Below are 461373 nucleotides of genomic sequence, written 5' to 3' on the forward strand. Positions count from 1 at the left end.
GAAATACCTCACGACACCGACACATACATCCGAGAGGTCCTGGAGCGCCTCCTCATTGGTCCTGTGCGCCAGCACCGCTTGCAGCATGGGGATTCCAGCCGTGCCAGCGGGCTCCCCGTCGTCGGAGGACCGTTGGACATCGCGATCGGCCCCGATCACGAAGGCGGAGCAGACGTGGCGGGCGTCGTGATACCTCTTGCGGAGGGTATCGAGGAATTCTCGGGCTTCGTGCTCGGACTCGACGCGCGCCACATGGCCGATGAACTCGCTCTTCTTGATCTCGAGCAGGATCTCGTCGGGGCGGGGCTCCGAGAGCACGGTGTACTTGCGGGCGCGTGTTTCGTCGGTACCAGTCACCCGACCAGTCTATTCGGGGTCGTACGGCGTGGTCCGGGACGTGGCGGATATGCTGGGACGGCACTGTGTCGGCAGGGGACTGTTTCGGTAGGGAAGGGGAGAGACGTGGCAGCAGATTTTCGTCGAGTCGGCCTGACGGGAGGCATCGGCTCAGGGAAGTCGACCGTGGCGCAATTGCTCCAGGAGCACGGGGCCGTGGTGATCGACGCCGATGCAATATCTCGGCAACTCACGGCCAAAGGGTCGCCCGTGCTCGACCGGATCCGTGACGCCTTCGGAGCTCACGTGCTGACAGATTCGGGCGAACTCGATCGCGCCGCTTTGGCAAAGATCGTGTTCGACGACGAAACCGCTCGTGAGCGTCTCAATTCCATCGTGCACCCGGCCGTCCGCCAAGAGTCCGCACGATTGGTCGACGAAGCTGCTCGAGCCGAGACCTTTTCCGGCGTCGTGGTCCAGGACATTCCGCTGTTGGTCGAAACAGGGCAGGCGGATTCCTTCGATGGGGTGGTCGTGGTCGAGGCGCCGGAGTCCGTGCGCATCGACCGGCTGGTGACCGCCCGGGGCATGAAGGAGGACGACGCCCGCTCACGCATCCGGTCCCAGGCCACGAATGACCAGCGGCGGGCCATCGCGACCTGGATCATCGACAACTCCGGGGACCGCGAGGCCACGAAGGTGCAGGTCGCCACCTTGTGGGATGAATTGACGGCGTAGACGCCCACGCCGCGGCACGGATCCGTTGCCGCCGGCTGACTGGCTGAGGTTGTCGGGGACCGCGAGCTGGCAGTTTCGTGCCGTTTTTCCGCGAAGTGGCACTCTAGTGCGGAAAACAGGCCCAATTCCGCACGCGAGTGCCACCTCGTGCGGGTGATGTGCACGGGGTTGCCACCTCGCGACGCCGAGTCGTCGTCGGCGTGGCTCCTAGTCGCGTCCCTGCCGGAGCAACTGGTAGACCACGGAGTCGTCCTTCCGGCCCAGGCCTTCGCGGCGGCCACGGACGTACAGTTGTTCCGCGGCCGAAGCGAGCGGTACGGGTTGTTCGGCGGCACGTGCTGCGTCGGTGACCAGACCCATGTCCTTGACGAAGATGTTGAGAGCGGAGCGGACTTCGTCGAATTCTTCGGCGACCATGCGGGATCCTCGATCCTGGAACATGAAGGACTGCGCCGCCCCGCCGTTGAGCACCTCATGACATTGGGCCACGTCCAGTCCCATGGAGTCAGCGAGTGCGAGCGCCTCACCGGCCGCCGCGATATGCACGCCACACAGCAGCTGGTTCACGACCTTGAATTTCTGCCCGTCGCCCGGTTCGGGGCCCACGACCGGACACTGCGATCCCAGGGCGTCCAGCAGGCACCGGACCGAGGCGACGTCCGCCGCGTCGCCGCCGACCATGATGAGGAGATCGCCCTTCTGGGCGCGGGCGACACCGCCGGACACGGGTGCGTCGACAACATGTCGCGTGTACGGCTCGAGCGCCAACGCCGCACCCTGGACCGCGGCCACCCCCACGGTGGACATGACCACCACAATGCTTTCGGAAGACAACGACTCCGCGATTCCGCCGTCGCCAAAGAGGACGGCGTCGAGCTGCGGGCCGGTTGCAACCATGATGACGACGACGTCGGCCCCACTCACTGCCTCCCGCGCGGTGCCGGCGGCCGTGACCTCCGGTCCGAGGCTCTGGAGGGCCGCCGGATTGAGATCGAACGCCGTGACCATGTGGCCCGCGCCCGCCGCAATCTGTGCCATGGGGGAGCCCATGGCCCCCAGTCCGATCCAACCAATGTTCTTCGTGTTCTGGTCCATGATGTCCATTCCGTGCTTGCCGCCGAGGAATCGGCGGACGATGGTTACTGCCGAGAGGAGTCGGGCCGGGCCGTGAGGTTTCGGTCGACCGCGTCCCGACAAGACCGTGCCGAGTCGTGCCCCGAACCGGGCCCCGAGGGCGTGCGTCAGCCGGTTGCGTTCTGCAGGCGTTCCACGACGTCGGCGAGTGCCTCCCGAGTCCCGACGTTGCCCGGGAAGACCACGTAGGGACAGTCGCGCACGGCGTCCGGCGCGTCCTCGGGGTGGAACATCGAAATTTGTCCGGGGAAGAACTGGCCGGTGACCTGGGCGACCCGGATCCCGAGGCCCCGGTGGGCTACCTCGTGGGATGTGATCCCGCCCTTCGCTACCACCCAGGCGGGCAGCGCATCGCGGCTGCGGCGCACGACCTCGACCACGGCGTCCGAGACGCTTCTGGCAATGTCGAGGGACTCGACGGGGTCGTCGGTTCTCACGAGTGTTCGGCTGGTGTAGACGGCAACGTCGTTGGATTCGAGCCCTTCGTGAACGGCCCGTACCGTCTGGGACAGGTGCTCATCGCGCTCCTCGGGTGCGAGGAGCTTTTCGACGTCGAGCTCGATTTCGGTCAGTTGTCCGCGACGCTGAACCTCGTCGAGCTGCTGCGTGGTGAGCCCCACGTGCGAACCGACGACGACGAGGCCGTGCTCCCGCCTTTCGGGACTCAGTCGAATGTCTGCGGGATCGAGAATGCGGGGTCCGGACTGGCCGGCGAGGGGGCGAACGAAAGACGGCCCGCAACGCGTGACGAAGTGATGCCCCCGCGCCTCGAGATGGGTGACGGCGTCGGCCACGACCTCCATGTCGGAGTACTCGGTCGCATTGACCACGACCCACGAACGGTTGCTAGCCCCGGACAGGATCTCCTCGACACGGCTCGTGCCTCCCGTGCGGATGTCCTCGAGGGACAAAGACAGGACGTCGGAGGCCTGGACGGCGCCGCCGGACTTTTCCGCCAGGAATTCGGCGAGTTCCGAGTGGCTGTAGCCGAAGGTTGCGTCCCGCGCGAAGTCGGTGTCTTCGACGCGCCGGGCCGAACCGTCGACCACGGCGTAGTGGACGTTGCCTTCGGTGTAGCGTCCGGCCTCGATCATTGCGGGGCAGAAGAGGAACGCGTCGACCTGAACCCCGTGGTCCGACAGGACGTCCGCGAGGGCATGGGGCTCGGCGATGACGTGGCCGCGCAGGGTCGAGTCGGAGCGTGAGACCACGTGCAGCGGCGCGTCGTCGGCGTCCAGGGTGTCCAGGAAGTGCGCGAGGGTGCTGCGGTTGAGGGCGACGGCGTCGTCCTCATCGAGCGCCCGAGTATTGGTCAGGGTAAAGCACGTGGAGCCGGGCTCCTTGAGGGCGTGGGCAAGGATCTCGGGGTCCTGCTCGAAGGCGACGGGCACGTCATGGACGCACTGCGAGCCGGTGGGGTCATCGTCGAGAACGAGGAGGCGCCGGGGTGAGCTGAGCATGGGTGAACTCCTTCTTCAGTCGTGTCAGGCGATCGCGGAAACGATCGGCCACATGAGCAGTGCGACCAGGAAGCCGACGATCGATGTGGTTGTGGTGAGCAGGGTGTAGGACTTCAGGCCCGTCGCGGTGTTGACCTGGTTGTACCTGGACCACACCCAGAACAGGGAGTCGTTGACATGGGACATGGCCATGGAACCGATGCCGATCGTCACGGTGACCAGGGCCACCTGCAACGGTTCGAGCCCGAGGGACGAGGCCATCGGCGCGATGAGCGGGGCCGTGGTCAGGGTGGATACCGTCGCGGAGCCTTGGGCCGCACGGATCAGCGCGGCCATGAGCCACGCGAGGACCAGGATGTGCAGGCCCGTGCCGGCCAGGGCGTGGGCGACGGCGTCGGCGACGCCGGTTTCCTTCAGCACGTGGCCGAAGGTTCCGCCGGCACCCGTGATCAGGATGACTGCGGCCACCGGAGGCAACGAGGAATTGATGACGTCCTCGGCCTGGGTGAGGCCCCAACCGCGGCGGTACCCCAGAACGACGGTCGCGACGACGACGCCGATGACCAGCGCCATCGGAGATGCGCCCACGAAGGAGAAGAACTTCACGACCGGGTTGTTCTCCGGCAAGGTCATCGAGGTGATGGTCTGCGACATGATCAGAACGAGCGGGATGAGGATCATGACGATCACGACCCATGCGCGTGGCGGATTGTCGACCTTCGGGAAGGACTGCGTGGACTCCTCGTCGAAATCCTCGCCCGCTTCCTGCATCTCGGCGGCGGAGATACCGGGAACGGGGGAGAAGATGCGGCGGGTGATGAACGGGATCGTGAATTGCGCCGCGAGCCACATGACGATCGCGGGCAGCAGACCGAGGAGCAGGACCATGCCGATGTTCGCGCCCATGACCTGCGCGCCGCCGACGATGCCGGGGTGAGGCGGCAGGACCACGTGGACGGTCAAAAGGCCCATGACGGTCGGCAGGGCGTAGTTGAGCATGTTGCCCTGCAACCGGCGGCCCACCGACAGGATGATCGGCATGAGAACAATGAGGGCGACGTCCACGAAGACGGGTATCCCGAAGATGAAGGCGGCCGCTCCGAGCGCCCAGGGGGCCCTGTGCGGGCCGAATTTGTTCAGCAGCATCTTGGCCAGGACGTCGGCGCCGCCCGAGACCTCGATGATGCGCCCCATCATGGCGCCGAGGGTCACGATCAGGGCGACGGACCCCAAAGTGGAGCCCATGCCTTCTTCCAGCATCGGAACGATTTTCTCGAGGGGCACACCCGCCGCCAGGGCGAGACCCACGGAGACGAGAAGCAGTGCAAGGAACGGATGGGCCTTGGCCTTGATGATCAGCGCCAGAATTACGGCGACTGCGGCCAGTCCCAAGAGGACGAGGGTTACCGGGGACATGAAATCTCCATCGACTTCGTTTCCTGCCAGGAACGGTGAGACACTCACCACTGGCTGTTATCAGATATCTGATAAGTTTAGCTTTGGATGCGATAGTGTCAATGAGCTCACATCGACTGTTTTGCTAAGGAGTCCGTCAGTGTCGAGGAACCTTGCCGACCGCGTCACCCGGTCCATTCTTGACCGCATCGCCCAGGGGGTCGTTTCCGTGGGGGACGAGTTGCCGCCCGAAGGCGTATTGGCCGATGAGCTGGATGTATCCCGGCTGACCATCCGGGAAGCGATCAAGACCTTGGCGGGTCGGGGAGTCATCCTGGTCAAGCACGGGAAGCGGAACCGTATCGCGCCGGTCGAGCACTGGGACCTGCTGAACGTCGAGCTCATGGAGCTCCGCGGGCGTATGCGCGGCGAGAGTCGAAACCTCGTGGAGCAACTGACCGAGGTGCGGGAAATCGTGGAGATCGGGGCCGCCGAACTCGCCGCCGAGAGGATCACCCCGGAGCAGCTGGAAGAGATGCGCCAGCACCTCGGGACCATGATCCAGGTGGAGTCGGAGGAGGGCGAGCCCGATGTCGCCCGCGCCGTCGAGGCCGATATCGCGTTCCACCGGATCATCATCGAGGCGGCGGGCAATGAGTATCTCGCCGCGACCTACAGGCCCCTGGAAGAGGTGCTCAAGGCGGTGCGCATGGACACCTCGGCGACGGCCAAGGTGCGCAATGAGGCGATCCATTGGCACGGAGAAATACTCAACAAGCTGGAGAACAAGGACACGAAGGGTTCCCGCGAGGCCATGAGATCGCACATGGGCCAGACCATGGGAGCCGTCAGAGAGGATTCGGAATGAAGATTGTGGTGACCGGAGGCGCGGGTTTCCTGGGGAGCAGGGTCATCGACGAGCTGCTCAGACGTCGGGACGCGGGTGACCTCACCGTGGATTTCGACCACATCGTGTCGCTCGATCTCGCGGAAAACACGAATGACGACGCCCGGGTCCGTTCCGTGGTCGGCGATCTGGCCGACCCCGACCTGCTCGCGCAGACCCTGGGTGATGACACCGCGGCCGTGTACCACCTGGCCGCGGTGCTCTCCGGAGGGTCGGCGGAGAACTTCGATCTTGCCCTCCGGGTCAACCTGGATGGAACCCGCGGACTGCTGGAGGCCGCGCGCCACGCCGAGAACCGGCCCTACTTTGTCTTCACGAGTTCCCTGGCCGTCTTCGGCGGGCAGATGCCCGAGGTCGTCACCGACACTTGGGCCGAGCAGCCCGATTCGACGTACGGCGCGTTCAAGGCCATGGGCGAGCTGCTGGTCAATGAATACTCCCGCAAAGGGTTCGTCGATGGGCGCATCTGTCGTCTGCCGACCATTTCGGTTCGGCCGGGCGCACCGAATTCGGCGGCGTCGTCCTTCGCTTCGGGGATCATCCGGGAGCCTCTGAACGGTATCGCCTCGACGTGCCCGGTGCCCCACGCGACGCGGATGTGGCTCTCCTCGCCGAATGCGGCGGTCGCGAACCTCGTGCACGCGCTCGAGGTGCCGGGGGAGGACATCGGCCCGTGGCGAGGCATGAACATTCCAGGGATCTGCGTGACGGTCGAAGACATGCTCGTTTCCCTCGAACGCGTCGGCGGAGCCGAAGCCAGGGCCCTGGTCACCGACGAGCCCGACCAGCAGGTCATGGACATCGTCTGCTCGTGGCCGGGGGAATTCGACGTGGAACGACTCGTGGATCTGGGCTTCGTCCGGGACGAGAATTTCGACGACGTCGTTCGGCAGTACGAGCGGGAGTTCGTGGCACAGGCCTGAATTCGCCCGGGCCGGCGGGCCGGACGGAAGTCTCCGTATCGATCGAACATTCGTGCGAATCGGAGTAGCCTGGAACCTATGAGTCTGGCACAGGAGATCAACCGCGTCGTCGCACCATTCGAGGTCATTTCCGACTACAAACCCGCCGGTGACCAGCCACGGGCCATCGCCGAGCTGACCGAACGGGTCGAAAACGGCGAGAAGGACATGGTTCTTCTGGGCGCCACCGGTACCGGCAAGTCGGCGACGGCCGCGTGGTTGGTCGAGTCCGTGCAGCGTCCGACCTTGGTCATGGTCCAGAACAAGACCCTCGCGGCGCAGTTGGCCAATGAATTGCGCGAATTGTTGCCCAATAACGCGGTCGAATACTTCGTTTCCTACTACGACTACTACCAACCCGAGGCGTACGTCCCGCAGACGGACACCTTCATTGAGAAGGACTCCTCGGTCAACGAGGAAGTCGAGCGGTTGCGGCATTCGGCGACGAACGCGTTGCTCACGCGCCGCGACGTCGTCGTGGTCTCCACCGTGTCGTGCATCTACGGCCTGGGAACGCCCGAGGAATACGTCAACCAGATGGTGACCCTCCGGCAGGGTGATGAAATCGACCGGGACGACCTGCTCCGGCAGTTCGTCAACATGCAGTACGCGCGCAATGACACGGACTTCCACCGCGGAACCTTCCGGGTCCGTGGGGACACGGTCGAGATCATTCCGATGTACGAGGAGAACGCGATTCGCATCGAGTTCTTCGGCGACGAGATCGAATCGATCCACACGCTGCACCCACTCACCGGCGAGGTGATTCGCGAAGAGAACGAGATGTACGTTTTCCCGGCCTCGCACTATGTGGCCGGTGCCGAGCGGATGGCGCGCGCCGTCGAGGACATCAACCAGGAGCTCGGCGAGCGGCTCAAGGAACTCGAGGAGCAGAACAAACTGGTCGAGGCGCAGCGCCTGCGCATGAGGACCACGTACGACCTCGAGATGATGGAGCAGATGGGCTTCTGCAACGGCATTGAGAACTACTCGCGGCACATCGACGGCCGCGAAGCCGGATCGGCGCCGCACTGCCTGCTGGACTACTTCCCGGACGACTTCATGTTGATCGTGGACGAGTCGCACGTGACCGTGCCCCAGATCGGTGGCATGTACGAGGGCGACATGTCACGCAAGCGAACGCTCGTCGAGCACGGATTCCGCCTGCCGTCCGCAATGGACAACCGTCCCCTCAAGTGGGACGAATTCCTGGAAAGGATCGGCCAGACGGTCTACATGTCCGCGACGCCGGGCAAGTACGAGATGTCCCAGGCCGATGGATACGTCGAGCAGATTATTCGCCCGACCGGCCTGGTGGACCCGGAGGTCGTGGTCAAGCCGACCAAGGGACAGATCGACGACCTCCTGGACGAGATCAACCAGCGCGCCGAACGGGACGAGCGTGTACTGGTGACCACGTTGACCAAGCGCATGGCCGAGGACCTGACGGATTACCTGATTGAGCACGGCATCAAGGTCCAATATCTCCACTCGGACGTCGATACGCTCAAGCGTGTCGAGCTTCTCCGCTCCTTGCGCCTGGGCGAGGTGGACGTGCTCGTGGGCATCAACCTTCTGCGCGAGGGCCTGGACCTTCCGGAAGTCTCGCTCGTCGCCATTCTGGATGCGGACAAGGAAGGATTCCTGCGGTCGACGACGTCGCTCATCCAGACGATCGGTCGCGCGGCCCGCAACGTCTCCGGCCAGGTGCATATGTATGCCGACAAGGTGACGGATTCGATGGAGACGGCGATCGAGGAGACCAACCGCCGTCGTGAGATTCAGATGGCGTTCAACAAGGAGCACGGCATCGACCCGACGCCGCTGCGCAAGAAGATCGCTGATATCACCGACCAGATCGCACGCGAGGAAGAGGACACCAAGGAGCTGCTCGCGAAGCGGTCCGCCGCGAACGACCACACCGCTCCGGTCAAGGGCAAGGGCAAGAAGGCCAAGAACGCAGAGGCCGAGCAGGACAACGCCACGCTGGCCGCCGCGGAGAAGATTCGCAAGGACGGCCTCGCCGCCGCACCCGCCGAGGACCTCGTGCAACTGATCGAGCAGATGAACGAGCAGATGCGCCATGCGGCGTCGGAGCTTCACTTCGAACTGGCCGCCCGGCTCCGGGACGAAGTCTCGGACCTCAAGAAGGAACTGCGGCAGATGCAGCAGGCGGGCCACGCCTAGGACGGCCAGCATCGCATCGGATCCGGACCGGTGGCGCTGGTATCGCTCTTTTTCCTGAGCACCTCGTAACCGGCGCAAAGCAGGTACCTACCTACTTTCCCTCCCACGACGCCGCACCTGGGTCCTCTCTCACGTAGCGACGAGCAGGTCCACGTTCCTGTCCTCCGGGCTCCCCTCCGCGTGAAGGCCTCCCACCGATCCCGTGTCGTTCGCCGCGAGGCCGCGATGAAGCGCGGCGAGGTTGTCGATGCCCGTCAGGGATGTCGGTTCCTCGGGGACTTGTGCATCAATCATCGTCGCCCGGATCCTCACCTCCGAACCGTTCCTGAAGATCTGGATCCCGCGGAACTGGACGGGCCATTCCGCGATGGAGGCCGTCGAAACCTCCCAGAACCCGTTCTTCGGGGTGTTTCCAGGGCGCGGCGTGACCTTGTTGATGTGCGTGTGGCCGGAGAGCCACAGAATCACGTTCGGGAAGGAGTGAAGGAGGCCCTCGACGTCGTCCGCCAGGTGCAGCGTGCCGCGTTCGTCCCCGGCGCCGTGGTCATTGTTCAGGGTGGACAGGCCGTGGTGGGAGGCCAGGACCACGAGGCGTTCCTCGGACCGGGCTTCGTCCAAACGGTCCCGCAACCACCGGAACTGGGCATCATCGAGGCATCCGTCCACGTGGCCGGCGGAATTAGTCGTGTCGAGGACGACAAGACGCACGGAATCGTTGGGGTCGTAAGCGTAATAGGTGACGTCGTCACGGAGGTTCTGCTCAGTGAACCCGTGGCCTCGGGGCGCGCCGGGGGAGTCAAGGTGTGCTCGCACGTACTCGGACTTGCCCCAGACGGCCCGCCCGTCCGAAGGGTCGATGTCCCGGGCTGGCCCGCGGGAGGCCCATGTCGGGTCGTCGACGTAGGCGGGGGTCTTGCTGCCCTCCGGAGCCGACGAGGCATCCAGATCCACGGGTTTCCGCGAAGACGCCAGAAAATCGTTGTACTTCTCAGGCAGACGAGCGCGGCCCTGCACGAGGCAGTCGTGGTTTCCGAAGCACGTCAACCAGGGAAGGCTCAGTCCCTCGGTCCGAAAGGGCTTCGCCGCCTCCGCGAGAGCACCCGGGGCATCCGGGTATCCGAGATTGGTCTTGTAGTGGTCGCGCGAGGAGGGTTCGGGGTTGTAGTAGCGCGGATCGCCCATGCCGACCGGCGCGTCCCGGAACTCGCGGCTGCCAGCAGCCGGTTCGACGTCGCCCCCGGTCAGGGATCGCAGATAGGCCTGGATCTCGTTGCGCTGGGAGGAATCTGCATTGTCGCCCGTCGTGAGGGCGAGGTCCCACAGTCCGGGTTGGGCCTCGACCAGATTGTTCATGGCTCGAACCATGCCCTCGATCGCGTGGTACTGCAAGAACTCCTGCGGCCGGTAGGACGGGGTCATTCCCGCCCACTCGGGGGAGCCATCGAGCTCCTGGAGGAACTCAAGACGGGCGGGAGAGGCGAGATCCGCGAGTTGGAAGTCCGTGAAGTGCACCAGGCCGAGTATTTGCTGCTCGTTCCGGGTGCGATCCTCGGCGCTCGTTTCCTCGGACGGATCGGCGTCGACCAGATTCGTCCGTACGAGGTGCTTTTCGCCCGGCCCCCTGCGGAGACGGCGGAAAGGGGAGGAATCGTCCGGAACGATGCGGTGGGCCGCCGTGGTCACGAGGTTCGATGACTCGAGGGTGCGTTCAGATTCGGTCATGTGGATGCTCCTTACGCGTTGATCTCTTCGAGGCCGCGGTTCTTGGTCTCCGGAGCCATGAACACACAGATCAGCAGGCCCGCGAGGCCCACGGCGGTGAAGACCCAGAGGGCGGTGTTGTTGCCCCATGCGGCAACCATATTCGGGAATGCGACCACACCCAGGATCGACCCGATGCGGCTGACCGACGTCGCCAGTCCCGAACCGGTCGCGCGCAACTCGGTCGGGAAGAGCTCCGTGGGATACACGAAGTTCAGGATTCCTCCGCCCGAATTGGCGAAGAGCACCGCGACACTGAAGAGAATGATCAGGAACACCAGGTGCGGATCGGCCGTTAGGGCCAGGATGGCCAGAGCGATCGTGAGTCCGCTGAAGGAGGTGATGATGAGCGGACGGCGGCCCCACGAATCCACCAGGTTCATGCCAATCACGGAACCGATCAGGCCCAGTAGGGCCACGATGCCGGAGCCGACGATCACCGCCACGTGATTTCCGTGGGTGAAGGGCGCCAGGATCGTCGGGGTGTACATCGAGATGCCGTAGTAAGCCGTTGCGTAGCAGAACCAGAAACCGCAGACGAAAAGTGTGCGGTTTCGCTGCCGTCCCGTGAACAGGCTGAGCAGCCGGGCAGAGCGTACCGGAGCGTTCGCCGGGTGGGCCGCCTCATGCTCGACCTCGTCCTGGCTCGGGCGCGTCCCAGTGATCCTCTCGACGACGTCGCGGGCCTCCTCCACGCGGCCGTGGGCCACGAGCCAGCGCGGCGATTCGGGCAACGTGACACGGAAGACGAAGACGACCAGAGCAAAGACGGCACCGACCAGGAGCATCGCTCTCCAGGCGAATTCGCCCAGGGGGAGGGTCGCCAGACCGATGACGTAGGCAACCACCGCGCCCACGAACCACATGGCACCGAGCGACGTCGAGAGTCTGCCGCGACCCGCCTTGGGCGCGAACTCGGATACCAGCGTCGCGGAAATCGGGTAGTCGGCGCCGATGCCGATCCCCAGGAGGAAACGGAAAACGATCAGCCACCAGAGTCCCGGCGCGAAAGCGGTCAGAACGGCAAAGAGCACGAAGGCCAGGAGGTCGATGATGTACATCGCCTTGCGACCGAATTTGTCGGTCAGGTTGCCCAGCGTCACGGCCCCGACGAAAGAACCGACGATCGCGCTGCTGGTCAGCAAGGACTGCTCGCCGGCCCCCAGGCCCCATTCGCCGACGATCATGGGCATGGCCACGGCAATGATCGTCAGATCGAAACCGTCCAGGAACACTCCGCCCGCGGAGAGAAGGGTGACCTTGCGCTGAAATTTTCGTGTTCGCGGGCTGTCGAAGCCTTCGAAGTCCATGGGCTCGTCCTCGTGCATTCGTGGGTGGTGGTGCGCTGGTCGGCGCCTGACTGTGCGATGGTAGGGGCCTTCCTGGACCTGGGTGCGACCCCGGACCAAAGTATCGGTACACCGCGATGAACTGTCGGTGAAGAAAGGCAAGTCAGCCCCACCGAACTGGTGTGACCGGCCCCCATAGGTGAACTATATTTGGGACGTGGATCACATCATAGGCGATTCTCACACCATCGATGAGAGGGGACCCCATGCTCACCGGGCATCCGTCGACCATGGCAGACGACTACCAGCTCAACGTCATCACGATGCTGCGTCACGCGGCAAGATCCTTCCCGGAGACTGAGATCGTGTACCGGGACGACCGTGGGGCGTGGCAACGATCGAACTATGCCGTCGAGTACGGCCGGGTCGCGCAGATGGCACACGCCCTCTCCGGGCTCGGGGTCGCACCGGGCGACGTCGTCGGCGTGCTCGACTGGAACTCCCGACGTCACCTGGAGCTCTACTTCGCCCTCCCGGGTCTTGCGGCCACGCACCTCCAACTGAACATCAAACTCTCGCGCGAGGACTTGGCTTACGTGACCGAGCATTCGGGTGCGCAATGGATCGTGGTCGACGAATCGTTGCTTCCACTGGCCGAGGGGATCCAGGACGCGGAGAACATCAAGGGCTGGATCATCGCTTCCGACACCCCCGGAGGCAGGACCGAGACTTCGCTGCCGAATCCCGTGTACCTCGAGGACCTCATGACAGACGAGTCCGAAAGCTACGACTGGGAAGAAATCGAGGAATCGACCGCGGCCTACGCGGGATACACGACCGGTACCACAGGCCGGCCCAAGGGGATCTTCTATTCGCACCGATCCGTGTGCGTTCATTCGTGGGCGCTGCACACGTCCCTGTCCTTCACCCACCGTGACTGCCTGATGCCGGTGACCCCCATGTTCCACGCCATGACCTGGGGATTCCTCCATGCGGCAGTCCTGGCGGGAGCGAAGGTCGTGATGCCGGGGCAGTACGCGGCCTCCGACGTCGGCCCGCTCGCGGAAGCCCTCGTGGATGAAGGCGTCACCGTTTCGAACGGATCTCCGGCGATCTGGACTCCGATTCTCGAATACTTCCGGGCGCGCGCCGAACCCGTGGACCTGTCGGGATTGCGCGTGGTCGTCGCCGGGTCGGAACCTGCGCTCGCGCTCATGAAGGGCTTTGAGGAGACCGCGGGCGCGGACATCGTCCACGGATACGGGGCCTCGGAGACATCGCCGATTGTCGCGATCAACTGGATGCGCAAGCGATCTCTGGATGACATGCCGGAGGCCGACTGGTGGGACCTGAAACGGTCCCAGGGACTGCCGAGTGCGGGCACGGACATCAAAATCATGTCCCTGGACGGGACCGAGCAACCTCACGACGGCGTTTCCGCGGGCGAGGTCTACTACAAGGGCCCTTACATCACGCAAGAGTACTTCGACCGGCCCGAGGCCGCCGACGCGTTCGAGGACGGCTGGTGGCGATCCGGCGACGTCGGAGTCATAGACCCCAACGGCTATCTCAAGCTGACGGACAGGTTGAAGGACGTGATCAAGTCGGGAGGCGAATGGATCTCCTCGATCGACATGGAGAACGCGATTCTGGACAACCCGGCCGTGGCCGAGGCCGCCGTGATCGGCGTGCCCGATGAGAAGTGGGACGAACGTCCGGTCGCCTACGTGGTTGCGCGCGAGGGAAACACGATCGACGCCGACACCGTACGCACCACGCTCTCGGCACGATTCGCCAAATGGCAGCTGCCGGACAGGGTCATGGTGGTCGACGAGCTTCCTCGGACGTCGGTCGGCAAGCTCAACAAGAAGAAACTCCGCTCGGACGACGCCGCGTGACCCGAGCGGGGCGTCGCGTGCGGGGCTGGAATGGGGAGCGGCCAGCCGTTGCCGGATCGGGAGGCGGTTGCCCGTTTGGGAGGCGGTTGCCCGTTTGGGAGGCGGTTGCCTGTTTGGGAGGCGGCGACATTCGGCATCGTGCGCCGGGCAAGGCCTGTGTTGGGTGGGGGATACCCGATTCGGCGGCGGAAAGCCCCGTTAGGTGGCGGTGAGAACCCCACCTAACGGGGGCAACCGCCTCCCAAATGGGTAACCGCCACCTAACGCGGGGTGTTTGGGGCGTGGGGCGGGTCGCTCGGGGTGGGCAACCGCCTCCCCATCGGGCAACCGCCACCAGCCAACCGGGCAACCGCCACCTAATACAGAGGAGCCGTGTTTCTTCGTCGGCCCTTTGCGAGGACTACTTGGAGAGCTGGGCGCGGTCGGGGCTGTGAGAGCCTTCGATGGCTTCGAGCTGACCGGCTTCCTCTTTCTCGGCGCGGGTCGGCTTGGCCGCCGCGTAGATTCCGGCAATCGCGAATAGGGCGGCCCAGACGAGGAAGAATCCGATGGTCCAGTCGGCGAAGTGGCCGACGGTCCCGTCGCTGGGGATGGCCCAGACGAAGAACGCCGCTCCCGCGACGAAAATTGCTCCGATGATGTAACGGCGGGCGCGCAACCAAGGAGTGGGCATGATGTCGGACCTTCTCTCAAATTCGGTGGGTGACCTCGCTATATAGCTTATCTAATTGATTCCCGTTGTGCCTGGACTGGGCGAGGTTCGGGTCCGAAAACCGCTCAGGGATGCCTGTACAATTGCTCACTGAGCAAGGGAGTACCCCTCCGATCCGTGAACGTCAGCACGTCAGGCACCGAAGCCTGGCCGGGCACGGAACCGCCGCACCAGCCGAATGATAGCGACCGTGGGAGAGACTTGTGCCGTTTCCCGCGCCCTGAGGAGGCACCGTGGAAGTTTCGTCCCTGCAATGGATCGTGACCATCGTCGTCATACTTGCGTTGCTCGCCTACGACTTCATATTTCACGTCCGCAAGCCCCACGAGCCGACGATCAAGGAAGCCGCGCTGTGGACCTCGTTCTACGTGACGATTGCGCTGCTCTTCGGGCTCTTCGTCTTCTTCTGGGACGGGGCCGACTTCGCCGTTCAGTACTATGCGGGCTTCGTGACGGAACAGGCGCTGTCCGTGGACAACCTGTTCGTGTTCCTGATCATCATGGCCTCCTTCAAGGTGCCGCGTGCCGACCAGCAGAAGGTGCTGTTGTTCGGCATCGTCGTCGCCCTGATCGCGCGCACGCTGTTCATCTTCATCGGCGCCGCCGCGATCAATCGCTGGGCGGCACTGTTCTACGTCTTCGGCCTGTTCCTGATCTACACCGCCGGCAACCTGGTCAAGGACGAGGTCAAGGACAGTGGGGACAACGACGACGAGGCCAACAACGTCATGGTCAGACTCGCCAAGCGGTTCCTCAAGACCACGGACGAGTACGACGGCGACAAGCTGTTCACGATGGAGAACGGCAAGAAGGTCATGACGCCGATGCTGCTGGTCATGGTCGCCATCGGCTTGACCGACATCATGTTCGCCCTCGACTCGATCCCAGCGATCTTCGGTCTGACGCAGGAAACCTACATCGTGTTCACGGCCACGGCGTTCTCGCTCATGGGGCTGCGCCAGCTGTACTTCCTGATCGACGGCCTGCTGGACCGGCTCATTTACCTCTCGTGGGGGCTGGCCGTGATTCTCGGCTTCATCGGCATCAAGCTGATGCTGCACGCCTTGCACGAGAACAATCTCCCGTTCATCAATCACGGCGAGCCCGTTCACGTCCTGGAGGTCTCCACGGGTGTTTCGCTGGCCGTCATCGTCGGCGTCCTCGCGATCACGGTGCTCGCCTCGCTGTACAGCCCCAAGGGCAGGGCGTTGCGGCGAGAGAGCCAGGAGAAAAAGGAAACCCAGACGGGCCAGTGACTCGCGGCCCCGAGCGGATGCGGGAGGGCCTCGGGAGGTATGGACGGGAACCCGTATCTCCCGTAATCTTGGGACTCGAAGCAAGGGAGTATCCCTCGAATACCGTGCACGTCAATACGTCGGGTGCAGACGCCCGGCCGGGCACGGTCCACGACAAGGAATGGTGCCATCGGCCCTTTCCCGTGGGGGAGAGACTTGTGCCATTCGTGACATGCACAAGGAGTTCCTGTGGAGATTCCCCTCATCCAATGGGTCGTGACCCTCGCCCTCATCTTGGGCCTGCTCGCCTACGATTTCTTCTTTCACGTGCGCAAAGCGCACGAGCCGACGATCAAGGAAGCCGCGGTGTGGTCGGCGGTCTACGTCGGCCTGGCGCTGCTTTTCGGCCTGGTGATCCTTGTCTTCGACGGTGGCCAGTTCGCCGCTGAATACTACGGCGGGTACATCACCGAGAAGGCCCTCTCGGTCGACAACCTGTTCGTGTTCCTGATCATCATGGCTTCCTTCCAGGTCCCGCGGGCCGACCAGCAGAAGGTGCTCCTGTTCGGGATCATCTTCGCCCTGATCGCACGGACCGCGTTCATCTTCGTCGGTGCGGCCGCGATCAACGCCTGGGCCTGGGTCTTCTACGTCTTCGGCCTCGTCCTTCTGCTGACCGCCGGGAACCTGATCAAGGGCGAGGTGGGGGACGGCGAGAAGGACGAGGCGAACAACGTCGTCGTCCGAATCGCGAAGCGCTTCATGCACACGAGCGAGAATTACGACGGCGACAAGCTGTTCACGATGGAGAACGGCAAGAAGGTCATGACGCCGATGCTGCTGGTCATGGTCGCGATCGGTGGAACGGATGTCCTGTTTGCCCTCGACTCGATCCCGGCGATCTTCGGTCTGACGCAGGAAACCTACATCGTGTTCACGGCCACGGCGTTCTCGTTGATGGGGCTGCGTCAGCTGTACTTCCTGATCGACGGCCTGCTGGACCGGCTCATTTACCTCTCGTGGGGGCTGTCTGTAATCCTGGCCTTCATTGGGGTCAAGCTGATTCTTCACGCCCTGCACGAGAACAACCTGCCGTTCATCAACGACGGTCAACCCGTCCACGTGATCGAGGTCGGGATCGGAATGTCGCTCGCTGTGATCATCGGGATCCTGGTCGTCACGGTCCTCGCGTCCCTGCTCAGCCCGAAGGGCAGGGCGTTGCGGCGAGAGAGCCAGGACGAGAAGGAAACCCAGACGGGTCAGTGACTCGCGGCCCCGAGCGGATGCGGGAGGGCCTCGGGAGGTATGGACAGGAACCCGTATCTCCCGGTGATCTTGGGACTCGAAGCAAGGGAGTATCCCTCGAATACCGTGCACGTCAATACGTTGGGTGCAGATGCCCGGCCGTGCGCGGTCCACGACGGTGATGCCGAAGTCCTTCGCGATCTGCGCGAGAGTGGCGCCGTTCTCACGGGATCGGGCCACGCACACGACATCGTCGCGGAATCCCTGGGGCAGGGTGCGGGCAAGGTGCACTTCCCTCCAGGCCGCCCGACGGGCAAGCCAGATCAGATGTCACCTATCCGCACGCCCCCCAACCATCGGAGACCGAGATCAGGTAGTCGGGTAGTCTCCGGCCTCGAGATCGGCGAGCAGGCCAGGATGGGTCGGTTCCCAGCCGTAAGTCTCGCGTGTCCAGGCGCTTGTCGCCGGCTGGTCGATTCCGAAGACCATGCCGAGCGGCCCGAAGGTCTCGGCCGGCACTTCTTGTACCGGAACGCCAAGCTGCTCGCCGATGGCGGTAGAGAGGGACAACATCGTGTCGCCTTCGTCGGCGACGGCGTTGACGACGGTGCCGGGCTCGCCCCTCTCGAGCATGATGCGGAACAATGCCGCAGCGTCGCGACGATGCACGGCCGGCCACCGCTGGTTGCCGTCGCCGACGTAGGCAGACACGCCGGAGCGCCGCGCCTCGGCGATCAGAATTCCGGCGAAGCCGTACGCGACGTAGCGTTCGTGCACGGAACGAGGTAAGCGAACGGCCGATGTGCGCACGCCCTGAGAGGCAAGGGCGAGGACCCGCTGCGAGTTGACGCCACGGCCCCCGACCGGGCCGGCCACCATGGTCGGATCCTGCTCGGTCGACGGTCGACCGTCGACGGTCGTGGTGCCCGAGACGATCACGAACGGCTTCCCCGTGCCGACGAGGGCGGCACCGATGGTATCCATGGCCAGGCCCTCCTCGGCAATGCTTCTCTCGAGGTCGGAGAAATCGTTGCTGAAGGCGAGATGGATCACGCCGTCGGCATCGCTGGCAGCGGCTGTGAGGACTTCCAGATCGTCAAGACCACCGCGTAGGGGCGTGCCACCCGCCTCGACGACCTTCTGCTCGGACGACTCCGAGCGGGCGAGTCCGACGACCTCGTGACCATGAGCGACGAGCTCTTCGACGACGGCCGAACCGATTCCTCCGGATGCACCGGTGACAAATACACGCATGAGCAGACTCCTTAGTGATGCGACTTGTGTCCCATCACTCTAGCACCGTTATGAGACCAAAGTCCCATCACCTATAATGGAACGATGCCACGATGGAAACCGGATGCCCGCGAGCGCTTCGTCACCGCCGCTTTGCACCTGTTCACCGAGCAGGGGTACGACGAGACGACGGTTGCCGAGATCGCCGATCGGGCGGGCCTCACCAAGAGCACGTTCTTCCGCCACTTCAGCGACAAGCGCGAGGTGTTGGCCGCTGGCCAGGAGACTCTGTCGCGACTCTTCGCCGAGGGCATCGCTGCGGCCCCGGCCGAGGCGAGCCCGCTTTCCGCGGTCGATGCTGGGCTCACGCACGCCGCCGGCTCGATGACCCCGTTCAATCGAGAGCTCGGTCCCCGCCTCGAGGCCGTGATCGCGACGAGTTCCGAGCTGCAGGAGCGCGCCGTACTCAAAAGGGTCGGTATGGCCGCCGCGATAGCGGATGCTCTCCGTCGCCGGGGTGTCGAGGCGACGATGGCCGACACGGCGGCCGAGCTCGGCGTGCTCGCCTTCAAAGCCGGCTTCGAGGCCTGGACAGCTGAGGACAATGAGCTGAGTCTCGCCCAGCTCACCTCGGCCGCCCTGCACCGCTACTATTCCGCCGTCAGCCAGCTCGGCTGACGATAAACACCATTGACGGGCAGCCCGGCCCGCCGCTCAACGTGTTCTTCGGCCCGGAAGCCCAGGCAACCGCGGTCGCCCAACAAGGGCAGACCACGGAATCCGGTACCCAAACCGGCAATGTCGTTGGTTTGAACAACGACCTATGGGTGGCCTTCATCGGGGTCAAACTGATTCTTCACGCCCTGCACGAGGATGCCCCCGAAGAGAAAAGAAGCGGGTTGCACGACCGACTCGCGCCTGGCCGCGGCGCGAGGTGGCAGATTTGTGCGCTTTTCGTGAGGAAATCCGCACACTGTTGCCACCTCGCGCCGGGGTGAGGAAAGTGGCCGCATGGGAGTGCCGCCTCGATGGGTGCCGGAGGCGGCGTCTCGCATGATGCCGATGATGTCGTGGGCCGGTGGGCCGGTGGGCCGGTGGGGCAGTCGGTGCGTGCTGTTGGGTGGCGGTTGCCTGATCGAGAGGCGTTACCCTCCGTTAGGTGGCGCTTTAACCCCCTCCAAACGAAGGTGATCGGCTCGGAATCGGGTAACCGCCACCGAGCGTCGACCGGGCGTCCGCTGGATCTTGCCGTCCGGTGGCCGGGAACCAGCACCGAATCGGGCAACCGCCACCCAACACGGGAAGTTGCCGTGTGACCGAGCGGATCCAATCGCCGTCCGCGCGACCGAGCCTTCGGTTCTGACACCGGGGCGGCCCCTCCTGTCCGCTCCCGCGCCGGTGCAGGGGGGCGGTTCCTCCCTCGACACACTGCATCGGCACATGCTGAGACGCGTTTTCGGCAGTTCGCCCCGTTATCTTAGGCTTACTATGTTCTACATCACGAGGCGGAGGAGGCGCAGTGGCAGCGCAGAACACGGACGCAACCGGAGAACTCAAGACAACGGCCGAGGCCGTTGCACGTCGGGCGACGGAAGAGGTCTTGGCCCTGAGCCACAGCATCCACGCCGAACCAGAAACCGCATTCGAGGAGATCGAGACCTCCAGGAAAGCGACCGACGTCCTGAGAAGGCATGGGTTCGAGGTCGAGACCGGCGTGGCCGATATGCAGACGGCCTTCGTCGCCTCCTACGGATCTGGTGATCTGGTGATCGGTGTCTGCGCCGAGCTCGACGCGCTCCCCGGAGTCGGTCACGCCTGCGGCCACAACATCATCGCCGCCTCCGGAGTGCTTGCGGGGCTGGCCCTTGCCTCCGTCGCTGATCGAGCAGGCCTCACGGTCAAAGTCTTCGGAACCCCCGCCGAGGAATTCGGCGGCGGAAAGATCTTCATGCTGCGCGCTGGGGTGTTCGACGGCGTCCACGCCGCGATGATGGTTCACCCCGGCGACCAAGAGCATGACACCCACTTCACCCGTTCGGTGGTTGACCTGGAGGTTCGCTACACCGGGCGCCCCGCGCACTCGGCCATGGCACCTTACGAAGGGATCAACGCGGGCGACGCGGCAACGATCGCACAAGTCTCCATCGGTCTCCTGCGACAGCACTTGCGACCGGGGGAACTCGTGCACGGCATCGTCACCGAGGCCGGCCACGCGCCGAATGTGGTGCCCCACAGCTCGTCACTTCTCTACGACGCCCGCGCCGATACCATCGCCGATCTCGAGGGACCGGGCGGAGTCAAGGAAAGACTGATCCGTTGCTTCGAGGCGGGCGCCGTGGCGACAGGGTGCGACGTCGAGATCAAGGACGACTGGCCCGCTTTCTCGGAATTCCGCAACGACGAGCCCATGGTCGCCGCCTACCGGCGCAACGCCGAGGCGCTGGGCCGAACCTTCTCCGACGTGCCGGCCGAACAACGTCAACGGCAGGCAGGATCGACCGACATGGCGAACGTGTCTCTGGAAATTCCTGCGATCCATCCAAGCATTTTCGTGGACGGACAGGGGTCGACCCCGCACCAGCCCGAATTCGCCCAGTATTGCGTGGGGCCGGACGCCGATCGCGCCGTGACCGATGGGGGCATCGCCCTCTGCTGGACAGCGATCGACATGGCTACCGACGCCGACCAGCGGGAACGCCTGATGGCCCCGAGAAAGGCTGAAGCATGAGCACCGCCGCACCGAGCGCGCCGAACGGGCGGAGAAAGGCATCCACGGCACGCAGGACCTTGTGGTGGGTCGTGTGCCTGGCCCCTCTTGTGTGCGCCTTCGTCCTGCAGTGGCTCCCGATCTTCAACGGGCCACACCTTTTCTTGGGCATTCCGACGATCATGTGGTGGACCTGTGTCCCGGGAAGCCTGATGGTCAGCCTCGTCCTGGCGATCGTTGAATTCACCCGCACCGACGCCGACCACGAGGAACGCCTCGACCGCGAGGCGATCGCCCTCGGCGAGGGACGGAAGAGTCAGGGGAATGCCTCATGAGCGTTATCGCATGGGTCGCTCTGGGTGGCATCGTCGTCATCGGTCTGCTCGGGTTCCTCGGCAGGCGCAAGCCGGACCTGGACCTGGCCGAGTGGACCGTGGGTGGTCACAAATTCGGCGTCGCCACCACGTGGCTCCTCCAGGCCGGGGAGGTCTTCACGACCTTCACGTTCCTCGGAACCGCGGGGTTGGTCGTTTCCGGCGGGGCGGCGTCGTTCTACTCGATGCCCTACGTTCCCCTCGGCTATCTGGCTCTCTACTTCTTGGCGCCCAGGATCTGGCGGATCGCACGCGCTCGCGGCCATCTGACGCAGGCGGATTTCCTGGAGGACGCGTATTCCTCCCGCGCGGTCGGGATGCTGGTTGCGCTGGCCGGCGTCGTCTTCCTGCTGCCCTATCTGCAGCTCCAGATCACGGGGCTGGGGCTGATCGTTCAGGTGGTCACGGGGAACCATTCGATGGGGGCGTGGTCGATGGTGATCGCGTTCGTCCTCGTGGTCGCTTTCGTCCTCTGGGCCGGGCTTCGAGGGGTCGCGACGACGGCGTACTTCAAGGACGTGCTGATGATCGTGATGCTGTTCGTCATCTGCATCTCGGTGCCCATCCACTACACGGGCGGATTCACCAGTGCCTTCGAGGTGATCCGGGAGAAGATGCCCGAGATGCTCTCGGTCCATGGCACAGCGGAGTACGGGATCCCGTGGTACCTGTCCAACATGGCCATCAGCGCCATCGGGGTTGCCTTCGCGACGATGCCTCACAACTGGCCGCCGATCATGTCCGCCCGCAACTCCACGGTTCTTCGCCGCAACTACCTGTGGTTGCCGTTCTACAACACCTTGATCGTGATGCCGCTGGTCGTGGGCTATGTGGCCCTGGTGGTGTTGGGGAGCGGAGCCGACCCGGACAGCGCTCTCCTGGACCTGGCCTCCGGTGTGTTGCCCGACTGGCTCATGGGTGTTGCCGCGGTGGCCGGCATCGCGACGGCGATGGTGCCTTCGGCGTCGTTGCTCATCGCCATCAGTACCCTGGTCTCCCGAAACCTGGCGCGTGCCCGATCCGAGAAAGCCCAGTTCACGGTCACTCAGGTCACCGTGGTGGTGGCGACCGGGCTGGCACTGTTCCTGTCGATCGCCATGCCGGACCTGTTGGCGAACCTCCTGCTGCTGACCTTTTCCGGCCTGGACCAGCTGGCACCGGCGATCGCCGCGGCTCTGCTGTTCCGCAGGCGGGTCGGCGCGTCGTCGATTCTCGCTGGGGCCCTCGTGGGAATGGCGATCGTGATCGGGTACACCTTCTGGTGGACGCTCCCGTGGGCGATCAGCGAAGGGATCATCGGACTGGCCGTGAACATCGTGGTGGTCGTGATCATGGAGGTTCTCCGCCGGTCGATGTCCGGTCGGCCTGCGGCGGAGTGGCCTGTTGCGGAGAGTTCCATGGCGGGCTCAGGCCGGTAGAGGGTAGCGCGGCGGGAGCCGGCGGGAGTCGGCCGAGGTGGCGGTTTTGGGACTGAACTCGTTGAATTCGGTCCCAAAACTGCCACCTCGCGATCGGGGTAGTGCACGAAACTGTCACCTCGTGCGGCGTCGTCGTTTCGGTCTGCCCCGACGTGCCCCGGGGTCTTTCCGCCCCGCATGCTCCTCGTCTCGTCGGCCCTTCCCAAAAATCCGCTTAAGTTGTCAGTCGCTGTTCCTACGATTCGAATATATATTCGAATCAGAGCTAGGAGGCGCTATGCCCAATACTCAGGTGATGACGACGACGGCCGGTCAACCCCTGCGCGTGGAGGTGGACGGCCACCACTACAGGGTCGCGGCCGACCCGGTCCGCTGGTACGAGCGGCGTGCCTGGTGGACCGAGGTCGACCGTGCCCCGAAGAATCAGTGCCCGTACCTGGTGGATCGGGAGATGTGGCAGGTCCAGGTGACGGTCGATCTTCCGGCGGGGGCCAGGCGACGTCGGGGTGCTGTGCGGGATCGGGAATTGCGGACGCTTCATCTGGAGCGAGACCGTGCAACAGGGGGATGGGACGTGGTCGAGAACCTGTAGCCTGAAACGAAGTTTCCGTCACGTGAGGTGGTTGAGCAATGAAAATGGGGCGCGCATACGTCGAGAGCCTGTTCGAGCAGCAGACCGGCTTGTACACCTGGGTCGAAGTCTCGGGCAATCGCTACTATCTGCCGGAGGTCGGACCGGCGAGCGTAGTGGACAGCAGCCTCTTCCAGGAGGGGAACGACGCCGCGAGGGAGAAGTTCTACTCGAATCTCGGAACCAGCGATTTGCCGCACGTGCGCTCCACGACGGACGTCCTGCCGCTGGAGCCCGGAAAGATTCTCTGTGTGGGGTTGAATTATCACGATCACGCGGAAGAAGTCGGTGCTGAGCTTCCCCAGTACCCCACCATCTTCACCAAGTACTCGAACTCGCTCGTGGGGCCGGACGATCCCATTGCCATGCCGGCGGAATCGACCAAGATCGACTATGAGGCCGAGCTCTGCGTGGTGATCGGCAGGTCCGTACGGCGCGCAAACGAGGAAGAAGCACTGGATGCCATCGCCGGATACACCGTGTTCAACGACATCTCGGTCCGCGACTGGCAAGGGCGCACGAGCGAGTGGTTTCAGGGAAAGAACTGGGACCACAGCACGCCCCTCGGCCCGCACATCGTTGCCAAGGACCAGGTCGACCCCGTGCAAGGACTCGCCATCGAATGCCTCGTGGACGGCGAGGTCATGCAGTCCGGGACCACGGCCAACATGATTTTCACTCCGGCCCAGATCGTCTCCTACCTCAGTACATTCATGACCTTGGAGCCCGGCGACGTGATCGCGTGCGGAACACCCGCCGGCGTGGGAATGTCCAAGAAGCCCCGCCGCTTCTGGCTCAAGGCCGGCCATCGGGTCACGGTTCGCATCGAGGGCATCGGGGAACTGAGCAACGAATGCGTCCCCGAAGCGGAAACCGTGGAGCACTTCGAGGGCAAATCCTGGTGGGGCCCCGGGGTCGGGGCGGCGGGGGAGACTCGTTAGGGCGGGATCCTCGCGGGGTATCCTGCGGTGTGGCGTCTCGCCGAAGGATCCTGATCGGGGCGTGGGCCAGATGTGCCCGGTCCGCCAACTTGCTGGAAGTGAACGGCGCTCACCATCATCTCGGCCAAGTGCTCTTACGACTCATCCGTCATGGAGACAAGTACCTGATCGAACAAACCCCCAGTGGCGGATGACCAAGGGACTGCTTGCTCGATATAAGCCTTCAGAGAGGTTATCGCAATCTCATATTCTGGTTGTCTGACCAGCTCGTCAAACCTTGGCTGAGTGCGCACGCGATGCTGGGCCGTGAGGCGGCAGGTTTGTGCGGCTTTTCTTGCGAGGTGGCAGGTTTGTGCGGTTTTTGCGGCCAAAACTGCACAAACCTGCCACCTCGTGCTGTGGAGGCGCTCAAAACTGCCACGTCGGGTCGGGTTCTGCTCAAGAGTGCTACCTCGTGCCGGCTCTCTGGCGTGCCCACGGGTTGCAATGGGTGCGCAGGGTCCTCTTGGGCGGTGGTTTCCCGATTGAGAGGGTGTTACCCCCGTTAGGAGGGGGTGCAACCGCCTCCTAACGGGGCCAACCGCCTCCGAATCGGGTGACCGCCACCTTGGAGGCGCTTGCGCGGCCCCGACGTCACGTCATCGGCAATTTGGCCGAGGCAGTGGGGCGCACGGAACACCTCGGCTCGGCCGCGTTGACTTATTATTCGAATATATGTTCGATTAAGGCGTGAAGTTTCCGCACCTGGTCACCTACAGCGCCTACAGTGCGCACTACGGCGTCTCCGCACCCGCCGAACTCGCCGACGTCGCCGTGGCACACGGGGCCACCCACCTCGGGGTGACCGACCGGGACGGTTTCTACGGCGCCGTCAAACACGTCCGGGCCTGTATGGAGCGCTCCATCGCCCCCGTGCTCGGAGTGGATCTTGCGCTCGCGGACCCGTCCGACCGGAAAATCGTCGGGCGAGTCGTACTGCTCGCCGACGGGCACGACGCCGGGGCCGGGTACGGAGATCTCTGCCAGCTCGTCACCCGGGCGCATCGGGCCAGAGAACGCACCGAGCCCGCACGACTGGGGGACAGGCCCCGCATCACGGCCGCCGATCTCGGCCGAGTCGTCGCGATGGGCGAAGGCCACTTCACGGTCCTGCTCGGCCCGGAATCCGACTACGGAAGACTGGCGGCGGCCCGCAAATACCGCTCGGCCCGGGCCAGCCTGAAGGAATGGCGCAAACTCGTGGGGGAGAACCGTCTGCGGGTCAACCTCGTCAACCACCTGACCAAGCCGGGAGAGCGCCGAAGTATATCCCACGCGGCACGCATGCTCGGCATCGCGGCAGATTGCGGGGTGGGCGCCGTCGTCAGCAACGCCGTGCGCTACGCTGCGGAGGACCAAGCCGTGACCGCGGATATCCTCGACGCCGCTCGCGGCCTCACCGCACTCGGGGAAGGAACCCACCAGGTCAACGGGCAAGGATGGCTCAAATCCCCTCAGGACATGGGATCCATCGCGGCAGAGATCGCACGGGCCGCGGACGCCGGCGTCACGGCGTCGGAACTCATCGCACTCACCGCAGAGCTCGCCCACCGGTGCTCCATCGACCCCGCCACGGACATGGGGTACGGGACACCCACCGTGCCCGAGGCACACCTGACCGGAGTCACGCGCGCCCCAGCGGCCGAACTCAGAGCCCGCTGCGAAGCCGCCCTCGAACGCGTGTACGGCACGGAGGCAGACCGGACGGTTTACGGACCCGGCCTGGCCCGCCGCGACTGGGAGACACCTCGAGAGCGCCTCGACCGGGAGCTCGACACCATCGAGAACCTCGGATTCTGTGCCTACTTCCTGACCGTGGGGCACGTCTCCGGGCTCATCGAATCCCTGGGGATCCGCCACGCGGCGCGCGGGTCAGGGGTGTCATCCCTGGTCAACTACCTCTTGAACATCTCGGTGGTCGACCCCCTCGAATACGGGCTGGTCTTCGAGCGGTTCCTCTCGGACAAACGATCCACCCTGCCGGACATCGACATCGACGTCGAATCCGCGCGACGCCACGAAATCTACCGGCTCGTCTTCGACCACTACGGCGACCACCGCGTCAGCCTCATGTCCATGCACAACGGCTACCGCGCCCGCGGAGCGGTCAGGGACGCCGCCCGCGCCATCGGCCTCACCCCGGAGCAGACAGACCGCATCGCCAAAACCATCTGGCGCGTCCCCGCCGGAGAGCTGCGCGAACTCCTCGAGACCAAACCCGAACTGGCCGAACTGCGTCGGGAAGCCCGCGAAGACCCCAAGGTCAACCTGCTCATCGACCTCACCGAAAGGCTCGACCGCCTCCCGCGCCACCTGTCGATGCACCCGTGCGGCGTGATCCTCTCCAACGCCTCGCTCCTTCGGCGCACCCCGGTTCAACCCTCCGGAATGGGATTGCCCATGAGCCAATTCGACAAGCACGACATGGACCCCATGGGCCTGCTCAAACTCGACATCCTCGGGGTCCGCATGCAGTCCTCGATGGCATACACGCTCCAGGAGATCGAACGCACCGAAGGTCACAAACCCGACCTCGAAACCATCGACACCCGCGACCCGAAAACCTTCGACCTCATCCAGTCCACCCGGACCCTCGGCTGCTTCCAGATCGAATCCCCAGGTCAGCGCGAGCTCATCGGCAAGATGCAACCCTCGAGCGTCGGCGACCTCATCATCGACATCTCCCTCTTCCGCCCCGGTCCCATGCAATCCGACATGGTCCGGCCGTACCTCGAATCCCGTCACGGATTCGCAACCCCCAACTACATCGCAGAAGACCTCGTGCCCTATCTGGAGGAAACCTCCGGGGTCATGGTCTTCCACGAACAGATCCTCAACGTCTTCAGCACCATGACAGGATGCGGCCTCGCGGCCTCGGACGAATTCCGCAGGAAACTGGGGAGTCCGGCCCAGGACGACGTCGAAGAATACTTCCGCCTCCACTCCGCCCGCAGAGGCTACTCCCGAGAAGTCATCGACAAGACCTGGACGGCGCTCGCGGCCTTCGGATCCTTCGGATTCTGCAAGGCCCATGGCGCCGCCTTCGCGATCCCGACCTACCAATCCGCCTGGCTCAAGACCCACTACCCGGCGCACTTCATGACGGGACTGCTCGAACACGACCCGGGGATGTACCCTCAGCGACTGATCCTCGCCGAGGCCAGGCGCCTGGGCATCGAGCTGCTGCCCCTGGATGTCAATCGATCCGGTCGGAACTACCGCGTGGAGCGCGTCGCTGGTTCTGGAGCAGATGCGGGCGCGGGTGTCGGGCGGGGAGTCGTGAGCGACCGTGGAGCCGAGACCGGGGGAGGCCCCGGCGTCGAGAAGTGGGGGATCCGCTTGCCCCTCACTCAGCTGTCCGGAATCAGCGGGGCCGAGATCGACAGGATCACGGCCCGGGCACCGTACGTCTCCGTGGCGGATCTGAAAGCCCGCGCCCGACCCCACAAGCCCACGCTCGACCGGCTGGCCGCGGTCGGTGCTCTCGACGTCGAGGTCTTCCGCGGCGTCCGCCAGCAGGGGGCCGGGGGCGGCGTCGTCGTGGGTTCCGAGGGCGGGTCCCAGCGCGACCTCGTGACCGGGGCGCCCGACGCCGCCGACCGGCCCGGGGTGGTCGAGGCCGTGCCCGTGCAGCTCTCCTTGCCCCTGGGTGCCCACCTCGAAACCCCGTACGAAGCCAGGGACACCAGCGACGTGACCTCGACCGTGCGCACCGAACTGGACTTGCTGGCCTTGGACGTCTCCGCGCACCTGATGGTCGGATACCGCGAGAGGACCAGGACGTGGCCGTTGACCCGTGCGGCCGATCTGATCAGGATGCGCAACAAGTCCGAGGTATGGGTCGTGGGCGTGCGGGTTTCGACCATGACCCCGCCCATGAAGAACGGCAAACGCGTGGTCTTCATTTCCCTCGACGACGGCACCGGGTGCGTGGACACCGCGTTCTTCGACGAAGCGCAACAGCTCACGGGGCCGGACCTGTTCGGAACCCCGATGATGCTGATCCACGGAACCACCCGACGCACGGGACCACGCGGAATCTCGCTGACGGCGATTCAGGCGTGGGACCTGACCGCGCTCGTCGAGGGGGAGACGCCGCTGCCCTTCTTGCCCTCGGCCCTCAGAAAGCAGGCCGGCTGATCCGGGAGGGGAATGGGGCAGGGGCGCAGAGGTGCAGAGGTGCGAAACGGGCCGGTCGGTCAGGCGGCCGACGGCCGAGGTGGCAGTTTTGTGCGGTTTTGACGGGAAAAACCGCACAAAACTGCTACCTCGCGCCGGGGCTTGGCGCAAAAGCCACCTCGCGCGGCAGCCCCGCCCAGCCGGCCGAGCAGGAGACGTCAGTCGAGGGCCTGAAGGTGCTCGGGAGCTGGCGCCGTGGAGAATTCCTCGTACGCGGGATGCCGGCGGATCCAGGTTCTGACGTAGGGGCAGACGGCAACGATCGTGAACCCCTCCTCGATGCTCTTGTCCAGGGCCCGGCGGACCAGGGCTGAGGCGAGGCCTTGGCCAGAGAACTTCTCGTCCACGAAGGTGTGCGGGAAGATGCGGGCGCGTTCGCCGTTCGGTCCCTCATGGTCCACGAATTGTGTGAATCCGGCGGGCTCCCCGGAATCGTCGACGTGGATTTCGAAGGCCTCCCGACCTTCCTGCCGGCCGCGGACCACGTGAGGATCATCTGAGGTCGGATGTGTCATGGTTGCTACTCCTTCTGTACTGCTTCCCTCCGCGGCCGAGGCCGTGTCAGCCGCGGAGCTTCAAACGTGTATGCGGAATCTCCGGGGCGGGCAGGGGCGCGGGAGTGCCCGGGGGAAAATGGCCGAATTGGAGTCGGGATTGGTCCTCTACAGGCTCGGAACCGGCAACGGGCGCCGACGCCGTGGCGAAGGCGTCGGGAGCATTCCGCTCGTCCTCGTCCTCCTGGCCCCCATCCCGGAAGCCCATTTCGCGCATGTACCGATTGCGCCATCGGAGGATCTCCTCGTGGCTGCGTCCCACGAAGTTCCACCACATGAGGATCTGCTCGTTGAGGGGCTCGCCACCGATGAGCAGGGCGAGCGCGGGTTCCGCTCCCGCGCTGATTCTGATCGACCGGTGACCCGTGGGAACGAACCCGATCGCGTTCTGCGGCACGGGAACGTCGTTGACGCATACGGGTCCGCTGACCTGGACCAGGCCGTGCTCGTGGTCTTCCGGAACGGCGATCTCGATTTCGGCGTGGGGTTCGAGACGCAGCTCGGCGCCCGTCAGAGGAAGGGCCGTGCGGACGGGGGAGCTCCGCCCGAGCAGAGACCCCAGAAACACCAACGCCTCGTAGCCTTGGCCTCGAATGGGGTCCGGACGGAACGAATCGAGGTCCGGCTCGGAGAAGCGGGCGGCCTCCGGGAGTGCGTACCAGAGCTGGAGCCCGTGCAGGGTCGTGGTCTCCACCGAGGAGAATTCCGAGTGAGTGATGCCCCGGCCCGCATTCATCAAATTGACCTCGCCCGGCCGGACCGTGGCCCAGTGGCCCGCGGAATCGAGGTGGTCGATGCTGCCTTCGAACAACCACGAGACCGTGGCCAGACCGGTGTGCGGATGCCGGGCCACTCTCATGCCACCCGTGCGGGCGACGTCGTCCGGGCCGAAGGCGTCCACGAAGCACCAGGCGCCGATGAGCGACCTGGCCCTCTGGGGCAGGGCGCGCTGCACCGTCATCGCTCGCGGCCCGCCCAGGGGTACCTTCCGGGGCTCGAGGATTTCGACGACGCCCGCCTCGCACCGTTCGACCGTGACTCCGTCGCGCAACCCCGCCGAGAACCGGCCGCGGTCCGGGTCCGAGGCGCACACGGCCTCCTGGGGATTCGCTTCGACATTGCTCACCGCGGCCTCACAACCCTCTTCCGGACTGCCGCACCCGGACGGGAGACCGCCCGGGCGTGATCGGCAGAAACGATCGTGCACATCACAACCGTACCGGCGCCGGGAACATTCCGCGCCTGGGCCACCCAGATTTTTCTCTACCCGAAGGTGAAGGAGTACAGCTTCACGTCGGGCGATACCGTGACCTTGATCCGACCGGACTCCTGCTTGGCCTCCTTGACCAGGTCGTAGGAATTGGCCTGGTCCTCCAGGCGCACCTGTCGGTGCCCGTTCGGGGTCTCGACGTCGATGGTTCCGGTTCCCGAAGCAACAACCTGCACAACTTTCGCGGTGAAGTTGAGGCTCAGGGAAGCTTCTTCATCGCGGGGTCGAATGCTTTCCCCGGAAAGATTCCAGCTCCCATTCAGGGTGAAGGAATCGTCGCGAGTGGGGTCGCCGTCGGAGAACACCCCGTCTCCCGCGGAATAGCTTCCTTCGCCGGCATAGGACTGGGCACGGTCCGTGCCGAGATAGGTTTCCGGGGTTCGGTGCGACTCGTCGTCGTTGTCGTGGTCGGCCCCTGACTCGACGGGCGCGGGAAGCTCGATTCCGGGATGCGCTTCCTTCAGCAGGGCGCGGATCTGGGATTCGGTGACGTCGTAACCGCCTTCTCCCGTTGTGGACGCACGCAGCCTGCCGGAAGCATCGACCAGGTAATGCGCGGGCCAGTAGTGGTTGTCGTAAGCCTTCCAGGTTGCGTAGTCGTTGTCCTGCGCCACCGGGTAGGCGATCTTCTGCTCGCGGATGCCCGCGGCAACGTTGTCGGTCTTGTGCTCGAAAGCGTACTCCGGGGTGTGGACGCCCACGATCTCCAATCCTGCGTCCTTGTACTTGCTGTACAGGGCATTCAGGTGCGGGATCGTGCGTTGGCAGTTGATGCACGAGTAGGCCCAGAAGTCGACCAGCACGACCTTGCCCCGCTGGGATTCGAGGGAAACCGGCTTCCCTCCCTCGGTGTTCAGCCACCCCGTGATGCCTCGCAGATCGGGAGCGGGCGAGCAACCGTCCCTGGCACCGGAGTCCTGCTGGCAGCTCGCCAGATGGTCGACGTCGCCGGCCCCTCCCGGCTTCCCGGATCCTTCCGATCCGCCCGCTGTTCCGCCGTGGCGCTGGGTCCCGCGATCGATCAGTTCTTGCGCCGACGCGGTGTAGTCCGGCACGCTGCGTTGGACGGCGGCCGGAAGGTCGAGGGCCAGCCCCACGGCCACAGCGATAACCAGGATGCCCGCAGTGGTCCGAACCATTCGCTGCCGCCGTCGGAAGGCCTTCAACCGCTCGGCAAGTCCACGTCCGGCGAGAGCGAAGAAGAGCAGCGGGACGGCGGTGCCGACGGCGAAGGACAAGGTCAGCGCGAGGGTATCGAGACCGATGCGTCCCGTGGCCCCCGCGACGGTGATCGCGGCCAGCACGGGACCGGCACAGGGGACGAAGACGGCACCCAGAGCCAGTCCCATGAGGAATCCGCCGCGACGGGTGCTGACCTGGCGTTGGGGAATCCAGGAGAACGGCCGCTCGATCAGCTGCTCGAGGCGGGGAACGATCATTCCGAGGCCGACCAGGACCAGAAAGACGATGCCGAACCATCGAATGAGGTCATGCGGCAGATGCAGGGCGTTGAGCAAGAGCGAGCCGAGCAGCGTGACGGCAGAGAAACTCAGGACGAGACCACCGACGACCTGATAGGGGCGCCACCGTGAGGCGCGGGGCCGCGACGGGTCGTCGTCGAACCTGGCGGAATCCGCGCCTCCGGTCCAGAAGATGACAGGCAGGACGGGCAGGATACACGGGGAGATACCGGTGACCAGACCGCCCAGAAGGCCCAGCAGGATCAGCGCGAGCATGATGTTTTCCTCCGAGAGACTTGTCGTTTCGCTGTGCACTGGTTATTCGGAGCGGACGCCCCGTTCGGATTGCTCGTTGCCCGGCATGGCGGGCCAGGAGCCCGACGCCGACGTCCAAGCCCGGCGACCCGCAATGTTCCACGTCACGAGGTGGTGCGAGGCGTCAGCGGCGGCGAGCGCGAGCAAGTCCCTTGTGGGTAGAATCGTCACGACCCGCCGTGTTCCCATCGACCGCCGGGCGTCTGTTCCCACTGCGCGTGTCCCAGGTATCGCCGCGCGCCGACCACCACAAGGAGTGAGTGTCCATGGCCGAGAACCCGGCCGAAAACCTGCAGATCACCGTCCACGGCGAGCCCCAGCAGGTGACCACGGGCACCACTGCCGCGGACCTGTTCGCAGACGATTCGACGATCGTGGTCGCCAGGATCAACGACGTCCTCAAGGACCTGAGCACCGAGGTGGCCGAGGGCGACGTCGTCGTGCCGGTCACCATCGACCAGCCGGAGGGGCTCGAGGTCCTGCGCCACTCGGCTGCTCACGTCATGGCCCAGGCAGTGCAGGCCATGCGTCCTGACGCGAAGCTCGGCATCGGTCCCTACATCACGGACGGTTTCTACTTCGACTTCGACGTCGAGGAACCCTTCACGCCCGAGGATCTGAAGAAGCTCGAGAAGTCGATGATGAAGATCATCAAGTCGGGCCAGACCTTCCGGCGACGCTCCGTGACCCAGGAGGAAGCCGTCGAGGAGATGAAGGACGAGCCGTACAAACTCGAGCTCCTCGGCCTCTCACAAGGGCCGGGATCCGGTTCCGACGCCGCCGAAGGCGCGTCCGTCGAGGTCGGCGAGGGTGAGATCACGATCTACGACAACGTGGACCGCAAGGGCGAAGCGGTCTGGAAGGACCTCTGCCGTGGGCCGCACCTGCCGAACACAAAACTCATCGCCAACGGGTACGCCCTGACCCGTTCGGGCGGGGCCTACTGGCGCGGATCCGAGAAGAACCCCATGCTGCAACGCATTTACGGGACCGCTTGGCCGACCAAGGAAGAGCTCACAGCGTACAAGGAGCGCATCGCCGAGGCCGAGCGCCGCGATCACCGTCGCCTGGGTGAGGAGCTCGACCTGTTCTCCTTCCCGAAGAACATCGGTCCGGGGCTTCCCGTGTTCCATCCCAAGGGCGGGGTGATCAAGCGCGAGATGGAGAACTACGTCCGCGACCGTCACCTCGAGGAGGGCTTCCAATACGTCGGGACGCCCCACATCACCAAGGAGGACCTGTTCTACACGTCCGGGCACCTTCCGTACTATGCCGAGGGCATGTTCCCCGCGATGGAGCTGGACAACGGCAACTATCGCCTCAAGGCCATGAACTGCCCGATGCACAACGAGATCTTCAAGGCCCGCGGGCGGTCCTACCGCGAACTGCCCCTGCGGTTCTTCGAATTCGGAACGGTCTACCGCGATGAGAAGTCCGGTGTGCTCCAGGGACTGACGCGCGTCCGGATGATCACGCAGGACGACTCGCACAGCTACGTGACCAAGGAGCAGGCCCCGGGCGAGGTCCGCCACCTGCTGAACTTCATGCTTTCCCTGCTCACGGACTTCGGCCTCACCGATTTCTACCTCGAGCTCTCGACCCGCGAGACCGAGGGGGACAAGAAGGACAAGTTCATCGGCACGGACGAGCAGTGGGAGGAGGCCACCGCCGTCCTGGAGGACGTCGCCAGGGAGACCGGTCTCGAACTGGTTCCCGATCCGGGCGGAGCCGCGTTCTACGGCCCCAAGATCTCGGTCCAGGCCAAGGACGCGATCGGCCGGACCTGGCAGATGTCGACGGTCCAGTACGACTTCAACCAGCCCGCGCGCTTCGGCCTCGAATATCAGGCGGCGGACGGCAGTCGCCAGGAGCCGGTCATGATCCACTCGGCCAAGTTCGGCTCGATCGAGCGGTTCATGGGCGTCCTGACCGAGCACTACGCCGGCGCCTTCCCCGCGTGGCTCTCCCCGGTCCAGGTTATTGGGATCCCCGTGGCGGAGGCTTTCAACGACTACATGGCCGAGATCGCCCAGAAGCTCCAGGCACAGGGCATTCGCGTCGAGGTCGACTACGGAACGGATCGATTCCCCAAGAAGATCCGCAACGCGTCGAAGGAGAAGGTCCCCTTCGTGCTGATCGCCGGCGGGGAAGACGCCGAGAACGGTGCCGTGTCCTTCCGGTTCCGGGACGGCTCCCAGGACAACGGGGTCACGGTCGACGACGCCGTCGCACGCATCGTCGACCATGTCCGGAACCGGGTCAACACGGATCCGACCTCCCAGGCGGAGCCGGAAACCGACGACGCCTAGATCGACGCGCTGGATCGGCGCGTCCATTCCCTGAGGGCCGGGCGGGAACCCCATGGTGGGTTCGCGCCCGGCCCTTGCCGTATCCAAGGCCCCTGCGGGGGTTCTGCGCCGCGGTGGAGGGCAGGCCTCGGCAATTTGAACACCGTTCAAAATCTGGTTACGGTACTTGCATGCGCCTTCCGCAACACCGCCCATCGTGCCCACGAGTTGCCCTTCGGATATGCGGCACCGTACCAGCCAGACCCGTCGCGAAGGAGCGAGACCGTGGGTGAGGCTCAGGGATTGATCGCCCGGGACGCCCGCCACGTCTGGCACCCGTACGCACCCGTCGGCGAGGAACAGCTCTACGCGGTCCGATCCGCCGAGGGCGCCCTGCTGCACCTGAACGATGCCGAAGGGCGGGAACTGAGTGCGATCGACGCGATGGGCTCGTGGTGGGCCATGGTTCACGGGCACTCGCATCCGAAGCTGACCGGCGCCTTGCAACGACAGTCCGAGGTCATGCCCCACGTCATGTTCGGCGGGCTCACGCACGAACCGGCCGTCCGTCTGGCCGAAAAGCTCGTCGCGAATACGCCCTCAGGCCTGCACCACGTCTTCTTCTCGGACTCCGGATCGATCGCGGTGGAAATCGCGCTCAAAATGGTCATCCAGTACCAGGCGGCTTCGGGCCGTCCGGAGCGCAACCGGATGCTGACGGTCCGCGGCGGCTACCACGGGGACACCTTCGCAACCATGAGCTTGTGCGACCCGGTCGACGGGATGCACCACGCCTTCACACCACTGGCCACGCAGCACTTCTTCGCCCCACGACCGCCCCGCGGCCACTACGACGCCGACCACGCCACCTGGACCTGGGACGACCAGGCCCTGGAGGCCTGGGCCACCGAATTCGAGGCGATCCTCGCGGAGAACACGGACCGAATCGGTGGCGTCATCCTCGAACCGGTTCTCCAAGGGGCCGGGGGCATGCGCGTGTACGACCCGCGAGCCCTCGACGTCGTCCGGCGAGCCTGCGACGCCCACGACTGCCTGCTCGTTCTCGACGAGATCGCCACGGGATTCGGCAGAACCGGACGATGGACCGCTTCCGAATGGGCCGGGATCGAGCCCGACATCATGTGTCTCGGCAAGGCCCTGACCGGCGGGACCATGACCGGCGCCGCAACCCTCACGACCTCACGGGTCGCACACCGAGTCTCCGGGGGAACGAACGGCATGCCGGCCGCGTTGCTGCACGGCCCTACCTTCATGGGCAACCCGTTGTTCTGCGCCGTCTCCCTGGCTTCCCTGGAACTGCTGACCGATCAGGAAACAGGTTGGGCCCGCACCGTGCCCCGCCTGGAAAGAGCCCTCGCCGACGGCCTGGCACCGGCCACGGACCTCGACTCGGTCGCGGACGTGAGAGTCCTCGGCGCCGTAGGGGTCATCGAGCTGAACCGGGACGTGGACGTGCCTGCCGTGACCAGGGCCGCGGTGCACCGCGGAGTCTGGATCAGGCCCTTCCGGCGGCTGGTCTACGTGATGCCGCCCTACATCACCACCGACGACCAAACACGGCAGATCTGCCACGGGCTCATCGAAGCGATCGGGGAGGTTCACGGATGAGCACCGACTGGACCGAGTGGGCAGAGAACCGTCAACGCGTGCGGAACCGCCGTGCCCTCGGCCGAACGGCCGAACCTCCCCCTCCGCCACGGACGGCAGCGATGGCCATCGACTTCAGGACCAACGACTATTTGGGGTTGGGAACGCGTGGCCTGCCGAGCCGTCGCACCTCGGTCCCCGCCGGTGCCGGATCCTCCCGCGTCGTCGCCGGAACGCATCCTGAACACCGGAGGCTCGAGGCAGAGCTTGCCCATCTGGCCGGTGCGCAGGATGCTCTCGTTTTCTCCTCGGGATACCTTGCCAACCTGGGAATCATCGGGGCCCTCGACGCCCCGGGCACCACACTGCTCATGGACGACCACGTGCACGCAAGCCTCCGCGATGCGGCGCGAGCGGCCTCGTCCCACCGCGAATTCTTCCCCCACCAGGACCTCACCAACCTGGCACACCGGATGGAGGACGCAAGCAAGGCACGACCCGGGGGACGCATCGCAGTCATCGTCGAATCCGTGTACTCCGTGGTGGGGGACGCGACCGACCTGGATACCCTCGCCCGGGTCTGTGCCACCCATCGCGCCCTGCTGGTGGTCGACGAGGCCCACAGTTTCGCGACCGTGCCGCAAGGAACGCTCACTCGAACGCACGACCTGTGCAGCCACGAACGGGACACGACGGCGCCGATGATCGTCACGGCATCCCTGTCCAAAGCGCTCGCGGGGCAGGGCGGCGTCATCCTCTTCGGTGGCTCGCCGGGCCAAGCGGCGCTGTGGCGCGACCACCTGGTCAACACGGCCCGCCCTTTCATCTTCGACACCGGGTTGTCACCACTCGTGGCCGAAGCGGCCCTCGAAGCCTGTACTGCCGCGGTCGGAGAGAACCTGGCCGCCGCGCTCGAAGAACGACGCCGCTGTGCCCTGTCGGCCCTTCGTCGACGCCCCGCCGTAGAACGCATCCTCGAAGGCGGGGCTGGCCCCATACTGTCCTTGCGCATGCCGTCCCCGGACTCCGCGCTCGGGGCCGCACGAGAATTGGACGAGGCCGGTATCCGGGTGGGGGTGTTCCGGCCTCCGAGCGTTCCGGACAACATCTCGCGGCTGCGACTCTCCGTCCACGCCGACCATCGGCCGGACCAGCTCGTCGTCGCGCTGGAACAGGTTGCCTCCGTGGTCGAACGGGCCTGGGGGATCACGGGCAGGTGTCCTTTTGCCCAGGGGGACGCGCGTCCTGCCGACCACCGTTACCGCCAGGTCCTGGTCGAGGACCCGGCCACGGTGCGGGACGTCATGGGCGATCCCGAGTCGTACGTCCCCGACAATGCGCTGACGACCAACGTCCCCCTGGTCCCCGCCGCCCGGCGAATCCTGGCCACAGTCGGGTTCCAGCTGCCAGCGGTCCTCGCATCCGCCTCGGGAGAGCTGCACCGGAAGGTACGGAGGATCACGACCCCGTACTTTTCCGCCACCACGGTCCGACGCCGTCTCCCCGACATCCGTCGCATCTGCCGCGACAGCATCCGCGAACTCGAGGCAGAACTCGAATGCGGCCCAGTGGACCTGTCCCGCACGATTGCCTTTTCCGTACCCGCTCGAAGCCTGCAGCTGCTTTCCGGGATGCCGGCACCCGAATCCTCCGCCTTGCAGCGCTGGAGCGCGGATTCGCTCGAACTGTTCTGGGGGTGGCCCGAGCGGACCCGCCAGCTGGGGCTGGCACGTTCGGCGGCCGATTTCTACGCCTGGCTCAGGACCGAGGTCCAGGGAGCGCGCGGGGAAGAGAACCTCTTCGCTGACCTGCTCGCCGCCGGAGTCGGGCTCGAGAGGGTGGTCTCCCTGGGATACTTCCTGGTCATTGCGGGCCAGGAGACCACCAGAATGCTGATTGGCACGGCCCTCCACCGAGCCCTCGGGGATCGTTCCCTGTGGTCGGCCCTCGGGAACCCCGAATCCGGTCCGGGTACAGCGAAGGAGCTCATCCGGGAGACCCTTCGTGCATACTCATCGGTTCCCACCTGGAGGCGACAATCTGCGGTCTCTGTCGACAGCCCCGGCCTGCGCGCCGAACCCGGAGATCACCTGCTCCTTCGGCTGTCCGGGGAAGCCTTGCAGGATCACCGGCTGGCCTTCGGCCACGGAATCCATCGGTGCCTGGGCGCGGCACTGGCCGAGCAGGAGGCATCGCTCGTGGTCCACGACGTGGCCCGGAACCTGCCCGGTCTGCGACCCAGCGGCGCCCCGCCATCGTGGCTCACCCTCCTGTCCTTCCAGTCCCCACAACACGTCATCGTGGAGAACCCATGACCACACACTCTGATACCTGCGCCTCGAAATCCCTGCCTCCGGGCCGGACCTGGGTGGTCACGGGCACGGACACGGAGATCGGCAAGACATGGACCACGGCGGCCCTCGCCGGGGAAATCCTCCGGCGAACGGGAGGAAGCCACATCGACAAGCCAGTCCAAACGGGGTTGAAACCAGGGGAGCCCGGAGACGTCGAAGAGTGTCTGGAACTGTTGGGGCATCCGGGCGGACTGACCGGTTCGGAAGGTGTCAGACTCGGCCCGGCGATGGCGCCACGAGACGCCCTGCGATGCTCCGATGCGCCAGCCACCGATTTGCCCGGACTCGGGGCTCACGTGTCGCGCTGGTCCTCCCACCTGAGGACGTCGCGCTCGCTGGTCATCGAAGGGTCCGGGGGAGTGACAGTGGCCTTGACCCCCGACGGCGAAACAACCGTCGACGTCGTCCAAGCACTGCGCGGACCCTCCGACGGCGGGACCCCAACCGATCCAGGGGCGCATCTGGTGCTGGTGTGCCGTCCTGGGCTGGGGACTCAGAACCACAGCGAATTGGCCATGGAGCACCTGGACCGTCGGGGCGTGCTTCCCACGTGCCTGGTGGTATCCGGCACGTCGGATCGGCCGGACGACGTCGAACGCGCCAACCTGAACTTCCTGGCGCGCCTCGCCGCCGAGTACCGGGCGAAACTCTTCACGATCCGGCGCGGTTCCCTGTGTCTCCGGGAATTTCCCTGCGACACTCGCCCGACGGTCACAGCCCGTGGCTGAGACTTACGAACCAGAACGTTCCTTGAGCCGGAGGATGAAGCGTTCGACGTTGTCGGACGTTCGTTCCTTGCGGTCCTCGAGCGTGATGGTTTCCTCCATCTGACGGATGCCTTCGGGGCGTTTGCGGCTCACGGCGTAGTCCGCGCAGCCCAGATCCGAACAGAGATACGTGCCCAAGGAGGAATAGCGTTCCTTCTTCGTGGCGGGACGTTGGGCCGAGTACATCGAAACACCGGTGCCGCCGTGCAGCGTCAGGCAGAACTGGCACATTTGCGCGGTCGGCTTGCCACGGTGCGGCGTGCGGTGGAGGACCACGCCCTCGGGACCGTTCGCGGTCTCAGCCACCACGTACCCCCGATGGGGACTCCTAGGATCGATCCACCCCAGGAAGGCCTGGGAACCCCAATCGGTACGCGCAAGATGTCCCGGGAGATGGATCCGCTGGGCCTCGCCCTGACTGCAATTGATGAAGCTGTGTCTGATCTCTGATTCTGAGAGGGGGCGCATGATTCCCAACCTATACCCCGTGCAACGAAGGTAAATGAGTCGATGTCGTGAAGGCTCACTACGATCCGCCCACCGCTAGGGGAATCGACGGCCTAAGCTGGATTCATGACGGAGGAACCTGACTACTCGACCGACGACTTCGTGCTGCCCGGAGTCCCGGATGCTTTTCAACGCATGTGGACCCCGCACCGCAAGGCGTACGTCAGTGGGGGACAGAAGGACTACACGGAGAACTCCTGTCCGTTCTGCGCGGCCCCCGGACGATCCGACCAGGACTCGCTGATCGTCTACCGGGGAGAGTACGTCTTCGTGGTCCTCAACCTGTATCCGTACAACCCCGGCCACTTGCTGGTCTGCCCGTACCGGCACGTGTCCAATTTCGACGAGATCGACTCGCGGGAAACGGCCGAAATGTCCGCATGTGTCCAGACCGCGATGCGGGTCCTCCGTCAGACATCGAACGCCGCCGGCTTCAACATGGGGATGAACCAGGGGAAGGTTGGTGGCGCGGGTATCGCGGCCCATCTGCACGAACATGTGATCCCGCGGTGGAACGGGGACACCAATTTCCTGCCGATCGTCGCCGGAACCAAAACCGTCACGCAGACCCTCGATGAGATTCGCCATCTCGTTGCGGAGGCCTGGCCGTCCGACCTGGCGAATCCCAACGACGACCAATGATGCTTACTTGGCTTACTTCGCCCACTTGGGCTCGGGTGGTTGCCAGCGGGTCAATGCTTCAAGAAGAGGCTCAGGTTCAGACTCGATGATCAGCGAGTGGCTCAATTTCTTGCTGAGGAATCCCCCCTCGACCATGTGATCGAGAAGGTCCAGCAGGGGATCCCAGAACCCGTTGACGTTGTAGAGCGCTACGGGTTTCGAGTGCAGTCCCAACTGTTGCCAGGTCCACGTCTCGAAAAGCTCCTCGAGCGTTCCGGCCCCTCCTGGAAGGGCCACGAAGGCGTCCCCGTCTTCGGCCATCGCATTCTTGCGCTGGTGCATGTCGTCGACGACGTCGAGTGAGGTGAGCCCAGGGTGCCCAATCTCGCCTTCAACCAAAGATTGAGGGATAACTCCGCGCACGGAGCCCCCGGCGTGCAGCGCGGAATCCGCGAGGACGCCCATGAGTCCGACCTTGCCGCCTCCGTAGACGATGTCGATCCCGCGTTGGGCTATCGCTACGGCGAGCCGACGGACCGCTTCGGAATAGACGGCGTCGCTTCCGACGGCCGAACCAGTGTAGGCCGTGATCGTGCGAACCTGGCGCGGTGGCATGGGAGGCAAGGAGGGCAAAGGGGTTGGGTCATCGACGGACATGGAACCCACCATAGCGCTGGATCGTTGCCCTGGACCTGTTGCGACACCCGCACCCTCTCGTCGCGTGGCCAGGCGATACCCCGGCGTCGCCCCCCGAAGGATTCAGAACAGTGATGTCTGGATGTTGGTCGACCCATCGTCCTCGGCGGCCGTGCTCGCCCGGTTCTTCAGGCTCGCCATATTGAGCAGGTGGACGCCGGCTCCGGGGTCCTGAACGAGGGTCCCGGTGAGGAACGGCCCGGTGCCGGAAGAGACACGGAACAGCTCCGGGCCATCCCATGATGCGTGCGGATACAACGGACGATCGGAGGGCCGCTCCAAGTGTTCGTAGGCGCCGAGCATCGATTCGGCGGGAGACCAATCTTCGTGTGTTACTCGGAAGCCGGGCTCTCCCAGCTTTTCGAGGGACAGTCGAGCGGCCTCGGCGGCCGATGCGTGGAGATCATCGATCTTCCGCGGATCCTCCGGATGGGACCAGGCCTTGACCTTGCTGGCCACCCGTTTGACCTGCGTCAGCCTCAGAGTTCGGGTGAGATGGTCCTCGAGGTGACGCACGATCAGGCCGTCATCGGCGAGGGCAACGTACGACGCCCGGGCGACCGCCTGCTGGTCCACCCTGGTGATCTTCGACCTTTCGTGGGCCGTACCCACTTTGGAGGTGCCGTCCGGAAATGTTGCGACATACAGCCAGTGCGGGAGTTCGATGTAGGCCCGGGCGGCTTCGGTCAACTCGGCCCCCTGGTGTGCCCGGTGAATGGGTCGGAATCGGTCCAGGTGTATGCAGAGGGGGCACTGTTGGCCTCGTGTCAGGCGGTTCTTCCGGGGGCACGGTACGGTGCGGAAGGAAGGTCGGCCGGCGTCGTCGAGCTCGGCGTGGGCGAAGCCGCTGCACCAGAGTCCGCCTTCCTCGCAGGATTCGCCGAGCAGGCCGATCCCCAGGAGCCGGTCCGGCGTCACCCGGACCCGGATGATCTCCCCTGTCGGAGCACCCTCGGCCATTGGCTCAACTTTGACTACAGGTTGACGGTCAGGCCAGGCGAGGTCCCGCCACACGAAAGGAGAGTCCGGGAACGTGTCGGCGGGTTCGACGGGTGACGAATTCATAACCCCATCATGGCAAATATCGGTCCCGGCCACGGGTTAGGATTGGTCCCATGCCCAGACCAGTCATCTTCGGACATGCCACCCGCCTGATCGGCCAAGGCATCCGGTACGCATCCAAATTCCGCGGGGGCGGGTCCGCTTTCCCCGGACTCTTCATGGAGAGGCTCGACCCCGGATTCGTGGAGCGGGAACTCTCGGCTCTGCCGCGCGGCGTCGTCGTGGTTTCCGGGACCAATGGGAAGACGACGACCACCAAAATGGCCGTGCAGCTCCTCGAATCCCAGGGTCTCAAGGTCTTCACCAACCGCACCGGGTCGAATTTCGTGCGTGGCGTCGCGGCCGCCCTGCTGGGCGAGATGAACCTCAAGGGTGAGCTCGACGCCGACATCGCCGTGTTGGAGCTGGACGAGGCCCACGCCGTGCACTTCGTCAAAATGGTGCAACCCAAGTATTCGCTCCTGCTGAATGTGATGCGCGATCAGCTGGACCGTTTCGGCGAAATCGATACGACGCGCAAGATGCTCACCCAGGTGGCCCGCGCGACCACGGGCACGGTGGTGCTCAACCGGGAGGATCCGCGAATCCGCCGGATCTCCCAGGATGTCGAGGATGGCACGGAGGTCGCCTACTACGGTCTGTCCGAGGGCCTTCGGTCGCGCTTCCCCTCTGACGACGAAATGCGGGACAACCGGACTCCCCAGCAGGCGGAGAACCTGCCGGAAGCCTCGGTCGCGCTGACTTCCTTCGAGGGCACCAGGACTCACCTGATGATCGGTGACCGGGAGGTCACGACCGACATCAACCTCTACGGCATCTACAACATCTACAACGCCGCGGGTGCCCTGGCGCTGACCCTCGAAATCATGGGGGAGGACGCCGACGAGGCCGCGCTGCTGGCCGAACTGTCCAAGGTCACTCCGGCATTCGGGCGTGGGGAGTCCGTCCGGGTCGGGGACCGCAGCCTGCAACTGCTGCTCGTGAAGAATCCGGCGGGCTTCCGCTTGTCCTTGGCTTCGGCCACGGGCAAGGACTACGCGACCATGATCACGATCAACGACGAATACGCGGACGGCCGGGACGTCTCCTGGTTGTGGGACGTCGACTTCGAATCCTTGCAGCACGGCGGTGTGGACGTGGTTTCGGGGACGCGCGCCTACGACATGGCCTTGCGCCTGGAACACGACGACGTCCCCGTGCGTGCCGTCAACACTGACCTTCCGAGCGCCCTGGATGAATTCGTCCGCGGATCGGGGGACAAGCCCATGCGGGTATTCTGCACGTATACGTCCATGCTCGCCCTTCGTCGGGAGCTGGCCAAGACCACCGAGGTGGCTGATATCGGATGACCGAGAAGACCCTGAAGATCCTGCAGCTGTATCCGCGGGACATGAACATCTACGGCGACTGGGGCAACGTCCTGTCCCTCTCCAGGAGGGCGCACGCTCACGGATTGGGCACCGAAATCGTCGACTACAACCCGGGCGATGTTTTTCCCGAGGACTTCGACATTCTCGTGGGCGGAGGGGGCCAGGATTCCGGGCAGACCGTGATCCAGGACGATCTCCACCGCATCGCACCCGTGGTGCGGTCCGCGGCCGAGTCCGGGGCCCCGATGCTGGTCATCTGTGGTCTCTACCAGCTGTTCGGGAACCAGTTCACCACGGTCGGGGGCGAGGTGCTCCAAGGGATCGGGCTCTTCGACGCCCACACCGTGGGCAGCGAGGAACGCCTGATCGGGAACATCGTGACCGAGTCGGAGGAGTTCGGAACGATCGTCGGGTATGAGAACCACTCAGGCCTGACCTATCTGGGCGACGGCGTCGAGCGCCTGGGAACCGTGACAAAGGGCCAAGGCAACAACCTTGACGACGACGGCGAGGGAGCCCGTGTGCACCACGTGATCGGCAGCTATCTGCACGGCTCCCTCCTCCCCAAGAACCCCCGGATCTCCGACTATCTCGTGCGTCATGCTGCCGAGCGGAAGTTCGGCTCTTTCGAACCTGCAAGGATCGATGATTCCATGGCCGATCGGGCCCGAGAGGTCGCGGCCTCAAGGCCGCGATGAAACCGTTCCCGTTCTGGTGCGGCGGTACCGCACCCGTGGCTCGACACGGCGGCAACTGGTCGTTTGCTGGCGTCGTTACAATGGTTTGAGGCTTGTGCGTGGTCGGTACGCCCTGTCGCCGCCCGGGAGATGCGTCGAGGGGATCCGCGTTGGGAACCGGGTCGGGGCGGACAGGCACGGCCGCGCAAGGACACTGTCTATATTCGAGGAGCACATCTATGTCGGGTCACTCCAAGTGGGCCACCACCAAACACAAGAAGGCCGCGATCGATGCGAAGCGGGCCAAGGCCTTCGCGAAGTACATCAAGGGCATTGAGGTGGCCGCCCGCATGGGCGGTGCCGATGTCTCCGGCAATCCCGCGCTGGACCTGGCCATTTCCAAGGCCAAGAAGAACTCGGTGCCCAATGACAACATCGACCGCGCGGTCAAGCGCGGTGCCGGCCTGACCGGCGAGGTCGTCGAATACTCCGAGATCCTCTATGAAGCCCGCGGACCGCAGGGTTCTGCCCTGTACATCGAGTGCCTCACGGACAACAAGAACCGTGCCGCATCGGACGTCCGGGTCGCGGTCACGCGCAACGGCGGCACCATGGCCGACCCCGGGTCGGTTTCGTTCCTGTTCGAGCGCAAGGGCGTCGTCGAGGTGGCCAAGAAGGACGGCCTCACGGAGGACGACGTCCTGATGGCCGTTCTCGACGCGGGTGCCGACGAGGTCAAGGAAGAAGAAGAGATGTTCGAGGTCATTTCCGAGGCCACCGACCTTCCGGAGATCCGCAAGGCACTCGACGAGGCGGAACTCGACTACAACAATGACGACCCCCAGTGGCGGCCCACCATGACGGTGGACCTGGATGCCGAGGGCGCACGCAAGTTCCTGCGCTTGGCCGACGCGGTCGAGGCCCTCGACGACGTCCAGAACGTGTATTCGAACGCGGACATCTCGCCCGCCGTGATAGAAGAGCTCGAAGCCGACGACTAGTCGCCGAGCGAATTCGGGAGAGTGCTATGAACAAGGGACCGGTCGGAGCCGTTGAATCACCAGCCTCCGCCGGTCCTTTGCGTATCCTCGGGGTCGACCCGGGGCTCACACGGTGCGGGTTCGGCGTGGTCGACATGTCCGGGAACCGCAAAGCGCAATTCGTCGACGCGGGGGCTGCCGGAACTCAAGCCAGCGAGTCATTGGACGCTCGGGTCCTGCACATCCAGCGTGCGATGCAGGGGTGGGTCGAGACCTACCGTCCGGACGTGATGGCCATCGAACGTATTTTTGCCCAGGAATCCGTCAACACCGTGATCGGAACCGCCCACGCATCCGGCGTCGTCATTGCGGCCGCTGCCGCCGCTGGCATCCCCGTAGCATGGCACACCCCATCTGAGGTCAAAGCGGCCGTGACCGGTAGCGGGAGGGCGGACAAGAAGTCTGTCGGGCGTATGGTGGCCCGCATCCTCGAATTGGAGACGGTGCCGAAGCCGGCCGACGCCGCCGACGCCGTCGCCTTGGCCATCTGCCACGGATGGCGCTCCGGAATCATCGGCACGGGAGTCAATATGGGTACCGGTGTCCAGACGCACCAGGGATCGATCCCCGCTCGCGCCAAGGGAGGTTCCATGACGCCGGCACAGCGGGCGTGGAAGGCGGCGGAGGAACGCTCCCGTCGCGGAAAATAGCGGGAGCCTCGAGGGCACGCCACAGCCTGAGTCGGGGACTACGAGGACGACGTCCGTCCACAGGCGCGCCGCTGAATGTCCTTCGTAACTTTGTTCGATTAAGATGGATGCATGATTTCTTCTCTGACGGGCACCGTGACCCATGTTGGCCTCCATGAGGCAGTCATCGAGGTCGGCGGTGTCGGGATGCTGGTCCAGGCAACCCCCGGCACATTGGCGACCTTGCGTCTCGGCGAGCAGGCTCGGCTCGAGACCTCCCTGATCGTCAAGGAGGACTCACTGACCCTGTTCGGGTTCCGGGACGACAGCGAGCGAGAAGTGTTCACCACGATGCTCTCGGTCTCCGGCATCGGTCCGCGCATCGCACTGGCCGTTGTGTCCGTCCACACCCCAGCAGAGGTGGCCCAGGCCGTCGCGGAGGGCAATGACAAAGCATTCAGCAAGGTTCCCGGGATCGGTCCCAAGGGAGCTCGCCGGATTGTCCTGGAACTCGCGGGCAAGCTTGTCCTGCCCGAGCCGGAGAACGGGGACGCCTCGTCCGCGGGCGTCGGAGGCCAGGCCGGAACCGGTCCATCGTGGCGGTCGCAAGTTATGGATGCCCTGGTGGGCCTAGGGTGGCAGGAGAAGGATGCCGCCGGTGCGGTGGATTCCTACGTCGAGGCCGAGCCCGATGCCGGATCCATGACGGTCCCCGATGCCCTCCGGGGTGTCCTGGCCGGTCTCGGCCGAGCAAGCGGCATGGGCCATCGGTCCAAATAGCCGGGCGGAAAGGAACGAATGACGCAGCAATTCCCGGAGAACGACGCGCAGAATCTGCCGGGCCAGCAGCGCTCGGGACAGGAGCGGCTGGTCGACGCCGAGGTCGAACCCGAGGACAAGGCGATCGAGGCGGCGTTGCGACCCAAGGCCCTGGACGATTTCGTCGGGCAGAAGCGTGTGCGCCAACAATTGTCACTGGTTCTCGAGGCCTCGAAACTGCGCGGCAAAAGCGCGGACCACGTCCTTCTCTCAGGTCCTCCGGGGCTCGGAAAGACCACTTTGGCGATGATCATTGCGGAGGAAATGGGCTCGCCCTTGCGCATCAGTTCGGGACCGGCCATCCAGCATTCGGGTGATCTGGCCGCAATCCTTTCCTCGCTCACGCCCGGCGAGGTGCTGTTCCTCGATGAGATCCACCGCATGTCGCGCCCCGCGGAAGAGATGCTCTACATGGCCATGGAGGATTTCCGCGTCGATATCGTGGTCGGCAAGGGCGCAGGAGCCACCTCGATTCCCCTGGAATTGCCCAGCTTCACGCTCGTCGGCGCAACCACGCGTGCCGGCCTCCTGCCCGGACCCCTGCGGGACCGTTTTGGATTCACGGGTCACCTGGAGTTCTACGACGTGGAGGAGCTCGAGCTCGTTCTCCGCCGTTCGGCCGGTCTCCTGGACCTGAAGATCACCACCGAGGGCTTCCATGAGATCGCCTCGCGATCCCGCGGTACGCCACGCATCGCCAACCGCCTCTTGCGCAGGGTCCGGGACTGGGCTCTCGTCCACTCAGTGGACGATATCGATGCTCGGACTGCGGCGACCGCACTGGACATGTACGAAGTCGATTCGAAGGGCCTCGATCGACTGGACCGATCCGTTCTCGAATCCCTGATCCACAAATTCGGCGGGGGGCCCGTGGGCTTATCGACCCTGGCCATCGCGGTGGGCGAGGAGACGGAGACCGTGGAAACGGTGGCAGAACCTTATCTGGTGCGCGAAGGTCTTATGGGCCGGACGCCCCGGGGACGTGTGGCGCTTCCTTCCGCGTGGGTGCACCTGGACCTCGAACCACCGGAATCCTGAGCGAGGGTTTCTGACCGGATACCCAGAATCGTCCTCTAGACTTTAAAAAGTTTTTCCCTTATCCCGGTGGGATGCTGACCGGGAACAACCCAGATACCGACGTAAGGAACACATGCTACTTTCCACCATCAACTCGACCGGAAGCCTGCAGGCAGCCGACCAGGGCGGGGGCGGTGGATCCAACTTCCTGCTCCTCGGCCTCATGCTGGTGGTTGTCATCGTGTTCCTCGTTCTTCCGATGCGCCGCCAGAAGAAGGCCAGGCAGCAAATGCAGGAACGCCAGAACGCGATGACCCCGGGAACGCGTGTCATGACGCAGTTCGGCGTCTTCGGAACCATCGTGTCGATCGACCGTGAGGCCAACCGTGCGGTCGTCGAGGTTGCCCCCAAGACGGAGATCACCGTCCATCTCGGAGCCGTGACCACGGTTCTGGACGACAACGGTCAGGTCCCCGGAACCCCCGAGGCGGCGCGGGCCGCCGCGGCCCAAGGCGTTGCCGAGGAGCCCCAGAGCGGATCCGGTGCCTTCGGGAATGAGTCCTCCGCCGAAGGCGGTTTCGGATCGGCGTCGACCTCTGCCGAGAACGGACCGCGGCTCAACGGCGAGCCGAGCGACGAAGCGACCCGAGGCCTGGGGGAGCAGGACGGCACGGGGTACAGGGATGACCCCCGCGGCGACGATTCCACCGGCTCGACCCGCTAGAACATACGCAATTTTCGAGGTGCTTGCCCACGGGTGAGCACCTCGACCTATGATCCTCAGGAATCCTCATGGCTCGGAAAAAGCGCACGTCCAGTGCCCGAAAGGCCCTGCTCCTGTTGACCGCCATCGTGGTGGTCCTCGGCGGTGTCATCGGCCTGTCTGCGACCAAGTTGGGTGGCTCTGCATCACCCCAGCTCGCTCTGGACCTGTCCGGCGGCACGGAGATGATCCTCTCCCCGAAGGTCACTAACGGCGACGGCGACGGCGACATCAGCAAGGACCAGCTCGACCAAGCGGTCGACATCATCCGACAGCGCGTCGACGGCGCGGGCGTTTCCGAGGCCGAGGTCAGCACCCAGTCAGGGCGGAACGTCGTGGTCTCGATGCCGGGCACTCCAAGCCAGGAGACCCGTGACCTGATCCAGGCATCGGCCCAGATGTCCTTCCGATCCGTCCTGATGCAAGGAGACGGCGGCGCCGTCTCCGAGGACAAACGCACCGCGGATGCGGATCTGCCGCATCCGAACGGCGACCCCCAGAACGGATCGGATTCCAACTGGATCACCGGGGATCTCCAGAAGCAGTACGAACAACGAGACTGCACGGCCAACCCGGGCAAGGACGATCAGCTCGATCCCAACAAGGCCGTGGTCGCGTGCTCCGAGGACGGCCAACAGAAATACATTCTGGGACCGGTCGAACTGAACGGTTCGGACATCAAGACGGCCGACTACTCCCAGGCCGAGTCCGGGGGAGGCGTCAGCACGGGCCAATGGGGCGTGAACATCACGTTCAACGATCACGCCAAGAACGTGTTCAAGGACGTGACGCAGCGCCTGTACGGGTTCTACGGCAAGAACCAGGAAGATCCCAAGGCCTCCTTCGCCATCATGCTCGACGGTGGGGTGCTCCAAGCACCACGCGCACAGAACGTGATCGCGGACGGCAAGGCCCAGATCACCGGAGACTTCTCTGAGGACGATGCCAAGGGCCTGTCGGAACAGCTGAAGTACGGTGCGCTGCCCATCAGCTTCGACATCCAGTCCGAACAGCAGATTTCCGCGACACTGGGCACGGACCAGCTGCAGATGGGCATCATTGCCGGCATCATCGGTCTGCTGCTGGTCTGCGTGTATTCGCTGTTCCAGTACAGACTCCTGGGATTCGTGACGATCGCGTCCCTGCTTGTCGCGGGGGTGGTCACCTACGAGGCCATTACCCTGCTCGGGTGGGGCGTCAATTACAGGCTGTCGCTCGCGGGCGTGGCCGGACTGATCGTGGCGATCGGGCAGACGGCCGACTCGTTCATCGTCTACTTCGAACGCATCAGGGACGGCCTGCGCGATGGGCGTAGTGTGCCTTCGGCCGTGGACCATGGATGGATGCGCGCTCGACGCACCATCTGGGCATCGAAGGGCGTCAATCTCCTGGCGGCCATCGTCTTGTACTTTGTGGCGGTGGGCAACGTCCGAGGCTTCGCATTCACCCTGGGCCTCACGGCCATCGCCGACCTCATGGTGATCTTCTGGTTCACCCACCCGGTGATGGTGATGCTGTCGCGAACCAAGTTCTTCGGCGAAGGGCACAAGTTGTCCGGACTGGATGCCAGCGCCCTCGGTTATGTCCCCTTGTATCGAGGGGCCGGACGTCTGCGCGACCCCGAGGACTCGCCTCGAGCCAGGAAGCGCCGGTCCGGCGATGACGAAGAGTCCGAGGATCGGCCGATGACCATCGCCGAACGTCGCAGAGCCGAGGCGCTCGAGTCCCGGAACAAACCGCCACAGGACCCGGAAGAGCAGTCAGGACAAAATCCCGAAGGAGCCGACAATGCCTAAGTTCGCAGAGTTCGGTAGCAACCTCTACACGGGCAAGACCTCACTGCCCTTCATCCCGAAGAAGAAACTGTGGCTGGGAATTTCCGCGGTGCTCGTGATCATCGCGGTGCTCATCCCGGTATTCACGGGCGGCTTCAAAATGGGCATCGATTTCCGTGGCGGTTCGGAGTTCACGGTCTCGGATTCCCAGAGCACCGACGTCCAGACGGGCAAGGACGCCGTCTCGAAGCACGCGAGTGCGACCGAGACCGAAGTGACTAAGATCGCCTCGGATACGGTACGCGTCCAAACCGAGCAATTGAGCGACGACGACACGCTCGCCGTCAAGCAGGCCCTGCAGAAGGCTTACGACGTCAAAGCCGACGACGTCACGTCCTCCTACGTGGGTCCGACCTGGGGTGCGGGTGTGACCCGCCAGGCCACGTGGGGGCTGATCGCGTTCGTGGTCCTGGCCACGGTCGGAATGGCCCTGTACTTCAGAACTGTGAAGATGTCCCTGTCGGCCATCGCCGGATTGCTCTTCACCGTCATCACGACTGCCGGGATCTACGCCCTCGTCGGGTTCGAAGTGACGCCGTCGGCGATCATCGGGTTCCTGACGATTCTGTCCTACTCGCTGTATGACTCTGTGGTGGTCTTCGACAAGATTCGTGAGAACACCAAGGGCTACCGGGAGAACACGAAGACGACCTTCGCCGAAGAAGTGAATCTGGCGGTCAACCAGACCTTGGTCAGGTCAATCAACACCTCGGTCGTCGGGATTCTGCCGGTCGGGTCGATTCTGTTCATCGGGGCATTCCTGCTGGGTGCCGGAACCTTGCAGGACCTCTCCCTGGCACTGTTCATCGGGATCATCATGGGCACGCTGGGCACGTTGTTCGTTTCGGCGCCCCTCTACGCACTCCTGCGTCAGGGCGAGAAGCCCATCAAGGAACAGGCCGAGAGAGTCCGACGAGGCGTCGCGGACACCGGCGCCGGTGACTCCCGAGCGGAGACCAGCGAAGGAACGACGTCGGGGTCGACGAGAGCCTCGGGCAAAGATTCGGCGTCGGCCGGACCGGACTCGGCACAACGAGGCCAGCGTTCCGACCGAGGTGGTGGGCGTTCGGAGGACAACCCCACGCCGCGCTACGAGCCGAATGGCAGGGACAAACCGGATAACGGAGCGGTGATCTAGCGGAGTCTGCTATGAGGCCCCTCGCCCAGGGCAGGTGCAGCCTGACGCCGTGCATCACCAGAAGAGATGTCAGGTCCCCCGGCCGGGGAAGTCCACACCCTTCGACGACCTATCCGAGTGGCGCCACCGATTCCCAACGCGGGTTGACCATGGCCTGGCTGCCGCCGGCATTCCAAGAGCCCTGCATACTGAAGGTGGTCGTCAGCAGGCAACGATGCAGGGTGCCGTTGGGGGCGGTGTACGAGATCTCGGTGGGTACCCTGACGGTGGCACCGTCCCAGGACTGACGATTGGCTCGATTCGTGGTGCCCGCGGAATCGAGCCACTGGATCGTGGAGGCCATGAGGAAACCGGCCCGGGCGCCTCCCGAACCGACGTTGCCCAGGGTGGCGATGCCTGAATAACTGCGCCCGTCGTTCAGCGTGAGGGTGGGCGCGGGAAGGTACCTCTCCCCGGCCCCGTTCTTGAGCTTGAAGGTTACCGATCCGCGGTAGTTGCAGGTGGACCGGAAACCGAAATTCAGGGATGTCTGGGCGTTCGCGGCGCCGCCGAACTGGTTGCCGAAGGTGCGCGACCCCTCGATGTTCCACGAATCCGCGACTCGGGCGCCGCAGTATCCGTTGTTCAGCTGATCGTCGGTGAGCGCGCACCCCTCGGGGGCCGGGGTCGAGGCGGCCATCGCGGGTACGGCCGCGGTGGTGGAGAGGACGGGGACCGACCACGCCGCGCCCTTGGCCACGGAACGCCGAGTGATGTTCTGATGCATGGGTGAACCTTTCGTGAGGGGGGGGGGCAATCCACAAAAATAGAATCCTGGACACCCCGGTTCAATTGATCAGTAAAGTATTTGAGGGCGTGTCCGCGCAGATCGGAGAGACGCGAAGCGCCGCCCGGCGTGCCGGCAGATTCATTGAACAGTGGACTGATCTGGGCATTCATCGCACGTGAGAAACTTTCGCGGCGTCGTCGTGCGGTCGAGGACGAAAAACTTCGCCTTCCGAATAAGTCGGAGTGTGACGGCGACCGCCACGATGCCCATCGCGGTCGGCCCGCGCCCGGCCGAACCGCGCGACGAAAGCCGTGCGACGAAAGCCGTACGACGAGATGGCAGTGACCGGACATCACGAAGCCGAGACGGTAGATCCGGACGTGTCCGTGGTCATTTTGGTTCAAGGGTTGCCACTTCGGCAGGGTGGAGTGCACCAACCTGCCACCTCAAGGGAACGGAGGATTGACGGCGGGGGACTAAACTGGGTCCATCACACGGTCAGGAGGTTCATCATGGCATCGTCAGATGATCGGCAGAGTCACGGGACCCATCGGGTTATTTCAGCGTCCACGAGGACGCCGGAACGTCGTGCCTTCCCGAAGACGGCCGCCGTGTCGGCCGCAGAGAGAGCGGAGCCTGCCGTGACCGCCGGAGATTCCTCGGCCGCGAGCAAGACCAAACCGGTGTCGCCTGTCCTCGTTCCCTTGTTGAGGACCGTCAAGGCCAGCAACCCCCAAGAAGATTTCGCTGCGATCGAGCGGGCCTTCGCCGTCGCCGACAAGTACCACACCGGACAGAAGCGCAAGAGCGGCGATCCGTACATCACGCACCCCGTCGCCGTCACCACGATTCTCGCCGAGCTCGGGGCCTCCGGCGCCACGCTCATTGCGGGCCTGTTGCACGACACCGTCGAGGACACCGAGTACACGCTCGAAGAGCTCACCGAAGACTTCGGGGAAGAGGTCGCGGAGCTCGTCGACGGCGTGACCAAGCTGGACAAGGTCAAGTACGGGGAGCACGCGCAGGCCGAAACGGTCCGCAAGATGGTCATAGCGATGGCCAAGGACATCCGGGTGCTCGTGATCAAGTTGGCCGACCGGCTCCACAACGCGAGGACCTGGCGCTTCGTCTCTGCGCAGTCCAGCGCGCGCAAAGCGAAGGAGACCCTCGAGATCTTCGCGCCGCTGGCCCACCGCCTGGGCATCAACACGATCAAATGGGAACTTGAGGACTTGTCTTTCGCGGCCCTGGAGCCTCGCATCTACGACGAGATCGTGCGCATGGTCGGGGACAGGACCCCGGAGCGGGAACGTCAGCTGCAAGAGATCCGCACCGGTGTGAAGGACGAACTGCAGGAGTCCAACATCTCGTGCGAGGTGACTGGTCGACCGAAGCACTATTACTCGATCTACCAGAAGATGATTCTGCGCGATAAGGAATTCGATGAGATCTACGATCTCCTCGCGATCCGGATTCTCGTCGACTCGGTGCGGGACTGCTATGCGGCGCTCGGCGCCATCCACGAGGTCTGGAAGCCGATCCCGGGACGATTCAAGGACTATATTGCCGTTCCGAAATTCAACACCTACCAGTCCCTGCACACCGCGGTGATCGGGCCGGCCGGTCGACCCGTAGAGGTCCAGATCCGGACGCACGACATGCACCGCAAGGCCGAGTACGGTATCGCCGCGCACTGGAAGTACAAGGCTGCGGCCCGTGGCGAGGCATCGGCTGCCGGACAGCGTACCGAGGATTCGGCCGACGCGCTGAAGTGGCTCCAGTCGCTCATGTCCTGGCAGTCGGAGACCCGCGATTCCTCCGAATTCCTGGACTCCCTGCGCTACGAGGTCAACGCCCAAGAGGTCTTCGTCTTCACCCCGGCCGGCGATGTGCTGTCCTTGCCCGCGGGATCGACCCCGGTGGACTTCGCCTACGCGATCCACACACAAGTCGGCGAGCACACCATCGGCGCCCGGGTCAACGGAAAACTCGTTCCGTTGTCCTCGAAACTCAACCACGGTGATCGCATTGAAATCCTCACGACCAAGGCGGAGGACGCCGGGCCGAGCGAGGACTGGCTCAGATTCGTGGCCAGCCCGCGGGCCCGCACCAAGATCCGGCACTACCTGACCAAGGAGCGTCGCGAAGAAGCCATCGAAAAGGGCAAGGACAACTTGACCCGCTCGATGCGGCGCCACAGCCTGCCTCTCCAGCGGCTTCTGACAAGCAAACTCCTTCTGTCCGTCGCGGAGGAACAGCACAAGGACGACGTCGCCGCGTTGTACGAAGCCGTGGGCGAGGGCCAGATCAAGGCTCAGGATGTCATCGACCGTCTGGTCGATCTCCTCGGAGGCGAATCCGAGGCCGAGGACGACCTCGAAGAAGAAACCTCGATCACGACCCACGCGCGGCCCAAGCACGCGGACTCGGGCGTGGTGGTCGACGGCGCCGACGGTGTCTACACCAAATTGGCACGGTGCTGCACTCCCGTTCCCCCGGACGAGATCATGGGCATCGTGACTCGCGGCAACGGCATCTCGGTGCACCGCGTGGATTGTCCCAACATGAGGCAGGCTCAGGACGATCCTCGCCGGATCGAGGTCCAGTGGGCTCCGACCAAATCATCCGTGTTCTTGGTCGAAATCCAGGTCGAGGCGCTCGACAGGAAATCGTTGCTTTCCGACGTGACTCGGATCCTCTCGGAAAGCCACGTCAACATCCTGTCGGCCAATGTGCATACCAATGTCTCCCGGCTCGCCATCTCGCGCTTCTCCTTCGAGATGGGCGATCCGAGGTACCTCGACCACGTCCTCAACACGGTGCGCGGCATCGACGGCGTCTACGACGTCTACCGGATCACCGGGTCCCGACCGACCCCGTCGGCCCAGGGCCAGGAGTGAGCCGGAGGTCCCAGTGGCCCCACGGTAGCCCTTCCGACAGCGCGTGAACCCGCCTGACGGCCCGTTTTCGGAACGCCAGACGAGGAACCGCTTCCAAGGCGGCACAGACCGTCTCCGGAGCACAACCCAGCCCTGGCGCGCGCAGCAATGTCGCCAGGGCGGTGTCGCCGTGTTTGTCCTGGCCAAAGGCCGCAAGGTCCACACATGTACGGAGGGGCGTGGTGACTCTCAGGGGGCCGATGCGCAGGGCCTCGTATGTGGTGTAGGTCGTGTAACGGTGGCGGACGAAGGCGGATTCCACCGGGTCCAAGGTGAGGCCGGATGGCCCAAAGGCCGTGCACTCGAGCAGCGCGGGCGGGGGAGCGCACCCGTAGATCCAGGCCGCGGTCAGGCGGTGGAGTATTGCTCGTTGTCGGCTCAGTGGCCGCAGGTGCAGTGCCGCCGCCGTGGCGCGGGATTCGGGGCAGGGCGGCGTGCTGCCGTACACAGAGTTAACATGCGGAACCAGTAGCCCGCGCGCCGTGAGGAGCAGTGCCTCGGCCTCCGTGAGGTGGAGGCCGGCAATCACCAAGGACGGCGGGGACCCGAGGTCCCGGTAATGAGCGGCCGTACGCGACACGGGGTCGAGGCGGCAGGCCCGATCCGCAGAATGATGTTGGTGCATGTGTCCATGAGACCTCATGCTCAGACCGAGGGGTGCGGATTCACCGAATCTGTGGACAGCTTCTGTGAACCCGTACCCCTCGGAGGGAACGAATAGCCTCGCCGCGGGCGGAAAGGTCTTGCGGACGACCGAGTCAGGGGCTCGGGGTCAGGGTCGGGTGTCAGGCGCCCGAGTCAAGCTGATCCAACCAGGCCCGACGAGCGTCGAGGTCTTCCCGGGCCTTGGCGGCAGCTTTGTCGTCCCCCGCGGACTCGGCCTTGCGAAGGTCCTCCTCCAGCTCCGAAATGGCATCCCTGAGCTGGGTGACCATGGAATCGGCTCTGGCCCGGGTTTCGGGATTGGTCCGCTCCCACTCGGCCTGTTCCGCCTCGGAGATGGCATCCTGGACCTTCTTGAGCTCATTCTCGATCCGCCGCAGGTCATTGCGGGGAACCATGCCAGCCGCATCCCACTCGTCCAGGATCGGAGCGAGCTGCGCTTTCGCCGCACCCGGATCCTTGACGGGCAGGATCGCGCGGGCCTTCTCGAGCAACGCTTCCTTGACCTTGAGATTTTCCGCGAACTCGCGATCAGTTTCGGCATTGGCGGCGGCCCGAGCGTTGAAGAAGACGTCCTGGGCGGCGCGAAAGCGAGCCCAGAGCGCATCGTCCTCCTTGCGCGAGGCCCGCGGCGCCTGCTTCCAGCGATCCATCAGGTCCCGGTACTTGGCGGACGTTTCACTCCAGTCCGTGGACCCGGACAACGATTCGGCCTCAGCAATGAGCGCTTCCTTGGCCTTCTTCGCTTTGGCGTTGTTCTGGTCCAGTTGGGAGAAGTAGGAGCGGCGGTGCTTGTCGAACGTGGACCGGGCCGTGCGGAAACGCTTCCAGAGCGCATCCTCGACCGATTTCGGTAGGCGATGTTCCTTCTGGGCGACCTTCCACGCATCGAAGAGGTCGTTCATCCGGGCGCTCGAGTTCTTCCAATGTGTTTCGGAAGGATCCTGGTCCGCCACATCTTCCGCCGCTTTGACGATGGCTTCACGTTCTTGATGCGCGCGCTGTTTTGCTTCCTCGGCCTCGTGCTTCTGCTCTTCGGTCAGGCGGGTGGCGGCGCCATCGAGGTCATCGAGCCGTTTCTCGAGGTTCTCGATGTCGCCGACCATGCCGCGTGCCTCGACCTGTTCCCTGAGGGAGCGGACGGAGCGTGCCACCGAAGCCGCATCGGCGCCTTGGGAGACACGGTTCTCGAGGAGAGCGATCTGAGTCTCCGTTTCGGAGAATTTTCGGGCGAAGTAGGTCAGGGCATCGTCGTCGCTGGCCTCGGGAAACGCCCCCACGGGAATGTCCTCGCCGCGCACCGTGACGTAGACGTGGCCATCAGCCCCGACCGAGCCGAACTTCTTGGCCTCGTCCAGCGGCCTCGGGGCTGCCGGGGGTGCGGCGGGTTTGGGAACGATGGGGGAACCCGGCAGGTTGGCCGGTGTGGGCTTGTCGTCGGGCTTCTTCTCAGTCACCGCTGAAACTCTTTCCGTGGGAGGGCCTGTCGGCCTCATGTATCGATGGTCGACGTCGCCCGGGACGAACCGGGCACTGGACTCCAATATATATGGGGCGTGCGTCACGTGAACCGGGTATTTCATGGAAAGATGAACGGTTTTCCCTGGAAGGGGCCGGGATCACGGTCCGCGCGGTTCGCCTGGGGACTGGCCACGGTTTAGGCTTGAAGGTGTTTGCGCGCCTCCCGCGCGCCCAAGAAGCAAGACTTTGAGGAGTGGCTCATGGCCCGCAAGGCGTCCTTGTCAGGTTTTCCGGAACTGCTGCCCGAGGAACGGGTGGTAGAGAACCATGTCCTGGATGTTCTGCGCCATACCTTCGAACTGCACGGGTTCTCCTCGATCGAGACCCGCTCCGTGGAAACCGTCGAGCAATTGTTGCAGAAGGGCGAGATCGACAAAGAGGTCTACGCGGTCTCACGACTCCAGGACGACGCCGACAGCAAGAAGGCCGAGAAGCTCGCACTCCACTTCGATCTGACCGTTCCCTTCGCCCGGTACGTCGTCGAGAATGCCGGCTATCTGAACTTTCCGTTCATGCGGTATCAGATTCAGAAATCATGGCGTGGCGAGCGGCCGCAGGAGGGTCGTGCCCGCGAATTCACGCAGGCCGATATCGACGTCGTCGGAGAAGGCACGCTGCCGTTCCGGTACGACGTCGAGCTCGCCCTGATCGTGGTGGACGCGCTCTCTCAGTTGCCGTTGCCCGAATTCAGGCTCCGCGTCAACAACAGGAAGCTCTCCGAGGGGTTCTACCGTGGCATCGGACTGACCGATACCGCAGGGGTCCTGCGCTCGATCGACAAGTTGGAGAAGATCGGACCCGAAGCCGTGGCCCAGCTTCTCAAGGACGAGCTCGGCGCCACGGACGAGCAGGCACAAGCCGCCTTGGACCTTGCCTCGATCACAGCGGAGGACACCTCCTTCGCGGACCGGGTACGTTCTTTCGGCGTCGAGGACGACCTGCTCGAGGAGGGGCTGACGGAGTTGACCGAAGTCATCGAGCAGGCGTCGAAGCGCGCGCCCGGCAAGGTCATCGCGGACCTGTCAATCGCTCGGGGGCTGGACTACTACACGGGAACCGTCTACGAGACCGTCCTGCTCGGTCACGAACAGCTCGGATCCATCTGCTCCGGTGGCAGGTACGAGTCCTTGGCCTCGAATGGCAAGAAAACCTACCCGGGGGTCGGTCTCTCCATCGGCGTGACCCGGCTCGTTGCCCGGATGCTCTCGCAAGGTCTGGCGCGACCGACTCGTTCGGTACCCTCCGCGGTTCTGGTGGCCCTCACGAACGACGACGCCTGGTCGGAGGCTCAGGACGTCGCCGATCAGTTGAGGGATCGCGGCATCGCCTGCGAGGTCTCTGCCAGTGCCGCGAAATTCGGCAAGCAGATCAAGTACGCGGACCGACGGGGGATACCCTTCGTCTGGTTCCTGGGGACCGACGAGTCGGGCACGACCACGCATGAGGTCAAGGACATCCGCTCGGGGGAGCAGGTTGCCGCGGACCCCTCGACCTGGACTCCCGCCGAGGAGGATCTACGGCCTCGCGTGTACGGCACCGAGGAATAGACCGTCCCTGCCGCGGCTGTGGACAACGATCCTTGGCCCTCGCCGGGGCAGGTAGACTCTGCACAGAATCAGCACGGCGGGACCCCGCCGCCACATCGAAAGGACCGTGAGTGCTACGCACGCATACGCTCGGTGAATTGACCGCCGAGAACATCGGAGAAACCGTCACCCTGGCCGGCTGGGTTGCCCGCCGGCGCGATCACGGAGGGGTGGCCTTCGTCGATTTGCGCGACCGGGAGGGCGTGACCCAGTGCGTGTTCCACGATGAGGCAGATTTCGATGCGTTGCGCAACGAATACGTGCTCAAGGTCGAGGGAGTGGTCTCGCGTCGCCCCGAGGGGAACGACAACCCCAACCTGGTGACCGGTGAGGTCGAGGTCGAGGTCAACTCGGTAGAGGTGTTGAACACCTCCGCCCCGCTGCCGTTCCAGGTGGACGAGCATGTCGAGGTCGGCGAAGAGGCCCGTTTGCGGCACCGTTACCTCGACCTGCGCCGCCCGGCACCGGCGGCCGCCATGAAGTTGCGGTCTGAAGCGAGCCGCGTGGTGCGGGAGCTGCTCCACCAGGATGGGTACCTCGAGGTGGAGACGCCGACGATGACTCGGTCGACCCCTGAAGGTGCACGTGATTTCGTGGTGCCCGCGCGCTTGGCACCGGGGTCCTGGTACGCCCTCCCGCAGTCGCCGCAGTTGTTCAAGCAGCTTCTCCAGGTGGGCGGGATCGAACGGTACTTCCAGATCGCCCGTTGCTACAGGGACGAGGACTTCCGCGCCGACCGTCAGCCGGAATTCACCCAGCTGGACATCGAAGCCTCCTTCGTGGAGGAGGACGACGTCATCGACCTGGGCGAACAGATCGTGGCGGCCCTGTGGAAGCTGATCGACGTGGAGATCCCGCGCCCGATTCGCCGCATGACCTATCGCGAATCCATGGAGAAATACGGGTCGGACAAGCCGGACCTTCGCTTCGGTCTGGAATTGACGGAACTGACGGACTACTTCCGCGACACGACCTTCCGCGTCTTCAAGGCACCGTACGTCGGTTCCGTGGTGATGCCGGGTGGTGCTTCGCAGCCGCGCCGGACGCTGGACGCATGGCAGGAGTGGGCCAAGCAACGCGGGGCCAAGGGCCTCGCCTACGTTCTGGTCCAGGAAGACGGCAGCCTGACCGGACCCGTGGCCAAGAACATCACCGAGACCGAGCGCGAAGGGCTCGCAGAAGCAGCGGGGGCAAAGCCCGGCGACTGCATCTTCTTCGCGGCCGGTGACGCCAAGTCCTCCCGCGCCCTCCTGGGGTCCGCCCGTGTCGAGATCGGGCGCCGGACCGGCCTCATCAAGGACGGCGACTGGGCCTTCGTGTGGATCGTCGACGCACCGATGTTCGAACCCGCCTCTGACGCCGAGGACTCGGGCGACGTCGCCCTGGGCAACTCTGCCTGGACGGCCGTGCACCACGCGTTCACGTCGCCGAAGCCCGAATTCATGGACACGTTCGATGAAGATCCCGGAGCCGCCTTGGCCTACGCCTACGACATTGTGTGCAACGGCAACGAAATCGGTGGCGGCTCAATCCGTATCCACCGCCGCGACGTGCAGGAACGTGTTTTCGAGGTCATGGGCATTTCGCAGGAGGAAGCCGACGAGAAATTCGGATTCCTGCTCGAGGCCTTCAAGTACGGAGCGCCCCCGCACGGCGGGATCGCCTTCGGTTGGGATCGTGTCGTCGCCCTGCTGGCGGGTTCGGAATCCATCCGTGACGTGATCGCGTTCCCGAAGACCGGCAACGGCTACGATCCGCTCACGGCGGCTCCGGCGCCGATTACGGCCCAACAGCGCAAGGAAACCGGGGTGGACGCCAAGCCGGCCAAGACCGGCGAGAAGAAGCAGGGACCGGACCAGGGTCAGAGCGCCGAGAACAAGTAATCCGCTGCACCAGGCCCCGCTGGCTATCGGCCGCGGGGCCTGTTCTCCGCACCGTGCGAGGGTGAGTCACGTCCTGTCCCGGTCCGTGCTTCGGGCCGCGATCCGGGCCATGACCTCGGCGAGTTGGCGGACGGAGATCCCGAGACCTGTTGGCATGTCCACGTAACCCTGTTCGGCGGTGGCCCCGACCTCGGGATGCGTCCCTGGACGTAGCGTGACGCGTGCCCGCGTCGTCGTCGACTCGCCATTGGACGAGCTGTGCGCCGCGACGCTCCAGACGTTGTCCCACCTGACTCGCAACTCGTCGTGCCACGCGCCGTGTCGGCGTGACTCCACGAAGAATCCGGGGCCCTCAAGCACGAGACGCCGTTGCCGGACCAGCGGATGGATGGTCGCGATCATTCCGACGACCAGAAGAGCGGCGACGAGGCAGCACCCCCAGAATTGGAAGGACGCCACACCGTTCTTCACGAAGTCGCTGTACGCCATGCCGCCCGCCAGGATCCCGAGCAGGCCCAGGCCCACGGTCGCGAGAACAGCCTTGGTGGGACTCGTTCGGATGACTGCCCTCCCGGTCCTCATGAACTCGTCCCACGTCCGCTCCGCCTGCGCTCTTGCCATGCCCCTCGTCCTTCCACGGTCCCCAGGCCGAGGATCCTGCCTCGCCGAGTTTTTCGTGGTACCGAGCTTATAGGCATACCTGGCTCTACCGCGGGCCCGGGTGCCCACTGGACCCTCGGATTCATCGTTGGCACTGATCCCCAGCGCTTCGGCGACGCATAGCGTTTTCAGTATGACAACGACAACGACTCACCTCGTCCGAGCCCACGGGCTCAGCAAAGCATTCGGAACCACCAGCGCCCTGACTGACGTGTCAGTCACCATCGGACATGGGGAATCCGTGGCCATCATGGGACCCTCTGGCTCCGGCAAGTCCACACTGATGCACGTCCTGTCCGGCATCTCCGGCGCGGACCGAGGATCCGTGATCCTCGACGACGCGGCTTCGAGCGCCGGAATCGATATCACCGGCTTGTCGTCGAGCCAGAGAACCCGATTGCGCAGGGACCGCATCGGGTTCGTCTTCCAGGAAGGATTGCTTCTGCCGGAACTCACCGCGCTGGAGAACGTCGCGGTGGCGATGATGACCTCCGGAACACCCCGCAGACAGGCGGAGACCGAAGCCGGCCGTTGGCTGTCGGCCCTGGGCCTTCACGGTATGGAAGACCGGCGCCCCGGTCAGCTCTCCGGTGGACAAGCCCAACGTGTTGCCATCGCCCGTGCCCAGGTCACTCGTCCGGACCTCGTGTTCGCCGACGAGCCGACGGGCGCGTTGGATACGGAGACCTCGCAACGAGTCCTGGACGCGCTGCTCGAAGCCACCGTCTCGCGGGGAGCTTCCCTGGTGGTGGTGACCCACGACCCCGCGGTGGCCGCCGGTTGCGCTCGCACCATTCGGCTTCAGGACGGTCGTATTGTCGACGACGGTCTGGGAGGCGGTCTGCGGTGAATCTGCTCTTCCTTCGCAAAACCTTCTCCGACCCGGCCACGTGGTCCCTTCCGGTCGTCGCCTTCATGCTCACGAGTGCCATGGCCTACACGGTCGTGGGCGGTGTCTCGTTCCTGCTACACGACGAGAGCCGCAACCAGCTGTTCTACATGCTCTGCGCGGCCCTGGCTGCGGTACTGCTGGCCGTCCCGATGACCTCCCTCATGTCCTCCGCGGCCCGACTCATGGCCCGGCAGCGGGAAAGGCGCCTGTCCACCCTCCGCCTCCTCGGCGCCTCGGGCTTCACGCTCAGGGCGCTGTCACTGATCGAATCGGGCACGCTGGCCGTGACCGGCATTGTCCTCGGTGCCGTACTCTACGGTCTGTTGACCCCTCTGGTCGGTTTGGTGCACCTGACTGGACACGCGATCGGGGCTTCAGGCCTGTGGCTGGGGCTTGAGGGGCTGCTCGGGGTCGGCGCGCTGCTTCTGGGCCTGGCCCTCGTCAGCGCGCTGAGCGGGCTCAGCCGCCTCGAGATCACCCCGCTGAGCGTCCGTTCGCGGGAACTTCCCCGCACGGTGCGCTGGATCCGGCTGGTCGCGGGCGGCCTGATCATCTTCGTCGCGGTGGTCTGCTCCGTGGCCGTGTCCTCGGGACTCGGGGGAGCCATGGTGTTCGCGTTCATCGTCATTTCACTGTCGATCCCTCTGATCGCGGTGAACCTCTTGGGGCCCCTGGTCCTGAAATGGATCGGGACCGCCGAGGCCAAGACCGCGCGCAGCGCCGAACGCCTGATCGCTGCCAGAAACCTCCTCGAGTCGCCCCAGGAGATGTGGCGTCAGATCGGCAGCATCGCGTTCAGCGTGTACATGGCCGTGATGCTGGGATCGGGCGTCGCGATGTCGATGGCTGGCAGCACCGCCGACGCCGACCGCCAGGACCTGGTCCTGATTCACGACGTCCGGACCGGAGTGCTCGTGACCCTGGTGATGTCTTTCCTCATGGTCGCTTTCTCCGTCGGCATCAACCAGACGGCGCAGGTTCTCGACCGTCAGGAGATGTACCGGGCGCTCTCACGCATGGGAATGTCGATCGACCGTCTCGGACGGGTCCGCCGGCTCTCGGTGATGCGGCCCCTGGTGCTCGTGGTGATCATTTCCGGGGTGGTGGCCGTGGTGACGTTGTTCCCGCTGGTGGGAGCCGGTCTCATCGCACAACCGGCCACGATGGGAGTCATCGCTGCTGCCGTCGTCTTCGGGATCTGCACCGTGTGGGCCGCGTGCGCGTCGACCACGCCCGTGCTCAGGCGAACCCTCGAGGAATAGGCGGCCTATCGCGGTGTCGAGGTCGCCAAGAGCCGCGCGACGGCGGACTCTGCCTCATCCGGTATGCGCGTCCATGCGATGCCGGCTTGGGGCTCCCCGTCTTCCCTGGGGACGATCCAACCGAGGATCACCAGGGTCTGCGTCAGGGAATGCAGGGAATCGGCCAGGAGCCGACCGTCTTCGTCGAAGATTTCACCCGTGGCGGTGCTGAGTCTCCACCGGTGGTGGACGCAGATCTGACGGGCCCACTGTGACTCGTTCTGCACGTACCGAGGGGGAATGGTCAGCATCGTTTCGGTAATGGGCTGGGTTTTGTACGACATTTTCATCAACTCCTTGCCCGCCCTGGACGAGGACCGGTGACCCGGGCCTCATTGCCCATGGAACGCTGATTCCTACGAATTTTCAAGAGCTGTGAGAAACGTGTGACCAGGGGAAATATCGGTTCGACGTCCTTCGTGGGGCATTGGTGGCTACCTCTGGGCTCGCCCGGACGATGTCGGAGGTCGCGTGAGTCGGGCGCCGGGCACCGGGCGGAACGGCTGAGCGCAGAGTCTGAGCCCGGGCGCAGTCGGGCCTGGGCCGACATAAGGCCGATGCCGGGCGAACCGCGCGCCGTTGGGTGGCGGTTACCCGATTGAGAGGCGATGACCCTCGTTAGGTGGCGCTTCAACCCCCACCTAACGGCGGGAAGAACCACCGAATCGGGCAACCGCCACCTAACCCCGGATGCTGCCCCACGTCGTAACCCCCACCTAACGGCGGGAAGAACCACCGAATCGGGCAACCGCCACCCAACCCCGGATGCTGCCCCACGTCGTAACCCCCACCCCACACGGCCCCCCACCTACACGGACGCCCACGCGGGCGACGGGATCAGGAGCGGCGCATGTCTGCGACCTGGTCGATCAAGGTCGCCCTTTCGGAGTCAGATATATGCACGCCGAGTTCCTCGACGGCGTCGATCGTGGCCTCGGGCGACAGGCGTTCCCTCCGGGTCGGGCGTCCCGCTTGCCGGACCGTCCGGGCTTCCTCCGTGACCGTCACGTGGCCCCCAGCGGTATGGCGCATGACCATCAGGTGATCCATGAACGGCCCGAACCCGTCGCGGGACGTGGTCAGATGCCCGGCGTGCACGTCCACCGGTACGACCGGGAGGCTGTCGCTGAAATGCTGCGGCTCGCCGTCCCGCCGGAACTCCCAGACCTGTGCTGCGGCCTCGGTGTGACGTACCGCTGTGAATTCGCGGTCGCCTTCCACATGGGGTCGCCCGTCGATTAACGGCATCGGCTCACGCACGCTGAAACCGAATCCCGGGTCGCACAGGTACTGGACCTGGTCGATCATCACGACAACGGTCATGTGGGTCCTGGTGTTGTTGGGAGAACCGACCCTCCCGAGGGCGCGCCGCACGTCGAAGCCGAGGCGTTCCAGGACCCCGGAGAACAACTGGGCGTGTTCGAAGCAGTAGCCCCCGCGATGGTCGGTGACCAAGGACGCTTGCACGCTGGTGGGGGAGACGCCCGGATGATCACCCAAGAGAATCTGCACATTGGAGAACGGCAAGGTCTCAACGTGCGCTCGGTGGAGGTCGCGCAGTAGTTCCACACCCGGTTCGCTACGGATGGCTTCCGACAGCCCGATGCATCGGAGGTATTCCGACACATCGTATTCATCGATGCCCCACGGCGACTCCTGCTGCACAGTCATGCTCCTAGCGTCTCACGCGGAGGCCGCGCCCCTAGGGACGATCGCGCGCCCCACTACTGGCTGTTCAGCTCCGACGCGAGCTGCGCGACGTGGCCCTCGGCGTTCACGTTGTACTCGGCGCGCGCAACCGTGCCGGCGGCGTCGATCACGAAAGTCGACCTCAACGGGCCTTCCGACGTCTCGCCGTTGATTGTCCGCTCGCCCCACGCGCCCCATTGCTTTGCGGCCGCGTGATCGGGATCCGAGAGGAGGGTGAAGGCCAAATCGTATTCCTCAACGAAACGAGCCAGTTCCTCAGGGCTGTCGCCGGAGACCCCGTAAACCTGGGCGGGCAAGGAGGAGAGGTTGTCTCGGAAATCGCAGGCTTCGGTCGTGCAACCAGGGGTGAAGGCCTTGGGAAAGAAGTACACGACAGAATCCTGGTCGTGCATGCCACCGATGGTGACGGTGCTGCCGTCGTGTGCCGTCAGATTGACGGCGGGTGCGACATCGCCTGTGCTGAGTTCGTTGGACATTTAGACTCCTTCGATTGGTCCGTACATTCCGAGGACGACGCCGCCGCCCCCTAGCGTTTCAGGGTGCGGGCTCAGGCCGTTCCTCGGTCGAGCAACCGTCCCGTGGGCGTCTCGAAGTCCACGGGCTTGCCACCGACGTAGGTCTTGCGAACCTTACCGGAGAGGACCTTGCCCTGATAAGGGGTGATGGGGTTCTTGTGGTTGAGCCGGGAGGCATCGACCACGAAGCTCTCGTCCGCGGCGAAGATCGCGAAGTCGGCGTCGTACCCGAGGGACAAACGACCCTTCGAGCGCAGACCCACGCGTTCGGCCGGGCGTCGTGACATCCATTCGAGGACCCGTCCCAAAGGTATGCCGCGGCGTCGGGCTTCGGTCCATATCAGGGACAGGCCGAGTTGCAGGGAGGAGACGCCGCCCCAGGCCACACCGAAGTCCCCGTTGCCCACGTCCTTGAGCTCGATCGTCGAGGGGGAGTGGTCCGAGACGATGAAGTCGATGGTCCCATCCAACAGCCCCTCCCACAGCTTCTCCCGGTTGTCGACTTCGCGCACGGGCGGGCAGCACTTGAACGCCGTCGCGCCGTCGGGAATCTCCTCGGACAACAGCGTCAGGTAATGAGGGCAGGTCTCGACCGTGATGTCGAGGCCGTCGCGCTTGGCCGTGGCGATCATCGGCAAGGCATCGGAGGAGGAGACGTGGAGGATGTGCGATCGGGCGCCCGTCCACCGGGTCCTTTCGATCACCTCGGCGATCGCGATGTTCTCGGCGCCGCGAGGTCGGGATTTCAGGAACCTGTCGTAGATGTCACCGTTCGGGCTGGGAGCCTTGTCAATGGTGCGGGAATCTTCCGCATGGACGATCATCAGCGAATCGAAGGTCTTGACCTCGGCCATGTCCGCTTCCATCTCGTCCGCCTCGAGGTGCGGGAATTCATCCACCCCGGAATGCAGCAGGAAACATTTGAACCCGAAGACGCCGTCGTCGTGAAGGGGGCGCAGATCCTTCTGATTTCCGGGAATCGCGCCACCCCAGAAACCCACGTCGACGAACGCGTTCTTGCGCGCGAACAACCGTTTGTACTCCAGGGCCGGGGCGTTCACCGTGGCGGGAACCGAATTCAGCGGCATGTCCACGATGGTCGTCACGCCGCCTGCGGCCGCCGCCCGCGTGGCGCTGGCGAAACCTTCCCACTCTGTCCGACCTGGTTCGTTGACGTGCACGTGCGTGTCCACCAAGCCCGGGATCAGGGTTTCGTCATCGGCAAGATCCACGACCTGGGAGGCTTCGAGATTCGCGCCCAGCGGTTCGATCGCCACGATCTTCCCGTTCCGGACGGCCACTTCGCGCGGGGAGAAGTCGTCGCCGCAGGACACTTGGCGGCCACGGACCACGAGGTCGAAACCCGTGGAACGGTCCGAAGACCCGGCGTCCCCCGCGGCAACCCCGGTGTTTCGCGCGGAACCCTCCGCAGAAGCGTCCGCGGAGTCGTCCCCAGAGCCGTACCGCGTGACGTAGGTGCTGATGAGTTCGCGGATGCGCTCCGGGTCGTTGGCGCGTTCGGCCAGACGAAGCTGCTCGGCACGCGCGGATTCCATCTCGGACTGACGGTCTTCGACGGCGGACCTCTGGGAATTGTCCCGTGCGGTCTCGTGCGGGGAGTCCTCGGGTTCCGGCGCTGACGCAGAGTCCTTGACCTTCGAACGCACCGTTCTCATCGCCTTCTTCGCGTTGTCCTCGGGCGTGACCGCCCAGTCGCGTGAGGTCTGCGTCGCCGAATCCTCGGCCGAGGTCTGTCCTGAAGCCTTCGCGCCCGATGCACCCGTGCCACGGCGGCCGGAAGAGTTGCGATCCGTGGGACCGGAATTCTTGGAACCGTTCTTGGCGTTCATGATGGTCTCCTTCCGTGACTGGGAATGATACCCGTCACAGTGACGTGGTCGAATGATCGGGCTCGGGAGAGTCGTCCGAAGCCCACGGCATGTCGGTCGCGTGCTCCCGTGCCACGGAGCGGCCGACCTCCCGAAGCAGGCGAGGAGCCTCTCGCATCGAATCGTGTGGCTCGTCGACCAGCGCAGAGAGCACGTACACGGCCCGGAACCCCGTGTCTCGCAGGAGCGGCCAGGGGAGCGTGGTCCTGCCGCAGACGACAACGACCGGCACGTCGGCCGCATCGCCGACCGAGAGCACCCCGAGAGGCGTCTTGCCGCCCAGGCTCTGCTCATCGAGGCTGCCCTCGCCCGTGACCACCAGGTCTGCGGTCTCGACGGCTTCCCGCAACGACACCAGATCGAGGACGACGTCGATACCGGGCCGGCGGATCGCCCCGAGGACCGCCAGAGCGGCGTAGCCCGTGCCGCCCGCAGCACCCGCACCCGCGGCATCCGCGGCGCGTCGGGCAGATTTGCCGAGCGCGGAGGAGAGCCGGTCCCGCAGGCGGAGGAGCCCCGATTCGAGCCGGGCGACGTCGCGCTCGGTGGCTCCCTTCTGGGGAGCGAACACGGTCGCCGCGCCACGGGGGCCGGTGAGCGGGTTGTCGACGTCGGCCGCAAGCACGAACTCGGCCTCGGCGATCCCGGGGTGAATACCGGTGACGTCCACCCTGTCCAGCTTGGACAGGGACCCACCACCATCGGGAAGGTCGTGGCCCGCGGAATCCAACAGTCGAGCTCCCAAGGCCGCCATCAGTCCGGCGCCACCGTCGGTAGTTGCGCTTCCGCCCACGGCGAAAACGATGCGTGTGCATCCGGCGTCCAGCGCGGCGCGGACTAGTTCCCCCGTGCCACGGCTGGTGGCATCCAATGGGGCCCGTACGGGCTCGCCCTCGGCATCCTGCGGAAGGGCCGCAAGCCCCGAAGCAAGGGACATCTCGATCACGGCCTCGGTTCCGTGCCGGGCCCATGCGGCGTCCACAGCCCGCCCGACCGGGCCGGTCACGGTCATCTCGTGACGCTCGTACCCGGCCTCGACCGCGGCGTCGAGGGTGCCCTCGCCGCCGTCGGCCACGGGCAGGAGAATCACGTCGGCGTCGGGGAGGGCTTGTCGCATGCCCTCGCCCATGTGCTCGGCCGCTTCGCGCGCCGTCACGGACCCCTTGAACTTGTCCGGTGCGACCACAATGCGCACTGCTTCCTCCCAAGACTCGGTGCGGTGGGACGTCGGGGTGCTCGGAGGCGAGCCCGCCCCGACGTCCCGTGATTGATGATGATCCGGGGTCAGTCCATGACCGATATCGCGGTCGGCGCGTCGTCGCCGGACTCGGCCAGGGCCTCGAACTCCGTCACATTGTCCAATTCGGTGCCCATCGAGATGTTCGTGATCCGCTCCAGAACCGCCTCGACCACCACGGGCACCTGGTGCTCCTGCGACAGAGCCTTCGCCGAGGCCAGCGTCTCGTTGAGTTTCTCCGGATCCGTGACGCGCATGGCCTTGCAGCCGAGCCCTTCCACGACCTTCAGGTGATCGACGCCGTATCCCTGCGTCTCCGGGGAATTGATGTTGTCGAACGCCAGAGAGACGTCCTGCTCCATCTTGAACCCCCGCTGCGACTGACGGATCAGCCCCAGATACGAGTTGTTGACGACCACGTGCACGTACGGAAGGTTGAACTGCGCCCCGACAGCCAATTCCTCGATCATGAACTGGAAGTCGTAGTCCCCGGACAGGGCGACGACGGTGCGGCCAGGCTGACCGCGGACGACGCCGAGGGCCGCGGGACACGTCCACCCCAAGGGGCCGGCCTGCCCAGCGTTGATCCACCGGCGAGGGCCGTACACGTGCATGAACTGGGCTCCGGCGATCTGTGAGAGACCGATAGTGGAAACGTAGGTCACGTCTTCGCCGAAGACCGAATTCATCTCCTCGTACACCCTCTGGGGTTTGATCGGGGTTTCGGTGAAGTGCGTCTTGCGCTGCATGAGGCCCTTGCGGTGCGCGCACTCCTTGGCCCAGATGCCGTAGTCCGGAACCGAGAAGCCTTCCTTGCGTTCGTGCGCGACCTCGAGAAGCATGTCGAGGGCCGCGCCCGCATCGGAGGCGATGCCCAAGTCGGGGGAGAAGACCCGGCCGATCTGGGTCGGGTCGACGTCGATGTGCACGAACGTCCGGCCTTCCCGGTACTTGTCGATCGACCCGGTGTGGCGGTTGGCCCACCGGTTGCCGATCCCCAGGACGAAATCGGATTCGAGGAACGTCTCGTTGGCGTACCGGTGCGAGGTCTGGATGCCGACCATGCCCGCCATGAGCGGATGATCGTCCGGAAGCGTGCCCCATCCCATCAGCGTGGGGACCACGGGGACACTCAGCAGCTCCGCCAGTTCGACCAGCTGGTCCGACGCGTCCGCATTGATGACTCCGCCGCCGGCCACGATCAGGGGGCGCTCGGCTGAGAACAGCATGTCCAGGACCTTTTCGGCCTGGGCGCGGCTCGCCGAGGGCCGCGGAACCACCATCGGCTCGTACAGATCGATGTCGAACTCGATCTCCGCCTGCTGGACGTCGAGTGGCAGGTCCAAGAGAACCGGTCCGGGACGTCCGGAACGCATGAGGTAGAAGGCCTTCTGGAAGGCGCCGGGAATTTGGCCGGGCTCCAGGACCGTCATGGCCATCTTGGTGACCGGCTCGGCGATCGACGAGATGTCGACGGCCTGGAAGTCCTCCTTGTGGAGTTTCGCCACCGGAGCCTGACCCGTGATGCAGAGGATCGGGATGGAGTCGGCGGAGGCCGAATACATGCCCGTGATCATGTCGGTGCCGGCGGGCCCGGACGTACCGATGCAGACGCCGATGTTGCCCGGAGCCGCCCTGGTGTAGCCCTCGGCCATGTGCGAGGCGCCTTCGACGTGACGGGCCAGCGTGTGGCGGATGCCGCCATGGGCTCTCATGGCCGAATAGAGCGGGTTGATAGCGGCACCGGGCAATCCGAAGGCCTCGGTTGCCCCTTCCTTCTCGAGGATCGCCACGATGGCCTCGACTGTGCGCATCTTGCTCATGATGTTCTCCTTGTCTTCGGGTCCGCTCCGTGGCTGCGCGCGGGCTCGACGTCCCTACTTCTGGTCGGTTCCGGAGAGGTCCTGGGCCAGCTTGAACAGCCCGGAGTGATCCAGGCCGCCGTCGCCACGGGCCACGAGGGCCGAGACCAACTGGGCCACCAGGCCGCCCAACGGAATAGTCACGCCGGCCTCCCTGGCCGCGGCGGTGACGATCCCCATGTCCTTGTTGTGCAGCGCGAGCCGGAAACCGGGATCGAAATTGCGGTCGAGCATCTTCTGGCCCTTCTGGTCCAGAACCTTGGACCCGGCCAGTCCGCCACCGAGGACCTTGAGTGCTGCGTCAGTGTCGACTCCATAGGCCTCGAGGAACACGACCGCCTCGGCCAGAAGCTCGATGTTTCCCGCAACGATGAGTTGGTTGGCCGCCTTGACGGTCTGGCCCGAGCCGGAGGGGCCGACGTGCACGATCGTCGAGCCGACGACGTCCAACACGTCCTTGGCGGCCTCGAAGTCTGCGTTCTCGCCGCCGACCATGATGGACAGGACGCCGTCGATCGCGCCTTGTTCGCCGCCGGATACCGGGGCATCCAAGGGGCGCAACCCGGCCTTGCGGGCCGCCTCGGCCAGTTCGCCGGCAATATCGGGTCGAATCGTGGAGGCGTCGATCCAGAGCGCGCCGTTTTCGGCGTTCGCGAAGACACCGTCGTCGCCCTCGACCACGGCCTGGACGTCGGGGGAGTCCGGGACCATGGTGATGATGGCCTCGGCGCCCTTCACGGCGTCGGCCACGGAATCGGCCGCGGTTCCGCCGGCCTCGGCGAGCGTCTGCGCCTTCTCCGGCGAGCGGTTGTAGCCGACGACGTCGTGGCCCGCCGCGACGAGGTCCTTTGCCATGGGCAGTCCCATGATTCCCAATCCGATGACTGCGATCCTGGTCATGTCCTTCTCCTTATGAGTTCTTACTGTTTTTTCTCGGTAGTGCTTGGGTCGTTCAGGCCCGGCGTTCGCGGGGAAGCCACGCGAACGGGTCTTCCTGCGAGGCCTTGTACTCGAGACCGATCACGCCCTGGTACCCCAGTTCCTCGGAACGATTGATCCATTGCTCGAGGGGAAGGTCGCCGGTTCCCGGCTCGTTGCGGCCCGGGTGGTCCGCAATCTGGATGTGGCCGAAATCGGCGGCGTGCTCTTCGACCACGCGAGCGACGTCGTCGCCGTTGGCCGCCAAATGATAGAAGTCGGCGAGCAGTTTGACGTTGTCCCGGTCGACTTTGGCGATGACGGACAGGGCGTCCGCCGCGGTCTTCAGCGGGTAGGCTTCGGTACCCGAAACCGGCTCGACCAGGACGACGCCGTCAACGGCGGCGACGGCGTCTGCCGCCCGACGCAGGTTCTCGACGGCCAAGCGGTCCTGGGCCGCGGGGTTCTCTCCGTCCACGCGGTTGCCGTAGAGCGCATTGAAGGCCTTGCAACCGGTCGCGCGGGCGATCTTGAGGACGGGGTCGATGTTGGCGCGGAATTCCTCCGAGCGGGACTCCTGGGACAGGACCCCGCGTTCCCCGCCGGGCATATCGCCTGCGTAGAAGTTCAACCCGGTCAGCTGCACGCCTGCGTCATCGAGGGCGCTCACGAAGGCCTCAATTTCGACGTCGGATGGGGTCGGCGTCTGAAAGGGCCACCAGAACTCTGCTCGAGTGAACCCGGCGTCCGCCACGGCCTGTGGGCGCTCATCGACGGGGCGGTCTGTCAGCAAGATCGAGGCGTTGACGGTGTAGCTCACGGTGTTCCTCCTGTGTGCGGTTGCGTGTCCCGACCTCTATAAATTTCGGGATGCGGAAGCCAACTTCTGTTCTATGAAAACACTAGGTGAGGTTGTGATGTGCGTCAACCATGAAATTCGGCGCTCCCTGCCCGGTGGATCGTGGTTCGTGGTGGCGGGTGGGCTGGCGCTGGGACCGGCGCGGGCCGCGTGCGCCATGGCGGCGGTCGAGGCACGGGCCGGGGCACGTCTGCGGCGGCGACGTGGCAGTATCGTGCGGAATTTCGGCCCGAAACGCACAAACCCGCCACCTCGCGGTCAAAGCTGCACGGGATTGCCACCTGGAGGGGGCGAGTGGCGATGTCGGGGGCGTGCGGGGTCCCAATGGGTGGCGTTTGTCCGATTGGGAGGCATTTCCCCAAGTTAGGAGGTGGTTGAAACCCCTCCAGCGAGGGGTAACCGGCTCTGAATCGGGTAACCGGCACACAACGCGCGGGCCCCAGAGCCTGCGCGGCCCCAGAGCCTGCGCGGCCCGGTAGCCTGCGTGGTTGCCTGGTCCGAGGGTTACGGCTCGCGTGCTCGCCAAGAGAGTGGTGTCTTGGCCCGTACGATGCGGAGCCAAAACGTCCATCATGTCTCGCGCGGCGTGCTAGGCACCGCTGACTAGGGCAAACCGGACCAAGTCCGGTGGCAATCGAGAAAAGGCTCAGATGTCGATCAACTGCGGACCTGACTCCGAACCAGCCGCACTTCGGGGACGGTTCAAGCCGAAAAGTGAACCGAGCCAGCCGTGACCACGTTCAAGCCCCGACACAGCAGCCGCACGCACGCCCGACTCCCGAACCGGCCGCAATCACGTCCGACGCCGGCCCCGAGCCGGCCGCACGCGCGCTCAGCCCCGGCCCCCGACCCCTTGACTCAGCCGCGGGCGTGGCCCCCGAGGGCCAGGGGTGCGTGCCGGTTGACGTCCTTGTAGAGCAGGTAGCGGAAAGGTTTGGGCCCACCGGCGTAGCAGGCCTGAGGGCAGAACGCCCTCAGCCACATGAAGTCGCCTTCCTGGACCTCGACCCAGTCCTCATTGAGTCGATAGACGGCCTGGCCTTCAAGGACATAGAGGCCGTGCTCCATCACGTGGGTTTCCGCGAAGGGGATGATGCCGCCGGGTTGGAAGGTCACCACGGTCACGTGCATGTCGTGCCGGAGGTCCTCGGGGTCGACGAAGCGTGTCGTCGCCCATCGGCCCTCCGTCTCCGGCATGGGCGTGGGCTCGATGTCCCGGTCGCTCGTGACGAAGGACGCGGGGCGATCAAGCCCTGGTACCTCCTGGTACCTTTTCCTGATCCACATGAACCGTGCGGGTGACTGCTCGTGGTTGTGCGCAGACCAGTCGGCACCAGGGGCCAGAAATGCGTATCCTCCGTCCGTCAGCCGATGGGTCTGTCCGTCGAGGGTCAGATCGAGCGCGCCCTCGAGCAGGAACAGGACGGCTTCGGCGTCCGGATCCTCTTCCGGCCTGTCCGAGCCCCCGCCTGGGGAAACCTCGACCATGTACTGGGAGAAGGTCTCTGCGAACCCGGTCAGCGGGCGCGCGAGCACCCAGAGTCGGGTGTGTTCCCAAAAGGGCAGGACGGAGGCCACGATATCCCGCTGGGTCCCGCGGGGGATGACGGCATAGGCCTCGCGGAAGAGCGCACGATCGGTGAGCAGATCGGTCTGCGGGGGATGGCCGCCGTGGGTGGCCCAATAGGTGTGATCGCTCATGGTGTTTCTCCTGTCGTCGGTGGTGCTGCGGGCCCCGGCATCGCCACGGAGCGGACGGTTTGTCGATCCAGTCCGGCGCCGGCCAGGTCGTCCTCGGTCACGGCCCCGCAAAGGAGCCCGCGGTGCAAGTACACGGCCAGGGCGCGGGCCGTGGCCGGCTCGTCCGCCACATCCGCAGCCTCGATGCCCGGAACGGAACGACCCGAGTAGGCCAAGAGTCGACGGGCCGCATCGGGGAATGCACGTCGGTAGAAGTCATAGGTCGCGAGGTAACGGGTCGCGAGCTGATGAGCATGCAGGTCCCAGCCCTGATAGATGCCTCGACGCAGGGAACGGCGCACCAGTCGCGCGTGCAGCGCCCAGGTTCTCGACCGCTGGTCCGCGTCCCCGACGGGAAGCTGATTGGTAGAACCGTCCGACAGGTGCACCCCCGTCCCGGCGACCGCGACCTGCATGACGCTCTTCGCGTGGTCGGCGGCCGGGTGCTCCAGGGACTGGAATTCCCCGGAGATTCCGAGCGACGCCGAGTAGTCGTACGTGCCGTAGTGCAGAGAGGATACTCGGCCTTCGGCGGCCCGGAGCATCCCCGGAATCGGACAGGTTCCGTCCAGACCCAGGATCATGGGGGCCGTTTCCATCTGAATCTCGAATTCGAGCCGCCCGAGGGGCAGACCGAGGGCGTTCTCGAGAGCGCGGCAGGCCTCGACCATGACCCGTACCTGATCCGTATCGGAGACCTTGGGCAGGGTCAGGACCATCCCGGGAGGAAGACCGTCCGCGCTGACACCTGCCTCTGCGAGGCCGCCCTTGCGCACCAACGTGGTGAGGAACAGATCCAGCGACCGGAGACCCCGGCGGCGCGTCGACGCCTCGAAGCTCTTGAACCGGATGCCCGCGCAGGCCGGGGCCGGGGAAAGCCCGTGGTGCCTGTTGAGGGCAAAGGCGGCCACCGTGTGTGCCGCTTCGACAGCGGCGTCGTCCTCCTCCGCATCAGAGCGGAGCCCGAAGCCGTCTTCCAGGTCCAGGCGCAGATCCTCGATGGGCTCCGTACGCAGTTTCTCGGCCACACGGTCGACGACGTCGTCGGAACCCTCTCGATCGATCTCGGCGAGTTCGGCCAGGACGCCCAGGCCACCCGCGGCCTCGGCGGCGTCGAGGGCCGCCCGGCCCCACTCTGCCGGCGTCCGTTCGGTAACCAGGTCGGCGGGGACGTAGCACGTGTGCACGGGTTGTCGTCTGCCGTTGTCTCCCGGAAAGAACCGTTCGAGGTCGGCGTCCGTCCCCGCCAGCAACCGATCGGCTCGGGCGGCGAATTCTCCGGGCAGACTTCCTCTGCAGGTGTCCTTCTCGGTTCCCACCGCCGCGTCCTGCACGGCAACGGGCCGGCTCACGCCGATCCCTCCATCAATTCGTATGCGGGCAGAGTCAGGAAGTCGGGGTAGTCCTCGCGCAGAACCATGTCAGCGATCAGCCGGCCCGCCGGAACGAACCACTTCTCGAAGTTCTCGGCGTCGATCTCTCCCCGGAGCACCTCGAGCTGTCGGTCGAGCGCGTCCGAGACGAGTTCCCGCGTCGCGGTGTTCCCGGTGTCCGAGTAGACCACCGAATTCTTGATCTGCTGCCAGACCTGTGACCGTGAGATCTCCGCGGTGGCCGCGTCCTCCATCAAATTGTGGATCGCGACGGCGCCGTTCCCGGACAGCCAGACGGCGATGTACTTGATCGCGACGTACAGGTTGTCGTTCAACTCCGCCTCCGTACGGGTGTTCCCGGCGGAGGGGACATCGAGCAGTTGGTCCGCGGTAACCTCGACATCCGGCCGCTGACGGTCGACCTGATTGGGACGATCGCCCAGGACGTCATCGAAGACCTCCCTGCACACCGGAACCAGGTCCGGGTGGGCGACCCACGAACCGTCGAAACCGTCACCCGCTTCCCGGGTCTTGTCACTGCGCACCTTGTCGAAGGCCGCGCGATTGACCTCTTCATCCTTGCGCGAAGGAATGAAGGCCGCCATACCGCCCATCGCAAAGGCGTTGCGCTTGTGGCAGGTCTGCACGAGCAGATCCGTGTAGGCCCTCATCAAAGGCGAGGTCATGGTCACCGAGGAGCGATCGGCGAGGATGAACTTCTCGCCGGCGTCCCGGAAGTACTTGATGATCGAGAACAGGTAGTCCCACCGGCCGGCATTCAATCCTGATGCGTGGTCGCGCAATTCGTAGAGGATCTCGTCCATTTGGAATGCTGCCGGAATGGTCTCGATGAGCACCGTGGCCCGGATGGTCCCATGGTCGATCCCCAAATATTTCTCGGCGAAGGTGAAGACGTCGTCCCAGAGGCGAGCCTCGAGGTAGGACTCCATCTTGGGCAGGTAGTAATAGGGGCCCTCGCCGTTGTCGAGCAATTGTTGAGCGGTGTGGAAGAAGTGCAGCCCGAAATCGGTCAGGGCGCCGATTCCGGTTCTGCCGTCGACCGTAATGTTGTTTTCGGGAAGGTGCCAACCGCGAGGCCGGACGACGACGACCGCCCGCGGCCCGTCCTCGCGCAGCGCGTATTCCTTGCCCTTGGCCGAGGTGTACCGGAGGGACCCTCGGGCGGCAGCGCGCAGGTTGGCGACGGACTCGACCTGGTTGTACCAGCTCGGGCTGGCGGCGTCCTCGAGGTCCGCGAGCCAGACCTTGGCGCCCGAATTCAGGGCGTTAATGGCCATGTTCGGTGGGGACGCCGGGCCTGTCATCTCGACCCTGCGGTCACGGAGCGCCTCCGGGGCAGGTGCCACCGTCCAATCGCTCTCCCGCACGCTCCTGGTCTCCGGGAGGAAGTCGAGCGTTCCCTGCTCCACCGCCTTCCGTCTCTGGACCTCCCTCTGGTCCAGAAGCTCGTTGCGGCGGTCGGCGAACTCCTGGTGCAAGGCTTCGACGAAGGCGAGGGCCTCGTCGGTGAGGATCTCGTCCGCAACGGGAAGGTTGTCCGGTGTGCTGTGGGAGATGGTCATGATGACCTCCTGATCTGTGGTTGGTTGCGCTTGGTCTTCAGCGCCGTGACTGGGAGCGGGCGGTCGTCTCGACGGCGTCGGCGACGGCCTGGGAGACCGCGGGATCGAAGACGCTGGGAACGATGAAGTTCGGATTCCGTTCCTCGTCGTCCACGCAGTCGGCGATGGCCTGCGCGGCGGCGACCAACATGTCCTCGGTAATGTCGGTCGCCCCGGCGTCGAGCAGGCCGCGGAAGAGGCCTGGGAAGGCCAGGACGTTGTTGATCTGATTCGGGTAGTCGCTGCGCCCGGTCGCCACGACGGCGGCGTGCTTGGCGGCCTCGACGGGATCAACCTCGGGGTCCGGGTTGGCCATGGCAAAGACGACGGCGTCGTCGGCCATCGTCGCGATGTCCTCGCCGGAGAGCAGGTTGGGCGCTGACACGCCGATGAAGACGTCCGCTCCTTCGACGGCATCTCGGAGCGATCCGCTGAAATTGTTCTTGTTGGTGTTTTCGGCGAGCCATTGACGGTGCGGGTCCGTGTAGGTCTCGCCAGCGTGGATGGCTCCGTGGCGAGAGCACGCGATCACGTTGGCCACACCGTTGGCCAGGAGCAGCTGCACGATCGCATTGCCGGCGGCACCGACGCCTGAGACGACGACCTTGACGTCCCCGACGTTCTTCCCGACCTCGCGCAACGCGTTGTAGAGCGCGGCGAGCGTGACGATCGCCGTGCCGTGCTGGTCGTCGTGGAACACCGGGATATCGAGTTCCTCCCGCAAACGGGCCTCGATCTCGAAGCAGCGCGGCGCAGCGATGTCCTCGAGGTTCACGCCGCCGTAGACCGGGGCGAGTGCCTTGACGGTCCGGATGATTTCCTCCGTGTCCGTGGTGTCGAGGCAGACGGGCCAGGCGTCGACTTCGGCAAAGGCTTTGAAAAGTGCCGCCTTGCCTTCCATAACGGGCAGCGCGGCGGCAGGCCCGATGTCGCCGAGGCCCAGAACAGCGGTTCCGTCCGTGACCACAGCGACCGTGTTCCGCTTGATCGTGAGACGCCGAGCGTCGTCCGGATTCTCGTGGATGGCGGTGCAGACGCGAGCGACGCCGGGGGTATAGGCGCGGGACAAATCATCACGGTTTCGCAGGGAGACTCGGGGCGTGACCTCGATCTTGCCGCCGAGGTGGATCAGGAAGGTTCGGTCGGAGATGTGGTGGACGGCGACGCCGTCGAGAGCATTGATCGCGTCCAGGACTTCATCGCGGTGTTCTGCGTTGGACACGTTGCAACTGATGTCAACGATCACACTTTCGGCGTGGGACTCCACGACGTCGAGGGCGGTCACCTGGGCGCCGGCGCCCGATGCCGCGGTGGTGATCTCACTCGTTGACGTGAACGATGCGGGCGCCTCGATGCGCAGAACCATGGAATATCCGGGGCTGGGATTGGGCATGGGCGTATGTTTCCTTCCGTGAAGCGGAGGATGACGCACCCTCCGCGGAATCCGTATTGTGGAAAAACAATTCCATTTAGTGAATTCTAAATGTAGTATGCAACACATGACAAGAGTTTCTGAAATATGATTCTCGGGTTGCCGATCTCGGATCCCAGCTATTCTGGGGATCGGTGAACCGCCAGAATTTCCGGGCCGGGGCTGGACCAGGCTGGATCGGAGCGAACCACCACCGTGCGGTGACCATACAAAGGAGTATTCATGACAGAAGGCAAGGCCACGGGCGGCGTCCAATCCGTCGAGCGCGTCTTCGATCTGCTCAATATCATTACGGCGTCCGGCGGAGAGAGTTCGCTGAGCGAGCTGGCCGCCAAATCCGAGTTGCCCCTGCCCACGATCCACAGGTTGCTCAGGACTCTGGTTTTCCTGGGGTATGTGCGGCAGCTTCCCAACAGGAGCTACGCCCTGGGGCCGGGCCTGATCCGGCTTGGGTACACGGCGAGCCTGCAACTGGGGGCGCACGCGCAACCCGTCCTCAAGAAGCTCGTCGACCAGCTCGGCGAGTCCGCGAACATGGCGATGCTGGACGGGCACATGGTCGTCTACGTCGGCCAGGCCCAGTCCTCGCAGTCGATGAGGATGTTCACCGAGGTCGGACGTCGGGCACACACTCACGACACCGGCGTCGGCAAGGCCATTCTTGCCACGCTCCCCGAGTCTCAGGTGATCTCGATCGTTTCGTCGATGGGAATGCCGACGCCGACCAGGAAGAGCCTGGGCACCATGGAGGATCTGCTCGCGGATCTCGAGAAGATTCGGGAACGGGGTTACGCGATCGATGACGAGGAGCAGGAGGTCGGCGTCCGCTGCTTCTCCATGGCTCTTCCGGAGGCGCCGACGCCGACGGCCATTTCGGTCTCCGGTCCCGTGTCCCGAGTTGATTGGGACTTCGGGGAGCGCGCGGTGCCGTTGCTCCGGGAAGCCGCGGACGAGCTCTCTGCCCAGTTCGCGAAGGCCGGCTGAGTGGCGTCGGGTCGGAGAGATCCGACCCGACGCCCTCCGTCCGGTGTCCGTTCCGGTCACGTCCGCTCGTTCGCGGGTCGGGGTGGCGGGTCGATGACGGGTGATTCCACCACCTGGCCCGATGCCGTGACGCAGGGGACCTCGACGCCGCTCGCGTCCACGATCTTGCCGTCCCGGACGACGTCGCCCTCGTGCAGTCGTCCGCGAAGTTGTTCGAGGGCTTCGATGGGCACGAACCGTGGGGGGGCGGAGGCGAAGACCGAGCTCTCGCCGGCCGGAGGGTTGCCCAGTTTCAATTCGTTGAACAAGAGGTTCAGCAGGACCGCGACGACGGCCGCCGAGCTGATTCCCGAGTGGAAGATCGTCTCGAACCAGGACGGGAAGCCGCTGTAGATGTCCGGCATGACCACCGGCAGCAGTCCGACTCCCAGCGAGGCCGAGACGATGATCAGGTTCGAGGTGCCCTCGTACTCGACCGTGCTCAGCGTCCTGATGCCGGAGGCGGCGACCGTGCCGAACAAGACGATTCCGGCGCCGCCCAGGACGGGAGGCGGAACCGCGGCAACCACGCGCCCGAGCACCGGGAGCAGCCCCAGGACGAGCATGATCACGCCGCCACAGGTGACCACGAACCGGGATTTGACCCCGGTGATGGCGACCAGACCCACATTCTGCGCAAAGGCGGATTGCGTGAATCCGTTGAAGACGGGAGCGGCGAAGGAAGCGGCCATGTCGGCCCGGAGGCCATCGCCGATACGTCGCCTGTCCACCCGGCTTCCGACGATCTGCCCGACGGCCAGGACGTCCGCCGTGGTCTCGGTGAGGATCACCAGCATCACGATGGTCATCGACACGATGGAGGCCAGATCGAAGGTCGGCAGCCCGAAGGCGAATGGCTGCGGAAAGGCGAACAGGGCGCCCTGACCGACATCGGAGAAGTCCGTCATGCCGAGCAGGGTTGCCACAACTGTGCCGAGCACGATCCCGACCAGGATGGACAGTCGGGAAACGGCCGCACTGCCGACTTTTGACAGCAGCAGGATGATGAGCAGCGTGGCGCCCGCGAGGCACACGCTCTTGACGATCGTCGAGGAATCTCCCGAGGCCGCGACGTCGGCGCCTCCCATGACCCATTCGGCCGCAGTGGGGAACAAGGACAGCCCGATGGTCGTGATCACGACGCCGGTCACGACCGGTGGGAAGAATCGGACGATGCGAGCGAAGAATGGCGCGATCAGGAATCCGATGAATGAGGAGACCATCACGGCACCAAAAACTGCTCGGATTCCTCCGTCCCCCGAGACGATGGCCGTCATGGTCGCCACGCTCGCGAACGACGTGCCCTGGACCAGCGGCAATTGGGAACCGAAGAACGGGATGCCGAAGGACTGCAAAACGGTGGCCAGGCCACCGATGAACAGACAACAGGCGACCAGGAGCGCCTGCTCGCCTCCGGACAACCCTGCGGCGCCGCCGACGATCAAGGGCGGGGCAATGATCCCGCCGTACATGGTCAGGACGTGCTGGAAGCCGTAGCCGAAGCTCGCGCCGATGCCGAGGTACTCGTCCTCGGAGCGCGGACCGCTTCCGGTCTGGATCTGTGTGGACATGGGAATGACCTTCCTTGTGCGTCGCCCGGGTAGGAAAAAGGCCGTGCCCCGTCCGTCAGGGACGGGACACGGCCCCTCTCACCGGTCGGTTCAGCAGAAGCCTGCGATTCCGTCCCAGGCTTCCTCGGCCTCCGGGGCGTCTTCCCGGCGGATCGTCGCCTCGATCAGGCCGTAGGGCCGGTCGGCGGCGTAGTGGGTCTCGTTATTGTTCGACTCCCCGCAGAAGCCCAGGTCGTAGACGAAATGGTGCTTGTTGGGGCACGAGAACTTGATCTCGTCGATCTCCGGGTGGGCTTCGATCACGGCCTGACCCATGAGGTACAGCGTCTCCTGGAGGGCCCGCGAGTAGTGGTCTGTGAACTTCTCCAGGATGATGGACTTGACGTCCTCGTAGGCGGCGTCGTAATCGACGTCGTCGGTGTTGTACCTCCACCTGGTCGCGATGTCGGTCGAGAGAACGCGGTCCTCGGTCTCCGGGAGGGTCGTGTACTGATCCTTGGGATAGCCGACGAACCCCGACTCCGTGGACTTCAGGACCGTCAGGCCCTTGAATCCGGAGATCACCGTGCGCCGGTCACCGTCGGCCACGACCACCGCGGTACGGATCTCGTCCTTGTTCTGGACGAAGCAGTGGTCGTGGTCGTTGATCCTGGCCCACGCGTGTTCATCGGCCGCCCAACGTCCGCCGCTGACCCAGTCGAACTCCGAGGTGAAGTGGTCAGCGAGGATTCCGAGGTATTCCTCCGGGGTGGTGATGTCGTGCTTCTGGGCCAACGCGAAAACGGTGTTCTTCTGGGTGTCCGTTGCCACGCAGTGCGCGTTGTCGCCGTGGGTGTGCACGGCGTCGAAGTCGCCTCGCAATTGGGAGGTGACCACGAGGTCGCGCAGCGTGTGTCGGTCCGTGGCGCGGTTGACCCGCACCACGTGGTTCTCGGCCTTGCCGTACTGGGTCTTTCCGAGGACAACGTTGGTCATGGTGTTCTGCTCCTGATGCATTTTCGTTGGATGGGGTGGACCGGCAATCGTCGACGAGGGGTCGGCTCCTGGGTCAACTGCCGCGGTATGTGGAATACGCGTAAGGGCTGAGCAGAAGAGGCACGTGGTAGTGCCCCTTCTGTTCCTGCACCGTGAAATCCACCGCGACGAACGGGTAGAACGTCTCCAGGCCCTGCCCGGAGAAGTACGGTTCGGTCGCGAAAATGATCCGGTAATGGCCGGATTCCAGGGTTTCTGGGCCGAGGTCGTTGACCCGGCCGTCCTCGTTGGTGGTGGCTGCGGCGATTTCCTCGCCGGAGCCATGGAGGAGCGTCACGTCGATTCCCGCGGCGGGTCGGCCGTGGACGGAATCGAGAACGTGGGCGGAAATGAAGCTCATGAAAGCATCCCTTCGATGCGCAGGACGGCGATTTCGCGCAGCTGCTCGGCTACTTCGGCGCGCTCCGCCGTGGGGGAGTTGTCCAGGCGCCGGTGGAGTTCCGACAGGATTTCTTCGTGCGAACGACCTGCGGCGCGGATCAGGAAGACGTGGCCGAAGCGGGATTCGTAGTCCCTGTTGCCGGCGGCGAGGGCCGCACGGGTCGATGGGGCCGATGGACCAAGGCTGGCTTGCTCGGACCGGGAATGCTTGGCTTCCTCGGATTCCGACTCGTCCCGCTGACCGATTTTCGGATGGTGGGAGAGGGCTTGGTCGATCTCGGCGTCGGTGAACGGGTGGGCGGCGTGTCGGGCGACTTCGAGCACGTCCGCGACCGAGCCGAATGGCCTGGCCGCGACAACCTCCCCGACCCAGCGGGGAATGTCCAGGGCCGGGCTGACGGCGTCCGTTGCGGAGGCGGGATCGAGAGCGTTGAACTCCGTGAGTCTCATGGACACCTCCTGCTGTCTGATTTCGTATGGTGAAAGTTAATTTCCATTTCTAAACAGTGAACTGGATCACGAGCGGGAAGTCAAGGGGTGGTGACGATTTTCGTGGTGGGTTCTCGTGATGTGCTCGTGGAGACGTGACTGCCTGGGTGCATGCCGTGCTGCGGGGCGCAGTCCGGGTGAGTGCGCCGGGCTGGGGGATCTCGCACGGCGAAGCGGGTTGAGCGCCCATCTGTGCGGCCGGGCGGGTGGCGTGCCCGGCCTCGCTTGGGCCAAAAAATCCACAACAATGCGCCATATGACCTCTGGCGACACGTGGTGAGGGGTGCGTGAGGGCCGCCGGACTGAGTCTGTTGGCAGGTGCTTCACAGAAATGTCCGTCCCCCAGCGAAGGCGAAACTGCAGAGCATCACTCGAATAAAACTGTCACGAAATGGTCGTGACGATACACATGGGTCAGCTTGCAGTTATTGATGAGCTCACGAGAGCGTGAGTCACATCATATCTATCCCGTTCTTTCGTCTTCGAGAGACATCGTGAAAAAGAAGATTCTGTCCGGTGGTCGTGTTCCTTCCTCCCGAACATCTGACTGCTATCCCGGGAAACGTTTCCGCGTGGACCACGTACGGTGATGCGTTGGTGATCGACAGGGAATCCGCACCGATCCGGTTGAAGGGATATCGACGTCGTCCGCTTCCGCCCCTGAATCCGCAGTGATCACGGCCAGTCGACATCCTGGGCGAGGGCCGCGACCACGCTGATCGCGATGACCGCGGGGGACTTGCCCTCGATACCGGCGATCCCGATGGGGCAGGTGATGCGACCGATGGCCGTATCCTCGTGGTCCAATTCCCGCAAACGCTTCCTGAATCGGGCCCACTTGGCCGAGGAGCCGATCAGACCCACCGAGGCCAGGTCGTCTCTTCCCAGTGCCGTATCGCAGAGGATGAGGTCCTCTGCGTGGTCGTGGGACATGATGAGCACGTGACTTTCCGGAGGAAGGTCCTTGAGCACGGCTTCGGGAGCGGGTGCATGGTGCACCCGGAGTCTCGCTGGTCCGCCGTCCGGTTCCAGTGCGCGGGCCGCGTCGACGGCGACCTGTCGGCTGTCCGCAAGATGAACCGTAACGGGAAGCCGAGACAGCAACCGAACGATTTCGGTCCCCACGTGCCCGGCCCCGAAGATCGCGACCACAGGCGGTGCGGCGAAGGGCTCGAAGAGAACCTCGACCCTGCCGCCGCAGCATTGCCGGCCGTAGCGCGTGGTCGTGTGCTCGGTCAGGGACATCTCTTCGGTTCGGGGCTCGGCTTCTCCGTCAGTCAGCATGCGGCGAGCGGTGTCGGTGACGGTGGCTTCGAGGTTGCCCCCGCCGATGGTGTCCCAGGTCCGCTCCGCGGACACGACCATCTTGGTTCCTGCTGCTCTCGGGGCGTGGCCGCGCACCGAGATCAGGGTCACCAGGATCCCGCTCGTACCCTCGGACGTGAGGGACTCGAGGCCGGTGAGCCACTCCATCAGACCGACTCTGTCTCTGGCTGTGGCGACTGAGGCGGTCGACCTGTCTTCACGGGCGACGTTGCCTGATGACCCTCCGCATCCGTGGCGGGCTCGGGCTTGGCCGCCTGGGGTCCCGCTCCCGGCGCGGTGCCTACCTCTTCCTTCTCCTGCTCGGCGCGCTCGGATTCTCCTTCGGGCTCCGCGCCGCGGACCTCCTGGATCGCCCAGAAGACCTTCTCGGGAGTGGAGGGACATCCGAGATCCACCTCCGCGCCTTCCGGACCGAAGGCTTCCACCGCGGTCCGCAGAGCCTCGCGCACGCTCATGGCGAGCATCAAGGGCGGCTCGCCGACGGCTTTCGAACCATAGACGACGCCGGTTTCCGTCGCCCGCTCGTACAGGTGCACGTTGAACTCCTCGGGCAGTTCCGAAAAACTCGGGAGCTTGTACGTACTGGCGGCCTGGGTGGCGAGACGGCCGCGCCGGTCCCCGTCGGAGGTGTCCCACCGGAGTTCTTCGAGCGTGAGCCAACCGGTGCCCTGGACGAAGCCGCCTTCGATCTGACCGACGTCCACGAGCGGCGACAAGGAATCGCCGACGTCGTGGACGATGTCGGTGCGCAGCACTCGGTACGAACCAGTGAAGGCTTCGACCTCGACCTCGGTAGCCGCCGCGCCGTATGCGAAGTACTTGAAGGGGGAACCGTGCATGGTCGAGGAGTCCCAGTGGATACCCTCCGTGCGGTAATAGCCGGCCGCGAAGAGCTGGACGCGCTGCATGTAGGCATCCGAGACGACCTCCTCGAAAGGTACGGGATCTTTGCCCAACGCGGCGACGCCGTCATCCTCGAACCTGACGTCGTGAGGGTTCGCACCGAAGATGCCGCCGGCAACCTGGGCGAGTCGTTCTCGGATTTGTTCGCACGCGTTCTTCACGGCCCCACCATTGAGGTCAGCACCGGAACTCGCCGCGGTCGCCGAGGTATTCGGGACCTTGTCGGTACGCGTCGGCGCCAACCGTACGCGGTCCAGATGCACGCCCAGAGTGGTCGCCGCGACCTGCCGCATCTTCGTATGGAGACCTTGCCCCATCTCGGTTCCGCCGTGGTTGATGAGCACTGAACCGTCCTTGTAGACGTGCACCAGGGCGCCGGCCTGGTTGAATGCGGCGAAGTTGAAGGAGATGCCGAATTTGACCGGCGTCATCGCGAGTGATCGTTTGGTGTCCGTGTGGGCGGCGTTGTACTCGGCGATCTCGGCTTTCCGGCGCACGACGTCGGCCCTCTCGGACAGCGTGCCCCAAATATCGGGGAGCCTTTCGGCGTGACGCACGAGCTGGCCATACGGTGTGGTGTCGCCCGGCTGGTAGAAGTTGCGACGCCGCAATTCGCCCGCGTCGATCCGGAGCAGTGGGGCGCACCGGCCGAGAATGTTCTCCAGGACCAGCATCCCTTGGGGCCCACCGAATCCGCGGAACGCCGTCTGGGATGTCTTGTTCGTTTTCGCGATCCGTCCGTGCACGTGGATGTTGGGCACCATGTACGCGTTGTCGATGTGGCACATGGCCCGTGAGAGAACCGGCTCGGACAGGTCCATGGCCCATCCGCCGTCGGCGGTCAGCGTCGCATCCAGGCCCGTGATGCGGCCCTGGTCGTCGAAGCCGATATCCCATTCCGCGTGGAAGGGATGGCGCTTGCCGGTCATGGTGATGTCCTGGGTCCGGGTCAGACGGAGGCTCACGGGTCTGCCCGTTCGGACCGCCGCCAGGGCCGCGACGGCGGCGAGTCCGTGAGGCTGCATCTCCTTGCCGCCGAAGGCGCCGCCCATCCGGAGAGACTGGACCGTGACCTCGTGACTGGACAGGCCGAGCACGTGGGCAACGATCTCTTGGGTCTCGGTCGGGTGCTGGGTCGACGAGTTGACCAGGACCTGCCCGGATTCGTCCACTCTGGCGAAGGACGCGTGGGTTTCCAGGTAGAAGTGCTCCTGGCCGCCGAACTCGAAGGTCCCACGGAACCGATGCGTGGCTTTCTCCAACGCTTCATTGGGCTCGCCACGCTCCATGACGTGCTGCGGCCCCTGGAATCTGGCCGCGTCGATCGCTTCCGGAAGAGTGACGATCGAGGGCAGCGGTTCGTACTCGGCCTCAACCGCCTCGGCGCCCCGCCGTGCGGCCTCCGCCGTCTCGCCGATGACCCAACAGATCGCGTGGCCGAAGTACATGACCTCGGACGGGAACAGGGGCTCGTCGTGCTTGACGCCGGCGTCGTTGAGGCCGGGGACGTCGTCGGCCGTCAGGATCTCGACGACGCCCGGTACCTTCCGCGCTTCGTCGGTGTTCAGCTTCGTGACCAACGCGTGCGCGTGCGCGGACTGGACCGGCCAGGCGTGCAGGCTGCTCTTGTCTCTCGTGGCCAGATCATGCGTGTACAGGGCTTCGCCGGTGACGTGCTGCGCGGCGCTCTCGTGCGCGACTCTCGTCCCGACGCCGGCCGGACGCGGGTCGGCGGGTGCGTGCGTGACTGTCTTCATGATTTCGCTCCTGCGAATTCGGAGGGTCGGAATTGGGCGTAGAACCGGAGCACAGATTGCTCGAGCATCGACGACCTGTACCGGGAGCTGGCACGGTGGTCGTCCATGGGTGTGCTCTCGGCGGTCATGAGCGACGACGCCTCGCGGACCGTTTCATCGGTCCACGGCTTGTTGACCAGGTACTGTTCGGCGGCCTGCGCCCGGATGGGCGTCGCCGCGACGCCTCCCATGCCGATCCGGATCGATGAGATGCGGCCCTCGTCCAGCTGCATCGCAAAGGCCGTGGACACGGAGGAAATGTCGTCGAATCTCCGTTTGGCAACCTTGTAGAACGCCGTGGTCTCGGACAGAGGCAAGGGAATACGGATGGCCCGGATGAATTCCCCGGTCTTCCGGACGGTCTGCCGGTATCCAGTGAAGTACTCGGAGATCGGGACGGTGCGTTCGCCCTCGGTCGAGTACAGGACGAGCGAAGCATCCAGCGCCAGGAGCACGGGGGCCGAATCGCCGATGGGGGAGCCGGTTCCCAGATTGCCGCCGAAGGTCGCACTGTTGCGGATGAGTCGTGAGGCGAACTGCGGGAAGAGCTTGGCGAGCAGGGGCACGCTGCCGTCGAGGCGACGTTCGGCCTCGGACAGGGTCAAGGCTGCCCCGATCTCCACGTAGTCGTCTGCATGTCGGAGGGAGCGGAGCTCCTCGAGGTGGTCGATCGCGATCACATTCTCGGGGCGCGTGTGACGGATGTTCGTCTCGACGCCGACGTCGGTCGATCCGGCCAACAGCACGGCGTCGGGAGCCTCGGCGTAGCGACCGGCCAGATCGTCGAGATCCTGGGGGCGGGTGAAGAGAGCTTCGCCAGTGCGGATCTCGCCGCGATCGACGACCGGCGCAGACGAGGACTGCCGGAGCGCCAGCGGGTCGTTGGAATCCGGGGTAGTCAACGCGTAGGCGGCATCCTTGATCGGGCGGTAGCCGGTGCATCTGCACAGGTTGCCGCTCAACGCGTGGAGGTCAAAGCCGTTCCCCCCGAGTTCACCGGACGGTGTGGAGGCGGAAGTGGTGGTGGCGGACGATGCGGCGGGTGATCCGGGACCGGATGCCGCCGTGGCGGTGGCCGACGCGGGAGCGGCGCCGGTCGGAGTCCGTTCGGGACGGTAGTACTCGGCGGCCATCGAACAGATGAATCCCGGAGTGCAGAATCCGCATTGGGAACCGCCCCGGTAAGCCATTTCTTTCTGGACGGGGTGCAGATTCTCCACCGACCCCGGACCGGGACTGGTTCCGAGGCCTTCGGAGGTGACGACCTCCTGGCCATTGCAGGCCAGAGCCGGCACGAGGCACGCGTTGATCGAGGTCCACCGTGATGCCTCGTCCCCGTCGGGGCGTGCGATCAGTACGGCGCATGCGCCGCATTCGCCTTCGGCGCATCCTTCTTTGGCGCCGGTCAGCCCCAGATTGCGGAGCCAGTCCAGCAAGTTGAGGTAAACCGGTACGTCGGTATCAACGTGCTGCTGTCCGTTGACGGTGATGCTGAATGAACCCATCATCACGTCCTCCTTGTTGTGGTGGTGTGAGAAAGCCTGGGCCGGTGTGGTGTGTGAATCGGCGCGACCTGCACTTGTGGTGATGGCATGCGAGCTGTCGTCCTCGCCCCGACGGTCCGCGACGTCGAGGTCTCATGCTCTGGGGCCTCGTGAGGTGACGTCATCAGCACCGCGGTTCGGCGCCGACGTCGCAAGTTCGTGCCGCGCTCCTCTAATATTGAGTGAGGCGAACCACTCCGACCCATCCTGTGTGTGACCTGGCTCCCTACAAATATGGATTTTCGGTCATCCTAGCACCGATAATGAAATTTGGAATCCGCATCGCGGAAAACTGGCGGGTATTTTGGGTTGCGTGCAGCCCTGGGGCGGCGTCGAGGTGGTGGAACACCCGCCGAGCTGGCACTGGCGTGCGATTTTTGGCCGAATGTGGTTCCAAATCTGCCACCTCATGTGTGGCGGATGCGCGGAATTGCCACCTCGCGCAGTGGGGGAGCCAGCCGCATCAGTGCACCGGCGGCAGTGGGACAATAGCGTCCCCGCGGCGTCTGTCGTATCCAGCGGACGACACATCGATCAACGATTCTGTTCGGATGACCTTGTGAAAATCTGCGTGACTCGGGTTACACTGGTCTCCACAATGCGGATTGCAAATACCGCATCATGAAATTACCGGTCAGTTTCCATGGAACCCGGGCGGGCATCGAGCCACTCTCGCCTCCGCGTTCGGGAAGGTTCCCACATGATGAGTAGCCAGAAGATCCCACGGTCCGGCGGCAGATCCTCGATACCCGCGTCCTCCGACAGACCGGAAGACACGTGGCTGCCGGTCGGCAAGCTGATCACCTTCGGTTTCCAACACGTCCTGACGATGTACGGGGGCATCATCGCGGTTCCGCTGGTGGTCGCGAACGCCATGCATCTCTCGCCAGGGCGTTCGGCCATCATGGTCACCGCGAGTCTGTTCGTCGGGGGACTGGCGACGATCCTGCAGAGCGTGGGCGTTCCGTTCTTCGGGGCAAAGCTCCCTGTGGTTCAGGGCGTCACTTTCGGCGGCGTCGCCACGATGCTGGCCATTCTGGCAACACCAGGTAGCGACATCACCACCGTGCTGGGCGCCGTGATCGTCGCGAGCATCATTGGCCTGCTGATTGCCCCCTTCTTCGCGTCCGTGGTCCGGTTTCTCCCACCCGTCGTGACCGGAACGGTCATCGCCGGCATCGGGTTGAGCCTGGTTCCCGTCGCCTCCGACTGGGCTATGGGCGGCGACGCCGAGGCCGGGGACTACGGGGCGATGCCCCATGTCATCCTGGCCTTTGTGACGCTCGCGATCACGCTGTTCTTCAGCAAGATCGGTTCCGCGGCACTGTCGCGGCTATCGATCCTGTTGGGTCTTGTGCTCGGCACCGTCGTCGGCATCTTCATGGGGCTCACGGACTTCTCCGACGTGGGCGACGGCGCCTGGGCGGCCCTGCCCGAGTTCTTCGGATTCGGGTGGCCCGCCTTCGACCCCGCAGCGATCGTTTCCATGGTGATCGTGATCCTCGTGGCGATGACGGAATCCGTGGCGAACCTGCTCGCCGTCGGGGAAGTGGTCGGTAGCCGAGTGGGACGCCGCCGCATCTCCCGCGGCTTGCGCGCGGACATGCTCTCCTCCGCTGTGGCACCCGTGTTCGGATCGTTCACCCAGACCGCGTTCTCCCAGAACATCGGGTTGATCGCTCTGACCGGAGTGCGCAGCCGCTTCGTCGTCGCGACCGGCGGCGTGATCCTGGTGATCATGGGACTCCTGCCCGTCTTGGGCCAGGTGGTCGCCGCGATCCCGATGCCCGTGCTGGGCGGCGCGGGAATGGTGCTGTTCGGGACCGTGGCCGGATCGGGCATCCGTACCCTGAAGTCCGTCTCCTTCGAGGGGAACATGAACCTCGTGATCGTCTCCGTGTCCTTGGCCTTCGGCATGGTTCCCGTGGTTCAGCCCGACATCTACGAAGGCTTCCCGTCCTGGTTCCAGACCATCTTCACCTCGGGGATCTCTTCGACGGCGTTCATGGCCGTTCTCCTGAATCTCGTGTTCAACGAGATACACCTGGGAAATCCGAAGGGTGCGTCCGTCTTCGCGGCACGGCCTGTCCGATACATGACGTCATCGGATCTCCAGAAACTGCAAGAAGGCGATGTGGTGACGGACGGCAAACTCCTCGATCGCGACGGGGAAGAGGTCCCGACCGTGCCGGACTCGAGGACCGAAGAGATCCGGCAGGCCATCGATTCTGGGGAAGTCACCGACACGAGCGAAATCCGACTCATCCTGGACGGAACCAAGAAAACTCCGGCCGACCGCCCCGGCAACTGATCGCGGTCACCTCGCACAGAACATCAATCGCACACGCATCACAGTGAATGGAGGAAGGAAGCGATGAACATCATCGAATGGGATGAGGAGGTCGCGGACGACGCCGCGGCCGCACCCATCCGCATCATCACCGGTCACGTCGTGAGCCCGACTCGGGACCGGGCCCGGACGATGGACCTCGAGCACGGCGGAATTGCCGTGCAGGGTGAGCGCATTCTTGCCGTCGGACCTGCCGGTGAGGTCCTGGACAAGTACCCTTCGGCGTCGGTCGAGGCCCACGGGGACCGTCTGGTGGTTCCAGGTTTTGTGGACTGCCATGCCCACTACTCGCAGATGACGATGATCGCGTCCCCCGGGTTGCAGCTCCTGGAGTGGTTGGAGAATTACACGTTCCCCGCCGAAGGGCTCTTCGCCGACCGGTCGCACTGCGCGGCCATGGCGAATTTCTTCACCGACCAGCTCGTGGCACACGGGGTGACCTCGGCCTGTGTCTACGCCACGGTGCATCCGGAATCGGCGCGGGCACTCTTCCGCTCGGCCAGGTCGAAGAACCTCCGGATCATGACGGGCAAGGTGTGCATGGATCGGAATGCTCCCGACTACTTGCTCGATACCCCGGAGCAGGCCTATGAACAGAGCCTCGAACTTCTGGAGGAATGGCACGGGGTGGATCGTCTCGAATACGCCCTGACTCCGCGATTCGCCCCGACGTCGTCATCCCGCCAGTTGGAGCTCCTCGGCCGGATCGCGGAGGACCACCCGGAAATTCCGATCCAGACCCACCTGTCCGAGAACCCCTCGGAATGCGAATGGGTCGGGGAATTGTTTCCGGACGAGTCCGACTACACCGCCGTGTACGAGCGATTCGGCCTGGTCAGGAAACGATCGGTCTTCGGGCACGCGACTCACGTGTCAGAGAGCGAGCTCGACCGTCTCGGTGCGGCCCAGGCGTCCCTCGCACACTGCCCGACGTCGAATCTCTTTCTCGGATCGGGCCTTTTCCGGCTCAAGGAGAACCGGCGGACCCCGGGGCTCAGAATCGGGCTGGGGTCCGACGTCGGAGCGGGAACGAGCCTGTCTCCGCTGGCCTCGCTGAACGAGGCGTACAAGGTCAGTCGTTCCGTCGGCGAACCCCTCGAATCCTTCGAAGCCCTCCGTCTGGCGACCCTGGACGGGGCCGAGGCTTTGGGGACGGATCACGCCGTCGGCAGTCTCGAGCCGGGCAAGGAAGCCGACATCGTCGTGCTCGATCCGGAATCCACCCCCGTGCTGCGCCAGAGGACCGACTACGCGCAGACTACCGAGGAACTTCTTTTCGCAATGATGCTTCTCGGAGACGACCGGGCAGTCCACAGCGTTTACGTCGCTGGGACGAAGGCCAGGTGACGGAGACCCCGTCGGTACCTGCCAACCTGCTGATGACCATCACACGCTCGGAGCCCGACGCCGCCCGGTGAGAGGCGCTCCGTAAGGGTAAGAATTCTTATTCGCCAGTCCCCAGAAACAATCTCCATTCCGATGTCCCGGAATGGCAGGGAAACAGAGGCACCCAATGGCTGCAACCAATGTCAGAACAGAACAAAAATCCACGGACAAACGCTCCGCCCTGGACCGCTTTTTCGAAATCACCGCACGCGGATCCACGGTCAAGCAGGAGCTGCGCGGCGGTCTCGTCGCATTCGTGGCGATGGCGTACATAGTCGTCCTCAACCCGCAGATCCTCGGCGCCGCCACGGACGTCGAAGGCAACGGTCTCGACTTCGGCCAACTCACCGCGGTGACCGGCCTGGTCGCCGGCACCATCACGGTGCTCTTCGGACTCGTGGCCCGCCTCCCGTTCTCTCTCGCGGCCGGCCTGGGCATGAACAGCTTCCTGGCCGTCTCGGTGGTGCATGACGTGACCTGGCCCGAAGCCATGGGGCTCGTCATCATCAACGGTGTGATCATCGTATTCCTTGGGGCCACCGGCGTGCGGACAGCGATTTTCCACGCAGTCCCGGCGCCATTGAAGACAGCGATCACGGTCGGCATCGGGCTGTTCATCGCCTTCATCGGATTCGTGAACTCCGGATTCGTGACCAGAACCCCGGACGGCCCGCCCGTGCAGCTGGGCCAGGGCGGATCGATCACAGCGATGCCGACCATCATTTTCGTCTTTGCCCTGTTGCTGATCGGCGTGCTCGTGGTGCGCCGTGTCCCGGGCGGAATCCTGATCGGCATGGTCGTCGCGACCGTCGTATCCATCATCGTTCAGGCGATCGCACACCTGGGGACCGTCGGGGATCCGAAGAATCCGGACCCTCAGGGATGGAACCTGAGCGCGCCCGAGCTGCCCAGCCACATCGTCGCCCTGCCGGATTTCGGCCTGGTCGGTGAATTCGACCTGTTCGGCTCAATCCAGAGGGTCGGCATGCTGTCCGTGGTCATGCTGGTATTCACCCTGCTGTTCACCAACTTCTTCGACGCGATGGGCACCATGACGGGACTCGCGGGGAACGCCGGTCTGGCCAGGCCGGACGGAACCTTTCCTCGGATCCGTCAGGCATTCATCGTTGAAGGCATCGGTGCCATCGGCGGCGGCGCCGCATCTGCCTCCTCGAACACTGTGTTCGTGGACTCCGCCGCCGGTGTCGCGGAGGGTGCCCGAACGGGGCTGGCCGCGTGCGTCAGCGGTGGACTCTTCCTGGTATCGATGTTCTTCACGCCCTTGATCGAAGTCATTCCGATGGAGGCGGGGGCCGCAGCGCTCGTGATCGTCGGGGCCATGATGGTCATCCAGATCCAGGACATCGAGATGAAGGACTTCCGGGTCTCGTTGCCCGTGTTCCTGACAATCGTCTCGATGCCGCTGACCTATTCGATCGCGAACGGTATCGGAGTCGGGTTCATCTCCTGGGCACTGATCCACGTTCTGACCGGCAGAGGCCGCCAGGTGCACTGGTTGATGTGGGTGGTCTCGGCGGGATTCCTGTTGTACTTCACCCGAGATGGGATCACGGCTCTCCTCGGAGGCTGAGGATTCGTTGGGGCCCGGAGCTGGTCCGGGCACGGAGGGAAAAAGCTGCGGATCCACGACCAGTGAGGACCCGAGGAGCGGCGGCAAGGATGTCTTCGCGCCGAGCCTGCTGTGTTCGCGTCAATGTGTTTGTTCGCATGGTCAAAAATCGGACCACGTGGTCAAACAAGGCAACGGCACGGCAGGCGTCGGCGTGCGGTCGACGTGACCGTTCCGCCGGTCTCACCGGTCCGGAACCTGTCGCTGGCGCTCACCTCCCTTCGACGACCACCTCGCCCTCGAGGAGCGAGTTCGCGAGTACAGGAATCGCGGCACGTGTCCGACGAACGTCCTGGGACGAGAGGTCCGCATAGATGATCTCGTCACCGGCCTCGGCGGAAGAGACCACCTCTCCCTTCGGACTTGCCACGTACGAGTGGCCCACTCCCGTCGGGCTGTCCTGCGCCGCGGTGGTGCCCGTGGCTCTCGGGTCCGCCTGACCGCACGCGAGGACGTAGGCTGTCGCATCCAACGCGCGTGCTCGGCCGAGCAGTTCCCACTGTTCGATCTTCCCGGGGCCTGACCCCCACGATGCGGACACGACGATCGCATCCGCACCCGAGCGCGCCTGGGCCGTGAAAAGAGCTGGGAAACGCACGTCGTAGCAGATGGCCAGCCCTATGGTGAGGCGACCGAAGGCGAAGGTGCGGATTGCCTCGCCGGGGGAGACGGCCTCTGATTCCTGGTGTCCGAACGCGTCGAAGAGGTGGACCTTGTCATAATGCACGGCTACCGCGCCGCCGTCGGGATCCACGCCCCGGGCCACGAGCGTGTTCCTCACGGTGCCGTTGGTTCCGGGCCGGAACATACCGGCGATGACGGTCACACCATTCTCACGGGCTATTGCCTCGAGGCACGTTGCCCACGGGCCGTCGAGTTCCTCGGCGGCCGCGGAGAGATCCGTACCAAAGGGGGTCTGCGCCGCTTCGGGGAAGACGACGAGGCTGGCGCCGTTCTCCGCGGCCTCCGCCGTCCGGTCGGCGATCGTACGCAGGTTGGATCGGGGATCCGCCACCGAGTTCATTTGCACGAGTGCTGCCTTCATTGTTCTGCTCCTTGATCGTGTTCGAGCGCGTCGTGGTTCGATGTCTTCTTCGAGGGTGTCCGATGCGCTGGGCACCGGGTTGGTCATGGTCTGGGCCGGTAGGCTTGTGAATCATGCAGAAGTTAACGGGACCCACAGCGCGCCAGAACGCCTACGATCGTCTGCGTGATCTCGTTCTGACCGACCCTTCCGTGCAAGGAACCTTTCTCAACGAAGGGGATCTCGTCGACAAGTTCGGGCTCTCCCGCACTCCCATCCGAGAAGCGCTCATCATGCTTGCCTCCGACGGGCTCGTCGAACTCATTACCCATCGCGGTGCCTACGTGCGTCCGAGCGATGACCGGGCGATCCGGGAGACGATGGAAATGCGTACCCTCATTGAGCTCGAGGCGGCCCGCCAAGTTCTTGCCTCCGACCGCGTGCCCCTGGAAACCATGAGCGACCTCCTGGAACAACAGGCGAATCTTGAGGTCTCTTCGGAGACGGTCCCGGACTTCATCTCGATAGACCAGCGGTTTCATGCGGCGATGGTGGATGCCCCCGGGAACAGGGTGATGTCGGATTTCTACACTCGCCTCCGGGTGATGCACGTGCGATTCGGAATCTCGGCGACGTGGACGAGTTCTCAGCGTCCTGCCGAAGTGCTCGACGAGCACACCCGCATTCTCGAGGCACTGCGCGCCGGGGACGCAACGGAGACCGAGGCCGCGATTCGGCACCACATCGAACGAACGCAGTGCCTCTTGCTCCACGAGACCCCGATGCCCTGAGATTCTCAGCGAGATCGGGACTCGACCGAGGCCCCGATCTCAGGCATCGGCCGAGCTCGCCTGCACCCTCTCGAGGTGCTCGAGATCTTCCCGGACATTGTTGTCGCGTCCGAGCAGCAGCCCGATAATCGTGAGGACACACGTTCCAGCCAGATAGACGGCCACCCAGACCCAGGAATCCGTCGTGTCGAGGAGCAGTGTGAACATCATGGGGGCGATCGCTCCGCCGAGCACACCGGCGATGGTGTAGGCGAGCGAGGACCCGGTGTATCGCAGCCGCGGAGAGAATTGCTCGACGACGAAGGCCGCTTGGGGGCCGTACATGAGCGAGTGGAAGAACAGCCCGATGGGAATGCCGATGTACATCCACAGCGCGCTGCCGGCCTCCAATTGTGAGAAGAAGACGAACGTCCACACGACCGTTCCGAGGGCCGAAATTCCGTAGAGCAGGCGCCGGTTGATCAGGTCGGAAACGTACCCGGCCAGCGGAATGCACACGACCTGGAATGCCGAGCCGAACATTACCGCGCCGAGGACGGTCGTTCGGTCCAGGCCGAGCACGAGGGTGCCGTACGTGAGGGTGAAGACGGTGAACAGCGCGTACGTGACGTCGGGGCCGATGCGGGAGAGGACCGCCGCAATCAGGGGCCTCAGCTCGTCCCGGAAGAGTTCGGAAATGGGTTTCTCCGCGCGCTGTCCGGACTTTTCGACGGCCTTGAAGACAGGGGTGTCCTCGAGCTTGAGGCGGATCCACAGCCCGAAGAGGACGAGCACCGCGGAAATGAGGAAGGCTACTCGCCATCCCCACGCAAAGAACGCGTCCTCGGGAAGGAGCAGGGTGAGGCCCGCGAAGACACCGTTGGCGAGGAGGTTACCGGCGGGTGGGCCGATCTGCGCGGCGGAGGACCAGAAACCGCGGTAACGCGGGTTGCCGTATTCGCTGGAGAGCAGGACGGCGCCGCCCCATTCGCCCCCGACGCCGACTCCCTGCGCAAACCGTAGGAGTACGAGGATGAGCGGGGCGAAGAACGAGATGCTCTGGTACGTGGGCAACAGCCCGATGAGGAATGTCGAGGCACCAATCAGGACCAGAGTCCACACGAGGACCTTCTTGCGACCGACCTTGTCCCCGAGGCGTCCGAAGACGATCCCGCCGAGCGGGCGGGAGACATACCCGACGGCGTAGGTGGAGAAGGCGAGGAGAACGCCGACCATCGGATCGCCCGTGGGAAAGAAGAGTGCCGGAAGCACGATCGCGGCGGCCGCCGAGTAGATCGCGAAGTCATACCACTCGAGCGTCGTTCCACTGAGACTCGCGGCGAATGCCTTGACGAGGTCCTTCTTGGCGACAGGGGGACGGGCAATGGCCGATGTGCTCATGACTGCCTTTCGTATCGGTGCCGTGTGACGCTCCACACGCAGTGATTGCGTCAACGTTATACTGGTTGTATACAATCGAACAACCCCGCCCGATCGATCGCGGCAACCCGAGAAGGAAGTAGGCCACCAATGCTCACATTCGAACTGACCGATGGGTCGACCATCGACGTCGAAGTCACTCGTTTGTTCAATGCGGGATACGCCGGGCGTGATCAGTCTTCGGTCCAGGCGCACATCGATGAACTCGCTGAACTGGGCGTCCCCGGTCCCACGGCCATTCCCGCGCTCTATCCGGTCTCTCCGTACCTCGCGCAGCAGACGGAAACCGTCGCCGTCCAGCGCGGCAAGTCTTCCGGTGAGGCCGAATGGGCCATTGTCGTGACCGATGAGGCGGTGCTCGTGACCGCAGCATGCGACCAGACCGACCGCGACCTTGAGACATACGGTGTGGCATGGAGCAAGAACGCCTCACCGGATGTACTGGCGAAGAAGGCCTGGCGGCTCGACGACGTCGCTGACCACATCGACGAGATCCGGATCGAGGCTTGGGTCGCCGACTCTTCGGGCAAGGAGACGCGGATTCAGGACGGCAGTTTTGCTGAGCTCCTTCCGCCGGAGTACTGGCTCGAGCAGTTGCGGGACAAGGGATATGCCCAGCCCGGGACCGTTCTCATTTCAGGCACGATTCCCATGAGCCCCGACGTCGACCAGTTCGCGCCGGAATGGCGCGTACGCCTCACGGACCCGACCAATGGCAACACGATCGAACTCGCGTATGCGGTGGAGCCCATGCCCGAGCCGGTCGGCTGAGGACCTCACGGCGAACAAAACGGACTGACGACCGGCCCCCATCACTCGTTCAGGAGAACCGATGATCCACCGTCTTGCTGCGGATGCCTTTGCCCCGTACGGAAAAGTTCTGGACAGTACGCTCCAGGTCGACGATTCCGCCCCAGCGTTCCATTCGGTGTCGAGCAGCTTCTACCGTGCCGCGCTCTTCGACCCGGGCGAGGGCGGAGAGGTCGACCTTCTCTGGGTCACGTACGATCGCACCGAAATACCCAGGACGCTGGAATCGCACCTTCTCACCGAGCAGGCACTCATTCCGATTTCGGGTTCCGTGGTCCAGCACGTCAGCCGGCCCGATCATCGGGACGGTGCCGTCGAATCCTTCCTCGTCCAGCCCGGTCAGGGGATCGTCATGGACCGCGGATGCCTGCACACCACCACGTCCGTCGACGGCAAGGCACTCTGTCTCATGGTGAGTCGAGCGAGCACGACGCAGGACTTGGCCGATTCGCTCGGCCACGGCGTCGAGCCGACAGAAACGGCGTACGGCCCTTATTTCTCGTCGGATGATTCGACCTGAGCAGGCAAGTCGTCGCCGTTCGGCAGTGATCGGTGCTCGATGCGCTCCACTGATGCGGTGCGTGTACGCGAGCTTCGACACCGGCTCCCGTTCGGAGGGGTGTTGCTCCAATTTCTCCCCGAGAAAACTCGGAGTGGGGGGGGGGCTTTGTTGTCGATCCCGCCCGGCCTGCCGAGTGGAGTCACCTCAAATAGGGGTTGCCCAGGTCCAAGTCTCGAGCGGCCCTGTGGGGGAATCCGCCGGCGCCGTCATAGGCGGCCTTCACGATGCGCAAGGACTTCATCGCCTCGTTCGGGTCGATCCAGAATGTCTCGCCGTCCTCGTGACTCTCATAGAAATCCCTGATGAGCTCGATGTGGGAGGACCCCCAATATGCCTTGGCCCGATCCGAGGGGAGGCGCTCCTTGATCACTTCGTCCGGGGTGTCGTCCCCCGTCATCAAGAGTTCGGTTCCGGACCGCATGTTTCCGTGCTCCATGGCGATGTCCAGGGTCACCGGGAGATTGGTCGGGGCCGCGTTGGTCGCCATGAGGATGCTCCTCACGCCGGACTCATGGGTCAGGGTCAGCGTTGCGGTGTCCTCGACCTCGATGACCTCGCTCAGAGCGTCCGTGCCCACTCGTCCCCGGACCGCGACCACGGGACCCATAATCCATTGAAGGAGATCCACGGTGTGAATAGCCTGGTTGATCAGCAGGCCTCCACCGCTCGTGGCCCACGAACCTCGCCAGGGTTTCGAGGTGTAATACTCGGGCGGGCGGTGCCACGCCACGGTCGCCACGGCGCCGAGGGGCGCCCCGAACCGTCGGGAGTCGACCGTCTCCTTCATGGCCTGTGCCGAAAGGTTGTAACGATTCTGGAAGCACACACCCACGCGAGGTGAACGTCCGCTCTGGCTCTTCGTGTTCTCGGCAGCGGCCACGATGCGGTCGGCGCTGCTCAGATCCGAGCTGATCGGTTTTTCGGTCAGGACGTCGCAACCGGCCCCGAGGGCAGCCAGGATCACGCTTTCGTGCTCATGGTGCGGGGTGGTCACATGGACGACGTCGGGCGCGAATCGACGTATGGCATCCTCAACGGTCGATGCGGTCGGAACAGCCAGTTCGCACTCCGCGGCGTCGCGGCGATCCGGGGCGACGTCGCACACACCGACCAGCTCGACATCGGAAATCGACCGGAGGGCCTCTGCGTGCACCGCGCTGACCGACCCGTAACCGACGATCAGGGCACGAAGAGTCACTGGTACCGGATCCCTTTCTCCTTGAGCAGGTCCGTGAATGCCGTGTGCGCCTCGGTGAACAGCTCGGGTCCCGAGAAGCCCCCGAGCTCGTGTGTCTTGGACAGGTGCGGTTCGAGGGAGAAGAACCCGTCGAATCCGTCCGCGACCAGAGCATCCAGGGTCTCACGGAGTTCGCCGTCCCCCTCACCGGTCACGACCACCTCGCCGTCGGACAGGTGGGCGTCCTTGACCTGGACGTATTCGAGGTAGGGCCGAATCGCGGAGTACCCCTCAGAGAAGGGCCGAACCCCACATTGGACGAAATTGGCCGAATCCCAGGCCGCCTTGAGCCGCGGGGAATCGACGCTGGCCAGTAGGTCCGCGCATCTGCGGGGAATATCGCCGTAGATCTTCTTCTCGTTCTCGTGGAGAAAAGTCACCCCGCCCTCTTCGGCGACGTCGGCCAGGGCACGCATGCGGTCGATCACCTCGGTTCGACAGTCGTCCGGGTCCACGCCCTCGGGAATGAAGAAGGAGAAGATGCGCACGTACGGCGCCCCGAGGACCCGAGCGACGTCGACGGCATGCTGGGCGCGCTCGAGGTGCGCATCAATGGGATCCCGAAGCCCGATCTTGCCGATGGGTGAACCGATGCTCGATACCTTGAGGCCGTAGCGATCCAGGATCTCGGCCGCCTGCTCGAGTTGTTGGTCGTCCAGATCGAGGACGTTGGTGTCCCACGCGCTGCGGAATTCGATGTGACTCAGCCCCAGCGATCGTGCGTGGGAGCACTGCTGCTCCATGTCGGGGGAGATCTCGTCGGTGAATCCGGACAGCGTCCACATGCTCTGCTCCTCGTTGACGTCGGTGGCCTTCGGACCAGCCTGGCGGAGGACGCCGCCCACGACAACGGGTTGCCACTTGTTGCCTGGATCACAAGTTCGTCCATCGTGGAGGCCCGGCAACTGACGGCAACCGCTGGTTCGGTCGGGGCCACGGCCCCAGGATGTAGAAAAGCAACGGCACAGTGTGGTTTGGGCCACGTTGTGGGAGCGAAGGGCGACGACGATGTCACATGCAGCAGCCACCCGAACCGACGAGCACCAGGGCACGGCGCCCTCGAAAGGGGCGACGAGCAAACTGCCCCTGCGATCCTTCTTGGGCTACGCTGCGGGGGACGCGGGCAACAATCTCGCGTTCAACATGGTCAGCACGTTCCTCCTGCTGTACTACACCGACGTCGTCGGGATTCCGGCCGGTTACGCCGCGCCCATTTTCCTGATCGTTCGGATCTGGGACGGCATCGGAGACGTCATCGTCGGCCGGTGGGTCGACAGAACGACCAGCAAGTGGGGCAAATTCCGGCCGTGGATCTTGTGGTCCTGCTTGCCTCTCATGCTGTGCTCGGTCTGGGTCTTCTCCCTGCCGGACGTGGACAGTCTCACGATGAAGCTGTTCTGGGCTTACCTGTCCTACGGCGTGATGATGATGTTCTATTCGATGGTCAACATTCCGTACGGATCGCTCGCCTCGGCGATGACGCAGGTCCCGGTGGAGCGCGCAAAACTCGCGACGTTCCGCACCGTGGGCTCCCAGGTCGCCGTGATGCTGATCGCGGTGGTGGTCTCCCCGCTCGTGGAGCGATTCAGCTCGGCCAATCTCTATAAGGAGAAGGTCGCAGCCCTCGGCGGCGAGGACCGGGCCACCGACGCTCAGCTCTCCGCGGCCAAGGCGGCCGCGGCCCATGATGCGACCACGGGCCTCCAGGGATCGCTGACCACGATCACGGCGATCTTCGTGGTGCTCGGCGTCGCTCTCTACATCTTCACCTTCCTGACCGCGAAGGAGCGCGTGACCCGCCCCGCGGACGACCAGATCAGTTTGAAACAGGCCGTGTCCGTGCTGGCCAAGAACAAGGCCTTGATCTGGCTCTCCGTTGGGTCGGTCGTGGTCCTCACCTCGCACGTCTGCCTTCAGACGATGAGTATCTACTTCGCCCGCGACGTCATGGGCAATGCCGGTCTGTTCTCGATCCTGACGGTCATCCAGACGGCGTCGATCTTCGTCGCCGCGCCGTTCATCGGACGAGCCGTGGCACGATTCGGCAAGCGTTTCGTCTATCTCTCCGGGGCGGTCTCCTTCATGATCGGCGGCCTGCTCGTGTTCTTGTGCCCACCGTCCATGCCGTGGCTTGCCTGCGTCGCGTTCTTCTTCCTGGGCCTGGGAATCGGCCTGCTCAACACCCTCATGTGGGCGATGGAAGCGGACACGGTCGAGTACGGCGAATGGAAGACGGCGCGCCGCACGGAAGGGACCACCTATGCGGTCTTTTCCTTCGTTCGCAAACTGGGCCAGGCCTTCGGTGGCGCGGCCGCGGCAGGACTCATCGGCCTGACCGGCTACGTCGGGGGAGCAGCGGTCCAATCCGACCATGCGGTCATGGGCATCAGGCTGACCGCAGGGATTCTCCCGGCCGTCCTGTGCCTCATCGCGTTCTTCGTGATGATGCGCTACCCATTGACCGACTCCCTGTTCAGCCGAATCGTGGAAGAGAACGAGACCCGCAAACAACAGAAGCTTGCCATGGTCGACGGCCGAGCTGTCGCCCCCGAGCAGTCAACCGCCGAGAACGAGAAGTAGACAGAGGACAATGATGAACACAGTGAGCACCGACCAGACAATCCGATTGGGCATCGTGGGCTATGGCGCCCAAGGAACGACCTACGCCGGGTTCATTGCCGAAGGGCGCGTGCCCCACATGAGCATCGGGGCCGTCTGCGACACCGATCCTGCGCGCAGGGCGCAGGCCGAACAGGACCACCCCGGGGTCACGACCTTCGAGGACTATTCGGACCTGTTGGGATCCGACGTGGTCGACGCCGTGGTCACCTGCGTTCCCCACTACCTGCACCCAGACATGGGAATCCGGGCCCTGCGCCACGGAACACCCGTGCTGGTCGAGAAACCCGCTGGCGTCTACACGCAGCAGGTGGCCGAACTCAACCGCGTCGCCGCGGAAACCCCCGACGTCCCCTTCGCCATCATGTTCAACCAGCGCAACAACCCCCTGTACCGCAGGATCAAGGAGATCATCGACGCGGGAGACATCGGGGCCTTGCGCCGCACCAACTGGATCATCACCACGTGGTGGAGGCCCCAGGGCTACTACGACCAGTCGGCCTGGCGGGCGACCTGGGGTGGCGAGGGCGGCGGCGTCCTCGTCAATCAGGCGCCTCACCAGCTCGACCTGATCCAATGGCTGTGCGGAGTGCCCCGCTCGGTCTTCGCCAAAGCCGCCTTCGGGTACAAACGGAACATTCCGGTGGAGGACGAGGTCACGGCCGTCCTGGACTACGGCAACGGAGCCACCGGAGTCTTCATCACGGCGACCCACGATCTTGTCGGAACCGACCGCCTGGAATTACTGGGGGACAAGGGCAAGATCGTCGTGGACGGCTCCAAGAAGGCACACGTCTTCCGCCTCCGGGAGGACGAGCAACGGATTTCCCAGAATTTGGGGATGGACGCCGTGCGCGGCCTCTTCCAGGGCCAACTCGATCCCCACGAGTTCTACGAGGAGGAGGACATCGAATTCGACTCGGTCTGGGGCGAACAACACACCGGCGTCCTGGAGAACTTCGCCCTCCATCTCCTGGACGGAACACCCTTGCTCGCCCCCGGCTCGGACGGCATCAACGGCGTCAGGCTCGCCAACGCGATCCACCTCTCCGCGTGGAAGAACGAGGAGGTCCCTCTGGACTTCGACGCCGCGGAGCACCTGTCCATGCTCAACGAACGCATCCTCGAGGAGGGCGAGTACCCGCAGCGTACCGGAACGGTTCAGTAACCGATCGACCTCAAGTACGCCCTCGAGTCCGCGAGACAGTCGAACGGATCGCGCCCGTAGAGCTCATCTTGTTCCACGAAGAAGTGCTCGGCACCTGCTTCGACCGCAACCGGCAGAATCTCTGGCCAATTCATGTTCCCGGACCCCACCTCGGCGAACTGCGGCAGGAGGGCGAACCTCTGCATGAACTCCGCGTGCGCCTCCGGCGACCTGTCTTCCAATAGCGCCATATCCTCGGCCGGGAGCGGCACCACTCGGTAGTCCTTGACGTGGATGAGTTTGCAGACGCCGGAATACTCACGAAGCATGTCGATCGGATTCATGCCACCACGCTGGACCCAGTGAAGATCCACCTCGAACCGGACGGTGGGCGCGACCCGGCGAACGACGTCGAAGATTCGCTCGCCGTCGAACTGTGCAAGGTCCACGTGGTGGTTGTGGTAGCAGAGAGTGATGCCGTGGGCGGCGAGCTCCTGGGCTGCGGCCTCGCAGTCGCGTCCCCAAGCCTCGCAGGCCTCCTTGGACGCCATCGCGTCGAAGGGCATCATGCCGATACGGACGAATTCGACGCCGAGGCGCGAACAGTCCGAGACGACCTTGTCCATGTCGGTGTCGAGGGCATCCCCGGTCGCCGTCGGCGTCTTTCTGACGGCCACAGAGAGGGCGCCCACCCGCAGCCCGAGGTCGACGACGCCGCGTTCGAGGGCCTGGGTGTTCTCCTCGTCCATCGGGATCTGGGAAACCTCGACTGAGTCGTACCCGAGGTCGACGATCCGTTGCAGGACCGGGTACATGCCTTCCTCGGACACTCGGTCCTTGAGCATCATCATTTGCACGCCCAGCGTCGCCATCTCGACTCCTTGTCTGCTCTTCTGTCTCCGTCGCCCGCGAAGGTGCGGGGTCCGGTTTCAGATCTACCGACGCCATGTAGCGCAGGTCACGTGATTGCCGCCGGTTGCAGAGTGCAATGTCGAGGGGTAACTAGCTGCGGACGTGCTCCCCGGCCCAGGCCTTGGTGTAGAAATCCTTGGAGTCCGTGGTGAGCAACTCCTTGTAGTCGTCGGGGTCGAGGGATTGGGCCGAATCGTCCGGAATGGTGTCGGTGAAGGCGGAAACACCCAGTCCGGCCTGGTGGTCCTTGACCTCGAGGCCGGCCGCTTCGAGCATCGTCGGATACATATTCAACTGGTCGATACCCGGCCGCAGGCGACGTTGGTTGTCCTCACCGGGGACCCAGACGCGGTTGAAGATCGAGCGGTTGTTGTTCTTGTCCAGCTGCTTGTGGAAGGAGTCGCTGGACTTCATGTGCTTGAGGTGGTCGCCCTGGATCACCACGGCGGTGTCGTCCAGGTAGCCCTTGTCCTTCATGTAGTCCAGGTAGTCGCCCACTTTGTCCATGGAGCATTGGTATACGGACGTCAGCTTGCTGTCCGTGTCCACGTTGCAGTAGTCGTAGGCCTTGGCCGGCTCGTGACTGTCCAGCGTGAGCGCGGAGAGGTTGAAGGGCTGGCCGGTTCTCTCCGATTCGGCGTGCAACTGGTCGATCTCGTCCTTGGCGTGGTCGAAGAGCCTTTCGTCATTGAGGCCCCAGTCCTTGCGGAAGTTTTTCTGCGGCTCCCCGGCCTTCTTCCAGTCGTTGAGATCCTTGACCTCGTCGTAGCCGTGGTTCTGGAGGAAGGTGTCCTTGCTCGCGAATTCGGCACCGGCACCGCCCATGAACACGTTCTTGTATCCCTGCTGCTTGAAGATGTCGCTCATGCACGTGGTCCCGTTGAGATACGTGTCGATGTCGTCGGGGGGAGCGGTGTTTCCTCCGCCGTACCAGGGGGTGTCCGTTCCCTTGAGGGGAATACCGCACTGCGTGGAGACGAGTCCGGCCATGGTCCAGCCGCCGCCCTCGTACTGCTGGTAGTCATCGACCTTTTGCCAGTCCTGGGTGCGGTCCTCGAGCGGCGGGTACGGATTCTTCTCGAAGAGGCTTTCGTCGGAGAGGGTCTGTTCGCCCGACTCCAGATAGATGTTGACGATGTTGCGCTTCTTCGACGTGTCTGTCGTCTGCGGTTCGGCGTAGTAATCGCCGATGTCCTTGTCGGAACGCGTGGCACGAACCCAGTCGGACAGGTTCACGCTCGACGAGAACAGCGAAGCGCCGGTGACCACGAGGATCAGCACCAGTCCCGAGGCGACGCCGCGAGCAATAAGGCGCCGCTTCTTCGGGCGGGGATCCCAGGTACCGAGTCTTTTGCGACGGTTGCGTGCCCAGTGGGCCAGGGCAAGGAGGAGGGTGATCAGGAGGGGCAGTACGATGATCAGCCCGATCCCCAGCCATTCCCGGGGGTACCCGCTCTGCAGTTCAACGCCCTTGATGCTCATGGCCATCTGCCGAACGCTGACGGTGCCCCAGTTCCACCGGATGAACAGGGCGGCGCTGAGCAACGCAAGTCCGAGCCAGATCAGGACGTAGACGACAGTCGTCCCCAGGGCAGAGCCGAATCCACGGCTCGACTTAGGATTCTTCGCGGGCACAGTCACTCCTTGGCATAGTTCGCCCTAGCCACCCGGGGGAGGTGGCACACGGTGGACCACCCTAGCGAATTTTGAATGAAACTCCGCATGAGGTGCGCTCGTCTCGACAGGTGGGATGACCTTGGCACCAGCTCCCGATTCCCCTTACGTCCCCTTGCCGTCGCGTTTCGGTTGAGGACACGGCGGGGTGGTTGTGCGGCGATTCGGGCGTGACGGTGTGTCGGGCGTGGTGGATGGCTGGCGAAGGGTAACGGTCCGGGAGAGGACGCGGCATGGTGGATCGTGCAGGGCTTCGGCTGAGAGCTCAGGGCTTCGGCTGGTGGATTCGCGGATGGGGCGGGCCTTTGGAGGCCGGACCCTAGGCTTTCGCAGGTCGGTGCCGAGCGGCGGATGAGGCTCTTGTCGTTCTGCTCAGCGGAAGCGCCGCCGAATCCCCATATTGGGCGGCGGTTACCCGATTTGGCGCCGTTTACCTCCGTTAGGTGGGGGTTGAAACCCCACCTAACGACTGAAAACTCCTCCGGATCCGGTAACCGCCACCCAACGAAGCCGAACGGGGTCGACGTCGCAGGGCGGGTCGAGGCGGCAATGGCGTGCGTTTTCGGGCGTGGTGTGCTGGAGAGGCGGCAGGTTTGTGCGGTTTTGGGTGCAGAAATCGCACGGGAGTGCCACCTCGTGGGGAAGGGCCGCACAAGAATGCCGCCTCGGGAGTCACGGTATCGACCCATCACGCCCACCACCCCAACCCCCGACTTAACCTTTTGTGACGTGGGGCATAGCCTGGGAGCAGACCCCGGGTCGGAGAAGACCCGGTGCTCATCAGAGCCGGGAGGGCAGAAAAGTGTCACAGAACGTTGCTCAGAAACTCATATCGAGCCATCTCGTCGAGGGGGACATGACCCCGGGCGAGGAAATCGCCATGAAGGTCGACCAGACCCTGACCCAGGACGCGACGGGGACCATGGTGATGCTCGAACTCGAGGCCATGGGCCTGGATCGCATCCAGACGGAATTGTCGGTCCAGTATGTGGACCACAATCTGTTGCAGACCGACGAGAAAAACCCCGATGACCACTTGTTCCTCCAATCCGCGGCACAGCGTTTCGGGTTGTGGTTCTCCAAGGCGGGCAACGGCGTCTCCCATCCGGTGCACCAGTCGCGTTTCGGCCGGCCCGGGGCAACCATGATCGGTTCCGACTCCCACACGTGCGCCGCGGGGGCCTTGGGCATGTTGGCCATCGGCGTCGGGGGACTGGAAGTCGCGATGGCCATGGCCGGTCAGCCCCTCTACGTCTCGATGCCGGAGGTGTGGGGCGTCGAACTGACCGGCGAGTTGCCGGATTGGGTTTCCGCGAAGGACGTCGTCCTGGAAATGCTGCGTCGCCACGATGTGAAGGGCGGCGTCGGTCGCGTGATCGAGTACCACGGGCCCGGTCTGAAGGGCCTGACGGCGATGGACCGCCACGTGATCGCCAATATGGGCGCCGAGCTCGGCGCCACGACGAGCATTTTCCCCGCCGACGACGCTGTGCGCGATTACCTCGAAGCCGTCGGCCGACCCGACGACTTCCAACGGATCGAGGCCGACGACGGCGCGACCTACGACGTCGAGGAGCACATCGACCTCTCAACCCTGGAGCCGCTCATTGCCAAGCCGTCCTCGCCGGGCAACGTGGTTCCGGTGGCCGAGGTCGAAAACGAGGACGTGTTCCAGGTGGTGGTCGGATCGTCCGCGAATCCTGGATTGCGGGATTTCGCGGTGGTCGCCGAGACCCTGCACGGTCAGCAGACCCATCGGCAGGTTTCGGTGGATGCGAATCCCACCTCCCGCGAGGTTCTGGCGGACCTCATCGCGGGGGGCTGGCTCACGTCGTTGGTGTCGGCTGGGGCACGTATTCACCAGTCCGGATGCATGGGGTGCATCGGTATGGGGCAGGCGCCGGCCACGGGGCGGAATTCGTTGCGCACGATGCCGCGCAATTTCCCGGGTCGGTCCGGCACGGAGGAGGACGCCGTGTGGCTGTGTTCTCCGGAGACGGCGGCCGCGGCCGCACTGACCGGAAAGATCACGGATCCGCGAACCTTGGGCGAGAGCCATGGCATCGACTGCCCCAAGCCGACCATGCCGGAGAAGTACAGCGTCAACGACGACATGTTGTTGCCTCCGCCGGAGAAGGAGGAGTCGTTGCAGGTTGAGCTCGTGAAGGGCCCGAACATTTCGTCCCTGCCCGAGTTCGATCCGCTCGACGACCGCCTCGAGGCGCCGGCCCTGTTGGTGATGGGGGACAACGTGTCGACGGATGAGATCATGCCCGCAGGCTCACGCGTCCTGCCGTATCGCAGCAATATTCCGAAGATTTCGGAGTTCAGTTTCACGCGGATCGACCCGAGTTACCCGGAACGTGCCGGGCAGGCGGAGGGTGGTCACGTGGTGATCGCAGGCGACAACTACGGCCAGGGTTCGTCCCGCGAGCACGCCGTGATCGCCCCGAGGTACCTCGGGTTGCGGGCGGTCATTGCGAAGTCCTTCGCCCGTATCCACTGGCAGAATCTGGCCAACTTCGGCATCCTCGCGCTGGAGTTCGACGACGACGCCGACTATGAGGCCGCGCGGCAGGACGACGTCGTCGTGCTTGAGGATCTGCGCAACGCCTTGACGGGTGGTCGCACCGTGAAGGCAACCATCGGCGGTCGCGAGACCACGCTGCACCACAGCCTGTCCGAGCGTCAGGTGGAGATGGTTCTGGCGGGGGGACGCATCCCGTTGACGGCCCAGTCGGTCTGAGGGCCTGTCCCACCCTTCTGAACAATGGACGTGTGCGTCGTGCCTTCCGGTCGTGTTTCGTGCCTTCCGGGGGCGACGCCGCGGCGGAAGCGACCGAAGGCCCTCGTCACGTGTGACGTCGCCGAGTCGGAATCCTCGAATCACCGACCCGCGGGCATAGAGTCGGGGAAGAATGAAAGGGATCCAGATCACATGAACCAAGTCGTCACGACCGAAACCAGGGATTCCGCGCTGGTTATCACCCTGAACCGGCCGGAGAAGAAGAACGCCATCAACGCCGAGGTGGCCCGTGAGTTGCGAGCCGCGGTCGAAAAGCTGGAATCCGATCCGGACCTGCGCGTCGGCATCCTGACGGGTGCCTCGGGGACATTCTGCGCAGGGATGGACCTCAAGGCTGCGGCGAATGGCGAGAACGTGAGCATCGAGGGGCACGGGTTCGCCGGATTCGTGCAGACGGTCACCAGCAAGCCCATGATCGCCGCGATCGAAGGTTTCGCGCTGGGTGGAGGCCTGGAAATTGCCCTGAATTGCGACCTGATCGTTGCCGCCGACGCCGCGACCCTGGGGCTTCCCGAGGTCACGCGCGGTCTGATTCCCGGAGGAGGCGGAGCCATTCGTGTTCCGCAGCGCATCCCTCACCACCTGGCGATGGAACTGCTCCTGACGGGCCAAACCTTTACGGCCCAGAGGGGCCACGAGATCGGCTTGGTCAACCGGGTGACCGAGGAAGGACGCTCTCTCGAAACCGCCGCCGAGCTCGCGGCAGCGATATCCGCCAACGCGCCGTTGGCCTTGGCCGCCGTCAAGGACGTGGCCAGGATGGCCGAGAACACCACGGAGGAGGAGGCTTTCGCGGGTCAGGCGCGGATCGTCGATTCCTTGAAGCTGTCCGCAGACTTCGCCGAGGGGGCCGCGGCATTCGCCGAGCGTCGGAAACCCCAATGGCAGGGCCGCTGACCGGTCTGAACGGGCCGAACACCAGCGACCCGGAGCTCCAACGAACCATGACCAGACGGAAAGAAGAACCCACCATGTCCAAACCAGCCAACACGACGTCCGATTTTCTCGACTACACCTCGCTCCTCGGCCCGGAAGAGCAGGCGGAACTGAATCGAGTCCGCGAATACCTTGCCACGGAGATCAAGCCCCTGGCCGAGAAAGCATGGGACGCCAGCGAGTTCCCGAAAGACTTGTTCAAGAAACTGGCCCCCTTGGGAACCGCGGCGGGTAGTTACCCCGAGTACAGCAGAGTCCAGGTCACGCCCCACAGCGAACTGTTGGCCGGATTCATCCGGATCGAGATGAACAAGACCGATCCGTCCTTCGCCGTCGCTGCCGGGGTGCACACGGGTCTGGCCATGGGTTCCGTCGCAGGTGGTGGCGATGAGGAGCAGCGTCAACGCTGGTTGCCGGACATGGTGGACATGTCCCTGATCGGCGCGTTCGGACTGACCGAGCCGGAGGGCGGCTCGGACGTGTCCGGCGGAATGCGGACCACCGCCACGCGCGACGGCGACGAGTGGGTGCTCAACGGCGCCAAGCGTTGGATTGGCAACGCAACGTTCGCGGACCTGGTGGTGGTTTACGCCAGGGACACCGCGGACGACCAGGTCAAGGCCTTCGTGGTCGAGAAGGGGACCGAAGGGTTCCACGCCGAGAAGATCCAGGGCAAGATCTCCCTGCGCACGGTGGAGAACGCGGACCTGACCCTGACCAATGTTCGGGTGCCCGAGAAGAACCGTTTGCAGAACATCAACGGATTCCGGGACGTCGCGAAGATCCTGCGGGACACGCGGGGCGACGTCGCGTGGCAGGCCACCGGCGTCGCAATGCGTGCCTATGAGGTGGCCCGCGAGTACGCGACGACCCGGGTCCAGTTCGGGAAACCGATCGGTGGCTTCCAGATGATCCAGGACCTTTTGGTCAAGATGCTCAGCAACGTCACGGCCATGATGGGCATGGTCATCCGACTGGGCCAATTGGCCGAGAACAAGGAGGACAGCTCGGCGCAGGCGGCGCTGGCCAAGGCCTTTTGCACTACCCGCATGAGGGAGACGGTCGCCTGGGGCCGAGAGCTGTTCGGCGGGAACGGCATCGTGCTCGAGTACGAGATCGCCAAGCTGTTCGCCGACGCCGAGGCCATCTACTCCTTCGAAGGATCCCGTGAGATGAACACCCTGATCGTGGGCAAGAACATCACCGGACTCTCAGCCTTTGCGTGAGCCGTTGCGCTGTGCGGGGTCGCTGAAGATCTCGAAGGAACCGGTCTTCCAGTAGTTCTCGATGTTCTCCAGCGACTGCCCGCTCGTCTCGGGGACGAGGCGAAGCACGTAGAAGAACGCCGCGAGGGAGAGCACTCCGAACACCAGGAAGACCACGGATCCGTACGAGGCGATGGCCGGCGGAACCATGGAGGAGAAGATCGCGTTCATCAGGTACTGGGCGAACGTGACCACACCCATGCCGACCGCTCGCAGACGCAGGGGCAAAAGCTCCGGGACCAGGAGCCAGAACACGGGTCCCATGCCGAATCCGAAGGAGAACGTGTAGAGGAAGACGAGCACCACCGTGATCCACCCCGATTCGGGGAGGGCCCACAGGGCAACCATCGAGAGGGTCTGGCCGGCCATGGACCAAGCGAGCATCGTGACTCGGCCGACCCTGTCGATCATCGGGAGGGCCACGGCGGTCGAGATCACCAGAGCGATGCCGACGCTGTAGTTCGCGATCAGGCCCGCGTTGTTGCCGAGGCCTTCGAGCTTGCCGAAGATGATCGGGGCGTAGTAGATGACGGCGTTGATACCCGTGAAGACCTGGAAGAAAGTCAGGCCCAGGAGTAGGAGCACGGGTTTGCGGGCGTGCGAGATGAGGTCCTTGACCCCACCCCGGGTCGTATCGAGCATTTCTTTCATCTCGCGGACCTCGAGTTCCGCGATCTGCGGTGTCCCGCGCAGCGTGCGGAGAACCTTGAGTGCCTTGTTCTCGCGTCCCCGTGTCAGCAACCAGCGGGGGCTCGGGGGAGCGATGTACATGCCGATGAAGAAGACGACGGCCGGGACGGCGCCCAGGGCCAGGATCCATTGCCATGCCCCCGAGGGGGCGAGTGCGCCGCCGACGACGTACGCCGAGAGGATCCCGCAGTTGACCGCCAGCTGGTACAGGCCGGACAACATGCCCCGGATTCTCGTGGGAGCCAGCTCCGAGAGGTAGATCAGCCCGAACATGTTGGCGATTCCGACGCCGAGGCCCAGGAAGAATCGCCAGGCGCCGACCAAGCCCGCCGAGGTGGCCAGACCGCAACCGATCGATCCGACCACGAAGATCACGCCGGCCACGAGCAGTAGGTGCCTCCGGTCGAAGCGGAGGGAGGCCACGGAGGCCACGACGATCGCGGGAAGGGACCCGAACAGGAGCATCGACGTGATGGCTCCGACCGAGCCCTCCGACAATCCGAAGTCCTTGATCATGGGTGGGAGGGCCGCCGAAATGGCCCCGGAGTCGTATCCGTACAGGAGCCCGGACAAGCCTGCCAGGAACGCGATGAGGTATACGCGCGGCGGGATTTTTTCGTGGGCTCTGTCGAGGGTCTTCTGGGACGACGTCGATGTCTGGCTCATGCCGTGTTCCTCTCCGGCGAGCCCGCCGCCGAGGGACGGGCTGATTCTGATGGTCGAAATGTTCAGCTGCGGGGTTCTCGTGGGGGAGTTGCCCCGAGGTCGGGAACCGGTTCTTTGCCGATGTGGACTTCCATGTCGTCGAAGCCCGGCGTCGTCGGTCGCGACGCCGTGGGGCGGTCCAAATAGAAGACGGCGGTCGAGGCGATGTCGTCATGGAGCGGGAGGTAGCGCCAGCCGCTGCGCCATCCGAGGGCCTGGATATCGATCGACAGGTTCTCGTGGAAACGGATCGGGTCCGGGAGGTGCCAGCGGTACAGGCCGAAGCGCTGCTGACTTGCGTAGAGTCCGTCGGGTCGAATCACCTGGGGCATCCCGAGATAGGGGGTCGAGAACTCTTGGTATCCGTGGCCGGGTACGTCGAAGTTCCAGGCGCCGCCGAAATAGTCCTCCGTACCGGTGCCGCAGATGGTGGGGTAGGCGTCGTCGCCGTCGAGGTAGAACTTGATCTCGCCCTCGCCCCACCAGCCGCTGGAATTGCTGCCCCAGGCGATGTATGTGCCCGCGTAGTGTCCGGATCCCTGAATGCCGTCCAGGATCGTGTGGGTCGTCTTGTCGGGCAGCGGGTTGCTGCGACGCCATTGGGCGTGGAAGTAGGCTTCGTCGCTGTAGTCGCCACCGATTTCGTAGGTGATCTGGAAGTAGACCGTAGCGACGACCTCGGAGGTGTTCTCGAGCGTCAACCGGGCCGATTCCTTGAAGGGCATGGGCCAGTAGGAGTTGAAGCCTCCCTGCGGGTTGGCGGCGATCGGTTGCGAGCTGACTTGGGAGAATTCGCCCCACCCGTTGCAGAAGAAGTCTCCGTACGGGACCTCGACGGCAGGTTCGGACGCGCCGTCCCAGAAGGCGCGCAGGAGCAGTGTGCGCCAATAGTCGGTGTGGGTGGTGATCCACACGTGGGTGATGCGTCCGGGTTCTCGGATATTGGCGAGGTCGAACGTCTCACCTGGGGCGATGTCGACGCTGGGCGAAATCTTCCACCCGTGGCCCAGGTCCCGCGCGGCCGCGACGCCGGTCCCTTCCGTGGCGCGGCCTCCGCCTCCGGGGGCGCCGTCGAAGTTTTCGGGACTGATCGAACGGGTCGAAACATTGCGGAGGCGAGAGATGCCGGCGAGATCTGCGGCCATCACGGTTCACCACACTTCCTTGTGACGGGGAACATCATCTGAGTAATCGATTACCGACACGCTACGGGCGGCAAGCTGGGGTGTCAATAGGAATATTCGGTGTCGTGGGTGCGTGGTTTTCCTGGTGGGGGAAATCGTTTACTTACGGGCGGCGCGGGTGGTGGGAACGTCGTGGGTGGTGCGGGCAGCGGGTGGTCGGGTGGTCGGCCTGCCGAGTGGCTGGGCTGCTGAGTGGTCGGGCGGTCGGGCTGCCGAGTGGTCGGGCCTGCCGAGGTGGCACTCCCGTGCGGTTTTGCTACCGAAACCGCACGAACCTGCCACCTCGTGGGCCGGCCAGACCCTCAAACGCACGCCGTTGCCACCTCGAGCCGCTTGCCGTCCGGTGGTGACGGGTTTGTGCTCCGCGAGGCAGCTGGGAGCGGTGGTCGGGTGCCATGGTGCGCGGTGGCACAGCCGTTGTCGGCTATGTGAAGGGCCACCGCTGGGAGGGGGTTGCCCGATTGCGAGGCGATTCCCGACGTTAGGTGGTGCTTTAGCCCCCTCCTAACTCCGGAAACTGCCACCAGTTCGGGCAACCCCCGCCCAACGCGCGTGAACCACGGGGCAAAAACGCGGGTTAAACTCCGGAAACTGCCACCAGTTCGGGCAACCCCCACCCAACGCGCGTGAACCACGGGGCAAAAACGCGAAATAAACGCCGGAAACCGACACCGAATCGGGCACCCCCCACCCAACGACGGAAGTTGCCCGGGGGTCATGGGCGATACCTGGGGCCACGGGCGATATGAGGAGGCCGCAGGCGGCGAAGAGCGTTCGACGTCGCTCGGTATCGGCTCCCAGCGCTGAGAGTGGGGCACCTCTTGACAAGCAGAAAGGCCGGACCCAACCAGGTCTGGGACCAACGGCATGGATGCCAGGCCGAGCAAGAAGGGGGCCAGTAGGAGAAGCGTCGAACCAAGACATCAATCGCCGGGCTCAGGCCCAGCCCCTGCCACGCTTTCGACGCCGGCCTCGCGCCCAGACCGCGCCCGGCACCCGTCACCCGACGCCGGCCCGCACCCGACGCCGGCCCCAAAAAACCCGCCACCAGCCCCAAAAACCCGACGCCGGCCCCAGCCCCGGACCCGACGTCACCCCCGAGGGGGAGGTCCTCCCGCCGTGGATTCCCGCTTGATGACCTTCGAACTCAGCAGGGTAGTCCGGGGCATCTCGTTCGGTGCCGCGATGCGGTTGATGAGCATCTGCGCGGCCAGCCGTCCCGTGTCACGGATGGGCTGTTGGATCACGGAGACCGAGGGGGTGACCAGGCGAGTCCAGATGTCGTCGTCGGTCGCAAGGAGCGCGGGCGGGTTGGGGAGTCCGCGGATGGCTTGGAATGCGCCCGCCGACATGCGGTTGTTGGTCACGAACACGCAATCGAAGTCGCCGTCGTTCAGAATGTCCGTCATCGCGGTGTAGCCCGAATCGAAGTGCAGATCCCCGCGGTAGAGGGCCGGCGCGCCACCGGCGGAGGTCGACCATGCGTGAGAAAAGCCCAGCAGCCTGTCTTCTGTGGTCGTGAGGGTCTCCGGACCCGTGATGCACGCTGGCCTGCGGAATCCCTGGTCGCGAAGGTGGACTGCGGCTTGTCGGCCGGCGTCCATGTTGTCCGTGGCTATGCGGTCGACCTCGACGTCGGGCAGGCGGCGGTCGACCAGAACCACCGGGATGTTGGCCTCCGTGAGGGGCGTCAGGCCGGACCAGCTCTCGTCGGAGGGAATCGCGATTACACCGGCCATGCGGCGGGCGACGATCTGGTCGAGGTATGTCTGTTCTTGATCCGGCTCATTGCCCGTGTGGCACAGCATCACGGAGTAGCCGGCGCTTCGGGCGGCAGGTTCTACCTCGCTGACCACCTGCGAAAAGTACGGGTTGTCGGCGTCCGGGATGAGCACGGCGATCTGTGAACTGCTGCGAGCCCGCAGGGACCGGCCGGCCGCGTTGGGCACGTATCCCGTGGCTTTCACGGCCTCCCGGACGCGACGCGCGAGTTGCTTGTCCACGTTGGGGGCGTCGTTCATGACCCGCGAGACCGTCGCCGACGAAACTCCCGCACGTTCTGCGACGTCGCGGACTGTCGGTTCGGACCGGGGCATGGATCCTCCGAGGGGTTGTGATGGGGTGCGGGACGCGGGAGGCCGCGTGATGGCCTCCCGCGTCACACGGACTTCTGCCAGCTTACTGGAAGCGCAGGCGTTGCCGCCGCACCCGCCCGTGGTCAGGCGATCCGGACGTCGCCGCACACGTGCACGGTCACGCCGATGCGGGAGAACAGCGCGGCCTTCGCGGTCAGGGCGCGGTCGGCCGAGTCGGCGTCGTCACCGTAAACGATTTGCACGTGATTCGCCTTGTGGCGGGCCATGAACTGGTTGCGGCCGACCCCGTGCAGAACGACGTTCGCGACCGGCCACTCGGGGTTGGTCGCTTCCTTGCGGCGTTGGGTCTCCTCGTCCGGGAGTTCGACGACGCTGCCCCGGCCGATGTCGGCGTGCAGGGCACCATCCTGGATGTAGACCCGGGACCAGACGATCTCGCCGGGCTTCGAGACTCCGTTGATCGTCGATCCTCCCGCGGGGAAGAAGACCGGGTCCTGTCGCCAGCCTTCCGCACCTTCGTAGCCGCCGGGCAGGTGGGAGGCCGGGACCGAACCGGAAATCTCGTAGACCCAGACGTATGTGCCGGCGAATTCTTCGCCCCAGCGGACGTCGTGGAGGGTCGTGGCCGGATCCATGCCCATCGCGGTCCAGACCCGGTTGGTGACCAAGGCGTCCACGGCCACGCCTTCGTCCACCTCGTTGAAGTTCGGCAGAGCCTCACCGTCCCACAGGACGCGCGAGCCGTCCCGGCTGGTCACCGGAGGCCGGTACTCGTTGTTGAGCAGCCCCTCGACCAGATCGGAGGCGGGGCAGGTGTCCTTGAGTCCTTGCTGATACTGGATTCCGACGGCGTCGAGCCCGAAGTCGTCGGAGATTCGCATCGCCGCGATGTACATCTTGTACTGGGCACGAAGTTGCTTCGGGGTGAGTTCCGTGGCCTCGTCCTCACCGAGCCGGAACGTCATGCCGGCGTCTTCGAGCCACCGGCCGACGGCGTCGGCCTCCTCGTCGGACACGGGGCCCATCTCGGCGACCAGCGCGGACTGCGAAAGGCGTTCCTTGTAGACGCCGATGGGGTTGAGCAGCTCGTCGTCGATGATCGCGTTGTACATGCCCATGCATCCCTCGTCGAACACGCCGATGATGGCCTTGTCGGTCAGCAGTTGGTCGCCGAGGGCCTCGCCGAGACGTTTCTCCTCGGTGTCGCGCAAGGCAGGAAGGTCGCGAACATGGGAGGCATCCTGGGTGACCGTTCCGGTGGAGAGCCATTCCCGAACGCCGTCCCTGAACCAGTCATCGGAGCCGTCCACGGTCCAGAGGGTCGAGTACTCCCGGCCCATCTTGGTGAGGCTTCCGTTGAGGTTGAGCAGGCCCACCAGTCCGGGCCACTCGGGAGCGAAGTTGGCCACCGTCAGGATGGGGCCGCGGTGCGTGCGGAGGCCGGCGAGAACGTGGTGGCTGTACTGCCAATTGGCGGTCGCCACGATGAGCGGCGCATCGCGAGGGATTTCACGGAAGACGTCGATCCCCATTCTCTGGGACCGAATGAAGCCGTGGCCCCGCTCCTGGTCGGGCTCGAATCCGCGCTGTACCGACCACCCGGTGGATTCGACGGCGTCCGTGATGAGCCGTTCCAGCTCCTGCTGAGCCGTCCAACTCGCCGTGTTCGCGCTTTCCCGCAGGTCACCGCTGGGAATCAGGATGACCGTCTGCTCGGGCGCCTCCGGGTTGGGCGCCTGCGGTGGGAACCGGTAGGTCGTGGGTGCAGGGTCAGTCATGGCATCTCCTTCGAAGCTCGTCGATACGGGTCGCCGCATCGTGATTCGCCTCCCGCGGGAAAACGATTACTGACCGAAACCGTACGAGCGGAGGTATGTGATGTCAATACTCACCGGGGATCCCGAGACGCCGGCGACGCCTCGAATGCCGGGAAAAACATGGTGAAAGGCCCGAGGGGCAGGGAGGGGGGATGAGGTCGGAAAATGTGATCCAGGTCTTGTTGGACCACGATCCCTCAACTATGGTGTGCCGCAGGCAATAAATCGATTACTCACCTCGCGTCCCACAAGAGTCCGGATCCCGCATCGAGCCGACGTCGGCACCGGACCACCGAGAAAGGCGTCCACCGTGCGACAAAACCATCGCCTGATCACCACGAAAACAGTCTTTGTGCTGGGCGCACTGGGGGCGCTCCTGTTCGGATACGACAACGGCATCGTTGCCGCCGCCATTCTCTTCGTGCCGGACGAACTTCCGCTGACGCCGTTGGTCGAAGGGCTCGTCGTGAGTTCCGCCGTCATCGGAGCCATGGTGGGGTCCATCTCCAGCGGACCCCTTGCGGACAGGATCGGACGGCAGCGCATGCTCTTGGTGGCCGCGGTCGTCTTCGTCATTGGGGCCGCTGGGGCCGGGGCCGCGCCGACGGCGGAGGTTCTGGTCGTATCCCGACTCGTCCTGGGTCTGGGAATCGGTATTTCGTCCGTGGTGGTGCCGCTCTATCTGGCGGAAATGGCGCCGGCCAGTCGCCGGGGGATCGCCACCTCAATGAACCAGTACCTCATCGTGGTTGGCACGGGCGTCGCCGGTGGCGTCGGGTTCGTGCTGTCCTTCAGCGGATCCTGGCGCTGGATGCTCCTGATAGGGGTCTTCCCGGCGTTGGTTCTGTTGCTCGGAATGCTGTTCATGCCGGATACGCCTCGCTCGCTGACGCGGCGAGGCTACCCCGAGAGGGCACACGAGGTGTTGCGCACGATCCGCAACGACCCCGCAGAGGCGGACGCGGAATACGCGGAGATCAGCGCGGTGGCCGCAAAGGACATGGAGGACCGGCCCGACAAGGGGCCGGATGGCACCGGCAGCGGAAAAGCATCGGGCCGATGGAGCGAGGGCTGGGTCGCCAAGCTGTTGGTCATTGGTGTCCTCCTGGCCGTGTTCCAACAGGTGACCGGCATCAACGCGGTGGTCTACTACTCGCCGAGCGTGCTCACGGACCTGGGTCTGACCCCCACTCAGTCCCTGCTGTTCTCCTTCCTCAACGGGATTCTGAACACCGCCACTATTGCCGTGGTCGTACAGATGAAGATCGTGGATCGACGCGGGCGCAAGCCGTTGCTCCTGACCGGTGTCGCCGGTTTGATCGTGAGCACGGCCGCAATCGGCCTCGTCACGATCTTCGGCGAGCCCGGTTCGGTGGTGCAGGTCGTGGTCACCATTCTGGCCTTCGTCCTGTTCACGAACGTCTTTTCCGCAACGTGGGGGCCGGTCCTGTGGGTCATTCTGGCCGAGATCTTCCCGCTGCGCATCCGAGGCTTCGCGATGGGGATCGCGACGCTGTTCAACTGGCTCGCCGCTTTCGCGGTATCGCAGTCGTTCCCTGTGCTCCAGTCCGCCGTGGGAGCGGGACCGATCATGCTGGCCTTCGCGGTGATCGGCATCGTGATCGTGCCGATCGTGATGCGTTGGGTCCCCGAAACGAAGGACAGGAGCCTGGAAGAGCTCGAAGAGGACTTCCGACTCGGAAGGTCCTGACGCGACCCCTGCCCTGTCCAGGGCGGATGGGCGTAGCATGGCGGCACCGGACCGTCCCAGGGACCGGACCACTCGGGCCACGGGAGTTGCTCGTGGCGAAAGGGGTCGTTGATCATGTTCGTCGTCTCGCCCGCCCTCGTCTCCGTCGTTCTTCTCCTGGTGCGCGCGGTGCTCACCGTGGCCTTCGTCCGGGAGTTCTTGGTCAAGGCGAAGGACGTTCCGGCGTTCGCGAAGGCCGACGGTCTGGCTGTGCCGGTGGCCTGGTTCGTCACCGTTGCAGAACTCGCGGCCGCCGTGGCCTTCGCGACGGGCGTGCTGGCGCAATGGGCAGGACTGGGCGTGGTGGTCCTGATGCTCATCACGACGAGCCTGCACGTCATGGCCTGGCACAGCCCGTACTGGGCGACCCAGGGCGGACCGGAATACGACATCCTTCTACTGACGCTGGCGGCGGTCATCGTGGTGCTGGGCCCGGGCGCTCTCTCGGTCCCCGGCCTCGTCGGCGCCTGACCGCGGGTGTTTCCAGCGGAGAACCTCGCGGCCGTGGGAGCCCGTGCCCAAGAATTGATCGATCACGCCGAAGCGTCGAGAGATCGCCGACGAAGAAGTGGCTGTTGCTCACGAGTGCGATCGTCGGCGGGGGCGCCCTGGTGGATCTCGATTGAGCCGCTCCCGGACGAGGCGTTGTCTAGACTGGCCCCATGCGTGTGATCCTTCAGAGAGTCGAACGTGCACAGGTGACGGTCTCGGGCGAGGTCGTCGGCCGGATCAGCGAGCCGGGGCTGGTGGCGCTGGTCGGCATCACCCATGAGGATGGCGACGCCGAAATCGCCAAACTCGCGGACAAGACCTGGAATCTGCGTCTTCTGGACGGGGAGAGGTCTTGTGCGGACGAGCAGGCACCGATCCTGGCCGTCAGCCAGTTCACCTTGTACGGCGACGCCAAAAAGGGACGGCGGCCTTCGTGGTCCAAGGCGGCGCCGGGGCCGGTGTCCGAACCACTGTTCGACCAGTACGTTTCGGCCCTCCGTGGTCTGGGCGCCACGGTCGAGACGGGTCGTTTCGGCGCCGAGATGAAGGTCGAGCTCGTCAACGATGGCCCGTTCACGGTCGTCCTGGACAGCGCCGAGTTGCTCTGACGTGCCGCCGACCCCTCCGATAGGCTGAGTGCGTGACCCAATCTCTTTTCGACAGCGACGACGAATCCTCCCCTGAGGAGTCTGCGCGTGGCCGCTCGTCCGGCCCCCGGAGTCCTTTGGCCGTGAGAATGCGTCCGCGCACGGTCGACGAAATCGTGGGCCAGGAGCATGTCCTCAAACCGGGGTCCCCTTTGCGGGTTCTGGCCGGGCAGGAGGCCGGCCCGGCGGGACCCTCGTCCGTCATTCTGTGGGGGCCTCCGGGGACCGGGAAGACGACGATCGCGCACGTGATCGCGAGGGGGTCCTCCCGCAAGTTCGTTGAACTCTCTGCTGTGACCGCGGGCGTCAAGGATGTCCGTGCCGTCATGGATCAGGCGTTGAACGACCGCGACATTCGGGGAATCACCACCGTCCTGTTCATGGACGAGATCCATCGGTTCACCAAGGCCCAGCAGGATGCGCTGTTGCCGGGCGTCGAAAACCGATGGGTCGTGCTGGTCGCGGCCACGACCGAGAATCCGTCCTTCTCGGTTATTTCGCCGCTGCTTTCGCGCTCGATCCTGGTCACGTTGAAGCCCCTGGACAATGCGGCGATCGGGGACCTCCTGGATCGTGCGGTGCACGAGGAGAGAGGGCTGCGCGATCAGGTGTCCCTGTCCGACGCGGCCCGACTCCACCTGATCGAGCTGTGCGGGGGAGACGCGCGCCGGGCTCTGACCGCTCTCGAGGCGGCGGCCGCCGTCGCGTACGGTGAGGCCACGGACCGGTCTGGCGCCGTCGAGATCACCGAGAAGCATACGGAAGAGGCGCTCGACAAGGCGGCCCTCCGGTATGACAAGGGCGGCGACCAGCACTACGACGTGATCTCGGCGTTCATCAAGTCGATCAGAGGCTCAGACGTCGACGCTGCCCTGCACTACCTGGCGCGCATGATTGAGGCCGGGGAGGACCCGAGGTTCATCGCCAGAAGGCTCGTGGTCCATGCGAGCGAGGATATCGGGATGGCCGATCCGACGGCGTTGCAGACGGCGGTGGCGGCGGCCCAGGCTGTCCAGCTTATTGGTCTTCCCGAAGCCAGAATCAACCTCGCCCAGGCCGTGATCCATTTGGCCACGGCTCCGAAGTCCAACGCCGTCATCACCGCGATCGATGAGGCCATGGGCGATGTTCGCTCAGGGAAGGCCGGGCTGGTTCCGCCGCACCTTCGGGACGCCCACTATCCGGGCGCCCTCCAGCACGGGCACGGCAAGGGGTATGTGTATCCGCACAGCGTGTCCCATGCCGTGGCCGCCCAACAGTATGCGCCGGACGAGCTGGTCGGGCGAGAGTACTACCGACCCACGGAGTACGGCTCGGAGAAGCCCCTCCGGCAGCGGCTGGGGATTATTCGCAGGATTCTGGGGACTTTCGGGATCAAGTAGTCTCCTGACGCGAGTCGATGCTGAATCGCGAGGAGAAACCTATGGGTGCCCCCTCTGCTCGAGGTTGGGCGACTCTTTGATCGTCAGTCGGTCCCTGTGATTCCCCATGTCTTCCCTCTGGATGTATCTCATTCCAAAACTTTTTGTGGTGGATTTGGTCTAGGGGAGGGTTGGCCGGACGGGATGAGAGTCGGGATCCTGTTCCGGACCGGCTCACTGACGCCGGCAGGGTAGGGCCACGTGGGGATGGTGAGCCTCCCGAAGTGGTGTCCATGAAGTGGACTCCGTGGGTCGTTTCGGCGTGTCTAGATTTATTAATTTGAAGATTCAGAGTGACGGTATACGTGCTAATAGAACGAATCATCAATTAGTTAAACGAACGAATTATTGTCTTCGTGTGCAATATTTCACTCGGCAAGGGAAAAAATGGCACCTAAACTACCGAGTGAGTTTCCGGGTGGATTCCTTTTTGTCCACCCGGGGATGCCCTCGTAGACCTGCCGGACGTCCCGTCCGCCCGATATGAAAGCACCCCATGACACAACAGAATTTGTCTCGCCGCACCCTTGCCAAGGGTGCAGCATGGTCGGTCCCTCTGGCGGCCGCGTCCGCTACCGTGCCGGCCTTCGCGGCATCGGGGCCCTCGTCACCTCCGCCGTCTGGTGGCAGATGCTTGAGCGAGGAGGAAGCCCAAACAGGCGACTGCGCCCGCGTCCTGCAGGCCTTTGACACCTTCGATGGACTCCGGGACTACGGTACGAGATACGGCGCCGCGACGAATATGAACACCGGGTTCCATATAACCATGCAGGCGACATGTTGGCCGAAGGCTCAGACGTTCACGATCCGGGGCTACGCTGGCGGCAGCATGGGGCACTGGATACCCAGGCCCACGGTTGTGCTGCCCAAGGCAGGCGGGAAAAAATTCACCGGCCGCATATCGGTCGGTGGTCGCGCGATCTGGGGTGCCAGGCAAGGAGTCCCCGTGGGCTGGAACATTCAGTGGACCGACTCGGCGGGGTCTATCCAGTTGGATTGGACCGGAGCCACGGTCACCGTTCCTCTGGAGTTTGGCTGGAAAGATAATGGCGACCACGTTTGCACCTTCGACTTTAAATTCGAGATGTGGAAGGGGGCGACGGGGCTCTTGGCGTCTAACGCGAGGATGCTTAATCCTCGCCTCGTCCTGCACGGTCAGTGACTTTCCCTCGGGTTCATGAGGCTGGGTGCGTTGCGTGGAGAGTGTGACGCACCCGCCTCCATGCATTCTGGCCCGTGCGTGGTCTTTCGGCTAGACTGGCTCGTTGGCTGGCAAGCTCCCCAAAACGCACCTGCGGGTGATCACCGGGGTAGTTGTAGCGAGGGTTGCGGCTGACCCGAAGCTCTCCACCGTGCGAACCGTGCACGGAATCATGGAGGCCAGTTACACCAGAACAAATGATCGTGGGCCACCGCGCCAGACGATCAACCGCATGAAAGGCACAACGTGGCAACTACCACCAAGAGCAAGCGCGCCCGTAATCTGGTGCGCAAGTCTCGTGCTCTCGGAATCCCGCTGACTCCGAAGGCCGAGAAGTACTTCGAGCGTCGCCCCTACGGCCCCGGCCAGCACGGCCGTGCCCGTAAGAAGGCCGACTCCGACTACGCCGTTCGTCTGCGCGAGAAGCAGCGTCTTCGCGCGCAGTACAACATCCGTGAGACCCAGATGCTCCGCGCATATCAGGAAGCCAAGCGCACCGAGGGCCGGACTGGTGAAATCCTGCTCCAGATCCTCGAGTCGCGTCTGGACGCACTGGTCCTCCGCGCGGGCTTCGCCCGCACGATCGCCCAGGCCCGCCAGATGGTCGTGCACCGTCACATCATGGTCGACGGCGCCCGCGTGGACCGCCCCTCCTTCCGTGTGAAGGAAGGCCAGCTGATTCACGTGCACCCGAAGTCCGAGAAGATGGACCCGTTCCAGGTTGCCGCCACCGGCGCCAACCAGGACGTCCTCCCGGACACCCCGGCGTACCTGAATGTCGAGATCGACAAGCTGCACGCCAAGCTGGAGCGCAAGCCCCAGCGCAGCGAGATTCCCGTCACGTGCGAGGAACAGCTGGTTGTCGAGTACTACTCGCGCATGTCCTAAGGCGTCCAGCCTTGCTCCGATGGCCCGGGCAAATGCCCGGGCCATCGCCGCTTTAATAGGGCAATGAATGACAGCACCATGCCGTAAACTGTCATTCGTCCCGGCAAAAGCAGCCAGCGACCGTCGGGACTCAATCGATTCCACCAGAGGAGACGGTGCATTCATGACGGGCGGAGCAATCGCAGGGCTCATCGCGGCCGGGGTATTCGCGGTCCTCGTGGCCCTCCTCGCTATGCCGATCATCAAACTCGGCAAGGTCTTCGACGAAATCCGTGAGACCGTCCGGCAGATCAACGCCGGAACCGGTCCGCTCATCGACGAAGTCACCAGAACCGTCACCACCACCAACTCGCAGCTCGCCAAGGTGGACGGCATCACCGACAACGTCTCGGACGCCTCGGCCAACGTGTCCGCTCTCTCCAGCCTCGTCGCCTCGACCGTCGGTCAGCCCCTGATCAAGGTCGCCTCGTTCTCCTACGGCGTCCGCAAAGCCTTCCGCACCGAGAGCGACGGCAAACAGGACGGGCAACAGGGTCAGCGGCCGGACGCCGGCACGGCAACCGGGACCCGCCCGACTTCAGAGACGGGAGAGGGTCGATGAGCTGGTGGTCCAAAGCAGGTTTGCTGCTCGCTGGGGCGGCGGCCGGATACGTCGCCTCCAAGCGAGGCGGGCAGATCGTCCAGACCGCACAGGAACTAGTGGTGAGGGACCCCATGCAGGTCGAGAAAAGGGGCGAGGGCAACGGAACCGTCAGCAAGATCTGGTTCTCCGGCGCTATGACACCGGTCCGTCAGGGCGCGCTCAAGGCCCTCAAATTCACGGCAACCGTCAAACAGGGCATGGCCGAACGGGAAGAAGAACTCACCCAGAAGTACGCGAACCAGAAGAATGACATTCGTCCCGGTTCCCTCGACACCTGGGACAAGCCCCTCGAAAGCCGCCCCGTGGACGCGGAAGTCACCGAACCACAGGCATCGGCCCGGGATTCGGAGTCCTTCGAAGAACTCCCACCCGACTTTTTCCTGGGATCCGGCAAAGACCCCAGGGACGGCCAGTAGCGCCACGCTTCGGCGCACAAAGCACCCCACGCCAACGGACACCACAACGTCACACAAGAAACTCAGGACGAAGGACTAATAGCCGATATGCTCTCTCAGGAAATCAAGCAGCGCTGGATCGAATTCTTCGAAGAACGCGGACACACCGTGGTCCCGTCCGCCTCCTTGGTCTCGAACGAAGCCGGTGCGATGTTCACGATCGCCGGTATGGTCCCGTTCATCCCGTATTTCCTCGGCCGGGAGAAGGCCCCCTACAAGCGCGCGACCTCCGTCCAGAAGTGCATCCGAACCCTGGACATCGACGAAGTCGGCAAGACCGCCCGCCACGGCACCTTCTTCCAGATGGCCGGAAACTTCTCCTTCGGTGACTACTTCAAGGAACAGGCGATTCCCTTCGCCTACACGCTGCTGACCTCGCCGCACTCCGAGGGCGGCTTCGGCCTGGACCCCGAACGCCTCTGGGTCACCGTGTATGAAGGCGACCAAGAAGCCTTCGACATCTGGACGCGCGACGTCGGATTCCCCGAGGAACGCATCCAGCGCATGAACATGCAGGAGAACTACTGGTCCACGGGCCAGCCCGGACCCGCCGGCCCCGACTCCGAGATTTTCTACGATCGCGGCCCCGCCTACGGCAAGGACGGCGGCCCCGCGGTCGACGACGATCGCTACATCGAGATCTGGAACCTCGTGTTCATGCAGTTCCAGCGTGGCGAGGGCATCGGCAAGGACGACTTCGAAATCCTCGGCGAGCTCCCCAAAAAGAACATCGATACCGGACTGGGCTTCGAGCGCCTGGCCATGATCCTCCAGGGAGTCGAGAACTTCTACGAGACCGACCAGGTCCGCCCCGTACTCGACGCCGCCTCGGAGCTGTCCGGCAAGAAGTACTTCGGCTCCGAGTCCGCCGCAGACGAAGGCTATGAGGACGACGTCAGGCTTCGCGTGGTCGCCGACCACATCCGTTCCTCCCTGATGCTCATCTCCGATGGGGTGACGCCGTCGAACGAAGGCCGCGGCTACATCCTGCGCCGCCTGCTGCGCCGCGCCATTCGGGCGATGCGTTTGCTCGGAGTCACAGAACCGTGCCTCCCCGTGCTGTTCCCGACCTCCCGGGACGCCATGAAGGGCGCCTACCCCGAGGTCGCCGACGACTTCGACCGCATCTCCCGCATCGCCTACGCGGAAGAGCGGGCCTTCCTGCACACCATCGAATCCGGGACCACGCGCCTCAACGAGGCCGTCAAGCACGCCAAGACCGGCGGCGGGTCCGTCACGGGCGAAGAGGCTTTCGCCCTGCATGACACCTACGGCTTCCCGATCGACCTGACCCTGGAGATGGCCTCCGAGGCCGGGGTCGGCGTGGACGAAAAGGCCTTCCGCTCCCTGATGCAGGAGCAACGGCAGCGCGCCCAGGCCGATGCCAAGGCCAAGAAGGGATCGCACGAGGACCTCGGCGCCTTCCGGGAGCTGGTCGATGCGCGGGCTTCCGTGTTCACCGGGTACACCGAGCTCAGCGGCCACACCCGCATCCGTGCGATCCTGCAGAACGGCGTGACCGTCCCGGCCGCGTCCGAGGGTGCCTCGGTCGAGGTCGTTCTGGACGAGACCCCGTTCTACGCCGAAGCCGGCGGCCAGGCCGCCGATACGGGCATGATCACCGGAAACGGCTATGCGATCCGTGTTCACGACGTCCAGCAGCCCGTCCGCGGGCTCAGTGTCCACAAGGGCGAAGTCACCGAGGGAGAGGTCGTCGCCGGCGTCGAGGCCCGGACCCAGGTTGATGTGCAGCGCCGCAAGGACGCCGAGAAGGCCCACTCGGGCACCCACATTGTCCACGCGGCCCTGCGCAGCGTGCTTGGCCCCGAAGCCATGCAGCGCGGCTCCTTCAACAAGGAGGGCTACCTGCGCTTCGACTTCGCCTGGACCGACTCGCTCTCGCAGACCGTCCGCGAGGAAGTCGAGGGGTTGTCCAACACCGCGATCCGTGACAACTACGAGGTCATTACTCGCGAGATGCCCTACGACGAGGCCAAGGCCATGGGAGCCATCGGCCTGTTCGGCGAAAAGTACGGCGACGTCGTACGCGTCGTCGAAATGAACGGCGACTTCTCCCGCGAACTCTGCGGCGGAACGCACGTGACCAGTTCGTCCGAAATCGGGTCGCTCTCGCTCATCTCCGAACAGTCCGTCGGATCCGGCAACCGCCGCGTCGAGGCACTGGTCGGCCTGGATTCCTTCAACCACCTGGCCGCAGAGCGGACCCTGGTCAGCCAGCTGAGCGACCTGTTGAAGGTCCAGAACTCGGCCGACCTGCCGGACAAGATCAGCTCGACGCTCAACCGGCTCAAGTCGGCGGAGAAGGAACTCGAGAAGCTGCGCAAGGAGAAGCTCCAGGCAGAAGCAGGGCGACTGGTCGAAACCGCCGAACTCATCGGGGGAGTGCGGCTGCTGGCCCACAACGCGGGAGACCTCGCCGCCGACGACGTCCGCAACCTGGCCACCGACCTGCGCCACCGTCTCGGCGAAGAAGCGGCCACGGTCGTCGTCGCCGGGACCAGCAACGGACGGCCCGTGGTCGTCGTGGCCACGAATCAGGCTGCCCGCGATCTCGGCGTCAAGGCCGGTGCCCTGGTCAAGACCGCGGCCGGTGTCCTCGGCGGTGGCGGCGGCGGCAAGGACGACCTCGCCCAAGGCGGCGGACAGGACCCCGCGAAGGTCGACGAGGCCTTCACCCAGGTCAAGAGCCAGGTAGCCCAGGCGGCGGGCAAGTAAAGAGATCGTGTTCGAACGAGGCAAACGCATGGGGGTCGACGTGGGCAATGCCCGCGTCGGCCTGGCCCTGAGCGACCCCGACGGTATCCTGGCGACGCCGCTCCAGACCCTGAAGCGCAACGTCAACACGAATTCGGATCGTCGAGTACTGCGGAAGCTGGTCACGGTCCACGACGTCACGGAAATCTTCGTGGGCCATCCCCGCACCCTGAGCGGCGGTTCGAGCGCCTCCACCCAGATGGCTGAGGAGTACGCCAACGCCCTCGTCGCGGAACTTAGTGACGAAGGCGTGACAGACATTCCCGTGTGGCTCGTGGACGAGAGGCTCTCCACAGTCTCCGCCCACAGGTCCCTCCACGACGCGGGCGTGTCTTCACGAGACTTCAAGTCCGTGGTCGACCAGGTGGCAGCGGCTAATATTCTTCAGCAGGCGCTCGACGCGCTCAAAGCCGATCGGGCGGTGGCCGGTTATTGTATTAACTCGGAACCGCACGCCGCTGACAATGATTCGGTGACCGATGACGTCGAAAAGAATGGAGAACTTCCGTGAGCGAAGATTCATCACGCCAACGCCGTGGGGAGTCTTCGGGCGATGACAACGAGTCCTTTCACGGACTTTTCTCCCCGACTGAAGCCGAACGAAGAGCGGGCGTTCGTGGCCTGCGCATCGAGCAGGAGAACCTGACCCCGGAGCAGGCGCGGCGTCGTTACGCTCGCCGTCGTCAGGTCCTGGTGTCGGCGACCATCATCTTCGTCATTGCTCTTGTGGTGTCCGCCTCGATCCTGGGACCGCGCGTCGGCCTGTTCGAAACCAAGGACTATCACGGGGACGGCAACGGCAAGAACGTCAGCATTACCGTCAGCCAAGGCGATTCGAACGCATCCGTGGGACAACGCCTCGAGGAGAAGGGCGTCATCGCGAATTCCGAGAAATTCGTGGAGGTCATGGATGACAAAGCCTCCAGCAAATTCATTCAGCCGGGAACATTCGAACTCCAGGAACACATGAGTTCCGAATCCGCGATGAATTCCCTCATCGGCTCCGGCAGCGCCAAACACTACGTTGCCATCAGCCAGAACCAGCGCAAGGACGAAGCCTTCGACTCCCTGGCCAAGGGCACGGGCATCAGCGTGGACGAATTCAAGGCCCTGGACAACGACCCCGGACAATTCGGTGTCCCGGACAAATTCACGTCCCTCGAAGGATTCCTGCACCCGGGCGAATACCGTTTTGACGCCGACGCTTCCGCCAAGGACGTCATACAGGAAATGGTCGACAAAACCAAGAAGGACCTGAAGGACGCCGGTGTGAAGGGCGATGACCGTATCTTCCACGTGGTCACGGTCGCCTCGATCCTCGAATTCGAGGGCACACCGAGGGACTACAAGGGCGTTGCTGGTGCCATTGAGAACCGCATCGACAACCCGGACGGAGAGACCCAGGGCTTCCTGCAGTCCGACGCCACGGTCGCTTACGGGCTGGGCGAGAAGACCTACCAGATCAGCGACGAACAGAAGCAGGACGCTTCCAACGGGTACAACACCTTCGCGAACAAGGGCCTGCCCGAGGGCCCCATCGGGTCGCCGGCGTCCAACGCGATCAAGGCCGCCGCACACCCGGACAAGAACGACTACTACTACTGGGTGACGGTGAACCTGGACACGGGTGAAACCAAGTTCGCGAAGACCTACGAGGAACACCAGAAGAACGTGGACGAGTACGACCAGTGGTGCTCCGAACATGAGGGCAAATGCGTCTGACGGAGGGAACGCACGGCCCCTGGGCGGGCGTCCTCGGTCACCCCGTGGAGCACAGCCTGTCACCGGTCATGCACCGCGCCGCCTACCAGGTCCTGGACGCCGGCATCCGGTACGGGTCCGAGGACGTCGAAGCCGCCGCCCTGGCAGACACGGTCCTCCCGGCACGTCGGGACCCCTCATGGAGGGGTTTCTCCGTGACCATGCCGTTGAAATCGGAGGCCTGCCGGTTCGCGGATCGGCTCACGGGTTTCGCACAGAAGGTCGGAGTCATCAACACCCTCGCCCGCGTGGCCGACCCGAAGCCGGACGACCCGGCCGGGGGAGAGGGACGGGTGCTCGGACACAACACGGACGTGGCCGGTATCGTCAACGCATTGTCGTTGACCGGCTTGTCCGCCGGCCCCGAGCCCCGGGCCGCAATCGTGGGTGGTGGGGGCACGGCAACGGCCGCGGCCGCCGCCCTGCACGTCCTGGGCGCCTCCAGGTGCACGGTGTTCGTCCGTGACGAGTCGCGGGCACACCGAGTGGCCGACGTCGCCGGCCGGATCGGGATGGATCTGGACTTCGAACCCCTCGACCGCGCCCCCGAAAGGCTGGAGGACTTCGACCACGTGGTCTCGACCCTCCCGGCCCGGGCCTTCGACGAGTACGCCACGAAAATCACGGGTGATCTCGGTGGAACGGCCGTGCTGGACGTCTCCTATGATCCTTGGCCGTCGGAGCTGTCCAACGCCGTGGAAGCCCACGGGGGCACCGCGGTCTCGGGTCGTGAAATGCTCTTGTACCAGGCCGTGGACCAGATCAAACTATTTGTCGGACAGAGCCTCGTCGAGGACCTGCCGAATCAGCAGGACGTCATCACGGCCATGGCATCTGCTCTCGGCCTCCCGGCGCGCACCTTCGTTCCGCGGACGGTGTGCGATGACGCCTTGCTCCAACCGAGACGATGAAGGACATCATCACGTCGTTGCGCCCGGTACTGCGGGTCCGCGCGCCACACATGATCACCGAAAGATGAGGTAGAACCGTGACATTGCGTTGGCTGACCGCCGGAGAGTCCCATGGAGAGGCCCTGGTCGGAATCATCGAGGGGGTTCCCGCCGGCGTCGAGCTCACCTCGGAACACATCCGCCGCGCACTGGCCCGCCGTCGTCTCGGATACGGTCGCGGTGCCCGGATGAAATTCGAGGAGGACAAGGTCCGGCTCCTCGGCGGAGTCCGTCACGGACGGACGCAGGGCGGGCCCGTCGCGATCGAGATCGCCAATAGTGAATGGCCCAAGTGGACCGACGTGATGTCTTCCGACCCCGTGGACCCGTCACTGATCGAGGGCCGGGCCCGGAACGCTCCGTTGACCCGTCCCCGCCCCGGCCACGCGGACTTCACCGGGATGCAGAAGTACGGGTTCTCCGAGGCCCGGCCCGTCCTGGAACGCGCCAGCGCGAGGGAAACCGCCACCAGGGTGGCCCTCGGGGTGGTCGCATCGCAGATTCTGGCCGAGCTGGGGGTCGGGATGGTCAGCCACACCACGGCCATCGGATCAGTCTCGGCCCCCGAGGACGCCGAACGTCCGTTGCCTCGGGACGTCGAATCTCTCGACGCCGACCCGCTGCGCTGCTTCGACAAGCCGACCTCGGACTCGATGGTCGAGGAAGTCGACGCCGCCCACAAGAACGGCGAGACGCTCGGCGGCGTCGTCGAGGTTCTCGCGTACGGCCTGGTCCCTGGGCTCGGATCCTACGTCCACTGGGACCGCCGCCTGGATTCCAGACTCGCCGGCGCCCTGATGGGCATCCAGGCCATCAAGGGCGTCGAGGTCGGCGACGGATTCCTGACGACCGCACGCCCCGGCACGGAGGCACACGACGAGATCACCCAGGACGAGCAGGGACGAGTCCGCCGCACGACCAACCGCGCGGGCGGTATCGAAGGCGGCATGAGCATCGGTGACGCCCTCCGAGTGCGCGCCGGAATGAAACCGATCGCCACCGTCCCGCGCGCGCTCAAGACCGTGGACACGTCCTCCGGCGAGGCAACCACCGCGCACCACCAACGTTCCGATGTGTGTGCCGTGCCGGCCGCCGGCGTGGTTGCGGAAGCGATGGTCGCCCTTGTTCTTGCGGACGCCTACACCGAGAAATTCGGGGGAGACTCGATCGAGGAAACCCGACGCAATGTCGAGAACTACCTGGACTCGATCCCGGAGGAACTGGATTTCGCGCCGAATACCGAAGGCTGGGACGCATGAGCCAGGCCGGACAGGAGCCACAGAGCTCCGCCGAACCAGTCGGCCCCGTGGTCCTGATCGGTCCCATGGCGGCGGGGAAATCATTCCTGGCCCTGCACCTGTCCAAGTTCCACGGATACGGCTTCGTGGACGCCGACCAGCAGATCGTGGAACGCCACGGGGTGATCGCGGAACTGTTCACCCAGTACGGCGAGAAGTACTTCCGGGACATCGAGGCGGACACGATCGAGGCCATTCTCCGATCGCCGGACAACCAGAACGCCGTGGTCTCCGTCGGGGGCGGCGCTCCGATGACCCCGCGTGTGCAGGAACTGCTCAGGAAGCATACGGTGGTGTACGTCCAGGTGGACGAGGACACGGTCAGGCCCCGGATCGAGGGAAACACCACGCGCCCCATGCTCCAGCCGGACCCCATCGCACGGTGGAACGAGATCTTCCGAGAACGCCGCGAAACCTACGAAGAGCTGGCCACCGTGATTCTCGACGCCCGCGGCGATCGAGAAATCTCCACGATGGCCGAGGAACTGCACGACATCATTCGCACGACACGCACCGTCTGAACGATGCCGGCCGGCGGGAACCCCCACGCGCGGCCCATCGTTCGCCGAGCGTCGTACCAGGAGGAACACATGGCCGACGAGCCAACAGAGGCAACGCGCATCGCCGTGACGGGCAAGCAGCCGTCGGAGAACTACGAGGTCCACGTGGGCCACGACCTGCTCGGCAACCTGCCCGAAATCCTGGGACCCAGAGTCCAACGGGTGCTCGTGATCCACCCGCGCGCCCTGCGTTCCACCGGCGAATTGGTGATGAACGACCTGAAGGCCGCGGGACTCGAGTCCTTCAGCGCCGAAATCCCCGACGCGGAGGAGGGAAAACACGTTCAGGTCGCCGCCTTCTGCTGGCAGGTCCTCGGCCAGAACGACTTCACCCGGTCTGACGCCATCATCTCCGTGGGTGGCGGGGCCGTCACGGACGTCGCCGGCTTCGTCGCCGCGACCTGGCTGCGTGGCGTCCGCGTGGTGCACATCCCGACCACGCTGCTGGGGATGGTCGACGCCGCCGTCGGGGGCAAGACCGGGATCAACACCGCGGAGGGCAAGAACCTGGTCGGGTCCTTCCACCCGCCCGCGGCCGTCCTGTGCGACATCGGGACCCTGCGGACCCTGCCGGTCAACGAACTCGTCACCGGGCTCGCGGAAGTCATCAAGTGCGGATTCATCGCCGACCCCGAGATCCTCGATCTGATCGAGGCCCGACCGGACAAGGTCCAGGATTCCCAATCGGCACTGATCCGGGAACTGATCGAGCGATCGATCAGGGTCAAGGCGGAGGTCGTGTCCGAGGACCTCAAGGAGTCGGGTCGACGCGAGTTCCTCAACTACGGTCACACGTTGGGTCACGCCATCGAGCTGAACGAGCGGTACCAGTGGCGCCACGGCGCTGCGGTCTCCGTGGGTATGATGTTCGCCGCAGAGCTGTCCAGCGCGGCGGGGAACCTTCCCTACGACGTCGTCGACCGCACGCGCTCGATCCTGGAGAAGGTCGGTCTGCCCACGACCTACCGCGGAGACCAGTGGAAGAAACTGTTGGACGGAATGCACCGGGACAAGAAGGCCCGTGGAAACCTCCTGAGGTTCGTGGTGCTGGACCGAATCGGGGCGCCGCGGATCATGGAGGTCCCGGACGAGTCCATCCTCTTCGCGACCTATCAGGAGATTGCTTCCTGAACCGCCTCTCGACAGGGCGTTACAATAATTAGCGATTCATTTTTCAGGGTGCACGCGCGCCGTCGGAAAACATGCCAGAAGGAGTGTTCGTGGCAACGACCAACGACATCAAGAACGGGACCATCCTCAAGCTGGACGGAAACCTCTGGGGCGTCATCGAGTTCCAGCACGTCAAGCCGGGCAAGGGCGGTGCCTTCGTGCGCACCAAGTTGCGCAACGTGAACAGCGGCAAGGTGGTCGACAAGACGTTCAACGCCGGTTCGAAGGTCGATGTCACCACGGTGGACCGTTCCGAGTACCAGTACCTCTACCAGGACGGCGCCGACTACGTCTTCATGGACAACAAGACCTACGACCAGATCACCGTCCCGGGAAGCGTGGTCGGGGATTCGGCGAACTTCATGCTGGAAAACCAGACCGTGACCGTGGCGCTCCACGAGGGCGAGCCCCTGTACATCGAGTTGCCGCCGTCGGTGGTCCTCGAGATCACCTACACCGAGCCGGGCCTCCAGGGCGACCGGTCGACCGGTGGCAGCAAGCCTGCGACCCTGGAAACCGGCGCGACCATCCAGGTTCCCCTGTTCGTGGACCAGGGCACCAAGGTCAAGGTAGACACCCGCTCCGGCGACTACCTGGGGCGCGTCAACGAGTGAACTCGAGAACGAAGGCGCGTGTTCGCGCCCTGGAAGTATTGTTCGAGGCGGAGTCGCGCGGTCAGGACACTCTCGAGGTCCTGCACCGGCGCCGTCTCCATACCTCCGCGCTGATTACCGACTACTCCGAGCGCATCGTTCGGGGCGTCGTCGAGCGCGATGAGGAGATCCGCGAGTACGTGGAAACGTATTCGAAGGGTTGGACGATGGACCGCATGCCGGCCGTCGACCGTGCGATCCTTCGGCTGGGTGCCTGGGAGTTGCTGTACAACGACGACATCCCCGACGCCGTCGCCGTCTCCGAAGCCACGGGGATGGCACGGACCCACTCGACCGACGACTCACCGCGATTCATCAACGGGGTCCTCGGCCGGCTGCAGAAGGTCAAGCCGACCTTGCTGACGGACTGAGTCTTCGGCCCGAACCGATGGGGGTTGTGCCCTCGACGCGGCCTCCGGGCCGGGACACATCAGAGCGTGACGACGCCGCTGGACGACGATCCGGCGGCGTCTTCGTACGCCCGGGCGGTCTTCTCTCCGCCGCAGCGTTCTCTCCGCCGAAGTGGCAATTTTGAGCGGAAAATGGCCCAAAAAGTGCACAAAATCGCCACTTCGCGGGGGAAAATCGCCACTTCGAGGGGGAGGGAGACTGCGCCGTCACGGCCGCTACACAATTCGACCCGAAGCCGAAGGCCGCACCTGCCCTGTGGTAATTTTGGGCGCAGATGAGAACATCTTGCTGACCTTTAAATTCCGTCCCGTGAGGCGGGGAAGGAGGCAAACGCGATGACCGAAATCTCACGCCGTCACGGCAGCCCTCATCACAGGGTTTCCGAGAACGCGCGCGTCATTCTGGATTCTGCGGATGTCAACCGGGTTCTGACCCGTATTGCCCATGAGATCGTCGAAGCCAACAAGGGCACCCAGGACTTGGTCCTGTTGGGCATTCCGCGGAGGGGCTATCCTCTGGCCCAGCGCATTGCCCAGAAGATCGCCTCGACCGAACCGCATTTCGACCCCGAATCGTGTCTCGGGCAGCTCGACATCACCATGTATCGGGACGACCTTCGGCGCAACACGTCCCGCACGCCGCAACCGACGCGAATTCCCGCGGGCGGAATCGACGGGAAGAACGTCGTGCTCGTCGACGACGTCCTCTACTCGGGCCGGACCATTCGGGCCGCCCTCGATGCCCTCGGCGACTTCGGAAGACCCGAGGTGGTCCGTTTGGCCGTCCTGGCCGATCGTGGACACCGCCAGCTTCCGATTCGCGCCGACCACGTCGGAAAGAACCTCCCCACCTCCCAGAACGAATCCGTTCAGGTATTCCTCCGCGAAACCGATGAGCCCGTTGCCCTCGCCGCGGGCGATGCCGACCGCGATCTCGGCGACTGCGTTCTTCTGGTCCCCGCCGCATCGGGGGCAGACGCCGTCGACGTCGGAAAGCAAGAGACCACCGGCAACGACGCCGAAGGGACGGTCGAATCATGAAGCATCTCCTGGACACCAGGGACTTGAGCCTCGAGGAAGCCGTCCAGGTCCTGGACACCGCGGATTCGATGGCCGAGGTCGGAACTCGGGAGGTCAAGAAGCTTCCCGCTCTGCGCGGTCGGACCGTGGTCAATCTGTTCTTCGAGGACTCGACACGGACCCGGATCTCGTTCGAGACCGCCGAGAAGCGGTTGTCCGCCGACGTCATCAACTTCGCCGCGAAGGGCTCCTCGGTATCGAAGGGCGAGTCCCTCAAGGACACCGCGCAGACCCTCGAGGCGATCAACGCCGATGCGATCGTGATCCGGCACCCGGCCTCGGGCGCGCCGGCGCGGCTCGCATCGAGCGGCTGGATCTCGTCCCCGGTCATCAACGCGGGTGACGGCACGCACGCACACCCCACGCAGGCGCTGCTGGACGCGATGACCTTGCGCCAGCACAGGTCCCGCCTCGACGGGCGGCCGACCCAAGGCTCCGATCTTCGGGGCATGCGGGTCGCCCTGGTCGGAGACGTTCTGCATTCCCGGGTGGCCAGGTCCAACGTGTGGTTGCTGTCCCTGCTCGGGGCCCACGTGACCCTCGTGTCGCCCCCGACGCTGCTGCCCGTGGGCATCGAGGACTGGCCCGTGGAGGTCCGATACAGCCTGGACGAGGCCATGGCTCAGGAGCTGGATGCGATCATGATGCTTCGCATCCAGCGGGAGAGGATGCACGCGGCGTTCTTCCCGTCGTCGGAGGAGTACGCGCGGCTCTGGGGCCTGACCCCTGAGCGACTCGCCCTCCTCGATTCACGAGGCGCCGAAACCGCCATCCTGCACCCGGGCCCGATGAACCGTGGGCTCGAGATCAGCTCCGCCGCCGCCGATTCCCCGCGATCCCTGGTTCTGGACCAGGTCACCAACGGGGTCTCGGTCCGCATGTCCGTTCTCTACCACCTGATGACCGGTCCGCAGGAGCAGGACCGGATCCCGGCACTCCAAAGGACATCATGAGCAATCAGAAATATCTCATCCGCGGCGCAAGCCTGCTCGGAGAGGACACCGCAGACATCCTTGTGGCGGACGGAACCATTGCCAGCGTCGGGCAGGGGATCGAGGCGGACGGCGCGGACGTCGTCGAGGCCCAGGGGCTCGTTGCCCTGCCCGGCCTGGTGGACGTCCACACGCATCTGAGGGAACCCGGACGTGAGGACGCCGAGACCGTGGAGACCGGAACCCGCGCGGCTGCTGCCGGCGGGTACACCGCCGTGTGCGCCATGGCCAACTCCAACCCGGTCGCGGACACGGCCGGACTCGTCGAACAGGTCTGGGAGCTCGGACGCCAGGCGGGGTGGGCCGACGTCCACCCGATCGGGGCCGTGACCGTGGGGCTCGAGGGAGAGAGGTTCTCCGAGATCGGGGCCATGGCCGACTCCCGCGCCGCAGTCCGCATGTTCTCCGACGACGGCAAGTGCGTTCACAACGCCGTGCTCATGCGTCGCGCGCTCGAGTACGTCAAGACCTTCGACGGCGTCGTCGCCCAGCACGCCCAGGAACCGCTGCTGACCGACGGCGCCCAGATGAACGAGGGCAGCGTCTCGGCGGATTTGGGACTGGCAGGGTGGCCGGCCGTGGCCGAAGAGGCCATCATCGCCAGGGACGTGCTGCTGGCCCAGCACGTGGGTTCGCGGGTGCACATCTGTCACGTCTCGACCCAGGGCTCCGTGGAGATCATCCGTTGGGCCAAGCAACGAGGCGTGGATGTCACCGCGGAGGTCACGCCCCACCACTTGCTCCTGACCGACGAGTCCGTCCGCAGTTACGACCCCGTCTACAAGGTCAATCCGCCGTTGCGGACCCGGGAGGACGTCGATGCCCTGCGCGACGCCGTGGCCGACGGAACCATCGACGTCGTCGGAACCGACCACGCCCCGCACCCGGTGGAAGCCAAAGAATGCGAGTGGGCGTGCGCCGCGATGGGCATGACCGGCCTGGAGACAGCGCTGTCCATCGTCCAGCAGACCCTCGTCGAGACGGGCCGGATCGGTTGGTGTGACGTCGCCCGCATCATGTCCACGGAACCCGCACGGATCGCGCGCATCGATGACCAGGGCCGACCTCTGGCCGAGGGGGAACCCGCAAACATCGTCCTGGTGGACCCGGCGGCCCATCGCGTGGTCGAACCCGAGAAGCACCAGTCGAAGGGACGCAATTCGCCGTACCGTTCGCTGGAGATCCCGGGCGCGGTCCAGGCCACGTTCTTCAAGGGCCATCCGACCGTGCTCGACGGTCACATCAACACGCCCCGGGCGCTCGAAGCCCAGGCAGACTAGGAACTCATGTCCACCAATCATCTGCTGACCCTCATCTCGTCGCTGGTCCTCGCGGGTCTCGTTCTCGTGCTGATCGTCGTGGGGTGGAGGTCACGCGCCCGACGCCAATCGGACATACCGGACATCCCCGAGGTTCCGCGCGAGCTGGACGGAGAGACTGCCGATTTCGCGTGCGACGTCCAGTACGTGTGCACCACCACGGCGGGGGACTGGCTCGACCGGATCGCGGTCCATGGCCTGGGCATGAAGGCCAACGGACAGGCCATGATTTATCCGACCGGCTTGATCGTGACCAGGGACGGAGCTCAGGACCTCTGGATTCCCGGCGAAGGCATCGAGGTGATCCGACGCGAATCCGGGATGGCCGGGAAGTTCGTGGAGAAGGGCGGACTTGCGGTCGTCTCCTGGCGACTGGGCGGTCGACTGGTCGACACCGGGCTCCGAACGCGAACCGGTTCGGACACCCCCGCCCTGATCGAGAAGCTGCGCGAGATCGCGCCTCAGGCCGGAGACGAGCTCCCCGCCGCCACAGACACTCAGGCCCCAGCGGGCCAGCACGATTCGTCGGACGCGTCCGCCGAAGAACAGAGGAAGTGAATTCATGACCAACGCATACAGAACATCCGAACGGGCGCTGCTGGTCCTCGAGGACGGCACGGTGTTCCGCGGCCGGTCCTACGGGGCCGTCGGCGAATCGCTGGGTGAGGCCGTTTTCTCGACCGGCATGACCGGATACCAGGAAACCCTCACGGACCCCTCCTACGCGGGCCAGATCGTCGTCCAGACCGCGCCGCACATCGGCAATACGGGCGTCAACGCCGACGACGCCGAGTCGCGCCGCATCTGGGTCAGCGGTTACGTGGTGCGCGATGCCGCCCGCCTGCCCTCGAACTGGCGTTCCGAGAAGTCCTTGGACGAAGAACTTGCCGAGCAGAACATTGTCGGGATCCAGGGCATAGACACCCGGGCGCTGACTCGTCACCTGCGCAGCGCCGGAGCGATGCGGTCGGGCATCTTCACGGGTGAGGCGGCCGAGGCCCCGGAGTCCGACCTGCTGGAACGGGTCCGTCAGTCCTCCCCGATGCAGGGACAGCGCCTGGCGGACCAGGTCACGGCGGAGAACACCCTGACCATTGAGCCGGCGGACCACGGGTGGGACGGCGAGGTCCTCGGGACGTTGGTCGCCGTCGACCTCGGCATCAAGTCGATGACGCCCCGACGTTTCGCGGAGCGAGGCATCCGCGTGCACGTGGTCCCCGCGAACACCACGCTCGAGCAGATCAAGCAGCTCGGTCCGGACGGGGCGTTCTTCTCGAACGGGCCGGGGGACCCGGAGACGGCCACGGATCAGGTCGAGGTTCTGCGCGGCATACTGCGCGCGGGAATCCCGTTCTTCGGGATCTGCTTCGGCAACCAGCTGCTGGGCCGGGCCCTGGGCTTCGGCACCTACAAACTGCCCTTCGGGCACCGGGGTATCAATCAGCCGGTGCTCGACCGGTCGACGGGGCGGGTCGAGATCACCGCGCAGAATCACGGATTCGCGGTGGACGCGCCGTTGGACGGACCGGTGACCGCTCCCGAGTCGGAATTCGGCCGGGTCGAGGTTTCGCACGTCGGGTTGAACGACGACGTCGTCGAAGGCCTTCGCTGCCTCGACATCCCCGCGTTCTCCGTCCAGTACCACCCGGAGGCCGCGGCCGGACCGCACGACGCCGCCTACCTGTTCGACCGTTTCATCGAACTCATGACCTCAACCGATTCGGCCGCACGCCAGAAAGCAGGAAAGTAACTCTATGCCTCGTCGTCAAGATCTCAAGAGCGTCCTGGTCATCGGTTCGGGCCCGATCGTCATCGGCCAGGCCGCGGAATTCGACTACTCCGGGACGCAGGCGCTGCGGGTGCTCAAGGAAGAGGGCATCCGGGTCATTCTGGTGAACTCGAATCCGGCAACCATCATGACCGACCCCGAGTTCGCGGATGCGACCTACATCGAGCCGATCACGCCGGACACCATCGAACGCATCATCGATCGTGAGCGGCCCGACGCCGTCCTGCCGACCCTGGGCGGTCAGACGGCGCTGAACGCCGCGATCGCCCTGGACGACCGCGGAACCCTCGCCAAGTACAACGTCGAGCTCATCGGTGCCAACATCGCGGCCATCAATCTCGGTGAGGACCGCGAGGCGTTCAAGGGCGTCGTCGAACGCTGTGGTGCCGAATCGGCACGGTCGGAAATCGTCCACTCGATGGACGAGGCCCTGGCCGCCGCGGAGAAGCTGGGCTACCCCATGGTCGTCCGGCCCTCGTTCACGATGGGTGGCCTGGGCTCCGGAATGGCCTACAACGAGGAAGACCTGCACCGCATCGCCGGCGCCGGCATCCAGTACAGCCCGACCTCCGAGGTCCTGCTCGAGGAGTCGATCCTCGGGTGGAAGGAATACGAGCTCGAGATGATGCGGGACAAGAACGACAACGTGGTGGTCGTCTGCTCGATCGAGAACTTCGACCCGGTGGGCGTCCACACGGGCGATTCGATCACGGTTGCGCCCGCGCTCACGCTGACGGATCGCGAGTACCAGAAGATGCGCGACGTCGCGATCGCCGTGATCCGCGAGGTCGGCGTGGACACGGGCGGCTGCAACATCCAGTTCGCCGTGGACCCGAAGACCGGACGCGTGGTCGTGATCGAGATGAATCCTCGCGTGTCCCGGTCCTCGGCGCTGGCCTCCAAGGCGACGGGCTTCCCGATCGCCAAGATCGCCACCAAACTCTCGCTCGGCTACACCCTGGACGAGATCCCGAACGACATCACGCGGAAGACCCCGGCGTCCTTCGAGCCGACGCTCGACTACGTGGTCGTCAAGGTTCCGCGGTTCGCGTTCGAGAAGTTCCCGGCGGCCGACCCGACGCTGACCACCACCATGAAATCGGTGGGCGAAGCCATGGCGCTCGGCAGGAACTTCACCGAAGCGCTCCAGAAGGCCTTGCGGTCCCTGGAACAGAAGAACAGCACGTTCTCCTTCGCGCACGACCGCCTCGAGCCTTCGGCCCTGCGGGAGCTGGTCGAGGCGACCAAGACGCCGACCACGGAGCGCCTGCACCAGGTGCGCCGCGCGCTGGCCGCCGGCGCCACGATCGACGAGATGTACGATGCCACCGGTATCGACCCGTGGTTCCTGGATCAGCTCCAGTTGATCAACGAGGTCGCGGACGAGGTCCGCAATGACACGAACCTGACCAAGGAGACCCTGGAGCTCGCGAAGCGCCACGGTTTCTCGGATGAGCAGATCGCCGAGCTGACCCACAGTCGCGAAGACGTGGTCCGCGGCGTCCGCCACGCCCTCGGGGTCCGTCCCGTGTTCAAGACGGTGGACACCTGCGCCGCGGAGTTCGAGGCCTTCACCCCGTACCATTACTCCTCCTACGACCAGGAGGACGAGGTGGCCCCGCACGAGGGCAAGTCGATCATGATTCTCGGGTCCGGCCCGAACAGGATCGGCCAGGGCATCGAGTTCGACTACTCGTGCGTGCACGCCTCGATGGTTCTGCGCGACGCCGGCTACGAGACGGTCATGGTCAACTGCAACCCCGAGACCGTCTCGACCGACTACGACGTCTCGACCCGCCTGTACTTCGAGCCCCTGACCCTGGAGGACGTCCTCGAGGTCATCGACTCGGAGCGCCGCACCGGCGGATTGCTGGGCGTTTTTGTGCAACTGGGCGGGCAGACGCCGCTCAAACTTGCGCGCGAGCTCAAGGAGGCCGGCGTCCCGATTCTGGGTACTTCGCCGGAGGCCATCGACCTGGCGGAGGACCGCGGCGAGTTCTCCCAGGTCCTCGGGGACGCCGGACTCATGACCCCGAAGAACGGAACGGCCTCGACCTTCACCGACGCCAAGGTGATCGCGGACGAGATCGGTTACCCGGTTCTGGTCCGGCCGTCGTACGTCCTCGGCGGTCGGGGCATGGAAATCGTCTACGACGAAGAGAACCTGGCCCGTTATCTGTCCAACGCCACCGAGGTGTCGCCCTCTCAGCCCGCGCTGATCGACAAGTTCCTCGAGGACGCCATCGAGATCGACGTCGACGCCCTGTTCGACGGGAACGAGCTGTACATGGGCGGCATCATGGAGCACATCGAGGAGGCCGGCATCCACTCCGGCGACTCGGCCTGCACCTTGCCGCCCGTGACGCTCAGTCCCTCCGTGCTGGAACGTGTCCGTGAAGCGACCCTGGGCATCGCGCAGGGCGTCGGGGTGCGGGGGCTCATCAATATCCAGTTCGCGGTCGCCTCGAACGTTCTGTACGTGATTGAAGCGAACCCTCGTGCCTCCCGGACGGTCCCGTTCGTCTCCAAGGCGACCGGCGTCCAGCTGGCCAAGGCGGCAGCTCTGATCGGTACGGGGGAAACCATCGAGTCCCTCAAGGCCTCCGGCCACCTGCCGACTCACATGGACGGCGCGAGGCTGCCCGAGGAGACCGCGATCGCGGTCAAGGAAGCCGTTCTGCCCTTCAACCGATTCCGGACCCATTCGGGGGCGGCCGTGGACTCGCTCCTGGGCCCGGAGATGCGGTCGACCGGCGAGGTCATGGGCCTGCACGCGTTCTTCGACACCGCCTTCGCGAAGGCACAGGCATCGGTCGGCAACGTGCTCCCCACGGAAGGTCGCGTGTTCGTGACCGTCGCGGACAGGGACAAGCGCGCGGCCATCGTGTACGTCAAGATGCTTCAGGAGCTCGGCTTCGAAATCATCACGACCGGCGGAACCGCGCAGGTCATGAGGCGGAACGGCATCCAGTGCACCGTGGTCCCCAAACTTCGTGACGCGAAGGAGGGCGAGCGGAGCATCGTCGACATGATCACCGACGGTGAGATCGCGCTGATCTTCAACACCCCGTCCGGCGCCGGCGAGGCACGCGGAGACGGGTACGAGATCCGCGCGGCCGCGACCAGCATCGGGTGCCCGCTCATGACCACGATCTCCGAGTTCGGCGCCACGATCCAGTCCATCGATGCACAGCGCCGTCACTCCTGGGACGTGATGAGCCTGCAGGATCACGAGGCGACGTTGTCCGCGGCTGCCGCGGCCGAACGTGAGGCCCAGCAGTGATGGGCACGGCATCTCCTGCCGGAGACCGCCTGTACCTGGCCATGCGGGAGAAGGGTCCCCTGTGCGTCGGGATCGATCCGCACCCGGGGCTCCTGGACGCCTGGGGGCTGGCGGACGACGTCGGAGGGCTCGAAACCTTCGCCCTGACGGTCATGGACGCGATCGGGGGAGAGGTCGCATCGGTCAAACCTCAGGTCGCCTTGTTCGAACGGCACGGCGCCGCTGGACTCGGTGTCCTGGAGCAAGTGATTGCCCGGGGCAAGGACTCGGGGACACAGGTCGTGTGCGACGCCAAGCGTGGGGACATCGGGTCGACGATGGCCGCATACGCTGACGCCTGGTTGTCCGAGCGATCCGGCCTGGCGGGGGACGCGGTCACCCTGAGCCCGTATCTCGGGTTCGGTTCATTGTCGCCCGCGCTGGACGCCGCCGCGGAGCACGGTCGGGGGACCTTCGTCCTCGCGCTGACTTCCAATCCGGAAGGTGCCGGCGTGCAGCACCGGGGCGAACAGGACTCCGTGGCGAAGTCGGTCGTCGACCAGGCAGCCGCGGAGAACGGGCGACATGAGTGGACCCATGCGGGCCCCTGCGGCCTGGTCGTCGGTGCAACCGTCGGGCCGGCCCTGGATGCCCTGGGAATTTCCCTCGCGAACTTCAACGGCCTGATCCTGGCTCCCGGGTACGGAGCACAGGGGGCCACGGCCGACGACCTCGCACGGGTATTCAACGGTGCGGGCGACAGGGTCGTGGTCGCGAATTCACGTGGCGTACTGCGCCACGGACCGGATCCGGACGCTTTGTCTTCCGCCGCCCGACGGTGCAACGAAGAGCTGATCCAGGCCCTGGGCCAGGAAGCCGGAAGTTCGAGCTGAGAATCACCGATTACCGGTCGGTACAAGACCCCGGGAACTTATCAATACACATTGATGTGTTCCCGGGGTCTGCCAAATCTTTTGCAGAAATGATCGCCTTTGGTCGCCGTGCAACCGGGAGCAGGCCCGTCACGCACGAAGGCCCAACGGCGCCTCGGACTATCTCCCACAATGTGACGTCCGGAATTCTGGAACATTCTGTCCTCGACCATGGATTGACTGGTCTCGAAGGCTACTCTGAGGTAATTTAAGGGCTGTATCCACGAGGATTGAGTGAGGGACCTCGATTATTGCCTCGTAGAACTAGGAGCGGAAGTAACTATGGCTCTGCGCCCTCTGACCGACGAAGAACGCGCCGCGGCCCGCGAAAAGGCCAAGCAGTCTCGCCAGGCACGTGCCGATGCCAAATTGGCCCTTAAAAATCGAAAGATCACCGTGAGCGAGTTTCTCGATCGAGCGGATGCGGACGAGGCTTTGCAACGCATCCGTGTCGAGGATATGTTGAAGTCCATCCCGAGCATCGGGGAGATCCGGGCAGCGGCGATCATGAGGGAACTCAGGATCGCTCCCAGCAGGCGTCTTCGTGGCTTGGGAGCCCACCAACGCAGAAATCTCATCGAACATCTCGAAGGGTAATCCAGTGACAGAGACCCAGTCCCCGCATTTGACCGTACTCGCCGGGCCGACGGCCGTGGGGAAGGGGACGGTCTCTGCATACATCCGGGATCACTACCCCGAGGTGTGGCTCTCAGTATCCGCAACAACCAGGGATCCTCGACCGGGTGAACAGGACGGCGTCCACTACTACTTCGTCTCGGACGAAGAGTTCGACTCCATGGTGGAAAACCGCCAGATGCTCGAGTGGGCCAAGGTTCACAACAATCACCGGTACGGGACCATGAAGACGATGGTCGAGGATGCCCTGGCTGCCGGCCGGCACGTCCTGTTGGAGATCGACATCCAGGGGGCGCGTCAGGTTCGGAACGCCATGCCGGAGGCCCAGATGGTTTTCCTGGCACCGCCGAGCTGGGAAGAACTGGTGCGCCGTCTGCAGACTCGCGGCACCGAAACCGACACCGAGCAACGTGTTCGCCTGGACACTGCGAAGGAAGAGCTGGGGGCAGAACCGGAATTCGATCAGACGGTCATCAACGAAACCGTCGAACAGGCCGCAAGCGAACTCGTGGACATCATGGGGATTGTCCAGCAACCCACCGAGGTGTGAGGTGGGCGTCGGGGCGGCGTCGCAGGCATCGGGCGGCCCTCGAGGAACGGTGAGATGTCGGACAAAAGGCGATTGACCTCCTCGGGAGCGTGCTTTCGCCCGTCCTCGGCTGTACCATGGTGTATTAGTTTTGCCCGGTGGCTCCATTGAGCGTGAGCACCGGAAGAACGCCTGGCTTGCAGAGCCGGCGGTATTCAATCAACGTCACGGGAGAATTTCTTGGCACTTTCCGAACACGAAGGCATCATCGATCCCTCGGTGGATTCGCTCCTCGAGAAGACCGATTCCAAGTACGGCCTGGTCATCTTCGGCGCCCGCCGGGCCCGTCAGATCAATGCGTACTATGCCCAGCTCCAGGAAGGGCTCTTTGAGCACGTCGGGCCGCTCGTGGACACCGCGGTGAACGAGAAGTCCCTGTCGATCGCCATGCGTGAGATCGAAGAGGATGTCCTCGAGGCCCACCAGGTCGAAGGCGGCCGGTACAACGAGAACGGCCAGTTGATCCACGACGACGAGCCCGTCGCCGATTTCTTCGGCTCGGACATTTTCGCGACCGAGGGCGAGGCCTCGGACTCGTTCGTCGAGTTCAGCTCGAACGCATCGGAGGAGTCCGCCACGCCGGAGGGCGACGCCGAGTAATCCACAGCGTCACCCGTGGTGACCGCGTGGTTCCCGTCTGACCGTTAGACTGGGGCCGTGCGAGTAATTTTGGGAATTGGTGGAGGCATCGCGGCCTACAAGGCCGCGATGCTTCTGCGTTTGTTCAGCGAGGACGGTCACGACGTCGTGGCCATGCCCACACGGTCCGCCCTCGAGTTCGTGGGCGCCCCCACGTGGGAGGCCCTGTCCGGATCGCCCGTGCGGACCACCGTGTTCGAGGACGTCGAGTCGGTCAATCACGTGCGCCAGGGCGAAGAGGCTGACATGATCGTCGTCGCCCCAGCGACCGCCGACCTCATGGCCAGGGTCGCCTCCGGCCGGGCGGATGATTTGCTGACCGCGACCATCCTGACCGCGCGCTGTCCCGTGGTCTTCGCTCCTGCGATGCATACCCAGATGTGGGAGAACCCGGCGACCGTCAGGAATGTCGGCCTGCTGCGCGACTACGGGTACACCGTGATCGAACCAGCCGTCGGCCGGCTCACGGGCCGAGACAGCGGGGCGGGGCGTCTGCCCGAGCCCGCCGAAATCCATCGTCGAGCCATGGCGGCCCACGCGGACCACCGTGAGAACGAGACGGAATCGGCGGACCTTACGGGCAAGAAAATTGTGGTCACGGCCGGTGGAACGCGCGAAGCCCTGGACCCGGTGCGCTACCTGGGAAACCGTTCCTCGGGGAAACAGGGCCTCGCCATCGCACTGGCCGCGGCGGACCGCGGAGCGGACGTCCACCTGATTCTCGCCCACACGGAGGTTCCGGACCCGGACGAGACGGAGAAGCTTCGGATTTCTCGTGTGTCGTCGGCCTTGGAGCTCCTTGAGGCCACGGAAAGGGCCGCGATCCAGGAGCGTGCTGATGTCGTGGTCATGACGGCCGCCGTCGCAGACTTCCGCCCCCGTGATCTGTCGGAAACCAAGATCAAGAAGGATCCCGAGGCCCAGGACGCACCCACGATCGATTTGGTGCGCAACCCGGACATTCTCAAGACCTTGGTCAGGAAGAAATCCGAGGGGAAGCACCAGGCGTTCCTGGTCGGGTTCGCCGCCGAGACCGGGTCGCCGGAGCAGTCCGTGGCCGAACTCGGGCGGCTGAAACTCGAGTCCAAGGGTTGCGATGTATTGGTCGTCAACGAGGTCGGTACGGACCTCGTGTTCGGGAAGGACCGGACCGCGGCCACACTGCTGACCCGTGGTGCCGAACCCGGTGAGGAATCCGAAGTCAGAGGCACCAAAGCGGACCTCGCGCGTCGCCTGATGACACGTATCGCGTCACACTTCAACATTCCGCCGCAGTCGTCCAACGAGAGTATCGAACGAGTAGAGTAGCCGAGTGACTTCCAACGACCATCAGCATCTTCGCCTGTTCACTTCAGAATCTGTGACCGAGGGCCATCCGGACAAGATCTGCGACCAGATTTCCGACTCGATCCTGGACGCATTGCTGGCCAGTGACCCGTTGGCGAACGTCGCCGTCGAAACCATGGTGACCACCGGTCAGGTCATGGTCGCGGGCGAGGTCACCACCACGGCGTACGTCGAAATCCCGAAGATCGTGCGTGACACCATCCTGGACATCGGTTACGACAACTCGACGCGAGGATTCGACGGCGATTTCTGCGGAGTGTCTGTATCGATCGGGGAGCAGTCGCCCGACATCAACTCCGGCGTGTACACGTCCCTGGAACAACGGACCGGCGTCGCCGAAGACGAACTGGACCGCCAGGGCGCGGGAGACCAGGGCATCATGTTCGGCTACGCGACGAATGAGACCGAAGCCCTGATGCCGGCACCCATCTGGATCGCGCATCGCCTGTCGGAACGACTCACCAAAATCCGCAAGGACGGTGTCCTGCCGGGTCTGCGACCCGATGGCAAGACCCAGGTGACACTCGGATACGACGGCCACACCCCGGTCTCGGTGGACACCGTGGTTCTCTCGACGCAGCACGACGAAAAATACGCGCTCAAGGACCTCCAGCAGGAGGTCCAGCGGTTCGTGATCGACCCGGTGCTCGAGGATCTCGACCTGGACACGCGGTCCGCCGACTTCATCGTGAATCCCGCGGGCCAGTTCGTCCAGGGCGGACCGGTGGGTGACGCTGGATTGACCGGACGCAAGATCATCGTGGACACCTACGGCGGCATGTCGCGACACGGTGGTGGGGCGTTCTCCGGCAAGGACCCGTCCAAGGTCGACCGTTCGGCCGCCTACGCGATGCGCTGGATCGCCAAGAACGTGGTCGCCGCCGGTCTCGCGGACCGCGCGGAAGTCCAGGTCGCCTACGCGATCGGGCGCGCACGTCCCGTCGGCCTCTACGTGGAAACCTTCGGTACCCAACACGAGGACCCGGTACGCATCGAGAAGGCCATCAACGAGGTCTTCGACCTCCGGCCACTGGCCATCATCAACGACCTGGATTTGCGTCGTCCGATCTACGCCAAGACCGCGGCCCACGGCCACTTCGGTCGTGACGAGCCCGAATTCACGTGGGAGCGGACCGACCGGGCCGAGGCCCTGCGGGCCGCCTTGTAATCATGACCGACCATCCCGACGGCGTCCTTCCGGGGCTGGAAGGATGGGAACCGCGTGAGAAGGACGCCGACCAGCTCGGTGCGGTGCCCGTCGCGGAGGACAAGCCCGTGGCCCGGGTCGCGATCGATACCCGGGTTCCTCACCTGGATCGTCTCTTCGACTACTCCGTTCCCGCGCATCTGGGAGAATCCGCACACCCAGGGGTGCGGGTGCGCGTTGCCTTTCACGGTCGAGAGACCGTTGCCTGGCTCGTCGAACGGGTGGACCGCACCGAATCTCCCGTCCAATTGCAGCCTCTTCGCGGGGTCGTCTCACCCGTGCGCGCTCTGGCACCGGAAATCTGGTCCCTGACCCAGGCGGTCGCCGCGCGGTACGCCGGGCTCAATTCCGACGTTCTGAGGTTGGCGGTGCCGCCGCGCGCCGCACGCGCCGAGAAACAGTACGAGCGCGACGTCCTGGGCCTGGGCCGGGCCGCAGAGGCTCCGAAGGAGGACGGGGCACCGGCGCAGGAGCAATCCGTCCCCGAGCCGACCCCCATCCCGGATCCCTCCTGGTCGCCCGAGGGCGAAGAACAGTCGGACGGTTGGGAACTCTACGAGGGAGGGCCCGAGACACTCCGACTCCAGAGCGACCCCGCGGGGCCGATCGTAAGACGCGTCGTCTCCGTCGCGCCGTCGGCGGAGCAGGATTGGGCCACCCTGATGGCCCGCGTGTGTGCCGCAACGGTTTCCGGCGGGAAGCGGGCGGTCGTCGTCGTCCCCGACAATCCGGCCCTGGACCGGCTCGAAACGGCGATGAACCGGTATCTTGACGCGGACCGGATCGCGCGGCTGAGCAACAGCGCCGGACTCGCCGCCCGTTACGGATCGTTCTTGAGGGGACTGTCCGGGCAGGCCTGGGTGGTCATCGGAACCCGCTCGGCGGCCTTCGCACCGGTCCCAAATCTTGGGCTCGTCGCCTGCTTCGACGACGGCGACGAGAACCTCATCGAGCGGCAGGCACCGTACTGCCACGCGCGCGACGTCCTGCTGCTCAGGTCGCAGCTCCAGGAATGCTCCGCGATATTCATGGGTCACGCCGTGACCCCGGAGGCGCAGCGGCTCGTCCACACCCGGTGGGCCCGAGCCGTGGCCCCCAGCCGCGAGGCGCTCCGCAAGAATTCCCCGCTGATCCGTGCCACGTCGGACAGCTTCACCCGTGAACGGGACCCGCTGGCCGCCATCGCCAGGATTCCGCATCTCGCGTATCAGGTGGCTCGGGAAGCGCTGCAATCGGGCCCGGTACTGGTCCAAGTCGCGCGCACTGGATACGCCCCGACTCTCGCGTGCCAGAGATGCCGCGCCTCGGCCCGCTGCCCCCACTGCATGGGCCCCCTCAGTCTTCACAAGGATTCGCGGTCCCAGGCGGTGTGCCGCTGGTGCCATCGGGGGGTTTCGCAATGGGCCTGTTCGGAATGCGGCAACGATTCCTGGCGGCTCACCACGGTGGGGGCGTTGCGCACCGCCGAAGAACTGGGACGCGCTTTCCCCCAGGTTCCGGTGGTCAATTCGAGCGGCGAGAACATCAAGGCCTCGGTCAGTGATCGTCCCGCCCTGGTCGTGGCCACGTCCGGTGCGGAACCGCGTGCCCAGGGCGGCTATCGGGCGGCGCTCTTGCTGGACGGGGACCGGATGCTCGCGCGCGATTCCCTGCGGGTTTCCGAGCAGGTTCTGCGGCGGTGGATGAACGCGAGCGCGCTCGTGGCCGACCGGGATTCGGGCGGTCAGGTGATCTGCACGGCCGAGGACTCGGCTGCACTCGGGGCTCTCGTCCGGTGGGATCCCGCGGGTTTTGCCGCCCGGGAAATGGCGGAGAGGCAGGAGTTGGGTCTTCCGCCCGCGGTGAGGACGGCGGCGATCACGGGGCCGAGGTTCGCCGTCGAAGAATTCGTCCGTTCCCTGAACCTGTCGGATGTGGGCGAGGCTCCCGCACTGCGCCTGATCGATCCCGTTCCGACGAGCGGCGACGACGAGGACGACGAATACCGCGCGATCATCTTCATGTCCTACGGACTGGCCCCACGGATCACGGAGCTCCTTCGTGGAACCCGGGCGGCATTTTCCGCGTCCAGAAAATACGAACCCGTCCAGATCCGATGCGATGCATTGGATGTGCTCTGACGCCGTTCAGAGCGACTGGGCGAGTCCGATGAGCTCCCGTGCCGAGTCGTCCCAGCTGTATCGTGCGGCGTCGTCGAGCGCGCCGAGAGCCGCCGCTCGGTAGGTGTCCGGGTCTTCGAGGTTCCGAACGGCCTCCGCGAATTCTCCGGGTTGCGAGAAATCGATGTGAGCCGCGTTCGGGGCTATTTCGCGGAAAATCGGGATGTCGGAGACGATGCGGGCGGTTCCTTCCGCCGCGGCCTCCGCGAGAGGCAGCCCGTAGCCTTCCGCCGAACTGGCCGTCACCAGGGCGGTGCAGGTCCCGAGGAGACGCCGGTAGTCTTCGTCCGTGACGCCGTCGTGGAAGATCACCGAGGCCCCCTGGGGCACGATCGCCCGGAGCTCTTCCTTCCGGCGCGGGTCGTACCTCGAGAGCAGATGGAGCTCATAGTCGGGAAGGTGCTCCATGCCGCGGATCAGCAGGTCGACTCCCTTGTACGGCATCGCGGAACCCATGTAGACGAGGCTCTTGCGTCGGTGTGCCGCTCGGTCGAGGGCCTGCTCCCGGGTGACGCCGATCCCTCTCGGCGGAGCGTTGGGGATCACTGTGACCGGGCGGGTCGTCAGGTCGTGCTCCCGGATGAGTGATGCCGTCGTCCTGCTCACGGTCGCCACGGCGTCGGCCCGGTTGAGGAGCAGCCGCTGGGGCAGGTAGGACCGGTGGAACAAGCGCCAGCCGATACGCACGGGCGCCGGAAGGAAACCGGGTGGTTCCGGGTGGTCGTAGTAGATGAGGTCGTGCAGGGTCAGGATCAGCTTGTACTTTCGGCCCCACGACCCGATCGTCTGCATCGGAGAGAAGACGACGTCGGGCCGGAACCGGTTGACGGCGAGCGCGCTGAGCGGTTCCAGGGGGCCGGTGGGCGAATATCCGCGCACGCTCGGAAGGGGCGGCAACTGGTCGAGTTGGGCGTCGTCACTCACGAGCATCGCGACCGCGAGGCCCGGATACTCGCCCGACTCGATGCAGCGAGCGAGGCTGTGCAGAAGGCTCGCCGTGTACCTGCTGATCCCGTCGTGGACGGGGCGAACGTAGCGGGCGTCCACGAGCAGGCGCAAACCTGCGCGGCCGGGATTCTGGTGCGTCATCGTGCGGCCTCCGTTCTCCGCGTGGTCGGGGACGAGCCGTTCTGGGCGAGTTCCAGCTCGTCGGCGAATCCGTCGATCATCGCCGCCGCCCTGCGCGGCGTCTCATAGTGAATGAGATGGCCGACGTCAGGGATCACCTCAAGCCGGGCGTTCGGAAACGTTTGGGCGAGACTTTCCTGACCGGGAACGGACCCGAGATCGTCGTTTTCGGCAGCCACCAGGAGGGTCGGCACGGCGACTCGCGGGGCGGAGTCCCGAACGGTGTCCCGGATCGATGCCCTGTAGGCCTCGAGCACCACGGTGCGGGATGCGAAGCTGCCGAAATAGGCATCGTGCTGGCCGTTGATGAAGCGCCGCAACTCCGGGTCCTTGGTCTTCATCATGAGCAGCGAGGAAATCCGGGTCACGACGGACGATCTGACGAGCGCGTTGCCCCACCGGCCGGGGAGGGCAGCGCACACGCGGTAGAACGCGGCCGCGGCCAGGGAAGGGATCCGTGCGGAGGAATCCAGCGCGGGCTCGCAGATCGGATTGATCAGGGCCAGACCCGCCACGGGGGCTGGGCGTTGGGCGGCGACGGCGGCGGCAACCACGGACCCGAAGGAATGTCCGACCAGCACGACCGGGCGACTGCCGATCAGCTGCACAAGGTCGGAGACGACGTCGGCGTAGGCCGCGACATCGTGTTCACGTGTCGTGAGGGGCTCGGATTTTCCGAACCCGGGAAGGTCCGGGACCACGACGTCCCACCGCGAGGCCAGAGCCTCGGCGATCAGGGCGAGGCCGTGGTGGTCTCCGCGGAATCCGTGGACCATCAACATCACGGCGTCCTCGTCCCGGGAATCACGCCCCTTGTAGGTCCAGTAGCGCACGCGGGCGCCGTTGCTCGCGAATTCCGCCTCGTGGGGAAAAAGCCCGCCGACGGGTGTCTTCTCGAAGACTGTCGTGGGACGCGAGGGCGCCGGGGTCTGAGGAATTCTCCGGGAACGTGGCACGCTGGGGCTCCTGGGGTAGGGAAACGGTGCCCGCCGTAGGCACGGGCAACCGGTCATCACCTTACAAGCGAATCGGGCGGGGACGCGCCGACACGTTAGACTGTGAGCAACCCTGATGAGATGTCCAGGCGGGAGCGTGCCCGGACCACGGACTTTCACCACAGACAAGCGCAAAGGAAACACTGTGCCGCAGACGGTTGGAGAGAATCCCTCACGAGACGCCGAGGAGAAGTCCTACGATTTCGCCTCGATGGAAGCCACGTGGGCGGACTATTGGGAGCGCGAGAACGTCTTCGCCCCGCTCGACGACGGTTCCAAGGAACGCCGATACGTCCTGGACATGTTCCCGTACCCTTCGGGAGATCTTCACATGGGGCACGCGGAGGCCTTCGCGATGGGTGACGTGGTCAGCCGCTTCTGGATGCAGAAGGGTTACGACGTCCTGCACCCGATCGGATGGGATTCCTTCGGCCTCCCCGCGGAGAACGCGGCCATCAAGAACAACACTCACCCGGCGGAGTGGACCTACAAGAACATCGAGACGCAGGCGGCGTCGTTCAAGCGGTACGGGATCGCGGTGGATTGGTCCCGACGGCTGCACACCTCGGACCCCGAGTACTACCGGTGGACCCAATGGTTGTTTCAGCAGTTCTACTCCAAGGGCTTGGCCTACCGGAAGGATTCGCCGGTCAATTGGTGCCCCAAGGACCAGACGGTGCTCGCCAACGAGCAGGTGGTCAACGGGGCCTGCGAGCGTTGCGGGACGCAGGTGACGAAGAAGTCCCTGAACCAGTGGTACTTCAGGATCACCGAGTACGCCGACCAGCTCCTGGACGACATGGAACAGCTCGAGGGCCACTGGCCGGATCGGGTGCTGGCCATGCAGCGCAACTGGATCGGCCGCTCCGAGGGCGCCCAGGTTCGCTTCACGATCAACGCGGGTGGCGGTAAGCCCGCCGACGAACTCTCGGTCTTCACGACCCGTCCCGACACCCTGTACGGCAATACGTTCTTCGTGGTGGCCGCGGATTCCGAGCTCGCTCTGGACTTGGTCGCGGAGGAGCAGGCCGAGGCTCTGGATGCGTACAGGGAAGAGGTCAAGGCCTTCTCCGACATCGAGCGTCAGTCGAGCGATCGCCCCAAGACCGGGGTCTTCCTCGGCCGCACCGCGGTGAACCCGCTGACCGGCGAGGAACTGCCGATCTGGGCCGCCGACTACGTGCTCGCCGACTACGGTACGGGCGCCATCATGGCGGTACCCGCCCACGATCAGCGCGACCTGGACTTCGCCCGAGCCTTCGACCTGCCCGTGCGGGTCGTGGTGGACACAGGGGAAGACGACCCGGCGGACACGGGAGAGGCCACGACCGGCGCCGGGACGCTGGTCAACTCGGGGCCCCTGAACGGATTGGGCAAGGAAGAAGCCATATCCCGGGCCATCGCTCTGCTCGAGGAGAAGGGACACGGCGAGGGCCAGACCATCTTCCGGCTCCGCGACTGGTTGCTCTCTCGCCAGCGATTCTGGGGCGCGCCCATCCCGATCATCCATTGCGCCCAGTGCGGTGAGGTCCCGGTCCCTGAAGACCAACTGCCGGTGCGGCTTCCGTCCGATCTCAAGGGCGAGGACCTGGCGCCCAAGGGGCAGTCGCCTCTGGCCGCGGCCAAGGACTGGGTCAACGTCGAATGCCCGAACTGCTCGGGACCCGCACAGCGCGACACGGACACGATGGACACCTTCGTGGACTCTTCCTGGTACTTCCTCCGCTTCGTGTCGCCTAATCTCGAGACAGGCGCCTTCGACCCCGATGCACTTCGCCGGTGGGAGCCGGTCGACCAGTACGTGGGCGGCGTCGAGCACGCGATCCTTCACCTGCTCTACTCCAGGTTCTTCGTCAAGGTCATTCGCGACCTGGGGTACCTGGACTACGACGAACCGTTCCGTGCCCTGCTGAACCAGGGCCAGGTGCTCAACCAGGGCAAGGCCATGTCCAAGTCCCTCGGCAACGGGGTGGATCTCGGCCAGCAGCTCAACGAGTACGGGGTGGACGCGGTCCGCACCACCATGGTCTTCGCGTCCCCGCCCGAGGACGACGTCGACTGGGCAGACGTCTCTCCCGGAGGCGCCGGCAAGTTCCTGGCCCGCGCCTGGCGGCTCGGACAGGACGTTTCGTCCGATCCGGACACTGCCGCGGACGGCGGGGACGAGGCACTGCGCCGAGTCACCCACAAGACCATCCACGAGGCCGAGCACGCGGTGGATGCGCACAAGTTCAACGTCGTCGTGGCCAAGACCATGGAACTGGTCAACGCGACCCGCAAGGCGATCGATTCGGGACCAGGCACCTCCGATCCTGCAGTCCGGGAAGCGAGCGAGGCCGTGGCTGTCCTGCTCTCGCTCTACGCTCCGTACACCGCGGAAGATCTCTGGCACGAGCTGGGCCACGACACCCCGGTCCTGACGGCCGGTTGGCCGACCGTCGACCCGATGCTCCTGGTGGAGGACACGGTCACGGCCGTGGTCCAGATCAAGGGGAAGGTTCGCGCCCGCCTCGAGGTGTCCAAGAACATCGACGCCGAAGAACTCGAGCGCCTGGCCCTCGAGGACGACGCGGTCCGGAAGCACATCGGCGAAGCGCCGATTCGCAAGGTCATCGTGCGCGAGCCGAAACTCGTGAACATCGTGGTCTAGGCTGAAACGATGAATACCGGAATCGAGCCCCGCTGCCGGGTCGCCGTGGTGACGGACTCGGCGGCGGGGCTCGATCCGTCTGTGACCGAGCGCTGGGCCGAGGACGGTGGGTTCGCACGGATCTCGCTGCCGCTGATGATCGACAGCCAGATCTACACGAACAATGACGACCCCGGCGTCCAGGAACGCCTGGTGGTCGCCACGGCCGAGGGTCGGCGCATGACGACGTCGCGACCATCTCCGGGTGCCTTCGCCTCCGTGTACGAGGCGCTCGCCGCGGACGGGTACGAACACATCGTCTCGATCCATCTCTCTGGGGAACTGTCGGGGACCGTCGACTCGGCTCGTGGAAGTGCTCGTCAGGCGCCCGTACCCGTGCGCGTGATCGATTCCCGCAGCGCGGCCATGGGGCAAGGATTCGCCGTGGCTGCGGCCCTGGACGCCGCACGGGCCGGCGGCGGGCCGGACGAGGTCGAACGGGCCGCGATCGAGGCCGCTGAGTCTGCCCGACTCATATTCTACGTTCCACGACTCGATGCCCTCGCCAGGAGCGGGCGAATCCCGAAGAGCCTCGCCATGGTCGGGCAGATGTTCAGCATTCGCCCGATCGCGACCATCGCGGACGGGAAGCTCAAGTACCTTGAGCGGCCCCGCCAGGAAACAGCGGCGGTCAAGAGACTCATCGAGCTCGTGATCGAGGATGCTTCGACCGCGGTGGCGAAGGACGCCGACCTGTCGAGCCGTGGTGATGGCCGGGCCGTCGTCGCCCTGCAGGATTTCTATGGTGGCAGCCTGGCCGACCTGCTGGTCGAGAGGCTGCGCAGTGAGTTCGGGGAGTCGATTCAGATTCTTCGCTCGAACATCCCACCGGTTTTGGCTGTGCACACGGGTCTCGGTCCCGTCTGTGCCGTCAGCGTTCCGTCCCGCTGGGTGCCCGGATTGTCCTCCACAGAGCGCTGAGCCGGCAACAAACCATCGGGCCCTCCACAATTCCGGGACAATGGCGTCAAGCGCCTGCGTCAGGGAGCCCAACGTGTACCTACGATGCCGGCATGCAACAGCAAGGACACGTGGACCCTTCCCGGACATCCCGGCCCGGTGGCTCGGTCCGTCGGCGCCGCGTCCACACGGCCCGTCGCGTCGGAAGGCCCGAAGCACGAGAGCGACTCGAAGCCATGATGGCCCGTGCCAGGGCTCGCGAAACCGACGGCGTCGCGGAAGAGGCCTCGCCGCGGGGCGCACCGGGCACCGACCTGGACGCGTCGAGGAATACCGGCGGCGTCCGGTGGTTCGTGTCGCCGCGAGCGGTGCTCGGCCTGGTGTGTCTGTCGGCCCTCGGTCTCCTCGTTTCCTCTGTCGTGAGTCCGCGTGACACGTCCTTCGAGGACGCGAAGGTCATGGTTTCCGGCACGCCGGTGCCCTGGAACCCCGGGGCCTCAACCGCTGCGACCGGCGCGGCACCGGATCGGTCCCATGGCTCGGACGCAGGCCGGACCGGAGGGGCTGGGGAGGGCGCGGAGCGCGACGGGGAGGGCGACGTTGTCGTGCATGTCATCGGTGCCGTGAACCGGCCGGGGCTGGTGCACGTGCCGGAGGGCGCTCTCGTCGATGATGCCCTCCGGGCAGCGGGCGGTCCGTCCGGCGACGCGGACCTGGACGCCATGAATCTCGCGGAGGCGGTTTCTCGGGGACAACAAATTCGCGTCCCGACCCATGCCGAAGCAGAATCCGTTCGGGCCTCGGGGACGGGTACTGCGCCCGGTCCGGGGGCGTCTGCGTCGAGCGGGGCTCACGGCGCGACGTCGCACGGCAAGGTCAACCTGAACACGGCCAGCGTCGAGGAACTCCAGACGCTGCCCAAGGTCGGTCCGAAGCTTGCTCAGCGCATCGTGGACTGGTGAAATCAGTCCGGGCCGTTCCGATCCGTCTCGGATTTGGACGCCGTGCCCGGGATAGGGCCGACACTCTTGGCGTCGCTGGAACCCCTGGTCACGGTATGAGGCCGGGTGGAGTGCTGGACCTCCGGTTGCTGCCTGCCGCGGCCGCCTCGTGGTGCGCGGCGGCCTGGGTCGGCGTGACAGGATCGGGACATCAGTTTCCCGTCGCCGTGATGTTCTGGATCCTGGGAGCCTCCGTTGCCGGGGCCGCGGCCCTGACTGCCCGACGCGGGTGGGCACGCGCTCAGGCCCTGTCCGGATGCCTGGCCGCTATGTCGACGATGTGCGTGGCGGCAGGTTCAGTCCTCTGGTTCGCGCTTCCGCCTGCTTCGGACCTTCACCGGGCGCTCCGAGTCGCCGCCGAGGGAACAACTACGGCCCGGTTGGACCTCGTCGTTGAGCCGGACCGGCGCTCCAGAGTGGCACGGTACAACCACGCTTCAGGGGTGAACGCCCGCGTGGTCGCCATCGAATCAGGGGGCGAAAGGGTCTCCGGATCTGTGAGGGTAACTACGTGGTGGCCGACATCCGCGAGATCCGGGGGAGAAGGGGCTCCGCACGCAAACAGAGATACCGCGAGGTTCGGGACGGGTCGTGTACAGGAAGCGATGGGTGGGCCTCAGCCGGGCACCTACCAGGTCACGGCCATACCGCTCCGACACGACGCAGGGCCTCCTGACCTCCGGATTGTCTCTGCACAGCTCACGTCTCCCGCCGGAAACGACTCCCGGACCCGTCCGGGTCAGTGGTGGAGAGCAAGAATGCGGGACACGATGTCCGCAAGAACCTCCCGCCTGCTGACACCGGATACTGCAGCCCTCGTCACGGGGATGGCCTACGGCGATGATTCCGCCCTCTCGGCGGGAGCCAAGGAAGCGCTCAGAACAGCGGGCCTGACCCATCTGACGGCGGTCAGCGGATCCAACGTGGCACTCGTGTTCCTTCTCGGCGTGCAATCACTGCGCTGGACACGCTGTCCGCGTGCTGTGACGCTCGCGGTGGGCGGCGTCGTCGTCGGCGGTTACGCAGCACTCGTGGGACCGGAACCGTCCGTTCTGCGAGCCACATCCATGGGACTTTTGAGCGGAACTGCGATGGTTCTCGGGCGGGGACGAACGGCGAGTGCGACTCTCTGGTTCAGCATCATCGCATTGCTGTGCGCGGATGCCTCGATGGCGGGCAATGTGGGGTTCATTCTCTCGGTTCTGGCCACCGCCGGAATCCTGCTCCAAGGGCCTTCGGCGCAGAGGATTCTGTCCGTAGTCCTGCCCGAGATCGTCGCGGACGTGGTGGCCATGACAATCGTGGCGACCCTGTGGTGCACGCCGGTTCTCCTGTGGGTCAGTGGGTTCTGGAGCGGGTATTCGGTTGCGGCCAACGTGGCGGTCGCACCCGTGGTTCCGGTCGCCACGGTCTGCGCGATCGTCGGGATGCTTGCCACACCGTTGCCCCTAGTGGCCGACGCCGCGACGATGTGCGCGGGATGGGGTGCTGGCTGGATTGAGAGCGTCGCAGAGGTCGTGGCGCGGTGGCCTGGGGCTCGCATCCCCGCCCTTGGGGGACTCGCACCCGTCGCGATCGCCACGCTGCTCAGCACAGTTTCCGCCCTCATCATTGTTCGTCTGGACCCGGCCCGAAGCCATAGTATGGAAACGATCCGGGCCGCCGACTCGCCTCAGATGTGTGACCGATCGGTCCGTTTCGCTCCACCGTTCCTATCCTCCGGAGATGCCAGTGCCACCTCGCCGAAGCAATCGTGAATCCACGGGACCCACGTGGCGTGACGTCGAGCCCGGGCCCGTGATCCTGCTCTACGGCCCCGAGGAGTATTTCGCCGCCCAAGCGCGACGGCGCATCGTGGCCGAGGTCCGGGCATCGCGCGGTGACGTCGAAGTTCACGAGATGTCGGCCAAGGACTACTCTTCGGGCTCGTTGGCGATGGCCACCAGCCCGTCCTTGTTCGGAGACGCACGGGTGGTCGTCGTCTCCGAGGTCGAGAAAATGAATGACGACTTTCTGGCGGAGGCAGTACCCTACGTGGAAGCCTCGGATCCGGAATCGGTCGTGATCCTGCACCACGGTGGCGGAAATCGCGGCAAGAGGCTCATCGACTCCGTGAAGAAGCAAGGGCACCCGGTGGTCGAGTGCAAGCCTCTCAAAACGGATCGGGACAAGACGGACTTCGTTCACCAAACATTCCGGGTCGAGCAGAGACGCATCGAACCGGATGCCGCCCGCATGCTGATCGCTGCCGCCGGGAGCGACGTCTCCGAACTTGCGGCCGCCTGCCACCAGTTGATCGCCGATGGCCCGGCCACGATCACCGACCAGGTTGTCGAAAAGTACTATGGCGGACGGGTCGAGGTCACCGCGTTCAAGGTTGCGGATGCCGCGGTCGGCGGCAACAGCGGATTTGCGCTCCGGGCACTGAGGCAGGCCCTGGACTCCGGGGTAGACCCCGTTCCGCTGGTCGGGGCCCTCGCGGCGCGCGTCAGACACATCGCCCAGGTCCATGGGCGGCGGGAGAACCCGAATTCTCTGGCGAAATCGTTGGGCATGGCCCCGTGGCAGGTCGAACAGGCCCAACGGGACGCGAGGAGGTTCAGTTCCGAGTCACTGAGCCACGTCATCCGCGGTCTCGCCACAGCAGACGCCCAGGTCAAAGGAGAGGCGCAGGATCCCGTCTATGCCTTGGAACGTGCGGTTCTGAATCTTTCCACCGCCGGATCCCGCAGGTAGGGGCGGATCGGGAGAAACCGACGAACCCCGAGTGAGACAACGAAGGGCCCCTCCGAGAACGGAGGGGCCCTTCGGCTCACTTCTCTAGCTGCAGACTAAGACAGAGCGTTGACCCGCTTGCTGAGGCCCGACTTCTTGTTCGCAGCGTTGTTCTTGTGCAGAACACCCTTGCTCACAGCCTTGTCGAACTTCTTGCTGGCAAGACGAAGGGCCTGGTCGGCCTCTTCCTTGTTGCCGGCCTGCACAGCGGTGTTGACCTTGCGAACGGCAGTCCGCAGCTCCGACTTGTAGGCGTTGTTGCGGAGGCGTGCCTTCTCGTTGGTCAGGACGCGCTTTTTCTGAGACTTGATGTTAGCCACTTAAAAACTTTCTGTTTTGTCTAATAGGTCAGTGAGGGCAAACGAGCCGGATCTTGACTGAGCGGCGTGGGGATGCCTATGGCAATCCGGCCCGCAGTGCCCGATGACCATCGGACACACAGCTGTCGAGTTTATCAGAGGCTCGCGGACCGAGCCAGAGCGGACACGCGATGACGTATGCCACCCCGTGGGCGTCACCCACAGTATTCGATACGCACGCTACCGGCGGGAGTTCAGGCGCCCGACGACGTCGTCGAACCGCCGCCGGTCGAGGGTCGCGCCCTCGCGACGGACGTTCTCGGCCTGGACCCGGATGACCCGGTCCACGTTGACCTCCGAGGGCCGGCCCTGGCGGTCCCAAGGTCCGGTTCCGATATCCATGTATCGTTCATCATGGTGGGCCGGGTTGTTGTGGTCCTTGCTCGTCAGCATCAGGGCAAGGAGGTCGTCACCGTCGCGACCGACGAGCAGCACGGGCCGGTCCTTGCCTTTCGAGTAATCCTCTTCGAAGGGGACCCACGTCCACACGATCTCTCCTGGATCGGGCCGACCATCCGGGTTGGGGGAGTAGGTCGCGCTGACCCGACCCGTGTAGTCACCGTTGTATCCCTGCGCGGCCCCACGCCGGTTACCTCGCGGGCCGCCGCTGTGTCCGGGACGTCCGGATGGATTCTGCGCCTTCCTGACCTGACGAAAGACCTTCCTGGTCAGCCTGAAAATACGGCTGATCGTGTTCGCGTCGACATTCATGCCCCCAAGCTTAGGGGAGAACTTCGCACCCCGCGCGAAAACATGGGAAACTGGGATACAACCTGCACCCGTGTGCGTCCATCCAGGAAAGGAAGACATCCGTGGCACCTCAGGCGAGTCAGGCCCCACGGCCCGCCGCAACCGATCCGGCGATTCTGCGCAACTTCTGCATCATCGCCCACATCGACCACGGCAAGTCGACCCTCGCCGACAGGATGCTCCAAGCCACCGGTGTCCTGACCCCGCGGGAGATGAAGGCGCAGTACCTGGACCGCATGGACATCGAGCGCGAACGCGGCATCACCATCAAGTCTCAGGCCGTGCGCATGCCCTGGGAGGTCGACGGGACCTCCTACGCGTTGAACATGATCGACACGCCGGGCCACGTGGACTTCACCTACGAGGTATCCCGCTCCCTCGACGCGTGCGAAGGCGCCCTCCTTCTCGTGGACGCTGCACAGGGAATCGAGGCCCAGACGTTGGCCAACCTGTATCTGGCCATGGAGAGCGATCTGGTCATCATCCCCGTGCTGAACAAGATCGATCTGCCCGCGGCCCAGCCGGACAAGTACGCCGAGGAAATCGCCAACCTGATCGGCGGCGAGCCCGAGGACGTCCTGAGGGTCTCCGGCAAGACCGGTGAAGGCGTGGAGGAACTCCTGGACCGAATCGTTCGGGAGATTCCTGCCCCCGAAGGCGACGCGGACGCACCGGCCCGAGCGATGATCTTCGATTCCGTGTACGACTCCTACCGCGGTGTGGTGACCTACGTCCGCGTGGTCGACGGCAAGCTGAACCCGAGGCAACGGATCGCCATGATGTCCACGGGTGCCGAACACGAACTTCTGGAGATCGGCGTGATATCTCCCGAGCCGAAGGCCACCGACGGCCTCGGTGTGGGGGAGGTCGGGTATCTGATCACGGGTGTTAAGGACGTCCGGCAGTCCCGAGTCGGGGACACCGTCACGGACGGGAAGAAGCCGGCCGATGAGCCGCTCGGTGGCTACGAGGACCCCAAACCCATGGTGTTCTCGGGGCTGTTCCCGATCGATGGGTCCGATTATCCCGTGCTGCGTGATGCTTTGGACAAGCTCAAGCTCAACGACGCCGCCCTCATGTACGAGCCCGAGACCTCCGGTGCGCTCGGATTCGGGTTCCGTTGCGGTTTTCTGGGCCTGCTCCACCTGGAGATCGTGCGCGAGCGGCTGGAGAGGGAATTCAACCTCGACCTCATCTCTACCGCCCCGAACGTCATTTACGACGTTGTCGCGGAGGACGGTTCGTCCATGCGGGTCACGAGCCCCAGCGAATTCCCCGAAGGCAAACTCGAAACCATCGCGGAACCCATGGTGGCCATCACGATCATCGCCCCCAGCGAATTCGTCGGAGCCATCATGGAACTGTGCCAGTCCCGCCGCGGTCAGATCGGCGGCATGGACTATCTTTCGCAGGAACGCGTCGAACTGCGGTATCGGCTTCCGTTGGCGGAGATCGTGTTCGACTTCTTCGATCAGCTCAAGTCCAAGACTCGCGGCTACGCCTCCCTGGACTGGAAGCTCGACGGGCAGCAGGAATCGGACCTCGTCAAAGTCGACATTCTCCTCCAGGGAGAACGCGTGGACGCTTTCTCGGCGATCACGCACCGGGACAAGGCGTACGCCTACGGCACCTCCATGGCCTCGAAGCTCAAGGAACTCATTCCTCGGCAGCAATTTGAGGTCCCGATCCAGGCGGCCATCGGATCGCGCATCATTGCACGCGAGAACATCCGGGCCATCCGCAAGGACGTCTTGTCCAAGTGCTACGGCGGCGACATCTCCCGCAAGCGCAAGCTCCTCGAGAAGCAGAAGGAGGGCAAGAAGCGAATGAAGACGATCGGACGGGTCGACGTGCCGCAGGAAGCATTCGTGGCCGCTCTGAGCTCCTCAGAGGAGACCAAGGACAAAGCGAAGAAGTGAGCCCGGCCCAACCCACGGGAGACCCCGCACCCCGCGACGGGCGGTTGCCCGCCTCCGTTCTGGAGGGAGCCGACGGCCGGTCCCTCAGTCTGTACGTCCATGTGCCCTACTGTTCCGTGCGCTGCGGATACTGCGACTTCAACACGTACGCCAAGGAAGACTTCGGCGACGACGTCGGGCGCCTCACCTATGTGAGGGATGCCCTCGCGGAATTGCGCTTCGCCGAGAAGGTGCTCAAGGAATCGGGCTTGCCAGCCCGGCCGCTGCACTCGGTCTTTTTCGGAGGAGGCACGCCCACACGGATCCCTACCGACGACCTGGTGCGGATCCTGGGCACGGCCATCGAAATCTTCGGACTGGAATCGGGCGCCGAGGTCACCACGGAAGCCAACCCGGACTCGGTGGAGCGCGAGGATCTCGTTGCGCTCAAGGAGGCGGGATTCACCAGGGTCTCCTTCGGGATGCAGTCGGCCGTTCCCCGTGTCCTCGAAGTTCTGGAACGGACTCACGAGCCGGCGAACGTGCCCAAGGTCGTCGGCTGGGCCCGTGAGATCGGCCTCGAGGTCTCCGTGGATCTGATTTCCGGTGCCCCGGGCGAGACCCTCGACGAATGGCAGACGTCGGTCGAAGCGGCGATCAGTTACCGGCCGGATCACATTTCCGCTTATTCACTCATCGTGGAGCCCGGGACCAAACTGGCAGCACAGATAGCGCGCGGCGTCCACACCCCGGTCGACGACGACCAGCAGGCCGACATGTACCTGTTGGCCAGCCGCCTGTTCGAGGAGGCCGGTTACGGCTGGTACGAGGTCTCGAACTGGGCTGCGTCCGTGGAGAAACGTTCCGCCCACAACCTCGCGTACTGGCACAACCAGGACTGGTGGGGTATCGGGCCGGGCGCACACTCCCACGTCAACGGGACCCGGTGGTGGAATGTCAAGCATCCCGTGCCGTACGCGCAGCGTCTGCGTGATCGGTCCTCGCCGGCTGCGGCCCGAGAGATTCTCGACGAGGACACGCGCTACATGGAGGACGTCATGCTGGCCGCCAGGATTCGGGACGGCCTGCCCCTGGGCCGGTTGAGAGCTGAGGGCAGAGAGAGGACGCCTTGGCTCGCGCAACAGGGCCTGATCGACCCGCAGGCGCTCGATGACGACGTCGTGCGCCTCACCCTCGAGGGCCGTCTGTTGGGCGACGCCGTGGTCCGAGAACTCACTGCTTGAAAGGTCTCGGTGCCCCGGCGGGGCACCGGCCTGTCAGCGCCTCCGGTGCGAGAACCAGTCGAAGGTGCGCGTGTTGTACTTGTACTGGTATGGGTTCCCCCTGTTGACCCGGATGCCCGCAATGAGCGAGAACACGGCGAGGTAGACCCAGACGAGCGCGGCGATCAGGCCGAAGATCCAGCCGATGCCGGGCAGGACCGACAGCCCGACACTGACAACGATGATCACCGACGGCAGCAACGTGAAGTTCAGTGCCTCGCGCGCTTCCTGGGCCGTGAAACGGCCGCGGGTGCGCAACGTCGAGTAGATGATGGCGGCCGGAATGCACCCGATGACCCCGCCGAAATGGGCCATCGTGGCCATCGAGCGGTCATCCTTGACGCTCAGGGGCTCCGGGTTCGCGGACACACCCTCGAACGGTGGCTTCTTATCAGTGGAAGTGATCGTCAAAACCTCGCCTTGTCTTTCGGGCAGATACATGCGTGTCGGGGACACGCACTCAAATATTACCGGCTGGTCGCCGCAAAAGGGGATGCATTCCCCCAAACAATGTCACGGAAGTCGTTTCCGGGCCAAGAGGACCTCGGCGCCTCAATGCTCGGGCGCCGCCGTCAGGAAGTCGATGATGTGCTCGACCGGCCCCAGGATCCCCGGATCGAGGTCGGCGTAGGTGTTCACGCTCGCGAGGATCTTTTTCCACGCTCTGGCCCGCTGTGCAGGTGTCTCGTGGGGCCAACCGATGCGACGCAGGATTCCGGTCTTCCAGTCTTCGCCGCGAGGCACGGATGGCCACTCGCGCAGGCCCACCGCCTTGGGCTTGACCGATTCCCACACGTCCACGTAGGGATGCCCCACGAACAGTACATTCCCCTGGGCCCCGGCCAGTTTCATGGCTTGGTCGGCCAACCGCGACTCCTTGCTTCCCTCGACCAGATGGTCCGCCAGGATACCGAGGCGTCTTTGAGGGGAGGGCGCGAATTCTTCGATGATTTCTTCGACGTGGTCCAGGCCGTGCATGGGCTCGACGACGATGCCTTCGATCCTGAGATCGTCTCCCCAGACCTTCTCGATCAGCTCGGCGTCGTGGAGTCCCTCGACCAGCATGCGGGAAGCCCGCGCCGTACGGGCTTTGGCCCCGGGCACGGCCACCGAACCGGACCGGGTGCGCCCCGGCGTCGTCGTCTTCTTCGGCCGCGGGACCACCAGACGCACCGGCTCGCCTTCATACAGGAAGCCGTCACCGAGCGGAAAGGACCGTACGGCGCCGTGCCGGTCCTCGAGGCCGACGACGCGCTGACCGCCCACGGACTGCAGGGACACCGCCGCACCCACCCAGCCGGATTGGACCTCTTCGATGACCATTCCCTGCCTGACCTCGAGATCCCGCGGCTCAGGGGGACGGTGGCTCAACCCCGCGCTGCCGAGGTCCTGGGGCCCCCATCCGTAGCGGTCCATGCGCTTCTCCTTGTGTGATGACGGTCCTGGATCGAGGACATGGGTACCGACCCAATATAGTCGCTCCGCCGAGAGCTGAGCACGCCGGAAGCGTTTTCCGACGGCGGTTTCGCGGCGTAGACTTAGCAGTCGAGCGCGGAGAGTGCCAGTGCACATGGCCCTCCGCCACCATGACCAGGACGAGCCAGTAGGGAGAGAGACCGTGAATCAGCCGCGCCGGCTCGACGTCCTGAGCGCGATCGTCGAGGACTACGTCCATTCGCGGGAGCCCGTCGGCTCCAAAGCATTGGTCGATCGGCATCGGCTCGGCGTCTCCAGCGCTACCGTTCGCAATGACATGGCAGCCCTGGAAGAAGCGGGCATGATCATGGCACCCCATGCGAGTGCCGGGAGGATCCCCACCGACAAGGGATACCGGGCATTCGTCGACCAGATCGCGTCGGTCAAACCGCTGTCCGTGGCGGAACGTCGTGCGATCTCGAGCTTCCTGGATTCCTCCGACGACGTCGACCAGATGATGGAGAAGACGGTCAGGCTGTTGTCGCAGCTGACCCGCCAAGTTGCTCTCGTCCAGTATCCGACCAGGACCGGTGCCCGCGTTCGTCACCTGGAGCTGGTGACCATGGCGCCGAAATTCGTTCTCGTCGTGATGATTACCACTCGTGGCGGAGTCGGGCAGCGTGTGGTCGAGGTCCCGGAGGACCTGACCGAGGAAACGCTCAAGACCATGCGCGCGCAGTTCCTCGACGCCATCCTGGACCAACCCGTCGGCGAACTCGAGGAAGCACTGGTCCCGGCCGTGACCAGATGTGAGCCGATGCACCAGAAATCCGCCGCGATCCTGGCCGGAATGGTGATTATCCTGGGTCGGAACGAACAGGAGGAAAGGCTGCTCATGGCAGGCACCTCCTATCTGGCCGAATCCACCGACGACTTCAATCGCAACATCGCCCCGATCCTCGATGTCCTGGAAGAACAGGTCGTGATGTTGCGGTTGCTCTCCGAGATCGACGACGACGCCCGTGGCGTCTCCGTGAGGATCGGGAGGGAAAACGCGGAAAGCCCATTGTCGGACGCGTCGGTGGTGGCCACCGGGTACGGGCCGCAACTTGCCTCGAAATTGGGCGTCGTCGGACCGACTCGCATGGATTATCCGGGAACGATGTCCGCGGTGAGAGCCGTCGCGCGGTACCTCTCCCGCATCCTGCACGAATAAATCGGCACGTACAGCCGTTGACGAATTGGAACCCACGCGGTGCCCACCGCAGATCAAGGAAGTTCAGTGAGCGACCACTACCAGACCCTCGGCGTCTCCAGGGACGCCAGCCCGGAAGAGATCAAAAAGGCGTATCGCAAGAAGGCGAGAACGCTCCACCCGGACGTGAACCCCTCGCCGGAGGCCGCTGAGGAATTCAAGCGGGTCTCGCACGCCCATGACGTTCTCTCCGACCCGGACAAGCGACGCGTCTACGACGCGACCGGAAACGAGAACGGAAACAATACCGGCTTCGGCGGCGGATTCCCGGGCAGCGGATTCGGATTCTCGGACATCTTCGAGACCTTCTTCCAGGGCGCCGGTGGCGCCCGGGGACCGGAGAGCAGGGTCCGTCAGGGTCAGGACGCACTGATCAACGTTCGGGTCAGCCTCCGCGATGCCGTGTTCGGAACCGAGAAGGAGGTCACGGTGGACACCGCCGTGACGTGCACGCTGTGCGAGGGCCAGGGAACCGAGAAGGGGACCGAGCCCGAGACCTGCGACGTCTGCCACGGCCAGGGGCACATTCAGCGCCAGGTCCAGTCCATTCTGGGCAACGTGGTCACCACCGCCGAATGCCCGAGCTGCCGCGGTTTCGGAACCGTCATCAAGCATCCTTGCCCCGAGTGCTACGGCGAGGGACGCGTTCGCCAGCGCAAGCCCCTGACCCTCAAGATTCCGGCGGGCGTCGCGACCGGCACCCGCATCCGTCTGGGAGGCCAGGGCGAGGCCGGAACGGGCGGCGGGCCGAATGGCGACCTCTACGTCGAACTGCGGGTCAACCCGGACGAAACCTTCACCCGCGAGGGCGACGACCTCCACGCAACGATGACGGTGCCCATGACCGCGGCCGCCCTCGGCACGACCATCAGCCTCGAGACCTTCGACGGCCCTCAGGACGTCACGGTGAAGCCCGGTACGCAGACCGGCCAGACCACTACGCTCCGTGACCTGGGCGTGACCAAGTTGCGCGGCAACGGCCGCGGCAACGTCGTGGTGCACTTCGACGTCGAGACCCCGTCGAAGTTGAACGACGAACAGCGCGAGCTTCTGAAGCGGCTGGCCGAGCTGCGTGGGGAGGACGACGCCGTCGGCGAGACTCTGCAGAACACCGGCCAGGGGTTCTTCTCCCGCCTGCGCGACCGCTTCCAGGACTAGAGGCACGCCGTGACGCATCCGGTTTTCTACATCGATCCCGAGTCCCTCGGGGCCTTGGCCCCGGGGGACCGGTTCGAGCTGACGGGAGACGAAGGCCATCACGCCAAGACGGTCAAACGACTCGGGGCGGGCGAGGCCCTCGACCTGGTCGACGGCGAGGGCCGGCGCATCGTCGGTACCGTGAGCGAGATCCTCCAGGACGGACTCGCGATCACCGTCGAAGAGGGACCCGAACGGGACCCGCGGAGTCCGGTGATTCTCGTACAGGCCCTCGCCAAGGGCGACCGGGATCTGATGGCCGTGGAAATGGCGACCGAGCTGGGTGTCCGAGCCATTGTCCCGTGGCAGGCAGACCGCAGCATCGTGAGGTGGAAACAGGACCGCGCCGCCAAGGCACACGCGAAATGGGCCAAGACCACGAAGGCCGCCGCGAAGCAGGCCCGGCGTTCGCTGGTACCTGATGTCGACCACCTGGTCTCGACCGCCCAGTTGGCGCGGGCCGTCGGTCCCGAGGACTCGATGATCGTTCTCCACGAGCAGGCCGGGCAGAGTCTTCTCGCTGTATTGGACGACCTGCAGGTCTCGCGCGGCTTCTCAGGAGACGGACGTTTGTTCGTCGTCGTCGGCCCGGAAGGTGGAATCGGTCCGGAAGAACTTCGGAGCCTCGAATCCGTCGGTGCCCGAACAGCAGTTCTGGGTCACGACGTCCTGAGGAGCTCCACGGCCGGGGCGGCGGCGATCGCGGTGATCAACGCCGTGACCGGCCTGTGGCAGTGACAGCCGTCTACTTGTTGACCGTGAACTGGTGGTCGTCGTAGAGACTGACCTCCTGATCCGATACGGCCAGCCCGGGATCCTTGAGGTCCTCGGTCTTGATGTAGATGCGGATCGTGTAGTCTCCCTCGGCCAGGTTTCGGCTGAACTGAATCTCCTGGAGCCCGGAGTCGTCGCCGGAGAGATCTTCCGATCCTGCCGCAGCTTCGGAACCATTCTTGCGGATGTCCCAGTAGACCCGGGACGCCACATTGGTGGCCACCATTTTGACCGTGGTCGTGGTGCCGAATACGGAATTCTGCTCCGGATCGATGATCCACAGCGGGGCCGCGACGGCTTCGTCCCTGACGACGGTCTGGCCCAGCGTCTGATTTCCGAATTTGTATCCGCGGTGCCCGTCGACCAGCACGATGACCTTGGTGCTGGGCCCGGCATCCGAGATTCCGCCCACGGCGGCTGAGGCGGTCGCGGTGTACACCAGTTGTTGCACGGCCAGGTTGGCCTCGTCGGCAGATATCGAGTGGTCGAAGGCGTCGGAGGACAGGTTCAGCGTCAGGGTTCCGTCCTTCGACATGGAGGATCCGACCGAGCCCGCGGGATTCCATGGGTTGTGGTAGTCGGGGTCGCGAGGCTGGACCCGTGTCAGCATGGACACCGCGGTCGCCACGACGTCGCCCCTCGACGCGGCGTCGTCCGCCTTGTAGTCGTGATATTCCCGGTAGAGGAACGAGGATTTGCCGGTGGCGCCGATCCAGTACAGCGGAACCTTGAGGGCCGACGGCGAGGCCTCCGAGGTCGGGGACGCCGATTCTTCGGACTCACCCACCTGGTTCGCGGCATCGAGCAAACCACAACCGCTCAGCACACTGGGGAGCACGAAGAGGCCCGCGACAATCCCGGCGGCGGGGCGCCATGCGCGTGAGATCATGTCCTCGGCCTCCAGATCAGGTCGCGGCCTCTGGGCCGCGGGGTCCGTGGGTCCAGTCTACGGTGTCGGGTGGTATCCGGGTGGCCTCGGTGTGTTCCGAGCCCGTCGCTCAGCTGTCAGAGGAGACTCGTGGTGACCCTGACTCGGGACCGGTAGTCTGGAACAATCACCGGATCCCCAGCACGGCGGGTTCGCAACCCTTTGAGGGAGAGGTTATTCCGCATTTGATGACAGCATCCACACCAGGTTCTTCTCGCCCCCTGTCCGTTTCGAGGAGTTACACGTTCCGAAGCCGAGAGTCGATGGTGGAGGTCCTCGGACCGCAGGATTCGTCGTTGCTGATCATCGAGCAGTCCTTCACGGAGGTCTCCGTGGCGGCCAAGGAACTCGACGTCGTTGTCACCGGCCCCTCGGCGCAGGTCGACCTGGTCATTCGACTCTTCGAGGAATTGGAGGTCCTGTCTTCCCAGGAAGGTGTGATCAGTGCTGAGGTCGTCAAACGACTGGTGGACTTGCTGATCAAGAACATGTCGGCGGCCTCTCCGAGCATGACCCAGAACATTCTTTCTTCTCGCGGACGCAAGATCCGACCGAAGACCCTCAACCAGTCCAAGTACGTTGAGGCCATCGACTCGAACACCATCGTCTTCGGCATCGGGCCTGCGGGCACGGGCAAGACGTATTTGGCCATGGCCAAGGCCGTGCAGGCCCTTCAGTCGAAAGAAGTCAACCGCATCATCCTCACCCGTCCGGCCGTGGAAGCGGGGGAGAACCTCGGGTTCCTGCCGGGCAGTCTCAATGAGAAGATCGACCCCTACCTCCGGCCGCTCTACGATGCGCTGCACGACATGATGGAACCCGAATCCATCCCGCGCCTGATGGAGGCCGGAACCATTGAGGTGGCACCCCTGGCGTACATGCGTGGTCGCACCCTGAATGATGCGTTCGTGATCCTGGACGAGGCCCAGAACACCACGGCCGAGCAGATGAAGATGTTCCTGACGCGCCTGGGGTTCGGTTCCAAGATCGTTGTGACCGGAGATGTGACCCAGGTCGATTTGCCGACCGGTTCGGCGTCGGGGTTGCGGCAGGTGCGCAACATTCTGAACGACGTCGAGGACATCCACTTCTCGCAGCTCGAGGCCGTCGACGTCGTTCGGCACCAGCTCGTGAGCGACATCGTGACGGCTTACGGGCAGTGGGAGGATCAGCAGCAGTCCGTGTCCCACCGACGGTCGGGAGGCCGCCGTGAGCGGCGCGGAACGGACTCGCAGCGGGATCACCGTCCGGAAGGAGACGCGCAGTGAACGCCGACCAAGCTGAAGCGGAGGAAAGGTTGCCGTTCGTCGAGATAGAAGCCTCCGAACCTGAGACCCCGGCGGAGGAGACCGCCTTCGCCGAGGCAGATCTTGCACAGTTGCGGGCCTTGGTCGCTTTTGCCTTCGACGCATTGCACGTGTCTGCCCGTACCGAGGCTTCGGTGGCCCTGGTCGGGGAAGCAGAGATGGAAGAGCTCCACCTCCGTTGGATGGATCTGGCCGGGCCGACGGACGTCATGTCCTTCCCGATGGACGAGATGCGTCCCGGTTCCCCGGACCAACCGGCCGAGGGCACGTTGGGCGACATCGCGGTGTGCCCCACGGTCGCGTCCCGCCAGGCACAGGCCGCAGGCCACAGTACGGCCGACGAACTGTGCCTGCTCACGGTGCACGGTATCCTGCACTGCCTGGGCTACGACCACGGCACCCGTGACGAGGAAAAAGAAATGTTCGCTCTCCAGCGCGGGATCCTCGAAGAATTCCTGGGCCACGCGGCACCCGTGGAAACGAGGCACTGACCAGGCATGATCACGGCACTTCTCGCCTTGGCGACACTGCTGCTGCTGGGCGTCGCGTTCGTCCTGACAGCCGCGGAATCAGCTTTCACCTACCTCCCTCGACACGATGCCGAAAAGGCCTCGCAGGCCGACGCGCGTCGGAGCCTGAAAAAGGTTCTCGAGGATCCCCGACCATGCATGCACGCCCTGAGGTTCGCCCGCATTTTCTGCGAGTCCCTGGTCTCGGTGATTCTGACGATCCTGTTCCTGCAATTCATCCCGATGGTGTGGCTCTCCGCGCTGATCGCCGTCGTGATTGCCACGTTGCTCGGATTCGTGCTGATCGGGGTTTCGCCCCGCCACGTCGGACGATCGCATCCGTTGACCGTTGCCGCGAGAACTTCAGGGTTCCTTCTGGTGATTACCGCAATTCTGGGCCCACTGCCTCGATGGCTCATGCGTGGCGGATCGGCATTCTCGCAGCCCGAGGACGAGAACGCGGGGTTCTTCACGGAAGAAGAATTGCGCGAATTCGTCGACCGGGCCAGCGGGACGGACGTCATCGAGGACAGCGAGGCGGCGATGCTGCATTCGATCTTCGAACTGGACGACACCCGTATCCGCGCGGTCATGGTCCCTCGGACGGACACCGTGACGTTCGACCTGGACGACACCGTGGAGAACGCCCTCAATCTGTTTCTCCGTTCGGGTTACTCCCGTATACCGGTTCTTGGCGAGGATTTCGACGACGTCCGGGGCTTTCTGTACCTCAAGGACGTTGCGGAGGCCATCCTGCCCCGGCAGGACCGTCGGACCGGGGCAAGCGTTCAGGAGTTGCTCAGGCCGGCGCGATTCGTCCCGGAGTCCCAGAAGGTTTCGGAGCTGCTTCCCCAAATGCAGAGGGAAGGCACTCACGTGGCCGTCGTCGTCGACGAATACGGCGGAACGGCCGGATTGGTCACGCTCGAGGATCTGATCGAGGAGCTGGTCGGGGAGATCGTGGACGAGTACGACACGGTCGAACCGGAGGTGACACCCGAAGGCGACGCGTACCGTGTCTCGGCCCGCATGAGCGTCGGGGACCTCGGCGAACTGTTCGATATCGACCTCGAGGACGACGACGTCGACTCCGTCGGGGGCCTTCTGGCCAAGGCGCTGGGACGAGTCCCGATCGTCGGATCGACCGCCGCGATCTACGGGATTCGGCTCAAAGCGGTTAAACTCGAAGGACGGCGGAACCGGGTCGGCACCGTGCTCGCGTGGCGGGAACCCTCGGAGGAAGACAGCGACGGGCAGGAGACCCCGGAGGAATGAATATGGAATTTGCAAGCGTACCGGAGGACTACGTCGCCGGATTCGCCGTCCTGGTGGGTCGACCGAACGCGGGAAAATCCACGTTGACCAATGCACTGGTCGGTCAGAAGGTCGCGATCACATCGAACCGACCCCAGACGACCCGTCACACGATTCGCGGCATCGTGCACCGGGAGCACTCGCAACTGATCCTGATCGACACGCCAGGACTGCACCGTCCCCGCACCCTCTTGGGCGAGCGTCTGAACGACCTCGTTGCCGAGACGCTGTCCGAGGTGGACGTCATCGGTTTCTGCATCCCTGCCGACGAGAAGATCGGTCCCGGTGATCGGTACATTGCCGCCCAACTCGCGGCTGCAGGCAACAAGCCGATCGTCGCCATCGTGACGAAGGCCGACAAGGTCCCTTCGGACCGTCTTGCCGAACAGCTCGTCGCCGTCACGGCCCTCGGCAATGAGGTCATGACGGCCGAAAGACGCGCCCGCGCGGAGCGTGCCCAGCGTCGGTCCCGTCGTCGCGGGGGAACAACGGTCGACGATCGCGCCGAACAGACCATGGACGCCGTCTCGTCCTCGCAGCCCGCCGACGACGGCCAGGGCGGCTGGGCCGACATCATTCCGGTCTCGGCGGTCAAGGACTACCAGGTCGACGGCGTGTCCGAGGTCCTGAGCCACCACCTGCCAGATTCTCCGCCGCTCTACCCCGATGGCGACCTCACCGATGAGCCCGAGGCCGTGATGGTCGGCGAACTCGTCCGTGAGGCCGCACTCGAGGGAGTCCGCGACGAGTTGCCCCATTCCGTGGCCGTCACCGTGGAAGAAATGAACGACCGCGAGGGCCGTCCCGAGGACGACCCCATGGTGGATGTCCACGTGAACCTCTTCGTGGAGCGGGATTCCCAGAAAGCGATCATCATCGGCAAAGGCGGGTCGCGGTTGCGCGAGATCGGAACCAAGGCGCGGCAAGGTATCGAGCCGTTGTTGGGCGCCAAAGTCTATCTGAGCATCCACGTCAAGGTGGCCAAGGATTGGCAACGTGATCCGAGGGCCCTGGGACGGCTCGGCTTCTAGCACATTCACACGGAAGAGGAAGAAAACTCTGCGCGGAAGGGTTGGGAATCTGACGACCCGGCCCCGTACAGTGTCTTAAGAATTTTGAGGCCTTTTCGAGAGGAATGTTTGTGCCCCAGTCGCCCGAGACATCGAATGAAGCGCGAACGCCGCGCGTCGATCCCCGCGGTCGCCACTACAAGAACCGTGCGCAGAAGTCGAAGCGTGGCCTCTGGCTCTCGCTGTGCTGCGTAGGCTTGTTGATCGTCGTCATGGGCGCTGGCGGCTTTGCCGCAATGCGTTTGCGGTCCAACGTCTCGACCGAAGCATTGAATCTGGGCTCGGGGATGAATGGCGACAAGGAGCTCTCGGACGGTCCTCTGGACATCCTCGTGATCGGTTCGGACACCCGTACGGGCAACAACGGAGACTACGGAGACCAAGCGGACGCCGAAGGCGGCGCCAGGTCCGACGTCATGATGTTGATGCAGATCAGCGAAGACCACAAGAAGGTCAACGTCCTGTCCTTCCCTCGCGATCTCATGGTGGACATTCCGCAATGCAAGGGCTCCGACGGAAAAACGTACCCGCCGTCCGAGGACACCCAGATCAACGAGTCCCTCAACAACGGGGGACCGGGGTGCACCGTGGCGACGATCAACAAGATCACCGGCGTCAATATCGACCACTTCATGCTCGTTGACTTCAACGCGGTCAAGCAGCTCAGCACGGTCGTGGGAGGCGTCAACGTGTGCGTCACGCGACCCGTCAAGGACGAGTACTCGGGATTGGACCTTCCGGCGGGACATTCCGATGTCAAGGGCGAGCAGGCACTGTCCTTCTTGCGGTCGCGTCATGGTTTCGGCGACGGGTCCGATACCAGCCGCATCCAGGCCCAGCAGGGCTTCCTGGCTTCCCTCATGAGGAAGGTCAAGGAGCAGGGAACGCTGTCGAACCCCGGCAAGATGTACGGCATTGCGGAAGCCATCACGCAGAACGTCACCGTGGACAACGGGTTCACGGATCCTGCGACCTTCGTCGACATCGGAAAGATTCTCTCGGGCGTGGATCTGTCCGACATCGTCTTCGCGACTGCGCCGACCGAGCCGTACGTCAATGACGAGAACAAGTTGCAACTGTCCGCCGAATCCGATCAGGTGTTCAAGACACTCCAGAAGGACGGATCGCTGGCCGACAAGAACGACGACTCTTCCCAGGGCGGGGGAGACGAGGAGAAAAAGGACATCGACCGTTCCGCACCGGTTGCGATGACGGATGCCTCGGGTGCCGAGGGCCGGGCCAAGTCCCTGAGCGGCAAGGTCGAGGAGATGGGATATTCCAACGTGACCTACCAGGACCTGGGGCAACCGTCGGAGTCCACGACCATCCAGTACGCCCCCGGCTACCAGGATCAGGCCCAGGAGATCGCCAACAGGTTCGGAGTCTCCCAGGACCAGGTGGTTGAGAGCTCCGCGATCTCGGGTATCGGCGTGACGGTGGGCCAGGACTTCACGTCCGGGGATACCGTCAAGAAGGACGATTCCTCGATCGTGGGCGGCGCCAACGGGCAGACCGCTGATCAGCAGACCTGCCAGCAGACGTTCTCCTACTGATCCCCGCCGACATCGACCAGGCCCCGCGACGTCCACATTGTGGGACGGCACGGGGCCGGTCGCGCGTGGCGTCCCAGGCGAGTGATACTTTGATTCTCGTGAGTCATACAACAATGAACCTCCTCCTTATGTGCCGCAGCGAGGCCTCGTAATCCCACAAGGCCGACACCTCGCTGCGGAGGTCAGTTGCGCCGGCCGCAACCCCTGAACACATTTTCGAGAGGTCACTCATGTTGATTCACCCGCAGAAGTCCTCGGGCATGCCGATCCACAAATATCGCCCGTACCACGAGGAAATTTCCGTCAGCCTTCCTGACCGCACCTGGCCGGACAAGGTCATGACGCACGCGCCCCGCTGGTGCGCCGTCGATCTCCGTGATGGGAACCAGGCCCTGGTCGATCCCATGGACACGGACCGAAAACTGACGATGTTCAACCTGCTCGTCGCCATGGGGTACAAGGAGATCGAGGTGGGTTTCCCGGCCGCCTCACAGACCGACTTCAATTTCGTGCGCACCCTGATCGAGGACCATTACATCCCCGACGACGTCACGATCCAGGTTCTGACCCAGTGCCGTGAGCATTTGATCGAAAGGACCTACGAGGCCATCGAGGGAGCACCCTCGGCCATCGTGCACTTCTACAACTCGACGTCGGTGCTCCAGCGCCGCGTGGTGTTCAAGGAGTCACAGGACGGCATCATGGACATCGCGCTGAACGGTGCCCGCATGTGCACCAAGTACGAGGAACAGTTGAGCACCCCGGTTCCGATCACGTACCAGTACTCGCCGGAGTCCTACACGGGCACCGAGGTCGAGTACGCGGCACGTGTTGCCAACGCCGTCACCCATGAGCTGGGTATCGGCGACGACCGCCAGGTGATCATCAACCTGCCTGCCACCGTGGAGATGGCGACACCGAACGTGTACGCCGATTCGATCGAGTGGATGAACCGGAACCTGGACAACAGGGACAACGTCATTCTCTCGCTCCACCCTCACAACGACCGGGGCACGGGCATTGCCGCCGCCGAGTTGGGCTTTTTGGCCGGTGCGGACCGGATCGAGGGTTGCCTGTTCGGTAATGGCGAGCGTACCGGCAACGTCGATTTGGTCACGCTGGGCCTGAATTTGTTCACGCAGGGCATCGACCCGCAAATCGACTTCTCGAACATCGAGGAAATTCGTCAGACCGTCGAATACTGCAACCAGATCAAGGTCCACGAGCGGTCGCCGTACGGCGGTGACCTGGTCTTCACGGCCTTCTCGGGATCGCACCAGGACGCCATCAAGAAGGGCTTCGAGGCCATGGAGGCCGATGCGAAGACCAAGGACCAGAAGGTCGAGGAGACCGAATGGGCGGTCCCGTACCTGCCCATCGATCCCATGGACTTGGGTCGGAACTACGAGGCCGTGATCCGAGTGAACTCCCAGTCGGGCAAGGGCGGTGTCGCATACCTGCTCAAGCAGCAGAAGGGCCTGGACATGCCCAAGCGGGCTCAGGTCGAGTTCTCGGGCGTCGTGCAGAATCGCACCGACAGCGAGGGCGGCGAAATCACCAGCGTCGCCCTGTGGGATATCTTCAAGGACGAGTACTTGCCCGCCGAGGAAGACCATGGTGAACGTCGCTGGGGCAAGTTCCGCATCGCCTCGATGACCACAGAAGCCACGGATACCGGCGACACGACGCTGCGCATCAAGCTGGACGTCAACGACCGACAGGTCGAGCGTTCGGCGGTGGGCAACGGCCCGATTGACGCGCTCACGCGGATCCTGGCCCACGAGGGAGTCGACGTTCGCGTCATGGACTATTCGGAGCACGCGATGTCGGCGGGTGAGAATGCCCAGGCCGCGAGCTACGTCGAGGCCGCCGTCGGTGACAGGGTCCTGTGGGGCATCGGTATCGATGCCAACACCACTCGAGCCGGCCTGAAAGCACTCATCTCGGCCGTGAACAGGGCCCTCAGGTAAGAGATCCCGTCCTTGCAGGGCCCGCAGGACGACGTCGGAGGAGAACCTCGTGCCCACGGCGTCGTCCTGCTGCCCTCAGGGCGTGGGACAATGGGTCCGTGCCGACCACAACAGCTGCTTCCAGGACGTACCGAGAGACCGTGATCGTTCTCGGCACCTACCCTTTGGGAGAGTCGGACAGGATCGTCGTCTGCCTGTCGTCGGGCCACGGACTCCTCCGGGCCGTGGCCAAGGGCGTCCGCCGCAGCAGTTCCAAACTGGGAGCCCGTCTCGAGCCCTTCATGATCAGCGACGTGTCGCTGGTCCACGGGCGCAATCTGGATACGGTGACCCAGGCCGTGACCCGCAAGGCCTACGCCGCCCCGATCGTTGCGGACTATGATGCCTACACCCACGCCTCTGCGATCGCCGAGGTGGCTGAGTACGTGGCCCAGGGCGACGGCGAGACTGCCTCCGAAATCTTTGCCCTGACCGCGGGCGCTCTCTCGGCCCTGGCACGACGAACGCACGCCGCACAGGACGTGCTGAATTCCTACCTCGCACGGTCCATGCGGATCGCGGGCTGGTACATCGAGACGGAGGCCTGCGTGCGTTGCGGCACTCGGGACGGTCTTGTGTCATGGTCCATGGCCGGAGGAGGGATCGTCTGTACCGAATGTGCTCAAGCAGGGGACCGGCCCCTGAGCGGGGACATGATGCAGTACTTGCGTGGCGTCGCCACAGGGTCCTGGGAAGTTCTCCAAGGCATTGGGGATCCCACCGCGGGTCAGCGGGTCGGAGCCCTCCTGAGGCGTTATGTACAGTGGCACCTGGAACGCGAGTTCCGCTCTTTTGCTCTGCTCGAAAGGACCTCATGACCGCTCAGACCCCCTATCCGCACCCTTCCGGCCAGAGCGCACCGTCTATACCCCAGAAATTCGTTCCACGGCACGTGGCCGTCGTCATGGACGGCAATGGCAGGTGGGCCAACGAACGGGGGCTCCCGCGCAATGAGGGCCACAAAGCAGGGGAGCGGGCCCTCCTGGACGTCGTGGCCGGAGCGATCGAGATGGGAATACCTGTGGTGAGCGCGTATGCGTTCTCCACGGAGAATTGGAAGCGCTCCCTGGATGAGGTCAACTTCCTGATGACCTTCTGCGGGGATGTGCTCGAACGCCAACTCGAGACTTTGAAATCGTGGGGAGTCCGCATCCGATGGGCAGGACGTCGCCCCAAACTGTGGAAATCCGTCATCCGTCAGCTCGAGGTCTGCGAACGCGAGACGGCAGGCAGCTCGGTCTGCACCCTGGTCATGTGCGTGAACTACGGGGGCAGGGCCGAGATCGCCGACGCCGCAGCCACGATCGCCGCCGATGCCGCGGCGGGAAAGATCAAACCGGGCCAGGTGAACGAGAAGACATTCGCCCGATACCTGGACGAACCGGACCTGCCGGACGTGGACATGTTCCTCAGGACATCGGGAGAGCAGAGATTCTCCAACTTCCTGTTGTGGCAGAGCGCCTATGCCGAGATGGTGTTCATGAACATCCTCTGGCCGGACGTCGATCGGTTGGTCCTGTGGGACGCCGTCGAAGAATATGCCCAACGGGATCGCAGATACGGGGGAGCCATCGATTCCGTATCCAAACCTAAAGTATAAGTTTAATCCGCATCCTTAAACTATAAGTTAACGTTCAACCATCCGTCGTGCGTTCAGGAGACGTCGTGGCCAAACTCTATCCAGCCTTTTTCAAAGCAGTGTTCACCCGCATGGACGCCGAGAAGGCACATGCTCTCGGTTTCGCTGCCATCAGGGCATGCCGGGCATCGGGCGTGTCTCGCATCCTCCGTCGCATCACCGCACCCGATCCGTCCCTGCGAACGGAAGCCATGGGCCTGACTTTCCCTTCGCCGTTCGGGCTGGCGGCGGGCTTCGACAAGGGAGCGACAGGGATCAACGCGCTGACCGATCTGGGATTCGGCCACGTGGAGGTGGGCACCGTGACGGGCCGACCCCAACCCGGAAATCCTCGTCCTCGTCTCCACCGCCTGATCAAGGACAAAGCCGTGATCAACCGAATGGGATTCAACAATGACGGCGCCGACCAGATCGGCCCTCGTCTCGCCGCCGCCCACGCGGACCTGTGGCACGACTACGAACGGGGCACCCGACCGATTGTCGGCGTCAACATCGGCAAGACCAAGGTGGTGCCGGTCGACGAAGCCATCGATGACTATCTCCACAGCACTCGAACCCTGGCGCCCCAGGCGGATTACCTTGCGGTCAACGTCAGCTCGCCGAACACGCCCGGCCTGTGCGATCTTCAGCACATCGATGCTCTCCGGCCGCTGCTGAGCGCCGTGTCGGAGGAAGCGGACAAGGCGGCGGGCCGGCATGTGCCCGTATTGGTCAAGATCGCCCCCGACCTGTCGGACGAGGACATCGCCGCGATTGCTGACCTGGCGGTCGAGCTCGGTCTCGAAGGAATCATTGCGACGAACACCACCATCCGGAGGGAAGGCCTTGGTCTCCGGTCAACAACCGAGGAGATCGAGTCGTGCGGTGCCGGTGGGCTGTCCGGGAAACCGGTAGCGGCGCGGTCATCGGAGGTCCTGGCGATGGTGCGGGAACGTGTGGGACCGGACATGACGATCATTTCGGTCGGGGGTGTCACCTCTGGCGACGACGTTGCAGAACGCCTCCGACAAGGCGCAACTCTGGTCCAGGGGTACACGGCTTTTCTCTACGAGGGGCCGTTCTGGGCCGCCACCATCAATCGGCGTCTCAAGAAGCAGATGAAGCACCGCGGACACTGACGATGAGGGCGCCCGTGCACGACTGAGGGCGGCGGACCACTTCTTCGTGGTCCGCCGCCCTCAGTGCCGACAAGGATAGCCCAGGATCGATCAGGAGGGGTATTCCCCGCGCTTGACCTGGGGCTTCGGCATCCGCAGCTTGCGAATCATCATGACCCTGTTGAACACGTACATGGCGGATCCCGGTTCGACCGAACCGAACTTGGCCACGACGAGTTTCTTGAGCTTTCGCCACAACAGGAAGAAATCGAGGATCCAGATCGCGATGAAGATCCACATGACGTAAATCGTGTACTGCTGGATCGGCAAGGGCATCACGAGCCCCAGCACGAAGATCACGATCAGAATGATGATGAAGTAGTCGCCGACGTTGAACCGGGCGTCGACGTAGTCGCGAACGTAGCGACGTTGCGGGCCGCGATCGCGAGCCGGAAGGTAACGGTCATCGCCGGTCTGCATCGCCTGGTTCTGGCGAAGGCGTGCTTCCCTGGCGGCTTCCCGTTCCTTCTGCTTCGCCTCCTTGCGGTCGTCGGGGACGAGAGGCCGTTTGCGCGCCGCCTCGCGCTCTCGGCGCGTGGGAGTGGGGCGGCCCTTGCCCTGAGGCATCGTCTGATCGGCAGAATTCATCGGCTCCGATGACTGATCTGCCGTGTCACTTGCGGCTGAGGATTTCTTCTTGCTTCCGAACACTCGACCAGGATACTTGATGGCGCGCCCTGTTATCTTCCGACCAGCCCGGAGCATACAGTGGCGCATATGGAGAAAAACGCTGAGAAGAGCACGAGCGAGGCAGCCAACCCTCAATCTTCGGTCACAACCGAGGTCAAGGCACACGTGGAGACGAATTTCGATGCCACACTCTCGACTCTCGAGGGATTGGTGTCCATCCCGTCGGTCGCCTGGGAAAGCCACGATCTCTCCCGCGTTCGGGAGAGCGCCGAACGCGTCGCGGAAATGGCCCGCAACGGCGGCTTCGACGACGTCGAGATCCTGACGGCTCCCAAGCCGGAGGGCGGCGAAGGCATGCCCGCCGTCGTCGCGAGAAAACACCCGAAGCCCGGATACCCCACGGTCCTGTTGTACGCGCACCATGACGTCCAGCCCGTGGGCGATGCCGCCGACTGGAACACCGATCCCTGGGTCGCGACGCGACAGGGGGACCGGCTCTTCGGGCGGGGCGCCGCGGATGACAAGGCCGGTCTGATGACCCACCTGGCATCGGTGCAAGCCGTCGATGACGTGCTCGGCGACGATCTCGGGATCGGCATCACTCTTTTCATCGAGGGCGAGGAAGAAGCGGGCTCGCCGAGTTTCGTGAACTTTCTCGAGATGTATCGGGACAAGCTGCAGGCGGATGTCATCGTCGTGGCAGATTCCTCGAACTGGCGGGCGGGAGTCCCTGCCCTGACCACGAGCCTGCGCGGTGTCATCTCCGGAACGATTACGGTGCGGACCCTGGACCATGCCCTGCATTCCGGAATGTTCGGTGGACCTCTGGTCGACGCGAACACGGCGATGGTCCGGCTCCTGGCCTCCTTGCACGACGACGACGGCGCCGTCGCAATCGAAGGACTGGTTCGGGGTCAGGAACCCGACCTCGACTACGCCGAGAAGGATTTCCGTGAGGACGCCGGTGCGCTGGAGAACTTCCGGCTGACGGGACGAGGCAGTATTTCGTCCCGACTCTGGAACCAGCCTGCCCTGTCCGTGATCGGAATGGACATCACCTCGGTGGATCAGTCCTCGAACACGATGGCGGCCAGTACCCGCGCCCGCGTCAGCCTCAGACTGGCCCCTGGCCAGGATCCTCACGAAGCGCATCGACTCTTCGAAAAGCACTTGTCCGAGCACGCTCCGTGGGGGTCGACCGTGGAATACGACGGCGGCGAGGCAGGCCAGCCCTTCGAATCGGATGTGACCAGCGAACCTGCCCGTGCGGTGCTGGATTCCATGCGGGATGCGTGGGGCACCGACGCCGCGTTGATGGGCATGGGAGGATCCATCCCGTTCGTCGCGTCGCTGACCCGGACGTTCCCCGATGCGGCGATTCTCATCACGGGCATCGAGGATCCTGACACTCGGGCACACAGCGCCAACGAGTCTCTCTACATCCCCGATTTCCAGCGCGCCATCGAGTCCGAGGCGCTCTTCCTGTCCCGAATGAACGCAAAACTGTAGTCCCGGTCCACGTCTGGCGCGGGAATCCGTCCTGACCGCGGGCCCGATCGTCCTCGGCTTCTGCCGAGGAATAGATCCGCTGTCTGCGGGGTTACACTGGCCCGAGAGCAATGGCTAGGCTTGAGGCGAGCAGAAAGGCAGGTCGCGATATGACTGTTGCACCCGATACGAAGACCGAGATGCCGACTCACGGTGTGAATCTCACCGATGGCGCGGCGGAGAAGGTCCGCGCACTTCTGGAGCAGGAAGGACGCACGGATCTTCGACTGCGCGTCGCCGTCCAGCCCGGTGGTTGCTCGGGTCTCATCTACCAGCTGTACTTCGACGAGCGCGTGCTCGACGGCGACGCCGTACGCGATTTCAACAGCGTCGAGGTGATCGTTGATCGCATGAGCACCCCTTACCTCGAGGGCTCCACGATCGATTTCGAGGACACTATCCAGAAGCAAGGGTTCTCCATCGACAACCCGAATGCTCAGGGATCGTGCGCATGCGGTGACTCCTTCAACTGAGTGACATAGATCGCGTCCGGTCGATGCGTAATATGGCCCGGTGGTTCCCGGCAGGGGAACTGCCGGGCCATAGGCTTGTAGAAGTCGGTAATGCGGGCTCCAACACGCTCATGGCGGCCATGTCGAAGCTGAATCCCACTCCGTTTTCGGGATACTGTGGTGACACACTGTCAGCGGGAATCCGCAGGTGCGAGTAAGCTCGTACCGAGACAGGAACGCTATGGCCCGACCACACATCAGCGGTGGGAGAGCGAGTGTTCATCACACGCACGGATATTAGAGGAAGGGCAGTCTGTGAGTTCGCAGAAACGAACCGGTAGCAGCCGCACCAAGGGCATCGTAGCCATTGGCGCGACCGCGGCCGCCACGCTGCTGTTGACGGGTTGTTCGGACACTGCCAAGGTCGGGTTCTTGCCGACCAAGCGCGGAACGACCGACAACGTCGACACGATCATGGATCTTTGGATCGGTTCCTGGATCGCTGCACTGGCCGTTGGTCTTGTTACCTGGGGCCTCATGCTCTGGTGCATCATCGCGTACCGCCGCCGCAAAGGCGAGACCGGGTACCCACGCCAGCTGGGTTACCACCTTCCTCTCGAAATCATGTACACGGTCATCCCGATTGTGTTGATCGTGGGCCTCTTCGCCTTCTCCGACAAAGCAGAGCGTTCCGTCGACAGCCGCTGGGACGATCCCGGCGTCACAGTCGAGGTCTACGGCAAGCAGTGGGCGTGGGACTTCAACTACCTGGACAGCGACACCTACACCTCGGGCACGCAGGCAGGTCTTGACGGCCAACCCGGCAAGGAAGACAAGTTGCCGACCCTCTACCTGCCCGAGAACACCCAGGTTGAGCTCCAGCTCAAGTCCCGCGATGTGAACCACTCGTTCTGGGTGCCGGCATTCTTGCAGAAGATCGACACCATCCCGGGTCAGACCAACTACATGGACTTCAAGACCGGCGGCCCCGGTGACTATCAGGGCAAGTGCGCCGAGCTCTGCGGTGAGTACCACTCCGAGATGCTCTTCAACGTGAAGGTTGTGTCCCAGGCGGAATACGACCAGCACATGCAAGACCTCAAGGACCAGGGCAACAATGGCCGCCTGGGCGATGAGTACAACCGCAATCCCAACATGAACGAATCGAAGTAGGGGAGTACCGGTGTCAACACTCGAGTATTCAGCTGAAGAAACAACGGTTGCGCAACGCACCGTACCCCGCTCGCGGGGTCGGATCGTTGTCAGCTGGTTGACTTCGACCGACCACAAGACCATCGGCTACATGTACATCATCACGTCCTTCACGTTCTTCCTGCTGGCGGGAATCATGGCGTTGATCATGCGCATGGAGCTGTTTGAGCCCGGGATGCAGATCCTGGAGACCAAGGAACAGTTCAACCAGCTGTTCACCATGCACGGCACACTCATGCTGCTGATGTTCGGCACACCGTTGTTCGTGGGGATGGCCAATGTCATCGTGCCTCTGCAGATCGGTGCCCCCGACGTCGCCTTCCCGCGGCTCAACGCCCTGGCGTTCTGGTTCTTCCTCTTCGGCTCGCTGGTTGCGCTCGCCGGATTCATCACCCCGCAGGGCGCGGCGGCCTTCGGGTGGTTTGCCTACTCACCGCTGAGTTCCGCCACCTACTCCCCGAGCGTGGGCGGTGACCTCTGGGTCTTCGGTCTCGCGCTCCAGGGGTTCGGCACCATCATGGGTGGTCTCAACTTCATCACCACGATCCTGTGCATGCGTGCCCCTGGGCTCACGATGTGGCGGGTTCCCCCATTCACCTGGACGGCCCTGGTCACGGCGATCCTGATCATCATGGCCTTCCCGCCGCTTGCGGCGGCGCTGTTCGCCCTCGGTATGGACCGCAGGCTCGGCGGCCACATCTTCGACGCCGACAACGGTGGTTCGATTCTGTGGCAGCACCTCTTCTGGTTCTTCGGGCATCCCGAGGTCTACATTCTGGCCCTGCCCATGTTCGGCATCGCCTCCGAAATCATCCCCGCTTTTTCCCGGAAGCCGATCTTCGGGTACAAGGGCCTGGTCTACGCGACCATCGCGATCGGGGCGCTGTCCGTCACCGTGTGGGCCCATCACATGTACGTCACGGGCTCCGTCATGCTCCCGTTCTTCGCCTTCATGTCCATGATGATTGCGGTCCCCACGGGCGTGAAGTTCTTCAACTGGATCGGCACCATGTGGCAAGGCTCCCTCACCTTCGAAACGCCCCTGCTGTGGATCTTCGGCTTCCTGCTGACCTTCCTGTTCGGCGGAGTCACCGGGATTATCCTCGCGGTTCCCCCGCTGGATTTTCAGCTCTCCGACTCCTACTTCGTGGTGGCCCACTTCCACTACACGGTCTTCGGCACGGTCGTGTTCTGCATGTTCGGTGGCCTCTATTACTGGTGGCCGAAATTCACTGGCAAGATGCTCAACGAGCGTCTGGGCAAGATCCACTTCTGGATGCTGTTCATCGGATTCCACACCACCTTCCTGATCCAGCACTGGCTGGGCGTGGACGGTATGCCCCGCCGTTACGCGGACTACATGCCCGAGGACGGCTTCACCTGGATGAACCAGTTCTCGACTGTGGGCGCCATGATCCTGGCGCTTTCGATGTTGCCGTTCTTCTGGAACGTCTACATCACCACCCGCAATGGCAAGAAGGTCGAGGTCGACGATCCGTGGGGCTTCGGGAGTGGACTCGAGTGGGCGACGTCGTGCCCGCCGCCTCGCCACAATTTCACGGCCCTGCCCAGGATCCGTTCCGAGCGTCCGGCCCTGGACCTGCACCATCCGGAGCTGTCCACCAACCACGATGTCGCCTCGGCAGCCCGCCAGGCCACCACGGTCAACTCGTAGGAGGCACGTAGATGCGCGAAAATGCCATTCTGTTCTGGATCTTGTTCATCTTCTTTATTCCGGTAACGATCGTGTACGGATTCATGACGGGGTTCACCGAGTGGGTCGGCTTCCCGGCCCTGCTCCTGACGGCTTTGATGTCGGCTTTCCTCGGGTTCTTCTTCAGCTTCACCGCGAAGAAGCACCCGAACCAGCCGTCGGACAACCTCGATGGTGAGATCGTCGACGCCGCCGGCGACTACGGCTTCTACTCTCCCTGGAGCTGGTGGCCGTTGCTGTTGGCTATCGCTGCCGCGATCGGCGTCGTCGCGATGGCCATCGGTTGGTGGATGCTCATGCTGGCCGCACCGGTGGCGCTCATCGGCCTGGTCGGCTGGGTTTACGAGTACAGCCGCGGTAACCACGCCCACTAAGGTGATCACCGCACAGCGACTTATTAGATAGAAAAGAGCCCCGATCCGTACGAGGATCGGGGCTCTTTCCTATCCGAGTAACCGTGGATGCAAGCAACGGCGTACCATCACAGGCCATGGTCCGTGCCACACGGGGTGCGCCCCCATTCTTCCCGTCCGGGCGTGAGCGCATATGGCCCCTGACGTCCAGCGACCACCGCCGCTGTGAAGAACCGGAACCACCCCGACATTGACCCTGCGTTGCCGACGCGTACACGCAATCAGCGGCACGTTCTCGTGGGTTTAGGATTCTGAGTCGTCCGCGCTCTTCGTGATCAGGTTCCCCCCCCCCCCCGGACAGGACGATGATGAGGGCCGCGGTCGTCAGCCCGCAGGCCACCCACACCGGGCCGAGCAACCCGAAGCCTGATCCCAGCGCCAAGGCCCCCAGCGCGGGACCAGCAGCAGCTCCCATATTCAACGCCGTCGTGGCGTACGCCCCGGCCATGGTCGGTGCGCCCGAGGCAACATACAGGACGCGGGCAATGAGTGTGCTGCCTACTCCGAAAGACAGTACGCCTTGGATCAAGACCATCCCCATGAGGGCAACAGGATCGGCGGCGACGAGCGCGAGAACTGTCCAGCCCATCAGCAACAGCGGTCCTCCAAGACAAAGGACAAGACCTGATCGAGTGTCCGACAGACGGCCGGACATCGATACGCCGATGAATGACCCGACGCCGAAAAGCACCAGGGTGACGGACACCCACGCTTCGGGTAGCCCGGCCAGATCGGTCACCACTGGCGCCAGGTAGGTGAAAACCGCGAAGGTTCCCGCGTTGACCAAAGCTGCAAGGGTCATGGCAAGAATGACCCGGATGTCGGACAGCTACCGGAGTTCGGTATGCAACTTCGGGGAGTCCGAAGGGGGAGGATCCTGTTCGGTACCACCTGGTACTCCACGCACTACGCCGTAGAGGGCCGACGCGCACAAGACGACAATCGCCCAGAACGTCATTCGCCAGCCCCCAAGCGAACCGAGCAGTGCTCCTGCGGGAACTCCAGCGACGGTGGCTATCGTCGTTCCGGAGAGCAGCACCGACAGCGCACGGCCCTTCTGCTGCTCTGGCACCACGGCGGTTGAGGCGCTCAGTGCTACGGCGAGAAATCCCGCGTTGGCGACAGCGCTCAGCACCCGGGACATGAGGAGGAGCGAGAACGCGGTTGTCATGGCCCCAACGCAATGACTGGCAGCGAAGAGCAGCAGAGTTACGGCCAGCGTGACCCGACGTGGCCAACTACGACTGAAGGCGGCCATGAGCGGCGCCCCGCCGATCATGCCCAGGGCAAAAGCGGAGCTGAGTAGTCCCGCGGTGCCCATCGGCACATCGAGATCGGCCGCGATGGCGGGCAGAAGTCCCGCGAGCATGAATTCTGAGGTGCCCATGACGAAAACGGCCAGGGCAAGCATGTAGAGAGCGAAAGGCATTGAATACTCCGAGATGAGATGACTGAAGATGACTCTTCTCGGACCACGGCCAACGCCCTGGAAGGGGTATGCGCGCGCCTTCAGGGGGCGGACAGCATATCTACATGTTCAAGGGGTTGGCGGTTGATCCGACAACCCCTGACTTGTCTGATTCGGGACTCTGCATGCCTCAGACTCTACACGCGGTGGCCCTCAGTGCTTCGCACGGTGGGTCATCATGGTCGGCTCACCTGGCAATCAAGGTGATATCCCTGCCACCGAGCCCGCCGTCAGCGGAGTGTCGTCATGGGTAGGCTGGAGCGATGGAGCAGCGAATATCACTCATCACACTGGCCACCTCGGATCTGGACGCGTCTCGACGGTTCTATGTCGACGGTCTCGGATGGGCCCCTGATCTGGAGGCCGACGACGTCCTGATGATGCGAGCCGGGGAGCGTCTGATCTTGTCCCTGTGGCGTCAGGAAGCGTTCGAGGAGGAGGTTGGAGCTATTGCTCCGGGGCCGGGGCTTGCGCCACTCACACTCGCTCACAATGTTGGGTCAGCAGAGGAGGTTGATGGGGTCCTGCGAGCTGCCCGCGAGGCCGGCGCGCCCTTCGTGTCTGTGGCGGCCCATCGCGAGTGGGGCGGTTACAGCGGATATTTTGCCGACCCTGATGGGTACCGCTGGGAGATCGCTTGGGCACCTGGACCCGTCAATGACACCGTCCTGCCTTGAGACACGCAGTTCACGTCGTTCTCCCAAGGGCTCAGACAGCACGAAGGCCCCGCCCCTGGCATGGGGGCGGGGCCTTCTCTCAGGCACTGTGTCCGACGCTCAGTGGCTACCGGATTCCAGCTCGTGGTGTTTGTGCGCTGCTTCCAGTTCCTCGGGCGAAACCGGGGCAACACGGTCCTCGAAGAAGAGGCGCGACAACCGGCCGCGAACCTTCTCACCACCGCTGATCTTGCCCTTCTTGTCGGGCTGAGCCGGGGAGACCACGGGCGAATTGAAGTTCACCAGGCGGTACCTGTCGTACTCATTGAGCGGTTCGTGGACCTCGATGAATTCACCGTGCGGCAACTGGACCACTCGGCCGGTTTCGATGCCATGAAGCACCAGTTCGCGGTCCTTGCGTTGCAGCGAGAGGCAGATTCTGCGAGTGATCTCGAAGGCGATGAACGGTCCAAAGAAGAAGAAGAACCGAAGCACATAGGCCACATCGTTCAGCGCCACATGGAAGTGGGTCGCAATGAGGTCAGAGCTCGCAGCCATCATCATGATGGAGTACCAGGTGACGCCCGCGACGCCCGCACCCGTCCGGAAAGGAGCGTTGCGAGGACGGTCCAGGATGTGGTGTTCGCGATTGTCCTTGGTGACCCAGCGCTCGAGCCAGGGCCAGGTGAAGAACAGACCCAGGAGGATTGCGGCCGGAACCATCGGGAGCAGAACTGCCAGGACCCAGGTTCCGCCGGCCTGGACCTGCCAGTGCCAGGGCCATGCGCCGGGCATGAGGCGCAGCGCGCCGTCGACCCAACCGATGTACCAGTCGGGCTGCGTACCAGCCTGAACGGGGGAGGGATCGTAGGGGCCGTAGTTCCAGATCGCGTTGATCGTCACCGTGCCGGCCATGAGAGCAATGATGCCGAAGACCACGAAGAAGAATCCGCCGGCCTTGGCCGCGTACACCGGCCCCACGGGGAACCCGACCACGTTTTTCTCGGTACGGCCCGGGCCCGGGTACTGGGTGTGCTTGTGAACAACCACCATGAACAGGTGAATGGCCACGGTCAGCAGGATCAGCGCGGGGATGATCATGATGTGCAACGTGTACAGGCGCCCGATGACGGCGTGACCCGGGAACTCGCCTCCGAAGAAGAACAGGGACAAGTGAGTGCCGACGAGGGGGATGGCCTTCATGACGCCGTCGATGATGCGCAGACCGTTGCCGGAGAGCACATCGTCGGGGAGGGAGTACCCGGTGAAGCCTGCCGCCATGGACAACACGAAGAGCATGCCACCGACAACCCAGTTCAGCTCACGAGGCCGACGGAACGCACCGGTGAAGAACACGCGCATCATGTGCACGGCAATGGCAACCACGAACATCAGCGCGGCCCAGTGATGAACCTGTCGCATGAACAGGCCGCCACGTATGTCGAATGAAATGTGCAATGCGGAAGCGTAGGCGGCCGACATCTCGACGCCCTTCATCGGGACATAGCTTCCGTCGTAGACCTTCGACGTCATCGAAGGGTCGAAGAAGAAGGTCAGGTACGTCCCGGACAGGATCAGGATCACGAGGCTGTAGAGAGCAACCTCGCCGAACATGAACGTCCAGTGGTCCGGGAAGATCTTCCGACCGAACTCGCGGACAATGCCGGACATGCCCACGCGAGTGTCCACAAAGTTTGCGATGCGCCCCGGGGTGGTCGAGGCCTGGTATTCGTTTACAGCATTAGACATGTTTAGGCCTCACTCGCCATCTCTTGCTTCTGCTTGCCCCGCTCCCAGTAGGCCGGGCCGACCGGCTCGTGGAAGTCGCTGCGCGCCACGAGGTATCCCTCGGAATCAACGGTGATCGGCAACTGGGGCAGAGCGTGCGCGGCGGGGCCGAACACGACAGCGCATTCGTTGGCCGCGTCGAACGTGGACTGGTGGCACGGGCACAACAAGTGGTGCGTGCGCTGCTCGTACAGGGCGATGGGACAACCGACGTGGGTGCACACCTTGGAGTAGGCGATGATCCCGTCGACGTTCCAATCCTTGCGGTCATCGGGCACATGGAGCTCTTCGGGGTCCATGCGCATCAGCAAAACCACTGCCTTGGCCTTCTCCTCGAGGTATCCGTCCTCATGGGAAATGTCCAAGATGTTTTCCGGCAAGACGTGGTAAGCGGAGCCCAAGGTGACATCCGAGGCCTTGATGGGAGTCCCGGAGGGGTCACGGACCAGTCGGACACCCTTGTCCCACAATGTGTGCGAGAGAACCTTGGGATCGATGGGGCCGAGCTCGCGGAACAGCGTGATGAAAGTCAGTGGCGCAAGAATGATCGCGCCGATCATCGTGTTGCGCAGCAACGGACGGCGCTTGATCCCGGACTCGTCGATGATCGTCTCGACGATCTCCTGAGCAGAAGCCCGGGATTCTTCCGAGCTGATCTCGTGGCGCATCTCGACCATTTCGTGGTCGGGCATCAGGGTACGAGCCCACTGCACGATTCCGATGCCGATACCGAACATCGTGCACGCAATGCCGAGGCCGAGCAACAGGTTCTGGAGCCGAAGGTTGCTGGTCGGATCCGGATTGTTCACGTTGAACATGTCCCCGTCCGCCTTGATGGCGAAGAAGCCGATCCAGAATACGAACGCTCCGACGATAGACAGGATGAAGAGCCAGGAGACCTGGCGTTCGGCGCGCTTGGCGCGCTTGGGGTCCAGATCGGTCAGACGCGGTTCGTGGTGAGGGAGACCGGGATCCGGGAATTGTTCCTGATTCTGGTCTCCTGAGGTAGCAACGGCGCCGGAACGCTCCGGTGCTCCGTCACGATGGTTGCCCATGTGATCCTCTAACTTCCTTGGTACGAGCTGCTGGTAGGTGTGTGATGCGCGGTCGGGCTTACGCGGACCGCGAGGTCAGCCACACGGTGAAACCGATGACCAGACCCAGACCAATGGTCCAGATGAACAGGCCCTCCGACACGGGGCCGAGCGAGCCGAGCGCCAGACCGCCGGGGGAGCTGTTGCTCTCCTGAGCCTTCAGGTAGGTAATGACGTCACGCTTTTCATCCGGGGTGATGTTGGCGTCGTTGAACACCGGCATGTTCTGAGGACCGGTTTCCATGGCCTCGTAGATGTGCTCCTCGGAGACATTCATGAGGGTGGGAGCGAACTTGCCGCGCGTCAGCGCACCGCCGGAGCCCGCGGCGTTGTGGCACATTGCGCAGTTAGCGAGGAACACCTTGGCGCCGTTGGCGGCATCTCCCTTGCTGGTGTCCAGGGATTCCTTGTCCGGAACTCCGGGACCGGCACCGAGGGAAGCGACGTAGGAGGACAGCTGCTTGGTCTGATCGTCAGTGAACTGACCCGGCTTGATCTGAGCCTGAGTGCCCTGCATCTGCATGGGCATACGTCCTGTTCCGACCTGGAAGTCAACCGCAGCGGCGCCGACGCCGACCAGCGACGGGCCGTTGTCGGTGCCCTCGCCGCTGGTTCCGTGGCAGGTTGCGCAGTTCGACTGGAACAGCTTCTGTCCTGCGGCGATGTCGTCGGCAGTGTAGTTCTGTTCCGAGTCGGCCTTGGCCTGATTGGTGGCGGAGGCAACTGCATAGAGGCCACCAGTCAGGACGAGGGCGACAGCCAACAGAATAATGGCCGCCAGCGGGTGACGCCGCTTCTGGGAGAGTGCCTTCACGTCAAGAGTTCCTTTGTCTGTGTGTGATTGATGTGTGGGCGGGCGATCCGCGGAGCTACTTCACGAAGTAGACCACGATGAACAGCACGATCCAGACCACATCGACGAAGTGCCAGTAATAGGAAACCACGATCGCCGAGGTTGCCTCGTAGTGTCCGAATCGCTTGGCGACGTACGCGCGTCCAATGATGAAGAGGAACGCGATCAAACCGGCGGTCACGTGCAATGCGTGGAAGCCTGTCGTGATGTAGAACGCCGAACCATAGGCGCTGGCCGCGATGGAAACGCCTTCGGAGACCAAGGTCGCGTACTCCATGGCCTGGACACTGACGAAGAAGGCGCCCATGACGAAGGTCAGGAGGAACCACTCAACCATGCCCCACTGGCCGACCTGGAAGATCGATCCTGTGCGACGGGCCTTGAGCTGCTCGGCCTTGAACACGCCGAACTGGCAGGTGACCGAGCTCAGGACGAGCACGATCGTGTTCGTCAGGGCCAGCGGGATATTCAGGTGGTGAGTGTTCTCCGCCCACACGTCGGGCGACGTGGCCCGCAGGGTGAAGTACATGGCAAACAGTCCGGCAAAGAACATCAGCTCACTCGCGAGCCATACCACCGTGCCTACGGACACGATGTTGGGGCGATTGAGCGTCGGTTGTGCCGACTTACTGGGAGTATGGGTTGCAGTTGTCACATAGACATTATGTCGGTAAAACTCCCGCCGAACCAACAGGAGCCGGTGCGCGTTGCTCCGGCGTGTCATCCTGAGCCCCGCGGATCGCCTCACTGGCGCGGATTTGCAGGGCTTCGTCTCGGTTCTGGCCTTTAAAGTCACGTAATGGTGGGACGGCCGCCACAGTCGAAGACCCAGGCTTCATCCAGCTTCCGCACAGGACATCGGCGTAGGGGTCACAGGAAGGGGTATTTCATCGCCTAGGGTTGTCGTATGAGCAACACCGAGAGCGCCGGCGCGCAGCCAACGTGGAAGAGTCTGGTCAACGCGATCGAACGGCACGAAGACCTGAGTTACGACGAGGCCGCGTGGGCCATGCGAGAGATGATGTCCGGCCTGGCTGACCCCGTTCAGGTGGCCGCCTTCCTGGTTGGACTGCACACCAAGGGGGAGACGGCGGAGGAGCTCCACGGACTTTCGGAGCAGATGCTGGATATGGCAGAGCCATACGGCGGCCCCCGAGATGCGGTGGATATCGTGGGAACCGGTGGTGATCAGCACAACACGGTCAACATCTCGACGATGGCTTCTCTCGTCATTGCCGGGGCAGGCGTCAAGGTCGTGAAGCACGGCAACCGGGCGTCGTCGTCGTCAACAGGATCTGCGGACGCCCTGGAACGGCTGGGCCTGCCTCTCGACGCACCCGCGGCGAGGGTCGAGGCCTCCGTCGGCGAGGTCGGCATCTCGTTCCTTTTTGCCAACACCTACCATCCGGCCATGCGGTACATCGGCCCCATTCGCAAGACGCTCGGGGTTCCCACCGTTTTCAATTATCTGGGACCACTGGCCAATCCGGCACGCGTCGCCTCATCCGTGATCGGGGTGTCCAGCACACGCATCGCCCCCCTCATGGCGGATGTCTTCGCCCGCCGTGGTGACCACGCGCTGGTATTCACGGGACCGCTGAATCTCGACGAGTTGAGCCTGATCGGGCCGACTCAGATGTGGGAGGCCCACGACGGTCACATCACAGAGAGCGTGATCGAGGTGGCCGACCTCGACCTCCCGTCGAACACCTTGGCCGACATCACCGGCAAGGATGCGCAGTTCAATGCCGAAGTCATTCAGCGGGTCATGGCGGGGGAGAGCGGCCCCATTCGCGACACGGTCGTGCTGAATGCGGCCGCTGGCCTTGTCGCCGCCGAGAAGGAAGCATCGAGCCCCTTGACCGATCGCCTCAATGCTGCAATCTCTCGGGCCCAGGATGCGCTGGATTCCGGACGTGCGGAGGAAGTCCTGACGTCGTGGATCAGGTTCCTCAAAGATTAAACCTATACTTTAAGGTAAATGAGTGATACCCTGAGTCGACGATGCCGGGACTCACGGCCGCCGCTGGGCGATCTTCGCTATGACTCGTGCCAGCACGCGGTAACCCAGCAGAAAGACCGCATTGGCGATGGTTGCCACGATGATGAAGGACCAATGTGTCCCGCTTCCTGTCGCAGCGCGCAGAAGCATGCCGACGATGACCGTCGCAAGCCAGATGGTCACACCCGAAGGGATCAGGCTTGCAGGGGCGCGCCAGGCCTTGGACAACAGCCAACCAACAATGGCGCCCACGAGAAATGGCCATGCCGTCAGGGCCGTTCCCGCGAGACTTTCGCCGTGGGAACTGCGGCCAATGGCAGCGAAGAGGATGACGAGCACGAGGTCGGCCGCGACATAGGGCCACACGGACGCCGACGTCGTCTGGCGCTGGTCGGTGCGGTTCGCGGTATGAGCTGATTCGATGGAGGGCATGTATCGAATCTATCCCAGCGCTGAGATCAGGAGCGATCGGGGGCGGGGCCGAAAGCATTACTTTACATAATGTAGATTATCGGCGTTATAGAGATCATTGATTTGGTGCGGTGATCCTTGGTCCCCAGGAGTTTTGCAGGCAACATGGTAAGTACAACCGATGGAAGGAACCTCGCTCGTGCTGACCTGGATCGCGGAAAATCCTTTTGCGGTGTGGTTGATCGCCGCCATTGTTCTCGCGGTGGTCGAAATGCTGTCTTTGGATTTCTTCTGTCTCATGCTGGCCGGCGGAAGCTTCGCCGCGACATTGACTGCCTTGGTCACCGATAGCTGGACCATACAGGTTCTGGTTTTCGCCGTGGCGTCCGTCCTGCTGATCTTCCTGGTGCGACCGATTATTGTTCGCCGTCTGAACCGGAACACGCCTCAGACGCTGAGCAATGTCGATCGTTTGGCCGGTCAGCGCGTCGAGGTGCTCGAAGACGTCTCCCAAGTCTCCGGGCTCGTGCGACTCGAAGGTGACCACTGGACGGCACGTACATCGACTCATGACGTGGTCCTTCCCGCCGGGTCGACCGCGGTCGTTCGACGCATTGACGGGGCAACCGCCGTGGTCGATGCGGCCACCGGAGAAAACATGCCCGAATAACCGGCGAAGAGTTCCCGACTCGAGGCACCACCAAGGAAGGTACATCCCCATGGCACCACTCATTATTGTGCTCGTGCTGCTGATCCTGCTGGTCGTGATCGCACTGTTCAAGGCTGTGCGCATCATTCCCCAGGCCAAGGCCGGCATCGTCGAACGACTCGGAAAATATTACTCGACCCTCAACCCGGGATTGCACTTCGTGGTCCCCTTCATCGACCGCGTTCTGCCGCTCATCGATTTGCGCGAACAAGTGGTTTCTTTCCCGTCCCAGTCGGTCATCACTGAGGACAACCTCGTGGTCGGCATCGACACCGTGGTGTACTTCCAGGTCACCGATCCTCGGGCCGCGACTTACGAAATCACGAACTACATCCACGCCGTGGATGAGCTCACGAGCGCAACGTTGCGCAACGTCGTCGGCGGACTGAATCTCGAGCAGGCTCTGACCTCGCGAGACCAGATCAACGCCGAGCTGCGTGGTGTTCTGGACAGCACGACGGGACGCTGGGGCCTTCGGGTCTCTCGCGTGGACATCAAGGAAATCCAGCCGCCCGCATCCATCCAGGACTCCATGGAGAAGCAGATGCGTGCCGAACGTGATCGTCGTGCCGCCATCCTGACCGCCGAGGGCGCCAAGCAGTCCTCGATTCTGACGGCCGAAGGCGAACGTCAGGCCTCGATCCTCTCCGCCGAAGGTGACGCAAAGGCCGCGATCCTCCGTGCTGACGGCGAGGCGCAGGCCATTCACAAGGTGTTTTCCGCCATTCACAAGGCAAATCCGTCGCAGAGACTCCTCAGCTACCAGTACTTGCAGACGCTTCCCAAGTTGGCCGAGGGCGATTCCAACAAGCTCTGGTTCATCCCGACAGAACTGGGCGATGCACTGCGAGGCATTGGCAAGGCCTTTGGAGACGGTCAAGGCGTCGACCCGATGAATCCCTTTACCGCGACGTCGGACGAGGAACCAACGCCCACGGAACCCGACGATTCGGAGGACCCCATCGTCGACTCCCCGGTTCTCAAGGTCACCGAAGACGATCTCAAGCCGGACGTCAACCAGACCAGCGTCGACCCTGATGACTTCGAAATGCCGCCCTCGAGCATCGATCCGGATGAGCCGGTCTCGCCCGCGACGGACGATCAACCCGAGTCGGGTTCCGGTGCATCCACCGCGACGGAGCGTTCCGGAAACGACGGCGACGACTACGGCATTCCTGGGCACCAGTAGTCACCGGTCCTCTCCCCTGCGGAGCGCTGATTTAGCCTCCGCTCGGGAGAATGAGACCATAGTCAGGAATAAACGTGGGCGTCGTGTCGCTGAACATGATGCCGTGACCCCGTTCCTACTCGGGAAGGAAATGATCTATGAGTGACCGCAGCCTTCGAGGTATGCGCTTGGGCTCCCAGTCCATGGAGTCCGAACAGGGCGTGCAGCCTGCTCCGCGCCAGCGGGTCGAGTACCGGACCGACGACGGCGAACAGGTCTTCGTGACCTTCGCTGCAGAGGCCGAGATCCCGGCTACCTGGACCGCGAAGTCGGGCAAGGAGGCTCTGCTCATGGACGGCAGCAAGCCGGACACGAGCAACGAGAAGCCCGTGCGTACGCACTGGGACATGTTGCTCGAGCGCCGATCGATGGAGGAGCTCGAGGAGACCTTGCAGAAGCGCATCGATTACTACCGTAAACGTCACGAGATTCCGGCCGACCAGGAGAGCTAACCCTCGTTCTCCGAACGCCGTAGGAGCAGATGACAAAGATCGGGGCGACACCCAGTGGGTGTCGCCCCGATCTTTGTCTCTTCGCCCGGTCCGTTGCCTACGCCGTTGCGCGCACGGCCCGTAGCTTGTTGCACAGGGTCTTGGCACGAGCTCCGAGCCCCCAGCGGGCCACTTTCGTCATCGATTCCAGGATGACTCCGGAGTCCATCTTGGAATCCCCGACCTCGCGCTCCACGAACGTGATCGGAACCTCCGTGATGGTGAGTCCCGCCAACTCGGCTCGCCACCCGAGATCGATCTGGAAGCAATAGCCTACCGAGTCGATGGTTTCAAGATCGAGGCGATCCAGAGTCCCGCGACGGAACGCCCTGTATCCAGCGGTGATATCGCGAACATCAGTTCCCAACATCGTCTGAGCATAGAAATTGGCTCCACGGGAGAGGAACTGACGGTGCCAGGGCCAATTGACGGTCTTCCCCCCGGGTACGTAGCGAGAGCCGATGGCGAGGTCCGCACCTCGGTCGATCGCCTCAAGCAAACGCCCCAGTTGTTCCGGCTGGTGGGAGCAGTCGGCATCCATCTCGACGAGAACCTCATAGTCTCGCTCCATCCCCCACGTGAAACCGGCAATGTAGGCCGCCCCCAGGCCTCCCTTGCCTTTCCGGTGGAGCACATGAATCTTCTCGTCCTCACGGGAAAGCCGATCGGCCAGCTCACCGGTTCCGTCCGGGCTGTTGTCGTCGACCACGAGGACGTGGACCTCGGGCTGTGCGGCACGCAGGCGCTCGATCACCACGGGCAGAGCTTCGAGCTCGTTGTACGTGGGGATCACTGTCAGGGTCTTGAGTTCCACTGTGAATGCTCCTGCGGAGGTCTTGAAGTCAGTGAGGTCGCCCTCGTGTTACTTCGTGATATTCGGTTCCGGCGCTACTTTATCCCAACTCGTCCACAATATCCTGACGAGCTGTTCCGGCTTGTCCGTCACATCCGGTACTCGGTTGTTCCGATCCGGGCCAGCTCAAAGACCGGATATTTCTCCCCCACGAGTTCCGGAAGCAACGGGGTCCGAGCGCGGGGATCCGTGCTCCATGCGGCAATTCGGGTGTCCGCCGTCTGGACCATGAGGGCCTCGGCCCGCCACCCGGTGAAATCTGCCGACGAGTCCGGAACGATCTGACCACCGAAGGGACCGCCCGCGCGAAACAGCCTTTTCACGCCACGAGTTTGCGCCGTGAACGTTGCACGGGTGGGCAGCCCGACCGCGTCGACGTCGCTCCGGAGTCCCAAGGCCGCCCACGCCCACGGGTTGACTGGGCTCTCCGTGCCTCGCGTCCGAACACCCGGCAGCAAACCGACGGCAGAACCGTTCCGTAGTTCGTCTCGAACCAGGTCGATCCAGTCGGTGTCCGACAGGCTGGCTTCGATCAGCATCTCGCTCTCCCCCGGCGAGCCGGCCGATTCGGACTCACGCCGGACGACGACCTCGGCCGGAAGCTGACGATCGGGTTCATCCGAAAAGGAGTGCAGTTCCATGGGTCGCTGCGTGTCATCGACGATGCAAGCGGTGTATCCGGCCGCGATCATGGCCGATCGATCATTCTCCCCCGGCGTCGAGCCCGCTCGACCAACGAACCCGGGAACGAGTACGAGACCGTCCAGGTCCACCGTGGTCACCTTGTCATCCGTCAGGGAGTCGGCGCCTGCCTCCTCCCCAACCCAAACGACGCGATCGCCTTGAACCAGGACGGCCGTGGCAAAGGGGTCGGCGGGGCTGTAGACCGATCCGTTCCTGTACATCACGGTCGCTTCACCGTAATTGTGTGTGATCATGCTCATATTTCTTCCGATTCTTCCCATTCCTGGCCGAAGACGTCGTCGTCCGAGCCGACAGGAGTCTCCAATTCGTGAATAATGACACCGCGCTTGATGAGATTGGTGGCTGCTTCACATCCAGTGCGCCACATCGGATCGTCCACGGCATGGCCCAGCTGATCCAGGGCGTCGATGACCTGCTTGGTCGAACGCACGAAATCCCCGGCCACCAGGCCCGAGCCCTCCAGGCTCTTCGACAACGAGTCTCCCCTGGCCCACCGGTAGACGGACCACATGAGCCCGACATCCGGAACGGGCGTCTCTGGCAGTCGGTGATGGCGTTCACGGCCCGCGAGGTCGGTCCACAAGCCATGCAGCCGGTTCGCTCTCTCCTGGAGACCGGCCGGATAGGTCCGGAGGAACACGGTCTCATCGCGCTTCCCCGAATAGACCAAGGAAGATGCCGCCGCGCACAGTGCCGCCGGGTCCAGGCCCTCGAAGTAGCCGTCACGCAATGCCAGCGACGTCAGCAGGTCCCTTTCCCCGTAGATTTTCCGCAGTGTCTCACCCGCGCTGCGCAGCCGGGGCTCCCCTGAGTCGTCGGGACCGACGTAATCGTAGTCCGCGAGCAGATCGAGGATATTCGAGAATCGTTGGGCGATCGTGTTGGTCCTCGAATCGATCTGATGGCGAAGAGAGTCGGTTTCCTTCTTCAACTTAACCCATCGGTTGAACCATCGAGCGTGGTCTTCCCGTTCCGAGCATCCGTGGCACGGATGGGACTCGACGGCTCGCCTCAGCCGGTCGATCTCGCGTTTGTCCTCCTCTGGGGACTCAAACTCCGGAGATTTCGGCGGTTTGATGGTTCGCCCGGGTTTTCCTTCGTCCAGAGCAGACTTGACCCGCGCGGACATGTCGCGCCGATCCTGAGGTGTCCTCCCGGTGAAGTGCTTGGGAACCTTGACCTTGGATATAGGTTGAATGCTTCCATCGAATTCGGACGGGCCAATCACACGAAGATGGGCAGACATCGTCACGACGCCGATCCGAGTCTCGAATCCACCCTGGGGCTTCCCCACCACCACTGCAGGTCCCGAGTTTCGTCCACGGGGAATGTCGACGACGTCGCCGGGAACCAGCAACTGCATCGTTGACTCCGCGGCGGACCGAGTCAGTCTCTTTCGCTCCTTGGAGCGACGCTTCTCGGTTTGATTCAACTTGTACTTCAAGTTCGCATATTCGACATAATCGCCCAAGTGGCAGGTCATGGACTCTTCGTAGCCGGACAAGGCCTTCTCTTGTCGCCTCACCTTGGACGCGAGGCTGACCACCGACTTGTCTGCCTGGAACTGGGCGAAGGAAGACTCCAGGATGCTCATCGCGCGCTCGGCCCCGAACTGGTCCAGGAGGTTCACCGACATGTTGTAGGTCGGTTTGAAGCTCGAGTAGAGCGGGTAGGTTCGTCGAGAAGCGAGCCCCGCAATGGCCTTGGCATCCATCCCGTCATTCCAGAGCACCACGGCATGGCCTTCGACGTCGATCCCCCGGCGTCCGGCGCGCCCCGTCAACTGGGTGTACTCACCGGGGGTGATATCGACGTGCTGCTCACCATTGAATTTGGAGAGTTTCTCGATCACTACACTCCGGGCGGGCATGTTGATGCCCAAGGACAGGGTTTCCGTCGCAAAGACCACCTTGACCAGGCCCAGAGTGAATAGATGTTCGACGATTTCCTTGAACAGCGGAAGCATCCCGGCATGGTGGGATGCAATCCCCCGGGACAGGCCCTCGCGCCAGTCATCGAAGCCCAGGACCCTGAGATCTTTCAGATCCACAGAGGCCGTGGCCTCGGCGATGTAGGCACGAATCATTTGCGCCTGGCGCTGGTCGGTCAATCGGATATCCGAGGCAATGCATTGCAGTACTGCGTCGTCGCATGCGGCGCGCGAGAAAATGAAGTAGATCGCTGGCAGCAGCCCGTTCTCGTCGAGAGACCTCAGAACAACGGGCCGAGGGGCACGCCGCATGGGCGGCGGACCGCCGCGCCCCTGACCTTTTCCTTTGCCGCGGCGGGACCCGCGGCGGGGCCCTGGGCCTCTTCGGGATGTGGCCTTCAACAGATCCGTATTGACCTTGATCTTTTCGGTGCCGTCTCGGCGCACGATGTCCGCCGCTTTCGAGATGGTCGTGTTGTCCGCAAACAGGTCGTACAGGCGGTGTCCGGCCATGACGTGCTGCCACAGCGGAACGGGTCGATGTTCCGACACGACCACTCGGGTGGACCCACGCACCGTGTCGAGCCACTGCCCGAATTCCTCGGCGTTCGAGATGGTGGCAGACAGCGACACGACGGCCACGGATTCGGGGAGGTGGATCATGACTTCTTCCCAGACGGCACCACGGAACCGGTCGGCCAGGTAGTGGACCTCGTCCATCACCACGAATCCCAGCGAGGAAAGGGTCGAAGACTGCGCGTACAGCATGTTGCGCAGAACTTCGGTAGTCATGACCATGATGGGGGCCTCTGGGTTCACGGAGATGTCCCCCGTGAGGAGGCCTACGTTCTCGGCTCCGTAAATCCGGCTGAGGTCGTGGAATTTCTGGTTCGACAGGGCCTTGATGGGCGTGGTGTAGAAGGCTTTTTTGCCGTGCCGCCGGGCCAGGAATACCGCAAATTCACCCACGACCGTCTTGCCGGCGCCCGTGGGCGCGGCGACCAGGACACCATCGCCGTCCTGCAATACCTCGCATGCTTCCCGCTGGAAATCATCGAGCGGAAAGTCGAGGGAGCTTTCGAAAAGACCCACGGAGCTCTTGAGGTACTCGCTACGGGCCTTGGCCGCTTCGTATTTCTCGGCGTAACTGGGCATAACACCAGCCTATCGGCACGCACGGGCACGCACGTACCGATTCAGCTATACGACGTACTCCGCTACGGAGCGAAGGCTTGCGGCTCCCCTACCGACCGAGCTGTTCCAGGCCCTCTTCGGACGTGGCCTTGTGGGCATCGGCGCCGTAGGACTCTGCCAGTTTTGCGTTCTTCTTGTCCCGACGCTTGTCGTTGAACATGCAAATGGCGATGGCAAGGAAAAACAGGATCAACAGCGGGGCCATCAGATAGAACATCGTCATCACATCCGTGCCCGGGGCCGTCATCGCGGCCAGCAGAGCGACAATGACCACGACCCAGCGCCAGGACTTGAGGATGGTACGCCCACGGATGAGGCCCATCATGTTCACGCCCACCAGAGCGACGGGAATGACAAAAGATACACCAAAGGAAATGATCAACTTGACGACGAAAGAGATGTAGGTCTTCGCCTCAATGAAGTTGGACTGGCCCTCGGGCGTGAACGCGGTGAGGGTCTTGACGGCCGTCGGCATGCACAGCCACGCGATCCAGATGCCCAGCAGGAACAAGGGAACCGAGACACACACGAAACTGACGGCGTACAGCTTTTCCTTCTTGTGGAGTGCTGGTGTGATGTACGCCCACAGCTGGTAGAGCCAGACCGGTGAGGCCAGAACCAGGCCGATGGCCAGTGAAACCTGGACCATGACATCGAACGCCGAGGCGACGCCGTTGAAGTTGATGCTTGCATGACGTCCATGGTCCTGGGCGATGTCAGCGATGGGCTCGGTGATAGCGCGCATGACCGGGTAATAGAAGAAGAACCCGGCTATAGCTGCCAACACGGTGGCTATGGCCGCTTTCATCACTCGATTGCGAAACTCCCGGAGGTGTTCGCGCAACGCCATCTGCGCCTGGGGGTTGCCCTTGCGGCTGTACTTGGATGCCATGCTTCGGTCCGTGTCCTCGAGTCAGCAGAACTCCGGCCGCGGTCTCACCTCATCGTCTCGGGGACGGAGGTTCTTGCGGCCGGAGCATCAGCGGCTAATTCTTCGTCGTGCCCTGATCCCGGACATCGGAATTATCGGTCGAGGACCCGGCCGAGTGCGAGCCCCGGCCGGTTTCGTTGTCGACGACTTCACCGTTGACGACGTGATTCTTGGCTGACGTCTCGTCCTTGTCATCCTTCATGTCCTTGACCTCGGACTTGAAGATCTTCATCGACTGGCCCAGGCTGCGAGCCATGCCGGGAAGTTTCGGGGCGCCGAAGAGCAAGAGGATGATGACCAGGAGAATCAGGAGATAGACGGGGTGGTCAAAGAGCCTACCGAGCATGGGTTCTTCCTTTCTTGTCGCCTCGCATCATATCCCTGAAATTCTGGGGCTGACCGAGACGGTCCCGCCGCGCGATGCGCTGGGCTGCTTTTCGTTGATGTCGCGTCGAGCGTTCGCGAAGATACTCTTCACGGGCTCGGTGGATTGGGACGAGTATTCCGGGAACGGGTGCCTCACGGATTCCCGTAGCCACTGAACTGGCCGATGTCTCCCATCGGTTGGTCATATCTTCCCCGAGTGAACCGACGTCCTCGAGGGCGCCGAAGAACCGCTGTACGGTTCGCCAGGCCAACCACCCGAGAATCGCCGCGGATACGAGGACGAGGACCGTCCACAAGAGTATCCAAAACCACCAAGGCATACGTTCATTATAATCATCGATCCTCCGGCCCCGACGGTCGGACAGGGTTGAACTGGTCACCAGGATCCGGCGACGTCGATCCCCCGGGCCTTCGCGGATTCGTACCATTCCGTCGTCCACGGCCGTGCCCTCCACAACGCCATGGACCCGGCATGGTGGAGCATCAATCGGTACAGACTGAACCAGTCGATGACATCAATCTCGATCACGAGCCCGGATTCCGGCGTTCCGTCGTCGTCGGCCGAACCAGGAACGGCCACGTGGCCGATGATCTCTCCCCCCAAAGCATCCGCCAGTGGCTCGGCATCAGCAGAGACCCACACCAGGGTCCGGGCGGGCTCAGAGGGGGACTCCCCTAGGGCCGGGATGACGTCGCCCTCAGTGGTCTCGACCTCCCGAAGGCCATGAATTGCCTCAATGCGATAGGTCCTGACCTCTGCGTGAGCCGTGCTCTCCGCCTCGAGGTACCAGGTATTTCCCCGTGAATAGACGTCGTGTGGCCTCACCCGCCGTTCGCTGGCCGATGTCTGGCCGCGCGACCTGTAGTCGATCTCGACCGTACGTCCACCATCGGCGGCGGCTCGCAGGGCATCCACAGTTTTCGCCATCTGTGGTTCCAAGCGAACCGACAGTTGGTCGGAGGACACGCCCGCGCCGTTCGCGCCACTGACGAGTTTTCGGGAGATCTCTTCGACGGTGCGCGCGTGGTCCGGGGAAACCTGGCCCAGCAACTGGATCGCCAGCAAAAGGCGGATCGTCTGGTCGGGCGCCAAATTCAGCGCACGCCCGAGCTCCTCGGGAAGCTCGACGAAGACTTCGTCGTCGTACGCCGAAACCCGGAGATACGCTCCACCGAGAATCTCGTCGCTCGCGTTGGCGATGGCATCGAGATCCTGTCTGACCTGGGCCGTAGTGACATGAAGGTGCCGGGCGATTTCTCGGATTCCGCACCCCGGATTGCTTCCCACGTAGGACGCCAGATCCACGAGTCGCACGAACCGACGGTCATTGGCCTCTCTCTGCCTGCCTCGCTTGGGCTCGATGATCTCGGTGTCCCGGTCAGTGACGGCAACGGAGACGCGATCCTGGAGATCGATCGCCCTCTGTATGGTGCGATCTACCTCGCGCCGAACGGAGTCCTCATCGAACTCCTGTCCCTCGGGTACCCGGAACTCGACTCCGGATCCCAACTCGGCCAGGCAACGCACGAATTCGAGGACATCCGGAACCTCGGCGACCGCCTCAACGACTCGCGTCACGGAATGGAACTCCGGGAACTGATCCTGGAGCCGCATTCCCGTACCCGATTCCGACCAGTCCAAGACCACGGGGGCTGCACCGGCCGGGCAACGGAGGACGACCACCGGCGCCGGCGATTCCGAAATGCCTTCCAACACGGACTTCATCGAAAAGTCCTCGGGTGCTCCAGGAAGGCTCGATTCGCGCACCGAGATGGACGTCATCCTCGACAACCGAAAGTTACGCGGAGCCTGCCGCTCGGCGTCCCACCCACTGACATACCAATGATCGAATCGTTGACCAACGCCCCATGGGCGGATGCGGCGTCGGGACGTGTCCAGGGAATTGGCGGACCTGTAGGAGAAGGAAACCTCGGAGCCGTAGGCCAGCGCCCCGAGAATCGTTTCCAGATGTCCCCCGCCTCCGCTGAGGCGCGGCGTCACGTGCTTCAGGCCAACGGCGCCGTCCGTGTCGTGTTCGCCGTAGCCGAGCCGTCGGACGGCGCGCTCGGCGTCGTGCGCATAATTCGGATCGGACCACAGGCGCGCCGCAATTCCGAGCGTCAGTCTCTCCGCCGGGGTGAATTCCTCGCGACCGAGCCACAGATTCTCCCGATCGATCCGATAAAGGGTTTCCCCATAATCCTGGATGGCCGCAATCTTCATGCCCAGATTGCGCAGGGCCGCCTTGTCTCGCTCGAAGGTTCGCTCGAAGGCCGAGTCCGAACCGATGCTCCGGTACGCATCGATGCTTTCCCGGATTCTCTGCCTCGGAACGGGCCGCTCGTGGGAGAGCATGAATCCGTACAGCGCGAACAACCGCTCTGGAACCTTGACGGGCACAGGATCGGCCTAACCTTCTGGGGCTGCTGAGTTCGAGTTCACGATGAGCGAGCCTCGACGAGATCGACCACGAATACCAGGGCCTGATCCGGGCCAATCACGTTCCCTGCACCGCGTTTGCCGTAGGCGAGTTCGGACGGAATTTCCAATCGACGGCGCCCGCCGACCTTCATTCCGATCAGGCCTTCGTCCCAGCCCTGGATGACCTGGCCGACGCCGGCCCGGAACCCCAGCGGCTCTCCCCGGTTCCACGAGGCGTCGAATTCCTCGCCGCCGTCGAAAGTCACCCCGACGTAATGGCACGTGACCTGGTCTCCGCGCTCCACCGCACGGCCCGATCCCTCGATCAGGTCGATCACGCGCAACGACTCGGGTGCAGGTCCTTCAGGAAAATCGATCTCGGGTTTGGTGCGGTCGAGATTGCGCTGTCCGAATGACATGGGGTTCCTTCCAGAAATGGGTCTGAATTTCTACTACTGGGCGCCTTGTTGCGCGCCTTGTTGGGCATCGCCCTGTTGCATACCGGAGCCGCCCTGGGAATCCTCCGGCGGATCTGCCTTGGAGGTTCCCAGGATGTCGATCACGAAGACCAACGGACCGGCCGGCTGCTGGGACTCGGACCCGAGCTTTTCCTTGCTTCCGTAGGCCTTGTCGGTGGGAACTTCGAGGAGCACTCGGTCTCCGACCTTCTTGCCCTTGAGGCCTTCGCCCCACCCCTTGATGACCTGGTCCAGCGGGAAACCCGTGGGATCCTTGGTCCAATTCGAATCGAACTGCTTGCCGTCGGACCAGGTCACACCCGAGTACTTGACGTAGACTTTCTCGCCGTCCTTGACCTCGTCTCCGCTGCCGTCGATGAGATTCTGAGCGTTGACACTTGTCGGCTCTTCCTGACCTTCGGGGATCGAGATCTCCGGGCCGCTGTCCTTCATCGTGACCTTGGGGAGGCCGTCCTGGGGTGGGACCTCGGAACCTTCGGCGGACTTCTTGAGCTTCTTGGAGACGGTGTAAACCTCCACCGCGCTCGCATCCTTTTCGTCGGAACCACCCGAAGAACCCTCGGATGAGTTGTCCTCGGGCTTCTTGGCATACGCGAAGCTGGTTCCGACCTTGGTGTCCTTCAGGATGTCGTAGACCTTGGGAAGCTTCTCCTTGAGCTGGTCATTGACGGTGATCGTGATCGGTGAGCCGGAATAGGTATCGCCCTGGCTCTTCTGGTCTGCACCGTTGAAGACGGCGGCGTCCACAAGCACCGTGTCGCCTTCCTTGACGTCCTCGCCGTCGCCCTTCTCCAGGACCCGGCTGTCTTCGTCCTTGACGGACAGGGGCGTATCGAAGGACACCGAAGGAGCCTTGTCTTTGCCCTGATCCTTTAAGTCCACGGATTCGAGATCGTTGCTGCCTCCGCACCCTGCCAGCGCGAGGGTGAGAGCGATAGCGGCGGCAGAAAGTTTGAGAGATTTGCGCACTGTTGATTTCCTCGTCGTCGTGAGTGAGCGGTGAGAGCTCTTGAGTGACGTGCCACCGCCCTGAATGACTGTATTACACCTGAGCCACAGCCGAAGAGGCCGGTCAGATCAACGGCGGCATGGCCCGTTGATCCCGGCGCGTCGCGTCCTGCATTGCACGGATCGATTTTCCCACCTCGGCGTCCTGCGTGGCGAAGGGATCCTGGCACGAGTGGGACAGCGCAATCTGCTGATTGATCTTGAAATGCACCCAATCGACCGTGTACTCCAGGCCCGCGGCACGGGCCGCTGCGATGAACCGCCCGCGCAGAGCGGCCCTGGTCTCCGGAGGAACGGTTTCCGACCTGGTCACGGACTCCTCATCGACCCAGCGACGAGCCAACCCCTTGGCCTGCAACAGGTAGAACACTCCTCGGCTCTGCTTGATGTCGTGGTAGGCGAGATCCACTTGTGCGATGCGTGGATGGGAATAATCGGCGCCGAGCTTCCCTGCGGTCCGGTCCAGCAGCTTTTTCTTGATGGCCCAGTCGATTTCGGTGTCAATCGCCGAGGTGTCCTGCGTTTCGATCGCGTCCAAGGTGCGCCCCCAGAGGTCCAGGACGTATTCGGTCTCCGGGCGAGACGCCCCTTGCCGATCCGTATAGGAAACCGCCGCGTCGAGATACAGCCTCTGCAGGTCAAGGCCGGACATCATCCGGCCATCCTTCAACTCGACAGTGGTCCGCCCGGTCAGGTCGTGGGACAGGGTTCGGAGGGCCTGGCCGGTGTTCGCCAGCTCGAGATCGTCCAGACCCTGTCGGTCCTCAATCATTCTGAGGATGAGGTCGGTCATCCCGGCTCGGGCCAAGGTGGTGGTCTCCGACATGTTCGAGTCCCCCACGATCACGTGAAGGCGCCGATACTGCGCAGCATCGGCATGCGGTTCGTCCCGGGTGTTGATGAGCGGACGTGATCGCGTGGTAGCAGAAGAAGCCGCCTCCCACACATAATCCGCTCTCTGGGAGAAAGAGTATGAGGGATCGCCGTTTTCCGACGAGCCGTTGATCTGGGGAGGACCCGACGGATGGACACGGCCCGCACCGACGACGAGCTGTCGGCTCACCAGGAACGGGATCAGGAACCGGACGAGTCTGGAGAATTCGGCTTTGCGTGACAGCAAATAGTTCTCGTGGGATCCGAAAGAGTTGCCGGCCGAATCCGCGTTGTTCTTGAACAGATAGAGCTTGCCCTCCATCCCCTGCCGGTTGAGGGCTTCCTCGGCCTGGTCGGCGAGCTTTTCGAAAAGCCTCTCTCCGGCCTTGTCCTGGCGGACGAGATCGGTCAGGTCCGCACACTCGGCGGTCGCATATTCCGGGTGGGACCCGACATCGAGATAGAGACGCGAGCCGTTTTCCAGGAACACGTTGGAGGACCGACCCCACTCGACCACCGGCCGAAACAGCTTGCGCGCAGCCTCCTCTGGGCCGAGCTGCCCCATTCCGGCCATTGAGTACCGGATACCGAATTCGGTTTCGATACCGAAGATTCGCTGATCCATGGGGCCTACTGGCCGCCCTTCTGGACGAAACCGCGCACGTAGTCCTCGGCGTTCTCCTCCAGGACGCTGTCGATTTCGTCGAGGATGTCGTCAGTGTCGTCGACGAGACCCTGATCGACCGGCTGCTGGGCGCTGATCAGTTCCTGATCTTCCTCAGCTGCCTGGTTCTGCTGTCGATCTTGCGAGGAGTCACGAAATTGTGCCATGTCAATGGTCCTTTCTCATCAGGGAATTCTTCGGAGACCGATGCGGCTCAGCGCCTGGTGCGCGGTGTTGCTCGATTCGAGCACCTGCCGAACCTGCTCGCTGGTGCAGTTCGTCGGCTCGTCCATGAGCCACCGGTGCGTTCGGTCCGTGCTCGGATCTGTGACGGACAGGACCTCCCAGCCGGCCGAAACGACCTGCTGAGGCCAGCGGCCGATCAGTCTTCCTCTCAGATACGCGCGGGTGTTTTCCGGCGGTGCCGACACGGCGTCGTCGATCCGCTCAGGGTCGATCAGCGTTCTGATCCGTCCGAGGGATTCCAGCTTGGTGTAAAGGCTCTTCTCCGGACGCAGATCCGAATACTGGAGGTCGAGCGCCTGGATCTTCGGATGGTCGACGCCGATGCCGCGCGCCTCGTACTGGCGAATCAGAGAATATTTCGCGACCCAGTCCAGACGGTCGGCGAGGGACAGAGGGTCCTTTTCTAATCCTTCGAGGACCTCGAACCAGATTCCGAAGGTCTTTCGGCTCGACTCCGAGTCCCATCCTTCGCGATCGGCGAGGTCCTGAGCGGCTTCCGCGTAGGCACGCTGCATCTGGACCGCCGTCATGCGACGTCCGTCCTGCAGCTCGAGCGTCGCCCGGAGATCGGGATCGTGACTCACGATACGCATTGCTTCAACCGGCCGTGCGAGCCGGAGGTCAGGCGCGCAACCGTGTTCGATGAGTGTGAGCACCGCGGCCGCACTTGCGAGCTTCAGAAGGACAGACGTGTGCGCGAGGTTGGAATCCCCCGTGATGACGTGCAGACGGCGGTACTTGTCGGAATCCGCGTGCGGCTCATCGCGGGTATTCACGATGGGACGGCGAATCGTTGTCTCGAGACCGATCTCCCGTTCGAAGAAATCCGCGCGCTGGCTGATTTGGAATCCGGGCCGCACGCCATCCGCACCGATACCGGCACGGCCAGCACCAGCGATGACCTGACGTGTCGCCAGGTACGGGATGAGATCCTTGGCAAGGGTCTGGAAATCCTGGCTGCGCGGGACGAGATAGTTCTCGTGGGCACCGTAGGAGACGGATTTGTTGTCCGTGTTGTTCTTGTACAGGTTGATCGGCTCCGGCCAGGTCGAACCGTACCGGTCCGTCACCGACGCCGCAGCGGCGGCCGCGATACGGTCTCCCGCGAGATCCCAGGCTGTCGCTGCCCAAGGGTCGGTGGTCTCCGGAGCCGAATACTCCGGGTGGGCATGGTCGACATACAACCGGGCACCATTGGGGAGAACACGGTTCATGACCGCCCTGTCCCAGAACGCAGGGCTGAGCATGTCCGGGGACTCCTCATAGAGCTCCCGCGCGACGTCCTCGCTGGTCAGCACGTGTCCCTGGTGGGTGAGCTGGCTCGGATGGGCTTCTGCGGCACCCATGCTGTAGCCCCGGGCGTCCTCCAGCGGGCTCTCCGATTCGTAGTCCCACCCGGCTTCCGTCGCGGCATGCTCATAGCTATCGACCACGAGAGTCGAGAGAACTGTCTCATGAGCCGATGGCTTGGACGGGCACACGACCCCGTATTCGGTTTCGGTGCCCATGATGCGCTCGAATATCACGATGCCGCCCTCTCGTCCTCACGGGCGCGCGTACCGCTCTCCGGCGGTTCGATGCCTGTCAGCGGAACCGAATATCCGATGTAGTTCAGCCAGTCCTCGATGTCTCCACGGGACGCGGAGTCACGCTGCTGCTCGAATTCGTCGCGCGCACTCGTCCTCAGATGATCGAGGGTCAGACCCTGGCGCCCGTGGTCCAGGTAGTCCTTGATCGCGAGTTTCTTGGCACGATCCACGATGTTCCGGATCAACGCCCCGGACAGGAAATCCGACCAGTAGGTGGTGATACGGCGCCCGTCGGCAAGCACGGCATCCAGGTAGCGCCGGTCCTCGTCCTTCGAGAAGATCTCGGCCACGAGTTCGCGAATCAGGCGGGAAACCGTCGCGTCCCTGTCGCCCGCGTGGCGGGACAGCTCGTGTTCCTCCAGCGGAAGTCCAGGATGAACGTAGAGCCCGAAAATTTCGGCCGTGCCCTTGTAGTCCGGGCGGTCCACGCGAACCTTGACGTCCAGGCGCCCGGGACGCAAGACGGCGGGGTCGATCATGTCCTCACGGTTCGTCGCGCCGATCACGATCACGTTGTCCAGTGACTCGACACCGTCGATCTCGGCCAGGAGCTGGGGAACGATGGTCGTCTCCACGTCCGAGGACTTCCCCGCACCCCGCGTGCGGAACAGGGATTCCATCTCGTCGAAGAAGATGACCACCGGATTACCCGCCGTGGCCTTGTCCCTGGCTCGGGAGAAGATGGCGCGAATCTGTCGCTCGGTTTCGCCCACGAACTTGTCCAGCAGTTCAGGGCCCTTGATGTTCAAGAAGTATCCACGGAGCGTCCCGTCAGGCTTCTGCCCGGTCATGCGATCTGCGAGGGCCTTGGCCACGGCTTTGGCGATCAGGGTCTTCCCGTTTCCTGGCGGCCCGTACAGCAGAATGCCCTTGGGCGGCTTGAGATCATAATCGCGGTAGAGGTCCGGATGAAGGAACGGCAATTCGACGGCGTCACGTATCTGCTCGATCTGGGACGAGAGACCGCCGATATTCTCATAGGAGACGTCCGGAGTTTCCTCCAGCACGAGCTCCTCGGCGTCCGTCTTGGGAACCATGCTCAGGGCCACCCCGCTGGAGGGGTCGTAGGCGACGGCGTCACCCACTCTGATCTCCTCGTGTGCCAGCTGGCCGGAGCGAAGAACGACAACCTGCGTATTCGACCCGGTCCCCAGGACAAGCCGTTCGCGTCCCAGGAGTTCGCGGACGGTAGCGATGTCGCCGGTCTGCTGAAAACCCACACAAGCGCAGGCACCCACGGTTTCGGTCAACAGCACGGTCATGCCCACCTGGACGTCCTCGATGTCCAGAACCGGGCTCACCGGCACCCGAACGCGACGTCCGCCCATCACGACGTCGAGGCTCTCCTGCGTGGCAATCAGCGGAGGAGCATCTTCCGAGATCGACGCCGCGGAGAGGTTTCTGCGGTTGACGCCCACCACCTTGGCCTGGTTCATGGGCGCCTCGAGATCCTGGGCGATGACCTGCTTGAGGCGTTGGATGTCTCCCCTGGCGTTTTCCAGCGCGTGAACGAGCTTCTCGTTGCGTTCCGTGGTGTCCTTGAGGCGGCGGTTCAGCTCGGTGCGCTGATCGCGCAACGTGTTCACCTGTCGCTGGGTCATCTCGACATCTCGTTGGTTCACTGTGGGGTCAGACTCGGCCATGCATCAAGCATGGCACTGAGGGCAGGCTAGTCTCCACTCGGGTCCGCATCGTGGCCTTGGTCCGCGGCGCGATCGGCAAGCTTGCGAGCGTCCCGCGCAGCCCGCCGCAATTTTCGATCGGAAACATTTCTCTCACCCAATGCCATGGGAGTCCACGCGTTCATGTCTTCGTCGGTGAATTCCGTCTTGGAGGCACGTCGTTTCGGAGCAAGCCGCTCCGAACCATCGGCGAGTCTCCTTGCGGAGATGAGGAAGCCGGTGTGCGCAACCATCCGGTGATCAGGACGAACCGCGAGACCTTCGACGTGCCACCCACGGACCATGGTCTCGAAGGACTCCGGTTCGGTGAACCGTCCGTCCGCCCGCAATGCCTCTGCCACCCGGGACAACTGCGTCACGGTGGCGACGTAGCAGATGACCACGCCGCCGGGAACGAGCGCCGTGGCCACCGCCGAGACGCATTCCCATGGGGCCAACATATCCAGGACCGCACGGTCGACCGTGCCGGGTGCCTCGTATTCCCCCAGTTGCTCGGCGAGGTCGCCCAGAGTGAGGCTCCAGGCAGGGTGGGGCCCTCCGAACATGGTCTCCACGTTTCCCTGGGCGATATCCGCGAATTCTTCGCGACGTTCGAAGGAACGCAGGTGCCCGGTGTCGCCGATGGCGCGGAGCAACGAAATGCTGAGCGCCCCGGATCCGACCCCGGCTTCGATGACGCGGGCCCCAGGAAAAATGTCGGCCATGGTGATGATCTGGCCCGCATCCTTCGGGTACACCACGGCGGCGCCTCGAGGCATCGAGAGAACGAAGTCTTTCAGCAGAGGCCTCAGCGCCTGGTACTGGACGCCGACCGAATTGGTAATCACGGTGCCTTCGGGTTGACCGATGAGGTCATCGTGCACCAGGACACCGCGGTGGGTGTGGAATTCTCCACCCTCTTCCAGCGTGATCGTATTCATTCGACGGCGCTCATCCGTCAGCTGGACACGGTCTCCCGGCCGGAAAGGACCGCGCCGATTATGGGCGCCGGTCGCCGCTTCGTCGTGGGATGCCGAGGTGTCTGAGGCCATGGAAGTGGATCTCCTGGTGTAGGGCTTGAGGATCGTCGCCTATTGTCTCACGAGGAATCGACGCCGACCTCGCCCGCAATCTGCTACGGGCGGTCCCGGCCGGACTGGCCCCTTTTGACGGCGTCGATGACGTCGGCTTCGAACAGGACGGAACCGCGCCCCTGCCAGGAGGCCACGGGCCAAATGCGGCCGGGAAGCCGGGCGATCTGGGAAACGAGCGCCTGCCCTTTCAGGTTGCCCGGAACAGGGCTGTCCCACGCGACGGAGACCATGAGCGCCTCCGCGGTCGCGGACACGTCACCCGCCGCATCCGCGGCCATCATGGCCTGGGCATCCACGACGCCGAGTCCCTTGCCGTCCGCTCCGGTGACGACGAAAACAGCTCGGGGATCCGTGAGGGGCGGAAAGTCGCTCAGGGGCTGCATCCGGTCGACGGGAACTGTGGGCCTGGCCAATCCCGCGACAGAGAGGGTCCCGACGGCCCTGCGCATGGCAATGTTCCGGTACGCCTGGAGAGAGCCGGACATGATGATGAAGGCGACCATGACCGTCAGGACGATCATTCCCAGGCTGTGCCACGCCCCTGACGCCACGAGCCAGACCAGGAGGCCCGCTGAGGCGACGAACCCCAAAACGGCGGCCGCGCGCGTTCCCGTGTCTTGTGACCCCGTGACTTTCCAAACGAAGGCTTCCACGACGTAGCCGCCGTCCAGCGGAATGCCGGGCAACAGATTGAAAATACCGACGAAACCGTTCGACGTCGTCAGCAGGTACAACACCAGGGCCGGCCATCCACCGACTTCGGCCCAGGCCATGACCGCCCACCCGATCGCGGCCAGAACCAGGTTCGACACGGGGCCCGCCAGCGAGACCAGCGCCGAGCGACCCGCGCTGGCGCGACCCGAGGGGAAGGTCGTATGACCTCCCATGAGGGTCAGGTTGATGCCGGCCACCGACCATCCGAAAGCTTTCGCGGTGAGACCATGGCTCAGCTCGTGGATCAGGACAGAGATTGCGAGCAACACGGCAAAAACCAGCGCAGCTCCGTAGGCACCTGGCCCCAGCCACGGGAACCTGGACGAGAGGAAACTCCCGTAGCCGAGCACGATCAGAAGAGTCAGAAGAAACCATGAACGCGAGAGCCGCACCGGAATGCCCGCGATGCGCCCGAGGGAGAGGCCGTCAGCCGAAGTCATGGGTCATCACACCGCAATACCCAGTCGGGCCGTGATGAGGGCTGCGACGTCATCCCTGTTGCCTGCCGATTCTCCGGAAAGGGCGATCGAGGCCCACTCGTCAACGGCCCGGACCGCTGAGGGCGCGTCGAGGTCGTCCGCCAGTGCGTCACGGACATCGGAGATCAAACGATCGCTCCGTGACGCGTCCGGCTCGGGCTCCGTCGAATCCTGTCGAAGCGCTTCCCTCCACCGGGCGAGCTTCTGGATGGCTTCCTCCAGCAAGGCGTCACTCCACGACCAGTCGGCCCGGTAATGGTTGGACAAGATCGCCAACCGAATGGCCGCGGGGTCGACGCCCTGCTGACGCAGGGAAGAAACGAGAACCAAGTTGCCTTTGGACTTGCTCATCTTCTCGCCGTCGAGCCCGACCATTCCCGTGTGTGCATAGTGTTCGGCCATGAGTTCACCGGTCATCGCGAAGGCGTGCCCCGCCCCCATTTCGTGATGCGGGAAACGAAGATCGTTGCCCCCGCCCTGCACGGTATAGGGCATACCCAAGTATTTCTCTGCGATCACGGTGCACTCGATGTGCCAGCCCGGCCTCCCGGGCCCGAGAGAGCCGCCGTCCCATTCAGGCTCGCCCCTGCGGTGAGCTCTCCACAGGAGGGCGTCGAAAGGGTCGTGCTTTCCAGGACGCTCGGGGTCTCCCCCGCGCTCAGCAAACAAGGGGGCCATGTCCGATTCCGAGTAATTGGAGACGTACCCCAGATACCAGCGAGCGGGGTCGTTGTGCGTGTCCGCTGCCTTGCGGACGCTGAAATAGACGTCCCCAGCGGGATGCTCGGTTCCCTCGCCGTCCACGTACCCTTCCGCCCGATAGGCCAAGCCTTCATCGACCATTTGTTCGACCCATGGGACGATCCAGTCCACGGACTCGGTCGCACCGATGTAGTGCTCCGGCGGGATCACGGACAGCGCTTCCATGTCCCCCCTGAACAAATCCGTCTGGTCCTCGGCCAAAGCCTTCCAGTCGACACCGGTCTGTTCTGCCCGCTCAATCAACGGATCGTCGACGTCGGTCACGTTCTGGACGAAGGTGACCTGGTACCCCGCATCGCGCCAAGCGCGGTTCAGAAGGTCGAAAGCTACATATGTGGCCGCGTGACCCATGTGGGTCGCGTCGTAAGGGGTGATCCCGCAAACATAGAGCCTCGCCGAGTCGGTGTCCCGGGGAAGTCCGACGATTTCGTTGAGGCGGGAGTCGAAGATCGACGGTACGGGTGCTCTGTCGTGGAGCGCTGGAATTTCGGGGGCGGACCAGGCGCGCATATGTACCTTTCAGTGAAGACGTGTGGAGCGGTGCAGGCGGGATCAGGCGGAAAGTACTCCCGTGCCCAACAGTGCGAAGACGACGGCGCCGAGCACAATCCGGTACCAGACGAAGATGTTGTAGCTGTGGTTCGAGATGAACTTGAGCAACCACCCAATCATGACGTAGCCGATGACGAACGCGATAACGGTGGCGAGAAGAGTCGGACCCACGGAGTAGTAAGCGTCGAAACCATCGGTCACCGACTTGGCCAACTTGTAGAGGCCGGACAAAAAGACGGCTGGAATCGCGAGGAGGAAAGAATACCGGGTAGCGGTTTCACGGGTGTAGCCCATGAACAGACCGGTCATGATGGTTCCGCCAGAACGGGAAACGCCCGGAATCAGAGCCAGTGCCTGCCCGAGACCGTAGAAGATGCCGTGCTTGACCGTCAGATCCTTGATCTCCAGTTGTTCCCGACCGATCCGATCAGCAATCGCAAGGAACACGCCGAAGACGATGAGCATCGTCGCCGTGATCCAGAGGCTCCGGAATTCGGTGTCGATGTAGTCCTGCAGAAGCAGGCCCAGGATTCCAATGGGAATCGAACCGATGATGATGAACCAACCCATCCTGGCGTCAGGATCGGACTTGTCCACCCTTCCGAACAGGGAACCGAACCATCGCGAGATGATGCGCACGATGTCACGCCAGAAGAACAGCAGGACCGCCAATTCGGTGCCCAATTGGGTCACCGCGGTGAAGGCCGATCCTGGATCCTGGTCATTCGGGAGGAGCTGCCCCACGATACTGATGTGCGCCGATGACGAAATCGGGATGAACTCTGTCAGGCCTTGAACCAGGCCGAGAATAATTGCTTGAAACCATGCCACGGTTCGACTTTACCCAAAAGCCGGCGGCTACCGCGTCAGTCGTTGCCGGCTGTGCGTGAAGTTACAGGCAGTTCGCCGATTCCGTTCAGGCGGCTCCCACGTGCGAAAACGCTATTTGAGGTCTTCCGCTCCGACATCGTCCAGGTCTTCGTCGAGGTCGTCATCCTCGTTCTCGTCGAGATCCTCGTAGTCCTCATCGAACTCGTCGTCATCCTCGTCATCATCCTCTTCGTCCTCGTCTTCGACGAAGACTTCGAGAGGTGTGACCTCGTTGTATGCGACGTAGATGGCGTCCTCGTAGACCTCGAACGCGTCCGCAATGCCCAAGTAGGCGTTCTCGACGGCCGTGTCCTGCTCGCCGCGCTTGGCGGCCAGGGCAGTGAGATGTTCTTCGAAGGCCTGGATGAGCGAGTTGAGCGCGACGCGCGGTTCGGTAGTCATACCTCTAAACTATCCGACTTTCCCCCTCGGGGAAACACCGCCTTCGGATGGCGTGGATTGCTCACAGCGTGCCCGGTCGAAAGCTTGGTGCCGGACCCACATCTGACACGAGGAAGCCTGTCGATCCCGCACACGACGTCGGAACAGGGCCGAACAACGAAAAACCGGTCCGCCGCTCAACCATGAGAGTTGAACGACGAACCGGTTCCACTGTGCGCGAGGGGGGACTTGAACCCCCACCCTCTAATACGAGGACTAGCACCTCAAGCTAGCGCGTCTGCCTATTCCGCCACCCGCGCAGGTGATCTCGGAAGCTTGCTTCCGGGCAACGAGTAATAACTTACTTGATGCCTCAGGCCTGCGCAAATCCTGAATAGGTCGCACCACGTGACAGTTGTCACATGGTTGATCCGCCGGTCAGCCAGAGGTGCCTGCACTCTGCCACGAGAACTCGAAATTCTTCCTCTTCTTGGGGCCGACGCCGCGCAATACCGTGCGCTTGTCGTTAGTCGAGGAAGAGAGGTCGCGCCAGATCCTGACCGTCGAGGGCAACTGCACGGGCCCGCCGAATTCCACCGTCCACTCGCAGGGGGCCGAGGGATCGGATGTCACCTGGCTCAGGGCCCGCGACGCGCAATACATGCCGTGAGCGATGGCCCCCTTCATGCCGAACAGCTTCGCCGAGGTATTGCTCAAATGAATCGGATTCGCATCACCTGAGACCTTGGCATAGGCGCGGCCCGTGGTCGAGGGCAACCGCCATTGGCCGATCAGAGTCAGTCCGACTCTGGGATCGGGTCTGTTTTCTCGAGCAGAGGCTCCGGATGCGGGCGCGCCATCTCGTTTCTCCGCATCTCCGGACGGCTGCTTCGACAAATACAGGGACTCGTCCGTGTAAGCGAGCTCCCCGCTGCTGTCCCAGATCTCGGCCAGGATTCGCACCGTGGTCCCCCGACGGTGGCTCCCGAATTCCTTCACCCGGACCCTGACCTTGACCGTGGTGTCCAATGTGACCGGCCGATGCTGGGTCACCGAATTCTCGAGATGAATCAGTCCGAGAAGACGCAGCGGAAATGATTTCTTGGACATCAGCTCCATTGCAATCGGGAACGTCACGGCGTGCAGGTACCCACCGTGGGCGCACTCCCCTTCCCTGGCTGCGACGACGCGCCGAAATGCGGCGTCGTCGGTCGCGGCAATGCGAATGCGGCGCTCGACGGGAGGCAACGACGCCGGGCTCGGAATGGCCGCGGCGTCGCTGGGCCCCTTGCGGTCCGTTCGGCGTCTTCCGACGAGAGAGGCCGCCTCCTTGCCCAGGATGCTCATATACATGCCCGCCGGTCCGGCCTTGTCCCGAACGGCAGCCGCAACTCCGTCCTTGGCGTTGCGGCCCCGGCTGTGCTTCGTAGGTATGCGAGGAATCTTCATTACGCTCCCACCATGGATTGACCGCAGACGCGCAACGTCTGACCGTTGATTCCCGCCGCGGCATTCGAGGCCAGGAAACCTACGGCCTGAGCAACGTCTTCCGGCTTACCGCCTTGCTGCAACGAATTGAGCCTCCGGGCGACCTCTCTGGTCACGGTCGGCATCGCCTTGGTCATGTCGGTCTCGATGAAACCTGGGGCTACCGCGTTGACGGTTCCTCCTGCTTGCGCGAAATCCACGGCCATGGCCGAGACCATTCCGATGATTCCTGCCTTGGACGCACCATAATTCGTCTGCCCGCGATTGCCGGCGATGCCGCTCGTCGACGCCAAGGATACGACTCTCGGATTCGGGCCGAACGCTCCGGAGTCCAGGAGCTGGCGGTTCATCGCCAATTGCGAGGCCAGGTTGACCGCGAGGACCGACCCCCATTTGCTCTCGTCCATATTTGCGAGCATCTTGTCCCGGGTGATGCCCGCGTTGTGAATCACGATGTCGAGGTGCCCGAAGTGCTTGCGTGCCGCTTCGGCGATTTTCGATCCTGCATCGTGCTGGGTGATGTCCAGCTGGAGGGCCACCCCGTTGACGCTGTTGGCAACCTTCGAGAGTGCCTCGCCCGCCGCCGGGACATCAACCAGAATCAGCTCCGCACCGTCATCGTGCAGGCGCCGAACGATGGCTTCACCAATGCCGCGGGCGGCTCCCGTCACCACGGCAACCTTGCCGCTCACCGGCGCGTCGGCCTCCACCGTGTGTGGCTTCGCAGGGTCAACGGACAAGGGTTGGCCGCTGATGTAGGCCGAGCGAGCGGACAGCAGGAACCTCAGAGGCCCCTGGACACTTTCGTGCTCCGGACCGAGCTCTGGAGCGAGCTTCAGCAGGTTGCACGTCGAGCCCTTGCGCATCTCGTGGGCGAGGGACCTCATGAATCCCTCGACCGCTTTCTGGGTCGCCACCAGCTCGGGTGACGACTCGTCGTCCTCATGATCCGTGGAGCGACCGAGCACGATCACTCGCCCACAGGTCCCCAAGCTCCTCAACGCGGCCCCGACGGCCAGCGCTCCGTTCTGGAGGTCAGCGGGTGTCGCCGCATCGGTGAAGTCGGCGATGATCGCCCCGTAGCGTGTCCGGCTCTCGGGATGCCTCCGGACCTCGAGGTTCCAATCGAGCAACGTTTCGGCGAGTCCGTCGGCATTCTGCCCGCCAACCACGAGGACCTTCCGGTCATTCAGGAGGTCCTGGCCCGGTTCGTAGCGCCGAAGCTCAACCGGCTGCGGCAGGCCGAGGGCACCCGCGACCTTCTTGCCGACGGACGAGTTCACGATCTGTGCGTATGAGTCCTTCATTTGTCGCTATATCCTCCCTTTTCGGGTCGCTCTTCTACCGGCTGGGCTGGTCTGCTTCGAGAATCATCGTCACCCCGAGGCCGCCCGCGGCACAGACCGAAATCAGTCCACGCTGGGCCTTGCCCGTTTCCTGAGCCGATTCGTGCAATTGCTTGGCGAGCGTGGCCACAATCCGTCCGCCCGTGGCGGCGAAGGGATGTCCGGCCGCCAGAGAGGAGCCGTTGACGTTCAGTTTGCTCCGATCGATGCTTCCGACCGCGGCCTGTCGGCCCAGCTTCTCGCGAGCGAATTCTTCCGACTCCCACGCCTTGAGATGGCACAAGACAGTCGATGCGAACGCCTCGTGGATTTCGTAGTAGTCGAAGTCCTTCAACTCGAGGTTGTTTCGCTCAAGCAAACGCGGGACGGCATAGGCGGGAGCCATCAACAGGCCGTCTTCACCCTGGACGAAGTCGACCGCGGCAGTCTGCGCATCGACCACGCGGGCGAGCGGAGTGAGCTGGTGGTCATCCGCCCACTCACGGTTGCCCAGGAGGACGGCAGACGCGCCGTCGGTCAGCGGCGTCGAGTTGCCCGCCGTCATCGTTGCTTCTTCGGGGAGATTCCGGCCGAAGACAGGATTCAGCCCGCCCAGTTTTTCGAGTGTCGAGTCGGCGCGCAGGTTGTTGTCCTTGCCCAGCCCCCGGAATCCCGTCAACAGGTCGTCGAAGAATCCCCGCTCGTAGGCCGCCGCGAGATTCTTGTGGCTGGCCAAGGCCAACTCGTCCTGATCCTCTCGGGAGATCTCCCATGCCGCCGTGGTGATGGCCTGGTGCTCCCCCATCGACAATCCGGTGCGGGGCTCGCCGGTGGTCGGTGCTGCCGGCTTGATGTCCGCCGGGCGCAGCTTCGAGACCGCGGCCAGGCGCTGCTTGAGCGTTTTGGCCCGGGCGAGCTCGAGAAGGGTGCGGCGGAGACCTTCGGAGACCACGATCGGTGCATCCGAGGCGGAGTCGACGCCGCCGGCAACGGCCGAGTCCATCTGGCCGAGTCTGATCTTGTTGGTCAGCCCCCAGACCGTTTCGAGCCCGGTCGCGCAGGCCTGCTGGACGTCGTATGCGGGTGTCGAGGATTCAAAGGCCGAACCCAGCACTGCCTCACGCGTCAGGTTGAAATCCTTCGAGTGCTTGAGAACGGCCCCGGCGGCCACTTCGCCCAAGGGTTGCCCGGCCAGCCCGTAGCGGGCAGCCAGTCCATCGAAGGCGGTGGTCAGCATCTCGAGATTGCTCGAGGACGCATAGGCCCCATTGGAGCGTGCGAATGGAATTCGGTTGCCGCCGAGTACGTAGGCCTGGGACATGGATCCTCCGGATCTGTGTTGAGGCGTGCCGCGGTTCGGGGTTCCTGCCCTTGTTTCCCGCAGGTCTTGACCGAACGCATGCAGCCCTTGTGATTGGGGTTACAAAAGACAAGAGTACCTGATACTCTGCGTATCGTGAACACCGAACAGGACATCGATGACCGTGAAAGGTCACCATCTCTGGCAAGCAACCGGGATGGACGAGTTGCGCGATGGGACTCGCACCGCCGGGTACGTCGTCGCCAACTCCTGCGCGAGGCGCGGAAGGCCATCCACAAGCTCGGACCGCAAGCTTCGATGGAAGAGATCGCACAGCATTCCGGAACCTCCAAATCCGTCTTCTACAGGTATTTCACCGACAAGGCCGGCCTGAGCCAGGCTCTGGGAGAGTTCCTGCTGGCCGGCATCGAACCGAAGATCGCACAAGCGGCCAAGAGCGGTTCGACGCCGCAGGACGTCGTCGAACGAATGATCGATGTGTATCTGACGATGGTCCAGCGCTCTCCGGCGATCCATGAATTCGTGACGACTCAAGCGGGACTCGGATGGTCGAGGACCACGAGCGACGACGCTCCGACGGCCTCGCTGGGGCACTTCGCCGACCACATCGCGGCCCTCCTCATCTCTTCTCTGCGGTCGGTCCCTCACGGTTCGGAAGCAGCGCCGATGGAGGACGAGCTCATGCTGGACTACTGGGCCAGGGCCGTCGTCGGGATGGTCAACTCCGTTACGGAGAAGTGGAGCCGCGCGAATGCGCAGGGAGAAGGTCCCCCGCGAGAAGTCGTGGTGGCCCGCCTGACCCAATGGATACTTATGCCGCTCCAGTACGGCCCGTGACCCGCGGCCATCGAACCAACACGAACCAAGACACTTCAGAATTTCGACCACAGGAGGAACCATGCCGCTCAATGACAACGTTGCGCCAACGGCGCAGGAGACCGAATCAGCGCCTCGGCGCAGGGGCTCCCCGGAGCCGTCGTCCCAGGGACCGGTCGAGGAGATCAGCCCGATTCAGGATCCTCACGGCACGGAACGTATTGACGTTGGGGCAATCCATGAGGAGCTCATGGGCAAGTGGCAGGAGATCCGCCAGACCACATGGGACTTGATTGAGGACCCTGCCCTGCACAAGGCCGAGACTGCTTCGTACCAGGACCAGAGGAAACGCGTTCTGGAGCAACTCAAAATCCTGGTCGACCAGGGAGCCGTGCACCGCGCATACCCCAAGTATGTGGGTGGCCAGGAAAACCCAGGCGGAAACATTGCCGGATTCGAAGAGCTCGTGGCCGCGGATCCCTCGTTGCAGATCAAGGCCGGAGTGCAGTGGGGCCTGTTCGGCGCCGCGGTGCATCAGCTGGGGTCCGAGGAGCACCATCGGGCGTGGTTGCCCGACATCATGTCGCTGAAAACGCCGGGTGCCTTCGCTATGACGGAGATCGGTCATGGCTCCGACGTCGCGTCGGTCGGAACCACCGCGACCTTCGACCCGGACACGGACGAATTCGTGATCCATACTCCGTTCAAGGCGGCGTGGAAGGACTATCTGGGCAATGCCGCCCAGGACGGCGTCGCGGCAGTCGTCTTTGCGCAGCTCATCACCCGCGGCGTGAATCACGGCGTGCACGCCTTCTACGTACCGATTCGCGACGAAGAGGGGGTCAACCTCCCCGGGGTCAGTTCCGAGGACGACGGCCGCAAGGGCGGCCTGAACGGTATCGATAACGGCCGCCTTGCTTTCGACCATGTTCGGATTCCGCGATTCAACCTCTTGAACCGGTACGGACAGGTCTCTGAGGACGGGACCTACACCTCTCCCATCGACTCCCCCGGCCGCAGGTTCTTCACGACCCTGGGGACCCTGGTGCAGGGGCGTGTTTCCTTGGACGGATCGTCAGTCAATGCCGCCAAGATCGGGCTGAGCATTGCGATCAGGTACGCGTATGAGCGGCGCCAGTTCTCTTCGGGCGGAGACAGCGAGGCCACCCTGATGAGCTATCAGCTCCATCGACGCCGGCTCCTGCCGCTGTTGGCCCGGACGTACGCGCAAGCCTTCGCTCACCACGATCTGCTCGAAACGTTCGACGGCGTTTTCTCCGGCCGGGAGGACACGCCGGAGAATCGGGCCGAGCTCGAGACCCTTGCGGCCGCCCTCAAGCCCATGTCCACGTGGAATGCGCTGGAGACCCTCCAAGTGTGCCGTGAAGCGTGTGGCGGATCGGGCTACCTGACGAAGAACCGGTTCACGTCCCTGTACCAGGATCTCGATGTCTACGCTACGTTCGAGGGCGACAACCACATTCTTCTGCAACTGGTGGCCAAGCGCCTGCTCGGAGACTATTCCAAGGAGTTCGCGGGCCTCGACTTCGGGACGATCACGAAATATGTGTCCTCGCGGGCCGAAGATCTGGCGGTCAATAGGACCGGGCTCCGCCGGGCCGCACAGGTCATCCAGGACACCGGAGGAAGCAAGAAATCGGCTCAGGCTCTCAAGGATCCGAAAACTCAGCGGGATCTCCTGGGCGACCGGGTGCACACCCTGATCTCGGAAGCAGCCGATGCCCTGCGCCCCGCGAAGAAGATGCGTCCCGAGGACGCAACCAAGCTCTTCAACTCCCAGCAGGTCAAGCTCATCGACGCAGCGCGTTCCCACGCTGAGCTATTGCAATGGGAGGCCATGACCGAAGCGGTGGGCACGATGGAAGGCAAGACCGCGGAGGTGATGACGTCTCTGCGAGACCTGTTCGGTCTGACTCTGATCGAGCAGAATCTGGGCTGGTACATCTCCTATGGGCTGGTTTCGACGCAACGAGGCCGTGTTCTCGGTGAGTACATCAACAGGTTGTTGGACAAGATCGAGCCGTATTCGTTGCAGCTCGTGGAGGCCTTCGGCTTCAAGCAGGCCCACCTTCGTGCGGAGATCTCGAGCGGTATCGAGGCCGTGCGCCAGGCCGATGCCGAAGAGTACTTCAGAAAGCTGAGGGCGTCCTCGGATGCTCCGGTCGATGAGAAGACACTGAAGAAGATGAACCGAAGCAAATCACACAAGGGGACGGCGCGGAAGAGGCGCTGAAAGCATCCCTGATCCACCACGAAGCGGGCCGTCTCTGCACAGGCGGCCCGCTTTCGTGTCTCTGGTATCCGGCCGAATGACCCAGAACACTTTTCCCACCTATACTTTGATGGTGCGCAACGACAACCTGACTGCCGAAGAAGCCCGCTCCCGTACCGATCTCCTCGAGGTCGACCAGTACGACGTCGACGTCGACCTCACCCACGCCGCAGATCCGTCGATGCAGGCCTTTCCGACGACGACGACCGTCACCTTCCGTGCCGAGACGGAAGGATCGGCGGAAGCGGAAACGTTCATCGAGTACATCCATCACAGCGTCGACTCCATTGAGCTCAATGGGCGGAGATTGCGCGTGTCTGACGTCGTGGAAGGCAGCAGGATCCGGCTTCCCGGGTTGGCGCCGACGAATACCCTGACCATTCGTGGGCGTTCCCTGTATTCCCGATCCGGGGAAGGCCTGCACCGGTTCATCGATCCCGAGGACGGGCGCACCTACCTCTACACGCAGTATGAACCGAGCGACTGTCGAAGAGTGTTTCCCGCCTTCGAGCAACCCGACCTCAAGGCGGTGTTCCGTTTTTCGATCACGGCGCCCGAGGACTGGACCGTCGCGTCGAATACCGAGATCGCCTCAACGCATGAGGACCCGGCAACGCCGGGCGTCAGCAAACGGGTCTTCGCCCCGACCCTGCGGATGTCGACCTACATCACCACGCTCCTCGCGGGCCAGTACCACACGGTCAGCGCCGTCTACCGACCCGACAACGACCGCTTTCAGCAGACCACGATGTCCCTGTACTGCCGCGAATCGATGGCCGTTCATATGGAATCCGATGCGATCTTCGACCTGGTCTCGAAGGGGCTCGACTTCTTCCAGGAACTCTTCGACTACCCCTACCCATGGGGAAAGTACGATCAGGCGTTCGTCCCTGAATACAACCTCGGCGCCATGGAGAACCCGGGACTCGTGACCTTCACCGAGTCCTACCTGTTCCCGGGAGGATCGACCTTGGCCCAACGCGAGGGGCGTGCCAACGTGATCATGCACGAGATGTCGCACATGTGGTTCGGCGACCTCGTGACCATGCGGTGGTGGTCTGACTTGTGGCTCAAAGAGTCCTTTGCCGAGTTCATGGGGGCGCTCGCCGCCGAAAGGGCTTGCGGTTTCGAGGAATCCTGGGTCACTTTCGCGAACCGCAGGAAGGGCTGGGCCTACACTCAGGACCTCTATTCGACGACTCACCCCGTGGTTGCCGACATTCCCGATGTCGAGGCGGCGAAACAGAATTTCGACGGAATCACGTACGCCAAAGGCGCGGCCGTTCTCAAGCAGCTGGTCGCATTCGTCGGTTTCGACCGATTCGTGGACGCCGCCCGCACATATTTCTCCCGCCACGAGTTCGGGACGGCCGAGCTCTCCGACTTTCTGGACGTCCTCGAGGACTCGTGCGGACGCGATCTGCGTGAATGGTCCCGGGCGTGGCTGGAGAACGACGGCGTCTCCACCCTGATGTACGACCCGCAGCGAAACGTCCTGGAGCAGCGGCTCCCTGGGTCTGTCTCGGAATCTCTCGGCCGCCCCCACGTGGTCAACGTTGCTTCCTTCCGACTCGAGGACGGCGCCCTGCGCGAAACCGTCGAACAGTCCATCGAGATCCCCTCAGGCCCCGAGGGAATGTCGACCCAGACCGATGAGGCTCTGTCCGTCGAGCAAGGCTCGGGAATCACGCTGGTCAACCGGGACGACGTGACGTATGCGCTGACCTCGTTCGGCCAGTCTGAGCTCCGGACGGCTCTCCTCCACGGACACACGCTCGACGCCCCCATCGATCGTGCCGTACTCGGCAGTGCCCTGTGGACCATGGTCAGAGGCGGCGGCCTCAACCCGCGCGACTACACGGCCCATGTCGAGAAGGGATTGGGCGCCGAACAGTCCGCAACGCTGCTCGACACGATGCTCATACATGCCGAAACGGCGCTCCTGGTGTACATGTCCCCCCAAGCGAGGCACGAACCACTGAGCAACTTCGCAGCAGCGGTCGCCGAGCAATTGCCTCTCTGTGAGGAGGAGAGCGACAGGCAGAGCATCCTTGCCCGCCACGCACTCATCCTGGCTCGGCAGGATGTTCAGCTGCAGCGGTTCGCACAGGAACTGGTGGATTTCGCCGAGAAGAATCCTGAGCTGCCTCGGTGGAACGGACTGAGCCTGAGCGAGGAACTGGTGTGGTCGGCCAGGACCGCCCTCGCGGCGCACGGTGCCCTGACACGAGAAGACATCGAAGCCTCTCTGGGGTCCAGGCCGAGCCAGCATGCTGCCCTCGGGGCCGCCAGATCCCGGGCTGCTCTGCCCCGATCTGAGGACAAGCGGCGCGCCTGGTGCAGCATTTTCGAAGACGATCTGTCCAATGACCTCCTTTCGGCCGCCGCCAGCGGATTCCGCATCGGGCCGTCCTCGCTCCGCACGGGTCTGGCCGAGGATTACTTCGCCCGCCTGGAGGATGTGTGGCAGAAACACTCGATCGGCATGGCCACACGGATCGTCAACGGCCTGTTCCCCGGACCGGATGAGGACGTCGACGCCGTGGCGTGTGCCGAGACCTGGCTCGCGGAACACGGCGACGCCCCTCGGGCACTGCGACGGGAGCTGACCGAGAGGCTCGAAGATGCCCGACGGGCCGCCAGCATTCGATCGACCTGGGAATGAGCCCAAGTCCCAGCACAGCGACCCCGATATGGAAGTCTCGTGTCAAGAGCAACACGACATGCGCTTCTCAAGGGACAATACCGGTGCCACGGTGGGAAACTGTGAGATTCTTGTACAAGTTGCTTCGAGCATCAAGGGACGTTGGAGGAGTTTCGCCGTGACAGAATACGCGCTCAATGATCGTGGATCCCTGGAGCTTGTCACAGAGGACTATTACGACGCCGAGATTCTGCGCTTGTTCGAGAATTATCGCCTTGACCGGGAGCAGGTCGTGGATTCGGTGGCCCATCTGGTGCCCGAACCCGATAACCCCCATTCCCCGGACAGCATCGCGATCTGGGTGAACGGTCACAAGGTGGCCCGGATGACCCAGGAGGACTCGGAGCGATACTGGAAGCCTCTGGCACGCATCGTCGTATCCGGATATGTGCCGGTGGCACCGATCCGCTACTGGGCCACCCTCCGTCGGGACAAGGGGCAAGTTCGCCTCGAGACCAAGGCCGTTCTTTCAGTGTCCCGACCCGAGCTCCTGTTCCCCATCAACACGTCGCCCACTCGGGCCGCCTTGCTCCCCCAAGGTCCGAGCGTCAAGGTCCTGAACGAAAACGATCACGCCGAATACCTCCACGACGTCCTGCCGGTCTCCGGTGAGGGACGAGTGATTCTGACGCTCGAAGCCAACCGGCACAAGCTCGCCGATGGCAGCGAGGTGGACACCGTGGACGTTCTGCACGATCGCAGGGTCGTCGGCCGTCTCAGCACGCAAATGTCCGAGCAACTGGCCCCAGTGGTGCGGTACGCCTTCGAGAACAACAAGCTCACGGCCGTATGGGGAACGATCCGAGGCAGTTCCTTCGAGCTTTCCCTGACCGTCCAGGCTGTTCGGGCGGAGGATCTCCCCCGGTCCTGGTACCTGGATCTGCCGAACTCTCTGCCCCAGCTCAAACCCAGGCAGGATTACTACGAATTGGATCCTGCCTTCGTTCCGTCGGATGCAGAAGAGGACCCGGATCTGCGGCGACCGCCGAGACCCGGCGAGGAACCCTACCGGGCGTATCCCTCCACGCACGGCAGTACCGCCATGCGCCGTCCGGGTAGCTCGTCGGGCAATGACTCCCGGGCGATGCTCGGCCTCGGAATTCTTGGTGCCCTGATTCTGGTACTGGGCATCGTATGCGTCTTCTTCAAACCGGGCCTCGGCATCGTGGCGATCATCGTCGGAGCGGTGCTCGGCCTGGCGGGACTGTATTTCGGTCGCTTGCGCACGCCTGCACGGCTGGACGAGGACTTCACCTATGACGAGCCGGAGGACGACGTCGACGACGAATTGGACCCCGCCGAGCAGGACGTGACCGACGACGTGTCTGAAGATCCTTCGATCGACGAGTACGGTTCCTTCGACGACGACGAGGAGTACTTGGCCGAGGATGCCGAGAGCTTCCCGGATGACGAGGTCGAAGAATTCGACGTCGACGAGCCGGAGACAGAGGCATACGACGAGGGCTATGACGCCTTCGAGGAGGCCGACGGTTACGAAACCGTGGGCCAGGACCAGTACCACGCGACGCATCGCGAACCCAGGGACTGACGGACTTTCATGCTTGAACGGGCAAGGACCCGCGCCGATCGGTTGATGCAGATCGGCGAGGTCTTCGTCAAACACGGATTGGGCTTCCTCGTCCAGGGGCTGGGCGGTCCATTGGCGGGTTCGTTGCGCCGCGTCCGGAGGTTGGATCCGCAGGCCCGCCACACCCAGCCCGAGCACCTTCGCATGGCTCTTGAGGAGTTGGGGCCGACCTTCATCAAGGTCGGCCAGCTGGTCTCGACGCGTCACGACCTCCTGCCGCCGGCATACACACGTGAGCTGGCCAGGTTGCAGGACGACTCTTCCCGGATACCGTTCGCCGAACTGGTCGATGCCCTTTCGGGCCAGCCGGAAGAGGCCATGCTCGAACAATTCACCTCTATCGAAGAGGAGCCACTGGCCACCGGGTCAATCGGCCAGGTCCACGCGGGTGTTCTGCGCGGGCAGCAGGTCGTGATCAAGTTTCGGAAGCCGGGGGTCCTGGAGGACGTCCAGCAGGATCTCGACATCATCGCGGATATCGCTGCGTTGTTGAGCCGCTACGTACCGATCGCCAAGCAGTACGACGTCGTCGAACTGAGCCGACAATTCGCCCGTACTCTGAGGGAGGAACTCGACTACACGGTCGAGGCGAACTACTGCGACCGTTTCGCAACCTATTTCGACGACGACCCCGAGCTGCACATTCCCGCGATCTTCTGGGAAGCCACGACCTCGAGCATCCTGACCCAAGAGCGGGTCAGCGGTATCAAGATCAGTGATATCGAACAGTTGGAGGCCAACGGGATCGACCGACACCGGCTCGCGGTGAATGCAACGGGCGCGATGTGCAGAATGGTCTTCGAATTCGGCTTGTTCCACGCGGATCCTCATCCCGGAAACCTTTTCGTGCGACCCGATGGGACGATCAATCTCATCGATTTCGGAATGTGCGGCGAGCTGGACGACGAGTTCCGGGACAACATGCTCCCCCTCTTCATCGGGCTGACGACCGAGAATGCGCGCCAGTGCAGCAGGGCCGTGGTCCGGTTGACGAATTCCCACGGCCGGAACGTCACTCCTCAGGAAATCGAGCCGGAAATGGCGCGGCTCCTGAGCCACTACTCGGGGCAGAGCCTCGATGATCTCAATATCGGCAAGGTGCTCGCGGACGTCATGGCGATGCTGCACCGCCATCAGCTCAGTCTTCCCCCGGAGGCCGCGCTTCTGATCCGCATGATCGCCACCGCTGAGTCACTCGGCGAATTGATCGACCCTGAGTTCGATTTCATCGCCGTGCTCTCCCCCTACGCGTCTGCGTTCGTGACGAGCAGGATATCCCTCGATGCCCTGGCGAAGCGCCTATCATCCTTGACCAGGGAAGCCGTGGAGTTCGGCGTCGAGGTGCCCAGTTCCTTCCGGAAAATCATGGGCGTGATCGAAAACGGCGGCTTCGACGTGCATTTGCGCGCCGACGAGCTCGAAGAACTCATCGACCGGGTCGAGGTCGTGGGCAATAGGCTCGTGGCCGGCGCGGTTCTGGCCGCCGTGATCAATGGGTCGGCCAAGGTCATTTCCTACCAGCCCGATCGGTTCAGGCATTGGCAGTCTCTCCTCATCGGTGGAGGTGCAGGAAGTGCCGGTCTGCTCGGTGGGTATCTGCTGAGCACCGCCGGGCTGAGGCTCCGCAGACCGGGGCGGCGGCGTCGGCTGCGGAGCCGTTGACCCGACTGGATCAGTCCGTACCGGCGCTCTTGGAATAGTCCTCCATGGTGCCGTCCTTCATGGCCTTGCCCAGCTTGTCGACCGAGTCCTGGTCGAGGTTCACGATCGATTGGCCGTCGGGAGACCATCCGGTTCCCGAGTTGGGGAGGGTCATCATTTTCATGTTGCGAAGGCCGTCCGGCCCCATCTTCATGGCGATTTTGGCGGCACGCGTCGCGTTCAATGAATCATCGACCTGCATGAACGGAGAGAACTTCTTGACCAGATCGTTGACCTTGGCCGGGTTGGCGAGAGTCTGGGGGCTACCGATTTCTTTCAGGACCCCGCGCATGTACGCTCGCTGGTCCCTGACGCGCTGGTAGTCACCGTCTGTGAAGCTGTACCTCTCCCGGACGAAGGTGAGCGCGCGGTCACCATCCATCTTCTGGGGACCCTGTTCGAAGGTCTCACCGTCACCATTGGTGAATCCGACCGGAACATCGACCGTCACGCCTCCGAGCGCATTGGTCAGATCCCTGAAACCCTCGAAGTTGATGCCTGCGACATTGTCGATGCGGGTGTCGAGCATGTTCTCGATGGTCCTGACCTCGAGCGGTACGCCTCCGAGATCCAACGCCGCGTTGATCTTGGCCTGGCCATGACCCGGGATGTCGACCCAGGTGTCCCTCATGATGGAGATGATGTAAGCCTGTCCCCCGTCCTCAGGAACGTGGAGAAGCATGATGGTATCGGCTCGCTCGCCGGACACATCAGCTTCATCGCTTTCGCCCTTGCGGGAGTCGCTACCGAGCAACAGAACGTTGTAGGCCCCGGTCTCCGCCGGACGATCGTCGTCGTTGGGCAGGGCATTGCTGAACTTCTGTGTGCCCGCATCGAAGTTGTGGGCAAGGTTGGCGAAATAGGCGCCGACCGCGATCACGGCGACGAGCAGCAACGACGCGGCGATCCCCATGGCGATCAGACCTTTGCGGCGCTTCTTCCTGCGACGCGGCCTGGGCTGTTCCTCGTGGTCCATGAGGTCGTTCGAGAGCGACATGGGCTGACTCCGTGGGATCGTAGGGCATACTGTCTCGGGCTCCTCTGAATTTTAGCCCGAGCACATGCAAAAGGTGCCGGGAATCAAATATGATTCCCGGCACCTCTCGGTGGCGCAGACCCTTACTTGCCGGTCTTGCCGAAGTTCTTGAAGCGAGCGTTGAAGCGCTCGACACGGCCGGCCGAGTCCATGATGCGCTGCTTGCCCGTGTAGAACGGGTGCGACTCGGAGGAGATCTCAACCTCAATGAGCGGGTACTCGTTCCCGTCTTCCCAGGTCTCCGTCTTGGAACTGGTAGCGGTCGAACGGGTCAGGAAGGTCTTGCCGGACGCGAGGTCGCGGAAGAGAACCGGATGATAGTCCGGGTGGATATCGGTCTGCATAATGTGCCTCTTCTGTGGACTGGATTTTGCCAGGCCCTGGGTCTTGGGATCAATGAGATCGGACGCCGATCACTGCGACGTCGCGACTCGGCCGCCGAGGACCGACGACCAAACTACGCTACCACGGAGAACCCTCGGGCAGAAGGAACCCCAGGACCAGGCCCGTGTAACTCGCGTCTCTCCGGTGAAACGGCCGATCTACTGGGTCGCGTAGAAAGCGACCGCCGAGGCCGCCGCCACATTCAGGGAGTCGACGCCGTGGCCCATGGGGATCATGACCGTCTCATCCGCTCCGTCAATGGTGGTCCGGGACAGACCGTCCCCTTCCGTGCCGAGAATCAGGGCAAGCTTCTCGGGGTTCTGACGTGCGAGCTCCCCGATCGTGATCGAATCGGGAGTCAGAGCCAACGCCGCGGTCGTGAAGCCGAGGCTCCGAAGCTCCTGGAGATCGGCCGGCCAGTCCCCCAACCGTGTCCACGGGACCTGGAAGACTGTGCCCATCGAGACCCGGATCGAACGGCGATACAGAGGATCCGCGCACCGCGGAGTGGTGAGGACCGCGTCGACACCGAGTGCCGCTGCGGAACGGAACACGGCACCCACGTTCGTATGGTCCACGATGTCCTCCAGGACCGCAATGCGCCTCGCACCGGCCAAGATTTCCTGGAGCGGCCTCGGCTCCGGACGCCGCATGACGGCCAGGGCTCCGCGATGCAGGTGGAAGCCGGTCAGTTCTTCCAGCACCTCGTCGTCGGCGACGTAGGCGGGCGCCCGAGGGTGGGAGCGGAGTACGTCCTCGAGATCGGCCGCCCACTTGTCGGACGCCAAGAAGGACAACGGTTCATGGCCGGCGTCGAGCGCCCGGCGCACCACCTTGGAGGACTCCGCGATGTAGACGCCCCACTCGGATTCCCGCGAGGTCCGCATCCGAACGTCCGTCAGACCGCGGTAGAAGCGAAGGTCTCGGAGGACCGGATCGTCCGAGCGGCCGTTCGATGCGGTCAGCTGCTCTGCCCAAATCCGGACGACGCTCGGAATGGTGCTGACGTGTTCCCGACGGCGCGCCAGATCGGCCGGGGAGTACTGGGGGTTCTTCATCACGGATCCAAGATTACTTGCACTCTTCGTCAGTCGAAGAACACCATTTTGACGATCGCGGCAAGACCCAGAACAACGATCACGATGCGAAGAGCCACAGGCTTCATCCGCCGGCCGATCTTGGCGCCCGCCAGGGATCCGATCATCGAACTGATGGCAATCAGCAGGACCACCCACCAATCGATGCGGTCGAAGGCGAAAAGCAGGTACGAGATGCCGGCGATGAGGTTCACCGCGGCCACGAGAACTGTCTTGATCGCGTTGGACCCTTGCAACGAGGCCATCAGGAAGACGCCGAGGATCCCCAGCAGCAAGACGCCCTGGGCCGCGACGAAGTAACCGCCGTAGACTCCGGCGAAGAACACCAGGGCATACAGGATGATCGGCTGCTTCTGGTCGTCGTCGTTGGGCACACCCGAACGTTCTTGACGCCGGCGTACCGCGGCCTGCAGCTTGGGCTGGAAAATCACGAACAACAGCGCGACCCCGATGAGCACGGGGCTGATGGTTTCGAAAACCGACTCCGGCAGGTGAAGGAGCAGGTAAGCGCCGATGATCCCACCAACGAGGGAACAGGGAATGAGTTTCCACAGTGTCCTGCCCAGGCCCTGCAACTCCTTGCGATAGCCCCAGGCACCCGTGAAATTGCCGGCGATGAGGCCCATCGCGTTGGAAATCGTCGCCGTGACCGGCGGGACACCCATCGAAACCAGAACCGGGAAGGTCACCAGTGTGCCCGACCCGACGATGGTGTTGATGGCCCCCGCCCACAGGCCGGCGACCAGGATGATTCCTATTTCGAGAGGACTCATGAATGCGCGGCAAAGGCCGTGTAGCGACCACCGATCTGGGTGAGCTCCAGGGGCATTTCGTATGCGGTGGAGAGATTCTCACTGGTCAGGACCTCATCAATGGGGCCCTTGGCCACGATGCGGCCGTGATTGAGCAACAGCATGTGCGTCAGGCCTTCGGGGAGCTCCTCGATGTGGTGAGTGACCAGAATGGTCGTTGGCGCCTGTGGATCTCTGGCCAGGTCCGTCAAACGGGAGACCAGGTCCTCGCGGCCGGCAATGTCCATCCCGGCCCCGGGCTCGTCCAGGATCATCAGTTCGGGGTCGGTCATGAGGGCCCGAGCGGTCAGAACACGTTTCCGCTCACCATCGGACAACGAGCCGAAGGTTCGGTCACTCAAGTGTTCGACGCCCCACTGGCTCAAAAGCTCAGACGCCCGCTGGTGATCCATCTGGTCATAGCCTTCACGCCACCGACCGGTCACGCCGTAGGCCGCCGTCACGACGACGTCGCGCACCGTCTCGCTCTGGGGAATCTGCTGTGAGATGGCACCCGATGTCAGCCCGATGCGAGGCCGTAGCTCGAAGACGTCGACGGCCCCCAGGATTTCGTCGAGGATGTCCACCATTCCCGTGGTCGGGTGCAGCCGGGCGGCGCAGACACTCATCAACGTGGACTTGCCGGCACCGTTCGGACCGAGAACAGCCCAGCGCTCGCCCTCATTGACGGTCCAGGTGATCCCATCGATCAATCGGTTGTCCGGCCCGCCTCGGACGACGGAGACGTCGACCAACTCCAAAACTGCACTCATACCCACGACCTTAAGCCACGGACCTGCCCTTGAGCCAGCTGTGACGCATCGACCGGCGCGTCACCCGATGCCCTGGGCTTATGACGCGAGGGGTTCATAGGATGGACACCATGAGCACAACTTTCCGCGTCGTGGCCTTCGCACCATCCCCCCAAGCAGACGACCATCGGTCGCTGTACTCGTTCGTGGAGCGTTCGGGCGCGAAGATTCTGAACGCCCTGTCCCTGACTTCGGCCTCGGTGCAGCAGGTCGAAGCCGACGGCAAGCGGATCCCGCAGGCCGCGGGACCTGCCTACACCGCAGTACTGATGGATGTCGCGTGGAAGAACGATCTTGCGGACCTGCGGCGCACGATGCGCCCGGATCCCTTGGACCAAGCCGTGAGCGGTTACGACATCAACGTGGTCGACCCCGCCCTCCGCGGCGCCGACAAGCTCATGCTGATGCTGGACGCCGATTCCACGCTGTTGTGCCAGGAAGCGATCGATGAGCTGGCCGAACGCGCCGGGGTCGGGCAACACGTCGCAGAAGTCACGGAACGAGCCATGCGAGGCGAGTTGGACTTCGCCCAGTCCCTGCGGGAACGCGTTTCGACCCTTGAGGGACAGCCTGAGGCCGTTCTGAAGGAAGTATCCCGGACCTTGACTCTCACCCCGGGAGCCAAGAACCTGGTCGATGCTTTCCACGCGCGCGACTTCCCGGTCTGCGTGGTCTCCGGCGGTTTCGTCCAGATACTCGAGCCCATCGCCCGTCAGCTCGACCTCGAATACGCCCGCGCGAACCGCCTCGAGACCGCGGACGGGACGCTGACCGGTTGCGTCACCGGGCAGGTCGTCGATGCTCACGTGAAGCAGGCATCCCTGCGACAGTGGGCCAAGGAATACGACGTCGGCCCCAAGAAAATTGTCGCCGTGGGGGATGGAGCCAATGACCGTTTGATGCTCGACGCCGCTGGTCTCGGCGTCGCCTTCAATGCCAAGGACGCCCTCCGCAGCACAGCTGACGCCCAAGTCAACATTCCTCGACTCGATGCCGTGCGGCACTTCGTGGACCTATAGACAAATCGCCGGCACGAAGAAAGGGCGGGCAACGGGCCGTTAAAGCCCAGTCGCCCGCCCTTTCGTCGTGCCGGAAGGGTAAGCCGTTCAGTCCACGAATCCTCGTGCGCCACCCACGAGTTCCACGTGTCCCGTGTCGACGTCGGCCGTCACCATTGCGGCCACTTCTTGGGCGAACTCCTCCACGGAGTAGAGCTTGCCGGCCTCGTTGCGTCGTTCGTCGAGGGTTCCGGGGCGTGCACGGTTCAACAGGGTCGCCGTCACGGTTCCCTCGATCATGTCCCCCGAGACCACCACGAACTCGATGCCCTTCTCCGTCAGGGCCGGGATTTCGTCCGTCAGGGCATCCTCACCGGCTCTCTTGGACCGAGCGACGGCCTCGTATTCGGGCATCGTCTCGACGTCATTGATGAAGTGGGCCTGGTGCGAGGTCACGAAGACGATGCGCGAACCGGGCTTCATGGCCTCGGCGGCCGTACGCATCAGGTCGAGCTGCGCATCGCGGTTCAACCGGAGTGCGTAGTCCTCCCCCAGATCCGTCTCCATTCCGCCAGACGCGTTGAGCACCAGGATATCGAGACCGCCGAAAGCCTCGACCGCGGCATCGACCAGGTTCTGTACGTCGGCGTGCTGGGTGATATCCGCCCCAACGGCCACCGCACGGCCGCCCGCTTCCTCAATCTCTTTGACTACCTTGTTCGCTCGGGGAGCCTTCTGCCGGTAGTTGACGACGACGCCCGCGCCCTCACCAGCGAGGATCTTTGCCGTATCGGCACCGACTCCGCGGGAGGATCCTGTAATGATGGCGGACTTGTTGTCCAACGTGCCCATGATGTCCTTTCGACTCGTCGCAACGCGTTCGGTTGCGGATTCTCGTGCTGTCCGGCGCGGTTGGCGCCGTGAATCTTTCGGGTCAGTGACCCATCCCGACGCCACCGTCGACAGGGATCACGGCGCCGGTAATGTAGGCGGCCTCGTCGCTCGTGACCCAACGAACCGCCCGAGCAACCTCCTCGGGCCTGCCGAAGCGGTGCGCGGGGATGGCGTCCAGGTACTTGGCCTGAGTTTCTTCGGGAAGAACCGCCGTCATGTCCGTGTCGATGAACCCTGGGGCCACCACATTGGCCGTGATGTTGCGGGAACCGAGTTCGCGGCTCAACGACCGTGCGATGCCGACGAGGCCGGCCTTGGACGCGGCGTAGTTGATCTGGCCCGGGGAGCCGTACAGGCCGACGATCGAAGAGATGAGAACCACGCGCCCGAACTTCTTGCGCAGGAACCCTTTGGCGGCACGCTGGACCACACGGTAGGCACCCGTGAGGTTCGTGTCGACGACGTCGGTGAAGTCCTCTTCCTTCATGCGGAGCAGAAGGGTGTCTCGGGTAACCCCAGCGTTGGCCACCAAGACCTCCACCGGACCATATTCGGCCTCGATCTGCGTGAAAGCCCGATCTACGGAGTCGGAGTCCGTCACATCGGCTTGGACCGCAAAAAATCCTTCCGGAGCCTCCCCGGACCGGTATGTGACACAGACACGGTGACCTTGCTCACGGTATGCCTCTGCGATGCTACGCCCGATCCCCCGGTTTCCGCCGGTGACCAGAACGGTCCTGGGCACGAATTCTTCCCCGGAACCCGCCGTCGTGTTCTCTGCTGTCATGGTGTCCTTCCGGATCGATCCAGCCAAGGAGCTGGAGCTGGCCTTGTCTTCCCAGTGGTTCATCCTATCGGAGACCCCGTGGGCCCCAAGAACATCCGGTTTGTCCGGGAACGCCCCCTGTCGGGCACGCTCGACCTTGACCGGGGTGGAAGAATGGTCGACTGTAACGACCCGATCGATCGACGGTTTCAGGAGGGACCCATTATGCCTCGACGTGGCCATCAGCACGTCCCTCAGGAAGAGACCGAGGATCTCCACACCATTACGGAAGCTCAGGCTCCGCAGAGCGAAGGCATCGATTACCGCATGAAGCGGTACGCACTGCAAATGGGCCTGCGCATCGTCTGCCTGATCATTGCCGTCGTCTTCGACGGTTGGATCCGCTGGGTTGCCGTGGTCGGCGTTGCTGTACTCCCCTGGGTGGCCGTGGTTCTGGCCAATGGAAACGATCGCGCCGAGGTCAAGGACGTTTCCTACGTCCCCGGGGCCACACCGCGGGAACTGATCCCCGGCAAGGACTATGAGGAAGAACAGGGCTCAACCACCGCGTCGGACCATGAGGACTCCCAGGGTTCAGAACATCAGACCCATTCGAAGGACGACACGCGGACACCCGATGCGGACGCCGAATCGCGGGACTCCCCCATGTACGAGGACGAAATCATCGAGGGCGAGTTTCGGACCGGACACCACGGTCACCAAAACTGACCGTCACCGACATGACGACTGTGAGGAACAAGGAGCGTTGAGTGGACCTCGATGACCTGATGGGAACATCCGCGGCACCCGACAACCCCACGTGCTCGCGCAAGGGATGCACGAACGATGCCTCATTTCGCATCGAATGGAACAATCCCAAGATCCACACACCCGAACGGCGTAAAGTATGGCTGGCGTGTCAGGAACATCGGGATTGGCTGGCGGATTTCCTGAGGGCACGCGGGTTCCTGAAAGACGTCGTGCCCTTCGAAGAGACGCGCGACTGACCGGGCTCGTTCGGAGCCAACGTGAGAAAGACCTTTCGTGTACAAATTCCTTCTGTCCGGCAAGTGGATCGGCGCATTCGTCCTGTGCATTCTGTTCTCGCTGATCTGCGTCTATCTGGCCGGTTGGCAGATGGATCGCAAGGAAGCATTGGACTACCGAAACAGTCGCATCAGTCAGAACTACAACGCCGAACCGGAGTCCTTCGACCAGGCCGGTAAGTATTTTTCCGACTACAGGTCCAGCAAACAGTGGACCCCGGTGTCCATGAAGGGCAGCTATCACCCGGAGGACCAAAAACTGGTCCGGAACAGACCGCATGACGGCAGCGTCGGTTTCGAGGTCCTGGTCCCCTTCACCACCACGAGCGGCCAGACGGTACTCATCGACCGCGGCTGGGTGGGGTCCGGAGATTCGAACGCGGCGCCCAAGTCCGACGTTCCTGCCCCGCCCGAGGGCGAGATCCGGTTGACGGCTCGGCTCCAGGCCGGCGAGGCCGACACCGGCAAGGACGCTCCCGAGGGGCAGATCGCCTCGATCAATCTGAAGGAGTTCGCGAAGGACGTCCCCTATCCGATGGCCGAGTCAGGGTATGGGATCGTGGCCTCTGAAGATCCGGCTCCCCCGACGTCTCCCAGCGCTCTCGGCGAACCGGAGCAGGACGCGGGGCCGAACCTGTCCTACTCCATGCAGTGGTACGCGTTCGCGATCCTGGTCTATGTGGCCTACGGATGGTGCGCGCGGCAGAAGGTCCGCAACGATCGTCTCGATGCGCAGTTGGCCGCGGAACTCGAGCAGTATTACGGGCAGTTCTACGACGAGCAGGGCCGCTATATTGGCGACGTCGACGAGGCGATCGTGTTGCGTCAAATAGAGATGATGGACGACATGCCCTCCCATATGAAGGCGATCGTCCGGCCGAAGCCCCCGCGCCAGCGCAAGCACGTCACCGACGAAGAACTCGAGGACGCCTACATGGACGCGCTCGAGCGGGAGCGTGGATCCCACGCGGAAGACTCCGGGCGAGGCCCTACGCCAGGGTGATCAGGTCCTGGTACTCCTTGGTCCAGTGGTCCTCGATTCCGTCCGGAAGCATGAGGACCCGTTCCGGGGACAGTGCTTCCACGGCGCCTTCATCGTGGGAGACCATCACGATCGCGCCCTCGTAGGTCTTCAGCGCATTGAGGATCTCTGCGCGGCTCGCCGGATCCAAGTTGTTGGTGGGCTCGTCCAGCAACAGAACATTCGCACTCGAAGCGACCAGGGTCGCCAGAGCCAGACGAGTCTTCTCGCCACCGGAGAGCACTCCTGCAGGCTTGCTGACGTCGTCGCCTTGGAAGAGGAAGGACCCCAAAATGGTCCTGACCTGGGTGTCCTGAAGATCCGGAGCGGCCGTTCTCATGTTTTCCAACACGGTCCGGTCCGCGTCCAAGGTGTCGTGCTCCTGTGCAAAATACCCGAGCTTGAGCCCGTGGCCGGGTTCGACCTGGCCCGAATCGGGCTCCGTCACGCCCGCGAGCATTCGCAGCAACGTGGTCTTTCCGGCGCCATTGAGCCCCAGAATCACGACTCTCGAACCACGGTCGATGGCCAGGTCCACGTCATTGAAAATCTCCAAGGATCCATAGGACTTCGACAGACCGCTCGCGCGCAACGGCGTTTTGCCGCAGGACGTCGGTGCCGGGAACCGGATGGCCGCGACCTTGTCATGGGCCTGTTCTGGCTCCACTTCCCGCATCAGGCGCTCCGCGCGCTTGATCATCTGCTGTGCGGCGACGGCCTTGGTCGCTTTGGCCCGCATCTTGTTGGCCTGCTCCATGAGCGCACCGGCCTTCTTCTCGGCGTTCGCGCGTTCGCGCTTGCGCCGGTGTTCGTCCTGCTCGCGCTGCTGCTGGTAGTGCTTCCAGTCCATGTTGTAGACATCCACGGTCGATCGCATGGCGTCCAGGTAGAGGACCTTGTTGACCACGAGTTCCATGAGTTCGACGTCGTGGCTGATGACCAGGAGCCCGCCCTGGTAGTTCCTCAGGAACTCACGCAACCACTCGACGGAGTCGGCATCCAGGTGGTTCGTCGGTTCGTCGAGGAGCATCGTGTCGGCATCCGAAAAGAGGATCCTGGCCAGCTCGACGCGTCGCCGTTGCCCGCCCGAGAGCGTCCGCAGGGGTTGTTGGAGGAGCCGGTCGGGCAGGTTGAGGTTGTGCGTGATGGTTGCGGCCTCCGACTCCGCCGCGTAACCGCCGCCGGAGATGAACTCGGCCTCGAGCCGGTCATAGGATTTCATCCCCTTGGCCTGAATCTTCGGGTCCTCCGAGGCCATTTGGTCCTGGGCCCGGCGCATCCGTCCGACGACACCGGCCAGTCCCCGCGCCGAGAAAATGCGGTCCTGTGCGGTCTGCTCCATGTCCTCGACCTTGGGGTCCTGCGGCAGATACCCGATGCTTCCGCTTCTCGAGACTTCACCGTCCGCCGGCAACGCCTGACCGGCCAAGACCTTGGTCATGGTGGTCTTGCCGGCACCGTTGCGCCCGACGAGGCCGATCTTGTCGCCCTTGTTCACCCGGAAGTTCACCTCGTCCATGAGGAGACGGGCGCCGACGCGCAATTCGAGGTTGGAAACGGTAATCAATGGAGTGAAAGGGCCTTTCGAACAGTAAGGGAAGGAAGAGTATTCGCGTCGAACGCCGGGCTGTCTTGCCACAACGAGCACGCACATCCTTTCCATACTACGGGACTGCGCGCAATCCCGAACCCTCCCTCGAACGTGAGACGAGGAACTCCGCGCGGACCCGCGTGCCGTTAACCATGAGTTGCCGTGTCCTTCATCGCGCGGCCGGTTCCGAGTAACGGCGCACGCCTAGGTTCTAGGCGTGGCCTCGGCCACCTTTTGCATCACACCGATCCCGCACAGGAGGAAATTTGTCCCCTCAAGGCCGTACTCTGCTGAACTTGTTGGACTTCACGTCCGGTCGCTCTCATCGCACCTGCCTCTACAAGTGCGGGAATGCGTGTGCCAAGCCGGTCCCGAACACGTCGGAGAACGAATACTTTCGTGACATCGTGAGGCGCAAATTCGACCGACGGGCCGTCCTCAAGGGATTCGGAGCGGCGGCGGTGACCGTCGGCGGCACCAGTGTTTTGGCGGCGCGCGGTCCGGGCGCCGAGGCCAGTGCGCCCGGTAGTGCGTCGGGGGAAGCATCCGCCGGCGCAACGTCCTCTGCACCGCCAGGACTGCGATTCGAGGCGGTTGCCCCCAACACGGAAGACGCGCTCAAAGTCCCGCAAGGCTACACGAGCGACGTCGTGATCCGCTGGGGTGACCCAGTGGTCCCCGGTGCGCCGAGCTGGGACCTCAACCACCAGTCCCCCGAATCGGCGGCCGGTCAATTCGGTTTCAACTGCGACTTCGCCGAACTCTTGCCGATCGAGGGCCAACGCAACAGGTTCCTCCTGGTCAGCAATCACGAGTACACGACGCCGCAGCAGATGTTTCCCGGATACGACCCCGATAACCCCACCGAACAACAGGTACGGACGGAATGGGAATCCCACGGATTGAGCATCGTGGAGGTGCAGGGCAACGATCGAGATGGGCGACTGCGGCCGGTCATGGGCAAATACAACCGGCGCATCACGGCGACCACGGAATTCGCCCTCGTCGGCCCCGCCGCAGGATCGGATCTCACGAAGACGTCGGCGGATCCCTCCGGTACCAAGGTCCGGGGAACGCTGAACAACTGCTCCGGCAGCCTGACGCCTTGGGGCACGATTCTCTCGGGCGAAGAGAACGTGGACCAGTACTTCGCCGGTGGCTCGGAAGCGCAGGACCAGACCGCGAGGAGCCGATACAAGCGATACGGCATGGAAGACTCAGAGACCGCGCGGCACTGGGAAGACTTCGACGACCGGTTCGACATTCGCAAAGAACCGAATGAGCCTTACCGCTTCAATTACATCATCGAGGTGGATCCTTGGGATCCCACGTCCACCCCGATCAAACACACCGCCCTGGGCCGCTTCAAGCACGAGGCCGCGACCATTCACGTGACGGAAAATGGTTCCGTAGTCGCCTACTCGGGCGATGACACACGGTTCGAGTACCTGTACAAATTCGTCAGCTCGCGAAAGATCGTACCGGGTACCTCAGACGAGGCCAGGAAGCAGAACATGAGGACCCTGGACGAGGGAACACTCTACGCAGCCCGCTTCGAAGGGAATTCGCCGGACTTCACCGAGGGCACGCTGCCCGAGGACGGTGCGTTCGACGGCACCGGCCAATGGCTCGAGTTGGCGACGTGCACCGCCGACGGCACCGTCACCTCCCACGTGGACGGGATGTCCGGCGAAGAGGTCCTGGTGTTTACACGTTTTGCCGCGGACGAGGCAGGAGCGACCAAGATGGACCGCCCGGAAGACGTCCAGCCCAGCCCGAAAACCGGCAAAGTGTATGCGGCCTTGACCAACAATTCCTACCGAGGTGCCAACCGGCCGGGCAAGAATGACGCACCGACGGCCGAATACGCCCCCATCAAGGAGAACAAGAACGGCATGGTCCTCGAGATGGACGATGACCACACCGGCACGACCTTCGGCTGGAACCTTCTCCTGGTCTGCGGCAATCCGGACGACGCGGAAACCTACTTTGGCGGCTTCGACAAGTCCTCCGTCTCCCCCATTTCCTGCCCGGACAATTTGGCCTTCGATGACCACGGCAACGTGTGGATCTCGACTGACGGCAATGCGTTGAAATCCAACGATGGCCTGTTCGCCGTCTCGTTGGATGCGGCCACGCGAGGTCTCACCAAACAGTTCCTGACGGTGCCGAAGGGGGCCGAAACCTGCGGACCGATCGTGAGGGAGAAGAGGGTCCTGGTCAACGTGCAGCACCCCGGTGAGGACGAGGAGGCCACCGTGGAGTCCACGACGTCCCACTGGCCCGATGGCGGCACCTCGACCGCTCGTCCGTCCACCGCGGTCGTCTGGAAGAAGGACTACGGCCCGATCGGGGCCTGATCAACGCAGAGGCCCGGTTCCCGCACACTGTGGTGCGCGGGAACCGGGCCTCTGTACTGTGACGGACGATCCGTCAGATGTTGAAGCCGAGGGCGCGCATTTGGTCGCGCCCTTCCTCCGTGATGCGCTCGGGGCCCCACGGCGGCATCCAAACCCAATTGACGTGCCATTCGTCCACGAGCGGCTCAAGGTTCTGAGCCACTTGTTCCTCGATGACGTCCTGGAGCGGGCACGCGGCCGTCGTCAGGGTCATGTCCATGATCAGGCCGCCCTCGTCGTCCCAGCGCGTGCCGTACAACAGGCCGAGATCGACGATGTTGACACCGAGCTCCGGGTCGATCACATTCGCGAGTGCATCCTCGATCTCCTGACGACCGGGTTGGCCCTCGGGTGCTTCGGTTGCGGTTTCACTCATGCCTTGGCTCCTTGGAGGTAACCGACGTAGCCCTCCTCTTCGAGACGATCGGCCAGTTCGGGACCGCCCTGGTCCGCAACGTGTCCGTCGACGAAGACGTGGACGAAGTCGGGCTTGATGTAGCGCAGGATGCGCGTGTAGTGGGTGATCAGCATGACGCCGAGGTCGTTGGCCTCGTGCGCGCGGTTGACGCCCTCGGAAACCACCTGCAGGGCGTCGATGTCCAGGCCGGAGTCGGTCTCGTCGAGGATTCCGAACTTCGGCTGCAGGAGTTCGAGCTGAAGGATTTCGTGGCGCTTCTTCTCGCCGCCGGAGAATCCCTCGTTGACATTGCGCGAGACGAAGTCGGGATCGATCTTCAGCTGGTTCATCGCGCCCTTGACGTCCTTGGTCCAGGTACGCAGGGCCGGGGCCTCACCGGACACGGCCGTCTTCGCGGAACGCAGGAAGTTGGACATCGTGACTCCGGGAATCTCGACCGGGTACTGCATGGCCAGGAAGAGACCCGCACGAGCGCGCTCGTCGACCGACATCGCGGTCACGTCCTCGCCGTCGAGCAGGATCTCGCCGGAATCGACCGTGTACTTCGGGTGACCGGCGATGGTCGAGGCCAGGGTGGACTTGCCGGATCCGTTCGGGCCCATGATGGCGTGGATCTCGCCCGACTTGATGGTCAGGTTGACGCCCTTGAGGATCGGCTTGGTGTTTTCGTCATCGAGGATGACGGATACGTGCAGATCCTTGATCTCAAGAGTGGACATTGTTCTCCTCTGAAAGTTGTGAAGTTCTTCGAGTGCCGGACGGGCTTTAGTTGTTGCTGATCGCCAGCTCATCCTCCAGGGCCTCCATCAGGGAGTCCTCGAGGTCGGCATCGCCGATCTGCTGGACGATCTCGTAGAGGAAGCCACGCACGACGAGGCGTCGGGCCTGTTTCTCGGGGATGCCGCGAGCCATGAGGTACCAGAGGTGCTCGTCGTCCAGCTGTCCCGTGGTCGAGGCGTGCCCCGCACCCTCGATGATGCCGGTCTCGATTTCGAGGTTGGGCACCGAATCCGCACGGGCGCCGTCGGTCAGCACCAGGTTCTGGTTCTTCTCATAGCTATCCGTACCCTCAGCGGCCTTCTGGATGAGGACGTCGCCCACCCACACGGTATGGGCCTTCTCCCCCTGCAATGCACCCTTGTACAGCACGTTGGACGTGTTGCGGGGAGCATTGTGGTCGACGAAGGAACGGTGCTCGAGGTGCTGGCCTGCGTCGGCGAAATACAGTCCGAACAGCTGAGCGTTGCCGCCCTCGTCACTGAACCTCACGTTCGAGTTCAGACGGACGACGTCGCCACCGAGCGTCACACTGATGTGCTTGTAGTGCGCGTCCTTGCCGACCTCGGCATCGTGCTGACCCACGTGGAGCGTGTCATCCTGCCAGCGCTGCAAGGAAATCACGGTGAGCGTGGCTCCCTGACCAACGATGATCTCGACATTGCCGTTGTGGATCGCCGACCCGGTGTGCTCGATGACCAAGGTGCTGTGCGAATTCTCGCCGGCCTCGATGACCACATGACTGTTGGACCTTGCCGAGGCCGACTTGCCATTGATTCGGACCGCGACGGGAGTTGCGTGCTCCGCATTGTCGGGAATCCGGATGTACGTAGCCTGGGGCGCATTGGCAGATCCCACGACGGCGGCACGGTCGGCCGGTCGAAGCACGGTGTCCCGGGGAGCCTGACCCGAGGCCAGCTCGCCCGACACCCACGACTCCGGTCCGTCGAAACTCACTTCGGCGGCGGGACCGCCCTCGACTTCCTCGGTCGCAACGTCCTCGAAAAGCGGGGCAAGCTTCTTGATCGGGGTGAAACGCCATTCTTCCTCACGGCCGTTGGGCACGGAGAAGTCAGCGACGTCGAAACTCCAGGGCCGTTCGGCGCGGGAGTGCATGACCTGCGATCCGTTCTCGCCCGCATTCGCGGACTTTCTGGCGCCAATGGTGTCATCCGTGGCCAGATCCGGGGAGAGTTTCTCACCTTCCTGGTCCATTCCCGGGATCGCCGGGCGAGCCTCACCGACGTGGACTCCGCCGACGTTCTCGCGGGTCTCCGTCTGATCCTGTTTGATCTGATCAGTCATCTTTTAGCCTACGGATCCTTCCATCTGGAGTTCGATAAGACGGTTCAGCTCGAGGGCGTACTCCATGGGGAGCTCGCGCGCAATCGGCTCGACGAAGCCGCGTACGATCATCGCCATGGCCTCATCCTCGGGAAGACCGCGCTGCTGGAGATAGAACAACTGCTCCTCGGAGACCCGGGAGACGGTCGCCTCGTGGCCCAGAGTGACTTCGTCCTCACGGATGTCGATGTAGGGATACGTGTCCGACCGGGAGATCGTGTCCACGAGGAGGGCATCGCAGACCACATTGTTCTTCGAATGCTTGGCGCCTTCTCTGACCTGCACAAGGCCTCGGTAGGCCGCGCGCCCGCCACCGCGGGCCACGGACTTGGAGACGATCGAGCTCGAGGTGTTCGGCGCGATGTGCACCATCTTCGAACCGGTGTCCTGGTGCTGGCCCTCGCCCGCGAAAGCGATCGAGAGGGTCTCGCCCTTGGCATGTTCGCCCGTCATGTAGACGGCCGGGTACTTCTGGGTGACCTTCGAACCGATGTTGCCGTCGATCCACTCCATGGTCGCGCCCTCGTGAGCGATAGCCCGCTTGGTCACGAGGTTGTACACGTTGTTCGACCAGTTCTGGATAGTCGTGTAGCGAACTCGTGCGTTCTTCTTGCACACGATTTCGACGACGGCGGAGTGCAGGGAATCCGACTTGTAGATCGGCGCCGTGCAACCCTCGATGTAGTGAACGTAGGAATCCTCGTCCGCGATGATGAGGGTCCGCTCGAACTGGCCCATGTTCTCCGTGTTGATTCGGAAGTAGGCCTGCAACGGGATCTCCACGTGGACTCCCGGGGGAACATAGACGAACGAGCCTCCGGACCAGACCGCCGTGTTCAGCGCGGCGAACTTGTTGTCTCCCACCGGGATGACCGTACCGAAGTACTCCTCGAAGAATTCGGGGTGTTCCTTCAGCGCGGTGTCGGTGTCCATGAAGATCACGCCCTGGCGCTCGAGGTCCTCACGAATCTGGTGGTAAACCACCTCCGACTCGTACTGAGCCGCCACGCCGGCGACCAGACGGTTCCTCTCGGCCTCGGGGATGCCGAGCTTCTCGTACGTATTGCGGATGTCCTCCGGCAGGTCTTCCCAGGACTCGGCCTGACGCTCCGTGGAACGGACAAAGTACTTGATGTTGTCGAAGTCGATCTCGTTGAGGTCTGCACCCCAGGTCGGCATCGGCTTGCGGTCGAAGAACTTCAGGGCCTTGAGCCGCAGGTTCAAAATCCATTCCGGTTCGCTCTTTTTAGCGGAGATGTCGCGGACAACGTCCTCGTTCAGACCGCGCTTGGCCGATTGGCCGGCGTCGTCCGAGTCGTACCAGCCGTACTGGTACGTCCCGATGCCTTCCAGCTCCGGGTTCCTCTCGAGAACGTCTGAAATGACGTTTCCGTCGGCATTGCGCTCAACTTGTTCAGTCATTGAGACCTTTCCTTACTGAGTGTCGCTTCCCCGAGAGGAAGCGGTGGCTTGATGTGTCCCGCGAGCCAACGGGATGTGTGTGGTGCAAACATGGGCTCCCCCAGCCATGGTGGAGAGCCTTCGGACATCGACACCCAGAAGGGATGCGATGACTCGAGTCTCTTCATCACAGAACTCGGGAAATTCTTCGGCAAGGTCACGCACCGGGCAGTGGCCTTGGCACAGCTGGATGCTGGAGAGCAGGTGCTCCGGCAACTCGACCGTCTTGGCAGCCTCGCCCATGGCCATGACCGAGGTGCTGGCCACGAAGCCGTCACGAGTCATGGCGTCGCCGAGTGCTTTGGCGCGATCCGAGATATCGGGGCCGGCTGCGTCAACGATCGGACGATAGCGTTCCTCCATATCCTTGAAGCGACGGTGAGCAAATTCTTCGAGTGCCTCGTGCCCCATGGCGCCGCGCAAAGTCTTGAGCGAGTCAATGGCAATGTCCAGATAGTCGTTGCCGAGCCTCGCGTGCCCCTGCGGCGCGATGACGTACCGTCGGGCCGGACGCCCAGCACCGGCACCCTGCTTGCGGACCAACGTGATTTCGATGAGCTGGTCTTTCTCGAGTGCTTCGAGATGCCTGCGGATGGCCGCGGGCGTCAGGCCGAGATGTCGACCGAGATCTGCCGCGGACACGGGACCGTGTGCCAGCACTCCCTGGAGGACCCGATCCCGGGTCCTTTCTTCGGTTTCGGCACCTCCCTGCTGAGAGGCGCCCTGGGCTTGGGCTTGTTCCTTCACGAAATACACAACTAAATTATGTCCTAATCTATTCCCGCGCATCCAGTAAGGGCGACCTTGCCCGTGACCAGCGGCGGCCTGCATCACAATGCACCCTGGTGACCGCACTGCATCGTAGACTGTGACAGTGCCACTTCATGATGACAACCGGCAGCGAGTCTCACCGTCGGAATTCGAACCAGCGTTGCTGATCGACGATCTGCGCAAGGACTTCTCCCTACCGCGCAGGAAACGCAACCGGGCGATGCCGGGCGCTGAGAGTCAGGCCACGCTAAGGGCCGTCGACGGGATCAGTTTACGTGCGGCCCCCGGCAAAGTCACGGCTCTTCTGGGCGCCAACGGTGCAGGGAAATCCACGACCCTCTCGTGCGCTCAGGGCCTGCTCAAGCCCACCGCGGGGAGGGTGAGACTGCTGGGCGAAGACCCTTGGAAGGCTGGCCCCTCGTTGAGGGCCCGCGTCGGGATCATGCTCCAAGAAGGGGGCCTGCCCCAGGCAATACGCCCCATCCCGCTTCTGCGCCATGTGGCCTCGATGTATCGCAAACCTGCCGACGTCGATGCTCTGGTCTCCCGGCTGGGCATCGACGGTTTCGACCGCACCAATATTCGTCGCCTCTCCGGGGGCCAACGACAGCGTGTGGCCCTGGCGGCGGCTCTCGTGGGCGATCCTGAAGTCCTTTTCCTGGATGAGCCCTCCGCCGGTCTGGATCCCCAATCCCGCCGCGTCGTCTTCGACCTTGTTCGCGAGGTCAAAGAATCCGGCACGTGCATTGTGCTCACAACGCACCTCATGGACGACGCCCAACGGCTCGCGGACGACGTCTACATCGTCGACGAGGGACGCAATGTCGTGGAGGGACAGGTCGACGACTTGCTCAACAACAGTGAGGACCGGAAGACCCTTCGATTCGCCGTGTCACGGCACGGCATGCAGCTGCTCGATGTCTTCCCGGCTCCCCTGGCGGAAGGCCTCACCCTGAGGGAAGAACACGCCGGATCCTACGAAATCTCCGGTCCGATCCGCCCGGAGCATTTGTCTCATCTGACCGGAACCTGGACCGAGCTCGGAGAACTTCCCACGAGTCTGGAGCTGAAGCCCCGAAGCCTGGAAGACCTGTTCCTCGACATATCTGGGAGGACCATTCGATGAGCCACAGCACCGAGACCGACACGCCGATCGACTCGGCCGCATTCCGGCGGACCGATGGAGCCAGGGAACCCGCCTCCGCAAGGAGGCGAATCCTCGCACAGGGCAAATACGAGACCCTGGCGATGCTCAAGAACGGCGAGCAGCTCATGCTCTTGATCCTCTTTCCGCTGATGGCGCTCTTCGGGCTCGCTTTCACCGGCTTTCTGGACGGGTGGGCCGAGCAGTTCGGGGGTTCTCGGATAGATGTCGCGATGCCTGGTGTTCTGGCCCTATGCGCGATGTCCACGGCGCTCTCCGGACAGGGAATTGCCACGGGATTCGATCGCCGATACGGCGTCCTCAGGTTTCTCTCGACGACGCCGCTTGGACGCGGCGGGCTTGTTGCAGGAAAGGCCGTCGCCGTCCTGACGGTGGTGCTTATCCAGTATGTCGTCATGGGCGTCGTCGGCCTGTTCCTTGGGTGGAACCCTGATGTCCCGGGGTTCCTGCTGTCTCTTCCGACACTCGTCTTGGGCGTCGCCGCGTTTACGGCGGTGGGTCTGCTGGTGGCGGGGACGGTCCGGGCCGAGGCGACGCTCGCCGTCGTCAATACGCTGTGGGTCGTCCTGGCTGCGCTGGGCGGTTCTCTCATACCGGCCCACCATTTCCCGGGCGGTGGTTCCTGGTTCATCGAGCTGCTTCCGTCAGGCGCCCTGGGCGAAGCACTGCGGGCGGGCATGCTCGCTCACCAATTCGCGTGGGGCCCACATCTGGTGCTGATCGCGTGGATCGTCATTGCGGGTCTTGCCGCGAGGCGCTGGTTCAAGTGGTCATGACCACGCCCGTTCCATTCGCTTCGACGGGGCTGACCACGAATAATGGGTAAGGCATTGCGTATTCGACGTCGTTCTCCATCTGAGGTGCACTCATGACCACCACATCCGCCATTCGTCGGGGCTCGTTCCTCGACCGGTTCATCCCGCTGAACGTCAACGGGTGGGTCCGCACCCTCGGCATTGCTTCGATTTTGGTGAACTTCCTTCTTGTTCTGACGGGTGGCCTGGTTCGACTCACGGGATCCGGCCTTGGCTGTCCCACGTGGCCGCGATGCACCTCGGATTCCTGGACCAACGTCCCGGCGATGGGTATTCACGGTTTCATCGAGTTCGGCAACCGCACCCTGACCGGTGCGGTCGGCATCATTGCCCTCCTGACCTTCATCTCGGTCTGGCGGTTGCGCGGACGGTACACCGATTTGTTCGGCATTGCCTTCGTCCTCGGCTTGGGTGTGATAGTCCAGGCGGTCGTCGGGGGGCTTTCCGTGTGGTTGCGGCTCAATCCCTGGATGGTCGGCGTCCACTTCATGCTGTCCGGGTTCATGGTGGCATTGGCTGCCATCTTCTACGCCAGGGTCAGGCGCTACTCGATGAGGAAGGTCATCGAGTCCGAGCGGCTGAGCGACCGTCCGGAAGCGGACAACGTCCAACGGTTCCTGGGCATCGTGATCGCCGTCGTCACCACCGTCGCCGTCTACATGGGGACGCTGGTCACCGGAACCGGACCACACTCAGGCGACACGGACAGCGCCCGACACGCCTTCGATCCCCAGGTGGTCACCCGGTTGCACAGCCTCCCCGTATGGGTCCTGCTGGTCCTCGTGATGGCGACTCTGGTCCTGGCCAAGCGCAAGAATTGGGCGCCCGCAGTCTCTCGAAATGCATGGATCATCGTGCTCGTGATGTTGTTCCAGGGCGCCATCGGTTACACGCAGTACTTCACCGGTTCGCCGGGGTTCCTTGTCTGGTTCCACCTCATCGGTGCTGGTCTGCTCATCTGGTCTGTCACCGCGCTGCTGGAACGCATGGTGGTTCTGGGCACCCCGACCCTCCGAGACCTCGCCGAGAGTCGGGTGGAGATCGCAGAGGCCAACGGCATCATCTGAAGGTAGCCGGCAACAGGGGCCGCGACCCGGTCAGCACTACGGCGAATGGGCCGTACTTGGCGACCGGCCAAACAATGCTGGAGCTGCCGTCAATCAGCCCCCCCCCCCCCCCCCCCCCATGACAGGACCTCGCTCTCGCCGGGCCCCCGTCAACCATCGTGGACCAGAGCGACCGGCCTGAGCATTCGTTCTGAGAATTTCTGTTCGGGGTGAGCCTGATGCCTCACCCGGAAGCCATGAACTCATCGTGGGTGCACTTGGGAGGACCACGTCGGTCCATGGCTCCCATATTCTCGTGGCCTCTCACCCGCGGGCCGGCTCGAGTTGCAGACTCGAGCTACAGGACCGGGCCTCCGACAAAAGGATCCACGGCCAGGGCGACGAAGACGAGCGTCAGGTAAGTAATCGAAGCGTGGAACACGACCATGGCTGTGCGCGAGGTCGCTTCCTCGGCGAGAGCGCGCTGGTGAAGCTGGTGGCACTTCCAAATAAACCACGCACCGGAGAGCAAAGCCGTCAGACCGTACACCCAGCCGGCTCCGCCGACGGGAATCAGCATCAGAGAGCAGATCACGGTGGCCCATGCATAGAGCACGACCTGTACCGATACGGCCTTCGCCGAGGCGATGGCACCGAGCATGGGGATCCCCGCCCTCTGGTAGTCCTCCGCGTACTTCATCGAGAGCGGCCAGTAATGCGGTGGGGTCCACAGGAAGATGATGACGAAAAGGACCAACGAGGAGAAGCTCAGCCTGTTCTCCACCCCGGCCCAGGCGATGAAGACCGGCATACAACCGGCGATCCCTCCCCACACAATGTTCTGTGTGGTGCGGCGCTTCAGGAACATCGAATAGAACACGACGTAGAGCAAGATCGCGCCGAGGCCGAGCGCGCCGGCCAGAGGATTGACGAGAAGAGTCAGGTACGCCACGGAAACGATCGACAACGCCCACGCGAACACGAGCCCCTGTCGATCAGTGATTTCACCGGTCACGAGTGGGCGACGCTCGGTGCGCTTCATGAGACGGTCGGCGTCGCGGTCGATGTAACAGTTGAATGCCCCCGCGCCCCCGGCCGCCATGGCGCCGCCGATCATGGTGTTGAGAATGAGCCACAGGTTCGGCAAGCCACCCGCGGCGAAGATCATGGTCGGGGCCGTGGTTACCAGCAGGAGTTCGATGACGCCGGGCTTCGTCAGGAGAACGAATCCTTTGATCTTGCGACGCAGTCCCACTTTCTGGGCACTCGTCACGGCACCCCGAGGGGCGGCGCTGTTAACCGCGGACTCGGGAGGACCTGTCGGAAGCGACGGGCTCGGGACCTCGTGGTCCGCCCCGGCGGCAACGTTATTCATCGCTGCCGGCCTCCTGTCGCTAGAACTTTGGCGCTTCACTCATCGACCCTTCGTGATTGATTCCGCTGACCGGATGAAGACCAGGTCCCGCGGTGCGAGCGGTGCGCAATGTCGTGGCCCGCGGTTTCGAAAGCATCTCTCATCATATAACGGAAGGGGGTTACCGCCCTAGAGGGCCGCGTGATATTTCGGTCTCTTCCGCCGAATGCGAATCTTTCTTCCGCTGTCGGCTCACACCCCTGACCTCATGACCCCAGGTCAATTATGGTTGGAATCGGAAATGGCGAAAGCGTGGCCATCCGATGGCGCGGCCTCGCCTGTGTTTTCTGAGAAAGGGGCAAATGGTGCCGAACCTGAATGAAAAGCTCGAATGGACGACCGAGGACCAGCGCGCGGTGGACACGGTGCGGGTACTGGCGGCCGACGCCGTGGAAAAGGTCGGAAACGGGCACCCGGGAACGGCCATGAGCCTCGCACCCCTCGCCTATTTGTTGCACCAGAAGGTCATGCGCCATGACCCGACGGATGATCGCTGGGCGGGGCGAGACCGCTTCATCCTGTCTCCGGGTCACACGTCGCTGACCCTCTACATCCAACTCTTCCTCTCGGGGTACGGACTCGAGATGAAGGATCTCGAAGCCTTGCGCACCTGGGGATCGCTGACCCCGGGTCACCCCGAGTACAAGCACACCAAGGGCGTCGAAATCACGACCGGCCCCCTGGGACAAGGGCTCTCTTCGGCCGTTGGCTTCGCATACGCGCAGCGTCGGATGCGCGGCATGTTCGATCCCGAGGCTCCCGCCGGCGAAAGCCCGTTCGACCACACCATCTACACGATTGCCTCGGACGGCGACCTGGAGGAGGGCGTGACGTCAGAAGCGTCCTCGCTCGCCGGTCACCAGCAACTGGGCAACCTGATCGTCTTCTACGATCAGAACCAGATCTCCATCGAGGACGATACCGACGTCGCGTTCACCGAGGACGTCGAGAAGCGCTACGAGGCCTACGGCTGGGACGTTCGCTCGGTCGACTGGACCAACGGCGGAACAGGTTACTCGGAGGACGTCGAGGAACTCTACGCACAGATCCGCGATGCCAAGGCAGTCACAGACAAGCCGACGCTGATCGCCCTCAAGACGGTCATCGGTTGGCCCGCCCCGAACAAGCAGAACACCGGCGGAATCCACGGCTCGGCGCTGGGTGGCGACGAAGTCAAGGCCGTCAAGGAGATCTTGGACTTCGATCCCGACAAGTCCTTCCAGATCGAAGAGGATATTCTTTCCCACACCCGGCAGGTCCAGGAACGGAGCCGCCAGGAGCGTGAGGAATGGACCAAGTCCTTCGAGTCATGGCAGGGGAAGAACCCGGAAGCTGCGTCCTTGTATGCGCGGCTCTCCCAGGGCGAATTGCCGGAGAACTACAAGGACTCCTTCCCGGTCTTCGAAGCAGGCTCTGCGCTGGCAACACGCGCGGCGAGCGGCAAGGTCATCAACGCGATCGCCGAGACCTTCCCCGAGCTTTGGGGCGGATCTGCCGACCTGGCCGGTTCCAACAACACCACCATCGAATCCGCCGATTCGTTCAACCCTTCGGCCCGTTCGACCAAGAAGTTCACCGCGAACCCCTACGGACGAGTCCTGCACTTCGGCATCCGCGAGCATGCCGCGGCGGCGATCGTCAACGGCATCGTGCTTTCGTCCCCGACCCGCGCATTCAGCGGGACGTTCCTCATCTTCAGCGACTACCAGAGGCCTGCCATCCGCCTCTCTGCGCTGATGGGAATTCCGTCGATCTACGTGTGGACACACGATTCTATTGGCCTGGGTGAGGACGGCCCGACGCATCAGCCGGTCGAGCAGCTCTCGACGCTTCGCGCGATCCCGAACCTGGACGTCGTCCGCCCGGGAGACGCGAACGAGACGGCCGTCGCATGGCGCACGATTCTCGAGCAGAAAGAGCGGCCCGCGGGTCTGGCTCTGACTCGTCAGGGTCTGCCGACCTTGGCCCGTGAGGACCTCCACCCGGAAGCCGACGGCGAAAAGTTCGCGTCCGCTGAAGGCACGGCTCGGGGCGGGTACGTCTTGGCCGATACCGATGCAGAACCTGACGTGATCCTGATTGCGACGGGTTCCGAGGTCGAGTTGGCGCTCGAGGCACGTGAGACGCTCAGCCAGGACGGAGTCTCGGCTCGCGTGGTGTCGATGCCCTGCCGTGAGTGGTTCGACCGTCAGGACGCCTCCTACAGGGAGTCCGTGATCCCCTCCGGAATCACCGCCCGGGTCGCCGTCGAGGCCGGATTGCCGATGTCCTGGAACGACCTTCTGGGCAGCACGGGTCGCGCGGTCGGGCTCGACCACTTCGGGGCGTCCGCCGATTACAAGACGCTGTACAAGGAATTCGGGATTACGCCGGAGGCGGTCGTCGAGGCCGCCAAGGAATCCATCAACGCTTCACAAGGCTGATCTCGAAGCGGGGCCGCCCGTCGCCTCGGGCTGCCCCGCTTCTTTCTTGCATCGGCCCCACTCATCGTCAAGAGGAGAACACCATGTCAACACCAACTCAGAAGCTTTCCGATGCCGGCGTCTCCATCTGGCTGGACGACCTGTCCCGCGAACGTCTCAGCTCCGGCAATCTGGACGAACTCATCGAAAACCGCAACGTGGTCGGCGTGACGACCAACCCGACGATCTTCGCTCAGGCCCTGTCCCAGGGAGACGCCTACGACGAACAGATGAAGGAGCTGTCCCAGGCCGGAGCCGACGTCGAGGAAGCGGTCTTCACCGTCACGACCGACGACGTCCGCGACGCGTGCGATGTCTTCGCCACCATCTACGACGCCACGCAGGGAGTCGATGGGCGCGTGTCGATTGAGGTCGATCCCCGCCTCGCTCACAAGGCTGACGACACCGTGGCGATGGCACAGCGGCTGCATGAGAGCGTCGGTCGCGAGAACGTCATGATCAAGATTCCTGCCACGGAAGCGGGCCTCGAACCCATCGCGGCAACGCTCGCCGCTGGAATCAGCGTCAACGTGACCCTGATCTTCTCCCTCGAACGCTATCGGGCCGTGATCAATGCTTTCATGGTGGGGCTCGAGCGGGCGCTGGAGAACGGTCACGACCTCAGCAAGATCCACTCGGTGGCCTCATTCTTCGTGTCGCGCGTCGACGCCGAGGTGGACAAGCAATTGGACTCGATCGGTACCGACGAGGCACTCGGCCTCAAGGGCAAGGCCGGTCTCGCCAATGCTCGACTCGCCTACCAGGTGTACGAGGAGGCGTTCTCGACCGAACGGTGGAAGCGTCTCGAAGAAGCCGGCGCTCAGCCGCAGCGTCCCCTGTGGGCGTCCACCGGTACGAAAGATCCGGCCTACTCGGACACGATGTACGTGACCGGGCTCGTGGTCCAGAACACCGTCAACACCATGCCGGAAAAGACTCTCGAGGCCACGGCCGATCACGCCGAAATCACCGGAGACACCGTGTCCGGAACCTACGATCAAGCGGAAGCCGACATCAACGCACTGGAAAAGGTCGGGGTTTCCTACAACGACGTCGTCGAGAAGTTGGAAACCGAAGGAATCCAGAAATTCGAGGATTCCTGGGAAGAACTGCTCGACACCGTGTCCTCGGCCCTGCGCCAGTAACACGGTCGCCGTGGAGGACCTCTGGTGGGTCCTCCACGGCGCTTCCCAGCCGGTGACGCGACCCTGTCACATTTTTCGAACAAAGGAATGGTGTGTCCGCTCCACAAGATTCAAATCCCCTGCGCGATCCACAGGATCGCCGACTGACGCGGGTCGCAGGCCCCTCCGCCCTGGTACTGTTCGGCGTCACCGGCGACCTCGCCCGCAAGAAGCTCCTGCCGGCCATTTACGACCTCATGAATCGTGGGCTTCTCCCGCCCCGGTTCGCCCTCGTCGGTTTCGGCCGGCGCAAGTGGTCGGACGACGACTTCCGGGCACAAGTCCGGGAGGCCGTCGAAAACCACGCACGGACGCCCTTCCGAGAAGATGTCTGGAACCAGCTGACTGCGGGCATCCGGTTCGTCCAGGGCGCCTTCGATGACGCGGAGGCCTTCGGCCGTCTCAAGGAAACCCTCGAGGAACTGGACAGGACCCGGGGGACGCTGGGGAACCACGCCTTCTACTTGTCGATTCCCCCGAACGCCTTCGAAGCGGTCTGCACGCAACTGGCCGAGAACGGCCTGGCCTCTCCGGAGCAGACCGAGGGCTGGCGGCGCGTTGTCATCGAAAAGCCATTCGGACACGACCTCGAGTCCGCACGCGAGCTCAATGAGATCGTAGAAAGCGTGTTCCCGGCCGACTCGGTTTTCCGGATCGACCACTACTTGGGCAAGGAAACGGTTCAGAACATCCTGGCCCTTCGGTTCGCCAACGAAATGTTCGAGCCCCTCTGGAATGCGAACTACGTCGACCACGTTCAGATCACCATGGCCGAGGATATCGGGATCGGTTCCCGAGCCGGATATTACGAAGGCGTCGGTGCCGCGCGGGACGTGATTCAGAATCACCTTCTGCAGTTGCTCGCGCTGACCGCCATGGAGGAACCTCTCCGGTTCGACGCCGAGTACTTGCGTGACGAGAAGGCCAAAGTGCTGGCAGCCGTCACCCTGCCCGAAGACTTGGAGAGCTACTCGTCCCTCGGACAGTACGCCGGTGGGTTCCAGGGCGGAGAAGAGGTCAAGGGGTTCAAGGACGAACAGGACATTCCGTCGGACTCTCGCACCGAGACTTTCGCCGCCATCAAATTGGATATCAACAACCGACGGTGGGCCGGCGTCCCGTTCTATCTTCGTGCCGGTAAACGGTTGGGCCGACGAGTAACCGAGATCGCCGTGGTGTTCAAGCGCTCCCCCAACCTGTTGTTCCGCGAGAATTCCTATGAGGAGTTCGGCCAGAACGCCATCGTGATCCGGATTCAGCCCGATGAAGGCGTGACCATTCGTTTTGCGTCCAAGGTTCCGGGAACGCAGATGGAATTGCGGGACGTCAGTATGGACTTCGGGTACGGTCACTCATTCACCGAATCCAGCCCGGAGGCGTACGAACGCCTGATCCTGGACGTGCTGCTCGGCGAACCGCCGCTCTTCCCGCGGCATGAGGAGGTCGAACTGTCGTGGAAGATCCTCGACCCGTTCGAGAAATACTGGGGAGACCATGGGGTTTCGCCCGAAGAGTATGCCCCCGGGTCGTGGGGTCCGGAATCCGCGCATCGACTACTGGCTCGTGACGGACGTGCTTGGAGGAGGCCGTAATGATTCGAACACTCAAGGACACGACGAGTTCGGACGTCGACAAAGAACTGGCCAGAATGCGCGAGGAGACGGGCATCCGGACTCTCGGACGCGTGCTCACTCTCGTGATCATGGCCGACATGGGTCACTCGGAAAGGGCCATAGAGGCCGCCATCGCGGCCAGCCACGAGCACCCTTGCCGGATCATTGTGCACATCTCCCACGATCCGAAGGCAGCGAATCGGTTGGATGCCGAGGCCAGCATGGGCGGCGACGCCGGCGCCAGTGAAATCGTTGTCCTTCGCGGTTGGGGCGAGTCGGCCCACGCCTCGGAGTCCCTGATTGCGGCGCTGTTACTTCCCGATGCACCGATCGTCGCATGGTGGCCCCATTCGCTGCCTGACTGCCCGGCGGACCACTCCATCGGACGCATTGCCCACCGCCGAATCACCGATTCGGCCAGGGCCGAAGTCCCCTGGGAGTCGCTGAATGAACTGCGGAAACGGTACGCCCCTGGGGACACGGATCTTGCCTGGACCCGGTTGACGCTGTGGCGCATACAGTTGGCCGCGGTGATGGACGAGACCCAAAAGCATCGCATCAACAAAGTCATCGTGGAGGGCTCCGAAAAGTCGCCTTCGGTCCTGCTTCTGGGCACATGGATGGGCTACCGACTGGGGGCAACGGTCGAGATTCGTGAGAGCGCGCAACCCCGTGGCCTCTACCGGGTCACGCTGTGCCGCGACGACGGGGAAGTCACCATCTACCGACCCGGCCGAAATATCGCGACGCTTTCCATCCCGGGAAGTGCGGATCAGCAGATCGCCTTACCCGTCCGGTCCCTCGCGGAGTGCCTGGCGGAAGAACTTCGGCGATTGGATCCGGACGAAGTCTTCGGCGAGGTTCTCAACGAGGCCCTCAGCCGATCAGAAGTGCGATTCACGCAGGGCACTGCGCCAGTCCCTGCGGGAGATCCCAGCGACTATACGGAGGTGTACGATGCCTGAGAACCGTACCGCGGTTATCCCCTATCCGACGAAGGATTTCGTCGCACAAGCGGCAGCTGCGAGGCTTTTGCTGCTGCTGGGCGATCGCACGGCGGAAGGCCAGCCCGTCCACATCAGCATCACCGGAGGATCTCTCGGTACCGCTATTTGGGAGAAGGTGAGGCAGAGCCCTCTGGTTGAGACCGTCGACTGGTCGTGCGTGCACGTCTGGTGGTCGGATGAGAGGTTTCTGCCCACTGGCGATGCTGAGCGCAACGCGCATCAAGTCTTCGAGGCCTTTTTCGGCAACGGACCCGTACCAGCTGCCAATCTGCACGTCATCGGTGCCTCGGACCAGTACGCGACGCAGCACGAGGCGGCCCGTGCGTACGCTCGCGAGCTCGCAGAATTCGCCGAACGCGGCCACCGGGCGCCACGATTTGCGGTGTCCTTGCTAGGGATGGGCCCGGACGGTCATCTCGCCTCTCTGTTCCCAGGAGGCTCGGATATCCGAGTGGAAGAGCCCGACGTCGTCGGCGTCGAGAACTCCCCCAAGCCCCCGCCGGATCGCGTAAGCATGACCCTCCCCATGATCAATGACTCGGACAGGATCTGGTTCCTTGTTTCCGGAGAGGACAAACACGATGCCTTCGGCCGCGTGCTGTCCCAACGTGACGGACAACCGTCGGCGGATGCCTTGGTCGAAACACCCGCGTCCGGTGCCCGGGGAGCCGACGAAACCCTGTACCTGGTCTCCCGGGATGCGTTGAGCTGAGCCAGGGCGGCATCGGCCGGTCGGCAGATCCCCACGGGCCAGGCGTGCTTCGGGACGACGCACAAAGGAGCCCGGTTGCCATATCACATGGCAACCGGGCTCCTTGTCTATGGACAGGACGTTGCACCCAGCTGATCGCTTGGGTCGATGCAACGGCCCGACCGCGATTCGTCTCAGACGGCCGTGAAGCGCAGGAAGAGGGCGTAGCCGATAATCGCGAGAACCCAAATGACGGCCGTAGTGACCGTCAGACGTATCAGGTTCTTCGAAGCGACGCCGGATGAATTCAGGGAAGTGCTCATTCCCCCGCCAAACATGTCGGACAGTCCGCCGCCCTTGCCCTTGTTGAGCAGGACGAAGAAAACCGTCATGATGCTGGTCAGCGCGATGATCCCCAAGAGGACCCAACGTACAATTTCCACTTCGACCTTTCGGTGACTTCGTGTCTCAGTCCGGCCTGCTCAGCAGACGCCGGGCTCTGTTCCTCCGACCCGACTATACGCCATGGGTCAAGACGGTGCCTCGTTGGCGGGTGCTTCCGGTGGGCGGGGAACGGAGGAGACCTCAGTCCCCCGCCAGCGGCCTATTCGGAAACCACGTGCTTCTCGAAGCGTGCAATATTCGCGAATTCCTCGGCCTTGAGGGACGCGCCTCCGACGAGGACGCCGTCGACATCCTTCTCAGCGAGAGTCGCCGCCGCGTTGGCCGCCTTGACCGAACCCCCGTAAAGGATCCTGATGCTGGATGCGGTCTCGGCGTCGTAGAGATCTTCGAGCTCCGCCCGAATGGCAGCGGACATTTCCTGGGCGTCTTCCGGACCCGCGACCTCGCCTGTACCAATGGCCCATACCGGCTCGTACGCCACGACCAGAGTCTTGGCGTTAGAAGCAGACAGGCCCTTGAGCGAACCGCGGAGCTGTTCGAGGGTGAACCCGACGTGGTTCCCGGCCTTGCGCTCCTCCAGCCCTTCACCGACGCACAGTATTGGGGTCAGCCCGTGACGGTATGCGGCGTCAACCTTCTTGGAGCAGAGCTCGTCGTCTTCCTGATGAATGGTTCTGCGCTCGGAGTGGCCGACCAGGACGTAGGTGCACTCGAGCTTCTTCAGGAACGCGCCTGAGATATCACCCGTGTAGGCCCCGGAATCCTGATCCGACAGGTCCTGGGCGCCATACTCCACCTTGAGTTTGTCCCCATTGACCAAGGTCTGCACGGACCGCAGATCGGTGGCCGGCGGGAACACGGCCACCTCGACCCGGTCGTAGTCGAAATTGGCGTCATCGAGGGTCCACGCGAGCTTCTGCACAAGAGCGACGCCCTCTGCGTGGTCCATATTCATTTTCCAGTTACCGGCGATCAGTGGGGTTCGATCGAAGGCTCCGTTGGTCTGAGTCGTCAAAGTCTATGTCCTTTCGGTGAGCATCGTCGCTGATGTCTGATGTGCGGGCGAAACATCCGTCGGATCCGTGCATCCTCCGACGCAAGACGGCGGGCCGACCACGTCCGTGGGTCGACCCGCCGCGAAACCGATCACGCTCCGAGAACGTCCAGACCCGGCAGATTCTTGCCCTCGATATATTCGAGGGATGCTCCGCCACCGGTCGAGATGTGCCCGAATTGGTCATCGTTGAATCCGAGGTTGCGCACGGCGGACGCGGAGTCGCCGCCGCCGACAACGGTCATGGCCTCCGTGTCCGCGAGAGCCTGGGCGACCGTCTTCGTTCCCTGAGCGAAAGCCTCCATTTCGAAGACTCCAACGGGGCCGTTCCAGAAAACTGTCCGGGCTTCGGCAATGTACCGTGCGAAGGTTTTTTGCGTTTCCGGACCGATGTCCAGTCCCAGGCCTTCGGCCCCGATCTTCCCTTCTTCGAGCGATTCCACAGGACGGACTTCGTGGTCCGCGTCCGCGGCGAACGCCGAGGCCCACACCACGTCCGTGGCGAGCACGAATTCCGTTCCTTCGGATTTTCCTCGGTCCAGGTACTCCTTGACCGTGTCGATCTGGTCCTTTTCCAGCAAGGACTTGCCGACGTTGTACCCCTGGGCTGCGGTGAAGGTGTACCCCATGCCGCCGCCGATGAGCAAAGCGTCAGCCTTGCCGATCAGATTGTCGATCACTGCCAGTTTGTCGGAGACCTTCGATCCGCCCATCACGACCACGAAGGGACGATCAGGCTTCTCAATGAGCTTGGACAGTACATCTACTTCGGTCTTGACCAAATCACCCATGAATGCCGGAAGTCTGGTCGCAATATCGTAGACCGAGGTGTGTTTGCGATGCACCGCGCCGAAGGCATCATCGACATACGCTGCCTCGTCCCCGACGACGGCAACCAGTTCATCCGCGAACGCACCGCGTTCGGAATCGTCTTTACTGGTCTCCCTCGGGTCGAAGCGGACGTTCTCGAGAACGAGCACTTCGCCGTTCTGTTGCGAAGACGCCTTCTCCTGTGCGTCGCTACCGACCGTGTCCTCCGCTGTGGTCACCGGGAAGTCCGCCAATTCGGACAGCCTCGAGGCCACGGGCGCGAGTGAGAACTGCGGATCGACCTGGCCTTTGGGTCGACCGAGGTGCGCCATAACGACGACCCGCGCCCCGGCGTCGGCCAACTTCTTCAGAACCGGCAAGGACGCCTTGATGCGACCGTCATCGGTCACCGTTGTGCCGTCGAGAGGCACGTTCAGGTCCGAACGGACCAGAACGTGCCTGCCCTCGACACCATCGGCCAAAAGCTCGTCCAGAGCATGTGCCATGGTGGTATTCTCCAAACCTCGTTGTAGGGAAAGCGATCCGTTCCCTATCTTAGAGCTCTGCAGCCAACTTGTTGACGAACTTCACGGTGCGGGAAGTGAAGCCCCACTCGTTGTCGTACCAGGCGAACACCTTGACCTGGCCGTTGAGCACGGAGGTCAATTCGGCGTCGAAGACCGTGGAGATCTCTTCGCCGACGATGTCGGTCGAGACGATCGGGTCCTCGGTGTACTTGATGATTCCCTCGTAATCGCCCTCGGCGGCTTCCTTGACGGCGGCGTTGATCTCTTCCGCGGTCACGTCCTTTTCGAGGGTCAGCGAGAGGTCGACGATGGAACCGGTGATGGTCGGCACGCGGAAGGCCATGCCGTCCAGCTTGCCGGCGACCGGCTCGTAGACCTTCCCCACGGTGCGGGCGGCACCGGTCGACGTCGGGATCATGTTGACCGCCGCGGCACGAGCACGACGCAGGTCCTTGTGGGGAGCGTCCTGCAGGCGCTGGTCCGCGGTGTAGGAGTGGATCGTGGTCATGAGACCTGCCTTGATTCCGAAGTTCTGGTCCAGAACCTTCGCCAGCGGTGCCAGGCAGTTGGTGGTGCAGGAAGCATTCGACACGACGTGGTGCGTGTCGTTGTCGTACGTGTCATCGTTCACGCCCATGACGAACGTACCGTCCAGGTTCGATCCCGGGGCCGAAATAACGACCTTCTTGGCACCGGCGTCGAGGTGAGCCTTGGCCTTGGCTCCGTCCGTGAACAGACCGGTCGACTCAAGAACGATGTCGATGTCGAGGTCCTTCCAGGGCAGGTCAGCAGGGTTCTTCTCGGAGAGGACCTGCAGTTTCTTGCCGTCGACCAGGATGCTGCCGTCCTGAACCTCGACCTCAGCCTTCAGGGGCCCGAGGATCGAGTCGTATTTGAGGAGGTGAGCCAAAGTCTCGGGGCTGGTCAAGTCGTTGACCGCAACGATCTCGATGTTCTCGCCCTGCTCACGAACGGCCCGGAAGAAGTTGCGGCCGATTCGACCAAAACCATTGATACCAATACGTACAGTCACTTGAGATCAAACTCCTCAGTTTGAGTGCTTATCGTTGGGAGTGCTTTCCGAAGAAATGCACCCTGCCGAACGTGAGGCGTCGGATGGTTTGGGAATCGATGACGACACCGTCCGTTCGGTTCTGATCCCAGTTTAGGTGATTTTGTGTGTGTTTGGGTGTGTTTCTGCGGGATTTTTTGGGACCGATGACCGTTTCCGCCCCTCGAACGCCCCATGATGCCACGCAAAAACCCCGGGAAGACGGGGCTTCCCGGGGTTCTGCGTGTGCTTCTGTGGGATCGTGTGGCTAATTTACGCTCAGAGCTGAAGTCGTTCGACGAGTTTGTCTGCTCATGGACGCATGAAGATGTGCCGCATCGCCTGAGGGCAATAACATCAGAGGGGCCTCAGCGGGAGGTGCCTTGTGGTGCAGTGTCGGTCCCGGGAATGCCTTCGGTGGCGGCCTGCTTGTCGGCCATGGCCAGCAGACGGCGAATGCGGCCTGCGATGGCATCTTTCGTCAGCGGCGGATCGGCCAATCGCCCCAGTTCGTCCAAGCTCGCGTGGCGATGGGCGAGACGCAGCCGGCCGGCGTAGTGCAGGTGCTCGGGGACATCGTCTCCGAGGATCTCCAGCGCTCGCTCGACCCTGGCACCAGCGGCGACCGCAGCCTGCGCGGATCGCCGCAGGTTGGCGTCATCGAAGTTGGCGAGCCGGTTCGCGGTGGCACGGACCTCCCGGTGCGTTCGACGATCCTGCCACTGCGACAGGACACCACTGGCCCCCATACGTCGCAAGAGTTGCCCGATCGTCTCGCCATCTCGGACGACCACGCGATCCGCGCCACGGACCTCCCTGGCCTTGGCGAAAATGTCGAGGCGGCGTGCCGATCCAACGAGAGCGAGGGCCGCTTCCGGGCCGGGACACGTGAACTCCATGGCGGAGGAACGGCCGGGTTCGGTGAGCGAGCCATGAGCCATGAATGCGCCCCTCATCACAGCTTCGGATTCGGCCAGCGAACCGTTGACCACTGTGGGCGGAAGCCCTCGCACCGGCCGACCGCGGGTGTCGAGCAAACCGGTCTGCCGTGCCAATGCCTCTCCCCCACGCTGGACCCTGAGCACGTAGTGGCCGCCGTGCTTGAGCGCACCGCCAGAGACCGTGATGAGTTCGCAGTGGTGGCCATAAAGCTCTTCGATGGCCGTCTGGACCCGTCGCGCGGTTTCGCGATGATCCAGTTCGGCCTCGATGACGATCTGGCCCGACACAAGATGCAGACCGCCCGCAAAACGAAGCACGGTCGCTACCTCGGCCCGGCGAGTCGAGGATTTTGGTACCTCGAGTTTCGCCAATTCGTCCTTTACGAGAGCCGTCAGGGCCATTCAGTATTCCTCCGGACTGATGATATGTGGAGCACGGACCGACCCCCGGGGGGTCGCCGGTCCCTAGGTGAGGTTACACGCTCGGAGTGTCAGGTTCCACGCCGAAAGAATTGTCAGGAACCCGCATGGCCTCCTGGTAGGCGGCCGCGAGCCGCAGAGGATTATGCAGATTCTCACCCTGTCGGGTCCGCAGATCGCTCCACACCATTTTGGCCTGACGTCGGCGAACGGCCTGTTCGAAGGCCTGCTGCTCCTGGATGGACGTGGGATCGCCGATCACGGCCCGAATGCGCAATTCGGGAGCGTACTCCTCCAATGCTTCTAGGTGCCCGATAGCGCCGAGCCCTGCGGTCTCCTTCTCCTCGAGGCTCAAGTTCATGGACACGCAGATCTTTGCTTTGGTCTCGCAGAGTGCTTCACGACTCTCCCGGAGCAAGAGATGAGGAACCACTGAGGTGAACCAGGATCCCGGGCCGAGAATGACCCAGTCCGCTTCCTTGATCGCCCGGACGGACGCCTCGCACACGCGCGCATCGGCCGGTTCCAGGACGAGGTTCTCGACCCTCTCGGCCTTGGCCAGTTTTGCCTGACCGACGAGTCGCTCGCGTGTGCCGTCTTCGGCCACGGCCTCGCCGGAGATGACCAGGGGGTCCAATGCCATGGGAAGAACACGTCCCCGCGCCTCGACGAGGCGCGAGGCCCACTCCAAACCCGCAACAGGGTCCCCTAGGAGTTGCCAGAGACTGACCAGAAGAAGATTCCCCATCGCGTGACCGTCGATTTCACGGGGAGCTTCGGGAAGCGCAGAGAACCGGTGCTGGATGGCTTCCCGCCACAAGTGGCCCCATTCGGAGTCGTCACACAGTGCGGAAAGAGCCATCCTGAGGTCTCCAGGAGGCAGAACGTTGAACTGGTCTCGCAGGCGCCCCGACGACCCGCCGTCGTCGGCGACCGTGACCACGGCGGTGATGTGCGGAGTCACGAGCCTCAGCGCACTGAGGGACGCATACAGTCCGTGTCCGCCACCCAGTGCCACGACCTTGGGTGAATGCCGAGATCCCGGGACCCGGCGGTCCAGTTGATGGGAAGAGTAAACCATGTCTGCCCCTATTCACGACCAAGGTCTCTATGCTGGAAATTGACGGTGACGTTCTCCAACTGTCCGAGTCGCTTGGCGATCTCCTCGGTCACCGCCACGGATCTGTGTTTTCCGCCCGTGCAGCCGACGGCGATGGTCGCATAGTGCTTGTTCTCTGTCCGGTAACCATCGATCACCGGCTTCAGGGATTCAACGTACAAGTCCACGAACTTGTTTGCGCCGTCATTGCCGAGAACAAAATCTCTGACCGGTGCATCTTGGCCGGTGTGCGGCCGAAGCTCGGCGATCCAATGAGGGTTCGGGATGAATCGAACGTCCGCGACGAAGTTTGCATCGGCCGGAACGCCATACTTGAACCCGAAACTCATGACCGTGATGTTCACGATCGAAGGGCCGTCCACGGAGTACGTCTGGGAAATGACCGTGGAGAGTTCGTGCACGTTGTATTTCGTGGTGTCCAGGACGACGTCGGCCCGCTCCTTGAGGTCCGCCAGGAGGTCCCTCTCCGCGCGAATGCCGTCCAGGATCCGACCATTCCCTTGGAGAGGGTGCGGGCGCCGTTGGGCCTCGTAGCGCGCAATGATCGTCTCGTCCGTCGCATCGAGGAACAGCATCGTGAACTCGACCGGGGCGTTCTGCAGCACGTCGAATGCTTCCTTGAAGTCGGCAAACAGCGCTTTGCCGCGAATGTCGATGATCACGGCCAGTTTCGGCATCGACTGCGGGGCTCTGGCCACCAGGTCCACCAGTGGGCCCAACAGGTTCGGGGGAATGTTGTCCACGACGTACCACCCGGCATCCTCAAGGGTGTGCGCGGCGGTCGAGCGCCCTGCACCGGAGATTCCGGTGATGACCAGCATCTCGGTCTGCTCGGGTTTCTCTGGCGTCAATCGTTCGGGGTCGATCGTTGGATTGTCTTGGCTCACAGGCTGGCTCCCGCTGGTGCAAAGTGTCGAGATGTCGGTGTGTCCGCCTCACCGAGAACGAGACTCGGCGTTGCGTCCTCCACCCAAGACTACTCGGATACCGGCCCGGAATCCTCGGAGTGCTCCGCATCTGTGGACAAGTGCGCCCGAACCTTCTCGGCAAGCCGAGGGCCGATCCCGTGGGCACGTGTCAGGTCCTCTACGGAGGCCTCGCGAATGGCCTTCAGAGAACCGAATTCCTTCAGGAGCGCTTCCCTCTTGGCCTTCCCGAGGCCTTCGACGCCGTCGAGGGCGGAAGCGAGCATGGCCTTGCCCCGTTTTGACCGGTGGAATGTAATAGCGAATCGGTGGGCTTCGTCCCGAAGGCGCTGCAGCAGGAACAGTCCGTGGGATGAGCGCGGCAAGATCACCGGAAAGTCGTCATCCGGGACCCAAATCTCCTCAAGCCGCTTGGCCAGGCCAACCACAGCAACGTCGGTGACGCCCAGGTCGTCGAGTGCTTGTTGAGCCGCAGCGACCTGAGGGGGTCCGCCGTCGACGACCACCAGGTTGGGTGGGTAGGCAAACTTGGCAGGTTCCGTCGACTCCGATTGGTCGACCTCTCCCGAAGCCTGGGGCGAGCTCTCCCGCTCCTGCTGCTCGGCCAGGTAACGCTTGAAACGTCGGGTGATCACGTCATACATAGACGCCGTGTCGTCCCGAGCCGCCTCGCCGCGGATCGAGAACTTGCGGTAATCGGATTTGCGCGGCAACCCGTCTTCGAAGACCACCATGGACGCCACGACATTGGTCCCTTGAACGTGGGAGATGTCGTAGCATTCGATGCGCATCAGTGCGTCAGGCAGGTCCAGAGCCTCCTGGAGCTCTTGGAGAGAGGCGCTGCGCGTGGTCAGGTCACCGGCACGCCTCGACTTGTGCAGGGTCAACGCCTGCTTGGCGTTGTCCGCCACGGTTCCCATGAGCTGGACTCGCTCACCGCGCTGAGGCACCGATATGGTGACTTTGCTACCGCGAAGACCCGACAACCATTCCTGGAGCTGATCGGCGTTCTCGGGCATGACCGGGACCAGCACGTTACGAGGAATCTCGTTGAGGTTCAGCTCGTCGTCGACCGGTGCGCTGGCCATGGTCACCGCCGACTCACCGTAGACCTGCTGGAGCAATTGCTCGACCATTTCGGGTGCAGACAGGTCCTCGACCCTTTCGACGATCCACCCTCGCTGTCCACGAATGCGGCCGCCTCGGACGTGGAAGACCTGGGCCGCGGCCTCGAGCTCGTCCTCGTGGAAGGCGAAGAGGTCCGCGTCCACGGAGTCCGAGAGGACGACGGCGTTGCGCTCGAATGCCTTTCGCAGGGCCGCAATGTCATCGCGCAGTCGCGCCGCGTGCTCGAATTCCATGTTCTCGGCGGCCGTCTCCATCGTGGAGGTGAGCTTCCGGATGTACTTCTCGGAATCTCCCGCCATGAACCGGCACAGCTGGTCCGCGAGATCCTTGTGGTCCTCTTCGCTGATACGGCCGACGCAAGGTGCCGAGCACTTGTCGATGTACCCGAGCAGGCAGGGTCTTCCCGCTTGCTCGGCACGTTTGAAGACCGAACGCGTGCACGTCCTGACCGGGAACACCCTCAGGAGCGAGTCGAGAGTCTCACGAATGGCCCACGCCTGTGAGAACGGACCGAAGTAGCGAGTCCCCTTCTTCTTGGCACCGCGTGTGACCTGTGCCCGCGGAAAGCGGTCCGCCATCGAGACCGCCATGTACGGGTACGACTTGTCGTCCCGGTACATAATGTTGAAGCGCGGGGTGTACTGCTTGATCCAGGTGTACTCCAGCTGGAGCGATTCCATTTCGGAACCAACGACCGTCCACTCCACGCTCGCCCCCGTATGGACCATGGCATAGGTCTTCGGTGCGAGCTGTTGGGGCTTCTGGAAATAGGAGTTCAGGCGGTTTCTGAGGTTCTTGGCCTTGCCGACGTAGATGACACGACCGAATTCGTCCCGGAAGCGGTACACGCCCGGCTGGGTGGGAATCTCGCCCGATCCTGGCCTGTAGCTTGCCGGGTCCGCCATCTTCTCCTTCTCCTTCGTTCAGTCGTCGTTTCCCGCGTCCTTGTCCAACGACGGCGAGGTGTTGTATTCGTTCTTGCGGGGTTGGCCGGAAAGGTGAGCTATGCGGTCCATGATGATCTCCGTGGTCTCACGCCGCTGCTTCCCGGTCTGCTGGTCCCCCAGTTTGTCGAAGTAGAGCGGCTCGCCCACGCGGACGGTGAAGCGAACCGGTCGAATCATTCTGGAGCCTGGGGGTTGGAGTCTGTCGGTGCCGATGAGGCCAACGGGAACGACCGGCGCGCCAGTCTTGTGGGCCAACCACGCGACCCCAATTCTGCCCCTATAGAGAAATCCATCCCTCGACCGGGTTCCTTCGGGATAGATCCCGAAGACTTGTCCGTTCTCCAATCGCTCCAGTCCCTTGTCCAATGCCTTGAGGCGTCCGGTCTGGTCTGATCGGTTCACCGGAATGATGTCGATGAGTTCGAACAGGGTCTTCATGGCGCGGCCCTTCAGACCAGGCGAATTCACGTATTCCGCCTTCGCGAGAAAGGCCACTCGGCGCGGCATGAGCGCGGAAATGATCACGCTGTCCAGGAACGCCTTGTGGTTCGACGCGACGATCACCGGTCCGGACTCGGGAAAATTGTGGAGTCCTGTGACCCGGGCACGGAAACCAATTTTCATCAGGCCGGTGACGGTGGTCTGCGCCAAGTGGTACAGCTTCACGGGTTGCTCTCCTCACAAAGAATCGTCGAAAACACTGTACCCGGTCCCGGACCGCGGTCCCGCTCAGGAAAGACGGCACATGCCCGAGGCAGTCACGCCGGTCCTCGGAGGTCCCCCAGCCCGGTCTCCCGCGCCATAACGGTTCGCAGCCCCGTGATGTCATCGACGATGCTCACGGCTCCCGCGTCCGCGAGTTCGGTTCCTGAAGCGAACCCCCAGGACACACCGATGCAGGCAATCCCGTGAGCCCGTGCGCCGGCGACGTCGTATTCCCGGTCACCGACCATCACGGTCCTTTCGGGGTCGACGACGCCGAGACTGGGGTCCCTGACAGCTCGGTCCTCAATCAGGCGAAAAGCTCGGTCGATAACCCCCGCCTTGTCGGCGGGCAGATCCATGGTCTCCGGCTTGAGTTCGTCCCTCGAGCCGGAGACGACGTCAAAATACTCAACCAGCCCGAAGTCCCGCAGAAGAATTTCCGTGGTCGGAAGCGGCTTCTGGGTAGCCAGCCCGACGACTGCGGGAAGTTCCGCGAGATCACGCAACAAGTCCATGACCCCCGGATACAACATCGAGGATTTCCGTGCGCGCTCCAGGTAGCCTCCGCGGTACGTGGCCAATATGTCCCGGTGGAATTCGGTCGGAATGTCCGTGTAGGCGCTCAAGGACTCGTCCGTGGACGGACCCACGAACTTGCGGAGCGTGTCCGGCTCGGGCCGGTCGAACCCGTGCGCCTCGATCGCATCGGCTATCCCATCCGTGATCGCGCCAGCAGGGTCGAGCAAAGTCCCGTCCAAATCGAACAGAACCGCCGGGGTACGAGATGTGCTCATCAGTCCTCCAGAATCTCGGATAGAAAATACCCGGTATGGCTTCCGTCCACGCGGGCGACCTGTTCGGGAGTGCCTTGGGCTACCACCTGTCCGCCCCCGTTGCCGCCTTCAGGGCCCATGTCCACGATCCAGTCTGCCGACTTGATGACGTCGAGGTTGTGCTCGATCGTCAGGACGGTGTTCCCCTTGTCGACCAGCCCCTGGAGCACATTCAACAACTTGCTGATGTCTTCGAAGTGGAGGCCCGTGGTCGGTTCGTCCAGAACGTAGATGGTCCGGCCGTTGGATCGCCGCTGGAGTTCCGTCGCCAGCTTCACGCGTTGGGCCTCGCCACCGGACAGCGTCGGGGCGGGTTGGCCGAGGCGTATGTACCCCAGCCCGACGTCGACAAGAGTGTTGAGGTGCCGGGCTATGGGGGTGAACGCGGAGAAGAACTCGGCTGCCTCCTCGACCGGCATGTCCAGGACATCCGCGATGGTCTTGCCCTTGTAACGGATTTCGAGGGTCTCCCTGTTGTACCTGGCACCGTGGCACACCTCGCAGGGCACGAAGACGTCCGGCAGGAAGTTCATCTCAATCTTCAAGGTTCCGTCCCCATGGCACGCTTCGCAGCGGCCGCCCTTGACGTTGAAGGAGAATCGGCCCGGCAGGTAACCCCGGACTTTGGCCTCGTTGGTCTCTGCAAACAACTTGCGGATGTGATCGAAGACCCCGGTGTAAGTAGCTGCGTTCGATCGTGGCATGCGCCCGATAGGGCTCTGGTCCACGTGAACGATCTTGTCCAGATGTTCCAACCCCTCGACACGCTGATGCCGCCCCGGCACCTGCTTGGCACCGTTCAGCTTGTTGGCCAGTGCGGTATAGAGAATGTCGTTGACCAGAGTGGACTTGCCCGAGCCGGACACGCCGGTAATGGCGGTGAAGACGCCGAGGGGGAATTCGACATCGATTCCCGTCAGGTTGTTCTCCTTGGCCCCGACCACCTTGACCATACGCTTCTTGTCGATCGGGCGACGTTTCGATGGCAGTGAGATCTCGCGGCGTCGGTCGAGGTAGGCGCCCGTGAGCGACCGCTGATTGGACAAGAGATCTTCGTACGTACCCGAGTGGACAATTTCGCCGCCGTGCTCGCCAGCTCCCGGTCCGACGTCCACGATCCAGTCCGATTCCTTGATGGTGTCCTCATCGTGCTCGACGACGATCAGGGTATTGCCCAGGTCCCGGAGTTTGCTCAGGGTTTCGATCAGGCGACGGTTGTCCCGCTGGTGGAGGCCGATCGAGGGTTCGTCGAGGACATAGAGAACACCCACGAGTCCAGAACCGATCTGGGTCGCCAAACGAATGCGCTGCGCCTCGCCGCCGGACAACGTGGCTGCCGCGCGCTCCAGATTCAGGTAGTCGAGCCCGACGTCGAGAAGAAACTGAAGGCGCGCATTGATTTCTTTCAGAACCTGGTCGGCGATCTTCGACTCGCGCTCAGAAAGTTCCAGACCGGCCATGAATTTTTGGGTATCCGTCATCGACATTGCCGTGACCTCGGCAATCGATGCCCCGCCCACGGTGACCGCGAGCATGGTCGGATTCAGGCGGGCACCGTCACAAGCGGGGCAGGCAACCTGACGCATGTACTGTTCATACCGGTCCTTCGCCCAGTCGGACTCGGTCTCCTCATGCTTCCTCTTGATATAGGCGTAGACGCCCTCGAACCCGGAGGTGTATCGGCGTTCGCGGCCGAACCTGTTGCGGTACGAAACCTCGACCTTGAAATCTTTGCCGTTGAGGATCGCTTGACGGGCCTTGCTGCTCAGGTTCTCCCATGGGGTGTTGAGGTCGAAGCCCACCTCTTTTCCGAGACCCGCCAGAAGGCGCAGCCAGTATTCGGTGGTGGACTTGCCCTGTGACCAGGGAGCGATGGCCCCTTCGCCCAAAGTTTTTTCCGGATCGGGAATGACCAGGTCTTCATCGACCTCCAGACGAGACCCGATGCCGTCGCACTCCGGGCACGCACCGAAAGGGCTGTTGAAAGAAAAGGCCCGCGGTTCGATCTCCGTGGTTTCGATCGGGTGCTCGTTGGGGCAGGCCAGGTTTTCGCTGAATGTGCGCTGGCCTGCGTCCGAATCGTCGTCGACAAAATCGACCACGACCCTGCCGTCAGCAAGTCCGAGCGCCGTCTCGATGGAATCCGTCAGCCGCTGGTGAATCGAGTCCTTGATGACCAGACGATCGACCACCACGGAAATGGAGTGCTTGTACTGCTTCTTGAGCTTGGGCGCCTCCGCAAGCTGGATCTGCTCACCGTCAACCACGGCACGGGAATATCCCTGTTGGGTCAGTGACGCGAACAGGTCGGCGAACTCGCCCTTTCGGGAACGCACCATCGGGGCCAGAACCTGCAAGCGAGTCCGCTCGGGAGAGGACATGAGCTGGTCGACGATGGCCTGCGGAGTCTGCTTCTCGATGGGCTCCCCACAGATGGGACAGTGGGGGTGTCCGATCCGCGCCCACAACAGGCGCATGTAATCGTAGATTTCGGTAATAGTGCCGACCGTGGACCGCGGATTCTTCGACGTGGACTTCTGATCGATCGACACTGCCGGCGAGAGACCCTCGATGAAGTCCACGTCCGGCTTGTCGACCTGGCCCAGGAACATGCGCGCATAGGCGGACAGCGATTCGACGTACCGGCGTTGTCCCTCGGCGAAGATCGTGTCGAAGGCCAGAGAGGACTTTCCCGATCCGGAGAGCCCTGTGAACACGATCATCGCATTGCGCGGAATATCCAGGTCAACATTCCTGAGATTGTTCTCCCGTGCGCCCTTGACCAGAATTCTGGTGAGATCCTGCGGCATACCGGGTTCGTGTCCCTCAACGTGCTGAATGGTCATGACCTGCCTGTCTGCGTGGTTGCTCCGGACCGGGAGGTCGTGCGACTGGCGCAAACACTCCCCATTCGAAGATTTATTCTAACGAATCTGCGCCGCGTGGTGGAGAAATCGGCCCAGGGTGAACGTTACGCGCGCGTGGGTTGCGCGCGAGCGGGACGGAAGACCTACACTCGAAGGCATGATGGCAATCGCTACCGAAAAGATGGACCTGGGTGAGGTCACCATCCGTTATATCAGCGTCTCCGACATGGACAACAACGTCTACTTGGTGACGTGCAAGCAGACCGGCACCCAGCTGTTGATCGATGCGGCGGACGACCCCGACTCGATTTCACGACTCGTGGCCGCAGGAGCCCACGACGTCGACGCCCAGTGCGCCTGTTGCGGAAACGTTCAGCTGATCGTGACTACCCACTCGCATTGGGACCATGTGCGAGCGCTCCCCGAGATCAAGTCCCGTTCGGAGGCACTCACCGCGTGCGGCGATGCCGATGAGTCCGACATCGACGTGCCCATGGACATCACCTTCGAGGATGGCGACACTGCCGATTTGGAAGGTTTCTCCTTGGACGTGATCGGCCTGGCCGGTCACACACCCGGATCCATCGCCCTCGCTTACACCCCGGAGGAGGGCCCGACCTACATTTTCACGGGCGATTCCCTGTTCCCGGGCGGCGTGGGCAAGACTGGCTCCCCGGAGGCTTTCGAGTCCCTCTTGCACGATGTGACCACGAAGATTTTTGACGTCTACGACGACGACACTGTCATCCTTCCCGGACACGGCAAGTCCACCACTCTGGGTGCCGAGCGGCCCCATCTGGATGAGTGGGCCCAGCGAGGCTGGTAGTACTTGCGCGCTGTCGGAGGGTTCTCTGCCCCGGAAAGCCGGTTTGCCGGTTTTCCGGGGCAGATTCTTTCGCGTGGTCGGCCTCCGGTTGAGGTCAGAAGAGACCCTGGATTGTTCCTGAGTCGTCGAATCCTATGCGTTCGGCGGCGGGATGGCGCGACAGCCCGGGCATGGTCCTGATTGTTCCGCAGAGGGCGTACACGTACCCGGCACCGGCCGCGAGGCGAACCTCTCGCACGGGAAGTCGCCACCCTGTCTGGGCGCCTTTCAGCCCGGGGTCCGAGGACAGTGAAAGATGCGTCTTGGCGATCACGACCGGCAACCGTCCGAACCCCAGGCGTTCGTAGCGTTCGAGTTGCTGAGCGGCCGCTGGGCTGAGATCCACTCCGTCTGCCCCGTACACCTCGGTCGCGACCTTCTCGATTTTGGTGGTCAGGGGATCGTTGAGGCCGTAGGTGAACCTGAGGTGCCCTGGCTGGTCACAGGCTCGCACCACGGCGTCCGCGAGGTCGGTCGCGCCGGCCCCTCCCTGGGACACTCCCCTGTGCACCGCGAATTCAGCACCCTCTTCTGCGGCGATGGTTCGGATTGCCTCATGCTCGGATTCGTGATCCGTGGGGAATGCGTTGATGGCCACGACCGGAGATACGCCGAAGGAGCGGACGATGTCGATGTGCTTGCGAAGATTGGCTGCGCCTGCCGCGACGTCCTCCGGGCTTTCGGCCAACATTCCGTCGGGTAGAGGCTGTCCCGGAACAATGCGGTACCTGCCGGAGTGTGATTTGAGGGCGCGGACGGTGACCACGAGAACGGCGGCGTCCGGTCGCAACCCACTGGTGCGGCATTTGACGTTGAAGAAGCGTTCGGCTCCCATGTCTGCACCGAAACCGGCTTCGGTGATGACGTAATCGGAGTGTTCCAGACCGACGTAGTCGGCCACGACGGACGAGTTGCCCGTCGCAATGTTTCCGAACGGGCCGGCGTGGATCAGTGCGGGGGTGTGCTCGAGGGTCTGCATCAGGTTGGGTTTGATCGCGTCGGCCAGGATGACCGACATCGCGCCGTCGGCCTTGAGGGCGCGGGCGGTCACGGGTTCTCCGCTCCTGGTCAAGCCGACCACGATGCGGGCCAGGCGCTCGTGCAGATCGTTCAGGCTCGTGGCCAGGGAGAGTATGACCATTACTTCGCTGGCCGAGGTGATGTCGAAGCCCGTCTGCCTTGTGACCCCGTCGGTGCGTTCCCCGAGTCCGACGACGATGTTGCGCAGTGATCTGTCGTTGACATCGAGGACTCGACGCCACGTGATGGAGCGCTCGTCGATGTCCAGCTCATTGCCGAAATGAAGGTGGTTGTCCAGGATTGCGGCCAGCATGTTGTGGGCCGCGGTGACCGCGTGGAAGTCTCCGGTCAGGTGCAGGTTCAGCTTCTCCATCGGAACAACTTGGGAATATCCTCCCCCGGCGGCTCCGCCCTTGATGCCGAACGTCGGGCCCATCGATGGCTGGCGGAGCGCGAGCATCGCGTTGCGTCCCCTGGCTGCCATTCCCTGGGCCAGCGACACGCTCGTTGCCGTTTTGCCTTCCCCGAGGGGTGTGGGGGTCACCGCGGTCACGACGACGTATTTGCTACCGGTGCCTGTTCCGCCCGAAGAGGCCTCCAACTCGATCTTGGCCACGTGCTTGCCGTAGGGCTCAAGCCGCTCCTCCGGTATTCCGGCGCGCGCAGCAACCGCCGCGATGGGCTCCAGCTTCGCGCCCTGGGCGATCTCGAGGTCCGAGGGGAAAGGCAGGTTCATGATTGACTCCTGGGTTCCGGGAACAGCCGTATTCATTATGTCCCGACGCTCTTCCGGAACGCCGAATCCGAGGACCGGCATGTCATAGTCCGCGGGTACGATGGTCAACGATGAAACTTCTCGAAGCCCTGGACCCCAAATTTGCGGAACCGGATCACCACTACTTCCGTGGGGACTACGCTTCCAACTCCCTCAACCAGGAGGAGATCTACAACGGCTTCACCGACTGGATCTCGTCGCGGGACATGGAGCTCTACCCTGCGCAGGACGAAGCCGTTCTGGGCATAGCCTCCGGGGCGAATGTCATCCTCGCCACCCCCACTGGTTCCGGCAAGTCGACGGTGGCGGTGGCCGCGCACTTCGCCGGACTCGCCCAGGGCCAGCGGTCCTATTACACGGCACCGATCAAGGCACTGGTTTCAGAGAAATTCTTCGACCTCTGCGCGATCTTCGGTGCCGAGAACGTCGGAATGATCACCGGGGATTCCTCGGTCAATGCCCAGGCGCCGATTGTCTGCTGCACCGCGGAGATCCTGGCCAACGTGGTCCTCCGCGAAGGTGAGGGTGCGGATGTGACCCAAGTGGTGATGGACGAATTCCATTTCTACTCCGATCCCCAGCGAGGCTGGGCATGGCAGGTTCCGCTCCTTGAATTGCCCCAGGCGCAATTTCTTCTGATGAGTGCGACCCTGGGCGACGTCACTCGCTTCGAGCGTGAGCTGACCGAGTTGACGGGGCGGGAGACTGCCTACGTGACCAGTTCCGAGCGGCCGATCCCGTTGCACTACTACTACTCCGAGGAACCCGTCCACGAGGCCATCGAGGAACTCGTGAAAACCGGTCAAGCTCCCGTCTACGTGGTCCACTTCTCCCAATTGCAGGCGATGGACCAGGCCCAATCACTCATGAGCCTGAACCTCCTGACCAGAGAGGAAAAGCAACAGGTCTCCGAAGCGATCGCGGGTTTCCGCTTCTCCTCCGGCTTCGGCAAGGTGCTGAACAAGATGGTGAGGCACGGCGTCGGCGTCCATCACGCCGGGATGCTGCCCAAATACCGGCGGCTCGTCGAGCAGCTGGCCCAGACCGGTCTGCTGAAGGTCATCTGCGGAACCGATACTCTCGGCGTCGGGATCAACGTCCCGATTCGTACCGTCCTGATCACGGCGCTCTCCAAATTCGACGGCGAACGCACCCGTCGCCTCAAGGCGCGCGAGTTCCATCAGGTAGCCGGGCGCGCCGGGCGGGCCGGGTACGACACGGCGGGGACCGTGGTCGTCCAGGCCCCGGAACACGACATCGAGAACGCCCGGATCGTGCAAAAGGCCCAGCAGAAATTCGATGGGGACGAGAAGAAGATCGCGCAGTCCACCCGCGGGAAAAAGAAGAAGCCGCCGCAGGGCTTCGTGACGTGGTCGCGGAAGACTTTCGACCAGCTGGTACAGGCCGTGCCCGAACCGCTGACCTCGTCATTCACGGTGTCGCACTCGATGTTTTTGAATCTGCTGGAACGGCCTGGTGACCCTTTTGCGGCGGCCAAGAAACTGTTGACCGAAAACCACGAGCCCAGGCCACGCCAGCGCCAATTGATGAGGAAGGCCCTGGGAATCTACCGGGAGCTGCTGGCGGCGGGCGTCGTGGAGAAGCTGGATGAGCCGGACGAAGATGGTCGGACTGTCCGGTTGACGATCCAGTTGCAGGAGAATTTTGCTCTGAACCAGCCGTTGTCGCCGTTCGCGTTGGCGGCCTTGTCCTTGTTGGACATGGAAGACCCCGGCTATGCGCTGGACGCCGTATCGGTCATCGAGTCGACACTGGAGAAACCGCGGCAGGTATTGAATGCGCAAGAGAAGAAGGCCCGCGGCGAGGCCATCGCGGCGATGAAGGCCGAGGGGCTCGACTACACGGAGCGGATGAACGCGGCGGACCGCATCACCTACCCGCAACCATTGGCGGAAATGTTGGAGGATGCGTTCGAAACCTACCGCTCGGGTGCGCCGTGGATCGCGGAATTCGAGCTGGCGCCCAAGTCGATCGTCCGTGACATGTACGAGCGGGCGATGGGGTTCGGGGACTTCGTGCAGTACTACCAGCTGGCACGGTCCGAAGGGATTCTGCTCCGGTATCTGTCCGATGCATACCGGGCGCTTCGACAGACCGTGCCGGTCTCCTCACTGACTGAGGACCTGGAGGATCTTGTCGCGTGGCTCGGTGAGCTGATCCGGCAGACGGACAACTCGCTGATCGACGAGTGGGAGAAGATGACGGCCGGGGAAGACGCCGAACCGACGCAGGACTCCCTCGAGGAACTGGTGGCGGAGCAGGCCCCGAAAGTCACGGACAATGTGCGTGCCTTCACGATCATGGTCCGGAACGCCATGTTCAGGCGGGTCGAGCTCTTCGCGGAGGAGAAGGAGAAGCTTCTCGGTGAGCTGGACGGAGACCACGGCTGGGACGCCGACCGGTGGGCCGAGGCACTGGACGAATACTTCGACGAGTACGACGACATCTACACCGATGCGGATGCCCGGGCGCCACGCCACCTGAACATGGACAGGTCCGATCCTGAGGTCTGGAAAGTGCGTCAGGCATTCTCGGATCCTTCCGACAACTTCGACTACGGGATCACGGCAACCGTGGACCTGTTGTCCTCTGACGACGTCGGGGCCCCTGTGATTCGAGTTGATCACGTCGGTGCGCTGAAGGACGCCCCACGTCCCTGAGGGCCTGTGACCGTAGAATGGTCGCATGGCATTCCCCGGATCGACCCCAGTCCCCCACCGCGCCGGCCCGACGCATCGGATCGGCGACCTGGAGCTGACCGAGCACCGGTTCCGGGTGCCACTGGCCCACGCCTGGCCGTGGAGTCACGGTGGGGAAGCCCCTCCGGCGGCGTCGGCGACCGAAACGATCGAGATATTTGCGCGGGTGGTTACGCGAAACGACGTCGAATCACCGGGTGAACCCGGCGACCGCCCCTTCCTGGTGTACCTGCAAGGTGGTCCGGGTATGCCGTCTCCCCGGCCGCTCACCGACTCTGGCTGGGTCCGACACCTGGCCCGGACCTACAGGGTGGTTTTGCTGGACCAACGGGGAACCGGCCTGTCCTCTCCCCTTTCCGCAGAGATGCTCGCACGTCAGGGAGATGCGGCAGCCCAGGTGGCCTGGCTCGAACATTTTCGGGCCGACTCGATCGTCGCCGATGCGGAGTGCGTGCGAGCGACGCTGACGGCCGATGAACCGGAGAAGCGCTGGGCGAGCCTGGGACAGAGCTTCGGCGGATTCATCACTCTCTCGTATTTGTCCTATGCGCCGGATTCCCTGTTGCATTCCTGGATGACCGCGGGCCTCGCGCCCATTCACAGCTCGCCGACCGAGGTGTACCGGTCGACGTTCGACAGGGTGGCCGAGCGCAACCTCCAGTACTACGACTGGTACCCGGAGGACAGGTTGCGTGCGGTGGAGATTGCCGCTTTTCTCCGAGACCACGATGTCCGGCTGTCCACGGGCGAACGACTCACGCCCCACCGTTTCCAGATGCTGGGCAATCATCTGGGCGGAAACTCCAGGGTGCACGGTTTGCATTATCTGCTCGAGTCCGCCTTCTCGGAAGGCGGCGGTCTTCCGTCGGAACGTTTCCTGACCGACGTCGGCCGCACCGTCTCCTTCGCTGGGCAGCCTTTGTACGCGCTCATGCACGAGGCGATCTATTGCGATGGCCCCGGCGTCTCGAGCCTGTGGGCAGCGGACAGGATTCGCGCGACGCGGCCGGACTACTCGGAAGAGGCCGACCCGCTGCTCTTCACCGGCGAAATGATCCACCCGTGGTACTTCGAGGAAGACCCCGCCCTGACGCCCGTGGCCGACGCCGCCCACCTGGTGGCCGAGAAGGACGACTGGGGACATTTGTACGACCTGGACCGATTGGCCCGCAACGAGGTTCCGGTCGCCGCGAGCGCGTACCGGCCGGACGTCTACGTGGATTCCGACCATGCGATGGAGACCGCTGCCAGCATCCCGAATCTGCGGACGTGGACCTCGAATTCGATGCACCATGACGCTTTGGGACACAATACCGAGGAAGTCCTGGGGCATTTGGGCGAAGTGTTGGTCGAATCCGGGGCTTTGTCCGAATCGCCCGTATCTGTCCCTTCACGATGAGCTTATCCCCCAATTCTGGGGATTCTTCCGGCTGAATTTTGAAGCGCATTTTCCTGAGTCATCCCGCATTCGGCTTCTGACAGTTAGGCTGTTAAGTGACAGTTCCCGGTTGCATGGCGTGACCGGACGGCAGAACGCGGGAGGTTATCGTGAGCGGCACGATCACACTTATCGGAAAAACGTGGGCAAACACGCGCCCCCTGAAGGTCACCACGCGACCGGTCACCGAGGAAGACGCGGACGGCCTCGCCAAGCTCTTTTTCGCTTCCTACGATGACCAGACCGTCGTCGGCAGCCAGGCCGAAGCCCTTGAAATCATTCACAAGGTTTTCAACGGGGATTTCGGTACTCTGATCAAGTCTGCATCGCCCGTGGTGGTCGATGGTTCCGGACGCCTGGTCGCCGCGGCTCTCGTCCTTGATTCTCGAGTCGGCAACGACGTCCCGGATGCGCCGTATGTCTTCGAATTGTTCACGGCGGCGTCCCGGCGGCGTGAGGGCTTCGCGGAGCAGTTGCTTCGTATTGCGATCGATGAGCTCTACCGTCTGGGCCATGAAGAGGTCGCCCTGCGGATCGCGGAGGACAATTCACCTGCTCTGGCCCTGTACCTGACCCTGGACTTCAAGCGATGGATTCCGGAGGACGATTCGGAGCTCTGATCCTCCTGCGCGGACTCCCGCGAAGACGCTGGGCCGGACTAGATCAACCGTGAGACCGGTTCGATCAGGTCCGGCCCGTTGTTTGCCACGGAGCCGACGTCGCTTCCGACCTCGGTGAGGATCCATTCGCTCGCGACGTCGTAGGCGTTGGCACGAACCCGCTCAACGGCCTCCTCGGGGCTGTGCTCAGCGCGGAGCCACGTGGTCAGTTCGTCGTCGTCCTCACCTGTGAATCGCAGGGGAAGCGGCAAGCGATCGTGAAGCCGGGCGAGGTCGCCGAGCGTCTCGTTCGTTCCCGCGGCGTCTTCATCGGGAGAGGCCCCGGTCAGGATCGTCGTCGAGAGCAACCATTGCCCTGCCTCCTCTCCTGACGGGATCTTCCACCATTCGTAGAGCCCGGCGAAGTAGATGCTGTCCTGCGGATTGTGCGGGTGGACGAAGTACGGGGTCTTGGGGGCCTTGCCCCGACCAGATTCGCTCTCCGCGGTGTGCTTGGCCCATTCGTAGTACCCGTTGGCCGGGATCGCACATCGTTGGGTTTTCACGGCATGGCGGAAGGTGGGCTTCTCGACCACGGTTTCGGAGCGTGCGTTGAAGGCTCTGGAGGAAAAGGACTCGTCCTTGGCCCACCGGGGCAACAGCCCCCAGCGGGCGGAGTGGATCCGGCGCTTCCACGAGTCGTCCTCCTGGTGATCGACCAGAATCGGCACGGTCCGAGTCGGAGCGACGTTGTAGTCCGCGATCGACTCGTCGAGTTCGACCCCGCCGAGCAGGTCTCCCTGGGCTCTGGCTATGACATACCGTCCACACATCGCTTGTCCCATTCCTCGTAGGCTTCCAGTACCGCGTCTTCCACATCATCCCACCGAACCTCCGGAACGGCCATCGATACGGAGCCTACGGTGCGCGGGTTCATCGGTATGCGCAATGCCTTGTAGACCTCGTCGAGGACAGCCCGTAGGGGCTCCGGTCGGGAGACGACGACGCCGGCCGAGAACCACCACGCGCCGGAGACGACACGTTGCGCGGTGCCGACCACTTTGACCTTTTCACCGCCGGGCGCGATTCCATGGACGCTGTATTCTCCCGCGCAGTACTCCCCCGGCAACTCGCCGACGTCTGCCGGCATGCCCAATCCATCGAGAATACGAGCCCAGAGGCGGCCGAAGCTACGGTATCTGGCCATCGTCGTGCTGGTGGGGTCCTGGGTCCGCACCAGGTGGTCCACGATCATGCAGTCCGAATGGTAGGCCGCTGCACGTCCCCCGACTTTTCGGACCCACGGGACGAAACCGTGTGCCTCGCACGCCTCGCGGGCCGCGTCGAATCCGGGGTTGAGTTCGTCGCGCCGCCCGAATCCCACGATGGGACCGGGTTTCGAGAACCTCAGGATGGGCTGTTCGTCCCCCGACGCGACTCGACGCAATCGGGACAGCGTCGATTCATAGTCTTCCGCGACGGACCCGAGATGACGTTCGATGAGCATGGCGCCTCCGCTCTGGGATTCGGACTCTCCGAGAATACCTGGATCGGCTGACGCCCTGATTCATGAGCACAACGTGGACTGCTATAGCCTGGTATCCGTCGTACCTCCAGGTCAGGAGCTTTCCCCGTGGCATCGTCCTCCACCTCGTCTCCCCGCCCCAGTAGCGTGATGAGTGCTGTCCGCCATCCGCGGCAGGGGGTGACCGAGCTGCTCGCCGGCGTCGTGACCTCCCTGGCGCTGATCCCGGAGGCCACGGCCTTCGCGATCGTGACCGGCCTGGATCCTCGCACGGGACTCTTCGGCGCTGTGATCATCGCCTTGGTCACCTCCGTGCTCGGTGGCAGGCCCGCGATGGTTTCCGCCGCGGCCGGGTCGGTGGCTCTGGTCGCCGCACCGCTCATCATGAGTCACGGTCTCCAGTACTATCTGGCCGCGGTAGTACTCTCCGGCATCGTCCAGATCCTCCTGGCAGCTGTCGGGGCCGCCAAGCTCATGCGTTTCATTCCTCGGTCGGTCATGAAGGGGTTCGTCAACGCCCTGGCGATCCTGATCTTCAGTTCCCAGTTGCCCGAACTCATGGGCGTTCCCGCGCTCGTGTACCCCCTCGTGGCCCTAGGCCTGGTCATCGTGTTCGTGCTTCCTCGAATCACGACAGTGATTCCCGCACCGCTGGTTGCGATCGTGGTCGTCACCGGGGTTGCGGTTCTGGCCGGCGGCGCTGCGCCCACGGTGGGTCAGAAAGGTTCCCTGCCGGACGCGCTGCCGGTGCCAGGCATCCCCGACGTCCCCTGGTCTGCGGAAACCTTCGTGACGATCGCCCCGATTGCGATCGCCATGGCTGTCGTGGGCCTGATCGAGTCACTTCTGACCGCGAAGCTGGTGGACGATCTGACGGATTCCCATTCGTCCAAGACCAAAGAGTCCTGGGCCCTGGGGATCGCGAACACGATTTCCGGGCTGTTCGGCTGTTCCGCTGGTTGCGCCATGATCGGGCAGACCATGATCAACGTGAAGGCGGGGGCTCGGACTCGGCTCTCCTCCGTGGCCGCGGCCCTCTCCGTGCTCGCCCTGATCATGAGTCTCCACGGCGTATTGGCGATCATTCCGATGGCGGCCCTGGTCGCGGTGATGGTCTACGTTGCCTTCACGACCTTCGACTGGCATTCGATCAGTCCGCGCCTCCTCCGCAGAATGCCGGTCGCCGAGACGTTGACCATGGTGCTCACGGTTCTGGTGACCGTGCTGACGCACAATCTGGCTCTCGGCGTCGGGGTCGGAGTCATCGCGGCAATGATCGCTTTCGCCCGGAGAGTTGCGCACGTGGTCCACGTCGAGAGAACCGTGGCGATCGAGGAGGACGACGTGCCGACGACGGCGACCTACACGATTCACGGGACGCTGTTCTTCGCGTCCTCGAACGATCTCTACTACTCGTTCAGGTATGCCGAGGACCCGCACGATGTGGTTCTCGACTTCAATGACGCGCGCATCTGGGACGCCTCGACAGTTGCCTCCGTGGACTCCATCACCCACCGATACGAAAAGAACGGACACGAGGTCCAGGTGGTGGGCCTGGACCCCGCGTCCGCTCATTTGCATGACCGTTTGAGCGGCAGCCTCTGATCGGTGCCGCGACTCGATGCGTCGCAGGTCGTGGCCGGTTCAACGATCGACGTCGTCAGTCGGTGCCGGAGGCGGCTCCCGTCAGACGGCTGCTTCGCCTTTGTAGAACGCGGCGGTACGTTCGGCCTGGGCATGGGCGGCGTCCTCGTCGGAACCTGCCGTGATCTGGGCTTCCTCCCAGGCCTTCGCGGTCGCGTCGATGAATCGTTTGCCTTGTTCGGAGCCTTCGAGTTCATCCATCCGTTGCCGGACCGTCGCTGCTCGGCCGCTCAGGAAAGCATGGAGGGCGAGGAAAGCACCGTCCCAGCCGACGCCGGTAGCGCCCGCGCCGTAGGTGTCCCAGTGTTCATTGGCCGGTACGCGATGCCGGAGGGTCAACGACGACCCCGCGGCGGTTTGGGTGATCGAAATCTGCAACTCGCTGTCCTGACCATCGTTGGTCCACGTGAGCTGCAGGAGCCTGGGAGCGTCGAAGATTTGGATGGTTCCTTCGGTCCCGGTCTTCTCGGTCCGGAACTGGCGCTCTTCCTTCGAGGTGACTGTCACCGGCTCGAACCACACCGCGAGGTTCTCGGGATCCGTCAGGGCCGCCCAGATTTCCTGCGGAGCATTCGTGAAGGTTTGTTCCACCACGATCACGTGGTGGTTCTCTTTGTTCCCCACCTGGCGGTATACGCGCTCGAGTTGAAGGTCCGCAGGGTGCTTGGACGCGCCCGGACGGCCGAACGGATCCTTTCGGCCTGCTGGCTCGCCAGCGGCCTGCTCGGCATTCTTTTCGCCTGGGGCTTCTTCCACTGATGACGCACTGTGTGCCACTCTGCACTCCTCATCTCGATGTGACTGCCTCTTCGAGAATACGACGCAGTGCCGGAACATGGCGACTTCGGCGCGCAACCTCCGAACCGGTGCTCCCCTGTGATGCACTGCGGTCGTCGGAGCCTCGTCATACGAAAGGGCCGGGCACACAACTACCTGCGTGCCCGGCCCTTGTCCCCACCGCGATGTGCACGAGGCGGGATCAGCGGCTCAGAAGTCCCAGTCTTCGTCCTCAGTGTTGACGGCCTTGCCGATCACGTAGGAGGAGCCTGAGCCCGAGAAGAAGTCGTGGTTCTCGTCGGCATTCGGCGACAGGGCCGAAAGGATGGCCGGGGACACATCGGTCACCGACGACGGGAACATCGCTTCGTAGCCCAGGTTCATGAGGGCCTTGTTCGCGTTGTAGTGGAGGAACTTCTTGACGTCCTCGGAGAGGCCGACGCCGTCGTAGAGCGAGTGCGTGTAGGCGACCTCGTTCTCGTACAGCTCGAACAACAGCTCGAAGGTGTAATCCTTGAGCTCCTGCCGGCGCTCCTCGGTCTCGTTCTCCAGGCCACGCTGGTACTTGTACCCGATGTAGTAACCGTGCACCGCCTCATCGCGGATGATGAGCCGGATCAGGTCCGCGGTATTGGTCAGCTTGGCGTGGGAGGACCAGTACATCGGCAGGTAGAAGCCCGAGTAGAACAAGAAGGACTCCAGCAAGGTCGAGGCGACCTTCTTCTTCAGCGAGTCATCACCCTGGTAGTAGTCCATGATGATATTCGCCTTCTTCTGAAGGAATTCATTCTCACGGGACCACCGGAAGACTTCGTCGATCTCCTTGGTCGAGCACAGGGTCGAGAAGATCGAGGAGTAGGACTTCGCGTGCACCGACTCCATGAACGAGATGTTCGTGTAGACGGCCTCCTCATGCGGTGTCAGCGCATCCGGGAGAAGCGCGACCGCGCCGACGGTCCCCTGAATCGTGTCGAGAAGGGTCAAACCGGTGAAGACCCTCATCGTCAGCTGTTTTTCCTCGTCGTTCAGCGTCGCCCAGGACTGGACGTCGTTGGAGAGCGGGACCTTCTCCGGCAACCAGAAGTTGCCGGTCAACCGGTCCCAAACCTCGAGGTCCTTCTCGTCGGGGATGCGGTTCCAGTTGATGGCCTCGACGTTGTGGACCAGTTCGACCTTTTCGCTCATCATGACGGGCATGACTCCTTTTGCGCTCGCGGCGCTTCGTCGCGTGGAATGTGGGGGTGTATCGAAGATACGGCGCGTCCGCTCGGTTGAGAGCACGACGTCACCCGGAGCGGCCGGCGGCAGGTCGGCCACCGGCCGCTCCTCGGCCTTACAGCATGCAGGACACGCAGCCCTCGACCTCAGTGCCTTCGAGGGCGAGCTGCCGCAGGCGCACGTAGTAGATCGTCTTGATCCCCTTGCGCCACGCATAGATCTGGGCCTTGTTGATGTCGCGCGTCGTCGCGGTGTCCGGGAAGAACAACGTCAGGGACAGACCCTGGTCCACGTGCTGCGTCGCCGCGGCGTAGGTGTCGATGATCTTCTCGTAGCCGATCTCGTACGCGTCCTGGAAGTACTCCAGGTTGTCATTGTCCAAGTACGGGGCCGGGTAGTAGACGCGGCCCAGCTTGCCTTCCTTGCGGATCTCAATCTTCGAAGCGATCGGGTGGATCGACGAGGTCGAACCGTTGATGTAGGAGATCGAGCCCGTCGGCGGGACGGCCTGGAGGTTCTGGTTGTAGATACCGTGTTCCATCACGCTCGCCCGGAGATCCTCCCAATCCGACTGGGTCGGAAGGTCGAGGTCGGCGAACAGTTCGCGAACCCGCTCCGTGGCGGGCTCCCACGTCTGCTTCGTGTACTTGTCGAAGAACTCGCCCGAGGCGTACTCCGAGTTCTCGAAGCCCGCGAAGGTTTCCCCGCGCTCGATCGCCAACCTGTTGGAGGCCCGCAACGCGTGGTAGAGCACCGTGTAGAAGTACATGTTCGTGAAGTCGATGCCTTCCTCGGAGCCGTAGAAGATTCGCTCCCGCGCCAGGTACCCGTGCAAGTTCATCTGGCCCAGCCCGATCGCGTGTGACATGGAGTTGCCGCGCGCGATGGAAGGCACCGACTCGATGTCGGACATGTCTGACACTGCCGTGAGCCCACGGATCGCCGTCTCAATGGTGTGACCGAAGTCCGGGGAATCCATCGTCTGGGCAACGTTCAGTGAGCCCAGGTTGCACGAGATGTCCTTGCCGATGCTCTCGTAGTCCAATCCCGGGTTGTACTCGGAAGGCTGGGAGACCTGGAGGATCTCGGAGCACAGGTTGGACATGATGACCTTGCCGTCAATCGGGTTGGCCCGGTTCACGGTGTCCTCGAACATGACGTAGGGGTACCCGGACTCGAACTGGATCTCGGCGAGAGTCTGGAAGAACTCGCGGGCGTTGATCTTCTTCTTCTCGATCCTGGGATCGTCGACCATCTCGTAGTACTTCTCGGTGACGCTGATATCCGAGAACGGCATACCGTAGACGCGCTCGACGTCGTACGGGGAGAACAGGTACATCTCCTCGTTGCGCTTGGCCAGTTCGAACGTGATGTCCGGGATGACGACGCCGAGCGAGAGGGTCTTGATGCGAATTTTCTCGTCCGCGTTCTCGCGCTTGGTGTCCAGGAAGCGGTAGATGTCCGGGTGGTGGGCGTGAAGGTACACGGCCCCGGCACCCTGACGGGCACCCAGCTGGTTCGCGTAGGAGAAGGAATCCTCCAGCAACTTCATCACGGGGATCACGCCCGAGGACTGGTTCTCGATCTTCTTGATCGGAGCCCCCGATTCGCGCAGGTTCGTCAGGGCGAAAGCGACGCCTCCCCCGCGCTTGGAGAGCTGGAGCGCAGAGTTGATCGAGCGACCGATCGACTCCATGTTGTCCTCGATGCGCAGCAGGAAGCAGGACACGAGTTCACCGCGCTGCTTCTTGCCCGCGTTGAGGAAGGTCGGCGTCGCCGGCTGGAAACGACCCGAGATGATCTCCTCCACCAGGCTCGTGGCCACCTGCTCGTCGCCCCTGGCCAGGGCAAGGGCCACCATGACCACCCTGTCCTCGAAGCGCTCAAGGTACCGCTGCCCGTCGAACGTCTTGAGCGTGTACGAGGTGTAGAACTTGAAGGCGCCCAAGAAGGTCGGGAAACGGAACTTCTTGGAGTACGCGAGCTTGGAGAGCGAACGGATGAAGTCCATCGAGTACTGCTCCAGGACCTCCGGCTCGTAGTACTGGTGCTCCACCAGGTACTTGAGTTTCTCCTCGAGGTCGTGGAAGAACACGGTGTTGTTGTTGACGTGCTGCAGGAAGTACTGGCGCGCGGCCTGCCGATCGGCGTCGAACTGGATCATCCCGTTCGCGTCGTAAAGATTCAGCATCGCATTGAGTTCGTGGTAGCCGAGCCCCTTGTACTTCTCGGGGATCGACGGATCATCGTGACCGCGCTCGGCGTTCACTTCGAGAGTTGGAAGTTTTGTGTCCAAAACGCTTTCAGTCCTTCGTTGACGCGGGCAACATCGTCGCTGGTGCCCATGAGCTCGAATTTGTACAGAACGGGAACCTCGCACTTTGCCGCGATCTTGTCCGCGGCGATGCAGAACAGCTCCCCGAAGTTGGTGTTCCCGGCGCCGATGACACCGAGCATCAGAGCCCGGTTCCTCGGTTCCCGAAGGAACTTCATGACTTGAGGCGGCACGGCCCCGCCGGAGCGAGGCCGCCCGTAGGTCGGAATGCACAGCACGAAGGGACGATCCATCAGGATCGTGTCCTCGCCAGTGCGAAGCGGAAGCCGAATCGATTCGGCATCCAATTTGTCCACGAACTTGTGCGTATTCCCGGAGATGGAGGAGAAGTAGACGAGCACGGGCTCGTTTGCCGACGCCGGGATGTCGCGGTGGTCTTCAAGGACGGTTTCCACAGTGGTCGCCCCCAAAATAATCTGGCGATGTCGAGGTATATGTGACCGGCCGCGGGCGGGGATCTGATCCACCGCCGCCCTATAGGTGTTCAACACTCGCGGGGTCCATGGTGTTCCTCATGTCCCGCGGCCGCAGCCCTGTCCACCCGCTTTCGCGGATCGGACCGGACGAGATGTTCAGGAAGCCAGAGCCGCTTCCAGGGTCCCGATCTTGTCCGGGCGGAAACCCGACCAGTGGTCATTCTCGGTCTCCACCACGGGGGCCTGCATGTATCCGAGGCCCTTGATGTGTTCGAGAGCCTGAGCATCCTCGGTCACGTCAACGACGTTGTAGGAGATGCCGCGCTTGTCCAGGGCACGGTAGGTCGCGTTGCACTGGACGCAGGCGGGCTTGGTGTAAACGGTGATGGACATGCATTCTCCTCTTGCAGTGTGGCGGCAACCTCTGCCCCGAGCTCCGTTTCCCGGGGGTGGGACGACGGTGCGGGTCCGGTTGAAGGGTTCCGCTCAATACTACATCTAGTGTCGCACCGAAAAAGCCCCCACAACATATTAGGTTTTTCGCTGAGAAGTTATCCCCAACCTGTGCAAATGACACCGTTGTAGTCGTGGCGCGGAATGACGCGGACGATGCTTTCCTCATCGCGTTCTGACCACAGATTGTCCACAGACGATCCGTCCAAAAATTTCTTCCGGAGTCCGAATCGGTCGTGTCGCACCCGTCGACTAGAGCAGCCCCGAGTGTCGCAGTTTGTCCGACAACGTGCCACCGTCATTGGCCTCCATCCAGAGGGAACCCGCCGCGATCTCCCGCGCGCGGTCGTCGCCCCAGACCCGCCCCGAGGCCAGGACGGACTCCCCGACGGTGAGGTTCCGGATCACGATGGCGGCCACGTTCTCCGGGTAGCGCAGGGCGAAGCCGTTGTAGATATCGGGGTCACGTTGCCCGTCGTCGCCCACCAGAATCCATTTCATGTCGGGAAACTCCCTGGCCAGTCGTTTGAGCGACTCGACCTTGTGTGCCGCACCCGACCGAAACCATCGCGTCCTGGTCGGCCCCCAGTCCGTGAGGAGCAAGGTGCCTTCCGGGTAGGCATTCCTGGACAGGAATCGGCGCAGCGTGGGCGCCACGTTCCAGGCGCCGGTGGATAGATACATGATCGGTGCACGCGGGTGGGCCCTGTGCAACCGTTCGAGGAAGACCGGCATTCCCGGTGTCGGCATCCTGGCGTGCTCGCTCAACACGAAGGAGTTCCACGCCGCCAGGAGCGGACGCGGAAGGGCAGTCACCATGATCGTGTCGTCGACGTCGCAAATGATCCCGATCTTCTCGTCATCGGGCACCACGTAGACCGTCGAGGAGACGACGTCGGATCCGGCCGTGCTCATCCTGACCGTATGGACCCCCGGAGCAAGCTCGATCGCGAGTTCGACGTCAATCACTCCCCCGTGGTCTGCGGAGACCTGAAAGTGCTGGTCGCCGATCACGACGTCGATCTCGGCATGGGCAATCGGAACGGAGGTGAAGGACCGCCACCCTCGGGCCGGGCTCGTCGCTCGCTGATCGCCCGCGAAGGAATCGATGATGTCGGAGAACATCATGGTCTTGTAGACGGCTCTCCCCAGAACCCGGACCCAGCTCGTCTTGCCATATCCCACGAACGGCACGATGACTGGTTCGTTGCCCGCCCTGACCGCGGACTTCTCGCGGCTCTCGTGGATACGGTCGGCCACGCGATAGGCGATGTTGACGGCTTCACGGCCCACGGAGGGGGTTCGGCGCTTCTTCGGAAGGAACCGTCGGGCCGGAGGCCGGGAGTCTGCCATGCGTCCAGTGTGTCATACCGGGGTGTACCCGACGGGGCGTGACGAGTCGGCAAATGTGGCGAACGGAACCGTCCCGATAAGCGGATTCGAGGCTTTTGTCCCAGGTCGACCTTCTAGGATCGGGAGTCGTCAAGATACGGCTAACAGCCGCCTGACCAGCCACAACAGATCTTCTACACGCCAGAGGAACACCGTGAGCAGCGCACCCGCCCGCACGAAAGAACCACAGGGACGCCCAGCGCGTCCGCGCCGGACCATGCCCCTCAAGATCGCCGCGATCGTGATCGTGACCGTTGTGATCTTTTTTCTCCCCGTCCCGGACGGGGTCGATCCGCGCGGCATGCACATGGCCGGCATCTTCGTCGGAACCATTCTTGGCCTGATCCTCCAACCCCTGCCGACGGCGTCCATGGCGCTGGTCGGGTTGGCGGCTGCCATGATGACCGGCACCATGACGCCTGAGAAAGAAGCTCTCCAGGGGTTCGGCAACGCGACCATCTGGCTCATCGTGGCCGCATTCTTTATTGCCGACGGCTTCCTGATCACGGGTTTGGGGCGTCGCATCGCGCTGCTCTTCGTCTCGGTCCTGGGGCGTTCTTCCTTGGGTCTCTCCTACGGGATGGCACTCACCGACCTCGTGCTGGCTCCCGCCACACCCTCGAACACCGCGCGTGCGGGTGGCGTCGTCTACCCGATCGTCACGTCTTTGGCGACGGTCAACGATTCAGAGCCCACGAGCGACGAATCCCGACGACGCCTCGGTTCCTACCTGTCCATGACCTCGGTCCAGGTCAACACGGTGACCTCAGCGATGTTCGTGACCGCCATGGCCGGCAACCCTCTGGCCGTCAGTTTTGCTTCCCATCAACAGGTCACCATCACGTGGGGAACTTGGGCCCTCGCCGCGATCGTCCCCGGACTCGTGGCTCTGGCCACCATGCCCTGGGTCATGTCCAAGGTGTACCCGCCCTCCTTGCGGAGCACGCCGGAGGCACCCGCCCAGGCACGTCAGCAGTTGCGCGAGGTGGGGCCGATGAGTCGTGCCGAGTGGATCATGCTCGCGACCTTCGTGGTCCTTCTCCTCCTTTGGGTCCTCGGGGGGACGCTGGGTATCAACGCGACCGCGGCGGCGTTCCTTGGCGTCGCAATCCTTCTGGTCACCAAGGTGCTCACGTGGAAGGACATGGCCAAGAATTCTGGTGCCTGGTCCACGCTCATCTTCTTCTCGGTCCTGGTCGGAATGGCCACTCATCTCAATACGCTGGGCGTCATCGACTGGATCGGTCGCACCGTGAGCTCGCTGGTCGGTGGGATGCCCTGGCCTGTCGCGTTCGGGATCCTGGCCCTCGTCTACTTCTACGTCCACTATTTCTTCGCCTCGAATACGGCGCAGATCGTTGCCATGTACTCCGTCTTCCTCGGGGCAGCCATTGGCGCCGGCACACCAGCCTTGTTCGCCGCCCTGGCTTTCGGTTTCATGGGGAATCTCATCGGTGGTATCACGCACTATGCCTCCGGGCCTGCGGGGGTCATTTACGGCTCCGGCTACGTGACGACGGCCGAGTGGTTCAAGGTCGGTTTGATTGCTTCGGTGGTCAACATCCTTATTTGGACCGTGGTCGGCTCCGGGTGGATGTACGTGATGGGCCTGTGGAACTGACCCACGGGATAGAGTGACGGAGTACTGTCGCACCCACGGGGTCGAGGCGGGAACGCCGATTCCGTACGATGGTGCTCATGTCCGTCTCCTCATTGACCGAAAGCACGCAGAACTACCTCAAGACCATCTGGTCGCTCAATGAGTGGTCGGAGGAGCCGGTCACCGCGTCGGCCATCTCCGCAGCCACGGGGCTCAGGCTGTCTTCCGTGTCAGATGCCGTGCGCAAGCTGACCACACAGGGCCTGCTCAAGCATGCGCCTTATGGCGCCGTGGCCCTGACGGACGAAGGCCGCGCCCACGCCGTGGCCATGGTCCGGCGGCACCGACTTCTGGAAACATTTCTCGTGGAGACGCTGGGGTACACCTGGGACCAGGTGCACGACGAAGCCGAGGTCCTGGAGCACTCCGTCTCGGACTTCATGGTCGACCGCATCGCGGAACTCCTGGGACACCCCGCACGCGATCCGCACGGAGACCCCATTCCTTCGGCCGACGGGATCGTGGACTCCCCCGACGCCACGCGCCTGACGGACGTCCGCCCAGGGGCCACGGTCCGCGTCGTCCGGATCTCCGACGCCGACCCACGCCTGCTCCAGTATTTTTCCGCCCAGGGCCTTGCGGTCGGGACGCAGATCAGCACGTCGGAAGGTGCGCCGTACTCGGGCACGGTGGACATCAGGGTCGACGAGGGGTCCCAGCTCACTCTGGGTCGCGAGGCCACCGACTCCGTCTTCGTCGCGGAGTCGGCTTAGACCAAGGTCTTCTCCGGGACGTCCCTCGCGAGCGGCTCTCGCCTCGCGCCCAGACGATCGATCGCCCGGCGCACCAGACCCTCGCGCGGGGCGAGGAGGTACACCACCGCGAAGATCGAGCCCTGACACAGCACTACGGACCCGCCGGAGGAAATGTCCAGGTAGTAACTGAGGTAGAGACCGACCAGCGACCCGATCACGGACACGGACGGTGCGATCCACAGCATTCGCGACATCCTCTGGCTCAACAGGCGCGCAGTGGACCCGGGGACCACGAGCATCGCGACCACCAGCACCACCCCGACGGCCTGGAGGGCGACGACGCATGTCAACGCGAGGACACCCAAGAGGATCGATCCGAGAAATCTTGGGCTCAGCCCAATGGTCCGCACATGGCCCGGGTCGAACGCGAACAGCGTCAGGTCCTTGCGCTTGAACAACAGCACCGCAAGGCACAGAGCCACCAGGACGACCACTTGGGTCAGATCCGCAAGGGAAACCCCCAGAAGATTTCCGAAGATGATGTGGTTCAGGTCCACCTGGGACGGAGTGACCGAGACAAGAACCAGTCCCAGGGCGAACAAGGTCGTGAACACGATGCCGATGGCGGCGTCCTCCTTGACCCGGCTGGTTGCCCTGACTCCACCGATCAAGGCGACAGCGAGCACGCCGAAGATCGAGGCACCGACCGCGAACGGCCACCCCAGCGCGTAAGCCAGCACGACGCCCGGGAGCACCGCGTGCGAGACGGCATCCCCCAGGAGCGACCAGCCCGTCAGCACGAGCCAGCAGGAGAGGACGGCGCAGAGGATGGCCGCCAACAGGGTCGCCACGATCGCCCGCACCATGAAGCCGTATTCGAGGGGTTGGATGATCAGTTCCAGCAGGTTCATTGTCCGCCTCCAAACGCCAGAGCAAGGTTCTCCGGTTCCAAAACGCTCACGGGAGTCCCTTGGTAGACCACTCGACCGCGCAGCAGGACGGCACTGTCGGCGAGACGGCCGATGTTTTCGATGTCGTGCACCGTGATGAGCACGGCGACGCCCTCCGAGGCGAGATCACGCAGGACGCGAATCATCGTGGAGGCCGAGACCGTATCCACGCCTGCGAAGGGTTCGTCGAGCAACAGCACCCGTGCCTGCTGCGCAAGCGCCCGAGCCAAGAACGCGCGTTTCTTCTGCCCACCGGACAATTGACCGATTTGCCGGTCCGCGAGCTCGGTCAGGCCCACGGTCCGAATCGCGCCTTCCACGAGGTCCTTGTCCTCTCGGCACGGCCTTCGGCTGGGGCCCATGACTCCGTATCTGCCCATGAGGACGACGTCGCGCACGGAAACGGGAAAATCCCAGTCCACCGACTCGGCCTGCGGCATGTACCCAAGGATTCCGGCTCGCTGGGCCTGCTTCGTGCTCTGTCCCTCGATCCTCACGGTTCCGGCGGTAGGCCTGACAGCCCCCGAGATGGCCTTGAACAGGGTCGACTTGCCGGAGCCGTTCATCCCGAGCACCGCGCACACGGTGCCTGCGTCGACCCTCAGGTTCACATCGCTCAAAGCGCGAAGGTTTCCGTAGTCCACACTGAGGTCCTTGATCAAAAGCGCTGCCTCGGTGTTGCCTTGTCGGTTGTCCTCTGTGCGTGGATCTTGCTGAGTCCGAATCCTCATTGCGGGTTGTCACCGGACAAGGCCTTGGCGATGGTGTCGGTATCGTACTTCAGGAGATCCAAATACGTCGGCACGGGCCCTCCGGATTCCGAGAGGGAATCCACGTACAAAGTTCCTCCGTCAACGGCTCCCGAGGAACGGACCACTTGTTGCATCGTCTTGTCGGAGACCGTGGACTCACAGAACACTGCGGGAATGTGGCTTGCCTTCACGTCCTCGGTAATCGCGGAAACGCGCTGTGCCGAAGGTTCGGCGTCGGAGTTGACACCCCACAGGTACTTTTCCTTGAGACCTGCGTCCTGGGCCAGATAGGAGAAGGCGCCCTCACAGGTCACCAAGGTCCGCTGCTCCTCAGGGATCTGGTGCAAACGATCCGTGAGTTGGCCGTGGATCGCCTGCAACCTCCTCTTGTAGTCTTCCGCGTTCTTTCGGAAGTCGTTCTTGTGCCCGGGGTCCAGTTCGCCCAGGGCCTTCTCGATGTTGTCCACGTAGGTCTGTCCGGCCACCGGACTCATCCACGCGTGCGGGTTCGGTGCGCCGCTGCCCTCGCCTTCCGCGATGTCGATGGGCTGCACTCCGTCAGATACCGTCGCCTTGGGCGCCTTCGAATCCTGGGTGAACTTCTCGAACCACGCCTCGAGATTCATCCCGTTCTCGAGGATCAGATCCGCCGTTGAGGCTTTCTTGATGTCCTCCGGGGTCGGTTCGTATTCGTGGATCTCCGCGCCTGGTTTGGTGATCGATTCGACCCGGACGTGGTCGCCGGCGACACTCTGCGCCATGTCGGCCAGAACTGTGAACGTGGTCAGCACCGTCGGCTTGTCATCTTTGCCGGATGCGGGCTGTTCGCCGGCCGAGCACGAGGCGACCAGCAACGGAATCGTGAACAGCGCGGCAATGCGCGCGATGGATTTCCCCGGTGTACGACGACGCCCGGTCCCTGCGTCGCCGCAAGCACAAGAAGAACGGTCTTCGGTCATAGTGGCCCCTTTGCCTCTCATGGGTTCGGTGGGAGGGCGGGTGAGCGGCACCAAGGAACGGAAGCTGGATCGTCATCAAGGGGTACCCCGGGATACCCACCCGCCTCCGACCATCATATGTACGCCCAGCCGTAGTTTCTAGTTCCGCTGGACAAATTTATATGTATTTCGAGCCCGAAACGTTTTGGGATCAGGCGCCTGGACTGGGTTCAACCCAAGCTTTCGGACACGAGAACGTCTGAGGTAGTCCGCCAATACGGCATGCCGGCGGACCGTGTGAATGCACGTGTGGCCGCGTCTATTGCATGGTGTCGATGCCGTGGCCCCTGAGGCTATACCCTCGAAGGGTGCCAGTACGGCCCGGAGGCCACAACGCATCCTGTCCGCCGATGGATGGTCTGGAAGAGTAGCGGACACAAAAAAAGTTGCCCCGCCGAATGGCGAGGCAACTTTTTCGTATGAAGTGGAGCTGAGGGGACTCGAACCCCTGACCCTCTGCATGCCATGCAGATGCGCTACCAGCTACGCCACAGCCCCAAGAACTTTTATAGCCTACCAGACCCCGCCGCCGGACGCCGAATCCGACGGCGGTGCGCAGGCGTCATCCCAGGTCGACAACCTCGAATTCGAGCATTCCCTCGGACGTGGACACCGTCGACTCAGGATTCCGCGGCTGCCGCTGGGCGGCCCAAGCACGGAAGCTTTCTTCATCGGCCCACCGCGTCAGCACGAAATATTCGGTCTGTCCGCCGGCAGGACGCAGAAGTTCGAACCCCTCGAAACCCGGAGCTGAATCGACCGAATGCTTGCGCGCGGCGAACCGGCGCTCCAACTCCTCGTTGGCGCCTGAGGGGACGGACAGCTTGTTGATCTTGACGACGGTCATCGACACTCTCCTTACTCACGATGGTTCGTATTCTAGGCCACGGTGCCCGATCGATGCCGAACCAACAAAAAAAATCCGGATCCCCGGCCATCATCGAAATGGCCAAGGATCCGGACCTTGTCATGAGTGGAGCTGAGGGGACTCGAACCCCTGACCCTCTGCATGCCATGCAGATGCGCTACCAGCTGCGCCACAGCCCCATGCAAACATTGAAACCAATGTTTCTACCGCCGCCCCTCGAGGCAACTCCTCTACTATACGAGCACGCCGGGGCGGGGCGCAAACCGACGTACGGTGATCTGCCCCACCCTGCGGCCCGTCGGTGCTAGGACCTCGGTTCCGGCGCCAATTCGCTGGCGTCCGGCAGTTCGTCCACTTCTTCGACCTCGCCCTCGACGTCGAGCGGGATGCGCGGCGCCTCCGCCCACAGTCGGTCCAGGGCGTAGAATTCTCGTTCCTCCTGATGCTGAACATGAACCACGATGTCGGCGAAATCGAGGAGAACCCACCGACCACCCGACTTGCCTTCGCGGCGCAATGGCTTCAGATCCAGCTGCTCCCTCAGCTGCGTCTCGATTTCGTCGACGATCGCGTCGACCAGGCGCTCATTCGACGCCGAGACGACAAGGAAGCCGTCGATGAGCCCCATGGTCTCGGAGACATCGTAAGCATTGAGCTGGGTCCCCTGTTTGGATTCCGCGGCCCGAGCCGCAAGCCTGATGGCTTCGACGGATTCTTGTGTTGCGGTCATGGTGTCCTTTCGGAACGAGTAGTGCGGCAGGCTCAGAGCAGGAAGACGATTCCCAGAACAATGGCCGCCACGAGAAGGAGAAGAAGAAGTGTGATCAGGGCGATCCGGCCACCGGATTTCGGCGCCTTCCGGTCCATCCCGGAGAGGTCCAAGCCGTGCGCATCGACTGCACGCACCGGCTTCGCGTTCGCCGTTTCAGGGTCCGGCGCGGAATCCTGATCTGTGGGGGCCGCCCCCGGTCGGCTCGTTGTGGTTGTCGGTGAAGGCTCCGGGGCGACGGTCGAAGCCTCGGCGTCCGTGACATGGGACGTCGAATTGGCAACCGACGACGTCGACGGGGCCTCCTGGACCACCGGCAGCTCTCCTGAAAGCACAGTGTCCGAGGCCGCCGTGCTGGCCGGTCCGAGCACCACGGGAACTCCCATGGTCACCGGGCCCAGGACGTGTTCGTCGTAGTCCCTCTTGACGTCCGTGCTGCTGAACCCGGACAGATGCGCCGGGTTGATGGACAAGGCCGGGGTGTCCGCGACGCTCCCGGACTCCCCCAGAATGTGCCTCTGAACGGCGTTGAGCACGTCCTCTTCCTGGAACTTCACTGTCGACGCATCGGCGTCGATGAAAGCATCGAATTCCGCCTGTTCGCCCAGCTCGATGAACTCGCCCTGGTCTTCCAGAGTGTCCGACAGCGCCTGGAACCGTTTCTGGATCTCCAAAACGTCTGGTGCCGGCTCCTGGACCGGTACCACGGGCGTACCCTGGGCGTGGAGCGGCGGCTCTCCCCTGAGTTCTGACAACTGGTCGCGACGGTACCGGGCCAGACGCCTCGGCCCATAGGGCTCCGGCGGGGGTGGAACCCGTGTTCCGTCCTCCGCAACGTACACCTTGTCCGGATCCGCGTACAGATCGGTCGTGGTGGGGATATTGCTATTCAGCTGAAACTCCTTGACGTATGCGCACGCCGCGCACTCTACCGTGCTGTTCCCGAGTCTACCGGGGTTGGCCCGTTTTCGTGTTCCTTGGGCAAGCGGTCGGGATTCCTTCGCCCATCGTCCCCGTCGTCGTCCTCGTGCGGATCATACAGGTCGTACTTGTTGATGTACTGGACGACCCCGTCCGGGACCAAGTACCACACCGGTTTTCCGGCGGCCGAACGACGCCGCACGTCCGTTGACGATATCGCCATGGCCGGGACCTCGAGCAGTCCCACCCCTTCACCGCGGTACGGTGCGGCAAGCTCGTGCCCGGGACGTGTCACCCCCACGAAGTAGGCCAGGTCCCACATCTCGGATACGTCCTTCCAGGATAGGACCTGAGCCATGGCGTCGGCGCCGGTGATGAAGAACAGGTCCGCTTTCGGCCTCAGGTGGCGGAGATCCCTCAGCGTATCGATGGTGTACGTCGGACCCGGCCGATCGATGTCCACCCGGGAGACGGTAAATCGCGGATTCGACGCCGTGGCGACGACGGTCATGAGGTACCTGTGCTCCGCCGCGGAAACCCGCTTGTCTGCCTTCTGCCACGGTTGGCCGGTGGGAACGAAGACCACTTCATCAAGGTCGAAGACGGATGCGACCTCGCTCGCGGCCACCAAGTGGCCATGATGAATCGGATCGAAGGTACCGCCCATGACTCCGAGGCGTGTGCGGCCCGGACGCCGTGGTGGAACGGTCAACCCGTCTTGGGTCGTGGCTTTGAGCTGGGGATTCATGAGATACGACACCGGGGCCGCACGCGGAGAAACACCCGCGTGGGCCCCGCCCTCCTCGGACCGCCGACTAGCGGTGATGCTTTTCGGTGTACTGGGTCATAGCGTCCTGCTCCTCAGGAGAGAGCTCCGAGGGGTTGGTGAGACCGTCGCGCCGAATGCCTCGACCGGAGAAGGAGACGACCACGATCATCAGCAACAGGAATGCGACGAAAAAGATCACGGCCACCAGCCAGTGCGGGATGCCGAGATCGTAACCGGCGCTTTCTTCCGCTACGGGCGCGGCGGCCAGAATGGCTGAGCTGAGCATATTCCTTGGTCCCTTCCGACGGTTGGCCCGTGGCCGCCGCCGTTTGTATCCGGTGCGATGAAGTCGTCCACCAGTTTAGCCCCTCGTGTGGCCTTGTCCTCGCACGACCCATTGTGAGGACGTCAACTGCGCGAGGCCCATCGGCCCACGGGCGTGAAGCTTCTGGGTGGAGATCCCGACCTCGGCTCCCAGACCAAGCTCGCCGCCGTCGGTGAAACGCGTCGAGGCATTGACCATCACGGTCGCGGAATCCACCTCGGAAACGAAAGCGTCCGCCTTCGACAGGTCGTTGGTGATGATCAGCTCGGTGTGACCGGTCGAGTACGTCCTGATGTGATCCAGGGCCTGGTCCATCGAGTCCACCACACGGACCGACATGTCGAGGGCCAGGCTCTCGGAGTCCCAATCGTCTGATTGCGCCGCGACCACCTGTTCGGAGAGTCCGCCGGCCAATTCCGCGGCGTCTTCGTCCACGTGAAGACGAACGCCGGCGTCGAGCAATCCCTGCAGCACCGAGCGGGCCGCAGGAGCATCGCGCTGGATCAATAGGGTTTCCGCGGAGTTGCAGGCCGAGGGGCGATGGACCTTGGAATTGACGACCAACGGTACGGCTTGTTCCTCGGTCGCGGTGCTGTCCAGGTAAATATGGACGTTGCCCTCACCGGTTTCGATGACGGGCACCCTGGCGTTGTTCACGACCGACTGGATCAGGTTTCCACCGCCGCGTGGAATCAACACGTCCACCTTGCCTCGGGCGAGCATGAGGGCGTTGGCCCCGTCGCGGCCGAATTCATCGACCGTCTGCACGCAATCCATGGGGAATCCGGCGGAGTCCAGGGCATCACGGATAATGCCAACCAAAGTCTTGTTGGTCTCCAATGCAGCCGATCCCCCGCGCAACATGGCGGCATTCCCGGATTTCAGGGCGAGGCCTGCAATATCCACCGTGACGTTGGGGCGTGCCTCGTAGATCGCCCCGACGACGCCGAGCGGGACCCTGACGCGGGAGACTCGGAGGCCGTTCGGGAGCGTCTGGCCGTCCAGGATCTCGCCTATCGGGTCCACCTGAGACGCCAAGTTGTGCAGGGCGTCGATGAGGCCGTCGATGCGTTCATCGGTCAGGGTCAGCCGATCCACCAGGTTCTCGGCCAAGCCCTTGTCCTTGCCGCGCGAAACGTCCGACGCATTCGAACGCAGAATGACCTCGCGTTGCGCATCGATGGCCTCGGCGATCCGCTGGAGGGCTCGATCCTTGCGACTCCGATCGGCCGTTGCGAGAGCGCGCGACGCCGTGCGGGCGTCATCGGCCATCGCAGTCACGGCGGACTGGATGTCTTCCGGAACGGAAAAGGCGGACTGGTTTGCCTGTGCGTTTTGGCTCATGAATCCCACTGTAGCGGGAGCGCCGCACAGTTTCAGCCGTCCGGACCACTGCGGACATCTGTCCGTTCAGCGGCAGGCCGTCGAACCGGAAGACACCGCCGCGACCCCCTCAGTACTTACGGCGCAACAGGGCCAGGTTGTCCACGTGGACCAGGACCCCGTCGAAGCCCTCGCCCAGGTCATCCACGACGTCGTCGGTGTGCTGGCCGGCCGTCTTGGCGCATTCCTCACTGGAATATGCCGCTATACCGTGCGCGATGGTCTTGCCGCTCGGTTCCTTCAGGGCAACCGGCTCGCCGGGACGGAAGATGCCCTCGACCTTGGTGACGCCCGCGGCCAAAAGTGATGTCCGCCGGCGAATGGCCTTGACCGCGCCGGCGTCGAGCGTCAGAGCGCCCTTGGTCTTCGCCAGCTGGGCCAACCAGACCAACCGCACGGAGCGCCGCCCGCCCGTGGGCTTGAACCACGTGCCCACGTCCTGGCCCTCCAGAGCAGCCGATGCGTTCGCCGTCGACGTGACCAGGGCGGGAATACCCGAGGAGGACGCGATCTTGGCGGCCTCGACCTTTGTGACCATGCCGCCCGAGCCGACCCCGGCCCGTCCGATGGTCCCAACCTCGACGCCGTCGAGATCCTTCTCGGGGTCCGTGACCTCCGGAATTCTTTCCCCGCCCTCGGCCGGGTGTTTGGTGTACAACGCGTCGACGTCGGACAGCAGCAGAAGCGCATCGGCCTTGATCGTGTGGGCGACCAGAGCGGCGATGCGGTCGTTGTCGCCGAACTTGAGTTCGTGGGTCGCGACGGCGTCGTTCTCGTTCACGATCGGCAGGACGTTGAGGTCAAGCAGTCGCTCGAGTTGTCGGTGTGCGTTGTGGTACCGACTGCGATGCATGAGGTCCTCGGCCGTCACCAGGACCTGGGAGATCGTGACGTTGTACCGGCTGAAGAGCTCGGTGTACCGGGTCATGATCAGGGACTGCCCGACGGAGGCCGCAGCCTGCTGCGTCGCAAGGTCCTTGGGTCGTCGGCTCAGGCCCAGTGGGGCGAGCCCCGCCGCGATCGCACCCGAGGACACGAACACCACCTCAACGTTTCGCTCGTGGGCTTTGGCCAGCACGTCGGTGATGGTCGCCACCGCCAGCTCATCGAGCGAATTGGCGATGGAGGTCAGAGAGGAGGACCCGACTTTGACGACGACGCGCCGCGCTTTCGGGATGTCGGCCCGGCTCTCGATGGGGCTGACCCGGTTCTTACCCCGGTTCTCGGCCGAACGCTGCACCTCGGTCCGTTTGAGTTTCCCTCTGGCCTTACTCATGGTCTGATTCTTCTCCTTGGGATTCGCTCGTCTCTGCGGTCGCTTCCCGGGCCTTCCGCTCGCGCCTCTCTTCAACCGATTCGGTCCACTTGCCCGCGAGTCGCTCAGCTTCCAGCTCATCACGGGCGGCCGCACGTGCGTCCTTGCGCTGCTGGTAGTCTTCGCGCTTCTCGGCACGCGTGGGTCGGATCAGTTCTTCGAGGCGGGCATCGGAACCGCGCGGACTCGTGAGGTTCTCCGCACCGGAGAGCATGGTCGGCTCCCAGTCGAAGATCACGGCATCCGCCTCGTTCCCGATGACCACGGCATCGCCGGGCTTGGCGCCCTGTTTGAACAGTTCGTCTTCCACACCGAGCTTAGCCAGACGATCCGCCAAGTACCCGACGGCTTCATCATTCGAGAAATCAGTTTGCTTAATCCAGCGCTCCGGCTTCTCCCCCAAGACGCGGAACAACGGCTCGAGATTCCGCTCTTCATGACGGATGATGAACTCGGATTCCTTCTTCCTACGATGTCCGCGGGGTCGGACGACAGCCGGTTCGGGTTCCTCGGCGGCGACATCTTCCTGCTTGGCCCTGGACTCCTCGACCAATTCGGCCATGGCAAATGCCAGTTCCTTGAGGCCTTCGTGTGAGGCCGTGGAGACTTCGATGACCCGCATGCCACGTTCTTCCAAGTCCTCGCGGACGAATTCCGCGAGTTCGCGGGCCTCTGGCACATCGATCTTGTTCAGGACGGCGATGTGAGGGCGCTCGACCAACGGCGTCGAGGTGCCGGCGGACGGGTCGACCTCGTAGCGCGAGAGCTCGCCGTTGATGGTCTCGAAATCGCTGACGGGGTCTCGGCGCGGTTCGAGGGTCGCACAGTCGATCACGTGCACGATTGCCGCGCACCGTTCGACGTGCCGCAGGAAACGATGTCCGAGCCCTTTGCCATCCGATGCGCCTTCGATCAGGCCAGGGACGTCAGCCACGGTGAAACGGGTGCTCCCCGCCTCTACTACGCCCAGGTTGGGGACGAGGGTCGTGAAAGGGTAGTCGGCAATTTTCGGGCGGGCCGCGCTGATCGCCGCGATCAACGAGGATTTGCCGGCCGAGGGGTAGCCGACGAGGGCGACGTCGGCGATCGACTTGAGTTCCAGGACGATGTCGCGGGTTTCGCCTTCGATACCGAGCAGCGCGAATCCGGGCGCCTTGCGCTTGACCGAGGCCAGGGCGGCGTTACCCATCCCGCCGATTCCGCCACGCGCGGCGATGAACTCGTCTCCCTCCCGCACGAGATCCGCCAGGATGTCACCGTCCTTGGTTTTGACCACGGTCCCCTGGGGAACCGAGAGGATGAGGTCTTCCCCGTGGCGGCCGTGGTTCAGGGCTCCTCGGCCGATATCTCCTTTGGGGGCCGTACGGTGCGGGGAGTGATGGTATTCCAGCAGAGTCGTGGACTGGCCGTCGACGCGCAGGACCACGTTGCCGCCGTGGCCTCCGTTGCCTCCGTCCGGCCCTCCCAGGGGCTTGAACTTCTCCCGGCGCACGGACACACAACCATTGCCACCTGAGCCGCCGCTGGCATGCACGACGACTCGGTCCACGAAATTCGCCACTCAGACTCCTCGAAAATACTTCACGTGCCCTTTGGGCGATTCTATCGACTTTAAACGAAAAAAGAGGGCCTGTGCTGCATATGAGCACATGCCCTCTTTCTCTCGGCGGTCACAAGGACCGGCGTTGGCTCTGCGGTCCGACTACTCGGCCGCTTCCAGGATGTTGACGACCTTGCGCCCACGACGACGGCCGAATTCGACCTGGCCGGCGGCCAGAGCGAACAGCGTGTCATCTCCGCCGCGGCCGACGTTGTCGCCCGGGTGGAAGTGGGTGCCGCGCTGGCGGACGATGATCTCGCCGGCGTTAACGGCCTGGCCACCGAAACGCTTCACACCCAGGAACTGGGGATTCGAATCGCGACCGTTACGGGTTGAGCTTGCACCTTTTTTATGTGCCATACCTGCCTGCCTTCGGTAAAAATTTTCTGACGGAAACCGTGCTGTCGGTTACTTGGCGGCGATGCCGGTGATCTTGACGCGAGTCAGATCAGCGCGGAAGCCCTGGCGCTTCTTGTAACCAGTCTTGTTCTTGTACTTCTGGATAACAATCTTCGGACCACGCAGGTCCTCGACCTTCTCCGCAGTGACCTTTGCGGACGCCAGGTTCTTGGCGTCTGCAGTGACCTTGTCGCCGTCGACCAGCATCAGCACGGGCAGCTCAATGGTGCTGCCGGCCTCGCCGGCGACGCGGTCAAGGGTCACGAGGTCTCCGACGGAAACCTTTTCTTGGCGGCCGCCAGCGCGGACAATCGCGTACACCACTTGGGAACTCACTTCTCTCGACGTTATATGTACAAAGTTTCTGGGGAGGGCGCCTGCTCAGGCGACTCCTCGTTGAGTGGGAGGGCCGTCCGTGTCGCTTCCAACGGGATAACCCGCAGTAGTTGCGCTCTCATGCTCATCTCCCGTCTCAGCCCGTGTCGAACGGCCCGGACCCTGACGTCCGTCATGAGGTGGCAATGAGCACCGGCTATCAAGCCTACGATACCGCACGAAGACGGGCAAGTGGAGGTGACGCGTGTCGCCGCAATGTCAGCGCGACACGCGTCACATACTCACTCGGTCCGTTTGATCTCCGACGCCTTGACTCCGACACCCAGCATGGGGACGTCCTCCGCCGGCGCGGCCTCCGAAGCGGGAGCGGAGTACGAGGCCGTGGAGACGGAACCGCCCTGGGCTGATCCGGTTTCCTCAGTATGGATCGATCCGCCCACTCCAGTGCTGGAAGCCGCACGCCTGCTGCGGCGTTTCTTCGGTGCGGACTTCGCGGGCTCCTTCGGCGCCTCGCTCTTCGAGGGCTCGGCGGTCTCGCCGGATGCTCCCTGCCCCGGGGTTGCGACGCCGGTCACCGGCTTGTCGGTGTGCGGTTCCGCAACCGGTCCGGTGGTCGCACGGCGCGACGTCTGACGGCGAGGCTTCCGAGATGGGCTCGACCCGCCGGAGGATGTCTCCGCGGCTTGCGTTCGCGAGGTTGCCGCATCGGATGTGCCGTTCTCGGTCTTGTTGGACGCCTGGTTGGCCTGGGCGGGCTTCTTTCGACCACCTCGGCCCGGCCTCATGTCCTGCAGCGCCTCCAGCGCGGCTCGCCTGGCCGCTTCGGCGCCTTCGCGTCCCGATCGATTGCGGAGGGGCGCCCGGCGTGAGCGCCGTGCCTGACGAGCCGGCCGCTCGTCGGAAGCCTCGTCCACGGAGCTGTCTTCCGGCGCCGTCCTGTCGGTGTCAGCAGTCTCCTGTTCGTCCGAACGCTCTCCCCCAGGCTTCCGCTCGAAGGCCGCGGCGAGCGAGTCGAGGCTGAATGGCCCCTGCTCGCCCTGCGATTCCTCGACCTGTTCCTCCGACTCACCATTGGAGGTTTCCTGGTTCCGGGATCCCTGCGGCAGGGTCACGACCTCACCCTGGATCGTCACGACGGCGTCGGGCTCGCCTTGAGCCACACCGTGGGCGTGGTCGCCCTGTGTCGGCTCCGCTCCTGTGTCATCTCCGGTCGGCCTCTGGTTCGATTCGGACTCGGCTCCACCACGGCCCTTGTTGCGTTTGCGACGCTTGCGCTTCTTCGCCGACTTCGACTCGCCAGACTCCGGAGAGCGCCGGGCATCGTCTTCCTTGCCCTGTCCCTCGGAATCCTCAGGGTGTGAAGACGCCGCAGCGATGCTGGCCAGTGCATGGCGTGTCGCCTCGGCTTTGGCCTCATCCTGTTTGGCTTGTTCGTCCTGACGACGCTGCTTGTTCCGGTCCTTGTTGCGCTTCCGATCGCCGCGGCCGTGGTTGTCCGCGCCCGAGGTTCCCCCGGAGCGGCCCTTGAGCGGCTGGTCATGGACGATGAGTCCACGGCCCGCACAGTGCTCACAGGTCTCTGAGAAGACTTCGAGCAGTCCGGTGCCCATGCGCTTCCTGGTCATCTGGACCAGGCCGAGCGAAGTTACCTCTGCAACCTGATGCTTGGTGCGGTCGCGCCCCAGGCACTCGATCAGGCGGCGCAGGACCAGGTCACGGTTGGATTCCAGGACCATGTCGATGAAGTCGATGACGATGATCCCGCCGATGTCCCGCAATCTGAGTTGGCGGACGATCTCCTCGGCTGCCTCCAGATTGTTCTTCGTGACGGTCTCTTCCAGGTTTCCGCCCGAACCGGTGAATTTCCCCGTATTGACATCGATGACGGTCATGGCTTCGGTTCGATCGATCACGAGCGAACCCCCGGACGGAAGGAATACCTTACGGTCCAGGGCCTTGGCGAGTCCTTCCTCGATCCGGTAGTGATCGAACAAGTCCTCCTCGCCGTCCCATTTCTTGAGCCGGTCGATCAGGTCCGGCGCCACGTAGGTGACGTACGCCTCGATGTTGTCCCACGCCTGGTCCCCTTGGACGACCATGGCGGAGAAGTCCTCGTTGAAGACGTCTCGAACGGTTTTGATGGTCAGATCAGGCTCCTGGTACAGCATTTCGGGGGCGAGGGTCTTCTTGCCCTTGGATTTCGACTCGATGTCTTCCCACTGGGCGCGGAGCCGATTGATGTCATGGGCGAGTTCTTCCTCGGCCGCACCCTCGGCGGCGGTGCGCACGATGACGCCTGCGCCGTCCGGCAGCTTGTCCTTGAGGATCTTTTTCAGACGGGCACGCTCGGTGTCCGGAAGCTTGCGGGAAATGCCTGTCATCGAACCGCCCGGAACGTAGACGAGGAACCGCCCCGGCAAGGACACCTGAGAGGTCAGTCGCGCGCCTTTGTGGCCGATGGGGTCCTTGGTCACCTGGACCAGAACCGAATCGCCGGACTTCAGCGCATTCTCGATCTTTCGAGGTTGACCGTCGAGGCCGGAGGCATCCCAGTTCACCTCACCCGCATAGAGCACGGCATTGCGACCGCGCCCGATGTCCACGAAGGCGGCTTCCATGGACGGCAGGACGTTCTGCACCTTGCCCAGGTAGACGTTGCCGATCAGGGAATCCTGTTGCGTCTTCGACACGAAATGCTCCGCAAGCACGCCGTCCTCGAGCACGCCGATCTGAATCCTGTCGTCCTTCTGACGGACAATCATCTGCCGGTCCACTGACTCCCGGCGCGCGAGGAACTCCGCCTCTGTGATGACGTGGCGGCGGCGTCCGGAAGCTCGGGAATCACGGCGACGCTGGCGTTTGGCCTCGAGACGGGTGGACCCTTTGACGGAAGCGACCTTGTTCGACGAGGCGCTCTCGGTCACTCGCGGAGTTCGGACCTTGGTGACCGTGTTGGGCGGATCCTCGTCACTGCCCCCGGTCAGTTCGATGTCTTCCCCACCGCGACGTCGACGACGCCGCTTCCGGGAGACCACTTCGCCGTCCTCGACAGCGTCGTCGTCGTCCGACGGTTCCTCGTCTTCTGAATCCTCGGGGTTCTTTTTGCTGGCGGCGGCCTTGATCTCGTCAAGATCGGGAGCGTGGAACAAAAGCGAGGGCGGCGAGAGCGGTGCCGTCACCGGGTTCGTGGGAGACTCCTCCGATTCGGAGGTCGCCTGAGACTCGCCGTCAGCAGGAGCCGTGACCGCTTCTGTCTCCGGTGTGTTCGGATCTTCGCCCTGGTGTTCGGGATGTGTTGTTGGGGGTGTTGTGGGTTCGTTCTCTTCGGCCCCACCCTGAGGGGCGGTGCCTTCGTTCTGCGTATTCATATTCAGTCAGTACTCCTATGGAGCCGTTACCGGGCCGCACCCGGGATTCGGCCGTTCTTAATCGGTCCTGCCGCGACGTGCGCGACGGCCGGAAGTCCGTTCCCTACCCGAGGGGGCTCGTCGAGCCGGCGGCGAAATCTGCCGGCGAAGGGCACCACCCGGGCCAATGGATTCGCCGAGCTTCGCGTCCCGCTGAAGTCTTGTGAAAGGTGGTCTTCGCTCCGTTGTCCGAAGCGGTGCACAGCACCTGTCGGCGTCACATTGGATAAAGAGTCGCGTGCGGCGCAACTCTCACCGCTCTCAGTATCGCACAGCCAGGCGCTGGCTTGCTGCTCATCGAATGGACAGCAACTTTTGATTACCGCTGAATCACAGCTATGACGCGGATCCGGCTCACAGACAGTCCACATGCGGCCACTCGAGGCAAGTTGTCCGCAGGGGACTCGCCCTCGTTTTCTCATAATCAAACACTCACCGGATACGTCTGGCCTAATGAGGCGTCATCCACTTAATAATTACGCGGGGTGGAGGTTGTTTGGATGCTATACACACTCAGTACTCAGGTTTAGTGCATACTGAGTGTATGAGTGGCTGAGGCTTCCCCTGACTACGCGCTCTCCCCACCTCCCAGCATCGCCACGTCCTACCCACGCACCGGTAGTAGACCGTCTATGCGTGCTGGGCAGAACTCGACTCAATAAGAGGAACACAAATGAAGATCGACTGGAACGGCAAGCAGCGCCGCCAACAGAACGCTTCCGAGACCCCCGGAGACCCAAACCGGAAGCGTGGCTGCCTCGGTTGCCTTGGGTGTCTCGGCATCATCGTCGTCGTGGTCATCATCGGAATCATCATCGCCGTTGCGAGCGGTGGAGGTTCCGATGACGATTCGAATTCCGGTAGCACCTCGCAGTCGGATTCGTCGGAGAAGGACGATACTCCGCAGGAATACAAGTCCGCGCTGAAGAAGGGCAAGTCCTACGCCAAGTCCAGCCACATGTCCAAGCAGGGCGTGTACAACCAGCTCACGTCGGACATTGAAGCTTTCTCCGATGAGTCAGCTCAGTACGCCATCGACAACTTGGATGTTGATTGGAACGAGAACGCGTTGAAAAAGGGCAAGTCCTACGTCAAGTCGAACGACATGTCCCCCGAGGCCGTCAGGAACCAGCTGACCTCCGATATTGAGGGGTTCACGGACGAAGAGGCCGACTACGCGGTCCAGCACCTGAACGACTAGCCAGCCAGGCGTTCCCGCCGGGCCTGACCTAGCCAGAGCACACCACCAATCAGTCACTTTAGGAGAACAAGCCGTTGAGAATCCGCGCCTTCATCCCGGTTCTGGCCATCGCCGCACTCGCCCTCGCCGGGTGCTCGCAAGGAGACGATTCCTCAGACTCATCATCGTCGAGTAACCCGAGTCCCTCATCATCGAGCTCTTCCGCCAGCCCGTCGACCTCCTCGACCAGCGCCTCGTCCTCAGAGGCTCCTAGCGATTCGTCCTCGGAAACCCCCAGTGAAGCACCGTCCGAGAGTTCTGATCCCTCGGATGCTCCCTCGCAGCAACCGGCCGACGACTCTGCACAGCCCGAAGCCGGGGCCGGAGGCGCGTCTCCGCAGTTGAATCAGTACTTGCAGAATGGCGGCGGTTGCACCTCCGATGTCTGGAATGAGTCTGCGGCGCCGTACAGCGAAGCCTTGCACAACGAGCTCGTCCAGTACTGCTCGGCCAACCAGCTCGGAGATTGGGCAGGCGGTGTTGACCCGATGAACCCCGAAAACTACGGCACACCTGACGATCAAGCCGCGGTTCGCCAGAACGAAGACAAAATCGAACAGTGCAAGGCCCTGGACCCCTCCACGGCGATGTCAGGCGATATCCAGTACTGCTTCATGGAGTACGGCATCCGCGTCGAGTAAACACAAAACGCCCCCCAATCCGCGTTGCACACGCGGGTGGGGGCTTCTTGCTGCCGTACTGGAACACGAGGCCAACGAAACAAGGACATCCGCTGACCAGTGCCGGGGGGGTCTATGCGTCTCCGATGCAAACAGCTAGCTTCAGGTCTCGGAGACACGTGCAGTCTAGATGGTGAGGCCGCCTGGAGCCTCTTTTTCGGGCAACCGCACCTGTCTAGCCTAGGTGGCCAATAGCACAGGACCGGCCAGACGGCATCCATGCTAGCCAGGCCGTCAAGGTACGGATAATCGTTGGTGCTTTCGGTCTGGTTGGTGGTGACCTCAAGTCCTGGCACGACAGCAGCCGGCGCGAACTCCGGGATCAACCCCGTGGCCGCTACGACCGACTTGGTCTCGGTCCTCTCGGCCACCGCCTCAGCAACTTCCTGCACGGCAGGCACTTACGCGGTCGGCGCCTTAGCAGCCACCCGCGACAGGCTCATCCCGTTCAACCCATGCAACGGCATCGACCTCCCATCACGGAAAAACACACCGTGGGACGTTCGAATACCAACCACACGACAGGTCAGCCAGATGCCCCCCCCCGGTCGTTCGGGGCCGCCCATGTCGTTCTCGCGGCAGCAGCGTTCCACGGGCTCAGAGCATCCGAAATTGTTGGTCTCCAACCACGGGACATCACGCCACCCATCCTGAAAAGACGGCGACAAATTCGCAGGATCAGCCGCGGCGTAGTTGAGTCCGTTCCCCCGAAATATGGTTCCTACCGGGATATCCCGCTCCCCACGGAACTCGCGGATTTCTTGCTGTGGCAGGCAGAATCGGTAGGTGCCACAAGGATTGAATGGCTGTTCCCCGGGAACGTGTTGGGAAACCCGATATCGTATGCGTCCGTCCACGACCTTGGACGTGTACTCGCATTTGTGGGAGACCTCAGCTGACGAGGTGCTGGACGCTACGACCCTGTTGATGACTTCCGTGGCCACAGACCAGTCCGCATTGAGTCCGCAATCTACCGGGATTTAGCCGAGATTAGAGGGTGCTGGGGTCTGTGCAGATCTTTGTTTGCCGGGTGGCCGGGGGTACCGGGGATCACCGGGGTACCATGCTGGAAATTGACAGCAACTTTTGAGACGAATTCGAAAAATCGGGCCCTGACCTCTGAGCCGGCCTCGTTAGGATGAATGCAATACGCGCACAGCCCGTTCTGTGCCGACCCGACCCCGAGGACTGACTTGTGAGCACATCCAGCGTCGACCCCGCGCCGAGGCACAGCGACAGGACCACGCTTCCGTCGACCAATCAGCCGCAGGAGAGAAGCTTTGCATGGCTGTTGATCATCACGGGCGGCATCGGCTTCATCGCTTCCGCTGCCCTCGTCTTCGAGAGGCTCCAGGTCTTTCTCGACGCCGGCCACAAGTCCAGCTGTGACATCAACGCGCTCCTCAATTGCGGCACCGTGATGCGCACACCCCAGGCTGAGCTCTTTGGATTCCCGAACCCGTTCATCGGTATCGTCGCCTACGCGATCGTTCTGACCATTGGCGCGGCAATCTTCGCGGGCGCCAGGTTCGCCAGGTGGTACTGGATGAGCATCGAGGTCGGCGTCTTGCTGGGATCCTTGTTCACCTTCTGGCTCTGGTACCAGACCACCTTCCAAATCGACGCACTGTGCCTGTACTGCATGGTGGTCTGGATCGTGCAGACGGCCCTCGCGGTCAACGTGACGATGCGCAACATCCGCACCGGGGTGATTCCGGTGTCGCCCCGCGTGGCCGAGACGCTCCCCGCCTGGTCGTGGTTCCTGGTCGTCATGATCCTGTTGGTCCTGTTCGGAATCATCTTCATCCGATTCTTCTCCAACATCCTCTCCATGCTCTCCTGATGCCGGTGCACGATGCCGTGGCATGAACCGGCTCATGCGAAGAAAGCCCCATCCGTCGACGACGAGTGGGGCTACTTCGGTGCGTGCCGTCCGCGTACGGGTGGCCATAGGGCGGCGGAGCCGGCCCCGACGACGTCGGCGCACCTCAGATGACGCAACGCCCCCGAAAGCGGACCGTCGGGAACGGCCCGTCGGGGGGGGCGTTGCGTGTTCACACGGGGCTGGGCGCCCGGCGTCGGACTAGCCGAACCAGATGCCGATCTCGCGCTCTGCGGATTCCGGGGAGTCCGAGCCGTGGACCAGATTCTTCTGGACCTTTTCTCCCCAGTCGCGGGCGAAGTCACCGCGGATGGTTCCCGGGGCCGCGGCGGTCGGGTCGGAGGGACCCATCAGCGTGCGCACGGATTCGATGACACGATCGCCCTCGACGACGGCCGCCACCACCGGACCGGACATCATGAATTCGAGCAGCGGCTCGTAGAACGGCTTGCCCTGGTGTTCCTCATAGTGCTGTTCGAGGACCTCGCGGGACGGGGCCACCAGCCGAAGATCGGTGATCTTGTAACCTTTGGTCTCGATACGGGCCAGGATGGCACCGATCAGATTGCGCTCCGTCCCATCGGGCTTGACCAGGACCAACGAACGTTCGGACATCTGTGCACTCCTAAATATGGGGTATCTCTCCGCTACCGATCCTATCTGGGTCGTACAGGCGCGTCGGCATGACCCCGATCTCATTCAGCACCGAGGCGCCGAAGGACACGGTTCCCGCGATCATGGACCGGTCCCCGATGGTCTCGAGCAGAGTCTCCCGCTGGACGAATTGCAGTGCCTGCTGAAGGCCGGCGGGCAGCTCATAGTCGAGGTGATGGGACTCCAGGGGCACGAATCGGTGCTCGATTCCTCGACCGTCGAGAAAATCCGCGAGGCCCAGGATGTCCTTGGTCGTCGGAATCGACCAGTACACCGTGTCGACGCTGCCCCACCGGGACTCGGCCTCGCTCAGTGCAGCGGCCATGCCCACGGGATCGATGCACGCGTCCAGAAAGAACTCGGTGCCTTCCGCCGTGCGACAGAACTCCGCACGTCCCGGTCGGCACAGCTCGATTCTCCCGGTCCAGGGCTCTCGGCCCAGGCGTCGCGCGACGTCGTCCGCCAAACGCTCCCCCAGATCATGATTCTGGGACAGAAAGTCCCCGGACGGCACCTCGTGGGCCGAGACGTTCACATGATCGCACGTCTGACGAAGAATCATGGACGGAATAGGCGACTGGGGAACGCTGATCACGTGGTCACCGGTCCGGATGAGGCCGAATTTCTCTCGTGCGACATGAGCCAGAGTGGGTCCGAAAACGTCCAGATGCTCCGGGAAGACACTCGTGAACCCGACAGCCACTCGGTCCAGGACCGAGATTTCGTCGTGGGCGCCACCCATGCCTGCCTCGTGCACGATCACCTCGGCGCCTGCCGCTTGGAGCATCGCGTGGCCCATGATCGTGAAGATCCCTGTTGGCGCCAGATAATTCCCCGGGGGAACGTCCAGGCTGGAGACGGCAGCATCGACGCGACGCAACCAGCGGTTGTACACCGCGGCTCCGATCACCGTGCCGTCCAGGGCGAACCGGTCGAGATTGGACACCGTTCCGGGCGAGGACACCAAACCTGTCCTGAGTCCCGCGGCGCTCAAGTATGCGGCGGCAACTGCGGCGGCCTGTCCCTTCCCCTTGGAGCCCGTGACGAGCACGGTCGGGGTCTCTTGGGAACCGCCGAGTGCCTCAAGGAGTGCGTGTGCGGCGTCGACGTCCCGGGTGCTGCCGACACTCTTGTCGGACCACGAGCCGAAGACTGCTCTCGATTCAAGATCCGTCTCGATCAGACTCGGATCCGGTGTACCGGCGGAACCGCCTGCCCAGTCCATCCTCAGCTCTGTCCGTGCGTGCGCTCCCACTCCTGTTCGGCCTCCCAGCGCTCCTTCTTCTCACGGTCGATCTTGGTGCCCGTGACCATGGAATACCACCAGGCCGCCATGAAGCAGAGACCGATCACGAACATCGCCGGAAGCAGGAAGCCGGTCGCCACCAGGAGAAGTTGGAGAATCCAGCCCATCGCGTAGCCCCACGACTTCCGGAGTACAGCACAGTTGTAGACAAACGCCGCGGCCAGGACCAGACCGCCAACCATGACCGAAACCTTGGCTCCGGTCCCCGAGTGAAGATGCTCGAGCCCGAAATACGCCAGGGTCCCGAAGAAGACCACGAAAGCCTCGAGCAGAAGGACCGTCGAAGCGAACATGACCTTGACCGATCCCGGCTTCTTGACCTGTCCGGGTCGCCATTCGCGCTGTGCCTTTGTCAGGCGTGCCATCACAGTCTCCTACTGTCCGAGCAGTACACGTGCTTCGCCGACCACGGTGATCGACCCGGTGATGAGAACCGCCGCATCGAGCTCCTCACGGGTGGCCGCGTCGGAGATGGCCGCGACCGAGGCATCGTCGATGCGCTCGTGGACCTCGACAGCGTCGTCGTCGAATCCGGCCGTCAGGGCGAGATCGCCGAGTTCCCCCGCCGGAATCGCCCGAGGTGACGTCGACGCGGTCACGTACAACCGCGTCTCGAACTCGGTCGACTCGGCGAACTGTTCCCTCATGACCTCCAGGATCCCGAGGGCATCCTTGTCACGCAGAATCCCGACAACGATGTTGAGCTGGCGGACGTCGAAGGACTCGCGTACGGCAGCGGCCGAGGCCCTCATACCGTGCGGGTTGTGAGCGGCGTCGAGGACGACGACGGGTGCCGTCCGGACGGTTTCCAGTCGGCCGGGCGATGTCGCCTCTTCGAATGCGGTGCGGATCAGGTCGATGGACAGCTCCTTCTCGCCCCCGCCCAGTAGCGCCTCGACCGCGGCCACCGCCAAGGAGGCGTTCTCCGCCTGGTGCTCCCCGAAGAGGGGAAACGCGACCTCGGGATAGCGACCCGCCAGACCCTGGATCGTGATGACCTGGCCGCCGACGCCGGGGACCCGTTCGGTCACGCCGAACTCGACTCCCTCGAAGCGGAATTCGGCCTCCTCGCGCCTGGCCCGGTCCAGCAGTACCTCGGCCACCGACGGCTTCTGTGCGGCCGAAACCAGGAAGCCGCCCTGAGAGATGATTCCGGCCTTCTCTGCCGCAATCTCCTCCACCGTGTCCCCCAGCATGTCGGTGTGGTCCAGGTCGATGGGAGTCACCACGGACACCTGGGCGTCCGCGACGTTGGTCGCGTCCCATTCCCCGCCCAGTCCTACCTCGAGCACCATGATGTCCACGGGAGCATCCGCGAAGACCGCAAAGGCCAAGACTGTCATGGCCTCGAATTCGGTCAGGGGTACCTCGCCCTGTTCGCCCAGCTGCCGATCGACCATCTCCAGGTAGGGCCGGATTTCGTCCCAGACGCGCACGAAGGTCGCGTCGTCGACGGGCTCCCCATCCACGCAGATGCGCTCGTTGACGCGCTCGAGGTGAGGCGAGGTGTACCGCCCGGGCCGGAGATCATGGGCCATGAGCAACCGCTCGACGAGTCGAGCCGTAGACGTCTTGCCATTGGTTCCGGTGATCTGGATGACCGGCGCACTGTGTGCCGGGTCCCCCAGAAAATCCATGGCAAGACGCATGGCCTCGAGCCGTGGCGCCATCTGCGTTTCCGGTGCACGCCCCCTCAGCTCGGCATAGATCGATTCGACCGAGAACGCCGCATCCCTGAGGTCACCCGAATCATCGGCCGCCGGGTGCGGCCCGTCCGGTTCCTCGTCCAGGTCTGATTCCTCGGCGTCCTCGATGTCCTCGGGGGTCAGCGGGCTGAGTTCGTCGGGCAGTTCCTCGGAACCGTCCTGCGAGTCGTCGTCATCTTGGAAAGGCTGGTCGCTCATGCATCACTCTCTGCGGATTCGGTCGGGACCGTCTCGACGGTCACCGAAGATTCGGACGCCGTCTCGAGGACGAGGTCCTGGGTCAGTGTCTCCCCGGAAACGAGTTGTTCGTTCTCGCGGAGTGCATCGAGCACCTCGTCTGCGTCCCGGACCACTGTACGGATCCTGTCCGAGACCTGCAGACCCGCGTCCTTCCGAGCCTGCTGGATCACGCGGATCATGTCTCGGGCGGTTCCTTCGGCTCGAAGGGCGGGAGTCAGCCTCGTGTCGAGCACGATGAAGCCGCCGTCGATCACGGACACGGCCCGATCGGCGTTCTCGCCTTCGGCCACCACCGTCTCGAGCTCGTACTCCCCTTCTTGGAGGGACAGAGGCTCGTCGAGCGTTGAGCCCCCGACGACCACCGTGCCGTCTGCGTCGATGTCCCAGTCGCCCGCTTTGGACGCCTTGATCGCAACCTGCACCAGCTTGCCGAGTCTCGGCCCGGCCGCCCTTGCATTGACCTTGAGGCTCCGGGAAATTCCATAGGACTCTGCCGAGACCTCCGCGGCGTCGAGAACCTCGACCCTCTTGATGTTGAGTTCGGAGGCGATGATGCTCGAGAAGGTCCCCGCGAGTTCCTTGCCGCGCGGAACGGCAACGGTCATGGACGCCAGCGGTTGGCGTACGCGGATGTTCTCGGACTTCCGCAAAGCCGAACCCGCCGAGCAGATGGCCCGGGTGGCTTCCATCGACGCGATGAGATCCTGTTCCTGGGCCAGTACACCCTTCTGCGGCCAATCGGTCAGGTGCACGGACCTTCCGCCGGTCAGCCCGCGCCAGATGGCTTCGGTCTCCATCGGCAGCAGGGGCGCCGCAATACGGCAGACGGTTTCGAGGCACGTGTAGAGGACGTCGAAGGCAGCGATGTCCTCGTCAAAGAAACGTTCCCGGGATCGACGAACGTACCAGTTGGTCAACGCGTCCGCGTAGACCCGCAAGTGCTCGCACGCCGCCCAGACATCGTACCGGTCGAAGTCCTCCGTGACCTCTTCGATGAGCTGCCGCGTCTTGGCCAGGATGAAGCGGTCCATCACGTTCTCGCACGAGTACCGGAAACGGGCGTCGTAGCCACGGCCGTCGAAGGCGGCGTTCGAGTACAGCGCGAAGAAGTGGTAGGCATTCCACAGGGGAAGCATGACCTGCCGGACTCCCTCGCGGATACCGCGCTCGGTCACGATCAGGTTGCCGCCTCGGAGGATCGGCGACGACATCAGGAACCAGCGCATCGCGTCGGATCCGTCCCTGTCCAGCACCTCGGTCACGTCCGGATAGTTTCGGAGCGACTTGGACATCTTCTGCCCATCCGACCCGAGCACGATGCCGTGGGAGATAACGTTCGTGAACGCCGGGCGGTCGAACAGGGCCGTGGCCAGGATGTGCAGCGTGTAGAACCATCCCCGCGTCTGGCCGATGTATTCGACGATGAAGTCGGCCGGGTAATGGCCTTCGAACCAGTCCTTGTTCTCGAACGGATAGTGGACCTGGGCGTAAGGCATCGATCCCGAGTCGAACCACACGTCGAGGACATCCGAGACGCGGCGCATGGTCGACGCTCCCGTGGGATCATCCGGGTTCGGACGAGTCAGTTCGTCGATGTAGGGCCGGTGGAGATCCGGTTCGCCGTCCTTGTTCAGCGGTAGGCGGCCGAAGTCGGCCTCCAGCTCGGCCAGGGAACCGTACACATCGGTACGGGGGTAGTTCGGATCGTCCGAGACCCACACCGGGATGGGCGAACCCCAGTAACGGTTACGGGAAATCGACCAGTCACGAGCGTTCTCGAGCCACTTGCCGAACTGGCCGTGCTTGACGTTCTCCGGGATCCAGTTGATCTCCTCATTGAGTTCGACCATCCGGTCCTTGAACTGGGTGACCGACACGTACCAGGACGTGATCGCGCGGTAGATCAGGGGGTTCCGGCACCGCCAGCAGTGCGGGTACGAGTGGACGTACGAGCTCTCACGCACGAGCAGTCCGTTGCCGCGCAGGTGGCGCACGATTGGGGTATTCGTTTCGAAGACCTGCATGCCGACGACGTCCTCGAGCTCCGTCCCGTTGAACAGGGGCAGCACCCTCGCACCCTCGTCGACGGTCAGGATCACCGGGATTCCGTACTTCTCGCAGGTCGCCTGGTCGTCCTCACCATAGGCCGGAGCCTGGTGGACGATTCCGGTGCCGCCCGTGGTCGTGACGTAGTCGGCCACGAGGATTCTCCACGCGTTCTCGGTTCCGAACTTCTCGGCGTCGGTGAACGCGTCGAAAAGCGGCTCATACCGGATACCCTCGAGGTCCTTGCCGAGGTAATGGGCCTCGACGGACTCCCGCGCCGAATCCGCATCCTCGTATCCGAGGTCCGTGGCGTAGTCCTCGAGTCGCTCGGAGGCCAGCAGGAATCGCTCGGCCTTGGCAGAGGTCCCGTTGGGGCCGGCGGGAAGGGCAACGTAATCGATCTCCGGACCGACCGCCAGCGCCAGGTTGGCGGGAACCGTCCAGGGGGTCGTGGTCCAGCCAATGGCGGCGACTCCGGCGAGTTCGCGGCTGGCCGGCGTATCCCCTTCCTTCAAAATGAACGTCGTCGTGATCGTGGGGTCCTGGCGGTCCTTGTAGACGTCGTCGTCCATCCGGAGCTCGTGGTTGGACAGCGGGGTCTCGTCCTTCCAGCAGTACGGAAGGACGCGGAATCCCTGGTATGTCAGGCCCTTGTCGTGAAGGCGTTTGAAGGCCCAGATCACCGACTCCATGTACTCGACATTGAGCGTCTTGTAGTCGTTCTCGAAGTCGACCCAGCGGGCTTGGCGGGTCACATATTTTTCCCACTCGTCGGTGTACTTGAGGACGGCAGAACGGCAGGCATCGTTGAACTTGTCGATGCCCATTTCTTCGATCTGCTTCTTCTCGGACATGCCGAGTTGTTTCATGACTTCGAGCTCGGCGGGCAGGCCGTGCGTATCCCATCCGAAGCGGCGATCGACCTTGTTGCCGCGCTGCGTCTGGTATCGGGCGACGAGATCCTTCACATAACCGGTGAGGAGATGGCCGTAGTGGGGCAGACCGTTCGCAAAGGGGGGACCATCGTAGAACACGAATTCGTCCGGGGTGCCTTCATCACTGTCACGCTGCTCGATACTGTGCTGGAAAGTCCCGTCCTCGCTCCAGTAGTCGAGGACTCCTTCTTCCAGTTTCGGGAAGGAAGGCGAGGCCGGCACGCCACCGGATGCTGCGTTGGCAAAGTCGGTGGAGGCCTTGGGGTAGTGAGTGCTCACGTGGTCATCCTGGATCTCGAAGTCGAACATTCGTTTGCGTCAGGACGCCGTGACGACGCGGTACCACCTCACTTGCCGTGAGAGCTGGGACGACCCGCGGTGACCCAGAAGGTCACCGCGGGGGTGTCTCAGCGGCCACGGCCGCTTCATGACGGCTGTCTCGGGCCTACCCGTCCGGGTCTAGTGAGGCTGTATCTATTCCGTGATTTCCCGCGCCGCAACGCCGAATGGGACACCACAGGTACTGCCCGTTCTTCCGGATTGCTCGCCGGTGATGGCCGGGTCTTCGCACTGCATATCAGTCTAAGCAGTTGGGCGATCCCTGTCTAACCCCTATCGCCCACGACTTCGGAGCCGGTCTCCTGGTACCTCACGCGCCCCTCAAAGACGCCGATTGGGCTCCATCGCACCGGAACAGACGTGAGTCCCCAAGTGACATCCGGGCCAGTCAACGGCCTAGAATCGAGGGCATGACGACTCCCGAACAGCGCAAAGCAGCCAACCGGTCCGCCCTCGTCCAGGGAACCGCGCTGGCCGCCATGGGCGCTCTGCATTTTGTCCGTCCTGAGCATTTCGATGCTCTGATTCCGTCCTCCCTTCCGGGGTCGGCCAGGGCCTGGACCCTCGGTTCTGGCGTGGCCGAACTCGGGGTGGCCGCGCTCTTGCTCAACCGCCGCACGCGACGCTCGGGCGGCCGGGCCGCGGTTGCTCTCTACCTCGGTGTATGGCCGGGCAATTTCCAGATGGCGTGGGACTACCGCCACAAGGCCCCGCTTCCGAAACTGATCGCTTGGGGACGGTTGCCCTTGCAGTGGCCGATGATTTCCTCGGGCCTGCGCGTGGCCCGGCACGCGGCCTGAGCCGAAAGTACCGGCGCACCTCACGGATAATCGGGTGCCAGGCGAACGACGTCGCCGACCACGATGACCGCGGGCGCGGCCACTGAGCGCGCTTCGCAACGAGCGGCAATGTCGGACAAGGTTCCGAACGTGGTCCGTTGCTCGGGCGTCCAGCCGCGCTCGATCACGGCCGTCGGCGTCGAATCCGGGCGCCCTGCCGCAATCAGCCGTTCGGCGGTCTCAGCGAGCCGCGTGACGCCCATGAGCAGCACCAGGGTGTGGTCCGTGCCGGATGGCGCGGCGTCCAATTGCTGATGTCCGGTGATGACCGTGAACCCTGTAGCAGCTCCCCGGTGCGTCACGGGGATGCCTGCCGCCGCCGGGACGGAGATCGCGGATGTCACCCCCGGGACCACCTCGGTTTCGATCCCGTGGGACGCGCAGTACTCGACCTCTTCTCCCCCACGACCGAGGACAAAGGGGTCGCCGCCCTTCAGCCGCACGACCCGGGCACCGGTGCGGGCCTGGCGCACCAGGATCTCATTGATCTCGGACTGCGGCACCGGGTGATGCCCGGCTTTCTTGCCCACCTCGATGATGACCGCGTCTTCCCGGAGCCGAGCCAGGACGTCCCGCGGGCCGAGACGGTCGGCGACGACGACGTCGGCCATGGCGAGCAGGAATCTCCCCCGGACGGTCAGGAGCTCGACGGCCCCGGGACCGCCACCGACGAGGGCCACGGTTCCAGGCGTCTGGGCATCGTCGATCGTGACTCTCCCGGATATGGGGTCCACGGGGGCCGTCCCGGATTCGAGGGCCGCATCCAGCCACGCCGCGATGCGTCGTGCCCGGCGAGGGTCCTTGTTCGCGTTGACTCCCACGGTGACGCCGTGCGACTTGGCGACGCTGGGGACCCACGCCGTCCCCGCTTCGGGGTCTCCGCCCTTGACACAGAAAATTCTCCGGCGAGCCGCCTCCTCCGACACGAGGTCCTGGGTCGCGGGGTCAGAAGTGTGGGTCAGAACGAGCCACACGTGGTCCAGGTCCGAAGAGCCGAAGGCTCGAGCCCGCCAGCGCAGTTCGCCGCGCGCGCTCCAGTCGCGAATCTCCTGGCTTGCGGTCGGGGCGACGACGGTCACGAGGGCCCCGTCTTCGAGGAGCGGGCCGATGCGCCGGGTGGCGACGGGGCCGCCGCCGACGACGAGCACATCCAGTCCTCGCAGCTGCAGTCCGAGTGGATAGGTCATGAGTCCCGGGTCGTCAGCCCTCGTCCTCGAGCCAGTCCTCCAGAGGATCCTGGGCGTCGACGACGTTGGGGGCCGCTATGCCTGCCCCCAGGGTGTCTCCCGAGGTCGGATCGATGACCAGAAAGGCGCCGGTTTGGCGATGATGTTCGTAATCCTCCACGGGCAACGGCGTTGCGGTTCTGATCGCCACGGATCCGATGTCATTCAGCTCGAGAGCATCGGCCGGGGCGTCCGTGAGATCCGTCAGGTCGAGCCGCGCGTGCACCTCCTCGACAAGAGCCTTCACCGTGGCGGCCCCGTGTTTGACGAGAACCTTGGCTCCGGGGGTGAGCGGCTTGTCGTTCAGCCACGCGATTCTGGCACCGAATTCACGGTGTCCGGTGGGTGCGGACTCGGCGGCGGCGAGCATGGACCCGCGGGCCAAATCCAATTGGTCATCGATCTCCAGGACGACCGACTGGGGCGATCGGGCCGAGTCCACGCGTTCCGTGCCGCTCCACATGCCGGTCACGCGGGTGGTCCGGTTGGTTCCGGCGACGGCGATGCTCTGCCCCACCCTGATCGAGCCAGCAGAGATTTGCCCTGCGTAGCCCCGGAAGTCGCGGTAATCGTCCTCCTCGAGACCGGGGGCCAGGGACCCCTGCGGCCGGATCACGGTCTGCACCGGCATGCGAAACGGTTCACTCGCTTGGAGGGAGCGATCCCGGTCGGGCAGCTCCTCCAGGAGCTCGAGGAGCGTCGGGCCGGTGTACCACGGGGTTCTGGCAGATGCGGTCACCACGTTGTCGCCCTTCAGAGCTGACACGGGGACCGTCAGTGCCCCGTCGATCCCGAGCTCTCTCGCCACACGATCGATGTCGGCGGAAATCTCTTCGTACACGGACTCTGCGTAGTCCACGAGGTCAATTTTGTTCACCGCGATGATCACGTGCGGGACTCGCAGGAGCCTGGTCACCGCCAGGTGACGTCGGGTCTGTTCAAGAACCCCGTTCCGGGCATCGACCAAAAGCACCACGGCGTCCGCGGTCGAGGCGCCCGTGACCGTGTTCTTCGTGTACTCCACGTGACCGGGGCAATCGGCAAGGATGAAGTTGCGTGCATCGGTCGCGAAGTAACGATAGGCGACGTCGATCGTGATGCCTTGTTCGCGTTCCGCCCGCAGGCCGTCGGTCAGCAGAGCCAGATCGATCTCTTCGCCCGAGGCGCCGAAGCCTCGCTCCGCGGATGTTCTGGCGACGGCTTCCAGTTGGTCGGCCAGGATCGCCTTCGAATCGAAGAGAAGCCTGCCCACCAGGGTGGATTTGCCGTCGTCGACCGAACCGGCCGTGGCGAAACGAAACAGAGTCCTGGTGCTCCCGGTCGAGGCGGCGAGCGTGTCGGTGATCGTCATCTAGAAATACCCGTCTTTCTTGCGGTCTTCCATGGCCGCTTCCGAGATGCGGTCGTCCGCCCGAGTCGCACCCCGTTCGGTCAGGGTGGACACGGCGACTTCCTGGACCACTTGAGAAGCGTCCGCGGCCGAGGACTCGACGGCACCCGTGCAGGACATGTCCCCCACCGTCCGGTACCGCACCACCCGGCGCTCGACCTCCTCTCCGGGACCCGGTACGGAAACTGTGCCGACCGCGCGGATCATTCCGTCTCGCAGGAAGGTGTCCCTCTCGTGGGCATAGTAGAGACTCGGAATCTCGATGTTCTCGCGCTCGATGTAGCGCCAGACGTCCAGCTCCGTCCAATTGGACAGCGGAAAGGCCCGAACGTGCTGACCCGGCGTGTGGCGGCCGTTGTAGAGGTTCCACAATTCGGGGCGCTGGCTGCGCGGATCCCACTGGCCGAAGTCGTCCCGGAGGCTCAGTACTCGTTCCTTGGCGCGTGCCTTGTCCTCGTCCCGTCGTCCTCCGCCGAAGACGACGTCGAAACGGTTGCTCGCGATCGTGTCCAAAAGCGGAACCGTCTGCAACGGATTGCGCGTCCCGTCCGCTCGTTCCTCGAGTTCTCCCCGATCGATGTACTCCTGCACGGACCCAACCACCAGGTGGGTTCCCAGCCTTTCGACGGCCCGGTCCCGGAACTCCAAGACCTCCGGAAAGTTGTGCCCCGTGTCGATGTGCACCAACGGGAACGGAAGCCGTCCCGGGAAGAACGCTTTGGCGGCCAGGTGGGCCATCACCACGGAGTCCTTGCCTCCCGAGAACAGCATGGCCGGCCGGTCGAACTCCGCTACGACCTCACGAATGATGTGGATCGACTCGGATTCCAGGATGTCCAGGTCAGTCAGGGGACGGACGTCGGCATCCGACTCCGCGAGTGCCACGGACGGTCCGCCCCTCCCAGGGAAAATCTCAGTGGTCATAGAGGCATTCGTTCCTTCGCTCTTCCCGCTCACAGGTGTATCCCGCATTCCGTCTTGGACTGACCCGCCCAACGGCCGGCGCGCGGGTCCTCTCCCTCGGCCACGGGCCGGGTGCACGGCTGGCATCCGATCGACGGATAGCCGTTGGTCAGCAACATGTTGACCGGCACGCTGTTCTCGTTCGCGTAATCGACCAGGTCGTCGAACGACCAGGTCGCCATCGGGTTGGCCTTGACCAGGCCGTGGGAGTCGTCCCAGGCGACCAGTGGTGTGTTGGTGCGTGTGGGAGCCTCGTCCCTCCGTACTCCGGTGAACCACAGCTTGTAGCCCGCAAGGGCTTTGTTGAGTGGTTCCACTTTCCTCATCCGGCAGCACGCGGTGGGGTCCGAAGCGAACAGATCCTTCCCGTACTCGCGATCTTGTTCCTCGACCGTCAGCTCGGGCTTGAGATCCACGATGTTGACGTCGAGGGATTCCTGCACCAGGTCACGGGTACCCATGGTTTCTGGGAAGTGGTATCCGGTATCAAGGAAGAGCACGTCGACGCCGGGAAGGTGCTTGGCAACGAGGGCGGGAAGAACGGCGTCGGCCATGGAGCAGGCGACGGCCACGTCGGAGGTCTCGAAGTTCTCGGCGACCCAACGGATCACCTCTTCCGCGCTGGCTTCCCAGTCCAGACGGTCCTCGGCCCGATCCGCCAGAGTGCGAAGGTCATTCTCGGTGTCGGTGGTCATACCAATTCCTCCTCTTCCGCGTTCTTGGCCCACCGGGCGAAGGTCTCGCCTTCCGCCCGGGTGTCGATGTAGCGCCGGATCAGACGTTCCACGTAGTCGGAGACGTCGTCGGAGGCGACTTTCAGGCCGCGGACGGTCCGTCCGAGTTCTCCCTCGGCATCATTGCGGTAGTTCGCGAGCCCGCCACCCAGATGAACCTGGAACCCGGAGGTCTGGCCGCCCTCGCCGTCGGGAATGATCTGTCCCTTCAACCCGATGTCGGCCGTCTGGATCCGGGCGCAGGAGTTGGGGCAACCGTTGACGTAAAGACTCAATTGTTCCGGAAGCTGATCCCGCACATCGGCCAATCGCTCTTCGAGCTCGCCGACCACCCGCTCGGCGGTGTTCTTCGTTTCGACGATCGCGAGCTTGCAGAACTCGATGCCCGTGCACGCCATGGTGTCGCGCCGGAAGACCGACGGAGACGCCGACAGACCAAGCTCCTCCGCCTCGGCGACGAAGTTCTCGACCGATTCTGCGGGCAGATCGAGAACCACGAGCTTCTGGTACGGCGTCGTGCGCAACCGCGCCGAACCGTATTTTTCCATCAGATCGGCGAGCCCTGTCAGCAGGCCTCCCCCGACTCGACCGACCATCGGGCTCAGGCCGACGTAGTACTTGCCGTCCTTCTGCAGGTGCGTTCCGACGTGATCACCAGAGTGCTTCGGGGAAGACGGCTCGGGACCATCCGCGAGGGCATATCCCAAGTACTCCTGCTCGAGCACCTCGCGAAACTTTTCAGGCCCCCAATCGGCCATCAGGAACTTGAGCCTGGCCCGATTGCGCAGGCGCCGGTACCCGTAGTCCCGGAAAATCCGGATCACCCCGTGCCACACCTCGGGGGCCTGCTCTTCGCTCACGAAGGCCCCAAGCCGCACGGCGAGTTTCGGATTGGTCGAGAGCCCTCCACCGACCCACAGGTCGAATCCGGGGCCGTGCTCGGGATGTTCGACACCGATGAGCGAAATGTCGTTGATCTCGTGGACGACGTCCTGACTCGGGTGACCGGACACCGCGGTCTTGAACTTGCGCGGCAGATTGGCCAGGTCCGGATCACCGATGAACCGCTCTTTGATGGTCTCGATCACCGGCGTCGGGTCCAGGATTTCGTCCTCGGCCACACCGGCCAGAGGCGAACCCAGAATCACTCGAGAAACGTCACCGCACGCCTCCGTGGTCGACAGTCCGACGTTCTCCAGACGTTGCCAGATCTCGGGCACGTCCTCGACCGAGATCCAGTGCATCTGGATGTTCTGTCGGTCGGACACGTCCGCGGTTCCGCGCGCGAATTCCTCAGAGATCCCGGCGATCGTGCGCAACTGTTCGAGGCTCAGCTGACCGCCGTCCAGGCGGATCCTCATCATGAAGTACCGGTCTTCGAGCTCGCGGGTCTCCAGCTTGGCCGTGCGGCCGCCGTCGATACCCGGCATGCGCTGCGTGTAGAGCCCCCACCAGCGGAAACGGCCGTGAAGGTCATCGTCGGAGATCGCATCGAAGCCCTCATGGGCGTACTTCTCCTCGATGCGACGGCGCACGTTGAGCCCGCTGTCCTCGAGCTTGAACTCCTCGTTGTGGTTCATCGGCTCGGTGCCGTCGATCTTCCACTGGGCGTTCGGCTTTTTCGCACGAGGTTTGGCGCTCGCGCCGCCGTCTTGGTTCTCCCGTGTCTGTGCAACCATGCATGGAACTCTAGGAACAGTACGGCTCTATCCAAAGCTCCGTCTCAACACGCATCAACACAAGGACTTGCAGAGTCACACAGTGCAGTGCATCGCCCGATCCACGGCGATGCCCGCCACGGTGTCCAAGGAGTCGGGGTCGCCGACATCGAGCAGGGTCCGAGTGACGCCGTCGGCCCCAGCCTGGTGCAAGCGGTCCTGGAAAAAGCCCGGGGCGAGGATGTACGAGGAAACGAAGACCCGTGGAGCACCTCGATGGCGGCATGCCTCGATGGCCGCCGGAACCGTGGGGTCGGCCGCAGCCCCGAAGGCCACGTCCACCCGTTGACCCAGGACGCGCTCGAGATTCCTCGACTGGGTCCGGGCATCGTCGCCTCCGGCGGCGACGGATGAGCCGACGACGGCCATCACGACGCCGTCGCCCTGCTGCCACCCGGCTTCTCCGAGACGTCTGGCCTGAAGATGTGCAAGTCGCTCGGAAGGGCCCAACGGGTCGGCGATCCGGACCCGGTCCCCGCACTCGCCCGCCCCGGTCGACTCCCCGGCCCCGAATCGTGCTGCCGCATCACGCAGGTCGACCTTCGTGTGGTAACCGGTCGAGAGAAGCAGCGGCATGATGATCCCCGGTCGGTCCGTGGGCAAGCCAGCGACGACGTCGCCGACCGCGGGGGTCTGGACGTCTACCGACGCGCCCAGAACGGGCCGCCCCATCCGGTGGCCTATCGCCGAGACCAGGGCCGCGATGGTCTCCTGCCCCTGGGCATTGCGGGTCCCGTGGCCGCACGCAATCAGGCTGTGCTCGGAGAGGATCTTCGTGTCCACGCTTTCGCCTATGACCGGCGGATCACTTTGAACTGGGATGCCTGCGCCACGGGTCTCATCGTGATCTGGTCCAGGTTGATGTGGTGAGGCAGGGTGACCGAGAACGTGACGACCCGGGCGACGTCTTCAGCGGTCAGCGGTTCGTCGACACCGCGATAGACATCGTCCGCGGCGTCCTGGCTGCCGCCGAGCCTCTTGACCGAGAATTCTTCCGTCCGGACCATGCCGGGGCAGATCTCGATGACACGGAGGTTGTTCTCTGCCTCCTCGAGGCGCAGTGCCTGGGTCATGCCCCGTTCCCCGAATTTGGCGGCGTTGTATCCCCCACCGCCTTCGTAACCGGCCTCGGCCGCCGTGGAGGTGAGGTTCATGACGGTGCCGTGCCCGTTGGCCCGAAGGGCCGGGAGAAAAGCCTGGGTCACGTGGAGCGTTCCGATGACGTTGAGTCTGAACATCGATTCCCAGTCCTGGGGGTTGCCGTCCGCAACCGGATCCACGCCGATGGCGGCGCCGGAAATATTGAGCAGTGCGTCAATGGTTCCCTGTTCCTCGATGACGCGCTCGGCGAGATCCTCCACCGCGTCTCGGTCCGTAATGTCGAGTGAATGGGGAATCACGCCGGTCTCCTTGGCCAACTCCTCGAGTCGCTCGGCACGACGCGCGACGGCGTAGACGGTCCACCCCTGGTCTGCGAGTTGGCGTGCGGACTCCCGGCCGATCCCGGAACTCGCGCCGGTCACGACCGCGACCTTCGCCGTGAGCTTCTTCGTGGCTGAATCATGGGTGCTGAGTTGCGTCATGGACCCAGACTACAAAGGCCGCGCGGGCCCGAACAGCCTTACCTATTTTGTCCGGACATTATTACAAAATACGTCCGACTCGCATGTCGCTTCATGGGTCATGTGCCGCGTCGAGGGTTTCGCCGGGCGCATGACAGAATGGGCACCATGGCTGATTTCGATCAGGGCACAGACACGCCCACCACAGTTTCCGTTCCCGACAAGCCCGGACTCGAAGGTCTGGAGGACAAGTACTCGCAACTCTGGCGATCCTCCGGAACGTACGCCTTCGACGAAAACACCGAGCGAGGCTCCGTCTACTCGATCGATACGCCTCCCCCGACGGCCTCGGGGTCGTTGCACGTCGGCCACATGTTCTCCTATACCCAGACCGACGTTATCGCGCGATATCAGAGAATGAAGGGCAAGAACGTCTTCTACCCCTTGGGGTGGGATGACAACGGCCTTCCGACCGAGCGTCGCGTGCAGAATTATTACGGCGTGCGGTGCGACCCGTCCAAGCCCTACGTCGAGGGTTATCGCCCGCCCGAGAAACCGGCAAAGAACCAGCGCGACTGGGACGTGGTCTCGCGCCAGAACTTCATCGAGCTCTGCGAGGAGCTCGCGGTCGAGGACGAAAAGGTCTTCGAGAACCTGTTCATGACTCTCGGTCTCTCGGTCGATTGGAACCGCACCTACCGCACGATTGACGACCACTCCCGCAAGGTTTCCCAGTTGGCTTTCCTCAAGGACCTCGAGGCGGGCAACGCCTACATGGCCGAGGCGCCGACGATGTGGGACGTGACCTTCCGGACCGCCGTTGCGCAGGCCGAGCTCGAGGACAAGGAACGCGACGGCGCGTACCACCGCGTGTCCTTCCATCGCCACGACGGCGGCAAGGTCTGGATCGAAACCACGCGACCCGAACTGCTGCCCTCGTGCGTGGCCCTGGTGGCCCATCCCGATGACGAGCGCTACCAAGAGCTCTTCGGGACAACCGTGACCTCCCCCTTGTTCGGCGTCGAGGTCCCGGTCAAGGCCCACGAGCTCGCGCAGCCGGACAAGGGGTCGGGCATTGCCATGATCTGCACGTTCGGCGACACCACGGACGTCACCTGGTGGCGGGAGCTCCAATTGGACACCCGCGCATTGATCGGGCGCGACGGTCGCTTCGCTCGGGAAACCCCCGAGTGGATCACCGCCGACGACGCCCGCGAACGCTACCAGCGCATGGCTGGCGCCACCGTGTTCTCGGCGCAGAAAGCCGTCGTCGAAATGCTTCGCGAAACCGAGGAAATCGACGGCGAGCCCAAAAAGATCACTCACCCTGTCAAATTCTATGAAAAGGGCGACAAGCCCCTCGAAATCGTCACGTCACGCCAGTGGTACATCCGCAATGGCGGGCGGGATGCGGACCGCCGACAGGACCTGGTCAATCGCGGCCGCGAGATCGCTTGGCACCCCGAATTCATGCGTTCTCGCTACGAGAACTGGGTCGAGGGGCTCAATGGCGACTGGCTCATTTCCCGTCAGAGATTCTTCGGCGTCCCCTTCCCGCTGTGGTACGCGGTCGACGACGCCGGCGAACCCGACTACGAGAAGCCCTTGTTGCCCAGCGAGGACCTCTTGCCGGTGGACCCGGCAGCACAGGCCCCCGCAGGGTACGACGAGTCCCAGCGCGACCAGCCCGGCGGGTTCACTGCGGATCCCGACGTCCTCGACACGTGGGCCACCTCGTCGTTGACCCCGCAGATCGCCACGGGATGGGCCGTGGACCCGAGCCTTCACGAGAAGACTTTCCCCATGGACCTGCGCCCGCAAGGCCACGACATCATCAGAACGTGGTTGTTCAGTTCCGTCGTCCGAGCCGAAACGCTCGCGTCGACGATTCCGTGGACCAATGCGGCGCTCTCCGGCTGGATCCTTGACCCCGACCGCAAAAAGATGTCCAAGTCCAAGGGCAACGTCGTGGTTCCGGACGAGGTCCTGAGCAAGCACGGGGCGGACGCGGTTCGGTACTGGGCCGCTTCGGCACGCCTCGGGGCGGATACCGCCTACGACGAAGGCCAGATGAAAATCGGGCGGCGCCTTGCCATCAAACTGCTCAATGCCTCCAAATTCGTCCTCATGCAAGGCGTGGACGAATCCTCGATTATCGGCCACGGGGCCACTGCGGCCACCGTCACGAACGGACTGGACCGGGCGTTGCTGGCCCAGCTGGGCGATCTCGTCACTGCCGCCACGGAATCCTTCGAAAAATACGAGCACGCTCGCGCGCTCCAGTTGACGGAGTCATTCTTCTGGAGGTTTACGGACGACTACGTCGAGTTGGTCAAGGACCGCGCCTACGGCGCCCGTGGGGAGAGCGAGCAGGCGTCCGTGCACGCGGACCTGGCCACGACTCTGGACGCGCTCCTCCGGCTCTTCGCACCGTTCCTGCCGTTCGCGACCGATGAGGTCTGGTCCTGGTGGCGACACGGATCGGTCCATCGCGCCGAGTGGCCGACGACCCAGGGGTGGGCCGAGGTCGCCGCCTCGGGAGACGCCGAGGTCCTCGACGTCGTCGGGCGTGCCCTCTCCGGGCTCCGCAAGTCGAAGTCCGAGGCCAAGGTCAAGCAACGCACCGAAGTCGCTTCGGCGACCGTAGCCGCGCCGTCGGAAAGCATCCCCAGGTTGCATGCTGGCCTGGAAGACCTCAAGGCCGCCGGCAATGCCCGGCAGATCGACGTGACCGAATCGGAGGACGACATCAGCGTCACGAATGTCGAGCTCGTCCCCGGAGACTAGTCGGCATCAGATGGGCCTCCGGTCCCCGCCGGAGGCCCACCCCCCCCTGAATCATTGGCCCGCCGAACGGGTGAGAGCGCCGCCTGCGCCAGCAAGGCCTGGGCCGCAGAGCCCGAGGAGAAGATCCCGAACGTGACAGACGACCCCAACTACCCTGTCTACAAGGGAGACACCGACAAAGCCGGCGAGAGCCGAATCAAACAGCAATTCTCGGACAGCCGACGGCTGGTCGAGGGGCTCTCCGACAGGATCTATTTCGTGTTTGCCGGTTTGGCCTCGCTGTGGCTCGCTGTCGTCTCCCTCACGGAAGCCGTGCATCTGAGCTGGTGGTCGGTTCTGTTCATCCTCGTCTTCTGGGGCCTGGCCTCCTACCTGACGCTGCCCCGCATGCACCGGATCATGACCAACATCTACGTTCCGGACTACTTTTTCGGACGCACGCAGACCGCGGACGGACTCCTCGGCGATCCGGTCAACCTGGCCCTCAAGGCCGAAGAGGACGACATCCACGAGGCCATGGAGAAGGCCGGCTGGACCAAGGCGGAGGACGTGACGCTGAAGAGTTCCTGGCGCATCGTCGTGTCGTCCCTTCGCAAGACCTCCTATCCGGAGGCTCCTGTCAGTCCCCTCATGCTGTTCGGCAGGAAACAGGACTTCGCGTATCAGCAGGAAGTGGACGGCAATCCCAGCAAACGCCACCACGTGCGTTTCTGGAAGACCCCCAAAGGCTGGAAGCTGCCCGGCGGTATCGAAGTCGACTGGCTGGCCGCGGCGACCTACGACCACGCCGTCGGCCTGTCCCTCTTCACTTTCCAAGTCACGCACAAGGTGGATCCAGACACCGATCAGGAGCGCGACTATGTCGTCTCGACCCTGGAGTACAAGAACCCCGAGGTCTCCCACGAGGTTCTGAACGATTTCATGGGCGGGTACAACTCGCGCAACGGCGGCGGCGACAGCATCAATACCGACGGGGATTTGCCGATCCTGGACTTGGACGACGTCGTGCCCGGCGACCACTTGTCGGAGGAACAGAAGGACCCGAGCCGGAAGCACCGTAACCTGTCCGAGCTGGCCAAGAAGGCCCCGCCGGACGTCTGGCTCGCCGGTGGGCTCGTGACGCTGGTGGCCTTGTTGCAAGTCGCTCGGTCGGTGTACCGGCTCATGACTCCCGGAGTCGTCGACCAGTTGGATAACAACCTGGCCGTTTCTGCCAGAAATTTTGTGAGCGACACCGGCAACGACGTGTGGAACTTCGTGCTGACATTCATGAGCCTCGGCGTGACGCTTTTGGCTGTGTTCCAGGTTCTCCTGTCGATCAATGTGATTCGCGGGCGCCACAAGGCCCGGCAGTTCAACCTGGCGTTCCTCGGGATCAGCTTCATCGTCGTCGCGATCCAGATCGGAACCGATATTGCCGACTCGAGCAACGTCTACGCGGTATTCGTGCTCATGGCGAGCCAGGTTTTCGCGATGCTCTCCTATACCTCGGACGAGGCGGTCAATTACACCTGGGCCAGTTCACAAGAAAAGCGCCGGGCCAAAAAGGCCCGGCGCCAATCCCCCGAAAAGTCCTCGTCTGAGGACCAACGCGTCTAGTCGAAGATCGGTCCGCTGGTCCGGGACCGTTTGAGCTCAAAGAATCCCGGGTAGGAGGCGAGTGCCACGGCCCCGTCCCAGACCTTGGTCGCGTCCTCGCCCTTGGGGGCCGGGGACATCACGGGCCCGAAGAAAGCGGTGCCCTCGATCGCGATGATCGGGACTCCGACGTCGTCGCCCACGAGGTCCAGGGCCTCCTGGTTGGAGGCGCGCAGCTTCTCGTCGTAAGCGTCCGAGTCTGCGTGATCGGCGAGCTGGGCCGGAAGTCCGGTCTCTTCCAGAGCCTTGACGATGGCCTCGTGATACCGACGCCGTTCGTCCGGCTCATCCGTCTTCTCCGGATGGATCGCGGTACCTACCGCGTCGTAGAAGGCCTTGACCTTCTCCGGGCCGTGTTCCTCGCGCACGGCCATCGCAACGCGGGCGGGTCCTTGTGCGGCCTCGAGGTGCTTCCGGTAGTCCGGGTCGAGGTCCTGACCGTCGTTCAGGATCGAGAGGCTGAAGGGATGCCACGCCACCTCGACGTCGCGAAGGCGCTCGACCTCCGTCATCCACCGAGACGTCATCCAGGCCCAAGGGCAAATCGGGTCGAACCAAAAGTCTGCGTGTTGGGTCATGATGTTCCGACTCCTTGTCGTGCTGTGCGTACGTGAATGGGTTCCGCACATATCAACATGCGACCGGGAGGGTTTATGCCCGACCCTGATGAATCAGTTCACGGGGTTGCGCGGTCTCGGCCGGGGCGGGTTCCGCCTTCGCCTCGTTGCTGCGGCCTTTTCTCAGCTTGAGGGTGTCGATGGCGTAGACCACGATGGCGACCACGAACAGCCCCAGCGAGAGCCAACCGTAGAATTCCTTGAGCGCCGATTCGTAGGCAGAGCTGACGACTCCTGTACCCACGAGGATGCCCATGAGCAACCACCCGTAGGCCACCGCGCTGAGGACCACGATCAGGTTTCCCGTCACGGTGTCCCGGGTCTGCACTTCTGGTTCCCTGCCGTGACGCACCGAGTCCAGGTACATGAGACAACGGACCGCCACTGCGACAACGACAAGACCGATCATGGCCAAGGACTGCTCGCCCCGGGCAATCAGACCGTAGTCGGTCAGGACGGTGATCGCGAAGAGTCCGGTGATGGCGAGGAAGCCAGAAACCGCATTGCGAACGGTCCGATGCATGTCTTCTCCCCTGTGGTTCCGTGCGTGACAGAAACCAGCTAAGCACCTGCCGTCACGGGCCTCAAACTGTGGGGAAAATCTTGATAAAACCGTGATCCAAACCGAACGAAATCACGTCACAGAGACCGAACCGTGATCTTTCGACGGTGGCCCTTACCACTCCTGTCCGTGAACAGGAATGGCCTCAGGAAGCGTCCTTCTTTTCCTCGTCCAGCATGTCCTTGGTGACGAGCTCCGGCTCGGACCCGTGACGGACCACTTCCCCCGTGATGATCACTTGGGCGACGTCCTCACGCGATGGGATGTCGAACATGATGGACTGCAACAGATCCTCGAGAATCGCACGCAGCCCTCGAGCACCCGTGCCCCTCTCCATGGCCAGCTCAGCCATGGCCCGGATCGCGTCGTCCTCGAACTCGAGTTCGACGTCGTCCAGAGCAAACATGCGCTTGTACTGCTTGACGAGTGCGTTGCGTGGTTCCGTGAGCACGCGACCCAAGGTGTCCACGTCGAGGCTGGACAAGCTCGTCAGCACGGGAAGGCGGCCAATGAACTCGGGGATCAGTCCGAATTTCAGAAGGTCCTCGGGCAACAGCTTCTGGAGGATGTCGGCTTCCTTGGATGCCTGTTCTATGGGCGCCCCGAAGCCGATCCCCTTTTTGCCGACTCTGGATCCCACGATGTCCTCGAGGCCGGCGAAGGCCCCCGCCACGATGAAGAGAACATTGGTCGTATCGATCTGCAAGAACTCCTGCTGGGGGTGTTTCCTCCCGCCCTGGGGCGGGACGGCCGCCACGGTGCCCTCGAGTATCTTGAGCAGGGCCTGCTGAACCCCCTCGCCGGAAACATCCCGCGTAATCGAGGGGTTCTCGGACTTGCGCGAGATCTTGTCGATCTCGTCGATGTAGATGATGCCGGTCTCGGCCTTCTTGACGTCGTAATCAGCCGACTGGATGAGCTTGAGGAGGATGTTCTCGACGTCTTCTCCGACGTACCCGGCTTCGGTCAGGCTCGTGGCATCCGCCATCGCAAAGGGGACGTTGAGCTTCTTGGCAAGGGTCTGCGCGAGGTAGGTCTTGCCGGACCCCGTGGGCCCGACCAGGAGAATGTTGGACTTGGCCAGGTCAACGTCTTCCCCGCCCGTGGCGAGCAATGACTGCCCACTCTGCGGCTGGCCGGAATCCTTGGCCTGAATTCTTTTGTAGTGGTTGTACACGGCCACGGACAGAGCCTTCTTGGCGGGCTCCTGACCGATCACGTATTCCTGGAGGTAGTCGAAGATCTCACGGGGCCGAGGAAGCTCCATCGAGGTGATTTCAGAGACTTCCGCAAGCTCTTCCTCGATGATTTCATTGCACAGCTCGATGCACTCGTCACAGATGTACACGCCGGGGCCCGCGATGAGCTTGCGCACCTGTTTCTGAGACTTTCCGCAGAAAGAACATTTGAGCAGGTCGGTACTCTCACCGATTCTCGACATGCTGGCTCCTCAAATCTGAAGGTCTTGCGTGGAAGCCACGTGACGGACTCCGTACACCTGGTTGGCTCGCACTCCCTAGGCTACAGGTTGGCTCCCCTCGGAGCGAAGATGCCGCCCCTTGTCAGGCGCGTCCGACGGCCCTCGCCAGTGCGACCACACCCGGGAGGTGCGTCCGCATCTCCCCTGGCTCGCGCGACCTTCGGAGACGACTGAGGCCGGCTCAGGACACCCTGAACCGGCCGCCATCACAACCGACCGGCCTTGCGACCGGGCCTTGCGTCAGTCCTGGGTGTTGATCTGCGGCTTGTTGATCTTGCGCGAGTCGAGCACCTGGTCGATCAGGCCGTACTCGTGGGCATCCTTGGCCGTCAGGATCTTGTCGCGCTCGATGTCCTTGTTCACCGTCTTCGAGTCCTTGCCCGAGTGGAGCGCGAGAGTGTCCTCGAGCCACGTGCGCATGCGCATGACCTCGTTGGCGTGGATTTCGATATCCGATGCCTGGCCACCTTGCTGTCCGGCGAGAGCCGGCTGGTGAATCAACACCCTCGCATTGGGAAGCGCAAGGCGCTTGCCCGGCGTTCCCGCAGCCAGCAGAACCGACGCCGCGGAGGCTGCCTGACCCAGGCACACGGTCTGGATCTCAGGACGGATGTACTGCATGGTGTCGTAGATCGCCGTCATCGCGGTGAAGGAGCCGCCCGGCGAGTTGATGTACATGGTGATGTCACGGTCCGGGTCCTGTGCCTCGAGGACAAGCAACTGGGCCATGATGTCGTCGGCGCTGGCGTCGTCGACCTGGACGCCCAGGAAGATGATCCTGTCCTCGAACAGCTTCGCGTACGGGTCCTGGCGCTTGTAACCGTAGGGAGTCCGCTCCTCGAAGCTGGGGAGGACGTAACGGTTGGAGGGCATGGGGACGCCGGCTGCGGCGTCACCCTTGGCCTGCGGTGCGTTGAAGTTCATGTGTTCTTTCTCCTGAAAAGTCTCTGCGTTGACCGTTGGGCTGTGGCCCTCTCGGTGCTACTTCTCGTCCTTGAGGGTTCCGCCGCCGCCGGAAACCGAGCCGGCACTCTGGGCGATGTGGTCGAAGAACCCGTATTCGAGGCCTTCGTCCGCGGTGAACCAGTTGTCGCGGTCGTTGTCTTCCAGGATCTGCTCGACGGTCTTGCCGGTCTGCTGGGCGGTCAGCTCGGACAGGCGACGCTTCATCGACAGGATCAGTTCGGCCTGGGTGCGAATGTCGGAGGCGGTGCCCCCGATGCCGCCCGACGGCTGGTGCATGAGGATGCGCGCGTTCGGCGTGGCGTATCGCTTGCCCGGGGTCCCGGAGGACAACAGGAACTGACCCATGGACGCGGCCATGCCGGTCGCGATGGTCACGACGTCGTTCGGAATCAGCTGCATGGTGTCGTAAATGGCCATGCCGGCGGTAATTGAGCCACCGGGCGAGTTGATGTACAGGTAAATGTCCGACTTGGGGTCTTCGGCCGAGAGCAGGAGCATCTGGGAGCAGATGAGGTTGGCGTTGTCATCGCGGACCTCGGAGCCCAACCAGATGATGCGTTCCTTGAGCAACCGGTTGTAGACGTGGTCGTCCTGCCCATTGCCGGTTTCGCGACTCATGACGGGCTGTTGCTGCGCGGTACCCTGTCGGGTGCCCGCATCGTACGGAAGGTTGTGAGCCATAGTGCGTCTGACCTCTTTCGATCTTCGGAGTCGCCCGGTCGGTTCCATGACCCGACCCGGCCTCTGGGTGTCTGGGATCGACACTAGTATCCGAACGGCCTTCACGGCCGGGATACTGCCCCTCGTTCGCTGATGGCGTGCCAGTGCGACCCCGACCGACCACGCCTCGACGTGGTTCCGACGTGAAAGGGCGACCCGCCGAAACCGGCGGGTCGCCCTTTCACGTCGTCGGATATCGGTGCAGATTCACCCGCACCGCACCCTATGTGCGGAACATCGATTACGCCTCGTCGGCGCCCTCGACGTCCTTCTCGGCCTCGACCGTTTCGCCTTCGCCCTGCGGCTTGATGTAGGAGGACAGGTCGACGGCGTTGCCCTCGGTGTCAACGACCTCAGCCTTCTCCAGGACGGCGGCCAGCGCCTTGGAACGGCGCACCTCGCCGACCATCATTCCGGCCTGGCCGGAGGAATCCAGCATCTGGGCGAACTGGTTGGGGTCCATGCCGTACTGCGAGGACATCGAGATGATGTAGTCGATCAGTTCGGACTGTTCGACGCCGACCTCTTCCTTGTCCGCCACGGCGTCCAGGACGACCTCGTTGCGGAAAGCGCGCTCGGTGTTCTCCCGAACCTCGGCACGGTGCTCCTCGGAGTCGTGGTCTGCCTCGGCGTTGGGGTTGTTGAAGTGCTGCTCGATCTGGTCCTCGACGACCTTCTCCGGGACGGGCACCTCGACCAGTTCCACGAGCTTGTCCAGGACCTTGTCACGAGCGGCATTGCCCTGCTCGGCAATCTTGGACTGGGCGGCCTGCTTCTTCAGGTCTTCCTTGAGCTCATCGATGGTGTCGAATTCTGAGGCGAGCTGGGCGAATTCGTCGTCGACCTCAGGCAGCTCGCGCTCCTTGACGGCGGTGACCTTGACCTTGACGGTTGCGGCCTCTCCCGAGTGCTCACCGCCGGCGAGAGTGGTCTCGAAGGTGGCGTCCTCACCAGCGGAGAGGCCGGTGATGGCCTCGTCGAGGCCTTCCAGCATGGTGCCGGCGCCCACCTGGTAGGAAAGGTCGTTCGCGGCGTCGACCTCTTCTTCGCCGATCATGGCGTTCAGGTCGAGGGTCACGAAGTCGTCCTGAGCGGCGGGGCGCTCGACGTTGATCAGCGTGCCGAAACGGCCACGCAGCTCATCGAGTGCCTTCTGCTCGTCCTCGGCGGTCACCTCTGCGGCGTCCACCTCAACCTTGAGGCCCTCGTAGTCGGGCAGCTCAACCTCGGGACGCACAACGACCTCGATGGCGACAGAGACGTCGGCCTCGCGATCGTTCTGCTCGGGCTTCTTCCGGACATCGACCTCGGGCTGGGCCAGCGGGGTGAGCTCGTTCTCGGTCAGGGCCTGCTGGTAGAAACCGTTGAGCCCCTCATTGAGTGCATTCTCCACCACGAAGTCGTAACCAACGCGCTGCTCGATGAGCTGGTTGGGGATCTTGCCCTTTCGGAAGCCAGGCATCTGGATCTGCTCGGCCAGTTCCTTGTATGTCTTGCTCAGAAACGGCTTGAATTCCTCGAAGGGAACGTCGACCTGGATCTTGGCCAGAGTCGGATTCAGCTTCTCTACGGCGGTCTTCACTTCCGTTGATCTCCTACGATTTCGGGGTCAGGAACCGCCCTGCGGTGTGCCGGACGGATGTGTCGAATACCTCTGATGATCAGGCGTCAGAGTCACACTTCGCCGACCGGCAGCGGCCTGACGGCCGGCAACAGGTCGGTTCGGTGTTCCAACGTCGGGGCGACAGGACTCGAACCTGCGATCTCCTGCTCCCAAAGCAGGCGCGCTAGCCACTGCGCTACGCCCCGTAAGGCATATGCCAGTTTATGCGTGAATGGGCCAAATGTGCGAATCTTTCCGGCGACACGGCGCCGGATCGATTTGACGAACCGCCAAAAGGTGCGGTTATATTGTCGAGGTCAACACGGGGATGTAGCTCAATGGTAGAGCCTCAGTCTTCCAAACTGATTACGCGGGTTCGATTCCCGTCATCCCCTCTGAAGAGAAATCCGCTCCCGAACTGTTCGGGAGCGGATTTTTTTGTTGCCCGTTGGAGCCCGGGAGCCACGAGGTGGCACTGCCGTGCACCAATGAGGCGATTTGGGCCCAAAATTGCCACTTCGGCGGAAGGAACGCACACATTTGCCACTTCCGCACCAGGGTCAACCCTTGACCGGAATCGCGGACCAGACCGCGTCCATCAGGCCGTGGCTCCACGCGGAGTCGGCCTTCACGTTTGGCAGACGGTGCACCAATACAGTTTTCTGCCGCCCATGTCTTCCATCACGATCGTGTCCTTGCCGCATACCCGGCACGTGTGGCCCACGCGGCCGTAGACGTAATTCGCATGGGTGGGCCACGCATGGTGAGACGAGACGCCGAGACGGTGCTCGGGCGCCGTCGTCACGATGCGACCGAGTTCCACCCCGGTCTTCATGAGACGAACGTTGTCCCGCCACAACAAGGCCGTGGTTTCATCGGGTACCCGGTGAGCGGGTGTGTGGGGATCGAGTCCGGCACGGAAGAGCGACTCGGCCCGGTAGATGTTTCCGATGCCGGCGATCGCCTGCTGGTCCATCAGCACCGCACCGATCGGTCTGGATGTCTTGCGGCACGCACGGTAGAAGGGCATGGGGTCGGCGTCTGGGTCCAAGGGATCGGGGCCGAGCTTTTTCCGGAGCTCGGCCACACCAGTGGGCTCGAGGATGCGACACGTCGTCGCCCCGATCAGGTCCGCCCACCCATTGTCGGATTCCAGGCGCACGCGCGTCGTGGGTTTCGGGGCGGGAGGGCCGACGTATTCACGCTCGGCCTCCTCGGAGCCGGAAAATTCCTCCTCCCCCATTTTCCGTGGAGCACCTATCGAAGACGACGCCCGGAATGTGGCATCACCGCCAAAGGTCCAGGCGCCATACATCCCCAGGTGGACGTTGAGCGTCAGGTCGTTGTCGAACACCAGGAAGAAATGCTTGCCGTGTGCATATGCCTCCACAGCCCGTGCGCCGTCCACGAGCGCCGCGCCTTGCGCGAACCGACCCTGCGGACTCGACGCCCTCAGACGTTGCCCCACGAAGGCATCGTGGAACCTGCGCGCCACACGATGGATCGAATGTCCCTCAGGCACCGGATGACCCCCCTCGGGTGGGAGTTCCCGACGTCAGCCGGGCTGCCTCAGTCATCGATTTCGAGATGCTTGCCTTCGATGCGTCCCGTCGCCTCGAACTCCTCCATCTGCCCAATGCGTCGGACGTGACGTTCCTCCCCGGGAAATCCTTCGGTCAGAAAGACCTTGATGATCTCCAACGCTTCGTCCTTGGTGTGCTGCCGGCCACCCACCGCGACAATGTGGGCGTTGTTGTGCTCTCGGGCGAGGGCGGCGGTCTCGTGGTTCCAGGCCAACGCGGCACGGATTCCGGGAACCTTGTTGGCCGCCATCTGTTCCCCGTTTCCTGATCCACCGAGGACGATGCCCAGGGAATCCTCCCCGTTCTCGCGATCCTTCCGGACGCCCAGAGCGGCGTTGATGCAGAAACTCGGGTAGTCGTCCTGCGAGTCGTAGGCCTCGGGTCCGTGATCGACCATCTCGTACCCGAGTTCCGTCAAGGAGTCGACCAGGTAGCGGCTGAGGTCGAGCCCCGCATGGTCAGTGGCAATGTGAACGCGCACGTCGTACACCGTCCTCGTAGATTTAAGCGCTGGAATAGTGTGGCGAATTCAAGCCTACCGGCTCCTGTAATAACCTGAGGGGCAGACGGAATTCTCTCTGAAAGGTGACCCATATGCCGGGACTCAATCTGACGCGCCAGGAAGCTTCCCAACGCGCGGAGACCGTGACAAAAGTCCACTCCTACCGTGTGGACCTTGATCTGACGGCTTCGGACACCAGCTTCCCGTCGACCACCACGGTCGAATTCGACGCGGAACCCGGCACCTCGACCTTTGTCGACGCCGTGACCGAGCGAGTTCACTCGGTGACGCTCAACGGCAAGGAACTCGACCCGTCCGAGGTCTCGGACGGCGTACGGATCTCCCTGCCGGACCTGGAGAGCAGCAACACGCTGACCGTCGTCGCCGACGCCGCCTATACCAACACGGGTGAAGGCCTCCATCGTTTTGTGGACCCCGTCGATGGTGAGGTCTACTTGTATTCTCAGTTCGAGGTTCCGGATTCCCGCCGGGTCTTCGCCGTTTTCGAGCAGCCGGACCTCAAGGCCGAATTCACGTTCACGGTCAGAGCTCCCAAGACATGGAACGTGATTTCCAACCAGCCCGTTGATGTCCGCGACGAGGAGTCGGATTCCGACGTTTGGCATTTTGGTACGACGCCGCGGATCTCGTCGTACATCACCGCACTCGTCGCGGGGCCCTATGCGAAGGTCTCCGACTCGTTGACGACCTCCGACGGACGCAGCGTGTCACTGGACATCTACGCGCGCCGTTCCCTCATGGAATATCTCGATCACGAGGAAATCTTCGAACTCACCAAACAGGGCTTCGAATTCTACGAACGCCAATTCGGCGTCCCTTACCCCTTCGACAAGTACGATCAGCTCTTCGTGCCTGAGTTCAACGCCGGTGCGATGGAGAACGCCGGCTGCGTGACGATTCTCGAGGACTACATCTTCCGGTCCAAGACGACCCAGGCGATGATTGAGCGTCGGGCGATCACCGTTCTCCACGAACTCGCGCACATGTGGTTCGGCGATCTGGTCACCATGAAGTGGTGGAACGACTTGTGGCTGAATGAGTCCTTCGCGGAGTTCATGTCCCATCTCAGTGCCGCCGAGAACACCCGCTTCGACCACGCGTGGACCACGTTCTCGGCGATGGAAAAGACGTGGGCCTACCGTCAGGACCAGCTTCCCTCCACGCACCCGATCGTCGCGGACATCAAGGATCTGCACGATGTGCAGGTCAATTTCGACGGCATCACCTATGCCAAGGGTGCCTCCGTCCTCCGACAACTGGTGGCCTGGGTCGGCCAGGAAGAGTTCATGAAGGCCATGAACTCCTACTTCACGAAACATTCCTGGGGCAACGCGACTCTCGCCGACCTCATGGCCGAGTTGGAGGCGACCTCGGGTCGCGAACTGAAGTCGTGGTCCCAGGCCTGGCTCGAGACGGCGGGCGTCAATACGCTCACCCCCTCGATTGAGGTCGATGAATCCGGGATGATCACCCGTCTCGACGTCATCCAGACTGCCCCCAACGAGTACCCGACGCTGCGCCCGCACCGGATGACCGCCGGTTTCTACGACTTCGTGGACGGCAAGCTGGTTCGCGTGCACGGCGTCGAGTTCGACGTCGACGGCGAGCACACCGAGATCCCCGATACCGCGGGCCGGCAGCGCCCGGCGCTGATTCTCCTCAATGACGATGACCTCGCCTACGCGAAGGTTCGTCTTGACGACGCCTCCTTCGACACTGCCCGGAAACATCTGCGGGACTTCGAGAACTCGCTGCCCCGCGCCGTGGTGTGGGGAGCCGCCTGGAACGGTACCCGCGACGGCCAGATCCCCGCGCGCCACTTCGTCGACCTCCTGCTGGACAACATCGGCGCGGAAACGGATTCCACCACGATCCTGACCCAGCTTCGGAACCTCGCGACGACGTTGCGCATGTACGTGCGTCCGGATGCACAGGAGGAAACCCGGGAAAAGGCCGCGGCCGGCCTGTGGGACATCGCGCAAGGTGCCGAGGAGGGATCGGACCAACAGCTCCAGTTCGTCCAAGCCTTCGCCGCTCACGCGACCAGCGACGAACAGCTCGACACCGTCGAGGCCTTGCTGGCCGGAAACAGCACGTTGCCCGGGTTGTCCATCGACAAGGACCTCGCGTGGAAGCTGCTAACCGCCCTCGTGGCCGCGGGGCGCCGAGGCTCGGAAGACATCGAGGCCGCGGCGGAGAAGGACAGGACCTCGACCGGGGCGCAACGTGCGGCTCAGGCCAGGGCGGCGATTCCTGTGGCCGAGGCCAAGGAAAAGGTGTGGCAGCAGGTTGTGGAGAGCCACGAGTTGCCCAATGTCATCCAGCGTGCGGCCATCACCGGCTTCACCATGACCACCAAGGATTCCCTGATTCGGCCCTTCGTCTCCCGGTACTTCGAGTCGATCGAACGGGTCTGGACCGAGCTTTCCCACGAGATCTCGCAGCAGATCATCGGCGGCTTGTTCCCCCAGATCGTCGACCGTGACGTTCTCGAGGCTTCCGAAGAATTTCTCGTGCAGCTCGGCGAGGGCAAGGACTCCTTGAAGAGGCAGGTCATGGAGGGCCGCGACGCGATCGAACGGGCGCTGAGGGTGCAGGCGGCAGACGTGATCTCCTGACCCCCTGCTTGGGCGGGCCTGTAGGGTGCCGGATTCGGGGTAAAGTGGGAGATCTATGACGAAACCGGCATCATCGGCCTCCAGCCCGTACGACCAGATTGGTGGCCACGAGGCATTCCACCAGCTCACCACGGAGTTCTATAACCGTGTGGCTGCCGATCCTGATTTTCGTGCCCTGTACCCGGAGGATGATCTGGAACCGGCTCGGGAACGACTCGAAATGTTTCTGGAGCAGTACTTCGGCGGGCCGAGCACCTACGGTCACCGCAGAGGGCACCCCCGGCTCAGGATGCGCCATGCACCCTTCGCCATCGATTCCTGGGCCCGGGAGACCTGGTTGAAATACATGAGGGAGTCCATGGATACCCTCCACCTGCCGCCGCTCCTCGACGGCATGATGTGGGACTATTTCGAGCGCGCCGCCCGAGCCATGACCAATACTCCGGGCTGATCAGCCCGACACGCCCGGCACGGGTATCACCCAGAGGCCGGAACCGAGTCAGAGGGTATTCCCCGGGCGGGACAGAATGTGGCCGGTCGGCCCGGTCAGCCGGTGCCACGGCCCGGACTGGTAGACGTCGAAGTCTTGGTCGGAGTCGTTGAAGCCGAGCACCGTGGCGCCGAAGGTCGCGCCCGTCACCATGCCGAACGATGTCGTACTCCCCCAGATCCGTGCCCTCACCGTACTGACCACAGCCCCACCAGGGTTGGCCGGCAACGCTTGTTCCACGGCGCTCATGCCTTCGCGCGCCGCGGCATCGACGTCCTCAGAACTCATCGTTCCCACGTGGCTCCACCCGGAGGCCGGAGGAATGATCCCGGACCAGGCAGCGTGAACCGTGACCGGCGGAATTTCGAGAGCGCCTTCGGTCTTCTCGATCCGGGCCAGTCGGTCCAGGAGTGCAGCGGACTCGACGGTCACGTCGGCCTCCGACGCAACGGCCAGGTGGATTGCTCGCATGCCCAGGACGGTGGGGATCTGTTCAAGGAGCGTTTCGGCGCTCATGACCGGTACCCACACCCCCAGCACATTGCCGCGCGCTTGCAGCCTGACGGCCGCGGCAGAGTCGATCGACCTGACGCGGGATATCAAGGTTGCAAGGTCCTTGGCCTGGTCGAGGTCGGCAAACCGGAGGGCGGTCGGAGATGGAGAAACGGTCATGAGTCCACGATCGATAGGGGGCGTTTATTCCATTATGTCCTCGTCGCCGGCCCGAGCCGGATTCCGAGACGCCGCTTTGCACCTTGTGACACGTCGTTGATCGAGCTCTAAGATCGTGGAGTGAGCACTTTCCAGGATTCCCAGTTTCCGTCCGAGAACGATGATCCCACCGATTCCTTGGTCAGAATGCTCGACCTCGAGCCGAGCACTCCGTTGCGAACCACGGAGGACATCTTCGTGGGACACACGTTGGCTCCGGAAACCCCGCGCGTCTTCGGCGGCCAGGTCTTCGCACAGTCCGCCATGGCGGCCAGTCGCACCGTCGACGACGACCGACCGATCCACTCGATGCACGGCTACTTCCTTCGCCCGGGGGACGTCACCCAACCGATCGTCTTCGGCGTCGAGAGGATGCGCGACGGCCGGTCATTCTCGGCACGACGGATCCACGCGTATCAGGACGGTCAGGTCATCCTCTCGTCGATTGCCTCGTTCCAGACCCCTGCCGAGGGGCTCGAGCATCACGAACCCATGCCCGACGACGTTCCCGACCCGGAGACTCTCTCGAGTCCCGAACAGCTCTGGAGGCATATCGACCATCCGCTGGCGAAGCGGGTCGTTCACGGCAGGCCGTTCGAGATCCGATACGTCACGGAACCCATATACCTCAAGCCTTCGGAGTCCCGGGAGCCGGTCAATGCCGTGTGGTTCAGGACCCATCGCAAGCTCCCGGATGATCCCGTGGTGCACCGTGCGGCCATCGCTTACGCTTCCGATTACACCCCGATGGACCCAATTCTCCGGCGACACGGCATGGCCTGGGTCGATCCGCACCTGACCATGGCTTCGTTGGACCACGCCATCTGGTGGCATCGGGACGCACGGGCCGACGATTGGCTCCTTTACACCCAGACCTCCCCCAATGCGTCGAGCTCTCGGGGGCTGGCCTGTGGAAGGATCTTCGACCGCCATGGGTCTCTGGTCGCCACGACCACGCAGGAAGCGATGGTCCGAGTTCGGGCCGGTGCGGACCGCACCTGACTCGGACCGGACGAGCCGCACCTGAGCCCCAATCACGACGACGGCCGCCCACCCTCTCGGGTGAGCGGCCGTCGTCGTGGTGTCCCGCGGGTCAGTCGCGGGTCAACCGGCGGTGAGTGAGGCGATGCGGGCGAGCCGCGTCGGGGCCCATCCGCTCGACCTTGTTCTCTTCGTATGCTTCGAAGTTCCCCTCGAACCAGTACCACTTGTCGGGCTCTTCCTCGGTGCCTTCCCAAGCAAGAATGTGGGTCGCGACGCGGTCCAGGAACCAGCGGTCGTGCGAAACCACCACGGCACAACCCGGGAAGTCGAGCAGCGCGTTCTCGAGCGAGGCAAGGGTTTCGACGTCGAGGTCGTTGGTCGGCTCGTCCAGGAGCAGCAGGTTGCCGCCCTGTTTGAGGGTCAGCGCCAGATTCAGACGATTGCGTTCACCACCGGAGAGCACTCCGGCCTTCTTCTGCTGATCCGGCCCCTTGAACCCGAAGGCCGACACGTAGGCCCGTGAGGGCATTTCGACCTGACCGACCTGGATGAAGTCGAGCCCGTCGGAGACGACCTCCCAAAGTGACTTCTCGGAATCGATGTTGGCGCGGTTCTGGTCCACGTAGGAGATTTTGACGGATTCACCGATCTTGAGGTCGCCGCCGTCCAGCGGTTCCATACCCACGATGGTCTTGAACAGTGTCGACTTGCCGACGCCGTTCGGTCCGATCACGCCCACAATGCCGTTGCGAGGCAAGGAAAAGGACAGGTCCTTGATGAGGCTTCTGTCCCCGAATCCCTTCTGGAGGTTGTCCGCCTCGATCACGAGATTGCCCAGTCGGGGTCCCGGCGGGATCTGGATTTCTTCGAAGTCCAGCTTCCGGGTCTTCTCCGCCTCGGCAGCCATTTCCTCGTATCGGGCCAAACGAGCCTTCGACTTGGTTTGACGGCCCTTGGAGTTGGAGCGGACCCAGTCCAGTTCGTCTGCCAGTCGTTTGGCGAGCTTGGCGTCCTTCCGGCCCTGGACCTCCATGCGCTTGCGCTTGGTCTCCAAGTAGGTCGAGTAGTTGCCCTCGTACCCGTAGAGACGGCCGCGCTCGACCTCGCAGATCCATTCCGCGACGTGGTCCAGGAAGTAACGGTCGTGGGTCACGGCCAGAACGGCACCCTCGTAGTTCGAAAGATGCTGTTCGAGCCAGAGGACGGACTCGGCGTCGAGGTGGTTGGTGGGCTCGTCGAGGAGCAGAAGATCGGGCTTCTGCAGCAATAGCTTGCAGAGGGCAACTCGACGGCGCTCACCACCGGAGAGTGTGCCGATTTCCGCGTCACCGGGCGGGCAGCGGAGGGCGTCCATCGCCTGTTCCAGCTGGCTGTCCAGGTCCCAGGCATTGGCCGCGTCGATGTCGCCCTGCAACGTGCCCATTTCTTCCATGAGCGCGTCGAAGTCGGCATCCGGGTTGGCCATCTCTTCGGAGATCTGGTTGTACCGGTCCAGCTTCTCCTTGATCTCGCCGACGCCTTCCTCGACGTTGCCGAGCACCGTCTTCTCCTCGTTCAGAGGCGGCTCCTGCAACAGGATGCCCACTGAATATCCGGGGCTCAGGCGCGCTTCGCCGTTGGACGGCTCGTCCAGGCCGGCCATGATCTTGAGGATGGTGGACTTACCGGCACCGTTCGGGCCGACGACGCCGATCTTGGCGCCTGGGTAGAACGACATCGTGACGTCGTCCAGGATGACCTTGTCGCCCACCTTCTTGCGGGCTTTAGACATCGTGTAAATAAATTCAGCCATATGGCCAAGGCTACTATCTTTGCCTATTCCGTGTGGACGTGTCCGACCATGCAACGCCCCGACCCAAGAGTGGGAACTGTCACGACGGTCACCGTGCGATTGGCCCGCACGTCGACCATGTGACAGCTTTCGTGGTCCCTGACGGCTGCATCGACGTTGTCGACGTCCAGGCCCGTCGGTGTGATGTTCTGGCCTGTTTCGATGTCGGACGTGTCCCACCCCATGCCAACCAGAGCCTCGCGCACACGGGCTTCCGTGACATCGGTTTCGGAGACGGCAGCAGCGACGACGCTTTCGATGGCTGATGTGTCCCCGTGCCCGGCGTCTTCCCTTCCGACAGGGGCCGAGGTTTCGGCGATGCGGTCTGCAGACTCGGAGAGCGGCGCGTGGCACCCGGCGAGGAAGCACGTCGTTCCCACAGCGAGGGAAATCCTCATCACCGCACGTTCCCACGGGCCACGAACCCCACCCACGAATCCCCCTTGGGTCAGTCTCTGCAGAATCTCCGGCCCGCGGCGCATTCAGGGGCCCGTCGGCGGCAATTGTATCTCCGCCAGGCACCCTGGAGCGGGCACGCTCCCCTCGCCGAACCCTGGCGGGTGCACCGGTCTGGCCTCATTGGTCCGAGGAGGCCGATTCCTTGCTGTCTTCCACGCCGGCGCCTTCGCACACCAAACCCGAGAGATCGGACTCGCCCGCCAAACCGATGTCTTCCAGAGATTCCTGGGCCTCCACCAGCGGGTCGCTGGGCGGGGCGCTCTTCGGGTTGGCGTTCGCGGACAGTCCGTGCTTCTCGGCCGCCGCCTCCCACGAGTTCTCAGGGTCGGCACTCCCAGGAGACTTGATCTCCGTCCGTGTGCCACGCTTCCCAGAATTCCGGGCATACGTGGCCGTACCAAAGGCCAGATCCGGTCCGACAGATTGGGCCTCGATGTCCACGCTGGTGCGTTTTTCATACTGGGCCGTGGTCCAATGCCTGACTTTGAGCTTTCCACGGACGAGGACCGGGTGCCCCACCTTGATGCTGGCCGCGATGTTGGTCGCCAGAGTCCGGAACGAATTCACGGTGAACCAGTTGGTATGGCCTTCGGCCCAGTCACCGGTCCGGCCGTCGAACCAACGGGCCGTAGATGCCACTCGGAATGAGCAGACCGGTGTCCCATCAGGCAGTGTTCGCAGGTCCGGGACGGTCGCGACAAAGCCGCGTATCGTCAGGTGATCAGTCATTGCTTGTCCTCCGATCCTTGGCGTCGGCGTCGCGTCGACCGCGATCGCTCCTGGCAGCAACAGGTTGCCCCAGCGGCGCACCCGGTCGCAGGAGCCACAGGAGATTACCCGACCAACTGTGGATGCTCACCTCGACCACCCTGAGAATTCAGACCGTGTGGATGGGCCATTTCCTTCATGCTCTTCTGGATCACCCTCGCCACTTTGGCAATTCATCGGTACCACTTCGTCAATCGAGTGAGCAATATGTGATCATTGTGCCCATTTCGGACCGATTGTGCTGTTTTGTAGCCTTTTCACCAGGCAAGAGATCCACCATTCGGCGTACAGGAGATCCATTGACCCCCACCGTCACTCGCGAAACAACTCAGAACATCCACGCTTACGGCCCCGCACCCGCCAAGGTTTCTCCGCGAGAAAACGAGGGCATCGCGCCGAAGCAGGACCCATCGCGCGTGATCCTGGTACGCCCACATCAGTTCACGCCCAACCCACTCACGGAGACGGACAACAGATTCCAGAGCACACCGTCCGGCGATCCGGACCAGGTCGCCCAGGCCGCCTTCGACGAGGTCACGAACCTGGAGCGCACCCTGCAACGGCTGGGGGTCGGCGTGGCCGTCTTCGAAGATGCGACCGTGGAAACTCCCGACAGCGTGTTCCCCAACAACTGGTTCAGCACGCACGACGACGGAACCGTGGTCATCTACCCCATGCACGCGCCCAACCGTCGGGCGGAGCGCAGGGAAGACATCTTGTCCCACCTCAATCGTTCGGGCGTGGTCACGCGAGTCATCGATTACAGCTCCGCCGAAACCGACCGCATGTACCTCGAGGGCACGGGGGCCATGGTTCTGGACCACGTTCATCGGATCGCCTATGTGTGCCGGTCCCACCGGGCATCACAGCCCATACTCGACAAGTTCTGCGCCGACCTCGGTTTCCGAGCCCTTGTTTTCGACGCCGCGGATTCATTCAATTCTCCCGTGTACCACACCAACGTACTGATGTCGGTCGGCACAGACGTCGCGGTCATCGGCGCGGAGATGATCAGAGATGAGAACCAGAGAGCTGAAGTCCTCGAAACGCTGCGGTCCACGGGCAGGGAAGTTGTCGAACTCCAGGAGTCCCAGATTCAAGAATTCGCGGGCAATTGTCTCGAAGTTGCGGGAGCGGACGGCCCGACGATGGTCATGTCCACGACTGCCGAGAAGGCCCTCACGGCCAATCAGCTGAGCCGCATGTCCCGCCACGTCGGCATCGAATCGGTAGATGTATCCACGATCGAGTCTGCGGGAGGCTCCGTTCGTTGCATGATCGCCGGCAACCATCTGGCGCCGCGGTCGTTGTGATCCAGCTCTGACGAGGACCAACATCGTCCTTGGCCTCCGCCCTGGCACGGAGCTTGTGCGGTCGCTGTCCTGGGGCTATGCCGGACTTGTCGCGGCTGTCATGGACGGCGCCGACCTTGCTGACCACCACGAGATCTTCCCGAGAGGGGTACGGCGCGGTTCGGATCGCCTCGTTGACGTACCCATCGCCGTAGAACTGTGCGGTGTCGATGTCGTCCAGATCTACTCGTGGACGCACTACGTCCGTACAACGAGAACACGACGACAGCCGCAAGTCCTTCCAGGGATCAGCCCAGGCGCCTCACTGACGGACCCACAGCGATTCGAGCGCTCTAGTACCCCGTTTTTTGGCCACGTTCCGGAAGCTGAGTGACGGATCGAGGGGCCGGAGCACCTCAGGGCTCCCCGCTGGTCTCGGGCCCGACCACGCAAACGGCGACTCCTGGTTTCGGGCCGTCAATTGGTTAATGAGTGATCAGTATCCGAGCAATACCGTCACCCAGATCCCACTCGGAGACACCGGACTCGACAGCCGGATATGTGTTCTGAGGCGCCATGCAACTCAGGAGAACGACAGCGGAAGGGCGGTTGGGACAAGAACTATGAGGCCAGCAAGTTGATACGCCGCCATACATCGATGGGTCGCGGCCCAATAAACGAGATCAAACCCCGCCGAGACGGGCGGGGTTTGCGGTGCCCCAGGAGGGAGTCGAACCCCCGACCAAGAGATTAGAAGGCTCCTGCTCTATCCACTGAGCTACTGAGGCTTGGCCATCGCGACCTCGTACAGACTACCGCGAGATGGCCTCGGCTCTCCACTTCCGGAAGCTACACGATCGTGCCGACGCGTCGTGACCGCCTGAAGACTCGACGCGTGGAGGGGTCGATGAACATGATGTACAGCCCGTACAGCAGTGCCACCACGGCCGCCACGAGCCGGCCCATGTTGATGTCGAGGCTCAAGTACGGGAAAACATCCAACTGGTCGGATACGGCCCACATCATGAAGAACAGAGTGGTCAGCAAGAAGAAATCCACGTGCCAGTCCGAACGGATCCCCGTGGCGGCAAAGAAAGGGATCAACCACACCACGTACCAGGCCTGAATCATTGGGTTGAGGATGACGACGAGGGTCAGGGCGATGGTCAGCCGCCGGATCAGCTTTTCGTCCCGGCCGACGAATGCGAGCACCGCGGCGCCCAGAACACCGACCATCTGGCCGACCTTCTGCACCAGGGACTGCAAGTCACCACCGGGCAGCCCCAGCGAATCACCCCACAACCGCATCAGGAATCCCGCCAGCCCGACGGGGGCGTACCAGATCCAGACGCCGCCGGTCGTCGTCAGCGCTCCGACCCAGTCGAAGCCGAAGCCGTTCGCGAGCCCCATGAGCCAGAGTTCCAGAAGGGCCACCCCGGCGGTCAGGAACCAGAAGAGGAAGCGACGGGGCCAGGAGGCACCGCGACCCGCCCACAGCAGGCCCACGAAAGGAAGGATCAGCAAGGCAATCGGCTTGACCGCGACGGCCAAGGTCGTGAGCGTGATCCCGCCGAGCCCCCCGGCGGTGTTACGCCACCGGGCCGCCACGTAGACAGCGGCCATCATGAGGCCGATCATCAGGGCATCGTTGTGCGCCGAGACCACGAAGTGCACCAGAAACATGGGGTTGGCCAGGCACAGCCAGCAGGCCCGCGTGGGATTCACGCCGTGCAATGCGGCGAGCTTGGGCAGGAAGTAGGCAATCAGTCCCACCCCGATGAGGGCAACGAACCGAAAAAGATAGAAACCGACGTCGGGCGAATCCCCGGCGATCCCGACGACCACGCCCTCGATCCAGAGAAAGACCGGGCCGTACGGCGGCGGAGACTGGCTCCAGAGTTGGTCCGCACCGTTCTGGAGAAAGTTGTTGACCGAGGAAACGCCCGACTCGTAGGGGTTGAGCCCTGACTGGTACACGCGCCCTTGCGCAAAGTACGAGTAGACGTCACGGCTGAACAGCGGTATCGCCGCCATCAGTGGGACGGACCAGGAAATGATCGCGGCCGTGACCCATTTCTTCGCAGATTTGCTGGCCCAGTCGACTTTCTGGCTCAACCGCATCCACTCGCGGGTCAGGGCCATCGCGCCGATCGAGGTCACGATGATGCACATGACGACGGCACCATCCGTGTACCGCAGGGAAATGATCCACGGGTGCAACCGCAGGGACGAGATGGGCGCGAGCCACCCGATGCCGAAAGACCCGAACATCAGCAGAACAGAACCGATCGTGCCCATGATCACGGTCCTGAGCGGGCTTCGTTGCACGAACCGAGGTTCCCGGTTGCGCCGTTTCCGAAGCATCGCGCTATGGCTCAAGCTTCCCCCTTTGTGCTGTGGTCTCGTGCCGGAAGTCCGCCGGAACTCGGGCAAGACTTCGATCGATTTTACAGGTCCCGCACTGCCGGCGCGGACTCTTAGGCACGATCGAAGCGGAGAGGTAGGTTGGGAGCGTGTCAAAAACGAATGAACGCATAGTATGGATCGACTGCGAGATGACCGGTCTCGATCTGGAGCGGGACGCTTTGATCGAAGTCGCGGTTCTCATTACCGATGCCGAGCTCACCATTCTGGACGAGGGTCTCGACGTGCTCATCAAGCCTGAGCCGGAAGCGCTGGAGCAGATGAACGATTTCGTGCGGAATATGCACACGACGTCGGGGCTGCTCGAGGAGCTCGACCAGGGGCTGACCATGGAGGAAGCCGAGCACCAGGTGCTCGAGCACATCCGCAAGCACGTCCCGGAGGCCGGCAAGGCTCAGTTGGGCGGCAACTCGATCGGTACCGACAAGACCTTTCTCTCACGGGACATGCCCAAGGTCATCGAGCACCTCCACTATCGAGTGATCGATGTATCGACCATCAAGGAGTTGTCCCGTCGCTGGTACCCGCGTGCGTACTACCAGGCACCGGCCAAGACGGGTAACCACCGCGCACTGGGAGACATCAAGGACTCGATCGTGGAGCTCCAGTACTACCGCGAGGCGGTTTTCGTTCCGCAACCGGGACCGAGCTCCGAGGACGCCCGAGAGATCTCCCGCCGCTTCTCTCCCGACCAGTCGGAGGACTGAGCTCGACCCCGCGGGTGTGAGAGTTCTCACTGGGGTCTCATTGCTTCGAATTGGCACCGCTGGCGGGGCTCATGTAAGCTCTAATTCGTTGTCCGATTGCTGATCGGGCACCGATTCTTGGTGGGCGTAGCTCAGTCGGCAGAGCGCCTGGTTGTGGTCCAGGAGGTCGCGGGTTCAAACCCCGTCGCTCACCCCAGATAAACGAGGTGTGAACCCACCGCTGGTCATCCAGTCAGGGTTCGCACCTCGTTTTCGTATCCGCGCCGCCTTGTCCGTGACCTGGCCTTCAGTCTTCGTCCGACCCACCCAAGCCCCTCGCTTCCAGGGCGTCGCCGACTTGGTCTGCGTGCTGCAGAGTAAGCACGAGGACAGGCATGACCCAAGCCCACGGCGCAATGCGCACTCCCCTGGCCTTCTGCGCGTCCCTCACCTCCTTGACGATCCCTCCGAGCTGATTGACAGATGTCAACGTCAAAGCCATGGCGAGGCCTATCCGTTCCGGGTTCACGCCAAATCGTCGAAATGGCCCCAGGACACGCTCGCAGGTTTCGATCATCCCCTGGACCGGTGTGGTTCGGGTGACGACCTGAGCGAGCAGAATAATCGCCAAGACCCGCACGGTGTTGCGGACAGCGTCGAGCGGCTCGAGGAATATCGCCTGAGTCACCGCCAGAAAAGCAAGGATCAGCAGGAGTCCGCGCAGATCTTTGAAGAACAGCCGCATTCCGAGCCCCGCAACCGCATATGCAACCGGTGCGATGCCCAGGCACACGCCGATCGTCCACCATGTCGCCGGTGCGAAGGAAAGCCCGAGGGCGATGAGGGCGAACGACAAGAGCTTGCCGCCCACAGGCATCTTGTGAACGGGGCTGCTTCCCGGAGAGTAGAGGGAAATCAAGCCAGAATCCGTTCGTAGCAATCAATCACGTGCGCCGGGTCGCCCTGTTCCGCAAGCGAGCCGTCGGCGATCAGCACGGCCTGATCACACTGTCTGGCCAAGTCGAGGTCATGCGTCACGAGGAGCACCTGTGGGGCCGCCGGTTCGAGCAATCGTCGCGCGATAATGCGTCGATGCCGTGCGTCCAACAGACTGGTTGGCTCGTCAGCGATGATCAGATCAGGTTCGCCGACCAGCACGGAGCACAGCGCCAGACGCTGCATCTGGCCACTCGAGAGTGCATGGCACGGGCGATCCGCCAGGTCTTCGAGCTCGTGTTCTCGGATGGCCTCCTCGACTCTGGCCGAGATCTCCTCCCGAGACAGTTTTCTTCCTCGGAGCGTGAGCGCGATGTCCTCGCGCACCGTGGGCATAATGGTCTGCGCTCCGGGATTCGCGAACACGAATCCTACGGCGCGCCGCAAGCGCTTGGCCTGCCCGACGGTGTCGATGCCGTTGACGGCGACCTTTCCGGCCGTAGGCTGAACGAGCCCGGCGATGGCTTTGGTGAGCGTGGATTTCCCGGAACCGTTCTCCCCGATGATGGCGATGCGTGGTGCGTCGAGGTCGGCCGTGACCGAGTCGAGCAGGAGGACGCGCCCCTCTGGCCCCTCGACTTCGACCGTGAGGTTGTCGATGGTGATGCTCATGCGTTGTACTCCAGGATCATGGTGGCGCCCATACCGCCTCCAATGGCACATGTCGTGAGCCCTCGCGCTCCCGGACCTTCTACCGATAGCCGGTGCATGAGGGTCCCCAGGGCGATGGCCCCCGAGGCGCCCCAGGGGTGGCCCAGAGCGAGCGCTCCTCCGCGGGCGTTGACTCGAGGATCGATGGCGTCGCCGGTGGCGAGGTGAAAGGGATCGAGGAAGGCGATGACTTGGGCGGCGAATGCCTCGACGACCTCGATGACGTCCATGTCGTCCATCGTGAGCCCAGCGTGGGCAAGGGCCCGCTGAGTGGCCTCGACCGGGGCGAGCCCCGGGAGCGCTGGGTCGCCGCCGGTCAGGGTCGACGCGATGATGCGCCAATGTGGTCCGTCGGTCGATTCAAGGGGCGTGACGGCCACGCCCGCGGCCCCGTCCGAGATACGGGCGGTCGTCCCGGGCGTCACGGTAGCGTGCTCCGCGCCGATGATGGGCGAAAATCTCCTCAGGCTTTTTGCTGTGAGTCGCCGCGGGCCATCGTCGACGATTCGGGCGCGCCGATCGCTCCCCACCACGTGGCTCGTTTCCCGCGCCCGATGCTGCTCCGAGGCCAGGGCAAGCCTGTGACTCCGGAGGACGTAGCCTTCTTGCCTTTCTCGGGAGATCCTCGTGATGTGGGCCAGAACGTCGGCTGCCTCGATCATGTCCGGGTCGGGAAACCCTCGGGGCGCGAAGGGGGCTCGGTCGAAGGGCACGCCGTCATAGGAACGCGTGGGAGCCGTCGAGGCCGATTCGGCCCCGCCCGCGAAGATCGTGTTCCCGGTCGCGGCGACTTGGTGGGCAGCCTGCTGAACGGCTGCCAGGCCCGAGCCGCATTGGACGTCTATCCCCCACCCGACGCAGCTTTCCCCGAAACCTGCCGCAAGGGCCGCATTGCGTCCCAGGTTCCCGCCCGGCCCAGTGCAGTTGCCGAGCATGACGCCGTCGGGGGCTCGACCCAAGTCCGTCGCCAGGTCGGCCAGGACCGCGGCGGCGAGTTCTTCGACGCGGTAGTGGGCAAGGGCTCTCGAGCGCGCGGTGATGGGGGTTCGACGGGTCGCGGTCAGCGCTGCGTGGGGCATGGTGTTCCTGGGGCGAGTCTGAGGAGTCTCATCGGAGTTCCTCGAATTCTTCGGGCGTCGGTCTGCGAATCTTGCCGGAACCGGTACGCGGCAATCGGGTTGTCGTCTTCCACCGACGCGGAATGTGTGCGGGGGTCAGTTGCGCTCTGGCGTTTTTCTTGACGCGTTCCAGAAGGTCGGCTGTGTCCCTGCGGTCGGTTTCGAGGGCGGCGACAACGAGTTGTCCGGCCCGTTCGTCCGGAACGCCGATGACGGTTGCGGCTTCTACCCCGTGGACCGAGGCCAGGACTTCCTCGACGTCGTTCGGACGGACGGTGGCGCCAGCGGTCTGTATCGCGTCGTCGCTCCGGCCGCGGAGACTGAGTCGGCCGTTGCGTATGACAGCGCGATCCCCGACCGTTGCCCAGGCTCCTCGGATTCGATAGGTGCCGCCGGTTCCGAGCACGGCCAACGCCCGCTGGTCGGTTCGTGCCCAGAGGACGCCGTCCCGGATCCGGAGGTCCACACCCGGGAAGGCCCGCAGGCCGTCGCCGTCGTCGATCGCTACCATGGACAGCTCGGCAGCCCCGAAGTACCCCAGCACGCGGATGCCGTGGTGCTCTGCTCGATGGCGCAATTGCTGGGGCAACCGGTCTCCGCCCACGAATGCCGCCCGTATTCGGGTGGGGTGCCCGGCATCGAGCAGGTCGACGAGGTCACGCAGGTGCCATGGCGTCCCGTGCAGAATCGAGACGTTCCCGATGTCTCCAGGACCCATGCGGTACTTCACCGGCGTGTTGAAGCGGAATCCGGTGTGCGCCGCGTGGGAGGCGGCGTAGGAGGCCATCGACGAGACCGGGTGGGCCGCGATCAGCATGGTGTCCGCGGGGGTCAGTTCGCCCCACTCGTCGAGGAACGGATAGGAAATATCCCACGATTGCTGGGTTCTCAGAATGGTCCGCGGACAACCGGTGCTGCCTGACGTCAATGCCGCCCATTCAGCCTCGTCAGGAATGATCGCGCCGGTCGCGTGCTCGACGACGCCCCGCCACTGGTCTTGGCCCCACCGTTCGTCTCCGATCAGCGGGATGGCGCCTGCCCGCCGTACAGCGAGAGCTTCGTGCAGCACCCGTTCGTGGTCGCGGTCTCGGAGCGGGCGGACACGAGTGGCGAGGCCAGATTCCAGCCGGTGCGTCACTGGTGGAAGGCCCTCGGGTAGGCCTTCCACAGCCCCATGGTCACGATGCTCGCGATGACGGCCTTGATCAGGTCTCCGGGCAGGAAAAGCAGGGAGGCAGTGAAGGTCTGGCCCAGTGACATGCCGGTCACCGCTGCTTGAACGGGGATTCCGATGACGTAAAGAGTGATCATTCCGCCCAGGATGCACCCGGCGAATGCTTTCAACCAGGTCGGTCGCCCCGACCCCGATCGAACAACGAGGCCGACGACGGCCGCGCCGACGACCCAGGCGATCATGTAACCCGCGCTCGGGCCCACGAATACGCCCAGTCCTCCGCGCCCTCCGGAGAGAAGAGGCAAGCCCATCGCGACGAGGGCAAGGAATAGGAACATCGACAGGGCTCCCCTGCGGGCTCCGAGTACCGCGCCGGCCACCATGACACCCAGGGTCTGCGCCGTGATCGGCACGAGCCCGGGCAAAGGGATATTTCCCGGCAGCCCCAGGACAGCGACCAATGCCGCGAAAACCGCGATATAAGCGATCGAATGCGCTACTGACGTCGATTGCACGGTTGCGGTCGGGCGGGCCCCTCCGGGTAGTGAATTCACTGTCTCCTCCATATCGTGCCCGGCCTGTTCGGATCGCCGGATGTCCGGGAGCTCCGATGACCGTCGCGTGATTTTGAACAGTGTTCAGGTTATCCGATAGCACGTCACTCCGCCGCATCGGAGGACGGCCAACGAGTCAGCTGTCCGACTCCAGCATGAAGGGATCCCCTGTGGGTGCCTTGGCATCCCCGTTCTCGACCGTAATCCCGAAGGCCGCAACGGAGCTCAGGTCCTGGTCCGTCATGGTCGTCAGATCACCGCCCGAGTTCTTGCCCTCGTCGTTCGTGCCGCCCGAGAGCGTTCCCGATCCGACCACATTGTGGTCCTTGTCCAGGAGCCAGAGCATGTAGACCTTGCCCTCCGGCAACGGCGGCATGTCCGACGTCGAAACCCCAGCCATGTTGTGGGACGCGGAATACATCACGGAGATATTGGCTCCGTCCATGGTTCCCTTGGCCAGGGAGACGTCCGACGCCGACGAGATCTGGTCCAGAACCGATGGCGACTCAGTCTTCGACCCGGATTCGGACTCGGCCGCAGAGAGCGCGGACCGCGTCTCATCTGCCTGACGCTTCTGGTCCATTCCCCACACACCGGCCACGACGGCCAGGGCCGCGCAAGCAGCGGCGACGGTCACGGGCGCCATGCCCCAGCGTCGTCGGGCCCGACCACGCGCGCCGGATGCGGGCGCCTCCGAGCTCTCAACGGGTTCGGGTGGTGCGGAGGGACCGACCTGTTCTGTCGTAGCAACCTGCCGCATGAGATTTTCTTTGAGGCGGGCAGGCGGCTCTTCGGGCGCGACCGCCTTCCCCAAGCGTGCCCCGACCAGGGCCCATTCCGCGGCGAGATCTTTTTCGGCCCGGCCTGCCCGAGCCTCGAAACGTTCATTCTCCTCGGGATCGAGTGCGTTGAGGGAGTACGCAGCTGCGTCGTCCACGGCGTTCTCATCCGATTTCATACTCGCCTCCCAACTCCGATCGCAGTCGCATGAGGCCAAGCCTCATCCTTGTTTTGACAGTGCCCAAAGGGACGCCCAGAGCGTTCGCGATTCGGCTCTGCGACAGCCCGCCGAAATAGGCCAGGGTCACCACCTCAACCTGAGACTCGGGAACCCTGGACAAGGCCGCATGCACCGAGGCGTTGTCGAGACCTTGCTGAACCGTCGACTCCACGTGCTCGTACGCTTCCTCGAACTCCGCGACCCCGTGGCGCATGTCCCGCTCCGATGCCGACTGAGCGGCTCGGACACGGTCGACAGCGCGACGGTGGGCGATGACGGTAACCCAGGACCCCACCGCCCCGCGCGTCGAGTCGTATTGCGGCGCCTTTTGCCAGACTTCGAGAAACACTTCCTGGGTCACTTCCTCGGCGTGCGCGCCATTGCGGAGTATCCGCTGGACGAGACCGTAAATCCGCGGAACCAAGGCATCATAGAGCTGTTCAAAACAGTTCTGGTTACCGTTCGAGGCGCATTCCATGAGGTTCTGGAGCAGCTCGTGCTCGTCGCGCGCTTCGCGAACCGCTCGCGCGACGTCCGGGTCTCGGGAGTTCTCCTCGACGACCCCAAACCTTCGGGACATATCCACCATTCCCATTCCGCCGACGTCGGCACCGGGCTGACCCGCGTCCGAGGGCTGCCCTGCTTCAGAATCATCACGCACCAGATTTTCTGGCGGTGACAGGGCCGGAGCAAGTGGTCCTCCACAGAAGTCGCATTGCTGGTCACCGGCTGATGTCTTTCGTCATCCTAGTAGCACGCGTTCATGTTGCGTCGGATCGGCTCGTCCGCGGTGAGTCGATCTCTGGAGATTCCCGATACGGTGGTGCCTGTATTCCACTCGAACCGCCCAGGAGGCCTCATGTCCGTTCGCCCGATTGTCATTACCGGCGACCCCGTTCTGCACAGCCCGACGCGGCCCGTCACCGACTTCGACGACGAGCTGCGGCGCCTCGTGGCAGACATGTACGAGACCATGGACGCGGCCCACGGCGTCGGGCTCGCAGCGACACAGGTCGGCGTGCCGTTGCGCCTCTTCACCTTCGTCTACGAGAACGATGACGACGCCCCCAACCGCGGGGTCCTCGTGAATCCTCGGCTGACTCTCGGCAAGATCTCCGAGGTCGAACCGGAGAAGGAGGACGAGGCAGAGGGCTGCCTGTCGGTGCCTGGACTTGCCTACCCGCTCAAACGGGCGGATTGGGCCAAGGTCAGCGCGCAGGACGAATTCGGACGCCCCATCGAATTCGAAGCCACCGGATGGTTCGCGCGCATCATGCAACACGAGACGGACCACCTTGACGGCAAACTCTACGTCGACCGACTCAACGACCGCTGGGGGAAAAAGGCGAGGAAGACGATCAAGAAGGAAGGCTGGGGCAAGCCCGATCTGACGTGGATGCCGGGGGTCGACGAGGATCCCTTCGGGCATTCGGACGAGGATTAGACCTAAAGTTTAGATTGATCAATCTGACCGGGTCGTCACCCGCCGGGAGGGACCACGAGCGTCAGTGAGCGACCCTTATTCCCGTCCGATTCAATTTCAACTTGCCAGTGAGGTTTAAGGATTTCGGCGACGTCGTCAACGGATTGAGGTTCAACCTCAGACTCCAGAAGAATCCGAGCCGCCTCGCCCCGATAATGTTTGGCCATGTGAGAGACCACTTGGCGCTTACCGCCGAGCTCGCGCTCGACCCTGATTCCCACGGTTGTCTCGGCCGGGGCCTTCCACGCCGCCGCGTAGCTCGAGGACCTGCAGTCCACTATCACCTGTCCGGAACCATAGGCATCCAGGACTGGGCCGAGCTCAGCCTTCCACCACGCAGCGAGCGTGCCCGCGGGTGCAACCTTGGCGCCCATGGACAGCCGGTACGCGGGGATGGAGTCAGCGGGGGTCACGGCACCCCAGAGCGCGGAGATGATCACGAGACGGGTCCGTGCGCGTTCCTGGGCGTGGGGGCTCAGGTGCGCATGATCGAGCGCATCGAACAAGACCCCCGTGTAGACGTCGAGCGCCGGGGCCGTCGGTTCCTGGAGCAATCGTGTGTTTCGCTCTACTTCTGCCGCGAGGCTGGGGCCCGTCTTCAGGAGGTCCCCGGCGTCCTCCCGTGCGCTCACCTCGATCAATCGATCAAGCATGGCCTCACGGGCCTCGGTGAGCTCGGGAAAACTCATTTCGGACAGACAGACGCTCGGCCCGGCACTGGGCGCGGTCTTGGACTCGGAGGGAGGAAGCAGAATCAACATCCTTACCAGTGTAGGATTGTCCACCGGACGGGTCGGTCGAGACGATCGCGTGGCGTGTTCGACGTCCCGAGGAAAGTCCGGGCTCCGCAGAGCAGGATGGTGGATAACGTCCACTCGGGGAAACCCGCAGGCCAGTGCCACAGAAAACAGACCGCTTGCTTCGGCAGGCAAGGGTGAAACGGTGGTGTAAGAGACCACCAGTTCCCGCGGCGACGCGGGAAGCTCGGTAAACCCCATTCGGAGCAAGGCCAGACAGAATGCGTGACGAGGGCTGCTCGCCCCAAGCATTCGGGTAGGCCGCTCGACCCCTTGGGCAACCAAGGGGCTAGATGGATGATCGTCACGGCGCGAGGTCAGCCTCGCGGCGACAGAACCCGGCTTATGACTGGCCCGTCCGCCACCATCGGCTGCGATCTGCTGGCTTCCCGCCGCAGCACGGAGGCGGGACCGCGAGCTCACCCCTCGTCGAGGACGCGCCATCTATCCTTGCCAGGGGTGCTGGACGCTCGGCCCTGAAGCGGCCAGCGTGGTTCGGGGTTCCCGAAACCGACGTGGTCGACCGCCGAAGGTGATCGGGACCAATTCCGAGGGTGGCCCCACCGAATACCGTCATCTGCGGGCGTAGCCGTCCCCTTCCGGGCTGGTCGACGCGGATGCTGGTGCTTCACCCGTGGAGACCCGGAAGTCCCACGGGTCGGTGTTCAGGCTGCTCAGGAGGGTCTCGACCTCGAAGCCACGGGCAGCCAGATCGTCTCTGAGCATCTTGGCCCCATGCGCCAGCCAGAGTTCCTCGCTCGCGAAGTGGGAGCAATCGATCAGGTATGGTTTGCCACCATCGAGCAGCGCCCGCTCCCGTGCCTCGGACGCCGGATGATGGCGCAGATCGGCCGTCACGTACACGTCGGCTCCGGAGGCGCGAACATCATCGAACAGAGAGTCCCCGGCTCCCCCGCACACCGCCACGCGCTGGACGATTCCATCCTTCGGCCCGGCGATCCGCAGACCACCGGCCGTAGGCACAAGGGCCGTGGCAAGGCGTTGTGCCAGCTCCTCCAGGGTGATCTCTTCGGAGAGGTCCCCGACCCGGCCGATCCCCGTCGCAGCCTCGGGGTCCCCGAGGGGTACGGCCTCCGTGATGCCGCACGCCCCCATGAGTGCATCCGATACGCCACCGGTCATGCTGTCCGCGTTCGTGTGCGACGCCAGGAGACCGCAGCCGTTTTCGATGAGCGTGTGCACCACCGCGCCCTTGTCGCTCGAGGAGGGCAGGAATGTCGCTCCCCTGAGCAGAAGAGGATGATGGGTGAGGAGCAATTGGCACTCGGACTCCACCGCCTCGCGTGCCGTAGCCTGTACGGCGTCGACTGCGAACAGGATCCTCCGTACCGGCTGATCCCCTCGGCCGCAGACCAGGCCGCTCGCGTCCCACGGTTCGGCCAGTGCTACCGGCCACAATTGGTGGGCCGAGCGGACGACGTCGTTCAAGCTGGGAGTAGTCATGCACCCAGTCTAGGACGCCGCCTGCGGTGCTTCAGGCAGCCACCGGAAGCGGCCGGTCCTGACTCGAGGCGGCTCCCCCAACAGCGAAAGGTCATGACGCAGTCGCTCCGCCGGGACCACAATGGGGCGCATGAAAGAATTCACCGTAGCCGCCGGATGCTTCTGGTGCCTGGATGCTGTCTACCAACGAACTCGCGGCGTGGAATCCTCCGTCTGCGGATATACGGGTGGCAACACCTTCGAGCCCACGTACGAGTCCGTGTGCAGCGGCGAGACCGGGCATGCTGAGGCCATACGAGTTCGCTTCGACGAAACCGTGGTCCCGGAAGACGTCATCATGGACATGTTCTTCACGACCCACGACCCCACGAGCCTCAACCGGCAGGGGTACGACGTCGGCACCCAATACCGTTCGGCGCTGTTCTACAGGGATGACGAAGAGAAGGAGTTCTTCCGCGCACAGATCGAGCGGGCCCAGACCATGTTCGACAAGCCCATCGTCACAACCCTGGAGCCCCTCGGAACGTTCTACCCTGCCGAGGACATTCATCAGGACTTCGAGCAGCGGAACCCGTACAACGGGTACTGCCAGGTGATCATCGATCCCAAACTTCGCAAGGCCAGGGAATATTACAAGATGTGGCTCAGGGACACCTGACGCGGCGCTCGCGGACTACCGTAGTGGCAGAACGGGTGGAACGCCCGATTCCGCCGTTTCCTCAGCTCTAGAAAGGCGACAACCATGGCTAAAATCCTCGACAACGTCACCGAGGCCATTGGGGCGACCCCTCTGGTCAGGCTCAACCAACTGGACAAGGACCTTCCGGGCAACGTGGCCGTCAAGCTCGAGTTCTACAATCCCGCCAATTCCGTCAAGGACCGTATCGGCAAGGCGATTGTCGACGCGGCCGAGAAGTCCGGGCAGCTTCGTCCGGGTGGGACCATCGTCGAGGGGACCTCGGGCAACACCGGTATCGCCCTGGCCATGGTCGGCGCCGCACGCGGTTACAAGGTCGTGCTGACCATGCCGGAGACCATGTCGACCGAACGCCGCGTGATGCTGCGTGCCTACGGTGCGGAGATCGTGCTGACCCCGGGCGCCGAAGGAATGCGTGGCGCCGTCGACAAGGCGGCCGAGATTGTCGAGAACTCCGAGAATGCCGTTCTTGCCCGCCAGTTCGAGAACGAGGCGAACCCCCAGGTTCACTACGACACCACCGGACCCGAGATCTGGGACGCCACCGACGGCGACGTCGACCTCTTCGTGGCCGGCATCGGAACCGGCGGAACCATCTCCGGAGCCGGCAAGTACCTCAAGGAGCAGAAGCCTGGCGTCAGGATCGTCGCCGTGGAACCCTCCGACTCGCCATTGCTGACCGAAGGCAAGGCGGGGCCGCACAAGATCCAGGGCCTCGGGGCGAATTTCCTTCCCGAAACGCTGGATCAGGAGGTCTACGACTCCGTAACCGACGTCAACCTGGATGACGCCGTGAGGGTGGCCCGTGAGCTGGGCGCCAAAGAAGGAATCCTCGGCGGCATCTCATCCGGTGCCAACGTGTGGGCCGCTCTCGAAGAGGCGAAGAAGTCCGAGAACGAGGGCAAGCTGATCGTGACGGTTGTTTGCGACTTCGCCGAACGGTACATCTCGACCGTTCTCTACGAGGACATCCGCGGCTGACGCCACACCGGCTCCCGGAAACGCTGCTTGTGCCCGCACGAGAAATCGTGTGGGCACACGTGCGTGGGACCCACCGCCCGTGCATCCGGGAATAGCGCCCACCGTTCCGAGGTTGCACCAACAGTGAACAGCCCCCTCGCCGGATGTCCCCTCCGGCGACCGGGAAGCCCGCACCCTGCCCGACTTCACCCACGCACGATGAAAGCGACACCGTGAGTTTTCTCAGCCGTCTCAGGGAAGACCTGACCACAGCCCGTACCCACGACCCGGCCGCCCGTGGCGACCTCGAGATCATCCTCAATTATTCCGGGTTGCATGCCATTTGGGTCCACAGGCTCACCCACCGCTTGTGGCAGAAGGACGAATTGCGCACCGTGGCCAGGTCGCTGTCCCAGCTGACGCGCTGGCTGACTGGCATAGAGATTCACCCGGGTGCGAGCATCGGGCGTCGCTTCTTCATCGACCACGGTATGGGGATCGTGATCGGAGAGACCACGGAAATCGGCGACGACGTCATGCTCTACCACGGTGTGACCCTCGGGGGGCGTTCCCTTGAGAAAGTCAAGAGGCATCCCACGCTGGGCCACCGAGTGACGGTCGGCGCGGGAGCCAAGATTCTTGGCCCCATTACGATCGGTGAGGATTCAGCCGTCGGGGCCAACGCCGTCGTGGTGCACGATGCCCCCGCATCCTCCATCGTCACGGGCATCCCCGCGGAGGCTCGTCCGCGAACCCCGGAGAAGAAGAAACCCCTGGTTGATCCCGTGACGTACATCGACCCGGCCATGTGGATCTGAGAGGACCGGATCGTGATTCCGACTCATGTCTCGAAGTGAGCCGTCGGCCCGCAGCCGGGATCAATGCGTCACAGGGGCAGGGGGAACCGTCTGGTCCGATGGATCTGGCCTGGAGTGTCACCCAGCGGGTGCGCATCTCTGACACAACGACGTCGCCCGCTCGCCGTGAAGAAGGCGAGCGGGCGACGTCGTTTGCTGATAGGACTACTTGGTTTGCCGGTCCACCGGTGCCGGGGCCTTTTCCCCGGCACTGTTGACCTCGGAGCGGTCCTCGGACCACAGGGTGTGGAACGTGCCCTCCTCGTCCACGCGCTGGTACGTGTGGGCGCCGAAGAAGTCGCGTTGCCCCTGGATCAGTGCGGCCGGCAGACGATCACGGCGCAGTCCGTCGTAGTAGGACAGTGCCGATGAGAAGACCGGTACCGGAACACCCAAGGCGGTCGCCTTGCTGACCACGCGGCGCCAGGACGGCACCAGGTCTTCGAGGATGCTCTGGAACCCCGGTGCGAGAAGCATGTTGACCGGCGCGTTGTCGCCCTTGTAGGCCGCCATGATTTCGCCGAGCAGCTCCGCCCGGATGATGCAACCATTGCGCCACAGCGACGCGATGACGTCCAGGTCGAGGTTCCATCCGAACTCCTCGCCCGCGGCGGAGAGCATGTCCAGGCCCTGGGCGTAGGAGACCAGCTTGGACGCGTACAAAGCCCTGCGCACGTCCTCAATGAACTCGGGATCTCCCTGGGCGACCCCGGTCGTCGAGATCAGCCCCGCGGGAAGATTCTGCTGGGCCTCCTCGCGGGCTTCGGGATTCGACGAGGACAAGGCGCGAGCAAAGACCGACTCCGCGATTGCGGACACAGGGGAACCGAGATCCAACGCGGACTGGACCGTCCAGCGACCCGTTCCCTTCTGGCCGGCTTGGTCCACGATCACGTCGACCAGGGGTTTTCCGGTCCTGCCGTCCGTCTGCGAAAGAACTTCGCTGGTGATCTCGATCAGGTAGGAGTTCAGGTCAGTGGTATTCCACGTCCGAAACACTTCGGCCTGGTCCTGTGGCTCGATCCCGGCCACGGAACGAAGCAGATCGAAGGCTTCACCGATCACCTGCATGTCCGCGTATTCGATGCCGTTGTGGACCATCTTGACGAAGTGACCGGCGCCATCGGTATCGATCCAGGCGCAGCACGGGGCGCCGTCGTCGGCTTTCGCCGAAATTTTTTCGAGCATCGGACCGAGAGACTTGTAGGACTGCTTGGATCCACCCGGCATGATCGAGGGGCCGTTGAGCGCGCCTTCCTCACCACCGGAGACGCCGACGCCGACGAAGTGGAGCCCGTGCTCGGCGCACTCCTTCTCGCGGCGGATCGTGTCCTTGAAGTAGGAGTTGCCGCCGTCGATGATGATGTCGTCGGTGTCCAGCAACGGGATCAGGTTCTCGATCACGGCATCCACGGGGGCTCCGGCCTTGACCATGACCAGGATGCGCCGCGGGCGCTCCAGGGAATCGACCAGGTCCTGGAGGGTCTCGGTACGGATGAAGTCTCCGTCATCGCCATGCTTGTCCAACAGTTCGTCGGTCTTCGCAATGGTGCGATTGTGCAATGCGACCGTGTACCCGTTCCGCGCCAGATTGCGCGCCAGATTCGCGCCCATGACCGCCAGGCCGGTGACGCCGATCTGTGCCTTGCCTGATTGTGCCTCGGAATTTTGGGGAGAAGTGCTATCAACTGCCATGAGCCCAGATTACGCGCAATCGCGGTCCGACGAGCAGGGGCACTCCCAAAAATCTGGAGGGTATCGCCTCTGGCGGACAGATCGACCCAAGATGACGACGGCGCGACGGACCCGTTCGCGGGCCCAACCGGATGCGAGGCGACCCGCGCGTTAAATGCGAAACGGCCGAACCCCTGAGGCGGTGTCCGACCGATTCCTTGGTGGGTCCTACCGGGATCGAACCGATGACATCCACGGTGTAAACGTGGCGCTCTACCAGCTGAGCTAAAGACCCTTGACAACCGAGTGGGCCACTTGCCCAGCGGCCAGCACCCGATCTGATTGATTACAGTACATGAGCTGAACAGAGGCCCAAACTTGAGAGGCCCCGTCCAGACAGTGTCTTTCGACACACCTCTTCGGCGTCAGAAACGAGTTGTTACCAGACGCGTGGCCGACCATTCATCGCTGACCTGCGCACTCGTCGTGAGCTTGAGGCCAGCGGTCGGCGCGGCTTCCTGGATGTCGGCTGGCGCCACGTGTCCGTCACGACCCGCTTTGGGTGTCATCACCCAGACCACGCCACCCTCGTCCAGGGTGGTCAGTGAGTCGACGAGGGCGTCCACGAGATCACCTTCGCCTTCCCTCCACCAGAAGAGAACGGCGTCCACGACTTCCTGGTCTTCTTCGTCGAGGAGTTCGGAACCAGTGACGTCTTCGAGATCGTCCCTCAGGGCGAAGTCGACGTCGTCGTCATAGCCGAACTCTTGGATGAGATCCCCATCCTTGAAACCAAGCAGGACAGCCGGACGATCGCCGGCGGTCTTGGTCTCGCTCACGTATTTTCCTCCTGATTATCGGATCGGTCCGGACATCCTCCGGACCGAGCATTGCGATGGGTACACCGCAATGGTGTTGACACCAAGCCAACACTGGATTGCCCACACTATCAAGTACTCGGGACCGGCGCGTGATCCCGAACACTGTCCATCGCGAAAAACCCTCATTCCATGCGGATCGACGCCGCCATGACACCGGGAGAGCTGGCTCGAATCGGGTCAGGAGTCATTGTGATTCGTCGAGGTGTGACACCATAGGGGCAAAGCCCAGGTGGGTCGAGTTGTGCCTGCCGTTATCATCCCTTCCGGGATGTGAGCTTTCTCCTCACATCGACAAAGAGAGGTTCAACGTGGCTCCCTCAGAGACGAATGACCACATCCTCAGCGCCCTCACCCTGGGCCTGTCGGATCAGGACCACGAAGAGACGTCGGAATGGATCGAGGCCTTCGATGCCTTGGTCGAGTCCCAGGGCACAGAACGTGCACAATTCATCATTCGACGCCTCCTCCAGCGAGCAGGTGCCAAGAGCATCCAGGTCCCGACCGTCACCACCACGGATTACGTCAACACCATCCCCGTGGACCAGGAACCGGAGTTCCCGGGCGATGAAGAAATCGAGCGTCGCTACCGTGCGCTGCTCCGCTGGAATGCCGCCGTGATGGTGCATCGCGCCCAGCGCCCGGAAATCGGCGTCGGCGGTCACATCTCCAGTTACGCCGGTGTGGCCACGCTGTACGAGGTCGGCCTGAACCACTTCTTCCGCGGCCAGGATCACCCGGGCGGTGGCGACCAGGTCTATTTCCAGGGCCATTCCTCCCCGGGCAATTACGCCCGCGCCTACCTCGAGGGTCGTCTGACCGAAGAGCAACTGGACGGCTTCCGGCAGGAGAAGACCAAGGGTGAGAACGGGCTTCCCTCCTATCCTCACCCCCGGTCGAAGGAAGACTTCTGGCAGTTCCCGACCGTGTCGATGGGCCTCGGCCCTCTGAACGCGATCCACCAGGCACAGTTCAACAAATATCTGCACAACCGCGGGATCAAGGACACGAGCCAGCAGCACGTCTGGGCGTTCCTCGGCGACGGTGAGATGGACGAGCCCGAATCGCGCGGCGCGCTCCAGTTGGCGGCGAACGACAAGCTCGACAACTTGACCTTTGTGGTCAACTGCAACCTCCAGCGCCTGGACGGACCCGTCCGAGGCAACGGAAAGATCGTTCAGGAACTCGAGGCGTTCTTCCGCGGTGCCGGCTGGCACGTCATCAAGGTCCTGTGGGGCCGCGAGTGGGACGAGCTCCTCGAGAAGGACGAGAACGGCGAGCTGGTTCGCATCATGAACGAGACGCTCGATGGCGATTACCAGACCTACAAGGCCGAGTCGGGCGGGTTCATCCGCGAGCACTTCTTCGGTCGCTCCCCCGAGACCAAGGAAATGGTCTCCGACATGTCCGACGAGGACATTTGGGCGCTCAAGCGCGGAGCCCACGACTACCGCAAGGTCTACGCCGCCTACAAGCAGGCCATGGAGACCAAGGGCCGCCCCACGGTCATCCTGGCCCAGGGCGTCAAGGGCTATGGCCTCGGCAGCCACTTCGAGGGGCGCAACGCGACCCACCAGATGAAGAAGCTAACCCTCGATGACCTGAAGGTCTTCCGCGACCGTTTGCGCATCCCGATCAGCGACGAAGAGCTCGAGAAGGATCTTTACGGGGCTCCCTACTACCACCCCGGCAAGGACTCCCCCGAGATCAAGTACATGCTCGAGCGCCGCAAGGAACTCGGCGGCTTCGTGCCCCACCGTGATGGTTCCCAGCGCGAACTCGTACTCCCCTCCGACAAGGCCTACTCGGTCGCCAAGAAGGGTTCCGGCAAGCAGATGGCCGCGACCACGATGGCGTTCGTCCGCCTGCTCAAGGACCTGATGCGGGAGAAGGAATTCGGCAAGCACGTGGTGCCGATCATTCCCGACGAGGCACGCACCTTCGGCATGGACTCGTTCTTCCCGACGTCGAAGATCTACAACCCGAATGGCCAGAATTACCTGTCGGTGGACCGCGAGCTCATGCTCGCGTACAAGGAATCCGCTCAGGGACAGCTGCTTCACGTCGGCATCAACGAGTCCGGGGCGACCGCGGCGTTCACCGCCGCGGGTTCTTCCTACTCGACACACGGTATTCCGATGGTGCCCGTGTACATCTTCTACTCGATGTTCGGCTTCCAACGCACGGGCGACGCCTTCTGGGCCGCGGCCGATCAGCTCTCCCGCGGATTCATCATTGGCGCCACGGCGGGGCGGACGACCCTGACCGGCGAAGGCCTGCAGCACATGGACGGGCACTCGCCCGTTATTGCTGCGACCAACCCGGCTGTGCGTCACTACGATCCCGCCTACGGCTATGAGATCGCACACATCGTCAAGCGCGGCCTGGAACACATGTACGGCACGGGCGACGAGGACCACAACGTCATGTACTACATGACGGTGTACAACGAGCCGGTCGTACAGCCTGCCGAGCCGGCCGACGTCGACGTCGAGGGCATCATCCGAGGCATCTACCTGCTCAAGCCCGCCGATGTCGACGGGCCGCGGACCCAGTTGCTCGCCTCCGGCGTGGCCGTTCCCTGGGCACTTGAAGCCCAGGAACTTCTCGCCAAGGATTGGAAGGTTTCCGCCGATGTGTGGTCGGTGACCTCCTGGAACGAGTTGCGCCGGGACGGCCTCGAAGCCGAACGCGCATCCATGCTGAAACCGAAGGACGACGCGCGCGTTCCCTTCGTGTCCCAGCAGCTTGAAGGGGCGGTCGGGCCGATCGTGGCTTCCTCGGACTTCGTCTCGGAGGTTCCCGACCAGATCCGGCAGTTCCTCCCGAACGAGTTCGCGACGCTCGGTGCCGACGGGTTCGGATTCTCCGACACGCGTGCGGGTGCACGCCGGTTCTTCCACATCGACGCCCACTCCATGGTCGTTCGGGCCCTCGAGATGCTGGCGGAACGCGGGGAAATCGACGCCGACATCCCCGCCAAGGCCATCGACAAGTACGATCTGTTCGACGTGAACGCCGGGACCAGCGGTACCGCCGGCGGCGACGCCTGATCAACGACGACTGCGCTGCGGTCGGTCTCTCTCGCAGAGTCCGACCGCAGCGCTTTTTTGACGTGACGTGACTGACAAGAAGGATTCTGGAATGCTGGACAGCGTGTTAGCGATACTTTGCCCCGGACAGGGCTCACAAAAACCCGGGTTCCTGACCCCGTGGCTGGAATTGGACGGCGTATCCGAAAGGCTCTCGACTCTGGGCCACGCGGCGGGGCTCGATCTGATTCATTACGGCACGGAAGCCGATGAGGAAACCATCAAGGACACCGCGATCGCGCAGCCGTTGATCGTGGCCGCTGGAATCGTGGTCGGCGAGTTGCTCGTCGAGCGCATCGGGGAACGCCCAGTGCTCTGGGCCGGGCATTCGGTCGGAGAAGTGACCGCCGCCGCGCTGTCCGGCGTCATCTCGCCTGAGGACGCGATGCGTTTCATCAAGGTCCGCGGGAACGGCATGGCCGAGGCATCGGCAGCCGAGCCTTCCGGTATGGCCGCTGTCCTCGGCGGCAAGGAAGAAGAAGTTCGTTCCGCGATCGAAGATGCGGGCCTCACGGCCGCCAATTCCAATGGTCCCAGTCAGATCGTGGCCGCGGGCTCCGCGGAGAAGATCCAGTCCCTCGTGGACAACCCTCCGGCCAAGACGCGCGTGGTCCCCCTGAAGGTCGCAGGTGCCTTCCACACCTCCCACATGCGCCCTGCTGTCGGTCCTCTGCAGGAGGTCGCCCGCGAAATCCATGCACACGAACCGGTGACCACGCTGTTGTCCAATAGGGACGGCAAGCCGGTGACCTCGGGCGCCGCGGCGATGCAGTCGCTGGTCGACCAGGTCACGCGTCCGGTGCGATGGGACCTCTGCATGCAGACCATGGTCGACGAGGGCGTGAGCAACATGGTGGAACTCGCGCCGGCAGGTACTCTGGTCGGGCTGGCCAAGCGCGGAATGAAGGGCGTGCCCGCGACCGCGCTGAATTCACCCGACGAACTGGACGACGTCGTCCCCGAATAAGGTCCAGGCCAACGAGGAAAAGAGACCATCGTGGTGACTCTCAATACCAGACCCGTACAGAAGTTCTCGAAGATCCTGGGCCTCGGCACGGCGCGACCCGACGTGGTCGTGACCAATGACGACGTCTGCGAGTGGATCGACTCGTCCGATGAGTGGATCCGCACCAGGACCGGCATCAGCACCCGCCACCGTGCCGACGCCGAAACCTCTGTCATGGATTTGGCCGTTACGGCGGCGCGGGACGCGCTCCAGCGATCGGCCGTACCTCCCGAGGAGATCGACGGAGTGATCGTTTCTACGGTCTCGCATCCGTATGCAACTCCTTCGCTGGCCGCCAAATTGGCCTACGAGATCGGCGTCTCCCCCGCGGCGGCCTACGATATCTCGGCGGCCTGCGCCGGGTACTGCTACGGGGTCGGACAGGCCGACGCCCTCGTCCGGGCTGGGGCGGCAAGGAACGTGCTCGTCGTGGGGGTCGAGAAACTCTCCGACTTCATCGACAATTCCGAGCGCTCCATCTCCTTCCTGCTCGGCGACGGGGCCGGTGCAGTCGTCGTCGGCCCCTCGGAGGAAGCCGGTATCGGGCCCACGGTCTGGGGATCGGACGGGTCCAAGTGGGAAACCATCAGCATGACTCATTCGTTGCTCGAATTGAGGAACCGCGACTGGATCAACGATCCCGTCCAAGAGGACGAGAAGGTGTGGCCGACCCTGTACCAGGATGGCCCCACGGTATTTCGCTGGGCCGCTTGGGAAATGGCGAAGGTCGCTCGACAAGCACTCGATGAGGCCGGTGTCTCTCCGGAGGACTTGAGCGTGTTCGTACCCCACCAGGCGAACATGCGCATCATCGACCAACTCGTCAAAACGCTCAAACTGCCTGACCATGTGGTGGTCGGTCGGGACATCGCCGACGCGGGCAATACCTCGGCGGCGTCCATTCCCCTGGCCGCACGGCGACTTCTCGACGAGCATCCCGAGCTCTCCGGACGGCTCGCGCTTCAGATCGGGTTCGGTGCAGGACTGGTCTACGCCGCTCAGGTTGTGGTCCTTCCCTGAGCTCATCACCGGGATCCGCCGCGACGCGCGGCGATGAGACGCAAATCCCTGCACGTCGGGCGCGGAGATCTACCGCGCGTCAGGTCTCGAAACGATACAGTGAATACCGGATCAAGCCCGCGAACGCGGGAACACCCCGGCTCCCCCAGGAGCCGCCAGAATCCCACGCGGCAGGAAAGCTCGCGTGATCATGAATCAAAGGAGTACACATCATGGCTGACAAGAACGAGATTCTCGCCGGACTGGCCGAGATCGTCAACGAGGAGACCGGCGTCGAGACCTCGGACGTTCAGCTCGAGAAGTCCTTCACCGAGGACCTCGACATCGATTCGATCTCGATGATGACCATCGTGGTCAACGCCGAGGAAAAGTTCGGTGTGACCATTCCGGACGAAGAGGTCAAGAACCTGACCACCGTGGGCGAGGCCGTCGACTTCATCGCGAACGCCTCCTCATAGATGCTGATTCGGGCGCGGTGCTCCGTGGCACCGCGCCCTGGCTTCTCCCCAAGTATTTACCCGCCCGAGGAGAGGCCGTCCGGTGCGGACCACGGCCTGTACACTCGGGCGGACACGAGAAAGACGTGAGATGAGTCAGAAAGTAGTAGTCACCGGCCTCGGGGCGTTCAGCCCGATCGGCGGGACCGCGACCGAGACGTGGGAGAACGCTGTCCAGGGTGTCTCCGGTATCAAGGCGATCACCGACGACTGGGTCTCCCAGTACGATCTGCCCGTGTACATCGCCGGCAGGGTTGCCCAATCGGTCGAGGATTCCGAGTTCATTTCCAAGGTCGAGACCAAGCGTCTGGACCCCTCCGGGCAGTTCGCCGTCATTTCCGCGCGCCAGGCGTGGCAGGACGCGGGCTTCAGCGCGGGAGACGCCGAAGCAGCCGACGAGCTCGATCCCGAACGTCTGGCGGTTTCCTTCGGAACCGGCATCGGGGGCGTGTGGACGCTCCTCGACAGCTGGGACACGTTGCGCGACCGCGGGCCTCGTCGCATCCTGCCCATGACCGTCCCCATGCTCATGCCCAACGGTTCGACGGCGGCCATTGCCCTCAACCACAAGGCCCGGGCGGCAGCCCAGACCGTGGTTTCGGCGTGCGCCTCCAGCACCGAGTCCTTGCACGTGGCGCTCGACCTCATTCGCAGCGGGAAGGCCGACGTCGTGATCACCGGCGGCACGGAATCCGCAATCCACCCGATGACCATGGCCTCCTTCGCCAAGATGCAAGCACTCTCCAAGCGCAACAACGATCCCGAGCGCGCGTCGAGGCCCTACGACGTCGATCGCGACGGCTTCGTGATGGGTGAGGGCGCGGCAGCTTTGGTGCTCGAGTCCGAGGAACACGCCAAGGCGCGCGGTGCCCGCGTTTACGCCGAATTGGCCGGGACGGGGGTGTCCTCGGATGCCTACCACATCACGGCCAACGATCCGGAGGGTTCCGGCGCGGCCAGAAGCATCAATGAGGCATTGAGAGCCGGTGAGATCGACCCGAGCTCCGTGGTTCACGTCAATGCCCACGCGACGTCGACCCCCGTGGGTGACCCCGCGGAGGCGACGGCTTTGAAGGTCGCTCTCGGGTCCCATACGGACCAGGTCGCGGTCTCGGCGACCAAGTCCATGACAGGACACCTACTGGGGGCCGCCGGAGCCTTGGAAGCCGTCATGACCGTCATGGCCCTCAAGGACCGCAAGGCTCCTGCCACCATCAACCTGGAGAACAAGGACCCGGAGATCGACCTCGACGTCGTTACGGAGGCCCGTGATCTGCCCTCGGGCGAAATCGTTGCACTCTCGACGTCGTTCGGATTCGGTGGTCACAACTCGGTCGCGGCCTTCCGGTCCGTCGGCTGATAACTCCCGTGGCGACCGGTCCTCGACGACCGGTGTCCCGCCCACTGACGACAACGCCCGGACAGGGTTTCCTGTCCGGGTGTTGTCGTCCCTTGAGCGTTGCGGCGCGGGAAGTCTTTGTCAGGGCCCTCTCCGGAAGACGTCGGAGGGGCCGTTCGGGCTCAACCTACCCGGTGCAGGTAACGAATGTTCGAGGGTTCCGTGGCGCAGGCCCGAAGAGGCTCGAGCTCGGTGTCCCAGGCTTCCCCCAAGGCCAGGGAGAACTGCCGCAACAGTGCGTTCGGGTCTCCTCGTGCGGCCTCGTAGGCGTACCGGACTCGGTCCTCGGTGATGACGGTGTTTCCGGAGGCGTCGATCATGGAGTAGAAGATGCCCAATTCGGGGGTGTACGCCCACCGGCCGGCGTCAGCGCCAGGACTGGCTTCTTCAAAGACCTCGAACCGGATATTCTTCAAGCGACCGAGCGCGGAGGCGATCAGGGCGCCAGTCCCCTGCGGGCCTTCCCATTCCAGAGTTGTGCGCACTTCATCGACGGTAGCGGTCTGAGCGCACCATTGGAGATCCGTTGACTGTCCAGCCACGGATTCGAGTGCCCACCGGATGTGAGGGCACAAAGCTTGTGGGGCCGCGTGAACGTGCAAAACCCCCTGCGTCAATATCTTGCTCACGGTAGCTCCCTGCAATCGACAGATGCGTCTTCCCCTACGATCTGTCCAGAGATTCCACGTGTGAGGAGATTCTCAACGCTCACCATTGTGCCTGATGTTGCCTCTCCGCACAAAGAGGAAGGGCCCGATACCCGGCGAATTCTCAGTTCATTCCATGGGTCGTCCGTCCGAGCCGGCCTATGCCCGAGGGTGCGCGCGACGGTAGGACTGGGCCAGCCGGTCGACTGAGACGTGCGTGTAGATTTGCGTGGTCGCCAACGTCGAGTGCCCCAGCATTTCCTGGACCGCTCGGATGTCCGCGCCGCCGTCCACCATATGTGTTGCTGCAGTATGCCGAAATACGTGTGCCCCGGATGCACCCGTGCTCGTCGCTCGTGCCAGAATCGCGTTGAGGTCCTCCCGGATCTGCCTCTGCCCTGCCCTCTGGCCCCTGGGGCCCAGGAACAGCGCGGTCTGGTTTCCCCGAACCCAGTGGGTCCTTCCCTGGGTGATCCAGGCCTGAACGGCTTGCATGGCCGGGATCCCCAGAGGCACGGTGCGTTGTTTGTTCCCTTTGCCCACCACGCTGACGGTTCGTCGTTCTTGGTCAATGCTGTTGAGGTCCGCCGAACACAGCTCAGAAATTCTCAATCCAGCGCTGTAGAGCAGCTCGATCACGGCGATGGTTCGGAGCACCTGAGGGTCGCCTGGGCTTTCCGAAAGATCGGCAGAAAGAATGCCAAGGATCTCCCGAATGTCCTGGGACGAGAGGACTTTCGGGAGACTCCTTCGACCTTGTGGCGATTTGAGCCGGGCGGCCGGGCTGGACGCCACGAGTCCCCGACCTTCCGCCCAGGAGAAGAAGGACCGAATACTCGACGCTTTGCGCGCCATGGTTCCCCTGGATTCCTCACGGTCGTAGCCTTCGGCCAGCCAGGTGCGGAGCAGGTCAAGGTCAATCTCCCGGACGCTTGTCGTTCCGCGAGCCTGGGCGGAGACGAAGAGACTGTGCAGGTCGGAGGTGTAGGCTCTCACGGTTTCTCGGCTGCGCGCTTTTTCGTACAGCAGATAGTTCTCGAATGCGCCGAGCGCTTCGGCAAAATCCTCATTCAGCTCTGTCTGATCCGTCCGGTTCTCGCGTGTACTCACGGCTCTTCCCCTTGAACGTGTTCCTCCTGAATCCTTTCGGACCATTCGATGACCTTCTTCAGGAGCGTTCCGAGCCGGAACCGGTGAGGAATGATGGGGGTCAGTCCGGCGTCGACGAGCGGTTGTGCTGTGACCGAGCCGACCGCGAAAAGACCGGTGGTTCCTGCCGCGGACAGCCTCGCCAGAGCATCGATCTCCGTCGTCGAAACTCGATCCAACCATGCTTCGGCTCCCCCGGCCGAGGTGAAGAGCACTCCCACGGGTCGGCCGGTCACGGACTCACTGATGCTTCGGTCGATGTCGGTGGTGTTTGTCGCTGGTGCGTACCTGTAGGTGACCACGGGGGTCACGGACGCGCCTAGCGATCGTGCGACGTCGTCGAGGCCGTCCGCGCCCATTCCATGATGCTGAACGACGACGGACCGACCGGCCACATCCAGTCCCCGGAGATGGTCGGCGACGTCGGCGGCCGTCTCTTCCGATGAAACCCACGCTGCTTCCAGACCCTCGCCGACCACGGCACCGCGGGCCTTGGCTCCCCTGGCAAGAATCATGGCGCCGCCCAGACTCTTGGTCAGTTCCTCTTTGAGCCCCGCCGACTCGGCGGCCGCCATCCAACCGCGGAACCCTATGCCGGTGGTCACCACCACCAGATCCGGATTCGCCCGGATGATGTCTCTGGTCACCTCGAGGAGGTCCTGGTCCTCGAGCACGGGAGTGGTCGTGATCGTGGGGCAATGACGAACATCCAGACCGTTGCGGACAAGAACGGTTTCGATCTCGTCCGCCTTGCGTTGCGCCGTGACGTGAATGCAGACCGATTGGTCCTCCACCGTTGCGGACGTCATGATCTCTGCCTCCGTGATCCTTCGTCAGTGTCCAGGGGACTTGCTCTACTGTACCGATCTGCTCGCGCCCCGCCGTCCGCTTGCTGGCATTGTTCACGAGGCGTCACGGTCGGCTCATCCTCCACCGGTTCTCACGCATTTCTGCGAGTCCGTAGGCTTCCAGCTGGGCCAGGGCCGGGATCACTTCGCGGATCCCGAGACCCGCGACCGCGCAGAGCTTCTCCGCCGGCACGTGTTTCCCCACCGGGAGCGCATCGAGCACGAGTTGTTGGATCTGGGTCAGGCCCATCATCGAGCGGTCCCCGGCATCCTGCGGTCTACGGACTTCGCTCGGTGCTCCTTGCCCCTGATCGGGCCGCCCGGTTCCGGCCGGAGCCCCTGGCAGGACGGGCGCTTGCACCAAGCCGGTGACGTCCCTCGTGGAGGTCACGATTCGGGAGGGGGTCTCGGCGATCAGCCGGTGGCATCCTGCCGATTGGGGGCTGAACACGGAGCCCGGGACCGCGGCCACTTCATGCCCCATGTCCAGGGCGTGGTGAGCGGTGTTCAGCGCCCCGGATCGCCAGCCCGCCTCCACAACGACCACGAGACAGGACAAGGCAGCAATGAGCCGGTTGCGTTGCAGAAACCGGTGCCTCATGGGGCTGCATCCGGGACCGACTTCGGTCAGGACCAGGCCCGATTCCGAGATCTCGCTGAGAAGGTCCGCGTGAGCTCTCGGATAGGACCGATCAATGCCGCAGGCCAGAAAGGCCACGGTAGAAGGCTCATGCACTGAGGCTTCCAGTGCGGCACGGTGCGCCGCCGCATCTATCCCGAAGGCCGCTCCCGAAAGAACCCCGTATCCCAACGCGGCGAGGTCCCCCGCCAAGCGAGTGGCCACAGACTTTCCGTAGGGCGTCGAGTCCCGACACCCGACGATTGCGACGTTCTCCTCGGCAGGCCTCAGCAGTCCGTTCCTGTCGCCACGACCCCAGAGCGCCAGCGGTTGCTGGGCGCCGAGGTCCCCGAACGCTACGGGCCAGTCCGGGTCCTCAGGGGTCACGAGCCACGCGCCGCGGGCGGCCATGAGACCCTCGATGCGCTCGGGATCATCAAGTGGAGTGCGTGCAGCCCACCTGGCCTTGGCTCGCTCCCACCCTCGTCCTGTCAATGTCGACATGGCGTCGCTGCCCATCTCGCTGATGGCCGCGTACTCCTCAGGCTCCAGGTCCCGGTGCTCCAGAACGATACGAAGCGTATGAATCGGGCCGAAGGCCTCGACCAGGGCCATTCCGACGCAGTCCTGGGGTTCGAGGAGGTGCATCAGTTGCATCCTGGCGTTCCTGGCCTCTCGGTCCTGGGATACCTCCGTGCCCGGATGGGTCTCCGCGGCGTCATGAGCTGCTGATTCGGGTCGGTGCTCCATGGATTCTCCTCGATCAGTGACGTATGTACTGGTGCTAACGGCGTCAAGACAACGCTCCCGCGTTCATGCGAAGACCGATCGCGGCATCGACGTGCTCCGCTCGAGGGGTTCCGCAGCCCTCCAGATCGGTGAGGGTCCATGCGACCCGTTGAATCCTGTCGCAGCCTCTGAGAGTCGTCTCACCGCGATCGAGCAGCCGGGTGAGCGACGTCAGCGCGGGAGCCGGGAGTCTGAGCTCATTCCTCAAATGTGTGCCGCGCAGCTGCGCATTCGTGGAGATTCCCCACGGAGCCAGACGTTCACCGGCCGTTCGACGTGCCTCGGTCACGCGAGACAGGACCTTCGCGGAGGTCTCCGCACCCTGGCGACTCGCGAGATCCGCAGCGGACAATTTGGGGACGGCGATCCTGAGATCGACTCGATCCAACAAAGGGCCGGACAATTTGGCCAAGTACGCCCTTCGTGATCGAGAAGAACAGGTGCACCGGTCCCCCATGCCGCCTGACCGACCACACGGGCACGGATTAGCGGCCAGAACCAGCTGGAACTTCGCGGGGTAACGCGCGGAGGCCCGGGCACGATCAATCACGACCCACCCGGATTCCAAAGGCTGACGCAGGGCATCGAGCACGCCGCGCCTGAATTCCGGGGCCTCGTCGAGGAACAGGACGCCATGGTGGGCGCGGGAAGCCGCCCCCGGCTGGGGAATTCCGTTGCCACCGCCGACGATCGCTGCCGCCGAGGCCGTATGGTGGGGCGCCTCCCACGGTGGGTCGGTGATCAACCTGCGGACCCGTGAATTCTGGTTTCCGACCGAGTGGACGGCCGTGACCTCGTGGGTCGCCTGCGCGTCCAGCCGCGGAAGAATCCCCGGCAATCGCTCGGCGAGCATGGTCTTCCCGGCTCCCGGCGGTCCGATCATGGCCAGGTGGTGCCCGCCGGCCGCGGCGATCTCCAGGGCCCACCGACCCTCGGCCTGTCCGACGACGTCGGCCAGATCGGACTTCGGGCGCACGACGGGTTCGGCTTTCTGGACCTCGCGCCGTATGGGAGGTTTCACCAAATCTGTCGGGTCTGCCCCCAACCACTCGAGAACCTCGGACAGTGCCTCGAACCCGTGTGCTTCTGCCCCCGGGACCAATTCGGCCTCTGGCAGGTTCTCAGATGCCAGAACAACCCTCCGGTGACCTGCTCGAACGACAGAGCTCACCGCAGGGAAGACACCGGACACCGGCCGCAGCGAACCGTCCAGGCCCAATTCGCCCAGGAAGACGCAGTCCCCGGATGCACCGCACCGCCCCGAGGCCTGAAGGGCCGCGATGAGAATGGCCAGGTCGAATCCCGAACCCGTCTTCGGCAACGTTGCCGGCGTCAGGCTGACCGTTACCTTGCGGGGAGTCAACGGCGCCCCCGAGTTCTTCGCGGCGGAACGGATCCTCTCCCTTGACTCCTTGAGCGTGGCATCCGGGAGTCCCAGTAGCACAAACGCCGGTAGTGTCCCTCCGACGTCCGCCTCGACCTCGATCAGGTGTCCGTTCAGGCCCAGCAGAGCGACGGAATACGTACGTGCGAATCCCATCAGAGGACACCGCGGCGGTGTTCGAAGGAAAACGTGTTCGGCTCGCCGATCACCGCGATGGCATCGATCCTCATCGTCGAGGGCGGAATCCCTTCCTCCACGGCCCATGCATTGGCCAAGAGGCACAGGCGACGAGCCTTGCTCTCATCGATGGACTCCAACGGATGCCCGAAGGCCAAGGTGGACCGAGTCTTGACCTCGCAGGCCACATAGAAGTTGTTCTCCCGCGCAATGATGTCCAGCTCTCCACGCAGCCCATGGGCGGCCGAATTCGGGCGCCAATTCCGGTGCAGAATGCTCCACCCACGGACTTGCATGACCACGGCGGCCAGGTCTTCTCCCCACCTGCCGGTCGCTGCTCGTGAATTCATGGTGTACCTCCTGATGCAAGAGTGCATCTGGAGTCGGCATGGGCCAGAGCCCGATGCCCGGTACGCCGCACAGGTGTGGACAGGGGCCGGTAAACGGCCACAACGTGACGCGCAGTGGACCAACCGTTCGGAGAGTGCGCGGACCCGGAGCGCCTCACCAGGGCGTCTGCTCCACTCGAGAATCACCGAATCGGGGAGATCAGCCCCGCAATGCCCAAGCGCGGGCGACCATGTCAGGAGAAGCGCCCAGGGACCAGGAGAGACGGTGAAGGGGGCACGGCCCCTGAGCCGACAAAGCCTTCCGGTGCGGCTCGGATCCGTATCCCTTGTTGCCGGTCCAACCGTACGCAGGATGGTCCGACGCCAATTCGATCATTTCGGCGTCACGTTCGACCTTGGCAACCACACTGGCCGCGGCGATACTCGCGCACCGATCATCGCCCTTGATCTGCATCGTCACCGGCAGATCCCAGGACCGGCCCGATCCGTTCAGGAGCCGGTCCACCGGGTCGGGGTCGGCCAGGGACAACAGGTCCGGTACACGGGTCAGCCAATCGTGCTTGCCGTCCAGGAGGACGGCCGAGGATTCGACGAGGGGTTCTCCGACCCTCGATGCCAACGCCTGGATGGCTCGTAAGCCTGCAAGCCGCAGGGCTTGGGTCATCCCGAGGGCATCGATTTCCGACGGTGAGGCCGACCCGGTGGCGACCTGGACCCACTCGAGGATCTCCGGAACCATGGCCTCGCGCCGCGAAGGCGTCAGGGCTTTGCTATCGGTCAGCCCTGGGACCTCGAGAGTGGCGGATGCGGGAACCCAGCTGGCCCCGACGGTCACGGGACCGGCCAACGCCCCGCGTCCGACTTCGTCCATACCGACGACGCCCGCGAATCCGCGTTCAAAAAGCCCTTGCTCGACGGTCAGGTCGCTCGTCGTGCGTGTCACGTCGTCAGGCATCACTGACCGCTGTGGCTGGCCTCGGGGCTGGGGATGTCGCCGAAGACGTCCTCCGGCGAACTGAGCCACGTCCACCGGCTGATGGGCCAGGCGATCGTGAATGCCCTGCCCTCGATGTCCTTGTTCTTCACGAATTCATTGCCCTCGGCAATGTGGTACCGGGAGTCGGCCGAGGCATTGCGGTGGTCGCCCATGACGAAGTACTGGTTGTCCGGGACCGTCACGTCGAAGGGGAAATCCGAAGGCTTCGCGTCGGGATACAGATACGAAGACTCGTCGATGGACTTGCCGTTGACCTGAACCTTGCCGTCGGACGAGCAGCAGCTCACGTGGTCGCCGCCCTTACCGATCACGCGTTTAATGAGGTAATTCTGGGAGGAGTCCGGAAGCACGCCCACGAAGGACAGCGCTTCGCGCACGGGATTGGTGCTCGCAGGATTTTGGTTCTCTGGGATCCAGTGCTGGGAGTCCTTGAAGACCACGATGTCGCCGCGATCCGGGTCCTTGAAATAGTTGCCCGCGACGTTGACGAAGATCCTGTCATTGAGCTGCAGGGTGTTCTCCATCGAGCCCGAGGGAATATAGAACCCTCTGACCAGAAATGTTTTGACCAGGAACGCGATGATCAGTGCGTAAACGATGACCAGAAGAACTTCCTTGACCTTGGGCCACAGACCCTGAGGTTCTTCGTGGGGTTTTTTGCGCCGCGAGGCACGCGAGGACGACGACGCCGGATCCACGGTGCCGTCCGCTGAGTCGCCCGATGCCGAATGCTGGCCTGGTGTCATGGAAGTGTCCTTCTCTCACGTGCTTCGGTCTGAAACAGTCTACTGACGATCAGCGCCTCAGCGGTCAATTCTGGTCATCCGGTCCAGAGGCCACAGCACGGCCACCGGCCTGCCGATAATTTTGTTCGTCCTGATGAGCCCGCCGCCAGGCGACCCGATCAAGGACCTCGAGTCCACCGAATCCGACCGATGGTCACCCATGACCCACATGCGGCCGTCCGGGACGACGACGTCGAACGGGGTTTCGGAGGGCTTGTCGCCCGGCGCAATGTAGGGCTCATTCAACGGCTCTCCGTTGACGGTGATCCGACCGTCAGCACTGCAACACGTGACGTGGTCCCCAGCAACCCCGATCACCCTTTTGACGTACACACCTTGCCGGGTTCCCAGACCGAGCCACGAACCGAGGTCGGACACGGTTTCGGTCAGCCAGTTGGCGCCGGAATCATATGGGGCAAGCGACCCTTTCCCGTCGAAGACGACGACGTCGCCTCGCCGAGGGTCATCGGCTCCCGGTCGCCAGACGGCGACCCGGTCGTGGTTGCGCAGGGTCGGATCCATGGAGCCCGAAGGTATGTAGAAGATTTCCAGCACGAGGCTGCGCACCAGAATCACGATCAGCACCGCGATGGCAAGGGCCACCACGACCAAGCGCCGGCTCCTCGGAGGGAGCCGGCGCTTGGTGTCCGAGGCCGCCGGGGCGGCCTGCGACGAGTTCGTCAAGAACCTTATGCGGATTCGCGCTTCTCGCGGATGCGAGCGGCCTTGCCGTGGCGATCGCGCATGTAGTACAGCTTGGCGCGACGAACGTCACCGCGAGCACGAACCTCGATCTTGTCGAAGATCGGGGAATGCAACGGGAACGTACGCTCGACGCCGACACCGAAGGAAATCTTGCGCACCGTGAAGGTCTCGCGGACGCCCGCCCCCTGTCGGCCAACCACGAAGCCGCGGAAGACCTGAACACGGGAGCGGTTGCCCTCGGTGATGTTGACGTGAACGTCCAGCGTGTCACCCGGGCCGAAGTCAGGGATGTCCGTGCGGAGGTTCTTCTGGTCGATGAAATCCAGAGTCTGCATGACGATTTTTCTCCTCGGTCAATGCCGCAGGCCACTGGCCGATTGCTGCGACGGAGGCTCCCGACGTGTGCCGAGAATGCTTCCGAAGTGGTGTTTCAGCCGGGACAGGATTGGTGTCCCGGTGCCTGTGTCCGTTTGGTCGCTCTTCCCCCTGCGGCAGGGGCGTGCCCGAACACGGCGCGATTTCTTATTTTGCCACACCGCGGGTGCAACTTCCACAGAATCGGGCGGCGTCGCGAACTATTCGATATTGTCCTGGTCACCTTCGGACCATGCGGCGTCGAGGACGCAACGGTCTCGCGCGTTCAGGGCAGACTCGTCCAGGGCCTCGATCAGGTCGGGACGACGCCGGGCGGTCCGCTCGACCTGCCAGTCCCTCCTGGCGCGCGCAATGACCGCGTGGTTTCCGGACAGGAGAACGTCCGGGACCGCCCGGTCACGCCACACCGCCGGCTTGGTGTAGACCGGGTACTCGAGCAGACCGTCGGAATGCGACTCTTCGACCAACGATTCGGGGTTGCCGATGACGCCGGGTAGCAGCCGCGCGGTGGCTTCGATCATGGCCATGACGGCCACTTCCCCGCCGTTGAGCACATAATCTCCCAGGCTCACGGGCAGGACGCGGAACCTCTCCCCGGCCCAGTCCAGAACTCTCTCGTCGATGCCCTCGTAACGACCGCAGGCGAAAACGATGTGCCGTTCCTGCGCGAAAGCCTCGGCGGTGCGCTGGGTGAAAACGTTGCCCGCGGGAGACGGAACCACGAGCAGCGGACGCGGGTCGTGCGCCCCGTCCTCTTCGGAAGAGGACTCGTCCGGGACGTCCGCGTCCCCACGAGCCTCAAGAACGGATTCGAGGGCCTGCGCCCACGGTTCGGCTTTCATGACCATGCCCGCACCGCCGCCGTACGGGGTATCGTCCACGGTCCGGTGCCGATCCGTCGTGAAGTCGCGAAGATCGGTCACGGAAAGGCGGAGGAGACCAGATTTTCTGGCCTTGCCGATGAGCGAGAGTTCCAGGGGCTGCAAGTACTCGGGAAAGATCGACAGGACGTCGTAACGCGGTCTCATTCGGTGTTCCCTCGGCCTGAGGCATCGGTGTCGGTCTCGACGTCGGCCTCGGCGTTCAGTTCGAGGAGGCCGGGAGGCGGACAGACCACCACGAATCCCTGGTCCTGGTCCACATCCGGAACGAGTTCCTCGACGAAAGGAATCAGGGATTCGGTACCGTTGTCGAGTTCCACCGCCAGGAGATCCTGCGTGGAGCCGGTGGTCAGTCCGGTGACGCGGCCGATGCGATGCGTCAGTTCGGTGACATCCGGGCTCGGTACGGAGTAGACGTCGAGGCCTATGAGCTCGTGCTCGTAGTAGCCTTCGGTGTCCTCCACCTCTTCGGTGTCCGTTACGAGCGTGTGGTTCCGCAGTGCTTCGGCATCGTTGCGAGTGGTCACTTCATCCAGCGCCAGGACCAGGATGTTCTTGTTCCACCGGGCCGACCTGATGCGCACCTGCCCCGAGGGTGCCAGTGGCGTGGAAGGTTCGATCCGCAGGGTGGCTCCGCTCACCAACCGAGTCGAGGGATCGTCCGTATAGAGCTGGACCGTGACTTCCCCTTTGATCCCATGGGGTTTGCCGATTCTTGCGACCTGGACCTGCACCGGGTTCGACTCCTTTCTGACGGGCCGAAAGGACCCGTACCGTACACCGGAAATATAACAGGCCCGCTCCCACCACGGGGTGGGAACGGGCCTGTTGTCACGGCATCATACCGCCGCGCCTGCTATCGACGACGATCGGTGTCGATCACATCGACCCTCACCTGTTCGCCGTCAGCCAGGGCACCGATAACGGTCCGTACCGATTTCGCGGTCCGACCGCCACGTCCGATGACGCGACCGAGATCTTCCGGGTTGACCCGGACCTCGAGGGTCTGGCCACGACGGCCGGACCGCGAACGAACCTGGACGTCGTCGGGATGATCGACGATTCCACGGACGAGGTGCTCCACAGCTTCGGAAAGCATAATTACTCGGCAGACTCTTCGGAGGTCTCGGCCTCTTCGGCCTTCTCCTCGGAAGATTCGGCGGCCGGGGCCTTCTCCTCGCTCTTGGGAGTGATGGCCTCGGGGATGACCACGGAATCCTTCTCCGGGACCTGGAACTCGGGCTTGCCCTCGACCGGCTTAACGGTCGATTCGGTCGAGCCCTCGCCCTTGAACTTGGCCCAGTCACCGGTCAGCTTGAGCAGTGCCAGAACCTGTTCGGTCGGCTGGGCGCCGACGGACAGCCAGTACTGGGCGCGCTCGGAATTGAGCTCGACCAGCGAAGGGTTCTCGGTCGGCTGGTAGATGCCGATCTCCTCGATCGCACGGCCATCCCGCTTGGTGCGGGAATCGGCGACGACGATGCGGTAACGGGGATCGCGAATCTTGCCCAGACGCTTCAGACGAATCTTTACAGCCACTTGTGTGGACTCTCCTGTATCTATACAAGGTCGGTTCCCACTCGGATACACCCGTGGGGCGGGGTTGTCGGTGAGGAACCTGCGGACCAAATGCTGCGCGGTGAGAGGGGCCACGCACATCGAGTACCCACCAAGTATGCCAGAGCCGTGCAACGATGACCAGCACCGCTCCCCGGTTCGCGCGTCGTGTGCGTCACGCCGCGAGAGCGGGATCAGACCGGTCGGGCGATACCCGTCCGGTAGGCGAAGATCACGGCCTGCACCCGGTCGCGGCTGGAGGTCTTCGCGAAAATGCGGGAGACATGGGTCTTGATCGTCGCCAGCCCCAGGAACAGCTGGTCCGCGATCTCACCGTTCGTCTTTCCTTCGGCCATCAGGGCCAGGACTTCCTTCTCGCGCTCCGAGAGAGTCTCGAGCACGGCGAGGTCGTCGTTCGACAGCGGTGCGGGGGAAGACCTGGCGTTGGTGCTGTCCTCGGCGGCCGCGAGACCTTCCCCGTGGCCGTCGGCGTGTGTCATGTTCTGATCCACGATGCGCCGGATCAGCGGCAACGTGACTTCCGGACTCAGCAGCGCCTGCCCGTCGGCGACCGCTTCGATCGCGGTCACGAGGTCCTCCGCACTGGCGGTCTTGAGCAGGAACCCGCTCGCACCCGCCTCGAGGGCCCCGAAGAGGTAATCCGACCGGTCAAAGGTCGTGAGCATGATGACCTTCCCGAGCCCTTCGTCCACGACGTGGCGTGTCGCGGTGAGACCACTCATGCCGGGCATCTGGATGTCCATGAGCACGACGTCGGCCGGTTCGCGCCGCAGATTTTCCAGCGCATCCGCGGCGTTCGGGGCTTCCCCGACGACGTCGATTCCGGGTTCCACGGAGAGGACCATGGAGAACCCCGAGCGAACCATGTGTTGGTCGTCGACGAGGAATACACGTAGCGGCGAAGTCATACGGTGTCCTTCCGCGGGGAAAGCTGGTCGGTGGGCAGGGGAAGCGCCAGTTTGGTTCTCCATCCCGGCCAGGGGAACAGCGATGAGCTCTCGACGCGCCCTCCGAGCACCGACGCGCGTTCCTGCATCCCGCGAAGTCCCGATCCGGTGCTCGGGACCACGTCCTCGTCCGCGTGCGACACCGGGTTGCCGTGCTCGACGACATCGATCAGGAGTTCCTCGGTCTCTTCGTTCACGGTCAGATGCACCTGGGCTTCGCTGGCGTCCGAATGCTTCAGGACGTTCGTCAGTGATTCTTCGACCATCCGGTAGACGCCATGATGGTAGACCGTGGGGAGGGATTCGCCGAGATGGTCGAGGTGGGCACGGTCCTGGGCCGAAACCGACAACCGTGCGCTGAGTCCCATGCGCTCGTAGCCGGCCACGAGCTCGGGAAGATCCTGGATGGTCTTCGTCCTCCCGCTCGGTCCCCCGGTCACGGACTCGGCCTCATCCGGGTCTCGCAACAGTCTGAGGACCGTTTGGAGTTCACCGATCCCTTCTCGGGTGCTGGTTTCGATGGCCGTCATGGCCTCACGGACCAGACCCGCCTGCGCGGGGCCGAGCCGGACCTCCGTCCCCTCGTCGCACGCCGCCAGAATCCGGCGGGCGCCGCCCGCTTGGAGCCCGACCCCGGTGAAGTGGTGACCGATCGAGTCGTGCAGATCCCGGGCCAGACGCACTCTTTCCTCCACCACGGCATTCTGCGCGAGGCGTTGAGCTTGATCGCGGATGGTCCGGGCCTGGTGCTCGAGTCGGTTCCGCCGCAGGGCCGCGCGCCAGGCTCCGCGTCCGAAAGCCGCCGCGCCACACAAGTACGCGAGGTTGAGCAACGTCGAATAGATCGTGTACGCGACCACGGGGTTGATGGGACCGGCGGACTCCCCGAGGTTGCCTTGGAGCTCTTCCAGGATTTCTGGGGAAGCGGCCCACGTGAGCACCAGCCACGACGTGTAGATGATCGTAATGACCAGGAGGGTGATCCAGGTGGCGCGCCGGCGGACCGCCCAGGCCACCGCGGTGTAAATGGCCGCGAAGTAGCTGGCCTGGAACACCACGGACAATGAGACCGAGAACGAGGTGTAGAACAGCGGAACGAAGACCGCACTGGAGGCGATCAGGGTACTCAGCGGAAACCGACGCCGAAGCATCAGCGTTAGCGGTGCGCCTCCCGCGGCCAGGTATTCCGGAAGGCCCAGGGGGCCGCCGCCGGCGACCAGACCATAACTCGACATGAGCACGAGACTCGCGATTCCCGCGATCGCGAGCACAAAGGCCAGCACGACGTCGTTGCGCATCTGGCGCCGGCTCGGACCAGGACGCTTCCAGTTCGGGTGCTCGTCGTCGTCCAGCCATCGACGGAGGCGCGAGGCCCCCGATGCTGAAGCGGCCACAGAGCCCCCTATCTCTTTCTGCGCAGGATCCACGCGCCGAGCCCGACGCCCGCCGCGGTGGCCAGGGCCCATCCCCCGCGCCGAGCCGTCTCCGAGAGACGAATGGAGGCGTGGAGGTCGGACACCGGATCCGGTGCATCCTCGGATTCGGCCGAGGGATCGAACTTCTCGTAACCGGGCTGATCGGACAGGGACTTGCGGCCGTCGATGACCTTCGCGGGCAAGTCCGAAAGACCGAGCAGTTGCAACACGGATTCGGGTGCGTACCGGCCGTTGTCGTCGGCCGCATACTTTTCGAGACGTCGGGCACCCACGTCGTCGAGTCCGAAGGCTTCCGTCAGGTTCTCGACCGCCCTCGTTCTCGCCGCCTCGCGCACTGCGGCCTCTTCCTGACCCGCGATTTCGGACTGGAGCGCGCCCGCGGGAGAGTCCGAGGGATAAGTCGACACGGCACCACGCACCGGGCCCCACGCCAGGGACACCGGCTCACCCACCGAAGGACAGAAGGTCGCGGCCCGATGTTCGCCGTCCGTGTCCAGCACGACGGCGCGTCGGGGCAACTCGTCCACCAAGGCCAGCAGGTCTTCATAGAACTCGCAGGTCACCACGATCCACCGGTCGCCCGAAGGTGCCATCTCGAACCAGCCCTGCGGCCGCACGGAATCGAGGGCGTGGCGTACCGAGCGCGCCGAACCTTCGAACATCGCGACCGCGCTGGGTGCGTTGCTCAGTCCGTCGCCCGTCTGCCACGAGGCATATTCGAGACCGGGGAAAGCCAGGATGGTCTCCATGAACTCGCCCAGCTCGCCACCCAGGCTGAGTTCGCCCGAGGCGTCCGCGCGGGCCACGTGAGTGACATCTCCACGAATGTGCACGGGAACCATCAGACGCAGGTTGTGGTCACCCGTCGTGTACAGGGCCGGGACCGACTGCTCCCTGATGAGCTTGAGGATCCGTTCCCGTTCGGCTTCGGCTCCAGCGCTCGTGACCACGACTCCGCCCTCCGGGGTCTCGGTGAGCCGTCGGTGGAGGTCCAAACGCACGGGGACCCACTGCCAGGTGATACCGCCCTGGTCGGGTGTCCTGGGGGTGCGATGGTCGTCGGTCACTTTTCGTCTGTCCTTTCGTGCGTCGGTTCCTTTCACGGTACTCGTCAGAGACCGGTTCCCGGGTCTTCGGGCGACATCAATTCCACTGGCCGGAGCTGAGTTCGATGACCGCTTCCGTTTCCCTGACTCCGTGAGCTTGCCTGAGCCTGTCGGAGAACCCGGAACCGAGGTAGTCGTCCAGCCGGTTCAGCTCGACGAATTCGTAATCGGTCAGTTCCTCTTCCTGCAACGTGATCCTCGTGTCCGCCGGGATCGTGCCGCCATCGTAGATGAAATAGGCCGAGTCTCCCCAGTCCCCCATGTTGAGGCCGTGAAAGACCAGGAGCATGCGGCCGCGCGGAAGATCCAGGCCGACCTCCTCGAGGACCTCCCGGAAGCAACCGTCCTGCGGCGCTTCTCCGGCTTCCACCGTTCCGCCCGGTAGGGCCCAGCCGTCCTTGTAGTTCGGCTTGACGACCAGCAACCGGTCGGACTCGTCCGTGATCAGTGCTCCGGCGGCCATGCGGCGTCGCGGCAACGAATTGACGAAAGCTCTGAAATCCTCTTCGGACAAGTAAGTATTAGCCATGGACCCAGGTCTACTTGTCCCCGAGGAATTTCTCAAAGCCCTTCGGCAGATTCATCGAGTCCATGTCGAAGTCCTGCTGCTTTCCGAAGCTCGAACCGTTCGTCTGCTTCGGTTTCTGTGCCTGGCCCTTGAGCTCCGCCTCGCGCTTGGCAGGGTTGCCCGACCGTACCTTCTTGGCGTTCTTGCCCTTGGCGCCCTTGCGGTTCTTCTTTCCCCCGCCGGCGCTGCCCATTCCCGGCATTCCGCCAGGCATTCCGGGCATTCCCCCGCCCTGACCGGAGGCCATCTTCTTCATCATTTTCTGCGCCTGACCGAACCGCTCCATGAGCTGGTTGACCTCGGAAACCGTGACGCCCGAGCCCTTGGCGATGCGCGCACGGCGGGATCCGTTGATGATCTTGGGAGCGACCCGCTCGTGAGGAGTCATCGAGCGGACGATGGCCTCGACCCTGTCGATCTCTCGGTCGTCGAAGTTCTCGAGCTGCTGACGCATCTGTGCCGCACCGGGCATCATCATCAGCATCTTCTTCATCGACCCCATTTTGCGGATCTGCTGCATCTGGGACAGGAAGTCCTCGAAGGTGAAGTCCTCACGATCCTGGAACTTCTTGGCCATCCGGTCGGCTTCGGCCTTGTCCCAGCTGGCCTCCGCCTGTTCGATCAGGGTCAGCACATCGCCCATGTCCAGGATGCGGCTTGCCATCCGGTCCGGGTGGAACTGCTCGATGTCGGAGACGTTCTCACCCGTCGAGGCGAACATGATGGGCTTGCCCGTCACGGAGGCCACGGAAAGCGCGGCACCGCCTCGGGCGTCGCCATCCAGCTTGGAGAGGACGACACCGGTGAAGTCCACGCCCTCGTTGAACGCGAGGGCTGTGTTGACCGCGTCCTGACCGATCATGGCGTCGATGACGAACAGGACCTCGTTCGGAACTATGGCATCGCGGATGTCGCGCGCCTGCTTCATGAGCTCCTGGTCCACGCCCAGTCGACCCGCGGTGTCGACGATGACGACGTCGTGCAACTTGGCGCGCGCCGTAGCGACACCGTCACGGGCAACCTGGACGGGGTCCCCGGTGGGATCGTCGAACTCGCTGGTCGTGCCGGGGTGCGGGGCAAAGACCGGGACACCGGCACGCTCCCCCACCACCTGCAACTGGGTCACGGCGTTCGGGCGCTGAAGGTCAGAAGCGACGAGGATCGGCTTGTGCCCCTGGGCTGCCAGCCATTTGCCGAGCTTGCCCGCGAAGGTCGTCTTGCCCGAACCCTGCAGACCGGCCAGCATGATGATGGTTGGCCCGGTCTTGGCCATGTTGATGCGTCGGGTCTCGCCGCCGAGGATGCCCTGCAGTTCCTCGTTGACGATCTTGACGACCTGCTGGGCCGGGTTGAGGGCTTCGGAGACCTCGCTACCGGTTGCGCGTTCCTTGATCGATGCCGTGAATTCACGAACCACGGGGACCGCGACGTCGGCATCCAGAAGGGCGCGTCGGATCTCGCGGACGGTGGCGTCGACGTCGGCCTCGGACAGGCGGCCCTTGCCGCGCAGGTTCTTGAAGGTCGATGCTAGGCGGTCGGACAGAGAATTGAACACGTGACGTGGTCTACTTTCGATGCAGTCGTATCGGTACTGTGTTTTCCGGGCCGGACGCGCCTGGGGCACCGCCGGCCGCGGTTGGTCGCTCGGACTCCAAGACTAGCACCGCCGACTCCCTACGGACCGCAGCTTTTCCACAGCGCGAACGCGTCCCCGACCGCACCCCTGACCACCTACGACGCAGTGTGTTTTCCCTGCCCTCCGTCGGGGACACGATGCTCCGCGACAGCGGCCCGGTCCCGGTCCCCGGGGTAGGCGGATGCGCCGGACAGGAACGCGTAGGCGCTTTCCGCGTGGGACACCGCGTCTATTCCTCGCTCCTCGTCCTCCGGCGTGACCCGGAATCCGATGGTCTTCTTCACGGCAATGGCGATGACAAAGGTCATGACCGCGGTGAAGACGGCCGTGAGGATCGTGGCAACTACCTGGGCGACGAGCAACCCCGCTCCGCCCCCGTAGAACAGACCGGCACGACCGTGGTCGTCAGTCGCGATGAATCCCAGAGCCACCGTGCCGATGACGCCGGCCACGAGGTGCAGGCCCACGACGTCGAGGGAATCGTCGTACCCGAATCGGAATTTGAGCCCGACCGCAAGGCAGCATGCCGCACCGGAGACCAGACCGAGCACGATCGACCACCCAGGGTCCACGTTCGCGCAAGCCGGTGTAATGGCGACCAGGCCTGCGACGATGCCCGATGCCGATCCCAACGACGTCGGGTGTCCGTCCCTCAGCCGCTCCACCAGAAGCCAACCGAGCATGCCCGCGGCGGGGCACACCAGGGTGTTGATCCAGATCAGGCCCGCTTCCGCGGCATCGGCCGCCGCTCCGGCGTTGAATCCGAACCAGCCGAACCACAGCAGTGCGGCCCCCAGCATCACGAAGGGCAGGTTGTGCGGCCTGTGGTCCGCGTCCTTGCCGAACCCGCGACGCACCCCGAGCACCAGGCACAGCACGAGCCCGGCGACACCCGCGTTGACGTGGACCACGAGGCCTCCGGCGAAATCGATGGTTTCCCCGAGGGCCGAGCCGATCCAGCCATCCGCGGCAAAGAGGCCTCCATCCGTCCACACCATGAAGGCCAGGGGTGCATAGACGAAAGTGATCCACACGGGAACGAAGAGGCACCAGGAGCCGAATTTGGTCCGGTCCGCGATGGCGCCCGAGACCAGGGCGACGGTAATGATGGCAAAGGTCCCGGAGAATCCGGCGGCCATCAGGTCACCGCTGGCCATTGATTCACCGAGTCCGAAGTCCCGCCACGGACTTCCGACGATTCCGGGGATCCACCCGGGTTCTGCCGACATCGAGGATCCCCACAGGACCCAGACCACTCCCACCAGGCCGATGGACACAAAACTCATCATCATCATGTTGAGGGCCGCGGTGACCCTGGTCATGCCGCCGTAGAAGAAGGCGAGTCCGGGCGTCATCAGCAGAACGAGCGCGGCGGCGACGACGGTCCATACGTCGGTTGCGGACAATTGGTTCATGACCGATTCCCTTTCACGGTGCGCTTTCTCCGGGCCCGTGCCCGAAGGAATACGGGGTTCAGTCTGCGTCGGCCATGTTTCTACCGGCCTCCGATCGGATTGCTACCGTGTTACGTCTTTCCGCGCATGTTTCCAGGAAGTAAAAGCGAGAGCCGTCCTGTGACACGACAACGGCCCGGCCGATACCGCTCTGATGCGGATCTGCCGGGCCGCGCGCCCCGAGTGTGGCACCCAGGAGACGGGCTCTGTCAGTCGATGAGCGCGTCCACGAAGCCTTCGGGATCGAAGGGGGCCAGATCGTCCGGTCCCTCCCCCAGTCCGACGAGCTTGACGGGTACCCCGAGCTCGTTCTGGATCGCCACAACGATGCCGCCCTTGGCCGTGCCGTCCAGTTTGGTCAGCACGATCCCGGTGATGTCCACGACCTCGGCGAAAACCTTGGCCTGAACCATGCCGTTCTGGCCCGTCGTCGCGTCGATGACCAACAGGACCTCGGTGACCGGCGAGACTTTCTCGACCACGCGCTTGACCTTGCCGAGCTGGTCCATCAGCCCCGCCTTGTTCTGCAGGCGGCCCGCGGTGTCCACCATTAGGGTGTCGACGCCGCGCTTCTTCGCTTCGGCCGCAGACTCATAGGCCACCGACGCCGGATCGGCACCTTCTTGTTCGGAACGGATGGTTTCCACACCGACACGGCCGCCCCAGGTTTCGAGCTGATCCGCCGCGGCCGCGCGGAAGGTGTCGGCCGCGCCCAGCAGCAATGATTTGTCTTCCGCGACCATCACTCGCGCAAGTTTGCCGACCGTAGTGGTCTTTCCCACGCCGTTGACCCCGACCACCAGCACGACGCCTGGATTCTCGCCTTCTCCGTCCAGGCCGAGCTCGCGGTCCATGGTTGGGTCGACGATCTTGAGCAGTTCCTCGCGCAACATCGTTTTGACTCGCACCGGGTCATCGGTGCCCTCGACGCGCACGCGGGTTTGGAGCGCCTCGACCAGACGCTGGGACGGTTCGGACCCGAGGTCCGCCATCAGCAGAGTCTCCTCGATCTCGTCCCAGACGTCCTGATCGATCTTCTCTCTCGAGAGCAACGCCAGGAGACCCTTGCCGAGCATCGAATTGGACCTGGAGAGACGCGCACGGAGTCTCTGCAGGCGCCCCGCCACGGGAGCGGGAGTTTCGTACCCCGGTTCAGTCTTCTCTCCGGCGGGAGGAGCCGTGTCGTCCTCGTCCCGCGTCTCGGGGTAACCGCCCTTGGGAGCCTTGGGGCCCTTGAGGAACACGAAGGCCAGGCCGCCGAGGACCACGACGCCGGCCAGGATGTACAGAATCAGGATGAGTGTGTCATTCACATTTCCAGCTTGCCATACCTGTTCGGCTCCCAGCAGTGCCCTGTGGACGGTTCATCTCTCGCCCGAAAACCGCGCCCCGAGTAAGGTGCCTCTGGTGAGTGCCCCACCCCCTGAGAACAATTCCCCCGACGGCCACCGAGAATCGGAGGGGAACCCGAGACGGAGCAAGGATGCCCCGGGGCGTCAGCGTGTACCCGCTGACCTCAAGGTCCTGGTGGTGGCCGCATTCGTGATCGCCGCCGGTTACGGCGTGGTCGCCCCCGTCCTGCCCCAGTTCGCGACGTCCTTCGGCGTCGGTGCGGCCGCGGCCGGGGCCGTCATGTCCGCGTTCGCTTTCATGCGGGTCGTGTGGGCGCCGGTGGCCGGTCCCATCATGTCTCGCATCGGCGAGCGCCGAACCTACCTGACGGGCTTGGGTGTGGTCGCGGCGTCCTCCGCGGCAACGGCCTTCGCTCCGGACTACGGTTTCCTGGTCGTCCTGCGCGGTTTGGGCGGGGTCGGTTCGGTCATGTTCTCCGTTTCCGCCATGGGTCTCATCGCCAGGTTGGCGCCACCGACGATCCGGGCCAAGGTCTCGGGCTATTATGCGACCTCGTTCATGCTGGGCAGCATCATAGGGCCGGTGATCGGGAGCCTCACGGCCGCGTGGGGACTGCGAGCGCCCTTCGTGATCTACGCGCTTGCCCTCCTCCTGGCCATCGTTGTTGCCGCCTGGAAGCTTCGCCCCGCGCCGCCGGCCACGAGCACGGGCTCCGTGCTTCTGCCGATGAAGTTCTCGCAGGCCTTCGGCGTCGGGAGCTATCGCTCGCTCTTGGTCACGAGTTTCGTCCACGGTTGGGCGAATCTCGGTGCCCGCGTCGCGTTGATTCCGCTCTTGGCCACGGCGCTGGCGGTTTCCGTCGGCGCCCCGGAACAGGGCTTCGGGTCAGGTTCAAGCATTGCGGGAATCGCCCTGGGTATTTTCGCCGGCGGGTCCGCGGTATCGCAGATTGTGTTCGGCGGGATGTCGGACAGGTGGGGACGCAAGCCTTTGTTGGTCACGGGTCTCGGGTTGTCCGCTCTGCTGACCGGAGTCGTCGGGTTCTCCCCGGGACCGTGGGGATTCTGGGTCCTGTGCCTCCTAGCCGGACTCAGCACAGGGCTGTATACGCCGTCGATGCAGGCCACCCTGACCGATGTCGTCGGTTCCCGCCGGTCGGGTGGGAACGTGATGTCGGCCTACCAGGCGTGTGCCGACGTCGGTCAGATCGTGGCGCCGATCATTCTGGGCACGGTCGTCGACGCCGCGGGTTTCGGAGTCGCGTTCGTGATTTCGGGGAGCCTCTTGGCGGTTGCCGGGGTCGTTTTCCTGCTGACGCCCAGGACCTCGTTTCCGACGTCGGCCTGAGGAATCAGGTCAGCGCAGGTCGGCGAGCTTCTGCGAGATGACCTGGGTGATGCCGTCGCCCCGCATCGAGACGCCGTACAGGGCATCCGCGATCTCCATGGTTCTTTTCTGGTGCGTGATGATGATCAGCTGGGAGCTGGTCTGCAGCTCGCGCAGAATCGTCAGTAGCCGCCCCAGGTTTCTGTCGTCGAGCGCCGCCTCGACTTCGTCCATGACGTAGAAGGGCGAGGGCCGGGCCCTGAAGATCGCCACGAGCATAGCAATGGCGGTCAGTGACCTTTCACCGCCCGAGAGCAGGGACAGCCTCTTGACCTTCTTGCCCGCGGGTTTGGCGTGGACTTCGATCCCGGTGGACAACATGTCGTTCGGATCCGTGAGGACGAGCTTGCCCTCGCCGCCCGGGAACAGGGTCGAGAATACTTGGACGAACTGCTCCTGGGTGTCGTGGAACGCCTGGGTGAACACGTCTCGAACGTGGTCGTCGAGATCGCGGATGAGCTCTTCCAGGTCCGCCCTCGAGGCCTTGAGGTCCTCGAGCTGCTGGACGAGATAGGTATGCCGTTCCTCGAGGGCAGCGAATTCTTCGAGGGCCAGCGGATTGACTTTGCCCAGCGACTTCAATTCCTTGCGCGCCGTGCCCAGCCGTTTCTCCTGCGTTGCACGGACGAAGGGCTCCTCCCCTGCGACCTCGCCCGATTCATCGAGGACAGGGATGGGCAGGTGCGGACCGTAGTCGGCGACCAGGGTCTCGGCGGTGAGGCTCAGTTCCTCGAGAATCGTCTCGCGCAGGGATTCGAGCTTTGCCTCCCTCGTGGCCCGTTCGAGCTCACCCGAATGGGCCTTGGCCCGAGTCGAGTCCAGCTCCTCACGGAGCTTCTTCTCCTCCTCACGTGCCTCCGCCAGTCGCGTTTCGACGCCGGCACGCCTGGTCTGCATGTTCTCCCGTTCGACCCTGGCCAGCTCCGAGGAGGCGTTGATGCGCTCGCTGACCCTGCCGATCAGCGACAGGACCCTGCTGGTGGCCGAGTACTGGGCCTTTCGGCGCGTTTCCTGTCGTTCGACCTCGGCGTGGGCGGCGCGTTCCGAGGCCACCGTGCGCAAGGCGGCGTCGTGCCTCTGCCGCAGTTGATCGATCTCCCCCTCGACGCCACGAAGGCTCAGCAAGGCTTCGGTCTCTCGTGTCCGGGCGGTCTTCGCTTCCTCGACCGCTTGGTCGCGAATGCGCTCGGCTCGTTCCAGCGCCTCGCCGCCGTCCTGGTCCTGGAGCTCCAGGGCGGCAGATACCGCGCCGACCGCCTGTTTGAGCTTGTCGGCGGCCTCGGGTTCCTGCCGCTTCAGCTCCTCCAGGCGCGCCCGAGCCTGCTCGGCCTCTTCCTCGGTCGAGGTCACCAAGGTTCTGGCCCGGGAAAGCGCCGCGGCGCTCGCGGTCGATTCCCGGCTGATCCGTGCGAATTCCTCGCGGGCGGTGCGCGCCTTCTCGCGTGCTGCGCGGTGTTCTTCCGAGGCCTGCTCGTGTGCTTTCTCCGCGGCGCTGAATTCTTGCCCGAGCTCGTCGACCTTGGCCCTTGCCAGCTCGATCCGTGCACTGATTTCCAGACCGGACGTGCCGCCGGAGCTTCCGCCCCGAGCCTGATGCTCCTCGAGGACCGTTCCGTCCCCCGCCACAATCTTCCATCCGGAAGGTACTGCGGACGCGTTGGCGTCGGAGAGAAGATGAGTGCGCAGCTTGGCGGCCGATGCGGCGTCGGGAACTACGGCGCACCGGCTCAGGATCGCTTGAACCTCCCGGGCCGATGCACCGCCTGTGATGGTTCGAGGGGCCCAGACGACGTCCGTGCCGCTCGAGGCGAGTTCCTCGAGGTATGCGCCGAAGGCGCTGTCCGGCGGGCCGGGGTCCTCGCCCTCCGCGGTCCGTGTTTTCTCCCCTTCGAGCAGGAGGCTGACGACGCCGAGGTCCGAAGAGCGCGCTTCCTCCAGAACCGTCTCGAAGCCAGCACCCTCGGAGAGAGCGAGACCGTCCGCGACCGCGCCCATCGCCATCGAGATGGCGGCGGCGTGATCCGGGTCCACGGTCAGACGCTCCCGGACCCTGGAAACGTGGTCGCGGAAGCGATCCATGATTGCCTCCGTCGCGTCCGCCGCCGGAAGGGATTCCTCGAGTGCTTCAACTCGTGCCCGAGCGGCGTCGTGGTCTCGTCTCACGGCGTTCAGCCGGGATGCAGCATGGTCCAGGGCGGCCTGAGTCGTCTCGGTCTGGGCGTGTGCGGCCTCGGAAGCCTCGGAGGCCGCCGTGGTGTTCTCCTCGGTCGGCCCGGACGTCTCGGTCTGCTGGGCCAGCTGGCTGCGGTATTCCTCGAGTCGCCGGTCCACCGCCTCGACTTCGCGTTCCTGTTCCTCACGACGGGCCACGAGGGTTTCGTGCTCGGACCGGGCCGTGGCCATGGCACCACGGAGGGAGGCAATGTTCTCTCGCCGTTCGGCGGCTGCGGCGAGAAGATTGGCGTGGTGCTCTTCCGCTTCGGACGCCGCTTCTTCCTTCTGTGCTCTGGTCTTGCCCGAGGACTCGTGGTCTTCGCGGGCTTTGTCCACGGATGTCTCGGTGGATTCGAGGTCCCGAGCAATGCGGTCCGCGTTCTCCTGCAGTTTCTCCGGATCGCGCAGATGTGCCCGGCCCACCGGCGTCGACTGGGTCCGGAGCCGTTCCTGGGCCAGCTGGGTCAGGGACTCGAACCTTTCGCGCATCTGGGACAACGAGTACCAGGTATCGCGGGCCCGGGTGACTTGGGGACTCAACGACGACGCCTCGGCCTCGAGCTCCGTGATGATACGGGTGATCTCATCGTGGGCCCGCTCGCGCTCCGCGAGCTGGTCCCGGAGCCTCTGGAGTTCGTCGGCGTCCGAGTCCAACGCGGTCGAGGCCTGGATCCAGTCGTCGGCGAAGAGCCTGGCCCGAGCGTCTCGGACGTCGTGCTGAATCCTCTGGGCCCTGCGTGCCACCTTGGCCTGCCGCCCCAGCGGAGTCAGCTGACGGCCGATTTCTCCCGTGAGGTCTTCCAGGCGGGACACGTTGGTTTCCATGGAGGCCAGTTTGCGGAGAGTCTTCTCCTTGCGACGCCGGTGCTTGAGCACGCCCGAGGCTTCTTCGATGAAACCTCGTCGTTCCTCCGGAGTGGCGTGCAGGATGCGGTCCAATTGCCCCTGCCCCACGATGACGTGCATTTCCCGCCCCAGGCCGGAGTCGGAGAGCAGTTCCTGGATGTCCAGCAGACGGCAGGAGTTCCCGTTGATTGCGTACTCGGAGCCACCGGTACGGAACAGTGTTCTGGAGATCGTGACTTCGGAGTACTCGATCGGAAGGGCGCCGTCGGAATTATCGATCGTCAGCGATACATGCGCACGTCCCAGTGGCGCGCGACCGGACGTCCCCGCGAAGATCACGTCCTCCATCTTTCCGCCGCGCAAAGACTTTGCGCCCTGCTCTCCCATGACCCAGGAGAGGGCGTCGACGACGTTCGACTTGCCCGAGCCGTTGGGGCCGACCACGGCGGTGACCCCAGGTTCGAACTCGAAGGAAGTGGCTGATGCAAAGGATTTGAACCCCTTGACCGTCAACGTCTTGAGGTGCACATCGCCTCTTTTCCTACCGGTCCGTCCGACTTCCACGTGGTCTCGCAGTCTGAGCCACAACGGCCCACTGTATCGCGACCTGCAGGCCTCACCCTGACAAGAGTGGCGTGCGCGATCCCACCCGGGGAACTTTTCTGTCAAGGGTGAAATCGCAGGACACGCAGAATCCTGGTTGTAGAGTAGTACCTCGAGTGCCGCCCTCGGTGTTCTCGACACAGACCCACAGACTTACGGATGAAGGCTCGTTTAATTGACCGCTAACTCGTCTATCCACCATCGCAATTCCGCACTACTTTCAGTGACGAAGGTGGAGGCCGAAGAGGTACTGCCCTCTTCCTACTTCGACGAACAGCTGGCAGACACGTACAAGCGCCTCAAGATGCCCAAGGGTCTTCTGGAACGTCTGGCAGGCATCAGCGAGCGACGCTCGTGGTCGGCCGACAGTTCCTTCGAGCACGGGGCAGCCCAGGCGGGGCGTGCTGCCCTTGAGGAAGCCGGGATCTCGGCGGAGCACATCGGTCTGTTCATCAACACCTCGGTAACCCGCGACAACTTCGAGCCGGCCGTCGCCGTCGGGGTGCACCACGAGATCGGCCTGCCCCGTCACGCGCTGAATTTCGACATGACCAACGCGTGCCTCGGGTTCGTCAATGGTCTGACGGTCGCCTCCTCCATGATCGACGCCGGTGCGATCGACTACGCCCTGATCGTGTGCGGGGAGGACCCCTCGCCGTGGCACGAGACGGCGTTGAACATGCTCAACCAGTCCGCATCGACCCGTGACGACGTCCTTGCACAGTTCGCGACGCTGACCCTGGGGTCGGGCGCCGCGGCCGCCGTCGTCGGGCGAGCGGATCGACACCCGGACGGCCACCGCATTCTCGGTTCGATCTCCCGCGCCGGGACGGAGCACAAGGACCTCTGCATCGGCGGCGAGGCCGGACAGGGCATGAGCACGGACGCCACCGGGTTGCTGAAGTACGGTCTCGAACTCGTCACGGACGCGTGGGAACAGGCTCACGAGGACGGTTGGGACTGGACGGACATGGATTCCTATGTCACGCACCAGATTTCGACCTCTCACACCAACGCGATCATCGACGCCGTCGGCATCGAGCGTGACAGGATTCCCGTGACGTTCCCCTACTGGGGAAATGTTGCGGCGGCGGCGCTGCCCATGACGCTCGCACTGGAGGCAGAACGCCTGAAACCGGGGCAGCGCGTCCTGTGCATGGGTGTCGGGTCGGGTCTGAACACCGCCCTCATGGAAATCGACTGGTAGCAACAGGACCACAGCACGTAAAGAGGTATTCATGGCCACCGCGAACCGGACAACTCGCCCCACACCACGACCTGGGCCGATCCCGCTCAAGCGTTGGCCTGGAGTGGCCAGGAACGCCAGCAGGGTGATCGACGTCGAATCGACCGCACCCGTGGACTCCGGGGCCACGCGTACGTGGCACTTCCTGGACAACGGGCCTGAGCTCGAACGCCAGGGGCTCGACCCCGTGGGCACGATTCTTTGCGTGCACGGCAATCCGACCTGGTCCTACCTGTGGAGGGACGTCGTCGCCGCCGGTGCGAGCTCGGGAATCCAGCCCTGGAGAGTGGTCGCAGTGGACCAGCTCGACATGGGGTATTCCGAGCGTTCCGGCCTCGAGCGCAGCCTCGAGGACCGCATCCGGGACCTCGGGGACTTCACGCGGGCCCTGGGCCTCGACGAGGCCGCGGGTCCAGAGGGCGTCGTGACGCTGAGCCACGACTGGGGTGGCCTGATCTCCCAGGGTTGGGGAATGAAACACCCCGACCTGCACCGCGGTCGCATCTTCACCAACACCGCTCTCCACCACGCGCAGGGCGAAGAGATCCCCGGAGCCTTGCGTCTGGCTCTTCACCCGGCCGTGCACGGCAAGGGCACACGGTCCACGACGGCGTTCCTCGACGTGACGCTTTCCCTGCACAAGGGAACTTGGGATCCCGAGGTCAGGAAAACCTTCCGGTCCCCCTATACGGTCTCCGCCGCGAGAGAGGGGATTCAGAACTTCGTCGCGGACATTCCCGTGGACGAGGAGCACCGCTCCTACGCCGCGATGCAGCGAATTGCGCAGGCCGTCGCCGACGATGACCTCCCCTGCCTCGTCCTCTGGGGGCCGGCCGATCCGGTGTTCAGACAGCGCTACATGGACGACATCCTCGCCCGCAACCCGGAGGCCACTCTTCACCGGTTCGACAAGGCAGGTCACCTGGTCGCCGAGGAAGAGGACATCGCCACGGTCTTGTTCACCTGGTTGGACGAGGCCTATCTGGGAGCGCCCGACGTCGTGGAGCGTCACCGGGTCGTCCGCGAGAAGGACCGGAAGGCCTCTCCCCTGGCCCTGGACTACAGGCCGATGGTCTCCGAACTGGAGGAACGCCGCGAAGACGACTCCTTGGCGGTCGTCGATATGGGCCCCGCCGGCCGCGGGCTCAGGGACAGGCCCGGTAACTCGGAGCGTCGGTCCCGGACCCGGCAGGCCACGATCCGCCGTCAGCTCTCCTGGCGCGAACTGGCCGAGCAGGTCGACCGTACCTCGGAGGTCCTCAGAGATCTGGGTGTCCAGGCAGGCACACGGGTGAATCTCATGGTTCCTCCGGGCTCACGGCTCACCACCCTGATCTATGCGTGCCTCAAGATCGGGGCCGTCATCGTCGTCGCCGACACGGGACTCGGTATCAAGGGACTCACCAGGGCCCTCCGTGGCGCGTCGCCGGAATTCCTGGTCGGTATCCCCCAGGCCCTGCTCGCCGCGAAGACCGCGGGATGGCCCGGACGACGAGTTCTGGCGGGAACCGCGCATTCCTCGACCCTTCGCCTCCTGGGCGCGGAAACCGGCATCGAGTCACACGAGGTCTCCACGGCCCGGCCGACGACGCCGTGGAATGCGCCCCAGCCCGACAACGTCGCCGCGATCCTGTACACCTCCGGATCGACCGGCCCGGCCAAGGGAGTCGCGTACACGCACCGTCAGCTCTCGTCGATGCGTGACGCGATTCAGAACACGTACGGTCTCGGCGAAGGAGCCGGCCTCGTGGCTGGTTTCGCACCTTTCGCGCTGCTCGGGCCCGCTCTGGGGGCGACATCAGTCACCCCCGACATGGACGTGACCCAGCCCAAGACCTTGACAGCGAAGGCCCTGGCCCAGGCCGTCCGGGCCATTTCCGCGACCGTAGTTTTCGCCAGCCCGGCGGCGCTCATGAACGTCGTGGAGACACGCGAGGACATGAACGAGGAAGAGCAGGCGGCGATGCAGGGCGTGGAACGCCTGCTCTCCGCCGGGGCACCGATCACGGTCCCCCTCCTCGAGGGCATGGAGGAGATCTGCCCTCACGCCAAACTGCACACCCCCTATGGCATGACCGAATGCCTCCCCCTGACCGACGTGAACCTGGATCAGATCCGCGAGGCGGAACTCGATGCTGACCCCCAGGACGGCATCGAGGGCGCGGGAGCAGGGGTATGCGTCGGCACTCCGGTCTACGGAGCGCGAGTCCAGGTGGTGCCGCTCGACGACGCCGGCCGGGCCACGGGCGAACCGACGCACACGCCGGGAATCACCGGTGAGATCATTGCCGCCGCGCCGCACGCGAAGGATCATTACGACCGGCTCTGGTGGACCGAACGAGCCTCGGCCTCGATTCCCGGCTGGCATAGGACGGGCGACGTCGGGCATTTCGACGCGACGGGCCGCCTGTGGGTCGAGGGACGACTTTCCCACCTCATCTCGACCGAGAACGGGTTGCTCACTCCGGTGGCTGGAGAAACGGCCGCCGAGAAGATTTCCGGGGTTCGCCGGGCGGCCGTCGTCGGAATCGGGCCATGGGGTGCCCAGGTTCCGGTGGTGGTGGTCGAGCGCGAGTCGGCACCGGCTCGGAACGGCTCCCGTGCGGTCAAGGACGGCCCTGCACCTCAGGCCCTCGCCCGGGCCGTGCGGTCGGTCGTCGAGTCGGCCACGGGGATCCGGGTCGCGGCCATTCTGCAGGTTCGCGAGCATCCGACCGACATCAGGCACAATTCGAAGATCGACAGGCCGCGCCTCGCAGCGTGGGCGGATTCGGTTCTCTCCGGCGGAAAGGTCAGGAAACCATGAGCAAGACCGCAGCATGGACGGCTCCCGATCCGAGCGGGCGGCGGGCGATCCTGCCGGACAGCTCCTTGGAAGGCTCCCAGGACCGAACCGTCGTCGTGACGGGCGCGAGTGGCCTCCTCGGGTCGCGCGTGGCCCTCAAACTCATCCGGGCCGGGTACACCGTGCGGTGCTTCCAGCGCAGGGATGCCGTCGCGGTGAGGGAATCCCTGCAGCCCAAGGGGCTCGAACGATTCGAACAGCATCGAGGATCCATCACCCATCCCGATCACGTGTCCCGCGCCCTCGAAGGTGCGGAAGCCGTCGTGCACCTGGCGGCGAAGGTGTCCGTCACGGGCCCCTGGGAAGAATACGTCGAGACCAATGTGACGGGAACCCGCATTCTGCTCGAGGGTGCCCGGGCGGAGGGCATCAGTCGTTTCGTCCAGGTCTCCTCACCGTCCGTGTCCCACGCGGGCTCCGCATTCATGGGACAGGGCAACCAACCCGCCGATCCCGACAATGCGCGAGGCAATTATGCCCGGTCCAAGGCCTACGCGGAGCGACTGGCCCTCGACTACGATTCGGAGGACCTCCTGGTGGGCGTGGTCCGTCCGCATCTGGTCTGGGGCCCCGGCGATACCCAACTCGTTGAGCGCGTCATCGAACGCGCCTCGCGCGGAGGGATACCTCTGCTCGATGCCGGGGCGGCACTGATCGATTCGACGTACGTCGACAACGCGGCCGAGGCCGTACTCCGCGACTTCGAACGCCTCGAGACCGTGCACGGGAAACCACTGGTCATCAGCAACGGTGAGCCGCGGACCGTCGGGGAACTCATGACGATGATGTGCGAGGCCGCCGGAGTCCAGCCGCCCCAACGCACGGTTCCCGCGGCTCTGGCCAAACTGGCAGGCAGTGCGGTGGAGAAGATCTGGGCTCGACGACCGGGTGCAGACGAACCTCCCATGACTCGGTTCCTCGCCGAGCAGTTGTCGACTTCCCACTGGTTCGATCAGCGCGAGACGCACGAATTGCTCGATTGGAAGCCCGAGGTTTCGATAGACGAGGGCATGGAAAGCCTGCGTCGGTACTATCGCCCGCGCAGCAGCGAGAACACCGCGTCCTTGCGCCCGCTCGTCTGAATCGGTGCCGGCGTCCGCACGCTCCTTCGGGGGCGATGGGGAATCAGTCGATGTGGCCCGCCGGATCGCGAGGGGCATGAAGAGGAACAAGAAGTGGTCATGACAAGATTCGCCAGATTGAGCGCATTTCCGCTGACCCCGCTCCGGGATGATGCGGTGGACGATCGTTCGTTCACCGGGCTCGTGGAACGTTTGTCCTCCGCGGGCGTCGATTCGATCACCGCCTTGGGTTCGACGGGTTCGTACGCTTACCTCACCACGGAAGAGCGTGCCCACGTTGCACGAATCGCGGTCGAGCACGCCGGGCAGACACCCGTGGTCGTCGGCATCGGCGCACTGCGGACGTCGCACGTTGTGGCCAACGCCGAGGCCGCGCAGGCCGCCGGCGCCTCAGGGTTGCTCTTGGCGCCCATGACCTATCAGCCTCTGACGCACGACGACGTCGTCGAGCTCTATCGTGCGGTCTCCCGTAACACCGATCTTCCTGTGATTGTCTATGACAATCCCGGGACCACGCACTTCTCGTTCACCCATGAGCTCTACGCCCGCATCGCCGAACTGCCGGGTGTCTGCTCGATCAAGATCCCGGGCGTCCCCACCGACCCGGACGCCGCACGTGCTCACGTCGCGGCCATCCGAGCGGCTGTACCCGGGCACGTGACCATTGGCGTCTCGGGGGATGCGTATGGTGCGGCCGGCCTCGCGGCGGGGTGCGACGCCTGGTACTCCGTCCTCGCCGGGACGCTGCCCGAACCCGCACTCGCCATCACCCGCGCCGTGCAGCAGGGCAGGCCGGCCGACGCCGTCGCCGAGTCGGAGCGACTGGCCCCACTGTGGGATCTGTTCGCCGATTTCGGAGGGAGCCTTCGCGTGGTGGCCGCAATAGCCGAACATCTGGGCCTGGCACCCGACAACTGTTTGCCCGATCCTCTGCAGCCCCTTGCGGCCAAACAGCGCGCAAAGATTTCCGACGTGCTGAGCCAATTGGATCTCGACTGAATTCGCCCACCGCACGATCGCCGGTGCATGAAGAGAGCACGCCGGTCCACGGCTGGGTCGGGCCGAGTCGCCGGGAAGCTCCGGGATCGCGGCGTACGGGTGCACATCCACACGCATCAGCGCAGGCCCGTCCAGAGTCTCGAGGATCTCGTCCCGGAGCACGTCCGCCAGGGTGCTGTTCTCGTAGCGGTCCTTGTCCTCCTGAGACCGGAGGATCTCGATATTCCACAGGACCTCGGGCCGGATTCTTCTGATCACGCTATTCGGCGTCCTGACCGCCTGAAAGGGAATGGGTGCTCGTCCCGGCACCTGCGTCGTCGAGCTGCATGCTTTCGAACATCTCCACCAGACCGGCAGGCGAATCGGCGCGAAACATCATTTCCAGGCTCTCTGCGGAGTCTCTTGCGGACTCGGTCGCTCGCGGAAACAACTCGGATTCGTATTCGGCCATCGCCACTTCGACGTCGTCCGGGTGTGAAGCGATGGCCAGGGCGAGCCGCGCACCGTCGTACATGGCAAGGTTCGCGCCCTCTCCGGCAAACGGGCTCATGAGATGAGCGGCATCGCCCAGGAGAGTCACTCCCGGCACGCGATCCCAGCTGATACCCACTGGAAGTGCATGGATACGTCGAGGCGTCAATGGGACATCAGCGTTGCGAATCAGGCCTCGGAGAGAGTCGTCCCAGCCATCGAGGCGGTCGAGGACCAGATTTCGGGCCGCCACGTCGTCGATCCCTTCGAAGACCTCGATCCAGTCTTCGGGAACGCGCAACCCGACGTAGGCGTGCAGGGATCCATCGGGCTCTGCATGTCCGAGGACACCGGTGCTCCCCCGGAAAGCCATGAGCATGCCCTCACCCATGGTTGACGTTTCGGACGGATGCTTCTCTGACGCGTCGAAGAGGTCGGATTCGATGAAAGATATTCCGGTGTAGGACGGCCGGGCGTCCGTCAGGAGCGGCCTCACCTTTGACCAGGCGCCGTCCGCCCCAACCAGGAGGTCCGTGGTGACGGTCTGGCCGTTGCTGAAGTCGATCGAAAATCGGCCAGGGCCTTCGGCGTGGTGACGGATGTTGGTGGCCTTGTGTCCCCAAACGACGGACCTCTGGGGCAACGCGTCGATGAGCACGTCGCGGAGTGCTCCCCGGTCGACCTCCGGTCGGGAAAACGTACCGTCATCACTGTCCTCGTACATGACATTCGCACGGTGATCGAGGATGCGCATGGCCTCGCCCCCGGGATGCACGATCTCAAGGAAGGAATCCCAGAGCTTGGCCTCACGAATACCCAGCTGCCCATTGTGATCATGGATATCCAGCATGCCGCCCTGGACTCGAGCGTGACGGTCGGCTTCCAACTCGAACACGGTGGCCTCGATCCCGTGGACGTGGAGAACGCGTGCGGCAGCCAGCCCTCCGAGTCCGGCGCCGAGGATGGCAATGGGGTGGTGCGTCATCATGGTGCATGCTCCTCAACGCAGCCCGGGGAAGGATTGCTTTGCTCAGTTCGACGTATGAGTTGCGATGATACCGCCCGGAACCGTTGGCAGGGGCAATGCCGGACGACACCCGGTTCCAGGGAGGAATCTGCCGGGGCAGCGACACTCGACAGCACCAAGATCGGCACGGTCCGCAGATACCTCGAGGCCGTCGGCGGCAGACTCGCCATCGAGTACGTGATCGGCGACCAGCGCATCCAGGTCACCTGACGCCAACGATCTAGAAGATCGTCGCCTCAAAGACACGCATCTGAGCCCGGCACCTCCACCGAACCACCTGACAAGCCAACACCCGCGGTTCGCACTCGCCTCGCGGTAGGACCGCTCGCCTAACGCCCCCGCTGGCACACAGGGCAGAAGTAGCTCGAACGGTTCATGAAACGCTCCCTGACCACCAAGGCCCCGCACCGCTTACAAGGCTCCCCCGAACGCCCGTACACGTTGAGCCCACGTTCGAAGTACCCGGACTCGCCATTGACGTTCACGTACAGCGCGTCGAAGCTGGTCCCGCCTTCGGCAAGGGCCGCCGTCATGACTTCGGTGCACGCGGCGAGCAACTCTTCGGCCTGGGACTTCGTGACAGATCGGGCCGGCTTTGCGTAGTGCAACCGGGACCGCCACAGCGCCTCGTCCGCATAGATGTTTCCGATACCCGAGATCGTGCTCTGGTCGAGCAGGACTCTCTTGATGCCGCTGCTGGTCGCCCGCAGGCGCCGGCGAAAAGCGGCCTCGTCAAAGTGGGGGTCCAAGGGGTCACGACCGATGTGCGAGACCGTCCCGGGGATTTCTGCCAGGTCCAGCACGCTGCTCGACGCCGCCGGTACCGGCCGCTCTTCGTGATCGACCACGGCGACGACGGGGTCCCGGTACATGCCGCCGAAAATTCTCTGATCGACGAAGCGCATCTCGAGGGGACCGCCATCTGGCCCGGTGAGGGAAAATCTCAAGCGCACATGCCTGTGATCAGGTGCGCCCGGTTCGGTGAGGAGCACCTGGCCACTCATGCCCAGGTGGACGACCACGGCAGTCGGGTCGCACGGGCCAGAGTGCGGAGCTCCGTCCTTTGGTCCGGCAGACAGCCGCAACCACATGTATTTTCCTCGTCGGCAGACGTCGACGATCTTCTGTCCGCGCAGGAAAGCGGCAAATTCCGCGGCCGCACCGGGGTCCCGCCGCAGAGACCGTGTTTCGAGAACTTCCACGGCATCAATGCGCGCGCCGAGAATGTGCCGTGCGAGCCCGGATCGCACGACCTCCACTTCGGGAAGTTCAGGCACCGTCCGAGGAATCCTCGATCAGCAGCGTCGTCGGGGCGTCTTCCTGGGAGGTCAGATACCGGTACGCGGCTTCGGCGGCTGATCGTTCGGCGTGTTTCTTCGCCGATCCCGTCCCGACGCCGTAGCTCTTGTCCCCGATACGGAGATCGGCTTCGAAGACACGCGCATGGTCTGGACCGGTGCCGGTGACCACGTACTGGATCTCTCCGAGGTCGAGCTCAGCGGCCAGCTCCTGGATCTCGGTCTTCCAGTCGCGACCGGCTCCGAGGACAAAGTCGTCATCGAGCAGGGCACTGGTGAGACGGAGGACCAAGTCACGGGCGCGGTCTCCCCCGCAGGAGATATAGGTGGCACCGAAGAGCGCCTCCATCGTGTCCGCGAGGATCGAGTCCTTGTCGTCTCCGTGAGTCATCGATTCGCCGCGACCGAGGCGTATGTGCGGTCCGAGACCGAGGGATCGGGCAATGGCAGCGAGGGATCGCTCGGACACCACGGCTGCACGCCGTTTGGCGAGTTCGCCTTCCGACAGGTCGGGGAAGCGCGTGTAGAGCTCCGTGGTCACGGCCAGGCCGAGCACGGAATCACCCAGGAACTCGAGTCGCTCATTGTGAGGGAGCGGACCGTTCTCGTAGGCGAAGGATCTGTGGGTCAGAGCAAGCTGAAGCGTCTCGGCATCGATATCGACGCCGAGACGCTTCAGGAGCTCTCCGTTGTCCACGGTAGTCATGAGGACGTCTTAGACGTCAGCCACCTTGCGGCCCTTGTACTCGAGGTACAGCGGGGTTCCGGCGGAGTCGGTGACGACCTTCGCCTGGTGCGGAAGGCTGTAAGTCACCTTGCCGTTTTCAACGGTCTTGACCAGCTGAGGCGCGGATGCCTTCCACTGGGAGCGACGTGCTCGCGTATTGGCGCGGGACATTTTCCGCTTGGGAACAGCCACGGCTATCTCTCTTCTCTCGTCTCGGTTGTCTCGTTTGCGGCCTCCGCACCGAACAGCCCAGAAAGGGCCGACCAGCGAGGATCCAGATTCTCGTGGTGATGACCGGGATTCTCGTCGAGTCGCACTCCGCACTCGGAGCACAACCCCTGACAGTCCTCACGGCACACGGGCTGGAACGGCAGTTGCGTAATGACCGCATCCCGCAGAACCGGCTCGAGATCGATGGAATCGTCCTCGACGCGGTACTGCTCGTCTGCTTCGTCTTCCGACGGGCCTTTTGGTGCAGGTTCAAAAACATAGAGCTCTTGAATGTCAGCCGAAACCGGAAAATCGATGGGATCCAGACAACGGCTGCACTCCCCATGTACGTCCACGGAGGCAACACCACTGACCAAGATACCATCATGAACCGATTCGAGGCGGAGATCGAGCCCGATGTCGGAACCCTCGGGCGCTCCGATCAGAGCATTCCCGAAGTCTTGGGGCGCGGCCACCGTCTCCTCGAGAGCATTCATGGTCCCGGGACGATGGGCCAGGTCCCTGACCTCGATCCTCAGGGACGATGAATTGTCATTCTTGATGATGAACTCCTGATTCTGACGTCATGACCGACTGTCCAGACTACCCACGTCCGCGTGAGCTCACAAGTCCCGCCAGCGGTACGATGCGTTGCTGTGCGCAACATCATGCTTCCCGCGATTCTCACCGTGTCGCAGACCAAGCGATCCAGTTAGGGAACCAACCGCCGGGCCACCGAACGGGGAACGAAACCTCGAATGTCGCCGCCGAACGAAGCAACTTCCTTGATGAGGGAAGAAGACAAGTGGCCGTTCTTCGGGTCTGCGGCCAGGAATACGGTCTCGGCGCCGCTGATATTGCGGTTCATGGTGGCCATCGGTGCTTCGTACTCGAAGTCCTTGGAGTCCCGAAGTCCCTTGATGATCGCGGTGGCTCCCTGGGACCGGACGAAATCTGCGAGGAGGCCGTCCGACATGGGCTGGACCACCACGCCGTCGAGCCAACCGAAAACCTCGGTCACCATGTCCAGTCTCTCTTCCAACTGGAATCGGTATTTTTTGGCGGGATTATTGGACACGGCAACGATCACTCCGCCGGAAAAGATTTTGGTGGCGCGCGTGATGATTTCGACGTGTCCGTTGTGAATAGGATCGAAGGAACCCGGGCAAACGGCAAGACTCATATCCCCAAAATAACAGTCGAGGCCCCGTATGACAGGCCCCGGTCCTCCAGACGCGGGTCATGACGTGATGATCGGCGGAAACGTGTGATCCACCCTACGATGGGATCATGCGCGATCATTCAACTCATACCCTGACCTCATCGGCAACCCTTCAGGCGACCAGGAACCCGGCCGGTCCGCCGTGGAAGCGCCTGGCGGAGACAGCCGGGCTGTTGAATGAGTCGGGGAGGGTGTCCTCGACGATCTTCGAAGAGATGAGCGCTCTTTCCGCCGCCCATGATGCGATCAACCTGGGGCAAGGTTTTCCGGACACCGACGGGCCGGAGGTGCTCTCACGCGCGCTGGCCGATGCGGTATCGGGTGGAAAGAACCAGTACGCGACGATCGCTGGTTCGCCAGATCTTCGCGGAGAGCTGGCCGAGCACGAGGCCATGAACGGGCGACGACGTCCCGACCCGGAGACGGAAATCACCGTCACGGCCGGCGCGACCGAGGCGCTGAGCGCGTCGATGTTGGCGTTCCTCTCCCCCGGCGACGAGGTCATTCTGTTCGAACCGTTCTACGATCTCTATCCTGCAATTGCCGGGCTGACCGGCGCCCGCATCGTGACGGTGCCCCTGGCGCCCCCGGAGTTCCGTCCCGATCCCGTCCGGTTGAGGGAGGCCTTCTCTGACCGGACCCGAATGATTGTGGTCAACGACCCCCACAACCCGACCGGCACGGTGCTCGATCCATCGGAGATGTCCCAGATCGCCGAACTCGCCCGGGAGTACGACGCAATCATCCTGACGGATTCGGTATACGAACACCTCGCTTTCGATGTGCCCAGTACCGACCCGGCCTGTTTGGATGCGGGACGGGACAGAACGATCAGGGTGTCTTCGGCCTCCAAGACGTTCTCTATCACCGGATGGCGGGTCGGTTGGGCGATTGCTCCCCCTGAACTGACCCGGGGGCTGCGAGTGACCAAGGGCTATTTGTCGCATTCCGCGGCGGCTCCGCTGCAGGCCGCGGTGGCCGAAACGATGCGGTGGGCGCGTCAGACCGACTTCTACGACCGGTTGAGGACCCAGTACGAGAACCAGAGAAAGATTCTCCTCGAAGGCTTGGCCGCCACATCGTTCGAAGCGGTCAGCCCATCGGGAACCTTTTTCTCGGTTGCCTCGACGGAGAACATTCCGGACTCTTGGGGTCGAGAAGGGACCGAGATCTCGGAGAGACTGACCACGAACGCCGGCGTCGCCGTCGTTCCTCTGCAGGCCTTTGCGACCCCGGAAAACCGCCACCTCTACACCGAGTGGGTGCGTTTTGCCTTCTGCAAACGGCCCGAGGTCCTGCAACGAGCGACCCAGCGGCTCTCCGACTCCGGTCTCTGAGGCAGGTGTTCAGTCCTCGGGTTCCGCGAACCACAACGCGGTTTCCCCGTAGCTCCGGTGTCCAAACCGTCTGAGCCCGGCGGGCCACGTGGGCTCGGGGTCGCGCGCGGAACGTTCCACGACGAGGACGGCACCGTCACGTAGCCCTGGCGCCACGGATGCCAGGAGAGGAGCTACCTCCGCGTCGGTCATCGAGTACGGCGGGTCCACGAAAACGAGGTCCCAAGGCCCCTGACCCCGCTTCACGTAGCTTTCCGCCGAGGAATTCACGACGTCGATCCGGGCGTCCGCGCCTGAGGCTTCGACGGCCCGTTTGTTCCTGGAGCACGCGTCGAGCGCCGACCGGTCACGATCCACGAGCGTCACGGCCCTCGCGCCTCGGCTCGCGGCCTCGAGCCCGAGTGCCCCCGTCCCGGCAAACAGGTCCAGCACGTCCGCTCGGCTCAGGACGCCGTAGCCCTCGAGCCGAGAGAAGAGCGCTTCCTTGACCCTGTCCGTGGTGGGCCGGGTGTTCTTGCCCTTGACCGAGGCCAGGCGGCTTCCGCCGGCCCGACCGGCAATGATTCGGCTCATCACGGGTCTCCTTCTTCGCTGTGTTCCGCCGTTGTGGCTCCGCCGCCCACGGTTCCGTGTTCTCGATCCGGCCCCACCGGATACCGACCATTCACCCTCGGTACAAGTATTCGGTCGTCGACTGTTCACCGGCGTCTTGCACCGCACGGAGCAACGATGGGTGCCCGGACAGATCCGGTTCGCGGTCCACAAGACGCCACGCATCATCGCGGGCCTGTTCGATCGTCTTCACGTGGCGCAGTACGGAGAGGTTTTTGAGGGTCGAACGCCGGCCGGACTGGTTGTCTCCGAGGATATCGCCCTCCCGCCGTTGCTCGAGGTCCAGGGTCGAGAGTTCGAAACCGTCTCGGGTCGACGCCACGGCCTTCAACCGCGGCATGGACGGGCCGTCATGGTCCTGCCCGGTGACCAGCAGACACACTCCCTCGAGCTCCCCGCGTCCGATGCGACCGCGCAACTGGTGCAGCGTCGATATACCGAGTCGATCGGCGTCCATGATGATCATGAGGCTCGCGTTGGGCACGTCCACGCCGACTTCGATGACCGTAGTGGCCACCAACAGGTCCACACTGCCGGCCGCCATGCGGTTCATCACGTCGGCCTTGTCCGCGCCATCCATGCGTCCGTGGACCGATCCCAGCCGTATCCCCGAAAGAACTGGCAGGCCAGACAGTTTGCGAACCATGCCTTCCACGGACTGGAGCTGAGTCTCCTGCCCGCCGTCGCCCTCGGTGAGTCCGGGTTCAGGAGCGTCTTCTCCGATAGTCGGGACGACCACGAAGACCTGGTGCCCGGCGTCGATCTCCTCTCTGGCCCTCTCCCACAGACGGGTCTCCCACGTCGGGTGCTCCGCCAGCGAGACGACATGCGTCGATACGTCCTGCCTCCCTGCCGGCATCTCGTTGAGGACCGAGACCGCCAGGTCCCCAAACACCGTCATGGCCACGGAGCGAGGGATGGGAGTAGCCGTCATCACGAGTCGGTGCACGGGGCCGCCGTCCTTCGCCGTCAACGAATGACGTTGCCGGACGCCGAATCGGTGCTGTTCGTCCACGACCACCAGACCGAGCTCGGCGAAGGCGACGTCGTCCCCGAGCAGCGCGTGCGTTCCGATCACGATCCCCGCGCCGCCGCTGGCGATGTCGAGCAGCGCCTGGCGCTTGGCCCCCGCGGTCATCGAGGAGGTCAGCACGACGACGCCGACCTCCTCTGCGATCGGGCCCAGGGTCTTGAGAACCGATCGATAGTGTTGAGACGCCAGCACTTCGGTCGGGGCCAGCATGGCCGACTGACCGCCGACGTCGGCGACCTGGAGCATCGCCCGCAAGGCGACCAGCGTCTTTCCAGACCCCACGTCTCCCTGGAGCAGACGGTTCATCGGCTTCTCCAGAGCAATATCGTCCGCGATCTCGTCCCCGACCCGACGCTGCCCGTCCGTGAGCCGGAAGGGCAGGGTCTGGTCGAACCTCTCGCGCAGGCCTGCGTCCCGGGGTGGAAAGGCTCGCGTCTTTTGGGCGTCGAGCACCGCGGATCTCCTGGCCAGAAGGGTCTGCAGGACCAGCGCCTCGCGGTATCTGAAGTACCTCATGGCCTGATGGGGCTCGTCCTCGTCCCGGGGCCGGTGCACGGCCTCGAGCGCGTCGGGCAAGGACATCAAGTGGTGTTCGGTCCGGAGGTCGTCCGGTACCGGGTCCTCCAGCAGTGCAAGATCGATCGTGTCCAGAACACGTCCCACGACCGAGGCGATGCGGTCGGTCGTGAATTTTGCCGTCGCCGGGTAGACGGGCAAGGGCGCTGTTGCCACGTCGGCGTCCCCCGAGGCATCCCCTGGTGCGGGGTCCTCGAGAACCGCGTAATGGGGGTTCGTCAGGGTCAATTGGCCCCTGTATTCATTGACTTTCCCCGAGAACATGACGTGGTCCCCCACGGCCAAGTCCTTGGACGCCGTCCAAGCGTTGAAGAAGGACAGCGTCATGGTGTCCCCGATCGGTTCGGCGTCCGGCACGGGGAGACCGACCCCGGCCAAGCCGTCGAGCCGTGGCGCGAAGTTGCCTTGTCCCTTCGAGGCATCGTTCTCCGCCGGAGCGAGCTGGTCGGTCACGGTGACTTCGGCGATCGCACCACGCCGCGTGTGCAGGCGGCGGGTGCTCACGGAGAGGATCCGGGAGATGATCGAGACCTCTTGTCCCAGAACGAGATCGGAGAATCGGGTCAGCTCGCCCCTCGGCAAATACCGCCTCGGAAAGTACTCAAGCACTTCGCCGACCGTTTCCAGGCCGAGATGGCGTTTCACGGCGTCTGCCGTTTTGGGATGGAGAACTGTGCGAAGCGGCTGGTCCTCACGACGCTGGGGCGCGCCGGCCATGACCTACTTGTCCCCCGCGGTCAGGGGCTCCGTGGTGATTTCCAGGGGCTTCCCGTGAGGGCTCAGAACGGCCATGGCTTCCGCCGCCTCGCGGACATGCACGTGCACCTTCCAGCGAATCTTCTCGCCCTCGTCCTGGGACACCGCGGACATGATCACGGAATCCCCGATCTCGGACAGTTCATGTCTGACCTGGGCCGCCGAAAGGGCATCCAGATCGATGGAGCACATGAATTCGACGCCGTCGTCGTCGACTTCCGAGGTTCCGCCCACCCCACTCGCGGCCGACCTCTCCTTCGCTCGCGGCGGCTCCGCGTCCTGAGGTGTCAGCAATTCGGCGTACGGCCGGGCTTCAGCACCCGGATACTCCTCGCCTCGAACCGTGTGGGCCAGGACGTCGAAAATGATCAGCATCCCCAATGCACCCGCGTCGACCCATCCGGTGTCGCGCAAGATCTCCAATTGGGCGTTGGTCCGCCGCACAGACTTGTTTCCCACGCCCACCAGATGCTCGAGCATGGTGCACAGGTTTTTGTTCGAGTCTTCCGGGTCCTCCCACGCCCCGGCGGCCCGGGTGACGTCGTCGATGAAGGACAGGATCGTTCCCTCGACCGGATCGTGCAGCGCGCCGGAGACTCGTGTCCGAGCGTGTTCCAAGGCTCTGGCCAGGCCGAAGGCGGTCAGTCTCGGTTCCTCCCTCAGGGGGTCCGCAAAGCCGGAAAGGATCACGGCGAACAGGGTTCCGGAATTTCCTTTGGCTTCTTCGAGGCAATGACGACCGCAGATTTCGAACAATTCGCCCACCAGCGTGGTGTTGACCATTTCACCTGCCTGGGCGCCGGCTCGCACGGTGATCGCCAGGTTCGTGCCGGTGTCAGCGTCCGCCACGGGGAAGACATTCAGGGTATTGAGTTCTTCCTGATGCCTGTCGAGAGCATCGGCCGCGTCCGACAGCCAACGACGCATGAAAACGGCGCTAGACCCGGTCCTTTGCTGCAAAATGATCCCATCCCCTTTGGTCTCGGGGCCTTCCGTCCACGCTGATCTGCGGCGCCCGATCGGTCAATTCTCCACACGAGCCTATCGCAATCGCACCTGCCGGAAGGTCAGCTGTGGATGGCAGTGCAGCGAGGATCCCGTGGTCTTCTCCCCCATGCAGTGCCCACTCCTGCGGGTCCCCGGCGACGAACGTCGCGGCCTTCCGCAAGGGTTCGACGAGCGAGGTCAGCCGGGAGGAATCGACGTCGATGGCAACCCCGGATGCCCGTGCGACCCGCTCTGCGTCCTTGAGCAACCCGTCGGACACGTCGATCATCGCGGTCGCCCCGGCCTCGGCAAGGGCCGGTCCGAGATCGAGAGGTGGCAGTGGGCGCAATTGCGAGGCCGCAAGCGCCGCAGGGTCGTCCTCGGGGGCCGCCCACGCGAGCCCGACCTCCACGTGCTCCGGGACGGGCATCGGAGAAGACCCTTGGCGGTCCATGAGAATCTCCAGGCCGGCGGCGGCACGTCCGACCGTTCCCGCGAGGACCAGGATGTCACCAGGTCGGGCTCCGGACCGGAGCACCGGACCAGAGGGGCGTACGCCCGGCGAGACAAGGGACGTATCGAACGGATCCCCTTCCGGGACCAGGCCGAATGCGGCAACGGTCGCGGAGAGTTCCGTTCCGGCCCCGACGTCGCCGCCGCCCACCGTGCAGTGCGGAGCCCCCAGAGCCCTGATGGCCGCGCAATAGCCCCGCGCCATGTCGGTCACCCATTCGACCGGGGTCCCGGGGGGCAGGGTCAGGCTGATCACGAGCCCCGTGGGCAGGGCGCCCATCGCGGCGACGTCGGCCAGATTCTGGGCCGCGGACTTCCACCCGAGTTCCCACCCGCGGACGACATACCCACAGGGGTAGGTCATGAGGTAGTCCTGCCCCTGTGTCTGGGTATCGACCGTGACCACGGTCCGGCCGGGGGTTTGGTCATAGACGGCACAGTCGTCCCCCGGGCCGAGCAGGAGTCTTCCCGGTTGACCGGCTTCCGCCTGCTCATTGTGCGCGGCGAAGATCTCGAGAACGGGACGGAGGAGCTCTTCCTCGCTCACCTGAGCGACCGTCCGAGGTCCAGCCACGCCTACTTCCCGGATTTCGAGTGTGAAAGGGCCTTGGACGCCCTGGCCACGACTGTTCCGACGCCACCGAGGGCGAGGATCGTGAAGATGGCGATGGGGAGGGGACCACGCAGACCGGAAAGATTCCGTTGGCTTCCCGCCTGTTGCTGTTTGCCGGAGCCGTCTGCCTGCTGGCCGACGTCGTTGACGCCGGCGTTCGTGTCCGAATCCACTGGCTCGGCCGAGTCCTTATCGGAGTCCTTGCTGTTGAGGTAGTGGCTGACCCAGCTCGACAGGCCCGAGACATCGCCCACGGAGTCGTTGGACTGGGATGAGGCCTCGTCCTGTCCTGCGGAGTTGTTGCCCCCGCGTCCGGTCTGGTCCGCCGAGGACGACTCGGTTCCGTTCTCGGGACGCGTGCCGCCCTGGGGACCCTGCGCGGACCCGTTCTGTCCGCTCCCGGACTGAGAATCGGGAGATTGTTCCGGAGCGCCCTGGTTCCCTTGGGTCCCGGAGCCCTGGCTCCCCGGATCTCCTGCGGCGGGGCCACTACCGGCATTGCCGGTCGGCGCCTGAGGCGGGAGGGCCTCCTGAGTCTGTTCGGGCGTCGGCTGGGACGTGGGAGCCGGTGAAGGCTCGACGGTGGACGCCCCAGTGGTCTGGTCAGACGGTGCCGCGTCGGAGTCAGAGGTCGGTTCCGGTGCCGGCTCGCGCGAGGGTTCGGGATCCGGCGTGGGTGAAGTATCCTGCGTCGGCTCCGCGGTCGGATCCGGCGTCGGGGGCGGCGCGGGATCCTCCGTGGGCTCCGCGGTCGGATCCGGCGTCGGGGGCGGCGCGGGATCTTGCGTCGGATCCACGGTGGGCTCCGTGGTCGGTTCCGTGGACGAAGGAGAGGGACCAGGTTCGGATCCATGATTCGATCCGTCGTCCGGCGCCGTGTCGTTGTTGCCGCCCGAGGGGTGAGGAGTGGCCGTGGGGGCTGCCGGCGTGGCGCCTCCGTCTTCCGGCCCTTCCAGCGCCTGCGCCGCGCTGGCTGCGGTGAGACCTGCCACACCGATCACGGCGGCGCAGGTCGCGCCGTAGTACACGGCACGCTGCCCCGTTCGGCTCTTCTCGTCCGACCTGTCGCTGTTGCGAATGATAGTGGCCTTTCCGGATGGTTCCGTCTGGCTGTCCAGATCCGCTCGTGGTGTGTCTCCCCCGGCTGGTTCACCGGGAAAAGACCAGGAACGCTGAGGTATCCTCGAGGACGTGATGCCCCATCGTCTTGGTCCCTTTCGATCGACCAGTGTAGAACGCCCCGCCCCAAAGGTACAGAAAGGCTGGTCGGCCCGCAGAACGTTACTCTGCGGCGCGGCAGCGTCAGTCCTCCTGATCAGCGGTTGCTCCTCGGCCGTGACCGTGGACGCCGCGCCGGACGCCACCGACCCGGATTGTGCCCGTGCCATGGTAGCCATGCCGGATACTCTTGCCGGTCAGGACAAGCGGGAAACCACGGCCCAGGCCACCGCGGCCTGGGGAGATCCGGCCTCGATCATTCTCAAGTGCGGGGCGCGGGTCAAGGAGCCGGTCACCGACCCTTGCGTACGGGTCAACGACGTCGATTGGACGCTCAAGCAGGAGGACGGAACCGACGACTCCTCGCAGGACAAGGGCTCCCAGACTGCCGGTACGGGACAGGATCAGGGCGAGACTCTCAACGGCAAGGGGACGTGGACGGCCACCTCATTCGGCAGGTCGCCAGCCGTCCAGGTCACCTTCGACGCCGCCAAGGTCAATTCCTCGACTCTCCTCGTGGATCTCCAGTCGGCCGTCGGCAGGATCGACCAGACGAAGCAGTGCACCTCGGTGTCTGACGACCTGGACCTCTCGAAGGACAGCTGAGGGCCGGCCGGCTCGCACGAGCACCGACCCCATCCCCTCAGATCAGCGGAGGCCGGGTTCCCTGTCCAACGCGAGCCGGATCAGTCGATCCACCAACTCGCCGTACCCGATGCCGGATTCCGTCCACATCATGCCGTACATGGAAATGGGCGTGAAGCCCGGCATCGTATTGACTTCGTTGATCACCACACGGCCGTCGTCCGTGTAGAAGAAGTCGCACCGGGACAGTCCTTCCCCGTCAAGGGCCAGGAACGCCTGGACGGCCTTTTCACGGATCGAGTCCTGGACGTCCTGCGGGAGATCGGCCGGGCAGCGCAGCTCGGAAGAGGCCGTCTCCACATATTTGGCCTCGAAGTCGTAGAAGACATGTTCGTCCCCGACCATCTCGATTTCGCCGGGATGGGAGGCCTGCGGCATCTCGTGGCCGAATCCGTCCAGCACGGCGCACTCGATTTCGCGTCCGCTGATGCCTTCCTCCACCACGAGTTTCGGGTCGAGCTTCTGGGCGCTCTGGATGGCTTCGTCCAGGTCCGTCCAGGCCTCGATTCTCGTGATTCCCATCGAGGAGCCGGCCCGAGCCGGCTTCACGAACACCGGAAGCTGCAGCTTCTTGATGCGTTCGATCACGCCGTCCCGATCGTTGGCCCAGTCTCGGGCCGTGACCACGGTGTACGGGCCGACCTCGAGCCCAGCGAATTCGAAGGCGACCTTCATGAAGTGCTTGTCCATCCCCACCGCGGATGCTGTCACCCCCGCACCGACGTAGCGCAGGCCAGCGAGCTCGAGCAGGCCCTGGACCGTTCCGTCCTCCCCGAACGGCCCATGCAGCAGGGGGAAGACGACGTCGAGATGCGGACCGGTTTCGAATCGCGCATCGTCGTACTTCAGGCTGAGCCCCTCGCTCGGATCGCCCATGGGGAGAGAAACCTGGGGTCCTTCCCCGGTGAACCGCGGAAGAGCGACGCCGTCCATGAGGCGGCCGAGCTCTTCCTCGTTGCTGAGATGCCATGTTCCCCACGGGGTGATCCCGATCAGCACGGGCTCATACTTCTCATGGTCGAGGACCCCGAGGACGCCCTTGGCTGTGATGAGGGAGATCGAGTGCTCGGAGGATACTCCCCCGAACAGGATCCCGACGGTGGTGCGACCGTTGTCTGCGTTGGTGGTCATGGGCTCTCTCTCGAGGTCTTGGGGTCTGATGGTCTCAGGAGTTTCGAGCCATACTACTGGCCCGGAGCGTTGGTTCCTTCGGGTCCGCCGTGCGGGGTCTCGGCCTTGAGCCGACGCCCCAGTAGCATCGGCTGAAGCTGGTCCACGGTGATCTCGGCGGCCAGCACGGAGGTCACGGCTTCCACGATCGGCATTTCGACGCCGTGGCGCCGCGCCAGGTCTCTGACCACGGGGGCAGATTTGATGCCCTCGGCGGTCTGCGTCATGCGTGCGGAGACTTCGTCCACGCTGAGTCCCAGCGCAAGGAGCCGACCTGCCGTGTGGTTGCGTGACAAGGGAGAAGAACAGGTCGCCACGAGGTCGCCCATCCCTGCCAGACCGGCAAGGGTCTCGGGCCTTCCTCCGAGAGCGCTCGCCAGCCGCGTCGTCTCCGCGAGACCTCGGGTCATGATGGAGGCCTTGGAATTGTCTCCGTAGTCGCGCCCCTCGCAGATTCCGACGCACAGAGCGATGACGTTCTTGACCAGGCCCCCGATCTCGACGCCGACCACGTCTGCCGACGTGTAGGGGCGGAAGTACGGTGTCGCACAGACACGACTCACCATGCCCGCAGAGGGTTCTGAGACCGAGGCCACCACCGAGGCCGTAGGTTGCTCCTGGATGATCTCTCGCGCCAGGTTGGGCCCTGAAAGCACGGTGATCCGGCCTTGGCTCCCGGGCAATGCCTCGGCGATGACTTCGGACATGCGCAACCCTGTCCCACGTTCGAGCCCCTTGGCGAGGGACACGAGCACGGCGTCCTGGGGGACGGCGTCGGCGGCGGACACCAATTGGTCACGCAACACCTGCGCGGGCAGTGCCAGCACGACCACGTCTGCGCCGGTCAATGCCTCGCGCTGGTTCGCGGTGAACCCGAGGTTGCCGGGCAAACGCACATTGGGAAAATACCGGTCGTTGGTTCCGGTTTCAGCCATGAGGTTCATGGCCGATTCGTCACGCCCCCAGAGCACGACCTGCCAGGCAGGGTCCCTGTCCTCACTCACTCGGGCGGCGTCAGCTGCAATCTTCGCGAACGCGGTCCCCCAGCTGCCCGCCCCGAGGACCGCAACCTTGCGCGGCGTCGGAACGGTCGGGGGAACTGTTGGGGCTCGAACGGTCTCGCTCACGATGTTCCTTCCGGTCGATTGCCGTTGCGGTACGGCCGCCGTGGGCCGGATCCGCGTTATTCCTCGTTCGTTCGCGTTCTGGGCACCCGCTGCTTCAAGCGAGGATCCCACCGACCGTCCGGGGCCTTTTCGCCCCTCAATTGCTCGACGAGCGATGTCAGTGCGTCCATCATACGATCCGTCGCTTCGGACAGAGCCTGCTGGCTCACGTGGTCCGTGCGGTCCTCACCGCGCAGATCCGACAGGTCCAGCGGGTCACCGACCAGCACGTGGACGTGCTTCCGGGGGAATGGCCGGGGACGCGTCGCCTTCGGCGCCAGGAATTCCTGGTCGCCCCAGTGGGCCACCGGAATTACTGGCGCGCCGGTGGCCATGGCCAGCCGGGCCGCTCCGGTCCGACCCGTCATGGGCCACAGGTCGGGGTCCTTGGTCAGTGTCCCCTCGGGGTAGATGAGAACCGCACCGCCGGCATCGATCACGGCGCGTGCGCTCTCCAAGGACTTCCTGGCTTCCATCGACCCGCGAAACACGGGGATTTGCGCCGTGCGGCTGAGCACTGTGCCGAGCACGGGGACGCGGAACAGCGATTCCTTCGCCAGGAACCGCGGAATCGTTCCCGACATGTACACGGGGTACGCCACGGACGTGGGGTCGATCTCCGTCACGTGGTTCGCGATGACGATGTAGCCCTCGTCCCTCCGAAGCTTCTCGGTGCCAGTCCACGTCTTGGACATCATGAGGTCCAAGACGTGGCGCACCCCGAAGGCGACACAGCGAAAGAGGCGGTCGCCGCTCTTACTGGGCGTCGTCGTCCTGATCGGCCGGGTTTTTCGCGACGTGCCCCGTGACTTGCGGTCGTCGGTCGACATCCCTATTTGGCCGCCATCGTTTCGAGGTCGAATTGGGCCCCGAGACCCTCGAGCTTCTCCACGAACCGCTCGTACCCACGGTTGATCAGTTCGACGCCGGTCACGTGCGACTGGCCCTCGGCCGCCAGGGCGGCGATCAAGTGGCTGAAGCCGCCGCGGAGGTCTGGAATGTTGATGTCCGAACCATGCAACGGCGTCGGTCCGGAGATCACCGCGGAATGCAGAAAGTTGCGCTGCCCGAAACGGCAGGGCACGGATCCGAGGCATTCACGGTGCAACTGGATGGACGCTCCCATCCGGTTCAGAGCACCTGTGAAACCGAACCGGTTCTCGTACACGGTTTCGTGGACGATGGAGACGCCGTCCGCCTGAGTCAGGGCCACGACGAGCGGCTGCTGCCAGTCGGTCATGAACCCGGGATGCACGTTGGTCTCGACGATGAGCGAGTTCAGCTTGCCGCCCGGGTGGTAGAAGCGAATCCCTTCGTCGGTGATGTCCAGTCCGCCACCGATCTTCCGAAAGGTATTGAGATAGGCCATCATGTCCGATTGGTGGGCGCCCCGAACGAAGATGTCGCCCCCGGTCGCCAGCGCTGCGGACCCCCAGGAAGCCGCCTCGATGCGATCCGGAAGTGCGCGGTGGTTGTATCCGCTCAGGTGGGGCACACCCTCGATATGGATCACGCGGTCGGTCTGCACCGTGATGATTGCGCCCATCTTCTGCAGGATCGCTATGAGATCCATGATCTCGGGCTCGGTGGCCGCGCCGCGCAATTCGGTATTGCCCTCGGCGCGAGTCGCCGTCAGGAGTACCTGCTCCGTGGCCCCGACCGAGGGGTACGGCAGGTCGATCTTGGCACCCTTGAGTCCCTTCGGGGCCGTCATGCGAATACCCGAGGGAAGCTTGTTGACCTCTGCACCGAAGTTCCTGAGAACTTCCAGATGGTAATCGATCGGCCGATCGCCAATCTTGCAACCCCCGAGATCGGGGATGAAGGCTTCGCCGATGGCGTGAAGCAACGGACCGCACAGCAGAATCGGGATGCGGGAGTCCCCCGCATGTGCATCGATGTCCGCATGGCGGGCCACGGAAACATTCGTGGGGTCCAAGCTCAGATCGCCGTTCTCCGGGTCCTTGCCGACCGTTACCCCGTGGAGGGACAGAAGATCCGTGACGACGTTGACGTCCTTGATCTCCGGAACGCTGCGAAGCACCGACGGCGTTGCACCGAGCAAGGCGGCCACCATGGCTTTGGGGACAAGATTCTTGGCCCCGCGAACCGTTACTTCTCCGCGGAGCGGTTCGCCGCCTTCGATGTGCAGTGCGCCGATCATAAAGTTCCAATCTTCGTGTCTTTGGACCTCATCGGTCCCCGTGATTCCGACGTGTCCGCAAGTGACACGCATTCTAGAACTATTTTACGGCACCATCGGCCAGTCAAATTCCTGCTGCCTCAACGGTGCAGCGAACACGATACCGGACCCTGCCTGTTGATCACGTGATCGGTGGTCCCGACCCGTCATACGCACGGTGTGAGCGTGAGCCGAGCGTTGCTGCTGACGTACTCCGCTCAGGACTTCGCCGGTAGCGTACGAGGTTTGAACTCGGGGCGCGTCTGTTCGAACTCCGTGATGTCGCTCTCCTGATGAAGCGTCAGGGAGATGTCATCGAGTCCTTCCATGAGCCGCCACCGGGTGTACTCATCGATCTGGAAGGGCACCACGAGCGACCCGCAGGTCACGGTCCTCCCCTCAAGATCGACGGTGATTTCCATCCCCGGGTTCTCCTCGATGGACTTCCAGATCAACTCGATATCCTGCTGATCCACCTGCGCGGCCACCAGCCCCTGCTTCCCGGAGTTCCCTCGGAAGATATCAGCGAATCGGGGCGAGAGCACCACGCGGAAGCCATAATCCTTGAGTGCCCAGACGGCGTGCTCACGGGAGGATCCCGTGCCGAAGTCCGGCCCTGCAACCAGCACGGAGGCATTCCGATAGGGCTCCTGATTGAGCACGAACTCGGGGTCCTTGCGCCACCCGGCGAACAGGGCGTCGTCGAAACCGGTTTTGGTGATGCGCTTGAGGTAGACGGCCGGGATGATCTGGTCGGTGTCCACGTTCGACGCGCGCAGCGGCGCGGCGACGCCGGTATGGGTAGTGATGGGTTCCATCGAGTTCTCCTCCTATGCGTCGGTCAGGTCCGAGGGCGAGCTCAGTGTCCCTCTGACGGCCGTCGCGGCCGCCACGAGGGGCGACACGAGATGCGTGCGCCCGCCCTTGCCTTGTCGGCCTTCGAAATTCCGGTTGGACGTCGACGCACACCGCTCACCGGGAGCGAGCTGATCCGGGTTCATCCCCAGGCACATCGAGCATCCGGCGAACCTCCAGTCGGCGCCGAATTCCTTGAAGACCTGGTCCAGGCCCTCCTCCTCGGCCTGGAGACGGACTCGCGCCGATCCGGGAACCACCATCATGCGCACGTTCTCGGCCTTGGACCGGCCTTTGAGAATCTCGGCCGCGGCCCTCAGATCCTCGATGCGGGAGTTGGTGCACGATCCCAGGAACACGGTGTCCACCGCGATGTCCTTCATCGGAGTCCCGGCCTTGAGGTCCATGTACTGCAACGCCTTGGCGGCGGATGCCTTGGACCCCTCGTCGCCCGCGTCTTCGGGATCGGGGACGCTTTCCGACAGGGGCACGCCCTGGCCGGGATTCGTACCCCAAGTCACGAACGGCTCAAGCTCATTCCCGTCAATAATGACTTCTCGGTCGAAGGTTGCTCCCTCATCCGTGCGCAGGGATTCCCAGTACTCGACGGCCCGGTCCCAGTCCTCACCCTGTGGCGCGTGAGGGCGCTCGCGGACGTAGTCGAACGTGGTCTGGTCCGGAGCGACCATGCCGGCCCGGGCACCCGCCTCGATGGACATATTGCAGATTGTCATCCGCCCTTCCATCGACAGTTCTTCGATGGCGGTTCCGCGGTATTCGAGGACATATCCCTGCCCGCCGCCCGTGCCGATCTTGGCGATCACGGCCAGAATGATGTCCTTCGCCGTGACCCCGGGTCGAAGGTGGCCGTTGACCGTGATGGCCATGGTCTTGAACGGCGCCAGCGAGAGAGTCTGGGTCGCCATGACGTGCTCGACCTCGCTCGTCCCGATACCGAAGGCCAGGGCACCGAAAGCGCCGTGGGTGGACGTGTGGGAGTCGCCGCACACCACGGTCATGCCGGGCTGGGTCAGACCGAGCTGAGGGCCGACCACGTGAACGATCCCCTGCTCTTCGTCTCCCAACGAATGGATACGGACCCCGAATTCTTCGGCGTTCGCGCGCAGGGTTTCGATTTGCAGGCGTGAGGTCTCGTCAGCAATGCGGGAAAAGATGTCCTGCGTCGGGGTGTTGTGATCCTCCGTCGCGATCGTCAGGTCCGGGCGGCGAAGCTGCCGTCCGGCCAGGCGAAGCCCCTCGAATGCCTGGGGTGAGGTGACCTCGTGGACGAGGTGCAGGTCGATGTAAATGAGATCGGGTTTGCCATCCTGCCCCGCGACGACTCGATGGTCGGCCCAAACCTTCTCGGCCAGGGTCCTGGGGCGGGCCGATGAATCCGTCATGTTGTCCTCCGAATTCCTGTGTGCTTGCGGAACTCATTCTGCCCGCGAACATGCAGGTCTTCCAGAACGTGGACTTGCATTCCAGTATTTGAGAATTCACTATGGTGGGTATGAGCGAACTTTCCGATACCACTCCTGCCACCGTCGAGGCCGCGTCTGGTAGCGACGAGATTCTCGGTGGCATGGGGACCGCGAACCCCATGTCCGTCCGGGCCCGCCCCAGCGGCGTCGGGGTTCTGGACAAGGCCACCCATATTCTGGACTGCCTCGAGGCCGGTCCGGCCAGCCTGTCGCAACTGGTTGAGGCCACGGGCCTCGCACGGCCCACGGCGCATCGTCTGGCTGTTGCCCTCGCCCACCATCGGCTGGTTGCGCGAGACGTTCAGGGGAGGTTCGTTCTCGGGCCCCGACTCGGCGAATTGGCCTCCGCAGCGGGTGAGGACCGTCTGATTGCCGCGGCTGGCCCCGTACTCAATCAGCTCAGGAATCTGACGGGCGAATCTTCTCAGGTCTATCGTCGCCAGGGCGAATGGCGCATTTGCGTCGCGTCGGCAGAACGTCCCATTGGTCTGCGCGATACCATTCCCGTGGGTACTCAGCTGTCCATGAAAGCCGGTTCGGCGGCTCAGGTGCTCATCGCCTGGGAGGATCACAATCGCCTCCTTGAAGGCCTTCGGCAGGCACGGTTCTCTGCGACGGTACTCTCCGCGGTTCGACGCCGGGGCTGGGCCCAGTCGGTCGGTGAGCGCGAACGCGGCATCGCGTCGGTGTCGGCACCCGTGCGCAATCCCTCCGGGAAGGTCATCGCGGCCGTCTCCATCTCGGGACCGATCGAGCGCCTGACCCGTCAGCCCGGACGGTTGCATTCCGACGTCGTCGCCCAGGCCGCCCGCCAACTGACCGAAGCGCTCAGGGCTCCTCAGTAGATCTGCAGTCGGCCGGGAAGACACACTCCCCCGGTGATTCTTTGCGACGCCGTAATCCCTGCAGGGCGATCATCCCTGCAGGGCGGTCATCCCTCAGGCCCGTGCCGTGCCGGACCGACAGGGCTCGGCGCGGCTTCGGGCCCGGAGCGGCCATGCGGCTCGCCTAGTTACTCAGTCATGCCACCTGCTCCATCCCTCACCCCGCCCGTCGGCCAAGAACCAGGAATGATCAGGCTGGCGCCCCGACCAGACAATAAAAAAAGAACCCGGCACGTCAGTGCCGGGTTCTTTGACCTGTGACCCCAACCGGATTCGAACCGGTGTTGCCGCCGTGAGAGGGCGGAGTACTAGGCCGCTATACGATGGGGCCAGAATGTCATTTCGGAATTATTATATTCCTCATGACCGCTCGATTTATCTTACACACTCTGGAGTTTGTTTCCAAATCGACCGATATGAATCATAACACATGATTTTTATATCACAGCTATGATCGCTGGGATACCAGGACTCGAACCTAGAACGACGGTACCAGAAACCGCTGTGTTGCCAATTACACCATATCCCACTGTTTGCGGCGTTTCAGCCTCTCGACTTCATCTCCGCAACGAGTAAATACTCTACAGCCCCCACCCGACCCACGCAACCTCGCACAACGTGGTCTCGGCCACCCTCAGGCGAGCCGGTCGCGCCCCTACTCCGGCGGAGAGACGCGCGACCGGTTGCGGCCTGCTCGGAACCTCAGGACCGGTCTGCCAGGTCCTGGATCAGGGCGTCGATCCGACGCAACGAGGACTCCCTGCCGAGGATTTCGAGCGATTCGAAAAGGGGCGGCGAAATCCGTGCGCCGGAGACAGCAATACGAACCGGGCCGAAGGCCAGGCGCGGCTTGATCTCCAGGCCCTCGACAATGGCCGAACGCAACGACTCCTCGATCGACGCGCTCTCCCAGGTCTCGAGCTGCGACAGCGCCTCGTGAGCGGCCCGCAGGACGTCCGGAGCGGATTCCTTCAGTTGCTTCCGCGCATCGTCCGCGATGACGATCTCCTGGTCCCCGCGGAAGAGGAATCCAAGGAGACCGGGTGCCTCACCGAGAAGCTGCATCCTTTCCTGGACCAAGGGGGCCGCCTCGTGCAGGATCTGCCGTTCCCTGTCGCTGAGTTCCTCGTCGACAATTCCGGCATCTCTCAAATAGGGCAACAAACGTTCTTCGAAATCATCCACATCGAGCATGCGAATGTGTTGACCATTGATCGCTTCGGCCTTCTTGACATCGAACCGAGCGGGGTTGGCGAGGACATCGTGAACATCGAAATTCTCGACCAATTGATCCACGGTAAAGATGTCTTCGTCCGCGGAAAGCGACCAGCCCAAGAGGGAAAGATAGTTGAGCAACCCTTCCTTGATGAATCCCTCGTCGCGCAGAAGGAAGAGGTTCGATTCCGGGTCCCGCTTGGAGAGCTTCTTGTTCCCCTGGCCCATGACGTACGGCAAGTGTCCGAATTCTGGGATGAATTCCGCGATCCCCACACCCACCAAAGCCCTGTACAGGGCAATCTGACGCGGAGTTGAGGACAACAGGTCCTCTCCGCGGAGCACATGGGTTATTCCCATCAGAGCGTCGTCCACGGGGTTGACGAGCGTGTACAGCGGATTGCCATTCGCCCGGACCACCACGTAGTCCGGGACCGACCCGGCCTTGAACGTGATCTCCCCACGAACGACGTCGTCGAACGTGATGTCCTCGTCAGGCATACGCAGACGCAGGACGGGTTCACGCCCCTCGGCGCGGAAGCCTTCTTTCTGCTCGTCGGTGAGATCACGGTCGAAGTTGTCGTAGCCGAGCTTCGGGTCCTCCCCCTTGGCACGATGGCGCTCTTCGACTTCCTGGGGTGTCGAGAAGTCCTCGTAGACGTAGCCAGCCTCCTTCAAACGGCAGATGACGTCCTGGTAGATCTCACCCCTCTCGGATTGCCGGTAGGGTTCGTGAGGTCCTCCGACGCCGACACCCTCGTCCCATTCGATCCCCAGCCACCGCAACGACTCAAGAACCTGGTTGAAGGATTCCTCGGAGTCCCGTTGCGCATCCGTATCTTCGATGCGGAACACGAGTCGCCCGCCGGTGTGCCGGGCATAGGCCCAATTGAACAACGCGGTCCGGACCATGCCCACGTGGGGTGTGCCAGTCGGTGATGGGCAGAAGCGTACGCGCACGGGACGGTCTTCGCTCACCGTCGGCTTAATGGCTTCGGTTGTCATAATTCTTGGATACTCATCGCTTTCGTTCTCAGAGGTGTTCGGGGCGTGGCCCCGCCGTCGTACTTTCAGGCCCGCCGCATCCGGTTGACGAGTGCGCCGATACCGCCGACCTCAACTTCGACTTCCTGCCCATCCTCGACGAGGCCAACGCCCGCCGGGGTGCCCGTGAGGATGACGTCACCGGGCAACAGGGTGAAGGAGTCGGAAATCCTGGACACCAGATCGGCGACGCCGAAGATCATGTCGCTCGTGGAGCCGTCCTGCTTCAACTCACCATCAACCCACGACCTGACACTGAGGTTCTCTGTGTCCAGATCCGTTTCGATCCACGGCCCGAGCGGGCACGAACCGTCGAATCCCTTGGCGCGGGTCCATTGGAGATCGGTGGCCTGGAGGTCGCGCGCTGTCAGGTCGTTGCCGCAGGTGTATCCGAAAATCACTTCGGGAACACGTTCGACCGGAACCGACTTGCACATGCGCCCGATGACCACGGCCAGCTCGGCTTCGTAGGAAACCTCTTCACTGGTATCCGGCAGAGTCACGGGGTCCCCGGGACCGACCACGGAGGTATTCGGCTTGAGGAAGAATTGCGGCGACGTGGGAGCTTCGTTCCCGAGCTCGCTCGCGTGCTCGTTCCAGTTTCTGGCCACACCAATGACCTTGGAACGAGGAATGATGGGCGCGACGAGACGGACGTCGGCCATCGGGAAGGTCTTTTCTATGGGGTTGATCCCTGTGTAGAACGGGTCGCCCGCGAGTACGGTCACGGTCTCCTGACCGTCCTCGCCGTCGACGCGTCCGTAGAACAGTTGGTCCTCGGCTGTAAATCGTGCAATGCGCATGAATCCAGGTTAGCGCCTATACGGCAGACACAGCCCAGGAATCCACAGGTGTGACGTTCGGCCCTCAGAGGAGAGACGCGAGGGCCAGCACGGATCGGATCAGACCACGCGGGTCAGCCACCCGAAACGGTCTTCGACCCGTCCGGTTTGGATTCCGGTCAACTGTGTTCGCAGCGATTCGGTGACTTCACCGTTGGTGTTCTTCGCCGCCGGAATCTCGCCGTCCTCCCACAGCAGACGCCCCATGGGCGCGACGACGGCGGCCGTTCCGCAGGCGAAGATTTCGGTGATCTCGCCGGTCTCTACGCCTTCGCGCCATTCGTCGACTGTGATCTTTCGCTCGATGACCCGGTGCCCTTGTTCCTCGGCGAGCTGGATGATCGAGGTGCGAGTGATTCCTTCCAGAATGGTCCCGGTCAATTCTGGGGTCACCAGGGTTCCGTCGCTGAACACGAAGAAGACATTCATGCCCCCGAGCTCCTCGACCGCATTGTCGCGGTGGGGATCCGTGAAAATGACCTGCTTGCACCCCTTCTCCTCCGCCTCGGTCTGAGGCAGAAGGCTGGCCGCGTAGTTGCCCCCGCACTTGGCTGCGCCCGTGCCGCCTTCACCGGCTCGCGCGTAGTCCTGAGCCCACCAGATGTCGACGGGCTCGGGAGTTCCGAAGTAGTTCGCCGCGGGTGAGGCAATAACCTCGAACAGCGCCTCGCGCGTCGGTCGAACACCAAGGAATTTCTCCGTTGCGATCATGAAGGGCCTGAGGTACAACGACGTCCCTTCTCCCTCCGGAATCCAGCGCGAGTCCTTCTCCACGAGGTTCCGGACGGCGTCGACGAAGAGGTCGACCGGAAGCTCCGGGAGAGCCAGACGACGTGCCGACTTCTGGAAACGTTGGGCATTCGCCTCGGGCCGGAACAACCAGACGGAGCCGTCCTGGTGACGGTACGCCTTGAGCCCCTCGAAGATTTCCTGACCGTAGTGCAGGACCGACGTCGCGGGATCAAGACTCAGGGGACCGTACGGCTCGATCCGGGCATCGCGCCATTGGCCGCCGTTCGGGCTCTCACCGCTCCACTCAACCTTGGCCACGTGGTCCGTCATGAATTCACCGAAACCGGGAGCCGCCAGAATCTCGGCCAGCCTTTCCGATGTGGTCGGATCCTGATTCTCGGTGGTGGTGAAGGTCGAAGTGCTCAACGTGGGCTCCGTTTCCAGCGTGTGCGTGTGTGTCATGTACCGCGCGCCGCCGCGTCCTTGCGGCGGCGCCCGGACCGTCGGGGAAGAGCGGAGAGGCTCAGATCCCGGCGAGAATAGCTCGACCGATATCTGCGGTCGACCGCTGCTCGGCACCATGATCCCGCATATCATCCTCGACTGCTGACTCGATGGTACTCGCTGCGCCGTCGTGACCCAGGTGACGAAGCAACAATGCCCCGGCCAGGATCGCGGCACGGGGATCCGCGGTTCCCTGCCCCGCGATGTCCGGCGCCGATCCGTGCACGGGTTCGAACATGGACGGCGCCGTGAATTCCGCGTTGATGTTGCCGCAGGCGGCGTAACCGATGCCGCCGGAAATCGCGCCGGCCTGGTCGGTGAGAATATCGCCGAACAAATTGTCCGTCACGATCACGTCGAACCGGGCCGGATCCGTGGTCATGTAGATCGTCGCGGCGTCCACGTGAATGTAGTCCGTGGAGACCTGCGGGTATTCCTGGGCAATCCGGTCAAAGGTGCGACGGTAGAGGCCGCCGGCATGGACCAACACATTGTGTTTGTGAACGAGGGTCAGGTGCTTCCTCTCCCTCGAGGCCGCCAGGTCGAAGGCGTAACGGATCAACCGGTCGACGCCATGAGCCGTATTGACTGAGACCTCGGTCGCGATTTCGTGCTCCGTGCCCTCACGGACCGTTCCCCCGTTGCCGACATACGGCCCCTCGGTGCCCTCACGGACGACGACGAAGTCGATGTCGCCCGGCGCGGACAACGGAGACACGGCACCGGGGTACAGCCGTGACGGCCTCAGGTTGATGAAGTGGTCGAAGGCGAATCGCAGTCGCAACAGGATTTCGCGCTCAATGAGCCCCGAAGGGACCTGAGTCGATCGCGGGTCGGCACCAACGGCACCGAAGAGGATCGCCTGGTGCTCGCGGAGTGCGGCAAGCTTCTCGTCCGTCAGCGTCTCCCCGGTGCGAAGCCAGGCCTCGGCACCCAGTTCGTAGTGAGTCGGCGAGACATCCAGCCCCTCGCGGCCCGCGGCCTTCGTGAGAACGGCCAACGCCTGTTCCGTGACTTCGGGGCCGATGCCGTCTCCGGGGATGACGGCCAGGTCAAGGGTGCGGGAATCCGTGGTGTCGCTCATAGAGACAAGGTAACCCCTTAGACCCCACCACGCCCACATAGTAGGACGCGATCTCAGTATGTGAGCTTTACTGTGGGCCCGATCAGGACGCCGGGCGCACAGCCGCTGAGCCGGCCGAGTTCAGAGCCCTTTAGTCAGGAGCATCGCGACGCCGGCCCAGGCGGCCGCCCAGAGGAATGAGCCGAAGGTTCCGAGGATGAACCGTTCGACGGCGTCGGGCTCTTTGAGCTCTGCGAACCGCCCGAGTGCCTTGATCGCAGCGAGCACCGTGAGCCCTGTCGGCCACCCCGCAATCAGGGTGACGGCCACACCGATTCTCTCCAGGACTCCGATCCACAATCCACCGTGCAGATCGGAATCGCGCTCGGGATCTGCGGGCGCCGTATCCGATGGTTCGGGGCGCCTGCCCGATCGATAGAGTCTTCCGGTCCGTTGGGAGAACTGGAGCACCGCGGCGGTCACGGGCGACCCGGTCAGCGCGGCGGCCGCAACTGCGGAGACGATGGCCAGTACGGCGCCCCACGGTTCGATTCCTGCGCCCTTTCCCTGGAGGGCACTGGCCGCGGCCGTGCCTGCGGCCAAGACCAGCAGGATCAAGAACACCGTGGCCCATGTTCGGCGTGCTCGAACACTGACCGCAGGGACGCGGAAGCACACGATGGCGCCAAGCACGGCCGCCAGGATCATGGCCGAGAGGGCAAGGAGAGTCATGATTGCCCCGCTGTCCTCACGAGACCGTCCGTCGAGTCCAGGTGCTGGGCCCAGCGAATCATCTCGCGGCGCAGATCCTCTGTCTCCCGATACATGCTCGCGGACAGTCTGCCGGAGACCGCTTGCTGGCTGATCCCGAGGCGACGCGCCATGTCGGCCTGAGTCATTCCCGTCATGGCGAGGTCGTAGGCTTCTCGGGCTTTTGCGCCTCTTTTACTCCACATCGTCACGATTGCCCGCAATCCGGACCGGACTCCGGCGCCTAGATCCGAGTCCGCGGTGAATCCGACGTGGTGTGCCCCGGGCCGCTTGGCATCCTCGACGGCAACCCGTGCGTTGACATAGGCCGAGCCTCTCCCCTCCCGAGCGGTCTTCGGGCAGGGCGATTCGATAGTCCCCTGGCCGAGACCGCAGTGCCACTCGCCGCTCGAGGCGAGAGCGAGCAGACACTCAATCGCAGGATCTGCCGCATCGAAAACCGCTTGGGCCTCGTCCCCGGCCGTCCTGTCGAAGCGGAGGACCGCCGCCTCGACGCCGCGGGCTTGTTCGAGATGCGGCACGGCATCTGCGGCCCCTCTGGAGCCCACTTGGTCCACGGTCAGAACGAACATGTGTCGATCCTGCCAGCCACTGCTACTCGATACAAGGGTGACACTCGATGTATCAAAAAACAAGGCATCAAGTTTGTATATCTAAATACAAGGCAGCGTCGTTTATTCCGCGGGCACCTCATACCTGGGGAAGATACCCTCAGGTGCCGGCAAGGCCGTCCCCGGAACGATCCGACTGTCCAGGGCCGCGAAGGCACGAGCCTCCCCTTCGGGCTGGCCGAGTTGGTCCAACAGGCGACTCATGGAACCAGGCATGACGGGCTGGACCAGAGTGGCCACAATGCGCAGGCATTCCAGGGTCACGTAGAGGACCGTCGCCATGCGCGCGGGATCCGTCTTCCGCAACTTCCAGGGTTCCTGCGCGGTGAAGTACCGGTTGACCTGGGCAATGACCTTCCACACGCGTTCCAGGGCGCGGTGGTAGTCCAGGCGGTCGAAGTCCTCGCGCACCGGGACGTACAGGGCATCTGCTGCGTCCAGCACCTCGCGGTCCTCCGCGGTGAATTCCCCCGACTCGGGAACCTCGGATCCGCAGTTCTTCGCGACCATGGAGAGCGATCGTTGCGCCAAATTCCCCAGGTCGTTCGACAGGTCCGAGTTGATGCGAGAAACGATCGCGGCAGCACTGTAGGAGCCGTCCTGCCCAAAGGTCACTTCACGAAGCAGGAAGAACCGCAGAGGATCCACGCCGAAACTCTCCACCAACTGCGCCGGGTCGAGCACGTTCCCCACGGACTTGGACATTTTCGCGCCGTCCACCAGCAGGAAGCCGTGAGCGAAGACCTCGCGAGGAAGGTCCAACCCAGCGGACCAGAGGAAGGCCGGCCAGTAGATCGTGTGGAACCGGGTGATGTCCTTGCCGATCACGTGGAAATTCGCCGGCCAGTACTTCTGGAACAACTCCCCCTCGGTGTCGGGGAAACCCAGGCCCGTGAGGTAGTTGGTCAGGGCATCGACCCACACGTACATGATGTGCTTTTCGTTGCCCGGAACGGGAATGCCCCAGTCGAAAGTCGTCCGAGAAATGGACAGGTCCCTCAGCCCGGACCGCACGAAGGAAGCGACTTCGTTGCGACGGTAATCGGGGTAGGCGAACCCCTCGGAGGAATAGAGCTCGAGCAGCCGGTCCTGGTATTTGGAGAGTCGGAAGAAGTACGACTCCTCCTCGGTCCACTCGACCTCGGTGTCTGTGGGAATCGCGTAGCGGACTCCGTCGTCCCTGACCTCGGTCTCGTCCTCGCCGTAGAACGCTTCGTCACGGACGGAGTACCAGCCTTCGTACTTGTCGAGGTAGATGTCCCCGTTGGCCTCCATCCGCCGCCACATCTCCTGGCAGGAAGCCACATGGTCCGGATCCGTGGTCCGGATGAAACGGTCGTAGCTGACGCCCAGCAGGTCGTCCATCGCCTTGATGCGAGCGGAATTCTTGTCCGCCAGCTCCTTGGCGGTCACCCCCTGCTTCTCGGCCGAGGTCTGCATCTTCTGACCGTGCTCGTCGGTTCCCGTCATGAACCGCACGTCGTATCCGTCCAGGCGCTTGAACCGCGCCATGACGTCCGTGGCGATGTGTTCGTACGCGTGGCCAATATGCGGATCACCGTTCGGGTAAACGATAGCCGTGGTGATGTAGAAGGGCTCGGCTGAAGTGGAAGTCATGGCTCCTACTCTAAGGCAGATGCCGGCGTCCTCCTGCCCCGGACGCCGGCCTGTGGATTGTGCGGTACTGAACCGTCACGACGCCGCCCACCAGATGTTTCGGGCCGGGCGGCGACGTGGCCGGTCGTCGGTATCTAGTCGACGAGTGAGACGAACGCGGTACGGTCAGCCTCAATGGTCGACTTGATCGATGCCACCATTTCGGGGGAAGCCGGCGAATCGAGGGCCAATACGGACAGGGCCCGCTGGTCCTTCTCCTGCCCTTCCCCGCGGGAGACCTGCATGCCGGCGATGTTGATGCTTGCCGTTCCCAGCAGCGTTCCCATCGAAGCAATGACACCCGGTCGGTCCCGGTAGTCGAGGATCATCATGTGGTCCGTCAGGCCGACCTCGAAATCGAATCCGTTGACACCCGTGAGCTTTTCCACGAGTTTGGGCCCGGTGACCGTTCCTGAGACTGCAATGCGCGTACCGTCGGCCAAAATGGCCGAGAGGGTCGTCTCATTCCGGAAACCCTCGACTTCGGACGTCGTAACCAGGGAGGTCTCGATCTCGCGCTGCTCGGCGATCATGGGAGCGTTGACGTAGGAGACCTTCTCGGAGACAACGTCCGTGAAGACGCCCTTGAGGGCCGCGAGTTTCAGCGACGAGACGTCCTTGGACGCGATCTCCCCCGCCACCTTGACCTCCACGCTGGTCAGCGGAGAGTCGTGGGTCAACGCGGTGAGCACCCGACCGAGCTTCTCGGCGAGCGCGATGCCCGGTCGGACATCGGCGTCGATGGGCCCACCGGCCACGTTCACCGCGTCCGGGACCAGTTCCCCTTCGAGGGCCAGTTTGACCGACTTGGCCACGGAGATCCCGGCCTTCTCCTGGGCTTCCGCAGTCGACGCGCCCAGGTGGGGCGTGGTGACCACGTTGCCCATGCCCACGAATTCAACGCCCTGCGGCGGCTCCGAGACATAGACGTCGATGGCTGCTCCGCCGATCTTGCCCGCCTTGAGAGCCTCCGCCAGGTCCTCCTCGTCGATCAGACCGCCGCGGGCCACGTTGACCACGAGGGCGGAAGGTTTCATGAGCTCGAACGCCGCGGCATCGACCATGCCGGTCGTCTCGGCGGTCTTCGGCATGTGGATCGTGATGATGTCAGACTCCCGGAACAGAGTCTCCAGCTCAACCATCTGGGCGCCGAGCGATGCCGCCCGCGCGCTCGTCACGAAGGGATCGTAGGCAAGGATCTCGGTCCCGAACGCCCGGAGCCTCTCGGCCACGAGTCCACCGATCCGCCCCAGGCCGATGATGCCGACCTTCTTCTCGAACAGTTCGATACCGGTGTACTGGGAGCGCTTCCACTGTCCGTCCCTCATGGAAGCATCGGCTGCAGCGATATTCCGGGACAGCCCCAGGATGTGGCCGACGGTCAGCTCCGCCGCGGAAATGATGTTGGACGTGGGGGCGTTGACCACCATCACGCCCGCGGCCGTGGCAGCGGGAATATCAACGTTGTCCAAACCGACACCGGCTCGGGCGACGACCTTGAGACGGCGAGCGGCCGCGAAGGCTTCGGCATCCAGCTTGGTCGCGGAGCGAATCATGATCGCGTCGACGTCCGCGATGTCCCGGAGGAGGGCCTGGCGGTCGGATCCGTCGGTCGTGCGAATCTCGAATCCCTCTCCGAGGGCGTCGATGGTGGCGGGCGAAAGTTCCTCCGCAAGGAGGACAACGGGCGTTTGAGTCACAGTCGAATTCCTAGGTAATGGTTGGATGCCTGATGGGGAAAGACTTCACATAGTGCAACGGCCGGCCATCCGTGAGTTCGGATGACCGGCCGTTGGCGAACCGTCATCGGGTTCTGATTCTCAGCGGGCCGCCGAGCCGTCCGTGTAGTCGGCGTCGGAGGACTTCCAGGAGAAGAGCTTGCGCAATTCCTGACCGGTCTTCTCGATCGGGTGGGAGGCGCCCTTCTCGCGGAGCTCCTGGAATTCCTTGCCGCCATTTGCCTGGTCGTCCATGAACCTCTTGGCGAAGGTTCCGTCCTGGATGTCCGAGAGAACCGCCTTCATGTGGTCCTTGACCTCGGGGGTCACCACACGAGGTCCGGACACGTAGTCGCCGTACTCGGCGGTGTCGGAGCAGGACCAGCGCTGCTTGGTGATCCCGCCCTCGTTGATCAGGTCAACGATGAGCTTGAGCTCGTGGCACACCTCGAAGTAGGCGATCTCCGGCTGGTAGCCGGCCTCCGTCAGAGTCTCGAAGCCGTACTGGATCAGCTGGGAAACGCCACCGCACAGAACGGTCTGCTCGCCGAAGAGATCGGATTCGGTTTCCTCGGTGAAGGTGGTCTTGATGACGCCGGCGCGAGTTGCGCCGAGGCCCTTGGCGTAGGCCAGAGCGAGCTCGAAGGTCTTGCCCGAGGCATCGACCTCGACGGCGACCAGTGCCGGGACACCACGGCCGGCCTCGAACTCGCGGCGCACGGTGTGGCCGGGGCCCTTGGGAGCGACCATTGCTACGGACACGCCCTCGATGGGCTGGATGTAGTCGAAACGAATGTTGAACCCGTGGGCGAAGAACAAGGTGTTCCCCGGCTCGAGGTTCGGCTCGATCGATTCCTTGTAGATCGCGGCCTGGACCTGGTCCGGGGTCAGGATCATGATGACGTCTGCTTCTTCGACGGCTTCCGCGACCGTCAGGACACGCAGGCCCTCAGCTTCGGCCTTGGCGCGCGAGGACGAGCCCTCGGCGAGGCCAATACGAACGTCGATGCCGGAATCCCGAAGGTTCAGCGCGTGTGCGTGACCCTGGGATCCATAACCGATGATCGCGACGGAGCTGTCCTGGATCGCCGCGAGGTTTGCGTCGTCGTCGTAATAGATTTCAGCCATGGGATTGAGAACTCCTCTATCTTCCCCACGGGCATTTGCCCGCGGACTATGGTCGTGGTGGCCCGGGCCACTGCTATAAAAAGCCTAGCCTCCCGGCCACCGATGCCCCGGAATCTGCCGGCGCATGACAGGTTTGTGAACGCTTCGCACGAAATACTTCAGGCGCGAAGACGACTACTGATGGCGCAGAGCCCTCTCGCTCATCGAGCGCACACCGCGCCCGATGCCAAGGGTCCCGGCACGAACGATCTCGCGTATGCCGAAGGGCTCCAGAATTTCCAGGAAGGCCCGGAGCTTCTCCGGGGCTCCCGTGGCCTCGATGACGACGGACTCGGTGGAGACGTCGACGATCGATGCCCGGAACAGGTCCGCGGCCTGGGTGACCTGGATGCGAGTCGCCGCATCCGCACGAACCTTGACCATGATGTGGTCGCGCTGCACCGAGGTTTCCGATGGCAGTTCAACGATCTTCAGAACATGGATCAACTTGTTGAGTTGCTTGGTGACCTGCTCGAGCAGGCCCCCGTCCGCGTCGACCACCACGGTGATCCGGGATATGCCCGGAACCTCGGTGGCGCCCACGGCCAGGGAGTCAATATTGAATTGGCGACGCGCGAACAGACCGGAGACCCTCGCGAGAACGCCGGGTGTGTCCTCGACCAGGACGGACAGCGTGTGACGAGACATGGTTATTCCTCTCCGTCCCAATCTGGTGACGTGTCTTTGGCGATCTGGATCGCATCGTTGGAGACGCCGGCCGGAACCATCGGCCACACCATGGCATCGGGGCTCACGGTAAAGTCGATGAGTACCGGTCGATCGTTGATCTCCAGTGCCTTCCGAATGGTTTCGTCGACCTCGTCGTCGTTCGAACAACGGAACGCCGCGCAACCATAGGCCTCCGCCAACTTGACGAAATCAGGAATTCGGCGGGAATCGTGACCGGTGTCCAGGTGAGTGTTCGAGTACCGACCGTCGTAGAACAGGGTCTGCCACTGCCGGACCATACCCAACGAGGAGTTGTTGATCACAGCCACCTTGATCGGGATATCGTTCAGGACGCACGTGGCCAATTCCTGGTTCGTCATCTGGAAGCAGCCGTCGCCGTCGATCGCCCAGACGACCCTGTCGGGGTTGCCGACCTTCGCCCCCATCGCGGCCGGAACGCAGTAGCCCATCGTTCCGAGCCCAGCAGAGTTGAGCCACTGGTGCGGGCGCTCGTACCCGATGAACTGGGCGGACCACATCTGGTGCTGACCGACGCCGGAAACGTAGACCGCCTCGGGCCCCGTCAGCTCTCCGATACGCCGAATCACGTGCTGGGGAGAGCCGAGGCCGTCCTCGGTCGGGACGTAACCCAACGGATACTCGTCCTTGATCCGGTTCAGCATGGCCCACCAGCCGCTCAGATCCACACGCCCATTCTCTCGTTGCAGCTCGCTCACCGCATCGATGAGATCCGGGATCACTGCCTTGAGATCGCCCACGATCGGCACATCGGCAACCCGAATCTTCGAGATCTCTGCCGGGTCGACGTCCACGTGGACGACCTTCGCGTGGGGAGCGAACGATTCGACGTGCCCGGTGACTCTGTCATCGAACCGTGCGCCCAGAGCGACGATCAGATCCGCCTTCTGCATCGAGGTGACCGCTGGAACGGAACCGTGCATGCCGGGCATACCCAAGTGATGCGGATCGGAATCGGGGAATGCACCTCTGGCCGTCAACGTCGTGACCACCGGGGCGTCGGTCGTGCGGACCAGCCCCGCCAATTCTTCGCTCGCATGGGCACGGAGCGTGCCGCCCCCGACGTAGAGGACCGGTTGTTCGGCCGCGGCCAGCAGCTTGGCGGCCTCCTTGACTTGTTTGTTGTGCCCGCGAACCACCGGCCGGTACCCGCGCAACTGCATGTCCACGGGCCAGTCGAAGGTCATGAGCCCCTGTTGGGCGTCCTTGGTGATATCCACGAGAACGGGTCCGGGTCGACCGGTCGCGGCGATGTGGAACGCCTCCGCCATGATTCGGGGGATGTCCTCGGGCGATGTCGCCATGAAGGAGTGCTTGGTCACCGGCATGGTCATGCCGACGATGTCAGCCTCTTGGAACGCATCGGTCCCCAGGACCTTGGACCCCACCTGCCCGGTGATGGCCACCATCGGCACGGAGTCCATATTCGCGTCGGCGAGCGCGGTAATGAGGTTCGTGGCTCCAGGCCCGCTCGTCGCGATACAGACGCCGACTTTGCCTGTCACCAGGGCATATCCTTCGGCCGCATGGCCCGCGCCCTGTTCGTGGCGCACGAGAATGTGGTTGATGCTCTCCGAATCAAGGAGTGGATCGTAGGTCGGCAGGATGGCGCCGCCGGGAAGGCCGAAGACATCGGTAACTCCGAGCTTCTCCAAAGTACGAATGACCGCTTCGGACCCAGTAATTCTTGGGGCGCTGCTCTGCGACCCGGAAGTCGAGGCGGCAACCGTGGCCGGCGTCGCCGACTTTTCGTTGCTCATGTGATCGTCCTTCTGTTCCTGCTGTGTTCTGCGGTGCGGCGGGTCCTGTGGGTCCGCCCTGAGCCAGTCCTGATCCGGTGGAATCCGACCTGACACGAAAAAACCCCTCAACCTGAGTCTGGGTGAGGGGTCTGCGCGGTACGAAATATCTGGTTCTAGGCCAGCCCAGCCGCGCGACCCGCAATAATGAGCGAGACGCGTACGCCGGTAAGAACCAGAGCTTCGTGATGTGCCATGGATTCATAATCGACGTACCCGCACGAGGGGGTCAAAAATGTATCAGAATATGAAATCTGCGCCACACGCCCGTGGTGACCACCGCGACCGGCGCGTGTTCCCGTTACATGATGTCCTCTCGTTGCAATCGATCAACAAGTTGTTCGGTACCCATTCGATTACGGACCTGACCTGGATAGACTTTGAAATATGTCCTCCGAACCGGAAACCTCGCCGACCCTGGCAGAACGTCTGCACACCGTCTTCGACAGCCAGGTCATGAACTACGGTGCGTACAACCTGGTCTACGCGACCGGATGTGCGACCTACGCGAGTCAGCCCTCGGACGGGGAACAGGGTGGGGCGAGCCAACGTCACTTCATCGTGGGCTACCGTCGGTACCCGTCGGAGATCATCGTGGCCCCGTTCGACCCGGCCGCTCTCGCGTCCCTGGGGCTTCCCATCGCGATCGACAACACCAACCTGATCGAGGCCTCGAGCTCGGGACAGGACCGCTTGCGCCTCGAGACGACGTCACGGACTGCGTTCGACCTCAAGGTCATGCCTCTGGTTGAGATCGAGACCGCCTACGGCGCTGAAGTGCTCGAGCAGGAGGCGGATTCGGAAGACTTCCTGAGCTACGTCCGTGAGCTGGTTTCGGTCTGACGTTCGCTTGATCACAGCGGGCGATTCGACTTGCACGGGTCCTGGGCTCTGCGTATAGTTTCTTTTCGTTGCCGACGCGCTGGGACACTGGTTTCCGGCCGCGAAAAGGTATGCGCCTCTAGCTCAATGGCAGAGCAATTGACTCTTAATCAATGGGTTCCGGGTTCGAGTCCCGGGGGGCGCACGGAAGTTTTCACTTCTCGCCCCTTCTGCGGCATGCGCCTCTAGCTCAATGGCAGAGCAATTGACTCTTAATCAATGGGTTCCGGGTTCGAGTCCCGGGGGGCGCACGATGAATAACCCGGTTCGGCTGCGAACCGGGTTTTTTCGTGTTCTTTTGCGCCCAGACCACGGGACACGGTCCATGCGCGTGCCGGGAGATCCGGTGCCGGGGACCCACCTTCAGGCCCTGCGTCAATGGCCTGGCAACAGCACTCGGGCACACGAGGCACCGGATGAGGCAGCCGGGCCGATCACCAGCCCGACGTCGTCATTCCTCCACGCTCTCAGGGGCTTCCTCGGTGGAATCGCCCGCCGGACGCTGGGACGCGACGCCCTCGGCAACCCATCGGGCCTCTTGCGGGAGGCTCTCCATGGTGTCCCGGACGATCTTGAGTGGCATCGTGTCCGTGTTCGACAGGTCTCTGATGACCTGCTCCAGTGCTTCTCGGAGCTCACCGTGTTCCAGCACCCCCGTGCCTGCGAGTTCTTCCTCGACTTCAGTGGCCTCGGCCAGCGCGCGCTTGCCCTTGTCGGTAATGACCATCAGGTAGCTACGGCGGTCCTGGGTGCTTCGCTCCCGTGCTATATGACCGTGCACTTCGAGGCGCGTCAGGGTCTTGCCCATGGTCTGCGCTTGCACACCGACTTTGTGGGCCACCTGAGCTTGGGTAAGACTGCCCTCTCGGTAAATGACGTCAAGGGCCATGACACCGGCGTGCGTGAGTCCGAGAGACTGCAGCTGCCGGTTCCAATTGTGTTCCAGCATCCTTGCTGCGGTGGACATCAGGCGACTGATGGACCATTCCTGGAAGTGAGGCATGGCTGAAATTATATGCACCACGCGGAACCGGGGCACTGAGTCGACGGCCGATATTACGCTCGTACAATGGCCAAGAGCACAATGCAATCAGGCCAGGTGGTGTCCCAGCACTGAAAACGCTGGGGCACCGGGGCCGTCACGACCGGAGGTTCTTGAATGACCGATTCCACTCGACTGTCTCCGGGAGACCCTGCCCCGGACTTCACCCTCGAGGACGCCCAGGGCAAGCAGGTCTCGCTCGCCGACTATGCCGGCTCGACAGTCATTGCCTACTTCTACCCGAAGGCGTCGACCCCCGGGTGCACCACCGAGGCCTGCGATTTCCGAGACAATCTCGACTCGTTGGAATCTCTGGGATATCGAGTTCTGGGAATCTCTCCTGACAAACCAGGGGCGTTGCAGAAATTCGTGGACAATCAGTCCCTGACTTTCCCCCTGCTCTCCGATCCCTCGCACGAGGTCGCCGAAGCGTACGGCGCCTGGGGCGAGAAGAAGAACTACGGGAAGGTCTCGGTCGGCCTGATTCGATCGACGTTCGTGATCGACGGCTCGGGAACGATTCAGATCGCCCAGTACAACGTCAGGGCCAAGGGGCATGTGGCCAAGTTGCGGCGGGATCTCGGTATCGACGCCTGACGGTCGACGTCGTTCCGCCTGCCCCGTGTCCGATGCCTCGCCGCGCCGAACCGATTCGCACCCTCATGTAGACTGTGGACTCGCCGAAGTGAGCGGCATGCGCGAGTGGTGGAATAGGCAGACACGCAGGATTTAGGTTCCTGTGCCGGTGAGGCGTGCGGGTTCAAGTCCCGCCTCGCGCACCGACAGCCGACCCCTTGGTGGGCGTCGGGCCTATGCGCCTGGCCTGGCCGGCCGCATGCCCCCGCATCTCGCGGGCGATTCCAAGATGGCACCCTTCATGAGGAGTGAGACGTGAGAACCACCCGGCGCGGATTCCTGACCGGTTCTCTGGGAGTCGCTGCCGTGGCCCTGGCCGGTTGCGGCAACTCGTCGCGGCCGTCCCCTTCGTCCAGCGGCTCAGCCAGTCCGGCCGGACCTTCATTCGTCTTCGGCAACGCGGCCGCCGCACCGACCTTGGATCCGTCGCTGACTTCAAACCTCGAGACCTCGCGCATCGCAGCCCAGATTCTCGAGCCTCTGGTCAAGGCCGACCAGGACACGGGCAAGCCGGTCCCGGGGCTGGCCACGGAATGGTCAGTCTCCGACGACGGCCTCACCTACACGTTCACGTTGCGGAAGAACGTCTCGTTCCATGACGGTACGGATCTCACTGCCGACGTCGTGTGCGAGAACTTCCGCCGTTGGTCCGAGAACACCCAGACCAAGCAGGTGAATCAGACCGCGTACCAAACCATCTTTCGTTCGACCAAGGCCGACGGCTCGTCAAGAGAATCGATCTATCGCTCGTGCACCGCCGTGGACGACCACACCGTCCGCCTCGCCATCTCCACGCCGTACCCGTCCGTGGTGAAGGCCTTGACGCAACCTGCCTTCGGTATTGGGTCTCCCCGGGCATTCAAGGACCACAGCGAATACGAATCCCACCCGGTCGGTACGGGCCCCTTCGAGCTGAAGGACTGGGACGGGCGGACCGCGACGCTGACCCGATTCCCCGATTACTGGGGCGAGGCCGCGCACCTCGGGAAGCTGACCTTCGTCACGGTGACCAGCACCCAGAAGCGGTACTACGAGATCCTGAAGGGCAGCGTTGACGCCTACGACCAGATCGGCATCGACGACTTCGTGAATCTTGCGCGCCGCGGATACCAGATCCAGCAGCGCGATCCGTACTCGGTGGCGTACGTGAGCATGAATCAGCAAGCGGGTCCCTTGTCGGACATCAAAGTCCGGCGTGCGGCGGCCCATGCCATCACGCGCTCCCCCATCGCGGACAAGTACTATCCCGATGGGACGAAGGTCGCCAACGACTTCGTCCCGGAACTGTTCAAGGTCAGCGCCTCGGACACGCAATCCGCGTATCGGCAGGACCAGACCCTCGCCAAGAAACTCCTGGAGGAGTCCGAGTACGACGGCAAGGAACTCCAGTTCTACTATCCGACCGACGTGTCGCTGGCATACGTGCAGAGCCCGGAGGCGGTATTCGCTCAAATCGCAGGAGATCTCACGTCGGTCGGTTTCAATATCAAACCCGTCCCGATTCGGTGGACGGACGATTATCTGACCAAAATCAATCAAGCCAATTCCGACCGGGCCTTCGCTCTCACGGGCTACATGGGCGCGTACAGGGATCCCGACGACTTCCTGTCGCCACTGTTCCGCCAGGAGAACCCCCAGTTCGGGTTCTCCGATTCGGACCTGTTCGACCAGGTTCAGAAGGCTTCCACCATGGCCGACGGCGGGGAACGGAACGAGCTGTACAAGAAGATCAACAAGTCCGTGGCAGAGGCGATGCCCGCGATCCCGTTGGCGTTCCCCATCTCCGCGGTGGCACTCAACTCGAGGGTCGTCTCTTATCCGCTGACCGCGACGGGCGTGGCCGATTTCTCCAAAATCGAAGTACACGAGGAGAAGTGATCCACCCCGGACCGCATCATTGAAGGATGCTACGCGCCCGTTCGACCGGCGCGATTCGGAAGGGCTAACCTGAGAAGTGAATGCGTCCCATGCACCGGTCAGGACGCGGCCCGCCCCGGCGTACCTCGGCGGGAACCCAACCGCGCACCGACGCGGAAACCAGCACAGGAGATATCCACAGTGACTCAGACTCACACGACCGACGTCGTCCTCGTGGGCGGCGGAATCATGAGCGCGACCCTTGGCGTTCTGCTCAAGGAGCTCGAACCGAATTGGGACATCACCCTGTTCGAGCGCCTGGATCGAGTCGGCGCTGAGAGTTCCAACGCGTGGAACAATGCCGGTACGGGCCACTCCGCGCTGTGTGAGCTCAATTACGCTCCGATGGGGTCGGACGGCAGCGTGAACCCGGCCAAGGCACTCAACATCAACGAACAGTTCCAGACCAGCCGTCAGTTCTGGTCCACCCTGGTCGAGGAGGGAAAAATTGCGAATCCTTCCTTCATCAATTCGGTACCGCACATGTCGTTGGTATTCGGAAAGGACCACAGCGAATACCTGAAAACCCGTTACCAGTCTCTGAGCGCCCAGAAGCTCTTCGAGAAGATGGAGTTCTCCCAGGATCCAGAGAAGATCGCGGAGTGGGCACCCTTGACCATGGAGGGGCGCGACCCGAAGGAGACGGTCGCTGCGAACTACTCGCGCGAAGGTACCGACGTCGATTTCGGCAACCTGGCTCTGCAGTTCACCCATCATCTCGAGGCACAGGGTGCCGACGTCCGGTTCGGCCACGAGGTCCAGGACCTCCGCCAGGAGTCCGATGGCTCATGGAGCCTTCGCGTGACGAACCGGCTCAACTCCGAGGATGATCTCCTGGTCCGCGCGAAGTTCGTCTTCCTCGGCGCCGGCGGCGGGGCGTTGCCCCTGGTGCAGAAGTCCGGCATACCGGAGGGCAAGGGATTCGGCGGATTCCCCGTCTCGGGTCTGTTCCTGCGTAACTCCCACGAAAAGACGGCCTCCCGACACAATGCCAAGGTCTACGGCCAGGCTTCCGTGGGTGCGCCGCCCATGTCCGTGCCTCATCTCGATACCCGGTGGGTTGACGGCAAGCGCTCCTTGTTGTTCGGCCCCTACGCGGGTTTCAAGACGAATTTCCTGAAGCAGGGATCCTTGCTGGACCTGTTCAAGTCCGTCAAGCCCGACAACATCTATCCGATGGCACGCGCCGGTTTGGACAACCTCGGCCTGGTCAAGTACCTGCTGACCGAGCTCACCAAGACCCGCCAGGCGAAAATCGATGCCTTGCGGGAGTACTACCCCGAGGCTGCCGGAGGCGAATGGGACCTCATCGAGGCCGGACAGCGCGTCCAGGTCATGCGCAAGGACGCCAAGAAGGGCGGCGTCCTGCAGTTCGGCACGGAACTCATCACCAAGGGCGACGGCTCGATCGCCGCCTTGCTGGGGGCGTCTCCCGGCGCGTCGACGGCGGTGCCGATCATGCTGAATCTCGTGAAAAAGTGCTTCCCTGATCGGTTCGACGCGTGGTCGCCCCGCATCAAGGAGCTCGTCCCGGCGTACGGTCACAGGCTCAATGACGAACCCGATCTCGCGGACGAAATCATGGGCCACACGGCGAAGGTTCTGGGAATCCAGAACTGACGGACCTGTCCGCCAGCAACACGTCTCGTGCCCGCCGTCCACGTTGACGGCGGGCACGATGCGTTCTCGGCCCGACTACTGGCCGCCCAGGTCGCCCCCCCCCAAGAATTGGGCGACATTCTCCCCAACCAGCCGGGCTTCGGCAGGTTTTCGGGTACGTTGTAGAAAGGCAATACCCTTGCCTGCACACTGCACCGCGCGATGAGGTCGTGCCCCTAGAAACCACAGGATCGTTATTCATGGATCTTTCGGAACAGACAATTCACAAATCGGAACACGCCCCGAAAGCGGCTCATCGGGACAAAGCGAAGAATTTGTCCCAGATCAGCAAACCCGGGTGGGGATACGTGTTCAAAAGGTCAGTGAATTCGTTCACCGCCGACGGCGGGACCGATCTCGCCGCCTCGCTGACGTATTTCGCGGTACTGTCCCTGTTCCCTGGACTGCTGGCCGTCGTCTCACTGCTCGGCGTGTTCGGCGAGGGAGACACCACCACGACGGCGATTCTCGACTTCATCCGGCCTTACGCGCCGGAAGAACTGATGGAGCTCATCAAGGAACCCATCACGCAACTGACCAGCTCCACGGGAGCCGGCGTGATCGCCCTGATCACCGGTGTTGTCGGCGCCCTCTGGACCGCATCCGGTTACGTCGGTGGATTCGGCCGTGCCCTGAACAGGATCTACGGCGTCGTCGAGGGACGCCCGATCTGGAAATTGCGGCCGATCAATCTGGTGGTCACCTTTTTCATGGTCGTGATCGTGGTGATCATGATGCTGGTTCTCCTCCTGTCCGGGAGCGTTCTCCACGCCGCTGGCGACTGGATCGGCCTCGGCGACACGGCTGTGGCGGTCTGGAGCTGGGCCAGGTGGATTGTCATGCTGATCCTCGCCGTCGCGTTCATTGCCCTGCTCTACTACGCGACCCCGAACGTCAAGCAGCCGAAGCTCCAGTGGTTGAGCCCGGGTGCCGCGTTCTCGCTCGTCGCTATGGGCATCGCGGGCGCAGCCTTCGGCTTCTACGTGTCCAATTTCGGCAGCTACAACGCAACCTACGGAACCATCGGCGGCGTGATCGTGATGCTGCTGTTCATCTGGATCATGAACAACGTCCTCCTCTTCGGCGCCGTGCTGGACTCCGAATTGGAGCGAGCCCGTGAGCTCGAGGCCGGGATCCGCGCCGAAGACCACCTTCAGCTGCCTCCCCGCGATACGCGGCAGGCGCACAAGCTCGTGGAATCCCGTCAGAAGTTCGTGGACGAAGGGCGCAGATTGCGGCTCCAGAACGATCGCCTGGACTACTCCGACCAGGGCTGATTCCGTGCCCGATCTTCGATGGACCCGCGTCGCCGGCGAACACTTCGACGACGCGGGTTCCGTGCCTCTGGTCCTGGTCCACGGTTTCGCAACCACGGTCACGCAGTGTTGGTTGGCAACCGGCTGGCTTCGGCGTCTCGGATCCCAGAGAACCCTCGTATTTCTCCACCTTCCGTGGCACGACGATGCCTCGGTCGCATCCCGCATTCGCGCCCAGTGCGGGCAGAGACGGGTCACCGAAGGCGTCCTCGCCCTCGAAGACTCCTTGGACCACTCCCTGACCGCCCTCGACGTCCTCGATTCGATGTCGGAGGCCATTCGCCGGTCGCTTGACGACGAGGCGAATGGTTCCCGGGGCCCTGACCGCGGCGTCGTCGACCTGTTCGGTTATTCTCTGGGGGCACGGCTCTCCTGGGATCTCGCCTGCGAAGAGGAGCGGTTGGTTCGGCGACTGGTTCTCGGAGGCCTGCCGGCCCACGACGAATTGTCCGGATTCGCCCACGGTGTACGCACAGGTTCGCTTCGGGACGATCCCAGCGTGTCACCCGCCGCGCGAGAGGTCCTCGAGTTCGTCGAGGCCTCGGACCTCGATGAACGCGGCCTACTGACGTGCGCCGACCGACTTTCCGTACCCGAATTCAGACCGTCCACGGGACACGCTCCGACTCAACCCACGCTGGTCGTCGCCGGCAGCAAGGACAACGTGGCCCAGGACTCCCCCGACCTGGTCGAATATCTCGGCCCGCAGGCCGTCTACCGTGAGCTTCCCGGGCGTACACACGTCAACGCTCTCACCTCCGGCGCATTCGCACGTGCGGTCACCGCCCACCTTGACGCGAATTAAGCCGAGAAACGCTCGACGCGGCATGTCCCCGATCCGTTGTGGTTGACTGATGTCAAAGCGGTTCCGAAGGACACCCTTCGACGCCGCTCAGACCATACATTGATCTCCAAGGAGGCTCTCATGCAGAAGGTCAAGGCCGTCATCTCGAGGGAAAAGGACGCGCCGGTCGAAGTCACGACCATCAACGTTCCCGATCCCGGTCCCGGTGAAGCTCTCGTCAAGATTCTGACGTCCGGCGTCTGCCAAACCGACCTCCATTACAAGCGTGGCGGTGTCGGAGACAACTTTCCGTACCTGCTGGGCCACGAGGCCTCCGGCGTGGTCGAGGCGGTGGGCGACGGTGTGTCCGATGTCGAGCCCGGTGACCACGTGATCCTGAATTGGCGCGCCGTCTGCGGCGAGTGCCGGGCATGCAAGAAGGGCCAACCGCAATACTGCTTCGACACGCACAACGCCGAGCAGAAGATGACCCTCGAGGACGGCACCGAGCTCGAGCCTGCCCTCGGTATCGGTGCATTTGCGGAAAAGACCTTGGTGGCCGCCGGTCAGTGCACCAAGATCGAGGGAAATCTGGACACCGACCAGTATGCCGCCGTGGGGCTCCTCGGATGTGGCGTCACCGCCGGAATCGGCGCCGCCATCAACACGGGCCAAGTCGCTCGCGGGGAGTCCGTTGCGGTCATCGGTTGTGGAGGCGTCGGAACCGCTGCCGTCGCGGGCGCTGCCCTGGCGGGGGCCACCACGATCATCGCCGTCGACATCGACGACGACAAGCTCGCCACCGCCAAGTCGCTGGGAGCCACGCACACGGTCAATTCCTCGTCGAAGGATGCGGTCGAGGCTATTCGGGAGCTGACCGGGGGCTATGGAGCCGACCTGGTCATCGATGCGGTCGGAATCGCGAAGACCTTCGAACAGGCCTTCCAGGCCCGCGATTTGGCCGGTCGTGTGGTTCTCGTCGGTGTTCCTGACCCGGGTACTACCCTTCAGATGCCGCTGGACGAGGTGTTCTCACGGGGAGGCTCGATCAAATCCGCGTGGTACGGGGACACTCTTCCCTCCCGCGATTTCCCCATGCTCGTTGACCAGTACCTCCTCGGACGGTTGGATCTTGATGCGTTCGTGTCCGAGAAGATCGGGCTCGGGGACATCGAACCGGCCTTCGAGAAGATGACGCAGGGCAAGGTCCTGCGTTCAGTCGTTGAAGTGGCGGAGGCGTAACCATGGCACAAAGCACCATCGAACATCGCGAGACGAGCGGGACATTCAGTCTCGACGGCGGTACGTGGGATGTGGACAACAACGTCTGGGTCGTCGGGGACGACCAGGGATGTGTCGTCATCGATCCGGCACACGATCTCGACGTGGTCGCCGACGCCGTCGGTTCGCGAACCGTGGAGAAGATTCTCCTGACTCACGCGCACGACGACCACGCGGGTCTTGCGGTGGAGGCCGCAGGCCGCTTCGGCGCCCCGATTTTTCTGCACCCCGACGAACAACCACTGTGGAAGCTGACCCATAGCGAACCTGCTCCGTCATTCCACCGGCTGACCGATGGGCTCGACATCCCCGTGGGGGATGCCACGCTCAGCGTCATTCATACTCCGGGGCATTCACCGGGGTCGGTGTGCTTCTATTCGCAAGACCTCGATTGGAACGGGGCGTCTCCCGTGGTGTTCTCGGGTGACACCCTTTTCCAGGGTGGCCCAGGGGCCACCGGTCGGTCATACAGCGATTTCCCGACCATCATCGCGTCGATCACTGATCGGTTGCTCGTGTTGCCGAAGGACACCGTGGTGCTGACGGGTCACGGCGATTCGACCACGATCGGGGCCGAGGCACCGCATCGCCAGGAGTGGATCGACCGCGGAGAGTGATCACCCGGCCGGCATCTCGGCGGCGGCGTCAGGACTGGGCACTGTGCTTGCCGCCGAGAATGCTGGACTCGAAGTATCGGCGCCAGAGGTAGCCATACGTATGACCCAGGATGAGGTATGCCGTCGCACTCAGCACGGGCAACAGCAGCGCGGTGTTGTACCCCAAGGAATCCCCCAGGACGGCTCCCCAGACCAGCCCGAGCGCGGTCCCGCTGAGGAGCGCGGCAAATGTCGAAGCCATGACGACGTCGAGGGTGCCGTTGGGCGTGACAGCGGTAGCGACGGAGTCGGTCACGATGAGGGCAATACCCACCACGAATCCCAAAAAGACAAGGGCCAATGCCATGGTCGGGATGGATCCTGGCATCGAGGCGGGCAGGGACACCAGCGTCAGGGCGCAGGCCCAGAACAGCCAAGCGCCCCACGTGGATGTCCGGACCTGAAGAAGATTCGCCGTGATCGCGGCGACCAGGGAACTGAGACCGAGCACCGCGTAGAGCAACCCCACACCTTCGACCGAATCAAAATTCTGGCTCAGGCTGACGAGGGACGATTGCATCGACCCCAGGAGCAGGCCCAGCGTTCCCATTCCGACCACGGGGAACCACATCAATTTGCGCCGCGTCGCGTTGTCCCGCTGTTTTTCCGGGCTCGGTGGTCCGGGCTTGGGCAACGGTGCCGCACTGTGCCGCAGCCGGGTCAGGGCGAAGGCCGACACCGAAACGAGGTTGATGGCGCCGACCAGCAACAGGGTCGAGTGCGCGTGCCAGAGCAGGGACGCCACGCCGGTCACCGCGGCTCCTAGCGCGATGGCGACGACGTCGGCCACCGACTCGAACGCCAGGGAGGAACTCAGGAGCGATCGGTCGGCGAGGCGATGTGATTCGTCCGCCCAACGAATCCGTGCCAAGGCCGCCACGGGAGCAGAGGTCGCTCCCGTCACGATGCAGGCAGACAGCAGACCGGTCACGCTTCCGCCCGACGGCTTCTGCAGTTCCACGGATTCGCTAATGAGCCACAGTATGGCCGCGATGTTCGAGAGAACGCAGAACATCAGGACGAGCCGCTGACCGATCTTCTCGGCTATGGCACCGTAGATGGGCACGATGACCGCCATGCTCAGCGCCATGGCACCCGCCGCGAATCCCCCGAGCAGGATCTCGTCCGTCCACGAAACGATCATGATGAGGGTTCCGAGCGGAAGCATGGCTACCGGCAACCGTGCAATGACCGAAATGGCCAAGTACCCGAGGCCCGCCAGCCCGGTGAGGATCCGCAACCGGTCCATGGTGCTCTCGGTGGGCCGTTTGGAGCCGCCCTGCTGGCCGTCGTCGCCGAATCGATCGTTCGCCGACCGGCGCTCGTCACGCTCGGGAAGCTGGGGCTGCGGCCCGGTCACTGGCGGCATACTCATGATGACTTCGACTCCAATGAGGACCCGCTCGGGGACCTGGTGATTCTCACGTGCTCGGGGATTCTGGTTTTCATGTCGGCGACGTGGCTGACGAGACCAATGACCCGGCCATTCTCGCGCAAGCCGTCGATGGCGTCCATGACGTCCTCGAGAGTGTCCTCGTCGAGGGATCCAAAACCTTCGTCGACAAAGAGTGTATCGACTTCAATGCCTCCGGCACGGGCTTGGACCACATCCGCCAGACCCAGGGCCAGGCACAATGACGCCATGAACGTCTCTCCCCCGGACAAGGACGACGTCGAACGGGTTTCGGAGGTCCAGGAGTCGAAAATCTCCAACCCGAGGCCCGACTTCTTGTTCCTTCCGGCCGTGGCGTCGGAATGTCTCAGACTGTACCGACCATTGGTCATGTTCTTGAGTCTGACGGTCGCGGCCTCGGCGATTTCTTCGAGCTGCGCGGCGAGCACAAAAGTGGTCAAGGACATCCTCTGCAGATTCTCCCCACCGAGGCCTGAGGCCACATCCGCCAGGTCCTTGAGCATCCGCGCGGTATCCGAGGCCTGCTGGACCTGGACTTGCAGATTCTGGTCACCGGAACGGATCCGCTCGACCGTGGACAGGCCCTCACGGAACGTGGTTTCCCTGGCCAGCTCCTCCTCATAGCTCTTTCTGGCTTCCTCTGCGGCCCTCCGGGTCCGTTCCGCGTCCTCGGGGTCGGGCCGGGATTCTCCCGCGTCGATACGTTCCAGCATGGCCTCGTGCCACGCGGCGTTCCAGGCTTCGTCGATGCGGGCGCGTTCCTCATCGAAAGCCCGTAGTCTCTCGCGCAATGCAGCGAGTTCCTTCGGGGGAAGCCAGTGCCGTTCTGCCTCGTCGGCATCGTCGAAGATGCTCTCGGTCACCTCTCGGGAGAGGTCGGCCACCGCGGCTTGCTCGTTTTCTCTCAGACCCTGTACGTGTCCTCGCAAGCGGTCGGTCGCGGACCGATGCTCACGAAGTTTCTCAATTCGTGCCTTGATCCTGCCCAGCCCGTCTCGGCCCGGCACCCCGGCGAGGGCGGACGAGGCGGTGGCCCGTCGGTCCTGAAGCTCCTGGATCGTGGAATCGAGCGCACTGATCTCCACTCTGAGTTCTTGGGACCGTGATTCGGCGTCGCGAATTTCCTGCCACAAGCTGTCCAGACGGCCTTCGATGTCCGTGCACCGTTGTTTCTGATCGTGGACCTTTCGGTGCCGTTCTTTTGCCTCGCGCGCGGCGTCCTCGGCCTCAGAGAGACGAGCGCGTGCACCTTGGGACTCCAGCTCCTCGAGCGCGCTTTTGAGCTCGGCACACCGAGCGAATGTTTCCTTCGCGAGCGCGTCGCTTCTGTCCCTCTCTCGGGCGGACCGTTCGAGGTCCTCCTCCGAGACCATGAGTTCACGACCCGATGTTTCGGCGTGGGCGGGGTCAGGATGCTCGGTGGACCCGCACACCGGGCACGGTTGCTCGGCCTCGAGATCGTCGGCAAGAACCATGACGGCCTGCCGGAAACGCCTGCTCATCAGGTCGTCGTACTGGCGAGAAGCTTCCTTGCGGCGTGATTCCGCCTGCTCGGCGTCCTGCGTTGCCTTCCCCAAGTCATCTCGGGTTCCCTGGGCACGACGAGTCAGCTCGAGCACACGAGAGGTTTCCGACTCGGCCGCGGCAGCTTCGGGCAGGAGAGAGATCGCTTCGGAGAGTTCATCGTGCTCGTGAGCCAGTCTCTCGCGGGTCCGCCCGAGCTCATTCTCTCGTTCGACCGCACGAAGAAGCTGTGCTTCCGATTCGGTTTTCCTCCGGACCGGTTCAAGCAATGCCGTCTCAAGTTCCTCGGCGTCCCGGATTCTGCGCAGCAATTCCCCCACGGTTTCACGACGACGCTCGAGCAGGCCATCGTATTCTTCGCCATCGACCTGATCGGGTGAGGTCCAGTAGGAACGCTCCAGCTCGCGCTCTGATTCCGATTCCGCCACGGCCGCAACCGGCTCCTCGGTCAGGGTGCGAGCACGAGTCAGAAGGTCTGCGAGTTGGTTCTCCTTGTCGGCCACTTGCTGCCGGGTCTGTCGAAGCCGCTCCCGTGCTTCATGGACCGGAATCGATGCGGCGGCGCGTTCCTCCGTCTGCCTGTCCGTGGCAATCCGTTGTTCGGCCTCCTGCACGGAGGTTCTGCGCGCCACGAGCCGATCGTGTTCCCGCCATTCCCCGATTCCCCTTTCCACAGCATCAGCGTTTCGACCGGCTTTGCTGGCTTGCTCGCCCGCGTCGTCACGAGCCGTCGCGGCCTGTGACCGGGCGCGCTCCAGACGGTCCATCGCTGATTGCATGTTGACGAACACCATGCCATCCGCCTGGTCGGGTTCGACTTCTTCGGCCAGCGAGAGACGTTCGAGCAGCGCCTTGACCTCCTCGTGGCCCCGCCGGACCTCGGCCGACAAGTCTCGGAATCGCTGGGCTGCGGCGTCGGACCGTTGCTTCACCACGTCCCGGACGTCGGAATACAGGTCCACGGGGAACAGGCGTCTGAGGAGTTTTTCGCGATCGTCCGATGATGCCGAGAGGAAGCGGGCGAATTGCCCCTGTGGAAGCATGACGACCTGCGCAAACTGCTCCCTCGTCAGGCCGAATGCTTCGGAGACGATCCTGCCGGCCTCGTCGTTCCGTACGGACAGGACTTCCCAGTCCGCGTCGGAGGCTGCGGCGTCGTCCTCCGCGAGGCAACGGTAGAGAGCCACCTGGGGATGTTCCGTAACCCAGCCGCTCTTGGCCCTGGTGGAGGGTCGAGCCCATTCGGGGGTTCGATGGATCCGGTAACGGTGGCCCCCCACGGTCAGCTCGAGGTCCACGTACGGTTCGGTACCGGGCTTCGCGAAATCGGAGTAGAGGCTCTTCGTGTTCTCCGGGCGAGTGGTCGAGCCGTAGAGGGCAAAGCATATGGCGTCGAAGACGGTCGACTTGCCGGCCCCGGTCGGGCCGCTGAGTAGGAAGAGCCCGGCCTCGTTCAAGGTGTCGAAATCAACGCGTTCCTTGGACGGAAACGGTCCGAACGCGCACAGTTCCAAGTGATGCAGCCTCATGCTTGTCCCTCCTCCCCGCTCGGTGAGTCCATGTCACCCGCAGCCCGAAGCCTTTCCGCTTCGGCAACCGCCGAGATGATTTCCTCGCGTTCCCTCGTATCGAGTTCCCGGCCCCTGACCTGTTCGTAGAAGGCCGCACACGCTTCCGCCGGAGACTGGGCTTTGGCCATTCGTGAGGCGTACGTGTCCTGCTCGGCCGCTTCGAGGCCTGAAAACTTGAGCTCAAGGGTTTCGGGGAATCGGGCGCGCAACCGCTCCATCGGGTGAGCCGGCCGGCGTCGGTCGGTCAGGGTGACCTGGCACAGGCAGTTTTCGGCCCAGGCGACATCTTCCGAGGACAAGAGGTCCTCGAGTTCCCCGGAGATGCACGCCAAGTCAACCGCCTTGGTCCATTCTCCCGCCTCGACGTGCAATGATTCCGCCGAGGTGTCCAGCAACCAATACCCCTTCCGGTGGTTGGCCTCCGAGAAGGAGAACGGCAAGGGCGAACCGCTGTACCTGACCGTATCCCGTATCGCCTGTCTCCCATGCAGATGGCCCAGCGCCGCGTAGTCGAACCCATCGAAGATATCCGCGGAGACGACGCCGAGGTTGCCGGTATCGATGATCCTTTCGGAATCCGTTCCCTCGGCTCCGCTCGCGAAGCAGTGGGCCACGATCACGGCCATTTGGTGTGGGTGACGCAGCCTGTGGTCGCGTGCCCGCTCGACGGCGGCCGACAGGACCTCGTGATGCGTGGGGCGGGTTCCCAGTACGGCCGCGGACGAGCGCGGATCCAGATAGGGGATCCCGTACACGAGCGTGCCGTCGGCCAGGCGCACAGGGCGATCGATGTCCTCAATACGCGTCCGAAAGTGCACTCCGGCGCTCTCGAGAAGGCTCGACGCGAAACCCAACCGAGCCGCGGAATCATGGTTCCCGCTGGTCAGCACGACCTCGACGTCGAGATCCCGGAGGCGGGTGAGAAGCCGGGAGAACTGTTCGATGACATCGGTCCTGGGTGAGGCCTGGTCGTAGATGTCCCCCGCCATGATGACGGCGCCGACCTCCTGCGCCTCGCACATAGCGATCAGCTCGCGTGCCCACGCCTCTTGTTCCCGGAACAGAGAGCGACCGTGGAAGGACCTGCCGAGGTGAAGGTCCGAGGTATGAAGGATTCTCATACGCTCAACCTATCCCGCCCGACTGACAAGTTAAGGCAGCCCGAGGGGCGGTCCGGGGACGCCGACTAGAATACTTCGCATGCCCGATTCAACCTGCCTTCCGGCCGCGCCGTCGCCCGCCCGCCCCGAGTACCGAGACATGGTTCACCGTGTACTGGGAGCCGCAACCGATGCCGACCCCGCCCTGGCGGTGGGTACGGTCGCGACGCTGGAGGGTATGAGCGACATTGTCGAGTGGGCGTGCAGGGGCCAGTCCGCCGACGAAACGGCGTCGATCTGGTTGCAGAACTTTCGCTGGGCCCGTGTCATCGGGCTCTCGGTGGACCCGTCGGCTCCGCTGCCGCCCCGGGCCGGTTGGGAATCAACGGCCGGCCAGGACCTCTCGGAGAGAGACCTGGAGTTGGCCTCTCTCGACGCGACGACGGCACAGGCCCTGGGGCGGCCGGACATGCAGTATCCCGCACGACACGATTTTCCGGATGCCGTCTCGGCTGCTTTTCTCCCCCGGCTCGCTCCATTGGCACTGTACCCACAGGATTCAGCTCCGCACCTCGGACAGTTGGTCGCCAATGTCACGGGCCTGACACACGGGTCGCCAGAGGCCCTTGCCTGTGGGGTTGCCTGGGTCTTTCTCCTGAGAACCTGTCTCGCCTCGTCCGCCACGGATACGTCCGAGTCCGCCACGTCGGCCTCGAGAATCGAGAAGGCCCTGGACGATGTTGCCGCGGTCCTGCCCGACGGCGATGCCGGCCGGACCGCAGCTCCTCGCGGGCTCCGGCAGCAGTACGCGGCGATGGGGAGCTCCGACCGAGGCCTCAGCGCCCTGTTCGCCGAGGCTCCCGGGACCACGGCCGCCGTGAAGAGTCTGGCTCGACACCCTACGGCAGCAGAAGACCCGGTCGAGGTCGAATGCGTTTCGGTCCTGGTCCACGCCGTCCGCTCCGCGATGGAGGGCGAGGCAACCGACGATTCAGGGACCGTCGCGGGATGCCTCGCGCAGGTGCTCAGGGAGGCCGCTCGTCCGGGGGACCAAGAGCACGCCGTGCATACACGGGACCAGCCAGGCTTCCCCGGTGACGGCCCGGCGGTGCCGTGCACCGTGGATGCCGCCGTCGGGCGGTGGACATCCGCCGTGCGCGCCTGGGAGGGCTTCCTGCCGCAGTCCTGAGTTCGTCGGGGGCCGGGCCGATGGCGACGGGTCACGCGGGGAGCTCGCCCCGGTGCTCCTCGAACCAAGCGTCGGCTCTCTCCAGGGACTGACGCGTGATGGCTCCCCCGCCCCCATTCACGATGGCATAGCCGACAGATTGGAGGGGCATGAGGTGATAGACGATTTTTGCCCGTTCCGCCCACTCCTTGCCGACGCATTTCGTCAGCACGTCCCAGCCGTACCAGTTCGCCGCGGCGGCGATGTCCCAGGAGGGGTCCCCGAGCGCCGCGTGGTCCCAGTCGATGACGCCGGTCAATTTGTCCTTGTTCCAGAGGATGTTGTGCCCGGAGAAGTCCGAGTGAATGATGCGCGGGTCCACGGGCTCCATCTCCAGGACTTCCTCGATAAGACGCTCCGCGACGTGCCGATTGCCGGGGAGCAACCGGGGCACGACCTGTTCTCTCAGCGTCTTCTCCCAGTCGTCCCCACCCCAGTGGTGGTGAACCGGCTCCAAATAGGGTTCGAGGGGCACCGGGTCCATGCCTCCGATGGCCCTCAAGGCTCGTCCGAGTTGACGGGCCGGCGCCGGCCCGATGTCCCTGGCTTCCCCGGGAATCCAGCTGAGGCCCACGGCCGTATACCCCGCGCGTGAGATCACCCGGGTCAGCGGCCGAGGAACGGCGAATGGAAGGTCGTCGGGAAGTGCCCGCAACAACCTGGTCCTGGTCTCCATGGCCTCGCCGGCCGTCAGATTCTTGGCCACTCTCACGCTGAGCCGATGGCCGGCGTTGACCACGATGTGCGCGGACCCGTTCGAGTGCACGTCCCACTCATCGGGCCCGACGGGAGCACCTGCCTGGTCCAATACGGCCTTGATGAGGGGGAAGTATCGCATCTGGGCGAATCTGGACATACGGGACACGAATGACTACCTCTGGGCGAGATCCGATGAGAGCGCAGCGTCGATATGCGGAACGAGCGCCGCGAAGGCCCTCGCCCGATGACTGATCGCATTCTTCAGTTCGGCGGAGATCTGAGCCGCCGACAGCCCGGCGTCCCCACCCGTCAGTTCGTCGGGTGCAAAAATCGGGTCGTAGCCGAAACCGTTCGTTCCGGTGACGCTCCTCAGAAGACGACCGGGCATGCGCCCGTATTCGACGACCTCGACGCCTCCGGGACCGGCAAGTCCCGCCGCACACTCGAAGTGGGCCGTTCTGTGTTCCTCGGGAATGTCACCCAACTGGGCAAGGAGCAGGTCGATGTTGGCGGCGTCGTCCCCGTGGCGTCCCGACCAGCGCGCCGAGAAGATCCCGGGTGCACCATTCATGACGTCGACGCACAGACCGGAGTCATCGGCGACGGCCACGAGCCCCGTGGCCGCCGCCACCGCCCGCGCCTTGAGGAGAGAATTCTCCGCGAACGTCACGCCCGTTTCGACGACGTCGGGCGCACCGACCGCACCGGCGTCCACCACCTGAGTGTCAACGTCCAGGCCACGGACACGACCCCGGAGTATTTCTCGCAGTTCGACCAGTTTCCCGGCATTGTGGCTCGCCAGGACGAGTACCGGCTCTGGCTGTCCCTCGGAGCTCATGCCGACTCCTCGAGCGTCTGCTGCTGGATCGTTGCCAGTTCCGAGGTGCCCGCCAACGCGAGGTCCAGCAGGAGATTGAGCTCGTCACGGTCGAAGGGGGTTCCTTCGGCCGTTCCCTGGACCTCGACGAAGGACCCCGAACCGGTGACCACCACGTTCATGTCCGTCTCGGCCCGGACGTCCTCGACGTAAGGAAGATCCAGCATCGGGGTCCCGTCGATGATCCCGACCGAGACGGCCGAAACGGAATCGGTCAACGGGGTCTTCTTCCGATCCACGATCCCCTCGCGCTGTGCCCACGCGACGGCCTCTGCGAGCGCAACATAGGCCCCGGTGATGGCGGCCGTGCGCGTTCCGCCGTCGGCTTGGAGCACGTCGCAGTCGAGAACCACCGTGTTCTCCCCCAGGGCCTCGGTATCGATCACGGCCCGCAGGGAACGTCCGATCAGGCGTGAGATCTCATGGGTGCGTCCGCCGATCTTTCCCTTGACCGATTCGCGGGCGGAGCGCGTGTTGGTCGCCCGGGGAAGCATCGCGTATTCGGCGGTGACCCACCCCTTGCCCTCGCCCTTGAGCCAGCGGGGCACCCCCTCGGTCAGCGAAGCGGTGCACAGGACTCGCGTATTGCCGAACTCGATGAGCGCGGAGCCTTCCGCGTTGCGGGACCAGCCACGGGTAATGGAAATGGGCCGGAGTTCGTCGACGGCTCGCCCGTCGGCTCTCGTCGTGGCACTGTTCGGGGAGGTCTGAGAAGTCATGTCTTCACCATACCGCCGCCCGGCGTGAATGGCCCACGGTGACAGGCCCGCTGAGTCGGTCCGTCGGTCAGGCGCGACCGAGCGTGTATTCCGCCAGAGGAGCGACCACCTCGGCCGGCCCGTCGAAGTGATCACGGGCCTCAGCGAGCACCGTGGTCTTGTCGTTCCAGATGGGCAAGTGGGTCAGCAGGAGTCGGCGGGTTCCGGCCTCCTGGGCGGTCTGCCCGGCTCTTGCCCCCGTGAGGTGGATGCCCCGCAGGCCGTCGTCGCGTCCTTCCATGTAGGCGGCTTCGCAGAGAAAGAGATCGGAGCCTTCCGCGGCTCGGGTCAGTCCCTCGCAGGCATCCGAATCTCCCGAATACGTCAGGACAACGTCGCCACCCTCACCGTGTTCGGTCACGCGCAGGGCGAAGGGATCCTCGATGGGGTGCACGACCCGGAAGGGCTGGACGGACAGCGGGCCGACCTCGACGATTTCCTCGTCCGCCCATTCGTGGAAGTTGAATTGGTCGCCGAGGGTCGCTTCAGGGGGCATGCTGTGCGTCCGGGCCAGGTAGGAGTCCGTTCCCTTGGGGCACCAGACGTCGATGGGGCCGGTGGACCATCCGCGCGGGTCCCAGCGAGCCGCAATATACAGTCCGGCAAGGTCGACACAGTGATCGGGGTGCAGATGACTCACGAACACGGCGTCGATCGAGGTGAGCTCGATGTGCTTCTGGATCTCTCCCAGCGAGCCGCTTCCCATGTCCAGAAGGACCCGCCAGATTCGTCCCGCGGAATCAGTGGATGAGACCAGGTAGCAGGACGCCGGGGACTGCGGCCCGGCGAACGAGCCGGTGCAACCGATGACTTTCAGCTCCATGATGTTCCTCTCGGCGGTTCGGGGTCTCCGTGCGGACCGGGGGCACTCCGTGACGGACTCGGATCATCAGCCGAGTGGACGTTGGGGTCGGCGGGCAGGGTCACGCTGGCCGACACCTGCTGCTCAGGGGTCACGACGGCGAGGGACGCCGTCGGAAAGGACTCCGCGATGCTGCGCGTATGCCGGACTCCCGTCACCGCGGGGCCCAGGAATCGCTGGGCGATCTGTTGGAATGCCTCGGGGTCTCCCGTGGCCACGAACTCGTGCTCCGGCGCTGCGCCTTCGGTTCGGAGCAGTCCCTCGTTGGTCAGGGCTCGGAACAGGTCCTTGGCCGTCTCCTCTGAGGACGTCACCAGGGTCACCCCGTGTCCCAGGACGTAGGAGATCACGCCGGTCAGCAGGGGGTAATGGGTACATCCGAGGATCACGGTGTCCGCACCGGCGTCCTGAATGGGCACGAGGTGTCTTTCCACGGTCTCAAGGAGCTCTGGTCCCGTGGTGACCCCGCGTTCCACGAAATCGACGAATTCCGGGCAGGCCTCCGACCGCACCGTCAGATGTGGGGCCGCCGCGAAAGAGTCCTCGTAGGCTCTGGAAGAAATGGTGGCCGCGGTCCCCAGGACCCCGATCTTGCCATTGCGGGTCGCGGCGACCGCACGACGAACTGCGGGCTGGATCACTTCGACGACAGGGATGCCGTACTTCCTCGTGTATCTTTCCCTCGCGTCGCGCAGCACCGCCGCGGAGGCGGTATTGCACGCGATGACCAAGGCTTTGACGCCCGAATCCACCAGATCGTCCATGATTCTGAGGGCATTGGCGCGAACCTGGGCGATCGGCAGGGGTCCGTAAGGACCGTTCGCGGTGTCACCGACGTACATGACCTTCTCGTGCGGCAACTGATCCATGATCGCCCTGGCCACCGTGAGCCCACCGACTCCGGAATCGAAGACGCCGATCGGCGCGCCCGGCGTGGGTGCCGAAGGGGCTGCACTGCCCCACGCGGTGAGCTTCTGCGAATCGTCGGCAGTCAAGTGGCTGTTCATGGTGCTTTCGAGGGTAGCGGCTAATGGTCTCGACCGGGGCCCGACGGGGTCATCGGATCGGCAATGCGGGAAAACTCACTCCGGTCCGACCACAGCATATCCGCTGATCGGACGGCTGGTTGAAGCGTCGTCCCCGATCAGTCGAGGTCGGAAAGCATGGCTTCGACGAGTGAGTCCTGCAACCAGGAGACGAATTGGTAGACCAGGGACATGTAGGATTCGACGTCCTGCGCCTGGGACCAATCGGTGTAGGAGGCAACGCGTTGTGCGTCCTCCTCGGATTCGATGCCCAGCCGGGTGGCCAGAACCAACCGGACGTCGTTGAGCGCGGAGGCGAAAGCCATGGAGTGCTCGTGATCAAGCAGAAGTTTGGGCGACTCGCAGTCCATGGCGGCCATCTTCAGATGACCGATCTTTGCTTCCCTGACGGATCGCTCGGTGAGCCGCCGAAATTCGGCGGCTTCCTCGTCGTCGTCGCTGGCTTGCGGAAGCAACCGGGCCAGGGCGGGGTCCTCCGGAATCGAAGAATCCTCGGAGATACCCACCAAGGTGGCCAGCGGATCCTCGTCCTCCGGGGTATCGGGTTCGAGGGTTGTGATGACGTCCTGGAACAGTTTGATGAGCAGCTCGCGTTCGGCCCCTTCGAGGCCGCCGGTGATGCCCTTGCGCCCGCTCCTGAATTCCTTGGCCATGTTCAGCCTCCGTCCCGTTCGAATGTCGCCCACAGACCGTACCCGTGCATCGCACTCGTGTGCCTTTCCGCGTCTTCCCGGCCGCCGGTGAACACCGTGGCTCGGCCCTCCTGGTGGACGGCCATCATGAGGGTTCTCGCCTTGTCCTGAGAGTAATGAAAATGCGCTCGAAAGACATAGGTAACGTAACTCATGAGGTTGACGGGATCGTTCCACACGATCACGCGCCAGGGGTTGTCTTCGGCGGGCCGGTCCAAGAGGCCGACGTCGGCAGATGGCGTGGTCCCCGGGGAGGTTTCCGGGGCGGACTCACTGGCCACGGGCAGATTCTGTGCAGACTGACTGACCATAATTCTCAATCCTAGAC

Annotated in this window: 392 protein-coding genes, 13 tRNA genes, 1 other RNA gene and 2 pseudogenes (1 of these 408 running past the window's edge); 173 read left to right on the forward strand and 235 right to left on the reverse strand. The window is 63.8% G+C overall.

Going from position 1 to position 461373, the window contains the following annotated elements:
* Positions 1–357, reverse strand: the 5' portion of a protein-coding gene (locus AB0Y14_RS00990; RefSeq protein ID WP_436587438.1) for an IMPACT family protein. The gene continues 330 nt to the left of window position 1, outside the view; only the first 357 of its 687 coding nucleotides appear in the window; its start codon is at positions 355–357; the stop codon falls past the left edge of the window.
* A 105-nt stretch (positions 358–462) separates the two neighbouring features.
* On the opposite strand from AB0Y14_RS00990, the gene coaE reads away from it, so the two are divergent.
* Positions 463–1074 carry a dephospho-CoA kinase gene (coaE, locus tag AB0Y14_RS00995; protein WP_436587439.1) on the forward strand — a complete coding sequence of 204 codons (612 nt, stop codon included), beginning with the start codon at positions 463–465 and terminating at the stop codon, positions 1072–1074.
* Positions 1075–1281: 207 nt separating this feature from the next.
* On the opposite strand, the gene AB0Y14_RS01000 is transcribed toward coaE, so the two are convergent.
* The 3 genes from AB0Y14_RS01000 to AB0Y14_RS01010 all read right to left on the reverse strand — a co-directional run bounded on the left by AB0Y14_RS01000 (position 1282) and on the right by AB0Y14_RS01010 (position 5084).
* The gene (locus AB0Y14_RS01000) at positions 1282–2169 is read right to left on the reverse strand and encodes an NAD(P)-dependent oxidoreductase (RefSeq protein ID WP_436587440.1); all 888 of its coding nucleotides are present in this window, start codon (positions 2167–2169) and stop codon (positions 1282–1284) included.
* Positions 2170–2315: 146 nt separating this feature from the next.
* Positions 2316–3668 carry a four-carbon acid sugar kinase family protein gene (locus tag AB0Y14_RS01005; RefSeq protein WP_436587441.1) on the reverse strand — a complete coding sequence of 451 codons (1353 nt, stop codon included), beginning with the start codon at positions 3666–3668 and terminating at the stop codon, positions 2316–2318.
* 24 nt (positions 3669–3692) lie between these two features.
* Positions 3693–5084: a GntP family permease gene (locus tag AB0Y14_RS01010; protein WP_436587442.1), complete on the reverse strand. Its 1392-nt coding sequence runs from the start codon at positions 5082–5084 to the stop codon at positions 3693–3695.
* A 139-nt stretch (positions 5085–5223) separates the two neighbouring features.
* On the opposite strand from AB0Y14_RS01010, the gene AB0Y14_RS01015 reads away from it, so the two are divergent.
* The 3 genes from AB0Y14_RS01015 to uvrB all read left to right on the forward strand — a co-directional run bounded on the left by AB0Y14_RS01015 (position 5224) and on the right by uvrB (position 9119).
* On the forward strand, positions 5224–5931 hold the full coding sequence (locus tag AB0Y14_RS01015; protein WP_436587443.1) for a FadR/GntR family transcriptional regulator: 708 nt from the start codon (positions 5224–5226) through the stop codon (positions 5929–5931).
* A complete protein-coding gene (gene denD, locus AB0Y14_RS01020; RefSeq protein ID WP_436587444.1) occupies positions 5928–6893 on the forward strand; it encodes a D-erythronate dehydrogenase in 966 nt (321 codons plus the stop codon). The genes AB0Y14_RS01015 and denD overlap by 4 nt, the downstream gene beginning before the upstream one ends.
* Positions 6894–6971: 78 nt before the next feature.
* The gene (gene uvrB, locus AB0Y14_RS01025; protein ID WP_436587445.1) at positions 6972–9119 is read left to right on the forward strand and encodes an excinuclease ABC subunit UvrB; all 2148 of its coding nucleotides are present in this window, start codon (positions 6972–6974) and stop codon (positions 9117–9119) included.
* Between the two features lie 129 nt (positions 9120–9248).
* On the opposite strand, the gene AB0Y14_RS01030 is transcribed toward uvrB, so the two are convergent.
* Positions 9249–10841 carry a TIGR03767 family metallophosphoesterase gene (locus AB0Y14_RS01030; protein WP_436587446.1) on the reverse strand — a complete coding sequence of 531 codons (1593 nt, stop codon included), beginning with the start codon at positions 10839–10841 and terminating at the stop codon, positions 9249–9251.
* Positions 10842–10852: 11 nt separating this feature from the next.
* Positions 10853–12190, reverse strand: coding sequence for an MFS transporter (locus AB0Y14_RS01035; RefSeq protein WP_436587447.1), 1338 nt, complete (start codon positions 12188–12190; stop codon positions 10853–10855).
* 245 nt (positions 12191–12435) lie between these two features.
* Here AB0Y14_RS01035 and AB0Y14_RS01040 point away from each other — a divergent pair, with 245 nt between their 5' ends.
* Positions 12436–14067 (forward strand): long-chain-fatty-acid--CoA ligase, encoded by a 1632-nt coding sequence (locus tag AB0Y14_RS01040; protein ID WP_436587448.1) that lies wholly within the window; start codon positions 12436–12438, stop codon positions 14065–14067.
* Between the two features lie 400 nt (positions 14068–14467).
* Here AB0Y14_RS01040 and AB0Y14_RS01045 read toward each other — a convergent pair whose 3' ends face one another.
* The gene (locus tag AB0Y14_RS01045) at positions 14468–14740 is read right to left on the reverse strand and encodes a hypothetical protein (RefSeq protein WP_436587449.1); all 273 of its coding nucleotides are present in this window, start codon (positions 14738–14740) and stop codon (positions 14468–14470) included.
* A gap of 272 nt (positions 14741–15012) precedes the next feature.
* Here AB0Y14_RS01045 and AB0Y14_RS01050 point away from each other — a divergent pair, with 272 nt between their 5' ends.
* Positions 15013–16035: a TerC family protein gene (locus tag AB0Y14_RS01050; protein WP_436587450.1), complete on the forward strand. Its 1023-nt coding sequence runs from the start codon at positions 15013–15015 to the stop codon at positions 16033–16035.
* A 228-nt stretch (positions 16036–16263) separates the two neighbouring features.
* Positions 16264–17280: a TerC family protein gene (locus tag AB0Y14_RS01055; RefSeq protein WP_436587451.1), complete on the forward strand. Its 1017-nt coding sequence runs from the start codon at positions 16264–16266 to the stop codon at positions 17278–17280.
* A 348-nt stretch (positions 17281–17628) separates the two neighbouring features.
* On the opposite strand, the gene AB0Y14_RS01060 is transcribed toward AB0Y14_RS01055, so the two are convergent.
* Positions 17629–18513 carry an SDR family oxidoreductase gene (locus AB0Y14_RS01060; RefSeq protein WP_436587452.1) on the reverse strand — a complete coding sequence of 295 codons (885 nt, stop codon included), beginning with the start codon at positions 18511–18513 and terminating at the stop codon, positions 17629–17631.
* Positions 18514–18597: 84 nt separating this feature from the next.
* Here AB0Y14_RS01060 and AB0Y14_RS01065 point away from each other — a divergent pair, with 84 nt between their 5' ends.
* From AB0Y14_RS01065 to AB0Y14_RS01095, 7 genes are all read left to right on the forward strand, one after another.
* The gene (locus AB0Y14_RS01065) at positions 18598–19170 is read left to right on the forward strand and encodes a TetR/AcrR family transcriptional regulator (RefSeq protein WP_436587453.1); all 573 of its coding nucleotides are present in this window, start codon (positions 18598–18600) and stop codon (positions 19168–19170) included.
* An 841-nt stretch (positions 19171–20011) separates the two neighbouring features.
* Positions 20012–21220: a M20 family metallopeptidase gene (locus tag AB0Y14_RS01070; protein WP_436587454.1), complete on the forward strand. Its 1209-nt coding sequence runs from the start codon at positions 20012–20014 to the stop codon at positions 21218–21220.
* The gene (locus AB0Y14_RS01075; RefSeq protein WP_436587455.1) at positions 21217–21534 is read left to right on the forward strand and encodes a hypothetical protein; all 318 of its coding nucleotides are present in this window, start codon (positions 21217–21219) and stop codon (positions 21532–21534) included. The genes AB0Y14_RS01070 and AB0Y14_RS01075 overlap by 4 nt, the downstream gene beginning before the upstream one ends.
* Complete coding sequence (locus AB0Y14_RS01080; RefSeq protein WP_436587456.1) at positions 21531–22991, forward strand: sodium:solute symporter family protein; 1461 nt, start codon at positions 21531–21533, stop codon at positions 22989–22991. Before AB0Y14_RS01075 ends, AB0Y14_RS01080 begins: the two co-directional genes overlap by 4 nt.
* A 277-nt stretch (positions 22992–23268) precedes the next feature.
* Positions 23269–23583: a hypothetical protein gene (locus AB0Y14_RS01085; protein WP_436587457.1), complete on the forward strand. Its 315-nt coding sequence runs from the start codon at positions 23269–23271 to the stop codon at positions 23581–23583.
* A 44-nt stretch (positions 23584–23627) separates the two neighbouring features.
* Positions 23628–24563 carry a fumarylacetoacetate hydrolase family protein gene (locus AB0Y14_RS01090; protein WP_436587458.1) on the forward strand — a complete coding sequence of 312 codons (936 nt, stop codon included), beginning with the start codon at positions 23628–23630 and terminating at the stop codon, positions 24561–24563.
* 729 nt (positions 24564–25292) lie between these two features.
* Positions 25293–28742: a DNA polymerase III subunit alpha gene (locus tag AB0Y14_RS01095; RefSeq protein WP_436587459.1), complete on the forward strand. Its 3450-nt coding sequence runs from the start codon at positions 25293–25295 to the stop codon at positions 28740–28742.
* A gap of 197 nt (positions 28743–28939) precedes the next feature.
* Here AB0Y14_RS01095 and AB0Y14_RS01100 read toward each other — a convergent pair whose 3' ends face one another.
* The 4 genes from AB0Y14_RS01100 to AB0Y14_RS01115 all read right to left on the reverse strand — a co-directional run bounded on the left by AB0Y14_RS01100 (position 28940) and on the right by AB0Y14_RS01115 (position 32551).
* Positions 28940–29296 (reverse strand): GNAT family N-acetyltransferase, encoded by a 357-nt coding sequence (locus AB0Y14_RS01100; protein ID WP_436587460.1) that lies wholly within the window; start codon positions 29294–29296, stop codon positions 28940–28942.
* A gap of 46 nt (positions 29297–29342) precedes the next feature.
* Positions 29343–30461, reverse strand: coding sequence for a pirin family protein (locus tag AB0Y14_RS01105; RefSeq protein ID WP_436587461.1), 1119 nt, complete (start codon positions 30459–30461; stop codon positions 29343–29345).
* A gap of 137 nt (positions 30462–30598) precedes the next feature.
* The gene (locus tag AB0Y14_RS01110) at positions 30599–32341 is read right to left on the reverse strand and encodes a cytochrome c biogenesis protein DipZ (RefSeq protein ID WP_436587462.1); all 1743 of its coding nucleotides are present in this window, start codon (positions 32339–32341) and stop codon (positions 30599–30601) included.
* Positions 32342–32383: 42 nt separating this feature from the next.
* A complete protein-coding gene (locus AB0Y14_RS01115; RefSeq protein WP_436587463.1) occupies positions 32384–32551 on the reverse strand; it encodes a hypothetical protein in 168 nt (55 codons plus the stop codon).
* Between the two features lie 95 nt (positions 32552–32646).
* On the opposite strand from AB0Y14_RS01115, the gene thrS reads away from it, so the two are divergent.
* The 4 genes from thrS (at position 32647) to bioD (ending at position 39358) form a co-directional block, all read left to right on the forward strand.
* On the forward strand, positions 32647–34689 hold the full coding sequence (gene thrS / locus AB0Y14_RS01120; RefSeq protein WP_436587464.1) for a threonine--tRNA ligase: 2043 nt from the start codon (positions 32647–32649) through the stop codon (positions 34687–34689).
* 264 nt (positions 34690–34953) lie between these two features.
* Positions 34954–36297, forward strand: coding sequence for an adenosylmethionine--8-amino-7-oxononanoate transaminase (gene bioA, locus AB0Y14_RS01125; RefSeq protein WP_436587465.1), 1344 nt, complete (start codon positions 34954–34956; stop codon positions 36295–36297).
* A complete protein-coding gene (locus AB0Y14_RS01130) occupies positions 36294–38591 on the forward strand; it encodes an aminotransferase class I/II-fold pyridoxal phosphate-dependent enzyme (RefSeq protein ID WP_436587466.1) in 2298 nt (765 codons plus the stop codon). The genes bioA and AB0Y14_RS01130 overlap by 4 nt, the downstream gene beginning before the upstream one ends.
* Positions 38588–39358, forward strand: a complete 771-nt coding sequence (bioD, locus tag AB0Y14_RS01135; protein ID WP_436587467.1) for an ATP-dependent dethiobiotin synthetase BioD — start codon at positions 38588–38590, stop codon at positions 39356–39358. Before AB0Y14_RS01130 ends, bioD begins: the two co-directional genes overlap by 4 nt.
* Before the next feature lie 3 nt (positions 39359–39361).
* Here bioD and AB0Y14_RS01140 read toward each other — a convergent pair whose 3' ends face one another.
* Positions 39362–39865: an FBP domain-containing protein gene (locus AB0Y14_RS01140; protein ID WP_436587468.1), complete on the reverse strand. Its 504-nt coding sequence runs from the start codon at positions 39863–39865 to the stop codon at positions 39362–39364.
* A gap of 105 nt (positions 39866–39970) precedes the next feature.
* Here AB0Y14_RS01140 and AB0Y14_RS01145 point away from each other — a divergent pair, with 105 nt between their 5' ends.
* Complete coding sequence (locus AB0Y14_RS01145) at positions 39971–40546, forward strand: HIT family protein (protein WP_436587469.1); 576 nt, start codon at positions 39971–39973, stop codon at positions 40544–40546.
* Between the two features lie 12 nt (positions 40547–40558).
* On the opposite strand, the gene AB0Y14_RS01150 is transcribed toward AB0Y14_RS01145, so the two are convergent.
* Both AB0Y14_RS01150 and AB0Y14_RS01155 read right to left on the reverse strand, forming a co-directional pair.
* Positions 40559–41182: a TIGR00730 family Rossman fold protein gene (locus tag AB0Y14_RS01150; protein ID WP_436587470.1), complete on the reverse strand. Its 624-nt coding sequence runs from the start codon at positions 41180–41182 to the stop codon at positions 40559–40561.
* A gap of 102 nt (positions 41183–41284) precedes the next feature.
* On the reverse strand, positions 41285–42286 hold the full coding sequence (locus tag AB0Y14_RS01155; protein WP_436587471.1) for a hypothetical protein: 1002 nt from the start codon (positions 42284–42286) through the stop codon (positions 41285–41287).
* A gap of 50 nt (positions 42287–42336) precedes the next feature.
* Between AB0Y14_RS01155 and AB0Y14_RS01160 the strand changes: the two genes are divergently transcribed.
* The 9 genes from AB0Y14_RS01160 (at position 42337) to secF (ending at position 51571) form a co-directional block, all read left to right on the forward strand.
* Entirely contained in the window at positions 42337–43632 is a 1296-nt protein-coding gene (locus AB0Y14_RS01160) for a MurT ligase domain-containing protein (RefSeq protein WP_436587472.1), read from the forward strand.
* The gene (locus AB0Y14_RS01165) at positions 43629–44351 is read left to right on the forward strand and encodes a type 1 glutamine amidotransferase (RefSeq protein WP_436587473.1); all 723 of its coding nucleotides are present in this window, start codon (positions 43629–43631) and stop codon (positions 44349–44351) included. The genes AB0Y14_RS01160 and AB0Y14_RS01165 overlap by 4 nt, the downstream gene beginning before the upstream one ends.
* A 218-nt stretch (positions 44352–44569) precedes the next feature.
* A complete protein-coding gene (locus tag AB0Y14_RS01170; RefSeq protein ID WP_436587474.1) occupies positions 44570–45331 on the forward strand; it encodes a YebC/PmpR family DNA-binding transcriptional regulator in 762 nt (253 codons plus the stop codon).
* Between the two features lie 26 nt (positions 45332–45357).
* Positions 45358–46020 (forward strand): crossover junction endodeoxyribonuclease RuvC, encoded by a 663-nt coding sequence (gene ruvC, locus AB0Y14_RS01175; RefSeq protein ID WP_436587475.1) that lies wholly within the window; start codon positions 45358–45360, stop codon positions 46018–46020.
* A 111-nt stretch (positions 46021–46131) separates the two neighbouring features.
* Positions 46132–46779 (forward strand): Holliday junction branch migration protein RuvA, encoded by a 648-nt coding sequence (gene ruvA, locus AB0Y14_RS01180; RefSeq protein WP_436587476.1) that lies wholly within the window; start codon positions 46132–46134, stop codon positions 46777–46779.
* Between the two features lie 18 nt (positions 46780–46797).
* Positions 46798–47856, forward strand: a complete 1059-nt coding sequence (ruvB, locus tag AB0Y14_RS01185) for a Holliday junction branch migration DNA helicase RuvB (protein WP_436587477.1) — start codon at positions 46798–46800, stop codon at positions 47854–47856.
* Positions 47857–47968: 112 nt separating this feature from the next.
* Positions 47969–48559 carry a preprotein translocase subunit YajC gene (gene yajC / locus AB0Y14_RS01190; RefSeq protein WP_436587478.1) on the forward strand — a complete coding sequence of 197 codons (591 nt, stop codon included), beginning with the start codon at positions 47969–47971 and terminating at the stop codon, positions 48557–48559.
* 68 nt (positions 48560–48627) lie between these two features.
* A complete protein-coding gene (secD, locus tag AB0Y14_RS01195; protein WP_436587479.1) occupies positions 48628–50394 on the forward strand; it encodes a protein translocase subunit SecD in 1767 nt (588 codons plus the stop codon).
* Positions 50387–51571 carry a protein translocase subunit SecF gene (secF, locus tag AB0Y14_RS01200; RefSeq protein WP_436587480.1) on the forward strand — a complete coding sequence of 395 codons (1185 nt, stop codon included), beginning with the start codon at positions 50387–50389 and terminating at the stop codon, positions 51569–51571. The genes secD and secF overlap by 8 nt, the downstream gene beginning before the upstream one ends.
* 109 nt (positions 51572–51680) lie before the next feature.
* Here secF and AB0Y14_RS01205 read toward each other — a convergent pair whose 3' ends face one another.
* A complete protein-coding gene (locus tag AB0Y14_RS01205; protein ID WP_436587481.1) occupies positions 51681–52337 on the reverse strand; it encodes a hypothetical protein in 657 nt (218 codons plus the stop codon).
* A 515-nt stretch (positions 52338–52852) separates the two neighbouring features.
* Here AB0Y14_RS01205 and AB0Y14_RS01210 point away from each other — a divergent pair.
* Positions 52853–55240, forward strand: a complete 2388-nt coding sequence (locus AB0Y14_RS01210) for a RelA/SpoT family protein (protein ID WP_436587482.1) — start codon at positions 52853–52855, stop codon at positions 55238–55240.
* Here the strand turns inward: AB0Y14_RS01210 and AB0Y14_RS01215 are convergent.
* Both AB0Y14_RS01215 and AB0Y14_RS01220 read right to left on the reverse strand, forming a co-directional pair.
* Complete coding sequence (locus AB0Y14_RS01215; RefSeq protein WP_436587483.1) at positions 55197–55904, reverse strand: hypothetical protein; 708 nt, start codon at positions 55902–55904, stop codon at positions 55197–55199. The two genes, AB0Y14_RS01210 and AB0Y14_RS01215, sit on opposite strands and share 44 nt — an antisense overlap.
* A gap of 160 nt (positions 55905–56064) precedes the next feature.
* Positions 56065–57399, reverse strand: a complete 1335-nt coding sequence (locus AB0Y14_RS01220) for a DUF349 domain-containing protein (RefSeq protein ID WP_436587484.1) — start codon at positions 57397–57399, stop codon at positions 56065–56067.
* Positions 57400–57663: 264 nt separating this feature from the next.
* On the opposite strand from AB0Y14_RS01220, the gene hisS reads away from it, so the two are divergent.
* Positions 57664–59010, forward strand: a complete 1347-nt coding sequence (gene hisS, locus AB0Y14_RS01225; protein ID WP_436587485.1) for a histidine--tRNA ligase — start codon at positions 57664–57666, stop codon at positions 59008–59010.
* A gap of 110 nt (positions 59011–59120) precedes the next feature.
* Complete coding sequence (gene aspS / locus AB0Y14_RS01230; RefSeq protein WP_436587486.1) at positions 59121–60932, forward strand: aspartate--tRNA ligase; 1812 nt, start codon at positions 59121–59123, stop codon at positions 60930–60932.
* A 66-nt stretch (positions 60933–60998) separates the two neighbouring features.
* Here aspS and AB0Y14_RS01235 read toward each other — a convergent pair whose 3' ends face one another.
* Positions 60999–61553, reverse strand: a complete 555-nt coding sequence (locus AB0Y14_RS01235) for a hypothetical protein (RefSeq protein WP_436587487.1) — start codon at positions 61551–61553, stop codon at positions 60999–61001.
* Between the two features lie 172 nt (positions 61554–61725).
* Here AB0Y14_RS01235 and AB0Y14_RS01240 point away from each other — a divergent pair, with 172 nt between their 5' ends.
* Together AB0Y14_RS01240 and AB0Y14_RS01245 are read left to right on the forward strand one after the other, a co-directional pair.
* A complete protein-coding gene (locus tag AB0Y14_RS01240) occupies positions 61726–62442 on the forward strand; it encodes an ABC transporter ATP-binding protein (protein WP_436587488.1) in 717 nt (238 codons plus the stop codon).
* Positions 62439–63746, forward strand: a complete 1308-nt coding sequence (locus AB0Y14_RS01245) for a permease (protein WP_436587489.1) — start codon at positions 62439–62441, stop codon at positions 63744–63746. Before AB0Y14_RS01240 ends, AB0Y14_RS01245 begins: the two co-directional genes overlap by 4 nt.
* Before the next feature lie 5 nt (positions 63747–63751).
* On the opposite strand, the gene AB0Y14_RS01250 is transcribed toward AB0Y14_RS01245, so the two are convergent.
* The 12 genes and pseudogenes from AB0Y14_RS01250 to AB0Y14_RS01305 form a co-directional block, all read right to left on the reverse strand.
* A complete protein-coding gene (locus tag AB0Y14_RS01250) occupies positions 63752–64069 on the reverse strand; it encodes a hypothetical protein (protein ID WP_436587490.1) in 318 nt (105 codons plus the stop codon).
* A gap of 553 nt (positions 64070–64622) precedes the next feature.
* Positions 64623–65456, reverse strand: a complete 834-nt coding sequence (locus AB0Y14_RS01255; RefSeq protein WP_436587491.1) for an arylamine N-acetyltransferase family protein — start codon at positions 65454–65456, stop codon at positions 64623–64625.
* A 53-nt stretch (positions 65457–65509) separates the two neighbouring features.
* Positions 65510–65971 (reverse strand): peroxiredoxin, encoded by a 462-nt coding sequence (locus AB0Y14_RS01260; RefSeq protein WP_436587492.1) that lies wholly within the window; start codon positions 65969–65971, stop codon positions 65510–65512.
* A 71-nt stretch (positions 65972–66042) separates the two neighbouring features.
* Positions 66043–67362 (reverse strand): allantoinase AllB, encoded by a 1320-nt coding sequence (gene allB / locus AB0Y14_RS01265; protein WP_436588788.1) that lies wholly within the window; start codon positions 67360–67362, stop codon positions 66043–66045.
* A gap of 532 nt (positions 67363–67894) precedes the next feature.
* Positions 67895–69094, reverse strand: coding sequence for a glycerate kinase (locus tag AB0Y14_RS01270; RefSeq protein ID WP_436587493.1), 1200 nt, complete (start codon positions 69092–69094; stop codon positions 67895–67897).
* 89 nt (positions 69095–69183) lie between these two features.
* On the reverse strand, positions 69184–70959 hold the full coding sequence (gcl, locus tag AB0Y14_RS01275) for a glyoxylate carboligase (protein ID WP_436587494.1): 1776 nt from the start codon (positions 70957–70959) through the stop codon (positions 69184–69186).
* Positions 70960–71013: 54 nt separating this feature from the next.
* Positions 71014–71919: pseudogene (locus AB0Y14_RS01280) on the reverse strand (2-hydroxy-3-oxopropionate reductase); the annotation flags it as partial.
* A gap of 31 nt (positions 71920–71950) precedes the next feature.
* A complete protein-coding gene (locus AB0Y14_RS01285; RefSeq protein ID WP_436587495.1) occupies positions 71951–72736 on the reverse strand; it encodes a hydroxypyruvate isomerase family protein in 786 nt (261 codons plus the stop codon).
* Positions 72737–73633: 897 nt separating this feature from the next.
* A complete protein-coding gene (locus tag AB0Y14_RS01290; protein ID WP_436587496.1) occupies positions 73634–74476 on the reverse strand; it encodes a bifunctional allantoicase/(S)-ureidoglycine aminohydrolase in 843 nt (280 codons plus the stop codon).
* Entirely contained in the window at positions 74473–75867 is a 1395-nt protein-coding gene (locus tag AB0Y14_RS01295) for a DUF6986 family protein (RefSeq protein ID WP_436587497.1), read from the reverse strand. The genes AB0Y14_RS01290 and AB0Y14_RS01295 overlap by 4 nt, the downstream gene beginning before the upstream one ends.
* Positions 75864–77471 (reverse strand): malate synthase A, encoded by a 1608-nt coding sequence (aceB, locus tag AB0Y14_RS01300; RefSeq protein ID WP_436587498.1) that lies wholly within the window; start codon positions 77469–77471, stop codon positions 75864–75866. The genes AB0Y14_RS01295 and aceB overlap by 4 nt, the downstream gene beginning before the upstream one ends.
* 37 nt (positions 77472–77508) lie before the next feature.
* Positions 77509–78903 (reverse strand): NAD-dependent malic enzyme, encoded by a 1395-nt coding sequence (locus AB0Y14_RS01305; protein ID WP_436587499.1) that lies wholly within the window; start codon positions 78901–78903, stop codon positions 77509–77511.
* Positions 78904–79164: 261 nt separating this feature from the next.
* Here AB0Y14_RS01305 and AB0Y14_RS01310 point away from each other — a divergent pair, with 261 nt between their 5' ends.
* Positions 79165–79926, forward strand: coding sequence for an IclR family transcriptional regulator (locus AB0Y14_RS01310; RefSeq protein WP_436587500.1), 762 nt, complete (start codon positions 79165–79167; stop codon positions 79924–79926).
* A gap of 56 nt (positions 79927–79982) precedes the next feature.
* Here AB0Y14_RS01310 and AB0Y14_RS01315 read toward each other — a convergent pair whose 3' ends face one another.
* The 7 genes from AB0Y14_RS01315 to AB0Y14_RS01345 all read right to left on the reverse strand — a co-directional run bounded on the left by AB0Y14_RS01315 (position 79983) and on the right by AB0Y14_RS01345 (position 88971).
* Positions 79983–81536, reverse strand: a complete 1554-nt coding sequence (locus AB0Y14_RS01315; RefSeq protein WP_436587501.1) for a nucleobase:cation symporter-2 family protein — start codon at positions 81534–81536, stop codon at positions 79983–79985.
* A 90-nt stretch (positions 81537–81626) separates the two neighbouring features.
* On the reverse strand, positions 81627–82511 hold the full coding sequence (gene pucL, locus AB0Y14_RS01320) for a factor-independent urate hydroxylase (RefSeq protein WP_436587502.1): 885 nt from the start codon (positions 82509–82511) through the stop codon (positions 81627–81629).
* Positions 82512–82584: 73 nt separating this feature from the next.
* Positions 82585–82911 carry a hydroxyisourate hydrolase gene (gene uraH / locus AB0Y14_RS01325; RefSeq protein WP_436587503.1) on the reverse strand — a complete coding sequence of 109 codons (327 nt, stop codon included), beginning with the start codon at positions 82909–82911 and terminating at the stop codon, positions 82585–82587.
* The gene (gene uraD, locus AB0Y14_RS01330; protein ID WP_436587504.1) at positions 82908–83402 is read right to left on the reverse strand and encodes a 2-oxo-4-hydroxy-4-carboxy-5-ureidoimidazoline decarboxylase; all 495 of its coding nucleotides are present in this window, start codon (positions 83400–83402) and stop codon (positions 82908–82910) included. Before uraD ends, uraH begins: the two co-directional genes overlap by 4 nt.
* Positions 83403–84116: 714 nt before the next feature.
* On the reverse strand, positions 84117–84914 hold the full coding sequence (gene xdhC, locus AB0Y14_RS01335) for a xanthine dehydrogenase accessory protein XdhC (RefSeq protein WP_436587505.1): 798 nt from the start codon (positions 84912–84914) through the stop codon (positions 84117–84119).
* Positions 84914–87427 carry a xanthine dehydrogenase molybdopterin binding subunit gene (gene xdhB / locus AB0Y14_RS01340; protein WP_436587506.1) on the reverse strand — a complete coding sequence of 838 codons (2514 nt, stop codon included), beginning with the start codon at positions 87425–87427 and terminating at the stop codon, positions 84914–84916. The genes xdhC and xdhB overlap by 1 nt, the downstream gene beginning before the upstream one ends.
* Complete coding sequence (locus AB0Y14_RS01345) at positions 87424–88971, reverse strand: xanthine dehydrogenase small subunit (RefSeq protein WP_436588789.1); 1548 nt, start codon at positions 88969–88971, stop codon at positions 87424–87426. The genes xdhB and AB0Y14_RS01345 overlap by 4 nt, the downstream gene beginning before the upstream one ends.
* A gap of 742 nt (positions 88972–89713) precedes the next feature.
* On the opposite strand from AB0Y14_RS01345, the gene AB0Y14_RS01350 reads away from it, so the two are divergent.
* From AB0Y14_RS01350 to AB0Y14_RS01360, 3 genes are all read left to right on the forward strand, one after another.
* Positions 89714–91321 (forward strand): nucleobase:cation symporter-2 family protein, encoded by a 1608-nt coding sequence (locus AB0Y14_RS01350; RefSeq protein WP_436588790.1) that lies wholly within the window; start codon positions 89714–89716, stop codon positions 91319–91321.
* A gap of 63 nt (positions 91322–91384) precedes the next feature.
* Complete coding sequence (gene guaD / locus AB0Y14_RS01355) at positions 91385–92707, forward strand: guanine deaminase (RefSeq protein ID WP_436587507.1); 1323 nt, start codon at positions 91385–91387, stop codon at positions 92705–92707.
* 166 nt (positions 92708–92873) lie between these two features.
* Positions 92874–94337, forward strand: a complete 1464-nt coding sequence (locus AB0Y14_RS01360; RefSeq protein WP_436587508.1) for an NCS2 family permease — start codon at positions 92874–92876, stop codon at positions 94335–94337.
* A 250-nt stretch (positions 94338–94587) separates the two neighbouring features.
* On the opposite strand, the gene AB0Y14_RS01365 is transcribed toward AB0Y14_RS01360, so the two are convergent.
* On the reverse strand, positions 94588–95421 hold the full coding sequence (locus AB0Y14_RS01365) for a carbon-nitrogen hydrolase family protein (RefSeq protein ID WP_436587509.1): 834 nt from the start codon (positions 95419–95421) through the stop codon (positions 94588–94590).
* A gap of 113 nt (positions 95422–95534) precedes the next feature.
* Between AB0Y14_RS01365 and AB0Y14_RS01370 the strand changes: the two genes are divergently transcribed.
* Positions 95535–96191 (forward strand): GntR family transcriptional regulator, encoded by a 657-nt coding sequence (locus AB0Y14_RS01370; protein WP_436587510.1) that lies wholly within the window; start codon positions 95535–95537, stop codon positions 96189–96191.
* Positions 96192–96230: 39 nt separating this feature from the next.
* On the opposite strand, the gene AB0Y14_RS01375 is transcribed toward AB0Y14_RS01370, so the two are convergent.
* Entirely contained in the window at positions 96231–97571 is a 1341-nt protein-coding gene (locus tag AB0Y14_RS01375; protein WP_436587511.1) for an MFS transporter, read from the reverse strand.
* 129 nt (positions 97572–97700) lie between these two features.
* On the opposite strand from AB0Y14_RS01375, the gene AB0Y14_RS01380 reads away from it, so the two are divergent.
* The gene (locus tag AB0Y14_RS01380; RefSeq protein WP_436587512.1) at positions 97701–98381 is read left to right on the forward strand and encodes a DUF2848 domain-containing protein; all 681 of its coding nucleotides are present in this window, start codon (positions 97701–97703) and stop codon (positions 98379–98381) included.
* 61 nt (positions 98382–98442) lie between these two features.
* Entirely contained in the window at positions 98443–98940 is a 498-nt protein-coding gene (locus tag AB0Y14_RS01385) for an ureidoglycolate lyase (RefSeq protein ID WP_436587513.1), read from the forward strand.
* Between the two features lie 181 nt (positions 98941–99121).
* On the opposite strand, the gene AB0Y14_RS01390 is transcribed toward AB0Y14_RS01385, so the two are convergent.
* Together AB0Y14_RS01390 and AB0Y14_RS01395 are read right to left on the reverse strand one after the other, a co-directional pair.
* The gene (locus tag AB0Y14_RS01390; protein WP_436587514.1) at positions 99122–100180 is read right to left on the reverse strand and encodes a Gfo/Idh/MocA family protein; all 1059 of its coding nucleotides are present in this window, start codon (positions 100178–100180) and stop codon (positions 99122–99124) included.
* A complete protein-coding gene (locus AB0Y14_RS01395; RefSeq protein ID WP_436588791.1) occupies positions 100177–101004 on the reverse strand; it encodes a sugar phosphate isomerase/epimerase family protein in 828 nt (275 codons plus the stop codon). Before AB0Y14_RS01395 ends, AB0Y14_RS01390 begins: the two co-directional genes overlap by 4 nt.
* A gap of 223 nt (positions 101005–101227) precedes the next feature.
* Between AB0Y14_RS01395 and AB0Y14_RS01400 the strand changes: the two genes are divergently transcribed.
* The gene (locus AB0Y14_RS01400) at positions 101228–102799 is read left to right on the forward strand and encodes a glycoside-pentoside-hexuronide (GPH):cation symporter (RefSeq protein WP_436587515.1); all 1572 of its coding nucleotides are present in this window, start codon (positions 101228–101230) and stop codon (positions 102797–102799) included.
* 10 nt (positions 102800–102809) lie between these two features.
* On the forward strand, positions 102810–104006 hold the full coding sequence (locus AB0Y14_RS01405; protein ID WP_436587516.1) for a Gfo/Idh/MocA family protein: 1197 nt from the start codon (positions 102810–102812) through the stop codon (positions 104004–104006).
* On the opposite strand, the gene AB0Y14_RS01410 is transcribed toward AB0Y14_RS01405, so the two are convergent.
* Positions 104000–104857, reverse strand: coding sequence for a sugar phosphate isomerase/epimerase family protein (locus tag AB0Y14_RS01410; RefSeq protein WP_436587517.1), 858 nt, complete (start codon positions 104855–104857; stop codon positions 104000–104002). The two genes, AB0Y14_RS01405 and AB0Y14_RS01410, sit on opposite strands and share 7 nt — an antisense overlap.
* Before the next feature lie 130 nt (positions 104858–104987).
* Complete coding sequence (locus AB0Y14_RS01415; protein WP_436587518.1) at positions 104988–106532, reverse strand: sulfatase-like hydrolase/transferase; 1545 nt, start codon at positions 106530–106532, stop codon at positions 104988–104990.
* A gap of 841 nt (positions 106533–107373) precedes the next feature.
* Here AB0Y14_RS01415 and AB0Y14_RS01420 point away from each other — a divergent pair.
* The 3 genes from AB0Y14_RS01420 (at position 107374) to AB0Y14_RS01430 (ending at position 111539) form a co-directional block, all read left to right on the forward strand.
* The gene (locus AB0Y14_RS01420) at positions 107374–109317 is read left to right on the forward strand and encodes an aconitate hydratase (protein WP_436587519.1); all 1944 of its coding nucleotides are present in this window, start codon (positions 107374–107376) and stop codon (positions 109315–109317) included.
* Between the two features lie 192 nt (positions 109318–109509).
* Complete coding sequence (locus AB0Y14_RS01425; protein WP_436587520.1) at positions 109510–110274, forward strand: crotonase/enoyl-CoA hydratase family protein; 765 nt, start codon at positions 109510–109512, stop codon at positions 110272–110274.
* 74 nt (positions 110275–110348) lie between these two features.
* The gene (locus AB0Y14_RS01430; protein WP_436587521.1) at positions 110349–111539 is read left to right on the forward strand and encodes an acyl-CoA dehydrogenase family protein; all 1191 of its coding nucleotides are present in this window, start codon (positions 110349–110351) and stop codon (positions 111537–111539) included.
* Here AB0Y14_RS01430 and AB0Y14_RS01435 read toward each other — a convergent pair.
* The 4 genes from AB0Y14_RS01435 to AB0Y14_RS01450 form a co-directional block, all read right to left on the reverse strand.
* Entirely contained in the window at positions 111525–112934 is a 1410-nt protein-coding gene (locus AB0Y14_RS01435) for a sugar porter family MFS transporter (protein WP_436587522.1), read from the reverse strand. The genes AB0Y14_RS01430 and AB0Y14_RS01435 overlap by 15 nt on opposite strands.
* Before the next feature lie 62 nt (positions 112935–112996).
* Entirely contained in the window at positions 112997–114118 is a 1122-nt protein-coding gene (locus tag AB0Y14_RS01440) for a glycoside hydrolase family 172 protein (protein WP_436588792.1), read from the reverse strand.
* Positions 114119–115248: 1130 nt separating this feature from the next.
* Positions 115249–116253 carry a LacI family DNA-binding transcriptional regulator gene (locus AB0Y14_RS01445; protein WP_436587523.1) on the reverse strand — a complete coding sequence of 335 codons (1005 nt, stop codon included), beginning with the start codon at positions 116251–116253 and terminating at the stop codon, positions 115249–115251.
* Between the two features lie 122 nt (positions 116254–116375).
* Complete coding sequence (locus AB0Y14_RS01450; protein ID WP_436587524.1) at positions 116376–118031, reverse strand: fucose isomerase; 1656 nt, start codon at positions 118029–118031, stop codon at positions 116376–116378.
* A gap of 349 nt (positions 118032–118380) precedes the next feature.
* On the opposite strand from AB0Y14_RS01450, the gene AB0Y14_RS01455 reads away from it, so the two are divergent.
* From AB0Y14_RS01455 to AB0Y14_RS01600, 30 genes are all read left to right on the forward strand, one after another.
* The gene (locus AB0Y14_RS01455) at positions 118381–119781 is read left to right on the forward strand and encodes a sugar porter family MFS transporter (protein WP_436587525.1); all 1401 of its coding nucleotides are present in this window, start codon (positions 118381–118383) and stop codon (positions 119779–119781) included.
* A 114-nt stretch (positions 119782–119895) separates the two neighbouring features.
* On the forward strand, positions 119896–120291 hold the full coding sequence (locus AB0Y14_RS01460; RefSeq protein WP_436587526.1) for a DoxX family protein: 396 nt from the start codon (positions 119896–119898) through the stop codon (positions 120289–120291).
* 191 nt (positions 120292–120482) lie between these two features.
* Positions 120483–120920 (forward strand): D-aminoacyl-tRNA deacylase, encoded by a 438-nt coding sequence (gene dtd, locus AB0Y14_RS01465; RefSeq protein ID WP_436587527.1) that lies wholly within the window; start codon positions 120483–120485, stop codon positions 120918–120920.
* Between the two features lie 32 nt (positions 120921–120952).
* Positions 120953–122341, forward strand: a complete 1389-nt coding sequence (locus tag AB0Y14_RS01470) for a replication-associated recombination protein A (protein WP_436587528.1) — start codon at positions 120953–120955, stop codon at positions 122339–122341.
* Between the two features lie 673 nt (positions 122342–123014).
* A complete protein-coding gene (locus tag AB0Y14_RS01475) occupies positions 123015–123542 on the forward strand; it encodes a hypothetical protein (RefSeq protein ID WP_436587529.1) in 528 nt (175 codons plus the stop codon).
* A 285-nt stretch (positions 123543–123827) separates the two neighbouring features.
* On the forward strand, positions 123828–124469 hold the full coding sequence (gene rpsD / locus AB0Y14_RS01480; RefSeq protein ID WP_436587530.1) for a 30S ribosomal protein S4: 642 nt from the start codon (positions 123828–123830) through the stop codon (positions 124467–124469).
* 163 nt (positions 124470–124632) lie between these two features.
* The gene (locus AB0Y14_RS01485) at positions 124633–125070 is read left to right on the forward strand and encodes a DUF948 domain-containing protein (protein WP_436587531.1); all 438 of its coding nucleotides are present in this window, start codon (positions 124633–124635) and stop codon (positions 125068–125070) included.
* Positions 125067–125528, forward strand: a complete 462-nt coding sequence (locus tag AB0Y14_RS01490; RefSeq protein WP_436587532.1) for a hypothetical protein — start codon at positions 125067–125069, stop codon at positions 125526–125528. The genes AB0Y14_RS01485 and AB0Y14_RS01490 overlap by 4 nt, the downstream gene beginning before the upstream one ends.
* A gap of 87 nt (positions 125529–125615) precedes the next feature.
* The gene (alaS, locus tag AB0Y14_RS01495) at positions 125616–128303 is read left to right on the forward strand and encodes an alanine--tRNA ligase (RefSeq protein ID WP_436587533.1); all 2688 of its coding nucleotides are present in this window, start codon (positions 125616–125618) and stop codon (positions 128301–128303) included.
* A 7-nt stretch (positions 128304–128310) separates the two neighbouring features.
* Positions 128311–128853, forward strand: a complete 543-nt coding sequence (gene ruvX / locus AB0Y14_RS01500) for a Holliday junction resolvase RuvX (RefSeq protein WP_436587534.1) — start codon at positions 128311–128313, stop codon at positions 128851–128853.
* A complete protein-coding gene (mltG, locus tag AB0Y14_RS01505) occupies positions 128850–130064 on the forward strand; it encodes an endolytic transglycosylase MltG (protein WP_436587535.1) in 1215 nt (404 codons plus the stop codon). The genes ruvX and mltG overlap by 4 nt, the downstream gene beginning before the upstream one ends.
* The gene (locus tag AB0Y14_RS01510; RefSeq protein WP_436587536.1) at positions 130055–131014 is read left to right on the forward strand and encodes a shikimate dehydrogenase family protein; all 960 of its coding nucleotides are present in this window, start codon (positions 130055–130057) and stop codon (positions 131012–131014) included. Before mltG ends, AB0Y14_RS01510 begins: the two co-directional genes overlap by 10 nt.
* 77 nt (positions 131015–131091) lie before the next feature.
* The gene (aroC, locus tag AB0Y14_RS01515; RefSeq protein WP_436587537.1) at positions 131092–132312 is read left to right on the forward strand and encodes a chorismate synthase; all 1221 of its coding nucleotides are present in this window, start codon (positions 131092–131094) and stop codon (positions 132310–132312) included.
* Positions 132309–132872: a shikimate kinase gene (locus AB0Y14_RS01520; RefSeq protein WP_436587538.1), complete on the forward strand. Its 564-nt coding sequence runs from the start codon at positions 132309–132311 to the stop codon at positions 132870–132872. The genes aroC and AB0Y14_RS01520 overlap by 4 nt, the downstream gene beginning before the upstream one ends.
* Before the next feature lie 69 nt (positions 132873–132941).
* On the forward strand, positions 132942–134042 hold the full coding sequence (gene aroB, locus AB0Y14_RS01525) for a 3-dehydroquinate synthase (protein WP_436587539.1): 1101 nt from the start codon (positions 132942–132944) through the stop codon (positions 134040–134042).
* An 89-nt stretch (positions 134043–134131) separates the two neighbouring features.
* Complete coding sequence (gene efp, locus AB0Y14_RS01530; RefSeq protein WP_129314434.1) at positions 134132–134695, forward strand: elongation factor P; 564 nt, start codon at positions 134132–134134, stop codon at positions 134693–134695.
* On the forward strand, positions 134692–135105 hold the full coding sequence (gene nusB / locus AB0Y14_RS01535; RefSeq protein WP_129314433.1) for a transcription antitermination factor NusB: 414 nt from the start codon (positions 134692–134694) through the stop codon (positions 135103–135105). The genes efp and nusB overlap by 4 nt, the downstream gene beginning before the upstream one ends.
* A gap of 375 nt (positions 135106–135480) precedes the next feature.
* Entirely contained in the window at positions 135481–136185 is a 705-nt protein-coding gene (gene pyrR, locus AB0Y14_RS01540; protein ID WP_129314432.1) for a bifunctional pyr operon transcriptional regulator/uracil phosphoribosyltransferase PyrR, read from the forward strand.
* Positions 136182–137177, forward strand: coding sequence for an aspartate carbamoyltransferase catalytic subunit (locus AB0Y14_RS01545; RefSeq protein ID WP_129314431.1), 996 nt, complete (start codon positions 136182–136184; stop codon positions 137175–137177). The genes pyrR and AB0Y14_RS01545 overlap by 4 nt, the downstream gene beginning before the upstream one ends.
* Positions 137174–138496, forward strand: coding sequence for a dihydroorotase (locus AB0Y14_RS01550; protein WP_436587540.1), 1323 nt, complete (start codon positions 137174–137176; stop codon positions 138494–138496). Before AB0Y14_RS01545 ends, AB0Y14_RS01550 begins: the two co-directional genes overlap by 4 nt.
* Positions 138497–138502: 6 nt before the next feature.
* Positions 138503–139093 carry a hypothetical protein gene (locus AB0Y14_RS01555; protein WP_436587541.1) on the forward strand — a complete coding sequence of 197 codons (591 nt, stop codon included), beginning with the start codon at positions 138503–138505 and terminating at the stop codon, positions 139091–139093.
* A gap of 4 nt (positions 139094–139097) precedes the next feature.
* Entirely contained in the window at positions 139098–140285 is a 1188-nt protein-coding gene (gene carA / locus AB0Y14_RS01560) for a glutamine-hydrolyzing carbamoyl-phosphate synthase small subunit (protein ID WP_129314429.1), read from the forward strand.
* A 4-nt stretch (positions 140286–140289) separates the two neighbouring features.
* Entirely contained in the window at positions 140290–143607 is a 3318-nt protein-coding gene (carB, locus tag AB0Y14_RS01565; RefSeq protein ID WP_436587542.1) for a carbamoyl-phosphate synthase large subunit, read from the forward strand.
* Positions 143607–144479, forward strand: a complete 873-nt coding sequence (gene pyrF, locus AB0Y14_RS01570; protein ID WP_436587543.1) for an orotidine-5'-phosphate decarboxylase — start codon at positions 143607–143609, stop codon at positions 144477–144479. Before carB ends, pyrF begins: the two co-directional genes overlap by 1 nt.
* A 321-nt stretch (positions 144480–144800) precedes the next feature.
* On the forward strand, positions 144801–145115 hold the full coding sequence (gene mihF / locus AB0Y14_RS01575; RefSeq protein WP_129314426.1) for an integration host factor, actinobacterial type: 315 nt from the start codon (positions 144801–144803) through the stop codon (positions 145113–145115).
* Positions 145116–145119: 4 nt separating this feature from the next.
* Positions 145120–145704, forward strand: a complete 585-nt coding sequence (gene gmk, locus AB0Y14_RS01580; protein WP_238692281.1) for a guanylate kinase — start codon at positions 145120–145122, stop codon at positions 145702–145704.
* Positions 145705–145923: 219 nt separating this feature from the next.
* On the forward strand, positions 145924–146343 hold the full coding sequence (gene rpoZ / locus AB0Y14_RS01585; protein WP_436587544.1) for a DNA-directed RNA polymerase subunit omega: 420 nt from the start codon (positions 145924–145926) through the stop codon (positions 146341–146343).
* A gap of 57 nt (positions 146344–146400) precedes the next feature.
* Positions 146401–147690 (forward strand): bifunctional phosphopantothenoylcysteine decarboxylase/phosphopantothenate--cysteine ligase CoaBC, encoded by a 1290-nt coding sequence (coaBC, locus tag AB0Y14_RS01590; RefSeq protein ID WP_436587545.1) that lies wholly within the window; start codon positions 146401–146403, stop codon positions 147688–147690.
* 4 nt (positions 147691–147694) lie between these two features.
* On the forward strand, positions 147695–148897 hold the full coding sequence (metK, locus tag AB0Y14_RS01595; protein ID WP_436587546.1) for a methionine adenosyltransferase: 1203 nt from the start codon (positions 147695–147697) through the stop codon (positions 148895–148897).
* Between the two features lie 2 nt (positions 148898–148899).
* A complete protein-coding gene (locus tag AB0Y14_RS01600) occupies positions 148900–151056 on the forward strand; it encodes a primosomal protein N' (RefSeq protein ID WP_436587547.1) in 2157 nt (718 codons plus the stop codon).
* A 6-nt stretch (positions 151057–151062) separates the two neighbouring features.
* Here AB0Y14_RS01600 and AB0Y14_RS01605 read toward each other — a convergent pair whose 3' ends face one another.
* Together AB0Y14_RS01605 and AB0Y14_RS01610 are read right to left on the reverse strand one after the other, a co-directional pair.
* Complete coding sequence (locus AB0Y14_RS01605) at positions 151063–152154, reverse strand: glycosyltransferase family 4 protein (RefSeq protein ID WP_436588793.1); 1092 nt, start codon at positions 152152–152154, stop codon at positions 151063–151065.
* A gap of 26 nt (positions 152155–152180) precedes the next feature.
* Complete coding sequence (locus AB0Y14_RS01610; RefSeq protein WP_436587548.1) at positions 152181–153179, reverse strand: alpha/beta fold hydrolase; 999 nt, start codon at positions 153177–153179, stop codon at positions 152181–152183.
* A 115-nt stretch (positions 153180–153294) separates the two neighbouring features.
* Between AB0Y14_RS01610 and leuS the strand changes: the two genes are divergently transcribed.
* The 5 genes from leuS to holA all read left to right on the forward strand — a co-directional run bounded on the left by leuS (position 153295) and on the right by holA (position 160544).
* A complete protein-coding gene (gene leuS / locus AB0Y14_RS01615) occupies positions 153295–155868 on the forward strand; it encodes a leucine--tRNA ligase (RefSeq protein WP_436587549.1) in 2574 nt (857 codons plus the stop codon).
* Positions 155869–155877: 9 nt separating this feature from the next.
* The gene (locus AB0Y14_RS01620) at positions 155878–156828 is read left to right on the forward strand and encodes a DegV family protein (protein WP_436587550.1); all 951 of its coding nucleotides are present in this window, start codon (positions 155878–155880) and stop codon (positions 156826–156828) included.
* A 92-nt stretch (positions 156829–156920) separates the two neighbouring features.
* Positions 156921–157769 carry an SLBB domain-containing protein gene (locus AB0Y14_RS01625; protein WP_436587551.1) on the forward strand — a complete coding sequence of 283 codons (849 nt, stop codon included), beginning with the start codon at positions 156921–156923 and terminating at the stop codon, positions 157767–157769.
* 809 nt (positions 157770–158578) lie between these two features.
* Positions 158579–159565: a ComEC/Rec2 family competence protein gene (locus AB0Y14_RS01630; RefSeq protein ID WP_436587552.1), complete on the forward strand. Its 987-nt coding sequence runs from the start codon at positions 158579–158581 to the stop codon at positions 159563–159565.
* Positions 159534–160544, forward strand: coding sequence for a DNA polymerase III subunit delta (holA, locus tag AB0Y14_RS01635; protein ID WP_436587553.1), 1011 nt, complete (start codon positions 159534–159536; stop codon positions 160542–160544). Before AB0Y14_RS01630 ends, holA begins: the two co-directional genes overlap by 32 nt.
* A 95-nt stretch (positions 160545–160639) precedes the next feature.
* Here holA and rpsT read toward each other — a convergent pair whose 3' ends face one another.
* A complete protein-coding gene (rpsT, locus tag AB0Y14_RS01640) occupies positions 160640–160903 on the reverse strand; it encodes a 30S ribosomal protein S20 (RefSeq protein WP_129314416.1) in 264 nt (87 codons plus the stop codon).
* Positions 160904–161122: 219 nt separating this feature from the next.
* Complete coding sequence (locus AB0Y14_RS01645) at positions 161123–161653, reverse strand: type II toxin-antitoxin system PemK/MazF family toxin (RefSeq protein WP_129314415.1); 531 nt, start codon at positions 161651–161653, stop codon at positions 161123–161125.
* A gap of 101 nt (positions 161654–161754) precedes the next feature.
* Between AB0Y14_RS01645 and lepA the strand changes: the two genes are divergently transcribed.
* Positions 161755–163611, forward strand: coding sequence for a translation elongation factor 4 (gene lepA, locus AB0Y14_RS01650; RefSeq protein WP_178979847.1), 1857 nt, complete (start codon positions 161755–161757; stop codon positions 163609–163611).
* Positions 163608–164834 (forward strand): radical SAM family heme chaperone HemW, encoded by a 1227-nt coding sequence (hemW, locus tag AB0Y14_RS01655; RefSeq protein WP_436587554.1) that lies wholly within the window; start codon positions 163608–163610, stop codon positions 164832–164834. Before lepA ends, hemW begins: the two co-directional genes overlap by 4 nt.
* Positions 164835–164867: 33 nt before the next feature.
* Here hemW and AB0Y14_RS01660 read toward each other — a convergent pair whose 3' ends face one another.
* Positions 164868–165284 (reverse strand): DUF4870 domain-containing protein, encoded by a 417-nt coding sequence (locus AB0Y14_RS01660; RefSeq protein ID WP_238692278.1) that lies wholly within the window; start codon positions 165282–165284, stop codon positions 164868–164870.
* Between the two features lie 141 nt (positions 165285–165425).
* Positions 165426–166289, reverse strand: a complete 864-nt coding sequence (locus AB0Y14_RS01665; RefSeq protein WP_129314412.1) for a DUF3097 family protein — start codon at positions 166287–166289, stop codon at positions 165426–165428.
* 202 nt (positions 166290–166491) lie between these two features.
* Here AB0Y14_RS01665 and hrcA point away from each other — a divergent pair, with 202 nt between their 5' ends.
* From hrcA to AB0Y14_RS01680, 3 genes are all read left to right on the forward strand, one after another.
* Positions 166492–167505, forward strand: a complete 1014-nt coding sequence (gene hrcA / locus AB0Y14_RS01670) for a heat-inducible transcriptional repressor HrcA (protein WP_436587555.1) — start codon at positions 166492–166494, stop codon at positions 167503–167505.
* A 66-nt stretch (positions 167506–167571) separates the two neighbouring features.
* Positions 167572–168702 carry a molecular chaperone DnaJ gene (dnaJ, locus tag AB0Y14_RS01675; RefSeq protein ID WP_129314410.1) on the forward strand — a complete coding sequence of 377 codons (1131 nt, stop codon included), beginning with the start codon at positions 167572–167574 and terminating at the stop codon, positions 168700–168702.
* 9 nt (positions 168703–168711) lie between these two features.
* Positions 168712–169479, forward strand: a complete 768-nt coding sequence (locus AB0Y14_RS01680) for a 16S rRNA (uracil(1498)-N(3))-methyltransferase (protein ID WP_436587556.1) — start codon at positions 168712–168714, stop codon at positions 169477–169479.
* A 7-nt stretch (positions 169480–169486) separates the two neighbouring features.
* On the opposite strand, the gene AB0Y14_RS01685 is transcribed toward AB0Y14_RS01680, so the two are convergent.
* Positions 169487–170404, reverse strand: a complete 918-nt coding sequence (locus AB0Y14_RS01685; protein WP_436587557.1) for a GerMN domain-containing protein — start codon at positions 170402–170404, stop codon at positions 169487–169489.
* A 227-nt stretch (positions 170405–170631) separates the two neighbouring features.
* Here AB0Y14_RS01685 and AB0Y14_RS01690 point away from each other — a divergent pair, with 227 nt between their 5' ends.
* From AB0Y14_RS01690 to AB0Y14_RS01730, 9 genes are all read left to right on the forward strand, one after another.
* On the forward strand, positions 170632–171711 hold the full coding sequence (locus tag AB0Y14_RS01690; protein ID WP_238692301.1) for a PhoH family protein: 1080 nt from the start codon (positions 170632–170634) through the stop codon (positions 171709–171711).
* Positions 171712–171740: 29 nt separating this feature from the next.
* Positions 171741–172241 carry an rRNA maturation RNase YbeY gene (gene ybeY / locus AB0Y14_RS01695; RefSeq protein ID WP_129314530.1) on the forward strand — a complete coding sequence of 167 codons (501 nt, stop codon included), beginning with the start codon at positions 171741–171743 and terminating at the stop codon, positions 172239–172241.
* 6 nt (positions 172242–172247) lie between these two features.
* Positions 172248–173534, forward strand: coding sequence for a hemolysin family protein (locus tag AB0Y14_RS01700; RefSeq protein WP_129314407.1), 1287 nt, complete (start codon positions 172248–172250; stop codon positions 173532–173534).
* Positions 173535–173536: 2 nt separating this feature from the next.
* Positions 173537–174604 carry a GTPase Era gene (locus tag AB0Y14_RS01705; protein ID WP_436587558.1) on the forward strand — a complete coding sequence of 356 codons (1068 nt, stop codon included), beginning with the start codon at positions 173537–173539 and terminating at the stop codon, positions 174602–174604.
* A gap of 110 nt (positions 174605–174714) precedes the next feature.
* Positions 174715–176196 (forward strand): LCP family protein, encoded by a 1482-nt coding sequence (locus tag AB0Y14_RS01710; RefSeq protein ID WP_436587559.1) that lies wholly within the window; start codon positions 174715–174717, stop codon positions 176194–176196.
* Between the two features lie 230 nt (positions 176197–176426).
* Positions 176427–178166, forward strand: coding sequence for a 2-isopropylmalate synthase (gene leuA / locus AB0Y14_RS01715; RefSeq protein WP_397554688.1), 1740 nt, complete (start codon positions 176427–176429; stop codon positions 178164–178166).
* 98 nt (positions 178167–178264) lie between these two features.
* Positions 178265–179023, forward strand: coding sequence for a DNA repair protein RecO (gene recO / locus AB0Y14_RS01720; RefSeq protein ID WP_178979839.1), 759 nt, complete (start codon positions 178265–178267; stop codon positions 179021–179023).
* Positions 179020–179805, forward strand: coding sequence for an isoprenyl transferase (locus AB0Y14_RS01725; RefSeq protein ID WP_436587560.1), 786 nt, complete (start codon positions 179020–179022; stop codon positions 179803–179805). Before recO ends, AB0Y14_RS01725 begins: the two co-directional genes overlap by 4 nt.
* Positions 179806–179870: 65 nt before the next feature.
* The gene (locus tag AB0Y14_RS01730) at positions 179871–180962 is read left to right on the forward strand and encodes a quinone-dependent dihydroorotate dehydrogenase (protein ID WP_436587561.1); all 1092 of its coding nucleotides are present in this window, start codon (positions 179871–179873) and stop codon (positions 180960–180962) included.
* Positions 180963–181052: 90 nt separating this feature from the next.
* Here AB0Y14_RS01730 and AB0Y14_RS01735 read toward each other — a convergent pair whose 3' ends face one another.
* Complete coding sequence (locus AB0Y14_RS01735) at positions 181053–181589, reverse strand: DUF3043 domain-containing protein (protein ID WP_238692276.1); 537 nt, start codon at positions 181587–181589, stop codon at positions 181053–181055.
* Positions 181590–181718: 129 nt separating this feature from the next.
* Between AB0Y14_RS01735 and AB0Y14_RS01740 the strand changes: the two genes are divergently transcribed.
* The 5 genes from AB0Y14_RS01740 to AB0Y14_RS01760 all read left to right on the forward strand — a co-directional run bounded on the left by AB0Y14_RS01740 (position 181719) and on the right by AB0Y14_RS01760 (position 186931).
* The gene (locus AB0Y14_RS01740) at positions 181719–183140 is read left to right on the forward strand and encodes a dipeptidase (protein WP_436587562.1); all 1422 of its coding nucleotides are present in this window, start codon (positions 181719–181721) and stop codon (positions 183138–183140) included.
* Between the two features lie 149 nt (positions 183141–183289).
* Positions 183290–183652, forward strand: coding sequence for a HesB/IscA family protein (locus AB0Y14_RS01745; protein WP_436587563.1), 363 nt, complete (start codon positions 183290–183292; stop codon positions 183650–183652).
* A gap of 294 nt (positions 183653–183946) precedes the next feature.
* Positions 183947–184804 (forward strand): aa3-type cytochrome oxidase subunit II, encoded by an 858-nt coding sequence (ctaC, locus tag AB0Y14_RS01750; protein WP_436587564.1) that lies wholly within the window; start codon positions 183947–183949, stop codon positions 184802–184804.
* Between the two features lie 10 nt (positions 184805–184814).
* The gene (gene ctaD / locus AB0Y14_RS01755; protein ID WP_436587565.1) at positions 184815–186518 is read left to right on the forward strand and encodes an aa3-type cytochrome oxidase subunit I; all 1704 of its coding nucleotides are present in this window, start codon (positions 184815–184817) and stop codon (positions 186516–186518) included.
* Positions 186519–186529: 11 nt separating this feature from the next.
* Positions 186530–186931, forward strand: coding sequence for a cytochrome c oxidase subunit 4 (locus AB0Y14_RS01760; protein WP_436587566.1), 402 nt, complete (start codon positions 186530–186532; stop codon positions 186929–186931).
* Between the two features lie 337 nt (positions 186932–187268).
* Here AB0Y14_RS01760 and AB0Y14_RS01765 read toward each other — a convergent pair.
* Positions 187269–188399, reverse strand: a pseudogene (locus AB0Y14_RS01765) (Cmx/CmrA family chloramphenicol efflux MFS transporter); the annotation flags it as partial.
* A 302-nt stretch (positions 188400–188701) separates the two neighbouring features.
* Between AB0Y14_RS01765 and AB0Y14_RS01770 the strand changes: the two are divergent.
* Positions 188702–189115, forward strand: coding sequence for a VOC family protein (locus AB0Y14_RS01770; RefSeq protein WP_436587567.1), 414 nt, complete (start codon positions 188702–188704; stop codon positions 189113–189115).
* A 99-nt stretch (positions 189116–189214) separates the two neighbouring features.
* Here AB0Y14_RS01770 and qcrB read toward each other — a convergent pair whose 3' ends face one another.
* Genes qcrB through ctaE form a run of 4 tightly spaced genes read right to left on the reverse strand, consistent with a single transcriptional unit; the run spans position 189215 to position 193484 of the window.
* Entirely contained in the window at positions 189215–190843 is a 1629-nt protein-coding gene (gene qcrB / locus AB0Y14_RS01775) for a cytochrome bc1 complex cytochrome b subunit (protein WP_178979834.1), read from the reverse strand.
* Between the two features lie 2 nt (positions 190844–190845).
* The gene (gene qcrA, locus AB0Y14_RS01780; protein WP_436587568.1) at positions 190846–191937 is read right to left on the reverse strand and encodes a cytochrome bc1 complex Rieske iron-sulfur subunit; all 1092 of its coding nucleotides are present in this window, start codon (positions 191935–191937) and stop codon (positions 190846–190848) included.
* Positions 191938–191995: 58 nt separating this feature from the next.
* Positions 191996–192790, reverse strand: a complete 795-nt coding sequence (gene qcrC, locus AB0Y14_RS01785) for a cytochrome bc1 complex diheme cytochrome c subunit (protein WP_129314392.1) — start codon at positions 192788–192790, stop codon at positions 191996–191998.
* 55 nt (positions 192791–192845) lie between these two features.
* A complete protein-coding gene (gene ctaE / locus AB0Y14_RS01790; protein ID WP_129314391.1) occupies positions 192846–193484 on the reverse strand; it encodes an aa3-type cytochrome oxidase subunit III in 639 nt (212 codons plus the stop codon).
* Between the two features lie 252 nt (positions 193485–193736).
* Between ctaE and trpD the strand changes: the two genes are divergently transcribed.
* Positions 193737–194792, forward strand: coding sequence for an anthranilate phosphoribosyltransferase (trpD, locus tag AB0Y14_RS01795; protein WP_436587569.1), 1056 nt, complete (start codon positions 193737–193739; stop codon positions 194790–194792).
* 51 nt (positions 194793–194843) lie between these two features.
* On the opposite strand, the gene AB0Y14_RS01800 is transcribed toward trpD, so the two are convergent.
* Positions 194844–195263 carry a DUF3054 domain-containing protein gene (locus AB0Y14_RS01800; protein WP_129314389.1) on the reverse strand — a complete coding sequence of 140 codons (420 nt, stop codon included), beginning with the start codon at positions 195261–195263 and terminating at the stop codon, positions 194844–194846.
* A gap of 160 nt (positions 195264–195423) precedes the next feature.
* Here AB0Y14_RS01800 and AB0Y14_RS01805 point away from each other — a divergent pair, with 160 nt between their 5' ends.
* From AB0Y14_RS01805 to AB0Y14_RS01815, 3 genes are all read left to right on the forward strand, one after another.
* A complete protein-coding gene (locus AB0Y14_RS01805; RefSeq protein ID WP_436587570.1) occupies positions 195424–195912 on the forward strand; it encodes an NfeD family protein in 489 nt (162 codons plus the stop codon).
* Positions 195913–195961: 49 nt separating this feature from the next.
* Positions 195962–197140: an SPFH domain-containing protein gene (locus AB0Y14_RS01810; RefSeq protein ID WP_436587571.1), complete on the forward strand. Its 1179-nt coding sequence runs from the start codon at positions 195962–195964 to the stop codon at positions 197138–197140.
* A gap of 137 nt (positions 197141–197277) precedes the next feature.
* Positions 197278–197631 carry an RNA polymerase-binding protein RbpA gene (locus AB0Y14_RS01815; RefSeq protein WP_436587572.1) on the forward strand — a complete coding sequence of 118 codons (354 nt, stop codon included), beginning with the start codon at positions 197278–197280 and terminating at the stop codon, positions 197629–197631.
* Positions 197632–197728: 97 nt separating this feature from the next.
* Here the strand turns inward: AB0Y14_RS01815 and AB0Y14_RS01820 are convergent, their stop codons facing one another.
* The 21 genes from AB0Y14_RS01820 to AB0Y14_RS01920 all read right to left on the reverse strand — a co-directional run bounded on the left by AB0Y14_RS01820 (position 197729) and on the right by AB0Y14_RS01920 (position 221598).
* Positions 197729–198484: a polyprenol monophosphomannose synthase gene (locus AB0Y14_RS01820; RefSeq protein WP_436587573.1), complete on the reverse strand. Its 756-nt coding sequence runs from the start codon at positions 198482–198484 to the stop codon at positions 197729–197731.
* 128 nt (positions 198485–198612) lie between these two features.
* On the reverse strand, positions 198613–199461 hold the full coding sequence (locus AB0Y14_RS01825; RefSeq protein ID WP_436587574.1) for a hypothetical protein: 849 nt from the start codon (positions 199459–199461) through the stop codon (positions 198613–198615).
* A gap of 2 nt (positions 199462–199463) precedes the next feature.
* Positions 199464–202313: a DEAD/DEAH box helicase gene (locus tag AB0Y14_RS01830; RefSeq protein WP_436587575.1), complete on the reverse strand. Its 2850-nt coding sequence runs from the start codon at positions 202311–202313 to the stop codon at positions 199464–199466.
* Between the two features lie 88 nt (positions 202314–202401).
* Positions 202402–203244, reverse strand: coding sequence for a twin-arginine translocase subunit TatC (gene tatC, locus AB0Y14_RS01835; protein WP_436587576.1), 843 nt, complete (start codon positions 203242–203244; stop codon positions 202402–202404).
* Between the two features lie 94 nt (positions 203245–203338).
* Positions 203339–203629, reverse strand: coding sequence for a Sec-independent protein translocase subunit TatA (gene tatA, locus AB0Y14_RS01840; RefSeq protein WP_436587577.1), 291 nt, complete (start codon positions 203627–203629; stop codon positions 203339–203341).
* A gap of 417 nt (positions 203630–204046) precedes the next feature.
* Complete coding sequence (locus tag AB0Y14_RS01845; RefSeq protein ID WP_436587578.1) at positions 204047–206071, reverse strand: helix-turn-helix transcriptional regulator; 2025 nt, start codon at positions 206069–206071, stop codon at positions 204047–204049.
* A gap of 38 nt (positions 206072–206109) precedes the next feature.
* Positions 206110–206511, reverse strand: coding sequence for an FKBP-type peptidyl-prolyl cis-trans isomerase (locus tag AB0Y14_RS01850; protein WP_436587579.1), 402 nt, complete (start codon positions 206509–206511; stop codon positions 206110–206112).
* Positions 206512–206544: 33 nt separating this feature from the next.
* Positions 206545–207540: an FKBP-type peptidyl-prolyl cis-trans isomerase gene (locus AB0Y14_RS01855; protein WP_436587580.1), complete on the reverse strand. Its 996-nt coding sequence runs from the start codon at positions 207538–207540 to the stop codon at positions 206545–206547.
* Positions 207541–207643: 103 nt separating this feature from the next.
* On the reverse strand, positions 207644–209077 hold the full coding sequence (gene pafA, locus AB0Y14_RS01860) for a Pup--protein ligase (protein WP_436587581.1): 1434 nt from the start codon (positions 209075–209077) through the stop codon (positions 207644–207646).
* A gap of 5 nt (positions 209078–209082) precedes the next feature.
* Complete coding sequence (locus tag AB0Y14_RS01865) at positions 209083–209283, reverse strand: ubiquitin-like protein Pup (protein WP_436587582.1); 201 nt, start codon at positions 209281–209283, stop codon at positions 209083–209085.
* Positions 209284–209301: 18 nt separating this feature from the next.
* Positions 209302–210870: a depupylase/deamidase Dop gene (gene dop / locus AB0Y14_RS01870; RefSeq protein WP_436587583.1), complete on the reverse strand. Its 1569-nt coding sequence runs from the start codon at positions 210868–210870 to the stop codon at positions 209302–209304.
* A 14-nt stretch (positions 210871–210884) separates the two neighbouring features.
* On the reverse strand, positions 210885–212594 hold the full coding sequence (gene arc, locus AB0Y14_RS01875; protein ID WP_436587584.1) for a proteasome ATPase: 1710 nt from the start codon (positions 212592–212594) through the stop codon (positions 210885–210887).
* 26 nt (positions 212595–212620) lie between these two features.
* Positions 212621–213664: a tRNA (adenine-N1)-methyltransferase gene (locus AB0Y14_RS01880; protein ID WP_436587585.1), complete on the reverse strand. Its 1044-nt coding sequence runs from the start codon at positions 213662–213664 to the stop codon at positions 212621–212623.
* 83 nt (positions 213665–213747) lie between these two features.
* Positions 213748–214860: a site-2 protease family protein gene (locus tag AB0Y14_RS01885; protein WP_436587586.1), complete on the reverse strand. Its 1113-nt coding sequence runs from the start codon at positions 214858–214860 to the stop codon at positions 213748–213750.
* A gap of 6 nt (positions 214861–214866) precedes the next feature.
* A complete protein-coding gene (mshC, locus tag AB0Y14_RS01890; protein ID WP_436587587.1) occupies positions 214867–216171 on the reverse strand; it encodes a cysteine--1-D-myo-inosityl 2-amino-2-deoxy-alpha-D-glucopyranoside ligase in 1305 nt (434 codons plus the stop codon).
* A gap of 42 nt (positions 216172–216213) precedes the next feature.
* Positions 216214–217044: an undecaprenyl-diphosphate phosphatase gene (locus tag AB0Y14_RS01895; protein ID WP_436587588.1), complete on the reverse strand. Its 831-nt coding sequence runs from the start codon at positions 217042–217044 to the stop codon at positions 216214–216216.
* A 111-nt stretch (positions 217045–217155) separates the two neighbouring features.
* Complete coding sequence (locus AB0Y14_RS01900) at positions 217156–217485, reverse strand: hypothetical protein (RefSeq protein WP_436587589.1); 330 nt, start codon at positions 217483–217485, stop codon at positions 217156–217158.
* A gap of 213 nt (positions 217486–217698) precedes the next feature.
* Positions 217699–217784: transfer RNA gene (locus AB0Y14_RS01905), tRNA-Leu, on the reverse strand.
* A gap of 118 nt (positions 217785–217902) precedes the next feature.
* The gene (locus tag AB0Y14_RS01910; RefSeq protein WP_436587590.1) at positions 217903–218913 is read right to left on the reverse strand and encodes a MaoC/PaaZ C-terminal domain-containing protein; all 1011 of its coding nucleotides are present in this window, start codon (positions 218911–218913) and stop codon (positions 217903–217905) included.
* Complete coding sequence (locus tag AB0Y14_RS01915; protein WP_436587591.1) at positions 218913–220259, reverse strand: 3-oxoacyl-ACP reductase; 1347 nt, start codon at positions 220257–220259, stop codon at positions 218913–218915. Before AB0Y14_RS01915 ends, AB0Y14_RS01910 begins: the two co-directional genes overlap by 1 nt.
* Positions 220260–220293: 34 nt before the next feature.
* Complete coding sequence (locus AB0Y14_RS01920; RefSeq protein ID WP_436587592.1) at positions 220294–221598, reverse strand: acetyl-CoA C-acetyltransferase; 1305 nt, start codon at positions 221596–221598, stop codon at positions 220294–220296.
* A 135-nt stretch (positions 221599–221733) separates the two neighbouring features.
* Between AB0Y14_RS01920 and AB0Y14_RS01925 the strand changes: the two genes are divergently transcribed.
* From AB0Y14_RS01925 to AB0Y14_RS01945, 5 genes are all read left to right on the forward strand, one after another.
* On the forward strand, positions 221734–222435 hold the full coding sequence (locus tag AB0Y14_RS01925; RefSeq protein WP_436587593.1) for a TetR/AcrR family transcriptional regulator: 702 nt from the start codon (positions 221734–221736) through the stop codon (positions 222433–222435).
* A gap of 61 nt (positions 222436–222496) precedes the next feature.
* Positions 222497–224668 carry an acyl-CoA dehydrogenase family protein gene (locus AB0Y14_RS01930; protein ID WP_436587594.1) on the forward strand — a complete coding sequence of 724 codons (2172 nt, stop codon included), beginning with the start codon at positions 222497–222499 and terminating at the stop codon, positions 224666–224668.
* A gap of 112 nt (positions 224669–224780) precedes the next feature.
* Positions 224781–227372, forward strand: a complete 2592-nt coding sequence (gene pepN / locus AB0Y14_RS01935; protein WP_436587595.1) for an aminopeptidase N — start codon at positions 224781–224783, stop codon at positions 227370–227372.
* A gap of 157 nt (positions 227373–227529) precedes the next feature.
* Positions 227530–228960, forward strand: a complete 1431-nt coding sequence (locus AB0Y14_RS01940; protein WP_436587596.1) for a DUF308 domain-containing protein — start codon at positions 227530–227532, stop codon at positions 228958–228960.
* Between the two features lie 9 nt (positions 228961–228969).
* Positions 228970–230661 (forward strand): ABC1 kinase family protein, encoded by a 1692-nt coding sequence (locus AB0Y14_RS01945; RefSeq protein ID WP_436587597.1) that lies wholly within the window; start codon positions 228970–228972, stop codon positions 230659–230661.
* 10 nt (positions 230662–230671) lie between these two features.
* Here the strand turns inward: AB0Y14_RS01945 and AB0Y14_RS01950 are convergent, their stop codons facing one another.
* The 5 genes from AB0Y14_RS01950 to AB0Y14_RS01970 form a co-directional block, all read right to left on the reverse strand.
* Entirely contained in the window at positions 230672–231697 is a 1026-nt protein-coding gene (locus AB0Y14_RS01950) for an LCP family protein (protein ID WP_436587598.1), read from the reverse strand.
* A gap of 122 nt (positions 231698–231819) precedes the next feature.
* The gene (locus AB0Y14_RS01955; protein WP_436587599.1) at positions 231820–232080 is read right to left on the reverse strand and encodes a type B 50S ribosomal protein L31; all 261 of its coding nucleotides are present in this window, start codon (positions 232078–232080) and stop codon (positions 231820–231822) included.
* A gap of 198 nt (positions 232081–232278) precedes the next feature.
* Positions 232279–233178: a TrmH family RNA methyltransferase gene (locus AB0Y14_RS01960; protein ID WP_436587600.1), complete on the reverse strand. Its 900-nt coding sequence runs from the start codon at positions 233176–233178 to the stop codon at positions 232279–232281.
* A 29-nt stretch (positions 233179–233207) separates the two neighbouring features.
* Entirely contained in the window at positions 233208–233990 is a 783-nt protein-coding gene (locus tag AB0Y14_RS01965) for a sulfite exporter TauE/SafE family protein (RefSeq protein ID WP_436587601.1), read from the reverse strand.
* Positions 233987–234781, reverse strand: coding sequence for an ABC transporter ATP-binding protein (locus tag AB0Y14_RS01970; RefSeq protein WP_436587602.1), 795 nt, complete (start codon positions 234779–234781; stop codon positions 233987–233989). The genes AB0Y14_RS01965 and AB0Y14_RS01970 overlap by 4 nt, the downstream gene beginning before the upstream one ends.
* 110 nt (positions 234782–234891) lie before the next feature.
* On the opposite strand from AB0Y14_RS01970, the gene serB reads away from it, so the two are divergent.
* Positions 234892–235839, forward strand: a complete 948-nt coding sequence (gene serB / locus AB0Y14_RS01975) for a phosphoserine phosphatase SerB (RefSeq protein WP_436587603.1) — start codon at positions 234892–234894, stop codon at positions 235837–235839.
* A gap of 87 nt (positions 235840–235926) precedes the next feature.
* Here the strand turns inward: serB and AB0Y14_RS01980 are convergent, their stop codons facing one another.
* Together AB0Y14_RS01980 and AB0Y14_RS01985 are read right to left on the reverse strand one after the other, a co-directional pair.
* The gene (locus tag AB0Y14_RS01980) at positions 235927–236670 is read right to left on the reverse strand and encodes an SDR family oxidoreductase (protein ID WP_436587604.1); all 744 of its coding nucleotides are present in this window, start codon (positions 236668–236670) and stop codon (positions 235927–235929) included.
* A gap of 82 nt (positions 236671–236752) precedes the next feature.
* Positions 236753–237499, reverse strand: coding sequence for a beta-ketoacyl-ACP reductase (locus AB0Y14_RS01985; protein ID WP_436587605.1), 747 nt, complete (start codon positions 237497–237499; stop codon positions 236753–236755).
* A 204-nt stretch (positions 237500–237703) separates the two neighbouring features.
* Between AB0Y14_RS01985 and AB0Y14_RS01990 the strand changes: the two genes are divergently transcribed.
* The 3 genes from AB0Y14_RS01990 to AB0Y14_RS02000 are packed head-to-tail and all read left to right on the forward strand — an operon-like array spanning position 237704 to position 239527.
* A complete protein-coding gene (locus AB0Y14_RS01990) occupies positions 237704–238207 on the forward strand; it encodes a DUF3099 domain-containing protein (RefSeq protein ID WP_436587606.1) in 504 nt (167 codons plus the stop codon).
* Positions 238208–238248: 41 nt separating this feature from the next.
* The gene (locus AB0Y14_RS01995) at positions 238249–238485 is read left to right on the forward strand and encodes an acetone carboxylase (RefSeq protein WP_436587607.1); all 237 of its coding nucleotides are present in this window, start codon (positions 238249–238251) and stop codon (positions 238483–238485) included.
* Positions 238486–238522: 37 nt separating this feature from the next.
* Complete coding sequence (locus AB0Y14_RS02000; RefSeq protein WP_436587608.1) at positions 238523–239527, forward strand: SURF1 family cytochrome oxidase biogenesis protein; 1005 nt, start codon at positions 238523–238525, stop codon at positions 239525–239527.
* Here the strand turns inward: AB0Y14_RS02000 and AB0Y14_RS02005 are convergent.
* Positions 239514–241112: an ABC-F family ATP-binding cassette domain-containing protein gene (locus AB0Y14_RS02005; protein WP_436587609.1), complete on the reverse strand. Its 1599-nt coding sequence runs from the start codon at positions 241110–241112 to the stop codon at positions 239514–239516. The two genes, AB0Y14_RS02000 and AB0Y14_RS02005, sit on opposite strands and share 14 nt — an antisense overlap.
* A gap of 290 nt (positions 241113–241402) precedes the next feature.
* Here AB0Y14_RS02005 and AB0Y14_RS02010 point away from each other — a divergent pair, with 290 nt between their 5' ends.
* On the forward strand, positions 241403–243496 hold the full coding sequence (locus AB0Y14_RS02010) for a PhoX family protein (protein ID WP_436587610.1): 2094 nt from the start codon (positions 241403–241405) through the stop codon (positions 243494–243496).
* Between the two features lie 73 nt (positions 243497–243569).
* Here AB0Y14_RS02010 and AB0Y14_RS02015 read toward each other — a convergent pair whose 3' ends face one another.
* From AB0Y14_RS02015 to AB0Y14_RS02035, 5 genes are all read right to left on the reverse strand, one after another.
* Positions 243570–243911 carry a metal-sulfur cluster assembly factor gene (locus AB0Y14_RS02015; protein WP_129314352.1) on the reverse strand — a complete coding sequence of 114 codons (342 nt, stop codon included), beginning with the start codon at positions 243909–243911 and terminating at the stop codon, positions 243570–243572.
* A complete protein-coding gene (sufC, locus tag AB0Y14_RS02020; RefSeq protein ID WP_436587611.1) occupies positions 243908–244672 on the reverse strand; it encodes a Fe-S cluster assembly ATPase SufC in 765 nt (254 codons plus the stop codon). Before sufC ends, AB0Y14_RS02015 begins: the two co-directional genes overlap by 4 nt.
* A gap of 46 nt (positions 244673–244718) precedes the next feature.
* On the reverse strand, positions 244719–245945 hold the full coding sequence (gene sufD, locus AB0Y14_RS02025) for a Fe-S cluster assembly protein SufD (RefSeq protein WP_436588794.1): 1227 nt from the start codon (positions 245943–245945) through the stop codon (positions 244719–244721).
* 93 nt (positions 245946–246038) lie between these two features.
* Positions 246039–247496, reverse strand: coding sequence for a Fe-S cluster assembly protein SufB (sufB, locus tag AB0Y14_RS02030; protein WP_436587612.1), 1458 nt, complete (start codon positions 247494–247496; stop codon positions 246039–246041).
* A gap of 12 nt (positions 247497–247508) precedes the next feature.
* Positions 247509–248291 carry a helix-turn-helix transcriptional regulator gene (locus AB0Y14_RS02035; protein WP_436587613.1) on the reverse strand — a complete coding sequence of 261 codons (783 nt, stop codon included), beginning with the start codon at positions 248289–248291 and terminating at the stop codon, positions 247509–247511.
* A gap of 235 nt (positions 248292–248526) precedes the next feature.
* Here AB0Y14_RS02035 and AB0Y14_RS02040 point away from each other — a divergent pair, with 235 nt between their 5' ends.
* The 3 genes from AB0Y14_RS02040 (at position 248527) to AB0Y14_RS02050 (ending at position 251353) form a co-directional block, all read left to right on the forward strand.
* Positions 248527–249432 (forward strand): ABC transporter ATP-binding protein, encoded by a 906-nt coding sequence (locus AB0Y14_RS02040; protein ID WP_436588795.1) that lies wholly within the window; start codon positions 248527–248529, stop codon positions 249430–249432.
* Positions 249429–250247, forward strand: coding sequence for an ABC transporter permease (locus tag AB0Y14_RS02045; RefSeq protein ID WP_436587614.1), 819 nt, complete (start codon positions 249429–249431; stop codon positions 250245–250247). The genes AB0Y14_RS02040 and AB0Y14_RS02045 overlap by 4 nt, the downstream gene beginning before the upstream one ends.
* A 92-nt stretch (positions 250248–250339) precedes the next feature.
* Positions 250340–251353 carry a COX15/CtaA family protein gene (locus AB0Y14_RS02050; RefSeq protein WP_436587615.1) on the forward strand — a complete coding sequence of 338 codons (1014 nt, stop codon included), beginning with the start codon at positions 250340–250342 and terminating at the stop codon, positions 251351–251353.
* Positions 251354–251690: 337 nt separating this feature from the next.
* On the opposite strand, the gene AB0Y14_RS02055 is transcribed toward AB0Y14_RS02050, so the two are convergent.
* Positions 251691–252707: a heme o synthase gene (locus AB0Y14_RS02055; protein ID WP_436587616.1), complete on the reverse strand. Its 1017-nt coding sequence runs from the start codon at positions 252705–252707 to the stop codon at positions 251691–251693.
* A 341-nt stretch (positions 252708–253048) separates the two neighbouring features.
* Between AB0Y14_RS02055 and tkt the strand changes: the two genes are divergently transcribed.
* The 5 genes from tkt to pgl all read left to right on the forward strand — a co-directional run bounded on the left by tkt (position 253049) and on the right by pgl (position 259724).
* Positions 253049–255169: a transketolase gene (tkt, locus tag AB0Y14_RS02060; protein WP_436587617.1), complete on the forward strand. Its 2121-nt coding sequence runs from the start codon at positions 253049–253051 to the stop codon at positions 255167–255169.
* A gap of 83 nt (positions 255170–255252) precedes the next feature.
* Positions 255253–256353 carry a transaldolase gene (tal, locus tag AB0Y14_RS02065; protein ID WP_436587618.1) on the forward strand — a complete coding sequence of 367 codons (1101 nt, stop codon included), beginning with the start codon at positions 255253–255255 and terminating at the stop codon, positions 256351–256353.
* A gap of 119 nt (positions 256354–256472) precedes the next feature.
* Positions 256473–257984 carry a glucose-6-phosphate dehydrogenase gene (gene zwf, locus AB0Y14_RS02070; protein ID WP_436588796.1) on the forward strand — a complete coding sequence of 504 codons (1512 nt, stop codon included), beginning with the start codon at positions 256473–256475 and terminating at the stop codon, positions 257982–257984.
* The gene (locus tag AB0Y14_RS02075) at positions 257984–258970 is read left to right on the forward strand and encodes a glucose-6-phosphate dehydrogenase assembly protein OpcA (protein ID WP_436587619.1); all 987 of its coding nucleotides are present in this window, start codon (positions 257984–257986) and stop codon (positions 258968–258970) included. The genes zwf and AB0Y14_RS02075 overlap by 1 nt, the downstream gene beginning before the upstream one ends.
* Positions 258963–259724, forward strand: coding sequence for a 6-phosphogluconolactonase (pgl, locus tag AB0Y14_RS02080; RefSeq protein WP_436587620.1), 762 nt, complete (start codon positions 258963–258965; stop codon positions 259722–259724). The genes AB0Y14_RS02075 and pgl overlap by 8 nt, the downstream gene beginning before the upstream one ends.
* Positions 259725–259897: 173 nt before the next feature.
* Here the strand turns inward: pgl and secG are convergent, their stop codons facing one another.
* From secG to uvrA, 11 genes are all read right to left on the reverse strand, one after another.
* A complete protein-coding gene (secG, locus tag AB0Y14_RS02085; protein WP_129314341.1) occupies positions 259898–260146 on the reverse strand; it encodes a preprotein translocase subunit SecG in 249 nt (82 codons plus the stop codon).
* 161 nt (positions 260147–260307) lie between these two features.
* Positions 260308–261123 (reverse strand): triose-phosphate isomerase, encoded by an 816-nt coding sequence (gene tpiA, locus AB0Y14_RS02090; protein WP_436587621.1) that lies wholly within the window; start codon positions 261121–261123, stop codon positions 260308–260310.
* 131 nt (positions 261124–261254) lie between these two features.
* Positions 261255–262478 carry a phosphoglycerate kinase gene (locus AB0Y14_RS02095; protein WP_436587622.1) on the reverse strand — a complete coding sequence of 408 codons (1224 nt, stop codon included), beginning with the start codon at positions 262476–262478 and terminating at the stop codon, positions 261255–261257.
* Between the two features lie 49 nt (positions 262479–262527).
* Positions 262528–263532: a type I glyceraldehyde-3-phosphate dehydrogenase gene (gap, locus tag AB0Y14_RS02100; RefSeq protein ID WP_436587623.1), complete on the reverse strand. Its 1005-nt coding sequence runs from the start codon at positions 263530–263532 to the stop codon at positions 262528–262530.
* A gap of 386 nt (positions 263533–263918) precedes the next feature.
* Positions 263919–264893 (reverse strand): DNA-binding protein WhiA, encoded by a 975-nt coding sequence (gene whiA / locus AB0Y14_RS02105; protein WP_436587624.1) that lies wholly within the window; start codon positions 264891–264893, stop codon positions 263919–263921.
* 73 nt (positions 264894–264966) lie between these two features.
* On the reverse strand, positions 264967–265992 hold the full coding sequence (locus AB0Y14_RS02110) for a gluconeogenesis factor YvcK family protein (RefSeq protein WP_436587625.1): 1026 nt from the start codon (positions 265990–265992) through the stop codon (positions 264967–264969).
* Positions 265993–266000: 8 nt separating this feature from the next.
* Positions 266001–266918, reverse strand: coding sequence for an RNase adapter RapZ (gene rapZ / locus AB0Y14_RS02115; RefSeq protein ID WP_436587626.1), 918 nt, complete (start codon positions 266916–266918; stop codon positions 266001–266003).
* Between the two features lie 89 nt (positions 266919–267007).
* The gene (uvrC, locus tag AB0Y14_RS02120) at positions 267008–268990 is read right to left on the reverse strand and encodes an excinuclease ABC subunit UvrC (RefSeq protein ID WP_436587627.1); all 1983 of its coding nucleotides are present in this window, start codon (positions 268988–268990) and stop codon (positions 267008–267010) included.
* An 18-nt stretch (positions 268991–269008) separates the two neighbouring features.
* Positions 269009–269656 (reverse strand): lysophospholipid acyltransferase family protein, encoded by a 648-nt coding sequence (locus tag AB0Y14_RS02125; RefSeq protein WP_436588797.1) that lies wholly within the window; start codon positions 269654–269656, stop codon positions 269009–269011.
* A 134-nt stretch (positions 269657–269790) separates the two neighbouring features.
* Positions 269791–270531, reverse strand: a complete 741-nt coding sequence (locus AB0Y14_RS02130) for an HAD hydrolase-like protein (RefSeq protein WP_436587628.1) — start codon at positions 270529–270531, stop codon at positions 269791–269793.
* Positions 270531–273416 (reverse strand): excinuclease ABC subunit UvrA, encoded by a 2886-nt coding sequence (gene uvrA, locus AB0Y14_RS02135; protein WP_436587629.1) that lies wholly within the window; start codon positions 273414–273416, stop codon positions 270531–270533. The genes AB0Y14_RS02130 and uvrA overlap by 1 nt, the downstream gene beginning before the upstream one ends.
* A gap of 178 nt (positions 273417–273594) precedes the next feature.
* Here uvrA and AB0Y14_RS02140 point away from each other — a divergent pair, with 178 nt between their 5' ends.
* The gene (locus AB0Y14_RS02140; RefSeq protein ID WP_436587630.1) at positions 273595–274263 is read left to right on the forward strand and encodes an MBL fold metallo-hydrolase; all 669 of its coding nucleotides are present in this window, start codon (positions 273595–273597) and stop codon (positions 274261–274263) included.
* Positions 274264–274357: 94 nt separating this feature from the next.
* Here AB0Y14_RS02140 and AB0Y14_RS02145 read toward each other — a convergent pair whose 3' ends face one another.
* The gene (locus tag AB0Y14_RS02145; protein WP_436588798.1) at positions 274358–276058 is read right to left on the reverse strand and encodes a formate--tetrahydrofolate ligase; all 1701 of its coding nucleotides are present in this window, start codon (positions 276056–276058) and stop codon (positions 274358–274360) included.
* A 110-nt stretch (positions 276059–276168) separates the two neighbouring features.
* Between AB0Y14_RS02145 and AB0Y14_RS02150 the strand changes: the two genes are divergently transcribed.
* The 3 genes from AB0Y14_RS02150 (at position 276169) to AB0Y14_RS02160 (ending at position 280875) form a co-directional block, all read left to right on the forward strand.
* Positions 276169–278778 carry a DEAD/DEAH box helicase gene (locus AB0Y14_RS02150; RefSeq protein WP_436587631.1) on the forward strand — a complete coding sequence of 870 codons (2610 nt, stop codon included), beginning with the start codon at positions 276169–276171 and terminating at the stop codon, positions 278776–278778.
* A 25-nt stretch (positions 278779–278803) separates the two neighbouring features.
* The gene (locus tag AB0Y14_RS02155; protein WP_436587632.1) at positions 278804–280216 is read left to right on the forward strand and encodes an alpha/beta fold hydrolase; all 1413 of its coding nucleotides are present in this window, start codon (positions 278804–278806) and stop codon (positions 280214–280216) included.
* A gap of 149 nt (positions 280217–280365) precedes the next feature.
* The gene (locus tag AB0Y14_RS02160) at positions 280366–280875 is read left to right on the forward strand and encodes an N-acetyltransferase family protein (protein WP_436587633.1); all 510 of its coding nucleotides are present in this window, start codon (positions 280366–280368) and stop codon (positions 280873–280875) included.
* Positions 280876–280913: 38 nt separating this feature from the next.
* On the opposite strand, the gene AB0Y14_RS02165 is transcribed toward AB0Y14_RS02160, so the two are convergent.
* The gene (locus tag AB0Y14_RS02165; protein WP_436587634.1) at positions 280914–281687 is read right to left on the reverse strand and encodes an SOS response-associated peptidase; all 774 of its coding nucleotides are present in this window, start codon (positions 281685–281687) and stop codon (positions 280914–280916) included.
* Positions 281666–282361 carry a lipoyl protein ligase domain-containing protein gene (locus AB0Y14_RS02170; RefSeq protein ID WP_436587635.1) on the reverse strand — a complete coding sequence of 232 codons (696 nt, stop codon included), beginning with the start codon at positions 282359–282361 and terminating at the stop codon, positions 281666–281668. Before AB0Y14_RS02170 ends, AB0Y14_RS02165 begins: the two co-directional genes overlap by 22 nt.
* Before the next feature lie 168 nt (positions 282362–282529).
* Here AB0Y14_RS02170 and AB0Y14_RS02175 point away from each other — a divergent pair, with 168 nt between their 5' ends.
* The gene (locus tag AB0Y14_RS02175) at positions 282530–283984 is read left to right on the forward strand and encodes a SulP family inorganic anion transporter (protein WP_436588799.1); all 1455 of its coding nucleotides are present in this window, start codon (positions 282530–282532) and stop codon (positions 283982–283984) included.
* 81 nt (positions 283985–284065) lie between these two features.
* Here AB0Y14_RS02175 and AB0Y14_RS02180 read toward each other — a convergent pair whose 3' ends face one another.
* The 6 genes from AB0Y14_RS02180 to AB0Y14_RS02205 form a co-directional block, all read right to left on the reverse strand.
* Positions 284066–284800 (reverse strand): SRPBCC domain-containing protein, encoded by a 735-nt coding sequence (locus tag AB0Y14_RS02180; RefSeq protein ID WP_436587636.1) that lies wholly within the window; start codon positions 284798–284800, stop codon positions 284066–284068.
* A gap of 210 nt (positions 284801–285010) precedes the next feature.
* Positions 285011–285985 carry a class 1b ribonucleoside-diphosphate reductase subunit beta gene (gene nrdF / locus AB0Y14_RS02185; RefSeq protein WP_436588800.1) on the reverse strand — a complete coding sequence of 325 codons (975 nt, stop codon included), beginning with the start codon at positions 285983–285985 and terminating at the stop codon, positions 285011–285013.
* Positions 285986–286133: 148 nt separating this feature from the next.
* Positions 286134–288314: a class 1b ribonucleoside-diphosphate reductase subunit alpha gene (gene nrdE / locus AB0Y14_RS02190; RefSeq protein ID WP_436587637.1), complete on the reverse strand. Its 2181-nt coding sequence runs from the start codon at positions 288312–288314 to the stop codon at positions 286134–286136.
* Positions 288284–288748 carry a class Ib ribonucleoside-diphosphate reductase assembly flavoprotein NrdI gene (gene nrdI, locus AB0Y14_RS02195; protein WP_436587638.1) on the reverse strand — a complete coding sequence of 155 codons (465 nt, stop codon included), beginning with the start codon at positions 288746–288748 and terminating at the stop codon, positions 288284–288286. Before nrdI ends, nrdE begins: the two co-directional genes overlap by 31 nt.
* A gap of 177 nt (positions 288749–288925) precedes the next feature.
* Positions 288926–289162: a glutaredoxin-like protein NrdH gene (nrdH, locus tag AB0Y14_RS02200; protein ID WP_436587639.1), complete on the reverse strand. Its 237-nt coding sequence runs from the start codon at positions 289160–289162 to the stop codon at positions 288926–288928.
* Positions 289163–289474: 312 nt separating this feature from the next.
* Positions 289475–290575, reverse strand: a complete 1101-nt coding sequence (locus AB0Y14_RS02205; RefSeq protein ID WP_436587640.1) for an App1 family protein — start codon at positions 290573–290575, stop codon at positions 289475–289477.
* Positions 290576–290831: 256 nt separating this feature from the next.
* On the opposite strand from AB0Y14_RS02205, the gene AB0Y14_RS02210 reads away from it, so the two are divergent.
* Together AB0Y14_RS02210 and AB0Y14_RS02215 are read left to right on the forward strand one after the other, a co-directional pair.
* Complete coding sequence (locus AB0Y14_RS02210) at positions 290832–292235, forward strand: DASS family sodium-coupled anion symporter (protein WP_436588801.1); 1404 nt, start codon at positions 290832–290834, stop codon at positions 292233–292235.
* A 77-nt stretch (positions 292236–292312) separates the two neighbouring features.
* Positions 292313–292987, forward strand: coding sequence for a metal-dependent transcriptional regulator (locus AB0Y14_RS02215; protein WP_436587641.1), 675 nt, complete (start codon positions 292313–292315; stop codon positions 292985–292987).
* On the opposite strand, the gene AB0Y14_RS02220 is transcribed toward AB0Y14_RS02215, so the two are convergent.
* The 16 genes from AB0Y14_RS02220 to AB0Y14_RS02295 form a co-directional block, all read right to left on the reverse strand.
* A complete protein-coding gene (locus tag AB0Y14_RS02220) occupies positions 292984–293880 on the reverse strand; it encodes a metal ABC transporter permease (protein ID WP_436587642.1) in 897 nt (298 codons plus the stop codon). The two genes, AB0Y14_RS02215 and AB0Y14_RS02220, sit on opposite strands and share 4 nt — an antisense overlap.
* Positions 293877–294650, reverse strand: a complete 774-nt coding sequence (locus tag AB0Y14_RS02225) for a metal ABC transporter ATP-binding protein (RefSeq protein WP_436587643.1) — start codon at positions 294648–294650, stop codon at positions 293877–293879. Before AB0Y14_RS02225 ends, AB0Y14_RS02220 begins: the two co-directional genes overlap by 4 nt.
* Positions 294647–295630 (reverse strand): metal ABC transporter substrate-binding protein, encoded by a 984-nt coding sequence (locus AB0Y14_RS02230; protein WP_436587644.1) that lies wholly within the window; start codon positions 295628–295630, stop codon positions 294647–294649. Before AB0Y14_RS02230 ends, AB0Y14_RS02225 begins: the two co-directional genes overlap by 4 nt.
* 464 nt (positions 295631–296094) lie before the next feature.
* Positions 296095–296167, reverse strand: a tRNA-Ala gene (locus AB0Y14_RS02235).
* A 64-nt stretch (positions 296168–296231) separates the two neighbouring features.
* Positions 296232–296516 (reverse strand): antibiotic biosynthesis monooxygenase family protein, encoded by a 285-nt coding sequence (locus AB0Y14_RS02240; protein WP_436587645.1) that lies wholly within the window; start codon positions 296514–296516, stop codon positions 296232–296234.
* A 127-nt stretch (positions 296517–296643) separates the two neighbouring features.
* Positions 296644–296716: transfer RNA gene (locus AB0Y14_RS02245), tRNA-Ala, on the reverse strand.
* Between the two features lie 125 nt (positions 296717–296841).
* Positions 296842–297267, reverse strand: coding sequence for a ribosome silencing factor (gene rsfS / locus AB0Y14_RS02250; RefSeq protein ID WP_436587646.1), 426 nt, complete (start codon positions 297265–297267; stop codon positions 296842–296844).
* Positions 297268–297299: 32 nt separating this feature from the next.
* Positions 297300–298013: a hypothetical protein gene (locus AB0Y14_RS02255; protein WP_436587647.1), complete on the reverse strand. Its 714-nt coding sequence runs from the start codon at positions 298011–298013 to the stop codon at positions 297300–297302.
* A gap of 221 nt (positions 298014–298234) precedes the next feature.
* Entirely contained in the window at positions 298235–298894 is a 660-nt protein-coding gene (gene nadD / locus AB0Y14_RS02260; protein WP_436587648.1) for a nicotinate-nucleotide adenylyltransferase, read from the reverse strand.
* A gap of 148 nt (positions 298895–299042) precedes the next feature.
* Entirely contained in the window at positions 299043–299282 is a 240-nt protein-coding gene (locus AB0Y14_RS02265; protein ID WP_436587649.1) for a hypothetical protein, read from the reverse strand.
* 75 nt (positions 299283–299357) lie between these two features.
* Positions 299358–300665, reverse strand: coding sequence for a glutamate-5-semialdehyde dehydrogenase (locus tag AB0Y14_RS02270; protein WP_436587650.1), 1308 nt, complete (start codon positions 300663–300665; stop codon positions 299358–299360).
* Between the two features lie 109 nt (positions 300666–300774).
* The gene (gene proB / locus AB0Y14_RS02275) at positions 300775–301980 is read right to left on the reverse strand and encodes a glutamate 5-kinase (RefSeq protein WP_436587651.1); all 1206 of its coding nucleotides are present in this window, start codon (positions 301978–301980) and stop codon (positions 300775–300777) included.
* On the reverse strand, positions 301973–303580 hold the full coding sequence (gene obgE, locus AB0Y14_RS02280; RefSeq protein WP_436587652.1) for a GTPase ObgE: 1608 nt from the start codon (positions 303578–303580) through the stop codon (positions 301973–301975). Before obgE ends, proB begins: the two co-directional genes overlap by 8 nt.
* Before the next feature lie 141 nt (positions 303581–303721).
* Entirely contained in the window at positions 303722–303979 is a 258-nt protein-coding gene (gene rpmA / locus AB0Y14_RS02285; RefSeq protein ID WP_436587653.1) for a 50S ribosomal protein L27, read from the reverse strand.
* Positions 303980–304027: 48 nt separating this feature from the next.
* A complete protein-coding gene (rplU, locus tag AB0Y14_RS02290; protein WP_436588802.1) occupies positions 304028–304342 on the reverse strand; it encodes a 50S ribosomal protein L21 in 315 nt (104 codons plus the stop codon).
* A 293-nt stretch (positions 304343–304635) separates the two neighbouring features.
* Positions 304636–307722, reverse strand: a complete 3087-nt coding sequence (locus tag AB0Y14_RS02295) for an Rne/Rng family ribonuclease (RefSeq protein ID WP_436587654.1) — start codon at positions 307720–307722, stop codon at positions 304636–304638.
* 712 nt (positions 307723–308434) lie between these two features.
* On the opposite strand from AB0Y14_RS02295, the gene AB0Y14_RS02300 reads away from it, so the two are divergent.
* The 3 genes from AB0Y14_RS02300 (at position 308435) to AB0Y14_RS02310 (ending at position 311524) form a co-directional block, all read left to right on the forward strand.
* Complete coding sequence (locus tag AB0Y14_RS02300; protein ID WP_436587655.1) at positions 308435–308962, forward strand: Ltp family lipoprotein; 528 nt, start codon at positions 308435–308437, stop codon at positions 308960–308962.
* Positions 308963–309342: 380 nt separating this feature from the next.
* Complete coding sequence (locus AB0Y14_RS02305) at positions 309343–309642, forward strand: hypothetical protein (protein ID WP_436587656.1); 300 nt, start codon at positions 309343–309345, stop codon at positions 309640–309642.
* 1234 nt (positions 309643–310876) lie between these two features.
* Complete coding sequence (locus AB0Y14_RS02310) at positions 310877–311524, forward strand: vitamin K epoxide reductase family protein (protein WP_436587657.1); 648 nt, start codon at positions 310877–310879, stop codon at positions 311522–311524.
* A gap of 240 nt (positions 311525–311764) precedes the next feature.
* On the opposite strand, the gene ndk is transcribed toward AB0Y14_RS02310, so the two are convergent.
* Genes ndk through ileS form a run of 5 tightly spaced genes read right to left on the reverse strand, consistent with a single transcriptional unit; the run spans position 311765 to position 318729 of the window.
* Entirely contained in the window at positions 311765–312178 is a 414-nt protein-coding gene (gene ndk / locus AB0Y14_RS02315) for a nucleoside-diphosphate kinase (protein WP_436587658.1), read from the reverse strand.
* Positions 312179–312188: 10 nt separating this feature from the next.
* Positions 312189–313442: a hypothetical protein gene (locus tag AB0Y14_RS02320; protein ID WP_436587659.1), complete on the reverse strand. Its 1254-nt coding sequence runs from the start codon at positions 313440–313442 to the stop codon at positions 312189–312191.
* 2 nt (positions 313443–313444) lie between these two features.
* Complete coding sequence (locus AB0Y14_RS02325; RefSeq protein ID WP_436587660.1) at positions 313445–313888, reverse strand: DUF4233 domain-containing protein; 444 nt, start codon at positions 313886–313888, stop codon at positions 313445–313447.
* Positions 313889–313897: 9 nt separating this feature from the next.
* Positions 313898–315427, reverse strand: coding sequence for a bifunctional folylpolyglutamate synthase/dihydrofolate synthase (locus AB0Y14_RS02330; RefSeq protein ID WP_436587661.1), 1530 nt, complete (start codon positions 315425–315427; stop codon positions 313898–313900).
* A complete protein-coding gene (gene ileS / locus AB0Y14_RS02335; RefSeq protein WP_436587662.1) occupies positions 315424–318729 on the reverse strand; it encodes an isoleucine--tRNA ligase in 3306 nt (1101 codons plus the stop codon). Before ileS ends, AB0Y14_RS02330 begins: the two co-directional genes overlap by 4 nt.
* Positions 318730–319199: 470 nt before the next feature.
* On the opposite strand from ileS, the gene AB0Y14_RS02340 reads away from it, so the two are divergent.
* Positions 319200–319589: a DoxX family protein gene (locus AB0Y14_RS02340; RefSeq protein WP_436587663.1), complete on the forward strand. Its 390-nt coding sequence runs from the start codon at positions 319200–319202 to the stop codon at positions 319587–319589.
* Between the two features lie 20 nt (positions 319590–319609).
* Here AB0Y14_RS02340 and cobA read toward each other — a convergent pair whose 3' ends face one another.
* From cobA to AB0Y14_RS02375, 7 genes are all read right to left on the reverse strand, one after another.
* Complete coding sequence (gene cobA, locus AB0Y14_RS02345) at positions 319610–320815, reverse strand: uroporphyrinogen-III C-methyltransferase (RefSeq protein ID WP_436587664.1); 1206 nt, start codon at positions 320813–320815, stop codon at positions 319610–319612.
* A gap of 13 nt (positions 320816–320828) precedes the next feature.
* Complete coding sequence (locus AB0Y14_RS02350; RefSeq protein ID WP_436587665.1) at positions 320829–322205, reverse strand: sulfate adenylyltransferase subunit 1; 1377 nt, start codon at positions 322203–322205, stop codon at positions 320829–320831.
* Entirely contained in the window at positions 322206–323168 is a 963-nt protein-coding gene (cysD, locus tag AB0Y14_RS02355) for a sulfate adenylyltransferase subunit CysD (RefSeq protein WP_436587666.1), read from the reverse strand. It abuts the gene before it with no gap.
* A 29-nt stretch (positions 323169–323197) separates the two neighbouring features.
* Positions 323198–323902: a phosphoadenylyl-sulfate reductase gene (locus AB0Y14_RS02360; protein WP_436587667.1), complete on the reverse strand. Its 705-nt coding sequence runs from the start codon at positions 323900–323902 to the stop codon at positions 323198–323200.
* Positions 323899–325620, reverse strand: coding sequence for a nitrite/sulfite reductase (locus AB0Y14_RS02365; RefSeq protein ID WP_436587668.1), 1722 nt, complete (start codon positions 325618–325620; stop codon positions 323899–323901). The genes AB0Y14_RS02360 and AB0Y14_RS02365 overlap by 4 nt, the downstream gene beginning before the upstream one ends.
* 75 nt (positions 325621–325695) lie before the next feature.
* A complete protein-coding gene (locus tag AB0Y14_RS02370) occupies positions 325696–326442 on the reverse strand; it encodes a sirohydrochlorin chelatase (protein WP_436587669.1) in 747 nt (248 codons plus the stop codon).
* An 8-nt stretch (positions 326443–326450) separates the two neighbouring features.
* Complete coding sequence (locus tag AB0Y14_RS02375; protein WP_436587670.1) at positions 326451–327242, reverse strand: SDR family oxidoreductase; 792 nt, start codon at positions 327240–327242, stop codon at positions 326451–326453.
* A gap of 147 nt (positions 327243–327389) precedes the next feature.
* Here AB0Y14_RS02375 and valS point away from each other — a divergent pair, with 147 nt between their 5' ends.
* Both valS and AB0Y14_RS02385 read left to right on the forward strand, forming a co-directional pair.
* Positions 327390–330008, forward strand: a complete 2619-nt coding sequence (gene valS, locus AB0Y14_RS02380) for a valine--tRNA ligase (protein ID WP_436587671.1) — start codon at positions 327390–327392, stop codon at positions 330006–330008.
* A 132-nt stretch (positions 330009–330140) separates the two neighbouring features.
* Positions 330141–331607, forward strand: coding sequence for an LssY C-terminal domain-containing protein (locus AB0Y14_RS02385; RefSeq protein ID WP_436587672.1), 1467 nt, complete (start codon positions 330141–330143; stop codon positions 331605–331607).
* Here AB0Y14_RS02385 and AB0Y14_RS02390 read toward each other — a convergent pair.
* From AB0Y14_RS02390 to AB0Y14_RS02420, 7 genes are all read right to left on the reverse strand, one after another.
* Positions 331604–332224, reverse strand: a complete 621-nt coding sequence (locus AB0Y14_RS02390) for a mycothiol-dependent nitroreductase Rv2466c family protein (RefSeq protein WP_436587673.1) — start codon at positions 332222–332224, stop codon at positions 331604–331606. The genes AB0Y14_RS02385 and AB0Y14_RS02390 overlap by 4 nt on opposite strands.
* A 73-nt stretch (positions 332225–332297) precedes the next feature.
* Entirely contained in the window at positions 332298–332786 is a 489-nt protein-coding gene (locus AB0Y14_RS02395) for a hypothetical protein (RefSeq protein ID WP_436587674.1), read from the reverse strand.
* Between the two features lie 184 nt (positions 332787–332970).
* On the reverse strand, positions 332971–334266 hold the full coding sequence (gene clpX, locus AB0Y14_RS02400) for an ATP-dependent Clp protease ATP-binding subunit ClpX (RefSeq protein ID WP_436587675.1): 1296 nt from the start codon (positions 334264–334266) through the stop codon (positions 332971–332973).
* Between the two features lie 279 nt (positions 334267–334545).
* Positions 334546–335229, reverse strand: a complete 684-nt coding sequence (locus AB0Y14_RS02405; RefSeq protein WP_129314292.1) for an ATP-dependent Clp protease proteolytic subunit — start codon at positions 335227–335229, stop codon at positions 334546–334548.
* 57 nt (positions 335230–335286) lie between these two features.
* Entirely contained in the window at positions 335287–335889 is a 603-nt protein-coding gene (locus tag AB0Y14_RS02410) for an ATP-dependent Clp protease proteolytic subunit (RefSeq protein ID WP_129314506.1), read from the reverse strand.
* Between the two features lie 343 nt (positions 335890–336232).
* The gene (gene tig / locus AB0Y14_RS02415; RefSeq protein WP_436587676.1) at positions 336233–337573 is read right to left on the reverse strand and encodes a trigger factor; all 1341 of its coding nucleotides are present in this window, start codon (positions 337571–337573) and stop codon (positions 336233–336235) included.
* A gap of 154 nt (positions 337574–337727) precedes the next feature.
* Positions 337728–337800: transfer RNA gene (locus tag AB0Y14_RS02420), tRNA-Pro, on the reverse strand.
* A 118-nt stretch (positions 337801–337918) separates the two neighbouring features.
* On the opposite strand from AB0Y14_RS02420, the gene AB0Y14_RS02425 reads away from it, so the two are divergent.
* Positions 337919–337989 (forward strand) — tRNA-Gly (locus AB0Y14_RS02425).
* A gap of 233 nt (positions 337990–338222) precedes the next feature.
* Here the strand turns inward: AB0Y14_RS02425 and AB0Y14_RS02430 are convergent.
* Both AB0Y14_RS02430 and AB0Y14_RS02435 read right to left on the reverse strand, forming a co-directional pair.
* A complete protein-coding gene (locus AB0Y14_RS02430; protein ID WP_436587677.1) occupies positions 338223–339116 on the reverse strand; it encodes an Fpg/Nei family DNA glycosylase in 894 nt (297 codons plus the stop codon).
* 47 nt (positions 339117–339163) lie between these two features.
* On the reverse strand, positions 339164–339658 hold the full coding sequence (locus AB0Y14_RS02435) for a ribose-5-phosphate isomerase (RefSeq protein WP_436587678.1): 495 nt from the start codon (positions 339656–339658) through the stop codon (positions 339164–339166).
* 113 nt (positions 339659–339771) lie between these two features.
* On the opposite strand from AB0Y14_RS02435, the gene pepN (AB0Y14_RS02440) reads away from it, so the two are divergent.
* Both pepN (AB0Y14_RS02440) and AB0Y14_RS02445 read left to right on the forward strand, forming a co-directional pair.
* A complete protein-coding gene (gene pepN / locus AB0Y14_RS02440; protein WP_436587679.1) occupies positions 339772–342318 on the forward strand; it encodes an aminopeptidase N in 2547 nt (848 codons plus the stop codon).
* 55 nt (positions 342319–342373) lie between these two features.
* On the forward strand, positions 342374–342769 hold the full coding sequence (locus tag AB0Y14_RS02445) for a globin (RefSeq protein WP_436587680.1): 396 nt from the start codon (positions 342374–342376) through the stop codon (positions 342767–342769).
* A 48-nt stretch (positions 342770–342817) separates the two neighbouring features.
* On the opposite strand, the gene AB0Y14_RS02450 is transcribed toward AB0Y14_RS02445, so the two are convergent.
* Entirely contained in the window at positions 342818–343480 is a 663-nt protein-coding gene (locus tag AB0Y14_RS02450) for a hypothetical protein (RefSeq protein WP_436587681.1), read from the reverse strand.
* Positions 343481–343666: 186 nt separating this feature from the next.
* Here AB0Y14_RS02450 and AB0Y14_RS02455 point away from each other — a divergent pair, with 186 nt between their 5' ends.
* Positions 343667–344521 (forward strand): acyl-CoA thioesterase, encoded by an 855-nt coding sequence (locus AB0Y14_RS02455; RefSeq protein ID WP_436588803.1) that lies wholly within the window; start codon positions 343667–343669, stop codon positions 344519–344521.
* Positions 344522–344612: 91 nt separating this feature from the next.
* Here the strand turns inward: AB0Y14_RS02455 and ettA are convergent, their stop codons facing one another.
* The 3 genes from ettA to AB0Y14_RS02470 form a co-directional block, all read right to left on the reverse strand.
* Positions 344613–346295, reverse strand: a complete 1683-nt coding sequence (ettA, locus tag AB0Y14_RS02460) for an energy-dependent translational throttle protein EttA (RefSeq protein WP_436587682.1) — start codon at positions 346293–346295, stop codon at positions 344613–344615.
* A gap of 23 nt (positions 346296–346318) precedes the next feature.
* Complete coding sequence (locus tag AB0Y14_RS02465) at positions 346319–346732, reverse strand: DUF6993 domain-containing protein (protein ID WP_436587683.1); 414 nt, start codon at positions 346730–346732, stop codon at positions 346319–346321.
* 178 nt (positions 346733–346910) lie between these two features.
* Positions 346911–347522: a single-stranded DNA-binding protein gene (locus tag AB0Y14_RS02470; RefSeq protein ID WP_436587684.1), complete on the reverse strand. Its 612-nt coding sequence runs from the start codon at positions 347520–347522 to the stop codon at positions 346911–346913.
* 338 nt (positions 347523–347860) lie between these two features.
* On the opposite strand from AB0Y14_RS02470, the gene ctlX reads away from it, so the two are divergent.
* Entirely contained in the window at positions 347861–348874 is a 1014-nt protein-coding gene (ctlX, locus tag AB0Y14_RS02475; RefSeq protein WP_436587685.1) for a citrulline utilization hydrolase CtlX, read from the forward strand.
* A gap of 694 nt (positions 348875–349568) precedes the next feature.
* On the opposite strand, the gene AB0Y14_RS02480 is transcribed toward ctlX, so the two are convergent.
* Positions 349569–349641: transfer RNA gene (locus tag AB0Y14_RS02480), tRNA-Arg, on the reverse strand.
* A gap of 61 nt (positions 349642–349702) precedes the next feature.
* A complete protein-coding gene (gene mptB, locus AB0Y14_RS02485; protein WP_436587686.1) occupies positions 349703–351232 on the reverse strand; it encodes a polyprenol phosphomannose-dependent alpha 1,6 mannosyltransferase MptB in 1530 nt (509 codons plus the stop codon).
* A gap of 134 nt (positions 351233–351366) precedes the next feature.
* Between mptB and orn the strand changes: the two genes are divergently transcribed.
* Together orn and AB0Y14_RS02495 are read left to right on the forward strand one after the other, a co-directional pair.
* Positions 351367–351984, forward strand: a complete 618-nt coding sequence (orn, locus tag AB0Y14_RS02490; RefSeq protein ID WP_436587687.1) for an oligoribonuclease — start codon at positions 351367–351369, stop codon at positions 351982–351984.
* Between the two features lie 120 nt (positions 351985–352104).
* A tRNA-His gene (locus AB0Y14_RS02495) sits at positions 352105–352180 on the forward strand.
* 90 nt (positions 352181–352270) lie between these two features.
* Here AB0Y14_RS02495 and AB0Y14_RS02500 read toward each other — a convergent pair.
* From AB0Y14_RS02500 to AB0Y14_RS02530, 7 genes are all read right to left on the reverse strand, one after another.
* Complete coding sequence (locus tag AB0Y14_RS02500; protein WP_436587688.1) at positions 352271–352882, reverse strand: energy-coupling factor transporter transmembrane component T family protein; 612 nt, start codon at positions 352880–352882, stop codon at positions 352271–352273.
* Entirely contained in the window at positions 352879–353571 is a 693-nt protein-coding gene (locus AB0Y14_RS02505) for an energy-coupling factor ABC transporter ATP-binding protein (RefSeq protein ID WP_436587689.1), read from the reverse strand. The genes AB0Y14_RS02500 and AB0Y14_RS02505 overlap by 4 nt, the downstream gene beginning before the upstream one ends.
* Positions 353568–354689, reverse strand: a complete 1122-nt coding sequence (locus AB0Y14_RS02510; protein WP_436587690.1) for a thiolase family protein — start codon at positions 354687–354689, stop codon at positions 353568–353570. Before AB0Y14_RS02510 ends, AB0Y14_RS02505 begins: the two co-directional genes overlap by 4 nt.
* A 28-nt stretch (positions 354690–354717) precedes the next feature.
* Positions 354718–355797: an AMP-binding enzyme gene (locus AB0Y14_RS02515; protein WP_436587691.1), complete on the reverse strand. Its 1080-nt coding sequence runs from the start codon at positions 355795–355797 to the stop codon at positions 354718–354720.
* 65 nt (positions 355798–355862) lie between these two features.
* Positions 355863–356456, reverse strand: a complete 594-nt coding sequence (locus tag AB0Y14_RS02520) for a biotin transporter BioY (RefSeq protein WP_436587692.1) — start codon at positions 356454–356456, stop codon at positions 355863–355865.
* Positions 356457–356592: 136 nt separating this feature from the next.
* Complete coding sequence (locus AB0Y14_RS02525) at positions 356593–357414, reverse strand: anti-sigma factor domain-containing protein (RefSeq protein ID WP_436587693.1); 822 nt, start codon at positions 357412–357414, stop codon at positions 356593–356595.
* Positions 357401–358117: a sigma-70 family RNA polymerase sigma factor gene (locus tag AB0Y14_RS02530; protein ID WP_436587694.1), complete on the reverse strand. Its 717-nt coding sequence runs from the start codon at positions 358115–358117 to the stop codon at positions 357401–357403. Before AB0Y14_RS02530 ends, AB0Y14_RS02525 begins: the two co-directional genes overlap by 14 nt.
* Positions 358118–358315: 198 nt before the next feature.
* Here AB0Y14_RS02530 and def point away from each other — a divergent pair, with 198 nt between their 5' ends.
* Complete coding sequence (gene def / locus AB0Y14_RS02535) at positions 358316–358900, forward strand: peptide deformylase (RefSeq protein WP_436587695.1); 585 nt, start codon at positions 358316–358318, stop codon at positions 358898–358900.
* A gap of 35 nt (positions 358901–358935) precedes the next feature.
* On the opposite strand, the gene AB0Y14_RS02540 is transcribed toward def, so the two are convergent.
* The gene (locus AB0Y14_RS02540) at positions 358936–359700 is read right to left on the reverse strand and encodes a YaaA family protein (RefSeq protein ID WP_436587696.1); all 765 of its coding nucleotides are present in this window, start codon (positions 359698–359700) and stop codon (positions 358936–358938) included.
* A gap of 28 nt (positions 359701–359728) precedes the next feature.
* Between AB0Y14_RS02540 and rnpB the strand changes: the two genes are divergently transcribed.
* Positions 359729–360097: RNase P RNA component class A (rnpB, locus tag AB0Y14_RS02545), an RNA gene on the forward strand.
* A gap of 212 nt (positions 360098–360309) precedes the next feature.
* Here rnpB and AB0Y14_RS02550 read toward each other — a convergent pair.
* Positions 360310–361200 carry a Nif3-like dinuclear metal center hexameric protein gene (locus tag AB0Y14_RS02550; RefSeq protein ID WP_436587697.1) on the reverse strand — a complete coding sequence of 297 codons (891 nt, stop codon included), beginning with the start codon at positions 361198–361200 and terminating at the stop codon, positions 360310–360312.
* Positions 361201–361330: 130 nt separating this feature from the next.
* Between AB0Y14_RS02550 and msrA the strand changes: the two genes are divergently transcribed.
* From msrA to epsC, 3 genes are all read left to right on the forward strand, one after another.
* Complete coding sequence (gene msrA, locus AB0Y14_RS02555) at positions 361331–361858, forward strand: peptide-methionine (S)-S-oxide reductase MsrA (protein WP_436587698.1); 528 nt, start codon at positions 361331–361333, stop codon at positions 361856–361858.
* Positions 361859–361942: 84 nt separating this feature from the next.
* Positions 361943–362878, forward strand: coding sequence for a cysteine synthase A (cysK, locus tag AB0Y14_RS02560; protein WP_436587699.1), 936 nt, complete (start codon positions 361943–361945; stop codon positions 362876–362878).
* Positions 362879–363090: 212 nt separating this feature from the next.
* Positions 363091–363675 carry a serine O-acetyltransferase EpsC gene (gene epsC / locus AB0Y14_RS02565; protein WP_436587700.1) on the forward strand — a complete coding sequence of 195 codons (585 nt, stop codon included), beginning with the start codon at positions 363091–363093 and terminating at the stop codon, positions 363673–363675.
* Positions 363676–363879: 204 nt separating this feature from the next.
* Here epsC and gndA read toward each other — a convergent pair whose 3' ends face one another.
* The 3 genes from gndA to AB0Y14_RS02580 form a co-directional block, all read right to left on the reverse strand.
* Positions 363880–365409 (reverse strand): NADP-dependent phosphogluconate dehydrogenase, encoded by a 1530-nt coding sequence (gndA, locus tag AB0Y14_RS02570; protein ID WP_436587701.1) that lies wholly within the window; start codon positions 365407–365409, stop codon positions 363880–363882.
* Between the two features lie 198 nt (positions 365410–365607).
* Positions 365608–365683: transfer RNA gene (locus AB0Y14_RS02575), tRNA-Val, on the reverse strand.
* 130 nt (positions 365684–365813) lie between these two features.
* On the reverse strand, positions 365814–366227 hold the full coding sequence (locus AB0Y14_RS02580) for a DUF3052 domain-containing protein (protein WP_436587702.1): 414 nt from the start codon (positions 366225–366227) through the stop codon (positions 365814–365816).
* A gap of 350 nt (positions 366228–366577) precedes the next feature.
* On the opposite strand from AB0Y14_RS02580, the gene aceE reads away from it, so the two are divergent.
* The 5 genes from aceE (at position 366578) to fabF (ending at position 373241) form a co-directional block, all read left to right on the forward strand.
* Positions 366578–369319 (forward strand): pyruvate dehydrogenase (acetyl-transferring), homodimeric type, encoded by a 2742-nt coding sequence (aceE, locus tag AB0Y14_RS02585; protein WP_436587703.1) that lies wholly within the window; start codon positions 366578–366580, stop codon positions 369317–369319.
* A gap of 103 nt (positions 369320–369422) precedes the next feature.
* Positions 369423–370325 carry an ACP S-malonyltransferase gene (locus tag AB0Y14_RS02590; protein WP_436588804.1) on the forward strand — a complete coding sequence of 301 codons (903 nt, stop codon included), beginning with the start codon at positions 369423–369425 and terminating at the stop codon, positions 370323–370325.
* A 30-nt stretch (positions 370326–370355) separates the two neighbouring features.
* Entirely contained in the window at positions 370356–371384 is a 1029-nt protein-coding gene (locus AB0Y14_RS02595; protein WP_436587704.1) for a beta-ketoacyl-ACP synthase III, read from the forward strand.
* Positions 371385–371596: 212 nt separating this feature from the next.
* On the forward strand, positions 371597–371842 hold the full coding sequence (locus AB0Y14_RS02600; protein WP_436587705.1) for an acyl carrier protein: 246 nt from the start codon (positions 371597–371599) through the stop codon (positions 371840–371842).
* A 130-nt stretch (positions 371843–371972) separates the two neighbouring features.
* Positions 371973–373241 carry a beta-ketoacyl-ACP synthase II gene (gene fabF / locus AB0Y14_RS02605; protein WP_436587706.1) on the forward strand — a complete coding sequence of 423 codons (1269 nt, stop codon included), beginning with the start codon at positions 371973–371975 and terminating at the stop codon, positions 373239–373241.
* A gap of 161 nt (positions 373242–373402) precedes the next feature.
* On the opposite strand, the gene AB0Y14_RS02610 is transcribed toward fabF, so the two are convergent.
* The 21 genes from AB0Y14_RS02610 to ftsY all read right to left on the reverse strand — a co-directional run bounded on the left by AB0Y14_RS02610 (position 373403) and on the right by ftsY (position 393024).
* Positions 373403–373909, reverse strand: coding sequence for a DUF3145 family protein (locus AB0Y14_RS02610; protein WP_436587707.1), 507 nt, complete (start codon positions 373907–373909; stop codon positions 373403–373405).
* Positions 373910–374086: 177 nt separating this feature from the next.
* Positions 374087–375037, reverse strand: a complete 951-nt coding sequence (locus tag AB0Y14_RS02615) for a tyrosine recombinase XerC (protein ID WP_436587708.1) — start codon at positions 375035–375037, stop codon at positions 374087–374089.
* Complete coding sequence (locus AB0Y14_RS02620) at positions 375034–375885, reverse strand: uroporphyrinogen-III synthase (protein ID WP_436587709.1); 852 nt, start codon at positions 375883–375885, stop codon at positions 375034–375036. Before AB0Y14_RS02620 ends, AB0Y14_RS02615 begins: the two co-directional genes overlap by 4 nt.
* 103 nt (positions 375886–375988) lie before the next feature.
* Positions 375989–377293, reverse strand: coding sequence for a DNA-processing protein DprA (locus AB0Y14_RS02625; RefSeq protein ID WP_436587710.1), 1305 nt, complete (start codon positions 377291–377293; stop codon positions 375989–375991).
* A 43-nt stretch (positions 377294–377336) separates the two neighbouring features.
* The gene (locus tag AB0Y14_RS02630; RefSeq protein WP_436587711.1) at positions 377337–378872 is read right to left on the reverse strand and encodes a YifB family Mg chelatase-like AAA ATPase; all 1536 of its coding nucleotides are present in this window, start codon (positions 378870–378872) and stop codon (positions 377337–377339) included.
* Complete coding sequence (locus AB0Y14_RS02635) at positions 378872–379243, reverse strand: YraN family protein (protein ID WP_436587712.1); 372 nt, start codon at positions 379241–379243, stop codon at positions 378872–378874. Before AB0Y14_RS02635 ends, AB0Y14_RS02630 begins: the two co-directional genes overlap by 1 nt.
* Before the next feature lie 199 nt (positions 379244–379442).
* Positions 379443–380186 carry a ribonuclease HII gene (locus AB0Y14_RS02640; RefSeq protein WP_436587713.1) on the reverse strand — a complete coding sequence of 248 codons (744 nt, stop codon included), beginning with the start codon at positions 380184–380186 and terminating at the stop codon, positions 379443–379445.
* Positions 380187–380197: 11 nt separating this feature from the next.
* Positions 380198–380986 (reverse strand): signal peptidase I, encoded by a 789-nt coding sequence (gene lepB, locus AB0Y14_RS02645; RefSeq protein WP_436587714.1) that lies wholly within the window; start codon positions 380984–380986, stop codon positions 380198–380200.
* A gap of 57 nt (positions 380987–381043) precedes the next feature.
* Complete coding sequence (gene lepB, locus AB0Y14_RS02650; RefSeq protein ID WP_436587715.1) at positions 381044–381709, reverse strand: signal peptidase I; 666 nt, start codon at positions 381707–381709, stop codon at positions 381044–381046.
* A gap of 5 nt (positions 381710–381714) precedes the next feature.
* Positions 381715–382065: a 50S ribosomal protein L19 gene (rplS, locus tag AB0Y14_RS02655; RefSeq protein ID WP_436587716.1), complete on the reverse strand. Its 351-nt coding sequence runs from the start codon at positions 382063–382065 to the stop codon at positions 381715–381717.
* Between the two features lie 240 nt (positions 382066–382305).
* Complete coding sequence (gene trmD, locus AB0Y14_RS02660) at positions 382306–383133, reverse strand: tRNA (guanosine(37)-N1)-methyltransferase TrmD (protein ID WP_436587717.1); 828 nt, start codon at positions 383131–383133, stop codon at positions 382306–382308.
* Positions 383130–383720 (reverse strand): ribosome maturation factor RimM, encoded by a 591-nt coding sequence (rimM, locus tag AB0Y14_RS02665; RefSeq protein WP_436587718.1) that lies wholly within the window; start codon positions 383718–383720, stop codon positions 383130–383132. The genes trmD and rimM overlap by 4 nt, the downstream gene beginning before the upstream one ends.
* A gap of 122 nt (positions 383721–383842) precedes the next feature.
* Entirely contained in the window at positions 383843–384085 is a 243-nt protein-coding gene (locus tag AB0Y14_RS02670) for an RNA-binding protein (protein ID WP_178979738.1), read from the reverse strand.
* Between the two features lie 2 nt (positions 384086–384087).
* Positions 384088–384525, reverse strand: a complete 438-nt coding sequence (gene rpsP, locus AB0Y14_RS02675) for a 30S ribosomal protein S16 (RefSeq protein ID WP_129314238.1) — start codon at positions 384523–384525, stop codon at positions 384088–384090.
* 212 nt (positions 384526–384737) lie between these two features.
* Complete coding sequence (locus tag AB0Y14_RS02680; protein WP_436587719.1) at positions 384738–385472, reverse strand: response regulator; 735 nt, start codon at positions 385470–385472, stop codon at positions 384738–384740.
* On the reverse strand, positions 385469–386905 hold the full coding sequence (locus tag AB0Y14_RS02685) for a sensor histidine kinase (RefSeq protein ID WP_436587720.1): 1437 nt from the start codon (positions 386903–386905) through the stop codon (positions 385469–385471). The genes AB0Y14_RS02680 and AB0Y14_RS02685 overlap by 4 nt, the downstream gene beginning before the upstream one ends.
* 8 nt (positions 386906–386913) lie before the next feature.
* The gene (locus AB0Y14_RS02690; protein ID WP_436587721.1) at positions 386914–388014 is read right to left on the reverse strand and encodes a hypothetical protein; all 1101 of its coding nucleotides are present in this window, start codon (positions 388012–388014) and stop codon (positions 386914–386916) included.
* A gap of 76 nt (positions 388015–388090) precedes the next feature.
* Positions 388091–388582 carry an NUDIX domain-containing protein gene (locus AB0Y14_RS02695; protein WP_436587722.1) on the reverse strand — a complete coding sequence of 164 codons (492 nt, stop codon included), beginning with the start codon at positions 388580–388582 and terminating at the stop codon, positions 388091–388093.
* A gap of 10 nt (positions 388583–388592) precedes the next feature.
* Complete coding sequence (gene ffh / locus AB0Y14_RS02700; protein ID WP_436587723.1) at positions 388593–390176, reverse strand: signal recognition particle protein; 1584 nt, start codon at positions 390174–390176, stop codon at positions 388593–388595.
* 176 nt (positions 390177–390352) lie between these two features.
* Positions 390353–391672, reverse strand: a complete 1320-nt coding sequence (locus AB0Y14_RS02705; protein WP_436587724.1) for an ammonium transporter — start codon at positions 391670–391672, stop codon at positions 390353–390355.
* Positions 391673–391920: 248 nt separating this feature from the next.
* Entirely contained in the window at positions 391921–393024 is a 1104-nt protein-coding gene (ftsY, locus tag AB0Y14_RS02710; protein WP_436587725.1) for a signal recognition particle-docking protein FtsY, read from the reverse strand.
* Positions 393025–393118: 94 nt separating this feature from the next.
* On the opposite strand from ftsY, the gene AB0Y14_RS02715 reads away from it, so the two are divergent.
* Positions 393119–394411: an MFS transporter gene (locus AB0Y14_RS02715; protein ID WP_436587726.1), complete on the forward strand. Its 1293-nt coding sequence runs from the start codon at positions 393119–393121 to the stop codon at positions 394409–394411.
* Between the two features lie 9 nt (positions 394412–394420).
* Here the strand turns inward: AB0Y14_RS02715 and smc are convergent, their stop codons facing one another.
* On the reverse strand, positions 394421–398038 hold the full coding sequence (gene smc, locus AB0Y14_RS02720) for a chromosome segregation protein SMC (RefSeq protein WP_436587727.1): 3618 nt from the start codon (positions 398036–398038) through the stop codon (positions 394421–394423).
* 250 nt (positions 398039–398288) lie between these two features.
* Here smc and AB0Y14_RS02725 point away from each other — a divergent pair, with 250 nt between their 5' ends.
* The 4 genes from AB0Y14_RS02725 (at position 398289) to AB0Y14_RS02740 (ending at position 404285) form a co-directional block, all read left to right on the forward strand.
* Complete coding sequence (locus AB0Y14_RS02725) at positions 398289–399320, forward strand: 3-oxoacyl-ACP synthase III (protein WP_436587728.1); 1032 nt, start codon at positions 398289–398291, stop codon at positions 399318–399320.
* Between the two features lie 124 nt (positions 399321–399444).
* Complete coding sequence (locus tag AB0Y14_RS02730; RefSeq protein WP_436587729.1) at positions 399445–402165, forward strand: alpha/beta fold hydrolase; 2721 nt, start codon at positions 399445–399447, stop codon at positions 402163–402165.
* On the forward strand, positions 402162–403286 hold the full coding sequence (locus AB0Y14_RS02735) for an NAD-dependent epimerase/dehydratase family protein (RefSeq protein WP_436587730.1): 1125 nt from the start codon (positions 402162–402164) through the stop codon (positions 403284–403286). Before AB0Y14_RS02730 ends, AB0Y14_RS02735 begins: the two co-directional genes overlap by 4 nt.
* 99 nt (positions 403287–403385) lie before the next feature.
* Entirely contained in the window at positions 403386–404285 is a 900-nt protein-coding gene (locus AB0Y14_RS02740) for a dihydrodipicolinate synthase family protein (protein WP_436587731.1), read from the forward strand.
* 259 nt (positions 404286–404544) lie between these two features.
* On the opposite strand, the gene AB0Y14_RS02745 is transcribed toward AB0Y14_RS02740, so the two are convergent.
* Positions 404545–405744: an FAD-dependent oxidoreductase gene (locus tag AB0Y14_RS02745; protein ID WP_436587732.1), complete on the reverse strand. Its 1200-nt coding sequence runs from the start codon at positions 405742–405744 to the stop codon at positions 404545–404547.
* A 54-nt stretch (positions 405745–405798) separates the two neighbouring features.
* Between AB0Y14_RS02745 and AB0Y14_RS02750 the strand changes: the two genes are divergently transcribed.
* On the forward strand, positions 405799–405993 hold the full coding sequence (locus AB0Y14_RS02750; RefSeq protein ID WP_436587733.1) for a hypothetical protein: 195 nt from the start codon (positions 405799–405801) through the stop codon (positions 405991–405993).
* A gap of 119 nt (positions 405994–406112) precedes the next feature.
* On the opposite strand, the gene mutM is transcribed toward AB0Y14_RS02750, so the two are convergent.
* The 5 genes from mutM to coaD all read right to left on the reverse strand — a co-directional run bounded on the left by mutM (position 406113) and on the right by coaD (position 409201).
* Positions 406113–407060: a bifunctional DNA-formamidopyrimidine glycosylase/DNA-(apurinic or apyrimidinic site) lyase gene (gene mutM / locus AB0Y14_RS02755; RefSeq protein ID WP_436587734.1), complete on the reverse strand. Its 948-nt coding sequence runs from the start codon at positions 407058–407060 to the stop codon at positions 406113–406115.
* Entirely contained in the window at positions 407053–407787 is a 735-nt protein-coding gene (rnc, locus tag AB0Y14_RS02760) for a ribonuclease III (RefSeq protein ID WP_436587735.1), read from the reverse strand. The genes mutM and rnc overlap by 8 nt, the downstream gene beginning before the upstream one ends.
* A 9-nt stretch (positions 407788–407796) precedes the next feature.
* Entirely contained in the window at positions 407797–408000 is a 204-nt protein-coding gene (gene rpmF, locus AB0Y14_RS02765; RefSeq protein ID WP_129314220.1) for a 50S ribosomal protein L32, read from the reverse strand.
* 2 nt (positions 408001–408002) lie between these two features.
* The gene (locus AB0Y14_RS02770; protein ID WP_436588805.1) at positions 408003–408557 is read right to left on the reverse strand and encodes a YceD family protein; all 555 of its coding nucleotides are present in this window, start codon (positions 408555–408557) and stop codon (positions 408003–408005) included.
* Positions 408558–408730: 173 nt separating this feature from the next.
* Positions 408731–409201: a pantetheine-phosphate adenylyltransferase gene (coaD, locus tag AB0Y14_RS02775; protein ID WP_436587736.1), complete on the reverse strand. Its 471-nt coding sequence runs from the start codon at positions 409199–409201 to the stop codon at positions 408731–408733.
* A gap of 107 nt (positions 409202–409308) precedes the next feature.
* Here coaD and AB0Y14_RS02780 point away from each other — a divergent pair, with 107 nt between their 5' ends.
* On the forward strand, positions 409309–410577 hold the full coding sequence (locus AB0Y14_RS02780; RefSeq protein WP_436587737.1) for an aminotransferase class I/II-fold pyridoxal phosphate-dependent enzyme: 1269 nt from the start codon (positions 409309–409311) through the stop codon (positions 410575–410577).
* A 9-nt stretch (positions 410578–410586) separates the two neighbouring features.
* Here AB0Y14_RS02780 and rsmD read toward each other — a convergent pair whose 3' ends face one another.
* From rsmD to AB0Y14_RS02805, 5 genes are all read right to left on the reverse strand, one after another.
* Positions 410587–411150: a 16S rRNA (guanine(966)-N(2))-methyltransferase RsmD gene (gene rsmD, locus AB0Y14_RS02785; RefSeq protein ID WP_436587738.1), complete on the reverse strand. Its 564-nt coding sequence runs from the start codon at positions 411148–411150 to the stop codon at positions 410587–410589.
* A 91-nt stretch (positions 411151–411241) separates the two neighbouring features.
* Positions 411242–413515 (reverse strand): ATP-dependent DNA helicase RecG, encoded by a 2274-nt coding sequence (locus AB0Y14_RS02790; RefSeq protein ID WP_436587739.1) that lies wholly within the window; start codon positions 413513–413515, stop codon positions 411242–411244.
* Positions 413516–413518: 3 nt separating this feature from the next.
* A complete protein-coding gene (locus AB0Y14_RS02795) occupies positions 413519–414481 on the reverse strand; it encodes a DAK2 domain-containing protein (RefSeq protein WP_436587740.1) in 963 nt (320 codons plus the stop codon).
* 10 nt (positions 414482–414491) lie between these two features.
* Positions 414492–415628 carry a thiamine-phosphate kinase gene (gene thiL, locus AB0Y14_RS02800; protein ID WP_436587741.1) on the reverse strand — a complete coding sequence of 379 codons (1137 nt, stop codon included), beginning with the start codon at positions 415626–415628 and terminating at the stop codon, positions 414492–414494.
* Between the two features lie 2 nt (positions 415629–415630).
* A complete protein-coding gene (locus AB0Y14_RS02805; RefSeq protein WP_436587742.1) occupies positions 415631–417064 on the reverse strand; it encodes a hypothetical protein in 1434 nt (477 codons plus the stop codon).
* Here AB0Y14_RS02805 and AB0Y14_RS02810 point away from each other — a divergent pair.
* Positions 417063–417491, forward strand: coding sequence for a DUF3515 family protein (locus AB0Y14_RS02810; protein ID WP_436587743.1), 429 nt, complete (start codon positions 417063–417065; stop codon positions 417489–417491). The two genes, AB0Y14_RS02805 and AB0Y14_RS02810, sit on opposite strands and share 2 nt — an antisense overlap.
* A gap of 42 nt (positions 417492–417533) precedes the next feature.
* Here the strand turns inward: AB0Y14_RS02810 and AB0Y14_RS02815 are convergent, their stop codons facing one another.
* From AB0Y14_RS02815 to leuC, 6 genes are all read right to left on the reverse strand, one after another.
* The gene (locus AB0Y14_RS02815) at positions 417534–418661 is read right to left on the reverse strand and encodes a D-alanine--D-alanine ligase family protein (protein ID WP_436587744.1); all 1128 of its coding nucleotides are present in this window, start codon (positions 418659–418661) and stop codon (positions 417534–417536) included.
* Between the two features lie 53 nt (positions 418662–418714).
* Positions 418715–419827: an NAD(P)H-dependent glycerol-3-phosphate dehydrogenase gene (locus AB0Y14_RS02820; RefSeq protein ID WP_436587745.1), complete on the reverse strand. Its 1113-nt coding sequence runs from the start codon at positions 419825–419827 to the stop codon at positions 418715–418717.
* A 56-nt stretch (positions 419828–419883) separates the two neighbouring features.
* Positions 419884–420564 (reverse strand): lysophospholipid acyltransferase family protein, encoded by a 681-nt coding sequence (locus tag AB0Y14_RS02825; protein WP_436587746.1) that lies wholly within the window; start codon positions 420562–420564, stop codon positions 419884–419886.
* Positions 420565–420698: 134 nt separating this feature from the next.
* Positions 420699–422030, reverse strand: coding sequence for a UDP-N-acetylglucosamine 1-carboxyvinyltransferase (gene murA, locus AB0Y14_RS02830; protein ID WP_129314210.1), 1332 nt, complete (start codon positions 422028–422030; stop codon positions 420699–420701).
* Positions 422031–422266: 236 nt separating this feature from the next.
* Entirely contained in the window at positions 422267–422866 is a 600-nt protein-coding gene (gene leuD, locus AB0Y14_RS02835; protein WP_436587747.1) for a 3-isopropylmalate dehydratase small subunit, read from the reverse strand.
* A gap of 12 nt (positions 422867–422878) precedes the next feature.
* Positions 422879–424306 carry a 3-isopropylmalate dehydratase large subunit gene (gene leuC, locus AB0Y14_RS02840; RefSeq protein WP_436587748.1) on the reverse strand — a complete coding sequence of 476 codons (1428 nt, stop codon included), beginning with the start codon at positions 424304–424306 and terminating at the stop codon, positions 422879–422881.
* 182 nt (positions 424307–424488) lie between these two features.
* Between leuC and AB0Y14_RS02845 the strand changes: the two genes are divergently transcribed.
* Complete coding sequence (locus AB0Y14_RS02845; RefSeq protein ID WP_436588806.1) at positions 424489–425232, forward strand: IclR family transcriptional regulator; 744 nt, start codon at positions 424489–424491, stop codon at positions 425230–425232.
* Between the two features lie 297 nt (positions 425233–425529).
* Here AB0Y14_RS02845 and AB0Y14_RS02850 read toward each other — a convergent pair.
* From AB0Y14_RS02850 to AB0Y14_RS02910, 13 genes are all read right to left on the reverse strand, one after another.
* Positions 425530–425602: transfer RNA gene (locus AB0Y14_RS02850), tRNA-Glu, on the reverse strand.
* Between the two features lie 126 nt (positions 425603–425728).
* A tRNA-Gln gene (locus AB0Y14_RS02855) sits at positions 425729–425800 on the reverse strand.
* Between the two features lie 173 nt (positions 425801–425973).
* Positions 425974–427491, reverse strand: coding sequence for a glutamate--tRNA ligase (gene gltX, locus AB0Y14_RS02860; RefSeq protein WP_436587749.1), 1518 nt, complete (start codon positions 427489–427491; stop codon positions 425974–425976).
* A 65-nt stretch (positions 427492–427556) separates the two neighbouring features.
* Entirely contained in the window at positions 427557–428333 is a 777-nt protein-coding gene (locus AB0Y14_RS02865; RefSeq protein ID WP_436587750.1) for a fumarylacetoacetate hydrolase family protein, read from the reverse strand.
* A 99-nt stretch (positions 428334–428432) separates the two neighbouring features.
* A complete protein-coding gene (locus AB0Y14_RS02870) occupies positions 428433–429566 on the reverse strand; it encodes a branched-chain amino acid aminotransferase (RefSeq protein WP_436587751.1) in 1134 nt (377 codons plus the stop codon).
* Between the two features lie 61 nt (positions 429567–429627).
* Complete coding sequence (locus tag AB0Y14_RS02875) at positions 429628–430692, reverse strand: 3-isopropylmalate dehydrogenase (protein WP_436587752.1); 1065 nt, start codon at positions 430690–430692, stop codon at positions 429628–429630.
* Between the two features lie 120 nt (positions 430693–430812).
* Positions 430813–431403: a hypothetical protein gene (locus AB0Y14_RS02880; protein ID WP_436587753.1), complete on the reverse strand. Its 591-nt coding sequence runs from the start codon at positions 431401–431403 to the stop codon at positions 430813–430815.
* Positions 431400–432014 (reverse strand): hypothetical protein, encoded by a 615-nt coding sequence (locus AB0Y14_RS02885; protein ID WP_436587754.1) that lies wholly within the window; start codon positions 432012–432014, stop codon positions 431400–431402. Before AB0Y14_RS02885 ends, AB0Y14_RS02880 begins: the two co-directional genes overlap by 4 nt.
* A gap of 102 nt (positions 432015–432116) precedes the next feature.
* Positions 432117–433670, reverse strand: a complete 1554-nt coding sequence (gene metG / locus AB0Y14_RS02890; protein WP_436587755.1) for a methionine--tRNA ligase — start codon at positions 433668–433670, stop codon at positions 432117–432119.
* 134 nt (positions 433671–433804) lie between these two features.
* Positions 433805–435409, reverse strand: coding sequence for a phosphoglycerate dehydrogenase (gene serA / locus AB0Y14_RS02895; RefSeq protein ID WP_436587756.1), 1605 nt, complete (start codon positions 435407–435409; stop codon positions 433805–433807).
* Between the two features lie 120 nt (positions 435410–435529).
* Complete coding sequence (gene ilvC / locus AB0Y14_RS02900; RefSeq protein WP_436587757.1) at positions 435530–436555, reverse strand: ketol-acid reductoisomerase; 1026 nt, start codon at positions 436553–436555, stop codon at positions 435530–435532.
* Between the two features lie 174 nt (positions 436556–436729).
* Complete coding sequence (gene ilvN, locus AB0Y14_RS02905; RefSeq protein ID WP_436587758.1) at positions 436730–437242, reverse strand: acetolactate synthase small subunit; 513 nt, start codon at positions 437240–437242, stop codon at positions 436730–436732.
* A 2-nt stretch (positions 437243–437244) separates the two neighbouring features.
* Positions 437245–439062 (reverse strand): acetolactate synthase large subunit, encoded by a 1818-nt coding sequence (locus AB0Y14_RS02910; protein ID WP_436587759.1) that lies wholly within the window; start codon positions 439060–439062, stop codon positions 437245–437247.
* A 426-nt stretch (positions 439063–439488) separates the two neighbouring features.
* On the opposite strand from AB0Y14_RS02910, the gene AB0Y14_RS02915 reads away from it, so the two are divergent.
* The 3 genes from AB0Y14_RS02915 (at position 439489) to AB0Y14_RS02925 (ending at position 440234) form a co-directional block, all read left to right on the forward strand.
* Positions 439489–439944, forward strand: coding sequence for a hypothetical protein (locus tag AB0Y14_RS02915; protein WP_436587760.1), 456 nt, complete (start codon positions 439489–439491; stop codon positions 439942–439944).
* 112 nt (positions 439945–440056) lie between these two features.
* Positions 440057–440128, forward strand: a tRNA-Lys gene (locus AB0Y14_RS02920).
* A gap of 34 nt (positions 440129–440162) precedes the next feature.
* A tRNA-Lys gene (locus AB0Y14_RS02925) sits at positions 440163–440234 on the forward strand.
* 200 nt (positions 440235–440434) lie between these two features.
* Here the strand turns inward: AB0Y14_RS02925 and AB0Y14_RS02930 are convergent.
* Complete coding sequence (locus AB0Y14_RS02930; RefSeq protein ID WP_436587761.1) at positions 440435–440986, reverse strand: MarR family winged helix-turn-helix transcriptional regulator; 552 nt, start codon at positions 440984–440986, stop codon at positions 440435–440437.
* Positions 440987–441142: 156 nt separating this feature from the next.
* Here AB0Y14_RS02930 and bcp point away from each other — a divergent pair, with 156 nt between their 5' ends.
* The 8 genes from bcp to AB0Y14_RS02970 all read left to right on the forward strand — a co-directional run bounded on the left by bcp (position 441143) and on the right by AB0Y14_RS02970 (position 449235).
* Entirely contained in the window at positions 441143–441622 is a 480-nt protein-coding gene (bcp, locus tag AB0Y14_RS02935) for a thioredoxin-dependent thiol peroxidase (protein WP_436587762.1), read from the forward strand.
* A 99-nt stretch (positions 441623–441721) separates the two neighbouring features.
* Positions 441722–441804: transfer RNA gene (locus AB0Y14_RS02940), tRNA-Leu, on the forward strand.
* Between the two features lie 112 nt (positions 441805–441916).
* Positions 441917–443539, forward strand: coding sequence for an ABC transporter substrate-binding protein (locus AB0Y14_RS02945; RefSeq protein WP_436587763.1), 1623 nt, complete (start codon positions 441917–441919; stop codon positions 443537–443539).
* A 171-nt stretch (positions 443540–443710) separates the two neighbouring features.
* Positions 443711–445198: a malate:quinone oxidoreductase gene (locus tag AB0Y14_RS02950; RefSeq protein WP_436588807.1), complete on the forward strand. Its 1488-nt coding sequence runs from the start codon at positions 443711–443713 to the stop codon at positions 445196–445198.
* Positions 445199–445560: 362 nt separating this feature from the next.
* On the forward strand, positions 445561–446514 hold the full coding sequence (locus AB0Y14_RS02955) for a YihY/virulence factor BrkB family protein (RefSeq protein ID WP_436587764.1): 954 nt from the start codon (positions 445561–445563) through the stop codon (positions 446512–446514).
* 4 nt (positions 446515–446518) lie between these two features.
* Positions 446519–447358, forward strand: coding sequence for an alpha/beta fold hydrolase (locus tag AB0Y14_RS02960; RefSeq protein ID WP_436587765.1), 840 nt, complete (start codon positions 446519–446521; stop codon positions 447356–447358).
* Positions 447359–447478: 120 nt separating this feature from the next.
* On the forward strand, positions 447479–448579 hold the full coding sequence (locus AB0Y14_RS02965) for an S-(hydroxymethyl)mycothiol dehydrogenase (protein ID WP_436587766.1): 1101 nt from the start codon (positions 447479–447481) through the stop codon (positions 448577–448579).
* Positions 448580–448581: 2 nt separating this feature from the next.
* On the forward strand, positions 448582–449235 hold the full coding sequence (locus AB0Y14_RS02970) for an MBL fold metallo-hydrolase (protein ID WP_436587767.1): 654 nt from the start codon (positions 448582–448584) through the stop codon (positions 449233–449235).
* A gap of 28 nt (positions 449236–449263) precedes the next feature.
* Here AB0Y14_RS02970 and AB0Y14_RS02975 read toward each other — a convergent pair whose 3' ends face one another.
* Genes AB0Y14_RS02975 through AB0Y14_RS02985 form a run of 3 tightly spaced genes read right to left on the reverse strand, consistent with a single transcriptional unit; the run spans position 449264 to position 454904 of the window.
* Entirely contained in the window at positions 449264–450649 is a 1386-nt protein-coding gene (locus tag AB0Y14_RS02975; protein WP_436587768.1) for a hypothetical protein, read from the reverse strand.
* Positions 450646–453741: an AAA family ATPase gene (locus AB0Y14_RS02980; RefSeq protein WP_436587769.1), complete on the reverse strand. Its 3096-nt coding sequence runs from the start codon at positions 453739–453741 to the stop codon at positions 450646–450648. Before AB0Y14_RS02980 ends, AB0Y14_RS02975 begins: the two co-directional genes overlap by 4 nt.
* Positions 453738–454904, reverse strand: a complete 1167-nt coding sequence (locus AB0Y14_RS02985; protein ID WP_436587770.1) for an exonuclease SbcCD subunit D — start codon at positions 454902–454904, stop codon at positions 453738–453740. Before AB0Y14_RS02985 ends, AB0Y14_RS02980 begins: the two co-directional genes overlap by 4 nt.
* 79 nt (positions 454905–454983) lie before the next feature.
* Between AB0Y14_RS02985 and AB0Y14_RS02990 the strand changes: the two genes are divergently transcribed.
* Positions 454984–456072 carry an ADP-ribosylglycohydrolase family protein gene (locus tag AB0Y14_RS02990; protein WP_436587771.1) on the forward strand — a complete coding sequence of 363 codons (1089 nt, stop codon included), beginning with the start codon at positions 454984–454986 and terminating at the stop codon, positions 456070–456072.
* Positions 456073–456103: 31 nt separating this feature from the next.
* On the opposite strand, the gene AB0Y14_RS02995 is transcribed toward AB0Y14_RS02990, so the two are convergent.
* The 7 genes from AB0Y14_RS02995 to clpS form a co-directional block, all read right to left on the reverse strand.
* Positions 456104–456967, reverse strand: a complete 864-nt coding sequence (locus AB0Y14_RS02995; protein WP_436588808.1) for a phosphotransferase family protein — start codon at positions 456965–456967, stop codon at positions 456104–456106.
* A gap of 15 nt (positions 456968–456982) precedes the next feature.
* Positions 456983–457648 carry a non-canonical purine NTP pyrophosphatase gene (locus tag AB0Y14_RS03000; RefSeq protein ID WP_436587772.1) on the reverse strand — a complete coding sequence of 222 codons (666 nt, stop codon included), beginning with the start codon at positions 457646–457648 and terminating at the stop codon, positions 456983–456985.
* A complete protein-coding gene (rph, locus tag AB0Y14_RS03005) occupies positions 457645–458406 on the reverse strand; it encodes a ribonuclease PH (protein ID WP_436587773.1) in 762 nt (253 codons plus the stop codon). The genes AB0Y14_RS03000 and rph overlap by 4 nt, the downstream gene beginning before the upstream one ends.
* Positions 458407–458473: 67 nt before the next feature.
* On the reverse strand, positions 458474–459268 hold the full coding sequence (locus AB0Y14_RS03010) for an MBL fold metallo-hydrolase (protein WP_436587774.1): 795 nt from the start codon (positions 459266–459268) through the stop codon (positions 458474–458476).
* Positions 459259–460314 carry a glutamate racemase gene (gene murI / locus AB0Y14_RS03015; RefSeq protein WP_436587775.1) on the reverse strand — a complete coding sequence of 352 codons (1056 nt, stop codon included), beginning with the start codon at positions 460312–460314 and terminating at the stop codon, positions 459259–459261. Before murI ends, AB0Y14_RS03010 begins: the two co-directional genes overlap by 10 nt.
* Before the next feature lie 137 nt (positions 460315–460451).
* The gene (locus AB0Y14_RS03020; protein WP_436587776.1) at positions 460452–461006 is read right to left on the reverse strand and encodes a DUF2017 domain-containing protein; all 555 of its coding nucleotides are present in this window, start codon (positions 461004–461006) and stop codon (positions 460452–460454) included.
* 2 nt (positions 461007–461008) lie between these two features.
* Positions 461009–461356, reverse strand: coding sequence for an ATP-dependent Clp protease adapter ClpS (clpS, locus tag AB0Y14_RS03025; RefSeq protein ID WP_436587777.1), 348 nt, complete (start codon positions 461354–461356; stop codon positions 461009–461011).
* Positions 461357–461373: the final 17 nt, after the last annotated feature.

The sequence above is a fragment of the Rothia sp. HC945 genome (genome assembly GCF_051370785.1).
GTDB lineage: Bacteria > Actinomycetota > Actinomycetes > Actinomycetales > Micrococcaceae > Rothia.

Coding starts and splice junctions, on each gene's coding strand:
- AB0Y14_RS03000 (WP_436587772.1), bottom strand. CDS start 457,648: ATGAGCTCCGAGGGACAGCCAGAGCCGGTACTCGTCCTGGCGAGCCAC.
- AB0Y14_RS02525 (WP_436587693.1), bottom strand. CDS start 357,414: ATGAAATCGGATGAGAACGCCGTGGACGACGCAGCTGCGTACTCCCTC.
- AB0Y14_RS01000 (WP_436587440.1), bottom strand. CDS start 2,169: ATGGACCAGAACACGAAGAACATTGGTTGGATCGGACTGGGGGCCATG.
- AB0Y14_RS01740 (WP_436587562.1), top strand. CDS start 181,719: ATGGAGAAAAACGCTGAGAAGAGCACGAGCGAGGCAGCCAACCCTCAA.
- AB0Y14_RS01600 (WP_436587547.1), top strand. CDS start 148,900: ATGACCGACCATCCCGACGGCGTCCTTCCGGGGCTGGAAGGATGGGAA.
- AB0Y14_RS01080 (WP_436587456.1), top strand. CDS start 21,531: ATGAGCGTTATCGCATGGGTCGCTCTGGGTGGCATCGTCGTCATCGGT.
- AB0Y14_RS02550 (WP_436587697.1), bottom strand. CDS start 361,200: ATGACTACTCCCAGCTTGAACGACGTCGTCCGCTCGGCCCACCAATTG.
- AB0Y14_RS01310 (WP_436587500.1), top strand. CDS start 79,165: ATGACAGAAGGCAAGGCCACGGGCGGCGTCCAATCCGTCGAGCGCGTC.
- mshC (WP_436587587.1), bottom strand. CDS start 216,171: ATGCGCGCCTGGTCCGCCCCCGAAATTCCAGCGCTCCACGACAGAGCA.
- AB0Y14_RS01375 (WP_436587511.1), bottom strand. CDS start 97,571: ATGAGCACATCGGCCATTGCCCGTCCCCCTGTCGCCAAGAAGGACCTC.
- AB0Y14_RS01700 (WP_129314407.1), top strand. CDS start 172,248: ATGATCACGGCACTTCTCGCCTTGGCGACACTGCTGCTGCTGGGCGTC.
- AB0Y14_RS01735 (WP_238692276.1), bottom strand. CDS start 181,589: ATGAATTCTGCCGATCAGACGATGCCTCAGGGCAAGGGCCGCCCCACT.
- secF (WP_436587480.1), top strand. CDS start 50,387: ATGCCTAAGTTCGCAGAGTTCGGTAGCAACCTCTACACGGGCAAGACC.
- AB0Y14_RS02880 (WP_436587753.1), bottom strand. CDS start 431,403: ATGACTCTCCTTGCCCTCTCGGCCATGATCCTGGCGGCCGTGCTTGGC.
- murI (WP_436587775.1), bottom strand. CDS start 460,314: ATGAACAGCCACTTGACTGCCGACGATTCGCAGAAGCTCACCGCGTGG.
- AB0Y14_RS01290 (WP_436587496.1), bottom strand. CDS start 74,476: ATGAGCGATCACACCTATTGGGCCACCCACGGCGGCCATCCCCCGCAG.
- AB0Y14_RS02735 (WP_436587730.1), top strand. CDS start 402,162: ATGAGCAAGACCGCAGCATGGACGGCTCCCGATCCGAGCGGGCGGCGG.
- AB0Y14_RS02300 (WP_436587655.1), top strand. CDS start 308,435: ATGAAGATCGACTGGAACGGCAAGCAGCGCCGCCAACAGAACGCTTCC.
- AB0Y14_RS02110 (WP_436587625.1), bottom strand. CDS start 265,992: ATGGTTTACTCTTCCCATCAACTGGACCGCCGGGTCCCGGGATCTCGG.
- AB0Y14_RS01130 (WP_436587466.1), top strand. CDS start 36,294: ATGAGCACCGACTGGACCGAGTGGGCAGAGAACCGTCAACGCGTGCGG.
- AB0Y14_RS01140 (WP_436587468.1), bottom strand. CDS start 39,865: ATGCGCCCCCTCTCAGAATCAGAGATCAGACACAGCTTCATCAATTGC.
- AB0Y14_RS01770 (WP_436587567.1), top strand. CDS start 188,702: ATGGAGCAGCGAATATCACTCATCACACTGGCCACCTCGGATCTGGAC.
- pafA (WP_436587581.1), bottom strand. CDS start 209,077: ATGGATCAGCGAATCTTCGGTATCGAAACCGAATTCGGTATCCGGTAC.
- AB0Y14_RS01725 (WP_436587560.1), top strand. CDS start 179,020: ATGACCGCTCAGACCCCCTATCCGCACCCTTCCGGCCAGAGCGCACCG.
- AB0Y14_RS01235 (WP_436587487.1), bottom strand. CDS start 61,553: ATGGCAAGAGCGCAGGCGGAGCGGACGTGGGACGAGTTCATGAGGACC.
- AB0Y14_RS01865 (WP_436587582.1), bottom strand. CDS start 209,283: ATGGCACAATTTCGTGACTCCTCGCAAGATCGACAGCAGAACCAGGCA.
- AB0Y14_RS02630 (WP_436587711.1), bottom strand. CDS start 378,872: ATGGGATTCGCACGTACGTATTCCGTCGCTCTGCTGGGCCTGAACGGA.
- nrdH (WP_436587639.1), bottom strand. CDS start 289,162: ATGTCCATCACCGTTTACACCAAGCCCGCCTGCGTCCAGTGCAACGCG.
- AB0Y14_RS02225 (WP_436587643.1), bottom strand. CDS start 294,650: ATGAGGATTCGGACTCAGCAAGATCCACGCACAGAGGACAACCGACAA.
- AB0Y14_RS02805 (WP_436587742.1), bottom strand. CDS start 417,064: ATGGCTACCATGGCACGGGCACAATCCGGGTCGGTGGCGTCCGGCGCG.
- proB (WP_436587651.1), bottom strand. CDS start 301,980: ATGAGTAAGGCCAGAGGGAAACTCAAACGGACCGAGGTGCAGCGTTCG.
- AB0Y14_RS01630 (WP_436587552.1), top strand. CDS start 158,579: ATGTCCGCAAGAACCTCCCGCCTGCTGACACCGGATACTGCAGCCCTC.
- AB0Y14_RS01205 (WP_436587481.1), bottom strand. CDS start 52,337: ATGCATCAGAACATCACTCGGCGTTCCGTGGCCAAGGGCGCGGCGTGG.
- AB0Y14_RS01075 (WP_436587455.1), top strand. CDS start 21,217: ATGAGCACCGCCGCACCGAGCGCGCCGAACGGGCGGAGAAAGGCATCC.
- cobA (WP_436587664.1), bottom strand. CDS start 320,815: ATGACCTATCCACTCGGACTGCAGCTGCGAGGACTGGATGTGCTCGTC.
- AB0Y14_RS01160 (WP_436587472.1), top strand. CDS start 42,337: ATGCCCAGACCAGTCATCTTCGGACATGCCACCCGCCTGATCGGCCAA.
- rsfS (WP_436587646.1), bottom strand. CDS start 297,267: ATGACCGCAACACAAGAATCCGTCGAAGCCATCAGGCTTGCGGCTCGG.
- AB0Y14_RS01520 (WP_436587538.1), top strand. CDS start 132,309: ATGAGCCAGGCCGGACAGGAGCCACAGAGCTCCGCCGAACCAGTCGGC.
- murA (WP_129314210.1), bottom strand. CDS start 422,030: ATGATCGGCGCACTGCACATCGAAGGCGGCGAACCGCTCCGCGGAGAA.
- AB0Y14_RS02265 (WP_436587649.1), bottom strand. CDS start 299,282: ATGCTCAGCTCAGCCATTCTGGCCGCCGCGCCCGTAGCGGAAGAAAGC.
- AB0Y14_RS01250 (WP_436587490.1), bottom strand. CDS start 64,069: ATGTCGTACAAAACCCAGCCCATTACCGAAACGATGCTGACCATTCCC.
- AB0Y14_RS02810 (WP_436587743.1), top strand. CDS start 417,063: ATGCCGGATACTCTTGCCGGTCAGGACAAGCGGGAAACCACGGCCCAG.
- gltX (WP_436587749.1), bottom strand. CDS start 427,491: ATGACAACCGAAGCCATTAAGCCGACGGTGAGCGAAGACCGTCCCGTG.
- AB0Y14_RS02150 (WP_436587631.1), top strand. CDS start 276,169: ATGAAACTTCTCGAAGCCCTGGACCCCAAATTTGCGGAACCGGATCAC.
- AB0Y14_RS01085 (WP_436587457.1), top strand. CDS start 23,269: ATGCCCAATACTCAGGTGATGACGACGACGGCCGGTCAACCCCTGCGC.
- AB0Y14_RS02220 (WP_436587642.1), bottom strand. CDS start 293,880: ATGAACCTGCTGGAACTGATCATCCAACCCCTCGAATACGGCTTCATG.
- AB0Y14_RS02170 (WP_436587635.1), bottom strand. CDS start 282,361: ATGCTCATCGAACGTCATCTCGGGTCCGTCGCGGAAGACTATGAATCG.
- AB0Y14_RS01165 (WP_436587473.1), top strand. CDS start 43,629: ATGACCGAGAAGACCCTGAAGATCCTGCAGCTGTATCCGCGGGACATG.
- pyrR (WP_129314432.1), top strand. CDS start 135,481: ATGACCGAAATCTCACGCCGTCACGGCAGCCCTCATCACAGGGTTTCC.
- AB0Y14_RS02230 (WP_436587644.1), bottom strand. CDS start 295,630: ATGACCGAAGACCGTTCTTCTTGTGCTTGCGGCGACGCAGGGACCGGG.
- AB0Y14_RS01150 (WP_436587470.1), bottom strand. CDS start 41,182: ATGTCCGTCGATGACCCAACCCCTTTGCCCTCCTTGCCTCCCATGCCA.
- rplS (WP_436587716.1), bottom strand. CDS start 382,065: ATGCAGACTCTGGATTTCATCGACCAGAAGAACCTCCGCACGGACATC.
- sufD (WP_436588794.1), bottom strand. CDS start 245,945: ATGGACCAGGAAGGTGAGAAACTCTCCCCGGATCTGGCCACGGATGAC.
- AB0Y14_RS01090 (WP_436587458.1), top strand. CDS start 23,628: ATGGGGCGCGCATACGTCGAGAGCCTGTTCGAGCAGCAGACCGGCTTG.
- AB0Y14_RS01065 (WP_436587453.1), top strand. CDS start 18,598: ATGCCACGATGGAAACCGGATGCCCGCGAGCGCTTCGTCACCGCCGCT.
- AB0Y14_RS02055 (WP_436587616.1), bottom strand. CDS start 252,707: ATGAATAACGTTGCCGCCGGGGCGGACCACGAGGTCCCGAGCCCGTCG.
- AB0Y14_RS02815 (WP_436587744.1), bottom strand. CDS start 418,661: ATGACCACCAACGCAGACAACGGTCGCACCACCGTCGGGATCCTGTTC.
- AB0Y14_RS01915 (WP_436587591.1), bottom strand. CDS start 220,259: ATGAAGGACTCATACGCACAGATCGTGAACTCGTCCGTCGGCAAGAAG.
- qcrA (WP_436587568.1), bottom strand. CDS start 191,937: ATGGGCAACCATCGTGACGGAGCACCGGAGCGTTCCGGCGCCGTTGCT.
- msrA (WP_436587698.1), top strand. CDS start 361,331: ATGAAAGAATTCACCGTAGCCGCCGGATGCTTCTGGTGCCTGGATGCT.
- carA (WP_129314429.1), top strand. CDS start 139,098: ATGACCAACGCATACAGAACATCCGAACGGGCGCTGCTGGTCCTCGAG.
- xdhB (WP_436587506.1), bottom strand. CDS start 87,427: ATGAAGACAGTCACGCACGCACCCGCCGACCCGCGTCCGGCCGGCGTC.
- AB0Y14_RS01970 (WP_436587602.1), bottom strand. CDS start 234,781: ATGAGTGCAGTTTTGGAGTTGGTCGACGTCTCCGTCGTCCGAGGCGGG.
- AB0Y14_RS01010 (WP_436587442.1), bottom strand. CDS start 5,084: ATGTCCCCGGTAACCCTCGTCCTCTTGGGACTGGCCGCAGTCGCCGTA.
- AB0Y14_RS01950 (WP_436587598.1), bottom strand. CDS start 231,697: ATGTCGCTCTCGAACGACCTCATGGACCACGAGGAACAGCCCAGGCCG.
- whiA (WP_436587624.1), bottom strand. CDS start 264,893: ATGGCCCTGACGGCTCTCGTAAAGGACGAATTGGCGAAACTCGAGGTA.
- AB0Y14_RS01665 (WP_129314412.1), bottom strand. CDS start 166,289: ATGGACCGCTACGGATGGGGGCCCCAGGACCTCGGCAGCGCGGGGTTG.
- AB0Y14_RS01040 (WP_436587448.1), top strand. CDS start 12,436: ATGCTCACCGGGCATCCGTCGACCATGGCAGACGACTACCAGCTCAAC.
- AB0Y14_RS01045 (WP_436587449.1), bottom strand. CDS start 14,740: ATGCCCACTCCTTGGTTGCGCGCCCGCCGTTACATCATCGGAGCAATT.
- AB0Y14_RS01145 (WP_436587469.1), top strand. CDS start 39,971: ATGACGGAGGAACCTGACTACTCGACCGACGACTTCGTGCTGCCCGGA.
- AB0Y14_RS02740 (WP_436587731.1), top strand. CDS start 403,386: ATGACAAGATTCGCCAGATTGAGCGCATTTCCGCTGACCCCGCTCCGG.
- AB0Y14_RS02745 (WP_436587732.1), bottom strand. CDS start 405,744: ATGATGACGCACCACCCCATTGCCATCCTCGGCGCCGGACTCGGAGGG.
- AB0Y14_RS01060 (WP_436587452.1), bottom strand. CDS start 18,513: ATGCGTGTATTTGTCACCGGTGCATCCGGAGGAATCGGTTCGGCCGTC.
- hisS (WP_436587485.1), top strand. CDS start 57,664: ATGGCCCGCAAGGCGTCCTTGTCAGGTTTTCCGGAACTGCTGCCCGAG.
- AB0Y14_RS01645 (WP_129314415.1), bottom strand. CDS start 161,653: ATGAATGTCGACGCGAACACGATCAGCCGTATTTTCAGGCTGACCAGG.
- AB0Y14_RS02330 (WP_436587661.1), bottom strand. CDS start 315,427: ATGAGCGACCAGCCTTTCCAAGATGACGACGACTCGCAGGACGGTTCC.
- rpmA (WP_436587653.1), bottom strand. CDS start 303,979: ATGGCACATAAAAAAGGTGCAAGCTCAACCCGTAACGGTCGCGATTCG.
- AB0Y14_RS02540 (WP_436587696.1), bottom strand. CDS start 359,700: ATGTTGATTCTGCTTCCTCCCTCCGAGTCCAAGACCGCGCCCAGTGCC.
- AB0Y14_RS01260 (WP_436587492.1), bottom strand. CDS start 65,971: ATGTCCAACGAACTCAGCACAGGCGATGTCGCACCCGCCGTCAATCTG.
- AB0Y14_RS01400 (WP_436587515.1), top strand. CDS start 101,228: ATGTCACATGCAGCAGCCACCCGAACCGACGAGCACCAGGGCACGGCG.
- AB0Y14_RS03020 (WP_436587776.1), bottom strand. CDS start 461,006: ATGGCCAAGGAATTCAGGAGCGGGCGCAAGGGCATCACCGGCGGCCTC.
- pyrF (WP_436587543.1), top strand. CDS start 143,607: ATGGGCACGGCATCTCCTGCCGGAGACCGCCTGTACCTGGCCATGCGG.
- AB0Y14_RS01035 (WP_436587447.1), bottom strand. CDS start 12,190: ATGGACTTCGAAGGCTTCGACAGCCCGCGAACACGAAAATTTCAGCGC.
- thrS (WP_436587464.1), top strand. CDS start 32,647: ATGGCCGAGAACCCGGCCGAAAACCTGCAGATCACCGTCCACGGCGAG.
- AB0Y14_RS01240 (WP_436587488.1), top strand. CDS start 61,726: ATGACAACGACAACGACTCACCTCGTCCGAGCCCACGGGCTCAGCAAA.
- AB0Y14_RS02680 (WP_436587719.1), bottom strand. CDS start 385,472: ATGACTTCGCCGCTACGTGTATTCCTCGTCGACGACCAACACATGGTT.
- AB0Y14_RS01990 (WP_436587606.1), top strand. CDS start 237,704: ATGCCTCGACGTGGCCATCAGCACGTCCCTCAGGAAGAGACCGAGGAT.
- AB0Y14_RS02510 (WP_436587690.1), bottom strand. CDS start 354,689: ATGCCCCACGCAGCGCTGACCGCGACCCGTCGAACCCCCATCACCGCG.
- gndA (WP_436587701.1), bottom strand. CDS start 365,409: ATGGCAGTTGATAGCACTTCTCCCCAAAATTCCGAGGCACAATCAGGC.
- AB0Y14_RS02600 (WP_436587705.1), top strand. CDS start 371,597: ATGGCTGACAAGAACGAGATTCTCGCCGGACTGGCCGAGATCGTCAAC.
- AB0Y14_RS01625 (WP_436587551.1), top strand. CDS start 156,921: ATGCAACAGCAAGGACACGTGGACCCTTCCCGGACATCCCGGCCCGGT.
- AB0Y14_RS02670 (WP_178979738.1), bottom strand. CDS start 384,085: ATGCTTTCCGAAGCTGTGGAGCACCTCGTCCGTGGAATCGTCGATCAT.
- guaD (WP_436587507.1), top strand. CDS start 91,385: ATGAACATCATCGAATGGGATGAGGAGGTCGCGGACGACGCCGCGGCC.
- AB0Y14_RS01360 (WP_436587508.1), top strand. CDS start 92,874: ATGGCTGCAACCAATGTCAGAACAGAACAAAAATCCACGGACAAACGC.
- AB0Y14_RS01555 (WP_436587541.1), top strand. CDS start 138,503: ATGTCCACCAATCATCTGCTGACCCTCATCTCGTCGCTGGTCCTCGCG.
- uvrA (WP_436587629.1), bottom strand. CDS start 273,416: ATGACCATTCAGCACGTTGAGGGACACGAACCCGGTATGCCGCAGGAT.
- AB0Y14_RS02505 (WP_436587689.1), bottom strand. CDS start 353,571: ATGAGCATCACCATCGACAACCTCACGGTCGAAGTCGAGGGGCCAGAG.
- uvrC (WP_436587627.1), bottom strand. CDS start 268,990: ATGGCGGACCCGGCAAGCTACAGGCCAGGATCGGGCGAGATTCCCACC.
- AB0Y14_RS02175 (WP_436588799.1), top strand. CDS start 282,530: ATGAGTGCTGTCCGCCATCCGCGGCAGGGGGTGACCGAGCTGCTCGCC.
- AB0Y14_RS02270 (WP_436587650.1), bottom strand. CDS start 300,665: ATGAGCCAAAACGCACAGGCAAACCAGTCCGCCTTTTCCGTTCCGGAA.
- trmD (WP_436587717.1), bottom strand. CDS start 383,133: ATGAGACCGCGTTACGACGTCCTGTCGATCTTTCCCGAGTACTTGCAG.
- ndk (WP_436587658.1), bottom strand. CDS start 312,178: ATGTCCGAACGTTCGTTGGTCCTGGTCAAGCCCGATGGGACGGAGCGC.
- denD (WP_436587444.1), top strand. CDS start 5,928: ATGAAGATTGTGGTGACCGGAGGCGCGGGTTTCCTGGGGAGCAGGGTC.
- AB0Y14_RS01960 (WP_436587600.1), bottom strand. CDS start 233,178: ATGAAGAACCCCCAGTACTCCCCGGCCGATCTGGCGCGCCGTCGGGAA.
- AB0Y14_RS02295 (WP_436587654.1), bottom strand. CDS start 307,722: ATGAATACGCAGAACGAAGGCACCGCCCCTCAGGGTGGGGCCGAAGAG.
- AB0Y14_RS01365 (WP_436587509.1), bottom strand. CDS start 95,421: ATGAAGGCAGCACTCGTGCAAATGAACTCGGTGGCGGATCCCCGATCC.
- AB0Y14_RS01440 (WP_436588792.1), bottom strand. CDS start 114,118: ATGGCCGCAGATCTCGCCGGCATCTCTCGCCTCCGCAATGTTTCGACC.
- AB0Y14_RS01430 (WP_436587521.1), top strand. CDS start 110,349: ATGTCCAAACCAGCCAACACGACGTCCGATTTTCTCGACTACACCTCG.
- AB0Y14_RS02050 (WP_436587615.1), top strand. CDS start 250,340: ATGACCACCACATCCGCCATTCGTCGGGGCTCGTTCCTCGACCGGTTC.
- rnc (WP_436587735.1), bottom strand. CDS start 407,787: ATGACTACCGTGGACAACGGAGAGCTCCTGAAGCGTCTCGGCGTCGAT.
- AB0Y14_RS02995 (WP_436588808.1), bottom strand. CDS start 456,967: ATGTCCAGATTCGCCCAGATGCGATACTTCCCCCTCATCAAGGCCGTA.
- AB0Y14_RS02040 (WP_436588795.1), top strand. CDS start 248,527: ATGCCGGGCGCTGAGAGTCAGGCCACGCTAAGGGCCGTCGACGGGATC.
- leuD (WP_436587747.1), bottom strand. CDS start 422,866: ATGGAACCCATCACTACCCATACCGGCGTCGCCGCGCCGCTGCGCGCG.
- AB0Y14_RS02140 (WP_436587630.1), top strand. CDS start 273,595: ATGATGGCAATCGCTACCGAAAAGATGGACCTGGGTGAGGTCACCATC.
- AB0Y14_RS02705 (WP_436587724.1), bottom strand. CDS start 391,672: ATGAACCAATTGTCCGCAACCGACGTATGGACCGTCGTCGCCGCCGCG.
- tal (WP_436587618.1), top strand. CDS start 255,253: ATGTCAACACCAACTCAGAAGCTTTCCGATGCCGGCGTCTCCATCTGG.
- AB0Y14_RS01410 (WP_436587517.1), bottom strand. CDS start 104,857: ATGGCGACGCTGGGCGTGCAAATGATGATGCTCAAGGACCGAGTGTCC.
- AB0Y14_RS01425 (WP_436587520.1), top strand. CDS start 109,510: ATGAACCAAGTCGTCACGACCGAAACCAGGGATTCCGCGCTGGTTATC.
- AB0Y14_RS01435 (WP_436587522.1), bottom strand. CDS start 112,934: ATGAGCCAGACATCGACGTCGTCCCAGAAGACCCTCGACAGAGCCCAC.
- gcl (WP_436587494.1), bottom strand. CDS start 70,959: ATGAGCAAGATGCGCACAGTCGAGGCCATCGTGGCGATCCTCGAGAAG.
- sufB (WP_436587612.1), bottom strand. CDS start 247,496: ATGACTGAACAAGTTGAGCGCAATGCCGACGGAAACGTCATTTCAGAC.
- uvrB (WP_436587445.1), top strand. CDS start 6,972: ATGAGTCTGGCACAGGAGATCAACCGCGTCGTCGCACCATTCGAGGTC.
- AB0Y14_RS01965 (WP_436587601.1), bottom strand. CDS start 233,990: ATGAGTCCTCTCGAAATAGGAATCATCCTGGTCGCCGGCCTGTGGGCG.
- AB0Y14_RS01620 (WP_436587550.1), top strand. CDS start 155,878: ATGAATACCGGAATCGAGCCCCGCTGCCGGGTCGCCGTGGTGACGGAC.
- AB0Y14_RS01445 (WP_436587523.1), bottom strand. CDS start 116,253: ATGCCCCGGTCCGAACCGACAGTCCGCGACGTCGCAGAACGTGCGGGA.
- sufC (WP_436587611.1), bottom strand. CDS start 244,672: ATGTCCACTCTTGAGATCAAGGATCTGCACGTATCCGTCATCCTCGAT.
- AB0Y14_RS02970 (WP_436587767.1), top strand. CDS start 448,582: ATGGCACAAAGCACCATCGAACATCGCGAGACGAGCGGGACATTCAGT.
- AB0Y14_RS01805 (WP_436587570.1), top strand. CDS start 195,424: ATGGAAGGAACCTCGCTCGTGCTGACCTGGATCGCGGAAAATCCTTTT.
- AB0Y14_RS01380 (WP_436587512.1), top strand. CDS start 97,701: ATGCTCACATTCGAACTGACCGATGGGTCGACCATCGACGTCGAAGTC.
- yajC (WP_436587478.1), top strand. CDS start 47,969: ATGCTACTTTCCACCATCAACTCGACCGGAAGCCTGCAGGCAGCCGAC.
- uraH (WP_436587503.1), bottom strand. CDS start 82,911: ATGAGCTTCATTTCCGCCCACGTTCTCGATTCCGTCCACGGCCGACCC.
- AB0Y14_RS02930 (WP_436587761.1), bottom strand. CDS start 440,986: ATGCCTCACTTCCAGGAATGGTCCATCAGTCGCCTGATGTCCACCGCA.
- AB0Y14_RS01945 (WP_436587597.1), top strand. CDS start 228,970: ATGCTTGAACGGGCAAGGACCCGCGCCGATCGGTTGATGCAGATCGGC.
- AB0Y14_RS02320 (WP_436587659.1), bottom strand. CDS start 313,442: ATGGACTGGGCAGGCGGTTCCGCCGGTACACCGGATCCGAGTCTGATC.
- AB0Y14_RS02205 (WP_436587640.1), bottom strand. CDS start 290,575: ATGGCAGACTCCCGGCCTCCGGCCCGACGGTTCCTTCCGAAGAAGCGC.
- AB0Y14_RS02795 (WP_436587740.1), bottom strand. CDS start 414,481: ATGCGTCGTTGGCTGTCGGACGCGGCCGATGCTCTCGACAGGCATCAG.
- coaD (WP_436587736.1), bottom strand. CDS start 409,201: ATGAGTCTTGCCGTTTGCCCGGGTTCCTTCGATCCTATTCACAACGGA.
- AB0Y14_RS01005 (WP_436587441.1), bottom strand. CDS start 3,668: ATGCTCAGCTCACCCCGGCGCCTCCTCGTTCTCGACGATGACCCCACC.
- AB0Y14_RS01395 (WP_436588791.1), bottom strand. CDS start 101,004: ATGTGGACGCTGTCCGGATTCACCGACGAGATCTCCCCCGACATGGAG.
- clpX (WP_436587675.1), bottom strand. CDS start 334,266: ATGTCGAGAATCGGTGAGAGTACCGACCTGCTCAAATGTTCTTTCTGC.
- AB0Y14_RS02340 (WP_436587663.1), top strand. CDS start 319,200: ATGACGACTCCCGAACAGCGCAAAGCAGCCAACCGGTCCGCCCTCGTC.
- AB0Y14_RS01370 (WP_436587510.1), top strand. CDS start 95,535: ATGCAGAAGTTAACGGGACCCACAGCGCGCCAGAACGCCTACGATCGT.
- AB0Y14_RS02980 (WP_436587769.1), bottom strand. CDS start 453,741: ATGAGGCTGCATCACTTGGAACTGTGCGCGTTCGGACCGTTTCCGTCC.
- AB0Y14_RS02825 (WP_436587746.1), bottom strand. CDS start 420,564: ATGATGTCCAAGACGTGGACTGGCACCGAGAAGCTTCGGAGGGACGAG.
- trpD (WP_436587569.1), top strand. CDS start 193,737: ATGAGCAACACCGAGAGCGCCGGCGCGCAGCCAACGTGGAAGAGTCTG.
- AB0Y14_RS02695 (WP_436587722.1), bottom strand. CDS start 388,582: ATGGCTAATACTTACTTGTCCGAAGAGGATTTCAGAGCTTTCGTCAAT.
- AB0Y14_RS02075 (WP_436587619.1), top strand. CDS start 257,984: ATGATTCGAACACTCAAGGACACGACGAGTTCGGACGTCGACAAAGAA.
- AB0Y14_RS01170 (WP_436587474.1), top strand. CDS start 44,570: ATGTCGGGTCACTCCAAGTGGGCCACCACCAAACACAAGAAGGCCGCG.
- AB0Y14_RS01485 (WP_436587531.1), top strand. CDS start 124,633: ATGACGGGCGGAGCAATCGCAGGGCTCATCGCGGCCGGGGTATTCGCG.
- AB0Y14_RS02155 (WP_436587632.1), top strand. CDS start 278,804: ATGGCATTCCCCGGATCGACCCCAGTCCCCCACCGCGCCGGCCCGACG.
- mihF (WP_129314426.1), top strand. CDS start 144,801: ATGGCTCTGCGCCCTCTGACCGACGAAGAACGCGCCGCGGCCCGCGAA.
- arc (WP_436587584.1), bottom strand. CDS start 212,594: ATGGCCGAGTCTGACCCCACAGTGAACCAACGAGATGTCGAGATGACC.
- AB0Y14_RS02095 (WP_436587622.1), bottom strand. CDS start 262,478: ATGGCACATGCTCTGGACGAGCTTTTGGCCGATGGTGTCGAGGGCAGG.
- xdhC (WP_436587505.1), bottom strand. CDS start 84,914: ATGGAGTGGCTCACCGGCCTCGAGTCCCTCACGTCCGAGGGTACGAGC.
- AB0Y14_RS02470 (WP_436587684.1), bottom strand. CDS start 347,522: ATGACTGATCACCTGACGATACGCGGCTTTGTCGCGACCGTCCCGGAC.
- AB0Y14_RS01910 (WP_436587590.1), bottom strand. CDS start 218,913: ATGAAGATTCCTCGCATACCTACGAAGCACAGCCGGGGCCGCAACGCC.
- ruvB (WP_436587477.1), top strand. CDS start 46,798: ATGACGCAGCAATTCCCGGAGAACGACGCGCAGAATCTGCCGGGCCAG.
- dop (WP_436587583.1), bottom strand. CDS start 210,870: ATGGGCACCGAAACCGAATACGGGGTCGTGTGCCCGTCCAAGCCATCG.
- nrdF (WP_436588800.1), bottom strand. CDS start 285,985: ATGAGCGAAAAGGTCGAACTGGTCCACAACGTCGAGGCCATCAACTGG.
- tatA (WP_436587577.1), bottom strand. CDS start 203,629: ATGCTCGGTAGGCTCTTTGACCACCCCGTCTATCTCCTGATTCTCCTG.
- AB0Y14_RS02390 (WP_436587673.1), bottom strand. CDS start 332,224: ATGACCCAACACGCAGACTTTTGGTTCGACCCGATTTGCCCTTGGGCC.
- qcrB (WP_178979834.1), bottom strand. CDS start 190,843: ATGTCTAATGCTGTAAACGAATACCAGGCCTCGACCACCCCGGGGCGC.
- secD (WP_436587479.1), top strand. CDS start 48,628: ATGGCTCGGAAAAAGCGCACGTCCAGTGCCCGAAAGGCCCTGCTCCTG.
- AB0Y14_RS02990 (WP_436587771.1), top strand. CDS start 454,984: ATGCCCGATTCAACCTGCCTTCCGGCCGCGCCGTCGCCCGCCCGCCCC.
- AB0Y14_RS01705 (WP_436587558.1), top strand. CDS start 173,537: ATGGAATTTGCAAGCGTACCGGAGGACTACGTCGCCGGATTCGCCGTC.
- AB0Y14_RS02045 (WP_436587614.1), top strand. CDS start 249,429: ATGAGCCACAGCACCGAGACCGACACGCCGATCGACTCGGCCGCATTC.
- ruvC (WP_436587475.1), top strand. CDS start 45,358: ATGAACAAGGGACCGGTCGGAGCCGTTGAATCACCAGCCTCCGCCGGT.
- clpS (WP_436587777.1), bottom strand. CDS start 461,356: ATGGTCAGTCAGTCTGCACAGAATCTGCCCGTGGCCAGTGAGTCCGCC.
- AB0Y14_RS02750 (WP_436587733.1), top strand. CDS start 405,799: ATGAGTTGCGATGATACCGCCCGGAACCGTTGGCAGGGGCAATGCCGG.
- AB0Y14_RS01690 (WP_238692301.1), top strand. CDS start 170,632: ATGACAGCATCCACACCAGGTTCTTCTCGCCCCCTGTCCGTTTCGAGG.
- AB0Y14_RS01825 (WP_436587574.1), bottom strand. CDS start 199,461: ATGATCACACACAATTACGGTGAAGCGACCGTGATGTACAGGAACGGA.
- AB0Y14_RS02625 (WP_436587710.1), bottom strand. CDS start 377,293: ATGGAGCACCGACCCGAATCAGCAGCTCATGACGCCGCGGAGACCCAT.
- pgl (WP_436587620.1), top strand. CDS start 258,963: ATGCCTGAGAACCGTACCGCGGTTATCCCCTATCCGACGAAGGATTTC.
- AB0Y14_RS01900 (WP_436587589.1), bottom strand. CDS start 217,485: ATGACTACCGAACCGCGCGTCGCGCTCAACTCGCTCATCCAGGCCTTC.
- valS (WP_436587671.1), top strand. CDS start 327,390: ATGGCTGATTTCGATCAGGGCACAGACACGCCCACCACAGTTTCCGTT.
- carB (WP_436587542.1), top strand. CDS start 140,290: ATGCCTCGTCGTCAAGATCTCAAGAGCGTCCTGGTCATCGGTTCGGGC.
- AB0Y14_RS02445 (WP_436587680.1), top strand. CDS start 342,374: ATGACGAAACCGGCATCATCGGCCTCCAGCCCGTACGACCAGATTGGT.
- AB0Y14_RS01385 (WP_436587513.1), top strand. CDS start 98,443: ATGATCCACCGTCTTGCTGCGGATGCCTTTGCCCCGTACGGAAAAGTT.
- AB0Y14_RS01100 (WP_436587460.1), bottom strand. CDS start 29,296: ATGACACATCCGACCTCAGATGATCCTCACGTGGTCCGCGGCCGGCAG.
- leuS (WP_436587549.1), top strand. CDS start 153,295: ATGAGATGTCCAGGCGGGAGCGTGCCCGGACCACGGACTTTCACCACA.
- metG (WP_436587755.1), bottom strand. CDS start 433,670: ATGACTTCCACTTCAGCCGAGCCCTTCTACATCACCACGGCTATCGTT.
- alaS (WP_436587533.1), top strand. CDS start 125,616: ATGCTCTCTCAGGAAATCAAGCAGCGCTGGATCGAATTCTTCGAAGAA.
- AB0Y14_RS01305 (WP_436587499.1), bottom strand. CDS start 78,903: ATGCCCAATCCCAGCCCCGGATATTCCATGGTTCTGCGCATCGAGGCG.
- AB0Y14_RS02465 (WP_436587683.1), bottom strand. CDS start 346,732: ATGAGGATTTCCCTCGCTGTGGGAACGACGTGCTTCCTCGCCGGGTGC.
- AB0Y14_RS01450 (WP_436587524.1), bottom strand. CDS start 118,031: ATGACTGACCCTGCACCCACGACCTACCGGTTCCCACCGCAGGCGCCC.
- AB0Y14_RS02870 (WP_436587751.1), bottom strand. CDS start 429,566: ATGACACACACGCACACGCTGGAAACGGAGCCCACGTTGAGCACTTCG.
- AB0Y14_RS01405 (WP_436587516.1), top strand. CDS start 102,810: ATGATGAACACAGTGAGCACCGACCAGACAATCCGATTGGGCATCGTG.
- serB (WP_436587603.1), top strand. CDS start 234,892: ATGAGCACAACTTTCCGCGTCGTGGCCTTCGCACCATCCCCCCAAGCA.
- AB0Y14_RS01510 (WP_436587536.1), top strand. CDS start 130,055: ATGCGTCTGACGGAGGGAACGCACGGCCCCTGGGCGGGCGTCCTCGGT.
- AB0Y14_RS02365 (WP_436587668.1), bottom strand. CDS start 325,620: ATGGTTGCACAGACACGGGAGAACCAAGACGGCGGCGCGAGCGCCAAA.
- AB0Y14_RS01985 (WP_436587605.1), bottom strand. CDS start 237,499: ATGACAGCAGAGAACACGACGGCGGGTTCCGGGGAAGAATTCGTGCCC.
- AB0Y14_RS01545 (WP_129314431.1), top strand. CDS start 136,182: ATGAAGCATCTCCTGGACACCAGGGACTTGAGCCTCGAGGAAGCCGTC.
- ilvN (WP_436587758.1), bottom strand. CDS start 437,242: ATGTCTCGTCACACGCTGTCCGTCCTGGTCGAGGACACACCCGGCGTT.
- AB0Y14_RS01880 (WP_436587585.1), bottom strand. CDS start 213,664: ATGGCCTCAGACACCTCGGCATCCCACGACGAAGCGGCGACCGGCGCC.
- dtd (WP_436587527.1), top strand. CDS start 120,483: ATGCGTGTGATCCTTCAGAGAGTCGAACGTGCACAGGTGACGGTCTCG.
- lepB (WP_436587714.1), bottom strand. CDS start 380,986: ATGACACCAGGCCAGCATTCGGCATCGGGCGACTCAGCGGACGGCACC.
- AB0Y14_RS02350 (WP_436587665.1), bottom strand. CDS start 322,205: ATGACGATCACCGACACGCTCGCCGCCTCGACCGGGAGCACCAGGACT.
- AB0Y14_RS02635 (WP_436587712.1), bottom strand. CDS start 379,243: ATGAATTCACGAGCAGCGACCGGCAGGTGGGGAGAAGACCTGGCCGCC.
- AB0Y14_RS02395 (WP_436587674.1), bottom strand. CDS start 332,786: ATGCATCGGACCGTTCGCAATGCGGTTTCTGGCTTCCTCGCCATCACC.
- AB0Y14_RS02210 (WP_436588801.1), top strand. CDS start 290,832: ATGCCCCTCAAGATCGCCGCGATCGTGATCGTGACCGTTGTGATCTTT.
- AB0Y14_RS01460 (WP_436587526.1), top strand. CDS start 119,896: ATGTTCGTCGTCTCGCCCGCCCTCGTCTCCGTCGTTCTTCTCCTGGTG.
- AB0Y14_RS02325 (WP_436587660.1), bottom strand. CDS start 313,888: ATGGCACGCCTGACAAAGGCACAGCGCGAATGGCGACCCGGACAGGTC.
- ruvA (WP_436587476.1), top strand. CDS start 46,132: ATGATTTCTTCTCTGACGGGCACCGTGACCCATGTTGGCCTCCATGAG.
- AB0Y14_RS03010 (WP_436587774.1), bottom strand. CDS start 459,268: ATGGAGCTGAAAGTCATCGGTTGCACCGGCTCGTTCGCCGGGCCGCAG.
- bioD (WP_436587467.1), top strand. CDS start 38,588: ATGACCACACACTCTGATACCTGCGCCTCGAAATCCCTGCCTCCGGGC.
- leuA (WP_397554688.1), top strand. CDS start 176,427: ATGTTGATTCACCCGCAGAAGTCCTCGGGCATGCCGATCCACAAATAT.
- AB0Y14_RS01315 (WP_436587501.1), bottom strand. CDS start 81,536: ATGTCCACACAGATCCAGACCGGAAGCGGTCCGCGCTCCGAGGACGAG.
- nadD (WP_436587648.1), bottom strand. CDS start 298,894: ATGGGCGGTACCTTCGATCCGATTCATCATGGCCACTTGGTGGCCGCG.
- AB0Y14_RS01885 (WP_436587586.1), bottom strand. CDS start 214,860: ATGACTTCGGCTGACGGCCTCTCCCTCGGGCGCATCGCGGGCATTCCG.
- cysK (WP_436587699.1), top strand. CDS start 361,943: ATGGCTAAAATCCTCGACAACGTCACCGAGGCCATTGGGGCGACCCCT.
- AB0Y14_RS01550 (WP_436587540.1), top strand. CDS start 137,174: ATGAGCAATCAGAAATATCTCATCCGCGGCGCAAGCCTGCTCGGAGAG.
- AB0Y14_RS01830 (WP_436587575.1), bottom strand. CDS start 202,313: ATGCCCAGTTACGCCGAGAAATACGAAGCGGCCAAGGCCCGTAGCGAG.
- AB0Y14_RS02015 (WP_129314352.1), bottom strand. CDS start 243,911: ATGAGTGAAACCGCAACCGAAGCACCCGAGGGCCAACCCGGTCGTCAG.
- AB0Y14_RS02145 (WP_436588798.1), bottom strand. CDS start 276,058: ATGAACCTGCCTTTCCCCTCGGACCTCGAGATCGCCCAGGGCGCGAAG.
- AB0Y14_RS02450 (WP_436587681.1), bottom strand. CDS start 343,480: ATGACCGTTTCTCCATCTCCGACCGCCCTCCGGTTTGCCGACCTCGAC.
- AB0Y14_RS01920 (WP_436587592.1), bottom strand. CDS start 221,598: ATGTCCCAGGCCTACGTACTCGGCGGCAACCGAATTCCATTCGCACGC.
- AB0Y14_RS02865 (WP_436587750.1), bottom strand. CDS start 428,333: ATGCGCATTGCACGATTTACAGCCGAGGACCAACTGTTCTACGGACGC.
- AB0Y14_RS02780 (WP_436587737.1), top strand. CDS start 409,309: ATGCGCGATCATTCAACTCATACCCTGACCTCATCGGCAACCCTTCAG.
- AB0Y14_RS02915 (WP_436587760.1), top strand. CDS start 439,489: ATGTCCTCCGAACCGGAAACCTCGCCGACCCTGGCAGAACGTCTGCAC.
- AB0Y14_RS02410 (WP_129314506.1), bottom strand. CDS start 335,889: ATGAGTCGCGAAACCGGCAATGGGCAGGACGACCACGTCTACAACCGG.
- AB0Y14_RS02215 (WP_436587641.1), top strand. CDS start 292,313: ATGTCCGTCTCCTCATTGACCGAAAGCACGCAGAACTACCTCAAGACC.
- holA (WP_436587553.1), top strand. CDS start 159,534: ATGCCAGTGCCACCTCGCCGAAGCAATCGTGAATCCACGGGACCCACG.
- AB0Y14_RS01210 (WP_436587482.1), top strand. CDS start 52,853: ATGGCATCGTCAGATGATCGGCAGAGTCACGGGACCCATCGGGTTATT.
- pucL (WP_436587502.1), bottom strand. CDS start 82,511: ATGACCAACGTTGTCCTCGGAAAGACCCAGTACGGCAAGGCCGAGAAC.
- tatC (WP_436587576.1), bottom strand. CDS start 203,244: ATGGCATCCAAGTACAGCCGCAAGGGCAACCCCCAGGCGCAGATGGCG.
- AB0Y14_RS02405 (WP_129314292.1), bottom strand. CDS start 335,229: ATGAACTTCAACGCACCGCAGGCCAAGGGTGACGCCGCAGCCGGCGTC.
- AB0Y14_RS01800 (WP_129314389.1), bottom strand. CDS start 195,263: ATGCCCTCCATCGAATCAGCTCATACCGCGAACCGCACCGACCAGCGC.
- AB0Y14_RS01745 (WP_436587563.1), top strand. CDS start 183,290: ATGACTGTTGCACCCGATACGAAGACCGAGATGCCGACTCACGGTGTG.
- AB0Y14_RS01760 (WP_436587566.1), top strand. CDS start 186,530: ATGCGCGAAAATGCCATTCTGTTCTGGATCTTGTTCATCTTCTTTATT.
- AB0Y14_RS01110 (WP_436587462.1), bottom strand. CDS start 32,341: ATGCTCGCGCTGATCCTGCTGGGCCTTCTGGGCGGTCTGGTCACCGGT.
- AB0Y14_RS02455 (WP_436588803.1), top strand. CDS start 343,667: ATGCTCGACCTCGAGCCGAGCACTCCGTTGCGAACCACGGAGGACATC.
- AB0Y14_RS01490 (WP_436587532.1), top strand. CDS start 125,067: ATGAGCTGGTGGTCCAAAGCAGGTTTGCTGCTCGCTGGGGCGGCGGCC.
- AB0Y14_RS02910 (WP_436587759.1), bottom strand. CDS start 439,062: ATGAGCAACGAAAAGTCGGCGACGCCGGCCACGGTTGCCGCCTCGACT.
- AB0Y14_RS01850 (WP_436587579.1), bottom strand. CDS start 206,511: ATGTCATTCGGACAGCGCAATCTCGACCGCACCAAACCCGAGATCGAT.
- AB0Y14_RS01215 (WP_436587483.1), bottom strand. CDS start 55,904: ATGCACCAACATCATTCTGCGGATCGGGCCTGCCGCCTCGACCCCGTG.
- AB0Y14_RS02240 (WP_436587645.1), bottom strand. CDS start 296,516: ATGACCGTCGTCAAGATCAACAAGCTGTCCGTCCCCTCAGGCGCCAAC.
- AB0Y14_RS01930 (WP_436587594.1), top strand. CDS start 222,497: ATGCCGCTCAATGACAACGTTGCGCCAACGGCGCAGGAGACCGAATCA.
- AB0Y14_RS02965 (WP_436587766.1), top strand. CDS start 447,479: ATGCAGAAGGTCAAGGCCGTCATCTCGAGGGAAAAGGACGCGCCGGTC.
- AB0Y14_RS01810 (WP_436587571.1), top strand. CDS start 195,962: ATGGCACCACTCATTATTGTGCTCGTGCTGCTGATCCTGCTGGTCGTG.
- AB0Y14_RS02790 (WP_436587739.1), bottom strand. CDS start 413,515: ATGGCCGGCGCGCCCCAGCGTCGTGAGGACCAGCCGCTTCGCACAGTT.
- AB0Y14_RS01030 (WP_436587446.1), bottom strand. CDS start 10,841: ATGACCGAATCTGAACGCACCCTCGAGTCATCGAACCTCGTGACCACG.
- AB0Y14_RS01255 (WP_436587491.1), bottom strand. CDS start 65,456: ATGACTGTGCAGCAGGAGTCGCCGTGGGGCATCGATGAATACGATGTG.
- AB0Y14_RS02885 (WP_436587754.1), bottom strand. CDS start 432,014: ATGTTCGTTCTGACCGTGGACCAAGTGGGCTCCAGAGGGGCCGCAGAT.
- AB0Y14_RS02975 (WP_436587768.1), bottom strand. CDS start 450,649: ATGAGTATGCCGCCAGTGACCGGGCCGCAGCCCCAGCTTCCCGAGCGT.
- rsmD (WP_436587738.1), bottom strand. CDS start 411,150: ATGAGCCGAATCATTGCCGGTCGGGCCGGCGGAAGCCGCCTGGCCTCG.
- AB0Y14_RS01345 (WP_436588789.1), bottom strand. CDS start 88,971: ATGGGTTCATTCAGCATCACCGTCAACGGACAGCAGCACGTTGATACC.
- AB0Y14_RS02985 (WP_436587770.1), bottom strand. CDS start 454,904: ATGAGAATCCTTCATACCTCGGACCTTCACCTCGGCAGGTCCTTCCAC.
- AB0Y14_RS01155 (WP_436587471.1), bottom strand. CDS start 42,286: ATGAATTCGTCACCCGTCGAACCCGCCGACACGTTCCCGGACTCTCCT.
- AB0Y14_RS02375 (WP_436587670.1), bottom strand. CDS start 327,242: ATGACGCAACTCAGCACCCATGATTCAGCCACGAAGAAGCTCACGGCG.
- AB0Y14_RS01350 (WP_436588790.1), top strand. CDS start 89,714: ATGAGTAGCCAGAAGATCCCACGGTCCGGCGGCAGATCCTCGATACCC.
- cysD (WP_436587666.1), bottom strand. CDS start 323,168: ATGACCACTGAGATTTTCCCTGGGAGGGGCGGACCGTCCGTGGCACTC.
- uraD (WP_436587504.1), bottom strand. CDS start 83,402: ATGAGACTCACGGAGTTCAACGCTCTCGATCCCGCCTCCGCAACGGAC.
- ettA (WP_436587682.1), bottom strand. CDS start 346,295: ATGGCTGAATTTATTTACACGATGTCTAAAGCCCGCAAGAAGGTGGGC.
- AB0Y14_RS02620 (WP_436587709.1), bottom strand. CDS start 375,885: ATGACGTCCGCAACGGTGGAGGACCAATCGGTCTGCATTCACGTCACG.
- AB0Y14_RS02165 (WP_436587634.1), bottom strand. CDS start 281,687: ATGTGTGGACGGTATGTCATAGCCAGAGCCCAGGGAGACCTGCTCGGC.
- AB0Y14_RS02360 (WP_436587667.1), bottom strand. CDS start 323,902: ATGACCACCGACACCGAGAATGACCTTCGCACTCTGGCGGATCGGGCC.
- AB0Y14_RS02875 (WP_436587752.1), bottom strand. CDS start 430,692: ATGAGCGACACCACGGATTCCCGCACCCTTGACCTGGCCGTCATCCCC.
- fabF (WP_436587706.1), top strand. CDS start 371,973: ATGAGTCAGAAAGTAGTAGTCACCGGCCTCGGGGCGTTCAGCCCGATC.
- AB0Y14_RS01685 (WP_436587557.1), bottom strand. CDS start 170,404: ATGATCTCACGCGCATGGCGCCCCGCCGCCGGGATTGTCGCGGGCCTC.
- AB0Y14_RS02130 (WP_436587628.1), bottom strand. CDS start 270,531: ATGAGCACATCTCGTACCCCGGCGGTTCTGTTCGATTTGGACGGGACT.
- AB0Y14_RS02125 (WP_436588797.1), bottom strand. CDS start 269,656: ATGAAAATTGGTTTCCGTGCCCGGGTCACAGGACTCCACAATTTTCCC.
- AB0Y14_RS01955 (WP_436587599.1), bottom strand. CDS start 232,080: ATGCAGACCGATATCCACCCGGACTATCATCCGGTTCTCTTCCGCGAC.
- AB0Y14_RS02845 (WP_436588806.1), top strand. CDS start 424,489: ATGGGGACCGCGAACCCCATGTCCGTCCGGGCCCGCCCCAGCGGCGTC.
- def (WP_436587695.1), top strand. CDS start 358,316: ATGTCCGTTCGCCCGATTGTCATTACCGGCGACCCCGTTCTGCACAGC.
- aceB (WP_436587498.1), bottom strand. CDS start 77,471: ATGACCATCTCCCACAGCACACCGGACAACCTTCCCGTTGCGGACGAG.
- aroB (WP_436587539.1), top strand. CDS start 132,942: ATGGCCGACGAGCCAACAGAGGCAACGCGCATCGCCGTGACGGGCAAG.
- ilvC (WP_436587757.1), bottom strand. CDS start 436,555: ATGGCTGAAATCTATTACGACGACGACGCAAACCTCGCGGCGATCCAG.
- rph (WP_436587773.1), bottom strand. CDS start 458,406: ATGACTTCTCAGACCTCCCCGAACAGTGCCACGACGAGAGCCGACGGG.
- AB0Y14_RS01980 (WP_436587604.1), bottom strand. CDS start 236,670: ATGGGCACGTTGGACAACAAGTCCGCCATCATTACAGGATCCTCCCGC.
- pepN (WP_436587679.1), top strand. CDS start 339,772: ATGCCGGGACTCAATCTGACGCGCCAGGAAGCTTCCCAACGCGCGGAG.
- bcp (WP_436587762.1), top strand. CDS start 441,143: ATGACCGATTCCACTCGACTGTCTCCGGGAGACCCTGCCCCGGACTTC.
- tkt (WP_436587617.1), top strand. CDS start 253,049: ATGGTGCCGAACCTGAATGAAAAGCTCGAATGGACGACCGAGGACCAG.
- AB0Y14_RS01815 (WP_436587572.1), top strand. CDS start 197,278: ATGAGTGACCGCAGCCTTCGAGGTATGCGCTTGGGCTCCCAGTCCATG.
- leuC (WP_436587748.1), bottom strand. CDS start 424,306: ATGACGGATTCATCGGCCCGCCCCAGGACCCTGGCCGAGAAGGTTTGG.